This is a genomic window from Paenibacillus sp. J22TS3 (assembly GCF_018403205.1).
Taxonomy (GTDB): domain Bacteria; phylum Bacillota; class Bacilli; order Paenibacillales; family Paenibacillaceae; genus Fontibacillus; species Fontibacillus tuaregi.
The window spans coordinates 57,672-519,044 of sequence record NZ_BOSF01000005.1 but is presented as its reverse complement, the minus strand read 5'-3'; the positions used below and the strand labels follow the sequence as shown (position 1 = coordinate 519,044).

The following is a 461,373-nucleotide window of genomic DNA, read 5'->3' as shown; positions in this document are numbered from 1 at the left end:
AGCTTCTTGCTGCTCGTATTTCTGCTGTCTGCTGGAGTGGTGGCCCCTGTGTATTCTTTCAATTACGCATCTGCTGCTCCTGCTGAATCTTCCAGCCCGATTCCGCTGCAGAAGATCATTGACGGAACCGCACCGGGTGAGGAGGCCGTTCTCCCTGAGGGGGTTTATGAAGGGCCGGTAGTGATCAAGAAGAAACTGAAATTACGTGGTGAAGGAGAAGTAACTTTGGTCAACCGTACCCCCTCTCCGGCAGTAGAAATACAGGATGAGGGGGTGGAGGTCTACGGAATAAGGATTGATCAGCTGGAAGCCGGTGAATCCGCCGCAGTTAAGGTAGTTGGCGATGATGTGAGGTTGGAGCGGCTTACTATAAACACCCGTGGCTACGGGATTATGCTGCGTGACTCTGACAACGGGATAATCCGGCAAAATGAGATCACTTGGATAGGCAGCGTCGATACGCCAAGCGATAACAAAGGAAACGGGATTGATCTATACAATTCGCACAGGAACCGGATTGAAGAGAACCAAGTTACCCGGGTACGGGATGGGATTTACATTGAGAACAGCAAGATGACACAGATCACCGGAAATGTTGTATCACAGTCCCGTTATGGTATTCACTGCATGTATGCGGACGGGGCCCTAATCCGTGGTAATCAGGGGGAGTACAATTATACCGGCGCCATGATTATGGGGGTTAACGATTCACGCGTCATCGGTAACACCTTCCGGCTGCAAAGCTCCAATGTGAATGCGCAGGGGATTTTATTATATGATGTGCACCGTTCAGTAGTAACCGGGAATCAGGCTGAGGGCAACCGGGTAGGGATCTATGTTGATCTGTCCACGGATAATCAGATTGATAGAAACTATCTTCAGCGTAACTTCCTTGGACTGCAGCTGAATAAGTCGAAGAATAACCGGTTCCAAGGCAACAGCTTCATCGCGAACGTGCTGGATGCCGTCGCAACTGGCAGCGAAAACAACAGAATGAACGGGAACTATTGGGATTCGTTCAAGGGACTTGATCCTGACAAGGACGGGACAAGCGATGTCCCTTATGCCATTAATCCGTTCTATCAGCAGCTGATCGGAAGCAACTCGGCTTACCAGTTATTTTTTCAGTCGCCGGGGATGGTCTTCCTCAGCGATTTACATATGAACGATACACAGTCGTGGCTGACCGATCAAGGGCCCAGGATGAAGCCTCCTGGAAGTGTCCGTGAGGGTGCGATGAATTATCAGGGGGCTGTTCTTGCAGCAGGAATCGTTATGATGCTTGGAGCAATTTATACTATAAAGTTGGGGGTCAAACGACATGAATAAAAAATTATGGAGCTCGGTATTTCTACCGCTGCTGCTCCTCGGAATGATATGTATTTCAGCCTGCGGGAAGACGTATGAGGCGCTCCCTATTGATGAGAAGGTGGATATTTGCGCAATCTGCAATATGCAGGTGAAGGATGATGCTTTTGCCACACAGCTTACTACGAAAGACGGGAAAACCTACAAATTTGATGATATCGGATGTATGCACAAATGGAAGGAGCAGAATGGCACCTCGAACATCGGTATGGATTTCGTGCGCGATTACAATGACAAAGCCTGGATCGAGTACAGTAAAGCCTACTATGTATATGATTCCTCGATCCGCACGCCGATGGCCTATGGGATACTCAGCTTTAAGGACAAAACTTCAGCAGAGGCTTTTGTCGCTGAACAGGGGATAGGGAAAGTCCTCACTGCTGAAGAGCTTAATCAGCACAATTGGAAGCAGAGCAAGGCTATGGACAATATGGATCATATGAAGGAACACACCGCTGAAGAAGGGGATAACAAGCAGCACTCTGATATGAAAGACAGCGGCGGCGGCCATAAGTAGCCCGGGGGTGGACCATGAATGATACGTTGCAGGTCGCGCTGCGGGAGATTAAGACAGGATTCCGAAACCCATGGGCGTACTCTTTTCTCCTCTTATTTACGATATTCAGCATCAGCCTGTTGATGATTCACTCCCAGAGCTTTATGGAAGGGTATACAGGAGCCACAGGCTCCATGTTAAACCTCATTCTGTATCTGCTGCCCTTGATGACCTTGTTTCTGGGTTCCTTTTCCCTTACTTCCGAGAAGGAAGATGGCAATTGGCAGCTGTTATCAACCTACCCATTAAGCACGCTGTCATTCATTACCGGAAAATATATCGGTTTGGCCGCGATGCTGCTCGCCATTGTCTGTTTTGGTTATGGCGTTATGGGTGTGGTTGGCGTGATTACCGGCCATTCTTTTGGCCTGCTCACTTATTATTTGTTTGTCGTGTTCTCTATTGGACTGGTACTCCTATTTCTCGCTGTAGCGATGGTGGTTGGTTCGTGCTGCAGCAACCGTTGGCAGGCATTGACTGTTTCGGTGTCCCTCTGGTTCTTTGCGGTGATCGGCTGGAATACCCTTTTGATCGGTTTTCTGGGCTGGCTGCCCTACTTGTGGATCAAACCTGTGTTAGTGGCAATGACCCTATTGAACCCTGCTGAACTGGTCCGTCTCTTTGTCATTGTTAAGCTTGGCGGGGGCTCTGTATTAGGGCCAACGTATTACAGGTGGGTGGACTGGATTGAGCAGCCGGGAGGCAGCTACATATTTACCGGAGTATGTCTGGTCTGGCTCCTTGTATCGATCGGCCTTGTGTATTGGATTTGGGAGAGGGGGCGTACCCGTGGATAATATTGCGGCGGAAGTATCGGGTGTCTCTAAGGTAATTGGAAAGCGGCCATTGGTTCAGAATATTACGTTCCAATTGAGGAAAGGTCATGTGGTTGCCCTATGTGGTGGCAATGGAGCGGGTAAAAGCACAGTGCTGAGAATGCTGGCTGGAGTTACGCAGCCAACAATGGGTGAGATCACCGTCCATCATGTACATTGGAGGAAGGACCGAAAGCGATATGCCCGGCATATCGGTTATATGCCGGATGATTACCAGTTTAATCAGAGTCTGACAGCAGGTGAGGTGATGTCCTTCTGGGCTGAGCTGCGGCAGGTGCCGCAGGCTAGAGTCACTGAGGTGCTTAAGCTGGTCGGACTCGCAGATAAGCGCAGCCTGCTTGTGAATACGTTCTCCAAAGGTATGAAGCAGCGTGTTTTGTTTGCCCAGGCTATCCTGGCCAAACCGCCTTTATTGATTATGGATGAACCGACAAACGGATTAGACCCCTATTGGATGAGAGAGCTTACCACGCTTCTGCATGATCTTAAGCAGGAGGGGCACACGGTGCTCTTCTCCACACATCAGCTTGATCTTGCGGCGGATGCGGCGGATGACATCATTTTTATGAATGGGGGCGGGATCGTGGGGCAAGGAACGACCGCCAGCATTAAGGAGAAGTATGGCTCTGTTCAAGATGCCTTCAACTCTAGTCTGGGATTGTAGGGTGGAGGGGAGTTGAAGTTGAATATGTATCGTTCCGGGTTCACTGCCCGTCGTGTTTTAACTCTGGTGATTGGGTTGACCGCTCTCATAGGTGTCTTGTATTCAGTCAGCAACTTTCTGAACAAAGCTGGATCGGAGCAAGCCAAGGTTAGACTCGGACTTGGGGAGAAGGCTCCTGATTTCGAGGCTGTGAATTCTCTGGGGAACAAGGTACGGCTCTCGGATTCAGAAGGTCAAGTGGTATTGTTAAATATATGGGCTTCCTGGTGCAAGCCATGTGTGAAAGAAATGCCGCTGATTCAGCAGGTTATTGGCAAAGACAAGAATAAGACCGAAGCCTGGTTCATAAATGCCGGGGAAGCCAAGGGAACAGTAACCCAGTTCCTTAAGAGCCATGAGTTTCACTTTCCGGTCATTATTGATGTAACTGGAAGGATAAGCAGTTTGTATAAGGCGCACAGTCTGCCGGTGACTTATATTATCGACAGGTCCGGGAGGCTCAGCCGGATTATCCCAGGAGAGATTGAGGATGCCGCCCGTCTGCAAGCATGGCTGGATGAGGCGGGCAGCAGAAGCACTCGTCCCTGATGAACTGGTCGAATGCGTATATAGGTGCTGGTCTAAGGGGCCGGCTTAAAGGCAAGTAATCTTACAGCAGAGTGTGCCGCTTCAGAGCAAAAAAAGTAAGCAAAGCGTCAGTCCAGGGAGCATCCTTGGGCTGACGCTTTATTATTGTAGGCACAAAATCTTATGCTTTTTTTAAATTTTATTTCAAAATTATATAATAATTATTGAAATATTATTTCAGAAGTTGTAAACTGATTCTACAAAGAGAAAGCGCTTTTATCACGGTGATTGGAGGAGGAGCTTCTTGATCGAAAATTTGACGACTGAAGGCAGAAACTTGCTCACACAGGATTTGGATCAACTGAGCACACGGTCGGTATTAAAGCTAATGCAGGAGGAGGATGCCAAGGTATCACTGGCTGTTAGGGAGAAGCTGGGGGAAATTGAGCGTGTAACACAAACCGTGATCAAGAGTTTCCAGGCGGGGGGACGGCTAATTTATATTGGCGCTGGAACCAGTGGCCGGATGGGCATCCTTGATGCGGTTGAATGTGTCCCGACTTTTGGAACTGATCCTGAGATGGTACAGGGAATCATTGCCGGTGGCGAGACTGCGATCTACAGGGCAGTTGAGGGCGCGGAAGATTCACCTGAGTTGGGAAGGGCGGATCTAGAGAAGGTCGGGCTGACTAAGGAAGATACTGTACTTGGTATTGCGGCGAGTGGAAGAACTCCATATGTGATTGGTGCGCTCAAGTATGCGAATCAGGTCGGGGCATCAACCGCCAGCTTATCCTGCAATGCCAACGCTGAGATTAGCCGCTACGCTAAGTACCCGATTGAAATTGTCACGGGAGCGGAAATTCTAACCGGTTCAACCCGGTTAAAGGCGGGCACAGCGCAAAAGATGGTACTGAATATGATCTCCACGGCTGCGATGATCGGGATGGGCAAGGTGTACAGCAACTATATGGTGGATGTGCAGCCCACCAACGAAAAGCTGATGAGGAGAGCCAAAACGATGATTAGCCAGATTACCGGCTGCAATGAGGAGACAGCGGCTGAATATTATGAGCGCAGCAGGCATCAGGTCAAGCTGGCTATATTCATGCTTCTGACCGGGCTGGACTATGAGGAAGCGAAGGGGAAATTAACGGAATCTCAAGGCTTTATCCGCAGGGCAATCGAGCATAAGAAGGAGCTGTAGTCATGGGGAAAGAGAAAGAGCTGGCCTTAAATATTCTGGAAGCCGTAGGGGGCATCGGGAATGTAGAGCGGGTGACCCATTGCATGACAAGGGTGCGCATTACTTTAAGACAAGATGAGCTTGCTGACGTGGAGAAGCTGAAGAAGGTCCAGGGTGTGATTGGCGTTATTGAGGAATCCACCCTGCAAGTGATTGTTGGGCCGGGGATTGTTGAGAAAGTTGCTGGTGAGATTGCGGTGATTAGCGGGGTTGAACTGGGTGAACCGATTCCTCTCAGAAGCGATAATGCGATACAAGAGCCGAAGTTGTCCAGTAAAGAGGAGGTTTCCCGGATAGCTGATGAGAACAAAAAGAAATATTCCAAACGGAATGACACGCCGGTCAAGAACTTCCTGAAATCCATTTCCAATATATTTATTCCTTTAGCGCCTGCTTTTGTGGCAGCAGGTCTGTTAGCAGGAATTACGGCAGTTATCTCCAATCTGATTACGGCGCATTATCTCAGCGGCGAAAGCTGGAGCCAATTCAATCTGATTCTAAATGTCATCAAGAACGGGATTTTCTCCTACATGGCCATATTTGTCGGCATCAATTCCGCCCGCGAGTTCGGCGCAAGTCCATCGCTAGGGGGATTGATTGGCGGGGCTACACTTCTTACGGGGATGAAGCCGGAGCTTCCGATCCGCAATCTGTTCACGGGGGAACCGCTCATTCCTGGACAGGGTGGTATAATAGGCGTAGTACTCGCTGTATGGATTCTAGCCTGGATTGAGAAAAGATTACACAAGGTTATTCCGAACTCCATTGATTTAATTGTTACTTCGTTCCTAAGCGTTATCATTACAGGTCTTATAACCATCTTCCTGATCATGCCGTTTGCTGGTTTTGTGGCGGGCAACCTGCTGATCGCCGTCAATTGGATTTTGTCGGTCGGGGGAGCCTTTGCCGGGTTCATTCTAGGCGGAATATGGCTGGTCATGGTCATGCTCGGGCTGCATCATATTATGACACCGATCCATATTGAGCTCATTAACCAGACTGGAATGACGGTACTGCTGCCGATTCTTGCCATGGCAGGGGCAGGCCAAGTAGGCGCGGCCCTGGCACTTTGGATTCGTTGTTACAAGAACAAACAACTTACGAATATCATCAAAGGCGCACTGCCTGTTGGGGTGTTAGGCATAGGGGAGCCGCTCATTTATGGAGTCACACTTCCGCTCGGCAAGCCTTTTGTCACAGCCTGTCTTGGCGGAGCCTTTGGAGGTGCGATGATCGGCTATTTCGGCAATGTGGGGGCGATTACCATCGGGGCAAGCGGGGTTGAGATGCTGCTCTTGATCGCTGACGGCAAATGGTGGGTTTATTTACTCGGACTCGTAACCGCTTACATCTTTGGCTTTTTGTGCACGTTTCTATTTGGTGTTCCAAAAGAAGCGAGACAGCCAAAGAGCGTATAGAGCTTTTGAATGTGGATTCATATCATGAAAGAGGTGTTTGACAGGTGGACGGAGTACTCGTGTCTTTAACGGAACAACCGGTAGAGACAACATTAGAATATCTCGGATATATGCACGAACACGGCTTTCGGTATATTTTCACATCACTTCATATGCCTGAAGAGAACCCGCTCGATTTGCTGGAGCCGCTTGGCCGGATTGGGAGCTTTGCAGGTGAGCACGGGATGATGTTCATGGCGGATGTCTCCCCGCGGGCCTTCGAGAATTTCTCTCTCGCGGAGCTGAAGTCAAGCGGAGTTACGGGTCTTCGCATTGATTATGGCATGGGAAGCCGTGAAATTGCCGAGCTGAGTCATGAGTGGCTGGTGGCGTTCAACGCCAGTACCATAGACCAGGAATTCCTGAGCGAGCTGAGGGAGCTAGGAGCGGACTTCTCGTCGCTTCAAGCGTGGCACAATTATTATCCAAGACCGGAGACGGGACTGGACTTTGACAGCTTCACCAATCGTAACGCCTGGCTGCAGGATCAAGGGCTTCAGGTTGCGGCTTTCATTCCCGGGGATGGGGAACTGCGGGGCCCTCTCCATGAAGGACTTCCCACACTGGAACAGCACCGGGGACAATCTCCTTTTGCGAGTTATCTGGAGCTCTATCAGAGCGGCAAGGTTGACCATATTCTCATCGGAGATTTATCTCTTAGTGATTCTACCATGCAGCAATTTATTGCCTGGAATGAGGGGGCGGTCCTGCTTAGAGTTCATGGGGCGAGACCGTCACATGTCTGGACGCAGGTGCATCACAATCGTCCCGACATAGCCAGAGATGTTATCCGCTCAGAGGATGCGCGCAGGAGCTATGGCGCCAGTATTAGTATTGAGCCAGAGAACTGTATGGAGCGGCCAACGGGGGCTCTTACGTTGGATAACGATAATTACAAGCGTTACAAAGGCGAGTTCCAGATTGTGCTTAACCCGCTCCCGGCGGACGAACGTGTGAATGTTATTGGTTATGTAGATGAGCGGGATGTCCCATTATTGCCTTTCCTGCAAAGAAGCGGACATCCATTTAAGTTCCTTGTCACAATGGACAAAGGCAGATAAGATAGGATTACTGATAAGGGAAACTCACCTTAATTCTGGATTAATATATGGAGGCGTTACTGTTGGGTGTTGGTCAAATTTTATCCCGAATTGAAAATGTGCTTCCTAAATTAACACAATCCGAGCAAAAGGTAGCCAGGTTCGTTCTCGCAGCTCCAGATGACGTGGTCTTTATGTCCGTTCAAGAGATGGCCCTGCAGTGCCAGTCGAGCAGCGCGTCTGTGGTGCGTTTCTGCCGCACTATCGGATTGAAGGGCTTCCCGGAGCTCAAGGTTGCGCTCTCCGCGGACCTGGCTCAGGAGCAGAAATCAGGCTACTATGACCTGAACAAGAACGAGAATACTACAGATTTAGTGGATAAAATACTGTCCAACGCGGTTCAGTCGCTGAAAGATACAGTCGGCCAATTGGATGTGAATGTTATTGAAGAGGTGGCCAGGGAGTTGTACAAGGCACCGGTAATCTTTGCTTTTGGTGTAGGAGCTTCCGCGCTGGTCGCCGAAGATATCTCACAGAAATGGCTGCGTCTGGGTAAAAATGTGTACTCATTCCGGGATGTGCATGTTCTGACCATGGCTATGTCCACCGCGCCCAAGGACAGTGTGTTTATTGGCGTTTCATATAGCGCGGCAACCCCGGAGGTTCTTCAACTTATGAAATTTGCCAGAAAGAACGAGCTGATTACGGTGAGCATCACCGGGTTTGGACGAAGCAGCCTGTCTGATATGAGTGATTTCAATTTGTTTACATCCCTCGCTCCCGAAGCAAAGGTCCGAAGCACCGCTACCAGTTCCCGGCACAGCCAGCTGTTTCTGATTGATGTGCTTTATTACGTGTATGCTTCGCTTGATGTTGATTCTTCAATGGAGAAGATCATGAAGACAAGAAAAGCGGTTCATGAGCTGAAGAATCTGGAAGGACAGGAGTCTCCGTGAAGCCATGAAGAGATGATCGTCATCCTTATTCATTTGGCGGGTTTAATTTACAATTAAAAGATAAATGCAACAGCCGTCTGGAATTTAGATCCAGGCGGCTTTGTTTTATTTCTATATTTTGATATCTTGCGGTCTTATTCCTGATTTCAACACATCAGCACACCGCCTGTGTTAAGGTAATCCTGAATTTGAGAAAAGAAGGGGCAGTGACATGCATACTGTAATCGAACCTAAAATATTGTATTTCGGTACATCTGTTGTATTAATTAGCTCGTTGAATGAGGATGGCACGGCAAATCTGGCACCGATGTCTTCGGCATGGTGGCTTAACCAGTCCTGTATGCTTGGCCTCAGCAGCAAATCCCAGACCGTTCAGAATATTATCCGGGAACAGGAATGTGTACTCAATCTCCCATCCGTTGATTTGATTCCCGCAATTGACCGGCTGACCTTACTAACTGGAAGGAATCCGGTCCCTGAATCCAAAGCAGGGCGGGGTTACCGCTTCGAGGCTGATAAATTCGGTGTATCCGGTCTGACCCCGCTGCCCGCTGAACTTGTCCGGGCACCGCGGGTGAAGGAATGTCCGGTCCATCTGGAGGCTAAACTGGTGAAAATACATTCTGTTGAGGAACCAAGCTCCCTTGTTGCTATCGAAATGCGGGTTCACAGGGTCCATGTTGAACAAAATCTTCTTATGGATGCTTCTCCTGGTTATATTGACCCGGCAAAATGGAAGCCAATGATCATGAACTTCTGTGAATATTTCGGACTTGGACCGCAGTTATCCCATTCCAAGTTGGCTCCCTTGTTTGGCCCCATCTCATCCACATAAACTGTATTAGTGAAGCTTGCATAAGCAGGTGGCCGCCAGCCGGAGCTCTTGCAAGCTTTATTGTTAACTTGGAGTTAACAATAGGAGACATGGAGGCACTAGATTAACATTTGTTTGACCCTGGTTTTATGTTCCCGGAACATGGATTGCCTAATATGAAGAAATGTCCAGGCGGAAAATTTGTCGAAGGACTAAATTAAGGCATCTAGTGAGAGAGGGAGAGAGCTTTGAACAACAGGAGTCTAAATTTACGCCAGTGGTTATCTGCTGTGATGATCAGCAGCATGGTGCTTGGGTCAGCGTTTCCTGCGGCAGGGGCGGCAGATGAGGCGAATTCCAATGTACCTTCAGTTACCGTCCCAGGCGCGCCGGTGGATGAATCGGCCGGCCCAGGAACAGGGGGAGACGTTCCTGCGAAAGGCAATTCAGAGCAAGCGGCAGAGCCGCTCGCAGCTCTAAAGATTGAGCATACGCCAGCCGTGACGGTTGAACAGCATGCCGATTATCTGATAAGCGCTGTTATTACAGGGGGAACAGAGCAGATAAATGCTGCTGTGTATTTCTCTGTAGACGGAAAGCCTGAGGAGTCTATTGCACTTACACGGACAGGAAGCGGCATCTACACGGCCAGCATTAGCCAAGATAAGTTAAACGGAACGACACTGACCTACCATATCGAAGCCAGTGATGAGCAGGCCAAGCCTGATCTGTCTCCTACATACACGGTAGCTATTCACGGGGCACCGAAGCTGCTCGCAGAGCAGGCCAAACTACCGTCTCTGCTGATCACGCAGATTGTTCCTGATACGAACAATGTGCCGGAAATCTTACCGGATGGGACTCCATCCAGCAGCTCGGTTGATGGCTATGAATCGATTGAAGTGTATAACAATACCACGGAGGAAGTAGATTTTAGTCAATATAGTTTCTACTACAAAAATGGTTCTAAACTATCCGAATGGCCGGTTAATCCGGGTACCACTGTCAAGATTCCGTCCCGCCAGGCAGTTGTTTTCTGGGTACAGAACGGTAGCAACCAAGGACTGAGTGCTAGCGACTTTAACACAAACTACAGCAATACGGATTACACCTCATCTTTGGAAGAAGGAAAAAATCTGTTCCGCCTGCAAGGCGGCAGCGGTATGGCGAATACAGGAACCCGTTCCTTAATCATACGCAATAAGCAAGGGGCAGATGTGGTCGAGGCGGAATATACAATCGCAGCCGGGAATTCAAAGGCCAATCATGGCATCCGCTTCGGTTATCCCGCGGATGGCAGCAATAAGATGATGATGGAGTCCCAGCCGGAGTCCCTGCCCGCTACTCCGGGCCAGCTGCTGGAATCCCAAATTCCAGCGCAGCCTTCTACTCCCGAGCAGCCTGGTACGGGTACAGTTCAGATTACCCATGTGCCTGCGGCCAATGCCGAGGGTCTGAAGGATCTGCCGGTAACCGCCCAGATCCTGAACCAGGCAGACCCGTCTGGCAGCGGACTAATGGCAGAGCTGTTGTATAAAACTCCTTCCCAGGCGAGGTATACAGTTATTCCATTCCCTCGCAAGGGTGGGGATGAATATTCAGCGGTAATTCCGGGGGCCGCACTTGCTGAATCCAAGCTGGACTATAAGATCCGTGTGAATTCAACCGAGAAGGCATATTCGGTGAGCGTAAATCTTCCTGGGTTTGACTCATCCAAAGCACCGGTTCTGCTCGTGACTAAGGTGGTACCTAACACCACCAATGTTCCGGGAACATCATCTGATGCTTATGAATTCATCGAGGTTTACAATAACACGGACCAGCCGATTGATTTTAATAACTATAAAATTTATTACCGTTATCCTGACTCCGGTGTACAGGCCGATGTGAAATGGCCGTCTAATAAAGAACAATTCGTAATTCCCGCCGGAAAATCGGTTGTATTCTGGATTAAAAATGGAACAAATGACAGCTACACAGCTGATGATTTCAACACTTTTTACAATACATCGCTTGTCCAGGACAGCAGTCTATTCACGATTAATAGTGCGGGAATGGCCAACAGCGGACGCCGTGCTATCGTAATTAAGACGAACACAGAGAAGGAAGTATCAGCCGCTTATTATGATGCGGATACGGTATATGAGGGCGGCTCCAAGGGAGACGAAACGAAGGAAAATACTGCGCTTTTGTACAAATATCCGGTCAGCGGCACCTCAATGATCAAAACGAGCTCTGGTCTGGTTAAAGCTGTTCCAGGCGTGGACCCTGACTCCGTACCGTCCAGTCCTGTGCATGTCGAGCCGGATCTAGTTGTACCCACCGTCAAAGATCTGACGGGTTTAACCTCGATTGATCAGTCTGGAGCTTTGGACCTCAAGGTGGATGCCAGGGATGACAAGCAGGTCATCTCCGTGAAAATCTACATTAAATCAGATAAACAACAGGATTACGTAGAACATAATTTGTCAGAGGACTACAGCGACCGCCTTTATCACTACAAGCTGTCCTCTGCGGATTTGATCGGGAGAAAAACTCTTACTTACTATTTTGCTGCTTCAGATGGAACCCATGTTACAGAGTCGGATATTAGAGAGGTATCCATCACAGGAGGGCCAAGTCAAGAACCTCTCCGCCTAAACTTCAAAGATGGGGACTTAGTCAAAGATACCCTCACGTTGAAAGGAACAGCGCATGGGACGGACCCGGGTACTCTTAAGCTAAGTATAGACGGCAATGAAGTCGCTCAGGGAACGTATACAGCACTTGAGCATAATGCGTATTTTGTCTTTGATGCCAAGAATGTCGATTACTATTTCAAAAACGCGGTGACGATGGGGGAGCCTGTTCCAGGTAAGGAAGAGGAGACGATCTTGTATACCTTCATGGACCCGATTCCGACGTATACAACCCTGTCTTATCCAATTGATTCAGACCGGCTGAAGCTTGGTACAGACAATGTCATCTATATCCGTGCGGGTTCGAAGTCATCTCCATTTGATCCTCGGCCAGAGGAGAATAAAGATGATTTTGAAATCAGAAATGTCCGTCTTCTGCTCGCCGACGGAACGGAGGTATGGGACCCTGCTTACAGCACACCAGACAAAGAAATTAAAATGGGCGACAGTGCCGGCAAGTCCGAATCGATTGGCTTCCGATTCAACCTGACAACCTCCATGCTGGAGTCCAAGGCATATCGCTGGGATACTAAGAACTTCGCGGACGGGTTACACCAGATAAAAGTTGAGAATCAAGGCAAGTCCATTGCAGCCAAGGTGACTGTTGACAATACGCCTCCATCCATTAAACCGAATCTGGAAGAGGGCAAGGAGTACCGGGGAGCCTTTACGATCAATGCCGAAATTAAAGATGCGTTTGCCGGTGTGGATCAAGTTGAAGTGAAGCTGGACGGTAAAGTTATCCAATTGCCATATGCTACAACCTCTGGGGCCATGAAGCCGGGAGCCCATGAATTATCTATAAAGGCTACTGACAAAATTGGCAACATCGCCGAGAAGAAGGTAACCTTCCAGGTTCCTAACGAGAACCCGTTAGCGCCTGAATTAGTGGCTCCTGCTCAAGGGCAGATCAGCTTGGGAACGAGTGCGAAGTTAACCGTCAAGGTGCAGGATCCGACAAACGATAAAATGAAGATCAGCTTCTATAAAGGGTTCAAGTATGACGCTAACCGCACTGAAGGATTTACGGGTTATAAGAATGCGTCCGTAACCGAGCCACCGAAAGACAAGATTCCAGCAGGAGAGCAGGCCATGACGGCCGAAGAATACGCTCAAATCAGCAAAGTGGACGGTAAGTATCTGATTAATGATTCTGATGAGCAATTTCCTTACCAGCGGTTTGAGGTTAAGCTTGATCCTTCGGTGAAGCCTAGCGATCAGGTAGAGATCGAATGGAAGGGCAAGTCGCTCGAAGGCCGGAAAGTGAGCTTGTATGCCTGGAGCAAATCTTCCGGCAAATGGGAGCAGCTTGATCATGTAATTGCCGGAACTGAGGATTTCCAGCTTAAAGCTACAGTTAACGCCGGCAAATATGCTGACGGGCAAGTCATTCAAGTGCTGGTGCAGGACGAGATCGCCTCCCCAGCCGCCGCTAAATCAGGGCCTATTTCCGAAGATCCGTATGATTTCTCGTTTGTATGGATGTCCGATACCCAATATTACTCCCAAAGCTTCCCTTACATTTATCAGAAGAATGTAAAGTGGATTGCGGACAATAAAGACAAGATTAATTTGAAATATGTGATCCATACAGGGGATATTGTTGATAAATCGTATCAGGAATATCAATGGCAGGAAGCCGACAAAGACATGAAAGTGCTTGAAGATGCCGGAATTTCTTATGGAGTCCTTGCGGGAAATCATGACGTGAACCATCAGGAGAACGACTATACGAAATACTGGGAGTATTTTGGCGATGCCCGTTTCAAGAATATGCCTACCTTCGCTGGTTCATACGAGAACAATCGGGGTCACTATGACCTTGTGTCTGCTGGAGGAAATGATTTTATTATTGTCTATATGGGTTGGGGACTTGGAGACAAGGAAATTGAATGGATGAATGAAGTCGTATCCAAGTATCCGGAACGGAAGGCCATTCTATGTCTGCATGAGTATATGCTGGTCTCGAACAACCGGGCGCCTATTGCGGATAAGATCTATGAGAAAGTGGTTATTCCGAATAAAAATGTGTTTGCCACGCTGTCCGGACATTATCATGATGCCCAGCTTAAAGTGGATGAGATTGATGACAACGGGGACAAAGTGCCCGACCGCAAAGTCTATCAAATGCTGGCCGATTACCAAGGCGCGCCAGAAGGCGGGCTTGGGTATATTCGCCTGATGCAGTTTGATATGAAGAATAACAAGCTTCACATTAAGACGTACTCTCCGTATCTGGATAAATATAATTTCTATGATCCGGCTGAGGATCCGAAGTATCAAGGCAAGGATGAATTCTCCCTGGACCTGGATCTTCAGCCGCGTACCAAACGCGTGGCTACCGATTATTTTGGGGTAAGAGTCTATACGGACCAGCTGATTGGAAGCAACCAGAATGTAGAGAGCGGCAATCAGACTTCGGTGATTTGGAACACTCTTAACCCGAATGGCTACTTGCAATGGTACGTAAAAGCGGAAGATGATCACACGGGTAGTACGCTGTCTGATATCTGGGGATTCTACAGCGGTACCGCGAATGATGGTGGAGGACAGCCGAGCAATCCTGGGAACAGCTCATCCGAAGGCAAGCCGCAGGTTCCGGTGCCCCCTGTAAAGCCTACCACGCCTGAAGCTAAGCCAGGTGTAATTGAGGTGGGGCCAGCAGCGGACGGGACTTACACCGTTACTAATGAAGCATTGAAGAAAGCCGCAGTGGAAGCAGCTGACGGGAAGGTTCAGATTCAGCTGAAAGGTACAGCCGGTGCACTTCAGAGTTCGAAATTGCAAGTGGATTCAGCGGCGATGCAGGATGTCAAGGACCGTAAGCTGACCATTGAGATCCTCTCACCTTCAGCCGTAGTAACACTGCCAAGCTCATCCTTGCCCGAGAGCATCGCAGGAGCCGATAAGCTGGTCGTAAACATTGACACTACCGTGAATCCAAGTATCAAGACTAGCCTGGAGCAGGCATCCGGCAGCCGTGGGGAGTTCACTTCTAACGGACTGGTCTTCACTCTGGGAATGACGCTGATCAAGGGACAGTCCGAGACCGTGCTCCGTGAAATGAGAGGACCGATTACGATCATACGGACGTTGACCGATGAACAGAAGAAACAGTTGAATCCAGATTATGCGGGTGTATACAAGTTGAATGCTGGAAAAGCCGAATATATCGGTGGTCAGTTTAACGGATCCACCGTAAGCTTCTCAACCGATCAACTTGCTGAATTTGTCATTATGGAATATCACAAGCAGTTCAAGGATTTGACCGGTGGCTGGGCAGATGGATTCATCACCAAACTGGCAGCCAAACATATCATTACCGGCATCGATGAAACACATTTCGGGCCTAATCAAGATATTACCCGTGCGGATTTTGCAATCCTGGCGGTACGATCATTAACGAAGGAAGCCTCCCAGGCCGGCACCACTTTTGCAGATGTATCCTCAAATGCGTACTACTCCGCATTTGTTGCCAAAGCAGCAGAGCTGGGAATTATGCAGGGCAGCGGCGGTAAGTTCCGCCCTGGTGACCGCATTACCCGTGAAGAAGCGGTAGTTGTCCTGGTCAAGCTGGCAGCGCAGATGAAGAAGACACCGGCGGCAGGAGTGAGCCCGGCAGCTTTTGCCGATGCAGCTGGGGTCTCCGGCTGGGCTGAAGCAGCCGTAGGCCAAGCCAAAGCGCTGGGCTTGATTAACGGCAAGGGTGGCAACCGCTTTGACCCGAAAGGTCAAGTAACCCGTGCAGAGCTGGCTAAAATGCTCTACAAATTGCTTGAACATCCGGTAATTACAAACTAATATCATAGAGTGCAAAAGAGACCCTGCGGGGTCTTTTTTGTTTGTATTTTATTGTGAAAAAACATTTTCTTAATGAATTCAGTGACCAAACTGATACCTGGGCGGTCTAATCCATATACAACATCACAGAATTGAGGGAGGAGGAAAGGATCGGTATGGATATTACCAAGGAAATCAAGCTGGCACAGCAAGGAGACCGGGATGCTTTCATCGGCCTTTTCCGGCAGATTGAGTCCGGGCTTTACGGTACCGCACGAGCCATGGTCAAGAAAGAAGAGGATATTGCGGATGCGCTCCAGGAGACAATCATGAAGGCTTATAAATCCTTGGATACACTACGTGAACCGGAATTCTTCCAGACTTGGGTTTACCGGATTCTTATTAACGAGTGCAGCAACATACTAAAGAAGAGAAGCCGCAGTGTAATTATGGATAAGCTGCCGGAGGCCACAGCTGCGCCTCATGCTTCAGATTCCGTTGAGATGCGGATGTTGGTCGATAAGCTGGAAGAGCAGCTGAGGATTGTAATTGTGCTGTATTATTTCCAGGACATGCCCCTGAAGCAGGTTGCGGTAACACTGCAAATTACAGAGGGTGCGGTCAAGACCAGGCTCTATCGAGCCAGAAAACTATTGATGGAAGAATTAACCTGCTCGGAGGAAGGGAGTATGAAATATGAATCACTTTGAGATAGATAAACAATTAAAAGCCGAGAAATACAATGAGCCGCCAATCTCCAGCTACGTGAGAGGAAGATTGGAGGATGCGTATGCGGCTCTGCCAGCGAAGATCACGGAGCCCACGGTAGAGACTAAGCGAGGATGGAAGAAGCGGAGAGTGTGGGTTCCGGCTGCCGCTGCGCTTCTGGGAATCAGCATATTTGGCTCTGGATTTGTCTCACCTGTTATGGCAGACTCGATCCGCCAGATTCCTGTGATCGGCAGCTTGTTCAGCTCGCTTGAAACCGATTGGGGCTTAAGGAATGCGGCACAAGAAGGCCTTACCCAAGCGGTGGACAGCCATGTCGCTTATCAGGATGTGAAGCTTCAGGTGTCGGAAACGGTGTACGATGGAAGACGTGCTGTTTATGCCCTTCATATCTCCGCCCCGAACTTGAAGGATGGGATGTATGATACAGGCAAGAAGAAGATTAAGCTGAGCGATGCTATTGAGGATATCCGTTTTAACGTAAAGGGCAAGGCTAACCAGAGCTCCGGTTCTCCGAGGGAAGACAGCTCCGGTCAGTATTGGGGAGGGGGCAAAACCCATCCCGACACCATTATTTATGAACAGACTATGAAAAGTTCTGCCACCGATGGTGAGGGTCTGTCTTTGGATACATTTACAGCCCAAGTGGAAGTGAAGCTCGCGGGGATGGATCATACTTTTGAACTAGATGTGCCATTCACCAAAACCACGGACAACATTGTTCATCTTCAGCCGAACGTGACTAAGACTGCGGGGGAGCTGGTTTTTAAGGTTAAGCAGATTGAAGTTACACCTGTTACAAGCACTTTGGTGTATTCACTGGAAAAGCTGGGTACAGCCTCGTTAACGGAGAAAATGGAGGACCAGCTAATCCACACCAACGTCGGTGTTTACGATGACCAGGGACATTTGCTTGACCGTCTAAGCGGCCAAGGAGAACTTAAGGGAAACCAATACGATAACATCGTTTATTATGCTACGGTGAGTCAGAATACGAAATATCTGCTCTTGAAGCCGTTCAATAATAAAGACGGAGAAATGCCGGGCGAAATCAATCAAGACCAATTGGTACAAGGTCTGGAAGTCCGGATTGACATTCCGGGCAGATGAGTGATCTCGATATCCGGTTTACAATCGGACCGTTCCCTGCCCTCATCATCTTATTCGGAGTTCTACTTGCTGTACTTTTATTGAAATACAGATTTTCTGCCGCTAATCTAAAGTCTTGGAGGCAGCTGTTGTTCTCTACCTGTCTAAGTTTGTATTTAACAGGCGCAGCTTATTTCGTATTCTTCCCAATCGATGTAAATATAGGGCGATACGCATCACTAAATCCTTGGTATAACTCTATAAATTGGATTCCTGTCCTGACCATCGATATCAAGTCCTTTGTTCTAAATATAATTCTCTTTATGCCTTTCGGGGTTCTGGCCCCGTTGGCCGCAGGGAGATTGGGAAGCTGGAGAGGTATGGTCAAGGCTTCCTTACTCCTAAGCTTGTCAATTGAAGTTATCCAGTTTATTGTTGGACAGACATTGGGAAGCTACAGAAGCACTGATATTAATGATCTTCTTGCGAATACCCTTGGAGGGGGAGCCGGATATATGGTGCTATTTCTTGTGGTCAAGAACACATCATTCGGAAGGCTGCTGTTTAGAGAGGACAGCAGTATGAATTCTAAGAAGGCCAATATACATTAAAAGGAGTGCCCCGTCTGCCAAGGTATCTTGGCTCGGTGGGGCACTCCTGTCTTTGTTTGGATTATTGACGGTGCAGGTTAGGGAAACCCATGGAGCTGTTCTGGTTATCCATGAAGTTAGATACAGGTTGGGACATGGAGTTGGCCATTTGCTGTGCCAAGTTGGAGACCTGCTGAAGCTGCTGCAATGCAGTCTGATGGCCGTGAAGGGCATTTTGTATCATTTGTGCCGCTTGATGCTCACGCTGAGCGATTTGCTCCAGCTGCATGGCGTTGTTCTGCTCCTGCTTGAGCAGTTGTTGATAGGCAAGGGAAGCTTGATGGGTTTGTTGGGTCAGTTGATGGATAATTTGGTTAATTTGCTGACTTTGGGAAAAGTGATTCATGTGTATAACCTCCTAATTTGTCCATATGGGTTGCCCTGACGTGTTATGGCTGAAAGCTGACAGGACTATGCAACCATTTGGCATCAGTTGAATTCGGCCAATTTATATTGCGTAATTGGTAAAAGTCTGGTATTCTCTCAATGACTTATTAAACGTGTTTAATAAGGTCGGGAATGAGGTGATTTCACATAAACCACAAACAAATCACTGCGCCTAAGGAACTGAGAACTGCCATTGTCCGCGGCATCCGGTCAGCTCTTCTAGAGCTGGGCAGCGCAACTAAGGCAGAACTCTGCCATTACTTGGGAATCAGCTTTCCTACGGCAAGTAAATTTCTGGCTCAACTGCAGAAGCGAGGGGAACTGATTGCTGTAGGATATGACGATTCCAGCGGAGGCCGAAGAGCCAAGCGATACGCCTATAATGCGGATTATATGCTGGGTCTTGCCATATTTATGGAGAAGACGGAGACCAATTATGTTATCTTCAATTGTCTGGGCGAGATTAAAGACGAAGGTACTACAGCAGGCGCTTTGGAGTCTGATGCTGAGCATTTAACTCAGCAAATTGCAGGGATGATAGCGAAACATCCCAAGATTAGTTCAATAGCGATTGGTGTACCGGGTGCGGTTAATAACGGCAGGATTATTTACATACCAGGTTACGAGCACTTTCGTGATCTTAATTTGAAGCTGCACCTTGAATCAAGGTTTGCCATCCCTGTTGTCGTCGAGAATGACATGAATGCGGCTGTACTTGGTTACAGCAGGGCCGGAGCTGCTGGAAATTCTTCACTGGTTTATATATGTTTTGGTCAAAATGGACCGGGTGCCGGCCTCCTCATCAATGGCGATGTGGTGCGGGGGAAGAGCTTCTTCACCGGGGAGGTTTCATTCCTTCCCCAATATGAACATCTTAACTTTGGGCAGGCATTAAGCAGACACGGGCGGGATAAGGCCAGTGGCCTGCTTACCGATGCCCAGGTTGACGCAATCAGCCGCTTGGTAGCTGCCTTCACCGCAATCATTAACCCGCACACGATCATATTCAGTCGTGATGAGGTAGAGGTATCCTCTTTGGAGCGGATCACGAACAGAAGTGCGGACTATATACCGGGTGAGCATTTGCCGAAGCTGAGCCTAGGCAATCTAAAGAAGGACTACTTGGATGGACTGCAGTATCTTGGACTCGAGCTTATGATTTCTGGAGCAGGAGAATCGCCGTTACTATAACATTGGGGGATAGCGCAAATGGCAACATTTTTTCTAATCATTATTTATTTGGCATTTATAAGTCTAGGCTTGCCGGATTCATTGCTCGGCTCGGCATGGCCGGTCATGCAGCCGGAATTCCATGCCCCGCTGAGTACAGCCGGCATGTTATTTATGATCGTCGCGGCGGGCACGATTGTATCCAGCTTGGCCAGCGGCAGGATGCTGAACCGGTTTGGGACCGGAAAAGTAACCCTGATCAGCTGTATAATGACCGCTGGGGCTCTGCTGGGTTATGCAGTGTCACCTTCATTAATTTGGCTGATCTTGTTCGCAATCCCGCTTGGTCTTGGGGCGGGATCTGTAGATGCGGGATTGAATCATTATGTGGCGGCGCATTACAAAGCTCATCACATGAGCTGGCTGCACTGTTTCTGGGGAGTTGGGGCTACACTTAGCCCCCTCATTATGGGGCACTTCATTTCGGGCGGGAACGCCTGGAGACAAGGTTACCTTACTGTAGCCGGAATTCAGTTTGGCCTGGTGGTTATTCTGTTCCTGACACTTCCTTTGTGGGATAAAGTGGCGAAGATCAGCCAGGGAAGCCAACAGGAGGAACCAGAAATCCTGGGTTCTGGTCATCTTGAGGAAGCGGCCCAATCAGCTAGACCCTTGAGGATCAAAGGGGTTAAGCTTGCCTTGTTCTCCTTCTTATTCTATTGCGGTGTGGAAGCAACGGTCGGATTGTGGGGAAGCAGCTTCCTTGTGAGCATGAAGGGGCTTCCAGCCGCAACTGCGGCTCAGTGGGTTTCGTTCTATTATGGCGGGATTACCGTTGGGAGATTTATTACCGGGTTTATCACATTTAAGCTCAGCAACCGGACGTTAATTCGGGGAGGGCAGCTGCTGGCCCTTGCAGGAGCCGTTCTGCTCGTTCTTCCTCTGCCAGCCGGTTTTTCTCTTGCGGGGCTGCTGATCACAGGCCTTGGCTTGGCGCCCATATATCCATGCATGCTGCATGAGACACCAGTGCGTTTCGGTAAGAAGCACGCTCAGACCATCATGGGCTATCAAATGGCTGTGGCCTACACGGGCAGCACGCTGATGCCGCCACTTCTTGGTTTCCTTGCTTCATCTATATCGATCAGTCTATTTCCATTCTATATTGCGGTTTCTGCCGCCGCCATGCTCCTGCTGTCCGAGAGGCTGAATCGTGTTCTGACAAGAAGAGCAGCGATTTCAAGTTCATCCATTGACATATCGTAAATTATCGATATAATAAACAGTATGAAACCCATTGAAGTATTTAAAGCATTGTCGAATGAGTCGAGAATACAGATTTTGCAATGGTTGAAAGAGCCAGACGTTTATTTTACACCTCATGAAGGGATTGATATGACCGAGACGGGGGTATGCGTAAGCCAAATTACCGATAAGTTGAATATGACCCAGTCCACGGCATCCCAGTATTTATCCATGCTGCAAAGAGCGGGGCTTATTACAACCAAGCGAATTGGCAAGTATACGTATTACCAGAGAAACGAGGAGGCTTTGCGGAGTCTGGCTCAATTCATTGAAACTGAAATGTAGTTTATGAAAGACTGAATTTCTGTTTAAGAATTCAGTTTTTCTTCCCGTAAACAATTCGATAATTCGCGATTTATCTGTATATCGTACTGCTTATTATTCAGTTTATCATTTTATGCAGTTTTTTCACTTAATCATATCGGTAATTCGCGAATTATCTTTATATAGATCCAAAACATAAATTAATTACAGGAGTGATTGAAAACATGTCTTTTCGCTGGAAAGTATATATTTTGGCTCTAGTCTCCTTCTTGGTGGGGACCTCTGAATATATAATATCCGGAATTCTTGATAAGGTAGCGGTATCCTTCGGGGTTTCCATAGCTGCGGCAGGTCAGTTAATTACCGCCTTCTCTCTTGTCTATGGAATCTTTACACCGATTACCATGGCTTTGACGTCCAAGATGGACCGGCGCAGGCTATTGCTGGGAGGTTTGGGCTTGTTCGCCGCAGCCAATCTTTTAGCATTTGTGCTGCCTGGATACGGCTTGTTTGTTGCGGCTAGAATGATTATGGCGCTTGGTGCTGGTGTGGTTGTGGTGACAGCGCTTAATATCGCAGCCAAACTTACCCCGGAAGGCAAAAAGGCGAGTTCCATTGCTACGGTAATCACAGGTTTCACCGCATCCTTGATTATCGGTGTTCCGCTTGGCCGGATGATAGCGGATGTGCTTGGCTGGAAGTCCATTTTTGCTGGAATTGCACTGCTCTCCATTGCGGCCATACTTATTCTTAGACTGACCATTCCACAGCTTCAAGGCGATAAGCCTATCCCGCTTCGGGAACAATTGGCTTTGCTCAAACGGCCGGAAATTGCGCTTGGTTTGTCGATTACATTTTTCTGGCTGGGCGGATATTCGATTGCCTACACATATCTGTCTCCGTACCTGCTTAAAGTTTCGGGACTTGGCGACAGTTATATCAGTGCGGCGCTGCTGATTTTCGGTATTGCAAGTATGATCGGTTCGAAACTTGGCGGGTACAGCACAGACCGCTGGGGCGTTCACCGTACTTTATTCGGGGGAATGACTCTCCATATCGTCATGCTGCTGCTGTTGTCTTTTGTCGTAAATGCCTGGGTGGCCGTGTTCGCTGTATTGCTGTTCTGGTCCTTGGCGGCATGGTCCACGGGCCCTACGCAGCAGTATCATATAACCACGCTTGCTCCTGAAGCATCCGGAGTTATGCTTGGACTGAATCAGTCAATGATGCAGCTTGCGATGGCGGCGGGAGCCGGGGTTGGGGGAATAGCGGTTCAGCGGATTTCACTGTCTTCTATAACCTGGTTTGGAGTAGCTGGCGTTGCCATTGCTATTCTCGCGACTTTGCTGCTCTATCGTCTAGGAGCGGCCCGGAAGCTGGAGGTACAGCAGTCCATGTGATTTAAATGATTCATAGAAATGCATCGAACCTCATAGGCAGATTGAGCTGATTGTACCTGTTAGAACTGATGGGTATCAGGGACAATGTTCATGATGTTTCACCAATTTAAAGGAGTGATGCAGATCTATGATGATTTTACGGAAAAAAATGAAAATGCTCATCTTTCTCTGGGCAGTGATTGGCCTCTGGACAGCTCAGTCTCACACTAGCTCCGCAGCGGCCCCCTTATCCGGTCTTGAGAAGGAATGGTCCCGGCTGTATGGGAATCCCACGAATTACAATGAACCTCGGAGTATTGCGCCAACAGCCGATGGGGGCTTGGTTATTCTTGGAGAGTCAACGCCGCGTGACGGGTATATTACGAAACTCCACGTGATCAAGACGGATAAAGAAGGCCGGGTGGAGTGGGAGAATGAATATTTTGATGATAAATATGATACAGAAGCGCTTCATGCTTATAATATACAGCAATTAGAAGACGGCAGTTACATGATTGGTGGTGCTGTCAAGGATGATAGCGGGGGCAAGTTCGTCTATCGCGCTTACCTGCTTAAGCTAACTTCTGCAGGCCAGGTTGAGTGGGGCCAAATGTACGGCAATTCGCTTGATAACCCGGTCAATCATGTGAAGAGAACAAGCGACGGAGGTTTTATCGCAACGTCATCCACCTACAACGTTTCGGGGACCGCACGAGCTTACATCCTAAGGACGGACCAGAATGGTGCGAAGTTATGGGAACACTATCTCGCATATAATGAAAATGTCCCATTCAGTGACGACCAGCGGTATTACGCTGCGGTGGAAGCTTCGGATGGAGGGTTCTGGGCAGTAGGCAGCACAAGTAAATTCGAGTCTTCCAAGTCATATCCATTATTAGTTAAATACGATCGTTCAGGAAAGGTACAATTTAAGCGGATCAAGGACACAGAAGATTGGGGGAGGCAGATTTATACACACATCGTGCAGGCATCTGAACGAGACGGGTATGTGATGCTGAATGCCTCTGGTCTGTGGAAGGTTAACGAATCGGGACAGACTTTATGGTCCAAGAAACTGGCGGACACCACACCTGAGCTGGCTAACATCGTCTTATATGATCTCAAAGCGTCTGCTGATGGCTATATGGTACGGGGAAAAGTGAGAGGCACAGGAACATTTGTAACCTTAAAGGTAGGTCTTAATGGGACTATTGTCGATATTGTTCGTCAGGAAATCCCCGGGTATCCTGTGTCTGATAACAATTTAAGAACGGGCCATCTGCCGGATGGGAGTATTGCTGTGTTAAGCGGGACGGCCAATGCCGAACATTTGGAGCTTTCCAAATGGGGCCAATCATCAACAGAGAATCCAGGGGGAAGCGAAGGCACTTTAATTCTGGATTCAGATGAGTACTCTCTCACTTTGAATGACACCCTTGATATAAATGCTTATTTTAAGAACAAGGACGGTTCAGTTGTTCCGGTTACCGCGGAGACTAAGTTCACCACTCTGCATCCGGAAGTTGCCTCCGTTGATACCTTGGGCAATGTTACCGGCCTGGCTCCGGGACTTACCAAGCTAATTGCGGAGTATCAGGGGTATACCTGCTCGGTGCCGCTGCTTATAGTACGTCCTTACGTACCTAATTAACGGAAATACATGAACCCGATGTACATGATTAGATGATGTGCATCGGGTTATTTTCATATAAACAAATCGACACTCTCTAACCCCCGGTGATATAATTACCATTAGATTCCTTCTAAGGGATTTATATACCCCAAATCCAATGAGAAACTGATGAATTTCCTCTTACTACTCTTCAACTAGAATGCAGCCGCCAACATTTAAGTTAACTTGCGTACCGTTTTGTGATCCGCTGCTAGACCCATTTCTCTACTAATTCTGCTCGTCTTCACTTACCCCACTGTACACGCATAATCCAGCCAATCTGTTAAAAATTGAATCTATAGGAGGGATACTCCGGATGCCCAATATCCGCATAATGAACTGGAACATTGAAGTACTCAGCTGGACTAAAATTAATGTTCCAGGGATGGCCGCGGCAATCGCCCGAACTATTGTCAGCCAAGACATCGACATCGTCATTATTGTGGAAGTCAGACTAACCCGGGTCTATCGTGTCATGTCTCTGCTCTCGGCCGCACTAAATAACGAGGCGGTAGCCATTAATCCCCTCCGTGTGAATGACTATAAGGGGTTCTTCCTTTCCTACAGCACAGGTTCAGAGCGTTACGGCTTCATTGTAAAAGATCTGGATACCATTCGGCCTGTGGGACTGGTAGCCGGGAATGGGCAGGACGGAAGTGCTAACTATCCGGTCTCCAATCTTAAGAAGAACAGCTGGACGGTGTGGCCGAGTAATGATTGGACAACTACAGCTTATCCGGTACAAGCTGGCAGACCTTTGATTCCGCTAGTGGACTTATATGCTGTTTCTCCGCGCCGTAATAACCCAGCCCGCTTCAGAGGACAGGCCCAGGGAAATGGACCAAACGGGGGCAGCGGGTACTCTCTTGGAAGAGGGTTCCGCATGCCATGTCTGGCCATGTTCATGGTACATACTGCTGCCGGAGAATACCTTCTCCCAATTGTGTGCTGCCATTATGCGGCCGTCCGGTCAGGACGGAATTTTCTTGGACAAGGGCAGGTGAACCAGTTGATGTTCCTGCATATTTGTCAAATGTTTGATGACACAGTTGCGGTGCTGGCCGGAGGGCCGCACAGCCATTTCATTGAGGTGGATGGCAACGCTGTCAGGGTTGAAGAGCTATTTTTTACCGGTGACTTTAATATGGATTTCTTAGAGAATGACCCTAACGGTACTAATATTCAGATGACCAACCATTCATCATACCGTGCACTCACGCCTACCCTTGAACAAGGGGGATCCGCTGCTCCGGCCGCTTTGCCCGCACCCCCAGAAGCGCCTGTGCCTGCGGTTCCTTACACGCCTCCCTTTAGCAATGGCCCCTTAACCAACACGATCAATCAGCAGCAGTTGAAAGCTGCGGTGACCACCCAGGGAACTATGTTGAAGAAATACAATGCAGGTGTAGTGCCTGCTTCAACCGATGCTCTAAAAGGTGCCGCTTTTGACAACTTCTTATATGGCGGGACGGTTGCAAGCACGGCTGCTATTAATTTCGGAACCGGAGGTGTGGATGCCGGAGATGTTATTGACGTACCCGCAAACATAGTCCAGACCGGCGGAATAGCTAACAGTTCGGATATCGATGTATCCGGCGTGGCCGCTTATTATGCTGCCCGCACGAAGAAAAAGGCGCATCTTGCGCCGAGTCTGCAGGCGAATCAGGCTGTAGGGCCAGCTCTAACGGTGAATGACCGGTTAATTGGCGCAAGGCTAGTCAGCGATCATCTGCCGGTTATTATTGATTTCGTATGTCCATAAAAGGGGGATAAAATATGGATTTTGCCAGCTTGAAGCAGTTCGTGCAGCATGCGCTGGAAACCTCCCCGTTTGAAATCTCCGGGTCAGAGCTGATCTCGCCAGCAGTAACGGCCATGCTCAGCCGCAGCTTTGGTACAGATAAGTTCAGCTTAACCGGAGCCAAGATCAGCGGACAGACGAACAGCTCTATTACTGTTCAAGGTGCTGTCCTCGAATCCTACTCGGGATTTAGCGGACTTCAGGGGGAGGTTGTTTTTACCGCAGCTGAAGAAGCCGTTCAGGTGGTCATACGGCTCTCCGGATTCCAGCCTGGCTGGAAACTTTCCGATCTCTACCCTCAGTTAGCTGGCGGCGTATTCGATCTGTTTAATTATTCAGGGCCGGTTATTCAACTGGATTCGATGGGCGGAGCGGCGTTTCCAGACAGCTATCCCGAGGTGTATGGATATGTGCCAAGCTCTGACACGATGAAGAAGGGGCTGGCACAAAGCATAGGCTTTGAGGCAGCGCTAACTTTAGCTAAGAAGGTGAGCGGACTTGAGTGGCTGATTGCTGCAGAAAGCTGGGAGCTGTCGGGGCAGATTGCCAATTTCCAAGGACAGACGGCCGCTGTGCTGGCTTCTGTCCCGCAGAAACCTCTTGAAATCGCAGGTTTCAAGCTTCCATTCAAGCTTAACCTAGTCTCTGTCATCCTGGAACCGGTCAGCCCTGGTGATCCCTATACCACCGCGTGCATGCTTCAACTTGAGGCAGATATTGAAAGAGACATCGGCAGAGCGCAGCCGTTAGTGATTCCCGTGTATATCCGCGAATACTCCGGCCGGATGAATATTGTGGCTGTCGAAAGCCGCCTTTCAGGACCGACGTCGATCCGACTCAGTGAACTCGCCAGTCTGATAGGCAGCGGCAGCTTGGATACACAAGTCCCTGGCTTGCTGCCCGCTTTGGATGATATTCAGTTGGAGCAGGTCGCTCTGACTCTCTCCGCAGCCAGCTGCGAGCTGCTGAGCGCCAGCGCCACCATATCCTATAGGAATGACAAAGGCTGGACCGTTCTTGACAATATCCTTGTGTTCAAGGGAATGCAGGTTACGTTCGATTATGCACCCGGCCAGGAAATGGCACTGGAGACCACGGTAGCGTGTACTGCCGTATTGTCCGGAGGAACGTTGGATGCATCCATTCTTCTGCCGGAGCTGATCTTTACGTGTGAATTAACTGAGGGTGTTATTGATATCGGCAGCATGATTGAGCATGCGGCCGGGGACCTGAAATGGCTGCCTCAGATTCAATGTTCTGATCTTAAAATCTTCGGGAATATCAAAGAGGGGAGCTACCGGTTCCAAGCCACGGTAGACAGTGGTTGGAGCTTTCAGCTAGGCCAGAAGGAGCTTGTGTTTACGGAAATCAGCTTGGATATTTCGAAGACCAGCCAAGCGGTCAGCGGTGAAATTACGGGGAAGTTTACCGTTGCAGAGCTTCCGCTCTACGTGATGGCGGAATACGAGACAGGTGCTGGCGCGACTTTGACAGGAGGGATAGGCGGCAGAGCAATTGGACAAGGGCTTTCCCTTACGAAGCTGACAGGCGAGATTCTGTCCTTGTTCAGTGTTTCTCTACCGGCACATGCTCCTGAGCTTACCCTAACAGGGCTGAATTTGAGCTTTAACACCAAAACTCATGATTTCAGTTTTATGTGCTCAAGCGGGTTAACCCTTGCCGAAATCCACTTTGACCTCGTAGTTGAAGTTAGCGTTGTTCATCAAAATGATAACCCCGATGTTACGTTTAAAGGTTATTTCTGGGTTGAAGATTCTCAATTTGAGCTTGATTTCATGTCAACGGAGATGAGCAAAGTCATACAGGCCAGCTGGAGTCTGACGAAGAAGCCGCATGATGATGCTGAAGGGGATCAGGTCAAGCCGCTGGGACTTGATACACTCGCGCGTGCTTTTGGGCTGGATGCTGAACTTATTCCAGAAGGGCTGGATTTGGCCTTGACCCATGCCTCGTTCCGTTACGATCTGTCAAGTGGTGATTTGGTATTAACAGCGGAATCAGCTCATTATGGCAATGCCGTATTTATTTCCAAGAGAATATCGGACACATCTTCAATTCAGGGCTTTCAAGATGGTCAGAAGGAGCAGAACGGTCAAAACGAGCAAGATGAACAGGATAAGCAGGATGAACTCAATCCTCTGAATGGGCTGAATTCCCCGGGAATGATCCGGGTGTTTGCGTTTGGTCTTGACATCCCAACAGCTATACGGCTCGCGGATTTGCCGCTTGTCGGCAGCAAGCTGCCGGATGCGGAGCAGCTTCAGATCCGGGACTTCGGTTTCTGGTACGTGTCTCATGCTGTATCCAAGCAAGTTGTGGAGCAGTTAAACGGGCTCGTTACACAAGGCGGAGCAACCGGACTTCCGAAGCTCCAAGATGCGGAGCTAAGTGCTCCAATCTGCTTGCAGGCAACACTTCAGCTTGGCGAGGACAGCACGCTGCTGCAGCTTCCGCTTGGCGGGCAATCGGTCAAGAAGCCTAAACCAGTGTCTCATACCCAGCCCCTTGCGGCTGACATCCCGGGAGCCAGTCTTTCAAAGACCAGTAATTATCCTGCTCCAGCTAAAACAAGGGATACTCTAGCTCCTGCTGTTGATCCGACCAGCTGGTTCTCTATTCAGAGGACCTTTGGCATCTTTACATTTAAAAGGATCGGCGTCAGATATGAAGGAGGCTCATTGACCTTTGCCTTGGATGCCTCGATTGCTCTTGGCCCCTTGAGCTTCTCCTTGGATGGATTGTCCATCTCTTCCCCATTGACCCGGTTTGCTCCTGTGTTCGGACTCAGCGGTCTTGGCCTCGAATATAACCAGGCTCCAATTGAAATATCGGGAGCGCTAATGAGAGTTCCTGGCAGTCAGCTGTCCGAGGAAGTCAAGTTTATGTTCAATGGAACGGCTGTAGTCAAAGCGGAGGAATTTGCCCTGGCGGCGATCGGGTCCTATGCCCAGATGACTTCGGGTGATCCATCGCTGTTCATTTTTGCGGAGTTGGATGCGCCTTTAGGTGGACCTCCGGCTTTGTTCGTAACCGGACTTATGGGTGGATTTGGCTTCAACCGGATGCTTGAGGCTCCGGCCCAAGATGAGGTGTTGGGATTCCCGCTGCTTGCCCTTACCGAGCCTTCCCAGCCGGGGCGGGGTGATTCTCCCCGGGACCCTATGCATATTCTGGATGTTCTGCAAGGCAACGCCCCTATTGTTCCAAACGGCGAGAAGAAAGCTTGGATAGCACCTAAACCAGGAGAATACTGGTTGGCGGTGGGTGTTCAATTCACATCTTTTGAACTGGTCAGAACCAAGGCCCTGCTCATCGTGGATTTCGGCCGCGAGCTCCAATTTCTGCTTCTCGGGTTATCTTCCATGCAGCTGCCTCAACCGGAAGTAAGCTCGCAGACTTATGTGAATCTGGAATTGCAGTTAAGGGCGGTGCTTCAGCCGAATGAAGGCTTCTTCGGATTGTCGGCTGTACTCGGCAGCTCTTCATATGTACTGTCCCGCGATTGCCATTTAACCGGAGGTTTTGCATTTTATTTCTGGTTCGGGGACAACGATCATGCCGGGCAGTTCGTGTTGACTCTGGGCGGGTATCATCCAGCCTTTAAACCGCCGGAGTTCTATCCTCAGGAGCCTAGGATAGGGATTAACTGGGCGGTAAGCGACAAGGTATCCATCAAGGGCGGGGCTTATTTCGCCTTGACTCCTTCTTGTGTCATGACCGGGGGCGGACTTGAAGCGACCTTCCACGATGGAGATCTGCAGGCCTGGTTCACTGCTCATGCGGACCTGCTTGTGAACTGGCACCCGTTCAGCTTCCTTGCCCACATTGATGTTGGAATCGGCGTAAGCTACAGGCTGAACCTGTTGTTCTGCCACAAGACGATTTCCATTTCACTTGGGGCGACCGTTGATATGTGGGGGCCGCCAACAGGCGGGGAAGTTCATGTGAATCTCTCGGTAGTCTCGTTCACCGTCCATTTTGGCTCATCTGGAGCCGATCAGAGGCAAGACCCGCTGTTGTGGGACGAATTTACGAAGCTGCTGCCCAAACCAGAGGATATATGCAAGATCACGGTTGCAAACGGGCTGTTCAAAACCCTGGAAAATGACGGGGAAGAGAGTGGACAGACTTGGGTGGTACGAGCGGGGAAATTCCGCTTTTTCACTCAATCAGCTATTCCAGCAAGTGAACTGCGCACAGGCAAGACTAGAGTCGAAACCACGGTTGAAACGCTGCATCATGCTGAATTAGACAACAGAGTCATAGATCAGCCAACAATTTCTATAAGGCCAATGGATTTGACGGAGATTTCGTCGGTTCATACATTGAATGTTACTCATGTGGACTCGGGAGCACTGATGGATACCTCGGCGTGGTCGCTTGTCCCGCGCTATCAGAACGTTCCTGAGTCGTTATGGGCTGTTCCTCCCGAGCCATTTACTCAGGTGCCGGGAAGGCCGGAGGCGAAGGTGCTTAAAGACCAGCTGGTCGGATATGATGTTCAGCCTCCGATCTCACAGCTTGGATTCACCCGGGGTGCAGCGAATCTGGAGGTGCTTGGCGGGGAACAAGTGGCTGCTGGAGGATACCCCTTATCCCCGAATGCGGTGGAGGCTGGCACCTATAATCCAGCTGCTGCAGAAGATACGGTTGCCCAAGTTGCAGCGTTAATGAAGGATGAGGTCGTTCTGTCAAGGAATGCACTGCTGCAAGCGCTGCGGTCGTCAGGTCTGTACAATGGACCGTCCGGGCCGCTTGACCGGTATGCTGCGGAAGCCGCACATTCATTCAGCGATCCGCCCATGAGGCAATCTTGAGAGGAGGGGAAAATATTGCCGGAGATTAACACGAAGGCTGCAGGGGACGGACAGATCCTATTCTATGATAACTACACGCCTGGACTTGAAGCAGGACTCTGGAAAATCGAAGTATCCCACCAGCTGACCCACAAGAATAAAGCTGTGAATACGGATCAACTGGGAGCAGTTCAGACCTTTGTGGTTAGCGCCCCACAGTTCTCATTAGATCCCTCACACATTGCTTCTGTCTATCCACCGGATGGCAGCAGCGGAAGGTACGGGGAGGTGCTGCCGCATATCGTTCTGAACGATCCCCATCTTCCTTGGGAACGCCGAATGCGGACCAAGGCATTACAGACTAGAAACGAGGGGGGGACCGATGCCGTCACGGATACGAACGACCCCAAGGTTCCCTGGCTGGCTCTCCTTGTTCTATCTGAGCAGGAGCTGACAGCGGGTCTGGATGTCCATCTGCAGAACACTTTTACCCCCAATTTCAGCATAACGGCAACGGTGGGGGATTTTCTTAAAGAAGAAGCGGGTGTTCTCAAGCCCGCCATCGTAAAAGAAGCGGATGTAAGCCCTGCGGAGTCCTGCTCCTATATCCGGCTTCCTGTCCGGGTATTTCAGGACATTGCACCAAGGCTTGACGAGCTGCGATACTTCAGCCACTGCCGACAGATCAGCGGAGCCGCACAAGGCTCGCCGGTTCAGAAGGAGGGAAGTGGGGATATGGTATCGGTCATTTGCTCGAACCGGTTTCCCGCCATGCTTCCACCTGAGTCGGACAGACCTGTAAGAAGTATCGTACACCTGGTTTCTATGGAGGGCTGGGAGGGGAAGTTGACTGACGGAGCGGACTTTGCGGGCTATGACTACGCCTCGTTGTTATCGCTGGCGAGTTGGAGCTTTCAAACTCTTCCCGACCATTCGCAAGACTTCCATGGTCTGATTAACCACATTGCCGGGGTGGCCCCGGGTGACATGTGGCTGCGATTGCCACTGCCGCAAGGAGGCGGTCCCGCAGGGAGTTCGGAAGAGAAGGAGGTGACCCGAAGGATTCAGGAAGGCTTTGTTCCGCTTCCTTACCGGACGAGATCAGGGGAGGACACCTTTGCCTGGTATAGGGGGCCTCTGACACCTCTGCTGCCGAAAACATTGGAGAAGCCATCCCCTTTCTTCACGGCTGACTCTGCCATCATTTATCAGGAGGCATTTGGTGTGTTCGATATGTCTTTGGCCAGCGCATTTGAGATCGGCCGGGCGATGGCTCTTTCAGATAAAGTGTTCGGTGCCAAGCTTCTGGATTTTCGAAGACGCGTTCACCGGATGGCCGACAAGCAGCATTACCGGCTGAAGAGCAGCCTATTTGACAGGAGTCAAATCTTAACTGTCCGGCACGACAAGACACTGCAGGATACCTTGCTTGGAGTGCTGGACAATCAATTGGCCGGCCATATTGTGGAAGGTGTGCATTTGACACAGGGACTGGAACCTGAGGGGATTGCCGAGCTACAGGAGGTGGCTCCGTTACAGTCGATACAGCAGTTCATGGCAATGCCGGAAGCGAAGCAGGCGATTGAAGATCAGGTCAGCAATGACCTGCTGCCGGTTGCCGAATGGCTTGCAGATCTTGTGCTGCTTCAGGGAATCCCTTTCGATTACCTTGTAGCAGACGAACGGATGCTGCCGGTTGAATCCCTGAAGTTCTTTTATATAGACAACAATTGGATAAGCGCAATGCTGGACGGGGCGTTAAGCATCGGTCTGGAGTCCAGCCGTCACACCAACTTCCATGATTTGACTCAGGACCTGATTCATGGTGCTGCTTATGAAATCACAGGCCGCTCCGCAGCTGATAAAGCCAGGACGCCAGCTGACGGTTCTTCGTCTGAACGGATCAGCGGAATGCTGCTCCGCTCGGCTGTGGTCTCAGGCTGGCCGAATCTGGTGGTTCGGGCGTTCCATACAGACGGGTCTCCAATGAAGCTGCTGCGAATGGAAAGGTTATCGGCGAGTGTGCTTCTCTGCTTGATTGACGGAGTACCTGCATCTATCCAGATCAGTGAGCCTCGTGAGGGATTTGGCTTTGGTACGGATGACGACGGATGCATTGCCCTTCGCAATCTGCTCTCTCCACAGCATGATAGCGATCCGCAGCTTGGACAGCAGTTCGAGCAAGCGCCATTGTTTCAGATAAGAGATCTGAAGGGAGAGAAAGCCTGCTGCATGCGGGGTTCAGACAGCCGTGTGCTGAATTTATCCCCGGAATCCGGGAACGGACTGCTCAGCATGTTAAAGGCCGGACTGCAGCCTTATATGAGGGGGCCGATTAATGCATTAGGTTCGGCTGATTTTGCGCTGCTTATGATGAAGGAGCCGGAGTATGTCAAGCTAATCTGTCAACCGCAAGAGATGAAGGAGGAATCCCGGCGTGGCTGAGACTGAAATTATCGTGCCGGTGGAGCTTGATGCGCTTCTTGTCAACAAAGGTGTGTTGGCAAGAGACGGGTTCCGCCGCTGGCAGTATGACTACACGGCACTGGCAAAATTCCATAGCCCGGAACCTTTGGCCGGAGAACGCAATATCGGAGGAATGCAGGCAGGTGTGTACCTGCACTGGACACTTCCCCGTTCATTGAGGCATGGCGTGCAGCGGCAGGGGGAAGGGATCAGCTATCCGCTGGTGCCGAACCGTTGGCTGATTGTTCGCTTGAGCGGGCAGGAGCAGAGAAAAGCGGCAGCATGGGTGCTCGAAAGTGACTGTCCCTACACAGCTCATGTGAAGGATGTCGGGACGGAGCAGACGAGCATGTACCTGGCGGATTCTGATTTGATCCGTATGTGGCAGAGCAGCCCGGACCCCTACCGCAGCAGCATTTCACTTACTCCAGATGCGGACAAGCCGCAGGTAGCCAATATAGGGATTCCGTTTCCTCTGGATCCAGGCTGGAGTGAACGGGCGGCGGATGCCATGTTTCTGACCGCTGTGGCCCCAGGGAACTCCTTGTTCGCGTCATACGTTCCTCATAATGCAGGTGTATTCTCGTTCTATGACGATCTGGCGGGAATTAGCCAGGATACTCTGAGTTATCAGGTTATTGGGTGGTATTCCGACCCAGCCAAAGACATCATGGCCTCCTGGAAAGAGTCAGCTGGCTCCAGTTCCGATGAAGCTTATGCCTCTTTATTGGACCAATTGGAGTGGACGTATAAAGGATGTGGGGATCAGACCTCACCTAAGGGTTCAGTCAGTCTTTATGAGGGCATGGTATTCGGTCTTGTCTGGGATCGTGATGGAGAGCCGCCGAAAGACGATCCCCTGAACGCGATCCGGGAGGCCGGTAATCTTAACGTGGCCGTTGGCAATACAACCGCAGATGCTTTCTCGGCTCTGCTCTCTGTTCAGCTGGCCGCAAAGGGCTATGATACGAGAACAATCCCGCTCCTGAGAGCTCTGCAATATGACATGCTCCCCGCGCTCAATGAAGTGAACGGAGATGTGCTCTTAATGAACCGGATTCATGGGTCCTGGTTCGGTTCCAAATCTGGAGGATACAGTTGGGCTATCGTTCAATCAGCCTCTGGTGAAGGTGCAGAAGCGGAGCTGACACCGGAAGAGGCGGCTTGGCTTAGCCAACTGAATGCGGATCAAGCGGAGCTCGATGAATCGCTTCAAGCCTTGTACCGGCTGCAATGGGAGCTGAATGGGCTATGGCTCAAGAGAGGCCTTGATCCAGACAGCATGTGGCCTTCCTCTCCTCCCGGAGTTACGAATGCCAAGCTCGATCAGGAGCTTGATCCAGCTAATCCGGACAGCAAGGCAGGACAGGCGGCTGCCCTGCTGCGAAAGGCAGCAGGTTTGCTCGCCAAGGTGCCCGGACCATTGACCGGTGAGATGGGAACGGCTCAAGAAGCTTATCAGAAAGGCATCCAGTTCTTCGCCAAGAAGAAAGGACTTGGCAGCGGCAAGATGCTGCTTGCGAAGGCTGCACCGAGGTTCTGGCTAGCGAATAACCCCGTGGTTGTCCTGTCAGGTGTGGAACCGCCGACGGCCTTTGATCCTGACAAATCGCTTGTTGTCAGACTCCCGGAGGAGATTATCAGCGGGTTTCATGTGAACGGAAAGCCCGTGGACAGCCGCACAGCCCGCTCGGCTGTGCCTAAGCTGAGCACGGGGGCGCTGCCTGCTGTCGTTCCTCAGCTGCTTGAAGAGTTTGTCTTCCTCGACCCGGCATCGGCTGCGGCTTTGGCGGGTGCCTGCGGGATTCCGGAAGCCGATGTGTTGGCGGTAATCAATAAGCGGAGCACTTCGGATTACACGGGGACGCTGCCTGCTCCGGCCGCTCTGTGGCGTCAGCCCTGGAATCCGATGCTGATGGAATGGAAGGTCAATTATACTCATGTGCCTTATTTAAACGGACAGACAAGGAACTGGATATTTGACGGACGTGAGTATAAGTATTCATCGGCAGCTGTTCAAGCTTCACAAGTGGAGAACCGGGATATCGGAGGAATTTCCCTGCTTAGTCCGCATGCCCAGCTTATATTCGGCTCGAAGCTTAAAGATTTTATTCAGCATTATGATGACGATCATCAGTTAACGGATCTATATAATGAGATCGGCTCGGTTAGTGGGTGGAAATATCTTGCCCAGGAGCTGACCGGATTTCAGGATATGATTGCGCTGCGGGATGGACGTGCATTCCGGCGTCCCATCCCGAAGGACATGCTTGGCACTGGCCCAGTCCAAGTGGCGGCCGGTCAGCTGATGGGCTACGAGGATATGTCTGTGCTTCCCGGCCCGTATTCCGGGCAGATTCATCATGTTCCATTCCTCCCGAATGGAACCACGCCCGGATTTCATGGTACAAGGCAGGGGGAGATGTATTTCGAGGAACTGCTGCTTTATGACAAGTTCGGGCGAGTATTGCAGGTCATAGCTTCGGGTAAAGGTTCCGGGCTGTATAACGCGCAGAATTTTCCGCTTCTTAAAGATCAGGCGATGAGCGGGAACAACAAAATTAACAAGCAGATCGCTTCCGTCGCATCGCTTCCGCCCAGACTGCTGCAGCATGCCCGGCTTAACGCGCGGCTAGTTGATGGCATGTCAAGCAGCAAATCAGCCGCAGCTGCTGAACGATCTGCCTTGGCGTCAGCGAATCCGGTCTGCGGATGGGTCATCGCGAATCATCTTGACCACAGCCTGCTTCTCTATTCGCCGGAAGGTCTCGCACTTGGCGAATACAGATTGCTGGTTGACGGGCAGGGAAATCGGAGCGGGGAATGGCTGGCGCCGCCGCACAATGAAGTTGCGGCGCTTGATGATGTGGCCCGGCTCGCCCCGCACATTTATCAGATGATCACCTCGCCACAGCTTGCTGAGGAGGCGAACTTCAATGCTTTTCTGCGCGCCATTGATTCCACACTTTGGACGGTAGACCCACTAGGGAATCGGGATGACCAGAATCTGACCGTTCTGATCGGCCGGCCTTTAGCTCTGGTTCGGATGTGTCTGCAGCTGCAGCTGGAAGGTCCGCCTATCAGGGATGCAGGCTGGGGTGCGACCTTTGATACGGCTGATCCTGATTTTGTAGATTTCCCGTTCGATGTCCGGCTCGGCGATTTGGAGACAAGGCAGGATGGGGTCATTGGTTATTTCTTGGAAGACGATTACAGCACGTTCAACAGCTCAGCCGATCCAGAGGAGGAAGAATCAGATTTGCCGCAGTCTTATCTTCGACATATTGGAGCCGATCTAACGAATGGAACAAAGAACTATTTGCAATTAAAGTTTCAAGCGGGTAGTGAAGCCTTCGTCAGTCTCCTGGTTGATCCCAGGGCGGCCATTCATGTCTCGACCGGAATCCTGCCTGTGAAGGAAGTGACGATCCCGTCTGCCTTCACTGACCAAGCTCTTAGCAGCATGGAAACCACATTTCGCGTTGGGCCGCTGCTCAGCCGGATAATACAGACTCCAGCCCAAGCAGAAAAGCCTCCTGTCTTCCCGCTGGCGGTCCGTTATCCTTCGCCGGTTGAGCAGAACGGCTCCTGGTCATGGTGGGAGCGTAGTTCTGACAAGGATTGGAACGGTTACGAGCTGTTAAGTGCAGGGGATGAGGCCCGGCTCGAAAGCGGGGCTGTTACCCTGCGCGACGGCGTCCTGCAGCTTGCAATCAAGCTGTCCGATCATCAATCTAATACCCCAAATAAGGAGTGACGGTAATGGATAATCTGAATAATTCAATGGATCAGCCTTTCTTGGTGGGTGAAGCGTGTCTTCTCACGTACCGCTTCTCGACGAATCCAGCTCCACTTCAGACATCAACGGTTCAGTCCACAGCTGCAGCAGTCATCAATCTAGGGGTATTCCGGGAGAACAGCTCCATCTATTGCAGTGCGATTGATATCGCCGTGCCGATAGGGGCAGCTTCGACTGATCTGTCGGAGAAGACACCCAGCCCATCTGTCAATACGGGCAAATGGACAGTAAATAGCACTGTGATTGTAACCGGGAGGGAGCTAGGGCTGGATGATGAAGGCAATTATGCTGTCTTCTCCTTTCAGTGCAGGGAGGCTTCTGATTATGATCTGGACTATAACTTGGTTCTCGGACTGGAAGTTATGGTCAATCAGCTGCCAGGGAACTTCGAATATTTAATCCGGGAGAAGTCTGGGACAACCAATAATCCTAATCAATTTACACCCAAGTCCAACTCCTTTGTTTTGATGAAGAGCCCGCCGCAGTTTTATCTGCAGAATTTCATAACCACCGCAGCAGAATCTCCCACTGTGCCGGTCACGTCTTTTGCGAATGGCAGCAGCATCCGGTTTGCCTGGGAGAGCAGCGGCACGTTCTTTCAGCTGTTCCAAAGCGGAAGAACTGAACCAGTCTACAGCGGAACAGCAACAACCTGTACGCTGCAAAACGGTGTTCATACCGATACCACCTTTGTACTTGTTGCCTCAGTGACCGCTAATCCGGGGCAAGACAGTCCGGCGGGAGGTTATGAGCCTATCTACTTGTACGATGCCATCACTGTGACGATAAACAATCCGGACTTAACACCGAATACGCTTAAGGCCGCCGGGAATATTGCAAGCGGCGGCCAAATCCACGGAAACTCTCTGGTTGTGGATAGCACTTCTGTTCTGACGGGAGCTGTAACAGTAGGAGACCCGAATCACCCGGCTATGGTTACTGTTAATGGAAGTGGATATGTGGGCGGAACTTGGGACGTCAGAGGGAGCAGTACTACGAGAAATTTGACAGTGTCCGGCACACTCAGTGTAAGTGGAGGTACAGTACTGGAGAATGTCAACGCCAATGTGATCAGTGCTGCTCAAGTATCTGCGGTAGGCTCGCTAACAGCAGCCGGCCTCTCCACTTCCGGTTATGCTCAGAGCTACGGGCTAACTACAAATGGAGGCCCCGTATATGTTAATAATGTGGGAAATAATAACGGCCTGCGTGTCTTCAATAACTCGTCGCAGTACTACTGTGCTGGATTTACGAATTCTGCTCAGCGGAAGGACAACTATATTACTGGGATTATTTCGAGGGTACATAACAGTAAGGACTACGGATTTGGTACCAATGGCCGTTGTGTAAGCCTCTCGTCCAGCGCGCTTCAGACCCACCTCCCTACCCGTCATGGATATAAGGTCGTAACTTCGCCCCTTTCTCCCTATGCCGAGGTGCATCTTAACGGGACCGGCAGACTTGAGAATGGGAAAGCTGTGATTTGGATCGGAGAACAGGAATCAGATATGGTCTTCCATGCTGAGGAAGCTACCTACCGGGTCCTGTTAACACCTACTGAGGGCTGTAACGGCTTGTTTGTCAGCAGCAAGGCCCAGGATTGTTTCACAGTTGAAGAATTAGGGCAGGGCCGCAGCAGTGCGGAGTTTGACTGGTTCCTGATTTCACGCAAGCCCGAAGGGCTGGGATCAGGTATCATGGAAGCATTACCAGAGGAATTGCCTCAGATGGCAGATGGAACGGAGCCAGAGGGGATTACAAGCTAATTCATTCAAGCCCAAATATCCTGGTGAACACAGCTTTTGTTCTCCGGGGTATTTGATTTTAGAGGTTTAATCTCTTCTATATCCCACCTTTAGCTGTTATGTTAGGTTAGGGAAGGGTTCGCATTTTTCAAACAAAGGGGAGCATGTTCAGTGAACAATCATCTGCTAATTATGTCCCATTGTATATTTCCGGCACCCGATATTTCAGCTACTGCCAGCTTTTATGAGCAAAAAATGGGTTTTCAAGCGGTTTCCTATTTGGATGCGGCGGAGCCTCATATCTGTCTGTATCGTGACGCAACTGAGATTATATTAACTCAGACTCAGGGACAAAAGGTCATTCCTAACCGAGAACAGTACGGATATGGGTATGATGCCTATTTTATAACCAAAAACCAAGTTGAGCTACAAAAGGAGTTTGTCAAATCTGGAGTTAAGATTATTAGGCCGCTAACTGTTACAGATTACAATAATCGTGAGTTTGTAGTGGAGGACATTGATCGTAGATGGATAGCTTTTGGAATTAAGGATTAGGGACTAGAGAGTAGTCTGGGAGGAAGAATTATGAATCGAACACTGGTTTCTCGGGAAAATATCGGAACAGTTCCAAGCAGCATCAGATCGTATCTGAAGGGTGCCCAAATTTATGACAGCAGCTGCTCAGAGCAAGCCCAAACTCTGTATATCGAGGGAACCGAGCGCTTGTTCCTGAAAATAAGTAAAAAAGGCACACTTGAGCGTGAGCGAGCCATGACGAATTTTCTGCACTGCCACAAGCTTGCTCCTCAAGTCATTGCGTTTGATTCCGACAAAGATAAGGATTACTTATTATTAGAAGCGCTGGATGGAGTGGATGGCACCGCAGAGATCCACCGTAAGCACCCGGATCAGTTAGCCGGAGCATTGGGCGGTTATTTAAGGAAGCTGCACGAACTGCCGCTGTCAGGCTGTCCTTTTCCAGAGAGAACGGCTGAACTGATTGGAGAAATGACAGATAAAGGAATATCCGCAGATGATCTCGATGAGTTCGGTTATATTCCAGAGGACCGTGTTGTGATTCACGGGGATTACTGCCTGCCGAATGTAATTATTATGGACCACTTTGAATTACAGGGCTTCATTGATCTGGGCAGCGGGGGGATTGGGGACAGGCACTACGATATTTATTGGGGACTGTGGACACTGAGGTATAACTTCAACACGGAGCGCCTAGAGGATCTGTTCCTGGATGCCTACGGGAGACAGGATGTTGATCCGGATGGCCTGAGGTATTTTGCCAAGTTGGTTGAACTTACAGATTAAATGCTCGGAAGTCGTAATAGTAAAAAAAACAGGGGGTGATCTATCTTACATAGACAGATCAGCCCTTGCCTGCTTTATACACTCGGTAATCGCTTTTGTTACAATATCAGGTTCAGAGAATTGCGGGAAGTGACCGCTGCCCGCCGCAATGAGGTGTGTGGATTGCCCGCTTAGCTTAAGGAAATCCCGTTGATTAGTTCTTCTAATTTCAAAAGCGCTCTCCGGCATGAACGGTGGCTTCTTACCACCTGATACAACGAACAAAGGCACCTGCGGAAAAGCTCCTGCTTTGGCAATCTGTTCGGCGGTTTCCTCAACATAATGGACTTCATTCCATTTACGGTGGGCCGGGAAAGCATCAAAAGCACCCAGCAGTTTGTTAATTCCCCGGATGATCGGGCCCTGTGCCGCATTGATGGATAAGTCCAGAGGATGGCTGGAGTCCAGCAGTACAACCCCAGCGGTCTGACCGGGATACAGCCGGGCGAACAGGTTCGCATACAAGCCGCCAAGGGAATGTCCCACCAGGATGAAGGGGGGAGCAATGTGAAGTTCTTGTAACAGCTCCTTTAGAGTGTTCACAACCGCCCGCCCATGCTGGGAAGCCGTTGGCTTGTCGCTGCCCCCAACTCCTAACCGGTTATATGCGACAACCCGGGTCATCTCCGCAATATCGTGGTAGATCCGAAGCCAACCCTCGATAGGTCCGCTGCCTCCATTAATTAGAACCACTGTAGGTGACCCTGCCCCAGACAAGGAATATTCCAGGGTTCCATACTTGGTCTGTACTTTGTTTTTTGAAAAAGACTTCATCTATACACCCCATTCGTTACGAAAATCTCCAGTGATGAATTCAAATTGCTTTTCTAGTAAATATCTATGATCAATATAACTGGCTAGGCTTTCCTATGATCGAACGGAAAATAACTTTTATCTTAATCTTTACAGGAACATCGTGGAGATAGTTAAGAGAGTGGAAAGGTTTGATAATTCTACATGTTCCAGAGTAATTAATTACTTTAAAATCCATAAGCGTTGAAAGCGATATAGATCTTTAGAACTAGGCTGGATTGTCCGATATCTATAGGTATGCATACTAAATATGGAATTAAAACCAAACTATTCAGCTGAATCCAAGCCTATCAAACATCCGGCTGGATCACGGGTGCACGCATACTTATCGGGAGGTTCATACATTGACGATGATTGGGATTGATCTAGGAACAACTAACAGTGTGGTTGCCTGCTATACCAGTGATGGGGCCAAAATTATACCTAACGCGCTTGGAAGGAACTTGACTCCTTCGATCATCAGTATAGATGAGGATGGCCAGATTATTGTGGGAGAGGTTGCGAAGCAGCGCATGATTACTCATCCGCATATGACAGCTTCACTATTTAAAAGATACATGGGCACCAACAAAATGATTCAGCTTGGTGAATATCGGTTCAGCCCTGAAGACTTGTCCTCTTTTGTGCTGCGCTCTCTGAAAGAGGATGCCGAGGCTTATCTTGGCTCACCGGTGACTGAGGCTGTCATTAGTGTTCCGGCTTATTTCAATGATGCCCAGCGCAAGGCAACCAAGCGGGCAGGACAGCTTGCCGGTCTGAAGGTAGAGAGACTTATCAATGAACCAACCGCCGCTGCAGTCGCATACGGACTACATTTAGAGCAGCCTAATACCCGCTTTCTTGTATTCGATTTAGGAGGGGGAACCTTTGACGTATCCATCCTTGAGAAATTTGAGGACTTGCTTGAGGTTCAAGCTGTGGCTGGTGACAATTACCTCGGTGGCGAAGACTTCACAGACTTGCTGATTCAAGAGTTTATGGCTGTCCAGAAAGCCGGCGCTCTAGATAAAGAGGATATCAAGCTCATGGCCGCAATCCGCAAACAGGCTGAAAGCGGCAAGCGAGAGCTTTCCAAGGGAAGGACTGTGGATCTGCATATTCATGCTAATGAAACGCTAAAGCCTGTTCGCATTACTCCTGAACGATACGAATCAATGGTTAAGCCGTTGCTGGCGAAGCTGCGCCAACCAGTAGAAAGAGCCATTAGGGATGCGGCGGTCCGTCCTTCCGAATTGGACGCCATTCTATTGATTGGCGGAGCCACCCGGATGCCTGTCATCAGTTCATTTGTTGCACGGTTATTTGGGAGATTGCCATCCGCCCATATTGATCCGGATGAGACAGTCGCGATTGGAGCGGCCATTCAGGCTGGAATGAAAGCCAGAAACCAAACGCTGCATGATATTGTATTGACCGACGTCTGTCCTTATACGCTGGGGATAAGCAGTTCCATAGAGATCAAGGATGGCCAGTACGAATCAGGGCATTTCTCACCGATTATTGAACGGAATACCGTAGTCCCTGTCAGTAAAGTAGAACGCTTTTGGACGCTTTATGATTTGCAGCGTGTAATCCATGTCGAAGTCTATCAAGGGGAAAGCCGGCTGACGAAGAACAATATTCTACTTGGCGGACTTAAGCACAACGTCCCACCAGCTCCAAAAGGTCAAGAGGCTATTGATGTTCGGTTTACCTACGATATAAATGGCATTTTAGAGGTTGAGGTTACGGCTGTCAGCACAGGGGAAATATCCCGTATTGTGATTGAGGAGAATCCTGGTCAATATACAGCAGAGCAAATTGAGCAGCGTTTCTTAGAATTGTCTGATATCAAAATACACCCACGCGACAGGATGGAGAACAAGCTGCTGCTTGCGCGTGGTGAACGGATTTATGAGGAGAGCCTGGGAGAGACGAGGCATAGGGTTGCTTATTTGCTGAACCAATTTGAACAGGTGCTTGAGAGACAGGACGTGAAAGAAGTTCGGCTTGCCGCAGCTGAATTTAAAACAATGCTAGAGGAACTAGAGAGGATGTCTGAATTCTGATGTGGATTTGGAGCCTGCTTGGAATACAGCCAACGGATGACCTTGCAGCAATAAAACGGGCTTACGCGGCCAAGCTAAAAATCTACCATCCTGAAGACGATCCCGAGGGCTTTCAGAACCTCCGTCAGGCTTATGAACAAGCTATCCACGAAGCTAAACAGTTCCACATTCGTGGAACAGTTCAAGCTGAACCCGTAATCATGTGGGAGTTAGACGAGCTGGAAGAACCAGAGGATCTTGCGCAATCCGAGGTAGAGCCCTTTCCGGTCGTTTACCCGGATTATGAGGAGGATGAGGAGGGTTCTATTGAAGAAGCTCCTGAGGATCTCGAGTCACAGGTTATAACTCCTCCATGGCATATGCCAAGAGTGCTGGCCAATCAATTTCTGGTACGTGCCGCCCACCTTTACGATGATATTAAAACCAGGGTGGATCTGGATCAGTGGTCCATCCTGCTGCAGGATAATACTTATGAAGGTATAGAAACCCGCCAGCTGCTTCAAGTTGAAGTGCTGCGACTGTTTAAAGAAAGGGCATGGGCACCCGCTCCGGTATGGAGGCTCTTTAATGAAGCTTTTTCATGGGCAACTATTGAAATTGAGCTTCAGCGGATTTTTCCATTGGAGTATATCGAATTTAGTCAGAAGCAGCTTGAGCCTTATTGGGATCTGGAATATAACACTTTAGTCCGTGCGGATATCTCATTACAGGATATGGAGCACTTCTTGAAGTCAAGATTTACAGCGCAGACGGCCTTAGCTGAAGGTGACTTGGAGGAAGCGGGCCGGTGGATAGGCGAAGCAAGAGAAATTATAACGAACGATCCGGATGCCAATCGCTTGAGCGGGGAGTACTGGATTCGTCTCGGTAATTATGAGGCTGCCCTACAGGCTTATCAGCAGACGGACCCGGATCCAATCACAGGGCCGGATTTAAATACAGCGATTCATAAAGCCCAGACCCTTCTTCAGCTGGGTTACGTTGAAGAGGCATTAGCTGCATTTGAGTTCGTTCTCACCTACCTTCCTGGGGATATCCAGGCCTTTAGAGGCCAAGCCCAGTGCTTTGAGCAGCTTGAACGGTATGAGGAGGCCAAGCAAATTTATTTGCGTATCCTTGCGGAGTGTCCTTGGGATCTTGATGCCGATATCCGTTTGATTGTGCTTGAGAGAACAATTGAACAACGATTGCAGTTGGAGGCACAGCATCCGGATAGTGCAATTCAAATCAAGGCATTGCATCAATTAGCTGAATTATTTGCGGACAAGGGCAGACATATGGAGCTTGTCTCGGTATTGCAGCATCTGGAAGAGATATCACAGCTTACCCAGCGGCAAAGCTATCTTATGGCATATGCCCTGCACCAGCATGAGCAATATGATCAAGCGGCTCCTTATTTCAAGGCGGTGGTTGAACAGGAATGTGTTAACCACGGGGGATTATCTGCAGAAGTCTGGTATCACGCCGCAACCAACGCGTTTATGCAGACCAACTATCATCTGGCCGAGCAGCGATATCACCAAGTGCTTCAGCTGGAACCGGGTTATTTAGATGCTCTAAACCGGATTGCAGACATTTATTATAAATTAGAGAAGTACAAGGAAGCCATACACTATTACAAGCTCTTTCTTGAGCTCGAAGAAAGCTTGGTAATACAGGCTGCCCTTGGAAGCTGTTATTATTATTTAGATTGTTATGAAGAGAGTGTGCATCATTTCCACCACGCTAATCTGGATACCTGGGAAAGCTGTTATTACATTTATTATGAACATTATGGATACTCTCTTCGGAGATTAGGCAGATTTAAGGAAGCGATTCAAGTACTTGATATTGCATGTGAATCCACCGAGCGTCCTTACGTTTTTTACAATAAGTGCTCTGCTCACTATAGTTTGAATCAATACGAACAAAGTTTTCAGGCTGGCAGCAAGTTTTTAGAATTAGTTAACGCTGAAGATGATCCATATATTTATATGATCCAAGGTCTAAACTGTATGAATCTTCAGAGATGGAAAGAGGCAGCTGATTACTTTGCTGAAATGATTAACCGCATGGATTCGGAGATAAAGCAAAATGCCCTCTATCACAAGCTGTATGCCGCCGCTTTATTGGCTGCACGCAGATTCCAGGATGCGCTTGATCCATTGAATGAGGTCCTTAAGCTGGACCAGAAGAACAAATGGGCTTACCTGCATATCCTGAGGGTTTTTGCTGAGCTGCAAGATTGGAACAGGCTGCTCAGAGCGGTGAAAATGTACTTGGAAGTGTTTAATAAAGTACTCGATGAGCGTTATGTGGGCTATTATGCCGGTATCTGTTTCTACTATTTGGGCGGCTACAGCAAGGCATCGGAATTCCTGGCGTATGCTTATGGGGAGGGACTGCGTGGAGACACGAGCAGCTACTACAGTCTCACGCTGTGCAGTCTGGGAGAGTATGAGAAGGCTCTGACTTTATCACGTGAGCTAATGGATAGCCATCCCACCCATCCACAGTACAAGTCTCGCCTTGAATATGTGGAACGACAAGTAAGCCGAAGTAAAAATTTGCTTAAAAGACTGGGGTCATCTTTATACAAAGATCCAAAGCCAGAGGCCATAAACCTGGACTTTCCCGATGTGTTAGATGATCCTCAACTGCGAGAAGAATTACCAGGGGTGGTGATTTCAAATGATACATCAACTTAGCATAGGACAGAAGTGGGCTCTTGCCATTGGCGAGACCTTGTTAAGCTTGAATGGCTATAGCTTTAATAATAACTATTATTTTATTATGGACGAGGAAGAAACTGCATCGGCTGCAGATAGACTCTATGATTATTGGGATATTAATGATAAAGAGTCGGCCTGGTCTACGCTGAATATCTTATATGAGGGCGGCCATAATACAAGATTCTTTAACTTGCACCGGGATAGGCTGTCCATCATGAGTCCAGATAAACAGGAGCAGTATATTTCCACATTTACTGAGCAAGAAAGTAAAAATGAATTATTAATCATCCAGCGTTATTATGATTGCTTGCCGCGATCCGGTATTCATGCTTGGGATTTGGGCAGGGCTGCATATGTGTGTTACACTTGCTTGCAGCTTAATTATATTGACCATGATGAGGCATGGTCGTATCTGATGAAGAATGCTGAGCTGGCCCAGCAATCCTACGCGAGCTGGCAGGAATTTAGCACGGCCTACATGGTTGGACGTCAGCTTTGGGCCGGGGAGCTGGATCAGGAAAGAACCGAGGAGCATCAATGGCTTATTCGAAATCAGTTCGTGGATCCGAATGGACCGTGGCTAATCCTGCCTTGGAATACGGACTTAAGAAATTGAACAGTAAGGATCAGACTGCCGGGAGCTTCCCGGCAGTTTTTGTGCGGGAATGATGCCTGGAGTATGGGGAATTTGATGCTGTTGCCCACACGCTCCCCATGATGCGGCTTTGAAGGACGGATTTATTGAGGGTAAGCAGCTTATTAGTGCTGCCGCCTTTGACAGGAAGAGGTCTTCCTTCATGGAGGTTGTCCTATTGTCATCTGATAGAATATACTTGAAGTGTTTTATCTACATACATTTAAGCCAAGGAGAAGAGCTTATGAAGAAGATTATACTTGATGTAGACACTGGCATTGATGATTCACTCGCAATTGCCTATGCTGTACATTCGCCGGAGCTTCAACTCTTGGGAATAACCACGTGTTTTGGGAATGTAAGTGTGGAAGAAGCTACGCGCAATACTCTGGTGGTATTAGAGCACCTAGACAGCACCGTGCCGGTTATACCGGGTGCCGGGAAGCCTTTTGCCAGGAATCCGATCAAAAAGAAAGCTGTCCACATTCACGGGGAGGACGGAATTGGAAATACGCTGACCTCGGAGCCAAACACCCCGGCACAGCGGGATCATGCCGTGAATTTTATGATTCAACAGGTGAACAAGCAGCCAGGTGAAGTCACTCTTATTATGGTCGGCCCGCTTACCAACCTTGCGCTTGCCTTGAAGGAGGAGCCGGAACTGGTGAGCCGTGTTGAGAGGGTGGTCATTATGGGAGGCGCTGTTACGGTTCGTGGAAATGTTACCCCTCATGCTGAGGCGAATGTATATGCAGATCCTGATGCAGCAGAGGCAGTATTCCGCTCAGGCATTCCAATCACTTTAGTGGGACTGGATGTTACGATGAAGACCCTGCTGCCGCTTGAGGAAGTAGTCAAGTGGAGGGAGAAGGGCACGAAGCTGGCCGATTTCCTGGCGGATATGACGGAATTCTATATTGGGGCCTATAAGTCCATCTATCCATCCATCAAGGGCTGTGCACTGCATGACCCGCTGGCCGTGGCCGCTGTTACTGATCCAAGCTTTGTAAAGACCGTGCCGATGCGGCTGAGTGTTGAGCTCCAAGCAACCGAGTCGCTGGGTCATATTGAGGGAATCCAGCTAGACGGGTCAGACGAGGAACAAAGTGTGGACGTATGTATTGAAGTGGACGCGGAACGTTTCCTGGAGCATTTTTTAAGCAGAGTTATATTATAAATTACAGGAAAGTTGTTCAGTCATGCTGGTACCGGAACTGCCCGAGCAGTTCCTCTCCGGGTTCGAGCTTGTGGTTTCAACGTCGAGCTTCCTGTTTTCGCAGTTCTAACTAACCGGCTTCTTGTTATACTTGAAGCAATTAATCTAATAGCAAAGCGTAAGCCTTGTCATCAGAGATGACAGGGTTTGCTTGAGTTGTTGCACGATGTCCAGGATAAAATACGGTTTGGGAACGAATTGATAAGGTAGAATAATGGAAAGCAGCTGAGCGCCGGGGATGGGACTAGTTTCAGCGTTACCGGCCAGGGACTGATCATGGTTGCTTAACAGGAATACATAGGAGTACCGTGCTGCGGAACCGAAAATTCAAAATTTTGGATTGGTAATAAATTTAATAATATGATATATAAATTCGGGTGAAGGCAAATTTGTATGTTGTCATTATCATAAATCACAGATTAAAGATTTAATTAACAGCTGTTTAAGAAAGAATGCTAAATGGGTAACTTTCTTAAGATGTTGTTTTATAACAAGAGGAGGACACCCTATGAGAAAACTGAGGACATTTATGTTTATTATGTCCCTGGTATGCCTATGCTTGGCGGGCATGCCCTATTTGACGACTGCGGTTCATGCGGAGCCCGCTTCGGTGAAAACATACCAGATCGGGACTGACGTGACGTTCGCCCCGTTTGAGTTTGAGGATGAAAACGGTAAATTCGTCGGAATTGATATGGACCTGATGGATGCCATTGCCAAGGATCAGAACTTTAAATACGTCATTAAACCGCTAGGATTCAATGCGGCCGTCCAGGCTCTGGAGGCTAATCAGGTGGATGGCGTTATCGCCGGAATGAGTATTACGGACGAGCGCAAGGCGAAGTTCGATTTCTCTGAGCCTTATTTTGACTCAGGTGTCGTTATGGCTGTTCGCAAAGGGCAGACTGAGATTAAGTCATATGACGATCTGAAGGGCAAAAAGGTCGCGGTGAAGACAGGAACCGAAGGCTATAGATTCGCGGAATCGATTTCAGCCAAGATCGGCTTCACTATTGTGCCATTCGATGATTCCGCACAAATGTATGAGGATGTGAAAACCGGCAATTCGGTTGCTTGTTTTGATGACTTCCCGGTTCTTGCTTACGGGGTGAATCAGAACAACGGCCTTATGATCGTTACTCCTAAGGAAAAAGGGGCCTCTTACGGTTTTGCGGTCAGCAAGGGGAAGAACCAGGAGCTGCTTCAGAAATTTAATGCCGGCTTGGCCAATTTGAAGGCGAGCGGGGAGTATGACAAGATTACAGCTAAATATCTCGGTGAGAATGCCGCAGGACCAGCTAGCCAAAGCCGTATAGGCTTGATGTTGAGCTCTCTGCCTTCCCTGCTCAAGGGACTGGGTTACACGGTCATGTATGCTATAATCTCGTTATTCTTCGCGTTCATCTTGGGACTGATCTTTGGGTTTATGAAGGTGGGACGCAACAAATGGCTTCGCGGCATTGCCACTGTATTTGTGGATCTGTTCCGTGGTATTCCGCTGATTGTGCTTGCTTTCTTCATCTATTTCGGAATCCCGCAGGCATTTGGCTTCACAATGCCGCTGTTCCTGGCTGTAATTCTGACGCTCAGCCTGAATGCGGGTGCTTATGTGACCGAAATTATCCGCGGAGGAATCCAGTCTATTGACCGCGGCCAGATGGAAGCGGCACGTTCACTGGGACTTCCTTACCGGAAGGCGATGACCAAGATCATTATCCCTCAGGCGATCCGGATTATGATTCCAGCATTTATCAACCAACTGGTAATCACGCTTAAAGATACGTCCATTCTGTCCGTTATCGGTCTGGTGGAGCTGACCCAATCCGGTAAAATTGTTATTGCCAGAACGTTCGCATCCTTCGATATCTGGCTTGAGGTTGCTATCTTATATCTGATCGTCATTACGGTCCTCACCAAAATTTCGAGCCGCTTGGAAAGGAAGGTGACACGCCATGGGTAAAGTCCGGGTTGAAGGTTTAAAGAAAAGCTTTGGAGCCAATCAGGTACTGAAGGGCATTGATATGCAGGTTCAAGAAGGCGAAGTGGTCTGTGTTATCGGACCCTCGGGCTCAGGGAAGAGTACGTTCCTGCGCTGCTTGAACCGGCTTGAGGATATCACCGAGGGGACTGTCATCGTTGATAACTTCGATATTAACGATCCCAAGACCGACATTAACAAGGTCCGTGAGAATATCGGCATGGTGTTCCAGCACTTCAATCTGTTCCCTCATTTCAGTGTGCTTAAGAATATCATGTTCGCACCTATGGAACTGGGCAAGCAGTCTGCGGAGGAGGCCCGCTCCACGGCGCTTCGACTCCTGGAACAGGTCGGCCTGAAGGATAAGGCTAACGCGTATCCAAGCATGCTATCAGGCGGGCAGAAGCAGCGGGTTGCCATTGCCAGAGCACTCGCTATGAATCCGGATATCATGCTGTTCGACGAGCCAACCTCGGCGCTTGATCCTGAGATGGTCGGTGAAGTGCTTGGTGTTATGAATGACCTGGCTCACAAAGGTATGACTATGGTCATCGTTACCCACGAGATGGGCTTCGCCCGTGAGGTAGCAGACCGGGTTATCTTCATGGACGGTGGATATATCGTGGAAGAGGGCACGCCAGAGCAGGTATTCGGCAGTCCGAAGAATGAGCGTACCATCAGCTTCCTGGAGAAGGTTCTTTAATCTATTTCAGAGTACGGTGGTTAGCTTAACAAAAGTCCCCTCAAAGCGGACAGTGACTTGAGTTCATGATAAAATGAATCAAGTGCTAATCGCTGGAGGGGATTTTTTGTGGCGAACGTCAAAGGAAAGCTGAACACCGCTCTTATATGGGTGCTGATTGCTTTAGCTGTTGTTTCTGCTTTTGGCTGCGTCTATAAGTTCCCCCAAGAGATTGACATGCAGTATCCCGCTGTAAAATATAAGATGGGCCAACCGGCTACCGCTCAGCAGATTACGGTTAAAACTAAAGGCACCCTGTATCGGCCCTTATTCAGGGACCCTTATTTCAGCGGCAAAATGATCATTGACTCCTACGAATATACAAGTAAATATAATCTGATGGATATCGTATTCCACCAGGATATCCAGCATGGGTATGGCGCCGTCGTTTACGAAACCGTGGAGAATGGAAGGCCTATACTGGAAAGCCTTGGGGCTATGTGGATGAAAGATGACTTAGAACAATTCAATATTATTGCCTTTGAACCTATAGGAGAAGACAAAAAGATAGGTGGAGATTTAAGAGTGTCCGCACCTGCCCGCACGTATGAGGAGGCCATGATCATAAATCATGATTTATACAGGGAGTAATGAATTATGAATGAGCGTCTGAGGTCCGTGCAGCAGCGGGCCTTTTTTGATTTATTGAGGGAAGGAAGCCGGACGCCAAGCATTTTCGCGGAAAAACAAGCCTATTCAGCATACATAACTTCTTTGCAGTCAAGTTTACTGAGAGTGCATTTTATTGAATTGTAAACCTGAATTATAATTTTCGGTTTACAATAAGAGAACGCAAAGATATAATGACTTTACGTTAGATGTCGACACTAATAGTAAATCATAGATATGATCTATCGCGGAGGTAATTTGAAGTGAAAACTAAAGAAATGGTGCTTGCCGCGTTATTTGCGGCATTCATAGCAGTACTAGGCATGATCCCGCCCATCCCGTTAGGATTTATTCCCGTGCCTATCACCGCTCAGACTATGGGGGTTATGCTGGCCGGATGCTTTTTGGGCAGGAAGACGGCTACTCTCAGTATCATTCTATTTATTGTGTTGGTAGCTTTGGGACTGCCGATTCTATCGGGAGGACGCGGCGGGCTTTCTGTCCTAGCCGGACCTACTGTAGGCTACTTATTAAGCTGGCTGTTAGCCGCTTTCTGTATCGGCGCCTTAACGGAGAAGGTGTGGTCAGCGCTAAGAGTATGGAAACTGGTAGTGATCAATATTATCTTTGGTGCAGTGCTGGTAAGCTTGATCGGTGCACCAATCATGGCCCTGATTACACATACACCAATCTGGGTGGGGCTGGTGAAAGCAGCCGCGTTTCTGCCTGGGGATTGTATTAAAGCCATAATCGCTGCGGTCATTGCGGTACAGCTTAAAGCGATCAGCCCTATCGAGGATAAGGTGAACAACTCTTAATGGATACATATATGAGACAGTCTGGTGAGAATCCGGATCTGAATCTAAATGTCGTCTCCCATATCCTCCGCCAGGCAGCCGATAGACCGGGCTTGGCAGCCTTGTCCCACAGCCAGGGCAATCTTACCTACTCAGATTTAGCCGAGCGGATCAAAAGAATCGCTCAAGGGCTGAAGCAGGCGGGGATGAATCAGGACAAGGTTGCAATCTTATCCACGAACCGGGTCGAATTCGTAGAGGTTTTCCTTGGGAGCATTTATGCCGGATGTGTACCGGTACCTCTGGACCCGAAATGGAGTTCGAGAGAAGTTCATGCTGTACTTCATCAGTGCAAACCGGGCATTATCTTTACAGAAGCTTCCTTGGCGGATAGATTAAATATACTGAAGAGTGAGAGCATAGTTCTCACTTTTTCTGCTGATCACGCAGGCACGGGCTCGTATGACAGCTGGCTGGCCCGGTTAACCCCCGAAACCGACATGGAGCCGGCGAATGAATTGCTGTTTATCGGCTTTACATCAGGCACAACGGGGTTGCCCAAGGGGTTCATGCGCTCGCATGCCTCCTGGATTTCAAGCTTGAGAGCAACCGAAGAAGCCTTCCGGCTGACTCGGATGGAACATATTACAGCGCCGGGGCCGTTTGTTCACTCGCTGTCCCTGTTTGCATTGATGCAGAGCCTATACAGCGGAGCAACCTTTCACATTGTCCCGCAGTTTGAGGCAGGCGAGGTCCTCCGGCTGTGTGAGCGTGTTCCGGACATGATTCTGTTCGTGGTTCCAACGATGATTGAAGCCATGCTGCGGCTGGCCAGATCAGGTTCAACGAACATTCAGGCCTTAATCAGCTCAGGCGGAAGATGGACTGAGGCTTCAAAGGAAGCCTGCAAGAAGGTATTTTGCGGGACTAGGCTGTATGAATACTATGGTTCATCTGAAGCGAGCTATATCAGTTATATGGATGTTTATGACGATATTAGGCCAGGTTCGGTGGGCAGGGCTTTTCCTGGTGTTGAGGTCTCCATCCGGGACGAGCAGTTTAGGGAGGTTCCTATAGGCGTGGTTGGGCAGCTGTATATTCGCAGCCCGATGATGTTCCTGGGATATTATCAACGGCCTGAAGAGACCGCCGCCGTTTTCCGGGACGGATGGCTCGAGCTGGGCGACTACGCATCTTTAGACGAGGACGGTTATTTGCATCTGGCCGGCCGCTCCAAAAATCGAATGATCACCGGGGGACTGAATGTATTTCCCGAGGAAGTGGAAGCCGTTCTCCAACAGCTGCCTGATATCCAGGAGGTAATGGTGTTAGGTGTACCGGATGACTACTGGGGAGAGAAAATTACCGCGCTTGTCAAGTGGAGTGGAGATGGACGTCTCGGCCTGGAAGAAATAAAAAGCTACTGCCGCCGTTATCTGGCTGCGTATAAAGCGCCAAGGCAGATCATTACCGTGGATGAGTTCACTTATACAAGCAGCGGCAAAATCTCCCGCCATGTGATGAAGCAAATGGTGAAAGGGTGAGGTTATGACCGAAGCGGTCATTGTCATAGCGAAACGTACACCTATCGGCAGATTGGGTGGGCACTTAAGCACGCTCGAACCGGAAGAATTGCTGGCACCGCTAATCCGGCACATTGCCGCAGAAACCCAGCTGCCGCTGGACATGATTGATGATGTTATCATCGGCAATGTCGTGGGTCCTGGCGGCAATATCGCCCGGGTGGCCGCACTGGAAGCCGGGCTTCCCGTAACGGTGCCGGGGGTTACGGTTGACCGGCAGTGCGGCTCCGGCCTGGAGGCCATTAATATCGCGGCCCGGCTCATCCAGAGCGGGGCCGGCGAGGTGTACCTGGCGGGAGGCGTTGAGAGCACAAGCCGTGCACCTTGGAAGATGTACAAGCCGCAGAGCTTGGCCGGTACGCCGCAGCTGTACACACGCGCCCATTTCACGCCCGCATCCTATGGGGACCCTGACATGGGGATTGCGGCCGAGAATGTGGCCCGTAAATTTGCGGTTTCCCGTGAAGATCAGGACCTCTACGCCCTTGAGAGCCATCAGAAGGCCGTTCATTCCCAGCAATCAGGGCGTTTCGAACAGGAGATTGTGCCCCTTCAGGCGAATGGAAAGTGGGTGCACGAAGATGAGTGTCCGCGGGCAGATACGAGCCTGGAGAAGCTGCACAAGCTTCGGTCGATTTTCATGGAGGAGGGCACGGTAACTGCTGGGAATGCTTGTCCACTCAATGACGGAGCGGCGATCGTGCTCATCATGTCCAGGCGGAAATGCCAGGAGCTTAAGCTTCGGCCAGTCCTTCGTGTAGTCGATGCCCAGGCAGTGGGAGTCGACCCAGAGTATTTGGGGATTGGCCCGGTTCCGGCGGTTCAGCGGTTGCTTCGCCGTCGGCAGCTTTCGGTGGACGATTTGGATGTTGTAGAGTTCAATGAAGCTTTTGCCGCCCAAGTGCTTGCCTCATTAAGAGAGCTCCGTATTCCGGTGGATAAGGTGAACCGCGGGGGCGGGGCACTGGCACTCGGGCATCCCTTCGGCGCATCGGGCGCTGTCTTAATGACGCGCCTCTACTCCGAAATGCTGCACCAGCCATACCGTATTGGGCTTGCTGCCCTCGGCATAGGTGGTGGCATCGGCCTGGCCACCCTTGTGGAGGCAGCCGAATGAAGAAGTTGAAATTCCGTGTACATATCACGGATTCGTTAATAACCCAATTCGCAAACAGCATTGACGCGCCTTTACGCACCTGGAACGGTGTTCTGACTGCTCCGCCCACCATGCCCGTTATTTTCTGGAAGATTGACGATGCTCCATGGCTCGATCCTGAGGGGACTTGGATTCATGGATCGCAGCGTTTTGAGTATCAGGCACCGATCATGTCAGGCATGACCTTGGATTGTGAGTTAATCCTGACCAAGGTGGAGACAAAAAGAGGCAGACAAGGGGAGCTGACTTTGTATACTCATACTCTTGTCTGTTCGTGTTCCGGCAGCCTTATCGTTACATCGGAAACGGTATTAATTTCGGGCGGGTGAGAAGATATGAGAAAACAAATCACGGCAGAAGGTATTCGAAGGTATGCGGTCGCGTCCAAGGACATGGCGGACATTCATCTGGATGACGAGGCTGCACAAAGAGCGGGCTACAAGCGGCCTATTGCCCATGGGATGTATATCATGGGATTGGCCCAGTCCATTTACGCCAAGGAGCATAAAGAGAAGTGGATTCAGAGCTGCGGGATGAGATTTCAGAAGCCGTTACCTATTGATACAGCTGTCAATTTTGTGTATGAAGAGCAAGGCGGGAGCGTCCTGGTCACGGTAACGGCAGAGGATGGCGGGCGGATTGCGACGGGAACTCTTACGGTGAAAGAGGGGGTAACATGGCTAGATCAGCTTTGATCACTGGGGCTACCCGGGGAATAGGACGCAGTATCGCGCTTGAACTCGCACAAAAAGGTTACAGGCTGATCGTTAACGGCACCAAGCCTGAGTTAATCGACAGCCTTGTACATGAAATCCGCCAAGCGGGTGGCATAGCGGTGGGTATCTGCGCTAATATCGCGGACCCCTTGGAGGTTACCCGGATGGTGGAATATGGTGCAGCCAAGTATGGTTCTATTGATGTGCTGATCCACAATGCTGGCAATTTGCGTGACCGGAAATGTGTGGAGATGACCGGTGAAGATTGGCACTCCGTCCTAGATGTGCATTTAAACGGCGCGTTTTACTGTGTTCAACGGGTTCTGCCCTACATGACGGAGGGTGGCGGCGACATTCTCCTAATGACCTCGACAGCCGGACTTAGCGGTTCCGCAGGTCAGCTGAATTACAGTGCTGCCAAGGCGGGGATCCTTGGCATGGTCTGGACACTGGCTGCCGAGCTGCGGGGCAGCCGCATACGGGTGAACGGCATAGCACCGGCAGCTTTAACGGATATGACCAGGCCTGTGATTGAGCATCTTGCCGAAAAATATGCCAGACGCCAAGAGCCGTTTCCCGAGTTCTGGAAGGTTGGAAGCGCCGAGGATGTTGCCCGGTTCGTTGGCGATCTGCTGGATCAGCCGGAACCGGAGCTGACAGGTGAAGTATTCGGGGTGAATGGGCGCAAGATCACCCTATGGCAGAAGCCGAGTCCTTTCTTCTCGGAAGACGGCGCAGAGTCGTTCTTCTCGGCTTGGAAGCGTTAGAGGAGCGTTAATCAAAATGTTAACATTCAACCAGGTTCATTATTATTATAAAAAAGGGTATCCCCTTATCGACAACATGAGTTTTACTGTTCAGCCGGGTGAATTTGTTGCCATTATTGGTCCTAACGGTTGTGGGAAGTCCACGCTGGCGCGGCTGATGAATGGTCTGATTCTACCGAAGGAAGGCCGTGTGCGGTTTAAGCATTTGGACACCTCAATACCTGCGGATCTTGCCGAAATCCATAAGAGGGTCGGCTTGATATCCCAGAACCCGGAGGACCAGTTCATCACCACCACTGTGATGGATGAGGTGCTGTTTGGCATGGAGAATATCCGCGTGCCCAGAGAGGAGATGGCATCCCGTATGCAGCATGTTCTGCGGGCGGTTCACATGGAAGAATATATGCATGCGATGCCCCATGAGCTGTCCGGCGGTCAAAAGCAGCGTATTGCGATTGCCTCGATCTTGGCGATGCGGCCGGAATGCATTATTTTTGACGAAGCCACGTCCATGCTTGATCCTCAGGGGCGGGAAGAAATCAAGTCCATGATGCATGAGCTCCACCGTCAAGGTATGACGGTGATTCACATTACCCATCACATGGAGGAGGTACTGCATGTGCAGCGCGTACTTCTTATTCAGGACGGACGAATTGAGTTCGATGGGGACCCGCTCCATTTTTTTGAAAACGTATCTCTGGAGAATTATCAATTAAAAGCCCCTTTTGCCGTTAGGCTGCATAAGAAGCTTGGTCTCAAGTCATCATTGATGGCCGATTGGAAGGAGATGATTCGTTCCCAATGGTCCTCAAGCTAAACCATGTGAGTGTGAACCTTGCAGGCAAGAGTGTTCTGAAGGATGTCAGCTGCACCATCCATGATAACCGGTGGATCTCGATCATTGGACAGACCGGAGCTGGCAAATCCACATTTGTGAAGGTGTTGAAAGGGCTGATACCAGATATTCAAGGAGAAATTAGGATTAATGAGCAGCCTGTGCCGACTGACCGTAAAGGATTCATTCAGGTGAATCCGGATATCGGCTTCGTATTTCAGCTTCCGGAGCATCAAATCTTTGAAACGACGGTGTATAAAGAGCTTGCCTTTGCCCCCAAGATTCGGGGTTATTCCCCTAAGCAGATTACGGAGGCAATCCATCAGATCCTTCCGCAGGTCGGGTTAAGCCAAGAGATTCTGCAGTACGCCCCTTTTCAATTAAGTGGGGGACAGCGAAGACGAATCGCCATCGCTTCGGTGCTGCTGATGAACCCTAAGGTGCTCATCCTGGATGAACCTACCGCGGGCCTTGACCCTCAAAGCCGGGCTGCGCTGCTGCGCATGTTCAAGACTTGGCAGCAGCAGGAGGGACGCACCATTCTGTTCGTCTCTCACCATATCGGCGATGTGGCCGACTACTCGGACGAGGTGATGCTCTTCCACGAAGGCAGGCTTTTGGAGCATCTGGACGCCCGCACTTTGTTTCTTCAACGGGCCGAGCTGCTGGAGAAGGCCGGACTGCCTCTGCCTGACCCGATAGCGCTGCTGAAGCTGCTTGAAGAGCTAACGGGCAGAACTATTGAGGTCGAAAGCTGCCAGGAGCAGGACATTTTGACCAGGATATTACCCATTTGGAACGACCGGAGAAATACATATGACCAATAATATATTATTAGGACAATATATAGAGACAGGATCGATACTGCACCGGTTGGACCCGCGAACCAAGCTCGCAAGCCTGTTTGTCATTATCCTTGGCTTCCTTACGCTGGATTCCTTCCTGAGTTATGTCTTCGCGGCCGCCCTTGTAGTTGCCCTCATGATTTTGTCGGAAATACCGCTTCGGTTGTTCGTCCGAGGCTTAAAACCGATCCTATTTATCCTGATGTTTACGTTTTTCTATCACGCCTTCGTGACAGAGGGCACTGTGATCTGTTCATGGGGGGCCATTCACGTGACCGTGGAAGGCTTGCAGAATGGAGCGAAGTTTGTTGTCCGCATAGTTCTGCTAATCTTGCTCGCCTCTGTGCTGACGCTGACGACGAAGCCTTTGACCTTGGCGCGTGGCTTGGAGAAGCTGCTTGCGCCTCTCTCGAAACTGAAAGTGCCTGTGGAACAATTCTCCTTAATGATTGTGATTGCAATTCGTTTTATTCCAACGATCATGCAGGAGCTGGACCGGATTCTGTTGGCCCAGAAGGCCAGGGGATACGATGTTCAAGCTCTCAGACTGCCAAAACGTGTTTTTGCTTACATTCCGATTCTAATTCCCCTGTTCTTCACTACGATTCAGCGCGCGGAACAGCTGACCCTGGCGATCGATGCGCGGGGTTATGGCAACGGCAGGGGAAGAACGGCGTACCATCAACTTAGCTTGAGCCGTGCGGATTATTTTGCGGGCCTGAGTGCTGTCTTTGCCTTGGTGATTCTCCTGTTCATCCGAATAGCGGAATGATGTGGTGGATTGTATTATGATTTTTTATTAGGCAAGAAGGCTATAAAAATGAGTGAGATTAAAGTGAAGCCGACTGTCCACATAAACGTATGATTAAAAGCCGTGTTCCTCACTGAAATATTGATAACAGATGTGGATGTCAATTGATTTTGCAAGATGATGGCAAGCACCGAAGCACCAAAAGCTCCACCGATTTGCTGTAGAATCCGAGTGGCGCTGCTGGCATGCGGGATCTGTTCCTTACTTAATCCTTCGTAAGCTGTTGCCATAATGGGGAGCATAACACCTCCAAGTCCTCCTCCACGGACAACGAGGGCGATGGCAAGCAGAAGCTCGCTGGTATTGGTTCCGCAAAAGGCAAATGGGAGGGTTCCGAGTATTGTTAGAAGGGTACCGCAGAGCACAATCCATCGAGAGCCAATTGTATCTGTAAGTTTACCTGCTAATGAACGCGTCAATAACATCCCTATACCTTGAGGAATCAATAATAACCCTGAAGCAAGAACGCTCTCTCCGCGAACCTGTTGATAATAGAGAGGTAATAATAACATGCCACCATAAGAAGACAGACCGGATAAAAACAATAGACAAGAAGATGCAGTAAAGGACGTGCTTTTAAATATGCGTATATCTATCACTGGATTGTGGGATTTTCTTAATACATAAAGGCAGAAGACCATCAGAAATAAGAGTCCAATGACAATAGGGATGATGACTGAACTTTGAAAAAAACCATAATCTGAGCTGACTTTGGTTAGCCCATAAATAATCAGCACGATACTAGGTGATAATAAGGATAAACCAAGGATATCCAATTTTTGAGACTCATTTGTGACTTTATCTTCGGGTAAACCCCATACGGCTAGGATTAGAGCGATTAAACAAATAGGAAGATTGACATAAAAAATCCAACGCCAGTTAAGATAATTAATAATAACCCCACCTAAAAGAGGTCCAAGAATAGGCCCGATAAGTACAGGTAAACCCACAATAGCCATTAATTTACCTAATTTCTCTCCGCCAGCTGCCCGGACAATCATGGTCTGCATGATGGGCATCATCAAGCCACCACCCATTCCTTGAACTACTCTAAAGGTGATGAGACTTCCCACATTCCATGACAAACTTGATAAAACAGACCCAATGAAAAATAAACTTAAAGCCAATATCCATATCTTTTTACCGCCAAAACGATCAAGTGCCCATCCAGAAATAGGAATAACAATGCCAAGGGCGATTAAATAACTCGTCATGATCCACTGAATTGTTGACACGGACGCGTGCAGAGCATTCCCAAGCGTATCGATTGCGACATTCATTATGGTGGTATCGAACAAAGGGGCTAGAAGTCCAATCAATAGAATCCATGCCATTTTCATGATGGCTGGATCTATTTTCTTATTAGCTGTTAGTTCCATTTGTTTCCCCATGTAGTTCCACTCCTTTTTGATATTAGATACTTTTAGTTTCTTATTTTAATTTATGATATAATAAACCAATAAGAAACGCAACGTATTTTACTGGAGGTGTATTTATATGAATAAGGAAAATGAGGGAGAGTTTACGACAAGAAGAAGAGGAGCAGAACTAGAGGAAGCCATTCTTCAAGCGGCGTGGGATGAACTGATGGAGGTTGGTTTTCCAAGATTAACTATCGAAGGGGTTGCTGCTCGGGCACAAACAAGTAAACCGGTTATTTATCGGCGTTGGCCGAATCGTGAGGAGCTTGTCTTGGCAGCAATTCAGAATAATTTACCGGCCCCCCCGAACGAAGTACCTAATACGGGCGATCTGCGAAGCGATGTCATCATCGTACTGAATCGTTTGAATGAAATGCTCCGTCAAATTGGGCCAGAAACGATTCATGGATTAATGTCTGTTCTAACAGGTATCCCCATATCTGAACTGATCAGTTTTCGAAGAACCAGTACCATGCAAACCATTCTGAATCGGGCAGTAGAGCGAGGAGAAGTTAGGTGTGAAAAAATAACCCTGCGAATTTCAAGGCTGCCTGTTGATCTTGTCAGACATGAGGTGTTGATTACCTATGAGCCTGTGTCACAAGATACAATTGCTGAAATTGTGGATGAGATTTTTTTACCTCTAATAAGGTGAATGGATTCGATAACAAATAAGCTTGAGCGAAATCAGGTATGTACTTGGGTCCGAATCTGGTACTGCCTGATTGCAGTGTAATTTCGGAAACTGATATTGTCGTTTGTTGAATTGTGACATGAAGGGAATTATTATTCCAAGACGGCCATGCTTCTGCTTGTTGAATCCGGCGGAAGCTTGGGATTTTGTGTATTCGCACAATTGCCGGAAAAGATCGGTCTGATGTTGGATATTTATACGATTTCGGACCGGGAATAAGGTGATTGAAGGAGCATTGAACTTCTTTAAAGTTTGTTATTGACCAATCAATAACAAACTGATATAGTGAAATCATCGAGTTAGTAATTGATCAATCACAATTAAAGAAAGCGGTGGTGAAGAATGCTCGACCTGTTGGTCACAGATGCGAGCAACAATAGTTAGAGGAGCTATACTTATAACAGTTGCAGGGCGGATTTTCTTAAGTGGTTTGTAATTGATTAATCAATAATTGGAGGAGATTCTTATGAATTCCATGGTTCAATCGGCAAAAGCGAATTCTCGTGCTATACCGTATCGGTGGTGGGCGCTGATCGCACTGGCGTTAGCTCAATTCCTAGTCGTTCTTGATGCATCCATCGTCAATATCGCGCTTCCCTCTCTTGGCTCAGAGCTTCACTTAAGTACCAATACACTGAGCTGGGTCATTACGGCTTATGTACTGCCTTTTGGAGGTTTGCTGCTTCTAGGCGGAAGGCTGTCGGATCGATTCGGGCATCGAAAATTGTTCATGACTGGAGTCGCTGGATTTGCACTTGCTTCGACCGCGGCAGGAATGGCTACCACGGGAGCTTGGCTGCTCACTGCGAGAGCGATTCAAGGAGCCTCAGCTGCTCTGCTCGCACCAGCTGCGCTCGCTCTCGTTACCAAGTTGTTTGCAGATCCACAAGATCGTGCTAAGGCGCTCGGCATATGGGGCGCAGTTGCGGGTACCGGCAGTGCAGCGGGTGTCTTGCTGGGAGGTATGCTGACGGCTTCGTTTGGTTGGTCCGCGGTGTTTTATGTGAATGTTCCTATAGCAGGATTAGTTCTAATGGCGGTTCCTTTCCTCATCGGCAGGGATTCGCTCGGCGAACGCGTATCTCTGGATATGTCGGGCTCGGTAGTGGTAACGGCAGGCATCGTAGCTCTTGTAGCCGCGCTTTCCGGAACAGAGCAGGTCGGCTGGACGTCTCCACAGACCCTGATTCTGACAGGCTTGGCGGTTGTATTGTTCGGATCGTTCATCTTCCTTGAGAAGCGTGTCTCAAATCCGCTAATGCCGCTGAGCATCTTCCGCAACAAGTCGGTTACGGGTGGGAATCTCGCGATGTTCCTCATCGGAGGAGCGACGACGGGGCTATTCTTCGCACTATCGGTTTATATGCAGCAAGTGCTTCATTACGATGCATTAAAAGCAGGGCTCACCCAGCTCCCGCTGGCCGGTGCGCTGGTCTTAATCGCCGGAGTAGTTCCCGCACTGGTTAAGGCAATTGGTCAGAGTAGGACGCTGGCGACATCGCTGATCCTGCTGGCCGGAGGGCTAGTTTGGCTATCTTTATCGCCTAGTGATGCAACGTTTGTAGCCAATTTGTTAGGACCGTCCATCTTGATCGGGATCGGACTAGGAGGCGCGTTCATTTCCGGAACGGAGCTGGCGGTTCACGGTGTGGCGGACGGGGAAGCAGGGCTTGCGAGCGGCCTGGTTAATACAAGCCAACAGATCGGCGGAGCGATTGGACTTGCAGTACTGACAACGGCGGCATCGTCTCGTATCGATCACTTGTTGAGTCGTGGTGCAGCCGAAGCGCAAGCATTAACCGGAGGATTCTCCTGGGTATTCCTCGGGGCCGCCGCATTTGCGATTATCGGAGCGATAGTGGTTCTTGTGATTGCAAGGCAATCTCGCCGCTATAAGTAAGTGACTAATCAATCACCAAAACGATACCGTTACAGTTAGGCGCCAAGTCAGGCAGTCTTAAGAAATCGAAAAAAATAAATTTAGGAGTGATTAGAATGCTAAGAGCAATGGTAGTGAGAGCAGGCAGCGGGTGGGGTAAGGCGCTTGTCGAGCAATTAATCGGGGCGAATGTCGAAGTTGTTGCCTATTCGGGATCACAACGGAAGCTGGAATCGCTGGAGAAGGCCTTCTCATCTTCTTCGCTTCTACGAACAGCGAGAGGAAATGCCAGGAATCGTAGCGAGCTGTTAGCTGCCGCGGAAGGCGTTGACGTGATTTTCTGCGGAGTTTACTTAACCTACGATGACAACCCGGAGAAGGTGGGGCGGATGCTAGAAGCTGTTCGAAGCATTGCCGCGGTGACCGGAGCCAAGATGGTTACCCTCGAAGGGGTTTATCTCCCCGCCAATGAGATGGAAACAGTGAACTCGAACTACTCAGGTGCCACTTCCATGCGAATCTTCAGTCCAGAGTTGTACGGCGGGACCGCCTCGAACACACTGATTCATTACGCGCTTCGCAAAATCGTTCAAGGGAAACCCGTCAAGCTGCTAATCAATCCATCAGTCAGAAGAGACTATCTATATGTGGACGATGCCGCCCGGTATGTAATGGAGCTGGCTCTGATGGAGTCTGCGTATGGGAGCGATTGGTATCTTCGTGGCAATGGACTAATCTCGCAAGCGGAGCTCCTTGATCTGGCCGGTTCAGTCGTTCAAGCTGTGCCACGCTTCGAGCCAATCGGAGGCTGGCAGCGTCGCCTGCTTCGGTGGTATGAGCCGAGGGCAAAGAAAATACTGGATCGCTATGAGCTGCTCAGCAACGAATTTGGATCATATGGCACTGAGTATGGTGGCATATGGTCAACTCCTTACCAAGAAGGAATAGTTTCAACGGTAAAACGAATGTTGGCAAAGCAAAATAGTGTTCATTAATTATTTACTCACAAAAAGTATAAGAAGTTTAGGTTAGTAATCAAACAATTAATTAAAATTCAACGAAATGAGGTCAATGAAATGGAAAAGTCGATAGTAAATGGGGGATCCGGCGTGACGAGATCGGGGAACGGGAAAGAATTGCTTGTACAAAAGGGTATGGTTGATGTTGATCGAAATGCACAGGTCATCGTTGACCTATCTATTGAGATTGAAGCTTCGCAGGAGACTGTGTGGCAGATACAGACTGGCATCGAACAGTGGCCGACTTGGCAGAAGGATATCACGCAAGTGAGATTATCCGGTCCGATCGCCTTTGGGAGCACGTTCCAGTGGGAAACTCATGGGCTGCAAATCGCCTCAACCATCCTTGAGATTGCCCCCATGAAACGAATCGTATGGGGAGGTCCGGCTCATGGTATCGAAGGCGTTCACGTGTGGAGCATCACGCCCATAGCTAAAGGAGTACTTGTGCACACTGTGGAGTCCTGGGACGGCCCGCCTGTTGCAGCTGACCCCAACGGCATGAGAGCCGCACTCGAGGCATCACTGAAGGCTTGGCTTGCCGCCCTTAAATCAACAGCCGAGAGCTTGCCAACCGAAGAATAGTAATTGATTAATCAATCGTATTACGAGGGGGAGTAATTCTGAACAGAAGAAAAATTGTAAAACGCCTGATTTATTTCGTCCTTCCTTTGACTTTGGTGCTTCTGATCGGAGCGGTGCTTGTTACTTATTTTTGGCAGATGCGGCTTCAAAAGCCTGAAGAGATTAACATGGCTTCCCATCAGATGGCGGCAGGCATGACCAGTATGGCTAACATGGGGGATATGAAGGATATGGAGCATATGGAGGGTATGGAACATTCGTTGTCCAAAGGAGGAAAGGTGCCTTGTGACTCTATCACGATTCCCGAGTCATCGGCTCCGATTCGCAAGTTCGATCTGACGGCCGCTCGGACAACACTGAAGCTGGACAATGGCAAAAACATCGAAGCTTGGACTTTTAATGACATGTCTCCGGGGCCGGAACTTCGTGTAACGGAGGGGGACCGAATTGTTATTACTTTGTATAACAAGGACATCGAGGATGGCGTTACGATCCATTGGCACGGAATCACCGTTCCGTGCTCGCAGGATGGTATTGCGGGAGTAACACAGGATGCCGTGCATCCGGGGGAACAGTTCACGTACACGTTCATCGCAACAAATCCGGGCACGTACTGGTACCACTCCCATCAAATGAGCTCGATTCAGGTAAGCAAGGGACTCCTGGGCGCACTCATCGTTGAGCCCAAGAAGAGCTCCAAATCCGATACTTCAATGTCAGAGGCAACGGCTCTCTATCAACAGCTGGATTCTTCAATGCTGGTGAACGGAAGCACAAGAGGACTGACGATTCCAGGTAAAACAGGCGAACTGATTAGGCTAAGGCTGATTAACTCGGGCAATGAAACGATGGAATTCATTGTCTATGGAGCTCCCTTCCGGGTCATGGCGATGGATGGCCACGATTTGCATGAACCTGGTCTGCTGAAAGAGACGATGATTCCGATAGGAGCGGGCCAGCGTTATGATCTGCTTATCCAAGTTCCGGGATCGGGTAAAGTCGTCATCAGCAGCCCCTCGGCTGTGGACTTACCGATTACGATAGGGAGCGGAAGCCAGCCACAGCATAAGGAAGGCGGACAGCTGTTCTCGTATGTCGATTATGGAAACCCAGTACCTGATGACCCCGTCCTGCAGCTCAAGCCCGATAGGCATTTTGAGCTTAAGCTCGGCCAAACTCTGTTCACCAAGTCAATTAATGGGAAATCGTTCCATGAGATTCCCCCGATGATCGTGAAGGAGGGGGACCATGTGCTCATCACCGTCTCCAATGAAGGCGGAGGTGATCATCCCTTCCATCTTCACGGACATGTATTCCGGGTCTTGAGTAAGAATGGCTCAACCCTGCAAGGCAGCCCGGTATATCTTGATACGCTTCTGACGAAGGAGGGCGAGACTTACGAGCTGTACCTGGAAGCTGATAATCCGGGCCTCTGGATGATACATTGCCACAACCTCAAGCACGCTTCAATGGGCATGAGCATGATGTTGAATTATGAAGGTATTACGACGCCATATCGGGTAGGAACCAAGTCCGGCAATCTACCTGATTTATAATGTTAGCATTCCTGTTATTTAAAAAGGAGCTTAAAATCATGACCAAAGACGCGAAAACATCCCTCAACCGCCGAGCCGACATTATCTCTGCGGCGATCGAGGTGTTTGCCGAGACCGGTTATTACAAAGCCACTACAGCACAAGTGGCACAGCGGGTTCGAATCTCACAGCCTTACGTGTTCCGCTTCTTCGCGACCAAGGAACAGCTGCTTCTGTCAGCACTTGAGGTTTCATGGATGCGAATCATCAAGTCCTTCCGCCAAGTGATCGAATCCGCGTCTTCGGAACGGCTGGAAGCCGAACTGATCGAAATCTACGAGGAAATTTCGGAAAGCCATCGCAATGAAATGCTTCTACAGATGCAGGCACAGGTGATTCAAGAAAATCCGATCCAGGAAGCCATGCGTTTTGGGTTCAGGGGGGTACATCGAATGGTACTTGAAGCTCTCCGTCAGACAGGGGACTCGAATCCTGAAGAGAGTACGATGCTGTTCCTAGCCCGAGGGATGCTCTGCAACCTTGCCGAAGCCATCCGCTTGCCGGAACTGAAGGAAAGGTAAAGCAAGCAACTAGCGCTCCGATTAAAAGAATAAATTCGTTGCAGAATAGGAAATGAATAATTGTCCAAATGGAAGCATTTTTGATCAAAGACTATAGGGGGCCATGCTACTTCTTGTTGAATCTGGCGGTCTTCCCAACAATTCCGGTCTTAAAATTGTTGGCTAAGGCTGTTTGAAATTGGATTTTACGGAGCGACATTTTGGATGAATAGGGGATATTGGGTGCTTGCTGCTTGGCCTTCCAATATCCCCTATCAGCAATCCTAATACCTGATGTTTTAAATGTGGGAAAATTACTTTGTACTGCCTTCAAACTCTTCCAAGACCTTGGATTTGTCGCCATGAACCTTTTCCAGGTGATCCTCTCCCCAATAGCATAAATGGTCTAGCGCAGGCTTTAAGCCCCAGCCGTAGGACGTTAAAGTATACTCCACTCTAGGCGGAATCTCTTTATAGACCTTTCGTGCAATGATCTCATCCTTTTCCAGACCTCTTAGCTGAGTGGTCAGCATTTTTTGCGTAATACCAGGCACTAACCGTCGAAGCTCAGAGGTCCGTTTCGGCCCTGTCATCAAATGATAGATGATTAAAGGCTTCCATTTTCCCCCCATTACTTCTAATGCTGCCTCAACTCCAACTGTATATTTCTTTCGAACATTATTTTTCTTCATTTCCGCCATCTCTTATTCCTCCGCTACAAAGGCTGTTTTTTGCTAGGAACCTAACTTCCAGGGCACTTGACTAGGGCACGTCTATGTTCCTAAGGTACATTTATGATCCTATAGAACTTGAAAGTGCGTACTTCCAGAGCGTTTTTGTACTGTTTATAATAGCATCAGCCATTGATCATGGCTACAAATCAGCTGTGAAGAAAGGTAGTGGTGATACAAGCATGAAAGTATTAACCGTTGTGTCTCATCCGAGACAAGATTCCCTGACCTTTAAGGTTGCAGATTGTTTTGTAGAAGGTCTTGCCGAGGCTGGTCATGAATATGAAATATTGGATTTACACCGGATTGGCTTTGATCCTGTTTTAAAAGGGGTAGATGAACCTGATTGGTCCACAGCGGAGCAGACCTTCTCCCCTGAGGTGGAAAGGGAAATAAGGCGAATGCGTGAGCATGATGCCTTGGCTTTTATTTTTCCAATTTGGTGGTGGCATTTGCCAGCGATGCTGAAAGGTTATATTGACCGTGTATGGAACAGCGGATTTGCGTACGGTGCGAACCAGCTTCATCATCAGCATGCCTTATGGATTGGATTGGCGGGCGTTTCCAAAGAACAGATGAAAAAGCGTAATTATGACGAAATGATTACTCATCTGCTTAATGTGGGAATCGCGGACTATTCCGGTATTTCAAGCTCCAAGGTTGAATTATTATACGAGACTCTGGATTCCAGCCCTGAGCATTATGAGATGCTGCTTAACCAAGCTCATCAATTAGGGGTGAATTATGCCAAGGAACAGCGGCATTAAGTTATTCATGGGAAGTAAATGATTGAAGCGGGAGTCAATCGGGGCGGAGGGGGCGTATGCAGATTAGCGACACAAGGAAAAGACAGTTTTCGCTGTCCTTTCTTGACCGATATGAGGATAAATGCATGCGTGATGCTTCTGAAGTTCATCAGTGGCTGCAGACCGACTCTATATTATTTTCTTGTTCTTGTCACATAGGGATAAATCGGATCTCTTAATTCGAACTCATACGTTTCGCCATCCACAATGCCTACAACCTTTTGGCTATCATAGAGCTCTAGCAGAAATCCAGCCATTTCTTGTGCTGTATGAAACTTAGGGACTGCACCTTCATATCTAAATTCATCTATATCCAAAGAACGTTTAGCAAATTCTGTTTCTGTTGCAGCCGGAGCTAACACTTTCGCCTGCATAGCAGCTCCTTTGTTGCTCAATTCTTGAGCTAGGCCTTCTGTAAAGGCACTTACATAGAACTTAGTTGCACAATAGGTCACAGCATCGGCAACGATCGTATAACCGCCCCTGGATGAAATATTGATAATTTGTGTTCCTTCAACCTCTGCATAATCCCGTACATAAAGAGAGGACAAAATGGTTAGAGCCTCTATATTTAAGTGAAGCATTGTCTCAATTTTATTTAAATTTTGTTCCCCTACAGAAGCGTAGTTTCCAAAACCAGCATTGTTAATCCAAGTCTCAATTTGATAATCCCGAAGACTTTCGTAAAATTCATATACGTTTGCTGTGGCAGATAAATCAACCGTGCGAATGATCACATCCAGACTTGAGTTAATTTCGGCCACTTTTGATTTTAGCTCTTCTAATTCCTCCGTTCTGCGCGCTGCGATGATCAAGTTTTTACCACGAGACGCAAAAGCTATAGCCGATTCATATCCAATTCCCGAACTTGCACCTGTAATAACTGTATACTTCATATAATCTCCTCCTGAAATTAAGCTATTTCGTTTTGTTGAGAACGAACATTGAGTAGATTATACTGATTAGAGTGAACTCTAAGTCAAGTTATAAATTCAGTTGGAGGTTGCGCATGTTCACCATTGGGGAAGTCGCTGAAAAGTTAGGAATAAGCACTCATACATTGCGGTATTACGAAAAGGAAAACATTATTATTCCCGTTCGGGATGCCAGCGGGGACAGACGATATGACGATTCTCATCTGAAATGGCTGCAATTTGTTATCAAGTTAAAAGAAACCCAAATGCCTATCGCGCAAATTAAGAGGTATGCCTCATTGGTCTTGGAAGGGGAGCATACCACTCAAGAGCGATTAAACCTTTTAGAAGAACATAGAAACTCTATTAAGCAACAAATCAGAACTTTACAAGCTGCGGATGAGATGCTTGAACATAAAATTACCGCATACAAAGTTTTTATGACTAAGTGAAAGGTTACAGTAACTTGTCGTTTACAGATAGTGCAGGGAATAGGGAATCTTGATTTAACGGGAAGGAGAAGGTCTGAACTTATTCAGTTATACTAAGGAAGTACGTAAAAAAGGAGAGTTATCTATGACGTGGAACACGCGGCTGACCGAGCTGCTGCAAATTAAGTATCCGATCATTCAAGGAGGGCTCGCTTATCTGGGTTACGCGGAGCTGGCTTCCGCCGTTTCCAATGCGGGAGGGCTTGGCCAAATTACGGCGATGAGTCTTGCCGGCGTTGAGGAGCTGCGAAGAGAAATCCAGCGGACCCGAATATGGACAGACAAGCCATTTGGAGTTAATTTTGCCATTGGTATGCATAGCGCGGATTTTGAAGAGCGGGTACAGGCCGCTATTGATGAGAAGGTTCCAGTTATCTCGATAACTGGCGGTAATCCTGCGGGGATCTTAGAGATGCTTCAGCCCGCTGGAATCAAGTCATTGGTCCTCGTCTCCTCCCGGAGGCAGGCGCAGAAGGCTGAACAGTTGGGCGCTTCTGCTGTCATTGTTGTGGGACAGGAGGGAGGCGGCCATTTGGGGCGTGACGATGTTGGCACGATGGTGCTCGTTCCCCAGGTGGTCGATTCCGTTAGCATCCCTGTGGTGGCCTCAGGCGGCATTGGGGATGGCCGGGGATGGATGGCTGCCCATGCGCTAGGAGCGGAAGGGATAGAGATGGGTACACGTTTTATCGCGACACAGGAGTGTGTAGATGCCTCAGCATCCTATAAACAAGCACTAGTTGATAGCGCCGAGACAGATACGACAATAATCAAACGTTCTATCGGTGCGCCAGGCAGAGTATTGCGTAATGCGTATGTGGATCAGATTTTGGATATTGAACACAGGACTCCTACATATGAAGCTCTAAGAACTTATATTAGCGGAGAAGCCAACAAACGTTGGATTTATGAGGGCCGCCAGGAAGAGGGCTTTGGTTGGGCCGGGCAGGTGACAGGTATGATCCACGATATTCCTACAGTTGGTGAATTAATCGGAAGAATGGTTAATGAAGCAGAGGGAATACGGAGGAAATGGGCAGCAGGGAATAATTCATAGGGATATGCGGATCTTAAATATAAAACGTGTAGGAAAAAGGAGAACAGATGACAGAACATCAAACAGAGGCCGAATTCGGATGGAACTTTGATAACAGTTATACTCAACTGCCAGAGATATTTTATAGTAAAGTCAACCCCGTTCCTGTCAAATCCCCGAAGTTTGCTGCGTTTAACCAGTCGTTAGCAGCATCTCTCGGGCTGGACGGTCCAGCACTTTATAGTGATGAAGGCGCTGCGGAATTAACGGGAAACAAGATACCTAAAGGTGCTCTTCCCCTGGCACAAGCCTACGCAGGACATCAATTCGGTTACTTCACGATGTTAGGGGACGGGAGGGCGGTTCTGCTCGGTGAGCAGATTACTCCCTCTGGGGACAGATTTGATATCCAGCTTAAGGGTTCCGGAAGAACTCCCTATTCGCGGGGGGGTGACGGGCGTGCGGCACTGGGACCTATGCTGCGTGAGTACATCATCAGTGAGGCCATGCATGGTCTTGGTATACCAACCACCCGCAGTCTGGCCGTTGTGACCACCGGACAGGTTGTACAGCGAGATACGGAGCTGCCGGGAGCTATTCTGACGCGGGTTGCTTCCAGTCATATCCGGGTAGGTACCTTCCAATATGCTGCACAGTGGGGATCTAAGCAGGACCTTCAAGATCTGGCTGATTACACTTTGCAAAGGCTGTATCCAGGATTTGATGGCGCGGAGAACCGCTATTTGTACCTTCTGCAGGAAGCGGCCAAACGTCAGGCCGCACTGATTGCGAAATGGCAGCTCGTAGGATTCATACATGGAGTGATGAATACCGATAATATGGTGATTAGCGGAGAGACCATTGATTATGGTCCTTGTGCGTTCATGGATGCCTACGATCCTGCAACCGTATTTAGCTCGATAGATCGTCAAGGTCGTTATGCTTATGGCAATCAGCCACATATTGCTGCATGGAACCTTGCCCGATTTGCCGAAACGCTGCTGCCCCTGCTGCATACCGAAGAAGACGAGGCAGTCAAAATGGCAGAGGGCGTTGTTTCGAATTTCATGGAGGATTTTGAACAGCATTGGCTATCGGGGATGCGTTCGAAGCTGGGCTTATTTGGCGAAGAGGATCAGGATAAAGCTCTAGTCCATGATCTGCTCACGCTGATGCAGAAGCACGGGGCAGACTACACGAATACGTTCCGGTCCTTGACCTTGGATAAGCCGGAGGACACCGTGATGTATAACACGGCGGAATTTGCGCAATGGCTTGAACAGTGGAAAGCCAGATTAGGCCGCCAGGAGCAGACACGGGATGCTTCAATTCAATTGATGCGCCAGAGCAATCCGGCGATAATTCCACGCAACCACCGGGTGGAAGAAGCTTTGGAGGCCGCGGAGAATAGGGGGGACTATAGCGTTATGGAGAGACTGCTTGCCGCTCTTTCTAACCCTTATGAGTATTCTGCGGAGCAGACTGAATACTGCACCCTGCCCGAGCCTTCCGGACAACGTTATCGTACCTATTGCGGCACGTAACTCAAGTATAATAAGGATGTTAGAAGCCTGGGGTAGCCGGGCTTCTTCTTTTTGTGAGTTGTGCAAAGGTTATCTAATACAATATATTAATAAATAATCTGAAAAGAGTAGGGAGGAAGAAAGTATGAACCTGACCTCAAAACAACGAATCGTACTGCTGCTCTTAACCAATGAATGGCAGACGCCGATACAGATTGCGGGCCAGCTTTCTGAAGCAGGGGATTTGTCCGACGTACAACAGGCACTCAAGGACCTTTTGAAAGAAGGATTGGTGCAGACGAATCCAACTGTTCTCGGGTTATATCGGCTAACCCCGGAAGGCACAGCTATGAAAGAGTCGGAATTGAGTTAGGTAGAATGATGTGCAGCTTACAGAGAAGCTAAGTCCTCTCGAACACCAGATGGATATTTTTTGGGAAATTCTATAGCTGCATGCTCTAGACCCTATACATAACAAGCATTCATACCGTGCATAGTAAGGTTGACAACTATTCACAGTCATTGGAGGTCTTTAAACCATGAATGTCCAAAGAGCGCAGGAAATAGCTTCTTCCCCTGTGATGGCGAGTGTGTTATGTGAGGGAACTCAGGTCTATATACAGCATGTGGACGAGCAGACCCAAACGGCACGGATCTATGCATTGAACAATCCAGAGGAAGAACGGGAAGTACCTTTGTATACGTTAACTGAGCAAAATACGGGATTTTGAATTTTTTAGAAGTACTTGATCAGACGCTGACCGTAGGCTCAATCACTGTTATAGAGTTACGGTCTGTGTTGAGATTAACCATTGCGCCAATCGGTATAGCTGCTTTATAAACCCCGTGACCGCTTGCAAGGTTCGTGATCAGAGGCTTGCCGAGCGGGACGATGAATTCGTTGATCAGGTCCTCGTAGGATACGCCATACGCTGCTTGGCAGCCGGTGCATTCACCCATGATGATGCCGAGGCAATCGGTTAATTTCCCAGCCAGCTTCAAATGATTCAAATATCGGTACACGGTATTGGTAGGCTCGTGGGTTTCTTCAAGAAACAATACTTTGCCCCGGGTATCGATTTCAAATGGGGTGCCAAGCGTATCTACAAAAGACGTCAGATTGCCGCCCACAAGGGGGGCTGACACATTCCCTGCTACCCGGCTTACCAGCGGAATACCAGGTGGATTCTGTATGATCCGATTTGAGGAGTAGAGTGATGTAGCGGAGAAGAACTGGTTAAAGTTATAATCCGGTGTTCCAGATTTGAAGTCAATCAACAGCAGGCTGTGGAATGTGATTAAACTGCCATATTGGTACAGCACATTTAACAAAACAGTGATGTCGCTGTATCCGCTAATAATTTTCGGATTGTTTTGGATCACAGTAAAATCAAGGTAGGGAATTATCCCATCAACGCCTGTACCGCCCCGGGTAGGCAGAATCATCTTCACCTGCTTGTTCTCAAACATCATCATTAAATCGGAAGCACGCTGCTCATCAGTTCCGGCAAGGAATCCGTTTTGTGCATAAACATAGTTCCCCTTTAAAATATTGAATCCCAATGCTTTGAGAAATTGAATGCGGGCGTCAATGATTTTAGCATCGAGTGGGCTGCCCAAGGTGACAATTCCGATGGTATCCCCTCTCTGGAGCAAAGATGGACGATTTGGCATATGATTGTACCTGCTTTCCATAAAGTGAGTGTTCTGTAGAGTATATTGATGGAAACGGTGGGTCATACGGGGAAAATGAGAAGCTAGGCCGCAAAACAGTAAAGGGGCTGGCTCACAGTAATCTGTGAGTCGGCCCCTTATTTGTAATGCTTATGATTATGTCAATGATTACCGAGTAACTGTAACGTAATAAACAACTCTGAGGCCGCTGTTCCATTCAGCTACAACGGTTCCTTTACCCTCAGAAAATGCAGTTAAGTTACCGTTGCCGTCTAAACCAAGACAGTTGGTTGGACTAGCAACAGAAATAGTAACATGGTCACCTGCGATCTTTCTGCCTTCTCCAACCCTCATCGAAATGTTGGAGTAAATCGTGTCTTGTACCACAGCCTTAATAGATTGATCGCTCTGGGCTGGTGCGGCGGATGCACCTGTAGTAAATGTGCCGACAGACAAGATAGTTGCTGCTGCTGTTAGTGCCAAGATTGCTTTTTTCATTTCTTCATCTCCTAGAATATAGTTTGAAGCTCATCTAGGTGTCTTACTAAATCTATCATAATATTATATTTACCAATAATCAACAATTGTAGCATTAAATGTAAATTACATTATATTTCAATTAGATTACAGATGGTGATAGCATTGAGCACTTTCACCCAGGTGGCCGTACGATTTCAATTAATCGATGGCAAAGCCAAAGCACTTGTATTGGTGAACCTGCTCGAACCCCAACCGGATAGCCAGCCGTTTGGATGCTTCGTTGTCAAGGGAACAGTCCCAGTAGGGGGTAATGCCCTTTTCAAGTAATTCCTTGACCACATAAGCTGCTAAATGGGTACCGATGCCTTTGTTCTGGAATTCGGGAACGGTTTCAATCCCTATAGCATGCGTATGGTCTGTGACAAAACTTGAATAACACACACCTGTCACCGTCGAACCTTCTAAAGCCGCAAAACCGTATCCTTTCTCTGTGAAGTCGGAATGGGTTGACCAGAATAACCTGATATTCTCTTTGACTAATTCCACATGCTGAAGATCAGAGTTTTCCCATGGGTCCCGTCTTAGATTAATGGTCCTAATCTGTTTAATGCTTGCTTCAGGCGGCTGACGGAACAGTTTAAAGACCATTTGCTCGAATTTGTACAGGTTTCTGGAGTTAAAGATCATTTCCATGTTCCATTTATCGTGATGACCAGATACTTCAAAGTGAGAAAGGCCGTACTCTCTCATTCTTGGAAAAATAACTTGTGAGATTTGTCGGTCCAAAGTATGAATGAATCCAGGATTCATATGATCTCCAATTAAGTAAAAGCCTTGCATCCCCTTACTCCAGACCAGTGCGCTTTGCGGGTTGTCCGGATCATCGGTAAATATCCAGCCTGGATTATTTCCTTCAATTATCGAGAGAATTTCTGGATGAGGGAATCCGTCCCTTAGCAGCGGTTTAACTTTGTAATAGGTATCGCATGTCAATTCAAACATCTTCAAATTCTCCTTATCATGGCGGTCATGAATATTTTTTCTATCCTATGTACAGAATAGGTGTCACTTCATTTAAGCAGGTGAGACCAACCCATGAAAATACTCACGTATGGTTTAATGCCGATCCTACTTAGCTTAATGTGCTTGTTCGGCAGCAGGGAAGCTTCTATATTGAAACCTCAGGAGTCCCAATCAGCCTCCTTTTCTGTACCGATCCTGCTCTACCACTCGGTATCGGAGGATGGGAATGATGCACTCAAGATTGCTCCGTCCCGGTTCAAAGAACAGTTGTCCTATTTGAAAAGCCATGGATTTCATCCCATACACCTCAAGGATCTGCTGGCGTACTGGAACGGAGGGAGACCACTGCCCTCAAAGCCAGTGATCATTACCTTGGATGACGGGTATGAAGATAACTATACCGCTGCATATCCGATTCTGCTTCAAACCCATACGCGGGCAACTATATTTGCGGTAACCGGCAGTATTGGAACAACAGACCGGCTTACTTGGAAGCAGCTGCGCGAGATGGAAGCCTCAGGCTTAGTGGATACCCAATCCCATACGGTGACCCATCCGGATCTTACTAAGCTTAGTGAAAAGGATAAGCTTACGGAACTAGGCAATTCGAAAGATGAGATTCTTAAGCACCTGGGGCATCAAGCCATTGCCTTGGCATATCCATATGGCTTCTATGACCAACATACTTTACAAGCAGCTCAAAAAGCAGGTTACCTGCTCGCTCTTACGGTAGAGGGAGGATTCGCCAAGCCGGAGCAGGGCAGATTCGCTCTTCACCGTATCCTTATTACAGGAGATATGACACTTGATCAATTCAAGAGTGTGGTTACCCCAAGATGATGAATTGACCAGTGACAACTTCGTTCGAGTATTGAATGAATTTCGGCCTGATGTAACAAGCTAGGATGGTAGTATATATAACGCATTCTAAGGAGGATACCTGAATGGCCGATCAGAAGAGCAGAAGAGAAGCTGCCTGGAAGTCACGAAAGCAGGAAAGGCATCCCCATGGAAAAATCAAGTCACTGAAAGAATTATCCAGTGAATATGATGCGGAGCATAACTACACAAACCGTTAATAAAAGCGAAGCGGCTGCTGGATAATCATCTGGCAGCCGCTTCGTCTATAAGATGGACGGGTAAGGGGAGTCATTTGTTACACTTATCGCAGGCCCGTTTCTAAAATTATCCAAAATGATGCTGACTAGGAGTAGCATGTAAACTGGAAACCCGTTTCCTCCTAAGATATAATGAGGCTTAGTGCCAATGATCAACTTGAAAGAGAAGGACGGACCATGTACATGATTGATAACAATCCACTAGAAATGATGAAGCTTCTGCAAAAGAAGCTGAAGCGATTTATGATGATGTATAAATTCGCTCTGCAGGAAGTAGAAACCAAAATCAAAATTTTGCAGGAGGAGTTCCGGCTGCTTCATGATTACAATCCGATTGAGCACACTAAATCACGGCTCAAAACACCAGAAAGCATTATGAAGAAGCTGTACCGACGGGGAGGAATTGGCTCCTTGGAGGATATTAAAGAGAACATCCGCGATATTGCGGGCATCCGTGTTACCTGCTCTTTTATATCTGATATATACCGGATTAGTGAAATGCTTCAGGCCCAGAAGGATGTTAAGGTTATAGAAATTAAAGACTACATTAAAAAACCCAAACCTAATGGGTACAAGAGCCTGCATATGATCGTCGAAATCCCTGTATTTATGTCGGATGGCGAAGTACCTGTATATGTGGAGATTCAAATTCGGACGATCGCTATGGACTTCTGGGCGAGCTTGGAGCATAAAATCTTTTACAAATATAACGAATCTGTGCCTGAGCGGCTGCTGGAGGATTTGAAGAATGCGGCAGATACCGCTTATGAGCTTGATTTGAAGATGGAAGAGCTTCAGCATGAAATGGAAGAAATCAAGCTTGTGCATCAAACTGACAGCAGCAAGGATTGGCAGATGCTAATAGATAATCAAAAGTTCGGCATTCCTGAGGACCTGCTTAAGTTACTGTCCGGAAGTGAAAAAGCACCCACAACTTCATAATTGAAATCTGACGTGAGTCAAATCATAACACCTTCAAGGGAATAAGCCATGTCGTAAGATATGGAGATAACAATCACTCGGAGGTGTTTTTGCGTTGTCTATATAAGTCAGCTGTCGATAGAAGTGAAGAAGGAAGCCATTAAAGTAGGGCTAGCTTTCTTGCCTGTGCGTGCATAAATGAAGCGGAGGACACTTGACGGCTTCCCGCTAACGCATTTACACTGACGATGATTTAAGGCATATATTTTGTAATGATTGGAGTGAAGCGAATGGAACATCTGATAAGCATTGTGATGCCAACGTATAACCGGGCGCAGATCATTTCCGGCGCGATCGAGTCCATCCAACATCAGTCTTATGCCAACTGGGAGCTGATTGTCGTAGATGACCGAAGCACGGATCAGACGGAAGAGGTGATCCGAGAGTGGACGCGCAAAGATGCGCGAATACGCTATATGTGCAATGAACGGGAAAAAGGACCGGGGGGCGCGCGAAACACGGGTATGCTGGCTGCGCATGGCGAATATCTGGCGTTTCTTGACTCCGATGACGAATGGTATCCGTGCCATTTGACCGACAGCATGAGGACACACGCACTGACAAAAGCGGATATCAGCTTTGCGTTATGGGTGGAATGCCACGGGGATATGACCTCCTACAACTTCGACAATAAGGTTGAGCGGAATTTGCTGAATTCGATGCGAACGACGTTCGAAGCATGGAATGACGGAGAAATAATTGTATTCGAAAAAGGTTTGTTTGAGGCGTTTTTGTCGCATACGCGGAATTTTTTTCAACTGAACACGATGGTATTCCGCCGGGAGCTGCTGGACGAAGTTGGCTTGATCAACGAACATTTTTATCTGGGGGAAGATACGACTTATCTGCTTCGCTTTTTCGACAAATACAGAGTTGCACTTCAAACCAAACCTCATTCCGTCTACCGGGAGTCTCCCGACAGCCTCTACTTCTTCTGCGACCGCTGGCAGCTGGATCCTGACACCATTCATCTCAACGAGGAAATTTATAAAAAAATCGAAGGACTTAGCTTCAAATCTATCAAGGTTCGTGAGCATATCCGGGATTTGGTTGCCCAGTCTGATTCCATTCGTAAAAAAGCGAAACAGCTCTCTTATATTGACATTGGCATTGCAAGCAAATATTATACGCTCAGCTATTTGAACCGCCATGACCGTAAAAAAGCACTCCATTATTGCCGACAATCCCTTCGTCACAAAGTTACTATTTTTAATCTGGTTCTGTTTGTTAAGCTGGTGTTTTCAAGCAAGAGTGGAAATGTTTTTTTGCATAAGGCTCTTAATCTCTGGTAAAGCTGCTAGAAAATAGAGGAATTTACCCCTTTATTGTAAAATTATCCCCCTATCATAAATGAAAGTTTAGCTCTACTATAAGAATAAGTTGCAAAGAGTTTCCTGTTAATAAGAGATTATTCGTTTTACTCCATCACTTTAACTCATTACCGCTACACCCGATTACACGGCGTGAATTTTCCCCTAGGCAGCGCTGAACCGTCTGTAAGGCTGCTGCGATGTACAAGCCTTGTACAAGCCTCATTTTTTTGTTTCTACTGTAGGAGTGTTGATCAACTCAACCCGCACGATTGCTTAAGCCTGCCTAATTAGCACGACCTCATTCATTAGCATGAGCTTGCCCAACCAGCAAGATTCCACACAACAAGCATGAGTTTGCCCGTCAACATGCCCCCCTCACAATCGCATGAAATAACCCATTCAGCATGATCCCACACATAAACATGAACTTGCTTATTCCGTACGAACAGCCACCCGAATTTGTTTGCAGAGTTTCATTTGTTAAGCCGCTTAATTGCTTCAGCTTGTTTTATTTTGTTGGCACAGAAACAATGCAGGTTTGTTTGCTTTAAGTTTTTATTTTTCCAAAGACTACTCCACAAGGAGAGTGAATTCATGTTTAGAGAGATGCATAAGTCCAAAATTCACCGTGCTGTCGTGACAGAGGCCAATTTGAATTACGTAGGAAGCATAACCATTGATCAGGATATTTTGGATGCATCGGATATCCTGGAGAACGAGAAAGTGCAAGTGGTCAATATAAATAACGGAGCCAGACTGGAGACGTATGTCATAACGGGCCCTAGAGGCTCGGGTGTGGTTTGCTTGAACGGTGCCGCTGCCAGAATGGTGCAGCCGGGCGACCGCGTCATTATTATTTCTTACGCCATGATGGAAGAATCATTAGCCCGCACGTATCGTCCGCATGTCGTCATTGTGGACGAGCATAATCGTATCGTAACGGAGGATTATCAAGAACTGCATTCCACAACGGTGTGATAAAACACAGAACGGAGGGCTGCCGACGATGAGAACCATCCGTAATTTGTCCGGTGTATTGCTGGCACGTAAGGAAAGCGATGCGGGAATCTTATTCTGCGAAAGCAATCTGGAGCGCTATTTGTCGTACGGCCAATTACTTGTACGGGCCGGAAGGGCGCTCCATCTGCTGCACGAGCGTGGCCTTGGACAAGGCGACTTTGCCGTCATGCAGACGGAGGATAACGAACGGTTTATCCTTCTGTTCTGGGCTTGCGTACTTGGCGGCATTGTTCCCGTACCTGTGACGGCGGCGCGTACGGACGAAGGGCGCAAAAAGCTGATCCAGGTATGCAAGCAATTGGAAGCGCCAACATTGCTCTGCGATGAAGAGCTTTGGCCGGGAATTCAAAGCTACGCTTTGAAACACGGGGAGGAGGAGGTGCTGGCTCAGCTCGAGTCCAGCAGCCTACGGATTGCGGAGATACTTGCAGCGACAGCGGATGCTGGCCGGCCCGAGGCTGAGCCTTATGACGCAGCCGAGACGGACACCGCATTTATTCAGTTTACGTCAGGCTCTACCGGAGACCCGAAGGGGGTCGTGCTGACGCACGGCAATCTTCTATCGAATATGCACGCCATAATTCATGGGGCTCAGTCAACGGAGCAGGACTCTTCGCTTAGCTGGCTGCCGCTGACGCATGATATGGGGCTCATTGGCTTTCATCTTTCACCGCTGTTTTGCGGAATGAATCAGCTGCACCTGCCGACCTCGACGTTTGTGCTTCATCCGATGAAATGGCTGGAATTAACACATAAACATCGGGTGACCTGTCTCTCTTCACCGAATTTCGGTTATGTGCATTTTCTACAGCATTGGAAGCCGGAGGGAGCGGAGGATTGGGATTTGTCCTGTGTCAGGCTGATCTTCAACGGGGCCGAACCGATATCGGCCGTCCATTGCCGTGATTTTCTGGAGGCGATGAAGCCGTACGGGTTAAAAGGCAATTGCATTTTCCCGGTATACGGGCTTGCGGAAGCAAGTCTGGCCGTGACGTTCCCAGGGACGGAAGATCACCTGAATACCGCGCTGCTTGAGCGTAGGTCGCTCGCTGTCGGACAGCCTGTACGACTGGTTGCGCACGGGGATCCAACTGCAATCGAGATCGTCGAGCTGGGTTTCCCTGTACAAGAGTGCGAGGTGCGCATTTGTGACGAAGCGGGGACTCCTTCGGCAGCAGGCAGCATCGGCTTGATTCATATTAGAGGCCGCAATGTTACAAGCGGCTACTATAACCGGTCTGATGTAAACAAGGTGACGATTTCCCCGGACGGCTGGCTGAATACGGGAGATTTGGGTTTCTTGCTGGAAGGGCGTTTATATGTGACTGGCCGAATGAAGGACGTTATTTTCGTCAATGGGCAAAATGTGTATCCGCATGACCTGGAGGCATTAATCAGCAGCCTGAAAGGGGCTGAAATCGGGAAAACGGCGATTGCCGCTGTTCAGGATGAGACGACTAAACGGGATGCGATTGCCGTTTTTATTCAGCATCGCGGCAAGATCGGCGGATTTGTACCGCTGATGGCCGAGGTGAAAAAGCTGCTGAATAGATCGGCCGGTCTGGACATTGCTTATGTTGTGCCTGTTCGGCGAATTCCGAAGACAACCTCGGGCAAAATTCAGCGCTACGTATTGGCGGATGCGCTGCGCGAAGGCGAGTTTGTTGAAGCGCTTGCCGAGCTGACGGAACTTGAAACGGCAGCCACTTTGGAGCAGCGTGCTGTGGAAAGCGGCGATGCCTTGAACGTGGATGTCGGCTTGGAGCCGGCAACGGTGACGGAGCAGCGGATTATGTCCATCTGGCGCGAGGTGTTGAAAAAGGATCACATAGGCCGGAAGGACGGATTTCTTGAGCAAGGAGGCAATTCGCTCAAGGCGGCTTATGCTGCCGCCAGACTGCAAGAGGCGTTTGGCACCCGGCTTACGCTTACCGAGCTGTTCTTGCATGATACGGTCAGTTCGCTGGCCGCTTTGCTGGAGCAAAAGGCGCATAAGGACGATGGAACTGACGCCGCCGTACCCCCACCAGTAGCCAAAGCAGAGGAGCAGACACTTTATCCGGCGACCTCGGCGCAAAAGCGGCTGTTCATTTTGGAACAGCTGAATCCGGGGCTGCTAAACTACCATCTGCCATTTGCGGTCCAGGTGAAGGGCCCGCTCGATATTGAACGATTCCGGGCGGCATGGCGGGCGTTGATAGAGAGGCATCCTGCGCTGCGGACGTCCTTTTATATGGAAGATGGCCATGTGATGCAGCGCATCGAGCGTGCAGTCGAGCCGCCGCTTGCCGTCGTTGACGGAAGCGGCTGGCTGGCGGAAGAGCTGGCGCTGCGGCAGCGCAGGTTCTTGCAGCCGTTTCGGCTGGAGCAAGCGCCGCTGCTGCGTATGGAGCTTGTGCAGCTGGGGCGCGAGTCAAGCGTGCTGCTGCTGGATATGCATCATATCATTACGGACGGAACGTCGATGGGCATTTTGATGTCTGATCTTACGAGGCTTTATGAGGGGTACGCGCTGGAGCCGTTGCCCATTCATGGCGGGGATATAGCACTGTGGGAGGAGTTGGGCCGAAGCAACGGTGGCTGGCTGGAGCGCCAGAAGCTGTATTGGCGGGAAATCTTTCGGGATGACGTGCCGTCTTCGGTGCTTCCGTCTATCCGTCCAAGACCTCAGACGCCAAGCTATCGGGGGGCAATTGAGCGCTTCGAGCTGGAGCCGGAGCTTGCCGGATCGCTGCGGGCATTGGCTAGACGCGAGGGCGTAACCCTATACACCGTTCTGCTCTCGATTTATTATATGCTGCTTGCGAAATATACGGGCGATTCCGACATCATTGTCGGCACGGCAGCAGCTAGGCGGGTGCGGCCGGAACTGCAAAATGTAGTCGGAATGTTCGTGAACATGATTCCGATCCGCCTGCGCGGGCAAAGCAGTTTGCGCTTCGATGATTGGCTGAAGATGGTCAATGGAGAGACGCTGGCGGCTATTGGCAGCGGGGATGTGCCTTATGAGGAAATAGCCGAGCTGGCGAATGTGAAACGGGAAAACGGGCGGAATCCGCTGTTCGATACGGTGTTTACGCTGCAAAATATGGAGCTGCCCGAATGGAGGAACAAAGAGGTTGTTTATACCCCCCAAGCGATGGACAGCGGTTCGGCCAAGTTCGACCTGACTTGGGAGTGTGTGGATAACGGGGTTAGCATCGCATTTGCACTGGAGTATGCACTGGATTTGTACGATGAGCGGGCCGCCGCTCAACTGGCCCGCCATTATATAGCGCTGGCCAAGACAGTTGCCGGGAAGCCCCATGCGGTGCTTGGCGAGCTTGATCCCGTTGATGCTGAAGAGCGGGAACGGCTGCTCCGGGTTGGCCGTTCATTCGCCGCCCCGCCGCAGAAGCTGTCGCTGCACAGGCTGTTTGAACGGCAAGTGGTGAAGACACCGCAGAAGATTGCCGTTGAAATGGGCAAGCGGGCGTATACCTACAGCGAGCTGAACGAACGTGCCAACCGGTTCGCGCGCGTGCTTGCACGGCGCGGTGTCGCGCCGGGGGCGAAGGTGGCGCTGCTGCTGCGGCGCTCGCCCGACATGATTGCGGCGATATTAGCTGTGCTGAAAGCGGGAGCGGTCTATGTGCCGATCGACCCGCAGTATCCCGAAGAGCGGATCTTGTTTATGCTGCAGGATACAGAAGCAAAGACGATCGTGGCTGCGGCTGCGACGATGGAGATGAGCGCCCGGCTTGCCGGAGGCGGATTAGATTTCGTCCATATAGATGTTGTCAATATAGACGAACTCGATACGAGATGGGCCGGCGAGCCTGACCATGATTTGGGCATCAACGGCTCGGCGGACGATCTCGCTTATATCATGTATACATCCGGCTCGACGGGCAAGCCGAAAGGGATTATGACCTCGCATCGCAATGTGTCCCGGATTGCAGTCCATACCGATTATGTCAGCATTTCGGAAAATGACGCGCTGCTGCAGCTTTCCAACTATGCCTTTGACGGCTCGACGTTCGATTTGTACGGAGCGCTGCTGAACGGCGCGAAGCTGACGCTGGTCGGTGAGGAAGAGGTTGCCGACGTTGTGCGGCTGACCGAGCTGATCGAGGATAGAGGCATTACCGTTTTCTTTGTGACAACGGCGCTGTTTAATACGCTGGTGGATCATGGATTGGAGTCGCTTCGCGGCTTGCGCCATATTTTATTTGGTGGAGAGCGGGCTTCTGTACCGCACATTCGCAAAGCGCTCCGCGCGCTTGGACCGGGCGTGCTGCTGCATGTCTACGGCCCTACGGAAACAACGGTATTCGCTACCTGTTATAGGGTCACTGAGACATGGGATGGACAAGGAACGGCCACCGTGCCGATCGGCGCTCCAATCGCGTGTTCGGAAACCCTGGTGCTGAATGATCAGGGCCGATTGCAGCCGGATTGGGTTCCTGGCGAGATGTGGATTGCGGGCGATGGTGTCGCATCCGGCTATGTGAATTTGCCGGAGCAGACCGCTTCGAAGTTCCGGCCGCATCCGTTCCGGGAAGGCGAAACCGTGTACAGAACGGGCGACTTGGTGCGCCGCTTGCCTGACGGAAATTTGGAGTTTCTGGACCGACTCGACGGCCAGGTCAAGCTGCGGGGTTACCGGATTGAATTGGGCGAAATCGAAAGCAGGCTGCTGGATTGTGCGGGCGTTAAGGAAGCGTATGTGGCGCTGATCGAGAATGACGGCGCGCCTTATCTATGCGCTTATATCGTTGGGGAGCATACCGATACACATGCCAGCGTTCGGAGCCAACTGACAGGCAAGCTGCCGGCATTTATGATTCCCGCCGCGATTGCGCAGCTCACGAAGCTGCCGCTGAACGCAAACGGCAAGGTGGACAAAAAACGTCTGCCTGCCCCAGAGCGTACGATTCAATATGAAGCACCAGCCACAGATACGGAGATCCTTATCGCAGGGTTGTGGCAAGATGTGCTTCATGCAGAGCAAGTTGGCGTGCTTGACCACTTCTTCGAACATGGCGGACATTCTCTGAAGGCGGCGGCATTGACCTCGGGAATCTACAAAATTTGCCGGGTACGCATGCCGCTTCAGGAAATTTTCAAGCTGCCGACCGTCAGAGAGCAGGCGGCCTGGATCGACAGGGCTGCGAAGGAAGCTTACGAACCTGTTGCAGAGGCTCCCAAAGCCGCATTCTATCCGCTCAGCCCGCCGCAGCGGCGCATGTTTTTGGCGGAAGGATTGGCTGACATCGGACTAACCTACCATATTCCGCTTACGCTTAAACTCTCAGGTGTGGTGGATGAGGCCCAAATCGGGTCAGCGCTTCGGAAGTTGATCGAACGGCATGAGCCGCTGCGGACCTCCTATCATTGGATCGGCGGTGTTCCGGCCCAGATCGTGCACGATTCGGCCGCCTTTGTTCTGCAAACAGCGGAGCTTACAGAGACGCCGCTGCAGGAATGTATATCCAGGTTTTTCCGGCCACTTGAGCTTGCCGCAGCGCCACTGCTTGCCGCATGTTACTGTCGGCCCGAGCCGCAGGGAGCAGAGGCCTATCTGCTGCTGGGCATCCATCACATCGCGGCGGACGGCATATCCATCAAGCTGCTGCTGGAGGAGCTGACCGCTTTGATCGACGGCGCGGAACTTGAGCCTCTGGCACTGCATTACAAGGATTATGCTGTTTGGCAGGAGCGGCAGTCTGGCTCGGAGCAGGCCTTGGCAAGCCGGGCGTTTTGGAAAGAGCTGTTTGCAGAACCGCCGACGCCGCTTGATATGCCGCTGGATCGGCCGCGCGGCGACCGTCAGACTTTTGCGGGCGATACGCATATCTTCCACATTCCGGCGCCGCTTACGGCACGGCTGAAAGAGACGGCCGCAAGCGCTGGAGCAAGTATGAACAGCCTGCTTTTTGCGGCTTACGCGCTGCTGCTTAAAGGAACTACGCATCAGTCGGAATTTGCCATCGGTTCTTTGGCGGCAGGCCGGACACATCCGGACACGGCCCGGATGATCGGGATGTTCAACCAGTTTCTGCCGATTCGGATGCGGGTAGCGGACGAGCTGCCGTTTCTGACGTTTGTCGGTGAGACCCATGAGCGTTTGCTTGCCGCGTACGAGCATGGCGATGTCAGCTTCGAACACATGATGGAAGAGGCCGGATATCCGCATGATCCGTCTCGCAACCCGCTGTTTGATACGATGCTGATCGTTCACAACCAGTTTGAAGACGAGAAGCTGGCAGTGCGCGGCGACGGTTGGAGCATGGAGCTCTTGCCCTTCAGCCACGGAACATCCAAGCTGGACTTCAAGCTCGATCTGTATAGCGATGGCGAAGGCGGTCTGCGGGCGGAGCTGGAGTATAATACGGGATTGTTCCATAAAGGGACGATGGAGCGGCTCGGGGCACGGCTGCTTTACATTTTGGAACAAACGGCTGCCAGCCCAGGTCTGATCTGTGGCGATGTCGCCATGACAACGCCTGTCGAAGTAGCCGCCATTGAAGCATGGAATGATACGGTATATCCCTACCCTGCGGAGAAGACGATTCATGGATGGTTTGCCGAGTCGGCCCGGCGGTGGCCGGATAAGACGGCGGTTCGGTCAGCCGAAGGCTCGCTGACGTACGGAGAGCTGAATGATCGCGCCGAACGTGTGGCTGCCGTGCTAAGAGGTAAGGGGGTTGCGGTCGAAACAATAGTGCCGATTGCCGCTCAGCGCTCGTTATCCATGATGATTGCGATCATGGCGGTGCTCAAGGCGGGAGGGGCCTATTTGCCGATCGACCCGGAGCATCCGCCTGAGCGAATCCGCGCCATTCTGGAGGATAGCGGAGCCAGGCTGCTCCTGACGGGGGCCAAGTGGATGAATACACTTCCGGCCTTCCAGGGAGAAACGCTCGATCTGGACGCGCTTGCGGCAGCTGCGGCCGCATTGGAACAGCCGAAAGTCGAAGAAGACACAGACCTGTCAACTCAGGCAGGCCCTGAGCATTTGGCATACGTCATTTACACGTCAGGCTCCACCGGCAAACCGAAAGGCGTAATGGTTGAACACCGCGCGGTGATCAACCGGCTGAACTGGATGCAGACGGCTTATCCGCTGAATGAACGGGATGTTATTTTACAAAAAACGCCGATTACGTTTGACGTCTCTGTGTGGGAGCTGTTCTGGTGGAGCTTGGCTGGCGCTTCGCTTTATTTGCTGGAGCCTGGCGGGGAGAAGGAACCGTCCATCATGCTGCGCACGATAGAGGAGCAAGGGATTACAGTTATGCATTTTGTGCCTTCTATGCTGGGCATCTTTGTGCCCTATGCGGCGGACAGCGGCAGAAGCGGCGAGCTTTATTCCCTGCGATACGTATTTGCGAGCGGCGAGGCGCTCAAGCCCGCGCATGTCGCAGGTTTTTACAGCCTGATGGAGCGCGACGGTGGCAGGTGCCGGCTCATCAACCTTTACGGCCCGACGGAAGCAACGGTCGATGTCAGCTATTACGATTGCCCGGCTGCTGAGACAGGCACGATTCCGATCGGCAAGCCAATCCATAACATCCGGCTCTACATTGTGGACGAGCAAATGAGACCCCAGCCGATCGGTGTAGCCGGTGAGCTGTGCATTGCGGGTATTGGTCTTGCCCGCGGATATCACAGCAGGCCGGATTTGACGGAGCAAAGCTTTGTTCCGAATCCGTTTGCCCAGGGAGAGAAGCTGTACCGTACCGGGGACCTTGCAAGGTGGATGCCGGACGGCAATATTGAATATTTGGGACGCTTTGACCACCAGGTCAAGCTGCGTGGTCTTCGCATCGAATGCGGCGAGATCGAGCATGCGTTGCTTTTGCAATCAGAAGTCCGCGATGCCGTGGTGACGACGGTGACGAACCCTGCGGGAGAAGCGGCTCTTTGCGCATATCTTGTGACAGCGAACGGGGATGCGCCGAAGGAAGCGAGCCTTCGGGCCGCACTTAAGGAATTGCTGCCGGAGTATATGATTCCTGCGCATTTTGTTGCGATGGAGGCGCTCCCGCTGAGCCCGAGCGGCAAAGCTGACCGCAGCCGCCTGCCACAGCCCCGGTTCGCTGAACTGGCGGCTTGTGGCGAAGCACCGGCTACGCCTACGGAGCAGCGGCTGGTCGAGTTATGGCGAGAGGTGCTCGGTCTGGCTGCAAGCGGGCCGGACAACCCGGCGGAGATCGGGAGAGAAGCCCATTTCTTCCAATTGGGCGGTCATTCCTTGCGGGCCGCGCAGCTTGCAGGCTTGATCGAGCAGCATTATGGAATGGCTTTTGCGATGAAGGACGTGTTTGGCAGCCCTCTGCTGCGGGAAATGGCGGTCCGTATCGACAATGCGTCCTCCACCAAGCGGGCCGCAATTATTTCCCCGGCGGAAAGTCGGCTGTTCTATCCATTGTCGCTCGCACAGAACAGACTGTTTGTGCTGCAGCAGCTTTATCCGGGCAGCACAGCCTACAATCTTCCGCTAGCGCTGAACTTGACCGGCAAGCTTGATCAGATCAGGCTTGGCGAGGCGATTCAAGGGCTGATTGACCGCCATGAACCGCTGCGCACCAGCTTTGACTGGGCAGACGGCAAGCCGGTGCAGCGTGTCCATAAGCGGGTTTCGTTTGAACTCGCCGTGCATCCCTTGATGGATGCAGCGGACTTGAATACATTTGCTCGCGCTGTCGTCCGTCCATTTGATTTGCGACAGGCCCCGTTAATCCGGGCGTTTCTCGCAACGGACGGTGAAAGCAGGCATACACTCCTGCTGGACATTCACCACATCGTCGCCGACGGCGTGTCCATGAATGTGCTGGCACGCGATTTCGAGCAGCTGTATCGGGGCGGCTTCTTGCAGCCGCTGCAAATTCACTATAAGGATGCCGCCGTTTGGCAGCAGGAGTGGATGGCGTCGGAGGCGAGAGAGCAGCAAGAGCAATACTGGGCATTCCAGCTAGCAGGTACGCTTCCTGTGCTGCAGCTGCCGACCGATTATCCGCGTCCGCCAGAGCAAAGCTTTGAAGGCGCCAAGCTTACTCTGCCGATTCCGGCGGAGCTTGCCCAAGGGACCGCAGCGGCCGCGGAGCAATGGGGCGTTACGCCATTCCATATTTGGCTTGCCGCCTACCATACGTTATTGCATCTGATGACCGGGCAAAACGATCTGATTGTCGGCACGCCTATCGCCGGCCGCTTCCACCCCGCAACCGAGTCCCTGGTTGGTATGTTTGTCAATACGCTGCCAATCCGCAGCCAGCCATCCAGCGAACTCTCGTTCAGAGCGTTCGCCCAGCAGATCAAAGAAGCTGCGCTTGCCGCGCTGGACAATGGCTTGCTCCCATTTGAGCATATGGTGACGCTGCTGGATGTGCCGCGCGACCTGAGCCGCAATCCGCTGTTTGATACGTTGTTTGTCATGCAGCATATGGAGGCTGGATTAGCAGCGGCGGACGCGCTGCAATTCGAGGTGCAAGTGCCGGACAATCGCGTATCGAAGCTGGACTTGACGTTTGAGATTGCGGATCAGGGGGCCAAGGGCGCAGCTTTGACGATCGAATATGCGACGGCACTGTTTAAAGAAGACAGCATAAGCAGAATGGCAAAATGGTATTTCCGCATTATCAGCCTTGCACTGGCCGAGCCGGAGCGGCCGCTCGGAGGGATCGGGCTGCTGGACGACTCGGAGGCGCAGGAGCAGAGCGAAGCGTTCAATCGCACGACTGTGCCATATGCAAGCGGTGATACGGTAGAGGTTTACCTCGAAAGACAAGCGGTGGAAACGCCGCAGGCCGTTGCGGTTGTGTCGGAGGACGAAGCAATGACGTATGCGGAATTGAACCGGAGATCGAACCGGCTGGCGCAGGCGCTCAGAAAGCAAGGCATCAAGCGCGAGGAGCGCGTAGCCGTCGTGATGGATCGCAGCCTGGAGATGATGATTGCAATCTTTGGCGTGCTGAAGGCAGGCGGAGCTTATGTACCTGTTACGCCAGGCTTACCGCCGGAACGAATCCGCTACATGCTGGACAATTCCGAAGCCAAGCTTGCCTTGACGAAGGGCAAGGCTCCGGAAGAGCTGGAGACGTTCCTTCCATTTATGGATGTTGAAGAGATGTTGGCACTGGAGCAGGATGACTTTCCTGTGAAGAAACTGCATGATTCACATTCGCTTGCTTATGTGCTGTATACTTCGGGATCGACCGGCCAGCCGAAAGGCGTCATGATTGAGCATCATTCTGTCGTCAACCGGATCGGCTGGATGCAGAAGCGGTACGGACTGGACGCAAACGGAGTCATTATGCAGAAAACGCCGATTACCTTCGACGTATCGGTCTGGGAGCTGATCTGGTGGAGCTTTGCGGGAGCCAAGCTTGTGCTGCTGCCTCCGGGCGGCGAGAAGGACCCCGCGCTTATGATGGATACGATCGCCCGGCATGGCGTAACGACGATGCATTTTGTGCCGTCGATGCTACACCTGTTCCTGGAGCATCCCGGCTTGCAGCGCGGCGCAGCCAGGCTGGAGAGTCTGAGGCATGTGTTCGCCAGCGGTGAAGCGCTGACTGCGGATCAAGTGCGGCGGTTCCGCGAGCGGATTGGAGTTCCATTCGATGCCAGGTTAGTGAACTTGTACGGCCCGACCGAGGCGACGGTTGACGTTTCCTATTACGATTGCTCCGACGATGATTTTCCGATCAACGATACTTCGGTCAATGTGCCGATTGGCAGGCCGATCGATAATACCTCACTTTATATCGTGAACGAAGTGATGAAGCTCCAGCCTGTTGGCATTGCGGGGGAACTATGCATCTCCGGTGTTGGCTTGGCTCGGGGGTATATCGGCCGGCCGGATTTGACGGAGGAAAAGTTCGTTGCTAATCCGTTTGCGGAGGGCAGTCGGATGTATCGGACAGGAGACCTTGCCAGATGGCTGCCTGACGGAACGATCGAATATTTGGGCCGCATCGACCATCAGGTAAAAATAAGGGGCCAGCGCATCGAATGTGGGGAAATCGAGCATGTGCTGCTCGGTCATCCGGCGGTTTCGGAAGCCGTGGTCATGAAGCGGGACGCAGCAAGCGGAAGCGAATATTTATGCGCGTACATCGTTTGCTCCGGACCTGCGGATCATCAGGAATTGCGGGATTATGCAGCGCTCCGCCTGCCAGATTATATGGTTCCGCTGGTCGTGGTGGAGCTGCCAGCCATGCCCCTGTCTCCAAACGGAAAAATTGACCGGAAGGTGCTGCCGAAGCCGGAGCTGGCTGCGGATACCGGCACTCCATTTGTCGAAGCGGCCAGCAGTACGGAACTTGCGATTGCCGCCGTATGGCGCGAAATTCTGCAAAGGAACGACTTCGGCGTCCATCATCGTTTCTTTGATGTTGGGGGAGAATCGCTGCTGCTGGTGCGGGTGCATCAACGGCTGGAGGAGTTGTATCCCGGCGCTCTTGGCGTCACGGATTTGTTCACTTATCCGACGATCGCATCGCTGGCGGCTTATCTGGAGTCGAGAAATCGCGAGCTTGCGAGCTGGAGCTGGCGCGGTCTGCCGGTGGCGGACGACTGCGTCAGTAAGGGCTATGCCGCGGAGCGCATTGGTTTCGTTCAATTCGAACTGGACAGGGCGGTTGCCGAAGGGCTTGCGGAACTTGCGGCATCCTGCTCGGTGACAATTGAAGCCGCGGCGTATGCTGTATATCTAATCTTCTGGCGCAGCGAGTCCGGTATGAACCAGCTTGTGCTTCCGGTAATAACGGACAATGGGCTGATTGCCCCTAAGCAAATCGACTTTACGGAGGTACGTGATTTCGATACACTGCTGCGGCATGCGGCCAAACGGGTGAGCACAGGAGAATGTTATACCGTGCGTCAAATCAAAAAGCAGCCGCAAACCGAAGCCGGATTTACCTTGTTCCCGCTGTTTGCAGGAGCAGCACAGCATGGATTTAAGGATCGTGAAATGCTATTGGAACGGTTTGATATTGTGCTGTATGTGGATGGCGCTGCCGCACTAAGCGAAGCGGAAGGGACAGAGCTTCGCGGGGGATGGACGTACAATGCCCGGCGCCTCGACAAGGAGGCGGTGCTGAATTGGGCTTCAGCCTACCTGGAGCTGATGCAGAGGGTGGTCGAGCAGTATCGTGCCGCCGCCGAAAAGGCCGACACGGGGGCTTAGTTCGGGCCAAGCGGGGCTGCGCCTAACCCTGGGAATACATCTGACAGAAGGAAGAAAGGAGCTTTTCTGTGAAAAGAGTGTTGACCATGATAGGAAATATCGCGCTTTATCTCGGGGTCTTTTACGCGCTGCTCTACCTGCTTCGCTCTACTTACAATTACGAAGCGACGCTTTCCTTCGCCAAGTTTCTGGATCGCAACCCAGCCATGTTTATGGTTGTTCTGTTCACGCTGATTACGCTTGTGTACATGCTCATCTTTCGCATCAAAGGATGGATCTGGCCCCATGCGGAAAAAAGTCTCTTCCGGACATCGGGCTTCAGACGGCTGAGCACCTCGCGCGTCCTGCTCATGATTGGTCTGGGTCTAGCCGGGAGTTTGTTCAGCATCGGCCTTATCGTCATTGATGATATTGCGCGGCAGTTTCCATCCATTCCCGCACTTGTAGACGATCTGATCAAGGGGGATTCGATTTGGTACGTTATTCTGGGCGCTGGTTTGATCGGGCCGGCATTTGAAGAAATATTGTTCAGGGGACTCATTTTCAGCGAGCTTCGCAGGGTTATGCCGGTATATGCGGCCTTGGTGCTGCAAGCCGGGGCATACGCCTACTTCCAGCCGAGTGCGGCGCTTTCGGTCATCAGCATCGGTTCGGGCCTGATTTACGGGGCGCTGTATTTGCGCACCGGGTCACTGTGGGCGCCTATCCTTGTACAGAATACAGCCATGGGCACCATCTTTCTTTTTAAATACATCGGGTTCTACGAATGGTTTGACAAACTGGGCGATGGTTCACTGTATGTCATTACAGCGCTTTGTCTGGCTGCGTTAATTGGAGGTTCCGTTTATGTATGGCGGACCTCCGGTAATGGCGGCATCGGTGCACGCGCCAGTCAAGCGCTGTTGGCTGACGGGTCGCCCGCAGCACACAAGGGGGTATGATCGCATGAAGGCATGGGGAATGATGCTGGCTCGCGTGGCCGTTGTTATCGGTTTGTATTTTGCATGGTTTCTTACTGCACAGAAATTATTTTTCGATTACGTTTACCCCAGAAGCACCTGGTTTGAGCAGAACACGGTAACTGTCATTATTTTGAACGATATAGTGGGTTTGCCGCTAATGCTGTTGGCCTGGAGGTTTATTTTCAAAGAAAATCTGTTTAAGGCGGCTAAGTTCCGCGTGATGGGCGGCAAATCGGTGGCTATCGCTTTATGGATTGGGCTTGGAGCCGGTCTGTTTACGGTCGCTTTCTCCCGGCTTCCCGCCATTGCATCGGATAAGTACAAATTCCACGAATTATTTGATTACCTGAACCGCGCGGAATGGTATGTATTTCTGGTTTTTCTGATTCTCGGAAATATTTACAAGGAGACATTGTTCAGAGGCATACTGATGAATTCGTTCAGACGCGTGCTCCCCGTTTGGATCGCAATAGTGATCCAGGGCGTGTTGTATGGGGCATTGTTCTTTCTTGGAGACATTCCGCTGTCGCTGTACGGTTTTCTTGGCGCGGTTATTTTTGCACTCTTGTATGTCTGGTTTAAATCCATTTGGGCCCCGATTGCCGCGCAAGTCGCCTGTCAGGGCAGCCAGTATCTGCTTTGGCATTACGGGCCGGAGACGACGGACGTTACCATTATGTCTGTCGTAATGGCTGTGGCGGTCGCCATGATAGCGGTTGGCATATTCCTTGCGGTCAAGCATCGCTCTTCGGTCTCCGTGCCGCCGTCCTCCAAGGTGGTGACGACGCCGTGAAGGGGCTGCGAATAGCGGGAAATACCGTCTTATATTTGGTTATTTATGCGGGGATTGTGATGCTTGTCAATCAAGCACTCTACAACTGGATCGGCGATCCCGTTCTGAACGATTGGATAGCGGGAAATTCCGGTATTGTGATGATTGCATCCAATATCATCGTGCTTGCAATCTATTTTCCTCTGCTGCGCTGGCAAAAAATTTCGCTGAAGGATTTGGGTTTTGTTCCTGTGCGCGGCGGATCACTGCTGCTATCCGCAGGGACGGGCGTCTGGCTGGGCTTGTTTATTGCCTCGTTTACCCGTCTTCCGTGGATAAAAACGAACTTCCCAGCCATTTCGGATCTGGTTGCTTTTGTTGCTGGGGGCAGCCTGATCATTTTTGTGCTTGGAAGTCTGCTGCTGGGGTCTTTGTTGGAGGAATGGCTGTTCAGGGGGATGCTGTTCCATACGCTCAGTCAACGTCTTTCGATTCTGTGGACAGTTCTTCTCCAGGCCGCATTGTTCGGCGCGGTATTTATGAATGTGACAGTTGGCGCATTTGCGGGTCTGGGCGCGATCGTATACGGCGCCGTTCGCGCCGGTTCGCATTCGCTTTGGGGATCGCTTGCGGCGCATGTGTGCAGCACAGCCACCTTGTATATCACGCTGCAGTGGGCGGGCGGTTGGCAGTCCGGTACGCTTGGATTACTAGCCCTGATTAGCGGGCTCGGCATCGCGGCGCATGTGTTGCTGCTGCTGCGCGGGATTGGCGGAAGGTTGGGAAAAGGACTAGCCGTCAGCGATTCTATTATTAGCTAGGAGGGAAGGGCGCTATGTTTCAACTGGATTTGCTCGATATCAAAAAAGACACGTCCGGGCGGAAGGAGCGGAGTGGGAGCTCTGTCTCCAATGTTTCCCTCAAGGATATTGCGATCATCGGGATATCCGCCAAGCTGCCGCGCGCGGAATCGCACGAAGCCTTCTGGGAGCTGCTGCGAAGCGGCAAGGATCTAGTTGGCGGGTTTCCGGAGTCCCGCAAGGAGGAATTGAAGCCGTATTTACGCCGCATGGAGGCGCAATACGGCTCCGTTTCCTTTTTTGACGGGGCGTATATCGAAGACATTTCAGGCTTTGACTATCCTTTTTTCCGGCTTTCGCCCAAGGAAGCCTCGCTGATGAGTCCGGCACAGCGCTTGTTCCTGCAGACGGCCTGGGGGGCGCTTGAGAATGCGGGGTACGGCGGAGATGCACTGCATGGTTCACGCACCGGCGTCTTTATCGGCTATAACGGGGACGCGCTGCATGATTACAAGCGAATCATCGAAGCGCTGGACCCGGATGCCTTGTCCATGGCAGCGCCCGGAAATTTGAGCTCCATGATACCAAGCCGGATTTCATATTTGCTTAATTTGCGTGGGCCGGCCATCAGCGTGGACACGGCCTGCTCTTCCTCGCTGGTAGCAGTCCATCTGGCATGCCAATCCATCCGCAGCGGTGAATGCGAAACGGCGATTGCCGGCAGCGTCAAAATTAACGTGCTGCCGCTGGATACCGGCATACGGCTTGGCATCGAGTCCAGCGATAACCGGGCCAGAACGTTCGACGACTCGGCGGACGGAACAGGCATCGGCGACGGTGTGGTTGCGCTGCTGCTGAAGCCGTTGTCCCGCGCACAGGAGGACGGCGACCATATTTATGCAGTCATCAAAGGCAGCGCGATGAATCAGGACGGCAGCTCTGTTGGCATTACCGCCCCGAATGCACTTGCGCAGGAGGATGTCATCGCACGAGCCTGGCAGGATGCGGATATTGATCCCGAAACGGTGACGTATATTGAAGCGCACGGAACCGGAACCCCGCTCGGTGACCCGATCGAAATCGATGGGCTGACACGCGCCTTCCGGAGATATACCGATAAACGGCAATTTTGCGCCATCGGCTCACTGAAAACCAATATCGGCCATCTCGATCACGCTGCCGGCATTGCAGGGCTGCTCAAGGCGATTCTGTCGCTTGTTCACAAGCAGCTTCCACCAACGCTTCATTACCTCTCGCCGAACCGCAGCATTCCGTTTGTTGATTCGCCCGTTTATGTCAATGACGAATTGACGCCATGGGAGACAGACGGTGGGGCAAGAAGGTGCGGAGTAAGCGCGTTTGGCATGAGCGGGACGAATTGCCATGTTGTGCTGGAGGAGGCTCCCGCCGGGAGGCCATCGGTTCGTAAGGATCAAGCAGAGCTGATCTGCTTGTCCGCGCACAGCATGACGGCGCTGGAGCGGCTCGTGCTGCAGATGCGGGACTGGGCTTGGCAGCATCGAAGCGATCAGAACCGCAGCATGGCTGACCTCTGTTACACCTTAGCCGTTGGCCGGGGAGCCCATCGGTATCGCCTGGCGATTGTGGCAAGCAGCTGGGAAGAGCTTGCCCAGACCTTGCATGCCGCTGCCGAAAGCGGCCTTACCGGCCTTGCATTGCCGAACGTCCGCTTTGGGACGATCCAATCGGCAGCGGTTGGGAATATGCGGCAGCAGCCCAGTCCAAACGAACGAGAAATGGAAGCGCTTGAGCTGGGCCAACGTTACGTGGACGGATATGAGATCGACTGGAAGGCGATCTATCTAGGTCAACGCCGACAAAGGCTGCCGCTTCCAACGTATCCGTTCGATGCTCACCGTTGCTGGGTGCAGGAGGCGCACACTGCTGGGGCTGCGCTGCATACGCCATTTCCAGCTTTAAGAGGATATTTGCTTGGTGGAGATATTCCTGAGGAGCTTCAGCAAGAAATGAACGAAACGTTTGCCAGATGGCAAGCCATGCTGGAGCGAAGCAGCGGGATGACGGGGCAGAACCGTTGCGGGATTGCGCTAACCGGGGAGCGCTCCGGCCTTGAATGGGAGCAGCATGTCGCAGATGTCTGGGGAGAGCTGCTCGGTTATGACGAGCTGCCTGCAAATGCCGGGTTTTATGAGCTGGGCGGAGATTCGATCATTGCACTCAAAATTGTAAACCGGCTCAGCGAGCTTACGGGCGTCCATATTCAGGTGGCGGATTTGCTCGGGCATGCGGATCTGCCTTCCTTCACGGCGCTGATCGAGCAGCGGCTTAGGGAGAGCGGCGCGTCGACAGCGCAAGGCAGGATTGCTCAGCGCGATGGACAAGGGGTGAACCATCTCCACGGCAGACACGAGGCGAGAAACGGTCATGACAGGCAAGCTGCGGACGGTAGATCAGAAGCGTCTCACGGACATGCCTGGCGGATGAACGTTCAAGCGTCCAACTCTTGGTCTGGCGATAAGCTTGAGCCGATTCACAAGGCGGCTCCGCAAGAGCATTATCCGGTTTCATCGCCGCAGAAACGCATGTACTTGCAGCAGCAGGCGATGCCGGATGATCGCAGCTATAATTTGCCCGAATTGCTGCACTTGGACGGGGCTATCGATGGAGACCGCCTGGAGGCCGCCCTGCAGGCCATTGTAGAGCGTCACGAGACGCTTCGCACTACCTTCCACGTCATCGACGGAGAGATCCGGCAGCTCATCCACGCTGCCATTCCTCTCCGCCTGATTCGCATAGAGGCCGATGAAGCGAAAGTGGACAGCGTGCTGCAAAGCTTGTTCCTGCCGTTCAGACTCGATACGGCTCCGCTGCTCCGCGTTGCATTGCTGACGCTGGGACCTGAGCGTCATGTGCTGTTTCTCGATATGCATCATATTGCATCTGACGGGATGTCGGCAGGTATTCTTTTGTCCGACCTGATGATTTTATATCAAGGAGGTTCGCTGCCGCCTCTACCGCTGCAGTACAAGGATTATGCGGTATGGCAGATGAACAGGCCGCCCTCCGGGGACGCCGAGCGGTATTGGCGCGAGCAATGCCGGGGAGATTGGCCAACGCTTGAGCTTCCGACCGATGTCCCGCGTCCGTCCGTCAAAGGCACGCGCGGCGAAACGTTCGACGTGTACGTCGGTGCCGATTTGGTGGCGGCTGTCCGCAGCCTCGCGACCGAATCGGGCGCAACACCGTTTATGGTACTGCTAGCGGCGTATTACACGTTCCTTGCCCACTATACAGGAGCGGAAGACATCGCCGTCGGCACGCCGATTGCGGGACGGAACAGGCGCGAGCTGGAAGCGATCGCGGGCATGTTCACCGGCACGCTGGCGCTGCGCGCTTATCCGAGCGCGGACAAGCCGTTTAGAGCTTTTTTGTCTGAAGTGAAAGAGATAGCAACTGGGGCTTACGCCCACGCCGATTTTCCATTTGAGGAAATCGCGCAGTGGATGGATAGAAGGGATGCCAGCCGGAGTCCACTGTTTGACACGATGTTCATCATGCAAAACCTGGGTATTCCAAACGCTTCAGCGGAAGGCTTGTCGTATCGCCACCAGCGCTTTGAGCATGGCACGGCCAAATACGACTTGATGATTCAAGCCGTGGAGAATGGGTCGGAATTGCGGCTTGTCGTGGAATATAATACCGATTTGTTTCGCCGTACGACAGCCGAGCGGTTCATGCGGCATTATGTGCAGCTGCTGCGCAGCGTGACGCTTCGTCCCGATGCCACGCTCGGCGAAGCGGAGATGCTGAGTGAGGAGGAGCGCGTGCACATGCTGGCGCTGGGGAAACGCGAAACGGACTTTCCACCGCCTCGCTGTCTGCATGATTGCTTCAAGGAACAGGCAGCGGCGGTTCCGGGCCTCCCGGCTGTATCTTGCGGCGGTGAATCCATGACCTATCGGGAGCTGGATCGCCGCAGCGATGAGCTGGCGCGAACCTTGCGCGCCAAAGGGGTGGGACGCGGCAGCGTAGTTGGCATCATGGCGGAGCGCTCGATCCCTATGCTGACCGGCATGCTCGCCGTCATGAAAGCCGGAGGCGCTTATATGCCTGTAGATCCGCATTACCCCGGGGAACGCATCCGCTATATGCTGGAGGACAGCGGGGCGGAGCTGGTATTCACGGACGTCGCGCGTATCGGAACCACGGACGCCTTGCCAGCTTCCTTACAGGTGCTGGACATAACAGATGAGACGCTGTTCTCCGGTGGAGACGATACTTTTGTCGCATCGCCGCAGGACCCAGCCGATCCAATGTATGTCATTTATACCTCCGGTTCTACCGGTCAGCCAAAGGGTGTCATTGTTCCGCACCGCAGCTTTTACAATTTCGGACATTCGCTCAGGACGTTTTTCAACGGACAATATGGCGAGGGAGACAGATGCCTAAGCCTGACCAATATTTCGTTTGACGTCAGTGTAGCAGAGCTGTTTATGCCGCTTATGTTCGGGGGTTGCACAGTGCTTTACCCGGAGCCGAGATTGCTTGATCCACGGCGAATTGCCGAGGTGATTGCGGAGGAGCAGATTACATTCGCTTATTTGCCGCCGTCTTTGCTGAAGGAGGTTGCCCGGCTGCTGGAGCAATCGGCTTCCGCGATTAAGCTGGACAAAATGCTCGTTGGGGTAGAGCCGATTAAAGATGAAACACTGGAGCTGTATACGAAGGTCAATCCCGAGATTCGGATTATTAATGGCTATGGCCCGACAGAGACGACGGTTTGCTCCAACATGTACACATACAAGCCGGGCGCTTACCGCGGGGGTTATGTGCCGATTGGCGGGCCGATGCATAATGTCGAAATTTATATATTTGGCTATGGTGGCCAGCTTGCTCCTGTGGGTGTGTCTGGAGAGCTGTATATTGCCGGAAGCAGCCTTTCGGACGGTTATGTGAACAAGCCGGAAACGACAGCCGAGCGCTTTTTGCCGCATCCGTACCGCGAGGGCCACTTCATGTATCGCACCGGCGATATCGCAAAGTGGCTGCCGGACGGCAATGTGATGTTCGTGGACCGGGCCGATCAACAGGTGAAAATCAGAGGCGTGCGGATTGAAATGAATGAGGTTCGCTCGCAATTGATTTCCCTTCCCGAGGTGGAAGATGCGGTTGTGGTTGTCCGCGAGCAGGCAAGCGGCGACAAGGAGCTGTGCGCATATGTGGTCGCTTCGGACAAGCTCCCTTCGCGGGATTGGCGAAGAAAGCTGAGAGATAAGCTGCCGGAGGCGATGATACCGGCTTTTATCGCGGCGATTGATGAGATACCGCTGACGCCCAACGGGAAAGTGGACAAGCGCGCCTTGCCGGAGCCGGAATTCGGGCTTCAGGAACGAGGAGAGCCGGAGCTGCCGCGAGACGAGATGGAAAAGCGCGTCACCGCCATTTGGCAGGAAGTGTTGGGCGATACGGCGGGAACGATCGGCATTCACGACGACTTCTTTGAGCTTGGCGGGCACTCCTTGAAGGCTGCCATACTGGCGGGCAAGCTGCAGCAGGAGACGGGGGTTCAGATTCCGCTTAGTCAGATATTCGAGCTTACCACCATTGCGGAAATGGCCGCCTGGCTGAAGGAGCGGGACGACGCTTCTGTGGCGGCCGAGCCGATTCCGAAGGCGGAGCGCCGAGAGTGGTATCCGATGTCACGCGCTCAGCGCCGCCAATATATGATGCAGATGCTGGCCGGAGACGCCACGATGTATCATGTGCCGTTCGCGCTTCGTTTGCAGGGCAGGCTGGATACGGCGCGGCTGGAAGATGCGTTTACAGCGCTGATCTACCGCCACGAAAGTCTGCGGACGACCTTCCATATGATAAGGGACGAGTTCAGGCAAGTGGTTCAACCGCCGTTTGTTTTCAAGCTGGAGGCGCTGGACCCTGCATTGATGACTTGGGATGAAGAGGTGCGGGAAGCGCCGCCGAACAGTGCCGAGGTGACGAGGCTGATGGAAGTGTTCCAGCGACCGTTCCAGTTGGACAAGCTGCCGCTGCTGCGGGCGGGACTGCTGCGGCTGAAGGAGGATGATCACCTGCTGCTGCTGGATGTTCATCACATTATTACAGACGGCGTATCCTCCGGCTTGCTGGTGAATGAGCTGTCACAGCTGTATGCCGGACACGCATTGCAGGAGCTGCGAGTGCAGTACAGCGATTATGCGGTGTGGCAGGAGGTCGAATCGGCAAATGCCACTTATGCCGAGCATGAGCGGTACTGGATGGAGGTCTTCGAAGGCAAGCTTGCTGTTCTGGAGCTGCCGACGGATCGGACGCGGCCGCCTGTGCCGAGCTATAAGGGCCGCCGCCATTCGTTCCGGTTGGACGCTCGGACAACGGCGGAGGCGCGAAAGCTGGCGCGGGAAGCGAAGACGACGCTGTATACGGTGCTGCTGGGCGCTTTTGCCGCAATGCTGGCCAAATACAGCGGGCAGGCCGAAGTGATTGTGGGCACTCCCGCCGCCGGCAGGGAGCATGCTGATACGCATGGGCTGATCGGTATGTTCGTTAACACGCTGGCGCTGCGGATCAGGCCGGAAAGAGACAGGACAGTACGGGCCTATATAGCGGAGCTGCATAACGATGTAGTAGGGGCGCTTTCGCGCCAGACGTACCCTTTCGAGGAGTTGGTCGAAGGGCTCAAGGCTGATACGGACAGAAGCCGAAATCCTTTGTTTGACGTTATGTTTGTCCTGCAAAATATGGACCCGGCGGTGATGGAAGCTGGCGGCCTCGTCTTTGGCGAAATACCATTTGAGACTAGGACAAGCAAGTTCGACCTGACTCTGGAAGCGGTGGAGCGGGAAGTGGAAATCGAGCTTCAACTGGAATACGCCACGGATTTGTTTCAAGAGGAAACCGCGCGCCGCATGGCGGAGAGCTATATCGTGCTCGTGCGGGAGTTGTGCAGATCTCAGGATCGCACGGTTGGCGAGCTTGAGCTGATGAGTGAAAGCGAGCGGGAGCAATTGCTGGCTCTGTTAACCGGAGGAAGCAGGCCGGTGCAGGCTGCGAGAAGAGAGGGGAGCAATGGTAGCATGGAAATTCGAGCTGGGAAAGGCATCACGGACTGGCAGGGAGATGCGGCAGCGGCTTCCGTGCATGCAACAACGGAATGGACAGGGTTTGTGCAGGAAGTGGAACGCCAGGCAGCGCGTACGCCGGATACGGTGGCAATTCAATTCGGCACGGAGTCGGTGACGTATGCTGAGCTGAATGAACGCGCGAATCGGCTTGCTCATTCCCTACGGGCGAAGGGTGTGGGGCCAGAGCGCATTGTCGCGCTGATGGCATCCCGCAGTCCCCTGCTGCTTGTCGCTATTTTGGGTGTTCTGAAAGCCGGAGGCGCCTATGTTGCCATAGATCCCGCTTACCCGAAAGAAAGGATCGGCTGGATGCTTGAGGATTGCGGTGAAGCGCTTCTGCTGACGGAAAGAGAATATGCAGGAGTCGTAACGAGCGCCGCTGCCGAGTGGTATCTGGACGATCCGCAGCTGTATGCGGCAGACAGAGGCAATCCGGAGCCTGGCCATAAGCCGGACCATTTGGCGTATGTGCTGTATACGTCGGGCTCGACTGGACGTCCTAAAGGCGTGATGATTGAGCATCGCGGGCTTGACCATTTCATCAGGGGCTTCCGAAACCGGCTTCCGTTTGAGAAGGGCCAGAGCATCCTGGCGATGGCATCGGTCTCCTTTGATATTTTTGTTGTTGAAAATCTGCTTCCGCTCACACTGGGTATGCGGGTTGTGCTTGCGAGCGAAGAGGAACGGGGCGATGCCGCCTTGCTGCAAGGCCTGATCGATACGCACGGCGTCGATGTGCTGCAAATTACACCGTCGCGTTTCAAATGGTGGATGAATCAGCTGGGCGAAACGGACGGCTTGCAAAAGCTGCGCATATTGATGATCGGGGCGGAGCCGCTGACACCAGATGTGCTCGGCAGGCTGCGAGCCGTTACCGGAGCCAGATTGTTTAATTTGTACGGTCCGACAGAAACAACGGTGTGGACCTCGATCCGTGAAGTGACCGAGGGTGAAGAGATTTCGATCGGCACGCCGATCGAAGGTTCCATCATGATGGTGCTTGACGAAGGGCTGAAGCTGCAGCCGACAGGCGTGACCGGCGAAATTTGCATTGGTGGGCCGGGCGTCGGGCGTGGATATCTCAGCCATCCCGAGTGGGATACCGCTTTTGTACCGAATCCGTATGCGCCGGGTGAACGCATGTATCGCACAGGCGACCTTGGGCGCAGGCTTGAAAATGGAGAGTTCGCCTATGCGGGACGCCGTGATTTTCAGGTGAAAATCAGGGGCCACCGGATTGAGACCGGTGAAATTGAGCAGCAGCTGCTTGGCTATGAACAGGTGAAGGAAACGGTCGTCACCGCGTTTCAAGAAGAGGATGAGGAATACGCGCTTTGCGCGTATGTCGTCATGCATAACGAAGCGGCAGCGGGTGCGGAGCAAGGCGGAGATGCTCCATCCGGCCAGTTGACCGCGCAGCTGCGTGAATATCTTGGGGACAAGCTGCCTTCGTATATGGTTCCAGCCTTCATGGTCGTTCTGGATGCGATTCCGCTTACGCCAACGGGCAAAATCGACAGAAGGGCGCTGCCGAAGCCGGGACCATCTGATCTCGGCCAACGCGAGCTTGTTCCGCTGTCAACAGATACCGAACGCAAGCTGGCGGCGATTTGGAAGGAGCTGCTCGGTACGGATGCGATCAGCGCCAAGGACAGCTTTTTCGACCTGGGCGGCCATTCCCTTAAGGCGACGGGTATGGTCAGCCGCATTGCGGAACGCTTTGGCATCCAAATACCGCTGCGGGATATTTTTATGAATCCTACGCTTGAAGGTTTAGCGGCCCATCTGGACACCAGCGGAACCGTAGCAGCCGCCAGCATTTCAAAACAGCCGGAGCGCGAGCATTACCCGATGTCGAGGGCGCAGCGCCGCCAATTTATGATGGGGCTGATCTCGGGCGAGGCAACGATGTACCATGTGCCATTCGCCGTGCATATGCAGGGCAAGCTTGATGTGGAGCGGCTGGAGGAAGCTTTTCTTGCTATGATGCGCCGCCATGAATCGCTCCGAACGACGTTCCATCACGAGCAGGACGAGTTCCGCCAGCGTGTTCATGCGGAGCCGGTATTTACGCTGGAGCGCAGCGCCAAGCTGAGAATGGCGGCGGGCAAGCTGCTTGCGGAAGGAGGAGACGTTGGGTTATTCGGCGGTATCAGCGCGCTGATGCAGCGCTTTATCCGCCCGTTTGATCTCGGCAGTCTGCCGCTGTTCCGGGCCGGACTGATTCCGCTTGGCGAGGAGCGCCATCTGCTGCTGCTGGATCTTCATCATATTATTACCGACGGTGTTTCCGTCAGCGTTCTGCTGCAGGAACTGACCACGTTGTACGGCGGCGGCGAGCTGCCGGAGCTGGATATCCAGTACCGGGACTACACGGTATGGCAGGAAGAACGAATCGGCAGCGAGGCTTACATGGAGCACGAGCGCTACTGGCTGGAGGCGTTTGAAGGGGAACTGCCGACGCTTGCGCTCCAATCGGCCTTGCCAAGGCCGGAGCTTCAAAGCTTTGATGGCGGTCTGATCGACTTCATGCTGGATGAAGAGCTGACGCTCAAGATCAAGGCGTTTGCGCGTGAGCGCGGCACGACGCTGTATACGGTGCTGCTCGGGGCTTATTCGATGCTGCTGAGCAAATGGAGCGGTGCTCAGGATATCATTGTCGGCACCCCGGTAGCGGGCCGCAATCATGCGCAGCTGGAAGGGCTGATCGGGATGTTCGTAAATACGGTTGCGATTCGCAGCTTCCCGGAATCGTACCGGACCGTTGGCGATTATTTGTCCGAGCTGCATGAGGATGTACTGCGGGCGCTGGAGCACCAGGATTATCCGTTCGAGGATTTGGTGCAAAAGCTCGGGATCGAACAGGATCGCAGCCGCAATCCGCTGTTTGATACGATGTTTATTTTGCAAAATATCGATCGCGTCGCTTACCGATCAGGCGGCATTGAATTCGAACCCAAGGAGTTCGATCCGGGCGTCAGCAAATTCGATTTGACGCTTGAAGCGGCGGAGCGGGACGGAGGAATCCGCTTTGCCTTGGAATATGCAACAAGTCTTTTCGGTGAAGAAACTGTCCAGGCTTTGGCGGAAGATTATACGAATATCTTACGTGCTCTGGTCGAGAACGGAGCAAGCCAAAAAATCCACGCTGTGCTTGCGGCAAACAAGCTTGCCTGAACCAACATTCTGAGCCTAAGGAGGCGGCGAACAATGAAGCTGTCGATGAAGAGGAAACCGTTTAACGAGTTTTGGATGAACTGTATGCTGAACCAGGCGTTTTCCATTGCGGTGTCGGAGGAGCCCAGCTACAGGGATGCGGCATATTTGAACATTTACCGTTACTATCCTTGGGAGGCTGCAACGGAGAAGGACTTCCGGTATCCGACAATTGACACGCTGTATTATATGGACGATCCGGCCAAATTTCCGCTGTCACAGGTGATCCGCTATATCGAGCCCGGTCATTTCCGCAGCAAGGAGACGGTGCTGGAGGAGATCAGGGCGATGCTGGATGGCGGACGGAACTTAAGCGTAATTGTCGATCTGTATGGCTGGCTTCCGGGCAGCATGGCCTGGAAAAAGTTCCATTGGAACCATTATTCGCTGTTTAATGGATACGACAAGGAGCGCGGCGTCTTCTATGTCATTGACGATACGCTTGCGGGCTACGAAGAGCACGAGGTTCCGGAAGAAAGGCTGCTCAAAGCATACGGCAACTCGGAATACAATGTGAACCCGGCTTATTTGGGGCCAGCCTTCTATGTATACAACCTGCAGGAAAAGGTTCGGCCTTACGAGTTGAAGCTGGATGAAGTGGTGGAAAATGCGGAGCGGCTGGTGAGGGAGCTTGGGGAGTTTTCATTAGAGGGCATGTGGAATGCAGGTTCCGACCCGGAGAAGAAGCAGGCTCGTCTGACCTATGGCGTTATTGGCGCCAACATTATTTGCAATCGGCATATCGCCAACATGTCGCTGCTTCGATCCATGCGGGAGAAGAGGCTGATCAGCGAAGCGCTGCATGAGTCGCTGTCTAGTCAGCTTGGTGTAGTGAAGGACGGCTGGGACCTGGTGAAGGACCGCTTTGTGACGGGAGACTTCGAACGCGGCAGAGAGCTGGCGCTCGCGGAGGAATTGTTTGAGAAGGAAAAAGCGTTCTGGACCACGCTTGCCGACGGGGCTTAAAGACCGCTTGTGTCAACATGTTACCCGGGAGGCGAGCTTTATGACGATATCTTTAATTTGTTTGCCGCATGCAGGGGGCTCCGCACAAGTGTACAAGCGCTGGGCGAACCAGCTGCATCCTGGCCTGCGTCTGGTGCCGGCCGAACTGGCGGGCAGAGGAAGCCGCATGGGCGAGCCATTCTATGCGGACGCAGCGGAAGCCGTGCGGGATTTGCTGCCGTTGGTGCTGGAGACGGCACTCGGCTCCGATTCGTATGCTTTATTCGGTCACAGCATGGGCAGCCTGCTTGGGTATGAGGTGCTGCATGCGCTGTGGGAGGAAGGATTCCCGCTGCCTGCGGCAGTCTTCCTCTCCGGCAGAGGGGCGCCGCATTGCGAGCAGGAGGAGGCCAGCCGGACCCATTTACTTCCGGATGACGAGTTTATCGAGGAACTGAAACGGCTTGGCGGCATGCCGGATGAGCTGTTCCGGCATCAGGAGCTGCTGGATATGTTTATGCCGATCCTAAGAGCCGACTTCAAGCTTATCGGCGAATATGAGCCTCGGATGCGGCCGCCGCTGCCGCTCCGGCTCGCCGTCTTGAGCGGCAAGGATGACGACTGCGTCAAAGGCCCGCTCAGTGAATGGGACCGGTATGCGACGGGAGGCTGCGAACTGATGCTGTTTGAGGGAGGACATTTTTTCCTGCATGAGCGGGAACGTGATGTTGTAGCGGTGATCAACAAAATGCTGACCGAGGCGCCTGCCCCGATCTGACCCGTAAGGAGCGTGATGGAACATGCTGAACAAACATGCGATATGGTTTCCCGGTCAGGGCTCGCAGCGCGTCGGAATGGGAAAAGCGCTGAGCGAGCAGTATGCAATCGTCAAAGCGACGATGGAGGAAGCGAACGAAGCGCTGGGCATGCGCCTTGACAGCCTGATGTATGAGGGACCGATAACGGAGCTGACACGGACTGAAATTGCCCAGCCCGCCATTCTTGCGCTTGGCGTGGCCATGTATCGCGTCTACAGCCGGGAATGGGGATACCTGCCTGCGATGGCTGCCGGCCACAGCTTGGGCGAGATTACTGCTCTAACCTGCGCGGGGGCCATAGCGTTCCCGGAAGCGCTCAGGCTCGTACGCCGCCGCGGCGAGTTGATGCAAGGGGCCGCTGCTGCAGGGGGCGGCGCGATGGCAGCGGTGAACGGGCTGAGTTCGGATGTTGTCGCCAAGGTATGCTTGGAAATTAGCGCAGACTGTGCGGACGGAAGTCGTATTGTTGTGGTATCGAACATAAATTCAGAGCAGCAAACGGTGATTTCGGGTCATAAAGAGGCCGTACATGAAGCGTCCGAAAGACTGTCTGCCTATGGGGCCGCAGTCATACCGCTGCAGGTAAGCGCGCCGTTCCACAGCCCGTTGATGGCCCCGGCGGCTGAGCAATTTGCTGAAGTGCTGAGCCGCGTCCCGTTTGGAAAACTGGACTTTCCCGTTGTTTCTTCCTTGACGGGTCTGCCTTACGGAGATACGGCAGAGATCGCGGGTAATCTGGCAAGGGGATTAACAGAACCCGTCAATTGGCCGGCGGTCCTTGCATTTCAGAAAAGCATTGGCGCTGCCGCTGCTGTGGAACTGGGTCCAGGTACTGTGTTGAAACGGCTGGCACCAGTGAACGGCCTGCGCGTATTCGCTTTTGACGACAGGGAGGATGAGGCATATCTGGCTGCCGCAAGCCGGCGAACGGATGCTTATCCAATTGAACTGCTGAATCGTTGCCTGGCTATCGCCACTTGCGTCCGCAACCGCAATTGGAACGCGGCTGAATATGAACAAGGCGTAGCTTCGCCTTACCGCGGCGTGCAGCAGTTGGTCGAGCGGCTGCGGGAGACGGGAGAGCAAGTGGCAGAGGCGCATGTCCGGCAGGCGCTGACGATGCTGGAATCGGTGTTCTGCACTAAAGGCGCGTCCGCCGAAGAGCGGGTGCGACGGCTTGCAAGACTGCAGAGTGAGTTCGGTCTGCGCAGCTTGCCAGGTGTTGCTGCCGACCGATCCGACCGATCATACGCGGGTAGTCTATTGTAGGAAGGAGCGGGGTCATGGGTATTCGGCTGGCTAATGGCGAGTTGGATCAGGATGAAGCCTGGCGTTGCGTTGAGCTGCCGTCTCCTGTGGAGATTTTGCAGACCTTGATCCGCTTCAATACAACAAATCCGCCGGGTGAGGAAGCCGCATGCATCATGTATATCCGGCAGCTGCTTGAGGAGGCGGGCATTGAAGCGCGGATTGAGGCGCTGGATCCCGCCAGGCCCAACCTGCTCGCCAGGCTGAAGGGCAGTGGAGCGGCAGCGCCGCTATTGCTGTACGGGCATGTCGACGTAGTTGGCGTAGACAAGCAAATCTGGAGCCGTGACCCGTTCGGAGGCGATATCCACGAAGGCTTCGTCTGGGGACGGGGCGCTCTGGATATGAAAGGAGGCGTGGCGATGCTCGTATCGGTTTTCCTCCACGCGCATATCCGCAAGCTGCCGCTGCGCGGCGATCTCATACTGGCGATTGTCAGCGATGAGGAAGCAGGGGGCGAATACGGGGCTTCCTTCCTGGTGGAGCGACATGCCGATTATTTTGAGGGAGTAAAGTATGCAATTGGCGAATTTGGCGGCTTCGCGTTTCATGCGCTGGGGAAAACCTTTTATCCGATTATGGTGGCGGAGAAGCAGCTGTGTTGGCTCAAAGCGACGATTCGGGGAGACGGGGGACACGGCTCCATGGGCAAGCCGGGAGCTGACTGTATGGGGCAATTGGGGAACATGCTTCAATCACTTAACAGGAATAAGCTGCCGATCCATGTGGTACCGGCAGCCCGGTTGATGATTGAAGGTATGGCCGACGCGCTGCCGCTGCTTCCAGCGCTACTGCTGAGGGGGCTGCTGCGTCCCCGGCTGGCAGGCCTCATTCTGAAGCTGCTGGGGGAAAAGGGAGGAACGTTCGCCCCGCTTCTGCGTAATACGGTCAGTGCGACCGTCGTTCGCGGCGGTGAGAAAATCAACGTTCATCCCAGCGAAATTACGGTCGAGCTGGATGGCCGAACGCTGCCTGGCGTCACTCCGCAGCAATTTATGGACGAGCTGCGCCGCTTCGCGATTGATGAATCGATCGGGCTGGAAGTGCTGCGCCATGATCCATGCGCCGCAGCTCCCGACATGGGGATGTTCGGTTTGCTGTCCGATGTGCTGAAAGAAGCGGATCAGGAGGCGGTTCCGGTGCCGATGCTGCTGCCCGGGGGAACGGACGGAAGATGGTTTGCGAAGCTTGGCATCCAAACCTATGGTTTCCTGCCCATGCCGCTGCCCAAGGACATGCAGTTTACCAAACTGATTCATGCGGCGGATGAACGTATTCCCGTAGAAGCGGTGGACTTTGGCACAGATGCGATTTACCGGGTGTTGGAGCGCTACGGTGTGCAGCCGCTGTCACCGGATGGTTAGAGCAGCTTGCCATACATTGCATACCGAGTGAAGAAAAATCAACGGTCAGGATGAGTTCAGGACGATTCTCGCTGGGATAGACCCTTTAACATGAGACAAATCAAAACACCTTCAAGAGGATGGAACCCTGTCGTAAGATAGGGAGATCATCTTGGAGGTGTTTTTGTGTTCTAGGAACAAGTTGAGCTATCCATTGGAAGTGAAGATGCAAGCGATCGAAGCGGGATTGACGGGTGTCGGCGTGGGAGGGGTTATGAAGCGGAGAGGCCGAGTGATTCTGAAGAAGCGGAGCGTCCGCCTTTGTCTCCGAAATGCCCCATTGGATAGTTATTTCAAAGATTTCGGAGACAACAGTGTTCGTAAGAACACTCGGAATCGCAGCACCCTAAAAGGGTGACCTTCAGCGGCTGTTAAAGGAAAAGGCATTACCATGGAGCATGCCCCGAAGGATACGCCCGTTGATAATGCCCTCATTGAATTGCTTTTTACGTTAAAGTCATAAACCTTCTATCACGAACAAACTTCTACAACGACTAGAATCGGCGAGCAGACCGTTCGAGACTACATTTCATTCAAACAAAACTAAACAGCCGGTCACCGGTTCATTTACACCGATTTCTTGTTCCGCAGAAGAAGCGGATAGAACAGGATGCCGCTGACAATCAAAACGACACCCAACAGGAATGTTTTAAGATCTGCGGTACCTGCAACGATAACCCAGAGAGAGTATATAGCAGCTAGGACCGCGATGATGCCCTCGGTTACCCGTTCTTTTTGCAGGGAGTAAGTCTCCCCGGTCCAGATCAGCTTGAGATGGTAAAGCGAGGCGATCAAATAGGGTACCAAGTAGGCGAGCGTGGCGATATAGATGATAAAATCAAACGCTGCCGAGATAGATCCAGAGATTGTGGACAGCAGCAAAATTTGGCCAAGTGTGTTGGACACCCAAAGCGAAACCGTTGGCATGTCTTTACTGTTCTCTTTGGCGAACGACGTTAGAAAAACGCCCAGCTTAGCGGCCTGGTATGGCACCTCGCTGCTCAGCAGCACCCAGCCGATCGTAGATCCGAGCAAGCTGATTAAGCCAAGACCAGCCAGAAGTTTGCCCCCGATGGGTCCAAGCACGGTGGAAATGCCGTCTACCAGTGGGTTCTGGGAGGCGATCAATTGATCCTGTGGGAGCAGGCCCATAGTCAGGATGCTGATGCCGACATACAGCGCAATGGAGATTAGCAGCCCTACGATGGTTGCCCAGCGTATATCCTGCTTCCTGCGGGCCCGGGCCGCAAAGACCATAGCGGATTCAACCCCAATGAAAGCCCATAGCGTTGCGACCGAGGCTCCGTTAATCTGGGAGAGAAGCCCGAGCGTTTCTCCGCTGCCGTTCGTACGTGGGGCCACTAGGGGTCCGATTTTGCTCTGATCAAAAGCAAACAGGGCGATCACAATGAAGAGCGCAAAACCAATAACTTTTGTTGCGGTAGCGATAAAGTTCAGTTGCCCTGCGCTCTTCATTCCCTTGAGACAGATGGCATGTGTTCCCCATAAAAGTACTGAGCAGACGAGGAACGTAAGAACGTTGCCTGCTTTTAACGTAAAGCTCCCAAGCGTCAGCCACACCTTGTCACTGGTAAGCACCGGGAAGAAGGTGGACAAATAGCTGGTAAAAGTTGTGATTACCGCAACAAACCCGGCGATATTGCCAACCCAATAGCCCCAGGTGGACATGAAGCCGGCCAGCAAGGCGCCGTGGGAGCCTTCGCGGAATAACTCCTTTGCGTAAATTTGTGGCCCCCCACTGAGCTCCGGCTTGCGGACAGCCAGACTGCCAAAGACAAGCGCCAGCATAAGCACACCAAGACCGGTAGCGCCCCATCCCAGCAGAACGCCCGCAGGACTCGCCGCTTCTGACAAAGAGCGGGGCAGCATGAATATTCCCGAGCCGACCATATTGCCAACCACAAGGGCCGTTAGAACCCAGAAGCCTAGTTTATGTCTAGTCATGATGGTAAACCCCTTTTGTAATAATTTGAAATTAGCCATAGGATAATAGAAAAAACAAACTGACAGATACCTATAATACACTTTCTTCTGGTAAAGCACCAGAGAAAATTTTCAGGGATCTGCCGAAGTATGAAGCTCATCTCTGCCGTTATGGCGGAGTGAGCTTTATTTTGCAAGAGCGGAAGGGAACAGCTGTTATGAAGTAACTTTGCGAATGAGATGCAAATTAACAGGGATGGGGCTCCCTCGTCCAATCATTCTATAAATGTGAGGAATACTATATTGATAGTGCTAGGGGTCAATGACCCAATTGGCATTGATTAAAAATAGGGACAGCTGATGAAAATCAATTGATGAATGTGCTTGTATACTGCACATATTTGGGATTGGGAGTTGATAAACTTTTATATTTACATCTAAATTCTCAGTGGAAAGGAGCGATGGAATGTCCTTTTTCTCAACTGGTCCAATTGAAAACAACCCTGTGGGTGGGGTCAGGACGACTCAGCAGCTAACCGTTAAAATCGAAAATCGTGATCTTGTAAACTCAGGCACAGTCCAAGTACATGGATATGTACTTGACACCACAGTGACTCTATATGTTGTCGATCCTATTTCTGTAAGTCCGTCTGAAGTGGTTACAAGAAATTATTATGCAAACCTGGATGCTATAAAGTTCGATTTCACAACGGGAGGACCCGCAGAGGATCAGATTGTGATTTCCGTGTGGGGTAAAGATGATACCGGCCAGCTGCAAGCTGCCCATCGTGTAGTTAGAGAGGAACTGTAATAACCAATAGTAAAAGGAGAGGGTTATCAAAATGGCTTTTTTCTCGACCGGACCGATAGAGAACAATTTAGTTGGCGGTGTAAGGCCTACTCAACAATTAACGGTGAAAATTGATAACCGCAGTTCGATGAATACCGGGTCTGTCTTAATACGAGGATACTATTTAACAACAACAAGAACACAATATGTACATGACCCAATTGTGATTAACCCGAACGAAGTCATAACCAGAAATTATTATGCTGATTTGGATGCATTGGATTATGAATTTATTACAGGCGGTGCAGCGGAAGCAGAGATTGAGATTTCGGTATGGGGGAAAAATGCGGCCGGACAGTTGGTCCCAGCACACCGTATTTTGTCCGACGAGCTGCTCGGATCGGATGTTGGTATCGGACCGACTGGGGCAACTGGACCTTCAGGTGCTACAGGAGCCACCGGTGCAACCGGTCCTGCAGGTGCTACCGGATCAGGAGCAACTGGAGCGACAGGAGCAACGGGAGCCACAGGCGAAGCGGGCGCAACGGGAGCCACCGGAGCAACAGGCGAAGCGGGCGCTACGGGAGCAACCGGAGCAACGGGTGAAGCGGGAGCCACGGGAGCAACCGGAGCGACGGGCGATGTAGGCGCAACGGGAGCCACCGGAGCCACAGGCGAAGCGGGAGCCACGGGCGATGTAGGCGCAACGGGAGCAACCGGAGCTACAGGCGAAGCGGGAGCCACGGGAGCGACTGGAGCGACAGGCGAAGCGGGAGCCACGGGAGCCACCGGAGCAACAGGCGAAGCAGGGGCCACGGGAGCGACTGGAGCCACAGGCGAAGCGGGAGCCACGGGAGCAACAGGCGAAGCAGGGGCCACGGGAGCGACCGGAGCGACAGGCGAAGCAGGAGCCACGGGAGCGACTGGAGCGACGGGTGAAGCCGGAGCCACGGGAGCAACCGGAGCAACGGGCGAAGCAGGGGCCACGGGAGCGACTGGAGCGACAGGCGAAGCGGGAGCAACCGGAGCCACGGGCGATGTAGGCGCCACGGGAGCAACCGGAGCCACGGGAGCGACTGGAGCGACCGGCGAAGCAGGAGCCACGGGAGCGACTGGAGCGACGGGCGAAGCAGGGGCCACGGGAGCGACTGGAGCGACGGGCGAAGCGGGAGCCACAGGAGCGACTGGAGCGACGGGTGAAGTCGGAGCCACGGGAGCGACTGGAGCGACAGGCGAAGCCGGAGCCACGGGAGCAACTGGAGCAACTGGAGCGACGGGCGAAGCAGGGGCCACAGGAGCGACCGGAGCGACGGGCGAAGCAGGCGCCACGGGAGCGACCGGAGCGACGGGCGAAGCGGGAGCCACAGGAGCGACTGGAGCGACGGGCGAAGCGGGAGCCACCGGAGCGACTGGAGCTACAGGCGAAGCCGGAGCCACGGGAGCAACTGGAGCAACTGGAGCGACGGGCGAAGCAGGGGCCACAGGAGCGACCGGAGCGACGGGCGAAGCAGGCGCCACGGGAGCCACCGGAGCGACGGGCGAAGCAGGGGCCACCGGAGCGACCGGAGCAACAGGCGAAGCCGGAGCCACGGGAGCAACTGGAGCGACAGGCGAAGCCGGAGCCACGGGGGTGACCGGAGCGACGGGCGAAGCTGGAGCCACGGGGGCAACTGGAGCTACAGGCGAAGTAGGAGCCACGGGAGCTACAGGCGAAGTCGGAGCCACGGGAGCGACTGGAGCGACAGGCGAAGCCGGAGCCACGGGAGCAACTGGAGCGACGGGCGAAGCGGGAGCCACAGGAGCGACTGGAGCGACGGGCGAAGCCGGAGCCACGGGAGCGACCGGAGCAACAGGCGAAGCCGGAGCCACGGGAGCGACTGGGGCTACAGGAGCGACGGGCGAAGCCGGAGCCACAGGGGCGACCGGAGCAACAGGCGAAGCAGGCGCCACGGGAGCCACGGGAGCCACCGGAGCGACGGGTGAAGCCGGAGCCACGGGAGCAACCGGAGCAACGGGCGAAGCAGGGGCCACGGGCGCGACTGGAGCGACAGGCGAGGCAGGCGCCACTGGAGCAACTGGAGCGACGGGCGAAGCAGGGGCCACGGGAGCCACCGGAGCGACGGGCGAAGCCGGAGCCACGGGAGCGACTGGAGCGACAGGCGAAGCCGGAGCAACTGGAGCAACGGGCGAAGCGGGAGCCACCGGAGCCACGGGAGCAACTGGAGCAACTGGGGCAACAGGTGAGACCGGGCCAACCGGGCCGACGGGACCAACTGGAGAAACAGGGCCAGTAGGGCCGTAGACTGGGCTGGATTTGAAATTAAGAAAAGCATCGTTGTAGAGCGGTGCTTTTCTCTTATTTCTTAATCTGAAAGCATAAAATATGGGGGTACATCTGCCAAATGATAACCATAAGTTTATGTATGATTGTAAAAGATGAGGAAGAGACGATTGGCCGGTGCCTGGATTCAGTCAAACACATTGTGGATGAAATCAACATTATTGACACAGGATCCAAGGATCAGACCAAAGCGGTTGTTTCCAAATATACGGATCGAGTCTATGATTTTGAGTGGATCGAGGATTTTGCTAAGGCAAGGAATTTTGCCTTCTCGAAGGCAACTAAGGATTTTATTTTGTGGCTGGATGCGGACGATGTATTTCTCGAGAGAGATCAAGATCAATTACTTAAGCTAAAGCATGAGCTTGATCCTTCTGTGGATTCTGTCACTATGGAATATCACTTGGCTTTTGATGAATTCGGCAATGTCACATTAAAGTCTGTCCGAAACCGGCTGGTGAAGAGGAGTAATCAATTCCGGTGGGTGGGTGCAGTCCACGAATATCTGGAAGTCGGCGGAAACATACGAACGAGTGATATCGCAGTTACACATCAAAGCATTCGGCACGACACAGACCGGAATTTGCGAATCTATGAGAAACAGATGGCAGAAGGGCGTGAGTTTACTCCCCGGGATTTGTTCTACTTCGCTAACGAGCTGCGGGATCATCAGCAATATGACCGAGCAATTGTATATTACGAGAAATTTCTATCAACGGGAAAAGGTTGGGTAGAGGATAATCTCTCAGCCTGCGGGAAGCTGGCGGATTGTTATTACGCAGTGGGAGACGCTGAGAAACAGCTGGAGTCCACGCTCAAATCATTTCAATATGATCAGCCGCGCCCGGAATTTTGCTGCCGGTTAGGGTATTATTTTCTATCCAAGCACCTGTACCAAGCAGCTATATTCTGGTATAACCTTGCTGCTACAATTGAGCTTCCAAAAGAGAATATGGGCTTTAAAAATCCCAGCTACTCCACTTGGCTGCCGCATTTGCAGCTCTGTGTGTGTTATGACCGGATAGGTGAGCAGGAGTTAGCATACAAGCATAACGAAGAAGCCCGGCGCTACCGGCCTACGGACGACAAGATTTTGCAGAATAAAAAGTATTTAGAGTCTCTCCTGACCCAAGAGGTTGAATCCCATGGATAAAGCCCGGGTCCTGGTAGCAAGTCCAATCTATCAGAAACCTGAAGTATTACAACCATTTCTGGAATCGCTTAGCCGGCTGCAGCAGTCGGAAACGGATTGCTCATTTCTCTTTGTTGACGATAATAAGGACATTCAATCCAGCAGGCTTCTTCAGGAATTTCAGACTGCGCATCTAAAAGTGACTTTAATCTCCTCTAGGTCAGAAGCTGATTATGTGACGGATGATCGCACCCATTACTGGAATGAAGACTTGATATGGCATGTGGCAAATATTAAAAACATGATTTTACACTACGCATTAGAGCAGGGGTTTGACTATGTATTTTTAGTAGACTCCGATCTTTTATTATATCCCCAGACGATGGATCACCTGGTTTCGCTTGGAAAGGACATTGTTTCGGAAGTATTTTGGACCAAATGGCAGCCGGAAGCAGGTGAGCAGCCTCAGGTGTGGCTAAGTGATGAGTATACCCAGTGGAGGCAGGTTAGAGGAGAGCAGCTTTCCGAAGAAGAGAAACTACGCCGTTACCATGAGTTCATTGAACAGATGAGAACCCCTGGAGTATACGAAGTAGGCGGATTGGGAGCATGTACCTTAATCAGCAGGAAGGCGCTGCTAACCGGTGTGAATTTCAAGCAAATTCCCAACCTTTCTTATTGGGGGGAAGACCGGCATTTTTGCATCAGGGCCGCCGCGCTGGGGCTTCAGCTGTACGTGGATACTCATTATCCGGCCTATCATATTTACCGTTCATCTGATCTGGAAGGAGTTCCAGAATTTATGTCCAGGTCGTTAGCATCAGATGTTGGGCAAGCACCGCCTCATCCATTCATTGACACCCCTCACATTAGAATGGGGAGCCATAACAAGTTAACACTCACTATGATTGTCAAAAACGAAAGCGGCCGGTATCTGGAAAAAGTGCTTGCCGAGCACAGACAATATATTGATGCCGCAGTCATCATTGATGACGGAAGTACAGACAACACTTTGGACCTTTGCAAAGAATATCTGGAAGGAATTCCTCTGCACTTAGTCAGCAATACTTCCTCCAAGTTCTCAAATGAGATTGAACTGCGCAAGCAGCAGTGGCGCGAGACTGCCGCAACCCAGCCGGAATGGATTTTAAATCTGGATGCGGATGAGATGTTTGAGACAAGATTTGTTAAGGAACTGCCCAAGCTGCTTAACCAGACTCATACAGATGCGTTTTGCTTTCGGCTGTATGACTTCTGGGACGAAGAGCATTACCGGGAGGACAAATTCTGGAACTCCCATCAGACTTATCGGCCGTTCCTCCTAAGATACCGTACCAACTTTGAATATACCTGGAGAGAGACACCTCAGCACTGTGGCCGGTTTCCGAATAATATCTTCCAGCTGCCCAATGCACTCTCGGATATTCGTCTTAAGCATTTTGGATGGATGAAGAAGGAGGATCGTATTCAAAAGTTCAAGCGGTATATGGAGCTGGACCCGAGCGGTGAGTTCGGATCGATGTCGCAATATTTATCAATTCTTGACGAGCGTCCGAATCTGGTCCGGTGGATCGAATGAAATTTTTGAAGCCTCAATTTTTGAGGCTTTTTGCTTTGATTTACAACTTTTTCTATTTAAGCCCGTCTAATAAGGAGGAAGTAAGTCTAAATAGAGGCCGAAGGAGAATTAAATATGCTGTTTAAAAAAATCAGTAAGGCTATCTTCCTTGCCACGATTTCAGCCAGTCTCTCTATAGGTGGAGCCTTAGCGATTCCTAATTTGACTTCTGTTTACGCTGAATCTACAGCGAAGCAGCCGAACAAGGAAGTCGCCAAGATGTACAGGGTGAGTCATGAGCTTCAATTTGACCTAAAGGGAACCTGGGCTAAGCTCGATGGCAAGAAGACCAGTCCGATCAAGGCGATTGTGCGAAATAACCGCGTGTTCGTACCTCTACGAATACTGACTCAGAGTAAAACAGCCCAATCAATTACCTGGAACCCCAAGAAGCAGGAAGCTCGGATAGTTATGAAGGATCAGCTCGTTCCAACCTGGAAAGATTTGACGTTTAAGATAGGTTCCGATTCCTTATACGGGCTAGATTATGAAATTATCCCGAATAAGAAAATTCCAAAGCCTGTTCTCTCCGGCGGGCTGGTTTATATCCCTGCTAGTGAACTTCCTATGCTTGGCATATCCGTCTCAGCCGCTAAGGGGGATTTGACCTTGCAATGGAGTGAGAAAATCATTGAATTATCCACGAAGTCATGGGAGACGAATGAAGGTACAACGACGTTCACTATGCTCTATCAGCAAGAGATGAACCAGCCTCAAGTTATGCGCTCAATAGGCAACGGTGGCTGGGAAGGGGGCAAGCTTGGTAAGATAACCGGGAGGAATATCCCCCTGGATGGCCGTCTGTATAACCGGATAGAGTTTACAGAGGACTTGAAACCTGGCATCAATCTAATGCAGCTTACTGCCATTTCTTCAGACAGTGCTACCTTTGCAGTGGACCGTAGAATAAAGGATCCTGCAGCGGTCCTGCTCAAAACCTCGGAGCTTGGTGGACAGGATGTAAGTTTCAGTGCTCCAACCCAAGGTTATATCCGTGCTAAGGTTGGGGAAGAAATCACAATAGCAGGGACGATTATGCGTCCAAATCCACGTTTCAACGAAATAACCATTCAAGTCAATAAATATAACCCTGAAGTAAACGGCAAGTCGACCCCCGGCTTTAGTACCGTGGAAACTAAGAAAGTCCCTATTAAGGATGATTCTTTCACAGGCTCTATCTCTATTAAAGAACCAGGCCGCTATCGGGTAGCTATTAACAGTCCGAACTATCTCCTCATTGCAGGGAGCGGTTATGTCTCGGAGCAATGGGCCGAGTTAGTTGTGGAAATTCCATAAAAACAGCTTCTGAACAAGCACGAGGAGATGTACATATACAAAATGCAAAAAGCCTGAGCTGGTCATACCTTTGTCATCTTGACGGGGGTATACCCGTTTCTCAGGCTTTTTGTTATCGCCGAACACTGTCCTTAAGCAGCTTACGCAGCTTCCTGCTTTTCCAAAATAGGCAGGGTGATTCGAACGATCGTGCCATAGCCGGGCTCGCTCTCGATACGAACACCGTATGGGGAACCGAACAGCAGTTGGATACGGCTGTGGACATTGTTGATGCCGATTCCGGATAAATGCTGCCGTTTCTGCTCATTGATCTGATCCCCAACCGCTGACATGCCGATTCCGTCATCGATGATTTCAATGATCAGGAACTCATCCTGCCGGCGGATGAAGACCTGTATATTTCCACTCGGGCAGCCAGGAAAAGCATGGAAGAACGCATTTTCCACAAACGGCTGGATGATCAGCTTGGGAACGAGGAGCTCGGAGCAGCTCTCTTCAATTTCATAATGGACGGCGATCTGCTCGCCGTACCGGATCTGCTTGATGTTAACGTAATGCTGAAGGGTTTCAATCTCCTGTTCCACAGTCACGCGATCTTCTGTAGAGCCGAGGGTACTCTGCAGCATGGAAATCAGACTGTTGATGGTCTCATCAACTTGGTCGGTACGGTTCATTTTGGCCAAATATTTGATTGAGCTTAAGGTATTGTACAGAAAATGTGGATTGATCTGCATCTGCAGTGCGTTGAGATCCGCTTTCCGGCGCTCCTGCTGCTCATAGACAAGCTTCTCGGTATACTGGTCAATTTTGGTAATAAACCGGTTGTAGGCTTTCGTTAATACGTTCGTCTCATAGCTGCCATCCTCCTGCAGCGGATGGTATTTCAAGTTATCGCCTTTGGAGTCCCGCATCGTCTTGACCAGATTATTCAAAGGTCTGGTTATTCTCCGGCTAAGCGAATAGACAAAGACCATACTTATGATAAGGATAAGGATAACTACTTTGAGAATTTCATACGAAATCCTGTACAGGGATTTAAAAGCCGTTAACTGATCAATCTCCTCTACCAGATACGCATTATACTCAGGCAGAAAATAAGAGATGTACGTTTGTTTCTCATCTGTATCAGACCAGACCCCCTGATGCTTAACAGAAGTATCCGTGGCAATGGATAGAAGAGACGTATTCTTCTTGCTGATCAGCTTCTTGTTATTGCTCGACAGAACCGTCCCGTCGGATGATATGAGCGAAATATGGATGCCGTCCGAAATATAAGGTTTATATTTCCGGTAAATATTAAGTTCGTCCATGACAACGGCAACATAACCATACATACGATTCGTTGTAGTATCTATTAATGGCTTGGCTGCAAACAAGTAATTATCATAGGGAACGGATTCCGAGAATAAATCCAGGCTGCTGTAGTACTGAATCCGGTTCTGAACCTGGCCATTATGGTTCATGAATTTCGAGACGAAGTCCTGCGGGATCTTGTCCCATTTGAGAGAATTGCTCGAATAATGCCTTCCGCCTTCTCCGGGAATACCGGATACGATGATGTGTGAATTCTCGGGGCTTAGATAGTCCTTATAGAGATCCATGTATCTCCCGAGCGCAATCACAAGTTTAATCTGCTCCAGCGGTGTGTTGGCCGGCTTCGTGATATAATTCCTGAACTCCTTGCTTCGATTGACCTGAAGCATGGTGTTGACGACTTGATCGTTATAGCTGAGCAAGTCATCTTTCATGAGGTTCATGTTGGCAGATGCATTTCGTACGACTTGATCGAGCAGAATGCGTTCCGAAATGGATGACGATGCGAACATCAGGAGAACCGAAATCAGGATTGTGCCGGATAACATCAGGATCAGAATTTTAATAAAAATGCTGTTTTTCCGAAACACATCATTCACCTGATCTCATGGCAAGAATATGATTGCGGTGCTCAACAGGTGTCATGCCAGTTACCTTCTTGAACACTTTGGAGAAATAATTATGATCTGAGAATCCGGTTAACTGACTGATGTGGGATACGGATAGGTCCGGGTTGCGCAGCAGCTCTTTGGCTTTATCAATCCGCACCCGATTAATGTACGATGTTAAATTTTCATTCGTCCGCTGTTTGAAATAGGTGGATAAATAGCTGTAATTCAAATGGAACTTGTCCGCCAGCTCTGACAAGGAGATTTCACCCGCATAGTTCTGGTTTACGTATTCATAAATCTGATGCAGAATCTTGGACTGAGGATCCGCCTGGCGGATGACAGCCTTCAGGTTATCCATAAATTCGCAGTAAACGGTCTCCAGCTCATTCCAATCAAAAGCCAGATCAATCCTCTTAAACAGCTTAAGCTTGGAGGAATTAAGCTCAGATAACGGCTGCTTCATCTGTTCAAGCGTGCTCATTGCGGAATAGATGATGTTCTGGCATAACCGCTTCAGGCTGTACTCGTCATATGCTTGAGTGGCCCGGATATGGTCGAGCAGGGTCTGGCACTGTTCTGCTGCGTCAGCAATAGCAAGCGAACGAATGGAGGAAGTGAATTGAGCCTGATCAAATAGGACTTTGTCAGTATCACGTTTGATCTCATGCTCGCCAACACAATGCTGCCCGGGAAAATAAATGAGCTTCCCCATGCAGCCTGTTAACCATTCATGCTGCGCGTGGAGCTGGCCCAGGCTGTCAAACTCCTGTGAGAGAACGAACTTAATGAAAGAAAGCGATTTCATAGCATTCCGCGTAAATGCATCCAGGAAGACTGCCACATGACCGGATTGATTTGTATCATAATTGACCAGCACAAGGCATTCATTTTTTAGAAAAATGCAGGCATAATTGCACCCGCTTAAATGGTCCTGGGCAAGCCCGATGAGGACCTGTTCAATTTGGGCTTGTGTGTACTGAGTTCTGGACAGCAGGATGGACGTGCTTGCTTTCACCATGCGATAATGCTCCCCAGGGAAAGTGTCCCGCCACGGCTGTGAATCGTAATTGAAATTAGCATTGGTGTCAGCGCTGAGATATTGCCCAAGCTTTAGAGCAGCATCGAATTCTCTTGGATTCGCGGTCAATGGGCCGGTCCCCATCTCACCACAAAGGGACTGGATTAAGGAAATCAGCTCTGTAGCTGAAACTTTCGGCTTCAGCAAATAATCGTTAACACCGTATTTGAATACTTCCCGGACGTAATCGAATTCGCTATAGCTGCTAAGCACAATGACTTTAATGTCGGGATGCTGTTTGCGCATCAGCTTGGTGAATTCAACCCCGTCCATAACGGGCATAACGATATCTGTAATAACGACATGCGGACGAGCCTTGTCAATCAGCTCCAAGGCCTCCTGCCCGTTGGAAGCTTGAGCGACAATCTCGATGCTGTATTCACTCCAATTACATAGATGCATGATCCCTGTTCGTAAGATGCTCTCATCATCTACAATCATGACACGGTAGGCTGCGGAGTTCTCTATCATGATGGAAGACACCTCGCTGAAAAATTAATATTCCTTATCATATACCAAACCTTAGCTACCGTCCAAAGCAAACAAAAATTAATCCTATAATCTGAAAAAATTACTAGTAAAGCGGTTACAAAACATTCAAAAACAATAATTTGTGCTAATACCCAAAGAATTAAGCTTATACAGCGTACCTCTGGATTTTTTACAATACATGTGAAAGAGCTAAAGCGTTTACAAAACAGAACAAAAGGGGTTGTACAGCATGGCTAAGAAAAAATGGTTATCCGTATTTGTGCTTGTTACGATGGCAGCTTCGCTCCTGGCGGGTTGCGGTTCATCGGGAACAGAATCAAAAACAGCCGAGGGCAAGGAAGCAGGAAATTCCTCAAAGAAGAAGGTCGTTGCGTGGGCTTGGGACCCATCCTTTAACGGGGCGGCTTTGAAAATCGCGAAGGAGCTGTATCAGAAGGAACATCCGGATTTTGACCTGGAAGTTGTGGACATGGCCAAAGCGGACTTGGAACAGAAGCTGAATACGAACCTGGCATCCGGGGTAAAGGAGGGCCTGCCTGATATCCTGCTCGTCAATGATCCGAATATCCAGAAATATGTAACCGCTTATCCGAACACCTTTGCGGATTTTACAGACAAGGTGGATTTCACGAAATTCTCTCCATATAAAGTGGAGGCGCTCAAGATTGATAATAAAATCTACGGCGTTCCCTTTGATATCGGCGTAACCGGGATGTTCTACCGTTCCGACTACCTGGAACAAGCAGGTTATACAGCCAAGGATTTAGAGAATATAACCTGGGATCAATACATTGAAATCGGAAAGAAAGTCAAAGAAAAAACAGGCAAGTACATGACAACTATCAATCCGAACGATGAGGCGCTTACGTCCATTTTATTGCAGTCGGCAGGCTCCTGGTACATTACCCCTGACAACAAAGGGAACTTTGTGAACAATCCGGCAATGACAGAAACGCTGCGGGTATACAAAGCGATTGCGGATTCCGGGATAGCGAAACCGGTGACTGGCTGGAGTGAGTTTGTCGGCAGCTTTAACGCCGGCGATGTCGCCACGGTCGTATCAGGCGTATGGCAGGTGTCTTCCATTATGGATGCGAAGGATCAAAGCGGCAAATGGAGAGTGGCTCCAATTCCTAGGCTGAATGTAAGCAAAGCTGTAAACGCGTCCAACGAAGGCGGCTCCAGCTGGTTCGTATTTAACGATTCCGCGAATAAAGACCTGGCCATGGACTTCCTGGCCAAGACGATCGGCGGCAGCAGTGAATTCTATGAGCGTTTCTTGAAAGAAAACGGTGGGGTAGGTTCCTATATTCCAGCATTCTCAAGTGAAGCTTACGGCCAGAAATCAGACTTCTTCGGTGGACAATCCATCTATCGCGATTTCACGAAATGGTCTACAGAAGTTCCGGGAATTACCTTGGGAATGTATACACAAGAGGCCAAAGACGCCCTTAAGAATGAGCTTCCTAACATTCTGCAAGGTGCGGACTTAACCAAGAGCTTGGCTAACATCCAGACTTTATTCGAACAGCAAGTGCACTAAATAAAAAGTTAGCAGGTGTTAAACCATGGAACGGAAATGGAACAAATCCACGCTGATGGGATGGCAGTTCGTCGCATTACCTTCAGCCCTGATCATCATCTTTAGCTTTTACCCGATGCTTCAATCGCTGCTGTTGTCTTTCCAATCAGGCAAAGGTACTGTATATCACTATGTGGGCTTGGACAATTATGTCCGGCTGTTCTCGGACCCGATGTTCAAGCAGGCCGTGTTGAACACCTTGTTATACCTCATTATTCAGGTCCCGATCATGCTTATGCTGGGCCTGGTGATTGCCCATTTATTGAACAATCCGAAGCTGCGCTTCAAGGGCTTCTACCGTACGGCAATCTTTCTTCCTTGTGTCACTTCACTGGTATCGTATGCTGTGCTGTTTAAAAGTATTTTTGCTGTAGATGGCATTCTGAACCAGATGCTGTTATCCTTACACCTTATCCATGAGCCCATTGCGTGGCTCATGGACCCCATCTGGGCGAGAGTGGTCATCATCACGGCCATCACTTGGCGGTGGACGGGATATAACATGATTTTTTACTTATCCGCTATGCAAAATATCGATCCCAGCATTTACGAAGCAGCGTCGATCGATGGCGCGTCGAAGACCCGTCAATTCTTCAGCATCACGGTGCCTATGTTAAAACCGATTATTTTGTTCACCGCCATTATCTCAACCAATGGTACACTGCAATTGTTCGATGAAGTGGTGAACCTTACGAAGGGCGGACCAGGGAACGCCACAATGACGATCTCTCAATATATCTATAATCTATCATTTGTCTATACACCGAACTTTGGTTATGCCGCAACGGTATCCTATGCAATTGTAATTATGGTTGCCGTGCTCGCGCTGCTCCAATTGAAAGTAGGGGGGGAGAAGCGTTGAAAAAGCTGACAACAGCAGGTGTGCATCTGTTTCTTATCCTGGCTTCAGTCGTCTCTTTATTTCCGTTCGTATGGATGTTAATTGGGATGACCAACAGCTCATCTGATATCCTGAAGGGAAGATTCAGCATTGGCTCGAAGCTCATGGACAATGTCCACAAGCTGATGGAGATGACAAACCTTGGGGCCGCGTCCTGGAATTCAGCAGTCATTGCCATTATTGGGACATTCGGTACACTGCTCTTAAGCTCAATGGCCGGGTACGGCTTTGAAATCTATCAATCTAAAGGCAAGAGCCGTTTATTCGGACTGCTCATGCTGTCTATGATGATGCCGTTTGCGGCCGTTATGATTCCCCTGTTCCGCATGTTCAGTGACATGGGGCTGCTCAATACACCGACAGCGGTTATTATGCCAACGATCACAACTGCTTTTATGATTTTCTTTTTCCTGCAAAATACGAAGTCATTCCCGCGTGAGCTGCTGCAGGCCGGGCGGGTGGATGGTCTGACCGAGTGGCAGTTATTCACAAGAATCTACATGCCAACGATGAAGCCAACCTATGCGGCTGCCGCGATCATCACTTTTATGAACTATTGGAACAGCTTCTTGTGGCCTTTGATCGCCCTGCAGACACAGGAGAAGAAAACGCTGCCGCTCGTTGTTTCCTCGCTGGCATCATCTTATAACCCTGACTACGGGATTATTATGGTGGCGATTGTCATTACCACGCTGCCCTCTATACTTATTTTCTTCCTGCTGCAGAAGCAGTTTGTGCAAGGGATGTTAGGCTCAGTGAAATAATCGTGATCCGAGGTGATTGGAATGAAAGAACGGTTTCGGGACCGGCTGCTACATGGTGCGGACTATAATCCGGAGCAGTGGTTGAGTGATCCCCAGATATTAGAGCAGGATGTCCAGCTTATGAAGCAGGCGGGCTGTAATGTGATGTCCATCGGCATCTTCTCCTGGGCTGCATTGGAGCCGGAGGAAGGTCGTTATGTGTGGGAGTGGATGGATCAAGTGATTGAGACCCTGCATGCGCATGATATTTCCATCTTCCTGGCAACGCCTTCTGGAGCCCGGCCCGCATGGCTCGCACAGAAATATCCCGAGGTGCTGAGAGTCGCTGCCAATGGGCAGCGTAACCGCTACGGGGCTCGCCACAATCATTGTTACACGTCTCCGGTTTACCGGGAGAAGATTGGACAGATCAACCAGCAATTAGCCGAGCGTTATGGAAAGCACCCGGCCGTTCAGCTCTGGCACATTTCCAATGAGTATGGAGGAGAGTGCCACTGTGAGCTGTGCCAAGAGGCGTTTCGGTCCTGGTTAAAACAGAAGTATGGGACGCTTGATCGTTTGAATGAGCAGTGGTGGACCACATTCTGGAGTCATACTTACACGGAGTGGTCGCAGATCGAATCCCCGGCACCTCATGGCGAGAATGCGACACATGGGATGAACCTGGATTGGAAGCGGTTCGTCACCGATCAGACGCTGGATTTCATGAAGCATGAAATCCAGGCTGTAAAGGCGGGCAACCCGGAAATTCCGGTGACCACGAATTTTATGTATTATTATGAAGGGCTAAATTACTTCAAGTTCAAAGATACCGTGGATATTGTATCCTGGGATAACTATCCGACGTGGCACAAGCGGCCTGATGCCGAGATTGGGATGGATACTGCCATGTATCATGATCTGATGTGGTCGATCCAGCGTAAACCGTTCTTGTTAATGGAGAGCTCGCCAAGCAGCACGAATTGGCAGGGGGTATCCAAGCTGAAGAAGCCAGGCATGCACCTCTTATCTTCCATGCAGGCTGTAGCCCATGGCTCCAATTCAGTTCAGTACTTCCAGTGGCGTAAAAGCCGCGGTTCCAGTGAGAAATTTCATGGTGCGGTCGTATCCCATGATGGCAGTCCAAACACACGCGTATTTCAGGAAGTGGCTGAGCTTGGAAGCCTCCTTCATGAACTGGCGGGGGTGGCAGATACCGGAAAGTCTGCTGAGGTAGCCATCGTCTATGATTGGGAGAACAAATGGGCTGTCGAAGACGCCCAAGGTCCACGGAATCTAGGCATGGGTTATAAGGAAGAGGTTCAATTGCATTACGGAGCGCTGATTAAGCAGGGAATTAATGTGGACTTCGTAGATATGGAGTGTGACATCCATAACTATAAGTTAGTGGTTGCTCCGATGCTGTACATGCAGCGTGCCGGCTTTGAACAGAAGCTTCGCAGCTTCGTGAAACAGGGCGGCACCCTTGTGATGACCTACTGGAGCGGCATCGTGAACGAGAACGACCTTGTTCATCTGGGTGATGCTCCACATCAGCTGACAGATGTAGCCGGGGTTGTCAGCGAAGAAATCGACGGTTTATATGACCATGAGCTTAACCATGGCTGTATGGTTTCAGAGCAAGAAGGCATAGCCCTTCAAGGATCCTATTCCTGCTCCAAGCTCTGCGACCAGCTGAATCTCAATGGGGCCGAAGTCTTGATGGTCTATACTGATGATTTCTATGCCGGGCGTCCTGTGCTGACACGCAATAGCTACGGCAAAGGTCAGACTTATTATATTGGGAGCAGGTTCGAACCCGGATTTTACGATGATTTCTACAAGGATCTGATTCGCCAGCTCACCGTTTATCGTCCGGCTGATACGGATATGCCGCAAGGTGTATATGTAACCTCCCGTTCGAATTCAGAGGTGGAATATCTGTTTCTACTGAATTTCACTGGAGAAGCTCAAGTTGTTGCCCCGTTAGTGGGATGGTCAGCTGTTACACGCGATATGGACTTAAGCCATGGCTGGACGGCGGCTGCGTATGAGGTCTTGGTGGCCAAGCGCAGCCTATTAGGTTGAATTGAAACTGTGTTATAACTGGCAGTTATCTTAAAAGATCAGATTAAAAGCTTCATTCCTTGCAATAAGGAATGGGGCTTTTTGCATTCAGTAAACTTATGATGGATTCTGTGCGGTTTCGTTAGGGATGCTGGGTAAACTAATCAGAAGAGTAATTATCAATGTAAAGGAGAGATTACCCTTGATTCACAGCGAGTTAAAGCCGTTTCCGCAGGGGTTCCTGTGGGGTTCAGCTTCGGCAGCCTACCAAATTGAAGGCGCTTGGAACGAAGACGGGAAGGGTCTGTCTGTCTGGGATGTATTTACAAAGATCGAAGGGAAGACTTATCAAGGAAGCAACGGTAATGTCGCCATGGATCATTATCACAGATACCGGGAAGATGTTGCCCTAATGGCCGAAATTGGGCTGAAGGCTTACCGCTTCTCGGTAAGCTGGCCGCGAATCTATCCTTCTGGTTATGGCGAAGTGAACGAGGCTGGCCTAAAGTTCTATGACCAATTGATCGATGAACTGCTTGCTTACGGTATTGAGCCAGTGCTTACTTTGTACCATTGGGATGTTCCCCAGGCACTCATGGATAAGTATGGAGCTTGGGAGTCAAGACGGATCATTGACGATTTCAACCGGTACTGCATTACTTTATTTGAGCGTTATGGGGACAGGGTCAAATATTGGGTATCGCTTAACGAGCAAAATTATAACACCAACCACGGATTTATTACGGCTATGCATCCGCCTGGTGTTAAAGACCGCAAACGCTTCTATCAGGCGAATCACCATGCCTTCTTAGCCAATGCCAAGGTGATTCAGTCTTTCCGCAAATATGTGCCGGACGGGAAGATCGGTCCGAGCTTTGCATACTCCCCAGCCTACCCCGCTTCAAGCAAGCCGGAGGATGTGCTGGCATTCGAGAATGCGGAGGAGTTTACGAATTACTGGTGGCTGGATGTATACTGCCTTGGACAATATCCGCAAATTCCGCTGCGGTATCTGCAAGAGCAGGGGCTGGCCCCTGAATTTGAGGAAGGTGATCTGGAGCTGCTGCGGCAGGGCAACCCGGATTTCGTGGGCGTAAATTACTATCAGACAATCACTTACGATTATAATCCGCTTGGCGGAGTGACCGGGGGCAGGATGAATACAACAGGACAAAAGGGAAGCAATCAATCAACCGGGATTCCCGGCTTGTACAAGACAACCTCAAACCCCAATCTTGAGACATCCAATTGGGACTGGGCGATTGATCCCATTGGCCTGAGGATTGGACTGCGCCGGATTACGAGCCGGTATGGTCTGCCTGTATTTATCACGGAGAACGGCCTCGGTGAATTTGATAAGCTGGAATCAGATGATAAGATTCATGATGATTACCGGATTGATTACCTGAAGTCCCATCTGCTTCAATGCCAGCAGGCGATTAACGATGGGGTGGATTTAATCGGGTATTGCAGCTGGTCCTTTACCGATGTGCTTAGCTGGTTGAACGGCTACCAGAAACGGTATGGATTCGTATATATCGACCGCAACGAAACGGAGGAAAGATCACTTCGGAGAATCAAAAAGGACAGTTTCGACTGGTACCGCGAGGTGATCCGAACCAACGGGGCGCATCTCCACTCTTAAATAACAGTAAAATCAGAGGGTGGCGGTACAGGAATAGAGCATCTCTCACGAAGCTGCGGGAAACCGCGGCTTTAATGTTGACCATTTGCAGGCCCGAATAACATGGTTTGAGCTTACATTGGGCATATTAACCGTAGAATGGTTCAAGTTTGAGGGGGATTCCATGAAAATATCGCTGAACAAACAGTCTATTCTGCTCCTGAGCGTGAATGGATTGTTTGTGCTTGCTGGAGCGTTATCGGGGACGTTCTTGAATGTGTACTTATGGAAAAGCAAGCAGGATTATTCGATGATCGGTTGGTTTACCATCAGTCAACAAATTGCGCTGGGACTTACATTTTGGATTGCAGGCAAGTGGGTGAAAGAGCATAACAAAATGAATGCGCTGCGGCTTGGAACCGCGGTGACGGGATTGTTTTATTTGTTGGTGTTATGGGCCGGCAGGGAAGCCGTAAATTACATATGGCCGCTTGGCATCCTGCTTGGAACCGCCCTCGGCCTGTTCTGGCTTGCTTTCAATGTAGTGTACTTTGAGGTAACGGACCCGGATAACCGCGATCTGTTCAACGGTTGGGTGGGGCTCCTTGGTTCAGTGACCGGTATTGTAGGTCCCTTGTTATCCGGTTGGATTATATCCCGGTTAGAAGATGATCAAGGTTACCGTGTCATCTTTACGATATCGCTGGTTATATATGCGGTCAGTGTTGTGTTAAGTTTTTTCCTGAAAAAACGTAAGGTGCAGGGAACTTACAAATGGCTGGAACCGTTCCGGCGTTTGTCCAGCAAAGGGGACCCCTGGCGGCTCGTCGCACCGGCTCTTGCCGCACAAGGAGTGCGAGAAGGTGTATTCTCCTTCTTAATCAACTTGCTTGTCTATGTTGCTACAACACAAGAGTCCAAGCTCGGACAATTCTCATTTATCACTTCGGCCGTAGGGCTGGGCAGTTTCTGGCTCGCCGGAAAATGGTTCAAGCCGAGGCATCGCTACATGGGCACCCTGGTCGGTGCGATTCTGCTTGTTTTGGTTATTCTGCCCTTGCTGTGGAAGGTCGGGTATAATACCTTGCTTATTTTTGGGATTGGGACATCATTGTTTCTGCCTTTGTATATTTTACCCATGGTATCGGCGGGTTTTGACCTGATGGGCACAAGTGGGGAGAATGTGGACAAGCGGGTGGAACTGGTCGTTCTACGAGAGCTTAGCCTGATGGCCGGAAGAATCGGGGGCACACTTATTTTTATTCTAATCCTGTCCTTCAGTCAAACAACGAGCACTTTGACGTGGCTTATCTTGGCTCTAGGAACGGCTCCGATATTCAGCTGGATTAGCATGCGCAGGCTTCTTAAAGCGGGAACCCGCAAGGCATCCTAATGGAAAAAGCCTCGAATCCGAGGCTTTTTGTGTGTACTATTGGAACCCATAATGCAGATTGGAGATAGCTATAGCCTGTCCGCCAATAATAATCTTGTAAGTGCCGTATGGTAAGTTAGGAATTGAAGCATTGATCGTTCCACTTCCGCCAGCAGAGGTAAAGATCTTGTCGTATACTTCTTGTCCATACTGGTTGCTAACATAAACCTCTGCGTACGTCGAACCGGAGAAATTCGCCGAAATCACTAACTGGCCTTGACCTGTAACCTGTACATTTGTAGCAGCCGATGCGGAGAGAGGTACAACAATAAATAGGGCGAAACAGAGGAACAACATAGCTAAAACTCTACTCTTCATTATTACACATCCTTTACCATAATTTAGGGCACATCATCAAATTAGCACATTAATGTAAAGGTGTAAACGGATAAAATTATAGCATGAAAGATGGTCCGGAAGATCTCTTAAATCGATAATTTAACTGGAAAAGCACCATGAAAAGCAATGCCTAATAAAATGGGTAAACAACTATATTTTAAAAATTGAGGTGTACGATGTATTATCCATCTGTATGGTTCTGCCCGTGTTATAACACACAACCACGATGTATGTACCCACAACTCCACTATTATGGTTACAGCTATCTGAACTCCGTTTCCTCTTATCCTCCGTTTCCCGGATACAGCTCTTTGTATAGGCCTCAAGCAGGTGAGGTCACAGAAACATTAAATGTTAAAGATGATCCGGAAGCCATTCTAATTACCGACCCGAATGAAATTAAGCATTATGCCCAAAAGCTAAATGTTCCTCTAACGCTGCCATTATATATTCCGCCGAAACCAACCCAAATCTCACAATCAGGATATTCACAACATATGCCTCCTAAAGTAACGCCAGGGGGAACCCATGCAGGAGGGGCTCAAGGCGCTGCCGGCTATGCATCGAGTTTTTACCAAGAAGATTGGTTGTGGTTGTTTGGGTTTAAAATACCTGAATACAAAGGCACAACCTGCTATAGGGTGTTTAAAACAAGAATTGGAAAATATAAAATACCTTATCCTTGTTTCCTTACCCGGGACTCACAAATTAATTACTACGGTTGGGTGAAATACCCCCGAAATATTGAGGAACTCCTTAAGGGAGAAATTAAAAGCTGCTTGATATATGCAGAAGGGGCTGCTAAAGGTGCTGGAATCACCGCTTTCATTGCTGCTTGGGAAGAGGGCATAGCAGCAGCAGCTGCTGCTGGGTTAAGTGCGGCATTTTCAGCTTGGGAGATTGCTATGGTTGACTGTCTTAAGAAAATTCCAGAAAATATTAGGAATCAGGTTGGCTATGGAATCTCATGGTGGCAAACCTCTTTAAATGATTGGCACTAGATGGGACATTTAAGCAGTATAAGTTAAGAAACAGCCATACGCGTAGCGTATGGCTGTTTCTTTCTTATGACATGTAAATGGTTCCAGGCTCCTTCTTGAGGCCGATTATTATTATTGTAACAATGTGAACACGTCTTTGTATTCGTAGCCATGGGCCTCGGCAACCGCTTTGTACGATACGTATCCGCTTACAACATTGATTCCTCTAGCTATCGCTTTGTTATCCAAAGCGGCGCGTGCGTACCCCTTGTTGGCTATCTGAAGCCCATAGGGTGTGGTTACGTTGGTAAGTGCCAAGGTGGAAGTGCGTGCAACAGCACCCGGGATGTTCGCCACCGCATAATGGATCACGTCATGCTTCACATAGGTCGGATTATCGTGTGTGGTAATCCGGTCAATGGTTTCAATAGAACCCCCCTGATCAATAGCAACATCAACGATTACGGAGCCAGGACTCATGGATTTCACCATTTCTTCCGTTACCAGCCGTGGAGCGCGAGCACCTGGAATTAATACGGCACCTACAACCAGGTCGGCATTCCGGACAACTTCGGCAATATTATAAGGATTGGACATTACGGTTTTGACCCGTCCGTTGAATTGGTCGTCCAAGTGACGCAAGCGATCCGGGTTAAGGTCAACGATGCTAACATCTGCCCCGAGGCCGACAGCCATTTTAGCTGCATTCGTGCCCACGATGCCTCCGCCGATTACGGCTACTTTCGCCGGCTCCACACCAGGAACACCGCTTAGGAGAATTCCTTTGCCGCCATGAGCCTTTTCCAGGAAATGCACCCCGATCTGAATAGACATTCGTCCAGCCACTTCACTCATAGGCGTGAGCAGGGGAAGACTGCCATTATCCAGCTGTATCGTTTCATAAGCAATCGCGGTTACTTTCTTCTCCACAAGCGCTTGGGTCAGTTCCTTTTCGGGAGCAAGGTGAAGGTAAGTGTACAAAATCAAACCTTCGCGGAAAAATCCGTATTCTTGAGGAAGAGGTTCTTTAACTTTAACAACCATCTCGGCAGACCATACCTCAGCCGCATGTTCTTTTATGATGGCTCCAGCTTTGGCGAAATCCTCATCCATAAATCCGATTCCGGCACCAGCCCCGGTCTCAACCCAGACCTCATGGCCAGCATGGGTGTAAGACAGTACGGAGCTTGGTGTCATGCCCACTCGGTACTCATTGTTTTTGATTTCCTTTGGAACGCCTATAATCATGGTAAATCTTCCTCTCTTGACAGGTCCCCTATGGGTAGCGTGCCTGGATTTAAATATAATTATAGACCTCGTAAAGGTGATCTCCACTGGACAATTTGTAAGGAAAGCTGTCAGTTAATTTTTACATTGACAATTCAGGATGAAGCAGTTGATAGGCGCGTATGGCCACTTGGAGGGCCAACCGGTTCTCTGGAGACATGTAATCTTTGCCGAGCAATTCTTCGATTTTCTCCAGACGGTAGTATAAGGATTGCCTTACGACAAAAAGCTGCTGCGCGGCGATCTGCTTGGAGCCGTCACAATCCAGGTAGACTTTTAACGTTCTCAGGAGCTGGCTGCCCTTTTTCTTATCATAATCAAGGATGGGGCCGAGGTATCTATCAATGAACACATGCATAATTTGTTTGTCTGTAATGTTAAACAGCAGTTGAAAAACTCCAAGCTCGTCAAAAAACAGAACATCTTGGTGCAGTGTGGGTGACAGGGAAATGGCCTGAATCGCTTCCTGATAGCTGACATAAGCCTGCATAAATCCTTTGTAAGCCTGCCCTATGCCAATGGTCAGCCTCATATCCTCATCTGATTTCAACTCCTGGATCAATTGAAAAGCATGCCGCAGTCTCAGCTTGGCAGATTTGCCGCCGACTCTGTCAAATATCATGACAGCCAGCCTGTTATTCTGCAAGGTGATCAGCGGGTGAAAGGCATACTGCTCAAATATGGAGCGGATGCCAAGGGACAGATGGATACCGTCCGTTTCTGTACCGGAGGTTTCGGAAATTTTGCGGGTATCCTGTTCCGGGCCGAAATCAATTAGACATACATAACAATCCAGCTCATTCAGTATGCCGAAATCCGTTCCAATTAATACTTTAATCTGCTCTTCCTCACGAATTCGCAGATGGAGCAGATCGTCCACCCATAACGTTTGGGAGTAGAGCTTGCGTTCTTCCATATATCTTTTGCGGAGTATATCCTGAGCGATGGACAGTGAAGCCGAGTCGAGAATCAGATATTCATATTCCTGGGGTTTGCGGTCAAGAAGAATGACGAGATGCGCCCACGTCTTACCAAGAGCACCGACCGGCTGGGCAATCAGAGTTCTCTCATTCCATATCTTTAAGATTGGAGAAAATGTATCCTGGGCTTCCTGCTGTAAGAACTCTTTTAACGTCTCCAGCCAAATCTTTGCTTCGCTGCGCTGCATTTGAGGTACGAGAGCAGGCGCGCCTTCCGCTGGCAAGTATATAACCTGCGCTTTGATGCTGCTGTGCAGCAGCTGAAGCACCTGGGAAACCCCTTGAGAGGTAAGGGTCATCCGGTGGAATTCACGGGATACTTTCTCAAGCTCCTTAAGAACCTGGTGATGCTGATTGATCAGATAAGAATGAATGTCTTGGGTAATATCAATAAACCGGACAGACTGGGGAAAAATAATTAAAGGGAGCTCGTGCTCCTCCGCGAGCGTAATCCATTCTTCGAGAACTGAGTTCACATAGTGGCCCATTTCGATACATAAGCAGGATACATTCCGCTTGATGAGCTGGTTTAAATACAGCTGAAATAACCCGATATCCTTCTTGAAAGCTGCCCCGGTGGTCAATATCATTTCTTCACCCTGCAGGAGTTCCTCAAAGTCTATGACTTCAATGATATGAACCCAGCGGACCAGCCGATTCAAGCCCTTCTCGCCGGCGGCAATGTAGGCATGCTTAAAATGTTGCCTCTCTAGAACTTCCTTAACGGTTAATTGATAATTAGAATTCAATATATTCCTCATCTCTTTTCGCGCTAAAAAGTGAAGGTTGAATTTGAGCCTAGTCTAGTATACCGCAAAATGGAAATTTGCTGACCGTATAATCTTGATTTCATATATGGTATCAGATTTTTGTTTTATTACAAATATCTTGCTTGTTCAGGCTAAAAAGGGTTACACTTTTTTGTAGGATTAATCAAACAAAACTTCGATTCTGCGTATGCTGCTCCAGGCTTAAGCTGCGGCCATCTGCATAAGGCAGGATAAGAAGGAGAGGTAGAGATGCTTGATTTAAGTGTGAAGGACCCTGATAAATTAGTTGCAGTTGCGCATGCGCTGTCTACGCGGGCCCGGGTTGATATGCTTCGATTGCTTAATACGAGAAGCATGAATATTATTGAGATTGCGGAAGAATTACAGCTGCCTGTATCGACAGTAGCGAATAATGTCAAGATACTGGAGGCTGCCCAGCTTCTAACCACCGAGTTACTACCTGCGGTTCGTGGGGCTATGAAGGTATGTACCCGGACGTACGATGATATTCATATGAACCTGAACCCTTCCATTCAGTCTAATAAAGCTCCTTACGGATTGTATGAGATTGAACTTCCGATCGGTCACTACAGCACCTGTGAGGTTTACCCAACCTGTGGCATGGCTAACTCGGACGAGATGCTTATCCGCGAGGACGAACCTGCCAGCTTCTATCATCCGAAGCATATCAGCGCTCAAATCATCTGGTTCCGTCAAGGTTATCTGGAATATTTGCTGCCGCTTGAGCTTCCAGAGCAAGTGAAGATCAAATCACTGGAATTCTCCATGGAGATTTGTTCGGAGGCCCCTAATTATGATAATGATTGGCCCTCAGACATATCGGTGTGGGTCAATGGGGTGGAGATTGGAATGTGGACCAGTCCTGGAGATTTCGGAGACCGCAGAGGGAAGCTAAATCCTTCATGGTGGTTGGATTGGACAACCCAGTATGGCCTACTCAAAACCTGGAGGGTAGAAGAGGACAGAACCACGCTGGACATGAAGAAAATTTCGGATGTGGGTATTAACGACCTTAAATTAGAAACACAACCCTATTTGAAATTACGCATCGGTGTTGACCCTTCTGCTGTGCACAAAGGTGGGGTTAATCTATTTGGCAGAGAATTCGGAGACTATGAGCAGGATATTAAAATGAGAATTCAATATGATCCAATATCGGAATGAATGGACAAGACTTTGTTACATCAATCATGTAATAAAGTCTTTTTTTATTAATTAGTTACAATTATTTTAAATGAATGCGTTGACATTTTATGAAATCGCCATTAATATACCCCTATAAGAACAAAAAATATGTAATAAAACAATTTATTTGTTCTTAAAATACTTTACTTAGAAACTGGGGGGTACACATGAGAAGGAAATTCAGTACATTGATTGGTGCGCTATTCTTGTTATCACTTATCCTTAGTGCTTGTGGCAGCAGTGACAATTCTTCGAAAGACTCCGGTGGTACATCAAGCAACAAAACAAATGAAACCGCTTCAACCGGAAGCGGAGAGAAAGTGAACTTGTCGTTCTGGACCCTGTTTGACGGCGGTGACGGCGATAATATGCAGGCGCTGGTGGACAAATTCAACCAAGAACACCCGAACATCCAAGTGAAAAATACAAAGCTGGTATGGGCTGAATACTACACGAAGCTTATTACCGCAGTTGGAGCAGGCAATGGTCCTGATATCGGAATTTCCCACATTTCCCGGCTACCTGACTTAATCAATCAAGGTGTTGCCACCGAACTGGACGAAGCTGCGAAGGAAGCAGGGGTTGACTGGAGCACATTTAATCAGAATATTCTGGATGCTTCAGTCTACGATACCAAGCACTATGCAATTCCTATAGATACACATCCCTTCATTATGTATTACAACAAAGCTCTTCTGAAGACAGCCGGGCTTCTGGGTGAGGACGGCAAGCCGGTCATTGAGCAGTCGGCTGACGGATTCATCAAATTTCTGACCACGCTCAAAGAAAAGCTGCCAAAAGGCAAATACCCTTTTGCACTCTCCAACACGAATGACGATCCTTTCCGGTTATGGTGGGCACTGTATTCCCAGCAAGGAGGCAATGATGTTGTGTCCGATGATCTGAAATCGCCGGAAATTGATACGGCCAAGGCGGTCAAGGCGGCCGATTATATCAAGGACCTATATCATAAATACAATTTCATCAAGCTAAATGATCCGGATTTCTACAAAACATTCCAGAGCGGGAATGCCGCCATCATGATGACTGGAGTATGGGCTACAGGGACTTGGGAGAAGACAAAAGGTCTTGAGTTCGGAGCCATGCCGATCCCTAAAATTTATGATCAACAAGCAACGTGGGGGGATGCCCATACGATCATCCTGCCTACGACAGCCAATGAAGACCCTGAGAAACGCAAAGCCGCACTCATCTTCGCGAATTGGATCGCCGACAACGGGCAAATCTGGGCCAAAGCTGGCCACATTCCAGCCAAACCCGCAGTGTTCGACAAACCGGAATTCAAAGAAATGCCTTACCGCAGTGACTATGTCTCTGTAGCAAGTACAGTTAAATTCCCGAAACATTCGGATAAGAACTGGCAGATTCGTGATAATGCGATGTTCAAATATCTGAATGAAATTTGGTCCAATAAAATGTCAAGCACCGATGCTTTTGGCAAGATCCAGACCGAAATTACGAAGATTCTAAGCGAGTAATCAAGCTTTGACTTTCGTTTCAGGCGGCTTGTGAGAACCTGCTCCAAGCCGGCCTGAAGCACGAAACGAGGTGAAGTAGGCATGAAAAAACTTCGGATAGATATGCAGGCGCTCCTGTTTCTGCTGCCTTTTCTTATTGTATATATACTCTTTACGATATGGCCCATGATCAAAGGTGTTGAAATGAGCTTTTACAAGTGGACCTTGATCAAAAAGCTGAAATATGTCGGTTTTGACAACTTTAAGCGAATGTTTCAAGACGACCAATTCTGGGCAGCCGTCTGGCATTCAACCATATTTGTATTTTTGACAACACCAACGATGATCGCTTTGGCTATTGGGCTGGCACTGATAGCTAACCGGAAATCCCGGCTGCAGAAGCTGTATCGCAGCGCCTTTTTTCTCCCAAGCATCTTGTCGGTCTCCGTGGCATCCTATCTAGGACTGTTCATGTTCCAGCCGTATACGGGATTCATTAACGGATTTCTTCACGCACTGGGGATGCCGGAAGGCAAAGAAGTGTTCTGGTTGACTGAGCCTTCTCTTGCCTGGATTGCTATCGCTGCACTAACGCTCTGGTGGACGGTTGGCTTTAATTTCATCCTGTATTTATCTGCTATGCAAGAAATCCCGGACGATATGTACGAAGCGGCTTCACTAGATGGGGCAACCCGGGGTCAGATGTTTTGGAGAATCACCCTACCTATGCTGAATCCGATCACCCGCACCATACTGATGCTGCAGATTATTGCTTCCTACAAGGTGTTCCTGCAAATATACATCATTACAGGCGGCGGTCCACTGGATTCGACAAGACCGATTATCCAGTATATCTATCAGACCGGCTTCCGTAAGAATGATCTCGGTTATGCGGCAACGATGTCATACATGCTGTTTGCGATCCTGCTCGTTCTCTCGATTATTCAATATGTAATTAGCAATCGGAAGGAGGCAGTCTAAGGATGAAATGGGTATATCGAATAATTTCACTGGCCGCTGCCTTCGTGTTCCTTATTCCGTTAGTCTGGATGATTGTGGTCTCTGTTAAGGAGGAGGGGATGAAGGTGTCGGGTACGGTTGATTGGTTCACTCCTCCGTATTCCTTCGCGGTTTATTCCCAAATCATCGGTGGAACCAAACTGCTGCAATGGGTATGGAACAGCTTTTTTGTAGCGGGAGTTGTTACAATCTTAACTGTACTAATCGCTGCAATGGCAGGTTATGCGATGTCTAAGATCAGGTTCCGCTTCAGATCCGTCATGTTCTTTGTCATACTTGCCGGTCTGTTAATTCCAGGTGAGGGCATTATTATTCCACTGTATCAGGTTGCCAAAGACATGCATTTGCTGAATTCGTATCAGGGACTGATTTTCACCGTGTTGGCCTCTCCGATGGCTGTTATTGTACTTAAAAGCTTTTTCGATGGAATTCCGAACGATTTGATTGAAAGCGTGCAAATTGACGGGGGAGGGACCTGGCGGATCTTCCTGACCATTATGCTTCCGCTTACCCGTCCAGCACTGGCATCTATGGCTATTCTGACCTTTATTGGCTCGTGGAACAATTTCCTGTGGCCATTTCTATCCATCACGAACGATAAGTTCTTCACACTGCCGATGGGAATTCCGACCTTGATGAGTCAGTATTCAGAAGATTATGTAAAGCCTATGGTAATCAACACGCTATCCTCCATTCCAATTATTATCTTGTTCCTCATCTTCGAGCGTCAAATTATTAAGGGTATCAGCTTGTCCGGCATTAAAGGATGAGTGGTATATATAAAGGAGTAGAGAAGAATGACAGTAACAAAGCGTAACGAGTATCCACGCCCACAATTTGTTCGTAAAGAATGGATGAACTTGAATGGGGAGTGGGATTTTGAATTTGATGATGATTCCGTGGGGGAGAAGGAAGGCTGGTATCGAGGAGGTCATGATTTCTCCCGGCAAATTCAAGTCCCCTTCTGCTATCAGAGCCAGTTAAGCGGCATAGGAGACACCTCGTTTCATGACATTGTCTGGTACCGCAAGAACTTCTCGATACCAGAAGAATATGCGGGAAGACGACTGATTCTGCATTTCGGGGCCGTGGATTATGAGGCCAAAGTATGGGTGAACGGATGCCTGGTTGCGGTCCATGAGGGCGGTCACACGCCATTTCATGCGGATATTACGGATGTCCTCCTGGAGGGGGATAATATCATTATTGTGAAGGCAGTAGATTACAGCCAGGACTTTACGCTCCCGCGTGGCAAGCAGTATTGGGAAGAGGAGTCCATGGGCATATTCTATACACGTACCACAGGGATATGGCAGACGGTATGGCTGGAACCCGTAAGTGAGACTCATCTGAAGCGTATCCGGCTTACGCCAGATATTGATACCAATGAGATCGCCTTACAAGCTTTTATTCAAGGTCCGTTATCTGAAGGGAAGATTCAGCTGAAATCCGTGATTCGGTTTGCCGGTGAGCTTGTGTCTGAAGATATTTTCTCTGTATCCAGCAGCAGCGAGTTCCGCAGAATTAGGCTGCAGGATTTCAATGATCATCACCTTGGCCGCTGGTGGTCACCGGAAAAGCCAAATCTGTATGACATTGAACTTACTTTGCTTGTTAACGGTCAGGCTGTAGATACCGCCTCAAGCTATTTCGGCATGCGCAAAATTTCGGTTGAGGACGGCGTTGTGCTGCTTAATAACCGGCCTTATTATATGAAGCTAGTCCTTGACCAGGGGTATTTCCCTGAGGGGATATTGACCGCTCCTTCAGATGAGGATCTTCGCAGGGATGTTGAGCTGACTAAGGAAATGGGCTTTAATGGCGCGCGCAAGCATCAGAAAATTGAGGATCCAAGGTATCTATATTGGGCCGATAAGCTGGGACTGTTGGTTTGGGGAGAAATGGCCAATGCTTATAAATTTACAGAGAATTATGCTGGTCAGATTACACGGGAGTGGATACAGGTTATAGAACGTGATTACAACCACCCTAGTATTGTGGCGTGGGTCCCGCTTAATGAGAGCTGGGGTGTCACTGATATTTTGATTGATAAAGCACAGCAGCAGCATGCGCTTGCCCTTTACCATACAACTAAATCGCTGGATACCACCCGCCTTGTAATATCTAATGATGGCTGGGAACTTGTCAAGACGGACCTGGTTACGATACACGATTATGAATGGCGGCGGGATGTACTGGAGGATCGTTATTCTTCTGTAGACAAGACTCTTTCCGCACGCCCCGGCAATCGCTGGATTCTGGTTCCTGGTTTCCCTTATGAAGGCCAGCCGATTCTGCTCACCGAGTTCGGGGGAATATCGTTCAAGAAGGGCAGTCTTCAGGAAGGATGGGGCTACTCCGGAGCTTCAAGTGATGAAGACTTTATTAAACGCCTGGCGGATGTTGTGCTTCCAGCCCTAAGCTCGCCCGTGCTGCAAGGGATCTGTTATACCCAACTGACAGATGTGGAGCAGGAGATTAACGGACTTCTTACTTATGACCGCAAACCGAAGATTCCCCTTGAAATCATCCGGAAAATTAATGAAGGCCAGCAGCCTTAAAAATAAACAGAACGTCAAGATCCTTGATTATGAAGGGCTTGACGTTTTTTGTTATTAGGAAGACAGTACTAAGGTACAGATGATTGCTTAACCTTGCTCAGCAATTTTCAAAGAGTCGGCATTTGAATCTAGCTGGGAAGTTGAATATAGCTAGTTGAATATGGACTCATAATGGAACCACTATCACTTAAGTCTTGGTAGCCTCTATAGGATTTAATAGACTATACTAAGTGGAGGTAGATTGAAGGAGGAATTTGGGATGAAATACATACTGAAAAGAACATCATTCATTGTTGGGGTCACACTGACCCTACAAGCCGGAATGGGGAGCTTCGATACGTCAACAGCCTTAGCAGCCGGTTCTACTCAAAGTCCTACAGTGATTACAGCCATTGGATCGGCTGCCTTCACGGCTGGCAATAACACGAGCCCGGTCCCCGTCACTATTGACTCCAGCTTGACGATTACAGATCCAGACAGTATTACACTTGAAAGCGCAACGGTCGCCATCACGGGGAATTTTCAATCAGGGGAAGATGTTCTGCGTTTCATTAATAACGGGGCAACAATGGGGAATATAGTAGGAAGCTATAATAGCGGTACTGGCGTGCTGACATTGACATCTATAGGTGCTACAGCTACCTTGTCCGAGTGGCAAAGCGCTTTGCGCTCTGTAGCGTATACCAATGCGGCCATTACGCCAAATACTTCAACTCGTACGATTAGTTTCAGCGCAAATGATGGCACGAATAACAGCAACAGTGCAGCGAGAGCAGTTACTGTGACTGCTGTGAATCAGACGCCAATCGTGACCACGAGCGGTGGCCCAACGGCTTTTACAGCTGGTCCATTCGCGACTCCAGTCACTATCGACAGCGATCTGACGGTAACAGATCCGGACAATACAACCTTGTCCAGTGCAACGGCAGGCATTACGGGTAATTTTCATTCAGGACAAGATGTTTTGGGTTTTGGCAATGACGGGTCAACCATGGGGAATATAGTAGGAAGCTATAATAGCAGCACTGGCGTACTGACATTAACCTCTTCAGGTGCAACAGCTACCTTGTCCCAATGGCAGAGGGCTTTGCGCTCTGTAACGTATAGCAATACGTTGCTCACCCCGAATATGTCAAACCGTACGATTAGTTTTACCGTAAGTGATGGCGTGGACAGCAGCAGTGCGACGAAGTCAGTTACCGTTAATTTGGGTACGGCAAATCAGAAGCCTATCGTGACCACGAGTGGTGGTCCAGCGACTTTTACAGCTGGCCCAGCCGCGACTCCAGTCACTATCGACAGCGGTCTGACGGTAACAGATCCGGACAATACAACCTTGTCCAGTGCAACGGTAGGCATTACGAGTAACTTGAATTCCACAGAAGATGAATTAGTTTTCATTAATAATAGTATGGCCAAGTACGGAAACATTATGGCCAGCTATAATGTGGCCACCGGCACGCTGACACTCACCTCTTCAGGTGCGAGTGCGACCGTGGCTCAATGGCAAAACGCCTTGCGGGCGGTTACTTATACCAATACGTCGATCACCCCGAATACGTCAACCCGTACAATCAGTTTCAGCGTAAGTGATGGTACGAATAGCAGTAACGGTGCAACGAAGACCGTAGACGTAACCTTGGGCACGGTAAACCAAGCTCCCAGCGTGGCAGCAAGCGGTGGCTCTACCACATTTACAGCTGAGGATGATACAGCTTCAATTCCTGTCGCGGTTGACCCTGGATTAACAGTCGCAGATCCGGACAGCCCGGTTCTGAAAAGCGGAGTTGTCACTATCACAGGCAATTTTCATTCCGGTGAAGATGGACTTGCATTTACCAATGACGGAGTGACAATGGGGAATATTTCGGGCACTTACGACCAAGGCACTGGTGTATTAACCTTAACCTCACCGGATACATCAGCCACATTAGCCCAGTGGCAGAGCGCTTTACGTTCAGTTGTTTATACCAATAAGGCAGACGCTCCGAAAACGGCAGCCCGCACAATCAGCTTTTACGTCAGTGACGGGGTCGCTGATAGTGGCAGCGTATCGAAGAACGTTACAATCAAGGCGCTTAAGAGCATAACCGCGAAACCGCAAACTGTTAATGTTCAAGCAGGTCAGACCGCCTCAGTCGCGATTTCCGCTCTTTATTCGGAAGGACCGGCAGCGGATGTGACCTCCAAGGTGAAGTGGACTGTTCAGTCCCCGGAATTGGCCAGTATTTCAAACGGGACTATAACGGGTCTTAAAGCAGGGACTACGGTCATTACCGCAGTGTACGGGACTCAATCTGTAGGAATTAACCTTACGGTAACTCCTAAACCAATCGTCGAAAATCCGAACCCGGGCACAAATCCGGGCACAAATCCGGGCACAAATCCGGGCACAAATCCGAATCCTGTGCCGTCTTCATCATCTTCGGATAACTCAATTCCTGTGAAGCCGCCGGCTGCACCGGACCCGGTAGTCCCGCCTTCGAAGAAGCCTTCTGCTTTCAGCAATTTGGTTGATCTGGACCGTCTGAAGGCTGCTGTTCAAAAAGCCTTGGAGTCCGGGAAGTCTACCGGTTTCAAGGATACAGCATCGCACTGGGCTTACAATGATATTGCGCTAGCCTCCAGGCTTGGCATAGTAAACGGCTATGGTAATGGAACCTTTAAGCCGGATGCGCCGGTTACCAGAGCCGAGATCAGCGCGCTTGTTGTCAAAGCATTTGCTCTGGAGCAAGGAAGTGGAACGAGCACTTATCCGGATATTAAGAGCTCATGGGCGCGGGAGTTTATTGAGGTTCTTGCTTCAAAGGGTATCCTGAGTAGCTATCCCGATGAAAAGTTCCGCGCGGATGAGCAGATCAACCGGGCTGAGATGGTTTCGATACTGTCAAAGATTGTAACCCTTACGGATGACAAATCAGCACTTGGGAACAGGTTCATTGACGTAGCCCCTGAGTATTGGGACAGCAAAAATATTGAAGGTGCCGCAGCTGCTGGATTAATTCAAGGGGTGAGCGGTAACCGCTTTCTGCCAAATGGCCGCCTCACTCGGGCCGAAGCCATCACGGTGATCATTCGTATGTTGAAACAAGATCCCGTTATCAAGGGCTTGCTTCAGTCCTAATTCAGGAGTAAGCCGACTCAACAGAACTCAGGTTTTTTATACAAATAAGCCTCCGGCCAACCCCATAAGTTCATCTTAAAGATGGACCGATGGGGTTGTATGCCGAAGGCGGCTTCTTAACCGAAGCGGGAAATCAAGTTATGGGAGATAAATCCAGTAAGATTCATCACGGTCAGTAGATGAAATGACATTTTTTAAGAAATAAATCTTGCCCCCATGCAGACAAGTCTGATCGGAGAGGCCAGCAAGTTCACCTGGATATGCTGTGCTTGTGCCGTTATTGGTCAAAAATCTGTAATTACCCCATTTCGCAGGTGTGCTCCAGCCTACGTGGAAAGGTGTCGTCTGCGGGGTTTGTTTGGGTTGACCAATCGTTGTCAGACGTTTTACTTTCATCCCGTCCAGATTCTTAACATTCGGATAATTCACGACATATAGTTCGCTGTTGCCAATCAGATAACGAAGCTTAAGATAAGGCTCGTTGGTCTTGTAGTATACCTTATATCCAGAAACCGTCTGGCCTGCGGTATATGGTTTGCTTGTGTCATACCAATAGCCAATGTCACTGCTTCCAGGACCTTTCTCTTTCGTGGCACCTGTTGAAGGGGTTCCGTGGAATAATGGGAACCATGCGGTTGGATATTGACCAACTGAGGATGAAGCTGTACCAAAGCCTACCTCTGCATAGCCTCCACCAACACCGTCAAACCCAGTATAGAGATATCCTGCCTCACCGTATTTATTTGCTGTTGCAATATCATAGGCAGGGAAAGTGATATCATCTGCGACTGCTCCCGTATAGCTTTTGCTGGCTGAGCTTGCTGGGGTAGTCAAACGGTGAAACGCTCCATCCCCTGATACATTATTCTGAAGATGTATTCCTCCGCCCGGAAGATTAGGGGTGGCTTGAATGGAGACGTCATGGTTAGATGTGAATAACGAATTTCTTTCAGAAGACCCGTCAGTATCTTTCTTCTCTTCAAAAACAAAATCCTTGGTTATGTCTCCACGTTCGGAGTTCTCTGCAGAGACGAATGCTCCATCACTATCGAAATTGACAATAGTCACTTCCGCATTCTGCAGCTTTTCGATATTGTCCTTAAGGGCAGGATCCTGAATGCTATCCAATGAAGCTGTCAAGCCGTTGGCATTTAACGATTGTCTAAGACCCAAAGGCACGTTATGCAGTGCCAACTCGTCCTGGATTGCTTCTTGGATATAGGCACTGAACTTATCGTTCTTGGGCGCTTCAGCATGAGCACTATAAAGCGGCGCAATACTCATAACTAGCAGTGACGATAAGAGAATCTTGGTTTTATTAAACATATAAAACAAGCCTCCCATTCATGTAATGTTAGTTGTCTGCATTTCATGAGGTTATATGAAAGCTGGCCAGCTATTCATAGCAAAACAGGGATATTTTAGAAATATATGTAAATATTTACCTTGTATAAGTCATTCTAGTAATTAATAACAGATTTGTCAATTGAATTTTGCGATTTATAACAAAGTTAATAAATTCCTGAATGCACGGAGGAGTTGATTTATATGTTTCCGCTATTAGAAACTAAGAGATTAATCCTAAGAGAGTTGACTAAGGACGATGCAAAGGACATCTTCTCTTGTTTCTCCAATGAACAGGTAACGCGTTTTTATGGCCAGGACACTTTGCGGAATATGAAGCAGGCCGAAGACTTGGTGGAATTTTTTGCGAATAATTATAAAGAAAAAAGAGGGATACGATGGGGGATTGAGAGGAAGGAAGCCAAGGGAATCATCGGCACCATTGGATTTAATGCTTGGTCTACCAAACATAAGCGGGCCGAAATAGGTTATGAAATTCATCCGGACTACTGGAGACATGGTTATGCTTCTGAGGCGGTGTCCAGAATTATAACGTATGGTTTTGATTCTATGGGTCTGACCCGCATTGGTGCTGTTGTGTTCCCCGACAACACGGCCTCCAGTACTTTGCTGACAAAAATGGGCTTCCAAAAAGAAGGGGTTCTTAGGAACTATATGTATCAAGCTGGCATAGCCTATGATACGGATGTTTATGCATTGCTCCAAGAATGTCAAAATTAAAAATATCCTTATTTAGACGATTTTCGCACTTTTTCTACCCGTGCTAAATCGTTTATAATTATTAGATAGTAGTAGATATTTTAATCCATTAATAATTATAATAGACTATGTAAGGTTACCATTCAGATAGACAAGATGTGTCCTAAGTGGCGGCTTGCTTGTTATTACACCCGGGCAGGAGCGTCATCTCTTTTTTTGCAAATACAGGGATAAGGAAGGTTGTCATGAGCAATTTACAGAAACAAACAGACGTTATCTTAATTGGGGCCGGAGCCATGAGCGCAACTTTGGGAGCATTATTGAAAGAGCTGGTACCGGAATGGGAAATCAAAGTATTTGAGAAGCTTGCATGCGCCGGGGAAGAGAGCTCTAACGAATGGAATAATGCGGGTACGGGGCATGCTGCACTGTGCGAGCTTAACTATACAACCGAAAAACCTGATGGATCCATAGATATTAGCAAAGCTATAAAAATTAATGAACAGTTCCAGATTTCAAGACAGTTCTGGGCTTATCTTGTGAACAGCAACCTGATCCGTAACCCGCAGGACTTTATTATGCCGATCCCTCACATGAGCCTGGTTCAAGGGGACAAGAATGTGGCATTTCTAAAGAAAAGATTTGAAGCGCTATCAAACAATCCGCTGTTTCAAGGAATGGAATATTCCAACGATCCAGATAAACTGGCGGAGTGGATTCCGCTTATTATGGAAGGCCGTACATCGGATGAACCTATTGCTGCGACAAAAATCGACTCTGGGACGGACGTTAACTTTGGTGCTTTAACGCGCATGCTGTTTGATCACCTGCAAAGCAAAGGCGTGCAGGTAAACTATAAGCATAGTGTTAAGAATATTAAGCGCAGCAGCGAGGGCGGATGGCAAGTTAAAGTGCATAATATCGAAAGCGGCACAACCGAGTACCATACTGCGAAATTCGTCTTTATCGGTGGTGGGGGCGGAAGTCTGCCTTTGCTTCAGAAGACCGGCATTCCCGAATCCAAACATATCGGGGGATTCCCGGTAAGCGGTTTGTTCATGGTGTGCAAGAACCCGGAAGTTATAGCTCAGCACCACGCCAAGGTATACGGGAAGGCTAAGGTGGGAGCTCCTCCGATGTCTGTACCGCATTTGGATACCAGATATATTGATCATAAGAAGTCACTGTTGTTCGGGCCGTTCGCTGGTTTTTCACCCAAGTTCTTAAAGACAGGTTCTAATTTTGATTTGATAGGTTCTGTTAAACCGAATAATCTGCTCACCATGTTGGCGGCTGGGGTAAAAGAAATGGGCCTAACCAAATACTTGATCCAGCAGGTTCTGCTCTCGAATGAGAAACGGTTAGAGGAACTGCGCGAGTTCATTCCGACGGCCAAGCTTGAGGATTGGGATATTGTAGTAGCAGGCCAGCGTGTGCAGGTTATCAAAGATACAGAGACAGGCGGGAAAGGAACGCTTCAGTTTGGTACGGAGGTTGTTAGTGCCGCTGATGGCTCGATCGCCGCTCTTCTGGGAGCCTCCCCGGGGGCGTCTACTGCCGTTCATGTCATGCTTGAGGTGTTAGAGAAGTGCTTCCCGCAGCATATGAATGAATGGAAGCCTAAGATTAAGGAAATGATTCCGTCTTATGGCGTGCAATTAGCGCAGAACGCGGAGCTATTCCGGGAAATTCATAATGCTACAGCGCAGTCACTCGGCTTAATCAAGAAAGAGCCGGTCTTTAATTAATCCAAGCATGAAGAATTAGTGGTCTCTACTTCATAGCAAGTTATTAATTAGCGAGTCAAGAGCCTTTGATCAGGTAAAGATCAAAGGTTTTTTTATGCTCCATATTCACTTGGATGTAATCCTTCACTACCCTAAACAATTACACCAACTGATAGGCACCTGCATACGATGACATTGTAGTTGAATTGACATATCGGAAGCGGGGGAGCAACGTGAGTATTCAAATGCCAGGGTACCATCAACAAGTGCTGTATCAAGCTGATCCAAATGTAGTCTATAATCTAAGATCCATACGGGACAGAGTGCACCATATCTGCAGACAACATATGAATCAAATCGTTCGAATTGAGACGATGGATGGTCAAGTGCTGGTGGGAAGGATTGTGAATTGTGATAAGGGGATAATGTACCTGGCTGTGTCTAAGCAGGGGGGATATCGTGCGTTCTTTGGAAGTCCTTTCTCGAGTCCAAGCGACGAACTGATATTGACACTTGTTCTATATGAACTGCTTGTAATCACGCTGCTGTACACCTGAATCAGAAGCAAGAGCCTCAGGAATTCCTGGGGCTCTTGTTTCTTTTTGATATTTACAATGAGGAAGTAAACTTAGAACGTTCTCAGCACGATTACCAGCAAGATGTAAAGAACCAAAATCACCGCTGTGGAAGTGAAAAATGCTCCGTAACCTACATTACCACTCATTTTTATTTCCCTCCCTTAACGTTTTCTACACTCACTATATGCCTCATGGATGATCATGGATTGGTCATTTAACCAGTTCCCGATTTTTAGGAAGATTTTTTTTATAAATGCAAAAAAACGTTGAACAAAACTGCTATATAAAATGAACTTTAGAATTAACCGCGCTCAGTGGAGAGACCGAGTGATTCTGAAGAAGCGGAGCGTCCGAATAATTCAACTAATTTAAATTGTACACATCTTGGTGACATCTTGGTGAAATGACCGTCACATTCATAGATTATATTTCTTCTCAGAAGTCGTTCATTCATGAGGAGGAGCTATGATTAGTCGCAATAAACGAAGAAGGTCCATCAAAGGCATTTATATTCTGCTTATACTATTTGTTGTTTTATTAGGACTCAAATTGACTTGGAGTACCGATTCCTTAACAGGGAAACTGATCTCTAATCTGGCGGAGAGAAAAGAGTCGGCTGTGACCGTATCCCCACCGAAAATTGTAAATAAAACGAAATACCGGATCGTTGTTGATGCTGGCCATGGGGGGAAGGATCCGGGAGCGCCTGGAGCCAGCGGGGGCCATGAGAAGATCTTTAACTTGGCCCTTGCACAGCGGGTATATCAGCTGCTGAAAGAGGAACCGATGTTCGAGCCCCGAATGACCCGAACGGAGGATCAGTTTGTTGAATTGCAGGATCGTGCAGCTATTGCCAATGATTGGAATGCGGATGCACTGATTTCGATCCATGCCAACACGTACAAAGATCCAAAGATCTCCGGGACGGAAACTTTGTATCGCCATAGTGACAGCATCCCCTTGGCAGAGATGATTCAGGAGCAGGTGTCTAAAGCGTTAGGTTTTCCGGACCGCGGGATTAAGATGGAACAGCTCAAAGTCTTGTCGTTATCAAAGATGCCGGCAGTTGTGGCAGAGATAGGGTACATTACCAATCCGGAAGAGGAAGCCATATTGCTGTCAAATAAGGGACAAGATTTGGCGGCTCAAGCGATTGTGGATGGGTTAAAGAATTATTTTGGGCAAAACGGTTCCTCTATCCCGCCCAAAACTGAAGAGTCAAGGCAGATTCAGACACCTCCTGCCCTGAACCAAAATCAATATAAAATTGAAAATAAAGTATATTTCGACGGTTCAGCAAAAGATGGGAAACAGGTAGCCTTTACGTTTGACGACGGTCCTGATACCATCGCGACCCCTAAAATCCTGGACATCTTAAAAGAAAACAAGATCAAAGCAACCTTTTTTATCCTGGGAAACCGGGCCAAATCCCATCCTGAGCTGATCCGCCGCATCGTAGACGAGGGGCATGCAATCGGCAATCACTCCTGGTCCCATCCTAATTTTGACAAGACTCCTATGAATGAAGCCATGAAGGAGATCGAGGACACACAAGACGTGATCGAAGACGCAGCCGGAGTTCGACCAATTCTGTTTCGAGCTCCCTATGGAGCCCTGCCAAAGGATAAATTAAATGCGATCAACAAAATGAACTTAGCGGTAATCGGATGGACGGTAGACACGCTGGATTGGACGGGGGTGTCTTCGAACAAAATTTTGAGCCTGGTCCACAAGCAGTTAAGGCCGGGTGGCATCGTGTTGCAGCATTCGGCCAACGGAAAAAAACATATGGCCAACACGATTGAGGCGCTTCAGCAGATGATTCCTGAGCTTAAAGAAAAAGGGTATACCTTCGTTACGGTTCCGCAGCTGCTGCATCTGCCTGATTCGCAGTCGCAGTAGAGAAGGAATGGGAGTTCAAGTCCTGGAACGGTCGCTTAACTATTCATGTTTTTTGCTTCTGCTATGTGATAAAATCGACTCGAATACAGGCTAAATAATGAATAAGGAACGGAGAACTTCATGACGAAGACGAAAATTCTCATCATTGAGGATGAGGAGCCAATTGCCGATCTGCTTGCTTACGGACTAGCGGCGGAAGGTTTTGAGACCTGGACCGCGTCAAGCGGGGCGCAAGGCATAAGCAGGCTGGAGGAATTTAAGCCTGACCTGCTTCTGCTGGATTGGATGCTTCCGGATCAGAGCGGGCTTGATATATGCAAAAAGGTTACCGCAAACTATAATATTCCCATTGTTATGATTACCGCCAAGTCTGACATTACAGACAAAGTTCTCGGGTTGGAATTTGGTGCAGACGACTATATAACCAAGCCGTTCGATTTGCGCGAAGTTATCGCGCGAATCCGTACTATTCTCCGCAGAGTGGATCAAGCTAACACAGATGAGCGGAGGGACGATAAGGAGAATATCATCCGGTTTAAAGACATCGAAATTGTGGCTGAGGAACGGCTGGTGAAGAAAGGCGGTAATCTGGTTGAATTGACACCCAAAGAATTTGATCTCCTCATGACGTTATGGCGGCATAAGGGTAAGATCTTTACCCGCTCAGAACTGCTTGATTTCGTATGGGGGTATGATTTCGTCGGTGATACCCGGACAGTAGATACCCATATTCAGCGGCTCCGTAAGAAGCTTGACGCAGGTGGCCTGATCACAACCGTATTTGGAATTGGATACAAATTCGAGAAACAGGCGGAAGAAAGATGATTCGGACAATCAGAGCCAAATTTATTGTAGGTTTTTTTCTCATCTTTTCCCTTTCATTTCTGGTCCTCAACCAGACGGTTAAGGAAGTCATCCGGACAAGTAATCAAAGAATTGTTACTTCGGATTTGACTGGGCTCAAAAACAACAGCAACGTCTATGTGCGCCAAGCCTTCCTGATCAATCATTTTACGAATAACAAGCTATATTTCGGCCAAATGGCTGAGGAGATGGTGAATGACTTGAACCATGCCACCGGAAGCAGTGTCAGTGCTTATACGGTGGATGGTGTTTTGTTGTTTTCCTCTGACAAGTTGAAGTTCACCGGGCGGGGGGACGACGATCTCAAACAGGCGATCGCTGGCCGCACCGCGTACAACATCACTTATGATGGTGACCAAGGTGCGGTTTTATTCTCTTATCCGGTTGTCATAGATGGAACGAAGGTAGGCATTTTGCGTTTTGCGAAAGACTTTTCCTTACTCTATGAACAGAGCAAAAGAATATCGGAGATCATCTTCTATATCGCATTAGCGGTCTTTGCCGCGGCATTTCTGTTCTCTTATATTCTGTCCAGACATATCACAGTACCGCTGGTCAAGCTGACCCGGGCTTCCACTGAGGTGAAGAACGGAAATTTAGATGTGCGCATCCATTTCCGCCGGAAAGATGAAATTGGCCGTCTAGCCGTTAATTTCAACGATATGATCAATCGGATTAGCCGCCAGATTTCAACTATTGAGAGTGACCGGGACCGGCTCAAGGAGTTGAACGAACAGGAAAAGCGGTTCTTCGATAATGTGACGCATGAGCTGAAGACGCCATTGACTTCCATTCTAGGTTATGCCGAAATAATCCGGCAGAAAGGGGAAGCTGACCGCGTTTTTTTTGAAAAAGGTATGAATCATATCGTACAGGAGAGTAGACGGCTGCACACTATGGTGCTGAAGCTGCTGGAAGTATCCCGCAGTTCTTCAAATTTTGGCGAGTTTGAGAAGGTGGATTCGGGCCAAATTTTGCATGAAGTTTGTGATTCGATGTCTTTCCGGGCCAAGCGCTACAAGAAGCGGATCGTCTGTGAGGTAGAGGAACATCTGTATGTGAACGGACAAGCGGATCGGCTGCGTCAGCTTTTTATTAATCTCCTTGATAATGCGATCAAATATAGCTCGCCGCAATCCGTGACCTCTGCGAAGGCAGAGCTTCACTCAGGACTCGTGCGCTTTACTTTCACTAATCCGGGCGATCCGGTACCACCTGACCAGATGGAGAAGTTGTTTCAGCCGTTTCATTCGGCAAGCCGTAGGTTGATGGAAGAAGGCAGTGTCGGTCTTGGTCTGAGCATCGCTAAATCGATTGTCGATGACCATGGTGGAAGCATCCGGTTGGTTAGCCAGGAGGGGCAGTTTAAGGTTTACGTGGAGTTACCTTTTCAGAAGGAGGAGGAGTCATCATGATACGCAAACGGCTTGCCATATTGCTGGTGTTAATTTCTATTGTATTCCTCCTCTCTGGATGCAGTTGGGGACCGAAGTCAGAGACAATTGTTATTCCGGGTACTGAAGATGAGCATCTTGCCGATTCTGGCAGCAAGCCGTTTAAAGTTAAAACTATTTATCGTCTCCCGGTAACAGATACAGCTCAATTACTCGGTTGGATTGATTCGGAATCTGTTGTCGGTCTATTTCAGGAGGGAATTGTCACAACCAGGGATATGCAGGACAGCTTGCAGCGGCTTGCGCCTCCTTATAAACAACTCGAAAAAATGCAACGCATGGACAATGACCTTGGGTATTTAAAGTTGTCTCCAAACGGAAAACATATTATCGGGTTTAAAAAAGCGCGTGATGGCTTAGTAGTCAAGTTGATTTCGCTTTCTAACGGAAGTGAGAAAAATATAGCTACCTTAGTACCCCCTGAGGAGCAGCTCTTGACCAAGCTGGAGTGGTCGGATAACAGTAGATACATCTCCTATCTTGTTACAACAGACATTGACACTGTCCCGGGCAGATCTAGTAAGCCTGAAATCAAATATTCACCGATCAAATTAGCCGTATATGACACCATGGCTGATCAAATTAAATATTATCTCCTTAAGGGCCGTCAATTCACATACAGCGTTTCCGGGGCGAAAATGTCGGATGATGGGCAAAGCGTTTTGATAAACTGTGGTCCGAGTGAGCTGAATACCAGCATTGCGATGGGGACAATAGAAGGTACGAGTGTTGAAATCCAATACGAGCATCAGATGGATTCCGAGCAGATGACTTGGCTGAACAAAGATCAGTTTGTATTTCTCGGAACCGAGGGAGTGCTGTATGAATACGACCGGCGGAATAAGGTTCTTACCGTCCTGCTGGAGAGGGTCCTCAGCTTCCAATTATCGCAGGACAGGAAGTATATTGCCTACTCCCAGAAAGACAACGACTCAGTCTCCATCTTTGCAGGAAAGCTTCAAGGAAACAATGTCCTGTACAAAGAATCGGTATATCAAGGTGTCTCTCCGGCAGAAATGTATTGGAGCCTGCAAAATAACAGCCTTCTGGTAATAGGACGAAAAATGTACTCAGCTACCAAGCAGTCCGTGAATTCAGTTCCAAGTCCTGACTCGCCTAATCAGCCTTTTATCATTAGGTTTCAATAGTTCGTCTGGATCAATATAAATATCCACTCAATGCAGCTGATTGAGAATAAAGAGCCATCCCGTGGGATGGCTCTGTTCATTAGTTCGGTACAGAAGCCCGAACTACCTGCACTAATGCTCTATATGTTTTGCCCTGATATTCGGCAGTGATGTAGGTGATCCCGGCACGAACCCCGTTAATATTGCCATCCTTGTCATAGTCAACGATAGCTGGATTCTCGCTCTTGAAGATGGATTGCTTGGTGACGTCATGGATTTTGCCGTCTTTGTCTTTGAATAGAGCGACTGTGTCTATTGAAGTTCCTTCAGTTAAGGAATATTCCTCTGAATCCAGATAGAATGTTCCTTCCGGGTCGGGGTTGCCGCCGCCTGATTTGGTTACTTCAATCGGAAGCTGAGCCGTAAGACCCTGGTAGACGGCATGTATCACGGTGCTGCCCGGTTTAACCCCGGTAATCAAACCTTTGGAGTCCACAGAAGCCGTATTCTCGTCCTCCGAGGTAAAGGATATGGATTCCGTGAGAGCTTTTTCCGTTCCATCGGAATAACGGGCTCTTACCGAGGAGGTTGCTGTCTCGCCGACAGCGATTTGTTTGCTTGTATCTGAGAAGGAGATTCCGGTTAAGACAGGCTCCACCGGTGTGTCTTGACCAGAGGTCTTGGCCACTTTCAGAAGGGTTTGATTGTTTATTTTAACCGCTCCCATCAGTACAAATTTCCCATCTTGTGTTACGGTTCCCTTGTCAAGATTAGATAGATTCGGTTCTGTAAAAAGAATCTTGCCCAGAATCTGTCCGTTGTCATCAAGCTTTAAAGCTGCGACTCTAGTCTCTGTATCTGGGTAATTTCCCGTGCTTTGGGCACCAAGCAAGGTGTATCCTTGGCCATAACGAACGATTTTATGGAAGAACTGACCTTTAGAAGCCTCGAAAGATTTCTCCCAGATTACCTCACCGGTATCATTAATTTTGGTCAAGTAATTTTTGCCATCTCTTGTTCTGCTGGCAATCAAATAACTATCCTCATTTGCTGAAAGGATGGAATACGCTTCACGTCCAATGGGGAGGAGTTTCTTAGTCCATACTTCTTCTCCGTTCGTGCCTAGTTTAGTAACAATAGCCCCGTCATCTTCATTGCTGCCGATAACCGTTTTAACGGTACCCACTGCAATTGAACCGCCATCGGGTGTAGCGATGATGTCATTATAGTTCTGATAGTTGCCGAACCGGTACGTTCTATTCCACAATTGTTGTCCGTGAGCATCGGTCTTAAGCACATAGGCCGAGTCCTCTCCTGAAGCGGATAGGGTATAACCGGTAACTACGAATCCACCATCCTTGGTCTCAGCCACAGCGTCCCCCGACCGATTGGCTCCACCCTCAAACTCGCGCTCCCATTCTACAACACCTTGAGCACTAAGTTTGGCCATGAAAACAACATCACGCGGCCGATCATCATAGTTTCTGGTAGTCCCGCTGACGAGAATTCCGCCGTCTTGGGTCTCTACTACATCATAAGCTTCTGTGTATTCAGACATGCCATGTTGAATCATTTGCTGCCACTGAGTGACACCGGCAGCGTTCAGCTTGAGAATGTAGGCTTTTGAACCTCCGAACATTTCACCCTGAGTGTTGCCAGCTATAATATAGCCCCCGTCAGAGGCAGGGATTATGCTGCGTGCTGTTGTGAAGTACTGATTCTTTCCGTACAGGTAGGACCATTGATCAGGATCTCCATGATTGGGGGTTTCGACTACTTCTACTTTAAGCTGGGCACGATGCCCTTCGTAGACTGCGTTGATCACGGTGTTGCCCGGTTTAATCCCAGTAATGAATCCTCTGGAGTCAACAATAGCTACACGCTCGTTTTCTGAGCTAAGGGATAAGAACTCTTTTATCAATTCTTTGGTTCCATCCGAATAATGCGCATTTACAAGTGCGGCCGTAAGTTCACCAACTCCAATCGTTTTACTGGAATCTGTGAAGCTGATACTTTCCACGGTTGGTTCTCCCGGCTGGTTGTTCACAGCCAGCTTGGTCACCTGTATGAAGGTATTGTTTTTTGCGCCTTTTGTTTCTCCAAGCAGAACAAAACCGCCTTCCCGTGAAACGGTTACACTAACCATCCGTTCAAAATTTTTGACACTAAATGCACTCTGTTTCAGGATCTTTCCGGTATCATCTATATTAAACAGCTCATATTTTCTTTCTTTAACATTCGTGGAACCTTTCTTATATTCTGAGAAGAGGGCATACCCATCATTAGTCCGGACAACTTTCTTGATAAAGCTGTTGTCCGGAGTTGGGTCGAACTTCTTATCCCACAGTACTTTACCATTTGCGTCAATCCGGGTTAGATACTGATCTTGATCCGTGCCTGTGCCGTAGATCATATAACCGCCATCACCGGAGGAAACAATTGAAAATGCCATGCGTAATGAATCAGGTTCAGACAGCTTCTTGGTCCATACTTCTTCCCCGGCCTCGTTCAGTTTCGTGATGATAGCACCCATTTTCGGGTCGTTGTAATGTCTATCATGCTGGGTGCCCACCGCGATGGAACCGCCATCTTGAGTAGCAATAATATCGTAGTAGTCATTCTCGTCGTTAAAACTGAGCTTTTTGAGCCAACTCTGCTGGCCCTTAGCGTCTGTTTTAAGCACAAAACCATATTGAATATCCGGCCAATTCCAGGATTGGCCTGTAACTACAAAGCCGTTATCTTTCGTCTCAGCTATGGACATATCCGTCACACTGAAGTCATGCTCGTAGTCTTTTTCCCATTCCACAGTACCTTGTGGACTGAGTTTGAGTAGAAAGACAGAATTTTTTCCGTGTTCATTTTCAGTCGTCCCACAGACTAGAAACCCGCCGTCCTTAGTCTCAATTGTTTTATCCACCGAAGTGGATTTGTTATTATGCTGAATTTTTTGTTCCCATTGCAGTTTCCCGGAAGAGTCGAGCTTCACAATATAACCCTGTAAATTTGGTGAGATGGTGATGGTACTCGTTACAACATAACCTCCGTCTAAGGTAGAGATCACGTCGCTGCCTCCTACATACCATTGATCCATGCCATACTGCTGTGACCATTCGACCACGGGTCTGCTTATCGCGGAAGATGCGTAACCGTGGCTAGCTGCAATACCTGAGACGAGGGTAAGGCTGAGAAGTGCAACACTTGCTTTACGAATAATAGAACGAAACACGCTTTAACACTCCCTCCATAATTTAAGTGATGATGGCTTATTCTGGAATGCGGATTCTCTTAATCATTATTAAATAATCGGGAGGGGGAGGGAATCCAACCTTTTTCATATATTTGGCAAGTTGCTAACTTAAGTAAGTTTAGAATTTCAGATTTGCAGTGCTTTTTAAGTACAGATCTAGTCAGTTAGTCATACAACCTGTATGCTATGAAGTTCAATTGAGACCATGCCAGTTTAGCAAGCATGGCAAAAAGGGAAGGCCCCATTCAAAGCGAATGTGAACTTCCCTAAATTTGCTGTACCTCTCTTATATGTTCAAGGCGTTATCTTGGTACAGAGTCACGAACAACCTGTACTAACGCTCTGTAGGTCTTGCCCTGATATTCGGCGATGATATAGGTGATGCCTGCACGAATGCCGTTAATGCTCCCGCCCTGATCATAATCGGCGATCGCCGGGTGGTCGCTCTTGAAGGTGGTCGCTTTGGTGACATTATGGATTGTTCCGTCTTTATCTTTGAGGAAAGCAGCCGTATCCAGCGAAGTACCCACAGCTAAGGAGTATTCCTCAGAATCCAGATAGAATATTCCTTCCGTTTCGTTGAGTACTTCGACTTGGAACTGAGCCGTATGCCCCTGATAGTCGGCATGGATTATAGTGCTGCCCGGATTAATACCGGTAATAACACCCTTAGAGTCCACGGTGGCGATATTTCCGTCTTCTGAGGTGAAGGCTACAGAGTTTTTAAGAACCTTTTCGGCTCCATTAGAGTAACTGGCTTTTACGAGGGCTGTTGTTTGTTCTCCGATGACAATCTTTGGGTTCGGATTTGTGACTGAAATTCCGGTCACAACAGGGTTACCAGGTGGATGTTCCGTTCCTGTGCTCTTGGCCGCTTGCAGAGCGGTTTTATCCTCACTGGTTTTAACAGCACCTATGAATACAAATTGCCCATCAGGGGATACGGTACCAACATCAAGACCAGATAAATTAGGCTCTGTAAAATAAAGATTGGCTACAACCTGTCCATGGTCATCAAGCTTTAAAGCTGTGAACTTGGTCTCCCTGTTTGGGTAATCTCCCGTTGTAAGGTTTCCAAGTAGTACGTATCCTTGGCCATAATGGGAGACTGTATAGAAGTTCTGGCCCTCCGAGGCCTCATAAGATTCCTCCCAAATCACTTCACCGGATGCATTAAGCTCGGTTAAATAATTAACACCGTCCGGCGTTCTGCTCGCGATTAAGTAATTATTCTGCTTCGTTGAAATAATAGAATAGGCTTCGCGCCCAATCGGGGCGAACTTCTTGGTCCACAATTCATCTCCGCCTGGGCTCAGCTTAGTAACGATCGCTCTATCATTTTCATTGCTGCCTACATAGGTGTTGATGGTACCGACAGCAATGGAGCCGCCATCCGGTGTGGCTAGGATATCATTGTAGTTCTGGTTGCTTCCGAACCGAAAGCTTTTCTCCCACATAAGCTGTCCATGGGCATCCGTCTTCAGCACGTAAGCTGAGTCTTCACCAGAAATGGAGAGAGTTCCCCCGGTAACCACGAACCCGCCATCGGTAGTCTCGTCCACGGAATATCCCGACTTATTGCCACCCCCATCAAAACCTTTCTCCCATTCCACAAGACCTCGGGCATTGAGCTTGGTCAAGAAGACTTGATTACGTGCTCGCTCATCCTGGATTCTGGTGATCCCGCAGACAACAATCCCGCCGTCCTTAGTCTCAATAGCTTTTAAGGGCAGGGTATATTTAGAGAGGCCGTGCTGAATTTTTTGCTGCCACTCCAGGGTGCCAGCAGCATTCAGCTTAAGGATATAGGCTTTGGTACTTGAGTAAAGTTGGTCCTTGGTGTCCGCTGTTACAATATAACCTCCGTCTGAGGCAGGGACTATGCTCCGTTCCAGGATGTAATATTGGTCTTTCCCGTATTGATATGACCAATGATCGGGATCTCCGTGGTTCGGATTTTCGAACACTTCTACGTTTAGCTGGGCCTTATGGCCTTTAAAGTCCGCATGTATTGTAGTACTGCCAGGCTTAATTCCTGTAATGAATCCTTCGGGATCAACAGCAGCTATCCCGCTGTTATCTGAGGTGAGGGATACAGAATCGATGACGGCCTCTTTGGACCCATCCGAATAATTAGCCATGATGATCGCAGCTGTGTGTTCACCGACAGCCATCGTTTTCCCGGTATCGGCAAAGCTGATTCCCTCCAAGGTGCGTTCTCCCGGCTGACCGTTTGGTCCAGCGAGCTTGGTCACCTGCATAAAGCGATTATAATCGGGACCCTTCACGTCGCCTAACAGTATAAATCCGCCATCCTGTGAAGCGGATAATCCTGTCATGCGATCAAAACCTTTGACGGTAAAATCCATTATGTCCAGGGTTTTCCCGGTATCGTCCAGCTTTAAGAATTCATATCTTCTTTCTTGAACATTAGAGGTATGACTATATTCCGAGAAAAGGGCATAACCTTCTTCAGTTCGAACAACCTTCTTGAAAAAGTCAAAATCCGGTGTTGGATCGAGCTTTTTCTCCCATTTTATATTGCCGCTTGAGTCAATTCTGGTTAGATAATGATCATCTCTGGAAGATTTGCTGTAGATCACAAATCCACCGTCCCCCGACGGGGCGATTGAAGATGCCATGCGCAGGGAATCCGGTGTTGACAGGTTCTTGGTCCAGACCTCATCACCGTCCACACTTAGCTTGGTGATCACAGCGCCTTTATTTGGATCATTAAAGTAGGTGTCGTATTGAGTGCCAACTGCAATTGAGCCGCCATCCGCTGCAGCTATAATATCTGCATAGTACTGCTCATCGCTAAATTTAAGCTGTTTGAGCCATACTTCCTGCCCCTGAGTATCTGCTTTCAGCACAAAAGCATGCTGACCATTCGGCCATCCATAGCTCTCACCCGTAATTACGAAGCTGCCATCTTTCGTCTCAGCCAAGGACAACGAGGATGCACTAAAGCCAAGGTCAAATTCTTTCTCCCACTCCAGAGCTCCCTGGGCCCCCAGCTTAATTAGCAAAATATTGTGCTTCCCGCTTTCACTTTGAGTACTCCCGGTGACTAGAAACCCACCGTCCTTTGTCTCAATGGTTTCATTGGCTGTTGTAAGTTTGCGGTTATCATGCTGAATTTTTTGTTCCCACTGCATCTTTCCGGCAGGGTTCAGCTTCAGAATATAAGAACTTCCAGCTGATGCGCTAAAGTCGCCGGTAACTAGATAACCTCCATTGGATGTAGAGGTGACGTTACGAGCAGCTAAGTATCTCTCATCCATGCCGTACTGGCGGGACCACTCAACTACAGGCTTTTCGGCATTGGAAGAAGCATAACTGTGACCAGCTGCAATACCTGAGGCAAGGGTGAGGCTGAGAAGAGCATAACTGGCTTTACGAAACAGAGTACGATACACTTGTGACACTCCCTTCAAGATTTTGGGGATAGGATTGTCTTGACCAAAGGCTCCTCTCAATTATTCAGTAAGATGAAGAGGATGAATATCCCACCAACATCATAAATTTGGTAAAAAATAGAGTAGGGAGAATGGAACTATACATATGTCTTTTGTACAACTAGATAAAAAGCTATTGACCCTCACACTAATGTCAGGGTTTATAATGAGTTTGTATCGTCCAGGAAGGGAGCGACTTTGATGAAAATAGGGGAACTGTCTGCGTTAACTGGAGTGAGCATCCGCTCGCTGCGCTATTATGAGCAGCAGGGCCTGCTTGTTCCCAGCCGTCAGGAGAATGGTTACAGAGATTATTCGCCACTCGCGGAGGAACAGGTTCGTACCATCCAGTTTTATTTGGGTCTTGGCTTGTCTACGGAAGAGATCGCCGGTTTCCTGCAGTGCGTGCTGAAGAATAAAGAGGCGTTTTGCCGGGAAGTACTGCCAGTCTATCAGCAGAAGCTTGCCGAGATTGATGACCAGATTCATCTGCTGAAGAATATCAGGTCGAATCTCGAGGAGCGCATACGCTCGATCCTGGACGAACGACAAATGGATGGACAGGAGGAAGAACGATGAGTATATTAGCTGTAGATGAAAGAACTTTTGAGGGTAAGGTGCGGGAGCAGGGGGTAACGCTTGTTGAGTTTGGTGCAGTATGGTGCCCTCCGTGCAAGGTTTTGCTTCCGATTCTTGATGAATTGGCAGGGGACTATGGCGAGCGGTTAACCGTGCTAAAAGTAGATTGCGATGAATCACCGTCGGTTGCTGCTGAGTATGGAATCATGTCCATGCCAACGGTCATTGTGTTCCATAACGGGGAGCCTGTCGACAAGCTTGTTGGTTTACGGCCAAAGAATGTGTATGAGTCACTGATTGAGCGGTATCTATAATTAGGTATGAAATAACCCAATTCGATATATAACGGGCAGCCTTAGGTTGCCCGTTTTTTTTGGTAAGGGAAGTACTAAATGCCTTCTGGCAGCGGGATGAATATGGCGTCAGTCCCTGGGATGTTGAGCACATCAGCCAGGCATATTGGCATCTGCGATAGAACCACGAAGCTGTTGAACATCCAGCATTGGAGGTCTTCCGTACATACGGGCATATTCCCGGCTGAATTGTGACGGGCTCTCATAGCCTACGTGGAAGGCCGCGTCTGAAGCTTGCATGCTTTCGGTCAGCATTAAACGCCTGGCCTCCTGTAGACGCACCGTTTTCTGGTATTGCAGCGGACTCATCATCGTGACACGTTTGAAGTGTTTATGAAAGGCCGACGTGCTCAGGTTTACGGATTTCGCCAACTGTTCAATGATAATCGGACGGTCGTACTGCTGGTTTATGTACTGGATGGCTTGAGCGATACTGTTCGCATGACTGCCGGCGATCGCAAATTGATGGATAAGAGCACCATGCTCGCTCTGAAGCACCCGGTACAGGATTTCCCGGATGAGAAGCGGGGCAAGGACCGGAATATCTTCGGGTGTACTGAGCAGCCGCATCAGCCGGATTACAGCTTCCAACAATGCGGGAGATGTCTCGTTAACGGTTATACCCCGGCCGGATTCCGGGGGAATGGAACCTGAATGATGCATCTCTTTGAAGGTGTCCAGGATCACATCGGTGTCGAAGCACAATTTCAGGCTTAAATACGGAATCGCAGGGGATGCTTCGATAATTCGGCCGACAATCGGGAGTTCGACGGAAGTGACCAAATAGGTGGAAGGATCGTACCTATAAACTTCGCCAGCCAGTGCGGCCGTCTTCGCCCCTTGTGCCACGACACAAATGGATGGCTTATATACAGATTCCATCGGTTCCGATGAATCTGTGGCATGCATTAAACTCAGAGAAGGCACAGCTGTCTGATATGTACCGCTGGAGGGAGCGTGCTGACGGATCAGGAGTGTTAATTGCTGCAGCGCTTGCTCCATGTGCAGTGAATTATTTACGGTGTCCATGGTTTCGGACTCCCTTCAGGAAGAGTATGTTCGTATATTTCTTATAATAGCGAGAGTGAAGAGAATTAGGCAAGGATCGAACAGGGATGTTCTAACGGTCAAGAACACTCAATTACTATAATAAATTCGTAAACATAAACAAAGGAGAGAATGAACATGAGTATAAATGAGCAAGTAGCTATTGTCACCGGGGCGTCACGGGGGATCGGACAGCAGATTGCGGTCCAATTGGCACAATCCGGAGTGAAGGTTGTTGTCAATTATTCCTCAAACGCAACTAAAGCGGATGAGGTTGTTAAGACGATTGAGCAGTCTGGCGGCGAAGCGATTGCAATCCGTGCAGACGTTAGTAAAGTGAGTGAGGTGGAAGCATTATTCTCGGAAACACTGGAGCGGTTCGGACGTGTGGACATTCTGATTAATAATGCCGGCATTATGGAAGGTAGAGCCATTGCGGATGTGACAGAAGAAGACTTTGACCGGAACTTCGCGGTCAACGTTAAAGGGACTTATTTTGCATGTCAACAGGCCATGCAGCACATGGCCGAAGGCGGAACAATTATAAATTTTTCTACCTCTGTGGCTGGGGCGATGCTCCCTACATACAGTATTTATGCTGCAACTAAGGGGGCAGTCGAGCAGTTGACCCGTCAATTAGCAAAGGAATTTGGCCCGAGAAACATCGTCATTAATTGCATTGCACCAGGCCAAGTCGCTACCGATCTATTTCTAAATGGGAAGTCAGAGGAGTTAGTTGACTCTTACCGCCGCATGAATGCGTTTGGACGGCTCGGTGAACCGGAGGACATCGCAAATGTCATTGAACTGCTTGTCAGCGGTAAAGCCCGGTGGATTACAGGGCAGACGATTCGCGTAAACGGCGGGTTCAATTGATGGAGCAACCTTTATCTCAAAATTAATGCTTAGGTTGATAACTAAGAGAAGCTGCGATCTTCGCGGCTTTTTTCTGTTTCAGATCCTATTATAGGAATTGTTGAAATTTGATACCTGTCCGAATTATTGATATATTCCCTGAGAACGAATATGTTGTTCGATATTACTTACATACAAAACAGTAAGATATTGGAGGTTGTAACTATGGAAAAAGAGCTGAATAGAGCAGTTGATTTACGCAAGAGTAAGAATTACATAGAATCGAACGAAATTCTTATGAAGCTGGTCCAGGATTTCCCCGATCATGCGTCTATTAACTATCAATGTGCCTGGAGTTTTGACCTGTTAGGAGAGGAAGCGAAAGCAGTACCTTTTTACGAAAATGCCATCCGCTTAGGATTGTCTCCGGGTGAATTAGAAGGAGCTTTGATAGGGTTAGGAAGCACTTATAGGACTTTAGGGAAATATGAGGAGTCTAAAAGGGTATTTCTTAAGGGGATCGAAGCCTTCCCACATAATAGAGCGATCCAAACCTTTTACTCCATGACGCTTTATAACTTGAACGAGCATAGTAAAGCAATGGAGATGTTGTTAAAATGTTTAATCGAAACGACAAAGGATACGAAGATTTTAGGTTATAAAAATGCAATTGAATTCTATTCGGATAAACTAGATGAAGTTTGGGAGTAACGGCGAGACGCCGGGGGTGCCTGAGGCGATGAAGGATAAAGTCATGCATTTGATGATGACCGTGGCGGGTGCAAATTCGCTTATGATCTCCGATTCTTTTGAGCCGGTCTCGTATAATCGCAACGGGGATGATTACCAAATCGTAAGGGGGTGCGGCCCCCTGCCTAGGAGCTGCCTAAGAGGTAAGGGGCAACACGCGGCTCTACACTACCTTAGGTCCATAAGAGCGGGCCAACAGCACACACTGTCCGCTGTCCTTTTTCACACCCGTAACCGAAAAAGATTTGAAATCAAATCCCTCCAAGCTAGCTCCTCTCAGATCAGCCCCAATGCGGTTGATTTCTGCAAAATTCTGATTCATATGCTGGTACATAAGATTCCCTTCGAGGTGTTTGCAAGATGTACATAGACGATTCTAATATAACACGTGTATGTCAAGGCCCGTATAACCGTTACTTAGATGTCAAGTAGTTTATTTGTGTCCAAGATGTGTGTATTATTTTAATATTGCTGTATAGCAACCTAGATTAAAGGGGGTTTTAAATATGAAAATTCTACTGGTGGGTGCTTCAGGAACTTTGGGTACCGCCGTTCACAACGAATTGGGAAAGCGGCATGAGATCATTACTGCCGGACGGAAAGGGGCGGATATTACCGTGGATATGTCTGATCCGGAGAGCATCGTAAATATGTATAAAACGTCTGGCATGGTGGATGCGGTAGTTTGCACTGCCGGTCAGGCTTATTTCGGTTCGCTACAGGAATTAACGCCCGAGTTGAATGAAATCACCATCTCCGGCAAACTTAAGGGTCAGATTAACCTGGTGCTGCTTGGACTCGACTATGTTCGGGATCAGGGCAGTTTCACGCTGACTACCGGTATTATTATGGATAGCCCAATTATTGGAGGCGTCTCATCAGCGATGGCCGGAGGCGCAATCAAGGCTTTTGTGCAGTCGGCCGCCATTGAAATGCCAAGAGGAATCCGCATCAATAATGTAAGCCCGAATGTACTGGAGGAATCGATGGACACCTATGGCCCTTACTTCCCAGGTTTTGAACCCATACCGGCGCGGAGAGCAGCGCTTGCCTTCCAGCGAAGTGTTGAGGGTGCACAAACGGGGCAGACCTATACGGTGTACTAACGGATGAAACAACAACATTTGGGATTTCCACATCGCAACCCCCTCGCTGAGAAGAAGGTTACCTGGCTGGAGCTGTTTTACGATCTGCTCTTTGCTGCCGCTGTATCCAAAGCGGCACATGTCTTGATACATGTGGAAGCCGGCGTAGTTCCAATAGAATACTTAAGCAAATTTGTGCTCATTTTTGTGCCGATCTGGTGGGCTTGGGTGGGACAATCCCTCTTTGTTAACCGGTTTGGGCAGGATATTTTTTCGCACCGGATCTTTTTGATCCTGCAGCTATTTTTTGTGCTGATTATGACAGCGAGCCTGTCGGTAGATTTCGATCAGTACTATATCCCATTTTTTATAGGCTACATCGGCTTAAGGGCTATGACAGCCATTCAGTATCTCTCGGTACATAAAAGAGAAGAAGCAGACTGGAGGGTCACCGCCCGCTATCTGGGAAGCCGCTTTTGGATAGGACTTGTGGTATCATCGTTATCCTTATTTTTTGATTCGTGGGTCCGTTATGTCTTTCTATATGCGGGAATTGCCATAGACATCCTGCTGCCGATCATCGGCCGGCAATACTTGCGGAAAACACCGACCCAAACACATCATTTGTTAGAGAGGTTCTCGCTGTTTACGCTTATTCTTCTTGGTGAATCCGTAATCAGCATTCTTAGTGTTCTGCAATCGGATACCATGACCTGGGAATCGATTCTGTTCGCCACAATAACCTTTATCTTAATCATTGCGATCTGGTGGCAGTATTTCGATAATGTGGAGAAGAAGGTGAACAAGAATATTGAAACCGCAGGGCAGACCATTATATACGGCCATTTGTTTATTTATCTGTCCATGTGCATGATTGCGGCTTCGATCAAGCTCTTATTCTTGAACCAATTAAATGAGTCATTTAAACTGTTGTTCATTTTTGGTTCGGTACTGATTTATTTTCTGTCAACCTCTTTGGTCTTCCACAGGTACAGACATGTAGAGGAGCGGTTGAGGTTCTACCACTTAGTGTTATTCTTAGGATTGCTGGCCGTATTTCTTGTAGTTGATTTGTTAATCCCGCTGCCTAACTACATCATCATTGGGGAATTGGCATTGTTTTTTATCGTCTATGCGAAGTTGACAGCTTAAGAGACCGATCTTCCTCATAGCCGATTTGAAGGTTGTCTAAAGGCGTATGACGAGACAAACGGCATCTGGAAATAACGGCAGCTTTCTACCTGGGGGAGCATCATACAAAGAGAAGCCAAGGAGGTTATTCGTCCTTGGCTTCTCTTTGTTATACTCCAGCTTGGGGCGGAATCAAGTGTCAATATCCCCCGTGATCATATCGCTTAGTGCCATCCCTTGCGGGACCATAGGGTACACAAGTTCATCTTTATCAACAACAAAATCGACCAAAACAGGCCCTTTTGTCTCCAGGGCTATCTGCCATACCCGCTGTGCTTCCTCCGGGGTCTGAGCTCTCAGTCCTGTTATGCCATACGCCTCCGCGAGTTTGACAAAATCCGGGCTGCCCGACAAATCAATATGGCTGTGTCGTCCCTCGTAGACAAGCTCCTGCCATTGCTTGATCATGCCTAAAGTGCGATTGTTGATCACAACTATCTTCACTGGGATTTGATGGATGGAGCACACGGCCAGCTCTTGTGCACACATCTGCATCCCACCGTCACCATTGATTGATATGACGGTTCGTCCGGGATTGCCGATTTGAGCGCCGATGGCAGCGGGAAATCCGAATCCCATTGTACCAAGGCCCCCTGAAGTAATCAGGGTGCGGGGATGGTTAAACCGGCCGAACTGCGCGGTCCACATCTGATGCTGTCCGACGTCCGTCGTAACAATGGCTTCGCCTTGGGTGGTTGCAGCAATCATTTCGATCACATATTGAGGCTTGAGCACCCGCCCATCCACCCGGTAGCGGAGAGGATGGAGCATTTTCATCCGGTTCAGATCAGCGATCCATGATGCGGTATGGCTGGAAGAAGTGGGATTGTCTGCACCCGAATCTGCCCGCAGTTCATCAAATAAGGCACGAAGCACCACGCAGGCATCCCCGGTAACCGGGATGGTTGGGGACACCAGCTTGCCCACCTCGGCGGGGTCAATGTCGACATGGGCAATGACCGCCTGCGGCGCGAAACCGTCAAGCTTCATGGTCACCCGGTCATCAAAGCGCGAACCGACTGCGACTAGCAGGTCGCACTCCAGCAACGCCCGGTTGGCGGCATAAGTTCCATGCATGCCTGCCATCCCAAGCGAAAGAGGGTCTTCCGAAGGAAATCCCCCGATTCCCAATAGCGTTGTCGTCACCGGGATACCCATGTGCCGTGCCAGTTCCGCGAGCGCCTGTTCAGCTCCTGCATGGATAACACCTGCTCCTGCCAAGAAGAGCGGTTTCTTGGCCGTCCGCAAGGCTTCGGCCAGCTTGGCGACTTGATCCGGCCGGAAGGCAGGAACCGGCTTGTAGCCCCTTATAGAAATTTCCTCCGGATATTTAAATTCGGCCACCTCAGCGGACACATTTTTCGGAATGTCAACCAGTACTGGCCCTTTTCGCCCTGAATTTGCCAAATAAAAAGCTTCACGGAGGACCCGCGGCAGTTCATCTGCCGTCCGAACCATATAGCTGTGTTTGGTTACCGGGAGGGTCATACCGACGATATCGGCCTCTTGGAACGCGTCGGTGCCGAGCAGCGGCGTAGCCACATTGCCGGTTATAATGACCAGTGGAACACTGTCCATATGTGCGGTTGCAATGCCGGTGATCAGATTGGTCGCACCTGGTCCTGATGTGGCTAGGCATACACCTGTCTTACCGGTGGATCGGGCGTATCCGTCTGCGGCGTGGATGGCTCCTTGCTCATGCCGGGTCAGGATATGCTTGAAATCCGGATTTCCATACATCGCATCATAAATATAGAGCACCGCACCTCCGGGATAACCGAAAACACACTCAACCCCTTCCAGAAGCAAGGTCCGCAGCAGGATCTCCGACCCACTGATTCGGTCTTTCTTTAACAGTCGTTCACGATCCATTGAATTCATGGATACTCACTCCCTTCATTATCACGGTAACATGTAAGAGCGGAAGGGAATACTATCCATCCTGTTACTTTGATAGTATACTTTTGGCTAAGAATTTAACCGGGAGCGAACCCAACATGGAGACGATAAGAGATGTAATGATCAGGCTTGGGGCCGAGGAATTCACGGGAAGAGTATTTGAGTGCCAGTATTTTGACAGGATGCTGGAAGCCGGGAATGAAGGGAAGGCACACATATTAAATGTGCATGGTACGGGCGGCATTGGCAAAACAACGCTGCTCGCGCGTTTTGGCCATCTGGCTGGGACATCAGGGGCCAGGTTTATGCTGATGGACATGCGGGATTATATGGGCAACCCGAGTCTTTTTATAGAGGACTTGGCGTCCAAGCTCGGTTGGGACAATGGGAAAAGCCCAAGGGGGACCGATCTTGCTGGTCACGTTCTGGAGCAGCTTAATCGCAGTACAGAGGGGAAAAAGGTAGTCCTGGCACTGGATCAATACGAGGAAGCCGGAAGCATGGATCCATGGCTCCGTGAAACTTTTCTTCCAGGTCTCCGCTCCGACCTGCTGATCGTTATTGCAGGGAGATACCCCCTCGGCGGCCCTTGGAAGCTGTCTCCTATTTGGAGAAGACTGATCATTTCTCTTCCACTGGCAGAATTGCAGTATGAGGAGGCAAGAGCCTATCTCCGTCAGCAGGGGGTTACGGACGAGCCGTTGATTGATCAGCTGTGGCTGCTCTCATCAGGACATCCGCTTTCTTTATCGCTGCTTGCTGTTAACGCGGGGGGCGGTCAATTCCGCGACAGCCATAAGCGGGAAACACTCGCGGAGCTTCTGCAGTATTGGCTTGAGGAGGTGCCTGACGAAATACTACGATCCTTGGTATATGCGGCATCCATTCCCCGGAGCTTCGATCTTGAGATGCTGCAGCGAATGGTGGATACAGAGCTGCCGGATGGAGTATTCGAACGATTGACCAAGTTATCTTTTGTCGGTAGCTCTGCGAGAGGCTGGCAGCTGCATGACCTTGTCAGGGATGCTGCCCGGCAGACTTTCCGTGAACGGCAGCCGGATACGTTCACCCTGTACCTTGATCGACTGGCAGCGGTTCTTAACGGTCGGATTCATTCCAAATTAACGGGAGGAACGAGTGCTGCTGCGGATATATACGAATTAATCAGCCATTCGGGCCATCCGATCCTGCGTGCGCATTTCCGGTACAATCGCAGCTCCGCGAATTATTGGGAGCCGGTGACGCAGCAGACCCTACCGGAGATGGAGAAATATATCGAACGGCGGAAGGTAGCAGCCAAGACGGCCCGAATCGTATGCGCAAATCCAGACAACGATGAGTGGTTCCATTATAAGTTGACAGCAGAAGAGAGCCTGCTGCGGCTATCGGGATGGAACTCGGCCGAATTGGCCGCATTTGGACTTGATTCATTCCGCCTGCTGCGGGGGCCGGACGGCGATGTTCTCGGGCTGGCGGTGATGCTATCTGTCCGAGCCGATACACTAGCCTATTTACTGCGAAACCCTCTGTCGGCCCCGTTTTTCCGTTTGTTGCCGAAGGAGCACATCCTTCGGGACAACGAGTCATTCAAATTTATCTTTGCCGTGGACGTTCTGAATCCGGAAAGCCGTGATTTGCGTTCGGACAGCGTTAATCTGATCATGGAACATGTTTTATCGGGGGTATGTCTTGCCGCTTGCCCTCCGGCACTGCCCTTTTTCGAGGATTCTCATATCAGTATGGGCTTTGAACCCGTAATCGGCATAGAGAAGCCATATATCTACAGCACTGGCATTCAGGCTTCGGCTTACCAATTGGATACCCGTGGGAGGAAGTTGGAGTCATTTTTAAAAAAGGTGGCTCGCTTTAGAGCGGGAAATGACTCTGCGCAGCAACACTATCGTATGCCTCAGCATCAAGTGGATGAGTCTCTGCTAAGCCGGTTGACTCCTAGGGAGCTTGAAGTTGCTGAACAAATTGCCCGAGGATTCACGAATAAGGAAATTGCCGGCTCTTTGTTTGTTAGCGAAGCGGCTGTCAAAAAGCATTTAAACGCCATGCTGCAAAAGACAGGTCTAAAGAACCGGACGCAGCTTGCAGCCGAACTGTTGAAATTGCGGGTAGACCCGGGTGTGACCCGTAAAAAATAAAAGAAGCTCCTTTGCAGCAGTGTGAATATCTAGGATCACAGATGGTACTCGTCCAGATTATAACAGCCTATAGGAATCCAAAAACTTAAAAGGAGAAACCCGAACCAAGATGGCGGGTTTCTCTTTTATAAATAGTAATCTGGCATTGAGTATTTATGCCTTTTGATCTGTAATAGACTGTTCCGGTTAGAACAAGGGCAGGAAGCCTAAGTCCTAATCGTTCACAGGAAACCAACCCGCTAACAGCGCTCCACCGTCTGGATGATTATGTGCGGTGAGTTCACCCCCGTGACGACGAATGATTTTTTGGGAAATCGTTAATCCTAATCCGCTACCTCCGGTTGACCGGTTCCTCGATACCTCACCACGATATAAGGGCTCAAACACCCGCTCCAGCTCTTCTGAAGAGAACCCCGGCCCAGAATCACGTATCGAGAACTTTACATGGTTCCCATCTTGAGAACACTCAATTGTTATTTTACCGTGAGCAGGTGTATGTCTGACGGCATTATCCAAAAGATTGTTCATCGCACGCTCTACTAAGTGGGCGTCACCGTTAATGGTGCAGTCACCCGCAGAGTGAATCGAGACGGGGATGCTTTTGTGCTGAGCCAGCGGGGCCAGGCTGTCCATTGATTTTCTGAGAATAAGATTTAAATTAACGGCGGTGCTGTTTAGTTTGGTCTCCAAATACTCCATTTTTGTGAAGGTAAAAAGCTCCTCTACAAGCCGATCCAATTGCGTTGATTTCTCCTTACATACCGCCACATACTTTGCTATTTTGTCCGGTGATTGGGCAATCCCTTGCTCCAGGCCATCCAAGTATCCTCGTAAAGCGAATAACGGAGTCCTCAAATCATGCGCAACAGCTGCAATGACGAATTTGCGTTCTGCTTCTAATTCGGTTTGCTTCTGATAAGCCTGTTGAAGCCCGTTCACCATGACTTCATACCCATCCCGCACTTCCTTGATTTCGGTGATCCTGGATAGCGGTAATTGCACACTCCAATCCCCCACGGCAATTTGCCTAGCTCCCAGACTCATCTTTTCCAGAGGCTTAAGCAGAAGCCTCCGCATGCCAATACCAATAATCAGGAAGGCCAGCAGCAGTCCAAGAAACGCTGAAATGACCTGAACCTGTCTGGAATCCACATTTGGAAGGTAAATGATGACCTTGCCGATGACGTGGCCATCCTCCAGGATGGAGAACCGTTCGGTTGACAGTGATGCATTCTTGCGGTCCGGGTTAGAGGAATATATCTCCTGATCTGATGCATTTAGAATAACCGCATCCATTCTCGCCAGCTGCAGCTCTTTATGCAGTTGGCTTTGCCACTTGGAATCCATCCATTGATCTGATCCCGCTTCGATCTGATGAATAACGTCCGCCAATTGTCTTTGGAGCTTCTCGTCTCGCGGCTGGTTTTTGGTGAAGTTCAATGTGTTTGTTTCCATAAAATGAGCTGTAATGAAGAAAATCCACGGCAGGAAAAGTATAACTACTAAGCACAGTATCATGAAGGAACGAATGCGGAGAGTTCTCATCTTTATCCTCCATCGAAGCGATAGCCAATGCCCCAGATATTGATTAAATATTGCGGCTGATTCGGATCGGATTCGATTTTCTCCCGCAGCCGGCTGAGATGAACCCTGATCGTGTGCCTATCGCCAATCCCATCCCAGAATTTAGCGAGCAATTGTTCATATGAGAAGACATGCCGCGGGTGTTCTGCAAACAACCGGAGCAGGTCATATTCCCTTGGGGTTAGGGCTACGAGTGCTCCGTCTACCAGAACCTCTCTTGTAGAAAGGTTTATCTTGATGCGTCCATAGTCGATCACTCTGCCGTCCATAGGCTGCTGGGTAGGGGAGCGGCGTAGTACCGCCTTTACTCTAGCAACGATTTCCCCGGGTGAGGCTGTTTTGACGATATAATCATCCCCGCCAATGGTAAGCCCCCGAATCTTGTCCACATCATCGCTGCGCGCACTTAAGAACAGAATAGGAACGCTGCTCTCTGCCCGAATCCTGCGGCACAACTCAAAACCATCCTGTCCCGGCATCATGATATCAAGAACAATACAGTGGATCGTATTCTGCTGAAACAGGGACAAGGCTTGAGTGGTGTCGCAAGCCGTGATCACGCGAAATTGCTCATTTTCCAAAAAGTCTTTTAATAGTTCGACAATACTCTGGTCATCATCGACTACAAGTATCGTATTTGCCAAATTCATGTATATCCCACCTCTGCCTTTCAGTGTATCATTTTTTGCGGCCAGAACTATCGTACTCTCGATTTTGTAATGAGTTGTTTATAGTTTTGTGACTTTTTTATACCCTTGTTTGAGATACTCATTTGTTATGATTTCCCAAGCGAATACGATAGGAGGTATAGTTATGATGAAGGTTCAAGTTGTGCTGTTTGATGGCTTCGATTTGCTGGATGCTTTTGCACCTTATGAAGTCTTTTGCGCCGCGTCTTTGTATAGTAAAGAACCGGTAAACGTAGAACTTGTCACCGCTGAAGGACCTAGGTCCGTGGCAAGCGGTATTAACGGGTTGAAAATTGATGCAAGCGGTACACTGAGTCCAGATCAAGGAGGGATCATTATTGTGCCTGGCGCGTCCGGTGACGTAGAGGGGGATGGCCCCAGCTCGGTTCCGGCAATTCTAGTCAAGGCTATGAATACGGAGCTGACTCATCTGGTTGGACAGGCGCTCGGACACAAAGATACCCTGGTTGCCACAGTGTGCGGCGGTTCACTGCTGCTGGCCATGGGAGGACTCCTGGAAGGCCGGCCGGCGGTAACAAATCATCTGGGTATGGATTTTCTGGGAGCCACCGGAGCTGTTCCTGTATCCGCACGGGTAGTTGACGACGGGAACCTTGTTACTGGCGGCGGCGTCACCTCGGGACTCGATGTGGCTCTGTATTTGGTGGAACGTGAGCTTGGTCCAAGGATCGCACACGCGGTAGAGCAGTTGTTTGAGTATGAACGAAGAGGAACGGTTTGGAGGGAGGTCGGAGCAATCCCATGGGCTGTGAAATCGACCGGTGATGAAACGGATAAGACGGGGAACATCAGTATCGCCGTGGGGAATAACGATCTCTTGCGTGGCGCACCTGCTCAGGAATCAGTCTTTGACGGAGACTGGGACACGACAATCTCTACACCAGTGGGGAAAATGCATGTTAAGCTATCGATATCAACAACAAATGGAATGATCGAGGGTAAGGCCACACAAGGGGAGGAGACCCTTCAGTTGATTAACCCGGCATATCAGGGCAGCAAGCTTACCTGGTCCTTGAAAATTACAAAACCTATGCGCATCAATTTAAAATTCGAAGTTGCTGCGCTCGGAGATGAAATGACCGGAATCGTCAAAGCCGGATTGCTTCCAGCATCCAAATTAATAGGAAAGCGGGTATTCTCACCTTAATGAGTAATTGCAATAATACGCCGCTGTGGAGGTTCAAGACTTTATGAATATACGTAAAACACTATACGGCCTATTAGCCGGAGTTAGTATTTTGTTTATCTTATATGCCTTGATAACTAATTATATTGTTGATCCTGGTGCCACGGACTTTTTAAGCCATAAAACAGGACTTAAGCGCGCACTTCATCTCCCGGTCTGGTTAAACGTGATGTATGTGCATGTTGCGTTTGCCTGTATAGCTATGGCGTCGGGACTGCTGAATTTTTCGAATCGGTTTTTTGCGGCAAGCCGCAAGCTGCATCGCGTCAACGGCTACATATACTTCGTGTCCGTGCTTGTTGTAGTTGTGACATCAGGTTATATGGCACCCTACGCCACGGGTGGAAAAATAAGCAGCATGGGGTTCAACGTGCTTAATATCATTTGGCCGGTAATGACTATTGTGGCTCTTGTACAAATCAAGAAAAAGCAAATCAACCGGCACCGGAATTGGATGATCCGAAGTTATGCCTTCTGTTTTACGAATATGCTGATTCATCTGATCACCTTTCTATTCCACCAGGGCTTCGGCCTTGTCTATGCGACCAGTTATATCATTGGTGTGTACAGCTCCATTGTACTGCTGTTATTCATACCTAATGTTATTATCCGAGCTATAGGCATGCGCTCATAACCGAATGGTATTCATCCATTTAAGCTGAATTTTCCCTTACAACTTTTTCTTGTTACTTTACAATAAAAAGTAGAAGAGAAGGAGGGGATGGCATATCATGCTGACGGAGGATCCGGGCATTATTTTGGTTACAGGAATTATGGCTAGTGGAAAATCTACAGTAGCCCAGCTGCTCTCCGAACGATTTGAGGAATCGGTGCATTTGCGGGGGGATATCTTTCGGAGAATGATTGTGAACAACCGTAAAGAAGTGAACCCGGATGCAGGGAATGAAGAGCTAGACCAGCTCAGGCTGCGATATCGGCTAGCTGCACATTGTGCGGAGGAGTATGCCCGAGCAGGCTTTACTGTTGTAGTCCAGGATGTCGTTGTCGGAACTGTGCTGAATGATTTCTTATCTTATATCAGAAGCCGCCCTGTATATGTTGTGGTGCTTTGCCCAGATACGAAGGCGGTCTCCTTAAGAGAAGCGGCCCGTTCAAAGAAGGGATATGGGTTGTGGAGCGTTGAACAGCTAGATCGTGTGTTACGAGATGAGACACCTAAGGTCGGTTTATGGCTGGACTCATCGGAACTGACCCCAGAGCAAACGGTTGACGAAATTATTATAAGGTTACAGACTGAGGCATTAATCCAAGACTAGCGCCACCTGCTAATTCTTGGTATACTTTTCCCATGTTGTGGATAGGGGGTATTATTTATGGCAACGATGAATTGCTCATTTGCTAGGAAGGCCTCATGCAAAGCCTGATCAGGGGCGATACTTTGCGTGAGGTGCGATAGGCTAGATTCGATCGCCCAAACTTTACATTATCGTTTCTAATAACAGGCTTTGCACCTTATATTCATTTAAGAAAAATAAGGGGCTGAAAGCTATGAAAACACCATTTATTAGAAACCATCAATTTAATACGATTAAGAACCAAGCGGAATTTCTTCAGAAAACACTGCGAAGCGTTGCGGACCAACGCGTTTTGGAAACTGTAAGGTTTACCGCTGCGGCGAACATTGTTGAAGCTTTTCCGTATTTAACAGCGGATCAGCGGCAGATGCTGGAGCAAATATCCACCTTCGAGACGGCATACGATTTCCAGAGTTACCTTAACGCGTTAGAACCTTATTTGGATCCATTTCCGCCGATTACGCTGAAGCAGATTCAGAAGTTATTCCCTAAACATAAAAAGCTGAAGGTGCCTGACTTGCAATCCATCGACTTCCGCTTTCTTACGTATTTGAGCTGTGTCGATATTGCGGCAAACAAGCTGTTCATTGTTTATCCAATGGATGGGAAGTTCGTTGGGATAGAGGGAAGAATCACACCAACCCACAAAAAAGGGTACTGCTTGTTCTGCAATCGGCATCATGAGCTTGCATTCTTCACAGTCAGAACCAAACCTGCTATTGCTTCGCCAGACAATATTGCTGCCATTGGCCATTATGTATGTATGGATAACCAAGAATGCAATCAGTCCATTACGGATACTACAGCATTGGAGAAATTCATTAACACAGTTCGCAAATAACTAACCAAACAGCCTTTGTCCGGTCTGCCGGATGGAGGCTGTTTTTTTGTGGACAGAATGCCTAGAAAGAGCTTGAGTTTTTTTAGCGTGTTGGCTAGGGTCATTACTCCGTGAGACTGTCATTTTTGATAGTGATGAAATGTAATTGCTTTCGCGTGATGTTCTGTCAATTTCTGCTTTATGACGATTTATAACTAGGTGACATGACGGATGCTGAGTGACAATGGTGATCAGGCGAATGACTCATGACACATTAGTGAGTGTGTGCATGAGGATGAATGTCGCTTAAATCTATCGTTGAGGTGAACATGATGAACAAAACGTTGCACATTGGAGTGGCCGCTATGGTTAGCGCTTCTCTACTAATTGGAGGATTTACACAGGAAGGGGGCATCCAGCCGGTGGGAGCTAGCAGCTCATCTAAATCGGTCCAGCAGAACCTTATCCAATCTATTGCTTCACAGGCGAAGCCATTTAAAACCACCGACCCTGCAAGGTCACTTGATGATCTAAAGCCGCTTAAGAATATGATCGGCAGCGCCCGATATGTTGGACTAGGGGAAAGCACACATGGAAGCTCAGAGATTTTTAACATGAAATTTCGTATTGTAAAATACTTGGTTACAGAAATGGGTTTTACGAATTTTGGGCTGGAAGAGGATTGGGGGGTTGGCTTAAAGGTTAATGAATACATCCAAACTGGAAAAGGAGACCCGAGGAAACTATTGAGACTTCTATATCCGACAGATGAACATGTAGCTATGTTAAAGTGGATGAAAGATTATAATGCTAATCCTGCAAACAAGAAAAAGATTCAGTTTGTCGGGCTTGATCTAAAAGCGTTGGATGAAACGGTCTTTAATAAAGTGATTAACTATGTTAAGCAGCATCACCCTGAAGTGTTGGATGAAGTGAAGATCAACTATACAGAGCTGGCCAAGGCAAGTGGAAACTTGCAGGGTTATGTGAAGCTTACACCTGAGGAGAGAAAGAGCTTTAACGAGCAAGCGAAGAAGGTGGTGAAGCTGCTTGATGACGTGACCAAGCAAGGGAGTGCAGAGAGCAATACATCCGAGCTTGTTTGGGTGAAAGCAACAGCAAGAGTGATTGAGAACTTTACAGCCATGACGACTCCAAATGATTACACGGGCCTCATCAAGCTGCACGAGCAGTACCTGGCAGATAATGTCATATGGGCTCAGAAGGCCTTAGGCGGGAAGACGATCTTCTCGGGTCATAATACCCACGTTGCCAAAGGGATTGTGGATAAGAAGTTATATCCTTATGTGGCGGGTAAGATGCTGAAAGAGCGCTTAGGTGATCAATATGTCATCATGGGAAGCACGACTTCAGAGGGCAAGTTCACCTTATATCGTGAGTATGACCCAAACACCGGAAAGGGAAAGCTGTCAACCTATGAAATTCCGAAGAATGTGAACAGCTTCAATTATACACTTGGAAAAGTATCATATGATAAATATTTACTCGATTTGCGGCATCTTAGCGGAAGGACCAAACGGTGGGTTCAAGAGAAGCGGAAGATCCTGAGTGCAGGAGCGCAAGTTTTTTCGAAGGATGACCTCTATTATGATGCGTCCTTGAAAGAGCAGTTCGATATTATTTTTCACATTCGTAAAACGAGTCCTTCCCATATTAAATAAAGCGTACTTGTTGAGTGCTAAATCTTGAGTTCAAATAGGAGGCCGTCCCAAAGGACGGCCCTTGATTTGGTTTAGGGGGGCGATTTATGTCGAAAGGCTCCGGGAACGAACGCCAGTCCCCATCACTGCTATGAACGAGACCTGTCAAGCAGCACTGTAACTCCTCGGTTTTCTCCTTCCGCATCACTGTTCGTTTTGGATTTCTTGAAATACTTTCAAGGGGATGAAATCCAAAACCAAAGGCGAGCGCTAGTGCTTGGCCGCAGGTTGCTCGTCTCTTAAGCAGCATCAGCGAACTCTCCTACCCATTCACTTGATGCGATGCACTGTAAATTGACCCGTTGAGGCATGTAAAGCATTGGCGCCCTCCGCAGGATCAACTTGAGATCGGCGCTCCACCGCATAGTGGAATTCATAAAAGCCACCTAAAGTCGCTTTGAAGTTGGTTTCCCAATAGTTCGTCAGAAGCCACGCATAAGGGAGAGGACGGGAGCCTTCGGCTTGCATTCCATGAAGCTTGCGTGGTCCGTGTTCCATTGGACCTAGCTGTACCAGCGGGGTGTCGGTCATCGACACCAGGAGCGCTTCCCGGTCTGAAGGCGAGTGCCAGAATACCCCTTCTTGAGCACAGGTGTAATCAAGGCAGCTGCCAGGAATCTGGTCTTTCCATGGCCGGAGGAAGCAGCCTGCCTTTTCCACGTAGAGCTCGGCTTGCGGTCCCATGGAGAAAGGTAGAGCAACATATAAGTTCTCGGGAAGCCAGACGCTATCCTTATGGAGCCGGATGGATACTTCAACGCGGGGCTGATTTGCGAACATTTTGAGATGAATCGCATAATAGCTCAGACCCTTCACTTCGAAAGTCAGCTCCAAGAGTGCATATAGTGAACCGTTATCCAGCACCTTAGCCCGGACCAAGCGCCCGGTGTCCCGCTCTACATGACTGCCTTTCCGGTTGCGGCCCATCCGTGACCGGACGGCACACATCTCAGGCGGGGTGTGTTCGCCTTGAACCGAAGTTACCTCATATACTGGTGTAAATGGGGCGTGCTTATGCCCAGCATCCATCAGGTCACAAGAACGGGTCTTATCCGTCCAGGAGGTAATTCCCTTGTTCAAGGCCCATTCGATCCGGAAAAAATCAGATTCAATCGAGGTGTCCCCGATCACAACTGGATAGGACGCCTCGGGTAAGGCCCAAATGTCGCTAATTCCTTCGCAAGCGATCGGCTCATTGTTGCGGGCTGTCACGATTGGAGAAGGTTCATCCGCTCGTTGAAGCGGACGAATGTGCAAAATGCGTGATTCATCTGGCTCCAGCGTGAGCTCTGTGATGAGCGGCCGACCTGGTGACAGCTGGTAAGGTAAGGATGCTCCCGTCGATTCATCGATGAGCTCGAACGGCTTCTGCACAATCGTTGTTTCCCAGCCATCCAGTGGGATTGCCACTTGGAGCGAAGCTTGCGCCGGCTCGGTGTTAATCACCTCGTAACGGAGGGGACGACCGGGAGCCAGCAGGGCTCCATTACGGGCAGCGAGAGCTTTGTCCAATGCCCGGTAAGCTCGTGTGCTGGCCTCTGCGGCATAAGCTTGCTTGCGTACCTCCAGCATCTGCACTTGAGGGTGCCAAGGCTCATATACAGACGAGTGGAAGCCCCAAGTATGCTCGGCATACATGGTTAATGCCTGGGCCGCTTTATCTAAATCTTCAGGGGCTACCACCTCATCACCCGGGTTCAGCCGTTTCACTTTCCGCAGGGTCCGTTGCGCGTCACGGTACACTTGGGTATGCATCGCTGTCGAGGCAACCCCATCGGTCCACCAGTCCGGCCAGTCGCCTTGGTGAACCGGCAGGGAGGACAAGTCCTCCTGTTTCAATGCAGAGAAAAATTCGGAGAGAGTGGCCATCTTAATCGTGATCCGGTCTCCGTGCTGCTCATTCCACTCGGCGATCCATTCGGCGATCTCCCCATTCGGGGAGGCGTTGTCGGTTCCTAGGCCCGAGATCATAACCGGAACGAAGGAATAAGGATAAGTCTCCTGTTCCAGATTCCATAAGTAGCGGTTAATCCGCAGGGCAGCAATTTCATTGTGACGGTGCTCTGGCTCCACCAAGTTATGCTGGAACTCATCCTTGATAATGTATTTGCCTAGTGCGCCCGGACAGAAGCCAAGCTCATTGCCGAACATGTAATGCTCCCCATTCCAGACCAGAAGCCGTCCGCCGTCTGGAGCTTCCCACCAGAATGGGGTTTGTTTACGTCCAAGCGGGTACATGCCGTGATGGGTGTGTATGCAGGAGAACAGATGCTCAATGTCATTCTGCAGCAGGCTGGAAGCATATCCCCAGCTGTAACCGTTGATGTCGGCCGTCATGGCGCTATCAATCCGGTGGCCGAACGATGAAGCATACTGCTGTGCCTTGCTGTGATTCCGAAGGAGAAGATCGAAGTCCGGGAGCTCCGTCATATTCAGATACGTTCCTGACAGCTCGATCTGTCCCCGGGTTACGGCCTGCTGGAAAGCTTCTTGTTCGTCAGGAGAAGCTTCCTTCAGGAACTGCTCTACAGCCCAGAATGTCTCACATGTCCAGCGGAAGGATTTCCATTCCGGATGTTCCTGTGTATGTGCAGTATTGCAGATCTTGAGCGCCTGGCGTATAAAGTCCACATGATACTGCTCGATTCGCTCCTGTCGTTCCGTGTAACCGATATCTGTATGTGAATGATGAATAACATAGATCGTCCAGGGACGGGAAGGTGCATGTGGTTGCTTGGTAATTGTACTCATAAATGTATAACCTCCAATTAGATTGGGTGAATTTAAAAGTTGTTCTGCGGGTCCGTCTGGATCGTTCCGAACAGCATATGAATCCCGCGAAATACATCCGATATTGCATCCGGCAGCGCAAGTGTGGGAGCGTAGGATGAACCAAGTGCTTGACGAAAGCTTGTTTCCCATAGAGGGAAGCTGGCCGAGATTTGGCCTCCAAGCACAATATGATCCGGCTTGAAGGCTGCTGCGTAGGGAAGCAGCATGTCTCCCAGTTTGGTCCCGTAAATATGAAATAAGCGCAAAGCTTCTTCGCTGCCTTGCTCTGCTGCTGCCGCCAGATCAGCTACATCGGCGTTCTCTATAGCGATTCCTTCGCTTGCGGCCATACGCAGAATGCCTCTTCTTCCGAACTGGTTGTCTACGATATCATCTCCGTAAGGCTCGTTATAGAGCATTCCACTCTTCGGCAGCCCTTCCATGCTTGTAATCATTTGCTTGTCAGCTACGAAGACCGAACCCACTCCCGTACCCAAGGTAATGCATATTAGTCTTTGACCAGGAAAACGGAGGGAAGTGCCCAATCCAAACATGGCAGCATCATTGCCAAACTTTATCCCGGCAGAAGCCAGACAATCGGCCACGATGCCGGGGGAAGAGATCTGAAGCCGCCTAAATTGCGCTTGGAGCAGGTCATGGACGGACAAGCGGTATAAGTTGTCGTACTTACCTACTCCCTGCAGATGTGCTGTGCCCGAGTTGTAATCGAAGGGTCCGGGAAAAGCAAACCCGATCTGAACCCGGTCTTCCGGGCACAGCGGACGGGAAGCGGTAATAAAATAATCCAGCAGTTCCACGCATACAGCGGCAATCCCCTTAATCACAATATCCGCCGACGCCTGGGAATTCGAGGGCCGGCAGATGAATGAGCCGGGCACGACTTGGCCGTTCATCAGTATTGCTCCTTTTAGGAACGTGCCTCCGGCGTCGAGGGCCAGCGTAAGCTCAGCAGGGAAGCCATGGAGACCGGGCTCCTTGGCGCCATCTCTATAGGAATCCATGGCTGGCCTCCACATCAGCTGCCTGAGGTGTAGGGAGCAATGGATGTTCCCAATCCGGATTAACACGGGCAGCAATCAGGGTGCAGGGAGTGCCGGACAAATTCTCAAGGCGATACGGGCCTACACTTGCCGGGATAATGAAAGACTCGGCATAACCCCACTCGAAGACACGCCCTTGACCATCGAGAGGGATAAGCCGGACACGTACACCCTCCACAAGATTTAGCATGATGAATTCCCCGTTCGTTTCGGATGTCCAGGGGCCATACAGGGTTAGTCTATGAACCTGGAACAGTAGATCCTCCCGGTGACCTAACAGCTCTTCAGTGCTCTCACCTTGGCGGCTTATGAGCCTTGGACGTGCAATGAGTCCTTGGGCTGCAGCGCTCGTGTCCATTGCATCGTTAATGTTATGTCTGGCGTGTTCGGGGTTCATGGGTCTTGGACGGCCATCCTTATCCAGCCGCAAATAGTCATAGATTTTGAACGTAAACCACCAGGTGGTTGAGGAAATTTCCAGTACCAGATTGTCCTTTCCTGAGCAGTGGACGGTACCCGGAGGGATCAGATACAGATCACCGACGGAAGAGTCATACTCATTAACATAGGAAGACACTTCAAGTGGATCTTGATGACGGTGGGCATTCTCCACGGCTTCGAGGAGATCCTTGCCGGTAACCCCAACTTTTAAACCAAGATATACCTTGGCACCGGGTGCATTCTTCATGATGTAATAGGACTCTTGCTGGGTCATGTGCTCGTTGAAGTGGGTTTCCACATAATCCTGTCTTGGATGGACCTGCAGGGACAGTCTGCCACCTTGCATCGTATCCAGATAATCAAACCGGATCGGGAAGTAACTGCCGAACAGCTCTACGTTCCGTACCCCCAAGATATCCGTTGGAGCAGCTTCCATGAGTAATGTGAAGGGAACCTCCAGTATGGTGTCCTGGATGCCGAGCAGAAGCGTGTTCTCAGGTGCGATGGGTTCAAAGCTCCACGCACAGTTCGGCCATTCCTCCGGGAGGCCGCACAGCTCTTTCAGATACTGTCCACCCCAGATGCCAGGGGCAAAGAAAGGCTTAACTCGGAAAGGCTGTCGGCCAGTCTGACGGAGCAGTTCCTTTAAGGATGAGGGGCGCAGCCATTTCGGCTCCTCCGAACAGTTCAAGTCCATATAAAAAGCTTCCACATCCGGCCGACCGGCATAGTAATCTAACCAGCTGCGTCGGTAAGTCTCCCAAACAGGCCATTCGAGGAACAAGCAGTTCTTATAGGTTTCCACCTGATCCTCAGAACGGCCAAAACCGAAGCTGCCCATCCCCTGGGCATGACACCGCTGCTGATTCTCGCGGGAGAAGTCGGCAAAGAATCGCAGATCAGGTTCCCTGTCCGCCAACATGGAAGCGCCAGGTCCGTATAATACGTAAATTCCCTTCCCGTTGTCGTACCCGGATACCCTACTATTCAAGGCTTCCCGGCTACCGCTTTGAAAGTATTGGCCTGGCAGAACATCGGTCGCTTTGTATCCGAATGCCCGGTTATCGGTTAGATAACGGGCCATTTCAGCACGCAGGTCTTGTTCAGGCTTCAGATAGTTAGAGGTAGGGTCAGAGGTAAAAGAAATGCCTTTCTCCTCACAGATCTGCCGAAGCCTGTTCAGCAGCGAATCGAAACCCGCTCCGTGGGTTCCATCAAGTGTAACGAAGATCCCCTGATCCTGTGCATTCGCTGTATAGCCTGAGATCACAAGTGAACACCAGGTGCTGATTCCATTCTGGATCATTTTTTGCTCAGTCGGGACACTCAGAACGTTAACCGGGTGTGTCTGGAAGGTGGTTGAAGATGTCATGAAACAGTAAATCCTCCCTTACTGGTTGTTGGATAACAACTTCATTGTAGAAGGTAAGGGAGGATTCGTATTTATAAAAAGAGGTAGTATTTTTGTACAATCAGGACATGAGGGGATTAGGACATGTTTAGGACATGCTGGAATCGGAGCGTCCTTCGTTAAATTGGGAGCGCCTGAACCTGGCCGGGGATACGCCAAGTTTGGTTGTAAAAACGCGGGTGAAGTAGTGTACGGATTCAAACCCGCTTAGTACGGCCACTTCTTTGATTTGCATATTTGTATTCAGAAGCAAATGCTTGGCCTTTTGCACACGCAGTTCTTGCACATAATGTACGAACGATTGATGGCCGTACTTACGGAAGAGACGTGTCAAATGGCGTGTTGTGATATGCAGATGCCCTGAAATCCGCTCCAGCGACAGGGGTTCGTTCAGATTGTCCTTAATAAACAACTCAGCCTGACGGAACATAAAATGACCTTCATCGTAAGTTTCGGCTACGAAATGGTCTGCATTCAAAGCAGGACCATGCGCGGTGAGAATAGACAAAATAAGTGACAAGGCCATGCTATTCAGAACTAGATTAGGGTACTGAATTCCGGGCAAATTGGAATGGAAGAGAGAGATCAGAGACAACCATAGGAGGCCTGGTGTGGGATTCAACTCTTCCTGCAATACGGGGCTGCCAAGTTTGGCGAGCTGCTGGAAAGCAAGGACATAATATTCGGCGCTTGAGATCTCATCCGGTTCAAATGCAACATAGCATAGAGATAGGCCTTCCGTACTCTTGATCTGGTGCTGGATGCCGGGTCTGGAGAGAAACAGGGTGCCGGGCTGCAGGGGGAACTCGATGCCCTCTTCGAGATAGTGGCCGTATCCAGTTAATACATAACACGCCTCAAAGAAAGAATGCTTATGCTCCATATTGTCAAAATGGCGGGGCATAAATCCCCAATAGTGGATTTGTATGCCCAGCTCGGGATTCTCCACGCGGATTATGCTGCGGTTCAAGATCGAGTTGGCCCGTTTAAATGATGAGACGTAGGCACGTTTGTCGGTTGGCATAGAAAAAGGTTCCTCCTCAGTATGTATACAGGAAACGAGATGCTCATTTTAAGGGACATGATTGAAAAATGAAATATCACAGCATCGATGCTGCCTATTTGTTGATCATAGTCCAATCAAGCCAAGGGATCAAATAAAACCGGTTTAATCAGTTTCAGATTTTAAACTAAAACAGCGCGCGCCGAGGGGGATCGGTGCGCGCTGGCTGATTTACTCTGTTATATCTTCCAATTCGTTAGAAAAGTTAGGAACCAATCGAACCAGTTTATCTGGCGTTCCGTCTCCATTCTTGTCGCCATTATTGCTGGTCACGAAGTAAAGCGAACCGTCCGGTGCTTCAACGATATCACGAATCCGGCCGTATTTATTCACATATAAGTAACTGAGATCATTGCTGCTAATTGTCGGTTTGCCGTTCTTCTCTCCAATAGCCATGCGAATGATCTGTTTGCCTTTTAAATTAGTAACCAGAAGATCACCTGCCCACGGCCCTTGAGTCACAAAGGTAATGCCCGAAGGCGCCCAGGTTGTGCCGCTTGCATAAATGAGAGGAGGCGTGATGCCTGGCTGATTCTGGTTTCCGCCCTCATATTTAGGCCAACCATAATTGTTGCCCGGTTCGATGAAGTTAATTTCGTCCTTGGAAGCCTCACCATGCTCTGATTCAAAGAGACGGTTGGTTCCAGGCTGCCATGCTAATCCTTGCGGGTTCCGATGTCCACGGCTGTAGATCGGGGAGGAGGAACCGAACGGGTTGTCGTTTGGAATGGTGCCATCCAGGTTCAAGCGGAATATTTTCCCGCCGAGATAAGACAAAGTGTCATCTTTGTTTCCGTAGTTTCCGTCAGCAAAGTACAGCTTCTTGTCTGGACCAATTTTCAGACGGCCGCCATTGTGATAGACCGCACCCGGAAGATTAGTAATAAGAACCTTGTCTATCGTCGCTTTGTTGTTATTTTCAATCAGACGAACAACCCGGTTAGCTACTTTATTGTCAGATGTTTTGTAGGAATGATAGATGTAGATATAATGATTGGTGGCGAAATTAGGATCAAGTGCCAATCCTAGCAGTCCGCCCTCGCTCTTAGGCATATAATAGAAAGGATCACCCAGAGTGATGACGGGTGTTGATTTCAATTTCCCATTCTCAACGACACGGACTCTGCCACTATTGCGTTCAGTGAAGAAAATACGTCCATCGGGTGCGAAATCGATAGCCCATGGCACTTCTAGGTTGTTTGCGACAACCTCTGGGGTATAAGGATCAGAAGAGGTGGGGTTCGTTTTAACGGACAATGCTTTGCTTGCCCCGGACACGTTTCCTGCCAAGTCCCTGGCTTTCACGGTGAAACTGTAAGTGGTATTCGCCTTAAGTCCTGTCACATTGAAGGATGTGGCGGCTGTGCTGCCGGCCAAAGTATCGTTTCTATAAATGTCGTACTCGTAGACACCGACGTTATCCGTGGATGCCGTCCAGCTCAGATTAACGGAGGAGGACGTTTTGCTTGGGCTTGTTAATCCTGTAGGGGCAGTGGGAGCCTGTGTATCCGTTTGGTTTGTCGTTTTCACGGTTAGAGGGCTGCTGGAATTGGAGATATTGCCCGCTGTATCTCTGGCCTTGACCGTGAAATTGTATGTGGTATCCGGCTTTAGACCGGTAAACGTGTAGGTCGTAGCTTTTACATTTGCCTTCGCCAACTCGTTGTCTTTATAGACGTCGTAGTCTTTTACGCCAACATCATCCAGAGAAGCGGTCCAGGATATGCTGACTGAGGTATCTGTTACAGTGGTTGCTTGTAGGTTAGTCGGTTCGGTAGGCGGGAACACGTCTCCAGAAGCATTGACTTTCACCTTGTCAAAGGTGGCCGTGCTTAACTTAGATTCATTATGGCTGGATACAGCCAATCCCACATAGAGCGAGGAATTCATGTTAAGCGTCAAATTGCCCAAATCTCCCCAGTTCAAACCGTTGTTGGATACATAACCTTTGATGACGTTGCCTTTGCGTTCCAGCTTGATCCATGCTGGGCTCGTCGAAGCAATTTTCTCACTTTGCATCGTTCCGCCCGTCTCAGTGCGGTATTGGAATGTGAATCCGTTGGAAGGGGTTAACAGCAAATCGACATGTTTGGAATCCGCCTTCAGTGTTTCTCTAATCATGATGCCTGCCTTCGCGAAATCGTGAGAATTCGTCTGAGAAGAGACTAGGGCTACAATAGAACCGTCGCCCGTCCAAGGCTGATACACATAATTGAACTGGTCTGATTTGCCCCAGATGTCCTTGCCTGCTCCGCTTACCGTGAATTGATCGGCCGCTGGATCGTAGGAGGCGCTGCCTGTTACGGTAGGGGACCCGATATTTTGCTGTTTCCAAGGGCTCGGGATGGCTGCTGTTACCACGGCTTCTTCAGCTTCAGTCTGGATTTCAGTCTCTGTCTGGACTTCAGTTTCGGCAAAGCCTAACGCAGGAAATAAAGTGAGCAGCATACAGATGCAGAGACTTAAAGCCATTATTTTGCGTCTTGTAATCATCGCTACACTTCCTTTCAAGTTTTTTGGAACGACAAAAGGGTGGAGCTTTGGCAATGAACAAAATTCCCTCCTTTCCGAAAGTGAAAGTTAAACCGCTTATACTTTCGAACTCTACTTTACCATATATGAATAAAAAGGCTGTCGAAAGCTGAAGGATGAAATTAATTTTTTGAGGAGTTTTATTCATTAGAGAAGTTTGGAAGTTTTACGGGATGAACGTAATGAGATAGACTGGAATCAATAAATTTTGAAGGGGAGTGATCCTATGATTGACCACCCATCAGCAGTGGAGGTAGAGAGCGAAGAGAAGAATGTGCGCCGTCACTGGCTTGATTTCATGATCATCCCTTCAAAATTCGAAATTCCTCCGATTCCCGCAAGCTATGTCAAACGGCAGCGGCTGCATAAGAAGCTGAGGGGGGCGCTGAGGCGAAGGCTTACTCTCATTGAGGGGCCACCCGGGTCGGGGAAAACAACACTTGTCAGTGGATGGAAGGAAGAGGCACCGGCTGCACTCGCTTATATCACCCTTGAGGAGGCAGACAATCATCTGCTCAGGTTCTGGCTTCAGGTCATTGCTGCCATGGATCAGGCAGTGCCCGGAACTGACGAGGGCCTGACGATCCGGTTCATCGAGCATTTCGTGCAGCAGCCTTCCCGGGCATTGGCAGAGCTAAACGCCATGTGCGCCCAGCTGTCAGAGCCATTGATCCTCGTGATTGACGGATATCATACGATTGAAATCGCGGAAATCCATCTTATGCTGACAGATTGGCTTTATAGCTTGCCCGAGCAGCTTCATATTATATTAATTACCCATTCGGAGATTCCTCTCAAGCTGCCCAAACAACTGGTTTACAAAATAGGCTGGCCGGAACTGGCTTTTTCAGTGGGAGAAATAAAAAGGCTTTACCAAAAGCTGAATTGGCCGGCTGTTACCAGGGAGCAGGCACTCCAACTGCAGAAAGAGACAGAGGGCTGGGCACTTGGTCTGCATATGTTAAGTACGATTCCAAACTTCGGGAAGCAAGAGGGGGAAACTTCTCAAGCGAGCCTGGAAAATAGTATTTTAGATAAGAAAATGACGGTTTGCGGGCGTATGATGGACCAGTTAATGTCCAGGTTAGCGCCGGAGTCCGTCTCTTTTCTCATGCGAACGGTCGTGCCTGAACGCATCAATGAATCACTAATCAGGGATTTAACCGAAAGCCCGGATCCGGAGCAACTGCTGGCCGATTTGGAGAACGAAAAATTGTTATTCCAACGAATTCGCGAAGGCTCAGAGGTATGGTACAGATATCATCCGCTGATTGCTCAGAAACTTCGTAATCTTCTGCAGGAGCAGGATATACAGCAGTGGTGCTCCCTTCAACGGACAACGGGAACTTGGCTGGAGAATAACGGATTTCCCATGGAAGCCATGGAGCACTATATGCGGGGAGGCCACTATGATGAGGCAGGACGGCTGCTTGAGGTCCTGTTCAATCAGTTTATTCTTCGCGAAGCCTGGACACTCCGGCGTTTCTTTGCCAAAATTCCCGAAGAAACGATGCAAAAACGGCCGAAGCTGTATCTGTCGTCGCTCTTTTTTACCGTAGGTGAGCAAGGTCCACAGCGGACACTTGAGCAGCTGGATTCGGTCGAGTGGAAAATTGCTGCCGGTCAAGGGGAGCTTAGTGAGGCACAGCGGGCTTACGCCATGCGGGTGATCAAGGTGATGCGGGCCTATGTGTGTATTTTTAAACAGGATTTGCACGGGCTTGTGTTCCACTTAAATGATTATTTGGATCAGGGCTATTCACCCCAAGATGAAATATTCTCATATATTGATTATCAGCAACGTCATTATTCCCGGTTAAGAAGTTTCCCAGGGATAACGGGCCGCCTGCTTCCGGCGGAGCACTGTTTTGAGCCGATTATGAGGCGCTGGTCAAATATCCGTTCATATAACACCGGTTATTATGCAATTGGTTATGGGGAACTGATGTATGAGCACAATCGGATGAGAGAAGCGGAGGAAGCGGCCGCTCTTGCCCGTTCAATTGGGGAGGAGCTTGGAGCGGATGCATTAATTGTTCCCGCCGCGATTCTGCAGAGCCGAATTGCATTCAGCAGAAAGCAGCTGCAGTCTGCGCTGCAGATCCTCAGTGAAGTCCGTGCAGGTCTGAGTGACAAGGCCGCTCGGGAGTGGTCTCTTATATTGGATGCTTGTGAAACGAAGCTGCACCTGCAATCGCCCGCAGGAGATCCGGTAGCGGGGTTAAGATATCTTAGCTCTTATTCCAGCACGCTTATGGAAGACAGCACTTCTAATGAGCTGCTGGTATCGCTAGTTCTCGCACGGGCGCTGATCTTTAACTCACAGGATATGGAGTCCCGGCCTTTGTTGAAACGTATTCTAAAAATTGCTTCCGGGCAAGGCTTAATCATGGAACAGCTGGAAGCCTATGTGCTCCTGGCATTGCTCTACAGTAAACTGGGCAAAGACAGTTTGGCTGCCAGAACCTTCGGTAAGGCAGTTCAACTTTCGGCACGAGAGGGTCATCTTCGCACTTATCTCGATGAGGGAGCCGCGCTTCGTAAAGTAGCGGAACATTACCGTCAGTCTAGGCAAGCTTACAAAATGGAGGAAAGACAGGTATCGGTCCGATATATTGACCAAATTTTGTTCGCTTTTGAGGCTCAAGATGCGCCAACCGATAAGAAGACGGTTGCGGACCGCAATCCGCTCAGTGACATGGAGCGGCGAGTGCTGCTCGGTGTTTCGAAAAGATGGACCAGCAAGGAAATCGCCGGTTGGCTGGGGGTAAGCACCGGGACTGTGCATACTTATATTCAACGAATTTTCTCCAAGCTGGAAGTGAATAAACGCAAAGAGGCGGTTTTAAAGGCATACCGGTCAGGATGGCTCGATACGGAATGATGGGTATGTTGTGGTGTGAAATACTCCTAAAATTATAGACAAACCTTAAGTTGGATCAAGATTTATTAAGGATTTGTCTATAATTTTAGGGGGTTTTTTTGGTATATGAAAACAATTAACTTAAATATGAACTAAGAAAGGGAGGGAGAGAAGATCGATATTTAAAAGGATGGATAGTATGAAAGACCTAATTACTAGATTAAGTTTATTGGTGTTCAGCGTACTGGCTCTGTTAAGCCTTAACCTGGGGCCTGGAGGCAGAGTGATGGCCTTTTCCGACACGGAAAAGCATTGGGCCCGGCAAGAAATTACGGCTTGGTCAGGAAAGGGCTGGATTGAAGGGTACCCCGATCAGACTTTCAGGCCTGACAAGGTCATTACACGGGCTGAAACCGCGGTACTGATTAACCGGGCGCTGAACATTCCGAATGGTCAGGTTCTGCCATCCGTGGTTTATCACGACATGGTGCAAAACCGCTGGGATTGGGGTCCGCTTACAGCAGCGGTTGCTTCAGGATACATGCGTGGTTATGACGATGGCACAATGCGGGCTGACCAGCCGGTAAGCCGGCAGGAAATTGCTGTGATGCTGACGAGACTTGCACAGATCCAGAGCACGAAGGAGGCCAAGGCAGCTTCTTTCGTGGACCCTCTGCCTAACTGGAGCAGAGAAGCTATTGAGAATGCAGTGCGTGCAGGCTGGATGCTGGGTTATCCTGACGGGACCTTTGAGGCTGATCATCCGCTTACGCGGGCAGAGGCCCTGGTCATTCTTAGCCGGTTCAAGTTAGCGGAAGGAGCGGACGGTGAGGTACGCTACACCAAAAGCGGGATCTACGGCCCCGAGACAGGCCGCCGGTCCATTGATGGCAGCGTCATCGTGGATGGTGACGGAATCACCCTTCGGAACATAACGATTAACGGTGACCTAACGTTGTCCGAGCGAATCGGAGAAGGGGAGTCCTTGCTTCGCGGTGTTGTGGTTAAGGGCAAGGTTGCCGTACTCGGCGGAGGAGAAAACTCCATCCACCTTCAGGATACCGAGATTCACAATCTGACCGTTGGCAAAAAAGGCGGCGCCGTACGTGTGGTAGCGAAGGGGAGATCTGTTGTAGAGGAGGCACAGCTCCAGTCTTCCGCTGTATTGGAAGAGGAGCAATTAACGGGCCCGGGCTTCAAGCAAGTACTCATGACTAGCGATATGACAAGTAACAGTCTGCTGCGGCTTCGCGGACAATTCGATTCGCTGGCCGTTCAGTCTGCCGGCAGCCACATGAAGCTGGAGCGGGGAAGCATTAAGAGTCTGGATGTACTAGGGGATTCCAAGGACTCGGTTGTTAGCCTTGAAGCGGGATCACAAGTGGAGAAGGCAGGATTATCCGGCCCGGTGGCTTTCAACGGACAAGGAAAAATATTTTACGCCGAAATCCGCAATCCAGGGGTGCGTTTTGAACGCAGCCCGGACCGGGTAAGTTGTCTGGCTGGCATCAGCCATTCCCTGTGTGGTGTCCGTACAGAAAGTCCGACTCCGCCAACCAATTCTTCCGGTGGCAGCAGCCCGGGAAATGAAACCAAGCCTGCTGCAGTTACTGCTTTGGTCTACGAACCGATACAAATCGTGTTGACCAAACCGGGTGAGCAGGTCCAGGTGAAGCTTGAGGCCAAGTGGAGTGATGGCAGGACAACGGACGTAACCACCTCTGCGAAATGGTCTACTGATGACCCTGGTGTTGCTGTTGTGAGTGGAACAGGTCTTGTTAAGGAGAGCGGCGAGGGACAGACTTTCATTCGCGCGCTTTATGAAGGAGCTGCGGCTCAATTTCCAGTAACCGTGGCATACCAAACGACTCCGCCAACCGTAACCGAGCTGGTCTACGAGCCGAAGTCCATTTACCTAACCTCAATCGGCGGACAAGCGCAGCTTCAGCTGTCGGCGAAATGGAGCAATGGGAAATTCGAGGCGATCACTAGTGAAGCGAAATGGAGTTCATTGGATCCTAAGGTGGCAACGGTGAATAACGGTGGCTTGGTTGAAGCCGCTGGCGAAGGTATCACACAGATCGAAGCGGTCTACGAAGGTGTAACCGCAACAATTCCAGTGCACGTGTCGTTAGCAGGCGTGGTTGAGAATGCGGCCTCGGTAACGGCGTCAGTTAGTGCATCTGCCCCGGTCGTGGGAACGTCCAATTCGCTTACGCTAACCGTTCAGAAATCGGATGGAACGGTGGATACCAGCTTTAACGGTACGAAGCGGATAGCCTTGAGTCTAAGCGGGGCGGTAAGTGTGTCTTCGCATGGCTACGGATCCTTTAACACGGAGCCATTGCTGCGTCCTGATCTTGAAGCTGAGATTGTTTTTATAGGTGGAATTTCTACCTCTGAGCTTATCCTGTTCGTGGCCGATCCACAGACGATGACTTTCACCATAGAAGATGTGAAGGCTCCCAAGGCAAGTGTGGCTGTTACGCCGATCCCTGGGGAGGCAGTCCGAATCTTTGTGAAGCATATGATTACGGATGGAACAGCCCGTTCAGGCAAGCTTTTCTTAAATTTGGTTGTTGAATTGTTGGACCCGTACGATAATAGGGCAGCCACGACCAAGAGCGTGAAGGTGAAGGCTAAAAAACAAGGGACGGGCGGGCCTGACATTGAAGGTGTGAACGAGGCAGCTTCTGTCGAAGGCCAGGCGGTCTTCCGCGAATTGTATGGCCAGGGAACTGGGACGTTAAATCTGACGATTATGGCAGATGGATTGCCAGACATAGAGGCGGATCCGATTATGATCCGTGCCCCATTTCAGGGAAGCGGCAGTGCTGCCGATCCCTATCAAGTCAGCTCGGCAGAATTGCTGAATGAGGTCCGTTATTATCCAGACGCAGCATTCAGGCAGACGAATGATATTGATCTTTCATCTTACTCCGAAGGAGAAGGATGGGTCCCAATTGGGACGGGACGAATTGTTAACGGACAGTTAACTTATGATTCTTTTCGGGGGACCTATGATGGAGGCGGATTTGCCATTCGTCACTTAACGGGCAAAAATGAGCGCGGTTGGCTCGGATTGTTTGGCCACATCCAAGGATCTAAGTTAATTAATATTCATTTGAAGGATTTGCAGCTGGAAGGAACCTTTTATACCGGCGGTTTGGTTGGACAGGCTTGGTATAGCACCATATCAGACAGCAGTGTAGAAGGAAATATCAGTGGAACTTCGGTATTTGGGGGACTGGCCGGTTTCGTTAACGAAAGCGTGATTGAGCGATCTTCAGCAATAGTGCGCCTAAAGGCGACTCAGGCATCCTCCAGCCTGAAATTGTCGGTTGTCGGGTATATTGGTGGACTTCTTGGAGGAATGGATTACGCTGCCGTTAAAGATTCTTTTGCAGAGGGATCTTTAATTACAGACAATGAGGATTATAATTCCGGGGTTGGTGGATTAGTTGGGTTTCTTTCGGGACCGAGCAGGAATAACAAAGGAGTGATAGACGGTTCCTATGCCAATTTTGATATCCAAATGGAACGGGGGACCCGGGTAGGCGGATTAGTGGGGATGAATCACAGTAATACGCTATCCAATACGTACGCCAGGGGTAACATTAAAATTGAGGTACCGTCGTCTTCTATGAGTGGAGTAGGCGGGCTTGTTGGCGCACAAGTAAACGGCTTCACCAAAAACTCTTACGCAGCTGTTGCGATATCAACGGACCTCAATGAAGTTACCGGGGGCCTCACAGGTCTCTCGATGGATAATTCACAGTATGTTTCTTCCTACTATGACAGCCAAGTATCAAAGCAATCCGATACAGGGAAAGGAATCCCGCTGAGTACGAAGGATATGTGGAACAAAACAAGCTACGTAAATTGGGAATTTTATAAATCGTGGTTCATGAATGGAGATTGTGGCTATCCTTATTTGATCTGGCAGAAGAATGTTTCTGGTACAGCTTGCTTTCAAGTCAAGCTGCTTGAGGAAGAACCAAAAACCCAGGGAAAACTGTTTGAGCTGTTGATCACAGGAGCCAATGATGCATCCGGGGCACCATTAAACGGATTTCATATCGTTGAGGTCTTCCTAAGCACAAATCCCTCCAAGCCTATCATATCTACTCAAGTCGAGCGCTTTGAGAACGGAGTACGTAAAGTGACCTTGTCGGTTCCCGAATCCGGTAAAGTCAAGTTGATTGTTAAAATCCAAAATATTCAGGGATACCGTTCCCTGGATGTTGAACTTGGTCCGCACCCTTTCGATGGTGGAAAGGGGACGAAGGAGGATCCATTTTTAATCAGTACGGCAGAGCAGTTGGATCTGATCCGGGATTTTGCACGTTCCTCTTTTAAATTGACCAAGGACATCAACTTGGATGTGGCCCCCTACAATACAGGTTCAGGTTGGCGGCCGATTGACCATAGCCAAAATTTTCGGGGTGTGTTTGATGGGGATAACCATACCATCCGGGGATTGACGATCAATAACACGGACAACATTCCTACGGGCTTGTTCGGCAGGACACAAGGAGCGGATATCCGCAATTTGCATTTGACCCAGGTGAACATCAGGACGGGTGCACCGGATGCAGGGGGACTCGCAGGCAGCTTTTATTACGGTCAGATCGAAAACGTGTCTGTTCAAGGGTCAATCTCATCAACGGCTCACAATGTTGGCGGCCTAAGTGGATTAATGTATGGAAATGCCAAATCAGTAGCCATTGATATGGACTTAACTGGCTTGTATACCGTTGGAGGAGTATCCGGACTGCTGCAATCCGGCAGAACTATTGAAAGCGCATCTGTCAAAGGAAGCGTGCATGCATTTTCGAATGTCGCCGGGGGTATAGTCGGTAATACCATGCCTGACAGTGTCATCCTTAACAGTTATTCCACAGCCAAAGTTACATCCTTAAAGCAGGTTGGAGGAATTGTGGGCGCTGCGTATGGAACGATTCAGAAATGTTATGCGGCTGGCGTGATCGAGGGCTATTCTCTAACAGGAGGTATTTCCGGTCATTCGAATGGGGTAGTTACCGATTGCTACTTCAATATCAAGGCAACCAGCAGTAACACAGGTGGCGGCGAGCCGAAAACAACGGAAGAAATGCAGAAGCAGTCGACTTACTTAAACTGGGATTTTAACCAGGTATGGAAGATCGATGAAGGAAAGGGTTACCCGACGTTACAGGGGGCACTTTCTTAAAGATCAGGTTAGATAACTTAAGGGATTTGTTAAGAAATTGAATGAGAAAGAAGAAAGAACCACTGATGAGGGATAAGTCAGTGGTTCTTTTGGCTGGAGTGGCATCACAAGATGTTGGCAAGCCAAGCTTTCTAGTTTGTTCCAACCCCTAGCCATGACTAAGGACAATACTGCTAAAACAAATTTCATCACTTATAAGAGGATTTTATAGTAAAATGAAATTCGTGGAATTTATATTATAGAATAGAGTCGAGTGACTCTAGAGGATGGGGAGTTAATGAGCAAGTGAAAAAGTTATACGCAGCATGGTTTGGCAGCTATTGGAGCCCTTATCTGGTCATGGCCCTGGCAGGTATTCTCAGTGCAGTCTATTTCGGGATTACCAATACGGTATGGGCTGTAACCGGTGAATTTACCCGTCTGGGAGGCCATATCCTGGAGTTCTTCGGGGTAGATATATCTAACTGGGCATATTTCGGCCTTGTCCATATGAACGGAACGACCTGGACGCGGACCGACGGCTGGATCGTGTGGGGCATGTTCATCGGTGCCCTTGTTACGATTCTGCTTAGCAGCAATTTCAAGATCCGGATGCCGAGACAGAAGCGGCGGTATATCCAGGGATTTGCCGGCGGAATTATTGCTGGCTTCGGAGCTCGTCTGGCTCTCGGCTGCAATCTGGCAGCCTTTTTTACCGGAGTGCCTCAGTTCTCGCTTCATTCATGGATCTTTATCATTGCTACCGCTGCAGGTACTTTCCTGGGTGCGAAGCTGGTCAATACAAGATGGTGGAAGGGGAAGCCTGTCTTGACCAAGGGAGGGACCGTGCCGCAGGTGAAATCGGGTAAAAGCCGCCAGCCGATCATCGGGGCTGTTCTGGGGCTTGCCTACATCGGACTCATCGTATACTTCTATGCGAATGGCCGCACCATGCTCGGGACAGCGGCCCTGTTCGGAGCGGCATTCGGCATCCTGATCGAACGGGGGCAGATCTGCTTCACGTCCGCTTTCCGCGATCTTTGGATCAGCGGCCGGGCCACGATGACCAAAGCGATTGCGGTCGGGATGGCGGTCAGTTCGGTTGCTACACTGGTCATTATACTTGTATATGGTCTCGATCCGATTACCAAAATTGCCGCCCCAAGCACCCTTGTCGGTGGAATCCTGTTCGGGCTTGGAATCGTTATGGCTGGCGGCTGTGAGACCGGCATGATGTACCGGCTGATGGAAGGGCAGGTGGTTTTCCTGCCAGTGTTTATCGGTAACATCATTGGAGCTACTGCTTTGGCTTACGCTTGGGATCATCTGGGTGTATTTAACCTGCTGGTGAAGAGTGGCTCACCTATCAACCTGATTAAGGTTATGGGCCCGGCGGCTGCGCTAATTGTTACACTTCTTTTACTCGGAGCCGGATTCGCTATCGCTGCATATTGGCAAAAAAACTACCGCTTCGGCGTTGGATTTAAGAAAGGAGGTACAACCCATGTCCGTTGATTTAACATTGGATATCCGGGGTGAGTCTTGTCCTTATCCCGTTATCTATACACTTGAAACACTGCGTGATATGAAGAAAGGGCAGACCCTTCAAGTCATCTCGGATTGTCCGTCCGCTTTCCGGAATGTGCCGGAGGAAGTCGTGAAGCACGGCTACACGATGGCGCAGGAGCCTGTCAAAAACGGCCAGGAGTTCAGCTTGTTTATCCAGGTGTAATTAAATTGGCACATCTGGTATTTCGACATCATTCGTAAATGTGAGACAGAGAAGCTGTTAGGATCATCATCCGGCAGCTTCTTTTTTGGCTAAAAATAGCGTTACCTCAAAAATTGGCCGAAAGATCACTTTGTGGTTTCTCCAGCCTGTGAGCTCAAGGGATATATTTCTAGGTTACTACCTAACCAAGATCAGCAATAACCCCTGGAAGCGGTTCGCTCCAGGGTTATTATCTTGGTAATGAGGGATTACTATTTTATCTTAATTTTAAAGACATCCCCGGCCTTCCCGCCGAACACAATCAGACCGCCTTCAGGAAGGACAACCGACTTTTCGCCAGTGATGATTGACGAGCCTATCGTTGTTCCTGTTTTATCGTAAACGTTAAAACCTCCGTTTGTTGGGACCTCAACGGTCATGGTTTTGTTCGCGGTTTTCCGGTCGATCTTAAACCATCTCGCCTTGCCGTCTTCATGAATTATTGTGGTGGAAGAGTCCCCGCTATTCATCGGATGAACCGCATCCTCGCTAATGTAGGACATCCCGTCAATTGCTAAATATTCATTGCCTCTCACGGTATGGAAATTCAAGTCAAAAGTGTCTCGCCCAGCCGTACCAGGAATTTCAGTAACATTGACCGCTTTGTTCTTATCGATGATTTTTGTGCCAGAAGCGTAGCCATTCCGGACATCCAGCTTCACTTTCTTGTTTAAAACTTGAGGGGTCAGATAGAAAATGGACGTTATTTTTTCATCCAGAGCGTAGAATGTCTTACCATTTCGCTTCTCCCAAGCAGTTTTGACAGCGTGTTTAAGAGGGTTGGCTGCCAGTTTCTGATATTCATAATTAACCATAAATTCCCGGCCGATTCCAGCAAGATCTAGTGTTGCGTTAACCTTAAGGTACGTTTTGCCGTTGGATTGCCTGTCGAAGCTGATAGCGATGTTCCCCTCTTTATTTTTAAATTGCCCATCCTTCGTGTATACATAAGTTTGATCGGGGATCATGCCACCCAAGAGAGTGGGAAGTTTGATTTCACCGTTCTTGATACTGATATCCAGGGTTCCTCCTACGGTTCCATAAAGACCGGCGAACTTGAGCTGATCGGTTGGCATGTCGACCTTAACTGGAGTTTCAAAGACCCGGTCAGGCAGTAACTTTTTGATCGCGCCTTTCTCTTTTAAATATTCTAGAAGCACGTTGGAGGCAAAATTCGTATTAAAGCCCGAGCTTCCGCCTGAGGTTAGAACCGCTATCGAAATATGATGCTCCGGCAGTGAGGTCAGCGCGGCGTGGTACATAGTTGTATCCCCTCCTTTTGTCAATGCCTTAATTCCGTACTGATCAAAAGGAGCAAGGCTGACTGAATCCCAACCTAAGCCAAAATTAATGTTATTGGTTTCCTCAGGTACCCAGATCCCGTTTCGGTACTCGGGTTTTTGCATGGCCTCTGCTGATTTTTTCGATAAAACGGAAGGACAGTCACCCATTAACACCTCTCCAAACTTTGTCATTTCTTCCGTAGTCCCGTACAATCCGCCTGAACCAATCAAATTGGCATTTTCCACAGGCAGAGCCTGGTTAAAGCTTGGATGATAGGTTTTGGCCAATCGTTCTCTATCAAACGTGTCAAGAGGTGACTTGGTCGAGATTAGCTGCAGCGGCTTGCTAAGACGCTGTTCGATGAATTTGGAATAACTCAGACCGCTAACGTGTTCTACCAGAATTTCTAAAAGTTGAAATCCATCATTCGCATATACGGAATATTCACCTGGAGTCGACTTTAATGTCTCGGATTGCATACGCTGCAGTAATTTATCGTGGGCCCAGGTGTCATTGTCGGCGAACAGTATGGCATTGGCATAATGGGAGCCGTAAATGCCGGAAGAATGATTCATCAGCATCCGCACGGTGATGTCTTTATACCGCTTATCGGCCATGCGAAAATTTTTCACATATTTGTAATACGGCTGATCAATATCGACTTTTCCGTCATCGACCAGCATCATTACTGCAGCGGTAGAGTATACTTTACCAACCGAGCCCATCCCAAACATCGTGTCCTTTGTAACGGGTGAACCGGCCGCTTTATTGGATACCCCAGCGCCGCCTGATAAGACAATCGAACCCGAATCCATAATGGCGTATTGCACACCGGTTACTCCGTAATCCGATAACAATACGGAAGCGAGCTTCTGGGCTTTTTCCTGCACTGGATTCTTAGCAGTTTCAGCGGAAATTTGGGCTGTGGGCATGACGAGCAGCATGGCAGTCATGAACATGGGAATGACTTTTTTCAATTTGTTACGTCCTCCTTTGATCTTTTTGTGTAATCGGTCTTCCTGAACCGATCATACAAGAGAGGAAGATAAATTTAAGTTCATCGTTCTGAATCGAAAAAAAACAATCCCTCAACAACAAGCTGTCGAAGGGATTGCATGAATTAGAACGGCAGCATGACCATGTTATGAAACGTTCTCCGGTTCATCTCAATGGACATATGACCGCCATATTTGTCGCATATTTTGTTAATATTCGTCAAGCCCATGCCATGGAATTCAGGATTTGCTTTCTGGCTGCGCAGATCGGTCACTTCTTTGGACGTATGATTGAAAATATGGATGAAGAGGGCGGCATCTGTTGAGAATATTTTAATTAAAACGTATCTGTCCTCCGCGATATTCACTTGTTTGGAGGCTTCTATTGCATTATCGAGCATATTTCCAAGTACCACACATAGATCATAGCGATCAATAGCAAGCTCGGGGGAGAGCAGGGCAAGCTTGGTATCCATTCGGATGCCATTTGCTTGACCCACTGTGAGCGCATTGGTAATCAAAGCATCAATAACGAGATTACCTGTATTGACGCGCTGGTAGGCCCCTTCGACTTTTTGCAGAGTAGCATGTATATGCTTCACTGCTGCTTCCAACTCATTTTGCTTGATGCATTCCTCGATATAGAGAAAGTGCTGGTTGGTATCATGAATAATTCGTTTTATAGATTTAAAGCTGTGCACGGTTTTCTCATAGTTGGAGTCCTGATAGTCCATTTGCTGCTGCAGCTTGGCATTCTCATGTCTAAATTGAAATTTATCAATCATGGTATCGAATACAAAAATGATCAGTACATTGATAAAAAGAAAACCAATTGCCGAAATGAAAAAGTGAAATTTCATTTCCCCATGGCTGGGGAGCACATCAAGCTGGTATATGCTAAAAATAGGGACAATCATAAACAGGATATAATAGCGGTAATGTAAGGAAAAGCTTCTGCGTTTGGTGATAAGACGGATAATTTGGATCACAACAAACATGATTGCCAGACTAAGAAAAGTTGACTTGCTCAGAAGAAGTTGGTCATGTTCATTAGATAGGTCCAGGCTGGTGAAGTCAACGAAGTCTGTAACCCCCAAAATATAATTGGATATAAAATTTACAATAGATATCAACACGCCATATAGAATTATAAAGGTAATCTTTTCTTTCATCTCGACTCGATATGTCTGGGCCAAACTGATGATGAGCAGTAGAGCGATTACCGAAGACATCGTGAATGACATAGGAACTGCCCCGTAGATGTATCCCAGCACACCGTAAATCAGGAAATAAAGCACATCACTGCGCTTTGTCGCAGATCTGCCAAGGACCGAGTTAAAGAAATAGATGATTTGAACGAACATGACCAGTTCCGAAAATAGCACAATAAGCAATTTGCCCATTACCATATTACTTCGCCTTCGCAATCATAAATTTGGTGTAAACATCTTTAACTTCTTTCATTTTGGAGCGGCCAATGGGGAGTTCCATTCCGTTAGACATAAGTACTGCACCGCTGGCGAACTTCCGTACATGCAGCAAATTGATAACAATTGAACGATGAATTTGCAGAAAATTGCACCCTTTGAGCGCCAATGAGTAATCGGCAAGGATACCCTTACTCTCATAAGTAGCGTGTGTGGTAATAAAATTCAGTTTGCTTTTGATGGTCAGGCTCTTTGCCGCCTCGATGGCAATAACATCATCATGCTTTAACACCAATTCTTCATAACCAGACTTGATGATCATAAACTTTTTGTCGAGAGCTTGAAGGTATTGACACACCATGATGATTTTCTCTTCAAAGCGTTCTTGAGCAATAGGCTTGATTAAATATTGGAATGTCATGACATCGAAGCTGTCCACCATATATTCCGGGTAGCTTGTCAGAAACACAATTTGTTCATCCAGGTGGTTAAGACTCCGAATGTGTCTTGCCGTCTGGATTCCGTTCATCCCGTTCATCTCCACATCCAAAATTAAGATATGAAACGGTGTCCCATTACCTTCATAATACTTTACAAGCTCCTCGCCTGAGGTGAACAACTCCAGTTCAAACTCGATATTGGATTTAACGGACAAAGCAGTCAGATTGCCTCTGACCAGCTCCCGCTGATTGCCTTCGTCATCACAAATTGCTACGCGAAACATCAAATTCCACCTTTCAATTTCCATTGCTTCAAGTGTAGTACGGGATCTAGCCATCATACAAGATTTGTGGAGGTTAAGAGGCAATTTACACCAAAGAGGGAATAGGAATCCCTGAACGGTAGACAAAGTCCATAAATTTAATTTACATCATCATAAAATATGGATTAGATATAATAATTTATATAGATCAATCAGGTAAATTGTGGTAATATTACATCTGATGTAAATTTTGAAGAAGTGAGACTAAATAACCTTTATTTTAAGAAGGAAAAGATTTGTACTCCCGATGATACACTATAACTATAAAGAGACCTTTTAACTGGTGAGTGAACATGATCTACATAATTAACATATAAGGAGCAGTTTGCAGCCGCAACTGCTCCTTATTTCTAAGAGAGACGAACACCGTTATCCATCAAGTCACTATTTGAAGGAGGTGAATGTATTGGAAACTTTATTCCTGGTCTTGTTTCTAATAGGACTTGTGTTCGCTGTATTATCTATATTTGTAGGTGACATTTTCCATCTTCATGTTGACGTTAGTGGCGGGCATTTCCCTTATTTATCACCAACTACGATTGCTGCATTTATTACTGTATTTGGCGGGTTAGGTTATTTTCTTACTATAAATACGTCCTTATCACAAGTCCTCATTTCGGCAATATCTGTTTTTGCCGCAATCGTGGTTTCGGCCTGTATGTTCTTCTTTATTGTCGTTCCTCTTCAAGCTGCTCACAAATCGACCGCTAGGTCTGCTAAAGACTTAATTGGTAAAAGCGCTGTAGTCATTTCGCCAATCACTGGGGATTCCAGGGGTGAAATTGTATATGAACAAGGCGGAACAAGGCTTAGCGCACCAGCAAGATCAAATAGTGGCGAAATGATCTACAAGGGAGAAACGGTGATTGTTTTAGATGAAGCAGCAGGCACATTTCTCGTAGCAAAATTATAATCAAAAGTAGGGGGTAAAGCATGAATTTGGATTGGACTATTCTTGTTCCTGTTGGCGTTGTGGTTGTATTAATTTTGTTGGGGATTGTGTTTGCTACAAGATATCGGACTGTTAAAGCGGATGAAGCTATGATCATTACGGGGGCAATGACGGGAGAGGGGCCAAAAATAGTCAAGGCAGGGGGCTCTTTTGTATGGCCAGTCATTCAAAATGCGGATTTCTTATCTTTGCAGGTGCAAACGCTTGATATTAAAACGCCTGAGGTGTATACCGTAAAAGGTGTGCCAGTAATCGTGGACGGCGTAGCACAAGTCAAGATCAAGGGCGATATTGAATCGATTTCAACGGCGGCTGAACAGTTTCTTGGCAAACCGGCTACCGAACTTCAGAACATTTGCACACAAACCTTGGAAGGGCATCTAAGAGCCATACTGGGTACGATGTCTGTTGAAGACGTTTACAAAAACAGGGATGAATTTGCGAGACAAGTCCAGGAGATCGCAGCCGATGACCTTAATAAAATGGGTTTCCAAATCGTATCCTTTACGATTCGGGATGTGCGGGATCGTCAAGGTTACTTGGATGCTCTGGGTCAAGCCGAAATTGCAAGAGTCAAGAAAGACGCTGAAGTTGCCAAAGCGGAAAACCAGCGTGAAGAGTTAATCAAAAAGTCCCAAGCGATTCAAGAAGGGAAAATTGCTGAGTTCGAGGCGGCAACTAAAATTGCCGAAGCTGAGAAGGAAATGGAGATTAGAAGGGCTGACTTCAAAATAGAATCCGACCTGAAAAAGGCCGAGGCTGACATTGCTTATAAGCTGCAAGAGGCAAAGTCCTTACAAGCCGTGACAGAAGAACAAATGAATATCAAGCTTATCGAGAAGGGTAAACAAATTGAACTGGATACCCGGGAGATTGACCGGAGAAAGAAAGAGCTTGAAGCAACGGTAATGAACCAAGCCGATGCTGACCGTTATGCGGTGGAACAAGGGGCCAAAGCCGAGCGGTTTAAGACTGAACAAAAAGCTGCAGCCGAAGCAGAAGCTATCAAAATTGAAGGTTTAGCCGAGGCTGAGGTCGCTAAAGCCAAAGGCCTTGCTGAAGCCGAGGCCAAGGAAGCACTGGCTGACGCCATGAAGAAATACGGCGAGGCCGCTATGCTTGAAATGTTGTATGCTGTATTACCGGACGTTGCCCGTGCTGTTGCAGAACCACTAGCTAAGACAGAGAAAATTGTTATTGTTGATTCCGGGGCTGGTGAAGGTGGAGGGGCAAGTAAGGTCACTGGTTACGTAACTGACATCATGGCTAAGCTTCCGGAGACCATGCAGGCGTTAGCTGGAGCGGATATTACCCAGATCATCCGCAATATCTCTTCACCTAAAGAACCTTCTCCCATTGAAAAAGAACCCGTAGTAGCTCAAGGCGTTGAATCCAGCACTTATTAACGGGGCAGTATAATTAAATTCTTAGGAGCAGTTTGCAGCCGCAACTGCTTCTTTTTTTGTAAGGGACTTGTATAGTACGTGTCAATAAGACCCAGCTATTGCAAGATGAGCTTTGGCTGGGTCAGACCGGAGCAAATTCCAAGCGAACAATCGGAATAGAGATTCATAAGAAGATCCTAAGGCCCGGCAGGTTGGTTTGGTAGCTGTTAGAATCAGCGTTTGACCCACGCTTGTCTAAGGTCTATCTCCTCAATGCATTCAGAGGTATCGTGCCTGTTGTTGTCAATCAGCGGTGTTACCGCATAAGCATCCATTTCTTCCGCGGAGTGGGGCCTCAGGATCGGATTAAGCAATTCCAGATCGTTCGTACTCTCATCGAGCCAGAGGGCCATGTCTTCCTGGGATAAAATCGCTGGCATTCTGCTCTCAAATTCGTCGATCAGCGGATTCGCTTCCGTCATGACCAAGGTGCAGGTACGAAGCGGTTCCCCGCGGGTATCCTGCCATATTTCGAATAAACCGGCTACTCCGAACATGCTGCGGTCTTTCATAACTACCCGCACGGGGTAGGTCTTCTTGCCGTCTTGCTTCCAATAGTACAACCCGTTGCACGGGATTACACACCGCTGCTTCTCTACCATTCTCCGGTAGGTCTTATTTTGATGAACATTTCTTAGATCTGCGTTTACCGCATCTTTTCCCCAGTAAGGGATGAATCCCCAGCGGAACTCGTCCAGAATTCGCTCCCCGTTCTGCTGCAGCACCACAGGGATATTCTGTGTTGGGCTGATGTTGTAGCGGTTCCTATAATAGAACATCACCCGTTCGATTTGAAAATGCTCTTGTAACTCAGGCAGCTCAGCTGCCATAGAAAAACGTCTGCACATGAAATCTTAGCCTCCCTTTATTTCATATTGTTTGCCAGGGAAGGAAAGTTATTCATGAACGGGTAGTGAAATGATACAACTTAAATATTAATATACTTAAGAATTTTATCTTTAAACCGATAAATTATAAGAGCTTTCATCAGAAAAAGGGGGTATTTTATTCGATCATTATATTTTATAAGACAAAATGAACTGTTTATCTGCTCATCTACAGATCAAGGTTTTGTATTATTTAAGAAAAAGCAACATGCATTGTTTACACATTATTTGAGGCAAGGTAGGGATTCCACAACAATGATTAAATCAGCCAAAGTTAAACGAGCATTAAAAATTATGTTAGTAAGCCTAACGGTAACTACCTCTTGCCTAGGCTGTTTGGGTATAGGATTAAACTCAGTAAACGCAGCATCCACCCCAAACAATGAAAATTTCGACAATATTGATACAGGCCCAGGTATTACAGCCCCTCAACTCATTGGAGATTGGAGCTTTAGCACAGTCAGTACGTCCGGAGGAACTCCAAGAACTCAAGTAAAACAGCTAGCTCCTAATACAACTAATGATTTACTCTTTCTAGGAACCTATCAAGCCGGAGCAAACGAATATGGCCGAGTTCAATCTAAAGCTGGAGCTTTTAAGCTTATGTCATTTAATATGATTGAGCGTAATTCTACAGCTAATCAATATACAATTAAGGGATATCTTGGTGGTATGGAAGTGAACGGGGCAGCGTTGATAGTATCGCCTTTATCTGGGGCTTTTTATAATGTAGACTTTTCCTCTAATGTTTCTTGGCAAAACATCGATGAGTTTAGAATCTTTGCGAATGATACAGTAAAGCTGGAGATTGATGATCTTACCGTGGTTGATCCAGTAATTTCTACGCCAACCAACGCAGCCGTGCCGAGCATCGACACACAGCCAGTTGACCAGACCGTGAGCGTAGGAGACAGTGCTTCCTTAAGCGTAGCTGCCAGCGGCGGAGCGTCACTGAGCTACCAGTGGTACAGCAACACGACGAACAGCACAGCCGGGGGAACGATGATCCCTGGGGCAACGAGTGCAACCTATGCCGCGCCAACCGCTGCAACCGGAACGACCTATTACTATTGCGTCGTGACGAACACGGACTCCAGTGCGACGGGCCAGCAGACCGCATCTGCAACCAGCAGCGTAGCCAAGGTTCAGGTCAAAGCGGACACCGCGCCGCAGCTTAGAACTACGGTAACCACGGTATCAAGCTCACCCAATCCATCAAAGCCAGATCAAATGGTGCAGATTAAGGTGCTGATCGAATCCAACCCGAAGACCTCCGGCGATGTTCACGGCACAGTTATTCTTAAGGACGGCACTACGAAACTCGCCGAACTTACAGTGAAGCCGCATGGTGTATCAAATGGATACACCTTTGTGGATTACTTTACCAGCGATCTGACAGTGGGGAATCATCCGTTGACCGCTGAGTATAGCGGAGACACATTATTTGCTTCGAGTAAAACTGCTGAGCCGTACATTCATGTTGTAGGTGAGGGTAGTTTGCCGACACCGACACCGACGCCAACGCCGACACCGACGCCAACGCCGACACCGACGCCAACGCCGACACCAACACCAACACCAACACCAACACCAGTACCAACGCCAACCGACCCAGAGAGCACTCCGGTACCGGAAGACGCGATTTACAAAAAGGGTGTGTTTAACGCTGGTTCTAGTGTTACAAAGGCTCTAGAAACTAAGGTCAACGAAGCTCTTAAACATCAGGAGACCTTATTCATCCCCGTAGACATTAAAAATCATTGGGCCGAGCAAACCATTGATATCTTTGCGAAGCTTAACATTATTAAAGGCTACGAGGATAAGACGATTCGTCCGAATCAAAACATGTCCAGAGGGGAGTTCGTTGCGATTCTCTCCCGCATCTTTGACGTTAGTGGAACGAAGCAGGCGGCATTGAAAGATGTAAAGGGACATTGGGCGGAGGATGCTATCGTCCGGTTTGTACAAGCAGGTATACTAAGTGGAAACGGCGATGGAACATTCAAGCCGAATAAGGCGGTTACACGCGAAGAGATGACGTTGATCTTATCGCGAATCGTTGACCTTCAAGAAGTAACTCAAAGTCAGGATAGTGCGATTTCTGATCCGATTCAACTGGCGGCAAAAGCAGGAATAATTCAGGGGAGCGGAGACGGAGCACTGAACCCGAATGGAACTGCCTCAAGGGCAGAAGCACTGCAGCTAATTCTTAACACACTAAAACTTAACTCCAAAGTAAAGACAATGCTGGAACTGCTGTAATCAAGAACAAAGAGCGCCTCATTTCCGTGGGGCGCTCTATTTGTGCTTACCAGATAATAGGGATCAGCTAATTTTTTGTTAAATACGTGTGTAAAGATAGACCATGAGCGTTAATCTCTCATCATAGGTGCAAATGAAACAAGGGAAAGTCCGGTCTTGTTATACCCAAGCAATTGGCATATTGCCTTACTTTATACTGGAGATCGGAATGAAGTTTAATTTTTTAAGCGATCCCTGCTGGAAAGCAGCGCTCTGAACATAGTCAATGAACGCTTTGACATCACCTGTAGGAGTGCCTTTGGTCATATAATAGTCGTAACCCCAAACCGGATAGGTTTTGTTGATCACATTGTCGACCGTCGGTGCGACACCGTTGAATTCGATGGCATTGACATCACTCTTAACCAAAGCCAAGTCCGTATATCCAATAGCGTTCGGAGTAGAGCTTACGGTAGTATACATTTCACTGTTGGATTTAACCTCTTTGTAGTTTGGATTTCTCATCCTGAAAATAGTTTATTTTAGCTCAAGCATAAGACAAGTTATTGCAATTTGTATTTGAATCGTTTATTATGGACATCATAAGTCCGTAATAGACACACAACGAAGGAGGCGTGTAGATTGCAGTTCTCCAAAAGCACAGATTACGCCCTTCACGCATTAATTCACTTAGGCCTCTCGGAGAGCCGCAGCAATGTTGGGATTAAGGAATTAGCAGCGACACTTGGCGTTTCGGAGAGCTATTTATCCAAAATTATGTCCAAGCTGAGACAGGATGGTATCGTCCGTGCTGTTCCGGGGGTCAACGGGGGTTACGAGCTGGCACGGCCAGCCGAACAGATTACTTTTCTTGATGTTATTCAAGTGATTGAAGGAAGACAGCAGCTGTTCGAATGCTCGAATTTGGGCTCTAAGCAGCACCAGTTGTTAGCTGAGGAAGGAGCTTTACAGCCGGGACAGGATCGTCCAAGCGAATGTCTGGTAGAGAGGGTAATGCTCGGTGCGGAGCAGCATCTGCACCAATACTTGCGGGAACATACGATCCAGACGGTATTGAATAAGGCGGCTAACAAAAAACAATGCAGCCATCATGAACACAAGAAGTGATACACTTCTTGCAGTTCAATTATGGATATCTTAGATCTATGGAGGAATAGGAAATGTTGAAAAACCAGCTTTTAGATGTGTTGATTATTGGTGGAGGACCGGCTGGGCTAAATGCGGCTCTAATGCTGGGACGGGCCAGGAAACATGTAGTAGTGATTGATGATAGCCGCGCCAGGAACGCTGTGACTCGCGAGACTCATGGGTTTCTGACCCGCGATGGCGTAAGCCCAAGTGAATTTCGGCGAATTGCGAAGGCAGAGATTAATGCCTATCCTTCGGTGTCCTTTGTCACCGACACAGCCATTTCGGTTACTGGCACGGACGGTGATTTTCAAGTTACGACCGCTGGTGGTAACACCTTTGCCAGCAGGAAGCTGTTGTTTGCCATTGGAATGAAGGATCAACCGCTGGGTATCCCTGGCCTGGCTGAGGTATATGGAAAAAGCGCCTATGTATGCCCCTATTGCGATGGCTGGGAATTAAGAGATCAGCCGCTTGTTATCCTTCACAAGGGAGCCGATCTTATGCATTTTGCCCCATTGATCTCCGGATGGACGAGTCAATTAACGGTTTGCACGAACGGCCCTGATGAGCTGACGGACGCTCAGCGTGAGGAAATCCGGGGGCATCAGATACCTATCTTCGAATCGCCGATAAGGTCCATTGACTCTTTAGACGGAATTGTACGGCAGGTCGTTCTTGAAGACGGGACAGCTATTTCATGCAGAGGGATCTTTTTTAAACCGGAGCTGGTCACAGGTTCGGACTTGCCACGGGAAATTGGCTGCGATATTACGGACGCAGGAACCATTGTGGTTGATGAGTTCGGGAAAACAAGCGTGCCAGGTGTCTATAGCGCAGGAGATGCAGCATCACGAATGCAGCAGGCCATTGCTGCAGCCGCGATGGGGGCGTTTACCGCTGCGGCTATGAACAATGAATTGAATTTGGAAGCCTGGAAGAGAAACGGGTGAAGCCTTCTTAGCGAGGCTGCCCATGAACTTCGGTCACAATAAATTAGAATGGGAAGAGAGGGATAGTTATCAACGACTTTTTTAATGAGGCCATGTGGGAGAAGGCGTGGAAAGACCATGGCGATACCCTTGTGAACAACATGAAAAAGGCCGGGATCGAACCGGCTAGAGCTTTTGATCAGAAGGCAAAATCTTTTAATGAGCAATCATTTAATGAGGAGGGGAGAAAACGGTCAACACGGATCTTGAACTGGATAGAAGGACAAGGAGTCCAATTCGAGAACGTCTCTGTGTTGGATATTGGCGCCGCCTCGGGAGTATTCACCGTACCTTTTGCGGAGCGGGGGGCCAGTGTTATTGCCGTGGAGTCATCCCCTCTGTTGGTCGAATTACTGAAGGATAACATCGCAACATTTGCCGAAGATAAGGTGAAGATTGTACACGAACCCTTCGAGAATATTGATGTTAAGGCGAGAGGCTGGAGCCAGGCCTTTGATCTTGTTTTTGTCTCGATGTGCCCGGTCATTTATGATTGGGAGAGCGTAGAAAAAATACTCTCATGTGCGAGGAAGTATTGTTACATCAGCATGCCAGCAGGTTCTACAGAGATCAGTCTATTAACTGAAATCTGGCCGCTTGTTACCGGAAAGCCCTTTAGCGTAAAACATACGGAAATGGGATATTTGCTCCATCTCCTGTATCTCAAAGGTTATTCCTATGAGTCGCTTGTAACTAGGGAGACGAAAACGACGGAGCTGTCAAGAGAAGCGGCTTTAGAGGAGGTAATGACCTGGCTTCGTATTCACAGACAGGCTCCGGACGAGCGGATACGGAAATTGGTTGCAGACTATCTGGATCAAACCTATCCATCAGGCAAAGTAGTCGTCCATCAGAGCGGCCGTTATGGCAAGGTGCTGGTTCGATTGCAGGATCAGCAAATGTACACGAGAGAACGTTGAGTATTAATATTACGACAAGCTTCATCTTACCTATAAAAGATGAGGCTTTTGCATATTCAATATTTTGCATATAAACACGATTTGCCCTAAATCATCGGAATGGCCGTCTTAGTCAGCACACAATTGTAATTTTCTTCTAGTTACAGCGTATATCGGGGGAAGGTACTATAATAGTTGTCCATCCTCAGATAGAGCAAGCAAGACAAGAGCCGAATCCGACTTGAGAATAAATTGAAGTTAAAGGAGGGTTATCTATATGAAATCGTCTGACCGCATTAAAATCCCGTTAGGATTTTGGACAGGACTTCAGCAACTAGGGATTGCTCCCTACGACGTAGCCCGCCAAGCGGAACTGCCGCTCACCATAATTAGTGATCCGGTTGTCAACTCAGTTGAATATTTTGCGATTTGGCAGGCTTATAACGATCTCATAGGTGACACGGCCAAAGGTATCACCGGACTTGTACAAGCTATTGAATCAGCACAGTACCCACCGGCTATCCTAGCGACTTATCATGCTCGTGATTACCGCGAGGCCTTGAACCGAATGGTTCGGTACAAGCAAATGTGCCCGCCCGAGAGCTTACGAATTACAGAGAGAGGCGAGGACTGTACAATCGAGCTGGCATGGGTTCAAGCCGAGCAGGCCGGTCCCCCGATACTGGTTGGCATCACGCTGGCGTGTCTATTAGAGCTTGGACGACGGGGTACAGGCCAACCTTTGAAGGCACGGTCAGTCGAATTTTCAAGTTCCATGGGTGATGTGCAGGCCCTCGAAGCTTATTTTGGCTGCAGTGTCAAGACGGGTGCCCAATGTAACTGTTTGACGCTGAACCGAAGTGATCTGGACCATCCCTTTGTCTCGTACAATGAAGAGTTGCTGGAGATCCTGACTCCTGCTCTTGACGATTCGCTTGATGAGCAGCGGCGCAGCCGCTCAACTGCCGATATGGTTAAGTGGATTATGAAACGCAGCCTTACAGGCGGCCGGCCCGATATTCAAGCTATCGCCAAGGAGCTCGGGATGAGCGGCCGAACTTTGCAGCGTCGGCTTACTGAGGAGAATACCAGCTTCAAGCAGCTGTTGTCACAAGTAAGGCATGAGCAGGCGAGGCAGTACTTGTCAGATCCCATCCTTGATATTAAAGAGGTGGCTTTCCTGGTAGGGTATGAAGACCAGAACTCTTTCTACCGTGCTTTCCGCCTCTGGGAAGGGGACACTCCTTCAAATTGGCGCACTGAACATTTAGTTGCAAACTCGAGGCCAGAAGCACGGATGGGATGAAGGATATTCACGAATTCTCAACCTTATCCTCTGCGGATCCTTATACTTAGCAAGTTGTACCCCATATCGATTGGCGTGTTTCACAAGAACTTTGACGTCATGGGCTAGTTACTGAATCATCCTGACAAGTTACGATAATCTCTATCCGGAGAACAAGGATCATACTTAGCTTGGAAGAGGAGAAATGCAGGATGGATATGGGATTAAACAATAAAACAGCCTTAGTTACAGGATCGACGAAAGGTATAGGCAAGGCCATTGCCATTGAACTCGCCAAAGAAGGCGTGAATGTACTCATTAATGGACGGAATTATGATGACGTTGAGCGAACGGTAAATGAAATCAAATCAGACTTCCCAGATACCTTTCCACAAAACGCCGCAGCCGATCTGGTGAATATCGAGCAAAGAGAAGCTTTATTTGAAAAATTCCCTCATGTTGATATTCTAGTGAACAATATGGGGATCTATGAAATCATGCACTATGAGGACGTTACCGATGAAATATGGGAGACCTACTTCCGTACGAATGTTCTTGCCGCAAACGGGTTATGCAAATTTTATTTGCCCAAAATGTTGAACTCGGATTATGGGCGGATTATCTTTATTGCGAGTGAAGAAGCAATTATGCCTTCAGGTCAAATGCCTCAGTATTGCATGACAAAATCAGCGTTATTATCCTTATCAAAGAGCTTATCTAAATTAACCAAGGGAACCGGGGTTACCGTAAATACGATCATGCCGGGACCAACTCTCTCTGAAAATGTACAGCAAATTATTGAGAGTGTATATCCCGATGAGAATATGACTTTTTCGCAAAAAGAGAAGGATTTTATGGCTGCGAACCTGCCTCAATCTGAGATCCAGCGATTTATCAAGCCTATTGAAATAGGCAGGCTTGCTGCGTTTGTATGCAGCCCTTATGCATCGGCATTTAAAGGTTCACCAATCCGCATGGATGGGGGAATGGTTCCGACGATTTTTTAACATGCCTTTGCGAAAGGAATTAAGCATTTCAAACCTGGAAATAATTCAGGAAAAGTACAGGGACACCTTAGTGTTAAGGTGTCCCTGTACTATGAGAGATACTTAGATGCCTTACAAGCCGGATTTACTTTTGGCTAATTTGGGTTTGGGCTGCCGTGGAAGAACTTGAATTCTTACCAATTCCCATTTGGTTCAGGTATTTGCCTAGGCCGCCAGAGCCCGATTTGGTAAAGTTCTGTACCTGATTCATAAGCTTCTGCCTGGATTCCGGGTTTCTCATCAAATAGGCGGCGCCTGCTGCTGCTGCAGCAAACATCAGTTTCTTGTTCATGGTTGGACACTCCTTTATGTTAAGACTAATGACCTGTGTATGTAATGAACTTTACCCGCTCCTATGGGATTTAAACATGGCAGCACTCCAATTAGGATGAACCCTATGATAAGCCCTATTGTGTATGAAAGCGGGAGAAGAAGGGTATATAACAAGAGAGATATTATAATCCAGAGGGGAGCCATGTGAAATGAGAGACACGGTTCAAGAGGGCAATGCCTTTGTAATTAAAGAGAACGGCAGCGTGATCGCCGAGGTTACTTTTCAGCCTGCGGGTGACCATACGATTGTTATTGATCATACCTATGTCGCAGAAGAAATGCGGGGGCAGAAGCTCGCTGAGGATTTAATCCGAAAAGTCGTGGAGCATGCCCGGGAGAGTAATCAGAAAATTATCCCTGCTTGTTCATATGCCGATGCTCAATTCCGGCGACACAAGGAATATCAGGACGTCTGGCAGAAAGCATAGAAGATTTCAAATCATAAACCGAAGTGGTATAATTTAGATTCTGGACTTAATACAAAGCCCTTTTTGAGGAAGGGCTTTTTTTACATTTTGAACAATGAAAGCGGGGGAAGATTCGAAATGATTACTTTAGGTGTGCTTGACCAGGTCTATATTTCTGAAGGTCACGGGGCGACAGAGGGATTACAGCAGTCCACCCGTCTCGTACAGGCAACAGAGGAGCTGGGCTATTCGCGGTTCTGGGTATCCGAGCATCATTCCATGCCAGCGCTGGCTTTCTCAAGCCCGGAGGTTCTGATTGCGCATCTGGCAGCAGCGACATCCCGGATTCGTGTAGGTTCCGGTGGAATTATGCTTCCCCACTACAGTGCATATAAAGTGGCCGAGAATTTCCGGCTGCTGGAGGCTCTTCACCCTGGCCGGATCGATCTCGGCCTAGGCCGTGCACCCGGCGGGATGCCGCTCGCAACAAGAGCGCTCCAGCAGGATAAATACGTGGACGTGAACAAATATCCACAGCAGGTACTGGATATCATCGGGTATTTGCACGGTTCACTGCCGAGCGGGCACCAATTTGAGAAGCTGGTGACCTCTCCGGTGATCCCGACCGCTCCCGAGATTTGGCTGCTTGGATCAAGCGGGGAGAGCGCCAGACTTGCTGCCATGCTCGGAACGTCCTATGCGTTCGCAGAGTTCTTCGGCACACCAGGTGGAGAGGCGGCAACGCGGTATTATAACGATCACTTCGAGCCAAATGAAGTGCTGCCAGATCATCCGCGATCGATGATTGCTACCTTGGCTATCTGTGCGGAGACCGAAGAGGAGGCGAACCGGCTGGCATTCAGCAGTGATTTGTTATTCTTAGGCATCCGAACAGGCCGGGAGGTTCCTTATCTGCCTTCCGTGAAGACCGCAGAGAATTACCCGTACACGGAAGCGGATCTGATGCATATCCAGGAGATTCGCAAACGGCGGATTATCGGCACGCCAGATCAGGTCAAAGACAGGCTGATTCAAATGAGCCAGGATTTCAGTGCCGGAGAGATTCTGATCACGAGTCCGATTTATGATGAAGAAGCCAGAATTCGTTCCTACCGGTTAATTGCGGAAGCGTTCGGGATGAAATAAAAGTGGAAAGAGCCGCTCAAATCATTGAGCGGCTCTGTTTTATATAGGTTAATAAAATCTGACCTGAAGCAATTGAACCTCTTACCGGAAGATCAGCTCTGGCACTGAGGCAATCATACGTTTTTTGATTTTCTCCCAAGGTTGAAGCGCCTTCTTGAATCTGTCTCTGGATTTCGACGAGCTCAAGGGAATGATCTTGAAATTACGGTGATTGCTATAGTAATTATATGTCGGTATGAATGAGGGATTCTTAAGCGTGATCTTTACCTTGCTGCCTATTACGGTCTTTACCACCTCGATTGCTCCTATTCCGCCGATTAAGCGGTCGATCTTCTCCTGCGCGGACAAAAAGTTTCCGAGGGAATACATGACATAGGTCTTGGTCCCATTCTTCCCCTGTACCCAGGCGGGCGGCTGAAGCACATGCGGGTGACTGCCAATGATGATCTGGACACCCATATCCGATAATTGCTCGGCCAACTTTCGTTGAGCGGAATTAGGCACAGCCTCATACTCGGTACCCCAGTGCATCGAGACTACAATGATGTCCGATAGCTTTTTTGCTTTGTCCACGTCGCGCTTAATCTTCTCCAAATCGATCAAGTTGACCAGGTATGGCTTCCCCTTAGGGACAGGAATGCCATTTGTACCGTAAGTGTACGCCAGGAAAGAAAATGTAATTTTGTTTCTCGTTAAGGTGCGAATGGTGCTTGCATCATCTTCAGACCGGAATGCGCCGGTATAAGGCATCTGCAATTTATCCCAATAGTTCAAAGCGCTGCGAACCGCTTTCTCTCCCCGGTCAAGCGTATGATTATTTGCAAGCGTAACAAGGTCCACACCAGCTGCCTTCAGGGCATCACCCACCTCATGAGGACTATTAAAGGAAGGATAGCTCGAAAGCCCGATTGCCGTTCCACCAATCATGGATTCCTGGTTCGCTACGAGAATATCCGGTTCCTGTGTCATCCTGGCTACTTCATCGAAGATAGGCTTGAAATCATATTTCCCTTTTGAGGTAACAGCATCTTTATAGACAGGACTATGAATTAATACATCTCCCACCGCAGCGAGGGTGACCCGGCTAATTACAGGTTGGCTGTTTAGGGGAAGTGGGCTGATTAATGAAGCCGGAAGGAATGGAGGCGGTACTCCGCTTTTTAAAGGATATCGACTTATGGGCTCCTTCTGGCGCTGGTTTGAATCCAAACCGGATGATGTCCCTCCAATAAAGCAGCATAGCAGTAGGAGCAGTCCGGCTGTATAGAAGGAGTAGAAGGAGGATCTAATTTTCAGACAGGCACCCCCTTGCTTAAGGTAATTTCGAGGCAATACCAAAGATTATGATGGAAGCAGGGAAAAGAGACATTCCGCCTGGAAATATAGAGGTTTTTTATTTGTGTATTGATAATATGTGGAAGGCATGATATAAATGAGATATGAAAGTGATATCACATTGATATGAAATTGAGAGTTGAATTCAAGGGGGAAATGGGAATGCAAGAGAAACAAGCGTTTCGCATTGGGGGTCTGTTAGCCGCGGTTATTCTGTTGGTGGTGGCGGCCGCAGGCGTGCTGTTAGTGATGAATGGACAGAAGGTGGGGGCCGTAGCGTTTGTCATCTCCGGTTTATTGGCATCCAGCTTTGTTATCGTGGGACCTAATGAATCTAAAGTCATCACCTTTTTGGGTAAATACGTAGGATCAATTAATGAAGCCGGGTTTTACTTCACAGTTCCTTTCTCGGCCCGGAAGACAGTTTCACTCAAAGTCATTAACTTTAATTCGGAGAAATTGAAGGTTAACGATGTTTCGGGCAATCCGATTGAAATTGCTGCTGTCATCGTGTACAAGGTGACGGATTCAGCGAAGGCTGCATTCGGCGTGGATTCCTATGACCGTTTTGTTCAAATTCAGAGCGAGACGGGACTTCGCCATATTGCCAGCAAATATCCTTATGATAATCATGATGTAGAGGGAGTACAGTCTCTCCGTGCCAACGCGGACGAGGTTGCGAATGAGCTTCGTATCGATCTGCAAGACCGTCTAAGTATCGCCGGGGTTGAGGTAATTGAAGCCAGATTGATGCATCTGGCCTATGCTCCGGAAATTGCTCAGGCCATGCTTCAGAGACAGCAGGCTTCAGCCATCCTCGCAGCGCGTAAAATTATCGTTGAAGGTGCTGTTGAGATGGTGAGGTCAACGATGGCCTCGATTGAACAAAGTGGTGTGGCAGAACTTGATGATGAGAAAAAAGCGCAGATGATTAACAATTTGATGGTAGCAATGGTTTCCGAACGGTCTGCCCAACCTATCATTAACACCGGAACTATTTATTAATGGCAAGAAAGAACTTCCCGCTTCGTCTCGATCCGAAGGTGTATGAAGCTCTTGAGAAATGGGCACAAGATGAGCTTCGTAGTGTTAATGCACAGATTGAAATCATTTTGCGCGAAGCACTCAAGCAAAAGGGACGAGATAAATAACTCTTGCGGCCGGTCATATCCGGGACCGCAAGGAGCACAGTTGAACCTTGGAGGTATAACCTTCAAGGTTTTTCTGATGATCTGCGAAATTAGCTATTGACAACTTTAGCTAAAATAAATAAACTAAAAACATCAAGTATCTTTAATTAAAGATTATTAAATTAAAAGTTTATTTCGCACAAGTTTAAAAACTGTTTTTAATGAGAAATTATCCGTAAACACATTTTAAAATCAAAAAAGAACGGAGCGGTTCAAATGATGAAGAATACAGCTGGGATTCACCATATTACGGCGATTGTAGGGGACCCTCAGGAAAACGTTGACTTCTATGCAGGCATACTAGGATTACGGATGGTCAAGCAAACTGTTAACTTTGATGATCCGGGAACCTATCACTTTTACTTTGGCAATGAGGGAGGTAAACCTGGAACCATCATCACCTTCTTCCCTTGGCCAGGTGCTTATCCAGGCAAAATTGGAGGAGGTCAAGTGGGTGTAACCTCTTATGCCATTCCTGTAGGTGCAATGGGCTTTTGGAAAGATCGGCTTAACAAGTTTAAAGTGCCTTTTACCGAACTGGAGCGGTTCGGGGAGCATTACCTCGAATTTGATGATCCTCACGGACTTCATGTGGAGCTTGTTGAGAGAGAATCCGGGGAAACAAACCATTGGTCATTTGGCGGGATTACTCCGGAAGTGGCAATCAAAGGCTTTGGCGGGGCAACGCTGTTGTCCACTCAACCTGCAGAAACCGCTAAATTGCTGGAGAAAGTAATGGGTCTTGAATTTGTTGCACAAGAAGGGGATATTGCGAGATATCGTTCTACCGCTGAAATCGGGAACATCATTGACTTGAAACTGTCTGCTGTAGAGCGCGGAGAAATGGGAGTTGGGACCGTTCACCATATTGCCTGGAGAGCAGCGGATGATCAGGACCAGTTGGAATGGCAGGACCTCGTTCATAGCCGTGGATATGGAGTAACACCGGTTCAGGACCGAAACTACTTTAATGCCATCTATTTTAGAGAACACGGTGAAATTCTGTTTGAGATTGCCACAGATCCACCAGGCTTTGCTCATGATGAATCGTTTGAAACGATGGGTAGTGATTTGAAGCTGCCTGCACAATATGAGCCGCATAGAGATAAAATTGAAAAGGTGCTGCTTCCTTTTAAAATAAGAGAGTTGGACTAATCCGGGTCCAGAAAGGGGATGAAGGGTTTGATTTCAATAGATCCAACAGAGCAAACCGAGAGGGAGAACTATAAGCTGCTGATCGGAAGTATAATTCCAAGACCGATTGCTTTTGTGACTACACACTCTGAAGATGGCGTTTTAAACGGCGCGCCCTTTAGTTATTTCAATGTTGTATCATCCAATCCTCCGATGGTCTCCTTATCTATTCAACATGCGGGAGACAAGCGCAAGGATACGGCAAGAAATATATTAGACAACAAAGAATTTATTGTTCATATTGTTGACCGCGAAAATGTGGAGCAGGTGAATCAAACTGCAGCTAACCTGCCTCCCGAACAAAGTGAAGTTTTTATGGCGGGATTTACTCCGGTCGATAGTTTAAACGTTGCGGTGCAAGGGGTTAAGGAAGCAAAGGTTCGGATGGAATGCATATTGGAACACCATGTTGAATTCCCAGGTTGTGACATGTTCATAGGAAAAGTGGTACAATTCCACTTGGATGATAGAATCTATGATCAGGGAAGAATTGACCCTGGTAAACTAGATGCAGTAAGCCGGTTAGCTGGAAGCAGCTATGCAACAATCGGAAAGCTATTTTCTATCGAAAGACCCCGCTAAGGGGGCATCGTAGTTAACTTATAGCTGTTTAGGAGAGGATTTATCCATGGAATTTAATCAAGTTGTTAATGAAAGACGCTCAGCGGTTAAGTTTATACCGGACACGATCATACCCCGGGATGAGCTTGAAGAAATGTTCAAATCGGTCAAATTGGCTCCGTCCGCGTTTAATCTTCAACACGCCGCATATGTTGTAGTGGACGATCCCGATCTTAAAGAGCAGCTGTATGAGGCGGCGAACAAGCAGTATAAGATCAAAACAGCATCGGCCGTGATTGTCGTGCTCGGTGATATGGATGCTTATAAGAACGTAGCGCAAATCAATGAAGGATTTCTAAATTTAGGATTTATGAATAAGCAAGAATATGATATGACCGTGGAATCGGTCACCCAATTCTATCTTGAACGCGGGGAAACCTTTATGCGTGAAGAGGCTATACGGAATGCAAGTCTGTCGGCTATGCTCTTTATGCTGATTGCCAAAGACAGAGGCTGGGATACATGCCCTATGATTGGTTATGATCCAGCAAAGATCGGGGAGATTATTAACCTGCCGGACCGGATGGTTCCAGCTATGCTGATAGCCATTGGCAAAGAGGATACTTCAAAGATACGTCCACGGGGATACCGTAAGCCAACCGGAGAGTTTGTCGTTTATAATGGCTTTTAAATAATCAGGAATAATTTGAAGAACATAACATTAGGGGAAACCGTGCGAGTAACCTCACCCATTTGGGGGAGGAGGTTACTTGCACGGTTCTTTTTTTTTATCTCAAAAGGGCCCACTTATTGAAGCACAATTTGGATTTTTAATCTCGTTCCTTGAGAAAAGGACAACGTTGGAAAAAAATGTTGACATCCATATAGTTAGGTGCCATACTATATTCATGAACAACGATTATTTACAAATGAATGACTTGAATGCTGTTCCTTCACTTGCACAATCGAAGCGCCAGATCGACCGCTATAACCTAGACGTAGATGCACAAGCCGTACTTGTTGCGTCCAGGCTAATGGCGGCAGGGACGAAGCTTGGACACGCTGCGGAGATCCATTTCTCCAGATTCGGTTTATCCACAGGGAGATATCGCTTATTGGCCGATTTGGAAGATCACGAAGGGGAACAACTACCATCACAGTTGGCGGAGCACTTAAGTGTTACTCGTGCTACGGTTACAGGGCTTATCGAGGTTCTGGAACGAGATGGACTCGTTTCACGGCGAGCCAGCTCAGTTGATGGACGACAAAAAGCGGTGATTCTGACCGAGAAGGGGGCAAAGAAGCTTCAAGAGATGGCTCACGAGCATTTTACCCGGTTAGAAGCGATGGTAAGCTTGCTAACTCTGGAAGAGCGCGGGGTCTTTCTCGATCTGTTAGGTCGCATTACACAAGGGATGTCAGCTCTAACAGACGAATAAAGCGTCATGTGAGAGAATAAATACGATCGTATGCATGAAGGTAGTTGGGGCTAGTTGGACTAGCCCATTTTAATCGCCATATAGTTAGGCGGCTAATTATATAAATGTAATTGCAGCCCTTTGATCAGGAGAGGATGGAAGAACGACTATGAACAAGATGAAAGATGCAGAAAAGTTGGGGACTCGTAAATTTGTGCTTTGGCGTGAAGTGGTGATGGCTTATGTATCTCCAGCCTTAATGGCAGGTATTGGAGGGCTGATTACTGGAGATAGGGGGCTTCAACTAGGGGCATTAACTACGATAGGGGGCACGTCAGCGTTAATAGCATTGATGCTTGGTCTTTGGCTCCGAACACGCGGAGGGTCTATGGATCAATCCTGGATGCTCAGAGCGCCTCACTTGCTCGTTGTTGTCATATTTGGATTGGGAGGGGGGATGTTAGGCCTGGTTGCAGCGTGGGCCATATCGGATTGCCTGAGCAGTATGATCTCAATCGGCCACATGGCCTGGGTTCAACGAATCCCGATTGATTTTCCGTTATCGGGAGTGATCGCAAGTGTAATCATAACGTGGCGGTGGCGAAAAGCTGTCAAATCGAATCGCCAAAACTAAGTATTCATACAAAGGAGAAGATGAAAATGATAGGAATTATTGGAGCAACAGGTACGATAGGAGAAGCCTTATTAAAGCGTTTGGTAGAGCTTGATGTGCCCGCCCGTGCGCTTAGCAGAGAACCAGAGAAGCTGCGGGCCCGACTTGGGGAGAAGGAGCGGTCTATGATTGAAGTAGCATCCGCTGATGCTGCCGAACCCGAATCACTGCGACAATCCTTAAAGGGAGTCAGCCAGCTCTTTATGGCCATGTCCAACAGCCCTAAACAAATCGAGCTTGAGACTTCGATCATCCAAATTGCTGTCGAATCCGGTGTTGAGCATCTTGTCAAAATCTCAAGTCCTGCTTTTGAGGAAAAAGCGCCTGTAGCTGTAGCTGGTTGGCACCAAGAAATTGAGCGCAATTTATCAGATTCTGGTCTCCAGTACACGGTGCTGCGTCCCTATGCTTTCATGCAAAACCTTCTGCGTTTCGCCCCTACTATAGCTGCCCAAAATGTTTTTTTCGGCTCCATGGGAGATTCCTCATGCAACTTCATTGACTGCCGCGATATCGCAGACGTTGCTGCAGAAGTTCTTACAAACCGTAAGTCATCTGGCCAAATCTACACGCTTACGGGCTCGGAGACCTTTAGCTATCCTCAGATTGCCAGCATGCTTACTGACTTACTAGAACGGCCAATCCGATACATCAACATTCCTTCTCAGGAATTATATCGGAATTTAATAGAACAAGGTCAACTGCCACCTTGGATCGCAAACCATGTCATTGAAATCCAAGCTATGGTAACCGTTATTCCGGAAAGACCTACGGACACGATTAGGCATTTGCTTAATCGAGAACCCCGTACGCTAGCAGCTTTTCTGCATGAGCATCAAGAAGCTTTCCGGTAACGGCTCAGTGTAATCAGTGCCGCAAAGCCTGCTGGTCACTTGTAAATTCAGTTAAAGGCCCATCAGCCCCAAAAACCACTGCCCTCCTCCTATTTGGAGGGGCAGTGGTTTTTAATGTTATCGCTGAAGCTTCTACTATGCGCTCCGCCATTCTCTCAGCAATAAATAGATCATATAAGGCCCACCTATCATAGCTGTGATCAGCCCACAGGGAATTTCCACCGGGGCAAGCACGGTCCGACCTGCAAAATCCGCGGCAAGCACCAAAAGTCCGCCCAGCAGGGCTGCCGTCGGAATCAGGATGGCATGCTTGTTGCCGACGAGAGTACGAGCAAGATGAGGGGCGACAAGGCCAACGAAGCCGATTGTGCCCGCCGTTGCCACGGAGGTTCCTGCCAGCGCAACGGCGATTCCGATCAGCACGGTGCGGCCGATGTGAACCCGGTAGCCAAGCCCGGAGGCGGCTGCATCGCCTAAGCCAAGCAGGTCAAGCTGCTTCGAGAATAACCATGCGAGCGGCAGGAAGACAACGACCCATGGCAGGTATGGCCAGAAGTGCTCCCAGCTTCGCCCGTACAAGCTGCCGGTCATCCAGATGGAGGCCTGTTGAACTAACCGGATATTACCTGACAGCGTAGCCACTGTGATGAGCCCTTGGCAAATGGCAGCGATGCCAATGCCCACCAGCACCATCCGGATCGGCGAGAGCCCTTGCTTCCAAGCCAGTCTGTAACTAAGAAGAGCAACTAATAGAGCACCTCCGAACGCCATCCATGGCAGCCAATCCAGAGGGACGTCCAGCCAGACAATACCCGCCACTGCTGTAAGTCCTGCCCCGGCATTCAAGCCTATCACCCCTGGAGAGGCGAGAGGATTCAAGGTAATTCCCTGAAGCAGCGTTCCCGCAACGGCCAACGAAGCTCCTACACCTAAACCGATCAATGTGCGGGGAAGACGCAGCGTATTAACGATAAAATCATGCTCCGGCAAGCCGATACCAAGCAAGGAGGCCAGCGTATCTTTTATGGAAATGGGGTATTCGCCTGTTCCAATCTGCAGCAATATCAGAAGACCCAGCAACAAGAGAAGCGGAATATGGATCAGTGGCAATATCTTGTTTGGTATCATCCGAGCCTCCACTCCTTCTTCCGTGCCAAATAAATAAAGAACGGTGCCCCCATGAAGATGGTCATGATACCAATGGGTACTTCACCAGGATGAATAATAATCTTTGAGGCCACATCCGCGAGCAGAAGAAGCGCGGCACCTAAGAGACTGGAGTGCAGCACGATCCACCGGTAATCAGTACCACATAACCCCCTTACCATATGAGGCACTGCAAAGCCGACAAAGGCTATAGGGCCTGAAATCGTCACACAGCTGGCAGACAAAAGAATGATGAGCACAAAAAGCAGCCTCTTCGTTGCCTCCGACTTCATACCAATTCCAACGGATACATCATCACCTAGCTGTAGCGCATTCATGCGCTTACCGAGAAGTAAGGCCCCAATCATCCCAATGAAGATAAAAGGCATCCCCTGAAACAGTTGAGGAAGGCCCTTGCCCGCTACCGAACCGGCCAGCCAGAATCGCATCTCATCAATGGAGCGCTCGTTCAATAACAGCACGCCCTGTGTTGTTGATCCAAGCATTAACGACACCGCTGTACCTGCCACAACCACCTTAAGTGGGGTGAGCCGTTTCCCGCCCACCGAGCTTAACAGGAGGATGAACCCAGCGGCTAAGGCTGCTCCCATGAAAGCAAAAGCATGGCTCACCCAAAGCGCAGAGCCAGGCAGCAGAAACAAGGATATAACGACAGCCAAGGCTGCTCCTTGATTAATACCCAATAGCTCCGGAGAGGCAAGTGGATTGCGGGTCAAGGCTTGCATGCACACGCCAGCAACAGCCATGCCTGCTCCAACGACAAGAGCAATGAGTGTGCGCGGAAGGCGTACAGATGAGATGATCAATTCATGATCAGAGGAGTGGGATCCGAATAAGGCTGACCACACGGTATCTATAGGAATCAGCAAGGATCCTGTTGAGAGGCTGGCTAGAAACAGAATGATTACAGTGAGGATACCCATAAGGAGTAGGGGGAATTGCTTTTTCATGATTCCTCCAAATAAGAAAGGATTGACATTACAGAGTTGGTAGATTTATACTTCTACTCAAATAAAGATAATGATAATCATTATCATTTATGCTCAACAATACATATCTTACCAAATGGGAGAGTGGAGTGTCAATGAAGAATCCTTACAGTAAAAAGAGGCGATTAGGTACGGCTTTACTAACCGTCGTACTAATGGTCAGCTGTCTGTTATCAGCCTGTTCGACTACGGGAACTAAAGGGAGTTCCGGAGCTCAGCAAGCCACACAGCCGTCCGGGCAAGCCTCAGCAGCACCGCACAAGATTATTATTAAACATGCTATGGAAGAGACAACGTTAGAGAGCACACCTGCGCGGATCGTTGTCCTTGATAATGGGGCACTGGATAATCTGCTGGCATTAGGGGTAAAGCCGGTTGGCGCGCCCACCGTTCAGCTTGAGCAGCCTTATCCTGATTACTTGAAGAATCAAACCGAAGGTATAACCAACATCGGTACGATTGATGAGCCGAATCTGGAGAGCATTGCGAAACTTAATCCCGATCTTATTCTAGGCAGTAAGGATACTCATGAGAAAATTTACAATAAGCTGAAGCAGCTCGCACCTACGGTGTACGTTGATACGATCGGCTACACGTGGAAAGAGAACCTCAAACTGCAAGCTCAAGCTGTAGGGAAGGAAGCGGAAGCAGCCAAGCTCTTAGACAGTTATGAGAACAGGCTGAAGGACTTCCGATCTCAGATGGGGGATAGGATCAGCACAACCAAGGTATCCATTCTCCGCCCAAGAGCGGATCATGTGCGCATTTATTTGAAAGAATCGTTCAGTGGAAGCATCGTGTCGGATGCAGGACTACAGCGTCCTGCTGCACAGCAGGGCACCGGATTGTCCGCCAATGCTGGGGAGGAGCAGATAGCAGACATGGCGGGTGACGTAATTCTGTGGTTTAGCCGGGATAAGGAGCATTTGTTGAGAACCAAACTGGTGAACAATCCGCTATGGTTGAAATTGGATGCAGTGCAATCCAATCAGGTTCATGAGGTCTCCGCAGAAACTTGGCTGAGCGGCCTCGGCATTCAGGCGGCCAATCTTGTTGTGGATGACTTGTTTAAGGTGCTGCTGAAGTCGAAGTAAAAAAGCGGATTTAACAGAATGGGGCTGACAGCTAAGGCTGCGGCCCTTTTTTTTCGGAGGGGTGGATTATGGATTATTGCCAGCGCATTACGATTGTTAGCCGAAACGGGTCTATCGAGGAGCAGCGGCAAATGGCGGAGCTGCGACAGCTCATCAAGGACAAACTGCAAACGGCAACTTGTGATACGGAGATACAGTGTTACTGGGAGCAGCGGCTGCAGGATTCAGCTGAGGAGAATTACGTCCAGTCGGAGGTACCGCTGCCTTTAAGCGGGCGGCAAAGGCAGATTGCCGAGCTGTTGTGTGCTCACCATTCCATCAAGAAAATCGCAGCCCAGCTCCATATCTCTGAACATACTGTAAAAAAACATATACAGAATATGAAAAAAGAGCTGCAGATCACGGGGAGCGGACTGGATTTTGTCTATGAGCTTCAGAAACGGTGGAAAGGAGGGAACTAATAACACATTTCTACTTCAATCGGAGTATAAAAACTATCTTTTTAGGTAATTTACATATTTTCCCTATCTCAGCTATGATATAACCGTTAGATGATAATGATTATCATTCTTATTACAAGAAGGAGGATCTCCGAATGGGAGTGACCGAATCAAATCTCTCCGGGCTTTGTGATGCTGACTTGATGGGGTACAAGCAGGGGCGTTCAAGCGATATACACGCATCGTTAGCAGATTGTATGGGTCAAACCCCGCTTGTGCGTTTAAGCAGAATGTTTCCAAATGAGCATCATCAGGTGTTCGGTAAGCTGGAATTCATGAATCCCGGTGGCAGCATGAAGGACCGGCCTGCCCGGTTCATTATTGAGCAGGCCTTCAGACAAGGCATTCTGCATGCCGACAGCCATATTATCGAAAGCACCTCCGGCAACTTGGGCATTGCGCTGGCGATGATGGGCTGTATTTACGGCTTGAAGGTTACCTGCGTGGTAGATCCAAATATAAGCCGTACGAATCTAAAAATCATACAGCTCATGGGGGCATCCGTTGAGATGGTTGAAGAGAAGGATGCGGCAGGGGGGTATCTGCTCACCAGAATAGAGCGGGTTCGCTCGCTCCTGCAGGAGATCCCCCACTCATACTGGATAAATCAATATGCGAACGAATGGAATTGGATGGCTCACTATCACGGGGCAGGTGATGAGATTGCGAAGGCAGTATCGAAGTTGGATGTGCTCGTAGCGGGAGTCAGCACCTCGGGAAGTATTATGGGAACAAGCCGGCGGCTCAGGGAAAAGTTTCCGAATCTTCTTGTTGTGGGCGTGGATGCGGTGGGTTCTGTCATATTCGAAGGGGGTCCCAAGGGGAAGCGTTCGCTGCCCGGAATTGGGGCAAGCCGGGTGCCAGAGCTGCTGAACCGCGAGGAAATTGACAGAGTGATTCATGTAAATGACTATGAATCGGCGAGAGCTTGCCGGGAACTGGTGCAGAAGGAAGGCATATTCGCTGGGGGTTCTTCCGGTTCGGTCGTAGCGGCCATTCAGAAGCTGCTCCCGGAGTTGGACAGTCCGTCACATATTGTGACGCTGCTGCCGGACCGGGGAGACCGGTATATGGATTTGGTATATGACGATACATGGCTGAGTGCAGTTAAGGAAAGGGTGGAAAGGTATGTCAATAACTGAAACAGTGAAGAAGCCAAAGCTAGGTACAATGCTTTATTTGAGCAGGCAGGATATTGCCGCCGCCGGAGGGGATCAGCCAGAGCTCTATGCGGATGTGATCGAAGAAGCGCTATCCCTTCACGCAGGGGGCATGTACGTTCAACCTTTGAAGCCATATCTAAGGGTGCCGGGGGAGGACGGTAAGGAGGGCCATATTGCCGACCGGATTATTGCTATGCCGTCTTATATAGGCGGAGAGTTGAATGTGTCGGGCTTGAAGTGGATCGGAAGCAAACACGATAATCCGGGTGCAAGGGGACTGGAGAGAGCGAGCGGAATCATCATATTGAACGATCCGGATACCAACTATCCGATTGCTCTGATGGAAGCAGCTCTCGTCAGCAGCATGCGGACGGCTGCCATCACCACCGTCGGGGTGAAGTATTTGGCCAAGAAAGGTTGGTCATCGCTAGCGGTCATTGGCTGTGGACTTATCGCTGGACGACAACTTCAATCGGTCTGCAAGCTGTTTCCGCAAGTGAAAGATGTTCACCTGTTCGATATTCACACGGCATCGGCACATCGGATGGTAAGTCTTCTTGTAGATCAGTTTCCTGGTGTAAATTGGCATGTGGAGCCATCCGCAGAGGCAGCGGTGCGATGTGGAGATGTGGTCATCCCCTGTACGGTAACGGACCAACCGTATATCAAGTTTGAATGGCTGCGCCCTGGTGCTTTTGTCAGCAATATTTCGATTATGGATCTGCACAAGGAAGTATTTCTCCAAGCAGACAAGGTTGTAGTCGATGACTGGGAGCAGTCCAACCGGGAAAAGAAAATTATACATCAGCTCGTTCAGCAGGGACAATTCTCGCGGGATCAACTTCATGCCGAGCTCGGCCAAATTGTTCGCGGGGACCGCGCGGGTCGAGAGCGGGACGATGAGATCATTGTGCTTAATCCAATGGGAATGGCATTGGAGGATATTGCTTGCGCTTACCGGATTTACGAGAGAGCCCAGGAGAAGGGCATCGGCTTAACACTACCGCTGTATGAATAGATGTGCTTGGCAGCATTGGTGTACTGTCAGCAGTAAGTGTCTTTGGCAGGGCTGTTGAAGACCAGGGTGGTTCCCGTTAGCCAGGTCACTGCTGCTGTGGCTGTCGGCGAAGAAGCTATCACGCAGAAGAAAGGATGCGAATTATGCAGGATAACAATACCGCCCTTCAGTACGCAGAGCAAGCTGCCAGCACGCGGCTGCTCAACTGCTATATAAGGGAGACTGAGACTCGACGTGAAATGAAGAATCCGTATGAACTGCATTTGGTTCGATCGGGCCGCTCCTTTCGTTTGAACTTAAGCTGCGTATCCTTAACTGGTCACCATCGTTATGTGTTTCCAATATGGGGAAAAGACGCAGGGGAAGAAGCTTTTCATGAGCTGCAATTCAGCGAGCTGCTCGACTACATCCTAGAAGAGTTAACGTTAGCCTCCAAAGAACCCATCAACAGAGCAAAAGAGATAAAACTTACATTGCAGAAGAAAGTTTTAAATAGTGTCCGGAAAACTGCACTTTATGTTCTGAATGGGGACAAGAGAGCTGCAAGCAAACCTGATTATGGTTACGTACGATCCGAACAGAGCTTATACTTCGGCCACCCGTTTCATCCTACACCCAAGAGTTCTGAGGGCTTCTCTCCAGATGATGTGGAACGGTATGCCCCAGAGCGGGGCACCGCCTTCCGGCTGGAATACTGGCTCGTTCATCCCGAGCTGTTCCAAGAGGATTGGTTGTCTGAGTCTACCTTTAAAATGACGTGGCTTGCTAAAGAGAAGGCTCTTGTTGCTGCGGCAGCTAAGGAGCATGAGAAGGAATACCGGCTGCTTCCGTGCCATCCGTGGCAGGCGGCTTATCTTAAGAAATCCCCTGCTGTGCAAGCGCTCAGCGAAGCAGGTAAGCTGCGATGGGTCGGCAGTTTGGAGAGTGAACCCGTGTACCCGACGGCGTCGGTTCGGACGGTCTGGTCACCGGAGCAGGGGCTCTTCTTGAAGCTGCCGCTGCATGTGCATATTACGAATTTTGTCCGCACAAATTCGCCGGACCAGTGCCGCAGATCCCTGGATGCGGCTCAAGTCTGGAAGGTTATCGGAGCTTCGTTTCGATGCGAGGGGTTTGGGATTCTGCAGGAGTTCGGCAGCTTGTCTATCCGGGATACTGGGCTAGCGGAGGAGACTGCGGTGCTGCTCCGTGAGAGTGTCGCTGGGCTGATCTCGCCACAGGAGCAATGGCATGTGGCCGCGACCATGCTTGAGGATGAGCTGGAGCAGCCGGTCTGGCTGCCGCCGACTGGGAAAAAGGCGAAGATATGGGTCGAAAGGTATACATCCATCTATTTATTCCCGGTGCTAAGGCTGTTTGCCGAAGAGGGCTACAGCTTGGAAGCTCATGTTCAGAATACGCTGATCTGTCTGGAGGATGGCTTGCCCGTGCACTGTCTGACACGTGATCTGGAGGGAGTAAGTATCTCCAGCAGGGTGGCGGAGGCGAAGGGCTGGGTCGATACCGTCATTCCAGCAAGCAGTCCGGTTCTGTACAACGAGGAGGAGGCATGGTTGCGGCTTCTGTATTATAACCTTACGAATCATATGAGTCATATGCTTGCTGCGGTCTCCCGCAGCTCAGGTGTGGATGAGGCGGTGCTTTGGGACATTTCCTTCCGCGTACTCTCAGACTATGCCGAACGAGGCAGCGACAGTGTGCGGTATTGGGTGAAAAGGTTAGCCGCAGCACCTACATTGCCTGCTAAGGCGAACCTGGTTAGTTGGTTTGCGTTCAAGGGAGATTCACCAGAATATGTCGATCTTCCGAATCCATTCTATCAAGCTGCGGTGGTAGAGTCATTTGCCGCAGGGGGAGAGAGGTGACCATCATATGGAGACAAATGGCACAAATTTAACAGCTGCCAGACGACGGGTTATAAGGCAGCTTATAGAGTCGATGCTGCATGAGGGTATTTTGGAGCAGAAACAGGTAAAAAACAGGATTCATGAGGGAACTGCTCCGGTTCCTGGCACGGAATGTCTATGGAGCTTGCTGGGAACAAGTAGGGATGGAAAAGTGGTAGAGTATCGGTTCCAAGCCTATGCGGCATACGGTTTCAACCGAATCCGTATCCTTACTCCGGTTATGAGAGTCGAGGAGAAGAACGGAGATATGGAGGGCTGCGAGGCCGTGTCCATACCTTTGATGCTAAGTGAGCTGCTGTCTGAAGAATTGCTCGTCTCCGAGGGCGAGAGGCTGGCCCATTTTATCAAAGAGCTGGAACATACGGTCCGGAATGATTCATTCCACCCGCTGCAGGAGACGAAGAGTGAGCACCGCTATACGCTAACTGAGCTGGAGGCGCTCACAAGCACTGGACACCCCTATCATCCAAGCTACAAATCCCGAATCGGCTTTAATTTGCAGGACCATCAAGACTATGCACCCGAGTTTGCCCCAATTATCCAATTGGAATGGATAGCTGTACACCGGTCCTATGCTGAAGCACACACATTAAGCACCATAAACTATGAAGAACTGGTTGAGGATCAGCTGGGGCCGGAATGCATGAGCAAGCTGTCAGAGCAGCTGCGTGCAGCAGGCAGGGATACAGAAAGCTATTTGCTTATTCCCGTGCATCCTTGGCAGTGGAAGAACGTCCTCTCTTATGCTACCGTCTCACTGCAGGAGCAAGGTATTCTAGTGCGGTTAGGTCCTGGTTCTGAGAGCTACCAGCCATTGCAATCCATTCGCACTTTGGCGAATGTGTCGGCTCCAGAGAAGCCGAACGTGAAGCTTTCGATTCAGATTATGAATACATCCGCTCTGCGGATCATCGGTCCGCATCATGTTCGCAACGCATCGGCCATCTCAGAGTGGCTGCACCAGATTTGGAGTGAGGATAAGTATCTTCGGGAACATTGCAGGGTGATCATACTACGCGAAATCGGCGGTTCAACCCTGGTTTATGAAGCTCTGCCCCTTCCACAGGAACGGCTGCTGAATGGATCGATGAGTGCGGTGTTCCGGGAGAGCATAGAGAGGATGATAGGCCCGGGAGAAGAAGCTGTGCCCTATACTTTGGTTACCCACCGGGATGCTGTTAATGGTAAGTCAGTGATCCAGCCATGGATCGAGCAGTACGGCCTTGAGACTTGGACTCGGAGGCTGCTCGAGGTGACGCTTCAGCCGCTGCTTCATCTGCTGTTCTGTTATGGGATCGGTCTTGAGGCGCATGGACAGAACATGGTGCTGCTGCATAAGAAAGGCTGGCCTGAACGCATTGCCCTAAGAGACTTGCCGGGCGGTACCTGTGCGGTTAAATCAGGGGAGCTTTTTCCGGCCCGGCCGGAGGTGCCGGAATTGGCTTGCAGGCAAGGGGATCCACAGCATCCGATCCTCGAGGAGGAACTAGAGGAAGTCCGGAATTACTGGATGGATGGGCTGCTTCACATTCAACTTTATGAGGTTGGCTTATTTCTATGGGAACAATTCAGGCTGCCTGAGGAGCAGTTCTGGGCATTCGCTGCACAAGAGATTCAGAAATACCAGCAGCGATTCCCCGATCAGGAACAGATATACCGCCTATTTAAACTGGATGCGGAGACGGTCACCGTGGGCCGGTTGACTGCCAGGAAAATATGGGGGGATGAGTCAGATCGGGAGCACCAGGTCCCGAATCCGTTAAGCCCATGGCTGAGACAGGATAAGAGGGTACAGGAGGGTGAGCATGCGTATGGAAGCTTGGGCTCACGCCGCTAAGGAATGGGCTGGAGCGAGTCGCAGACATAGCAGAACTTCTGTTGAGACTTCGGAGCCAGTATGTGCCTTCGTCTATGATCTGCAAGGATTGAGGAAGCACGTATCGGATACGGTAGGCAGGCTGCCAGCTTATTGCCGCATGTATTATGCAATGAAAGCCAACAGTGATGCCCGGTTGCTAACGATTATACGGCCTGGGGTACATGGCTTCGAGGCGGCTTCCATTGGAGAGGTTCGCAAGGCGCGGGAGGTGGATCCGGATGTGCCTGTTATTTTTGGCGGACCGGGAAAAACAGACGGGGAGCTCCAGCAAGCGCTTCTGTTTGGGGTTGAACGCATTCATGTGGAGAGCTTGCACGAGCTGCGGCGGCTCTGTTACTTCGCGGATACACTGGGCTTGGATGTAACAATCCTGCTAAGAGTCAACCTTCCTATTGAGCTGCCGCAGGCTACTCTGCAGATGGGAGGTCGCGCAACTCAATTCGGCATGCAGGAGAGTGAACTGCACGAGGCGGCAGCAATTCTTGCTGGGCAAAATCGTGTGCGGATGGCCGGATTTCATTTGCACAACATCTCCAATCAGCTTGATGCCAAGGCGCATTTGCAGCTGATGGAGCGGTATATCACCTGGTCCAGACAACAGAGGGAACAGTTCGGTCTCAGCAAGGTCATTGTCAACGCGGGCGGTGGAATTGGCGTCAACTACAAGCAGTTGGACCGCCAGTTTGATTGGTACAGGTTTACGGAAGGATTGAAGCGGATTGGCAGGGAGCATGCGGAAGGGGTACAGCTTGATTTCGAATGCGGGCGATATTTGACTGCCTTCTGCGGTGTATACGTGACCGAGGTGTTGGATATTAAGCGAAATTATAACAAGGCCTTTGCCATTCTTCGTGGAGGAACACAGCACTTCCGGCTGCCGGTATCCTGGAAGCATAACCATCCGTTCGAGGTGGTTCCTGTGGAATCGTGGCCGTTTCCGTTCCCCCGGCCGGGGATCGAGCATAAAAAGGTCACGCTGGTGGGTCAGCTCTGTACACCCAAAGATGTATTTGCTACAGACGAGCCTGTCCGCAGGCTTCAATGCGGTGATCTGGTCCTGTTCGTGCTGGCCGGTGCTTACGGCTGGACCATCTCACATCATGACTTCCTTAGCCATCCTCATCCTGACATGGTGTACTATTAGGTTCATAGAGCCGCCAGAGGTTTCTTATCTGGCGGTTCTTGCTGTCCCTTGGAAGAAACTTGGAGAGGCGGTTGGATTCTGTTCATTGCTGGTGAAATAGGGAACAGGTTGCGAGAGAACCACCGCAGGATGAAAAATCCAGCTTAGTGGTTCTTTTTTTCTCACAACTCCTATGCCATCATTATGGAGGGGGCGATGAAGAATGTTCCAGGATTTCAAAATGGTTGGCGACCGTCCTGTCGCCATACAAGTGAAAGAATATGTCAAACGACTAATTATAAAAAGTGCACTGCAGGCAGATCAGAAGCTGCCCTCCACACGGGAGATGAGCAGTCTTCTAAAGGTAAGCCGAAATACAGTTATAGCAGCTTACGAAGGTCTGGAGGATGACGGATTTACATACGCGGTTCCTGGTAAGGGCAGCTATGTAACGGCTGCGGTCGGCCAATTGGCCGCGGATCAAGCAGGTGCAGATGGCTCCGAAGCCTGGCGGATCGACTGGAAGGCGAGAATGAACGAGTATGCCGTATCGGCTGTGGACATGGATTTGATGAAGCAGGGCATTCGCGCTAAGAAAGGAACGATTTCATTTACAAGCATCGCTCCGGATGAGCATTTGTTTGACTTGGGAGATGTGAAGCGGGCGTTCCTGGACCGGATGGCCATTGAAGGACAGGTGCTGCTTAACTATGGCTATGCCAAGGGCTACAAGCCGTTGATAGAATACCTGATGCGTTATATGGAGAATAAGGGTGTCGACATCAGCGGCAAGGATATGCTCATTACAAGTGGATTTACAGAGGGCTTTGACATTGTGCTGTCAGCCCTTCGTCCTTCCACGCGCCGCGGTGCGGCAATTTGTGAGAATCCCACCCATCACACAGCAATCAAAAATTTGAAGCTGCAAGGTTTTGAAATTACCGGCATTCCAATGGAGCGCGATGGCATTGATGTGGAGCAGCTTGAGGCGGTATTGCAGAAGCAGCCAGACCACTTTGATCTGGCCTATTTAACGCCATCCTATCACAATCCTACCGGCATCGTGATGTCGCCGGCTAAGCGCAGTGCCATTATACAATTAATGATGCGTTATCAGATTCCGGTGATTGAGGATGGATTCAATGAGGAGCTGCGCTACTCCGGGGCGCACGTTGCACCATTAATAGCTACAGCGGGACAAGGGAACGGAGTAATTTATATCGGCAGCCTTTCTAAAGTTCTGTTCCCTGGCCTGCGTGTGGGCTGGGTGCTAGCAGACCGGTCGCTTATAGACAATCTGGAGAGTATTAAGCGTGCACGCACGATTCATACATCAACCTTTGACCAATCGATATTGTACCAGTATCTGCTTAACGGAAATTTCGATAAATATGTCAAAAAAGCACGTTTGGAATATAAGCGCAAATATGAACTGACAAAGGGTTGCTGCGAAGATTACCTTCCAGAGGCTGTACTCTCTGGTGACGGGGGGTTGCACTTGTTTCTTACCCTGCCGTCTCAAATTAATGCACGTCAGCTGTTGGAAGCCTGCACCGAACAGGGGGTTATTTTTACTCCGGGAGACAAGTTTTTTATTCAAGAAGGGGAAGGGACGAATACATTGCGGCTTGGGTTCTCACGGGTAACGGATGAGGATATCAAACGGGGTATCCAGATCATTGGCGAACAACTCCGGAGTCTCCCTAAGATATAGCCAATCTTTCCTAAACGTTATTGGTGATTTATTAAGAATAAGAGGTGTCATTATGAAAATCGGGGTTATTATGGGTGGTATTTCTTCTGAGCGTGAGATCTCCTTGCAGACTGGTCGTGAGATGATCCGCCATCTTGACCGCAATCGCTATGAACCGGTTCCGATTGTCATCGATCAGCGGGCGGATTTAATCACACAGGTGCGGCAGGCAGGTATCGATCTTGCACTCTTAGCGCTGCATGGTCAATATGGCGAGGATGGCACAGTGCAGGGAGCACTAGAAACCCTTGGCATTCCTTATACAGGCAGCGGGGTCCTGGCAAGCAGCCTCTGCATGAATAAGCAGCTGTCCAAGATGATCTTACAGGCAGCGGGTGTGCATACACCCGAAGGTCTTTGCTGGCAGGGAATGAGTGATTACAATCCGAAGGCGGTGCAGCAGCTTGGTTATCCGGTTATTGTGAAGCCGAATACAGGGGGATCAAGCATTGGTATCCAGCTTGTGCATCATGAGAAGGAGCTGCTGCCAGCTGTCCAAGGCGCTTTCAGTCTGGATCGGGTCATCTTGATTGAGCCCTATCTCAATGGGGTAGAGCTTACCTGCTCGATTGTGGACGGTGAACTACTACCTATTATGGGCATCCAATCTTCTCACTCAGAGTGGTTCGATTACCAGTCGAAATATGAGGCCGGTGGTGCTGAAGAGACGGTGATTGAGCTTCCTCCAGCTGCCGGAGCGCGGGTGCGCGAGGCGGCGCTTGCCAGCTATCGTCTGCTGCAGTGCAAGGTCTATGCAAGGGTTGATATGATGCTGTATCAGGATATACCTTATGTGCTGGAAGTCAACACCCTGCCGGGAATGACCGTGAACAGCCTGCTTCCGAAGAGTGCGGCGGCGGCGGGAATGACCTTTACCCAGCTGCTTGACCGTATTATTGACTGCTCGCTCCACGAGAGGAAGCAGGAATGGAGGCTGGAGCAGCATGTATAATGATGAGAATACAGGGCGCTTTTTGTCGTCGTGTGTACGAGATATCCGGCCATCGGGAATTCGTGCTTTTTTTGATCTGAATGCCGCAGGTGAAGATATTATTGCCCTTGGAGTCGGAGAGCCAGATTTCGTTACTCCGGCGAGGGTCCGTGAAGCTTGCATTCAGGCATTGCGTGACGGGCAGACCAAATATACTTCAAATGCCGGCTTAATGGAGCTGCGGGAAGAGCTTTCGGCCTATCTCGCCAGCAGCTTCTCACTTTCCTACGACCCAGCGCAGGAAATCATGGTGACTGTGGGAAGCAGTGAAGCCGTGGACCTGGCACTGCGTGCCGTAATCAATGCGGGTGACGAGGTGCTGATTCCGGCACCAAGCTATATTGCGTACGAACCGATCACCCATTTGCATGGCGGCAGAATTGTCGAGGTAAAGACAAAGGCAGAGGAACAGTTTAAGCTGACCCCACAAAATTTAGAGGCGGTGATTTCCCCTCGTTCAAAAGTTTTGATGCTCAATTATCCGTGTAATCCGACCGGAGCAATTATGACGGAAGAGGATTGGCTTCCGATCACTCAGCTCATCTTAAAGCATGATTTGGTTGTCATATCGGATGAAGTGTACGCCGAGCTGACTTATGGCAGAAAGCATGTCAGCATTGCCTCCCTGCCGGGTATGAAGGAGCGCACGATTGTCATCAGCGGTTTTTCTAAAGCTTTTGCGATGACAGGCTGGCGGGTAGGTTATGCCTGTGGCCCACGTGACTTGATTGCCGGCATGTTGAAAATACATCAGTACACGGTGATGTGCGCGCCCACCCTTGCCCAGATCGCCGCGCTCGAAGCGCTGCGTCATGGCTTGGCTGTGAAGGATGAGATGATGGCAAGCTACAATGAGCGCCGCAAGCTGTTTGCAGCCGGTTTGAATTCAATCGGGCTGATCTGTCATGAACCTGAGGGCACATTCTATGCCTTTGCTTCAATTGCATCTACCGGTTTGTCATCTGAACAGTTCGCTCTTCAGCTGTTGACAGAAGCGAAGGTGGCGGTTGTGCCGGGACATGTATTCGGTTCGGGTGGAGAGGGCTTTATCCGCTGCTCCTATGCAACCTCTTCCGTTCATTTGGAGAAGGCGCTGGATCGGATGGAACGTTTTATGAAGGTGGCCAAATAGATTTTAGCTCAAGACAGAAAATGAAAATGAATAGATCTTTTTTGAAAACCGTGTTTAGCACGGTTTTTTTACTTTTTGGCTTGTGATCCGTGGATTAAATAAGCTAAATGTAAGATTACAAGTTATTCCATTAGAACGAGTGTTAAAATTGTAGAGACTAAAGCTAGGAATAACAAATTAATTAAATCTCATGGAGGATAAATTGTAATGATAGGCTCTAATTTTAACGTAGATAATATTCCAGCAATTTTGTGGGGGGACAAGTCGGATAAGTTATTTGTAGCGATTCATGGCAACATGTCAAATAAGTCAGATGACTCGATTGTTATTTTTGCAGAAGAAGCAACCGCAGCCGGTTATCAAGTGCTTAGTTTTGATTTACCCGAGCACGGTGACCGTAAGGGTGACAATTATCTGTGCAAGGTTCAAAACTGTGTCCAAGACCTTAATACAATGATGACCTATGCAAAATCGTTATCAAACAATATAAGTGTTTTTGCTTGTAGCATGGGAGCATATTTTAGCCTATTAGAATATAGCCATGAACCGTTGAAGCAGTGTTTGTTTCTCTCTCCTGTCGTAAATATGGAGCGTATTATAGATAATATGATGACATGGTTTAACATAAGTGAGACTCGATTAAAAATAGAGAAAGAAATTTCTACGCCTATTGGAGAAACTCTCTATTGGGATTACTATTGTTATGTAAAAGAACACCCTATCGTTGCTTGGAATCACCCAACATCAATTCTCTATGGTTCAGCAGACAACTTATGTGAAGCTGACGTTGTATATAAATTTAGTGAACGTTTTAACTGTAATTTGCAAGTAATGAAGAATGGAGAACACTATTTCCACACTGAAGAACAACTGCAGTATTTCAGACAATGGCTGAAAAAACATATACTTTGAATGCTTCCGGAGTGACACGTTCCCAGACTAAAAAAGTTGTTGATCTTGTAACTGGTGAGGGTAACCGGCACACAGCTACCTTACACCGAAAAGACTTTTCTTTGTACGTTTTCGAGAAGTTTGCATTCGGCGCTTTCAACGGATGTCTGTTCCTTAGCGCAATCCGAAATACGAGGTCAAAGTCGAGTCAATGCCTGCGAACTATGATCTAACACAGCTTAAAACTAAGGGAAAGAGGAACTGAATGAGTTCGGAAAAGTATCCGGTTTTAGTGGTGAGCTTGTTGAGCATCCCCTTCGTTCTGCGGGGATCTACCTTCAAACCTCGGGTGAAAAAGGGATCGGCAATTATATCGTGTGGAAGTAAGAAACAGGTGACGCTTTCCTGTTCCTTCTTCACAATCCTAAAGGTGAGGAGGCTTCGGACTTTGCGGGCCAGTCCTCGTATCGTTATCTACGGTGCAACGTGATTCATAGCTAGTCCAATTTTTTACACATGTTGTACCAAATCTCTCCACCATGCTCCGAGCCAGAGATGCCGTAATTGAGGTAACCATGGCTTTCATAAAAGCCAATTAGGTTCTCTTTACAGGTAAGAGTAATCGTTTCACGATGGTTCTTACTTGATTCCCTTTCCAAATGCATCAGCAGCTTGGATGCCAAGCCGCGCTTTTGAAAATGTGGATGCACCGCTAATCCCAAAATGCTCTGATGCCCGCCGGATGGCGGGTTTTTCTTTATGTTATTGAAAAGGTCATCAGTTATGAATGCTGTTTCGATGACCGGCCCATTGATTAATCCTGCGATTTCTTTGTGCTCTTCAATGACATAAAAAGTATCAGGGATAAGACGTATCCGCTGTTCAAAAGCTTCCGGTGTTGCAGCCTCTTCTTTTGAGAAACAAAGCTGTTCTATGGCTGCAAGTTGGGGCAAATCCTCGATCCTTGCATTTCGTATTTTTAACATAAAATAAGAACCAACTTTCTTTTTTATTAAAATATAACAAACTTTAAGCCGCCAGACTCGGCTTCTTTGTTTTAATGATACATATTTTTTCCTATAGTGCGGACAAAATTTAGTGATTTATGAAACCCCATGGGCATTTAGTGGACGAACAGTGTAGCGCCTCTGTTTTTGGCTGTGGGTTGTACAAGCCCCAAAAAGCGATCTTGACAAGATTGAACAATAATAGTTATTATGGACTCATGATATCCATATATTGATTTTATAGTTTTATGTTCTCACAGTCAGGTAGCTGGAGTGAATTGTAGTCACAAGAGACCGTAATTAAGGAGGGGTTAGGAAAATGCATAATTTGGAAAATTTTGGAGGTCATGAAGAAATCATTGATGTGGCAGTGATAGGCGCAGGCGCTGCAGGATTAAGCGCAGCATTATTTCTCACTCGTGCCTGCAGTCGAACTGTCATATATGACGGGGGCCCAACTCGAATTTCGACAATCGGTAAGATTCATGAATTCCTAGGACATGAAGGAATTACACCAGCAGAATTTCAAGCTCGTGGGCGCTCTGAGGTCGAAAGCTACGGTGGTGAATTTCGCAGCGAGGCTGTATTGAAGATTGAACCAAGATCCGATGGGCTCTTTGATGTCTTGGGCAGCCAGACCCAAATAACAGCTCGAGCAATAGTGCTGGCGACAGGCTTAGTCGACGTGCTCCCTCCTGTGTTAGGTCTGAGAGAGGGGTTGGGCAAAGATGTTCATCTGTGCCCATGCTTCAGCGGTTATGAAGTTCGTGACAAAGCTTTTGTAGCCTTTGGACTACCGGAGCGCCTAGCTCAGTTTAGCAAATTCCTTACAGCGTGGTCGTCTTCTGTAACTGTTGTAACCCCGTACGAATTCGATCCAGAGACTCGCAAGCGACTTCGCGCGTTTGGTGTGATTACGGTTCAAGATGAGGTGGCGTCCCTGAAACGGGAAGCGGACCAACTTGTCTCTGTCCTCACAGCAAGTGGTATGGAACTGCCATGTGAAGCGGCTTTTGTCGCCGCTCCCTTCAAGGCTGCGTCGGATCTCGCAGCATCCCTCTGTGAAGTGGATGAGGCTGGTTTTGCGGTTACCGATGCTAATGGTAGTACGAGCCGGCCTGGAGTATGGGCAATTGGAAATGCCACAGATAAGCTCAGTCATCTTGCTCATTCAGTAGCCGCGGGTGCTAATGTTGGACCTTGGATCGTTGACTATTTGCTTGAATCGTCCTTATCTTCGAAATAAATGGATTGGATTCAGCCAATTGTGGCGCGAACAATGGAGCGATAGGGATTGAGTCAACTATCAATAAGATGGATGGAAATATAAATGGAATAAAGACTTGTACTATTATATGTAAAAGGAGCAGGGCTGCTCATTGCTAGAGGCCTTGCTCCTTATTTATATATCGCCAGATGATAAATTGACACTTTATAACTGATCCTATTATAGTTCGGGTTATCAGAATTTTTAATATAGTTACAAGGGTACCCTAACAATCACAATAACATTAAACGACTTTGTTATTATAATTATCTGTTTTGTTAGCTTATTGATTGCTATGAGAGGCTAAATTTGCAATAATAAGAGCAGTAATTATAGAGTGGATCGAAAATAAAAGAATAGGTGATCGGATGAAAAGCAAAGTTACTGTCCAGGAGATTGCGGATTTTGTAGGGGTATCCAAATTTGCTGTCTCCCGTGCGCTTGCCGGAAAATCCGGGGTCAGTGACAAGACCAGAGAGACCATACTAAAGGCGGCGAACGAGCTTGGATATTTCAAGCAAGAATCTAAGCGGGGCAGGCAGGAGCATAGAGTAGAGCAAGAACGAAGATGGAAAGGGAATATTATAGTGTTATTCCCCAACATTCGGTATCAGAACCGGGACTCTCTGTACTGGGGGCCAATTTTTGATGGCGTCTCCGCAAGACTGAATGAACAAGAGATCGATATTATTACCTTAACCGAACCCTCGACTGAGGATATCTTCACATTGATTAATCCGGAAGCTGTGAGCGGGATTATTACTGTGGGAAGCGTTTCCTCCTCCATTCTGGCAGAGATTGACCGCCTAAGCATTCCCGTGGTCATGATTGACCATATGGACCCGGTCTTGAAATGTGATATGGTCTTCACCGACAACTTTATGACCATGACTGAAATGATGACCTATCTAGTATCCAGGGAGTATAAGAGCTTTCAGTTCGTTGGTAGTCCCAGCTATGCTCCCAGCTTCCGTGAACGATGGACAGCCTATCGCGCCTTCTTGAGCGAGAAGGGTCTTGAGGACACCCAGGTTCAAGGCCTGATATCTCCGGCAAGGGAAGAAATATCGAGGACGATTATGGAGATGAACCCCCGGGATCTCCCTGAGGTGTTCGTATGTGCAAACGACAAAATGGCCTCGTTCGCAGTTGAGGCTCTGACCGCAAAAGGGATTAAAATTCCTGAGCGTTGTGTGGTAACAGGTTTTGATCATATCAATGTGGAGCTTCCTCTTCTGGCAACAGCTCACGTCAATAAAGAGCGGCTTGGAATACGTGCCGTTGATCAGATTCTATGGCGGGTAGAACATCCGGACTTTGCCTATGAGCGCAAGATGGTGTCGGCTGATCTAATTGTTAATGAAGAATATGGCCGGAAACAGTAGATAGTAAAGTCATCATGTTAAAAGCCGAGACCATCCAACTCAGACACATCGAAAAAAGAAACGCAAGGGAAGAGACAGCTTTTCCACCGGGAAAGGCTGTCTTTCTTTATGGATTCTATTGTCGTAGCAAAACCTAACAAACGATAACAAAACAAAAAAATATCAAATAATCATAACTTGTTATTGTAATAACCCCTAACAAATGATACATTCGTTATGTGATTGTTTGTAATTCAACAAAACATAAGTGCGATCCAATTGGGACCATAACTTCATAGGAGTCGGGATGGACCCGCACAAGGGAGGGAATTATGAAAGCGGTTTTTTTAAAGGAATGGAGATTTAGAGCTTGTGATGAGGAAGAATGGCATCCTGCGGTAGTGCCTGGTTGTGTTCATACAGATTTGTTCCGGAACGGGTTAATTCCTGATCCCTTCTATGGAACGAATGAGCATAATTTGCAGTGGGTTGATAAAAAGGACTGGGAGTATCAGTCCGAATTTGAAGTAGACCTGGAATTGATTCAGCTGTCCCGTATTGATTTGGTATTTGAGGGTCTTGATACTTATGCTGATGTTTATTTGAATGAGCAGCCTATTCTCTCGGCGGATAATATGTTCCGCACTTGGAAGGTGGATGTGAAAGAGCAGCTAAAGTCCGGGCCCAATACGCTTCGTGTCCGCTTTCGCTCCCCGATTCTTGAGGATCTCCCTAAGCTTGAGCAGCTTGGTTACGCCCTTCCAGCTACGAATGACCAGTCTGAGCTTGGGGGTCTCGGTGATAAGAAGGTTAGTATTTTTGCCCGGAAGGCGCCATACCATTATGGCTGGGATTGGGGCCCGCGCTTTGTAACCAGCGGAATCTGGCGTGAGGTCCGCCTCGAAGGATGGTCACAGCTTCAAATTACGGACTTATATATTCGTCAGGATGAAGTCACCGCTGAAGCGGCCAAACTAACTGTTATGACTGAAGTTAACGCGGAAGCGGAATGGACCGGGGCCCTTCGCATTACAGCTGGAGATGAGCAGTGGGAACAGCAGGTTGAAGTAAAGGCTGGACAGACAGAACTCCATATAAATATAGAAATAAAGAACCCTTCCTTGTGGTGGTGCCAAGGTTTAGGAGAAGCAAATATGTACGCTTTTAAAGCGGAGCTGCTGTCCGATGAAACCCCTATTGCTGAGCGCAGCGTCAGAACTGGGCTGAGGGATATACAGCTAATTCGGGAGAAAGATGAGGCAGGCGTGTCTTTCTACTTCAAGCTAAATGGAACACCGGTTTATGCCAAGGGAGCGAACCATATTCCGAATGACAGTTTTACAACAGAGGTTACCCGTGAACGGTATTTGCATGAAATTGTGACCGCTGTAGAATCAAATATGAACATGCTTCGTGTTTGGGGCGGCGGCATTTATGAAGAGGATGTCTTCTATGACCTCTGTGACGAATATGGTCTTCTGGTGTGGCAGGATTTCATGTTCGCCTGCAGCATGTATCCGGGAGATGAGGCGTTTTTAAACAGCGTGGGTGCTGAGGCGAGAGATAACGTGAAGCGGCTTCGCAATCACCCTTCGATTGCATTATGGTGCGGCAATAACGAGATTGATTCGGCTTGGGCTCACTATGTGGAAGATGCGGGCTGGGGTTGGAAGAAGGACTACAGTCAAGAGATTCGCGAGAAGCTGTGGGCAGATTACCAAGCTATTTTCCATAAACTGCTGCCTGAGGTTGTCTCTGAATTGTCCCCGGATATAACGTACTGGCCATCTTCGCCACTCCGCAACCTCACTGGAGATCAGGAACAGCATGCTTACAAAACAACGGGGGATGGGGACGTTCATTATTGGGGCGTGTGGCATGCAATTGAACCGTTCGAGAACTATAACAAGAACGTAGGGCGCTTCATGAGTGAGTATGGATTCCAATCCTTCCCCGAACTAAAGTCGGTTCTTGAATATGCACCGGAAGAGGCGCTGGAGTTGGAATCCGAGATCATGCTGGCCCATCAGAAGAATGGGCGCGGAAATCAGTTGATCAAGGAATACATGGACATGTATTTACCCGAGCCGAAAGACTTCAAATCATTCCTCTACATGAGTCAGGTTCTTCAGGCAGAGGCAATTACGATGGCCATTGAGGCTCACCGCCGCAGCAAGCCTTACTGCATGGGTACGCTGTACTGGCAGATGAATGATTGCTGGCCAGTTGCTTCATGGGCGGGCATGGATTATCAAGGACGATGGAAGGCTCTGCAATATGCGGTAAAAAGAAGCTTCGCTCCCGTTCTGCTGACGGTTCAATCCACAAAGGATACCATCACCGTTCATGCTGTCTCCGATCTCGGAACAGTGGTTCAGGCTGAGCTTGTTACCGAGCTCCACTTAAATGTAGGCGGGCGGGCTGTCTTAAATTCATATTCAGTTACTTTGGCTGCGGGGGAGTCTGCTGAGATTCTCAGCATCCCGAGATCAGATCTGCTCGGAGCGCATGATCCTCAGCAAGTGGTGTTGACGGCAAGTCTGAAGATAGGCGAAGACATCATCGCTACAAGGCAGCATTATCTGGTGCCAGAGAGAGAGCTTAGGCTCTCTAAACCTAAAATAACCCTAACTGAAAGCCAAGGTCAGAATGGTGTTCCCGTGTACACCCTCGAGACAGATGCTTTGGCTAGGCAAGTATGGTTGTCCACACAAGAAGAAGGCGTATTCTCCGACAATTTCTTCGATCTGATTCCAGGGCAGCCAAGGACTGTGGAATTTAAGCTCCGCAAGCCGGGAGTGGGCAGCTTCGTACCAGCCGCGGCAGGCGTCGTAGAAATACGGTCAATGGCTGATTTTGTGGATGAGGAGTCATTGGTACAATGTATTCAAGCAGATTCTGCCAAGTAGATTTTCTGGCCATGTTATATCATTGTTGAACAGATCAACTCATTCCCTGGGCTATTCCTAGGGGATGAGTTTTTTGTTATGGTAGTTTAAAGTGATTAAAGAAAAAGCGGACTCTTTTTACTTTATTTTTAGATCAAGGAGGGGGAAATCATGACAGAGACGTATGTATCCCCTCATAGCACATGCACAACAAAGTGCCGCACTGTGGTTTGCTTTTTTGCCGGGGTGCTGACGTATCGGGATAATTTCGAAGATGCTGCCTATGAGATCGCCCAAAGATATCAGAATGCTAAAATTGTAATGATCTTTCCCTACGGTGCAGCAAAAAGCACTTCAAGTTCCTCGTTAATGCGTCTGTTAGCCCGGCAGCTTCCACAAGCCAGCTACGACCTGGTACGTGGCCGCTCCCGTCGGGTAATAAATGCAGCACAAATCATCCGCGAGCATGCATCTGCTGCGGATCAGCTAATCCTTATCGGGCACAGCGCCGGAGGTGTTATCGCCTACCGGACAGGGCTTTGCTTGGAGGAAAAATACGGCTTTCAGCATATTCAGGTGTTCGCGGTGGGGAGTCCAAAGTTTTATTTGAAGGATATCCCTTATAACGAGAGGTTTACCTATCTAATTGGCCAACAACCAGACAGGGTTACTCAAATTGGAAGTTGGCAGAAACCTGGTTCTCGCGTATATCGGGGAAGGCCTGGACGTGAAGTTCAATTGGACTTTAATCCTGATCATCAGGGATGGCGGTTTCATGCTTCCTATTTTCTGAAATCGGTATGGACGGACTCGAACCAAGTGTTTCATGCCAACTCAGAAAACCTGATTTCTAAAATTCATGAACTGTGCCCGTTACGTGATAGTCCAACTGGCATCTAGTGATCCACTCCCGTGAGCACGTTTGGTTAAAGTGCCTATAATGTATGGGCATCTTCATGTTTAAGGCGTAAATCAAGGATGGAGAGCTTTTCCAAGGAACTTATGGATATACTGTAAGCCAATTTGAATGACGGGTTGTCGGGTGGGAACGCTAAGCTCCTTTGGGGTGTAGCGTTCTTTTTTTGCGTTTCGGTGTAGAAATCGGGAAGAGGGAGGGGGGCCGGATATTTGGGGTTGTTAATAATGAATGAACGAGGTAAGGGGGACAGCTGATTCATAATCTAATGTAAGAAAATATAACATAAATTAAAATGTTGCATGTTTAATAATTACTTTTTTAACCAGTTGTCAATTCGTTTTGATTTCGCTTACACATAATTAATCACGAACTTTAATTTATAATTTAGATTTTAACGTTCGTATTTAATTGAATTTAGTTAATTATTTTTAATTTATATTGAATTGATTATTGAAATAAGCGAAAGTTTAGTGTACTCTATTGATTAATTAATTCGTGTTATGTTAATTGACGCAATTCAAAAGATAATATGTGATTTGTTCGTTTTAGCATTATTTATGTTAGTTTATATTACATCAAAGTGCATCTAAATTGGGAGTGTGGAGCGCAATGAAAAAGAAGATCGTTCTGGTGGGAAATGGAATGGCTGGCGTCAGTTGTATTGAGCAATTGCTTAAAATAGCACCGAACCGATACGAAATTACGATTTTTGGCAGCGAGCATCACCCGAACTATAACCGTATTTTGCTCTCTTCCGTGCTTGCCGGAGATGCCGACATGAAGGACATTGTCATCAACGACTGGTCGTGGTATGAAGACAATCACATTACGCTGCATGCTGGTCACACCGTGAATAAAATCGATACGGACCGCAAGCTGGTCAGCACGGACGGAGGCATTAGCGAGCCTTATGACGAGCTGATCCTCGCAACCGGATCGCTTCCTTTTATGCTTCCTCTCCCGGGAGCGCACAAAGAAGGTGTCATCGCCTTCCGTGACATCAAAGATTGCGAAACGATGATCCAAACCGCAAAAAACTATAAAAAGGCAGTCGTCATCGGCGGTGGTCTGCTCGGACTGGAAGCCGCGCGCGGCCTGCTAAATCTGAACATGGAAGTATCCGTTGTTCATATCAACGAATATTTGATGGAACGCCAGCTGGACCGGACGGCGGCGCTGCTTTTGCAGCAAGAGCTGGAGCGTCAGGGTATGAAGTTCCTCTTGAAGAAGAATACCGAAGCGATTCTTGGAAAAAAACGCGTGAACGCCGTCCGGTTCACCGACGGCTCCGAGGTAGAGGCAGACCTCGTCGTCATGGCGGTCGGCATTCGCCCGAACATCGCACTGGCGAAGAGCAGCGGCATTGAGATCAACCGCGGCATCGTTGTGAGCGATTTCCTCGAGACGAACGTGCCGAACGTATACTCGGTCGGCGAATGCGCCGAGCACCGCGGAGTCGCCTACGGTCTCGTCGCTCCGCTTTACGAGCAAGGCGCGGTGCTGGCGAAGCGGCTTGCCGGCGTGGAGACCGCCGGCTATCAAGGCTCTGTCGTGTCGACGAAGCTGAAAGTATCGGGCGTCGACGTGTTCTCCGCCGGGCAGTACGCCGACGGACCTGACACGCGTGCAGTGAAGGTGCAGGACGATTTCGAGGGCATATACAAGAAGGCCGTCATTAAGGACGGCAGGGTGATCGGTGCCGTATTGTTCGGAGACATCAGCGACGGCTCCCGCCTGTTTGCCATGATCCGAAACGGCGAGGATGTGTCCGGCAAGGAGAAGACAGTGCTCCTCGGCGAAGGTGGAGGCGGCAAAGCCAAGTCCGGCGTGGAGCTGGCCGCGGCGATGAGCGACGACGAGATCGTCTGCGGCTGTAACGGCGTATCCAAAGGCGCGATCGTACAGGCGATCAACGAGAAGGGCTGCTCGAGCGTGAACGATATCAAGGCGTGCACGAAGGCATCCGGCTCCTGTGGAGGCTGCAAGCCGCTAGTGGCCGACGTCCTGACTTACGTGCTGGGCGCAGACGGTGTCAAAACCGTCAAGGAAGGCATCTGCGGTTGCACGACGCTGAGCCGTGACGAAGTTGTTGAGGCGATCCGCAGCATGCACTTGACTACGTCCCGTGAAGTGATGAACGTGCTGGAATGGTCGAACCCGGAGGGATGTTCCAAATGCCGCCCGGCGCTGAACTACTACCTCGGCATGACATGGCCGGAGGAGCACGAGGACGAAAAAGAATCCCGATTTGTCAACGAGCGCAACCACGCAAACATTCAGAAGGACGGCACCTATTCGGTGGTTCCGAGAATGTACGGCGGCGTAACGACGCCGAAGGATTTGAAACGGATCGCCGAGATTGCTGAGAAATACGAGGTGCCGCTCGTGAAGGTGACAGGCGGTCAGCGGATCGACCTGCTCGGCGTGAAGAAAGAGGACCTGCCCGGCATGTGGGCTGACCTCGATATGCCGTCCGGGTACGCGTACGGCAAAGCTTTGCGCACGGTGAAGACGTGTGTCGGCTCGACGTTCTGCCGTTTCGGCACGCAGGATTCGATCGGCATGGGCATTCAGCTTGAGAAGAAGTTCGAGCGTCTGAACACGCCGGCCAAGGTGAAGATGGCCGTATCCGGCTGCCCGCGGAACTGTGCGGAAGCAACGATCAAGGACTTTGGCGTTGTGGCGATCGACGGTGGCTGGGAGCTGCACATCGGCGGCAACGGCGGCACGAAGCTGCGGGGCACGGATCTTTTGTGCAAGGTGAAGACGGAAGAAGAAGTATTGGAATGGTCCGCTGCTTACCTCCAGTACTACCGGGAGACGGGCAAATACAACGAGCGCACCTCGGAGTGGGTGGAGCGAGTTGGTCTCGACACGATCAAAGCGGCGCTGGAGAAGAGAGAAGACCGCGAAGCACTGGTGGAGCGCATTGAACATACGCTGAGCCTCATGAAGGATCCGTGGAAGGAAATCATTGAGGAACGCCAGCTGCGGGCGACCTTCGAGCCAATGGAACAAAAGACGACATAGTTGGTCTTGAAATAAATGTAAGCACGTTGATGAAATGAAAAAGAGAGGATGGCGCATATGAAACGGATCAGGATTGGGAACATTGCGGAAATCGCGGAAAAACGGGCTAGAGTCGTCCGAATCGGAGCACTCGAAATCGCTGTATTCAAGCTTTCGGACGGTGGAGTCAAGGCGATCGAAAACCGATGCCCGCATAAGGCGGGAAAGCTGTCAGAGGGCATTGTGTGTGACCACCATGTATTTTGTCCGCTGCACGATTGGAAAATCGACCTCAATGACGGTCTCGTTCAAGCGCCCGATGAAGGCTGTGTCGCCTCTTTTGCAGTGGAAGTGGAAGAGAAAAGTGGGGAGCTGTGGCTGCACATCGAGGAAGAGCGCATTCTGGCATCGTAAGATCCGTAGAAGGGTAGGGAAGTAACCGAATGGAACGATAGGAGCGGATAACCGATGAGACAGAACGGATCAGCGAACGCATTGACATTATCCACAATGGCTATGACCGCGTCGTTTGTTATTTGGAGTGTGTTTTCACCGATAGCCGGGCCCATTCAAGAGCTGTTTCAGATCACCAATATTGAAAAAAGCATCCTGATCGCCACACCGGTGCTGCTCGGCTCCATCATGCGCATCCCGATGGGCGTTTACACGGACCGGTACGGCGGACGGCGCATCTTTGCGCTGGCGATGCTGTTTCTCGTCCTGCCGCTGCTGCTTGCAGGGTGGACACAGTCTTATGGCGTGCTGCTGCTGTGCGCTTTGTTTATCGGCATGGCCGGCAGCACCTTCGCCGTATCGCTCGCTTACGTGTCGCGGTGGTTTCCGGCGGAGAGACAAGGTCTCGTCCTCGGGCTAGCCGGGCTTGGCAATTTAGGGGGTGCGTGCGCCAACGCTGTGGTTCCCGTTGTATACAACCGGTTCGGGCTGTCCTGGGTGTTCTGGGGACTGGCATTCATGATCGTGATCGTTACGATCATTTTCTGGATTGGTACGAAGGAGCTGCCGGCTCCGGCAAAGCCAAAGACGGTGCTGCAATCGATGGAGGTTTTGAAATATAAGCCGACGTGGTATTTATCCGTCTTTTATTTTCTGACGTTTGGCGGATTTGTCGCCTTCAGCAGCTATTTGCCCACGTTTTTGAAAGAACTGTTTCATTTGACAGCAACGGATGCCGGACTCAAGACGGCGGGCTTTGTTGTCATCGCCACGCTAATCCGGCCTTTTGGCGGCTACCTTGCTGACCGCTTCGGCTCGCAAAGAGTGCTTGCCGTCGTCTTCTCTGGTGTTGTGCTTTGCAGTCTCTGTATGACGGTAACGGTGGACAGTTTTGAGCTGTTCATCATGACGTGTATCGTGGTGTCCGCGCTTCTTGGGTTGGGGAACGGAGCTGTGTTTAAGATGGTTCCAGAGGTTTCGATCGGCAATACGGGTGCCGTGACGGGTATTGTCGGCGCCGCTGGCGGCGTCGGAGGTTTTTTTCCACCGATTGTACTCGGAATGATGAAGGATTGGTTTGGGTCTTACTCACTTGGCTTTGTGCTGCTCACGCTGTTCGCTTGCGTCTGTCTGTGGATGAATTATGCCGCGAAGCGGATGAGGCAGGTGAAGCAAGCGCCCGCTGCTTGACCAAGGCTCAAGATTATCAGCAATGTAGTAACTCCGGCTGGGGAACGTGGAGGTGTTAAGCCATGACGAAACGGAAACTTGTTTTAATAGGAAACGGGATGGCGGGTGTGCGCTGTGTTGAGGAAATATTAAAGCTGGCGCCGGGCCAATTTGAAATCACGATATTTGGCAAAGAGCCGCATCCGAACTATAACCGGATTATGCTGTCCAAGGTGCTGCAGGGCGATACAAAAATCGAAGATATTACGATCAACGATTGGCAGTGGTACAGGGACAATGGCATCCGCCTGCTCTCGGGCGAAACGGTGTGCCGCATCGATACGAACCGCAAGCAGGTCGTAAGCGAGTCCGGGATTACGGCGGATTATGACGACCTGATCATCGCCACCGGCTCGCTGCCGTTCATGCTGCCGCTGCCGGGAGCCGATAAGCCGGGCGTGACGGCGTTCCGCGACATTAACGATTGCAACAAGATGGTGGAAACCGCGAAATCGTATAAAAAAGCGGTTGTCATCGGCGGCGGCTTGCTCGGCCTGGAAGCGGCTCGCGGTTTGCTCAACCTCGGGATGGAGGTCAGCGTTGTCCATATTTATCACCATCTTATGGAACGGCAGCTGGACCCCACCGCAGCGGAGATGCTGCGCAAAGAGCTGGAAAGCCAGGGCATGCGCTTTTTCCTTGAAAAGCACACGGAGAGAATACTCGGCAAAAAGCGGGTGGAAGGTCTGCAATTCAAGGACGGCTCGAAGGTAGCGGCCGATCTTGTTGTCATCGCCGTAGGCGTGCGGCCGAATGTAAAACTCGCTGCGGACAGCGGCATCAAGACGAACCGGGCGATCGTCGTGAACGATTACATGGAAACGAATGTGCCCAACGTTTACGCGGTCGGCGAATGCGCCGAGCACCTCGGCATGGTATATGGCCTTGTTGCTCCGCTCTATGAGCAGGGGAAAGTGCTGGCGAGCCGGATTTGCGGTATCGAGATGGAGGGGTATCGCGGCTCCATTTTGTACTCACAGCTTAAAGTGTCGGGTGTTGAAGTGTTTTCGGCTGGTGAGATCCGCGACTCCGACGTTTCTACTTCATTGAAGGCCTACGACGGAATACGCGGCACCTACAAGAAGGTGACGGTAAAGGGCGGCAAAATCGCCGGTGCGGTGCTGTTCGGAGACAGCAGCGAAGGCAATAAGCTGCTCGGGTACATCAAGCAGCAGGCCGACGTATCGGTGCTGGAAGAAGCGTCATCAGCGGGGGCAGGCGTCGGAACCGGAGCGGATGAAGCATACGTCTGCGCCATGTCGGACAAGGAGACGATTTGTTCCTGCAACGGCGTTCCGAAAGGAACGATCGTGGAAGCAATCCGTGAAAAAGAGCTGCAGACGTTCGAGGAGGTGCGCGCCTGCACGCGGGCGTCAAGCACATGCGGCGGCTGCAAGCCGCTCGTATCCGCGCTGCTCAAAGTGACGCTAGAGGGCAAGGACGAGGTGGAGCCGGAGAAGGAGACTATGTGTGCGTGCACGACGCTCAGCCACGCCGAGGTGAAGGCGGCCGTATCTAGCGGGGCCTACGTCTCCGCACGCGATGCGATGAACGGGCTTGCATGGTTAAGCGAAGAAGGTTGTCCGGTATGCCGGGCGGCGCTGCGTTATTATATCGGCGCTCAGCTGGCGCGGGTTGGTGGTGGCGCTGCGGGAACTTGGCAGGCCAGCAGCGGGGAGATGCCGCCTCTTGTAGAATGCGGAGTTAGCAGAAATCGGCTGCAAACCGGTGAAGCATCGTTCGCTGGAGCGGCTGCAGCAGCGCGGCTTCCGGGTGCTGGCGCAGCGGACTTCGCGCCGCTTGATGCCGCGGCACACAGCGCAGGCGGCGGTGCGCAGCCTGCCGGCCGGGGCCGCGAGCTGGCCATGATCCGGCCGCTCGCGGAGGGCGGCTGCGCCGTTACGCCGCGCATGTTCGGCGGCGTGACTACAGCCGATCAGCTGCGGCGCATCGCCGATGCGATCGATGCCTTCGGCATCCCGCTCGCCAAGCTGTCTGGCGGCGCGCAGCTGGACCTGCTCGGCGTAGCGCCGGAGCAGGTCCAGGCCGTCACCGCCGCACTGGGCGGGGCGGCGGCGGGAGCCTATTACGGCTGGCCGATGGCAGCCGTAGCGACCTGCGCGGGCGCCTACGACCGCGGCGCCCTGCAGGATTCGATCAGCCTGGGCGCTCAGCTGGAGCGCAGGCTGGAGGGCTTGCAGCTGCCGACGGCGGTCAGCGTCGGCGTCTCGGCCAGCCCGCTGCACCGCGCGGGCACGCTGGCGAAGGACGTCGGGCTCGCAGGCGCTCCCGGCGGCTGGGATTTATACGCTGGCGGCAGCGGCGGAGCCCGGTTGAAGCAGGGCCAGCTGCTGCTCGCCGCACTGAATAGCGAGGAGGCGCTTGATCTGGCATCGGCGCTGCTCCAGCTGTACCGCGAGGATGCCGACTTCGGCGAGCCGACCGGGCAGTGGGTCGACCGCATTGGACTTGTACAGCTGCGTGAGATGCTGCTGGACCGTGATAATCGAAGCGCTCTGCTGCACCGCCTCGAGCAGGAGCGGGGAACAACGATCCTATCAACAGCCGATGGCTGCTTAAATAAGGTGATATCATGAAACAATTCAGCGAACTTAACGGGACTTCTTCGACAGCCTCCTCACTTGATCTTGCGCCGGAAGGAATGTCGGCTGCGGCCGATTCGTCCGGCCGCAGCAATTCATCGGCATCGCTCCTTACCGGACCCGCTTTCGATTCTCCATCTGCCTCCTTTTGGGCCGCTTCGTCAATTACGCAAGAGCCTTCGACGGATTCGGCTTTGGGTCCCTCATCCAGCACCCCCTTAACTAGACGGGTGATGGACACGCAGTGTCCATTCTGCAGCGTTCAGTGCAAAATGCGGGTCATCGAGGAGTTAGGCGCCGACCTGCGCAGCACGTACACGGTGCTGCCGAGGCCGAATAAGGCCTCGGAAGGGCGCCTTTGTATCAAGGGGATGAATGCGTATCAGCACGCGCTGACAGGCGAGCGGATTTTGTATCCGCTGGCGAAAAAGGACGGACAGTTCGTCCGCATCTCCTGGGAGGAAGCGTACGCGCTGATCGGGCGAAAGTTCGACGAGCTGCGCGGCAAGTACGGCAGCGATACGATCGGTGTATATGGCGGCGGGTCGCTGACGAACGAGTCCGCTTATTTGCTTGGCAAGTTCGCACGCGTTGCGCTGAAGACGAAATATATCGACTACAACGGACGGTTTTGCATGTCGGCGGCCGCCTCGGCCGGCAATAAGACGTTCGGCATCGACAGGGGGCTGACGAATCAGCTGGCGGATATCGAGCAGGCAAGCTGCATCATTTTGGCGGGAACGAATATCGCTGAATGCCAGCCAACGCTGATGCCTTATTTTACGAGAGCGAAGGAGAAAGGCGCTTATCTGATCGCCATCGATCCCCGGGATACCGGGACGACGCGGGCCGCCGACCTGCACCTGCGGGTGAAGCCGGGCATGGACGCTGCGCTGGCGAACGGCATGCTGAAGGTTATTCTGGAAGAAGGGTTGATTGACGAGAGCTTCGTACGTCAGCGCACGAAAGGCTTTGAGGAACTGAGGGCGCATCTTGAGGCCCAGGATCTGGGACAAATCGCGGAGCTGACCGGTGTATCCGCTGAGCTGATCCGCAAAGCTGCGCTGGCCTATGGTAGGGCCGCTACCGGTATGGTATTTACGGCGCGGGGCGTGGAGCAGCAGACGGACGGCTACATGGCCGTGCGCAATTTTCTCAACCTCGTCCTGCTCACCGGTAAAATCGGCAAGCCCGGCTGCGGTTACGGTGCCGTGACGGGGCAAGGCAACGGGCAAGGCGGCCGCGAGCACGGGCAAAAGGCGGACCAGCTCCCGGGTTACCGCCTGATTGAAAATCCCGAGGATCGCGCTTACGTAGCGGGCGTTTGGGGCATCGATCCGGCCGAGCTCCCGGGCAAAGGCGTCTCGGCTTACGAAATGATGGAGAAGGTGCATGAGCAGGAAATCCGTGCTTTGTTCGTGATGGGCTCGAACCCGATTGTGTCGAATCCAAACGCCAATTTCGTGGAGGAAGGGCTGCGCAAGCTCGACTTCCTCGTCGTTGCCGATATGCTGATGTCAGAAACGGCGCGGCTCGCCGATCTGATTTTGCCGGTAACGCCTTACCTGGAAAACGAAGGGACGCTAACGAACCTGGAGGGACGTGTGCTGCTTCGCGAAGCCAGCCGACCGGTTTCCGGCGAGGCGAAGCACGATTGGCAGATTCTGTGCGACATCGCGAAGCTGCATGGCAAGGGAGCTTATTTTACGTACTCGTCGGCTGAGGACATCTTTAATGAGCTGCGGCTAGCGAGCAAGGGCGGTATTGCCGATTACTATGGCATTACGTACGACCGCCTTAAGAAAGAAGAAGGTGTTTACTGGCCCTGTCCGGCCGTGGAGCATCCGGGCACGAAACGGCTGTTCGAGCAATCTTTCGCGCACGCGGACGGCAAGGCGGAGCTGATCGCGGTGAACAATCATAGGCCAAGCGAACAGACGAGCAATGATTTTCCGCTGTATTTGACGACAGGCCGAGTGCTGACGCATTATTTGACCGGCGTGCAGACGCGAAGAAGCCATTCGCTTGCCGCGCGCGACGTGGAATCGTTCATGGAGATCCATCCGAAGGCTGCCAAGCGGTACCGCATTGAGGACGGCGAACTGGTGCAGCTGGAGTCGAGACGTGGCAGTATTTACGTTCGCAGCCGGTACAGCACCGATATCCGGGAGGATACAGTGTTCGTTCCGATGCATTGGGGCGATACGCAGTGTGTCAACAAGATTACGAATCAGGCGCTTGATCCGACGTGCCGCATGCCGGGCTTTAAAGTATGCGCAGTCAAAGTCAGCCCGCTGAGGCTGGAGTATGTATAATATTGTAACAAGATTAAAATTTGTTTTTCATCTTTCTTTGAGGTTTACCGCCTATAGTAATTGTCATTTATTTGATAAATAAATCTTTAAGCCCCGCGGCCCGTTGCCGTGGGGCTCTTGGTGTCTCGCAATACAGCAACGGTTGCCAGAAAGGCGCAGCTCCTCTAGAAAGGAGATTGCAGCGGAATTGCTGAATGACGAAAAAATGCCGGGAATGGCGCTGCAAGTATGGCTTTTTGTATAAAACGTCCCCGATCTTCGATGATTTATTCCCATTCATTTATTGGCTGTTTCAACATGCCTTTGCTCATGAATAGCGTAGCGGCACATTCGCGGTTTGTTTTGCCCTCCGGCATCAGCCTCACCACCGACTGCTCCGATTAATGAAGGAAAGGCAGGATGCTCCACAAACTAGCGAGAGGGAGCCTGCAGGCTCCCTCAAGTGTCAGATAATTAGTATTAGCTCTTTGGTGAAACAATAATTTTGATCTGGCTTTTCTCTTTGATCAGCGTCTCAAAGCCTTCCTCTATAATGTTAGAAAGGGAAATCTCCTTGGTCACCAGCTTGTCCGCTGGGAAATAACCTTGCTGCATCAAGCTGATGACGGCAGGGAATACATCACGGTAACCGATGATACCGGCGATATTGCGTTCCTTCAATACAACCTGGTTAGGATGAATGGAGGCTTCACGTTCGAAAATGCTGACTATCATCACTTGGCCGCTTATTTTGGTGGAAGAAATAGCTTGATTTAACACAGCAGGGACACCAGTGACTTCAAAGCAAACATCTGCTCCGCCGTTGGTAAGACGTTGCAGTTCGGCCACAACATCGGTATCCGCTGGATTCAGGCCGATCGCGCCGAGCTCGATTGCCTTGTTTCTTCTTTCTTCGGAAAGCTCCACAGCATAGATCTGAGAAGCGCCGGAGGCTTTCAAAGCTTCGATCAGCAGCAGCCCGATCGGGCCGGTACCGAATACCACTGCGCGATCGCCAACCTTGAATTGGCTCGAACGAACAGCGTACAACACAACAGCTGACGGTTCAACCAACGCGCCTTGCTTATAGGACAAGCTGTCCGGAATTTTGTGAATCATATGCTCATCTGCTGCTACATACTCGGAGAAGCCTCCGCCCCCGCCAGCAAGACCGAGAAAGCCCATTTTGTCGCAAAGATTGTATTTGCCATGTCTGCATGATTCGCAGGTTCCGCATGAGAAAATAGGTTCTACTACGACGCGGTCACCGATTTGGAACCGGGTTACGCCAGTACCCACCTCTACGATTTGACCGGAAAACTCATGTCCCATGACAATAGGTGCTTGTTCATTCGTTAATGGATGGGGTGTGCCCTCAGGAATAAAAATTGGACCCGCCGCATACTCGTGCAGATCACTTCCGCAGATGCCGCATGCTTCAATCCTAATTTTGACTTGTCCTTCCTTCGGGGTGGGCTCTTCAATCGTTTCAACCCGTAAGTCCTTTACACCGTGCCATCTTAAAGCTTGCATATTGTTCATCTCCCTGTAGGAATTAAAAATAATAATGGGTCATTTCCTATTCATGAAAACAAACTAGGAAACGTTTTCGAAACTTATAATGTCACAATATCGACAAACTGTCAAACGAAAAAGCCTGTTCAATGTGCTGATTATTATAGCTAACATCCACGAGCTTCTGTTTATATTTAGCTTCACTATATAACTGCGTTTGAAAACATGTCCCCTATGATATAATTAAGAAAATTGATTAAAACTAACAGAATTACATGGAAACGATTCCGGTCATCGAAAGGGACATTTTATTATGACTTCAAATAGAAAAGTTACGATTGAGGATGTTGCGAGGCAAGCTGGCGTGGGGATCGCCACCGTCTCAAGGGCACTTAATAATAGCAAGGGCATCAGTGCCAAGACGAAGCATAAAATTCTGCAGGTCGTAGAGGAAATGGGATTCACGCCAAATACTGCAGCCCAGAGTCTCAAGATCGGGCAGACGCACCAGATTGCGCTGGCTGTTCCAGATATTCGAAATGCCATCATTCCTGATATTGCCTGGTCGGTGGAGCAGGCGGCCAAACAACACGGCTATCGGGTGGTCCAGATCAATACGCTTGGGAATGCCCGTCTTGAGCTTGAAGTTTTGCAGGAGTTGGACAAGCTGCATGTAGACGGGCTGGTCATCATGCCATTAGCGTATCCTGAGCAGCTGGAGCCGATGATTAATCAAACGAATATTCCGGTATCCGTCATTAACTACGGGAAAAAGATGAGTGAGGATCTTCAAGCGGATATCGTCGGCATGGCCCGTCAGGAAGGTAAGCTGGTGATGGATCATTTGCTGCAGATTGGCCGCAGCAGAATCGCTTATGCAGGTGCGCCGAAACACAAGATTGAAGAACGGTACCTTGCTTATGAACAGGCGATCAGCCATGTGGAGCCGTCACTGGTTTATTTCGGGGAAGATTTTTCGTTTGAAGCAGGGCGCCAGGCGGCGAACTATTTTTACAGCTTGAAGCTTATGCCCGATGCCATCTATGCTGTGAATGACATGGTGGCGATCGGCATTGTCAACAGGCTCAAGGAGCTTGGGGTACGGGTGCCTGAGGATGTAGCAGTTGCAGGCATCGACAACAATTTGTGGGCAACGGTCACAACACCACAAATCACTTCCGTCTCCATTATGGGCAGCGAGGTAGGGCGGCTGGCGGCGGAGCTTCTGCTCAAACGCATTCAATCCCCGAACACATCAGGCTATGAGCGGGTTGAATTCGAACCCCGGCTTATTGTGAGAGAGTCAAGTGTAAAGATGAACCCTTATGCCGGTGTTGACGGGGCATTCCAAAAATAAGAGAGAAGACGTTCAAAGGGAGTGAGAGGGTTGTCCAGCTTAAGCGGTAGCCTGTTTCAAAAGGCTTTGCGGGAAAGCGAGCTTCGGCCGCACTTTTATGCTTACTACTATAAGCAATGGTCACAATACTCAATGGCTTTTCATCAGCATAACTACACGGAAATTATGTACTTAATCTCTGGAAGCTGTGTGGTGGAGGTCAGGGTAGATGATCGCCCCGTGGAAACATACCGGCTTAAGCGGGGGGAGTTGATCGTTCTGGACGCGAGCGTTCCTCACAGGCTGATTGTTGAAGAGACTTGCCGGATGCTTAATGTGGAGTTCGGGTTCGTGAGCCAACCGGGCTACGCACCCCCGATCAATCAGATGGCTCAAAAGACAAGCAGTCTGAACGAGCTGATGGAGAACACCTTCAGCAGTTTGATTTTGTCTGATACCGGCGAGATTTACCGGGTGCTGAAGGCGTTGGTCCTGGAGCTGGATCAGGCGGGAGCAGATGACAAATACATCGTGCATCTGCTTTTCTGTGAGCTGCTGCTTCGGGTGGCTGAGCAGCGGAAGGAGCAGCTGAATGCCCGTGAAAGACCGGCGCAGCTGTATGTGCGAAAAAGCATTGAATTTCTGCATCAGAACTATGACCGCAGTATTCAGGCCAAAGACGTCGCAGCCGCCGTCAATCTTCATCACGGGTATTTGCACCGGATTTTCAAATCGCATACCGGCCGGACCTTGACCGACTACCTTACGATGCTGCGTATGGAGAAAGCAAAGCAGCTGCTTGGGCAGAGCGATATCTCGGTTGCCGAAATAGCCGACTATGTGGGGATCAGCAGCAGACAGTATTTCCACTTATTATTCAGGAAATATACTGGTCAGACCCCCAGCAATTACCGCGATGCGCTTGTTCGCGATTCATGGGCCAAGACGAATATAAGTCAAATTTCAGGTGAGGATTTTTGACACGTCTTCGGGCAAGAAGTCATGATCTTGATAACGCTTACGGAAACTGCCTTGCTACAATGTACTTGAGCTTTTGATTACATTTGTAGGAGGATATCTATGTCTTTTAAAGTGACGTTTATTGGAGCTGGAAGTATTGGGTTTACACGCGGCTTGCTGCGGGATTTGCTTACGGTCCCGGAGTTTAAAGACATACAAGTTTCATTCATGGACATTAACCCCCGCAATCTTGAGATGGTTACAGAGCTGTGTCAGCGGGATATTCGAGAGAACGGCTTAAATATACAAATTCAGTCCACTACGGACCGCAGAGAAGCTCTGAAGGGTGCGAAGTACGTATTTTGTACAATTCGTGTGGGCGGCCTGGAAGCATTCGCCACAGATGTTGACATTCCGCTTAAGTACGGCGTGGATCAGTGTGTAGGGGATACGCTATGCGCTGGAGGCATTATGTATGGACAGCGGGGCATTGCCGAGATGTTGAATATTTGCCGGGATATCAGGGAGATGGCTGCTCCTGATGTGCTGCTGCTTAACTATTCTAACCCTATGGCGATGCTGACTTGGGCCTGCAACAAGTATGGTGGTGTGAGAACAGTTGGGCTGTGTCATGGGGTACAGCATGGGCATCACCAAATTGCTGAGGTTTACGGACTGGACAAAAAAGACGTGGATATTATCTGTGCCGGGATTAATCATCAGACCTGGTATATTGCAGCCCGTTACCAAGGCAAGGATCTAACAGATGGTCTGCCGGAAGCATTTGAACGCCATCCCGAATACAGCCGTACGGAAAAAGTGCGCATCGATATGCTTCGTCGTTTTGGTTACTATAGTACTGAATCCAATGGCCATCTTAGTGAATATGTACCGTGGTACCGTAAACGGAGCGGTGAGATCATGGACTGGATTGATTTAGGAAGCTGGATTAATGGGGAGACCGGTGGATATTTGCGGGTGTGTACCGAAGGACGAAATTGGTTTGAGACGGATTTCCCCAACTGGATGAAAGACCCTGTATTTTCATACACTCCCGAGAGCCGCGGCGAGGAACATGGCTCGTATATTATAGAGGGCTTGGAGACGGGGCGGGTATACCGGGGACATTTCAATGTAATCAATAACGGGGTTATCTCCAATCTGCCCGCGGATGCCGTCATTGAGGCTCCGGGTTATGTGGATCGCAATGGTATTTCCATGCCGGTTGTAGGCGAGCTGCCGCTAGGTCCGGCAGCTGTCTGCAATGCCAGTATCTCCGTACAACGATTGGCCGTTGAGGCTGCAATTCACGGCGATGATCAACTGCTCCGGCAGGCGTTCATGATGGACCCGCTCGTAGGGGCAGTCTGCAACCCGAAGGAAATCTGGCAGATGGTTGACGAGATGCTTGTGGCAGGCGAGCCATGGCTGCCGCAGTACGGCTCAGCCATTGCGGAAGCCAAGAAGCGCTTGACTTCCGGGACCCTGCTTCCAACGAAATCTAATTATGAAGGTGCGGCCCGTATTCAGGTAAAGACGGTGGAGGAGATGAGGCTCGACCGCGAGGCTGCGAACAAGAACGCTGGGGAATCGGACAAGGGTAAGGATCGTGAGAAGTTGATGAATTGATTTGAATTGAGTTGAGTAGAACTGAGTACAAATGAGCCTCATATCCTGGCAGGTAATAGCATCATTCGCCTGAAATGGTGAAGTGTAAAGTACTTTTCTGGACCGCAAGATCATATTCCGTAAAAAAACCGCGATTTTCGCGGTTTTTTTTTGGTGTTCTTCACCCTTATTAAGTAATCGGGGGAATGCTTGAGAATGAACATAGTAGCTGGATTTTCCAGATTCAACAAGTTTATCAGCTAGGCATTGAGTGGGACGAAACAATTTATCGGAAGGGGCTGCCCCAAAAGGCAGCCCTTATTTTGTTTAGGAGCTCATTGTTCGAAAGGCTCCGAGAACGAACGTTACTCCCATCGCTGTTAGCTTGGATTTCTTGAGTTATTTTTACCGGATGGAATCCAAAACCAAAGGCGACCGCAACTTTATTATCCAAAATGTGATCCCACGCATTACCGCTTCTTTTCAATCGTGTAAATTTAAAGTGTAAGCTAGATAAAAAACTTAGAATCAACCGATCTTAGCTTCGATCCCGAGTGATTCTGAAGAAGCGTGCGTCCGCCTTTGTCTCCGAAATACCCCTATGGATATCTATTTCAAGGATTTCAGAGACACCAGGGGTCGTAAGAACACTCGGCATCGCATTGCCCCTAAAGGGTAACCTTCATAAGTTCATTTTATATAACCTAAACTTTCAAAATTTGATTCAAATCCTCCTTTTCGTTTGGCAGCCATAATAGAATGTGGTTACTGATAAACATTATCAATCAAACATAGGAGGTTACGAAACATGACTACACAGTTCAAACAAATCGCCGGGGACACTTACTGGATAGGCAAAATAGATAACCGTCAGGTGCCTTTTCACCGCTTGGTCCTAACAAAAGGAACTACTTATAATTCATATCTGTTAAAGACGGGCAAACCGACAGTGATTGATACGGTGGACATGGAATTCGGCCGTGAATATGCCGAGTCTCTGGGCAAAATGATTGATCTTCAGGAGATTCAATATATTGTAATAAACCATACTGAGCCGGACCACTCCGGCGGGCTAGCCGCTCTGGCCGCCAAAGCAGCCAATGCCACCATTGTTTGTACCGAGATCGCAGTACCGGAATTACAGGAAATGTATAAACTTCACAGCCGCAATTTCCTGGTCGTCAAGGACGGAGATACGCTGGATATCGGTGGAAAGACCCTTTTGTTTAAAGAGACGCCTTATCTTCATACGGCTGAGACGATGATCACCTATTGTATCGAGGATCAAATTTTGTTCCCGTGCGATATTTTTAGTACACATGTTGCGGCGCAGAAGCCATTCAGTGATGAAGCGGGGTTTGATATAACGGAGGATTTCATAGGTTATTATAAAGCCATTATTCATCCTCACAGAAGATATGTAAGAACCCTTTTAGAGGCAATCAAAGATATGGAAATCCGGATGATCGCGCCTTCCCACGGATTTATGATCCGGGAGGATATCTCAAAATATATCGGGCTATACGCCACGCTAAGCTGCGAATCTACCCAAGGGAAAAAAGCAGCGATTGTCTATACGACAATCAAAAACAGTACGAAAAAGATGGCGAAAATTTTACAGGATTCCTTGCAGGAAAATCAGATTGAGACAGAAGTCTGGGATGCGGATAAAAGCAGCGCCGCCGATATACTAAGCAGCATTGCTTCAGCTGATGCCGTCTTTGTCGGCAGCTCTACTAAATATGCGGATATGATTGGTAACCTGGAGAATATTCTTAAGGAAATGCAAAAGATGAACCTGGAAGGCAAGCTTGCCGCAGCCTTCGGCTCGTACGGCTGGAGCGGCGAAGCCATAGAGGTTATCCAGGATTATCTGAATGGAACCAATATGACGGTGCAAAGTACATCTGAAGTCATCAAGTCCACAGGTATGACCCACGTCGAATTCCCTGTTAGAATCCGGTTTTCACCTAAAGAACCCGAGAAGGTTCAGAAGATCAGAAATGCGGCTGAGTTTGTCTCGGACTTATTGCTTAGCTCAATCTAGGGAGAGGAGGAATACCTGATGCCGAAACATTTTGTTATTGTTGGAGGCGGGGTTGCCGCCGTTCATGCTGCCAAAGCGATACGTGATCAAGACGGGGAAGCCGAAATATCAATCCTTGGGGAAGAAAGCCATCTCCCTTACAATCGGATCAAGCTGACCAAAGGACTGTTTACCGACCTGCACAGCGAGAAAGTGCTGATCAAGAAGGAGAAATGGTATCAAGCTAATCGGATTATCGTGAGGACTTCAACCCGGGTTGTTTCGATCCACCCCGACCGTCAAGTCGTAGAAACCGCTGATGGACAGAGTTTAAGTTATCACAAGCTCTTGTTGTGTATGGGAGCTAAGAACAGGGCGCTCGGTATTAAGGGAGACGGCCTAGGTAATGTTCACACCATCCGGGACATGATCGATGCTGACAGGCTTAAGGAAGGTCTCCGGCAGGGCAGTCGCGTTGTTGTCATCGGTGGGGGAGTGCAGGGACTCGAAACAAGTTGGGCCCTGCATGAAGCAGGTTATGAGGTTACTGTGATCGAAGCTTCTCAGCGCCTGATGGCCCGGCAGCTCGACGAGAGATCCTCGGATCATCTTAGGGAGGTCATGGAACGTAACGGTGTAAAGGTTATTCTGCAAGCTGGTGTCGCTCTTATTGATGGAGTAGAGTCAGTGACCGGAATTATGCTGGATAATCAGACTTACCTTCCTTGTGATCACGTTGTCTACTCCATCGGTATTGTGCCCAATACTTCGCTGGCAGCTGAAACGGGCATACAGGTCGGAAAGGGCATTACCGTAAATAACAAGATGGAAACAAGTGCTCCACATATATATGCCGCAGGCGATGTCGCTGAATTTGACGGGCGCGTGGAAGGGCTGTGGGCAGGAGCTATCGAGCAGGGCCGGATTGCAGGCAGCAATATGGCTGCCGAGGGAACGATTTACCGTAGAGCTGTGCCGGTTACCCTGTTTAATGCTTTTGGAATTTCCTTATTCTCCATAGGCCATGTTGATGAGCAGCAGTGTGACTTCAGGATATCTGGAGAGAAAAACGGAGCATACACGTGTCTTTATGTGAAAAATAACACAATGGTTGGTGCCATATCGTGGGAAGGGGCAGCTGCTTCTCTGGTGTATAAAACAGCCATTGAGCAAGAGTTCATCTTTTCGGGGATTAATTTAGGAGCAGATAGCAGTATTGAAGAAATCATGAACGAAGTGCAGGTCAGATTAAGCTATATAAAATGAAATGCCCATTGAAATCTATTTCAAGGATTTCGGAGACAACAGGGGTCGTAAGAACACTTGGCATCGCAGCGCCCGAATAGGGTAACCTGCATAAGTTCATTTTATAAAAACCAACAATTTTAGGGGAGATGATTGTGATGAAAAAATACATCTGCGAACCATGTGGTTATATCTATGATCCGGCAATCGGAGATCCCGACGAAGATGTACCCGCAGGCACAGCATTTGAAGAGCTGCCTGAGGATTGGGTATGTCCAGTCTGTGGTGAGGATCAAAGCCACTTTGCACCGATTGAGGATAAGTGATTTACCACGGTCTAAACGGAAATAGGATATTTATTTTATTACATTCAATACGAACAACAGGGGGGAACGTTATGCATGAGCATTCCTGCGAGCACGCTGCTGAGCCATGTACCCGAAAGGTACCGATTTTTGCCGCATTGACCGATGACGACCTCTCCCGGATCAGTGTCATGATTAAACACCGCAAGTTTGCCAAGGGCCAGCCGTTAATTCTGGAAGGGGAGCCATCGGATACGCTGCATATTATTCAGCGGGGTCATGTTAAATTATCGAAAATGACTCCTGAGGGCAAGGAACAAATTCTGCACGTCCTGACCAATGGGGATTTTTTTGGGGAACTGAGCATTTTTAATAGCGACGAGCTTAGCAACTTTAATGCCTATGCGCTGAATGACACGAACATCTGCATGTTGACCCGATCCGATATGGAGCAGCTGATGACAGAGAACCCGGAAATTTCAGTCAGAATTCTGAAGAGTGTAACCAAAAGACTGGCCCATACGGAGAATCTGGCACAAAGTCTTGCGACCAAAGATCCTGAGATACGCATAGCCTATATGATCATGGAGCTCAGCGACAAATACGGTAAGCTGCGCAGCGGTGATATTCATATTGACCTCCCCCTGTCCCGTGAAGGAATAGCTAATTATGTTGGGGTGACTAGGGAAACCATCAGCAGGAAATTTTCAAAGTTTGAGCAGTTGGGGCTTATCAAGCTGGTTGGGAACAAGAAAATGATTCTTAAGGATCCCTCTGGTATGGAGAAAATTTATGAGGGATTAGATTAAGCCGTGCAATCATGGGAGGTGGCTAATATGGATCAGTTCACATTTGAAGATATGGGCTCCATTACTAGAGAACAACTAGGTAATCAAGTTCCGCTTGAGTTGTTCCGGACGATTCGTCTTATCGGCTTGTATCAGGGATTACCTATGGGAGGAAAGGGCACAACCCTGACGGTTGGCCGAAAGATTGGCGAAAGCCTTCCTGTGGACAGCTTGGAAGAGTTAATGCGGCTGCTGCAGCAGCTGAAAATCGGGATTCCAAGAATATTGGAGACAAGAGAAGGCTTCATTAAAATGGGCATGGATGATTGCTTTTGCAAGGGATTACCCATAATTGAAGAGAAGATGGTATGTGATTTGGAAGGGGCCGTAATGGAAGGGGCATTAAGTCGAATCTGGAACACTAGGGTCAGTGTGAGGGAAACAAAGTGTAACGTAAGTGGGCATCCGCATTGTGAGTATGAGATCCGTTACTAGGGGTCATAGCGAAATTAACAACGTTTGACTTTTGGTATTATGGCTATAGAAATAGAAGAGAAGGATACAATATATGAACGGAGGAATCGATTTATGGAAAAGAAAATGCTGGTGGATTACACAGAATTTCGCGAGGACTCTTTTACAAAAAAGGTACTGTTTAAGCAAGAGGATAGTGTGGTATTTACCTTGCACTTTAATCCAGGACAATCCTTGCCAAGCCACAAACATCCGGGAACAGATGTATTTATTCTCGTTCTTGACGGATCGGGTCAAGTGACTGTAGATGGAAACCAAGTTGCAATGGCTAAAGGCGATGTTATTCGCGTAGAAGGCGATGAATCCTTCTCTTTTACAAATATAAGCAGTGAAAAAACAAGTCTTTATGTTGTCTTGACGAAGCTTCCTGATGAACGATATGCACAAAATGTATAGGATAAATCATATTAATGCCGCGGAAACGCGGTTTTTTTTATTTCTAAGAACAATGTGTCAGATTGCCGCCGCATACTCAAATTTATTTTAGCTATGATACAAAAAGTGTGAAAAATATCAAAGAAATTTGAAGAAGAAACTTGCAGAATAATATAAAAGATTCTATAAATACGAATATAGCAATTAATGTAAAATTAAAGTGAATTCTATTTAATAAAAGAAATTATGTATTTTTAATGTATTTCCTCCCGAATATTAGTTTTATGTGAGAAATTATGGTAATATTGGTTATAGAAGAATTCGATTTGAAATTACACCAAATCTACTATAAGACATAACATTTTTATCTGGCGGAGGGATCCAATGTCAAATGATATTGATTTTTCAGATAAAAAGACAGATATCGCAATTATAGGTGTTTCTATAAGATTACCAAGTGTCAGAAATGTAGAGCAATTTTGGGATTTCATTAAGAATGGTGAGGAAGTACTTTCAGATGTTTCTGGATTGAATGAAGAATCACTGAAGGGAAACTCCGGGAATCGCAGGCAATTTATTCAGACGAACAGCAATATCCAAGGGATAGAGTATTTTGATAACTCTTTTTTCAATATTAACGCCTCAGAGGCTTCTTGGATGGACCCGCAGCATCGCTTGTTCTTGGAACTTGCATGGGAAGCTTTGGAATCAGCCGGTTACGCAGATAGTGGCAGGAGAGATATCACAGGGGTTTATGCGGGTGTATATGCCAACTACTATTCTATGTTTCATCTTCTTCCACACTTGAATAACGCACAAGCCGCCATGAACTTGCAAATACAGATTGCTAGCGAGAAGGACCATGTGGCCACAATGACGGCATACAAGCTTGGACTTACCGGGCCAACACTCAACATTCAATCCGCGTGTTCAAGTTCTCTGGCGGCAGTACATATGGCTTGTGAAAGTTTATTGACCTATTCCAGTGACATGATGGTGTGCGGGGCGGCGACCCTCAGCATTCCGCAGCTCGCAGGCTACGAATATCAGGATAACGGATTGCTTTCCTCGGATGGTCATCTTAGAGCTTTTGACGCCTCGGCAACCGGAACTATATATAGTGATGGAGCCGGTTGTGTTGTACTTAAGAGATTTACAGAGGCATGGGAGGATGGAGATACGATTTATGGTGTGATCAAAGGGTCCGCTATAAATAATGACGGCTCGCAAAAGGCAGGTTTTGCCGCTCCGTCCGTAAACGGCCAAATTGAGGTTATCGAAAGAGCGATGATGGTCGCAGGGATTCGTCCTGATCAAATCGGCTATCTGGAGGCGCATGGAACGGGAACGCCGATGGGCGATTCCATGGAGCTTGAGGCTTTGCATGAGGTGTTTGGCAAAAGCACGTCAGAAAGCGCTTTCTGCTCGCTTGGATCAGCCAAATCCAACTTTGGCCATACGGGGCCAGCAGCAGGAGTGATCGGGCTGATTAAGACGGTAATGGCGCTGAAGGAGAAGATCCTTCCTCCAGCGATCAACATTGAAATACCTAACGACCGTCTTGCTACGGGAAGCAGCCCGTTTTATTTAAATCCAATCCCACTCGAATGGCACGCCAATTCGTCTAGATATGCGGGTGTAAGTTCATTTGGTCTTGGCGGGACGAATGTTCATGTTATCGTCGAGGAGCCACCAAAGGCTATTTCATCTGCGCCGGTACGGAAATCTATGCTCTATGTTGTTTCTGCGAAAACGCCGGAAGCACTCCGCAGGCACAAGGACGAGATACAGACCGCTCTCAATTCCGTCTCTGACAAGCACTTGGCGGATGCGGCTTATACACTCCAGACCGGACGCAAAGTCTTTGAACATCGAGGGTTCTTTATTGCTTCTACGAACGACCGTCTTTCCAATTTAAAAGAAACGAAATTTTATACGAATAAATCCAAGGATGTAGTGCCAAATCTGCAGTTTAACTTCCCGGACCTCACGGAAGAAATGGGAAATAACGATATCAGGCGAGTTCGGGAGGATCCTCAATTTCATGAGGATTGGACTGAAGTTGAGAAGAGGGTAAGTCAGGCATTACAGCCAGAGTTCGTCTTAATTGATGCAGCAGCCTGGGATGATATTCAAGCAGCATTAAGTACTTTTATTATGCAAATAGTTATATCCCGGATGTGGCGTCGTATGGGTATTTCCCCGTCATTTTATGAAGGAAGAGGAGCCGGTTTGTATGCCGCTGCGGCAGAATCTGGCTGGTTGAAGCTCGAGGATGCTGCCTATCTATATGTTTGTTATGTGCAGGCGCGGCGGCTCAAGGTTACAGATCAGGAAGCCTGGGTAGATCGTTACCATGGCCGGACGGCTAAGCTTAATGTGGGGTTTCCTCCCGGTTCGTTGGTCTGGACGGCTGCTAATCCTCGTGAAGATCAGAGCCAAGTGGATTGGGGAGAGCAATTCGGCTCAGAACTGCTCTTACAATTTTTGGATGATTCGCTACAGACCATATTAAGCAATGAGCAGTCAAGCGAAATAGTAAAGTTGGTTGTGGGACCTAGTCCATCCATTTCAGGTGTAGATATACCCGAAACGTCCCAAGTAACCGAAACCGCGGCAGAAGATATATGGGACAGGATTAATTATTGCCTGGGCTGGCTCTGGATAGAGGGTTATCCCATTAATTGGCCGGCTTATTATGGACAGGAGAAGCGCCTTCGGATTCCCTTGCCTACATACCCATTTGAGAGGGTTCGATGCTGGGTGGAGCCGGAGCTTGACCGGGAATTTAACGCTGCCGCGAAGCCGGCTGCTGAACAAGTTCCCTTGGCACCCCTCAAGCTGTCAGCAGCGGAGCTTACCGGATACAAGGAGCCCCGAAGCGGGACAGAGAGGGTTCTGGTTCATATTTGGGAGAAGCATCTTGGTGTCACCCCAATAGGGATACAGGACAATTTTTACGAGCTCGGCGGCAATTCGCTTCTAGCTGCATCTTTGAACGCAAACGTGAACGAAATATTTAATGTAGATATCGGGTTGGAAGTATTCCTTGGGCATCAATCCATCGAAGAATTAGCTGAAGTGATAGAATCCTTTTTTATGGAATCCATTCCTCTGAAAGGTGGCTAATCATATGCTAGTGGACAAGCCGGTTGTATATCGTTTGTGTCACCCTCAAAAAAGAATTTGGTATAACGAGCAGTTCTATCCCCAAACAGCTGTAAATCACATTGGCGGGTGTGTCCGCATATTGGGCCCGTTGAATTTTAAAGCTTTGGAGGCAGCGATCCATTCCGTGATCCAGGCTCATGACGGCCTGCGGCTTCAGCTCCAGCCTCATGATGAAGAGCCAGTTCAATATGTTGCTGCTTATAACCGAGAAGCACTGCCTTTTTACGATTTCTCGATACATCCGAATCCTAAGACCGCATATGATGCATGGGTAACAGCGGAATCGCAAGCTGCGTATAATCTCTATCATTCACCGCTTTATCACATAGCAATGTTCAGCTTGGGAGAGCAGGACAATGGTTTTTTGATCAGAGCTCATCATATCGTATGTGATGGGTGGTCGATGGATGTTCTGACCAAGCATATCTTGAACCGCTACCAATTGATCTGGACACAGGATGCACCTGAACCGGAAGCTCCCCAGCCATCTTATGTGAAATACTTCGATATGGAGAAGGAGTATTTGCAATCAGAGCGCTGCAAGAAGAATCGCCTATATTGGGAAGAGAAGTTTGCCAAGCTGCCTGAGCCGTTATTTGAACAAACGCCCCGTAACCCTTCAGGGAAACGATTAACCCGTTTGTTGGATAAAGAGGCAGTCACACGGCTGAAGGATGCCGCCGACAAGCACCAGGTGTCCTTTCCTATTTTCCTGGGAGCTGCATTCGGAATATTGCTGTCCCGCTACTATCAGAAGGATGAAGTCGTTCTGTCGATGCCCATTGCCAACCGGAATCCCATTACCAAGGCCACGGTAGGCATGTTCACGGATAATCTTCCTTTAACGATTCAGGTCAAAGAGAATATGCCGCTGCATAAATTTCTACGAAACACCAAGCGGGAATACATGCATAATTTGGGCAACCGGAAATATCCGTATGATCTGCTGGCAAGGCAGCTCCAACTTCGGAAGAAAGGCCGCTCTGCCTTGGCCCAAGCCTCATTTAACTACTATAATACACATCTCAGGACAAGCTTGGGGGATTCCTTGATTATCAATGAGGAGTTCTATTCGGGTGAGCAGGCTTATCCGCTGCAGCTGATGGTTAAAGATTGGTCGGATGATGGCACCCTCCTGTTCAGCTTGGATTATCAGACAGGTCTGATTCAAGATTTCGAAGCTGAGTCCTTGCTGGGCTCCATGCTGCAATTGTTATCAGCGATGGCATCCAGTCCAGATTCCTGGATTCATACGCTTCCGCTCCTGGACAAGCCGCAGTGGGAAGCCGCAGTGGAGCGATATAACAGTCAATCCGCCCATTTCTACGACGAGAATCTTACGGTGTTGGATCTATTTAGGGTTCAAGCGCGTAAACATCCAGGGCATATTGCAGTCAGTTGGGATGAGGGGGAAATGACCTACGGCGAGTTATGGGAGAAGGTGCATCTTGTATCCTCAGTGCTCGCGGCCAAGCTGAATATTCAATCTGGTGCAGCGCCGGTTGCCATTCGTATGAGCCATTCCCCGGAATTGATCATCGCCATCTGGGCTGTTATCAAGGCGGGAGCTGCTTTTGTGCCGATTGCAATAGATACCCCCCGTTCCAGGGTTGAATATATTCTTCGGGATTCGGAAGCCGTGTATATGCTATCGGATGAAGATGCCGAGGAATGGGGCGTTCCCGTTATTCATATTCCAGCACTACTCAGCCGGTTAGACAATCGGGAAGAACTGCCCAAGGTTGTCCCATCTGGATGCAGCGTGTTTGATCCTGCTTACATTATTTACACATCAGGTTCTACCGGAGAACCCAAAGGGGTTAGGATACGTCACCTCAGCCTCGCCAATTATATTACTTGGGCGGGCTCGGTCTATCCGAAATCTGATGATGATGTCTTCGCTTTTTATTCCTCACTATCTTTTGATTTGACGCTTACTTCCCTGTTTGTTCCTTTGACGAGCGGGAGGCAGCTTAGAATTTATCCTCCAAGAAATCATGAATATACTTTAAGCCGTATTCTTCAAGAGAACAAAGCAACTGTAATTAAGTTAACACCCTCACACCTTGCATTGCTGCCTGACCGTCAGCATCCTAATGCCGTTTTGCATACACTTATCGTTGGTGGTGAGAGTCTGAAGACAAGCCTTGCTGCGAGAATTCAAGAGAGATTCGGGCCTTCACTGTCTATTTATAACGAGTATGGTCCGACCGAAGCGACCGTAGGCTGCATGGTACATCTGTTCAACTCAGTAAGCGACCAGGATTCAGCAGTTCCTATCGGCATACCTGCGGCAAATGCAAATCTGTACGTTCTTGACAAGTATCAGCAAATGCTGCCTCCCGGAGCTGTGGGGGAATTGTATATATCCGGCTGCGGCGTAGCTGATGGGTATATCCACCAGCATGAATTAACGGCAGAACGGTTTCTTCCAGACCCTTTCAAGGAAGGCAGCAGGATGTACCGTACCGGTGACCGGGTGCGGCTCGGTGAAGGTTACCTGATGCATTATTTAGGACGCCATGACGATCAGGTGAAGATCAGAGGATACCGGATCGAACCGGCGGAAATCGAACATGCCATACTCGGACTGGGTGGAATCCGGGATGCTGTAGTGTTCACAGCGGGGGAGGACCAACATGCCGAGCTGCTTGCATGGGTGGTTAGCGGTGAAGAGGAGGCTGCTGGAATCAGGCAAGAGCTTCTTGGCAAGCTGCCTGCATTCATGATACCGGATCGGATTATAGCTGTCTCCGAAATTCCCCTTACCTCGAACGGAAAAGCTGACAAGCAGCAGCTGCTCCAAATGGTCCATGGTGGGCAGAGGACCTGGGAAAGCAGGTATGAAGCTTCAACCTATTCAGACCATCTATTGTCAGCGATAAGAACCGTGCTGGAGAATGATCAGATTGGGCTTGAAGAACAATTTTTCCAGCTTGGAGGGGACTCCATAAAGGCTATTCAAGTGTCCAGTCTCTTAAAAAGCCAGGGACTTGATCTGAACCCTGCTGTGATATTGGATTATCCCTTAATCAAAGATATGCTGCCCCATTTAAAGCAGGATTTCTGCACGGAAGAGCAAGGACCCGCTGAAGGCGAGGTGGTGCCTGCTCCGATTCAGTCCTGGTTCCTCGACCAGCAATTCGAGAATCCGGATTATTATCTCCAGTCCATCATGCTGGAGGTTGCGGACGGAATTTCGGCCGGTGTTCTTGCCGATGGATTGAAAACCCTGATTCGGCATCATGATTCTCTTCGTTTGTACTATGATGCTGAACGTAAGAAGCTTTTCTATAACAATAATCTCCCATTGGATGATTTCACTATAGAAGTTATGCAGGTGAATGCTCAATCCAAGGAAGAGCAGGACATTGAGCTTGAGCAAAAATTAACGTCGTTCAAAGGGCAAATCCGGTTATCCGATCCCACTTCACCCCTCATCAAGACGTGTCTTATCCTGTATCCGGGTCGTAAACGCCGTCTGCTGCTTGCTGCCCACCATCTTTGCATTGATGGGGTATCCTGGAGAATTCTGCTGGAGGATCTTGAGCGTCTGATCGGCACACGCCAGCCGCTGCCTCCGAAGACGACTTCATTCCAGCGTTGGTCCAAGGCGCTTGTCGAGCGTTCCCTGCCAATATTCCAATCCGAAATTGATTGGTGGAGGCATAACGGTGAAGGTGAGACGCCGCCGTTACCGAAGACAGATGGATATCAGAAGCCTTTCAGAAGCGGGTGCTGTAAGCAAAAGATATCTTTTAACACGGAAGATACTACTGCGATTCTTCGGGGACATTCAGACATGACTGCCGCTGAGCTGATGCAGGTTTCGCTGGTGATGGCCTGGCATGATGCGTTCCCGTGCAAAGAATTGACAATGTGGTTGGAAGGACACGGCAGGGAGGCTTTGTTTGCCGATCTGAACATATCTCGAACCGTTGGATGGTTTACCAGTCTGTACCCAGTGAAATTCGAGCTCGAATCAGTCCGGGGAGAGTACGAAACAAGCCGTTCAATCCTTCGCCGATTGAAGCAAGTCCCTCATAGAGGGGTGGGTTATGGCGTCCTAGCCTATTCCCTGAATCAGATTCCCCTAGCAGAACCTCAAATTGTGTTCAACTATCTGGGTGAGTTTTCGCAGCTGGAGGAGGGGATTTTCAGGATTGTAAATGAAGCCTCCGGACCTGATGTTGCACCAGAGAATCATTTCCCGTTTCTCTTGGAAATGAACGCTATTGTGATGAACAGACAGCTTCAAATCGAACTCACGTATTCCCCTGCTTCCTTGGACGCGGACCGTATGGAACAGTTGGTCTGCAGCTACCAATCGAAGCTGCTGAATCTTCTGCAGGAACAGGATCATTTGAGTGAGGAAGAGTTCAGGTTGACGCCGGACGATTTTGATGCGGTAGATCTGACACAACAGGAACTGGACACATTATTCAAGTAAAAGGGGGAACGGGATGAGTCTTCGACGTGTCTTCATACCGCTTCTGGTCTTTATATGTACGGTATTCCCTTTAACGGGTGCAGCTGACGCGGCCGAGCTTGATAGGCCAACAATCGATAATTATGTCACTTCGATGATGGATAAGGACAACCTTCCGGGCGTTTCTGTTGCCATCGTAAATGGCAGCGAATCGTACACTCAAGGTTACGGTTTCTCCGATCTGGCTGCCGGACGGAAGGTTACCCCGTATACGCTGTTTGAACTTGGATCAAACAGCAAGGCATTTACTGCGTTAGGAATTCTACTGCTCACGGAGCAAGGGAAGATTGATCTCAAAGCGCCCGTAACCCGTTATCTTCCCTGGACCGAATGGAAATTCGGGCAAGAAAAGGTTGAACCGACGGTGGAAGACTTCTTACACCAGACAAGTGGAATGGGCAGTAATTCTATTGCTCTGATCCCACCTTCCAATCACGACAAGGCTTTGGCGGATACTGTGCGGAATCTTGCGGCTCAACCCTTGTGGTATAAGCCGGGAGAACAGTTCTTATATTCAACTGGAAATTATGACGTGCTTGGCGCTGTTATTGAGGCGGTTAGCGGCCAGTCCTACGAATCTTTCATGGCCTCGCAAGTGATTAAGCCACTGGGATTAGACCATACCTATGCGGGAACCGCGGCTCTGCCTCCGGATGTCAAGCTGTCAAGCGGGTACAAGCTGGGCTTCACCGGAAACCGTCAATATAATGCTCCAACTTACCGGGGCAATATACCGGCGGGGTACATTCTATCCAATGCAACGGACATGGCTCAGTGGCTGAAAAATCAGCTTGGGCAGCCAGAAGGTGTTCCGGAATCGCTAAGGCGTGCAGTTAAACAGTCTCATGCGCCTGACAACAGGGTGAGAGCAACCTTGACCGAGCCCTATGACTCTCCGTTTCGATATGGCGGCGGATGGCTCGTATTCGATCAGGCTAGACAGCCTTATTTGTCTCACAGTGGGAACAATCCCAATTTCTCATCCTATGTCATTCTTGATCCAAATCAGAAGATCGGGATCGCTGTGATGGGAAACCGGAATTCAACTTATACCTATGCCATAGCCCAAGGGCTGCGTGATTTGCTTACGGGCAAGCAGCCAGTTGGAGCGTATCAGGACACAACAACATCCGTTAATTTAGGAGCAACAATTGTATTTATTATCGCTGATCTGCTATGCATCTGGATGCTTTACAGAACACTCAAAGTTTTATTCGCGATTCGCCGGGGCAGACGGTCCTTTGCCGGACACTCAGCAGGGGTATATTTGAAATCGGTGTTATGGGCTTTCCTTGGCATCGTCATACTTGGTGCCGCATGGTATATTCCTCAGCAGTTGTTTTGGGGGTACTCCTGGCCATTTATTATCGTATGGGCTCCCTTTACGGTTCTCCCAGCGATGATTTCTGTGGGCGTAACCGCAATATTGTTCGCGGGCTTGCGGATTACTTCCACCTTGTTCCCAAGAAAACACAACGATCGGCCTGCCAACCTGCCGGTATGACGTAACTTTTTAGAAGGAGGAGATGGTTTAATGCGAATCGGCAATATCCCCGATATTCAGAATTTCAAGATGTTGTTGGACCAGTCCAGGGAGAAGGGACTTATAACGGCTTGGGAGCTTCCTTACGAGCAGCTCTTGACCCGGCTGCAGGCGGCTATCTTTTTCTTCAATTCAGCTTCACAAGATGTTCCGAGCGAACTGTATTCGTTATTTGCTGAGTATCCTGGCCTTACTATTCAACGCAATGAAGGGACCATGTCTTCAATGGATTATCAAATTTCATTTCAATAGGAAGGTGTCAAGAGGGGGGCCAGTATGAAGATTAGACTGTTTACGATTCCTTATTCCGGAAGCTCAGCATCCATCTATTTGAGTTGGAAGCGCCTGCTGCCCGATCAGGTTGAGGTTGTTCCCTTGGAACTGCCGGGGAGAGGCAAACGATTCGGAAGCAAATTATGTCAAAGCATGTTGGAGCTTATTGAAGATTTGTACTCCCATATCCAGAATCAATTGGACGGGCAGCCGTATGCGGTATTCGGGCACAGCCTAGGCGGACTGGTTGCTTATGAGCTATGCGTGAAATTAATGGAGAACGGGCATCCCCTGCCGATGCACTTGTTCTTGTCAGGATGCAATCCGCCGCATCTGCGTTATGGCGAGGAGAACCTTCATACGCTTCCAGATGCGCTTTTTCTTCAGGAGATTGCTAAGCTGGGAGGCATTACCCCGGAATTACAAGTCAATCCGGAAGTCATGAGAGTCTTCGTCCCAATTATCAAGTCGGATTATAAAATCTATGAATTGTATGCAGGGAAGGGAACAGCGGTTAAGCTGCCTATCGACTTTTCTGTCCTGGCAGGAAAGAACGACCCGCTCATGCCGGTAGAAAGCGGAAGAGAGTGGAAGAAATACACCAAAGGCTCTTTCAGAATGACCGAGATGGAGGGCGGACACTTTTTTATTCATGACCAGCTGGACCATGTAATTAACGCAGTGGAGAGTGCACTTATTGTCCATAAGTGAGGAGGACTCCGGATGAAAATCGATAAAAGCGATATTCAAGATATTTGGCCGCTACGCCCTGTGCAGGAAGGAATGCTGTTCCACTATTTGAAAGGTTCGGAAGAAGGCAAATATGTGGAAAGCCTCATGCTTGGGATTGAAGGATCCGTGGTGGAAGAGTGGTTCACACAAGCCTGGGAGCACGTGTTTCAAGCTAATGAAGTTCTTAGATCTGTATTCCGGTGGGAGAAGCTTAGAAACCCTATTCAGCTCATCTTAAAAAACAAACGGCCCCTGCTGGAAATTCACGATTGCTCGGAGGAGACTCTTACATCAAAAAGGGAGCAAGCCATCCGGGATCAGGAACGCTTCACAAAGTTCAATCTGGCCGAAGAAACAATAAAAGTCTCCTTATACAAGTTCAATAATGAATGCAGGCTTTTTCTTACCTATCATCATATTCTCCTGGATGGGTGGAGCCTGGGTGTGATTATGGAAGAATGGCTCAGCGCATACCGCGCACTCTCTGAGAATAAGACGCCTGTCAAGCGGCATAAACCTTCGATGAAGTCCATTTTGCTCGCAATTCAGAAGAATCAGGATCATCAGGCTGAAGCACAGTTTTGGGCCGACCATTTAGCAGAATATGAGATCAAACAGCCGGTCCAACCCTTTTACAAGCCTAATCGTCATGAATTTAAAAAAATCAGCCACTGTCTGTTACCAGAGACGTTATCAGTATTACAGGGATTCTGCAAAGATTCGAGGATGTCGTTAGCCACTTTCCTATACGGAGCTTGGGCTATGCTGATGGGACGCTTTACTTATACGGACGATGTGGTTTTTGGTACGACCGTATCTGGGAGAGGTATGAACGTACCCGGGGTTGATATGGCTTGCGGAATGCTAATTAATACCGTGCCGCTTCGAATCCGAAGTCTTGGAGAGGAAAGCGTAGAAGCTTATTTCACAAGAGTACATAGGATGCTGGCTCTCCGGCGGCCTCATGAATGGGCCGGATTGTCTGCCATCCGCCAGGCTGCAGGACTGCAGGGACCAGATGAGCTTTTTGACACCCTGGTTGTAATTGAAAACTATCCGCTCGATAAGAAGCTGATCCAACAGCCGGATGGAGCCCCTTTCTCGGAAAAGGAACTGCATTTCAGTTCTTATCACATGGACGAGCATACGCATTATCCGCTTACGCTTCTGGTCAGAACCGATACGGGACTTACTTTGGATTTTATATATGATGATACCAAATATGAATATTTTGTTGTGATGCAGATGGCCGAGTGCCTGGTAAAGCTGCTTCTGGATTTGGCGTCCCAACCAAAACGCAAGGTAGCAGAGATTGCATTGGTGAAGCCGGATTATCCGCTTCTGAATGGAAGCCTAACTCCTTATCCATCAGAGCTTCAGCTGGACGTTTTGAGCATTCCGCAGCTATTCGCAGAAATAGCAGAACAGCATTCTGCCCGAACGGCAATCATCTACGAGGATCGAACGATAACTTACGGGGAATTGGATACATTATCAAGTATTATAGCGGCGGAGCTTAGAAGGAGAGGGGCGGGGCCCGAACAATGTGTGGGTATCCAATCTTACCGCACACCGCTTACGATAGCCGGATTGCTGGGGATTCTTAAGTCTGGTGCCGCTTATGTGCCCATACACCCGGATTATCCATCCGAGCGCGTAGAGTATATCATCAAGGATACCGCAATGAGTCTGCTTTTGGCTGAGCCGGAATTTACGGCAAAATATGCGGTGTCTACCGATATTAAAGGCATAGATCTCCAGCAGCTTCTGCGGGAAGGGGTAGATTGCGGAGAGCAGCTCTCAACTGAAGCTTACCGGACGCGGGGAACCAGCCTTGCCTGTATTGTGTATACGTCGGGATCTACCGGAGAACCCAAAGGAGTCATGATTGAACATAAGGGCATTGTAAGACTGGTAAAGAACACGGAATTTGTTGATTTTAACCCTGCAGATGTGGTTCTTCCGACATGTCCGTTTGAATTTGATGTATCCAATTTTGAGATTTGGGGAGCGCTGCTCGGCGGATCTGCACTCTGTCTACTTCCGCAGGACAAGCTGCTTATGCCGCAAGTCCTTAAGAAGACGCTGCTGGAACACCGGGTATCCCTCATGTGGATGACGACACCCCTGTTTAATCAGCTGGCCGGGATAGATGCTTCTCTGTTCAGGTCGCTTCGTTACCTTATCGTTGGCGGAGATACGTTATCGCCTCCTCATGTTAACAAGGTAAGAAGGGCATGCCCTGAGCTAACTCTGGTCAATGGTTATGGTCCTTCGGAAAATAGCGTGCTGTCAACAACAATGCAGATCACCAAAAATTACGAAACCCGTATTCCAATCGGCCAACCGGTTACGCGTTCAACCGCTTATATCGTAGATCGTTACAACCATCTCTTGCCGGCAGGGGCCATCGGGGAATTATGTGTAGGCCTGGAAGGAGTGGCCCGGGGATATTTGAACAAGCCGGAGCTGACAAAGGCGAAATTTATACCCGATCCTATCTATCAGGGCTATGTGATGTACAAGACCGGAGATCTTGCCAGATGGCTGCCGGATGGCAACATCGATTTTTTTGGCAGAACTGACCATCAAGTCAAGGTAAGAGGGTACCGGATTGAGCTGCAGGAAGTAGAGACCGCAATGAGCCGCTTGCCTGGCATAAAAGCGTGTGTTGTACAGGTTACTCAGGCTAAACACGGCGAGAAGGAACTGACAGCTTATTTCGTATCCGGGGAGAAATTGCAGATTTCAAAAATCAGGGAGGAGCTTTCACAGCAGCTACCTGCTTATGCGGTACCCACAAGATACATTCAGGTGGACGCCATGCCGCTTACTCTGAACGGGAAAATTGATAAGAAAGCGCTGCTTCATCTCAACCATGAACCTATTGAATCTGCCAAGCCTGCAGCTCTGCCTGGTGTATTTATGGAGCAAACTGTTCTGGAAATCTGGAAGGAAGCACTGGGGGTAGAGCAGATCGGCCTCGATGATGCATTCTTCGATATTGGGGGCAATTCGCTGTTAACCATTCGGATCAGCGACAAGATTCATCAGGTTACAGGAATTGAGGTGTCAGTCACCGATTTGTTCCAATACCCCACAGTTCGTGAACTATCCGCTTATCTGTCCAACCGGCAAATGAATTCGCAAAGGGTGACCTCTGAAAATATAAACACCCGTGAGCATTCGGGACAAAGCCGAGATATCGCTATTATTGGCATGGCTGGCCGGTTTCCTGGCGCAGATAACATTCAGATGTTCTGGCAGCAATTACAGCAGGGCAAGGAGGGCATTACCTTCTTCACGGAAGATGAGCTTCGGCGCTCCGGTATCCAGGAAGACTTGTTGAAGCGCCCTGACTATGTAAAGGCCAAAGGGATGCTGGAAGGAATTGAGTACTTTGATGCGGGGCTATTTGGATACAGCGGACAAGAGGCCGAGGTTATGGACCCGCAGCTGCGTCTGCTTCACGAATGTGCCTGGGCGGCACTTGAGGATGCAGGTTATGATGCGGATCGTTATCAGAAAGCTATAGGATTGTTTGTTGGCGGTACGGTAAATCTGGGTTGGGTAAACCAATTATTTCATGTTTTGGAGGATGACACGGAGCGCTGGAGAGCTTCCCATCTGAATGTGCATTCCATGAGTATGCCGATCTCCTACAAGTTAAATCTGAAAGGACCTTCTCTTACGGTAGAAACAGCCTGCTCATCTTCGCTTGTAGCGGTTCATCTGGCTTGTCAATCGTTAATCACCCAGGAATCGAGCATCGCCATGGCCGGAGGAGTCTCGGTAACCGTACCGAAAAAGTCGGGATATCTGTACCAGGATGGGATGATTAAATCCCCGGATGGTCACTGCCGGACTTTTGATGCCGAAGCAAAAGGAACGGTCAGCGGTGACGGTCTGGGAGTAGTTGTACTCAAGCTGCTGGAGGATGCTCAGCGCGACGGGGATCATGTATATGCGGTGATCAAAGGATCGGCGGTGAACAACGACGGAACACGCAAAGCCGGATTTACCGCACCGAGCGTCGCGGGGCAAAAGGAGGTTGTGGCTGCCGCGCTTGAGGCGGCTGCAGTATCAGCCGACTCGATCAGTTATGTGGAGGCACACGGCACAGGCACACCGCTCGGAGACCCGATCGAAATCGAAGCACTGTCAAGCTTCTTTCCGGCAGGGCAGGAAGCAGCTACGGCAATTGGTTCGGTCAAAAGCAATATCGGCCATCTGGATGCGGCGGCCGGCATTGCCGGATTGATCAAAACGGTCTTATCCCTGCATCATAAGCAGCTTCCGCCAAGCCTGCACTATAAGGAGCCTAATCCGAGAATCCCTTTTGATCAGACCTCATTAGTGGTCAACGGGGAACTGCATGAGTGGGTTCCGGCTCAAGCCTATCCGCGCAGGGCGGGAGTCAGTTCTTTTGGGATCGGAGGTACGAACGCGCATGTGATTCTTGAGGAAGCGCCCGCTGAGAGCAAGGAGGATGCCGCAATGGGCAGTGAGCCGAAACGGTATTCTGAAGAGATTTTTGTATTCTCAGCCCAGACAGAACAAGCGCTGCATCGGAAGTGCAGGGACATGCTGGAGGTTCTGGAACGAATGCCGGACCTGAATTTACATGATATTGCCTATACACTCGCTCTGGGAAGAAAACAGCTTAACACCCGTATTGCCTTGGTTGCTTCTACCCGGCAGGAATTGTGCGAGAAGCTGCAAGCTTATCTGAGCGGAAATACAGCACCCGTAAGCATCCAGCCTGAGCGGCATGTGGTGTTCCTGTTCCCGGGACAGGGTGCACAGTATTCGGGAATGGCCCGGCATCTGTATGAATCGGAACCGCTGTTCCGGCTGGAGATGGACCGTTGTCTGGAGATCGCCAGATCAGTTATGAGCTTTGATCTGTCCGAAGTATGGCTGCATGAGCCGAATTCGGAACAAGCAGACAGTTCGCGTGTTAGACATAACGGAGAGCTACATGCCATCGATCTGACCGGGGCCGCGCAGCCGCTGCTGTTCATGGTCGAGTATGCGTTGGCCCGGCTCCTTCAGCAGTGGGGAATACAGCCAGCCGGCATGATAGGGCACAGTCTTGGTGAATATACAGCTGCTTGTCTCTCCGGCGTCCTATCTCTTGAAGAGGCTATCAAACTTGTGGCCCGCCGTTCAACGCTGATGCAGCAGATGCAGCCTGGAGAAATGCTGAGTGTAAACTTGGCCGTTGAGGGTCTGGAGGATTTACTGCGGAACTGGCCGGGGCTGTCCATTGCGGCCAGCAACGGACCTGAGCTGTCGGTCATTTCAGGCCCGGTTGCCTCTATAAGCGGAATAACCGAAGAATTGCGGCAAATGGGGATTGAGCCAATCCGGCTGCAGGTATCACATGCTTTTCATTCCGCAATGATGGAGCCTATGCTTGGCGAATTTGGGGAGTTTGTCAGGGAAATGAAGTTGTCTGCACCCCAAATCCCTTATGTGTCTAATTTGACAGGGGAGTGGATTACACCTGAGCAGGCCGCCGATCCGGATTATTATGCATCCCATATTCGGGGAACTGTCCGCTTTAGAGAAGGCCTTGAGACGTTATTTGCCAGTCTGAAGCCGATCTTCTTTGAGGTTGGACCAGGAAGGACCTTGAGTCAGCTTGTGCGTCATCAAGGGGACGTTCATGGCTCATTAGCTGTCATTGATTTGATTCCCCGTCCGCAGGAGAAGTCGCTGGGAGAATCTAAATGGCTTGAAGGACTGTCGTCCATGTGGATGAACGGGGTCGAGTTGGACTGGGAAGCATTTTATCGGGATCGGCCGGGCAGACGAATTCCTCTTCCCACATATCCGTTTGAAAGACAATTTTACTGGATGTACCAGCTTGAAACAGATCATTTGCATGTAACGCGGGCCTCACAAACGAAAGAGGAGCAGAGGAATGTTGCAAGCTGGGTTCATGTTCCGAGCTGGATCGAATTCGATCCATTTGTCCAGGAAGCTGCAAAGCCATCGACTGGAGAAAATCCTACAGTTTTGCTGCTCTGTGAGCCAGGCTCCTTGAATGACCGGTTACTCCACCAGCTCAATAAGCAGGATCAGCAGGTTATCCTGGTTCATCCTCACCCAATCTTTAAACGTGTCTCAGACAAGATGTACTTGCTTGATCCAGGAAATTCGCTTCACTATCAGCAGCTGTATGAATATTTGGTGGAAAGCGGCGAACCGCTGCCAGGCCACATTATACATTTGTGGGGTATGGGCAGCGAACATGAACATGCCGTGCCAGGTGAGGATGACCGTCAGGAGATTCTGAACCGCAGCTTGTACAGCGTAATATATCTTGTTCGAGAGGCGGGGAAGACTTCGGCAGCAAGGCCAATCCAGCTCATCTTAGGAACCAGCGGAATGGAACATGTGCTTCAGGAAGATGAAGTGAATCCTTTAAAATCTCTGCTGGCTGGTGCAGCAAGCGTGATTCCGCTTGAATACCCGAGCTTTCATGTCAATTCGCTGGATTGTGATAGGGAATCTATGGATCAGCTAGCAGGGCAGCTGCTGATGATGCTCGCTAAATTTAAACAAGAAGATCATGCTGTCAAACCGGCGTTTACCCGTTACGCCTTCCGCCAACGGCAGGGGTATATTTATCAGCTCATGCACAAGGCTGACGGACCATCCAATCCGTCCATGCCCGTACTCCAGCAAGGGGGCAGCTACCTGATTACAGGGGGACTGAGCGGGATTGGCTTGACGCTTGCCCACTATCTTGCGGAGAAATATCACGCCAAGCTAACCCTGATTGGGCGCTCACTCCGCGAAGTAGAGCAGGAAGTCAAGCGTATGGAGCACCATGGAGGACAGGTGCATATTGAAACCACGGATGTAACGGACCACAGTGCCATGCAGCGAATTGTTCATGATGCCGTATCGCGATATGGCGCCCTGGACGGCGTGTTCCATGCGGCGGGAGTGGCTGATATCGGGGGGATGCTGCATCAGGTAACCCGTGAGCATGTAGAGTCCATTCTGGCCCCTAAGGTTGAAGGGACTATAGCTATTTTTGAAGCTATGAAAAGGTTGGCTATCCCTCCGGCATTCCTAGTTCTATTTTCTTCGGTCAGCGGCAGCTTTGGGGCGTTCGGCCAATCCAGTTATGCTGCGGCCAATGCTTTTCTTGATGGATTCGCCCATGCTTGCCGGAATGAACGGATACGGGTGGTTAGTATTGACTGGGATACCTGGAAAGAAACGGGTATGGCCCTGGATGCTGTAAACCGGCACAGAGGGACTACACATATGGAGAAAGCTCTTGTAATGGAACCGCTGCGCACGGCTCACCCCTTGCTTTCCAGCCGGAGTTATAGCAGATGGGATACGCCACTGCAAGAGATGGATAGAGAAGACGCGAAGATTGGCATGATCACTTACATCTCTCATCTGTCTGCTGATCGTGATTGGGTCTTGAACGAGCACCGACTGCTCGGCACCTCTGTGCTGCCTGGAACGGCTGTACTGGAATTGGTTCGGGCAGCCTTTGTGGATCTGACGGAATCACAGCAAATGGAAATTCAGGAACTGCTTTTTGTAAGGCCGATGATTGCGGAACTGGAAGCGGAGATCAGGACCGTATGGCTCCCTTCGGATGGGGAGAAATGGTTGTTTGCCGTCCTGCTGAGAGGGGAGGATGGGCAGTGGCATGAACATGCCAAAGGAACCGCCTCATCTTTGCTGCAACAGACTGACGACTGTAATCGGACGGAACGTATGAAGTTCATGCTTGGCCAATTGCGTTCCAAGGGGGATATTTCCGAAATACGCGTAAAGAAGGGGGGCAGGTCTCAAGGTCTGGAGTACGGTGCGCATTGGAACGCTATCCGGAGGATTTACCTGGAAGGCGAGACGGGGATCGCCGAGCTTGGTCTGGATGCTGATTGCACCACAGATGCTGCGGAATTCGGCGTACATCCTGCTGTAATGGACCGGGCGACAAGCTTTATGGATACAACGGATGGGAATGAGGGCTCGTATCTGCCATTTGCTTATAAGAACGTGCGAATCTACAGCCCCTTCACTCCAACAATCTATAGCTGCTGCCAGGTAAGCAGGACCAATGAGGATATGAAGTCATTCTCTTTGGAGTTATGCGATGAAGAAGATCAGCTGCTGCTGGATATCGGCGAGTTCATCATGAGCAGAGTCCATAATGAGGCTGCGGATGCCCGAATACCTGTGGGTCCAAACATGAGGCTTCCTGCGGCAGGCAACAGCCGCCTGTCATTATCTGAGCCTGGGAATCTTGATCAGCTGCACTTTTCAACCGAATACAGGCATGCACCAGGTGCGAACGAAGTTGAAATCAAGGTTGCCGCAAACGGTCTTAATTTTAAGGAAGTATTATATGCGCTCGGGATGCTCTCATTACCTTCCTCCCATACATTCGGGTTCGGGTTGGAGTGTGTGGGTACGGTAACCCGTGTTGGAGAAGAAGTAACTGGGCTTAGACCAGGGGACCGCGTCATGGCCATCGCCGGTGGAAGCTTGGGGAAATATGTATGCATTCCATGCGATTCGGCTGTGCGAATCCCTGCCAAGCTTTCCTTTGCAGAGGCCGCAACCATTCCGATTTCATTCATGACGGCTTATTACTCTCTAGTTGTTCGCGGTCAACTGTCAGCTGGGGAAAAGGTATTGATTCATTCTGCAACAGGCGGTGTCGGGTTGGCAGCCGTGCAAATTGCCCAGTGGACTGGGGCTGAAATCTATGCGACGGCCGGTACAGAAGAGAAACGGGATTATCTCCGTTCCATCGGAATTCATCAAGTATATTCATCACGCGATTTGAAATTTGTTGATGAAATTCAAGCAGCCTGTGGCCAAGTGGATGTGGTGTTGAATTCCTTAGCTGGAGAAGCGGCTGAGAAAAGCCTATCCCTGCTGGCCCCGCACGGGAGATTCCTGGAGCTTGGTATCCGCGATATTGCCGAGAACAAAGCGCTTGGAATGCAGGCATTTGCTAATGGCATTTCCTTCTCTGCCATTAGCATTGATACACAGCTTCCTAAATTCCATGAATTGTTCAGTAAAATTGCCGGGCTTCTCGAAGAAAGGGCGATCACTCCGCTGCCGCTGGTAACCTATAGTCTCGGAGATGCGGACCAGGCCTTCCGGTATATGGCATCCGCCCGGCATATTGGTAAGATCGTGATCTGTCAAGACGAGTCGGCAGAAGAGCCGGTGGATGAGGTAGTTGGATATGAATCCGGCATCCGAAATGCTGAGGGCATGGAAGCGCTTGAACATATTTTGCGGACGGCGATGTCCGAAGAGGCTGGCGTGCCGCTTCATTACCTCTTATCCGTAACGGATCTGGCAGCGCGGGCGAATCAAACCCAGCCGGGTTGGGTGGATTGGACAGCTGCCAAGAACAAACCATCGGGTGCGGCACGAACCAAGAAACGGCCTGTCATGAGCACGGAGTATACTGCTCCAGTATCGGAGAGGGAGAAGCAGTTGGCCGATATTTTCATGGACTTTCTGGGACTGGAGCAGATGGGACTTCACGATAACTTTTTTGAAGCCGGAGCAACGTCACTTGATTTGATTCAGATCAATACCAGGATCAACGCACTTAACGTCAAGGATCAATCTGTGGTGAAGCTGTACTCCTATCCAACGGTTTATGAACTGTGCCGGTATTTGTTCTCTGAGGAAAGCGGCGAGCCCGCAGGTACACTTGCAGCAGAGCAGTCAGTAGACGGGCAGCAGGAGGACATGAAGAGAAAGGCAGGCCGACTAAAGACACTGGAGTCCATCAAAGGATTGAGGTGATACGGTGAACAACGAGTCAGGAAATTATGATGAAACGGGACTTGAAATAGCTGTTATTGGCATGAGCGGCAGGTTTCCTGGAGCAGACGATCTTGAGCAGTACTGGGAGCTCCTGTTAAAGGGGGCGAGCGCGGTTACTTATTTTCAAGATGAGGAATTGATTGCGCAAGGAGTTCCCGAACAGACCGTCCGGCATCCGAACTATGTAAGAGCCAAGCCATACATTAAAAATATATACGATTTCGACGCGGCTCTATTTGGTTACGCTCCTTGGGAAGCACAAAGTATGGACCCCCAAACCCGGCTGTTCCACGAATGTGTGTATCACGCGTTGGAGAATTCGGGTTATCATCCGGATCACTACAACGGGAAAATCGGCATGTATGCCGGTGCACCGCTTGATATCAAGTGGACCGGAAAACACTTGTCCGACAGCGGCAGCGATTTGGAGATTCTTGAGACAGGCATTGTCTCGTCCAAGGATTTCCTAAGTCAGTTAATCTCCTACAAGCTGAACCTGTCTGGCCCAAGTTATACGCTCTATACGGCCTGCTCGACATCGCTGGCGGCGATTCACCTTGCTTGTCAGGGGCTGCTGCTTGGGGACTGTAATCTGGCTGTTGCGGGCGGCGTCACTTTAGAACAGCCAAGCGTATCGGGCTACTTGTATGAAGAAGGTAAAATTCACTCACAAAGCGGGGTTTGCCGGCCGTTTGACAGCCGTGCAGACGGTACGATCTTTGGAGAAGGGGCCGGCGCGGTCGTGCTGAAGCGCCTGACTGATGCCATTCAGGACGGCGATTACATTTATGCGGTGATCAAGGGCTCCGCAAGCAACAATGACGGCCGGAGAAAAGTCGGCTTTGCCGCACCCAGCCTGGAAGGCCAGAAAGAGGTCCTTCGTTCCGCTTGGGAATTTGCTAATATCGATCCTTCAACTATCGATTATATGGAAGCTCATGGAACAGGCACTAAGGTAGGGGATCCGATTGAGTTTGAGGCTTTAAGGCAGGTGATTGGCCAGCGGGAGGACCATCTCCCCATCGGCTCTGTTAAAGGAAACATCGGCCACTTGCACGCAGCTGCCGGCATTGCCGGCTTCATCAAAGCCGTCCTCTCTCTTGAGCGGGAGGTCATACCACCAACGGCCGGTTTTAAGGAGCCCAATCCTCTGCTGAAAATGGAAAACTCACCTTTCTATGTAAACCGGGAGCCGGTGCCTTGGAAGCGGAGAGACAAACCACGCCGCGCGGGGATCAGTTCGTTTGGTGTCGGGGGTACGAATGTGCACTTGATTCTGGAGGAAGCGCCACAGGTGACCCCGCAGGCTCAGGAGAAGACTCCAGTGATCATGCCATTCTCCGCAAAAAGCCCGTCCTCGCTTCAGACCAGCTTAAGAGAGATGGCGGACTATATCCATCAGCATGACGAGTTGAACCTTGCCGATGCCGCTTATACTCTGCAAAACGGAAGGGGGCAGTTTAACTACCGTACAGTATGCATAGCCGGACATGCGGGGGAGGCGGCCCAAACGTTGGCTCGGATCGCGGAGGAATCAGCCCCGGTCCATTCCATTGAGACAAGGGGCAGCGGCCAGCTTGTGTTCATGTTTACAGGACAAGGGTCGCAATATCCAGGGATGGGCGCAGAGCTGTACCGGGAAAATGCGTTATTTCGTGAAGAGCTGGACAAGCTCGCCGGGAAGCTTGCTCCTAAACTGGGGGCCGATATAAGGCATTATTTATGTCCTCCTACTGATGAGACTGCTAAGTCCGGCATGGATTTGTCCGAACTGAACCAGACCTGGCTTGCACAGCCTGCGTTGTTTGCGCTTGAATATGCACTGGCTCAGGTCTGGATCAGCCTGGGAATCAAGCCGGCTGTTATGGCTGGGCACAGCATAGGTGAATATGTGGCAGCAACTCTTGCCGGGGTGTTCTCGCTTGACGATGCGCTGGATATTGTGGTGGCCCGGGGGCGTCTGATGCAATCAGCTTCTGGTGGAACTATGGTAGCCGCCGCTGTAGCTGCGACGGAAGCGGCGATGTACACCAGCGATTCAGTGTCGCTTGCTGCGGTAAATACCCCTAAACTCTGCGTGTTTTCCGGAGATGAGGCCGAGCTTGCAGAGAGAGAGAAGGAATGGGATCGCCAAGGAGTATTTCATCGGCGTTTGAATACATCACATGCTTTTCACTCCTCTAAGATGGATGGCATCCTGGAATCCTTTATCGAAGTGCTGCGCAGCAAGACACTGAACGTGCCGACAACGCCTTTTTATTCCTGCCTTACAGGTGATCTGATCCGGGAAGATATGGCCGTCACCCCGGAATACTGGGCACAGCAGCTGCGGAGTACGGTTCGATTTAGTAGAATCGCCGCAAGCTGCTTGGTAGACGAGCGGAATTTTATTCTTGAGGTAGGCCCAGGGAAGACGCTTACCAATCTGGTGGAAGCTCAGGCATCCAGAAACAGGGTTGTGCTGTCAACGCTTGGGTCTCGCTCAGAGCATGTGTACAGGTCGTTCCTTGAGAGCCTTGCCAGTTTATGGCTTCAGGGCGTTTCCGTGACATGGTCAGCACTTGACTCGGGAGCCCGCCGCCGGCGTATCCCGCTGCCCTTGTACTCTTTTGACCGTCAGACTTACATGCCGCCATCTCAACCATTGCAGTTGAGATCAGCTCGGCAACTGAAATCAGGGGTAAAGTCCGGTAAACAGCTGCTGTATCAGCCTGTATGGAAACCAGAGCCATTACCTGCTGCTCCTGCTGAGCGGACGAAGATGAGCCGAGACCAGTACAGTTGGCTGATTCTAATGAATAAGGATCGGCTTCAGCCGTACGTAGATCACCTGCTTAAGATCGGGGACAGTTGTATTACCATTGGCCTCGGTGAAGGATACCGCCGCTGCGGTGATGGAGCTTATGAGCTAAATCCTTCGGCGCCTGATCAATTTCATAAGCTGGCCAGTGAGCTGGAGATGGATGGTGTGCGCATAGATCGCATCCTTCACGGCTGGTGTCTTGAGGATGAGATTTATGATCCATTGACCGGTGATTTGCAGGGCAACGCTGTTCAACAAGGCTATACCACGTTAATTAACCTTCTATCATCTATGGCGGATAAGGTTCTTAGCGAAGAGGTTCAAGTCTTTGCAGCCGCAGCCGGAATTATGGATATTTATGGTTCGGAGACAGCTAACCCTATCCGCCGCTCGTTGATGGGTCCGCTGCTGGTCATCCCATACGAATATCCGGGATGTAGGGTGAAATTAATTGACTTTCATGGATTATCGGGGAAACGGCTGATCGATAAGCTGGTACAGGAAACGGCAGCACCGGCAGCCGGTACAGTCATTGCATACCGGGGATCGACCCGGCTGGTTCAGCATTTTGAGCCGATCCCTCATTTTGATCTGATGTCTGAGCTAGAGAAGGATGTAGAGGAACAGGCTGGGGACAAGCAGGTGATTCTATATGTTTCGCCATCAGAGGATACAGGCCTGCGTCTATTCCTCGAATCTATCTCCAATGCCGTCATCCTGCATGCGAGGGGCGATGATCTGCAGGAGATTGAACAAGCCGTCTCGGATGCGGCAGCAGTTACAGGCCGGATTGACGCTGTCATTTATGAGCCTCAGCTGGGACCCATGAGCATGAGAACGTTAAGGGAAATGGCGAATGCGGCTGGACTTCAACACTGGAACTTGAAGGGTTTCAAACACTTGAACATGTGTCTCACTGGGTGTGGAGCTGATCTTGGCGCCGGGTGGCTTCTTTCTTCCCTGGCCTCTGTAGTAGGGGGATACGGATTATGCGAGCTCTCCGCCAGTGCCAATGTATACGATGCGGCGGCTCAACAGCATTCTAACCCGTCTTTTTCCTGGATGCCGGTCCATCGCGATTTTATCCGGAATGGGGATCATCCAGTATTTGGAATTACAGAAGACGAGGCAGCGGCCGTATACAAGCAGCTGTGGGGTCTGAGGGACCAGTTGAGCCGTGCCATCATTTCAGCAATTCATCCTGAGGACAAAGTGAGAATGTATGGGGAAAAGTCCATAGTAAAGAACGTCTCTGCTATAACATTCTCAAGTGCTGAGGGGCTGAAAGAACGGCCTGGCCATTTAGGGGAGTGTGCTCTTCCTAATACGGAAGCTGAAAAAGTGCTGTGTGAACTTGCCGCAGAGCAGCTCGGGGTACACCCGATAGGACTTGATGATCACTTTTATGATCTGGGAGGCCACTCGCTATTGCTAACCCGCCTTTTGTCGCGGATCAAAGATGTCTTTAGAGTGGATCTTCCTCTAAGCATGATGCTGGAGACACCAACGGTCAACGGAATGCTGAAGGCGCTTGAGGGGGAATGGGGAAGCCGGGAAGTGCTTGAAGAGATCGCTGTTTCCTATAGAGATTATCAGAAGCTGGTTTACGAAGAGATGAAATAACATCGATTCAAAGTGGAGGTCGATCAAATGAACCAAGTTTTGGGAGTAGTAGGATCAGGCGTTATGGGCAGCGGTGTGGCTCAAGTATTCGCTCAGGCCGGTTACGAGACTATTGTGGTTGACCGTTCTGAAGAACAAATGGCACGGACCCGGGATAAAATCCGCAGCAGTATCCGGTTTCAGAAGATGATGACCGGAGCGGCTCCTGCGGAAAGTGCAGAGACTGTATTGGGCCGCATTCAATTCACAACGAACTTGGATGCACTGCAGCCATGTTCCTTTATTGTGGAGAATGTTACCGAGAATTGGGAAATCAAACGCGAAGTCTATGAAAGACTTAACTCTATATGCAGGCCAGAGTGCATTTTGGGGGTGAATACGTCTGCTATTTCGATTACCAGAGTTGCCTCACTTGTCCAAAGACCAGAACGAGTGGTAGGGATACATTTCATGAATCCTGTTCCGCTGAAGTCGATGGTTGAGGTGATACGGGGGTATCACACCAGTGAAGAAACACTTACCGTTACTGGACAAGTTCTGCACAGCCTGGGAAAAGAAATGGTGGTGGTCAATGATTCGGTAGGCTTTGTTACGAACCGCGCAATGATGATTTTTGTGAACGAGGCTGTGTTCATGCTGCAGGAGCAGGTCGCTTCCGCCGAGGATATCGATGTCCTGTTCAAGACGTGCTTCGGGCATAAAATGGGACCCCTGCAAACGGCAGATCTCATTGGTCTGGATACGATTCTGAAATCTCTTGAGGTCCTGTATGACGGATTTAACGATAGTAAGTATCGCCCTTGCCCATTGCTCAAAAAAATGGTGGATGCCGGATTACACGGCATGAAGTCCGGACAAGGATTCTATTCTTATATCTAATAGGGAGGCTGATGATTGTGACACATGAAGAAATCAAAAACAAGGTCATTGAATTTTTAACCCGTTCCCTGCGAAACAAGGAGCTTGGTGAAGATGACAACATTATGGATCTCGGTCTAGTGCACTCGTTATTTATGGTCCAGCTTATCATGTTTATTGAGAAGAACTTTCATGTGGAAATTGATGACGACGATCTCGATATGGAGCAAATTCAAACTGTAAGACAGATCGTCTCTCTTATCGAACGCAATCAACAGACGGGGGTATCCCTCTGATGGACAAATCGGCCTTGGTCTCTGCGTCCGTTACCCCGGAACAAGTCCGTCAGTTTGTGGAAGAACGTATTGTGCCTCGTGCCTCCGAAATGGACCGGGAGCAGTGTATTCCGCCAGAAGTATTCAAAGAAATGGCTGAAGCCGGACTCTTCGGACTTTCTATTCCCAAAAAGTACGGCGGAATTGAAGCCGATTATTCCTTGCTTGGCGTCCTGCATGAAGAGTTGGGACGGGGCTTCGCTTCGGTTCAGAATGCCTGTACTGTGTTTGGCATGGTTTGTAAGCCACTGATCCGTTTTGGAAACGAAGAGCAGAAGATGAGATGGCTCCCCCGGATTGCGGCTGGTGAGATCATCCCAGCCATTGCCATTACGGAGCCCCATATTGGCAGCGATATTGCCCGCCTTGAAACAACAGCCGATCTTGAAGGGGATCAGATCATTCTAAATGGAACCAAAAAGTATATTACGCTTGGCCAGATTGCCGACCTGTTCCTAGTATTCGCCCGTCTTAACGGCCGTGGTATTGCTGTGCTGGTAGAGAGGGAGACGCCCGGGCTCGAAATTTCTCCCCTGCCGGGGCTGATGGGGCTCCGCGGAAATATGATCGCTGAACTTAGGTTTGACCACTGCGCGCTGCCAGCAAGCCATCTGGTCGGCAAGGTGGGTTACGGATTCACCCATTTAGCCAATTATGCCCTAGATGAAGGGCGTTACACTACCGCTTGCGGCAGCTTGGGCTTAGCTCAAGCATGTCTGGAGCACAGTTTAGCTTACGCAAATGAACGGACACAGTTTGGCGAGCCGCTGCGCAAGCATCAGCTGGTGCAGAAGATGCTGTCTGAAATGATCACGGAGGTTAAGGCCACTCGTGAGCTGTGTGCAGCCGCCGGCCGGATGCGGGAGCTTGGAGATCCAGCCGCAATTACAGATACGCTGACCGCCAAATATTATGCTTCCAAGACCGCTGTCCGCGCATCAGATCATGCGCTGCAAATTCATGGCGCATCGGGCTGTATTCATGGAAATCCGGTAGAGCGCTTCTATCGGGACGCGAAAATCATGGAGATTATTGAAGGCACTTCACAAATGCACGAGATTCAGATTGCAAGAACCTACAGCTTGTAACCTATATCTGAACGTGAACAAATGGAGGGGTCTCTATGACCGTTAAATTGGCAATGCTCTTTCCTGGTTCCGGTTCCCAATACAAAGGCATGATGCGCAGCCTGTACGAAGCTTCTCCTTCTGTAAGGACGACCCTGGATGAGGCCGATCGTATTCTTGGTATGGATCTTTCCCGAATCATGATGAATGGAAGCACCGTGAAATTGAACCGGATCAGCAGCATGCTTCCCGCAATTTGCGCAGCAAGTGTTGCCCACTTTCGGTTGTATATGGAGCAGACAGGTATTGAGCCTGCGTACATGGCCGGGCATAGTCTGGGAGAATACTCCGCTTTGATCTGCTCCGGCGCATTGTCTTTGGAAGACGGGCTGAAGTTGGTTCAATTCCGGGCACAGCTCGCTGAAGAAATCATGGAAACGACGGGCGGCGGCATGAGCATTATGGATCAAGTGAACCCTGATCGGGTTCAGACATTATGCGAGCAGTTGATTAGTCAGGGGCGGGAGATTGGCATTGCTTGTCTCAATTCCTCCACACAGGCAGCTGTTTCGGGCATGGACGATGCTTTAAAGGAACTGGAGCTGCAGATCACGGATGAAGGTGGCAAAGTCACTCATCTCATAGGCAGCGCACCTTATCATTGTGAGCTCATGAAGCCGCAGGCGGAGAAGATGGCGAATGAGCTGCACAAATATCGCTGGCAAATGCCGTCTTGTCCGATTCTCTCCAACGTGACTGGACGTCCTTACCAGTCTGTAGAAGAAATTTTGCATTATTTGCCACAGCAGCTGTTCAGGCCGGTGTTATGGCATAAGTCGTTCCGTTATCTTGTGGACCAAGGAGTAGAGGTGTTTCTGGAAATAGGGCCGCAAAATGTTTTAAAGACCATGCTTCTTGAAGAAACCTCCGGTTCACTTCAAATCTATGCCCATGACGAGAAGGCCGATCGGATGAAAATAACGGCGTGGGGCAGCAAAAACACAACCTTTGGAGGTGTGGAATTGCAGTCGCCCCAGGGCGGCAATTCGGAAGAGGATCATCGGTTAAAGGCCTTAACGATGTGTCTTACCCATGCCGTTACGACCCGTAATCATGATCCTCGGCCAGGGGCCGGCTCACGTTCTTTGAGAATGTATGAACAGGTCAAACAAATCAAGCAGGAGATCGAAGCGGGTCGCCTGATGCTCACAGAGCAGCATCTCGACGAAGCCTTTGCCATGCTGCTGGCTGTTTTCGAGGATAAACAGACACCTGTGGAAGAAAGAAAACTGCGAATCGAGCAAATTCGGAACAGAACGGGAATCGGACCCTCCTTACAGGGCGTAGGAGGTTCGCCTGATTATAGGGAGGGGCAGGTATGAATTTCAAGGTAGAGGATGAATCTCATCTTAGCAAAATTCAAAATTTCAACCTAACCGAGTCGCCTTATTCTTCAGAAATCACTGTGGTCAAGTGGCTGGAGGATGCCGCCGCTTCGTCCGGGGATCAGCCTGCAATTTATGATGGCGATCAAGTATACACTTACAGCATGCTGAACCGCGATGCAAACCGGTTAGCTCATGCTTTGGGGGAACGGCAGCTTAGTCCAGGTTCCATTGTGCCTATGATCATGCAGCGCTCTTATGCCATGATGGTATGCATCTACGGGGTTTTAAAGGCGGGTGCGGCTTACCTGCCACTTGACCCAAACTGTCCGTCTGCCCGGCTTAAGAAAATGCTCGATGACAGTTCGGCAGCATTGACGATAGTGGAGGATGGATTTAAGTTCCTGGGCTCCGAGCCGCTGAACACGGAACTGATATCCATGGAAGCTTTGGAGCTTGACCGATTCCCTGACACTAATCCCGATGTAAAAGTTCAACCCGGCGATCTGGCTTACCTCATTTATACCTCGGGTTCCACAGGCGATCCCAAGGGCGTATTGGTTGAGCACGGAGGATTGGTTAACCGCATCGAGTGGATGCAGAAGGCATATCCGCTTACTTCACGTGATGTCCTCTTTCAGAAAACCGTATATACCTTTGATGTGTCGGTATGGGAACTGATCTGGTGGACGATTTCAGGCGCTTCTGTAGTGCTGCTGCCTTCTGGTAGGGAGAACGATCCACGGCGGTTCGTGAAGTTGATAGAGAAGCATGGGATCAGTGTGATCCATTTCGTTCCATCGGTGCTTCGCTTGTTCCTGGAATACATTGAAACGGACTTTGATCTCAAGCGAATCAGCAGCCTGCGTTATGTATTTTGCAGCGGTGAAGCGTTAGCTGCTGATCTGGTTGATCGGTTCTATTCGGTTTTCCCGTATGAACAACCAATCAGGCTCATTAATCTGTACGGTCCTACAGAAGCGACGATTGATGTCACTCATTACCCATGTGAGAGAGACCATGGGATGAATCCGGTACCGATTGGCCGGCCGATTGATAACATACGATTATTTATCCTGCGAGAGGATCTTACACTTGCCCAGATTGGTGAGGTTGGCCAACTATACCTAAGCGGTATTGGACTCGCAAGAGGTTATTTGAATAGTCCGGCATTAACTCATGACCGGTTTATTTCCAATCCATATGAGCCAGACGGACGTATGTATCGGACTGGAGACCTGGCTTACTGGAACGAATATGGCGAAGTGATTTATGCGGGTAGAGAAGATAACCAGGTCAAGCTCCGCGGTTTAAGGATCGAGCTGGAGGAAGTTGAGAGCTGTCTGCTACGCTGCGATCAGATCAAGAATGCGGTAGTTGGGGTTCATGTCAATGAGTCCGGTGACCAGATCCTGACGGCATATATCGTTGGAGGCAGCGGTACGGATCTGGTGAATCAACGGGTATTACAAGACAATCTGGCACGTGAGCTGCCTGAGTATGCGATTCCGACACGTATTATCCGGGTGGATGAAATTCCGCTCAAACCAAATGGGAAAGCGGACCGCAGACTGCTCTTCTCAATGAACCAGGAGACCGCTGTTACCGCTAAGGGGGCAGAGCAATGATGGATGATGAGTTGTATCTAAAACTGCTTAGGGATAAGGGGATTCGCATTCCAGACAAACAGGGCATTTCAGGTTCAGGGAAGAATGGACCGTTTGATTTGTCGGATGCCCAGCGGGGAATCTGGTTCTTGCAGCAGCTTCATCCTGACAGTACGGCCTTCAACAATGGAACTGCGCTTAAGATCACTGGCAAGCTGAATGTAACAAGCGTACAGACTGCGATAGGCATGATTATGGACCGCCATGAGGTCCTAAATATAAATATTGCCTTGGATCAGGGGGTTCCCAGGGCGATCCCACGAAAGCGGCCGCCGGATTTTACATACCTACCTCTAGGAGATGACATTCAAAGTGCGGATGATCCAGCGGTGATGGACATGATTACGCAGCTTGCAGCCCGCAAAATGAATCTGGCATCGGACCCGCTTATCTCGTTTACCTTACTTCGTATCCGGGATGATGAGCATGTGCTGGTCATTGCCATGCATCACATCATTTCGGACGGATGGTCCAAGTCTGTATTGCTGGAGGAATTTATTCAGCTGTATGAAGATGCTGTTCTGAATAGACCTTCCCAAATCCAGCCGCTTCGCCTGCAGTACAGGGATTATGTGGACTGGCTTCATCAGCAGTACGGCCAGCCGAAGTTTGAGAGTGACTTGCAGTTCTGGCAGGATAAGCTTCATGGTGCTCCGCCACTGCTGGAGCTGCCGACGGATTTCAGCAGAGGAACAGAAATGAGCGGCCGGGGTGGGCTTGAATATTTTCGGCTGGATGAAGAACTGTACAAACAGGTTCAGCTGTATTGCAGGCAGGATCAGGTCTCCATGTTCACCTTTTTGCTCACTGTATTTAAAACCCTGCTGTACCGGTACAGTGCAGCGGAAGACCTGCTTGTAGGGGCACCTGTCGCCGGGCGGCCAAGAACGGAGCTCGAAGGGCTGATCGGAATGTTTGTCAACTCCGTGGTCATTCGCAGCTCACCTCACGGTTCTCTGTCTTTCAATGAATACCTCAGCCAGGTTCATCATGAAGCTATGCAGGCTTTTAATAATCAGCATGTGCCGTTTGACCGGATTGTCGAGAGACTGAACCCGTCCAGAGAGATGAGCTACCACCCGGTATATCAAACGATGTTTCAAATGGATAACCTCCCAATTCCTCAGATGGAGGTGCAGGATATCCGGTTGTCCGTCATTACTTTGGACGCCGGATTTGCCCAGAACGATCTCACCGTATCCTGCTGGGAAGAGGGGAAGGAGTTAAGGGGAACTTTTGAGTTCAGATCAGACCTGTTTACCAGATCCACGATCCGTCGGTGGATTTCCTGTTATATTCAGTTGATTCGTTCTGTCCTTGCCGACCCGAAACAGGCTCTTGATCGGCTCACACTGCTTGACCATGAGCATTACAGAATGCTCGTAGAGGAATGGAACGATACGGAGCTGCTGGACCCGCAGCCTCATTATATCCACCGGATTGGACAGATGATCATAGATTACCCAGAGCACTGCGCCATTTTGGAGGGTGAAACCTCCATTAGTTACAGAAAACTGGATTTGATGGCCCGGCAGATTGCATCCAGACTTCTTGCAAGCATAGAGGACTCCAATCAGGTGCCTGTGGTGGTATGTCTTCCATCTTCAGCCCGATATGCCGCGGCATGTTTGGCCGTCTCCCGCGCAGGCGGAGTAGTGGTTCCCGTTGATCCCGGGCAGCCAAAGGATCGGATTCATACCATTCTAAACGAGTTGGGAATCTACTATATCATTACCGATCACGGGCATGCCCGCCGGCTGGCTTTTCCTGAGGAAGCGTGTATTATGCTTGACCTGCTTGAAGAACCATCCACTGAAGTGAAGGACTTGCAGTATGGCTATCTGACTGAAGACATGCCCGGAGATTTGCCAAGGGCCGACAACCTTGCCTATATCGTGTTTACTTCCGGCACAACCGGTGTGCCGAAAGGGGTTATGCTCGAACATCGCAGCATCAACAATCTTGTACATTCTTTTATCTCATCTTATAACGTGAACAAAGAAGACCGCATGCTCCCCGTGACTTCAGTAGCATCGTCCAGCTTTATCGGGGAGTCACTCCCCATTCTGGCTGCCGGAGGCACACTGGTCCTGCCCGATAAGATGACCTTGCTCCATCCCTCCCAGTTGAATGGGTACATGGAGAAGTATCGAGTCACGATGCTCAGCACCGTTCCCTCCATGTTAAGACGGCTTAACGATGAAGCAAAGACCCCGGCCAGCCTGAGGTTGATCTTGAGTGGGGGAGAGAATCTGCTTCCGGCACATGTCAGCCATTTTCAGGGAGTTATGATCGTTAACGGATACGGTTTGTCCGAATCGGGTGTATGCAGCACTTATTCAATCTTCACACCGGATGCGGAAGATTTCCAGCGGGCCGTGTCATCCTTGGGACGACCGGTCGCCAATCAGCAGGTCTATGTGTTGGATCAATTGATGCAGCCTGTGCCTATTGGAGTTCGTGGACAAATATGCATTTCGGGCTCCGGGCTCGCCAGAGGATATCTGAACCGTCCTGAATTAACCCATCTGAAGTTTGCGGACCATCCATTTGTACCAGGGGAGAAAATTCTGCTTACAGGGGATTATGGAAGCTGGAGAGGCAGTGGGGAACTCACTTTTGGAGGACGGGAGGATCGGCAGGTCCAAATCCGAGGACACCGCATTGAGCTTGATGAAGTGGAGAACCATCTTAACGCCTGTCCTGAAATCGCCGAGGGAGTAATTCATCCTAAACCGGATCATGAAGGCAATCTGCAGCTGGTAGCTTATTATACACTGCGTACGCCGGGCAGCTATACTGTGGATCAATTATCGGCATGGCTGGAAACCCGTGTTCCTTCTTATATGAAGCCCTCCGCATATCTCGAGATGGAGAGCATTCCTTGGAATATGAACGGGAAGCTCAACACCGCAGCCCTGCCCGATCCGATTAGAGCAGGAAAGCGTGTGTCCGAAGTGCATGACAAACCCGCAACAGCAATAGAAAAGCAAATCGCTCAAGTCTGGGGGGAAGTGCTCCATACCAGCAATTTTGGTGTGACAGACAACTTTTTTGACTTGGGCGGGCACTCGCTGCTCCTTGCAAAAGTTCTTGACCAGTTGAATCAACAGTTTGGTGATCGTTTAACCTTAATCAGCTTATTTAAATACCCGACTATTCGTTCGCTGGCAGCATACTTGAACGAGGAGACAGACGATCCATCCGCTGCGACGATTCAAGAGAAGGCCGAGAAGCAAAAAAATGCGTTTAGCCGTTACCGGAGAGTCGCTTCTGCGGCGGCGGCCGTCATCACTGAAATAGAGGGAGGAAAATCATAATGAGTTATCCTGAGCACCCCTATACAGGAAATGAGATCGCTGTAATCGGAATGGCAGGCAGGTTCCCACAGTCCGCTGATATCCATGAATTCTGGGACAATCTGATTCACGGGAAAGAATGCATTACCCATTACTCAACAACGGATTTGGAAGAGGCGGGAGTTGATCCCCAAATTCTTCAAAATCCCAATTATGTAAAATCCAAGGGCGAGATTGGCGGACTGGATGCGTTTGACGCTTCCTTCTTTGGGGTTAATCCGAAGGACGCTGAGCTCATGGACCCCCAGCACCGGATGATGCTGGAATGTGCTTGGGCTGCTCTTGAAAATGCGGGGTACAATCCCCAGGAAGCTCCCGGTTCCGTGGGTGTATACGTTGGCAAAAGCATGAGTTCTTATCTGTTTCTGAACATATATCCGCATATCCAAAAAATGCTGGCGACCGGCAATCTGCAGGCAGCTATCGGCAATGACAAGGACAGCATGGCCACCACGATATCCTATCGTTTAAACCTGAAGGGACCGTCAATGGCAGTTCAGTCTTCGTCTTCGACCTCGCTGGTATCAGTCTGCATGGCTGCCCAGAGCCTGCTGACCTATCAGTGTGACATGGCGCTTGCGGGAGGCATCACGGTGGGTCCACCGGAGCGGTCAGGGTATATGTATGAGCCGGGAGGGATTATGTCCCTTGACGGACACTGCCGGGCTTTTGATGAGGAGAGCAGCGGTTTTGTTCCTGGTAACGGATATGGAATAGTTGTATTAAAACGCCTCGATGAAGCCTTAAGGGACGGGGATCATATCTGGTCAGTTCTAAAAGGATTTGCCGTTAACAATGATGGTTCAGAGAAAGTGAGTTATACAGCGCCAAGTGTCAACGCCCAATCCGAGGTCATCGCTCAGGCCCAGGCTCTCGCTGAAGTGGATGCCTCCACAATCGGTTATGTTGAGGCTCACGGTACGGGCACCCGAATGGGGGACCCGATAGAGATTCAAGCGCTGTCACAAGCGTTTGGCCATTCTACGGACCGGACAGGTTACTGCCCGATCGGCTCGGTAAAAACCAACATCGGGCATTTGGACTCCGCTGCGGGAATCGCAGGTTTCATAAAGGCCACCTTAATGCTCTATTACAAACAGATTCCGCCATCCCTGAACTTCAACAAGCCGAATTCGGCTATTGATTTTGAGAACAGCCCTTTCTATGTCAATACACGGCTTCAGGAATGGCAGACACAGTCCTATCCTAGACGGGCAGGTGTAAATTCGCTTGGGATGGGGGGGACCAATGCTCATGTGATTTTGGAGGAGCCCCCTGAGCGGAACGTCGAAAGCGCGGAGGATGGCTGGCAGATCCTCACGGTTTCAGCCAAAAACATGAAGTCCTTAGAGGGCAATCTTAAGAATTTAAAAATTCACATGCAGAAGCCGTCTGAATACAGTCTTGCGGATGCTGCTTATACCCTAGCCACAGGACGACGTGCGTTTTCCCACCGGGCAGCGTTGATCTGTTCCAGCCGGGAAGAGGCGGCAGAGGTGTTGGAGCTTGGGAAAAGCTCAGATTGTTTCTACAGTGCGGAAGGCGTATCCACTCAGCGGTTTCTTGTGTTTATGTTTACAGGGCAAGGTGCCCAGTATCTAGGTATGGGACAGGGCTTGTACCGGGATGAAGAAGTGTTCAGGCAGCATTATGACCGCTGCGCCGGGTTGATCCGGCAGCATACAGGAATGAATATCATTCCATTGATGAATTTAGGGGAAAGTGGCACGGGTCTGGATATAGATCAGACCTCGCTTACCCAGCCTCTTATGTTCGCCGTGGAATATGCCCTGGCTCAGCTGTTGATCAGCAGGGGACTTAGACCACAGGCTATGATCGGTCATAGTCTGGGAGAATATGTCGCAGCAGCCGTAGCCGGTGTGTTCAGTCTTGAAGATGCGCTGCATCTCGTATGCCGCCGGGCGGAATGGATGATGAGCATGGAAAGAGGCGCCATGCTTGCTGTTGGTGTAGACAGCCAGCAGATTGATTCGTATCTGGGGGACGGAATCACCTTGGCAGCGGTAAACAGTCCGGGGATCAGCGTTGTAGCTGGCTCGATAAGCGCCATTGAGGAACTGGAGCAGCAGCTGGCGGGAGAAGGGATTTATAATAAACGGCTGGTTACTTCCCATGCCTTTCATTCCCCGCTTATGCGACCTGTGCTTGAGCCGTACCGCGAGCTGCTCGCTCAGATCAAGATGAGTGCGCCTTCGATTCCGATCATGTCCTGCTTGACTGGATCATGGCTGGGAGATGAAGAGGCCGTTGATGTAGATTACTGGACACGCCATATCACCGAACCGGTGTTATTTATGAAAGGCATGGAAGAGCTGCTGAGTGACCCGGAGAGACTTTATATCGAGGTTGGGCCTGGGGTGACTTTGTGTGGTCTGGCCGCTCAGAACCATAAAGCGGAAGCGGAGAGCGTATTTGTCTCGGCTCTGAAACCCAGCAAGCTATCAGACGACGATGGCAAATACTTGATGCGGACCGTCGCCCAGCTATGGGTGAAAGGCTGCAGTATCGAGTGGGATAAATTTTATGCAGGCAAAAACAGAAATCGCATTCCGCTGCCGACGTATTCATTCTCTCATGAGAGCTATTGGATTCATGCGGACCTTCGTTCCGAAGCACTCATTCCGCAGACTGGCAGCCGTGAAGATAACCTGAACCGGCAGCCGGAAGCTTCTTCATTAAACGGCTTATCCGCAGGACCGGTCGCCAAGCACGCACGTCCCAAACTGTCAACTGCGTATCGGCCGCCTTCAACGGAGACGGAGAAGAAATTGGTCGAAATTCTTGAAGATCAATTGCGCCTAAGTCCTGTAGGGATATTTGATGACTTTTTCGAGCTTGGAGGACACTCATTGCTGGCGACACAGGTCCTTGAGAGAATTCATCGTACCTTAGGGGTTCGGCTGCCAATCGAAACGATCTTCGTTCAGCCGACGGTTCGGGAGATGGCTGCTCTGATTGATCCTGCACGCGAAGCATCTGCAGAAAAGCCTGCCATTGAGGCGCTGTTTCATGAACTAGCCGCCATGAGCGAGGCAGTGCCTGCAAACGCCCAGGAAAAAGATGATCCCAAGAAGCATGGAGGGGATGGTTCATGGGACAACAAATAGCCCTGTCTTCTTTGCCGCCAGATAAGAAACAGTGGTTTAAACAGCAAATGCGGGAACGCGGGATTTCCATAACACAGATTCCGCTGGAACAGCTGTCACGCCAAGGGCGCAGTTTCCCATTATCTTTCAGCCAGGAGCGACTGTGGCTGATGGAACAAATGGTCGAGACCGGTTCCAGCTATCATCTCCATCAAGCTATTCGGATCAATGGACGGCTGGAGCAAGACCTACTTGATCAAAGCTTACAGTTGCTAGCGAAGCGACATGACAGCTTCCGCACCTGTTTTGCTCAAGATGATGGAGTTCCCGTGCAATATGTATTGGAAGACGTGGCAATTCACATACAGCATGTTCAGGTCCAAGGAGAGACCGCAGATGAGCAGCTTCGGGATTTGGAGAAACAGGCTGAGGCGCTGATTCATGAAGCATTTTCTCTTGACTGTGCACCCTTAGTTCGTGTGGGTCTGTTTCAACTCTCCAAGGAAGAGCATGTATTAGTCTTTGTCATACATCACATTATCTCGGACGGCTGGTCGCTTAAACTCCTGACTGAAGAATGGATACAGCTATACAACGATCTCGAGCAGGGACACATGCCTGAATGTGCTGAGAATATGTACGATTATCCGTCTTATGCTCTCTGGCAGCGTGACTGGATGGATAGAGATATGCTTCAGGAGGAGGTTCTGTACTGGGAGGAGCAGCTGAAGGGAGCAGATCCTTTCTTCACAATTCCAGCGGATCATGCCCGTCCGAGACAGCTTACCTTTGGCGGGAAGACAATTAGGGCACAAGTTGGAGGCGAGAAGCTCGAAGCTTTAAGAGGTGCTGGCCGCGGCGCGGGAGCGACACTGTTCATGATGCTGCTGGCTGCCTTTAACCTCTTGCTGTCAAGGTATACCGGCAGAAGTGACATCCTTGTTGGCACGCCTACTGCGGGACGCTGCCGGGAAGAGACGGAGTCCATGATTGGCTGCTTTGTCAATAATGTAGTCCTTCGTACGGATATCGGAAAAGCGGACGATTTCAGCCAGGTTCTGAGCAGTACGGCCCGGACGGTCCTAGGGGCACTTAAACATCAGAACGTTCCGTTTGAAACGGTGCTGGATATCATTCAGCCGGAGCGGGACCCGGCATTTGCTCCTTTATTTCAGATTTTCTTTATCTTCCAAAAGGGTGGAGAATCCCTGCAGCATATGAGGGGAGCGACCTGTGCTCCCCAAGAGATTTCGCAGTCCACCGCTAAATTTGATATGACTCTGGAAGTAATTGAACATCAGGATGAAATGGAAATATCGCTTGAGTTCAATTCAGCCTTGTACACCGATGAGACCGCGAGCTTTTTTCTAGAGAATTACTTATGGCTGCTTGAACAGCTTCCTTTGGAAATCCACACGCCGCTGTCCAGCTTGAATATGCTGTCACCACAGGAAATCCAGCGGCTGTTGGCAGCTGCTTCCGGTCCAGGAGTGCAGTATCCGGAAGAGGCCAGACTTTACACAATGGCGGATGAGCATGCCCGCCTAACCCCTTCAGCAGCAGCCTTAATTTGCTCAGGGGAAACTTACACTTATGCAGAGCTGATGAGCAAATCTACTCAGTTAGCTGCATACCTACAGCACGAGCGTCTTACAGGACCTTCCCAGCGGATCGGAATTTGTGCCTCTCCTTCCCTGGAACTGGCCGTCGGAATTCTCGGTATTCTGAAGAGCGGATGTGCCTATGTCCCGCTTGATCCGGCATTTCCTGAACAACGCCTGCAATTTATAGCCCATCATGCAGGGCTTGACTGTATTCTTGTGCAGAGTTCATCGCTAACAGGAATGTTCGGGGGCATAACTTGTGTGGAGATTGGCAGGGACAGCGATTGCTGGAGGAATGACAACTACTCTTATGAGGAACCTGGACCCGGACAATCCGAGCTGGCTTATATGATCTATACCTCGGGCAGTACTGGGCAACCCAAAGGGGTTCCTATAACTCACCGGAATGCCGTACATTTCCTACATTCCATGCAGCAGCTTCTCCAGGTCCAGCCTGAGGATTCACTGCTTTCGGTGACGACATGTTCCTTCGATATATTCGTGTTAGAGCTGTTTCTGCCTCTATCGAATGGAGCCGCCGTCATCTTCCCTGAGATCGGCAGCTCCGGGGATGCACAGCTTTTGATTCGCGAAATCGACCGCTACACCCCTACCTTCATGCAGGCAACGCCAGTACTCTGGAAAATGCTGATCATGGAGGGTTGGCAGGGTTCAAAGTCAATGACGCTTCTCTGCGGCGGTGAAGAGCTGCAAGCCGATCTGGCCGGGCAATTGCAGCAGCGTGGAAGGGACGTTTGGAATCTGTACGGCCCTACAGAAACAACAGTATGGTCGCTAGCGCACCGTCTTCAAGATAAAAGCAGTCTTCAACCCGTTCCCATTGGCAGGCCAATTGGCCGGACGAACTGTTATGTTCTGGACGGAGAACGCAAGCTGCTCCCGATGGGAGCGATAGGCAATCTGCACATCGGGGGAGATGGAGTCTCCCCGGGCTACCACAATCAAAATGAGCTAACGGCCTCAAAGTTTATCAGTAAGGATTTACTTGATGGTGAGGACCGGTTATTTGATACCGGGGACCTTGTACGCTGGCTTCCTGACGGGAATATGCAGTATTACGGCCGGGCGGATCAGCAAATCAAGGTTCGCGGCTTCCGGATCGAACCCGCAGAGATTGAACAGCGGTTATGTGCAGAGCCCGAGGTTGCAGCTGCAGCTGTGGTAGCTGCCGAAGATGCTTGGGGAGGGCGGACGCTTGTAGCGTACTGGACTGCCTCGGAAACGAGAGCCGGAACAGAATCTGCTGAATATACGGGGAAATGGAAGAGCAAGCTTCGGGAAACCCTGCCGTCCTATATGATTCCAGACCGGTTCATTCTGCTGGACGAGCTTCCGCTTACACCGAATAAAAAAGTAGACCGCCGCGACTTGGCTAAACGACCGCTTTCCAGGGAGGCCGGCCCCGGAAATTACCGGGAGCCGGCGGACCAAATGGAGTTCCAGCTTGCGGAACTCTGGGAACGGATTCTGTGCCGCTCTCCAATCGGAGTGGATGACCACTTCTTTGATTTGGGAGGCAACTCGTTGTCTGCGGTAAGGCTGCTTCACGAAATAAACAAGGAAATGGAAGCCGGGTTGACGTTGCGTGAACTGCTGGAAAACGCCACCATTTTCAAACTGAGCTCACATCTGCGTCACCAGAAAATTGATGGCTTAGACCGGCAGGAGCCGGAGCTGCTCCGATATATTGCTTCACCTGACGAAGCCTTTGAGCCATTTCCGTTAACAGAGGTGCAGATGGCTTACTGGTCAGGCAGACAGGCGCTAAGTTCCGGAGGACAAGTTGCTACCCATGTGTATCAAGAAATGGAATTTGAGGATTTAGATTTAGAACGACTGGAGCGCTGTTTTCAGCAATTGATCAAGCGGCACCCGATGCTTAGGGCGATGATTAGGCCTGATGGCATTCAACAAGTGTTAAAGGAGGTCCCATATTACCGGTTTGGGAAGGTTGATGCATCAGCATATACAGAAGAAGCCTGCGGACAGACTCTGGAAGCAATTAGGCAGGAGATGTCCCACTATGTTCATCCTGGAACCTGGCCGATGTTTGCCATCAGAGCCGTTAAGATGGCCGGGAATGTGACCCGGCTTCATATGAGTATCGACCTTATGATTGCCGATGCGCGAAGCTTCCAGATTATTCTGAGTGACTGGGCCAAGCTGTACTCCGATCATGGTGAGGAATTGTCCGAACTAGATGCGAACTTCCGCGACTATGTGAATTCCCTGGTGAGCATGAGCTCTCTGGAAGCCTATCAGATTGCCCAATCGTATTGGATGGAGCGGATCGATGGGCTGCCGCCAGGGCCGCTGCTGCCTCTTGCGGGTGCTGTGGCCACGGTGGACAACCCCCGGTTCTGCCGCCGAAAAGCAGTGCTGAATTCGGAGACCTGGAACCGTCTTCGCGAGAAAGCGCGAAAGAGAAATATGACTCCATCAGCACTGCTGCTGGCCTGTTTTGCGGAGGTACTCGTCTTGTATGCCAAGCAGCCGCGGTTCTTGCTGAATCTGACTTTGTTTAACAGGCTTCCGATACACCCCCAATTAAATGAAGTAGTGGGGGACTTTACAACGGTCAGCCTGCTCGAAGTGGATTACAGCACTGCAGCTCCGTTCTATCGGCGGGCTCAAGAAGTGCAGAGCCGTCTTTGGTCAGATCTGGATCACCGGTTATACAGCGGAATTCGTGTGACAGAACAGCTTCTACGCCGGGGAATCGTAAGCGAGCCGATTCCGGTTGTATTTACAAGTCTGCTGGATATGTCCAACTCGGAATCTTCCGGTTCATCATTCGAGCGGATATTCAAGCGGCGCAACGAAGAGCACACGGAATCGCGGAGTATTTCCCAAACTCCTCAAGTGTGGCTGGATCATCAGGTCTCCGAACGGGAAGGGGAGCTGCACTTTAATTGGGACGTGATGGAGCAGCTGTTCCCTGACGGCATGGTCGATGAAATGTTTGAGGTGTACTGTTCTTTTCTTCATCTGCTTGCTTCCAGCACTGAAATGTGGGAAGAGAATCTTCCGCTATCCAGCCAGTATGCTGCTGATTTCCAACATCGCTGCAAGCTTCGGGAAATCGGGAAGCTTCACGAAAGTGAGCCCGTATGCGAGGATGGGGTACTGACTAAGGATTTTGAACGCATGGTCCGGGAGAAGCATGAGGCTCTTGCAGTCATATCACCAAGCCGCTGCCTTACTTATCTGGAATTGAACTCGCTTGCGAATGCAGCCGCCAAAGAGCTGCTGGCTTGCGGGGTCAAGCCAGGGAACCTTGTAGCAATCGTTATGCACAAAGGCTGGGAGCAGATCGTGGCTGTACTCGCAGCTCTTAAAGCAGGCGCAGCCTATCTGCCGATTGACGCATCTCTGCCTAGTGAGCGAATCCTTGAGCTCCTTAGTCTCGGTGAAGCTGCGGCAGCATTTGTTGAATCAGGCAGCATTGGCAGTCAGCTTTCTTGGCCAGAAGCGGTGGTAAGGTTGACGATTGCAGGGGATGTTGGTGAGAGTGCTTCCGAAGCAGACAACAATCTAGAAGGTGTGGAGGTTAGGCCGAATCAGCTTGCTTATGTATTGTTCACTTCTGGAAGTACGGGAAAACCGAAAGGGGTAATGATCAATCACGCTTCTGCTGTCAACACAATCAAGGACATAAACCAGAGATTCGCAGTCGGCCCGAAAGACCGGGCTCTTAGCCTTTCTTCCCTGAGCTTTGATCTATCCGTTTACGATATATTTGGTGCTTTGAGCGTTGGAGCCGCGATTGTGCTGCCAGAACCAGACCGGCTTCGCGATCCTTCACACTGGCTGAATCTAATCAACGCGCATGGTGTAACCATCTGGAACAGCGTACCTGCTTTTATGAGTATGCTGGTTGCTTACTGCCGATCATCCGTGCGGCTCCCTGCGCTAAGAATCTGCCTTCTCAGCGGAGACTGGATTCCCTTGAACCTTCCGGAAGAGGTTCGCCGTTTGAACCCGGATATGCAGTTTGTGTCACTTGGTGGAGCCACGGAGGCCGCGATCTGGTCCATTCTGTACCCAGTGGGAGATGTTGATCCATCCTGGGTCAGCATTCCTTACGGAATATCCATGTCAGGTCAGCGGGTGTATGTGATGAATAAACGTATGGAAGAGCGTCCAGCGAATGTCCCGGGTGAATTGTATATCGGCGGAGTCGGCGTTGCGGCGGGATATTGGAAAGATACCGAGAGGACCGAGCGTCAATTTATATATTCTCCCCATACCGGAGAAAGGCTTTACCGTACCGGAGACTGGGGTCGATATGGAGCGGATGGGGTGATTGAATTCATGGGCCGTGAGGACTTGCAAGTCAAGATCAATGGTTACCGTATTGAGCTAAGTGAGATTGAAAGCGCGCTTAAATCCTATCCATCTGTGCAGCAAGCGATTGTGCTCGTTGATGAAGAGCAGGAGCGAAAGCAGCTCCTCGGCTTTATTACTATGAATAGTACAAATGTAGAAGCTGTGGATGAAGAAGAAATCAAGTCTTTTGTCAAAAGCAAGCTGCCTGGATATATGGTTCCCCGGCGAATACAGATTGTAGAGCAGGTGCCTTTAACCGTAAATGGTAAGGTGGATCGCCAAGCCCTGCTGAAATTATCGGCCGCCAGTGCTCCTGAAGATTGGACCCCCGGCTCTCAACTGGAGGAGCAGATTACAGCCATTTGGAAAAAACTTTTGGGTGTGGAGCATATCGGTCCTGATGAGCATTTCTTCGATATTGGAGGCAATTCATTAAAGCTGATTCAAATGCAGGCTGAACTTCAAACCCTGCTGAAACGGGAGATTCCGGTTGTCGACTTGTTCAGGTACACGACTATATCCAATCTCCTTGAGTATATCGGAGGTGACAGCGGCATGACCGTGGGACAGATGGCTGAAGCCGAAGCTGCTGCGAGCCGTGCTGAAATGCGTCTGGGAGCAAGGCGAACCCGAAGAAGATGAACTTGACTGGAGGAGAGGATAAATTGAGCAACTTACAAGCTGAGCACGATGTAAGTAATGACATTGCCATCATCAGTATGGTGTGCCGATTTCCAGGAGTAGAATCTGTCGAGCAATATTGGGAGCTCCTCGCCAGGGGAGTGGATGCACTTCAGCTTGAGCCTACGGCATCTGATGATCCCGGAGTAGAGCCGCTGAGCCGGCTCTCCGGCTCCTCGCCTATCCGTGTAAATACTGCGCTTGAGAACACAGCCCGCTTTGATGCCTCTTTCTTTAAGGTGACGGCGAAGGAAGCGGAAATTATGGACCCTCAGCATCGGCTGTTCCTGGAAAGCGCCTGGGAAGCGGTTGAGAAGGCGGGGTACAATGCACTTGAATATGACGGATTAATGGGATTGTTTGCAGGCGTAAGCTCCAGCACATATTTGATTAATCATCTGCTCGGGGCCCGGGATAAGGAAGAGGCGGTCAGTGATCTGCAGCTTATGATTGGCAACGATAAGGACCATATGACCAGTCAGGTTGCTTACAGGCTGAATATCCGGGGGCCTGTCGTCGCGGTTCAAACCTCCTGTTCGACTTCCCTGGTGGCCACTCATCTTGCCTGTGAAAGTCTGTTAAGCGGACAATGCGATATGGCTCTGGCAGGGGGAGTAACTATTAAATACCCTCAAGTACCAGGGTATGTTCATCAGCAAGGTGGATTAACCTCCTCGGACGGTCTTCTCAAAGCATTTGATACTGAGGCTACAGGGACGGTGTACAGCAATGGTCTGGGCATAGTCGTGCTGAAACGGCTGGAAGACGCCCTGCGGGACAGGGATACCATTCATGCGGTCATTAAGGGCTCGGCTATAAACAGTGACGGCGCGAATCGAATTGGTTATGCCGCTCCAGGAGTTGACGGTCAAGCAGCCGTCATTTCCGAAGCGCTAAATATCGCGCAGATTCCTCCTCAGGCTATCTCCTATATCGAAGCTCATGGAAGCGGCACGCCGCTGGGAGATGATATTGAGCTTGAAGCCTTATCCCGGGCCTTCGCTTCTGTACAGAAGACTCAATTCTGCGCAATTGGTTCTGCCAAGACCAATGTGGGCCATGTTGAGATGGCGTCCGGGATGGCCGGGCTGATCAAAACCGTGTTGGCGTTGAAACACCGTCAGATCCCGGCCAGTCTTCATTTCGAAACTCCAAATCCCAGATTGGAGGAGCCGGGTTGTCCATTTTACGTGAACAACATGCTCAGCGATTGGGATGCGGGCGACTACGGACGAATCGCCGGTGTAAGCTCGTTTGGCCTTGGCGGGATCAACGCACATATTGTCCTTGCTGAAGCGCCACAGCCTCAGATGCTGGTGGAGGAGAACGATAAAGCGGACTGCGAGCTTCTGGTGATATCCGCTAAAACACGACAGGCATTGAGCCGGATGTGCACTAACCTGGACCGGTATTTAGAGGATTATCCCGGAGCAAATCTCAAGGACCTTGCTTACACACTAAAAACTGGCCGGGCTGTATTTGACTATCGGGCTGCGATTGTTTTCCGGGACAAGGAGAATTTGCAGCAGCAGCTTCGCACTATGAATCTGGATCATGCAGCCAAGCGCGGCCCGGCATCGAAGGAGAAGGTAAGCTTTCATTTCTCATCCATGCCTGGTCTGTCCATGAAAGCGGCAGCGGATTTATATGGGCATAGTCCTAAGTTTCGGCAAATTATTGGGGACCTCTCCCTTGTGATTCGAGAGAAGTATCCTTTTGATCTCAAGGCCGCCATCCAATCAGGTCATGCTGTAAACACACCGTTAACTGAAAAACTGACCTCCTGGGGAATCCAGACCGCACTCGCCCGCCTGTTTATAGAATGGGGGATCGAACCGTCAGGCATGTCCGGAGAGGGAGTTGGCTATTGGGCAGCCCAGTCGCTTAGCGGAAGAAACAGCATTCCCCGCGTCCTGGAGCAGTTGATTCAGTCGGGGGAACATGACGAAGATCAGCCTTTGCAGATCAGCCCTTCCAGCATTGAACCGGGCTTTGTGCTCGAATTTGGCTGCCCGGAAACAAATGGTTCTGGCAAATTAGCTGATTTATCGGAGGATGGGCCGGGTTGGGTGCATACACAGCTGGCCATCCTTTGGGTCGCTGGCATCTGTCCGGATTGGCGGAGCTATTATGCTCATGAGCCAAGATCTAAGCTGCAGCTGCCGACATACCCGTTTGAGCGCGAGACCTATTGGATTGGGCCTCTAAGTTCAAGTAAGGATTCTACGAAGAGTACGGGTCTCTCACAGCAAGACGTAAAGGATTACCGGGAATATATCAAAAACGTTTGGGAGAGCTCGCTTGGAGTTGAAATTACCCATTTGGGGGAAACGTTCTTTGAGCTTGGAGGACATTCTCTGCTGGCCACTCAGATTCTATTTATGCTTAACAAAACGCTAGGCACAGAGATTACAATGCAGCAATTTTTCGATCATCCAACTGTCGAGGAGCTTGCCGTCCTGGTTGAGCACCAGGTCAAAACTGGACTGGGATTGTACACGGATCTTCCGGAAGTCGAGAACAAGCTCGCCGAAAGATTTGATCCGTTTCCTCTCACTGATGTGCAGAAAGCCTACTGGATCGGACGTTCGGCAGACCTAGATTTGGGGAATGTCTCAACCCATATGTATTTCGAAAACGACATGCCCGATCTGGATATCGCAAAGTTTGAGATGGTTATCAATCAAATGGTTGAACGCCACGAAATGCTGAGAGCTGTGATGCTTCCGAACGGGCAACAGCAGATTCTGCCTATAGTTCCTAAATACCGGGTTCGGAACTATGATATGCGGCTGGCTTCAGAGGAGGTTAAGATCAGCCATATAGAGTCCCTGCGGGAAGAAATGTCGCATCAGATGATAGACTGTTACAATTGGCCATTATTTGATATCAGGGCGACGGCTCTCCCAGGGGGTATGGTCCGGCTTCACATCAGTGTGGACCTGCTCATCGCCGATGCATGGAGCCTGGAACTGCTGATTCGGGATATCTCAACGGCTTATCTTAATCCCTCTACTGATTTGCGGCCCCTTGAGTTATCGTTCAGAGATTATGTACTGGCATGTGAGCAGATCGAGCACACCGACTTGTTCCGCCGGTCCGAGGCTTATTGGCTGGAGCGTCTTCCTGACTTGCCAATGGGACCTCAGCTTGAGCTTGTGAAAGACCCGGCACAGATTGAGAAGCCGGAATTCAGAAGAAGACGGCATACGCTAACCCAGGCTCACTGGCAGCAATTGAAAAAGCGGGCCGAAGGCCATGGAATTACACCAACGGTCATTCTCCTGTCGGCTTTTGCCGAGATTATCACCACCTGGAGCCGTAAATCGCATTTCTCTCTGAACTTGACTTTGTTCAACCGGCTGCCCCTTCATCCGGAAGTAACCGAGGTGATCGGGGATTTCACGTCACTTACATTGCTTGAGATCGACAATCGGCAGTTGGCCCCGTTCATTCAAAGAGCGATTCGTCATCAGCAGCAGCTTCTTCGGGATATGGATCACCGATATTTCAGCGGTGTCCGGGTAACCCGTGAACTGCTCGCAAGAAGCAAAGAGCCGTCCAAAGCTATCGTGCCGATCATTTTCACAAGTATTCTCAATCAGGGCGATAACTCTCAGGAAGAAGTAGCTTCTGCTCTCGCATCTGCTCCCGCCGCCAACCAGGAGGAACGATACAGTGTATCCCAGACTCCGCAGGTTTGGTTGGATCATCAGGTCATGGAACGAGGCGGTGAGCTGCATCTCAACTGGGATGCTGTGGAAGAGCTGTTTCCGCAGGGAATGCTGGATGAGATGTTTGCTGCATATTGCCTTCTACTAGAGCTGCTTGCGACATCAGATGAGGTATGGAATCTGCCGCTTCCGCTCAGTGATCGGGCCGCTGCATATTTACCTCACCGTGAGCAGCTGAGTAAGGTTAATGCCTACCACGATGCGGACAGCCCTTCCGAAACGGCCAAACGGCCAAGCTCACTGCTTAGCTGCTATCACGGCCATGTCCAAACCCGACCGCAGGCGGTTGCGATTCTCACACCGGAACGCGAGCTGACCTATGCCGAGCTGAATGATTATGCCAACTATGTAGCCGGCAAGCTCTTGGGCTTAGGGGTCAAACCGGGGGAACCTGTAGCTGTTGTGATGACTAAGGGATGGGAGCAGGTAGCGGCCGTTATCGGCATCTTGAAAGCCAAAGCTGCTTATTTACCGGTTGATGCATCCCTTCCACCAGCCAGAATTGCAGAGCTGCTTCGCTTGGGCGAAGTTAGGGCCGCCGTTGTACAACCGGACACCAACCAGGCAGAATGGCCAAATCTGCAGACAGTTCCTTTAACTACCGGATGTGTTCCTGAAGGAGCTTATGGAGAGATAGACAACGAAGCCGAAACGCGGCTCGCCTATATTATCTATACCTCTGGCAGCACCGGGGTACCTAAGGGAGTTATGATTGATCACCGCGGAGCAGTCAATACCATCGAAGCGATGATTCATAAATTTGGAATCGGGCGTGACGATGTCATGTTGAGCTTATCTTCCTTAAGCTTTGATTTGTCCGTGTTTGACATTTTTGGCATGCTGTCGGCTGGTGGCGCGATTGTGCTGCCAGATAAGGATCGTCTTAAAGATCCTTCACATTGGCTGGAATTGATGGCCAAGACAGGGGTTACTGTATGGAATACGGTTCCTGCCCTGATGAATATGCTCACTGAATATTGCAAGGATATGGACACCGCGCCTCTTAGCCCGTTACGGCTGGTTCTGCTGAGCGGCGACTGGATTCCGCTCGGCTTGCCGGACGCAATCCAACGGCTGAATGAGCGTACACATATCATTTCGCTGGGCGGTGCTACAGAAGCCTCCATCTGGTCCATCTATTATCCGGTTGAACTTGTTCACCCGGAATGGTCCAGCATTCCTTATGGCAAATCCCTTCAGAGTCAGAGGGTATACGTCCTGAATGAACGAATGGAGGAGTGCCCCGTTGGCGTGTGCGGAGAACTGTGGATCGGCGGTATGGGCGTAGCCATGGGCTACTGGAAGGATGAGGCACGGACGAAGGAACGCTTTATCCGCCACCCGCTCACGAGTGAAAGACTATATCGAACCGGGGACAAGGGACGGTATGCCAAGGACGGAAATATCGAGTTTTTGGGCCGGGATGATCTGCAGATCAAAGTCAGGGGACACCGGATAGAACTTGGTGAAATTGAGGCCTCATTAAAAGCCCATCCTTTTGTACAGGATGCGGTGGTTGTCGCCCGGGGGGAAGGAGACCGCAAACGCTTATCCGCCTATGTGAAGGTGGATCGCGAACAAGCCTATGGAGTGGCTGGACTGGAAGGAGAAGAGCTGATTACGGACTCAGTAGAACGCATGGTGTTCAAATTAAGCGAACCCGCTCTACGCAAAGATCTCGGGGGAAGCCGCTACCGTCTGTACAGCTCAGATGACCCGGAGCAATCGATCGCTCCTTATCTACGTCGGCGCAGCTACCGTCAATTCAAGAGCGAGCCTATCCCGCATGAGAGTTTTGGCAAATTTGTGGCCCACTTGGCAGGACGCACATTTGAGGGACTGCCATTCCCTAAATTTCAGTACGGTTCCGCGGGAGGGTTGTATCCGGTTCAGGTTTATTTCTATCTGAAGCCAAATGCGGTGGAATCCCTGCCATGCGGGCTCTATTACTACGACCGGCGGCAGCACCAGCTTGTTCTGATGGAAGAAAATCCGCAAATGGATCATTTCATCCACTCTCCGGCGAACCGCCCCATCTTTGATGCTTCGGCATTTAGCGTATTCCTGATCGGAAGCATGGAGGCCATCGCCCCTATGTATGGGGAGAAGGAAGGGCTTGGCTATGCGATGATGGAGGCCGGGATTATATCACAGCTTTTGGAAGAGAAGGGCCCGGAACACGGAATTGGTCTAAGCCAGATGGGCACATTGGGGTTTGATATGATTCGTCCGCTGTTCCGTCTGCGCGCAAGCGACGTGTATCTGCACTGCCTGCTCGGAGGAGGAATTGAGCCAAGCCAGATGACTCTGGAAGGGCAAGTCGAGGAGATGAATTTGTATTCTTCGAGCAAGGGTGAGCATAAGGTGAGCAAACCCGATATAGGGAAAGCCGTGACGGCGTATTTGAAGGAACGGCTGCCTGCTTATATGATTCCGGCAGACGTGGTTGAGCTGGAGACATTCCCGTTAACCCCAAATGGAAAAGTAGACCGTAAAGCGATTGCATCGTCGGCTGCATCCGAACCGGAAGCGCCTGAGACAACACCAGTTCCATCCGAGGAGGAACAGCTTCCTGGAATGCTTGTGATTCAATCGGACATTATTGAGGCATGGAGACAGGCGCTTGATAGAAATGAAATCAGCATTCATGATAATTTCTTTGATCTTGGGGGCGACTCGGTATCTATGGTAGCTGTATACCGCGAGCTCCAAAGCAAATATGGGTCCCGCCTGACGATGGTCGAGTTGTTCCGGTATACAACCATCAAGGACTTGACGGAGTTTCTGTATCAAGATGCAGACGGGGAACAAGGGAATGAACGGCAGGAGGCTGAGGCGGAGCGTGCGAACTCGCGAAGAAGCGCCATGCAGCAGTTTGCTGGAAAGAGGGGCTCATCAAGATAAGCTTGGTTGTTGAGAGGAAGCTATAACCCAATATGATAAAAATTTGGAGGGGTACTATGTTTAAGAAACTGGTCCTGATGTTATTGGTTATCTTGATTGCATCTCCTGTAGTACAAGCAGGGGCAGCCTCAGCTCCGATCACGGTTAAATGGCACGGTAAAACTGTTAAATTTACCGGGGTACAGCCTTTTGCCAAGGATAAAACGGTCCTGGTACCCATCCGGCCTGTTGCTGAGGAATTTGGAGCAAACGTGAAGTTCGAGAAAAAGGGGAATTCCCAGCAGCTCACCATTACAACATTTGCCCGTACCGCCATCCTTGTCATTGGAAGCAAAGTGATGAAGGTGAACGAAAGAACCTTGAACCTGGATTCCGCGCCGCAGATCAAGCAATCCACAGTGCTTGTTCCTATCCAGGCTTTGCAAGAGATCGGATTAAAGGTCAATTGGTCTAAAGCCAAGCGTTCCATTGAACTCAATCCCGAGTTCACGGTGGTGAAGAAATATGTTATGCCTGTCTTGGTCGCGAGCGTACGTTTCCGTGGACAATATGAAGAAATATCAGGCGTATACGAGAAACTGGATCATGAAGTTAAAGATCTCGTGAATGCTAGAGGCTTTAGTTTGTACTATGAACAAAACTATGAAAAAGGACATGATACCGAAATTTGTATTCCTGTAAGCAAATCTGTCGAAGGGGCATCCATAGAATACAAGGGCAAACAGCTCCCGGTTACGTTCAAAATTCTCGAAGGCGGATATTTCTTATCCGTTGTTCATCAAGGAACCCCAGATACGCTGGCCAACGTCTGGGCGCAAATCGAGGAATACGCGAAAAATACAGGTGTTAAAATTCTCTCTCCATCCAGAGAGATTTATGTGCAGGAGGATCTGAAAGACTACCGTAAGCAGGTGACGGAAATCCAGCTTCAATTGAAAAATTAACTTTATAAAATGAACTTTAAAGATTAACCGATCTCAGCGGAGAGGCCGAGTGATTCTGAAGAAGCGGAGCGTCCGCCTTTGTCTCCGAAATGTCCCACTGAATAACTAGTTCAAGCATTTCGGAGACAACAGCGGTCGTAAGAACACTCGACATCGCAGCGTCCCAAAAGGGTAACCTTCATAAGTTCATATTTTATATTATTCATTGAAGGAGGTTATGCACATTATGGATCAATCTTATACAGAAGGATTATTTTGCTGGGCAGAATTGGGCAGTACGAATCCTGAAGAATCGGGAAAATTCTATTCCAAGCTGTTCCCATGGACGGTCCAGGAATCTGTGTTTGGACACAATCAAACTTATACGGTCTTTCAATACGACAATCAGGACATTGCAGCGATGTATGGCCTTGGCGAAACAGCGATCCCTTCCTATTGGGGCTGTTATATTGCCGTCAACAATATTGAGGTGTCCAGCAAGAGAGCAGAAGAACTCGGTGCCGAGATGCTGATTGCTCCAAGGGGTGTGGACGACAAAGGAAGCATGTGCGCTTTCCGCGATCCGACAGGCGCTACAGTCGCACTTTGGGAGGCGGGTGAGCATCGCGGAGCAGGGCTGATTCATGCTCCATACAGTATGGACTGGCATGAGCTGAGCACCACCGACTTGTCAGCTGCAGCTGACTTTTATACGGGGCTGCTGGGTTGGACCAAAGAGGAAGTCCGAACGCCTACCGGGCCTTATCTTCAGTTCCGGGCCGGAGATAAGTATGCGGCCGGAATGAATCAGATTTCACCCGAAGCAGGAAGCGCGGGCAGCTATTGGAGCATTTATTTTAAGGTTCCCGATTGTGACAGTTCAGTACAAAAGGCGCAGGAGCTGGGAGCGGAAATCATTGTGCCCCCGTACACGGTGCCAGGCTCAGGAAGATTTGCTGCGATTCGCGACCCTCAAGGGGCTTTCTTCTCTGTGCAAAGCGGATTCCAAGAATAAATGATAACTTGGGAAGTTGGCTGCAAGCCTTTAGCTGCAGCCGGCTTCCCAGATGTTTTTACATGAACAAGACCGAAAGGACGATGCGTGAATCATGTCTTATTTGCAGATTACGAAAGACAACATCAGCACAGAACATATTTGTTGTGCACTGGGTGCCAAGCAATATGAAGAAGCGGTACGTGAAAAAAAGCAATGGCTCCGTGAACGCATGGATGATGGGCTCAAATTCTATCGCCTCAATGACCGGGCCAAGGTATTCATCGAGTATTTGCCCGCAGAGAAAGCTTGGGTTCCCATCGATGCCCCTAACTATATGTACATTGATTGCCTCTGGGTTTCAGGACGGCATAAGGAAAACGGTCATAGTAAAAATCTGCTGGAGCAATGCATTCAAGATGCCAAAGAGCAGGGGATGGACGGAATTGTTCATTTGTCGAGTAGTAAGAAAATGCCTTATCTCAGTGACAAGCGTTATCTTGAACATATGGGGTTTACGGTAGCGGATCAGGCTGATCCTTATTTCGAGCTGATGGCTCTGAAATGGAATGATCATGCGGCTAAGCCCGCTTTTATGAAACCGGTTCATACCAAACCGGGCTCCAACCAAGGCATCTATATCTATTACACTGCCCAATGCCCATTTGCCGTAGGTGTACTGGATGACTTGCGTAAAGTGGCACAGGGGAGAGGGATTCCTTTTCAGACGCACCGGATCACCCGATTGGAAGAGGCACAGCAATCACCCGCGATTTGGACGACGTTCAGCTTGTTTTATAACGGGGAATTTGTGACACATGAAATTATGAGCGCCGGAAAATTCGAGAAGCTGCTTGAGAAATGTACGTAATTCCAAATCAGGGTGCCATCTAGTAAGATCGAGGGAGGAGATCATATGGAATGGGTTTATCAGACCGCTTCGGAGCTAATTCGCCAATTGGGCGAAGGGCAAGTGACGTCCAAGCAGCTCGTGGAGTATTATTTCACGCGCATAGATCGTTTTAATCCCGAAATAAATGCAGTCATTCAGCAGCAGAGAGAAGCCGCATTACAGCAGGCAGAGCTGGCGGATCTTGAACGGGAGGCTGGCACAATCCGCGGGCCTTTGCACGGGCTCCCTATGACAATCAAAGAGTCTTTTAACGTCAAAGGATTATTGACAACCTCCGGAGCCAAACATTTGCGCAGCAATGTTGCGCAGGGCAATGCTCCAACCGTGCAAAGTCTGCTTAATGCGGGTGTCATCATTATGGGGAAAACCAATGTGCCAACCATGACGTCGGACTGGCAGACGTATAATGACATCTACGGAACGACCAACAACCCGTGGGATTTGAGCTTGAGCCCAGGAGGTTCATCTGGAGGCAGCGCGGCTGCACTGGCCGCAGACTTCACCCCGGTGGAATTCGGGAGTGATTTGATAGGCTGCCTTCGCATCCCAGCCCATTATACCGGGGTATATGCCCATCGCTGCAGTCTTGGGGGCATGTCGGTTAGAGGTCACGTCCCTGGCAACCCACCTGATGATCCGAGCGAACCGGATTTGTCAGCAGCAGGGCCCCTGGCCCGCTCTGCCGCCGACTTACGCTTAATGATGAAAGTGTTATATGATCCATGGCTTGAGGTGCCAGCCCAGCCTGATTTTACTTCGAATACGTTAATCAGCAAAAACAAAATCAAAGTGCTCACCTGGTTTGGAGATACAGCTCATGAGCTGGATGCATCCATCATGCGCAGATACGAAGATTTTACCGCCAAATTGTCCCAGAAATCAGGGATCGAGGTTCATCACGGGATGCCGGCGGATATTCGTATCGAAGAGCTGTTTGAGCTTGCAATACAGCTGTCCGCCAGATTGGTAGGAACCTCATTTAATGCACGGCAGCGGATGGTGGCCAGTCTTGCTTCCCTTGGGCTGCGAATGTCCAAAGCATTCACCTCCGCCTTCCCGGAGGGGCTTGATAGATATTATGCTGCTATGAATGACGGTCCGGCCGAGCAGCGGCAGACAGATCAATTGCGGCAGGAATACCATCAGAAGTTCGCCGCTCTATTTGAGGAATACGATGTGCTGCTGATGCCGGTGAGCCCGGTGCTTGCTATTCCGCATATGCAGATGGCCGTACATAGAAGAAGCCTGGATGTGAACGGCAAAGCAGTCGGATACAATGAACATTTGATTTGGAACGTACTGGCTACCGTGCTCGGGTTGCCTTCAACGGTTATGCCCCTTCAGCATCAGGAAGGAGATATGCCCTGCGGAATTCAGATTGTGTCGGGACAATTTCAGGATCATAAAACGATAGACTTTGCGGAAATATGTGAAGAAATTACCGGCGGATTTGCTCCCCCGGCGCCTTATCGTGCTGCAACCGTATAGACTCGCCTTCCTTCAATGCTATATTATTATTTTCAAACATAGAATAAGGCTCCTTCATAGCTGAGCTTAAGTTTTTTAATTTCCCGACAAGCTCAGCTGGGGACGGGGCCCCCTTTAAGAACAGAAAGGAACACAAATGAAAATAGCTGCGGTATACATAGAAGAGTTTGATATTAATAACGAATGGTATCGGCGTATGATGGAGCTTATCAGTGAGGAAAGAGCCCAGAAAGTGAACAAGCTGCATTTTGCCGAGGACAAGATTCGATCGATCCTTGGCGAAATGCTTATTCGAATTCATCTGAGAGAAGCGTGGAAGATGGAGGAAAAGCATATTCAGTTTGAGTATAATGAGTTCGGCAAGCCCCGGCTGCAAAACCACCCCCAGCTTCATTTTAATATCTCTCATTCCGGCCAGTGGGTTATAGCTGCTGTAGATGAATGTCCAATCGGATTGGATGTGGAGCAGATCAAACCGATTGATTTGGACATTGCCGAGCGTTTCTTCGCCCCGGCCGAAATACAATATATATCAGATCAACCTCTGGAACGGAGATTAACGAGCTTTTATCACATTTGGACACTTAAAGAAAGTTACATCAAAGCGGTAGGGAAAGGGCTGTCCATCCCTTTAGACAGTTTTTCGCTGGTGCCTACTGGAGACCGAATTATTTTAAATACTCTAACAGATGGGGGAGATTGGTTTTTTAGAGTTTACGAGGACTTATCAGGGTATGCACTGGCGATTTGCAGTGCCCATAACCATATCCCCAACCAAATACACTGCTTGTCACTAGCAGAATTTCAACACAAGCTTTTTCAATTTTATGATGAATAAACTAAAAATCTTCAATTCGTTTCTGGAATGCGAATACATTACGTTTGAGTTCGAAAGTTATTGGATAAACCCGCATTCTGTACTAAAGCATCTTTTCATAAAAACTCCAGCTTCTCATCCAACATAAACCGGCTGCATCTCGTTTGCAGCCGGTTTAATTTCATGTTCAGGCAGTTTGACAAGTCATTGTATTTTACGTTAAATGAAATGCTACAATGTGAATAAACAAAATTAACGCTATCGGAGGGATGTTTGAAGCATGAGCGAATCTAATCAGGAATACATAATCATCACGGGTGCGAGGGAAAACAATCTCAAAAACGTATCCTTACGCATTCCAAAGCGGAAGATCACGATCTTCACCGGGGTATCCGGCTCTGGCAAGTCATCGATCGTCTTCGATACGATCGCCGCTGAATCCACGCGCTTGCTGAATGAGAACTTCAGCATGTTCGTGCGCACATTCCTGCCCCGCTATCCGCAGCCGGATACAGATTCGATCGAGAACCTGAGTATGGCTGTTATCGTGGATCAGAAGCGGCTGGGTGGAGGCTCCCATTCCACGATGGGCACAATTACTGATATTTCGCCCATTCTTCGTCTTCTCTTCTCAAGGGTGGGGCAGCCCTATGTTGGACAAGCTCATATGTTCTCGTTTAACGATCCGCTAGGTATGTGCCCCGAGTGTAACGGAATTGGCCGCAGCCTTGCCGTTGATATGAGCAAGGCGCTTGATATGTCCAAGTCGCTTAATGAAGGAGCAATCCTGCTGCCGGGCTATTCGGTGGACAGTATGGATTGGACGATGGCCGTGCAGTCGGGGCCTTTTGATCCCGACAAGAAGCTTAGTGATTATTCCGAGGAAGAACTGGAACAGCTGCTGTACAGCAAGGCGAGGAAAGTGGCTACACAGTTCGGCGGCAAGACAATTAATATTACAGTAGAAGGTGTCATTGAGAAGTTCACCAACAAGTACATTAAGCAGGATGTCAAGACGAAGTCCGAGCGCACCCAAAAAGCTGTTGCGCCGTATATCTCTGAGGGTCCATGCCCCAGCTGCCATGGTGCGAGACTGAGTCCGGCTGCACTTAACTGCAGAATCAATGGGCTCAACATTGCCGAAATGTCCTCCTTGGAGGTAGGCCAGCTCATTCGCGTTATTCGGGAGATTGACGATGCTGTTGCCGAGCCGATCGTGAAGTCGCTGACTGAACGATTGCAGCATTTGGTGGATATCGGACTTGACTACTTGACGCTGGATCGCGAGACAGATACCTTGTCCGGCGGCGAGTCGCAGCGCGTCAAAATGGTGAAGCACCTGAGCGGCAGTCTGGTAGATGTCACTTATATTTTCGATGAGCCCAGCGTTGGCCTCCATCCCCGTGACGTACACCGTTTAAATGAGCTGCTCAAGAAGCTCCGTGACAAGGGCAATACCGTAATTGTCGTCGAGCACGACCCGGATGTAATTAAAGTTGCAGATCATATCGTTGATGTCGGACCACATGCCGGCAGGCGCGGCGGTACCCTTATGTATGAAGGAAGCTTCGAAGGCCTGTTGGAATCAGGTACATTGACAGGTACCCACATGAGGCGGCCGCTCCAATTGAAGCTGGATTGCAGGCAGCCATCCGGCAAGCTGCCCATTAAGAATGCCACGCTTCACAACCTGCAGAACGTGACGGTAGATATTCCAACCGGAGTACTGACTGTGGTTACGGGTGTCGCCGGCTCAGGCAAGAGTACCCTGATTAACGAAGTATTCCTCGGCCAGCATCCGGATGCAATCGTCATCGACCAATCGGCGGTAGGCGTATCCACCCGTTCGAATCCAGCAACATATACCGGAATAATGGATGACGTGCGCAAGGCGTTTGCCTCTGCCAACAAGGTGAGCCAGGGACTGTTCAGCTTTAATTCCAAAGGGGCCTGCGAGAACTGCCAAGGGCTGGGCGTTGTATATACGGATCTTTCCTTCCTTGACAGTGTGAAGCTGCCATGTGAAGTATGCGGAGGTAAACGGTTCAAGGAAGAGGTGCTTGCATACAAGCTGAACGGCAAGTCGATTGCAGAAGTGCTGGAGATGACGGTGGAACAGGCATTGGACTTTTTCCAGTTAAAAGAGGTTGTGCGCAAGCTTCAGGCGATGAGCGATGTTGGGCTGAACTATATTACCCTTGGCCAGCCGCTCAGCACGCTTTCGGGAGGAGAATGCCAGCGCATCAAGCTGGCCAGCGAGCTGCATAAGAAGGGCAGCATCTATGTGATGGACGAGCCGACGACCGGCCTGCATATGTCAGATATCGGTCACCTTCTGGAGATCATGAACCGACTTGTGGATGCGGGCAATACGGTGATTGTTATCGAGCACAATCTCGATGTAATCAGCCAAGCGGATTGGATCATTGATATGGGACCGGATGGAGGCAGCAAGGGCGGCCAAGTGGTGTTTGAGGGCACGCCTCCTCAGATCATGTATGCGGAGCAGTCGATCACGGGAAGATACTTGAAGCAATAATCGATCAAAACTACAAAACTACTCTTGTGTAATAAACAGAATCAGATATTTTCTTATAACAAGAAGAACCCATTTAATCATGGGTTCCTAACTAGGGCTGCCGACCATGCCGGCAGCTCTTTTTATATTTCAGTATAAAATTTTCAGTCACACTTACAATTTAATGCGTTTCTCAGCTCAATCCAATTCCGATTTATAGGTCTGGCGGTATTTAAGCGGTGACAGGCCGATGATATCTTTGAAAATGCGCCCGAAGTGCGTCATGCTCTCAAAGCCGACCCTTTCGGCAATATCGGCTATTCTTAAAGTGCTCCCGGTTAAGAGCTGACGAGCTTCCTTAATCCGGACATTGTTCAAATACTCGGTGAAGGTGAAGCCGGTATTCTCCCGGAACATTTTACAGAAATAAGAGGGACTGATGAAAAACTTGCTGGAAACGCCTTGGATCGTTTGGGGCTCGTGGTAATTTTGATTCAAATAATCTACAATATCAAAGATTTTTTTGTGAATCGGATTGCTTCTGGATGGTTCGGGCGCAGGCAGCGTTGACGTCTTGCGGTAAATAAAAATAAGCAGCTCAAACAGCAGCGTCTTTAAATAATACTCATAACCGGGAGGTTTCTTGTTAAATTCGGTGATCATTTTATCGAAATGCTTCTCAATAAAGCTTTGTTCCTGGCCATTTAAAGGCATGAAATTTCTGCCGCTTGAAAAGCTGGACAGCACATGAAAACTGTCGTTGTAAGGAAACATATCTTCGAGGAACTCTTCCTGAAACAGCAGCGTAATCCGTTCAAAGGTCTCCTTACTTGAATTGACCAGCTTATGGATCTCATTCATATTGATGATCAGCAAAGCACCCCCAACTACCTGGTAGCTTTTATCTTCAATGAAATAGCTGATATCCCCAGAGACCAAATAAAAAATCTCATAACCGTTGTGATAATGACGCGATGGCATGCTTGTGTTATATTTTCTCTCACGACTAACATCGAATTTAGCAGCTTCATAAAAATCCGAGTGCATAAACCTACCACCACCATGTTATGTTATGAATTTCATAGTTATAATAACATATGTAGAAAAAATAGAAAATAGATAATATATGTGCGGAAAAATCATATTTTCATATGCTATATTGATAGCAACAAGGCGCAAAAACAGTAGGTGATGCATAAAGAAAGAAATTACAAAATTGGGTATTTTAAGTTTTAAGTCAGATTTATTAACATTGTGTAAACTTGTAAAAATGATTTTCGTATTTTCGGGTTAGTTTTATTAACATTAGGTAAAAACTGGGCTTTCGAGGTTCCGAGTTAAAGTGGTTTGTAAATTTGGTCTAATAACGGGGGCAAAATAATCATGAAAAATCAAATCTCGAAAAATCGGTTTCTGATGAGTGTGCTTCTCTTGTTTTCCCTTTCCACGGTGCTGTCTGCTTGCGGCGATACATCCGGATCGAATAAGTCGGATAGTGCAGATGCCCAGAGTAATAAGACAGAGATCGTGTGGGTGATGGCAACAGACCCGGATAAAAAGGCATGGCAGGACACCATGATCTCGACCTTCGAAGCAAGTCATCCCAATGTGAAAGTCCGGCTTGAGAATATTCCGTATGATCAATTTGATCAAAAGCTGACTACCTTAATCGCCAGTGGCAACGCACCCGATGTGTGGAATCCGAACCAGGCGGACAGCGGCTTTGCCACATATATGAAGATGGGGGCTTTAAAGGACCTGACTCCTTATATCAAGAAGGGGGCCCCCGAGCTCAATACGATGGACCCGAACCTGCTCAATATTTATAAAATTGACGACAAATATTACGGTGTCCCTCTTGTGAGCAACGCGACTTACCTATACTACAATAAGGACTTATTCGATGCAGCGGGCCTTCCTTACCCTACAACGGACTGGGATGACAAGTCGTGGAATTTCGATACAATGCTCGAAACCGCGAAGAAATTGTCTCATGATGTGGGCAACGCCCGAAAGCAGGTTTTTGGCTTCTCCACTGCTTTAAGCGCAAACGAAATGACATGGTTGTTCGGTGGAGACATGTTCAAACCAGAGGCATATACGACCGGTGTAATGGGTGAGCCTGATCTTACGAAGCCCTTGAATATCCAAGCCATGCAGTTCAATGTGGATCTGATCAACAAGTATAAAGTCGCACCAGACGCAGAGACGGTCGAGGCGTCTAAACAACTTGGTGATCCTTTCCTTACCGGCAAAGTGGGCATGTACATTTCGGGAGGATGGGGACTTGGCTCCTACAGACAAGCGGATTTCAAATGGGGGGTTGCTGCTGTTCCATATCACGAGGGCCGCAAGGTGCCATTATATGTCGATCCTTGGAGCATTTCGGCAACAAGTAAACATCCCGACGAGGCATGGGAATTCGTACGGCATTTGGCTAACCCGGCAGAGGGCGGCGGTGCCTACAAATACATGAATGATGTAGGGAGAACACCTGCGGATACAAGCCTGTTCAAGCTGTGGTATGACAAAATGGGCAAAGAAGTCGGCATGGATCCCAAGGCGTTCAAACAGGTTCATGAAGGTTCAATCAAATATGGACGTGAAGCAGAAAATCACTTGATTGTTAACTTCAATACCATTCTCGAAACGATGAATCAGTCGCTCTATCAGGTGTGGGGAGGCAAGGAGAGTGTGACTGACGGCTTGAACAACTTGAAGGATAAACTCCTATCGCTAAATTTGAATCATTAACAGCAAGAGCTTGAAGCAAATTACACCGGGCGTGGACTACCACCAACTACGGTTCCCGCCCGGCAATAGGAGGTACCCATGAGAAAGCTTACGCTCGCCATGAAGCGGGAGGAAAGGTCGTTTTGGTTTTTTATAGCCCCATGGTTTATTGGTTTTGTTTGCTTTACTGGGGGTCCTATTATTTTCTCGCTGCTGCTCAGCTTCACTGAATATAACGTCATCTCTTCCCCGAAATTTGCAGGGGTTAGCAATTACACCCAGTTGTTTGGGGATCGGCTGTTTTACAAATCGCTGTCTGTGACGCTTTATTACAGCTTGCTGGCCGTACCGTTTACCATTTTGACCTCATTAATTATTGCGGTTCTGCTTAATCATCGAATCAAGGGGCAAACCCTGCTTCGCACGCTGTATTACGCGCCCAGCATTGTATCCGGGGTGGCCGTTTCATTTCTATGGTCGTGGCTGCTCAACCCGCAGTTCGGTGTTGTGAATTCCGTACTTTACGATTGGTTCGGAATTGAAGGGCCGGGATGGTTTACGAGCCCCGGTACAGTAGTACCGTCCATGGTTCTCATGCAGCTTACGGCCTCGGGCAGCACAATGGTCATCTTTCTCGCGGCGCTGCAATCGCTCCCGGCAGATTTGTTCGAGGCTGCCTCATTGGAAGGGGCGAATGGCTTCACTAAGTTCTGGAGAATTACAGTCCCGCTCATTTCACCCGTTATTCTATTCAACACCATTATCAGCATGATCGCGTCTCTGCAAATTTTTACGGAATCTTACGTGATTACCAAGGGTGGTCCGGACTGGAACTCTTATTTCTACGTCTATTATTTGTTCGACACTGCATTTAAACAGTTCCGGATGGGATATGCCTCTGCTCAAGCATGGATCTTATTCCTGCTGATTTTCGCACTCACACTGGTTTCGATGTGGGGCTCCAAAAGATTCGTCCACTATGAATATGACTCGAAGTAAGGAGGTGCCTTTATCATGCCAAGTAAATCGTACAAATATGGCGAAGTGCGTCCCTTGAACAAAGTAGTGCTTTATGTTCTTTTGTACGGTGGTGTTCTTTTATTCGCATTTCCGTTGTTTTGGATGCTCTCCACTTCACTTAAGACGATTGGTGAAATCCATCGGGTTCCGATGACGTGGTTTCCTACTGATTTACAGTGGTCCAATTTCAAGCAAATCTTCATTGATGCGCCATTAGGCCGCTTTCTCTGGAATTCCGTGTGGTATTCAGCCGTTACGGTAATTGCGGTCGTATTCTCTTCATCGATGGCTGCATTCGCTTTTGCACGATTGCGGGCGCGCGGCAGCCTCCTGCTATTCGGGCTTGTCCTCAGCACGATGATGATTCCGTCTCAAGTCACATTGATTCCGCAATATTTGCTGTTTACAAAGCTGCATTGGACAGGCACATATTTGCCGCTCGTGATCCCGGCTTTTACGGGAAGTTCATTTACGATCTTCCTGATGCGGCAATTTTATTTAGGTATCACGAGAGAGTTGGATGAAGCCGTCAAAATCGATGGGGGTAATCACTTTACGATGTATTTCCGCGTGCTCATTCCGCTATCCATGCCGGCCTTTGCCACAGCGGCTATATTGGAGCTGATATCGAGATGGAATGACTTGTTTGGACCGCTCATTTACTTGAACGATATGACAAAATACCCGATTTCGCTTGGTCTGGCCAATTTTACAGCAGCATATGGGGCAACGCCATGGAACCTGCTGATGGCCGCTTCGCTGGTCGCGATTCTACCGCTGTTGATCATCTTCTTCTTTGCACAAAAGTACTTCATTCAAGGAATCGTGATATCCGGTTCTAAAGGTTAACTGATTTATTAAGCCATTATTATGTAGTTATCGGAGGTTTCCCATGAAATTTGATTTCCATACCCATCATGAGCGCTGCGGACACGCAGTTGGCTCGGTTAGAGACTATATTGAAGCAGCAATAGAGCAGGGATTGGATATGATCGGTATCTCCGACCATACGCCACTTTTCGCCTCTGAAGAAGATCATCCTTCTTCAGGCGGATGCATGGCGAAGAAAGAGTTTCCCCTTTATGTTAACGAGGTTCTGAAGCTGAAGGAAGAGTATAAAGGAAGAATAGAGGTGCTGCTCGGCATCGAAGCTGATTTCTTGCCGAAGCACCTGGATTTATACCGTTCGGTCATTGCAGCTTATCCTTTTGATTATGTCATTGGCTCCGTGCATGAGTTCGCAGGTATAAGCATCTATGATTCGGAATATTGGGAGGGCTTGACTGCCGCAGAGAAACTGGCAGTGAAAACTTTATTCTATGATTATATCGCTCAGTCCGCGAAATCTGGACTATATGATATTTTGGGTCACGTGGATTCTTTGAACCGTTACTTCTATGGTTACTCGGAGCTGCGTACGGAAGCAGCCGACGACACTTTGAAAGCGATTGCGTCCAGTGATGTGGTGATTGAAATTAATTCCTCAGACGACAATTGGGTGCCGGACTGTTACTTCCTGGAACGCGCACTCCATTATGGAGTTAAGGTGACTTTTGGTTCTGATGCGCACGAACCCGAGCGCGTAGGCGAGCATTTCGCAGCGATCGGCAGACATTTATATGAAATCGGTTACCGGGAGTGGGCCGTGTTCCGCAATCGTGAGCGGCTGATGGTTCCGATCGTTCGGTGAACACCGTAAACAACAAGGAGGGCTATAGCCTGATCTTGTGATATACAACATAAGACTTTATACAAGTCGGGGTGCAATCTTGTAACCTCGTTTGGATAAAGTCTTTTACATTCTCATTAAAAAATCGTTATAGCGATGGGACGTACTCGTACAGCTTATCCCAATTTGGTGTTGCAATGCCCGCTCCTTTCTTTAAGTCAGTAAAGGCTTGATATAGCGCGTCCATTTCGCCCGAAGACACTGCCTTATCGCTTAGGATGGTTCTACCGATTGGGGTTTTTAGTAAAATTTTCAGCAAAAATAGCAAACTTCTTGCGATTTCTCTAGACAAATTGTTCTTGAGCTGCAGGCATAATGGCATAACCGTTTTCTTTCAGTACTTGATGGCCTTCGTCTATAGCATCCATTACATAGTTAAGCAGCCTCTTGTCTTTGGCAGCTTTGCGCAGATCCCCTTGATAAGAGACGGAAATGCGATTTAAGGGTAGGATCAATACGAAGTGACTTTTCAGCCACTCATCCATATTTGTATAGTAGGTCATGTTATATCTCGTGTTCTTAAAGGCCTGGTCCATAACCGGTCGCCAGGATAGCTGCTCCCCCAAGCCGCCATAAGCCAAGCCCAATTGTGGGCCGCGCACGCAGTTCACCCGGCCAGTTTCTCTCCATCCGGCAAGTGACTGAAATGCAAAGGCAACCTTTTTCTCAACAGGGCTGTTGGTCTGCAAATATTTCCTCATTTCAACGGGACTTGCATTATTGCCCATAATGATGACATGGGTACTGTGATTCGCTGCAAGAGCAGGAAGGACGGCTTCGAAATCCGGATATTTCATCACAACGAAGATAAGGTCATAGATATCCCCCGGCAGTAGTTCTCGAATCACGGTCACTTTATCAACTGTAGTTCGAAGCTGCAAATAATGCCGGATCACATTGCCGCTCTTCTCTAACTCATCCGCCCGCGACCCCCTAGCCAGCATGGTGATATCATTCCCCCCGCGCACTAACTCGTGAGCTAAATAGCTTCCCAATACGCCTGCACCATAAACCAAAATCCTCATATTGTCCTCCGATCTGTTTGTATACTAAAAAAATTTTTTAAATATTTAGTCTGATATTTCAAAAATACAACTCGATTCTATCTGTGAGCAGAAGGGTTTGTCAATAGTTTTTAAATTCTAAGCACAATATTTAAAAACTTCTCGGATTATGTTATATTGACTTTAGATTAGGGAAACAGGATGTGAGATAAGCCTAATGAACAAATTTGAAATAAGGACTCAGAAAAAGAAGACAGCCGTTGTTAATGCCGCTTTAAAGCTCTTTAAAGAGATAGGTTTCGTTCATGTCAGCATCAAGGACATTGCTGCTGAGTCCGGTGTATCCTCTGTATCACTGTATAACTATTTCGGCAGTAAAGAAGGGATTGTCAAAGAATGCGCCAACGTCTTGATGCAGAACACCCTTCGAATGGCCGAGGAGATCATGAGTCAAAACATCGATTTCAAGGAGAAAATCGTTAGAATTATGGATATTTGCGCTGAACAGGATTTTCAATTGCTTGGTTCGCCTGGCGCTGTAGAAGATCGGGTGTTATCGAGTCTTTATAGTGAAAACACAAATCAGATTCGAATTCATATGCTTCAAGAGCTTATTGAACTTGCGCGGAAGGAAGGGGTTATTCACTCTTCCATTTCCCTGGAGACGGTATTGGAGCTGTTAAATGCGATTGGAACGCTCCAATTGTCTTGGGCGAAATCAGGTAATTACAAAGAAAAGATGGCAGAGATGAATCGTCTGCTGTTATTTGGATTGATTGGCAATGATAAATAAATAGGGCGTATGTGATATTGATTTAACTTGCAACGCTTGATGAATTATGTTACATTTCTTTTAGTTAGATAATCTAATTAAATTGCGAAGGATCAGCAAATGAGAAAAAAAAGAACTACAGAGCATTTGGTGGATCAACAACTGCCGCCACTTGGTGTTGGACCTTATCTAGAGCTTATGAATAAGGCCGCCTCCAAAGATACGGAACGTAAATCGGCTCATATGGGACTGCTTATGCTGTGGCTCAGTGACAACGTGCTTGATGTCATGGACCTGGAGTTAGCCCCTTACGGCATTACAGAGAGCAAGCTGGACTTATTGCTTCTGCTTGTGCTGCATGAGGGAAGGGACCTTATTACTCCTTCCGCCCTTGCAGATCGACTCGGCATCAGACGGGCTTCGGTAACTGCTCTGCTCGATTGGCTGGAAAAGAGGAAGTGGATTATCCGCAGCCAGAGCGATCTGGACCGGCGTATGATTCATGTAAGTATTACGGAAGAGGGACGCGAATTAGTCAAGCAAGTTCTTCCGACCTTCTGGTCAACCTGTGCCTCTTTGGTTGAAGGCTTGACCGAAGAAGAGAGTGCGGCTTTTGAGCAAATTTTAATTAAACTGCATCGCTTGGCGGAGAAACGCATGGGAGGAGGGCGATAATTTTTTTCGGAATATGATTAGATTATCTAACTAATTTTATATTATCATAATGAAAGAGGTACTTTTATGACACAAGCATCCGCTGCCAGCATGGCAAAACGGAATTATTCTTTCATGACAGCTTTGTTATGCTGGTCAGGCATGGTTATCATGTCAAGCCTATATGTAACTATTCCTCTCATTTCTCTGTTCTCGGATATTTACGGTGTATCTTCCACGCAGGCTGCGGCTGCGGGAAGCATTTTCTCTTTGGGATTTGCCTTAGGTTGTCTGATATATGGAGCCGTATCAGATAAGTACGGCCGCAAGAAAGTGATCTTTATCGGATTGATTGCCCTAACCTTCATTTCTTTGCTGCTCGGCACAGTCTACAGTTTCTCCTGGATTATCGTACTCCGGGGATTACAGGGTGCAGCGGCAGCAACATTCTCCCCTGTTGCGCTTGCTTATGCGGTAGAGATGTATCCGGCGCAGAAACGGGTAACGGCAATTGGATTCATAAGTACAGGATTTCTGGTTGCCGGTATTGTCGGGCAAGTCTTGAGCGGAATCATCAGTCAACATCTTGGATGGAACGCAGTCTTTTATTTGCTGGCCGCTGTATATACGGTCACCGCTATTTTGATATTGAAGTTCCTTCCGAAGGACGATACTCAGCATCCGAATTCCAGCATTCTGGAGCCGATTCGGAATATGGGCAGAGTTTTCACCCATAAAAATCTGATTTTTGCGTATTTGGTGGCACTTGTGCTGCTGATGTCCTTCGTTAGCATGTCGACCGTGCTTGGAAATTACTTAAACGGCTCTACATTCGGGCTGGATAATCAGGGGATTTTATACGTTCGCTCCTTTGGTGTTTTGGGAATGTTGATCTCGCCTTATGCGGGACGGCTTGCCGGCCGGTTCGGCACACTGGCGGTATTGCGGGGAGGGGTATTGTTAGCTATTCTCGGGCTGGCCTCTTTGGGGCTAATCTCCAATTTGCCGCTGCTCGTCGTGATGAGTATCATTTTCACAGCAGGCATTGCCCTTGCAGTTCCATCCCTTGTCTCGCTCGTTGGTCAATTTGGCGGCAAATCGCGGGGAGTTGCGGTATCGACTTATACGTTTATCTTGTTTGCTGGAACGAGCCTGGGACCCATGATTTCGATTCAATGCTTGAGAACCGGCAGTTACCCACTCACCTTTATTTTGCTGGCGCTTGTGCTCAGCCTGGGATTGTTAGCTGCCTGCCTAATCCGTAAGGAAAGTCCTTCGCTATAACATTAAACATAGCTGTAATCCCGTAGATCGCATTTTTTAGGTTAAACCTTATGTGGGCATCCGCTGCTAAAGAGGCGGAAATGTCCACTTTTTTTATTCAAAGGTTACTGCTGTTCAGGTTCTGCATCCAGAATTCATGTCGGATTCAAATAACATTATGACATGCACTTATATCACAGTGACATTCCAATCCACAAGACTTATCAGATATACTTGAGCTGTCTAATAGTAGGATTATAACTTTATGACATGCCTTGTGGGAGATGTGATAAGAAGATATGTACATATTTCGGTGTTCAACATCGGTATCCCGGCAAGGAATGAGAAAGGATGAAACCAAATGACTTATGCAGCGAACGAGGAGCGATACGAGAAAATGGAGTACCGACGGATCGGCCGGAGCGGCGTCAGGCTGCCAGCTGTTTCGCTCGGCTTGTGGCAAAACTTCGGAGGGGACAAGCCATTTGAGGATAGTCGTGCGATGATATTACGCGCTTTCGATCTCGGTATCACACATTTTGATTTGGCGAACAATTACGGCCCGCCCCCTGGATCGGCCGAAGAAACCTTTGGAAGCGTTCTGAGAAAGGATCTCGCGCCTTACCGGGATGAGCTGTTTATCTCAACCAAAGCTGGTTACTATATGTGGCCAGGTCCGTACGGTGAGTGGGGATCAAGAAAAAACCTGCTTGCAAGCCTCGACCGCAGCCTTCAGCGGATGGGACTCGACTATGTCGATGTCTTTTATCATCACCGTCCTGATGGCGATACCCCGATAGAGGAGTCGATGGGGGCGCTTGCCCATGCCGTGAAGTCAGGTAAGGCACTATATGCCGGTTTGTCCAACTACGGACCGGAGGAGACTAAACAAGCTGCTGCAATTCTTAAGGACCTGGGTACACCACTGCTTGTCCACCAGCCAATGTATTCGATGCTGAACCGCTGGATTGAGAATGGGCTGCAGGATGTACTGGCTGAAGCTGGAGCCGGCACGGTAGCTTTCTGCCCGCTTGGTCGCGGACAGTTGACCGGGAAATATATCGACAAGCTGGAAACTGAGTTTAAAACAGGCCTTCGTACTCTGAAGCCGGTGGCTGTGTCTGCAGAACGGATTGATAAGTTCCGTTCGCTGGAAGCGGTCGCGAAGCGCCGAGGCCAGACGCTGGCGCAGATGGCTCTGACATGGGCGCTGCGGGAAGGCGGCGTCGATTCGGTGCTGATTGGTGCAAGCCGTGTAAGTCAAATTGAGGAAAACGTGCAAGCGGTTCACGCGGATCCTTTATCAGCAGCAGAACTTCAAGAGATCGACCAGGTTATGCATAATATCGGGGATGTTCCCTGGTAGAAGCTGAAGCAAACTTACAACTTGATACGTTAAACAGACAAATCAGTCGGGGATTGTTGAAAGATCCATTGACCTGTCTCTTTTAAGCCCATCGCGAAAGTGTGACGGTGATTGTCCCTTTACTCTTTTAAACATCTTGGAGAACAGCAGCGGGTCGCTATAGCCAACAGAATGAGAGACCTCCACAATGGATAGATGTGGGTTGTTCAGCAGTTCGCCCGCTTTGTCCATCCGCAGGTTAAGCAAGTATTGTTGTGGGGAAACATCTAGAATTTCCTTGAAAAGCACGGACATATAGACACGGTCAATCCCCACCATGCGAGCCACCTGGGAAATCGAAATCCTCTGGTTATAGTTCATTCGGATAAATTCGACCGCTTTACGGATGTACACGTCCTTGGGCCGTGGTTCGGGCAGCAGTTGACTCGTTGCGATCAACATTTCAATCCAATCGGCGAGACACCCGAACAGAATGCTCTGTCTTCGCAGTTCAGACGTGTTATGGTTCTGGTCGCAGGCGGATAATTCATCCAAATAAGGATCGGACCAAAACAACGGAGAGTATCTGAACACAGGTTGAAGGGGAGAGATGTGTACCCGCTCAAATAGAGATATAACCCCAGTACCTGAAAAGGCAATCCACGAATAAATCCAAGGGTCGGTTGGGTCCGCCTCCATATAACATAGAATGTCATCGTATACAATAAAGCCTTGACCTTGCTGAAGATGAAAGGTCTGACCGCCGATCTGGTACAAGCCCTTACCCGCATGGATGAACATGATTTTGTATTGCCCTTTGATGCCAGGGCCCCAAGCGTAGCCGGGTTCACAAACTTGTTTCCCGTGATAACAGTAACAAATATCCATATGGTTATGCGCCTCCTATGATATTACATCATGACATATTTCCGTGCTTTTATCAGCAAAACAAACACATATTTTAAATTGACACGTTAGTGGGAATAAGCCATTCGCTGACGTAACGTTTCGTAAACCGAAGAGGTATTCTTCGGTTTTTTTGTTGGGCTGCGGGTCCATACTGCCCGATTCATTTGAAATATCTTTTCCAAACTGGCAGACTTATTCGTTCTGTGGTGGTGTTTATACTTGTGCAACTATTCCGAACTCGAATATAATACAAACAAGTGTTCTCTCGCTTTGACGAGGGACGGAAATCGGCAACCCCAGCGCCCTATTATCGGAACCATATTGGATGAAGGTGAATTCAAGCATGAAAAGGAACTCAGATGACCTGTTTTTTTCGGAGTTTGATCTTGATGAAGAAGAAACGGGGACGAGCATTCCCGTAAACACTTTTTCGAACCTTGGGATTACTAGGAATGTGTCCATAGAAAATGAAACCCGGGAGCAGCGCTTTACCAATCAGGCCAAAGTCCTCGCGGACCGCATTGGAGATCCCGCACCTTTTGTTCCGTTTATGTGTTACTGGCCCACCTATAACGACATGACCGATCCTCAGCAACAATGGTACTTCTTCTGGAGATCAGAAGTCCGGAATAACCGGTTTCCCCAGACGGATTTGTCCTACATTTTTCTCCATGTCTATGAACTTATTAATGGGGTTGGCTGGACCGAGCCCATAAGCGGACTTACGCAGCTGATCCGGCTGTTAACGCACTACGGGGGGACATTTCATCAGCTCCAGAACTATTTGTTTGAGTGGATCTTTGATTTCACTTTAATCCATGACCTAGCTCTTGAGGCGGATCATCTTACCTCGCTTGAAAGAGAACCGGAAAGGCTCCCTGGCGAATTTCTTGATATGCTGCTGTTAAGCAAATTCCGGGAATCGCCACTCCAGATCTCAATGGACATGCTTTTAACCCTAAGTGATTATGACATGAAACGAAGCCGGTTTTTCCAAGGGGAAGGCAAGGTGGACCTTGAATATTACATTCCTCGTATTATGGCGGTTGTGGATGCTTATGTGACCAAAATGTCTAGCATGCGATTAATTGACTTGTTCTCTCCTGAAACGGAGCAGAGGACTCAGCGGTACCTATTCCGCAGCGCAATTTATGACAGCACCTTGTCCGGGTTCACCATCTCCGTGAGCCGCTTGCCTGTCCGTAATCATGCTCCTCTGCGGCAGTACATAACTCAGGTTCTCAAGTTTGCCGAGAATAGGCTCCGGAAACAGCTGGGCTTTAAAGGGCGCTTAAAAGGAATTGAGCTAGAGCCTCAAGTGGAGCTCCTGATTGATCGTTATCTTTCTAAAGAATACAACCGGAAAACTACTCAGTCAGTCATCCAAATTGACACAGAGAGATTGATCCAGCTGCAGCAGGATACGGAGTATGTGCGTGAGATGTTAACCGTTGAAGAAGAGGGAGCTCCGGCCGAGACATATGAGGAGATCCATACGCATGAAGATTCCGTGAGTGGCTTGATAGATCAGCCGGACAGTTCGGCTATGGATCATGATAACCCCGAGGTTCCTTCAGCAGGATGGGGATGGGATACGGGAACCCTTGGAGAGGAGTGGTCGCTTCTTGCGGAAGCTCTGGAAGAGGTTCATTTAAGAGCTTTGCTGACTCTCATGAGTGACTCCCCGGAGCTAACCCGCTTGGCCGAAGATTATGGAACGCTTCCGGCACTTATTATCGATGAGATTAACCATGCCGCAATGGAGCATATTGGTGATCTTATCGTGTCTGAAGATGGTGTCGTTGAAGATTATTTGGATTACGTGAAGACCTTGAAAGGGTGATTATGATCCTATGAGTGAACAGAAAATACCTAAGCGGCTTACCACGGCGCTTGTCAATTCCCTTACCGCAGGGGTTGTCCCGCGTGTAGGACTGGAGCATGTAGCAGTTGGCCGCAGAGCTGAAGTCGAGGCAATTTTGAGAGATATGGAGAACATAGCGGAGGGAGGAGCAGCCTTTAAGTTTATTACCGGACGATACGGGAGCGGGAAGAGCTTTCTGCTCCAAACGATCCGGAATTATGCGATGGACCGGGATTTTGTCGTCGCGGATGCCGATCTGTCTCCCGAGCGGCGTTTCGTAGGCACAAAGGGGCAAGGCTTAGCCACCTACCGGGAGTTAATGATGCACCTTTCCACCCGGACCCGGCCGGACGGCGGGGCTCTTGAATCTATCCTGCAGAAGTGGATTGCCTCAATTCAGCAGGAAGCGATGAAGGAGCTGGGGCTTCGCCCAGGTGATCCTGCGCTGAACCTGGAAGTCGAACAACGGATTTTTGCTATTACAGCAGAGATGCAAAGCCTGGTGCATGGATTTGATTTTGCGAGGGTGCTGTCCATCTATTGGAACGGTTACAAGCTTGCAGATGATAACCAGAAGCAGGCCGCCCTCCGATGGCTTCGAGGGGAGTTCCCGACCAAGACCGAGGCGAAGCGGGAGCTCAATGTGGGTGTAATTATTGATGATGAGAATTGGTACGAATACATCAAGCTTTGGGCGGAGTTTACGTCACAGTTAGGATATAAAGGACTTCTGCTGTTTATAGATGAAGCCGTTAACTTATATAAAATTACGAATAGTGTCTCCCGGCAAAGCAACTATGAAAAGCTGCTTACCATATTTAACGATACCATGCAGGGCAAGGCGGCGAATCTGGGAATCTTCATCGGCGGGACACCGCAATTTATAGAGGATGAACGAAGAGGTCTGTTCAGTTACGAAGCGCTTCGTTCCCGCTTGATCGAAGGGCGATATGCCAATCAAGGGTACATGAACTACACCGGCCCGATTCTTAAACTCGACATGCTGTCTCATGAGGAAATCTTAATCCTGCTGCTGAAGCTTACCCAGATTCATGGCCAGCATTTTGGATATGCGCCTGCCTTGACCAATGAGGAGCTTATTGCTTTTATGCAAACAGCCGTTGGACGGCTCGGGGCCGATCAGCTGCTCACACCGCGGGAAGTGATCCGGGATTTCATGGATCTCCTTCACACGTTACACCAGAATCCGGAAGTCTCATTTGCAAAGCTTGTTGGGGAGAGAACAGTTCAGCCGGCGGACGCTGATCCGGATGAGGTTAGCGACTTTCTCTCGGAGTTTGAACTATGACTCAGAATCCATTCTACAGGCTTGCTCCGTTTCTTCAGGAATTTATTTATAAAAAGAAGTGGGATTCGCTCAGACCTGCTCAGGTTGAAGCGTGCCGCGTTTGTTTTGAAACTTCACATCACTTACTTATTGCGGCAGGCACAGCTTCAGGAAAGACGGAAGCAGCCTTTTTCCCCGCCTTAACTGAATTGTACGAACGGCCTTCCAGGTCCGTAGGCATTCTTTATATTGGTCCATTAAAGGCACTGATTAATGATCAATTTGAACGGCTTAAGGATCTCCTGCAGAGCTCCCGAATTCCGGTTTGGCACTGGCATGGAGATGTTTCCCAATCCGAGAAAACAAAGCTCATGCGTAATCCGTCCGGTATTCTTCAGATCACCCCCGAATCACTGGAGGGGCTTCTGATGAACCGCCCGAACGCGATCACGGCTCTCTTCGGCGATCTCAGATATGTCATCGTGGATGAGGTTCATGCCTTCATGGGGGCGGATCGGGGAATCCAGGTGTTAAGCCAGATTAGCCGTATTGAGCGTATGACAGGTGCTCACCCCCGCAGAATCGGACTATCCGCAACGCTGAGCGACTATGATTCGGCAAAGGCTTGGCTGGGTGCTGGAAGCCCGCAGGCCGTGGAGGTTGTTACCGCTGGTGCCGGTCGTAAGCTTCGGTTGCGGGTAGATCACTTTTCTTTCCCGGACGCCCGTGACGAGGAACAGGCAGAGCAGCTGGAGAATGTCAGAAAGGCTTACTATAACCATATCTATGACAGCACTCATCTTAAAAAAGCCCTGATCTTCACAAACAGCCGGTCGGATGCGGAGCTGACCACGCTGGAAATGAGAAGGGTAGCCGCCCGGCGGCAGCAACCGGATATATTTCACGTGCATCATGGGAGCATTTCAGCCATGCTCCGGGAGGAAGCAGAGAATGCGCTCAAGAGTGGTCCTGGACCCGCCGTTGCGGCTGCCACTCTAACACTGGAGCTAGGTATCGACTTAGGGGAGCTGGAGCGGGTCGTGCAGCTCGGCGCGCCTTACAGCTCATCCAGCTTTGTACAGCGGCTAGGTCGTTCCGGCCGGCGTGAAGATAAAGCCTCAGAAATGATGTTTGTCATTCAAGAGGAGGAAGACGAAGAAGCGCCGCTGCCGGCCCGCATTCCGTGGACACTGCTCCGGGCAATTGCCGTTATCGAGCTGTATGTGCGGCATAAATGGGTAGAACCCCTGGAGGCCCGCAAACTTCCGATCGGGACGCTGTACCATCAGACCATGAGCGTACTTAAGAGCATGGGGGAAGCTGAGCCTGGCGATTTAGCGAAGACAATACTGACGCTTCCTTCCTTTAGCGACGTGACTCCAGACCAATATAGAACATTGCTCAACTATCTGATACAAACGGATCACATCCAGTGGACAGAGGACAAGACTCTGATCATTGGCCTTACTGGGGAAAAGATCGTGAATAATTTCCGGTTTTATGCCGTCTTTAAAGATGATGAAGAACACTCCGTCTACAACGGCTCTGAGGAACTTGGTTCCATCACCACCGTCCCGCCGCCTGGTTACTGCTTCTCTCTTGCCGGAAAGCTGTGGAAAGTCGTTGAGGTGGATACGAAACACAAGGCAGTGTACGTTAAAGCAGCCAAAGGGAAAGTCGATACGTTGTGGCTTGGTTCAGGTGGGGATATTCATACCATTGTCACTCAGAAGATGAGGGAAGTGTTGGCCAGCGGGGAGATTTACTCGTATCTCTCACCTGAAGCGGTGAACCGTTTGGAAAGAGCCCGGCGTTTGGCAAGAGAAAGCGGGCTGCTCAAGGAGATTATTGTGCCAGCGGGAGGGGACTCCTTGTTCATTCTTCCCTGGATTGGAAGCAAACAATTCCGCACAATGGAACGGTTGCTAAAACACACCCTTTCCACTAGGCTTTCCTTAAGATCGGTTGTACCGATGGAGCCTTATTATATGATTGTGTCAGGGCCAAGCGATGCAGCCACACTTCTTCAGGAAATCATCTCCGCGTGCAGAACCTGCCATGAGGAGCAGCTGCTTGATGACCAGGAGGCTCCATACTTAGGGAAGTATGACGAATTTGTCGCGCCCGAATTAGTGCGAAGCGCTTTTATTGCCGACGGACTGGACCTTAAAGGGCTTGCTGTCAGCTTGGGGTGGGAGCGTATACAGTAAATTAAAAGTAAAAGGCAGCTTAAATAGTCGTATTTAGCTGCCTTTTTTAGGGCTTGTAGAGCTGCTCAGTGCACCATCAGGTGCGCCTCATTATTCGTGGGAGCAGGATAGCGTGTTAGCAATAATACTAACAACAATGTAATATATTGTATAACCTTTAGTAATGTCTAGGAGGGATTATATGATAAGCCAAGTGGTAACCAATGAAGTATTTGCTCGACTTGGGATACACCCCTTAGATACTAAGCTCCTAAGGGGATATAATGATAACGTATTTGAAGCTGGCCAGAATGAGAAGTTCATCGTGAAGATACTGGAGAAATCTGTTAGCTCCGAATTGAGCCTATTGGCTGAGTTGGAGTGGCTGAATTATTTACATATGAAAGGTATAGATGTAGTTAAGCCTTTGTATATCAATGGAACCGACTATATTGAAGAAGTTAATGATGATTACTATTTCGTTGTTTTTCAAAAAGTAAATGGGGTGTATGTTACTCCAAAGGATACGGAGATTTGGGGAGGGGCTTTTTTTGAGAAATGGGGGGAGCTGATGGGTAAAATCCACTCCGCCTCTAAGAACTATTCAGCTAAGAATAGTCGTCCTATGTGGAATGATAACAAAATACTTATAGAATTAGGTGCTCTCGAACTTAATCCTCAACTGATTCAAAAGTGGGCACGATATAATAAAGAGTTTGAAAATCTACCGATATCAAAAGATAACTTCGGGCTAATTCATGGCGATCTTCATTGCGGAAATTTAATTGTTACAAATAGTTCAGTGTATGCCATCGATTTCGGAGACAGCGAGTACCACTGGTTCGCTTATGATATTGCAATCGCGATTTACCATACTGCATTAACTGTAGCTCAACCCGAAAGGGATGAGTTCGCGAAGCGCTTTTTTGATGCTTTCATGAATGGATATGGTAGAGGGAACACAAATACGGATGTTATCAAGGATATTAACTATTTTATAGAGTACAGACATCTCTACTCTTTTACATATCATTCACTATATGCAGATAAGAGCCAACTCACAGAACAACAACTTAAGTATCTTAAAAATATGGAGTTATCGTTAATCAACGACTCACCTTTTCTAACTGTTTTATTAGGTTGAGCTTAAAATTATAAAAAAGCCTTTTATAGCTGCCACTTCGGTTGACTATAAAAGGCTAGCGTCTACAGCATAGCGGTTACTTAGAATTTTTCAGGGAACTGCTTGACAATGCCTTCTGTCAGAATGTCTGCTAAATGAATCATATGAACTTCATTTTTGTCGGTCGCTGCAATATCCGCTTTCCAATTTCCTTTGAGACATTCAAGGACGATTTCCGTAATCAGCTGAAGGTGTGTATACAGCATATCCTGCAGCTCTTTAAACTGCCAATTCGGATTTGCTGCGCTTAAAAATTTGGCGATATCGTCGGCGTTTCTATGCCAATCCGCCTCTAACTTTTTCACATTCTCCTGATTGCCCGATTTGGCCGCCTCTACAATTTTCGCTGCAATCAGAATATGCTCCCTTAGAAGATCAGCCAGTTTGTTGCCGGCGGCTTCCCCATAATAAGGCTTGATCACATTGCCTATATCCTGCTGGTTCCGCAAGAGCCGGTCCAATACGTCCTTCTGGTCGGGACGATTGGATACGGCACTGACAATATAGCTTCTTGTCCATATCGTATGATCGATCCAGACCTTCTGCATATCAACTTTCAGCTGCACCATTTTGGGACTCAGGCAAGTTGTGTCCTTCTTTGCATCCGCCGTCATCGCACGAACAGGTGCTGCTGGCGTCATGCCAAATACGAGCGCCAAGGCTAGCATCAACGCCACTAACGATTTATTGTTCACATTAATCTGCTCCTTTGTAAGTTATGCAATAAAACAGGCTGTCTTATTATGGTGGAAATTTCCGGTTTTATGCAGCGATCGCAAGATAGAAAAGGGGCAAATGTTAGAGCAAATTCCTATGGGGAATGTGCAGGTAAGTTCGTAAGTTCAAATATGCGAAAAAAATAAAAGCCTGGCCAATTCGGCCAGGCTCCATAAAAAATAACACAAAAACAGCACTTCATGTTATAATGAAGAGCGCTATTGACAGCATTGAGTTAAATAAGTGTAAGACTATAATTACTATTCCTAATTTCATCTTACACCAGTGACCTCTGATTTGTCAATGCTCTTTTTTTCCAGACAAGACTGAGAAGGAGTGTTCAGAAAATATGGAAGCAAAGGAATGGCAGACCGAACAAGAACGGCTGGAGCAGGTTAGGGAAAAACTGAAGGCTAAGATCGACGAGTTGGAACCGATGGTTACCGGCATGCGTGATCAGGCTGCCGAGATTCGCCGACGATTCTGGGAAGAAGTTACGGTGAATACGAGTACGGACGAGGACTTTGAAGAAACATTTTATACGATCAAACAACAAGCTGCGGTGTTATCCGAGCGGGAGCGTGGCCACCGGCTTCTGACGCAGCAGTGGAAGAATTTAAACCGGCTGCTCCCTTCTCCTTATTTCGGCCGCTTTGATTTTCTAGAGGACGGCTTGAATCTGAGCGAACAGATTTATATCGGCGTATCTTCCTTCATTGACGAAGATGGCCTGAGCTTTCTTGTGTATGATTGGCGTACTCCCATCGCCAGTCTCTACTACGATTATACTCCCGGTGAAGCCTCTTACATCACACCGGGCGGACCGATCACAGGTAAGATGGAACTGAAACGGCAGTATCAAATTCAAGATGGACAGATCCTACGTATGTTTGATGCTAACGTAACGATCGGCGACGAGATACTTCAGGAGATGCTGGCTAAAGGCGCTAACTCGCAAATGAAGAGTATTGTATCTACTATCCAGAAGGAGCAGAACGCCATCATCCGTAACGATCATAGCCGGCTGCTCATTGTTCAGGGCGCGGCTGGAAGCGGGAAGACCTCAGCGGCCTTGCAGCGCGTCGCATATTTACTGTACAAAAACCGCGACTCGATTAAAGCCGACCAGATCGTGCTTTTCTCGCCGAATGCGATCTTTAACAGTTATGTATCCTCCGTCCTTCCTGAGCTTGGCGAGGAGAATATGCAGCAAACGACATTACAGGAGTATCTGGAATACTGGCTTGGCTCATCCTTACGCCTGGAGGATCCCTTCGATCAGATCGAGTATGTGCTGAGCCCACAATCAACTCCAGATTATGAAGCCCGTCTTCAGGGAATTAAATACAAGGCGTCCGAGACGTTCCTGCGGGCCCTGCAGAACTATGCACAGTGGTTAGGAAGGGAAGGAATGCTATTCAACAGCATCCGGTTTCGAGGCCGTGATCTGATCACTGCGGAGCAAATGAAATCGCAATTTTACAGTTATGATCCCTCGTTGCGGTTGGCTAATCGTGTTAGTCTGCTGCAGAAATGGCTTTTGCAGCAATTAGCACAATTAGAACGCAAGGAGCGAGGGGCGGCCTGGGTAGAAGAGGAGCTCCAATATCTCGATAACGAGCAGTATGCGGAAGCTTTCGGTGCCCTGCATAAGGAGAGGGAGGTCTTCGATATTGCCGAGCATTACGCCGTAGTTTACGAGAAAATAACCAATAAGCGCCGGGAAGATGAAGGCGACTTCGACTTCGCTGAGCGTGAGGAGAATCTGCTCAGCCAAGAGATTGTGAAAATGAGCTTTAAGCCGTTAAAGCAAGGTGTAAAGAAGTTATCGTTTATTAATGTTCAAGGCCTCTACGCCCAATTGTTTGACGATGAATTGGCATATCAGAGCATGACGAATGAGGTGGAGATCCCTGCTTTATGGTCTGAAATTTGCAAGCAAACCAAAGAGAAGCTGGGGCAGCTCGAATTATTTTATGAGGATGCGACTCCGTATTTATATTTAAAAGAACTGATCGAGGGTATTCGAACGAACTCTGAGATTCGTCATGTCTTTGTTGATGAAGGCCAGGATTATTCATTGTTTCAATATGAATATCTCAAGAAGCTTTTTCCTCGTGCCCGCATGACTGTACTCGGAGACTTCGGGCAGGCAATCTTTGCGCAGGCTACAAACTTGCAGGAGTCGGATTCGCCGCTGCACCGGCTTTATGGCGAAGCCGAGACAAGTCTGATCCGGCTTGTGCGCAGCTATCGTTCAACGCGGGAGATCGTGGAGTTTACAAGAGCATTGCTCTCTGATGAGTCCGAAATCATCCCCTTTGAAAGGAGCGGACCGAAGCCTCTACTTGCCAGAGTAGAAGACAACAAGAAACGTGACTCCAGATTATTGCAGGATATCGCTGCACTTAAGGCCGAAGGCTTCGGCTCTATTGCTGTCATTACGAAGACCGCAGCTGAAAGCCGTACAGCCTTTGAATCGTTACAGATGCAAGGAGGAGATGAATTGCATCTTATTACAAAGGATACAGCCACCTTTGAGAAAGGAACGATGGTTATTCCCGTCTATCTAGCCAAGGGTGTTGAGTTTGATGCAGTCCTGGTGTACGATGCTTCGCCTGAAGCTTATGGCCGGGATAACGAACGCAAGCTTCTGTATACTGCGTGTACGCGGGCCATGCATCGGCTTCATCTTTATACAACGGGCGATTGGTCGCCGTTCGTGCAGGCATTGCCTGAGGATTTGTACGAGAAAGCACCCTGCTGACGCAGGGGCCTGTTCTTCCGCGGTAAACACGCGATCAGGATTCAGCAAGCAGATGAGCTTCAGCGGCATCCCGTCCGGCTGCGGCGACATGAACCACCTGTTCGATGCCTCGTGACCTCGGGTATCATAAAAGGCACTTCGCTTACGCAAGCCGCGGTTGCAGGTAGAACGCAATCTACAGCAGGGATCATCCGATGCCGCCCGTTGCTGCTTCACCAGGCGCGAATCGGCTTCGATCCGCCTGAATACTAACAGCCTTGGCCGATAGTTGGCCAAGGCTTATTTGCTATTGCCCAAAGGCGGTAATTTTATTCCACCGAGGTCTGGTTGAAGTCAGTTGAATCTTTCATTTTTTCCATTTCAGCCAGCGTCATTTCATTGCATAAGCGGATAAATTCAAGGATAAGATTGGTTTCCTGTTCATCATAACGTGAAAGGATCTTTATGGTTGAATGCATCACTGAATTGAACAAGGGAGAAATTTGGGCCGAGCTGCCTTCAGCTGGTTTGACCACAACACGTCTCCGGTCTTTCGGGTCCTTATCCCGAATGACATAACCCGCTTGCTCTAATCGATCGATGACATTGGTTACCGCACCGGTTGTCAATCCGGTTAACTGAGCCAATTGTCCGGCGGTAACAGGCCCGGCACGGTTCAAAAAATCAAGGCACTTGTGATCGGTCGCATTCAGGCCTAATTTTTCAGAAATGAGTTGGTGCATCATAACGGCCCGCGCACTGTTTTGGCGTAATTCGTGAAGTAACGACTGCTGTGTCGGGGTGAGGTCAGGAAAATCTGGAGAAATAGTTCTTGACATGACAAAACCTCCAAGTTATTATGAATTTAACTTAATTTATTAAGATAAATAATGAATTAAGAAAGTTTGTTAATTAAGATTAATTGTGCCTTCAGTATACCACAAGGTTAAAGTGTCCGCCAAATTTAAGCTGAGTAAATAACGAAGAGGGCTCTGTAAGTGGAAGAGACAATTCGCTTTACAGGCCATAAATCACAATGGGAGAGTGAATAGAATGAATATTCGTAACGCACATGGTACCGGAGAGATCGAGAGCTTGTTCGAAAGGCTGAAGTTGGCTTGGGACAGAGGAGACGGGGAGGCTTATGGCGTCTGTTTTACAGAGGATGCCGATTATGTTACGTTTCAAGGCGAACATTTGCAGGGGAGAAAGGCGATTGCTGATACACATCAAGAGCTGTGGAACAGCGTATTGAGAGGTTCGGCTTTGGAAGGCGAGATTAAGAAGATTCGCTTTATTACGCCGGAGATCGCGATTTTCCACGGACTGGGCGTCGTCAGACTCAGATGGCAAAAAACGGCCCCGAAGAAAAGAGACTCTATCAATACGAACATCGCCGTCAAACAAAATGGCGAGTGGAAGATAGCCGCTTTTCAGAATAGCCGGATCTCGGGGCCAGGTCTGATGCAAAAATTGTTTACGAAGCTTAGCAAGTAAAGCTTTAATACTATAGGGCCAGCTATAACTTTAAAACTTACAAGGTGCTGTATACGATGTTGCGCAGCTTGCGTGTAATCGCCATTGTGCCGGCATCTTTTTTCTGGATCATAAACAGGATCGTCAGACGGTCTTGCGGACTGTTGCTAAAGTAAGGCCCAAGCCAGCCGTCCCAGCCGTATTCGCCTGGACTGCCGATAAATCCAGCTTTGCTGCTATCTGTGATGATGCGCATCTGGTTACCGTAGCTGTGACCGCACATAGTATGCCATGTATCAAATCCTTGCTGCTGCCAATCGGTTAATGCCGCCGACGTCAAATACTGAACCGTTCGAGGTCTCAAAATTCGAACATCGTTTAAGCTGCCTTGATTGATCAGCATGGTCGTAAATTTAGCGGCATCATCAATCGTTGAGGCAAGACCGGCACCGCCCGACTCAAAAGCTGGGTCACGGTCCATCTGGTGCACAATGCCAAGATGGCTTTCCTCATACAGCTCCAATCCGCCTTTGCCGTCATCCTGATAGGTTCTCACGAGGCGGCTTCTTTTTTCTTCAGGCAGCCAGAAACCGGTATCTTTCATTTCCAGCGGCTCGAATATTTCTTTTCTCAAAAATTGCCCGTAACGCATGCCGCTTACCGTTTCCACTATGGCACCAAGAATGTCTGCCGACGTTCCATACTGCCAGCTTGACCCCGGATCGAACGATAGAGGGCCTTGGCCAAGACGGTTTGCAAATTCCATGGTGTTCATTGGATTCTCACCGTACAAACGTCTGCCCAGTTCTTGGAACAATGCATCCGTGTGCTGCCCGGCTTTGTCGGTTCCGCCGTATACTAACCCTGACGTCATGTTCAGCAGGTCATGGATGTCGACTTCCCGGGCGGGTGGCTCCAGCTTGCCATTTCTCTCGACCAGTTGATTTTTGAAACCAGGAATATAGCGGCTAACAGGATCGAATAAATCGATATCCCCACGCTCCAGGAGAATCATGATTGAAGATGCGGTAATCGGCTTCGTCATCGAATATAAGCGAAAAATTGAATCCCTTGTTATCGGGCGTCCAGACTCAAGATCGGCAAAGCCATCTTCATGGTAAAAAGCTTCATTGCCGTCCTGAATCACCATAAAGTTCGCGCCGGCAATTTCCTTGTTGTCGATACTTGCTCTTAACGTTTTTTTCAACAGGTTTGTTATGTAAGGGGTTAACATGTCTTCTTGTCTCCTTCTTCGAATAAGTTCTTTCTATAATTTGGAGGATGATAACGAGCTGTCTAAAAAAATAATAGGCGCTTTGGAAGCGTTTGTATAGCGCTATTTCGCCGGGCTGCACTAAAACGGTAGGGAATCACCAGTTATACCAACAGAAGACGAGAGTGCTTGAAAATAAAACTGACGTCGATAGAGTACCGACGCCAGTCTGTAAATTAGCATTAATATTCAATAAAAAAGAACCTGAGCAATTTTCTCAGGTTCTTTGTATTGCATTTAAACAAACAGACTGGTATAATCAGTCTGCGACTTTTTAAAACTTGAATTAGGTATAGTTACCTTATCTTACATTTTAATTGTAACATGCCGCTAAACCTTTGTCAAATTTAAATTTCGCAAACTAATGGTTAGGAGAGATTTGGTATGAATTCTTTGGTTCTTGGGTTTCAGGAGATGGATACAACACAGCTTATGCTCGTTGGGGGAAAAGGGTTGAACTTAGGAGAATTGTCGAAAATCGAAGGAATTCACGTGCCCGAAGGATTCTGTGTTACAACCGTGGGATTCCAAAAAGCCATTGAACAAAACGAAGTGTACCATACTTTGGTGAGTCAACTAACCAGGCTAAAAGTTGAAGATCGGGATCAAATTTCCGAAATCAGCAGCAAGCTTCGTCAGCTTATACTGGAAATAGAAATTCCTTCCGATGTGGCGAAGACAGTTGCTCACTATCTCTCCCAGTTCGGTGAGGAGCAAGCTTATGCCGTCCGTTCTAGTGCGACTGCTGAAGACCTGCCCCACGCCTCTTTTGCCGGTCAACAAGACACTTACTTAAATATCATTGGCATAAAAGCAATTTTGCGTCATATCAGCAAATGCTGGGCTTCCTTATTTACGGATCGTGCGGTCATCTACCGAATGCAGAATGGATTTGACCATAGTCAAGTATATCTGTCGGTTATCGTGCAAAAGATGATTTTCCCTCAGGTGTCAGGAATTTTATTTACCGCGGACCCAATTACCTCAAACCGAAAGCTGTTGTCTATCGATGCAAGTTTCGGACTTGGAGAAGCACTGGTCTCCGGCTTGGTATCTGCAGACTCTTATAAAGTACAGGAGGGCGAAATCGTCGATAAGAGGATCGCAACCAAAAAAATTGCGATTTACGGACGGAAAGAAGGCGGGACAGAGACCCAGCAGATCGATCCAGATCGGCAAAAGACTCAATCCCTTACTGATGCCCAAATCATACAACTGGCACGCATCGGAAGACAGATCGAAGCCCATTTCGGCCAGCCGCAGGATATCGAATGGTGTTTGGCCGACGATACATTTTACATTGTCCAGAGCCGTCCGATCACCACGTTATATCCGATCCCTGAAACGAATGATCAAAACAATCACGTGTATGTATCTGTCGGCCATCAGCAGATGATGACCGATCCCATCAAACCACTGGGGATATCTGTTTGGTCGTTAACAGGTAACCGATCCATGTTTAAGGCTGGTGGGGGAAGACTATTTGTAGATATCACGATGGGCTTGGCTTCAGCGGCTGGCAGGCAAAATTTATTGGATGTTTTAGGGCACTCCGATCCGCTCATAAAAGACGCGCTTATTACCATCATAGAGCGGGAAGATTTTATCAAATTGGACCCAAATGACCAAAGCGAACTGGGGCCTGTTAAAAGCCATAAGGGGATGTCGGCTGCGGATATTCTGGCTGAAGCAGGAAACGACCCGGCAATTGTTGCTCGTCTGATTAAGAGTAGCGAGACCTCAGTATCAGCGTTAAAACAGAGTCTCCTAACGAAATCAGGATTGAATGTATTTGATAGTATCCTGGAAGATATGCAGGAGCGGAGGCAGCGTTCGTCAGATCTGAAGCATTTGAATGTGATTATGGCCGCCATGCATGCTTCAGCATGGATTAATGAAAAAATGAATGAATGGTTGGGTGAAATAAACGTAGCAGACACACTTTCCCTATCTGTACCTAACAACATCACTTCTGAAATGGGTATGGAGCTGCTGGATGTCGCAGATGTGATTCGTCCTTATCCGGAAATAATTGAATATCTACAACAGATAAAGGATGATAACTTTTTAGATAAACTGGTTCAATTCGAAGGTGGGCAGCGGGTGCGAGATGCGATTGCCGCTTATCTCAACAAATATGGAATGCGATGTGCCGGGGAGATTGATATTACAAGAACACGCTGGAGTGAAAAACCAAGTATACTGGTACCAATGATCCTCAGTAACATCAAAAACCTTGAGTCTGGCGCCAGCAAACGAAAATTTGAACAAGGGCGACAGGAAGCTTTGGAGAAAGAACAGGACTTATTAGCCCGATTGAAACAATTGCCGGATGGTGAACAAAAAGCCGAAGAGACAAAACAAATGATCGACCTGCTCCGGAATTTCATCGGTTATCGTGAATACCCGAAATACGACATTGTTAGCCGCTATTTCATTTATAAACAAGCTTTACTGAAGGAAGCGGAACGGCTTGTACAAGCGGGCGTTCTTTATGATAAAGAAGATATTTACTATCTCTCATTTGAAGAATTCCAGGAAGCCGTACGCACCCATAAACTGGATTACCAGGTCATCAACAAACGAAAAGATGAGTACAGATTATATGAAAAACTAACCCCACCACGTGTGATTACATCTGATGGCGAAATCATTACAGGTAAGTACAAACGCGAAAATATCCCCGCCGAAGCCATTGCAGGTCTCGCTGTCTCTTCAGGCGTCGTAGAGGGACGGGCACGTGTCATCTTAAATATAGAAGGAGCTAATCTTGAAGATGGCGATATACTAGTCACCGCTTTTACTGACCCTAGCTGGACTCCGCTATTTCTATCCATAAAAGGCTTGGTTACAGAAGTGGGCGGACTGATGACCCATGGAGCCGTTATCGCACGTGAATACGGCCTGCCGGCTGTTGTAGGCGTGGAGAATGCTACCAAACTAATAAAAGACGGTCAACGCATTCGTGTGCATGGAACAGAAGGATATATCGAAATATTGTAATGGCTGAGTACATCAAGTATTAAAAACGGGACAAAAAAACATCATGCTAGAACGGCAGCCGGTCAAAGGGATCGGCTGCCGTTGTTTTTTACGATGAGAGTCGAGAGATTCCGTTCTCTGCGATCACGATAAATTTACCAGCCTACACGGATAATCAGGCCCTTCGGGTCGCTCACTTCGAGATAAGAGGATTGACCGTTGACATCGTCATATGGAAACCCGTAGGCCAAGCGGTTAATACTGTGATCGTGCCAGAATTTCGCGTAATAGTTGGCCGGCGCGGCTTGATAATATTTTGACACGTTATTCCAATCACTTGTTGTATATACATGGCGGTTAATCGCTGCACAAGTATCCGCATTGGTTAAGGCACCGTCGCAGCGGAAAATATCCTGCGTACTGTATGGAGCGTACCCGCCGAAATAGTTGGCATTAGCGCCACCCGGGGCGAAGGAGCCGTGAATTGGAGCAACGATGCGATAAGGCGCTTGAATGGTGGCCAGCGATTTGAAAGCTGCAGGAACTTCAGCCTGGTATTTGGTGAAGATTCCGCTGCGAGTCTCGGATTCAAGCTCACCTGTAGTTTGATCGAAGGAACCAGATTTGTTAATCAGTCGATGTTGGATGGGGAAACCGAATCCATCTACGCGGGTCGTATTGCCATGATAGCCAGCTGCATCAATCGTGAACTCGACGAAATCAAAATAAATATCCCGGTTTGGATCGGTTGGATTATTCAGATCCGGGCCAGCGAATCCATCGTTAAAGGTTTTAAGGTACAGAGGAGTACCGACACTAAGAAACATTCGGCCTGCTGTGATCTTAGGCAAGGTTATCCAGGAAGCATCGCTAGCTTTATGGTAAATGTTGGCGTAATTGATGCCGTTCTTGGTTAGATGGCCCGGCGCATCATTTAAAGCGGTGGAGATGGGAATCAGATTGCCGTTCAGGTCCAGATAGCTCCATCGATTGTTGGCGGGATTGATGCCGAGAACACCCCAATATATTTGTTGGTCGTTGTAGGTGCCTTTGGTACCATTCATGATCTTTACCGAGACGGCACCGTTTGGCGGCATGGGAATTGAGGATGGAAGAATGTCATAAATAGAGCCGGAAGAAGGAGATTGTGTGTTACCCGCAGTGTATGTAAAGTCTTCGGTGTCATAGGCTGGGTTTCCGTTATTGTAAGTGAAAGAATACGTAATCACGGAGCCGGTGGAAATGCTTGAGATGGCCTGCTCATATCGGGATTTGCTCGCGCTGTAAGCCATTCTGAAATTTTGCTGTGCGCCACCGTTCACTTTGTAATGGACATCAACCCAACTTGTGTTGACAGTGGATTTGAACCATACGGTGGCTACGCTTCCAGATAAATCGACACCCCGCGTATAATCTGCTGCTTCGACTTTCCCAGCGAAGATCGAGCAGCAAGCCAGCAGTAACGACAGGATCAGCAGATAAGGCATTCCCTTTCGCATGATTAGAGTTCCTCCTTTAATATGGGGATGATGACCAGCTTTGGATTAAGCTTTAAAATGGCATCCCTCCTTTGGCGTTAACAAAAAGATTATAATCTCATGATTCATGATTTGGTAAGCGCTGGAATTTCGTGATATGGCCCACAATTTCGGGTAAGAAATAGTGCCGATTCACCAGTTCCTACTCAAAAGAATTATGGCTTCTTCGCCTTGCGTATTCCCCACCAAACCATAGCGATGCATATGAGTAAGCCTACAATTGCCGGTACGAGGATGGACTGTCCAGATTCTCCACCGTAAGCGACGCTCCATGCCATTTTCCCCATAGCAATAAGTACGAGAACAGTCAGTCCGATGCGAACGCTCCTCTTCCAGAAAGCCATTCCCAAAGATACGAATGAAAGGGGGACAAGCAAAGCCATTACCATTTTGACGAAATCCCAATTGCCCCGCAACCAACCTTTTTCCATTTCTAAAAATTCCACAACGCTTTGATTCGACTCCTCCGGTTTTGGAAACCAGAACATGCTGGTGAAAAGCAAAAAAATCGTTGCAGTCATTCCGCTCCAGCTTTTTTTGAATGCAAAATAGCAAAAAGGAATAAGAAACACCGGTCGAATATACCAGCTTAATTGATTATGATGCCTGTCGAAAGCCCAGTTGAAAAAATCAGTACTGACGGTTGTCAGCACGAAAAAGCTGATGGTCAGCACAGCAAAGACTATGGCCAGCGTTTTATCGTATTTTCGGCAAAACAAGATCATACCTTTTCATCTCCTTAATAGATCGAACTTCAAGTTATTTTGCTGTTCCACCAAGAGCATTATTTAATATGTATACATATTTATTGACATGCTCAGTCAAGGCCTGGTGGTCCCAAGCCGAAACATCCTTGTCCCGAAGCGTTTCCGAGAATGTCAAACTTAGGGTGGCAATAAAATGATGTAATGCCTCCGTATCGATTTTTTCATCAATTTCCCCGGCCGCTTTTCTTTCTTCAATCAGCGAGCAAAAATACTCTGCGCTTTTGCGTATGCTATCACCAGTAATTTCCTTAATCAGAGCAGTATCCCTGATCTTCAAAAAATCTTGTGCAACTTTTGCCATCACGGGCTGCTCGATGTAGAAACGGATACCACCATAAAATAGATCGCGAACAATTTCGGTAAAAGGAGCCCTATTCATTACAGAAAGTGTGGAGTAGTTATGTTTTTGCTGCCCAATTACTTCAACGATTAAATATCGGTACAGATCTTTTATATCATCGAAATACTGGTAGAAGCTTCCTCGAGCAATGCCCGCAGCAGCCACGATCCGTGCAATACTCGCCTTTTCAAAGCCTGAGAGATGAAACTCATTTAAGGAAGCAGAAACAATTAACGATCTCTTTTCAGCGGATAAATTAAAAAACGTATGAGTAGGCATTTGCGGTCCTCATTCCTCTCTTCACAAATGTGACAATCGTGTCACATGACACTACTGTCACATTAAATCATTGTAATGATCTTGTCAACTTTAATTCCGATGGTGTGCCTGTGGAGTAGACCTAGCATGTTGCGTTCTCCAAAGTATGTACAGATATTACAATAGATCAAAGAAATTGCCGGAACAAAAAATTTGGAGATTCTCCGAAAATTGCGAACCGTTAATGGATGAATTGAGGAAAAACCTTCCTTGATTTTGTTGACAGCAGGAAGAAATAAGAAGTATACTTCATATGAATAAATGCTCATATATAGTTTTGTTGAAGAGGTGAGATCAACATATGGAAACTGGTACTTCTGCAGTTAAGCGAAAACTGGTCCTGGAGGGTTTGGATTGTGCGAACTGCGCTATGAAAATCGAGAACGGTGTCCAGAAGATTGAAGGAGTTTCGGCTTGCACGGTGAATTTTGCAAACCAAACGTTGACTATGGAAATGACGTCGGACCGTTCGGATGACATTCTCGAACAGACAAAGAAAAAAATTCGCACACTGGAGCCCGGTATTAAAGTATTGGAGTATGGGGCAGCGGGAAACCACAAGGGGGGATCCTCCAAACATAATCACGCCAATGACTATGATCACGGTGCCGAAACGGCGGATGATGGGCACGGACATTCCCATGACCATGGGGCGCAAAGCCTCAAAGTCATGACCGCCCGGCTAATCGCGGGTCTTGCCATCGGCGCGGCAGCGTTTTCGTTATCCCTGAGCCGGGAACTTGAACTATTCTTGTTTATTGCATCCTATCTTATTGTTGGCGGGGATATTGTTTTCAAAGCACTGAAGAACATCATAAGAGGTCAGGTGTTCGACGAATACTTCCTTATGGCGATCGCGACTGTCGGTGCTTTTATAATCGGGGAATATCCCGAAGGCGTAGCTGTTATGCTCTTTTACCAAGTTGGCGAACTGTTCCAAAGTATCGCTGTCAACCGGTCACGGAAGTCGATCAGCGCACTGATGGATATCAGACCAGACTTTGCCAATTTGAAAACGGGCGACGAGATCCAACGTGTGAGTCCGGAGGACGTGCAGATCGGCGATTTGATTATCGTTCGGCCTGGTGAAAAGGTCCCTCTTGACGGTAAGATCATTGATGGGAAATCGGCAATGGATACCTCAGCATTGACCGGCGAATCCATGCCGCGTGAAGTGGCAGCGGGTGATGATGTACTGAGCGGATTCATCAACAAAAACGGGGTTCTGACGGTCGAGGTCTCGAAGGTATTCGGGGAGTCAACCGTCGCCAAAATTTTGGATCTGGTGGAGAACGCAAGCAGTAAGAAGGCACCCACGGAAAACTTCATTACGAAGTTTGCACGTTACTATACACCGTTTGTTGTCATTTTCGCCGCGCTACTGGCTGTTGTTCCACCGCTGCTCTTCAGCGGAGCAACATTCTCGGATTGGGTGTACCGGGCTTTAGTGTTCCTAGTCATCTCGTGTCCTTGTGCTCTAGTGGTATCAATCCCGCTCGGCTTCTTTGGCGGTATCGGGGCTTCCTCCAAGAACGGTGTCCTGGTTAAGGGCAGTAATTACCTGGAAGCGTTGAATAATGTAAAGTATGTTGTATTTGACAAAACAGGAACGTTAACTAAAGGTGCATTTAAAGTAAACGGTATCCATCCGCAACACGGATGGACTGAACAAGAGCTGTTGCGCCAAGCCGCTTTTGCCGAAATGCACTCCACCCATCCGATTGCAGAATCCATCAGGGAAGCTTACGGACAGGAATTGAATGAAGTTTATCTTTCGGATTACAACGAAATTTCGGGACACGGCATTCAGGTTGTATTCGAGGGCAAAGAGGTGCTGGCCGGAAACGCGAAGCTTATGAAGCAAGAAAATATCGATTTCGCTGCGCCATCTGAGCTGGGTACCATCGTGCACGTTGCGATTAATAAACAATATGCAGGGTACTTGGTTATTGCCGACGAGGTCAAGAAGGACTCGGCCCAAGCGATCCGCTCGCTTAAAAATCTCGGCGTCAAGAAGGTTGTCATGCTGACAGGCGACATCAAGGCAGTGGGTGAAGCGGTCGGCAAAAAGCTCGGTGTGGACGAGGTCCGGTCAGAACTGCTGCCACAGCATAAGGTCGAAGAGCTGGAGAAGATCGATCGCCAAAAAACGAGCAAAGAAAAGATTGTGTTCGTTGGCGACGGCATTAACGACACGCCGGTTCTGGCCAGAGCCGACATCGGCGTGGCCATGGGCGGTCTGGGGTCCGACGCGGCCATTGAAGCCGCGGATATCGTCATCATGACCGACGAGCCTTCGAAGCTGGCTTCCGCGATTCATATCGCGAAGAGAACTCGGAGCATCGTTTGGCAGAACATCCTTTTCGCGCTGCTTGTCAAAGCGGTCTTCCTGCTTCTGGGCGCTTTCGGAATTGCGACGATGTGGGAGGCGGTCTTCTCGGATGTGGGCGTCACTCTGATCGCTGTATTGAACGCCATGCGCGTATTAAAGATCAAGCCCAATTTGGTTTAAGGAAAGGAAATTCGGTATGAACAATCGCTGGAATAAGCTGATTTATCGAGCGGGGGCTCCGTTTTACGATGTTTTATTTAATGCAGGACCATTCGACCGGGCCAGAAAAAAGGTTTTTGCCGATTTGGCTCCCGAACCGGGCCAGCGAGTGCTGCTGGTCGGGGTTGGAACGGGGGCCGATCTGCGATATTTCTGTGGAAAGAAGCTTGAGATCACGGCGGTCGACCTCTCCCAGGCTATGCTGGCTCAAGCGAAATTAAAAGTAGACGGAAACGAGCATATCTGTTTTTTGGAGATGGATGCGCAGGATCTGAGGTTTAATGACCAATGCTTTGACCTGGTGATAGCGAGCTTGATTTTGTCGGTGGTTCCCGACGAACACAAATGTATGTCGGAGTTAGTTCGTGTGGTGAAGGAGCGGGGAAGAATCGTTATTTTTGATAAGTTCAAAGGTGGGGAGGGGGGAATGCCTCTGATTAGTCGAATGCTGCGGCCGCTCATAGCCTTATTAGGCACCGATATCGGCAGGGATTACCGGTCGATGCTTAAACCACACCTTGGACGTGTGATCATTCGCGAGGATAGCCCAGCCATGTTTGGCGAGATGTATCGAAAAATTGTACTCGAGCGTAAATAAGTTGCGTACTTATTAGCCAAGATTGTGCCTTGAAAGAGGCTCAGTCTTGGTTATTTTTATGCTGTAATCTAGGTACTATTGAAGCACTTAAACAACTAAACTATTGCAACAAAAGAAGGACTGCCCGGGGTCGCTTAAACACGTTGGAGGGCAGCCCTGTCTGCTCTCTAAATAGCCAATAAGCGGAAAGATCCGCATTATCCGTGGTTGGTATGCTGAAGAGTTTGCAGAAAAATTTGCTCGATATGAGCGTCATCGAGTGAATAATAAACCGTTTTTCCAACCTTTCGCCGTTTTACGATTCTGAGATTGCGTAAATATCGCAGCTGGTGAGAAACGGCCGATTGTCCCATTTCGATGAGTACCGTCAAGTCGTGTACGCAAAGCTCCCTTTTTAAAAGGGCGCTGATGATTTTGACGCGTGTCGGATCGCTGAAAGCCTTAAACCATTCGGCAAATTGAATCGCTGCTTGGTCATCGATAAGCTCCGCCTTGACCGCATCCAAATCTTCGGTTGTGCCTGGGCAGTTCGTATCGCATTCTCCCGCCGTATTTATGGACTTAGTCATTGATTATCACCCTTCTGTTAGGTGTTTGTATCATTATATCAAAAAAGACGGGTTAAACGAAATCATTACAATTAACCGATAGTTGTCATCACAATAACATATAAGATTACTACGAACAAGAATACTAAGCGAAACCGAAGAACAGAAGGAGTTATGGCCTCCTCATAAACATGCTTTAATATTCGGCCTCCGTGTATTATTTGTTAAAAGTCTGATGTATCAGGCTTTCTTGTTCTTATACAGGCACATGTGTGTCATAATAAAAGGCACAAAGTGCCTACATTGCAGAGGGGGTACCGCAATAGTGGCTATCCAGGTAAGCTTGAATTCATAAGCATATCATCTTATAATTCAATTAATCAGTTGAATAAGGGAAGTTGGTGCAAATGATGGAAGAAGCTAAAATAGCTGAATTATATAAAGAGCAACTATTTTTACAATACGCCCGAATCGGCAAATGCTTATCCAGTGAAAGAAGACTTGAGCTGTTGAGTCTGCTATCCAACGGCCCCAAAGCTGTAGAAACACTAGCACATCAGACGGGGATGAGTGTTGCCAATGTCTCGCGCCATCTGCAAATTTTATTGGATGCGAACTTAGTGAGATTCACTAAAAAGGGAACGTATGTCATTTACTGTTTAGCCAGTCCGGTGGTCGCAGAATTTCTAGCGTCTTTGTGGAAGATTTCAGAACATCAGCTTTCGGATATTCCGCGGCTCAAACAGGACATCAATCAGCACTATAATCGTGTCCGTACCATTTCCAAGGAAGACGTTCAGAAGCAGATGGAAAAGGGCAATCTCCTCGTATTGGATATTCGTCCAAGAGAAGAGTATGAAACGGCGCATATTGAAGGGGCGTTATCAGTTCCTATGGAAGAGCTGGATGACTATCTGCAGGGGTTGCCTCAAGATACTGTAATTGCAGCTTATTGCCGGGGACCGTATTGTGTCTATACTACGCAAGCCGTTGAGCACATGCAGAAGAAGGGGTTTCAAGCCTATCGAATCGAAGAAGGTGTGCGGGATTGGCTAACTAGTTAAGTGTTCTAATTTATCAAACGCAGCTTATAAGCTGCGTTTTTTTGCTGTGCAAAATTTAAGACCATTATGAAAAATAACTTGACGAAGGCTTAGATTCAATTTTATAATTCAATAAATCAATTGAATAGTATAATAATTAATCATCCATTCTGAGGAGGAATTCATATGAGTGCAACCGCATTGTCAACAGCAACATTTCAAAGCACTATCGAAAAGGGGGTAACCTTGGTTGATTTCTGGGCGCCTTGGTGTGGACCATGTAAAATTCAACTTCCGATTGTTCATGAGCTGGCTGATGAGCTGGAAGGTCAGGCGACGATCGCTACAGTCAATGTCGATGAACAAAGCGATTTGGCTTCGCAATATGCAGTAAGAAGCATCCCAACCCTGCTGCTTTTTAAAGATGGCGAGCTGGTAGATCAAATGGTTGGAGTAAACAGCAAAGATGTACTAAAAGGAAAAATTTCAAAACTGGCAGGTAACTAATGCCGAGAAGAGCAGCAGCAACCATGTTGCTGCTGCTCTTATTAATGATGATAAAAGGAGGTTAGAAATGGTGGGAAATTCAGGGGCATTCGGAGACAAAGCACAACCCCTGCCAGCCTCCATCACGGAATATGTGAAATCACCTGAGAAGCAGCGGCAATTGCATGCAAGAACGATGAGGATCGTCATCTTTTCCCAAATTTTCGGCGGGGCCGGACTGGCAGCGGGAATTACTGTAGGCGCACTGCTGGCACAAGACATGCTGGGTACAGACAGCTATGCCGGGGTTCCCACTGGGCTGTTTACGCTAGGTTCTGCAGGTGCTGCTCTTTTGGTAGGCCGCCTATCCCAACGATGGGGGCGCCGAGCCGGACTGAGCGCGGGATTCATCGCAGGTGGAGTCGGCGCCATTGGAGTTGTTCTCGCGGCGCTATTCAACAGCGTTCCCTTGCTTTTTCTGTCGATGCTGATTTACGGGGCAGGCACGGCAACGAATCTGCAGGCTCGATATGCGGGTACGGACTTAGCGTTACCTACACAGCGGGCGAAAGCGATAAGTATGGCTATGGTGTTTACAACGTTTGGTGCTGTTGCTGGACCAAATCTGGTTAATCTGACAGGAGAGATAGCCACTTCTATAGGCGCTCCTCCCTTGTCTGGTCCTTTCATGCTGGCAGCCGCAGCATATATTATTGCTGGACTGGTCCTTCTTATATTTTTACGGCCTGACCCGTTCGTTGTGGCCAAAGCCATCGCTGAAGAACAGCAAGCCAATGCAGTATCCGTGCTAGGAGAACTGTCTCAAGCTTCTGAAAAAATCACAAATAAAAAAGGCATTATTCTTGGCGCCACAGTCATGGTACTTACCCAAATTGTGATGATTGCCATTATGACCATGACGCCTGTTCATATGCAGCATCATGGTCATAGCCTGGGTAAAGTAGGTACGGTCATCGGCATCCATGTTGCCGCAATGTATCTGCCTTCCCTTATTACCGGTGTTCTTGTCGATAAATTAGGTTATTCTATGATGTCGATCGTCTCCGGATTCACGTTGTTATTATCAGGTTTGGTTGCTGCATTTGGACCTGGTGATTCAATGAGGATGCTTATACTGGCCTTGGCACTTCTTGGCTTAGGTTGGAATTTTGGTTTGATTAGCGGAACGGCAGCTATCGTCGATGCGGCACCTCCACAGGTTCGTGCCAAGACACAAGGCACGGTGGATGTTCTGATTGCCTTGGGGGGAGCATCTGGCGGTGCACTGTCCGGTATGGTGGTGGCCCACTCCAGTTATACAGCTCTCTCTTTAGCGGGAGCATTTCTGTCGCTGCTGCTTATTCCGGTAGTTGTTTGGTCCCGGAAGAAAGCTGATGAGAAAATTTTAAAGAACATATAGTTAGCTAGTGGATAGATCAAGCTTCTCTAGTAAGAGAAGATTTGATCTATTTTACTGTAATACAACGGAGGCTGTGGAACGCATACGTAAAAAAGGACTTACTGCCTACCGAATCGAGACATAGGCACAGGAGTGGAATTTCATATGAATAAAGAAGAACCGGTAATTATAGTTGGCGCTGGCTTAAGTGGCTTGCGTATAGCATCCTTACTAACAGCAGAAGGTTTCAACTGCCGTGTACTTGAAGCCCGGGAGCGCATCGGGGGTAGAGTCTTAACTAAAGAGATTGCGAAGAGGCTAGATCTTGGCAGATTCGATCTTGGTCCTACTTGGTTTTGGCCGAGTTATGAACGGACAATTACAAGGCTCGTTGCAGAACTCGGTTTAAAGACCTTTGAGCAGTATAATGAAGGGCTCATGCTCCTGGAGCGGTCCCGAAATGAGCCTGTACAGCAATACGTTTTGCCGGAAGGAGCTGCTGAAAGGTCGGTTCGTATCATGGGAGGTGTACAATCTCTTATTAACGCTATAGCAGCAACACTTCCTTCTGAAACGATTCAGCTTAACACACGAGTAACTTCGATCCACCTGGAAGCAGATGGAGCCATTACACTTGAAGATGAGGCTACAAGGGATCGTATCCATGCTGGTGCTGTTATACTCACCTTACCACCACGATTGGTGGCGCAAAATATCTCCTTCTGGCCAGAGCTGCCTTCGGATCTCGTGGCAAGCATGCTCAATAAACCCACATGGATGGCGGCTCAGGCTAAAGCAATTGCGGTTTACGAACGTCCATTTTGGCGGGAACAGGGGCTTTCGGGTCTCGCTTCAAGCTGGGTAGGGCCTTTGCAGGAAATCCATGATGCCTCACCAGAGACGGGAGCGGGCGCTCTTTTTGGTTTCTTTGGGGTACCAGCGAAGACACGTCAAGAATTAGGCGAGGAAAAAGTACTTAAACTCGTTGTAGAACAGTTGGTCCGGCTTTTCGGTCCGTCTGCGGAGAACGTGAGCAGCCTTCTATATAAGGATTGGTCCAGAGATCTTGACACAGCTGTGGATGAAGATGCTGAACCACTTCGCGAATATCCTAGTTATGGCCCGCTTGCACGTGTGGAGAGTTGGAAGAAGATCATATTTGCGGGTACAGAGACTGCTTACGAGCAGGGCGGGCACCTTGAAGGTGCGCTGCAATCCTCCGAGCGAGCGGTAGCGGAACTTATCGAGCTTGATAAGACATATTAATGAGTTGGATCGAAATAGAAAAGATAGAGTAGCAGTTCTCTTTATATAGAGGACTGCTTTTTTAAAATTTAATCTATGAAAACCAGATCATGAACTGTGAAAAGATGTTAATCTGTAGACATAAGGAGGATAAAACTATGACAAAAAACAAATTACTAAGAATGGACAATGTTGGCATCGTTGTAGAATCGCTTGATGACGCAATCTCTTTCTTCGAGGAGATTGGCTTGAAGCTCGAAGGGCGAGCAACTGTTGAAGGTGAGTGGGCTGGTCGTGTAACTGGTCTAGGTTCACAATGTGTTGAGATTGCCATGATGGTTACCCCAGATGGCCACAGCCGAATTGAACTTTCGCGATTTATCACCCCACCACCTATATCAGATCACCGAACTGCTCCTGTAAATGCCCTCGGTTATCTACGCATTATGTTCACCGTGGAAGACATTAACGAAATGGTATCCAGACTCACCAAGTTTGGTGCTCAGCTCGTTGGCGAAGTAGTTCAGTACGGAGACTCGTATCGGCTCTGCTACATTCGTGGAAGTGAAGGGATTCTAGTCGGTTTGGCGGAACAACTCGGTAATAAATAGGTGACGATTAAATGGACAACACTTCACAGATTGGCGCGGCATTAATAGTGAAACAGCGGCCTAAAGATACTCTAGCTGCGGGTTCCCGTCATTCTCTTGGTCTTAAGTCGGACGGCACAGTGGTGGCTGTGGGAGATAATAACCATGGCCAATGTGAGGTAAGCGGATGGCGCAATATTGTGGCGATAGCGGCAGGTAATGTTCATAGGGCTGCGAACACAGGTAACGCCCACACGGTCGGCCTTAAAACTGACGGTACGATCGCAGCTGTGGGTTGGAACAAGCATGGCCAATGCAATGTAAGCGATTGGCGTGATATTGTAGCGGTAGCGGCGGGTTGGCGTCGCACCGTCGGACTTAGATCGGATGGCACGGTGGTAGCTGCGGGTCGAAATAACGAAGGCCAATGCCATGTAGGGGACTGGCATGACATGGTGGCGCTAGCTGCGGGTGACTGGCATACCGTTGGTCTTAAATCGAACGGTACCGTGACAGCTGTGGGTAATAACCGGTACGGCCAATGCCATGTAAACGGCTGGTGCAACGTAGTTGCGATAGCCGCGGGTTACCTGCATACCGTTGGGCTTAAATCAGATGGCACGGTGACAGCGGTTGGCGTGAATAAGCATGACCAATGTGAGGTAAGCAGCTGGAAAGATATTGTCGCTATAGCAGCAGGCAGCAGTCATACCATCGGCCTTAAATCAGATGGGACTGTGGCTGCTGTAGGTTTGAATAAACATGACCAATGCAATGTAAGTGGCTGGCGTGATATTGTGGCGATAGCCGCAGGCTGTGCTCATACTCTTGGTCTTAAGTCGGACGGCACAGTGGTGGCTGTGGGAGATAATGAACACGGCCAATGTGAGGTAAACGGATGGCACAGCATCCAGCTTCCTGGAAAATAAAGTGGAAGTTAGCCTGTTACAGTATATCATTGCAATGACAGAATAATATTGTAATGCAAATGATAGTTCAATAAACAATGCCAGCCGATCATGATGAACGGCTGGCATGTTCTGTTTTTGTTGGAGTTTATATTGAGCAATTCCTTAAACAATCAACTCAAATCTATCCCCGAGTATCAACTGTTTGGAGCGATGAATTTTTTGGCCCTCCGCATTGCTGACAGTACTTCTGATACAGAGCAGAGGATGGCCTTCCTCGATATTCAGATAGGTAGCCACATCGAAGGAAGCGTATTCCATTACGATATATTTTCGGGATATGCCAAATGTGATTTTAAGTTTATTTCTTAAAATTTCGTACAGGGATTTATGATTTAAATCCTCCTGCAGCAAAAAGGAAAAAGAAGAAGGTAGCCGGGTATATTCCACAGATACAGGGACATTGTCGGCATACCTGATTCTTTCGATATTAATGATTTTATCCCCGGGCTTTAAGTCCAAATGCTCCTGATCCGCAGCTGTAGCCTCTTCAATCACACACTTGATTACTTTAGCGCCAGGGACTTTGTTTTGAAGTCTGCAGGTATCGCTGAAGCCAATCGTTTCCGTAACATTCTTCTTGATTTTCTCTTTCGTAATAAAAGTGCCCTTTCCCGGGATTCGCACCAAATATCCATCAGAGGTGAGTGAATCGAGGGCGGTGCGGACCGTGACCCGGCTCACATTGTTGGTTTCGCTAAGCTCCAATTCCGTAGGGAGTTTGTCCCCTGGCTTCAAAGTACCGTTATGAATGGAGTCCAAAATTTTGTCTTGCAGCTGTTTATATAATGGCGAGGATTCCGAATGATCAACCATGATTTTACCTCCAAAACACTTTGTATTATATTGTTTTATCCTTGTACTTCTATATTATAACAATATTTACAAGTAGGAAACAAAAAAAAGCGGAAATATATACTTGTATAATGTATTATAATGTGCTATTATTTCATCAATACATTCCAATACAAATCACCGGTGTGGAATGAAAACAAACTAATTGTATCATACAAGGAGAAGACGATGGAGATAAAACAAATCATTGGAGAAATTGTTGCGGGGAAACAAGAGGTCGGAGGCATTAAGCAGATTTATTATGTAGCTTGTGGCGGTTCTTATGGCGCTTTTTATCCAGCCAAAACCTTTCTTGAGAAAGAGGCTAAGGACATTAAAGTTGGCCTGTATAACAGCAATGAATTTGTGCACAACACACCTAAATCATTTGGCGAAAATTCGGTACTGGTTGTAGCCTCGCATAAAGGCAATACACCAGAGACTGTGAAAGCGGCTGAGCTCGGCAAGAAGGCGGGAGTTCCGGTCATTGCGTTAACCTGGATTACGGACTCACCGATTACGGAGCATGCCGATTATGTAGTGAAGTATACCTTTGGAGAAGGCAAGGATATTGCTGGGGAAAAGACCATTAAAGCCCTGTTGACGGCGGTAGAAGCCTTGAACCAAACTGAGGGATACGAGTACTATAATCAATTCCTCGATGGAGTGGCTAAAATCGACCATATTGTTAAAAACGCTTCCAAACACGTGGCCAAACGCGCTCTGACGTTCGCCAAAAATCACAAGGATGATCAAGTGATCTACACCATGGCCAGCGGAGCCGGTTACGGGGCTGCCTACATGGAAAGTATCTGTATCTTTATGGAAATGCAGTGGATCAACTCCTCGAGCATCCATTCAGGTGAATTTTTCCACGGGCCGTTTGAGATTACGGATGCGGAAATTCCGTTTGTCATTCAAATTTCCGAAGGAAGCACCCGGCCTTTGGATGAAAGAGCGCTGGAGTTCCTGAATCGTTATGCCAAGAGAGTGGAAGTGCTGGACGCCAAGGATTTGGGCTTGTCCACCATTGACGGCTCCGTAGTTGATTACTTCAACCATTCTCTATTTAACAACGTTTACCCGGTTTACAATCAAGCTTTGGCGGTGGAAAGAGAGCACCCGCTCACAACCCGCAGATATATGTGGAAGGTTGAGTATTGATTTCGTTTATATTTAGCAGCCTTAAAGGGGATTAATCTTATGGAACAATACAAGGTTATCGGCATCGGCGACAACGTAGTAGACAAGTATGTCCACCAGGGTATGATGTACCCTGGTGGAAACGCCTTGAATTTCTGCGCATATGCCAAAATGTGCGGAGTGGAGGCTTCTTATCTAGGGAAATTCGGCAACGATCAGATTGCCCACTATATCAAGCGGGTGATGGACGAACTTCGGATTGAGCATAGTCATTGCCGGACTTTTGAAGGTGAGAACGGGTATGCGCGGGTTACGTTAAAGAACGGGGACCGTGAGTTTCTCGGTTCCAACAAAGGTGGTATAGCCAAAGAAAAGGAATGGGATTTCACGGAAGACGACCTGAATTATATTAAACAATTCTCCGTGATTCATACCAGTCTAAACAGCTATATCGAAGAGGATCTGGCCATCTTACAAACCACCCATGTGCCGATCTCCTTTGACTTTTCGGTTCGCTGGAATGATGAGTATTTAGAGCGGGTGTGCCGGTACGCGGACATATCCTTTCTTTCCTGCAGCCATCTAACGGAAAGCGACCGAGAGAGAGAAATGCGGAAAGCTCAGGCTTTTGGCTCTAAAATGGTGATCGGAACAGTAGGAGAGAACGGCTCATTTGCGTTGTATAAAGATCAGTGGATATACCAGCCGGCCGTATTAACGGAAACGGTGGATACGATGGGAGCGGGCGATTCTTATTTAACCGCCTTTCTTATCGGGATGATCAGAAGCTCGGAACAAGGCGACATTTTTGCGGGTTCAGACGAGGAGATGCTCCGCAAGATCGAAGCGAGCATGGAGCAGGGAGCCGCATTTGCCGCGAAGATATGCCGGCTTAACGGCGCTTTTGGTTATGGAACAGCAATCCTATAAAGCACCCTCCGACACAAAAAGAGACATATCGAATCGGCAATTTGTAAGCGCATTCAATCAATAGCGGCACAGCTGCCGCAACAGACTAGACAGGCCGGAAAATCACATAAGGAGGGTGAACCTTCATGTTTTGGTTTCAGCTGATCATCATCATTTTGCTCATTTTCTTTGGTGCCAGAAAAGGCGATATATTTATGGGCCTGCTTGGCGGTGTGGGTGTGGCTATCTTTGTTTTTATCTTTCAAGTCCAACCGTCGGCTCCTCCCATCGATGTTATGTTGATTATTTTAGCGGTTGTCTTGGCGGCCTCCGCGCTGCAATCTTCGGGCGGGCTTAATTTCCTCGTCTATCTTGCAAAAAAAATGCTCAGTAAGTCCCCTAAAAATATTACGATCATAGCTCCGATTATCTCATGGTTGTTTACATTCATGTCGGGAACAGGACATGTCGTCTACAGTTTATTGCCGATTATAAATGAGCTTGCCATCGACAATAAAATCAGACCGGAAAGACCTATTTCCAACAGTATCATCGCTTCCCAGCAGGCAATTACCTGCTCGCCGGTATCGGCGGCTACCGCTGCGATGATCGGATTTATGGCCCCTCTTGGGGTAGGATTGGGAACCATCCTGACGATTGCGATACCGGCTACCCTCCTGGGGGTTGTTGCAAGCGCGGTATTGACGATACGCAAGGGCAAAGAGCTTGAGGAAGATCCGGAATATTTGCGGAGATTGGCGGAAGGATTAATTGCCAAACCGGAGAATGCCGAGGAACAAACAGTTTGCAAAGGGGCAAAGGCCTCGGTTGCTCTCTTTTTGCTAGGAGTTCTGGCAATTATTATTATGGGTCTGTTTACCAAGCTGCGTCCTTCCTGGGCGGCAAACGGTGAGACTACGATTTTATCCATGCCAAACACGATTGAAATTATTATGCTGGTCTGCGCCACACTCATCATTATCTTTGGCCGTCCAGCGATCGAAACCATTCTTAACGGCCCGATCTTTAGAGCGGGAGCGCTGGCGATGGTTTGTGCTTTCGGGCTGGCTTGGATGAGCAGCACCTTCATCAACGGCCAAACCGCTTTTATCCATGATCATGTTGCCACCATTGTAAACAGCCATCCCTGGATGCTTGCTGTGATCATGTTTATCGTCGCCGCTTTGACGACGAGTCAGGGAGCCACGACGTTAATTATGGTCCCGATCGCCATCGCCCTTCATCTGCCTCCTTATATCATCATCGGAGCATGGATGGCCGTGAATGCCAATTACTTTTTACCAGTCGCATCCCAGTGTCTTGCGGCTATCTCGTTTGATACCGCGGGAACAACCAAAATCGGTAAATTTGTTTTAAACCACAGCTTCATGATACCGGGATTAATTAATACTTTGATCTCAGTTATTGTAGCTACCCTAATTGGAAGCGCTTTAGTATAAAGGTTTGCTATAACATATAAGGCTTTCGGACAAGGATACAAAATCTCGAAATAATGACCTGGAACAAAGGGAGGGGATCGAGGCGTGCGAATAGCGGGAGTTGGATTCAGCTGCGTGGATGTTTATGACCAATTGGACAGGATGTATCCAACCGGGAACAGTGTCGATTTTGTTATTCATATGCGCAGAATGGGAGTTCAGGCTTCTATGGTCAGTGTGATTGGGACGGATGCCTACGGCGACATGATGATCGACATGCTGAAAGCAGAGAAGATCGATGTATCCCATCTTAGCGTATGTGAAGGCAGTACGGCGGTGTTTAAGATGGAGATGAATGGGAATGATCGCGTTCACAAGGAAAAAATCGAAGGCGTTATGGCGCATTTCGCATTGAATGAGGATGACCGGCGATTTATCGCGGAGCACGATGCACTCCACACCAACCTTTCCGGCAGGATCGAGCGGGAACTGCCTTATTTCCGGGAGCGGGGGGTCTCCATTGTGTTTGATTTCTCCACGCGAACGAAGAAGGATATTGCCGGGCCGATTTTGCCGGATGTGGACTACGCATTCTTCTCCTATACGGAGGAAGACGCGTATATTAGGGAGTTCATCACTTGGGCTCAGGCGCTAGGGCCGCGTATCGTCATCGCGACGTTAGGGGAGCTCGGCAGTCTGGCTTATGACGGAACAACGTTGTATCGCGGTCAGATCGTGCCTGCAGAGGTTGTCAATACGGTAGGGGCGGGAGATTCCTTCTGTGCCGGCTTCATGTATGGCGAACTGCAAGGCTGGTCCATTCCGGAATCGCTGAATCATGGCGCTCGAACGGCAGCCGGGGTTGTTACCAAATTCGAACCCTACTGAATGAGTACAGACCAGAGAAGAGGTGTTTTCTTTGATTATTGATGTGCACACACATCCAATTTTCCACAAGGCAATTTGCGAGGACAAAGAGACGTTGGAATATCGAAAACGGGAGTTCGGCATATTCAAACAGTCGCCAACTCCTGTCGAATCGGTGCTTCAGGAGATGGACTACAATGGCGTAACACGTTCCGTGCTGCTTCCGTTAGATCTGACGACCAGAAGCGGAGGCTGGATTGTCGCAAATGAAGAGGTGCGAACGCTGGTCGATCTTGCGCCGGATCGGTTTATCGGTTTTGCCAGCGTGGACCCGTATCGCAAGGATGCGGCAGAGGCGCTGGAGTATGCGTTCGCCCATCTGAAGCTAAGCGGCCTGAAGCTTCACCCTTCAAAGCAGAAATTTTACCCTGATGATGACAGGTTGAAGCCGCTCTACGAGATTTGCTTAAAGTACGACAAACCGATCATGTTCCACGCGGGTATGAGCTGGGAGCCTGACGCTCCGGCCATCTATTCACACCCGCTGCGTTTCGAGGGAGTCGCGATCGCGTATCCCGAGCTTCGTATATGCCTGGCGCATTTCGGCTGGCCATGGATTCAAGAGACAACGATGCTGCTGTTGAAATATCCGAATGTGTTCACAGACACGTCATTGCTCCATATGGATAATGCGCTTGACTTCTATACGCAGATATTCAAAGTGAACATGGGTCCGCTCTGGATCGAGCGCAATCTGAGAGACAAAGTCATGTTCGGCACCAACACGCCTAGGTTCAAGGCAAAGCGGCTATTGCCAGCGCTTGAGGCGATGGCATTCCGGCCGAAGACGTTACAAAAGATTCTGAGCGGCAACGCAGAGGTTTTCCTGGGAGAGAGGAGGAATGATCGCCTGTGGTTAAATTAAAAACACTTGTGCTTAGGTCGACAGCCGAATTTCAGATGATCAAAATTACGAGAGAGATTCAAAGTTTCGTGGAAGATTGCGGCATAGCCAACGGTCTGGCGGCTGTGATCTCGGCGCATACGACTACCGGCATTATGGTCAACGAAGGACTTGAATGCGTGGAGACAGATATCGAGGAACTGCTGGAACGTTTGGCTCCCAAGGATTGGCCATATGCTCATGCGCATTTCCTTCCGTCTTATGGTGCAACGGGCAGCAACTCCCCCTCACATCTCAAGTCGATGATTTCCGGCAACAGCTGCATGTTCGTTGTGCAGGATGGGAAGCTGGTGTCGGGCGACGCCCAGGATGTATATTTGGCCGAATTCGATGGTCCGAAGAGCAGGAAAGTTTACATTCAGGTCATTGGGGAGTAGCAGGGGCTCTTGATTGGAAGTGCCATATTACAACCGTTTGTCACAAGCAAAGGAGGAATCTGGTTCATATGATACAAATCTCGCAAGTAGCTGCCGCCAACTATCATTATAAAAGGTACTCCCTGGAATATTTCTTGAATTCCGTCGCAAGGTTAGGATTCCGCAATATTGAATTGTGGGCTTCGGGTCCGCACTTCCACTTGGACTATTTCTCACTTCAGGACGTCAAAAGTCTGCAGCAAAAAATAAAAGCGCATGGGTTAAAGGTGGTCTGCTTGACTCCTGAGCAATATGTTTATCCGATCAGCATCAGCCACCCCGATCCGGAATACCGCAAGCAAAGTGTCGAGTTCTTTCGCCGGCATATTGAAGCCGCGTCGCTTCTGGAATGTGATAGAGTGCTGGTGACGACAGGCATCGCCTACTTGGACGCCGATGTGACGGAGACATGGAAATGGTGCCAGGAATCCCTGAGCGAAATCTGCAAAACCGCGGAAAAAGAAGGGGTGTACCTTCCCGTGGAGTCATTTACGAGCTTTACAACTCACGTATTTAACCAGGCCGAGCACATTTCCAGGATGATTAAGGAGGTGGGCAGTCCGAATTTGAAAGGTTTGGCGGATACGGATGTCATGGCGACAACAGGCAAGGATACGATCCATGACTTCATCAGAGAACTCGGAAATGACCTGAATCATGTTCACTTTGTGGACGGGAATCCTGGAGGGCATTTGGTTCCGGGTGAAGGTCGGCTCAATTTGGATGAATCATTGAAAGCGCTTAATGATATCGATTACAAAGGGTACCTAGGCCTGGAATTACTGGACAGAAGATATATTTTAGATCCGGACAAGGCAATGCGGGATTCGCTCGCGTGGTTTGAAGAGCGTTTGTCCTAATCTCTATCTGCGAAAGCGAAAGGAATGGTAAACCCATGAAGGCGGATATATTCATTCATGAAGGCGAAGGCATTCAATGCGTGTACAAAAATGAGAAGTGGCTGGTATGCATCAAAAACTGGAAGCCGGATAATGATATTGACGGTATTTATCGCCTGGAAGTCCACCGCGAAACCGATGAACAATTTATTCTCGTTAAAGGCAAAGCGATTCTGCTGGCTGCGGACCGGGCCGATGACAAATTTGATATTGAACTGATCGAGATGGAGCCCGGAAAAGTCTACAACATTCCTCAGGACACCTGGTTTTATACAATTATGCAAAAAGATACGGTGATGACGTATGTGCAAGACGCCAACACCACGAATGAAAACAGCGAATACTGCAACATGAGCGAAGCAGAGCTGGCTGACGTTAGAACAAGAGCGCTTGAAATATTTAGTCAGTAGACTTAACACTCCCAATCGACTGAGCATTTAACGGTTGGGAGCTTTTATTTTTGGACATTGAAACAAGATGTACCGAGACTGTGTTAGGTTTCCATGTTGCTTATCATAAATTTAACATGGATAATTATTATGATATTGTTAATGCAGCAGGGGCGGGAGGGCAGGCCATGAACAAAGAAGATCAGGTCATAGCCGGTTTCAGAGACTTGTTTAACAAGTTGGTGTGGCTTAATAAGGACAAGATGGAGGATAAGCTTAAGGGTTATAAGCCCTCTGAAGTACATTGCATCGAATACATTGAGAAACAGGAAGATCCCAACGTGACAAAGCTTGCGGAGTCCCTTTATATGACTAGCGGTGCTATAAGCAAAATAACGAAAAAGCTCATATCCAAGGGCATTATCGAAAGCTACCAGAAGCCGGATAACAAGAAAGAGATCTATTTTCGGCTTACTGAGCAAGGGAAAATCATCTTTAACACCCATGAGGAGCTGCACAAGGAATTTCAAGAGCGGGACAAAGCTGTATTTGAACAGGTAACTGAAGAACAATTTGAGAGTATGCTTGGCTTCATAGAAAAGTATAGTAGGCATCTGGATGCGGAAATAAAGAAACAGGGTAAGGATATGAACTCCGAATAAATAGGTATCATGGTAATCAAACCTCAGGCAGTCGGGCTCTATTGAGAACGGCTGCATTTTTATTGTTGCTATTTTGTTGCCAAGGAAGCAAAATGGTGATACGATGTTTTTGTTTCCTGGGAAGCAAAAATGAGACTTTTGTGAGGAGAATTTAAGTGTACAAATTTAGGTCAAACCATGAACAAAACACAGACCAAGCCGTAGATAAACACGCTTTAATATTCGGTCTTATCTCTGTGTTTCTTTGCGGAATAGGGTTCAGCATCATTACACCTGTCGTCCCATTCTTAGTACAGCCTTATACAAGCAATCCGGAAGAACAAGCTATAATTGTTACGCTGTTGACTTCGATTTATGCAGTCTGTGTGTTTTTTGCGGCCCCTGTACTTGGGGCTTTGAGCGACAGATATGGCCGTCGTCCTTTGCTCTTAGTATGCCTTTTGGGTTCAGCAATCGGGTACTTGGTTTTCGGTTTAGGCGGAGCTTTATGGGTACTATTTGCCGGGCGGATAATCGAAGGTATAACAGGCGGGAGCATAAGCACAATCTTTGCCTATTTTGCCGACATCATTCCTCCAGAACAAAGAACCAAATATTTTGGATGGGTGAGTGCGGTTGCAGGTGTAGGCACCGTCATTGGCCCAACTCTAGGCGGATTACTTGCCAAGCTAGGTTATGCTGTACCGATGTATTTTGGAGCAATAATAACACTATTGAACGTTGTATATGGAATCTTATATATGCCTGAGAGCCTTGATAAGATGAAGAGACTTAAAGAGATCACTCTTGCAAGGTTGAATCCATTTATACAGCTTGCAACCATCCTTTCCATGAAAAACTTAAAAAGGCTGTTAATCTCGGCGTTCTTACTTTGGATACCGGGCGGTTCTTTACAAGCGGTTTTTTCGCAATTTACAATGGATACCTTCAGTTGGAAGCCTGCACTCATCGGGCTCATGTTTTCAATAATGGGCTTCCAGGACATCATTTCCCAAGGATTTATCATGCCAAAGCTGTTGAAAAAACTCAGTGATACACAGATAGCATTGGCTGGAATGGCATCTGAGATTATAGGCTACGCTCTTATTGCATTATCTGCTTTGTTCTCATTCTATCCTCTACTTATCGCTGGGATGTTTATCTTTGGGTTTGGTGATTCGGTGTTCGGGCCAGCTTTCAATGGAATGTTATCCAAGTCGGTCGACTCTAGCGAGCAAGGAAGAATTCAAGGAGGCAGCCAATCCATTCAGGCTTTAGCAAGAATAATTGGGCCAATCCTTGGAGGGCAACTCTATGTGTCACTTGGTCATGCAGCACCCGCTTTCATGGGAATGATCCTGATAGCTGCAGCAATACCCGTTTTATATAAGAGAACACATTAGCAAATTGAGTCGGGCGTGTTAACAAACCGGCTGGCAATTCCCGATAAAAATACCTATAGTAGTCTTAAAGTATTGCTGTGAATGCTGCTAATTGCAGATAGCAAGTTATGGAGGTAAGAATCGTTGGAATTGTTTGAATTTATATTGCTGATGCTGGTGGCGGTCTCATTATCCAATTTAGTGAACCGGTTTATTCCTTCGCTCTCCGTACCTATTATTCAAATCGCGCTGGGAGTGTTGATTACTTGGCTGCCCTTGCACTATGAGCTGAAATTAAATCCGGAGCTATTCTTGCTGCTGTTCATTGCCCCTTTGCTGTTCAACGACGGCAGGCATGCAGACAAAGAAGCGCTGTGGAAGCTGAAGAAACCTATCCTTATGCTGGCGCTGGGTCTAGTGTTTGTAACGGTAGCCGTGATGGGTTATTTCCTGAATTGGCTGCTCCCAGTCATCCCGCTGGCGGCATCCTTTGCACTGGCAGCTGCTCTAGCACCGACGGATGCTGTGGCTGTGGGCGCACTGGAGCAGAAAGTAAAAATTCCCCATCAGACGATGCAGATTCTCGAAGGGGAATCTCTAATTAATGACGCGTCGGGGCTGGTCTCATTTCAGTTTGCCGTAGCGGCTATGGTCACGGGTATGTTCTCTTTCAAAACTGCCGGAGTCAGCTTTATTTCCATTTCACTTGGAGGGATAGTACTGGGACTGCTGCTCACGTTAGTGAAATATGGCGTGGTGAAATGGCTCCGGAAACTGGGAATGGAGAACGTCACCCTACACATGCTGATTGAGATTCTGACTCCCTTCTTGATATTTATGGCAGCTGAAGAGTTGGGGGTCAACGGAATCCTGGCCGTCGTCGCCGCGGGAATCGCCCATTCTTTCAATTACAAGAAAATGAATCCCGAAGTAGCTAAGCTGAGAGTTGTATCCAAAAGCACCTGGTCGGTCATTATATTTGTATTAAACGGACTGGTTTTCCTGCTGCTTGGCACGCAGCTTCCTGATATTATTCAGACGATTTGGATCAGCACAGAAATAGGGAATTTTGAAGTAATTGTGTACACACTGTTATTGACTGCGGCTGTACTCGGGCTGCGCCTCATCTGGGTGCTTCTGATGGATATATTCGTTGGACCTAAACCGCGCGACCCTTGGCAGATCAGATTCAAAAATGCGCTTATCCTCAGTCTATCGGGAGTCCGGGGAACGATCACACTGGCGAGTACGTTGTCCCTGCCGTTGTTTCTTGATGATGGCACAGCATTTCCGGCTAGAGATCTGATTATCTTCCTTGCGGCTGGGGTAATATTGTGGACATTGCTGGCCTCCAACTATTTGCTGCCGCTTCTATTAGGGAAGGAAACGCGAACAGAGCAGGAAGAGGAGGAGACTCAGGCCAAAATAGAGATTCTGACGAACGTTGTTACGGGATTAAACGAGCTGACCACAGACCAGAATCGGCTGGCAGCCGCCCAGATCATCAATACATATACTTCCAGAATTCGAACGCTCAGGAAGGATGAGAACAACGATAAGGCGCAGCGGACCATGGGGCTGTCTGTGTTGAAATGGGAGAGAGAGAACACGCTGCTTGTGCTTAAAAGGAAAGATGTGCATCCCTACACAGCGTACCGTTACCTTGGAAGGATAAACCAGCTGTTGTATATGCAGACAAGAGATGTCCGTTATAAAAAAGAGCTCTTCCCCATTAAGCAATGGGTTGAAATGTTCGGGGTGCTGAATCCCGTACGGTTAAGCTTCCGGGAAAGACGCGCCGAAATAACCAGGCTCAGAACTCAAAATACGGCTTATGTCATTAAGCAGCTTAATGCTCGTCTCGCAGAAGGCGGGCCGGATATGGAGACCGTCAGCTCGCTGATTCTGCAATATGAACGTACACTGCTGCGTCTGACCAGAAATGATTCAGACACCTACAGCCGACAAGAGTTCGACAGCTCGTTGGAGGAGATGGCCCGGATCGGTATTCAGCTGGAGAGAGACAACATTCAAGCCATGTTCGAGACAGGGCGGATCTCCAGACAGGGTATGAAGGAAATGAAGCGCGATATCCTCTTCATGGAGCATGATCTGCGGGAAGAGACGGGTTGAGAATGGTCCCAGATTGATGACCAATGAATTGGAATAGCAGAAGCACTCCGGAGAGAGGATTAGAGGTAGGGAGTGGATTCGATTTTGGTTGTGAAATCATCATCACCTATGCAAGGCTGCCAATTAACTTGGCAGCCTTTATTCATCTTCGCTTAGGAATACTTACCTACCATTTCAAGTAAATAATTTCGAAATTGTTCAACATAGGATTGGGGCTCTACGATCTGTAAATTTGTACCGAAACCTGCTAAAAATTGAAATCCAATACGGTTCTGAGGAACCTGGATTGTGGCCAGGAAAAGCTCAGCGCTGTACTCCTCAATACTCTTTCGACCGTATCTTTCAATGAACTGATCTTTTATGCTTGGGGAAATTAACGCTCTCAAAGTGACTAACTCCGGTTGATAACTGTCTTCATGCTTTTGATCTAACGAATCATCTCTTGGGTTAAATGTTTCTTTATCCAAATGGAGATCATCAATTCTGGATAATTTGAACGTTCTATATCTCATGCGATGCAAGCAAAACCCCTTTAGATACCAACTCGTTTCGCTAAAATGCAGCTGATAGGGCTCGACCGTTCTATTCGTTTTCAATCCATTTTTATCCATATAATTGAATGAAATAAGCCTTCTCGCTAATATCGCTTCTTGACACCTCTTCAAGGTTTGAACAATTTCAGACCGGCCCTCCCAATCATAAAATGACAGCTGGATTGAACTCTTCGGTGACAATGGGCTGACCATCGCTTCTATTTTCCTTATAGTCACTTCAACGTCTTCGCTAATTAGAATTTGTTCCAATCCGCCAAGCGCAGTTAGTATATTCTCCAAGTCTGAGCTGCTTAGAAGACGTTTATCAAATTTGTATTCATCCATAATACCGTAGCCACCATGAACACCATTGACAGAATAGATGGGGATGTTTGATAAACTCAGGGTTTCCATATCCCGAAGTATGGTTCTTTTGGAAACATTAAATAATTGTGCGAATTCTGTGGTGGGAACGACATCCTTTTTCAGCAAGATCATGATGATAGCTATCAATCTCTCAATCTTGTCCATATCTGCCCTCTATTTTCTTCTTGATAAGTAAATGGTGACATTAAGCTGTCACCTATTATGAATTATACTACATCCATAACAAGAAGGAGGTTTACTATATGTCAGCCATTGTATATTTGAACTTTGATGGGATTGCAGAACAAGCGATTGAATTTTATTCGGAGGCCTTAAATGCAACCGAGGTCAAAAAAGTGAAATTCAAGGATTTCCCACAAGATCCGAACTACCCTTTGCCGGAAAATGAGTTAAATATGATCATGGAGTCTTCCATACAGTTCGCAGGTGGGAAGATCATGATATCCGACATTCTACCTTCAATGAAGAGTGTAACGGGCGAGTTGGTTAAAGGCAACAATATACTGATCAGCATCGTTAATGAGGATAAGCAGACACTGGAAAATTACTTTTCTAATTTGTCTGTAGATGGTCATGTTATTATGCCGTTATCTAACATGCCTTGGTCTTCATGCTTTGGAATGCTGGTTGATAAGTTTGGAGTCTCCTGGAAGTTTAATGGGGACGCGGACAAGTTTCTTGATAACGTAATTTCGGGCAAATAATAACTCATTTTTGAAAAATGGTCTTGCAACTGAAGGCCATTTTTTTATATACCGAGGGGGCACGATTTATGAAAAACAGCTATACTTCGCTGATCTTTTTTCTGGCTTTAGGCGTATTTGGCATCATTACAACTGAAATGGGTGTGATCGGAGTTATTCCCCAACTCACCGAGAAATTTCAAATATCGGCTTCCCAGGCCGGCTACCTTGTCAGTGCATTTGCTTTAATCGTTGCCATCTCTGGCCCCTTCCTGACATTACTCGCTTCCGGAATGAATCGAAAAGCGATCTTACTATCCGCTATCCTGATGTTTGCTATCTCTAATTTGATGTATGCTTATACAACCAGGTTCGAAGTTATGCTGGCTTTCCGGATGGTTCCTGCGTTTTTTCATCCTGTCTTTTTTTCGATTGCGCTTGCGTCCGCTGCCAGCCTGGTTCCTCCCGAAAAGAGCGGTAAAGCGGTGACCCAGATTATGGCCGGCGTTACCGTTGGATTCGCTTTTGGCGTGCCGATTACAACCTATCTCTCTACAAAAATTTCGCTGGAGGCTGCTTTCCTGTTTGGAGCTATTGTGAGCGTTATTGCCTTTATAGGCATACTGTTCTGGCTGCCCTCAATGCCTGTTAAGGAACGAATGTCTTTTGGCAAGCAGCTTGGCATATTGAGCAGACCTCAGCTGTGGTTAACGATCTTGATCGTGACGATGATCTTTACAGCGATGAGTTCAGTTTATAGCTACTTTGCCGAATATCTCGGAGAAGTCACCCGTATGAACGGTACATGGATCAGTGTGATGTTGATGATCTTTGGCGTCACCATGATTGCAGGAAACTTCTTGTTTGGGTTCTTTCTGAACAAAAGCATGACAAAAACAGTCATTCTGTTTCCACTCATATATGCGGTCATTTACTTATTCACTTATTATTGGGGTGCTTATTTTTGGCCGATGGCGGTCATCGTATTTGTATGGGGAGCTGTGCATTCCGGCGGACTTATTCTTAGTCAAGCCTTATTGATGACTGACGCAAAAGAAGCTCCCGAATTCGGTAACAGCTTATTTGTTTCCTTTTCGAATGTTGGCATTACGGTTGGGACATGGATCGGCGGTTTGTTTATTTCCCGGCTGGGCACGCATCAGATCATCTGGAGTGGTATTATGCTTTTGTTGTTTGCTTTCATACTGATCATGATAAAAGCAGGAATTTCCAAACCACAAGTTGAGAAAGCAAGCATGGATTAACCGATATATGATAAATGTAGAAAGGAAATTTTTCATTGAATATGGAAATCGAACAATTAATTCCGGTAAAATCGAGAGAAGAGTTGAGGTTTTGGCTGCTGGAAAATAGTAAGACTGAAGAATCTTGCTGGGTCTTGGTTAGTATGACGCCCAAACCGGATACGCTCTTATATTTGGACGCAGTAGAGGAAGCGTTATGCTTTGGATGGATTGATGGAGTCAAGAAGAAGATATCTGATACGGAGTTGGCTCAGAGACTGTCCCCTCGAAGCAAAAAAAGTTCATGGACTGAATTAAATAAAGAACGTGTCCGCCGCCTCGAAAAGCTGGGGTTAATGACAGATGAGGGAAGAAGGGTTCTTCCTGATATGAATCCTGATTCTTTTCAAATCGATAAGGTGATAGAGCAAAGGCTGCAGGAGGATAAGCAGGTATATGCGAATTTCATGGCGTTTCCAGATCTATATAGAAGAATTCGCATCGACACGATACAGAGTTATAAGAATCAGCCGGAATTATTTAAGAGCAGGTTAGACAAGTTCATTACCAACACAAGAGATAACAAGATGTACGGCCAGTGGAACGATCACGGACGTCTGCTAGATTATTAATCATTGCGAGGTGATCTTCAGCGTGGAGCCGAATAGCTTAAGCTTGGAATGGATTGGATCAGAACAGACATATCTCGATTCGCCATCAGTAGAGAAACTTCAACACATAACAGTCGGCAGATATGGCGGGAACACCGGGAGTGGGGTACATAAGAATGAGGATGGTTTGCTAGTATGGCAAAGTAGTTCATGGGAGTTTGCAGCGCTCATTGATGCGCATTCCTCGTGGGATAGTGCAGAACTGATCATTGCCACTCTAAAGGACAAGGAAACTTCGATTAAGGAAATTCTCAATTCGAAAATAGATGTTTTGTTTGACCCTATTCAGCAATTCCTGCTGCAACTATTTAAATCGGAGGAGTTTAAAAGTCAATGTCGTGCTCTGAAGGGGGAAGCCTCATGCTTAATCTGTATTCGAAAAGAGAACGTTCTTTGGTGGTTCTCCGTCGGAGATTGTCAGCTGTATCTAATTCATGATGAATTAGAGAAGTGGGGGCAGGTGAGTTTAAACCAAAGAAATTTTTACGAATGGATAGGTAAAGTCAATACGTTCGATAAGGCAGTCCCCTGTTACTCCCAAAGGTATTACAAGTTATTGAATACAAAAGCGAAACTTCACCGAAGAAATAACAAATAAGCGCAACTCAGAACGATGACCCGTAAGATGGACATGACAAAGTGTCTATCCTACAGGTTCGTAGGAAGGAGATTACTGACTCGATCTTCATGAATATTAATGATTATTGTTCATTCTAAAAGACCTGTAGAAAGCACGAATATCCTGAGCTAAAGGCTCGGGCTCTTCCATAGCAGTAAAATGTCCGCCGCTTGGGAGCGAAGTCCAGCGAACTATATTTAGATTACGCGCAGCCCATTCTTTGGGCGGCAACAAGATATCCGCAGGGAACAATGCGACGGCTGTTGGTACCTCTATATAGTCCAAGGGCGGTAAAGAGCGGGAATTCTCATAGTACATTCGCGCCGATGATCCAAACGTGTTCGTAACCCAATAAATCATAATATGCGTGATTAGTTCATCCTCATTGAATCTACGCTGCAAATTGCCATTACAATCACTCCACGCGCGGTATTTTTCAATGATCCAGCCAGCCAATCCTGCCGGTGAATCGGAAAGTCCATAAGCAAGGCTTTGGGGCCGTGTAGATTGAAGGGACATATAACCTCCTTCTTGCGCAATCCATTCCGAAGCGTTCTTCTTGTATTGCAGTTCATCCTCGGAAAGATTTGCCTGATCAGATGAAGTCAGGAGGTTTCTTATAATGCCGATATCGGTCAGGTGAATTCCGAATACCAATTCTGGATGGTTTGATGCCAGGTATCTTGTAACACCGGAACCAATATCCCCACCTGCGGCAGCAAATCTTTTGTAGCCTAATTCTTCTGTCATTAGCTTGGCCCACATTTCAGAGACGTGATAATTGTTAACCCCAGGTTGTTTGGGGGGACTTGAGAATCCAAATCCAGGTAATGAAGGAACTATCACGTCAAAAGAATCCTCGGGGCTACCTCCGTAGCTGGCCGGATCCGTAAGCAGGGGGATAATCTTTTGGTAGCGAAGGTAACTGTCGGGCCATCCGTGGGTAAGAATAATAGGCAATGGGTTTGGTCCTTTACCACGCTCATGTACAAAGTGTACATCTATGCCATCGATATTGCAGCGAAACTGGGACAAGCGGTTTAACTTGGATTCTTGGGCGCGCCAATCATAATGGTCCTTCCAATACGAAACGAGCGACTTTAAGTAACTTAATTCTGTGCCTTGTTCCCATTCCGCATTCTCTACTTGATCCGGCCAACGAATGTGATGCAGTCTGTATTTGAGATCGTCAAGAATATCATCGGAAACATGAATATGAAAACGTTCAATAGGCATCGTAGTTTCCCTCCTTTTGGTGTTACATCGCCATTATATCTTGGACACATGTGTGATACACTGGCATAAGTGAAGCATCTAACTATAAGATTTGATAGGTGATGGCTATGCCACAAATAGACCGGTACAAAGGCCGACCCGTTAATATTGAATTTACCGCAGTGGAGGATTTTAGAGTCCTTCCTTATCCTGAACGTCTCACTCTTGTTCTCATTACGACAGGAAGCATAAACGGAACATTAAACGAACGACCTATATCCATTTCCGCTCCCGGTTTTCTTTGCTTGGCCGAAGATGATGATCTCATAATAATGGAGAAACAAGACGTTGCCGCACAGTCCTTTCGTTTTCATCCCGATTTTCTGAACACCATATCCCTTTCCGAAACGGAGGACTACTTGGCGGCAGGTCTGAGAATACGAACAGGTCTTTCACTTTTTCAAAGAGATGATCCTTATTTAGCTGTGCCCCGTATCACAGAGAAAGCATACCCGCTTTTATTTGAATGGTTTTTTATATTAGGTACGGAAGTGCAGGCACAAAGTGATGCGCGGTGGGTATGCAGAATAAAAAAGTACCTCATTCAAATATTGGGTTTGCTGGAGGATTTGCATCGGAATAGCGAACAATCACCGGTTGATACGGTGCTGGAATATATACACACGAACTATTCCAGAAAGATATTTTTGCAGGATCTGACAAATTGCGCTCATTTAAACCGTGTAACTCTTAATAAGCTGTTTCAGGAACGATGCGGAAACACAGCAATGGGTTACCTGCTTTCACATCGTTTGAAAGTTGCATGTGAACTGTTAACTCACACTGGCATGAAGCTTGATGAAATTGCATGCGCTACCGGATTTGAGTATGATACATACTTGATCAAGCAATTTACGGCTAAAAAAGGGATTTCACCTACAACGTTTAGGAATATCAGCCGTAAGTCCGCCGCGGCCCAATAGAATTCATAAGGTTATGGGGAATACAAGGTCAATTTAATTTTGGAGGATATTTATGAATCAACGCTTTCGAATTACGAGATCCATGCAGCCAAACGCTAGTGATCCAGAGATTTCATTGGAAGAATGCCAAGTTTATTTCTCATCCAAGGCTGATTTTACTTATCAGACGGTGCTGATCATGAAAGGGGAGGAGAGCACCATGTCTATAGAAGGGGATTTCTTTATGTGGAAGCATGGGGAAGCCCTTATTCCATTTAGACACTATATGGGGGATTTGTATGTAGCCGTCTCCCATCAAGAAATCGTACCCCTCATGATCGAAATTGCAACAGACCTTCGGGCAGATATTGTGGAAGGGTAGATCCAGCGATCTCAAATTTGGATAACCTCAACTGAAAGTTAAATGACAAACAAGGCCTCTCCCTTAAAGACACATGAAGGGAGAGGCCTTGTATGCCTCTGTCTGCAAACCTTATTTAGAAATGTTCTTTCTTCTTAATAAACGTCTGTCCGCTAAATAAAGAACGAACAGGGACAACATGCCGACACCGATCGGAATGCCGAACGCTTCGTATGAAAAAGGGGCTCCTTCAAGTTTAAAGTGACTTGTGGCCCGGTACTCAAGCCGCTTGGCGGCGAATTTCGCCGTCAGAATGTCTTCCTGTCTGGCCAGATCTTCAAACGCTGGTTCCATCGCGAATCGCTCGGGTGAGTCGGTGTGCAGGTAAACCTGTTCAGCCGCACCACCGTTTTCGGTCCAGTTTTGTAAATCACCCGCAGCGACCGTCTTCACGTTCGGGCCAACGAAAATCATTCTGTCGAGTTTAGGGGCATTTGAAATTTGATATCGGGCAACAAGATTCAGACCGTGCCGGGTCACGACCGGATCGCGTTTACTTGATATCGTTATTGTTGTCGTTGTTCCGGAAGCTCCATAAGTGTCAAAAGCTGAGGATAACATGAGTTCGTCCGCACCGTTATATAACAAGATTCCGTCTTTCTTCTTGCTCCATTGAAATGCATTGTTCAGAATATAAACGACATCGCTCAATCCGGCAGTGAACGGCTCCATTTGCGGATGCTGAACAAAATGGTACGAAGGATAATTCATTTCCTTTGCCACTTTCTTAGCAGTCGGCTCGCCCATTTGCCGGGAGATGACGTATAGGGTTGCATCGATTCCCGAGGTCAGGCCTGCAGATGAGACCAAATTGCCGTCAGCCACGTAACGCTGGTCTCTCTTCCAAGTAACCTCGGTATATTTCTTTTCCAACCTGCCGATATCTCCCCAATGCGTTGCTGCAGATTTTCCATCCAGTACCCCGGTGTCAGCCAGGTTCTCGGCACCATTACAGATGGACAGTAATGTCGTTTCCTTACCTGAGTGTTTCCTTATCCAATCGCGGACAGGCTTGTATTTCGCTTCATCCAAAACCGGCATGTAAGGAATGACAATAATATCCGGACCTTTGCCCGTCAATTGATCTAATTCATCAAAAGTATAATGAGGCACAATATCAAGACCACCTGTCAACGATTTGACGTTTTTGTCGGGCGCAGCCGCAAACACATTGTATGAGCCGGTCATAGAGAACATTTCGTACGGTACGAGAAAATCGAACACCTCGGTCACCTCATTCGCCAACATAACGGCTACTGTAGGCTTATTGGAATCATATGCAGGAGCCTGGACATTTTGTATAGAAGCAGGAACCGGCTTATCGTAAACCGACATAGACTCCTGCATCGTACTCATGTAACCTATCCCTCCGGTTCCTCCTACTACCAGGATCGTAATGCACACGTATACGACGAAACGCCATACTTTTTTCAAATTCAACCTCTCCTTTAATAAGTAAGTAAATATTTGTTATTAACTTTCTCAATTAAAGGATAATAGGAAAAGGTAACTGTAAAAACCATCCGAAGGCGGTTATTTCCCCAGACTTAAGTCCAGTCTCTGTTTATATCCAAATATCGGCATGTCGCTACTTTATCATCATAGCTGACTGAATCTTTTCTGAATATGACTCGATGGGGCTATTCAAGCAACCATTACTATTTCGGAATATCAGGAAAACTGGAACAAAGAGTGCAAAAAGGGCTTAATCCTTTGCCGGTTTATAAAATATGAGCCGAGTATGCAAAACAAGGGCACTCCAAAGTGCCCTTGCTTTCGGTTCTATATATGATTCAGTCTGATTAACCTATTGCTGCGAACCGTTCAACCATACGGATTTGATCGATAAAGAATCCGAAATATTAGTGGTCGGATCACCATCTACAAGAATAAGATCAGCGCGAGCACCTTCGATAATACGGCCGCGATCGTGAAGACCAAAGCAGCGGGCCGGTTTGGAAGTAGCCGACTGAAGAGCTTCGATCGGAGAGAACCCAGCCTTCACCAGCAGTTGCATTTCATGGTGGACACTGGCCCCATGAGCAAGGCCGCCAAGGTTCGGAACGGGAACCGGCGCGACATCGGTCCCTACCAGAATATCTACTCCGGCATGGTGAAGGTCCATCACATTCTTAAAGCTGTTCTCCATATTGCCTTGTGGGAACGTATTGAAGCTTGAGTTCAAAATATCGATCCAATCCGGACTTAATTTGGAATGAACACGCGGATCTTTCGCCAGTTCCGATGCCGGATTTCCTATAATTGATGAATTCAGCACCAAGCAAGGTGTGACAAAAGCGCCTGAAGCCGCTATGGATTTCACTAGCTCGGACGTGTACTCGGGTCTGTCGATAAACAAGTGGCCCAAACCATCGACTCCAAATTCGATGGCTTCCTGTGAGGAAAGAGCCGTCAAGACGTGGGCAATGACCAGCTTATCGAACTTATGGGCTTCTGTCACGGCTGTTTTTAGAATCTCGTCGCTTAGTACAGGCAGGCCGGGTGCACCCATAACTGTCCCTTCTTCAATCATGATCTTAATATAGTCGGCACCATTCTCTACCTGGGTATGCACATGCTTAATCGCTTCTTGCACCGACGTCACATGCGGTATTTCTTCGTGATCGTGAGCGTATGCGGCCAGCATCGCCTCCCGGTCTTCCGCTGATAGCTTCTCAAGTTCCTTTAAGACGAATTCCGGTATTTCATCTCCATCCGGGAGTAATTCATCTGGGTGTCCGCCCGGAGCGGTGATCGCTGTCCCGGCAGAACGGACATCAGCGGCGTCATACACATTTTTCAACTGAATCTCGCGACCTCTTTTAGTAAAATCACCGTTCATTTCAAGTTCTGTTGTAACGCCGAATTTTAAGGCATCTCGTAATCCGCCGATTGAGGTGTGGACATGTGCATCAATCAGACCAGGCATTAGAGTCGCCTTTTCACCATCGATAATCGTTGCATCGGCCGGAAGGTCTCCGCCCACCGAAACAATGGATGTCCCTTTAATAACTACATGTCTGGGCGCAATAATCTGTTCTCCATCAAAGATACGTACATTTGTAATCACCGTAATTTGTTCTAACGCAGCATTCTGAGTTAACTTCTCCATATTAAATTCCTCCCAAGTGTTAGTTGATCAACAATTCGTAGCATAACTATTAGATATCTAACTGTCAATAACCTAATATTATTTTGACAACCTTATAGGATCACTGTATAGTTTACTTGTTTACAATTAGATTCCTAACAATTTGGGGAGGGAACGGTCATGCAATCCCGAAAGGACACACCTTATCTGGATTTGTTTCAGATTATCGGCCTTAAGTTAAAGAAAAGAGCGGACGAGAGTATAAAAGAGCTGGGGTTAAACGCTCAGCAGGGCAAAGTAATCGACTATATTTACAGGAACCAAGACAATGATATCATTCAAAAGGACCTTGCAGACCGGTTTCATCTGCGTGGGGCCAGCATTACTAGCATGCTTCAAAGTCTAGAGCAAAAAGGGTTTATCGAGCGCAAAATCCCAGCCAACAACGAACGGCAGAAAAATATATATGTATTGCCTAAAGCGATTGAACTGATTGAAGACTTTCAAGATTCATTCCAAAAGGTGGAGGAAGAGATCGTTCAAGCCCTTACCGACGAGGAGAAGCAAGTCTTAAAGAATTTGTTGGTCAAAATCAATGAGCGCATATAAAAAAGACGATTCCTTATGAATTGAAACATAAGGAATTCTCCTTTTATTCCAAAACTTGCTATTGTTATAGAGTTTGATTATACTTTTAGCCACTATAGAATCGCCTATTCCAACCTAGGAGGGATTTAAGTTCGATGAATTTAGCTGTCAATTTGCTGCAAAAATTCAAGGACCGCGATACTCAGAAAAGGCTGAAAGTCTATCAGGACAAAGTGGAGCTGATCAGGAAACGGAATTTGGAAGCATGGGATGACGGGCAGCTTCAAGCGGAATCCCTCCGGCTGCAAAAAGAAGCAAAGTCGGGTATACCTTTGGATGAGCTGCTTATTGATGCTTATGCGTTAGTCTGCGAGGCAGCGAAAAGAAAGCTCGGATTACAGCCTTATGATGTCCAGATCATGGCTGCCATCGCTCTGCACGACCGAATGTTGATCGAGCAGCATACCGGTGAAGGAAAAACACTCTCTGCTGTGATGCCCGCTTATCTAAATGCACTGACCGGCAAAGGCGTTCATGTGTTGACGTTTAACGATTATTTGGCAAACCGGGATGCAAAGTGGATGGGGCCGATCTATCGCTTCCTCGGGTTAACAGTAAACTCGGTTCAAGCGGGCATGAGCCTATCCGAGAAACGGGAAGCGTACGCCTCAGATATAACTTATGTTACGGCCAAAGAGTCGGGTTTCGATTATTTGCGCGACTCAATCGCCTTGACCGAAGCCGATACTGTGCATCGTCCTTTCCACTACGTCATCGTTGACGAAGCAGATTCACTGCTTCTCGATGAAGCTAGGGTTCCGCTGGTCATCACCGGCGAGTCGGACACTACCAGCGAGGATCGGATTCGTTTCGCAGAAGTGGCTCGGCAGCTTGTGGAAGAGGAGTATTACGACTTCGACGAGTTCCAGCGGAACGTGTACTTGAATGAAGCAGGCTCAGCGGAAGCGGAGGGGCTGCTGGGATGCGGCAATTTGTATGATAGCCATAATAGTCATTTGTTAACCTCATTAAACTGCGCGCTGCACGTGGAATTGCTGCTAAAAAAAGACGTCGATTACATCGTCCGGGACGGTAAAATTGAGCTGATCGAAGAATATACCGGGCGCGTGGCGGAGAACAGATATTTGCCGGAGGGGCTGCAAGCCGCGCTTGCGGCCAAAGAAGGACTGCAGTCTTTAGCCGGCGGGAAAATCCTCGGCACGATCACCCTTCAGCACTTCATAAGTCTGTATCCGAAAATTTGCGGAATGACGGCTACCGCGCACGCTTCCGCAATGGAATTCGAAGCTATCTATCAGCTTCAGGTCGTACAAATCCCACCGAACCGGCCAAACATACGGATTGACCATCCGCATCGGATTTATACTCATAAAGAAGCAAAACTTAAAGCGTTAGTACAAGAAATATCCTCTGTGCACGCAACGGGGCGTCCAATTCTCATTGGGACGTCAAGCGTTGAGGAGTCTGGCATGCTGGCGGAAGCGCTAGCCGTTATAGGCGTGCCCTGCCACGTTTTGAATGCGAAAAACGATGCAGAGGAAGCTGTGATCATCGCCAAAGCGGGAGAAATCGGTGCCGTAACGGTGTCTACGAATATGGCGGGACGGGGTGTGGACATTCGGCTCGGTGGCGGCGACCGCACGCAAGCTGAACTTGTCACCAAACTGGGCGGGTTGTACGTGATTGGCACACATGTGAACGAAAGCGTGCGGATCGACGACCAGCTTCGCGGGCGTTCTGGCCGCCAAGGCGACCCGGGAGCTTCCATATTCTTCGTAAGCTTGGAGGACGAGTTGCTGCTTCGGTTCGGCATCAATAAAGCGTTTCGCGCTCCAAGGCAGGATGAGGCTCTCGAAGAGCCCGTGCTCCGCAGCAAGATCGCGCATATTCAGCGCGTTATTATGGGCCAAAACTTCGATATCCAACAGGAACTGAACTGTTATTCGGATATGGTGGAAGATCAGAGGCGAATTCTATACGCGGAGCGTCTCAGAATTTTGAAAGGCGAGAAGCCGATGAGCCCTTCAGAGCAGCGGGTACGGCTTTTTTATATCGACGAGTTCTGGGCTGACCACCTGGCATACGTTTCTTACCTTCGCGAAGGCATCCACTTGGAGAGCCTTGCCAGCCGCAATCCAATCGACGAATTTCATGCGCAAATTACCCAAGCGTACGAGCAAATTCCAGCTAAAATAAATAGCGAGACGGCAAAAATGCTTGTAAAGCTTGGAGGTTCGAATGATCCCGCGGAGTGGGAAAAGTTCGGTCTGAAGAGCCCTTCTTCCACTCGAACATATATTATCAACGATCAGTACATCCAGAATAAGCGCAGCTCGTGGGGCGCAATGACCGTATTTGCTTTTTGGATTCGCAAGACTTTGCAGCCGGTGTTCGGATGGTCAAAACTTTGAACGGGACAGTCAAAAATGGTCTGGTAAATTTATAACGATAAGAAGATCAAATTTAAGGCTTACGATACAAGAGCAGATTGCTTCGGCAGCTGCTTTTTTTCTTTATCCAATTTCTTATTTTACAGATTCAATTTCAATGAACAGTATGAGAGTAGGAGAGCAACGTGTTAGAAATGGATTAGTAAATAGTTAGGAAGATAGCGAGGCAGAGTCTAGTTATTAGGTCTAGGCTGTGTGTTATAATGGTAGAAATGACCACCAAAGTGATGAGAATAATGGAGGAATGTGATGAAAAACGTAAGTCATAAGTACCTGCTAAGCCGGATCATGACGATGATCGGCCTAGCTGTGTTCGTGCTTTTACCGGTGATAACAGCCGCCGGAAGCAAGGCTAGTGCAGCCGGAAACGCCGATTTATCGGAAGTCTTCAGGGGAGAAATTTATACAACTGCGTTCGACCCAGGTATAACCAGCTACACGGCTTATTTAGGCAGTTCAACGGATAATTACTATTCCGCTTTTAAGACGGCCGACCCCAGTGCAACCATGCAGTATTCGTTAAACGGCGGAGGCTGGGTAAATCTACTCTCTTGGACGTCAACAGGCAATCTTGGCATCCAATACGGTCATAATACATTCGACCTCAAGGTCACTTCATCGGACTCTGCGACAACGAAGACATACCGGTTCAATCTGAACCGTGCCTTTCCGAATGATTCATCATTAAGAGGGTTGGTTGTATCTTCAGGAACTTTAAATCCCGGATTTGCACCCGGGACGATGGAATACACGATGGATGTATCTTATACGACGAATAGTCTTTCATTGACGCCGATTTTAGGCGACAGTTCGGCTGCGGTGACCGTCAATCATGCGAGCACAGCAAGCGGTGCTCCTTATGGACCGATAGCACTGGAGGTCGGCTCCAATACAATTCAAGTGAACGTTACATCGGCGGATGCCTCGAAGAGCAGCTTGTACCAGATTGTTGTCAACCGTGCCAAATCAAGCAATGCTGACTTAAGCGGATTGACACTGGATCAAGGTGCGGTATTGTCACCGGAATTTGCAAGTGGTAAGACAAGTTATACCGCAAATGTTGCAAATGTGGTCCATAGCATAAACGTGTCACCATCTTTGGCAGACAGTAACGCCACCGTGACGGTGAATGGCAGCGTGGTCACCAGCGGCGCTCCCACGGCGGTGAATCTGAACGTGGGCGCGAACGAAATCAAGCTGGTGGTAACAGCCCAGGACGGCAGCACGAAAACCTACACCTTGACCGTCACTCGTGCCGCATCGAGCAACGCAGCCTTAGACAATATCTCGATTGATCAAGGCTCGCTTACGCCAGCGTTCACACCGACGAATCTGAATTATTCGGTCGCTTTGCCGAATACAGCCAGCAATCTGAATCTCTTATTAACAAAATCCGATTTAAACGAGACCCTCTCGGTATCCGGAGCGGTATATCATTCTGAATCGGGCAGTGTGGTTACCTATAATGCAAGCTTGAGAGCTGGCGAGAATCCGATTCGGATTGTAGTGACTGCACAAGACGGCTCGCTAAACACGTATAACATCAACGTAACCCGGGAGAGCCTGGCGAGCAATGCCGACCTAAGCGGATTGTCACTATCGGAAGGAGAGCTAAGTCCGGCCTTCTCCTCTAGTAAGTCGAGCTACACTTCCTATGTACCATACCGGGTCTCCAGCCTATCGGTAACGGCGAGTGTCTATGAGCCCCATGCTTCGGTAAAGGTAAATGGAGAAAAAGTCGACAGTGGACAAGCAAGTAGAGCACTTCATCTAGACGTAGGGATGAATTTGATCCAGGTGATTGTAACCGCTCAAGATGCTACAACCAAAACGTATTCGATTGCAGTAACAAGGGCATCCGATTCATCGGGTTCTTCATCTTCTGGTTCACCGACCGTTTCTACCGTTAATGAGGTTCCCCCTGTAGCGAGCGCCAGCTGGGAGCTTACTATCAATGGCACCCAGCAGAAAGATGCGGCTAAAGTAACCACCACGAACCTAAACAATCAAACTGTCCTTACGGCTGAACTGGATAAATCTAAATTAGATTCCATAGTGGGACATAAGGGGACCATCGTTCTCCGTATCACCTCAACCGTAGATCGCGTAGACTCCGTGTTATCAGGCGAAGCCGTGAAGCTTCTAGAGAATAAGCAGGCTGCACTGGAAATCCAGACACCGAATGGAAACTATATGCTGTCGGCATCCGAGCTATTGATCGACTCATTATCTAAGCAATGGGGCGGGCAAACCGAGCTGAAGGATATCACCGTACATGTGAGCATTTCGAAAAGCAATACAAACATGGTCCGACTCATGGAGGAAACAGCTGGCAAGGAGAGTTTTACTGTTGTCGCACCTCCGGTGGATTTTGCGGTTACCGCTTCATACAATAATCAGACCGTAAATGTTGATAAATTCAGCTCCTACGTGGAACGAGAAATCCCGATTCCGAATGGAGTGGGCACGAGCAAGATTACAACAGCCATTGTTCTCAATGAAAATGGAACGACCCGTCATATCCCAACTTATGTTACTTCTCACGATGGAAGATCCTATGCTGTCGTAAAAAGTTTAACCAACAGCACGTATGCCTTGATCTGGCATCCGGCAGCTTTTACAGATGTCGAGGGACATTGGGCTCAAAGTGCAGTAAACGACATGGGTTCACGGATGATTGTTACCGGTGAGGATTCGTCCCATTATCGACCGGATGCGACCATCACGCGGGCAGAGTTCACTGCCATTGTAGTGAGGGCTTTGGGATTACCTGATAATGGCTCAATCTCTCCATTCGGAGACGTGAAGAGCGGCGATTGGTTTGTCGGGGCAGTGGCTCAAGCCAAGGGATACGGTATGATCAACGGTTATGAAGACGGAACATTCCGTCCGTTGCAGACGATCTCCCGCCAGGAAGCGATGGTCATGATCGAGCGAGCGATGAAGATAATGGGAATGACAACGAAGGTAGATGGCCCTGAGGGGGATACTTTGCTTCAGCCATTTTCCGACAGGGCAGCAGTAGATGGGTGGGCCAAAGCAGCGGTCGCAGCCGTAATCAAAAATGGAATTGTTGATGGGGCCAGTGCCGCGCTGCTTCCAAAGAAGGAAATTACCCGAGCGGAGACTGCCGCTATCGTGCAGCGCATGTTAGAAAAGGCGAACTTCATCAATTGAATCTTGGAATTTTCATAATGGTTCAGGACGGGACGAAGAGTTCCGTCCTCTTTTTTGTGCATGGCGGTGCAATCGGGAAGGGGACCTTTATTCATGCTCCGTTCATATTGCATTCATTAAGAGGACATCTTGGTTGGCTAATCTTGAATTACAGACAAGCTGCAGTCCTTACTAAGAAAACCACCCGTCATTCACATATTTCAACATGAATTACGGGTGATTTTGTTATTCCCATCGAAGCCTGTTGAGGTAACCAATCCGGTTAATAGGCTCTCGATTTTTTAAATTGAGGATTTTCTTGAGTCACCGAGTTAAAGGTTGCGATCTAACAAAATCCCTGTCTGTTCTGCTATGACACGGGGGGAAACAGACATTCCATTCCTGAACCACCACTCAACGGCTCCTACTACGGCTGCACCAAAAAATTGTAGGATAACTTCTTTATCTAAGCCTTGATTTTTCCCTTCGGTTACATCGACTTCAACCTCATACTCTTGGACGACTAAGTCAAGGAACCGGCTGCGAAAATGAGCTGCACTTTTCGTGGTTAACATAATTGAAAAAAACAGATGATGCTCTGCAAAATATTCGAACCAGATATAATTTCCTTCTTGAAAGCTCATTTCAGATGCAGATCGGCAAAGCTCACTAAGATTATTGATGTGTTCTTCAATAATCTTATCCAGCAGGTCATATTTATCCAAATAGTGCAAATATATCGTGCCTCGATTCACATTTGCCCTGTCGGAAATATCCCGGATGGTGATATCATCAAAGTTTTTTTCTGTCATCAGTTCGAGAATGGCCTTCTTGATGGCTTCTTGGGATTTGAGTACCCTTCGATCCACTTTAGTCATGTTTAAAAGTCCTCCACCTTAAAATAATCGGCAATTTCAAATAATTTGTTGAGTAACGCACAGATTGCAAGGAAATGACCATTGTAAGCATATAGTTTCTGTATAAAATTATAAACACGAGTTGATTAAACAATCAATGTTCATTTCGAATATACAAGTTTTTGATTAGATGCTTAATATCAAGTTCTAAGGGGGAGCCCATTCATGAGAACGTGGTCTAAAGAAGAATTGAACAAAATTGCTGAGTCCGATGATCTTCATATCTCTCCTTTCCGTGAAGACGGAGTTACCTATGGTACACCGACCTGGATTTGGTCCGTTGTTGTTGGAGACTCACTCTATGTACGCGCCTACAATGGGCAGAATTCCCGATGGTACCAGGCAGCAGTACAGCAGAAGGCGGGACGAATCACGGTGGCTGGCATGACAAAGGAGGTCGCATTTGAACTGGTTGATGGCGACGAGATCGGCAACCTCATCAATGATGCGTATCGCGCAAAATACAAGGGCAGTCCATATCTCAACTCGATGATCAGTACGCGAGCCCGTTCAGCGACAGTTAAGGTTGTGCCGCGCGAAACCAATACTGATTTACGTTGATGAATCAGCTCGTTTGATATGCGTCAGGAAAAGAACAGGAGGGAAAATCATGGATTATACGAAACTAGGAAATACCGGCCTGGATGTATCCCGGCTTTGTCTTGGATGTATGGGCTTTGGTGACGCGTCGAAAGGCCATCATCGGTGGGTTCTTGATGAAGAACGGGCACGCCCGATCATCAAAAAAGCTTTGGAGCTGGGAATCAATTTTTTTGATACAGCGAATGTTTATGCTGAAGGAACAAGTGAGGAGATTGTCGGTAGTGCATTAAAGGAATACGCAAACCTTGACGAAATTGTCATCGCAACCAAAATCCATGGGCGAATGCATCAAGGTCCCAACGGCGCCGGACTTTCCCGTAAAGCGATCATGAGTGAAATCGATAAGAGCCTCAAGAGACTGAAAACCGACTATGTGGATTTGTACCAAATTCATCGTTGGGATGCAGAGACCCCAATCGAAGAGACGATGGAGGCTCTTCACGATGTAGTCAAGGCCGGTAAAGCGCGTTACATCGGTGCTTCTGCCATGTGGGCATGGCAGTTTCAGAAGGCGTTACATGTAGCCGAAAAAAACGGGTGGACTCGTTTTGTCTCGATGCAAAATCATTTAAACCTCATTTACCGTGAAGAGGAGCGTGAGATGCTGCCGCTTTGCAAGCAAGAGAAAATCGGGGTCATTCCTTATAGTCCGCTCGCAGGAGGAAGATTGGCTCGAGAAAAAACCACGCCTCGTGCCGAGACCGATGAAATTGCCAAACAAAAATACGATGCAACAGTAGATGCAGATCAGTTGGTGGTAGACCGGGTAGCGAGTCTCGCAGAGAAACATGGCGTTCGCCGGGCTCACATCGCAATTTCGTGGCTTCTCCATAAAGAGCCAGTAACTTCTCCAATTGTTGGTGCGACAAAAATATCCCAGCTCGAAGAAGCGGTTGCTGCTCTTTCCATCCGACTAACGTCAGAAGAAATTGCGTTTTTGGAAGAACCGTATGTACCGCACCGAGTCGTTGGGCATTTTTAAGTGACCGTACGTTAGTAGTAGAGCTTGCGTGAATTGATCCCATTGCACTCATATTAGAGGGAAGAATAAATGAACATACTTGGAAAATATACAAAGGAGCTTCGTTATGGATCGAATTGAGAAGAGTCAAGTCACTTATAATAAACTATTTGGCGATGGGGTATCAGCGGCATACGCTACCGATCCTGATTTTCAGGACATTCTTAGCCGCTTCATTTTCGGGGAGGTTTTTTATCAGGGGAACCTGGACGATAAACTACGCGAGCTGATTACCCTGGTCGTGCTTGCAACCAATCAAACCTTGCCACAGCTCAAGGCACATGTGCATGCCGCCCTGAACATCGGAGTTATGCCAACCGAGATCAAGGAAGCAGTGTATCAGTGCGCGCCTTACATCGGCTTTCCTAAAACGCTGAATGCTATTACGGAGGTCAACGACGTTTTCAAAGCGAGAAATATCGAATTACCTCTTGAGAGTCAGAAGCAGGTTGAAGAAGAGACGCGGTTTGACAAGGGACTTGCCGTGCAGGTGAAGATATTCCGGGACATTATTTCTAAAAATCGGGGAAATGCCCCAGACAATCAAAAGCATATTCAAGATTATCTTTCCGCCTTCTGTTTCGGCGACTTCTATACCCGAGGAGGTCTCGATTTAAAAACACGGGAGTTGCTGACTCTGTGCATCCTAAGCGCACTCGGGGGTGCAGAAAATCAAGTCAGGGCACATGTGCAGGGTAACCTAAATGTCGGTAACAACAAAGAAATGATGATTACCGCTATCACGCATTGCCTCCCTTATATTGGCTTTCCGAGAACATTAAACGCATTGAGCTGCGTAAATGAAATCATTCCGGAATAGGAAGTGCAAAACAAAGGAGACAACAACATGTTTAGAGAAACTTATAAATTAGCAAATGGTATTGAAATTCCCAAATTAGGTCTTGGTACCTGGCTGCTGGATAATGAACAAGCAGCTCAGGCCGTATCAATATGACGGTATCTCTTGGATACCGTCATATTGATACGGCTCAGGCTTATATGAATGAAGCTGGTGTAGGCGAAGCAATCCGTTCCTGTGGTGTCGCAAGAGAAGAACTGTTCATTACGACAAAGGTTGCCGCAGAAGCAAAGAACTATGATACAGTTACGCAGTCTATTCATGACTCATTAGCCAAATTGGGACTGGAATATATTGACCTTCTGATTATCCACAGCCCACAGCCTTGGAAGGAGTTTCGCGAGGAGAACCGTTACTTCGAAGAGAACAAAGAAGTATGGAAAGCGATGGAGGATGCTTATAGGACTGGCAAGGTTAAGGCCATCGGCCTTTCCAACTTCCTTCAGGATGATGTGGAGAATATACTTGCCAGCTGTGAGATCAAGCCTATGGTCAATCAGATCTTGGCACATGTGGGCAATACGCCATTGGAGCTTATTGAATTCTGCCAGAAGAATGACATCCTGGTGGAAGCATATTCGCCCATTGCACACGGTGCAATCCTTGATCATGCAGAGGTTAGGATCATGGCCGACAAGTATGGAGTATCTGTTGCTCAGCTTTGCCTTCGATATGATGTCCAGCTTGGTCTTGTCGTACTTCCGAAGACGGCAAATCCAGATCACATGAGAAACAATGCAGAGCTTGACTTTGTTATCGGCGACGCAGATATGGAAAAATTGAAGAATATTGAGCCCATTCAAGATTATGGCGAGCATAGCTTCTTTCCGGTATTTGGCGGGAAATTAAAATAAGGAGGGCCAGAGGCTGCTGATCATAACGATGTTTAAAGGAGGAGCCAAAATGGCAAAACACGAAGAGGTAAGAAACGGCGTGATTTTCCCTGTGGGGGAGAAGAATGAAGCTTTTGCACAATATTTTGTGGGACAAAGTTATCTACAGACGTTGGTTGCCGATCCTAACGTTAACGTTGGAGTTGGGAACGTAACCTTTGAACCGGGATGCCGGAATAATTGGCATATCCATCATAATGGATTTCAGCTTCTATTGGTAACCGGCGGCGAAGGCTGGTACCAGGAAGAAGGAAAAGCTGCCCAGTTCCTAAAAGCCGGTGATGTTATTGTTACCCATGATGGTGTAAAACACTGGCATGGTGCAGCAAAAGACAGCTGGTTTGAACATATTGCGATCACTGCAGGTAAACCGGAATGGTTAGAACCCGTAACGGATGAGTATTACAACAATTTATAATAAAAGATCTTAACAGCCGCGTAACTGCGGCTTTTTTGTTGTAACGAATGATATTTTTGTTAGAACCGATGGACTAGAATATGCGCCGTTCACTTCTACCTAATCTAGTTTTTGGTACCTTCACATAAATAATTTTGTCTTTTTTGTTAACGATACAGGTGAAGAGGAATTATCATAACAGGCCCCTGGTAAAAGGCCGCAGAAGGGGATATGTTTCAAATTCGCTAAATAGGTATATACATTACCATATTTCCTTGAAGGGGGACACCTGTTTTGGATGCGCAGTTTTTAGATTTATTGGCCCACAAATATGATACGGAAGAAAAAGTCATAACAGAGATCATTAACCTTGAAGCGATCTCCAATCTCCCCAAAGGAACTGAGCACTTTGTCAGTGATTTGCACGGGGAGTTTCATGCTTTTCAGCATGTACTAAGAAACGGTTCGGGCAATGTGAAAGAGAAAATCAAAGATTTATTCCGTGATGTTTGGGCAGAGGATGAAATCAATGATTTTGCGGCGTTAGTTTATTATCCAGAAGACAAGATACAACTGGTTAAAGCAGAGCTGTGCAATAAACATGCCTTGAACCGGTGGTATAGACAAACGATTGAACATATGCTTAAGCTCGTTTCTTATGCTTCTTCCAAATATACACGTTCGAAGTTGCGCAAAGCTCTGCCGGAGCAGTTTGTATATATTGTAGAAGAGCTTCTATACAAGACGGATTCGACCACCAATAAGGATCCTTATTATGAGGAAATATACCGGCAAATTATCTCCCTGGGCCAGGCTGATAAGCTTATTATCGGTCTTGCTTATACAACCCAGCGCTTGGTGGTTGACCATCTTCATGTGGTCGGAGATATCTATGACCGTGGCCCTGACCCCGATAAAATTATGGACACGCTGATCAGCTACCATTCTGTAGACATCCAATGGGGAAATCATGATGTCCTGTGGATCGGCGCTTATGCAGGCTCCCTCGTCTGCCTTGCGAACATTATCCGAATCTGTGCCAGATACGACAATTTGGACATCATCGAAGATGTGTATGGAATTAATCTTCGTCCGCTGCTGAACTTGGCGGAGCAATACTATGATGACAATCCAGCTTTCAGGCCAAAGCTGCAAGCCGGCCATAATTTATCAGAACAGGAAATTCTGCAGATTACCAAAATTCATCAAGCCATTGCCATGATCCAATTCAAGCTTGAAATCCCGATTATCAAGAGACGGCCTTACTTTAATATGTCTGAGAGGCTTTTGCTTGAGAAGATCGATTACGACAAAAATGAAATCAAGATCGGCGGAAAAACTTATCCGTTGGAAAACACCTGCTTCAGGACCGTTAATCCGCAGCAGCCTGAACAATTGCTGGAGGAAGAACAGCAGGTGATGGAGAAGCTGCTATTCTCCGTTCAGCATTCCGAAAAGCTGGCCAGACATATGAATTTTCTTATGAAGAAAGGCAGCTTTTATTTAAAATACAACGGGAATCTGCTAATCCACGGCTGTATTCCTTTGGATGAACAAGGCAACATGGAAGAGATGCAGATTGAAGACAAGACATATTCAGGCCGTCGGCTGATCGATGTTTTTGAATATTATTTACGTTATGCCTTTGCGCATCCGGAGGAGACGGACGATCTGGCTACGGATATGGTATGGTACATCTGGACAGGGGAGCGTTCCTCGCTCTTTGGGAAGAGAGAAATGACCACCTTTGAACGGTATTTTATCCAAGATAAAGAAACCCATAAGGAAAGAAAGAACCCTTATTATCATTTACGTGAAAATGAAGAGATCTGCTGGAAAATTCTGGTGGAGTTTGACTTGAATCCGGATCATGGACATATCATTAACGGCCACACCCCAGTTAAAGAAATTCGTGGAGAGAACCCGATTAAAGCGAATGGGAAAATGATCGTCATTGACGGCGGTTTTTCCAAAGCCTATCAATCCACAACGGGCATCGCCGGATATACCTTGTTGTATAATTCCTTTGGCATGCAGCTCGTCGCCCATAATAAATTTAAATCAAAAGAAGATGTGTTATGTAACGGAACGGACGTCTTATCTGTAAAAAGGCTGGTGGACAAAGAACTGGAGCGGAAGCTGGTAAGGGAAACGAATATCGGGGAGGAGCTGCAGCAGAAGATCTCAAATTTGAAGGATCTCCTGGAATATCGCTACATGAAATGAAACAGCTGAAATGAAATAATTCTGGAGAGCTAAAAAAGATAGCCAACTCAATAGAGTCGGCTATCTTTTTATGTCATATTAAGATCCGATTACCTTACTGGTATCCCGTTTCTTCTTTTCAAACCGTTCTAAATGAAGTAATTTAATTTTTGACTGCCATGTTTTGTTAACAATTCTAGCACTTAGTTAATAATGTAAATCAATTAGAACGGAGAACAGACCTGCTATGAAGTCATCGTATTTGACTCGCCCTTTTTATTTCCTATGGACAACCCAAACCGCCGCGAACGCAGCTGATGTACTTTACATTATGGCGCTTACGGTGCTGGTACTTGACCGTACTGACTCTCTCGTATCGGCAGCGCTGATGCCGCTGATGCGCAGCGGAGCCCAAATGCTGAGCAGTCTGATTGCGCCTCTATTGATCAATCGCTTTAAGTTAACCAAGCTTCTTTTGTTATCACAAGTGGGGCAATTCCTGCTGTTCGTTTGCCTGGCCATTTATTTGCAGCTTAATGGAGAGGCCTCATCGTTTGTCTTGGTATTTGCGCTCGTATTCGTGATGTCCTTTCTTGACGGATGGACTACCCCGGCTCGAAATGCACTTATTCCGCGTCTGGTGACGCATGAGCAAGGCCTGCTTAAAGCCAACGAACTGCTTAGCGTTAGCGATCAGGTCGTACAATTCGCGGGTTGGGGACTAAGCGGCGTAGTGGTTGCATTTATGGGAGCTGGGCACACTTTACTGTTAACGGTTGCCATTTATGGCTTAGCGGCGGTATTCACACTGGGCGTTAGAGAACCGGCGAATTCGGAAGTCGAAAGCATGGGATTAAGCGCGGTGCCATCTGACCATACATCGGCTCAAGGCGCATCTAGATGGCATGGGCTAACCGAGGGCTGGAAGATGATATGGAAAATGCCTCGCCTGCGGGTGCTTACGTTTATGGACATCATTGACATGCTCGGTGGTTCAGTGTGGGTAGGTGCCTTTACACTTGCATTCGTTCAAGTCGCACTTGGACAAGGTGAAGAATGGTGGGGCTTCATTAATGCCGCTTATTTTGCAGGTACAATTGGCGGAGGGCTGTTGGTGCTGACGCTGACACGGATCATAGGTAACCGCTATCTCGGAACCATGATGATTGGCATGGCGGGTTACGGGGTTCTGACCGCACTTTACGCACTCAACACACAGCCTTCTATTGCCCTTATTTACGTTATATTGATGGGGCCTTTCGCGGAGCTCTCCGCTATTAACCGGCGCACCCTGATTCAGCGCAGTGTAACCAGACTGTTGCTGCCCAAGGTGTTATCTGCTCAAGCTTCACTTTTACATCTAGTATTTTGCATTTCGTTATTAGGTATGGCAGGGCTTGCCGAATACTTCGGGATCGTAAATCTCTATCTGTTCGCGGCCGGCCTGACCATGCTGGCGCTCGTGGTAGGCTTGCTTAGCCTCCGAGCCTTCCGGGACCAATCTGCACATGATAATGTGTCTACAGCTTCTTGAGTGGACAATTTACCCTGCTTCAGACATAAGAACAAAACCAGCAAAAATTTCAGGATATAAGCAAAAAAATGGCCAACTCACAGGAGTTGGCCATTTTTTACGTAGAGGTGATATTTATTGCTCTATATAAAACGAACTTTGGAATATACCGATCGCAGCGCTCCTAAAGGGTAACCTTCATAAGTTCATTTTATATAATCTTAAATTGAAGCTTTTTATTTTGTACTATCAATTGAATGCAACTCAGATGATCCAAGGTGTAATAGAATATCACGCAATTGATTTTGCTGTTCCTTACTAAGATGCTCAAGTAAATTTTCCGACACTTCCACCATGACTTCTTCTGCCTTTTCAATATGAGGCTTTGCATGATCTGTGAGCTGAAGGATGGTAGCACGACGATCGGATGGATCGGGGTTTCGCACAATAAAATGCTCCTTCTCCAGTGCATCGATAAACTGGGTAACCGTCCGAGCCTTAATCCCCAGTTTCTTAGCAAGTTCATTCATTCTTATGCTGCCAGCTGAGGAAATCTCCATCAGAACGCGTAGTCTGGGACCGGTTAATTCATCTGGCATGCCGTAGGCTAATAATCCTTTTTCGAATTGCTGCTGAAGATAATGAGTCGTTTTAAGCAGCAGGTGTATTAAGTCATGTGCTGACAGCTCTCCATTGGCAGATGATGCTTCAAAATCAGTCATAAATCCTCCTTGACGTTAAATTAAATAGAGAGTATACTCACTTTATCGCGAAATTGATGAGTATACTCATTATGTTTTTACTCCATATTTATCATTTTACTTCATTCCAAGGCTTGTGTACAGGGAGGTGTTATTTAAATTATCCGGTCCACCATATTGAAGGAGGAATTGATCAATCATGGCCGATGAAACAATCGCACGCCAGAAACAATTTTCAATTCGCAGCATATTGCCTGCATTATTAGCCATTTTAACCGGAATGCTGCTCGTCATGCTGGATAGTACCGTTATGAATGTAGCGATTCCACATCTTGAAAAAAGCTTTCAAACAGATCTAAAGACGATACAGTGGGCGATTAGTGGATATACCCTTGCTTTATCTGCTGTAATCCCTTTGGCAGGCTGGTTTTCAGACCGCTTTACAGCAAAAAAAGTGATCCTAACTTCCATTTTCCTATTTACAGGTTGCTCTGTACTATGTGCAATTGCCGTTACACCCTCGCAGTTAATTTTGTTTCGAATTCTGCAAGGAATAGGCGGAGGCATGATCGCTCCAATCAGTATGGCGCTTTCTTTCAAACTGGCCCCTCCAGATAAAAGAGGCTCCGTAATGGGGATATTAGGGCTGCCTATGTTAATTGCTCCTATTGCAGGACCTGTCTTGTCGGGATGGCTTTTAGAGTATATGAACTGGCAGTGGATTTTTCTCATTAATGTTCCTATCGGTATATTTACACTTGCTTGGGGTGCAAAATTCCTTCCAGATTCCAATGTGGAAAAACGTATCCAATTGGATATTTGGGGTGCCATTTTGGCTCCACTGTCATTCTCTTCTTTGATTTATGGTGTGCATATTGGCGGAAGCGAGAATTGGGGCAATCCTTCCTCTATTATTTTTATCATTTTGGGGTTAATTCTTTTAGTTATTTTCATCCTAGTCGAAATCAGAAAAGAAAAACCGCTGCTTGAACTTCGTTCCTTTCGTTCTCGAGAATTCAGCAAAGGCGTGATCTTAACCTGCTTGAACTGGATGGCATTAGCCGGATCATCTTTGTTAATCCCGTTATATTTACAGCAAGTTAAAGGATTTACACCATTTGAATCAGGGTTGGTTGTCATCCCTCAAGCTATTTTATCGTTCACCGGGATGGTGATTGGCGGCAAATTGTTTGATAGATACGGTGTAAAGCCTGTGGTATTTACAGGACTTGTATTGCTGACGACTGCTTTGGCAGGTTTATCGGCAATTCAGGAACCAAGCAGCCTGTATCTATTGATCGGCTGCATCTCTATTATGGGTCTTGGGCAGGGATTGGCAACGATGCCGCTCAGCACGCATGTTTTGAAATCTGCTCCAGAGAAATTTATAAGCAGAGTTACTCCGCTTACCACATCTGTTCAACAAGTTTTTGGCTCCTTTGCTATTGCAGCTATGTCGGGATTTTTAACAACCCAAATTCAGAATCATTCGGCTCAGATCAATACAGATTTGCCAGGGGCACAAGTTGGGGCAATGGCAGCAGGATTCGGTGATACGTTTTTCCTGTCCATGATACTAGCTATTTGTGGTGTAATCATGAGCCTGTTTTTGCGAAAGTCAGAAATGAAATCCAAAAAAATAATTGAAAAAGGATGATTTCGTATGGCAAATGTACTTTTTTTAAGCATTCCCTCACATGGACATGTAAATCCTTCATTAGGGTTGGTAAGCGAACTAGTCAGACGCGGTGAAAAAGTGATTTATTTTTCTTCCGAGGATTTCAAAGAGAAGGTTGAACGAACAGGAGCAATATTTCAAAAATATAACGAAGATTTGAACATTTTCAAAATGGAGGGAATGGGCGGGCTGCTTGATTCACTTAGCAGAATAGCCAAAGCAAGCACTTCTATTGTTGATGATATGTTCAGCAAAATTGCAGGTGTAAAATTTGATTATATGATTTATTCTGCGGCCTTTCCGTTCGGTAATGTGGTGGCGAAAATTTTACAAATTCCCTCTATTTCAACCTGGCCCGTGTTTACTGGACTCAAAGAAATTCTAGATGACCAGCATGAGGAAGATGATGATCAGATTGCACCATTTCAAGAGATACTTGGCTCCTATCAAGAGGCTTCCAGCACCTTAGAAGCAGCTTATTCCATTAATTTGCCAGATAATATCATGCATCTATTGTTTAATCGGGGGGATATGAACCTTGTTTATACATCGGAATATTTCATTTCCGAATCAGACCGGGAATTTCTTGAACAATTTTTTGACGGTAAGCTTACATTCATCGGACCTCCCGTTTATGATCGTCATGAAAATTTAGATTTTCCTTTTGAGAAATTAGCAGGAAAGCAGGTCCTATATATCTCACTTGGTACCGTATTTAGCAGTTCCAACCTCGCTCTGTATGATATATTTTTCAAAAGCTTTGCGGATTGGGACGGGGTTGTTGTAATGGCCGCTCATAATGTAAATTTGACGCAATTTGAGATCCCTGATCATTTTATCGTCAGAAATTACGTCCCACAATGTGAAATCTTAAAGGTTGCCAATGCGGCCATTACCCATGCGGGTATGAATACAATCAGCGATCTGATGTATTATCAGGTGCCTTTTGCAGCGATTCCTCTGGGGGCAGATCAACCGAAGATGGCCCGCAGGGCTGAAGAATTAGGAGCAGCAATTTACCTTGATGCCCAAACCCTTACTCCTGAAAATGCAATTGAACAAGTTATGAGTGATTCAAGCTACCTTGAGAACATGGGGAAGATCAGTGATTCCTTTAAATCAGCCGGGGGTTATAAAAAAGCGGTTGATGAGATTTTTATGATGAAAAAAGAAACAGGCATTGAGGGGTGATCTAAATGAAAGGCATCATACTAGCGGGCGGATCAGGAACTCGTCTATATCCACTAACAAAGTCTGTGTCCAAGCAAATTCTTCCGGTTTATGATAAACCTATGATTTATTACCCTTTATCAATCCTCATGTTAACGGGGATTAGTGAAATATTAATTATTTCTACACCAAGAGATATTCTTCTTTACCAAGAGCTTTTGGGAGATGGCACCCAACTCGGTATTTCCCTTCAATATGCGATCCAAGAACAGCCGAAAGGGCTAGCGGAGGCATTTATTATCAGTGAAGCCTTTATAGGTTCGGATTCGGTCTGTATGATCCTGGGAGACAACATTTTCTATGGACAGGGCATCAGCGCTACCCTTAAAAAGGCTGCTCAAAGGCAAGAAGGCGCTACGATTTTTGGCTATTATGTAAAAGATCCTAGAGCCTACGGGGTGGTTGAATTCGATAGTGAAGGCACTGCCATTTCCATTGAAGAAAAACCGCAAATGCCAAAATCGAATTATGCCGTACCGGGATTGTATTTCTATGATGATCATGTAGTTGAAATAGCCAAGCAGCTTCAACCTTCTGCACGGGGAGAGCTGGAGATAACGTCCGTGAATGAAGCCTATATGCAGCAAGGAAAACTCCATGTGCAGCTGCTGGGGAGAGGTGTCGCGTGGTTAGATACGGGGACAATTGAATCCTTAATGGAAGCCAGTAATTATATTGAAGCCATTCAAAAAAGGCAGGGATTGTATGTAGCTTGTATTGAGGAAATTGCCTTTCGGAACGGATATATATCCAAACACCAGTTATTAGAATTGGCTAAACCGCTAAGTAAAATTGATTATGGCCAATATCTCATAAGTATTGCTGAATGACATCCAAATATATTTAGTCCCACGTATCAAAACAAACAATTTGTTATATCAAATAAATGTAAATAAAGGTTGTTAATGTTATTTAAACCGGATATACTAGCAGTGTAAGCGCTTGCTTTAGTAGATTTATACTTCTAGATTTCCCTGCCGCTGTGCCAAACCAACATAAAGCGAGGTGATTTCCGTCCCGATTGTGAGCTCATTGATGATGCAGGTCAGATCTTCTTTAAAGTGTCTATGACGTTTTCCCAATATGAAGAGGAGGGAACAAGATGCTGAAAAAAGGACTATGCGTAATCATCATGATCAGTCTTATGATTGCTTTAATTCCTGTCAATCAGGCGAGTGCAGCTCCAAACTGGAAGCTGGTATGGAGTGATGAATTCGACAGCAGCACGCTGAACCGTTCCAACTGGACTCCGGAGATTGGTACCGGCAACGGTGGGTGGGGGAACAACGAACTTCAATACTATACGGATCGGTCGCAGAACTTGCAGGTTACCGGAGGAAATCTCGTAATAACGGCAAGAAAAGAAGCTTACGGCGGAATGAACTACACCTCGGCACGAATCAAAACGCAGAACCTCAAAACCTTTACGTACGGAAAAATAGAAGCTAGGATCAAGCTGCCTTCAGGACAAGGCCTGTGGCCGGCGTTTTGGATGCTGGGCAGCAACTTCGACACGGTTGGATGGCCATACTGCGGGGAAACGGACATCATGGAGCGGGTCAATAACAACCCCTTTGTGAACGGCACCGTCCACTGGGATGCGGGAGGGCAAGCAGATTACGGCAAAGAATCGGGCAACCTTGATTTTTCCCAATACCATGTGTACAGCGTCGAATGGGATTCGAAGTATATCCGCTGGTTCGTTGACGGACAGCAATTCAATGAGTTCTATATCGAGAACGGTACCGGCAACACTGAAGAATTTCAACGGCCGTTCTTCCTGCTCTTGAACCTGGCGGTCGGCGGCAACTGGCCGGGTTCTCCGAACAATTCGACACCATTCCCGTCCCAGATGCTCGTGGACTATGTCCGTGTGTATCAAGACAATGGCCAGTCCAGTACGATCAGTAACGGAGTCTATACCTTGGCCTCCAAGGTTAGCGGAAAAGTGATGGATGTCACCGACGTGTCCATGGCAAGTGGCGCCAAAATCCAGCAGTGGACGAATTATACGGCCAGCAACCAGCAATTCCGGATCGAAAGCACAGGTGACGGCTATTACAAGCTTACTGCCGTACACAGCGGCAAAGTTCTCGATGTGCCGAATTCATCAACGGCGGCCGGTGTCCAGCTGCAGCAGTGGGATGACAATGGAACGAACGCGCAAAGGTGGAGAATCGTTGATGCCGGCGGGGGCTATTACAAGCTGGTTTCCAAAGTTAACGGGCTCGTCGTTGACGTATCCGGTTCATCCACAGCGGATGGGGCGGCCGTTCAGCAGTGGACAGATAACGGCACAGATGCCCAGAAATGGGCCTTAACCAAAATCAATTAAGGCACAAATCAAAAGCAGCGGTTTCCGCCAAAACGGAAATTTGCTGCTTTATTGTTATTTAAGTGATTTTTTGATTAATGTAAACATTCGTGAGGCGAAATCCCACTTCTCTATAATATTAAAATCCTGATGATCTGAAGGATGAGGGGTGAGCAATAGTCCAACGTTCATTAACTCACTACCCGAATAGTAGGAATTTAGTTCTTCAACATAATAAATTTCTTCAGGACACAAGGCGGTTAGCCTTAGCCGCCAATACGGTTCATTGGGGCGAGAAAGTACCTGGTACCAGCCAACCAGTGCCTGATCTGCGTTGTCATCTACAGTCATCCAGGCGATTTCATTGCCTTCAAAAGGGCTTTGGAGCCTGTAGAACGTGCCCTTAGAAATTAAACGGCGGTATCGCTTATATGTTTGTATTTGCTCCTTAATGATCTTACGGTCTGAATCTGTAAGTTGTAGAGGATTCAGTTCGTATCCCAATACACCGAAGAAGGCGACATGCCCCCTCGTTTGCAGCGGCGCGGTTCTGCCTATCTGATGGTTTGGAATAGAGGACACATGTGCGCCCATCGTGCTAAGTGGGTATGCCATCGAAGTGCCGTACTGAATTTTTAACCGCTCGATAGCTTCACTATTATCGCTCGTCCAGGTTTGAGGGGCATAGTACAGCATCCCCGGGTCAAACCTACCGCCACCGGAAGCGCAAGATTCAAACAGAATCTTAGGGTGCTTGGCGATGAGCTTGTCGTACAAGGCATACACACCCATGATGTAGCGGTGAAAAAATTCTCCTTGCCGGTCACTTCCAAGACCCGAGGAATAAGCTTCTGAGATACAGCGGTTCATGTCCCATTTTACATACTCAATATTGGCCGAAGAGAGTACTTCATCCATTAGATCGAAGAGATAGTTCACCACCTCAGGCTGGGAAAAATCTAAAACATATTGGTGCCTTCCTTGTTTGCGTGTCCGACCAGGAGCGCCAACTACCCATTCCGGATGATCCCTATGAATGTGGGAGTCTGGACTCACCATCTCAGGCTCGAACCACAGTCCAAATTTCATGCCAAGCCGATTGATCTGCTCTGCCAGATAAGATATTCCATTCGGCAGCTTGTCCGGATTCACAAACCAGTCGCCGAGGGAAGAGGTATCATCGTTTCTGCGACCAAACCAGCCATCGTCCAAGACCATTAATTCGATACCAAGTTCGCTTGCTTGTCGGGCTATTTCAAGAATTTGTTGCTCCGTAAAATCGAAATAAGTGCCTTCCCAATTGTTCATTAGCACGGGTCTCTCCAGCTCTGCCCAATTCCCGCGAATCAGGTGTTTATTATATAAACTGTGGTATGCCTGGCTTACCCCGTTAAAGCCACGGTCCGAATAGACCAATATTGCTTCCGGTGAGTAAAAGCATTCACCAGGGTTAAGCGTCCAGCAAAATTTATCGGGGTGAACCCCGGCCTGAAGTCGGGTGATAGAGTATGCGTCAACCTCTGCCAAAGCTAGGAAGTTGCCACTGTAGACCAGATTCACAGCATATGCTTCTCCCCAGTGCTCCTGAGTCCCTGGTCTGCAGAGTAGAAGAAACGGATTGTGCACATGACTGCTAATTCCTCTAGTGCTGCCTATCGCTTGGATTCCCGGACGAATCGGTCTGCGTGACAAATGGCGTTCCCTGCCCCAGGCACCAGATAATTGAATGATTTCAAATTCGGAGTCGGGGAGATCTAAGCTCGCGCTCATGAGACGGTTTACCCTTATTGGATCTTCTCCAAGATTAGTTATAGATACCGATCGTGCAATGACCGGCAGGTTATTGAAAATGGTGTAGGTAAGTATAGCGGTTGCTCCGGTTAAGTCGTCAGTTAATGTAATCCGGAGTGTTTGGGCATCCTGCGAGTCCTTGCAGAAGGTGGCTGGCAGGTTGGGGATGTACGGCTTGCCAGCAAGCACCTCAAACGAACTGTACCTAAATTCCATCACATGCGATCCGTCTTCCTGGAGAATTTCTACGGCAGGCTCTCTGAAATCGCCACTCCCTGAAGAAGGAAACTCCTGTTTAATACTTTCGAGGGAGTGGATCAAATCTCCTGTGAACTCACCGACTGACACCGGTCGGTAGCTTCGTTCAATGAACCGATCGTAATGGTCCAAGTACTTGATCGATTTGCCGTAATATAGATGCTCCAGCTGCCCATTTTCCATAACACGAAATAGGTAACTGCAATAATCATTGGTTAAATGGAACGTCAATTCCTGTTCATTGATCTGAATATGGGTTAAGTTTGGATGATGGGCATACAAATTCAAGAGAAACACTCCTTTAAAGATTGGATTCAGCCTGATCTCTACATATTAAATTTGGCAGGAGGAGACGTTTCTGGTTGATAAGTCGTGTTGGGCAGTCTTCTTCGGACCTCTTGGACAACTCTACTGTTCATCTTCTCCGTCAGTTCATAATTCTTCATTGGAAATATGGCGATAAAGGTGATCAGCCCGGGAACCATAGTAAGTAGAAGCGTCAGGTCATGGGATTTAGATTAACAAAAGCCGTAGCTTTAATATATAATTTTTCTTAAGAGAAACATGGCAAAAACAAAGATAGAACAAAACCAAAGCCGTCTCGATTGTTTTTTGAAAGGTGTGTGGTGATTCTTAATTTATGCTATATTAAGTTTCAGTCTTGTGTTGTCATAAAGGGTGAATATGCTGAAACGGAGGTTAACCATGGGGGAGAATATGACACAATTTGTTGATACAAGAACGAGCACAAAACATAAAAATATTTCGGATCTGATCTTGTACAACTGTGGCACTGAACTTTGCACACCTAAACAGGATTTTGGCCCCATCGCAAGGGATTTTAATCTAATTCACTTTGTTTTAAAGGGAAAAGGAGAGCTGATATTGGGGGATGAGACCTACGAAATTGAGAAGGGACAGGCCTTTTTAATTCCTGCAAATCAAGTGGCGTATTATCAAGCCGATGAGAAGCATCCCTGGGAATACTGCTGGGTGGGGTTTATGGGCATTAACTCCGAAATGTACCTGCACAACATCGCTCAAGGCCAGGATCATCGATATGTCATTGATGTGGATGACATTGCTTTTTTTCATTCGACTATAGATGAAATGCTTCGGATAGGAAGTCGTAATACATTTGCCTCCTCATTGGCTATTCAAGGGTACTTATACCAAATCCTTGCGAGACTGGTGCATGAATCAGGAGAACCTTTTGAAAAGGAAAAGATTACGTACTCTGTCCAAGCGATTAATTATATAGAGAAAAACTATAATTCTGGAATACAAATCAACGAAGTTGCACAGTATCTCGGCGTTCATCCCAATTATTTGACAGCTCTCTTCAGGCAGGAAACGGGTGAAACGCCAAAGCAGTACTTAATGAGAATCCGGATTAAAAAGGCATGTGAGCTATTGCAGCAGACTAACTATTCCATCCAGGTTGTATCCAACTCCGTTGGTTATTCGGACCAACTGACTTTTTCGCGTGCCTTCAAAAATATGATAGGGATATCTCCAAGCGATTACCGGAGAAACCACATTTGATTTTACTATATTGTTCTTAAAAAAAGTCGCTGTTGAAATCCGAGGTTTCTTGTTATCGTAAAGCTGAAGGTCTTTCTTGTATAGCATTTTTAACAATAGGCAAAAGAGACCTCACTTTATGAGAGGAGAAACTACGCGTGAATGCAATAATCGCTTTTATTCCAGCCTTAGGCTGGGGATTCATGCCGATTGTGGCGCATTTGACCAAAGGCAGCCCCCGCGAGCAGTTAACGGGAACTGCTTTCGGTGCTGTTTTGTTCGCATTATGCCTTTATGGGTACTCGCCTACGTCCCTGCAACCTATATCATTTATCGTGAGTTTTGCTTCTGGTGTATGTTGGTCTGCAGGCCAGGGTCTTCAGTTTCAAGCATTTCAAAGAGTAAGTGTCTCCAAGGCAGTTCCTGTCATTTGTGGATTGCAGCTAACGGGGACAACCCTATTTGCGGCTTTTATTCTAGGGGAGTGGAACACCAGTTTTCAGTTCATTATCGGTCTGTTGGGACTTTGTTGTATTCTGACGGGCGTTGCACTGATGAGCTTTCGGAAGAAATCTGGCGATTTGTCCGGAAATTTGCCTCCTCAACTCGTAATCATACTGGCTTGTTCAAGCTTGGCATTAACGTTGTATGTAGTAATAAATCAAGTATTTCAAGTCTCAGGTTTATCGGTAATCCTTCCGCAATCGCTTGGAATGCTGTGTTCCGCGCTTTTAATCAACGCGATGGGGAAAAAGCCACTGCGTCCTTTCCAGATTGCAAGTAACTTGTCAACCGGACTTATATGGAGCGTGGCAAATCTGGCCTTGTTCATTTCTAACGGGCTAATTGGTGTAGCAGCAAGTTTTCCTATCTCTCAGGTGAGCATTGCTATATCCTGCATAGGAAGTATTTTAGTGTTTAGGGAAAAGATAAGCTCGAGGCAGTGGCTTGTTATATTGACAGGGGTAACCATGATGCTGCTTGGAGTAGGACTAATAAGCCTGTTAAAAAAATGAGATGACAAAAGATCCCTGAGAATAAAAAGCGTTAACATTACCTCTACCTGTGAGTTTATTGTTTCGTGTCGCAAGTGGGAGACGTCAGCTCGGGAAAGCTGAGTTTGATGATGGTGCCTTCACCGATGTTCGACTCCACTTTAATCGTTCCTTTGTGTGCAGCCACGACAGCGTAAGCAATGCTCATGCCGAGTCCTACTCCATCGATGCCCTCGTCAGTGTTAGTCCCTCGGTAATAACGATCAAAAAGGCGAGATTGTGTCTCCTCATCCATACCCACACCATTATCGCGGACGGTGATGAAGGCAAATTCTCTTTCTCGTTTGAGACTCAGTACAATCTCCGTGCCCGGCGGGTTATGCTTAACAGCGTTGGAGATTAGGTTGTCAAGCAGACGTTGAAACCACTTTGGATTTGCTAGAATTCGAAGAGAAGTTGCACTTTCTTCGAAATCGAAAGCCACGTTTTGCAGTGTTACATTGTTAACATAACGGAGAACGGCACGCCGGACGAATTCATTTAGTTCCAGCGGTTCGAGCTTCTCGCCTGGCGTATGATTTTTCAACTCGAATGTCAGCGAAAAGTCCTGCAGCAGCTCCAACATATATGTACTTTTTTCGCGGATCGTGCCTCCTGCCTCTCTCAATTCGTCCTCATTCCAGCTGAACTGTCCACTCTCAAGCAGGTGACCGTAGCCCTGGATAGTTGTGAGCGGAGTACGCAGATCGTGCGAGATGCCTGTCATCCATTCTTCGCGGGATTGCTCCAGACGCAGGCGTTCACTGCGCGCAAAGGCTAGTTTATCCGCCATATCGGAGAAGCCCGCAATTACCTCATGGTACAGCTTATAGCGGGCGCGAAATCGATTGTTTTTGCCAAAAATCTTCCGCCGCTCTTTATCGGTAAAGACCTGCTCGTATTCTCCCCTGCCCATTCGTTCGAATCCTCTCATGAACAGCAGCAGCGGACCACCGTATCGGTAGCCGTGCCAAACCGCGAGACCAAGGGACAGCAGTAAAATCGCTATGCCGATGATAACTGAAATGATAAGGAACGTACGGAATATTGGCTGGTTTGTCGGTTCTTCACCCTCTCGCGGCCGTTCGAGCAGCCACGTATATTTGGAAGAAGGATCATAATAATAAGAGACTTCAAATTTCGATTTAGCCGGTTGCTGACGCATTTTAATCAGGTCCAGTGCCCCGTATGTACGCTTGTCTGACGGAAGTCCGAAGTTCTGTACGATAAGGCCGGTCTCGTCCAAAACAACAAGTGAAGCTCCGATCGATTCCGCTTTATCGCTTAGAGTTTCAGCCACCGAGGTCGGCACCTGCCCGTTTTTCGAGTACAGTTCGTACCATTCTTCAAGCCTTGTTCCGTCTGAATCTTTCCGCCCGAGTAGATATAAATTTCTGGAACCCAAAATCTCCTCATATAACGTTGTGATCTGATATTCATTCAGCCTTCTTGTGTCACTAATACGCAGTAGATCTGCAGCAGAATATTGCTCCGGCATACCCTCTGGTACGTTCAAAGCATATATTTGCTGACCACTTTCGTTGATGATCTGAAGCCAATAACCCTTTTTTTTAAGCTGATCAGGCCAGAAAGAAGGAAGCTGTACGCTATCGCCTTCGATCGTTGTCTCGACTGATAGCGAATCCAGCAAGTCTGAAGGTAAGTCGCTCTTCAGTTGTTCATTACCGATATAGTACATAATGGTGAATAAAGAAATTAGAATGATGACTAGCACCAGCAGCCAAGTAGTGAAGAGCTGGGCGGTAAAATGAAGTCCCAAGCGCCTCGCGATACGGCTCCGTTTAAATTTCTCCTGCTTTTTCATTCCTTCTCGCCTTTCACGAGCTTATACCCAAGCCCCCGAATAGTCAGAAGATAACGCGGGCAGCTGGGATCCGGTTCAATGCGTTCACGTATTTTGCGGACATGGACCATGACCGTATTATCGTCGCCAAGCCCATCGTAGCCCCAGACTGATTCGTACAGTTGAGCTTTGGAAAAAACGATGTTCGGATTTCGGCACAGGAACAGCAGCAGTTGGTAGGCTTGAGCAGGGCAGGGAGTACTCCGGCCCCCGACAAGCAGCTCACCAGCGCGTTCATCCATGACAAAGCCCCCGAAATCATACCGCTGCCGGGGATCGACGTTTGGCGCAACAACGGATTGTACCGCTGTTTCAACGACTCCTCGTCTCAGACGTGCCTTAATTCGGGCTGCAATTTCCAAGGGGTTGAACGGCTTAGTAACATAATCGTCCCCGCCTACAGCAAAGCCCGTCAGTCTATCCAGATCCGTCGTGCGCGCCGTCAGATAGATCAGATGCGCGTCGGAGTTGGACCGAATCTGCGGTCCGAGATCAAAGCCGGTTCGGTCAGGCAGCATGACATCGAGCAAAATAATATCCGCGCTGTATTCGTGCAGAAGCCGCATTCCTTCTTCTGCGTTACCTGCTGTATAGATATTCTCGAAGCCTTCCTTGCGCAGCACGAACTCGATCATCTGCAAGATGGCTTTTTCATCGTCAACAATGAGAATTTTTGCAGAATTCATTGCGAATTTCCTCCTTATCTTCGTGTTACATTTAGACATTGTATCAGAGAAAACTTAACAGCGCTTAAAGAGAGCAGTCTGTTTTGTGCCCTGCGTTAAGAAAACGTTAAGATAAGCTTTAACCCTCATTTAGGACGGAGCGTTATGCTGAAGAACAGAGGTGATTGATATTGAGTACATTTAAAAAGCGCGTCCAATTAATCGACGGACTGCGCGGATTCAGTCTGATGGGCATTGTACTGGCGAATATGCTTATTTTCCAGTACGGCCTGTTCGGCGAGAGCGAGCCCCAGCTATTTGGGATTAAGGGGGCAGACCTCGCTTTCTATTCATTTTTGCATATCACGGTAGTGGGCAGCTTCATGCCAATCTTTGCATTTATGTTCGGGTTCGGCATGATTAAGATGTCGGAAAGCCTGAAAAAGCGGGAATTACGACCGAAGTGTCATCTAACCCGCCGCTTTCTGCTTCTATTCGTTATCGGATTACTGCACTCGACCTTCCTATGGGAAGGGGATATCCTGACGTTTTATGGCATAACCGGGTTCTTCCTGCTCCTGTTTCTGAATCGGAAACCAAAAACGCTGCTGGTGTGGGCCGTACTACTTCTCTTTGGTGCGGGGTTACTTGGTCTCCCGGCTACAAATCCAGCAGATCCCCTAACTGCTATGTCCCAGGATAAGCAAAATTACATCTTGCAAAGCAAGGACATATACGGCAGCGGCAGCTACTTGGAGATTAAGGATTTTCGCAATAATGCCGATCCGTTTGGGGAGACAGATGAGACGTTCATCATGCTTGCTCTCGTGCTTGCCCCGCTTATCACAATGCCGATGTTTCTGCTTGGCATGCGCGCCGCCAGAATCGGAACGTTTGACGATCCACCAGCAATGAGACGTACATATTCCCGCCGTGCCGCGTTCCTAATTCCTATAGGTCTGATACTTAAAACATATGGCGTATTGGCCCAGCAGCTTGGTGCAGGAAGTTGGCCAGGCGTCGGTATTGGAGAAACGCTTGGGGGGATGCTTCTTGCACTTGGCTACATTTACGCATTTGCACTCTTGTATACGGGAAGCCGTCGTGCTGCCCTAATGGCCAGATTTGAGACGGTTGGCCGTCTCTCGCTCACGAATTACCTAATGCAAAGCGCGATCTGCACAACGATTTTTTACGGATACGGCCTAGGACTATTCGGTCGTGCCGGCGTATTCATTGGGGCACTTATCGCAATCGCCGTTTATTGCACTCAGTTGTGGTTGAGTCCGATCTATTTAAAGAAGTTCAGCAGGGGGCCGATCGAACATGTCATACGCATCTGGACTTACCTTTCTTGGAGAGGACAGCCGAAAAAGAAGAGACGAAAACCTCAGAATGCGTTAGAAAGCGAAGGCAACGTCACTTGAGCCGGGTGAATCTATCACGAGCCGAACTAGTGTATTAAGTGATGGATAAAATGCTTGAGGACAGGTATAAAGTGAGATTGCATTCAGGAGAGGGAGGACGGCAGACGCGAGAACGTCTGCCGTTTTTCGTGCATGACTCAAATAGTTTAAGATTTCTGGCTTCGGTAAATCTGGGGAAACCCCGTTGAAGTTCCTGCACGGAAAGTTAGTCCGAATTGGGAATATCGTTATATGATTTGAGACAAAAGCACATTAATCTTCGGCGGCAAGATGATATAATTTTATCTTGCAGAGCTGGAAAAAGTTAGGTAAGATGTGTTGGAATGTTCGCTTTAAGTACATAAATGACAAGAACCAGGAGGGCTTATGAATATCGAAGAGATCAAGAAGATGATTAATTCTGGTGACCTGTATGATGATGCCGGAAAAGATGTATCCGCACTTAGAGCGCATGCGATTTCGGAATGTCGGAAATACAATCATAAAGTCAATGCCAATAATGAATACGACATGTCCATATTAAAAGAGTTGTTTGCCGAAGTCGGGGAGAACGTATACATTGAGTCTAATTTCCGGTGTGAGTTTGGTTTTAATATTTCCATCGGTAATGATGTGTACATTAATCATGACATGATTATTCTCGATTGTAACGAAGTGAAAATCGGCAACGATGTTTTTATTGGTCCGAGGGCGGGATTGTATGGAGCCAATCATGCGGAAGATCCTTTTGAACGGGCAGATAAAGGAGTGTATTCAGCACCAATCATTCTGGAAGACAACGTATGGCTTGGTGGAGATGTTAAGATTACGCAAGGTGTGACCATCGGTAAGAATAGCATCATCGGAGCAGGGAGTGTAGTGACCAAAGATATTCCACCGAATTCTATTGCGGCCGGAGTTCCGTGTAAAGTCATCCGACCGGTCCGATTCTCTGACAATCCATGGAGAAGACCTGTTGAATAACCTCAAGCCCAGATCTCACACTGAGGAGGATTCCAATGCAGCAATATCAGGATTTCAAATGGCTTAATGAAAGCAGTATTCGGTTTGAGAATGATTTAATGATTTTACATGCACCTGAGCATAGTGACTTTTTCTGTAATCATGGAGCTGCTTCAGAGGACGGCAGCCCGGAATCACTCTCTAATGCGCCATTTTTTTATACAGAAATATCAGGAGATTTTGTAATGAGAGTGAAAGTGCAGCATGATTTTAAAGATGTATATGACTCCGCTTCGATTATGGTTATGAAGAATGATACGATCTGGGCCAAGTTGTGCTTTGAACTTACGGACTTTTATTCTCATGCTATCGTAAGTGTAGTTACAAACGGGCTGTCAGATGATGCTAATGGCAGCAATATTGAAGGGAATGCAGTTTGGCTGCAAGTTGCGAGAGTGGGCCGATCCTTTGCTTTTCACTATTCACAAAACGGTTCAGAGTATTTTATGACCAGGTTTTTTAGTCTGCCCGTCGATGAAGTTGTAAAAGTGGGGTTTGTTCCTCAATCACCTACGGGTAAAGGTGGAGATCGAATCTACTCTAATTACTCATTGGAAAATAGGACTGTAAAGAACATACGAATGGGGAAATAAACTAGAGTGAAAGATAGAAAGGAGCGGTTTGCCGTTGGCATCTGCTCCTTTTTTCATTAAGTTAACGGCAGGTAATTTGAATTCGCTCACCGTGACCTTTCTTATGAAAAATCCTTTTTATATTGGACGGCTAGGTAAATCCCGCCAGCTAAAATTGCCAGCGCATATTTGAACAAGAAAAAAATGTTCCACATATACTCATTAGGAAAGATTATGTCACATAGAATAATGGCCAACAGCACATGGTAACTGCTTTTCAAAAAGATTTTATTTGTCCGTTCGTCGTCCTGCCCAATCTTCTTATAATATACATAGGTCAAAATCGCACTTCCAATAAGCAGTAACCCACCAAATCCAACGAGAATATTCCAATTCTCTGGAGATTGTTCAGCCCAGGACTTTAAAGGGTAAAAAATTGCGTTAGGGATATCTGAAATAGACTTAATTTTCATTGTGATCATTTCCTTTCACATAAGTAAAAATATCGTTTACATCTACATTAAAAAATTCGGCAATTCGAAAAGCTAACAGCAGAGTCGGAACATAGTTTCCTTTTTCCATTACGAAGATGGTTTGTTTGGAAACCCCGACTTTCTCCGCCAATTCTTGCTGAGACATTCTGGCAAGTACACGATATTCATAAACCTTATTTGATATCGAATCACCAAAGTCTTTCTTCATGACCATCACCTCATGAATCAAATTATAAACTTGATTTTTATAAAAGTAAAGTAAACTTATACAAAATAATTAAATAACTTTATGTTTACTTGAAATACTTAGATCTAACAAGAGCAAATATGCACAAAGATCGTTAGAACTGTGGACATGATAAGCGAAATTTATCTTTTGTTAATTACAGGTATGGGTTATGAAAATATAATCTAAACAGATGTTGTGGAAAAGTACATTCTCCTATCCTCTGATCTTCCTGCCCTAACCGCGGATGAACATTGTACGATTCATTTTCGAACACTATAATGAGTTGAGGAATGTTCAGCATATGGATCGATGTTCTCTCTACATTGTTGAGGATGAACAACACCAATCGAATACAAAAGTGGTGATAAAATGGCAGTAACCGTGAAGGATTTGCTGCAGCTGCCTTCGTTTAGAGGATCTGAGGTGGTTGCCGGCAGAAACAGGCTTCATCAGACCGTATCCTCCTTATCGGTGCTTGAGGTGGCGGATGTCGATTTTTTCTCGCAAATTATTCAAACCGTTCAGGAGGAGTGGTATGCCGAGGAACTGGTGATCAGCTCCTTTTATTCCATTAAGGACAGCGTGGAGCATCAGTGCCGTACAATCCAGTACTTGCATGATCTGGGTGAAGTGGGGCTGATTCTGTACTATGTGGGAATCATTATGCCGGATATACCGGATGAAGTCCTTCAGTTGGCTGACTCCCTGGACTTTATAATCATCTGTATGCCGAGAAACGACTATTCCCTCCGTTACAATGAAGTGATTTATGAAGTGATGGAGACGATTGTAAGCAACCAGAATGTGAATGAGCATTTTGTGAATGAATCGCTGGAGAAGGTAACCCGGCTGCCGGAGCATTTGCGGAGCGTGGAAATTACGCTGAAATTGTTATCCGACCGAATGAAAGCCAATATCGTGCTTACCAATTCCAAGCTGGATATCATTAACCGGGTCATGTGGCCGCGCAACTCCACCTTGGATGTTTCGGAACTTATTCGTTCGATGGCTCCAGCGATTTTGAACAGTAGAATAGAGGTGGAAATGCCCAAGCTCTCCAGCTTTGTGGAATACAGACGGGTTCATCAGAAGAATGGGGAAGCTCTTTATTTATTCCTCATTAAAGAAAATAGCAAGCTTCCGCCGAAGACGATGGATCAAATCAGCGAGGTTGTGCAGGTGGCCCTCAATTTGTGGGGAGACAAGCATAACGAGGTCAGCGAATACGCCTTGGTCAGAGCCATCGTTAATGATGAAAGCGAGAAAATGCGTCGGCTGGCCAGTCGGCTTCACATCGATGTTTCGGTGATCCAAATGATGTGGCTTGTTTATATTCAAGACTTGTCAGAGGAAAAAACGATCAGGGAAGATTTAAGGACTCACCTCTCTCAATATTATAAAACGGCAGTCATTCAAACGATCGATCGGTGCATTGTGGTTCTGCTTGGGAACTGTTCCTATAAATACAAAGAATTTGATATCGCGGCCGAATATATTGAAACGACAAGTCTTGTGGCCGAGATATCAAACATCGTTTATTCTCCAAGAATGCGGAACACACAGGATGTACGCCGGATGTACCAGCTTGTGAACAGCGTAGGCAACAAGGTGCAGCGCATCTATCATGGCCGCAAGCTGTTTACGTCGGCTGAATACCGGTCCATGAAACGAGCGATCGACCTCAGCAAGCAAGGGGAAGAAATGATTGAGGAGTGCCTTGCCGTTATAGATCTGATTAGGGATGACCCTGATGCCCTGACAACGCTGATGACATTTCTTCTGGATGCCAAGGGGAATATAGATGAATGCAGCAGGCTACTATTTGTCCACAAAAATACGGTGAAATACCGCATCAAAAAAATTAGCGAGCTCTTAGGCTATGACATCACGATTCATTCGGAATCGTATGAAATTTATACCGCCTGCATGGTTTATCGTCTGATCCACAGCTGATCAGCCTCCGATGTTTGTCGAATTAGACAAAAACATCGGATTTTTTTTTATTTTAAGAAAAAGACGGCTTTCCCTCATTTCTTTTACAATGAGTAAAAATTATTCGAAACAAACAAGGTTGAGGAGGGAAGCTCATATGAAAGTCGTTAAAGAACATCAGTCCTGGTTCAGCCTTGGGATTATCTGGGCCGGCGCGGTCATTAGCATCCCAAGTCTGTTGGTGGGAAATACGCTGATCACAGGCATGGGACTATCCAAGGCACTGCTCGTCACGCTTGTAGGGTACTCGATCATTGTGGTGCTCATGATATTACAGGGGATTCAAAGTACGGACTTGGGGAGACCGACCGTTCAGGTGGCAGCCCAGGTATTTGGCAAAAAAGGGTCACGCACGATTCTTTCAATCATCCTGGCCATCGCATGCCTAGGTTGGTTTGGTATTCAGGCGAATGTGTGCGGTGCGGCCTTAGCCAATCTGCTTGCCGTGTCCGGTATGGATATTCCAGTGCCGTTAGCATCTCTCGTCTGTGGACTCATCATGGTCATCTCGGCGGTCTATGGCGTTAAAGTGCTTCGGGTGATCAGCTATATTGCCGTGCCACTACTGGTGGGGATCAGTGTCTATGGTCTTATCGAAGCTTTGACCGGGGATTCACTGCATATCATTCAAAACTATAAGCCTGCGAGAGCAATGAGCTTTACAGACGGATTGGCCGTAACTCTGGGTTCATTTGCCCTTGGAGCGGTCATTGCGGGGGATTATTCGCAATTTTCGAGACAAAGGTCGGATGTTCTGAAAGCCGCTCTATTTGGAATCATCCCAGCAGGTCTGCTGATGATCGGGGCTGGAGCTGTCCTGACGATTGCTTACCAGACCAGCGATATTACAGCTACCTTTCTGAGTATTACAACTCCGTTTATCGGCGGTGTGGTTTTGATTCTGGCTACCTGGAAGACAAATCTGGTGAACGCGATATCTGGCGGGATTGCTTTGATTAATGTATTCAACGTATCGAAGGAAAAAGAAAAGTGGGCTGTTGGCATCGCCGGAACTATTGGCACAGTACTGGCTGTCATCGGGATACTTAACTATTTCACTCCGATTATGTCCATCCTGTCGGCCATGATTCCACCGGTGGCAGGTGTGATGATTGCAGCTTACTGGGTACTTGGCAAAGGGGATAAGAACCGCTGGCATGAAGTGGACGGTGTAAATATCCTGGGCGTTGTGTCCTGGCTGGTTGGCGCAATTATTGCCTGTACCCCTGTCGTGCTGTCGTTCTTCCCAAGCCTGCCTCAGGTACCGAATCAACCGCTGATCGGGATAGTCATTTCTTTTGCAGTATATTATGTCGGCTATCGTGTATCGGCTCAAAAGACTGTCATATTGGAGGAAAACTAAATGAGATATATAGATAAAACAGCTGTTGAAAACATTGCCGTCGGCGCCGCCTTCTTAGGAACTGGCGGAGGTGGCGACCCTTATATCGGCAAATTGATGGCTCTCTCGGCCATCGAGAAGTTTGGACCTGTCAAACTATACTCGGTGGACGAGATTGAGGATGCAGACTTCTTTATACCGGCCGCTATGATGGGTGCGCCTTCCGTATTGATTGAGAAATTCCCTAAAGGGGACGAATTTGTTAAGGTTTTTCAGAAATTAGCGAATTACTTAGGGAAAGAGCAAATCGCCGGCACGTATCCGATGGAAGCGGGAGGTGTCAATTCGATGATTCCCATCGTCGTTGCTGCTCAGCTTGGTCTGCCACTGATCGATTGTGATGGGATGGGGCGGGCATTCCCGGAGCTCCAGATGGTGACATTTAACCTGGACGGCATTTCAGCGACGCCGATGGCGATTACCGATGAGAAAGGGAATATCGGCATCTTCGAGACCCTTGATAACAAATGGACGGAACGGCTGGCAAGAGTAGCTACGGTGGAGATGGGGGCAAGCACTCTAGTCAGCCTGTACCCAACAACGGGAGCTCAATTGAAGCAAAGTGGTGTTCATCATATCGTGACCCTCTCGGAGCAGATTGGAGAAATCATTACCTCGAAGAACCGGGATGCCAAGGATAAACTTCAAGAGCTGCTTGCCCTTGTATCCGGCTATGAGCTGTTCCAAGGCAAAATCGTGGATGTCATTCGTGAAACCAAGAGAGGCTTTAACCTCGGCCAGATGCATCTTGAAGGAATCGAGGCGTTTAAGAGCGGAGAGATGAAGGTTCATTTTCAAAATGAAAACCTGGTCGCTGAAATGAACGGCCAAGTGGCCGCGTTGACTCCGGATTTGATCTGTCTGGTTGATTACGACACGCTGTCTCCTGTGACCACAGAGAGTCTGAAATACGGCAAACGTGTAAGAGTGGTTGGATTGCCTGCTCATGAGAAATGGAGAACGGACAAAGGAATCGAAACGGCAGGTCCACGATACTTCGGATATGATTACGATTATGTTCCGATTGAGGAATTAGTGAAGAAGGCGGTGGCTAAAAATGTATAGAATCGGGATCGATGTGGGGGGCACCAACACAGACGCCATCATTTTGGATCAGAATTATCAGCTGGTTCATGCGGTGAAATCACCGACAAGCCTCGATATCAAAACAGGGATTGAAACTTCCTTGCGTAACCTGCTCCAGGAAGCAAGCATCGATAAACACCAGATTACACATGCCATGTTAGGTACAACACAGTGCACAAATGCGATTGTTGAACGCAAGAAGCTTGCCAAAGCCGGCGTCATTCGTCTGGGTTATCCCGCAACGGCTTCAGTTCCTCCGTACACGTCCTGGCCTGAAGATATGATTCAGAAGCTGTCGGGCAAATATGCTCTTGTGCATGGTGGATATGAATACGACGGCCAAGTGCTGGGAATAGTCGATGAAGCTGAAATTAGAACACTCTTAGAGGATTGGCGTGACAGCGTGGAGTCCATTGCGGTCATCGGCGTATTCTCTTCGATTAAGAATGACCAGGAGTTCCAGGTCCGCGATCTTATCCAAGAAGTGTATGGCCCAGCGTTTCCGGTATCCTGTTCATCCCTGATCGGTTCGGTTGGTTTAATTGAACGGGAAAATGCAACGATCCTGAATGCTGCATTATGCAAGGTCATCGAAACGACGACCCAGGGATTTATACAAGCGTTAGAGGAAGAAGGGATCTCTGATGCGGCTGTGTACTTATGCCAAAATGACGGGACTCTGATGTCCATTGATTACGCTAAACAATTTCCGATCCTGACCATCGCTTGCGGACCCACGAACAGCATACGAGGGGCTTCTTACTTAGCGAAAATAAAAAATACAATGGTTCTCGATGTTGGCGGAACGACCTCGGACATCGGTGTATTACAGGACGGCTTCCCGAGAGAATCGTCGGTAGCAGTTGAGGTTGGCGATATCCGCACGAATTTCCGTATGCCGGATATTATCTCTGTTGGACTCGGCGGAGGCAGTATCGTGCGTATGAACGACAACGGTAAAATTACGGTTGGTCCGGACAGCGTAGGCTACAGGATCGGACAGGAAGCGCTCGTCTTTGGCGGAAGTACGCTTACGACAACAGATATTGCCGTACGGTTAGGGCTCGCAGATGTCGGGGATAAGAGCCTGGTAGCACATCTGGATGAGGATTTTGCGAGAAGTGTACAAGCGGAGATTGGCTCGATCATTGAGCAGGCCATTGATAAAATGAAAACCTCCTCGGGAGACGTCGAGCTGGTGCTGGTTGGTGGCGGCAGTGTGGTCATTCCGGACACGATCCGCGGCGTATCCAGCATGATTAAGCCGGAGAACGGGGGCGTAGCTAATGCCATAGGGGCATGTATTGCCCAAATCAGCGGACAATACGAGCAAATTTATATTTACTCTAGAGAGCCGCGTGAGGTATCGCTTAAGGACGCGCAGGAGAAAGCCGTGAAGCAGGCGGTTCTGGCTGGTGCTGATCTGGATACGGTAGAGCTTGTGGAAGTGGAAGAAACCCCGCTCGCTTATCATCCGGAAAACGCAACGAGACTGAGAGTGAAAGTGGTAGGGAACATGAAGTAAGAGGAGATACGCAGATTAGAAAATGAACCAAAGATAAGTTAGAGAATCAATAAATTTGCTGCAATTAACAAATAATGAAACCGGCAAAGTTCCCTGTATGGAACCTTTGTCGTTTTTTTTCTGCGAAGGAACTTGATTTTCTAATCATAAAGATATATGATTGATCCATCAACCATTGACGGGTCAACGAATTGAAGGGAGGCTTTATTATTTTTACATGCCATACAGATGACCTGCTGTACCTGCTCATGCATTTAAACAAGCATATTGCGACCCGGTTTGAACGATGTGCTGGTGTTAGTCCGAATCGGCTCGAACTTCTGTGCAAACTGACAGGTGGCCAAATTAGCCAATCGGATCTACAGAAGGCTGTGTCTATTGATCCCGCCGCAGTGACCCGTCATGTTCAGCAATTGGAAGCGGAAGGAATTCTTCTGCGAACAAGATGTGAGAGTGACAACCGGATTACTTTAGTTCAGCTAACCGAAGAAGGCCAAGCTAAAGTAGCGTGGTTTAAAGCGGAGAAAGATCGGTTTCTGGAGGAGCTGCAGGCAGACCTCACGGAATCAGAACGGCTTGGGTTTATTCAAGTTCTACGCAAGCTGAACAACCAGATTCAACAGATGAAAGAAACAAGCAAGAACAATTAATTATAGAGATTAGGAGAGAATAACATGACTGTAACTTCCTTAAACAATGATTTCAAAGAAATTATTATTTCCCGGCGCTCTGTGCGAGTGTACGATCCTGCGGTCAAAATCAGCCGTGAGGAAATGACTGAAATTTTGGAAGAAGCGACTTTGGCACCGTCATCCGTTAATCTTCAGCCTTGGAGATTTCTTGTCATCGATAGCCCAGAAGGTAAAGCGACCCTTGAAGAGCTCGCACCAGGCAACAAAACGCAAGTGACAACCTCATCTGCAGTCATTGCCGTTTTCGGTGATATGAACGCATTTGACAATGCGGATGAAATTATGGGTTCAGCTGTGGAAAAAGGGTATTTACCGCAAGAGATTAAAGATCAGATGATGGCCAACTATACGGATCTTTTTGGACGTATACCAGCGCAAGCTTTTCGCGAAATGATTCTTGTTGATAGTGGTCTGGTATCCATGCAGCTTATGCTTTCTGCTCGTGCCCGTGGATATGATACCAACCCGATTGGCGGATATGACAAATCCAGAATTGCGGAAGCATTTGGTATGGAGAAGGAGCGTTATGTACCCGTCATGCTTATTTCTGTAGGTAAAGCAGCTAAAGAGGCACGCAGAACCACCCGTCTTCCTATTGACCGTATTGCGGAATGGAAGTGAGGTTATCCCCATGATAATTATCCATGCAGAAATGAAAGTAAACCGCGAAGCAGAAGCAGAATTTTTGGAGTCTGTACAAGAACTTATTAAGTCCTCCCGCGCGGAAGCAGGGAATGTGTCGTATCAGCTCCTGAAGGATACAGATCAGGACAACACTTATCTCATGGTCGAGCAGTGGAAGGACCAAGAAGCGGTAGAAGCTCACAATGCAAGCAGCCATTTTCAAGCATTCGTAGCCAAAGCTCCAAAGTATTTGACAGCTCCACTAAAAGTTCAAGCTTTTATTGGTCAACCCATTAGCAAATAAGACAAAGCTTCTTGTACTCTAATGGATTATGCATTCAACCATAAAACGACGGTAGCCGGCCTAATGATCGGCTGCCGTCGTTCTTCTAACGGGCATTATCATAATCAAGTTATGGCAGACATTATCTCATACTATACATAATTCTTCGCAATGTAATTTACGAATGTTCTGACTGATCAACTATTCTCTTGTTGAGTCGTGTTCTTCTTCAGCTTCCCGAAACGAATCCGATCCACCACATAATATAAGACTGGAGTCACTCCTGTAAAAAGAAGAAATGCCGTCTCACTCCGATTCGTGACATCTTCCAAATGGGCCGTAGATTTGAACATGTTAATCGACATGATCACCATGGCAACAGACATTATGTAAGAAAAAGGTTTATGATCATTCATTCCAGCTAAGTGAGCAAATGCCTTTACGGAAATAAGCAGGAAGAGAGAAATCTTAAGAAATATACTAAATAGCCAAAAGACAATCAGCAGTGGATCCAAATTTTCCAGGAAAGCCCCCGCATGTATGTATCGAATCAATTCTAAAGTCGGATAGGTTAGATTTGCTGTTAGTTCTGAACCAAATAACATTAAACACACTAGCAGGACAGCAAGTATAACCACAACAGCTGTAGCCGTAGCCCCTATTAGAGATTTCATTAACTTGTCGGTTCCTACAAAATACGGAAATAGATACACGATAAAAGCCATTTCGCTGAACAGGGCCACGACGATCATTGTACCGTTCCATATTCCAGCTGGCTGCCAAGCTGTAACCAATGCAACGGCCATGTCTATATTTATCTCTTGCGAGGCAAATAGGGGGAACGCCAGAACTGAGATTATACTTAAGAAGAACATGCCCTGAGCGCTTTGAAATATCACAACTGGGCCTGAACGAACCCCTCGGGCTATACAATATCCGAACAAAATGGCTACAGGCCAGTCCGGTGTCCCAGGTAAGTATACTTGTACGACAAAGTCAATAAATTGGCGCAGGATAAATGCGGCTGAGAACAGATTGACAAAGATGACGATCAGAAACAGCGGGTAATGGATCCATCTGCCCAAAATGTCCTTTCCGTACTGCCCAAGAAAATGTGTAGGTCTTCGAAGACATAACCTATAAGTTAGATAAGCTATGAGAAGCCCGATTAGACTTCCGAGTAATACCGAGACCCAAGACAGATATCCGGCATTTCTAACCAAGGGACTGATGAAGAATCCGATGGTACTTGAGAAAAGGAATTGAGCAAAGAACATGTATACCTGAAGTGACGTTATTTTTCCCATGGGACCCTCCTTCAATCTCCGATGAATAAGAACCTCTGAATGGGCTCGAAAATAAACGAGATAATCAGCCCAAGGGACCACCGATCCCTCAAGGCATAAGTAACTTCCATCCCTGTGAACATGACTAACCATAAACACGCCAGAATCATGACACTACGCATAGAACGTTTATTTTTCCGCAGGTATCTCCATTCTAAAATCCCTACTGCCCCATAAATAATGGCGATCAAAATCATTTGTTTTCCTCCGCATTCGGTAGGATTCTGTTCCATTGAGGGATCTGCGATGTACCGAACCATTTAACGGAAATGTTAACCCTAGGCTCTACTCTAACCTGGTCTGCGTAACGTTCTCTCCACTCGGGCCTAAGTTCCTTCCATCTACCTGGATACCTCCATTTGATATAGTTTGCGAACTGAAAAACATCTGATTTCATTGTCTTAGATACGGCCACAGCTTGGCGGATGCGGTCTTTGATTTCCTCATTTAGCAGTAGTTCAAGCTTTCGAAGCTCACTCGGTTCAGTGACATCTATAGCTGATTCTGTTGCCAGAATGCCCGCCATTGCTTTGCAGTCAATTTGAACTGAAATGTCGTCACCACGAATTTGTGCCTTTAAGTGAGTCCTAGCATTCCGGATTAGGAAGTTGACCGGCTTGTTATCCGTAGGAGAATTAACATCATACACAGAATAATTTAATTGCTTTAGAATCCATAGAGCGCCTTGGGTCTCCTCGTCAGTCAATTTGCCTATCATTTTACCGTTCTTGATTAGCCCCGCTCCGTCCGTCCCCATCCAATTCTCCTTATTTTCTTCAAATTGAACGCCTTGTCTACCAAAAACAAGCATGGGAATAACGAGATCCCCATGATTAGAGGCAGACATAAGCATATCCTTCACTGTGACCATTATTGTCTGACGCTCCTTAGCAAGTTGCGTGAGAATGTCTGTCGGGAATTCTTCAAACGTAATAGGACTGGAGGCTACTCTCTTGGCTTTATCCTCGCTAATGAACAGGTAAGCATTAATATGGATCGCGAATTCACGAGCAGCGAAATCGACTACAGGCTTTATACCCGACTGAGCAAATTCCTTGCCCATTACAATATGTCTCAGTTGACCGAACGTAATTCTGCGGGACAAATCGGCTTGTATCTTCCGAAAAGCTTCTCCAACATCTCTTCCTGTTTTTGATACAAAAGTAAACGGTTTAGACGAGGACCCACTCCCGCCCTTCAGAAGTGCTTGACAATCGGTTCGGCAGCGGGAAACCTAAGGTCATCTCTATACCCTCGTTGGTTCTATCAAGCAGCATAACTCTGGCGAATGCTCTGTCATTGACTTCAACCTTGGACCAACAACCGCATAACATACATAGAGGGATACATGCCAGAAAAAGCTTTAGGAGCTTTAACATATACATATCAAATTTCACTCCTCCTCTTCTCTTGCATGTCCCCAATTCCGGGTCTTCAAACGCTTACTTTGACCCTTCCCGTCAAAGAAAGAAGGCCTATTCTTCATCCCCCACCATGGGGCTCTTAAAATAGTATCCTTAAGATCATTCGTGTGAAGTGGTGTTATCGGAGATAAATAGGGCAGGTCAAAAGAGCGAAGTTCGAGCAGATGAAGATAGATCAGAATCATCCCGAAGGCGATGCCAATCAATCCAAATGTGCCAGCCAGAATCATGATGGGAAACCGGAGCAGTCGGAAGGCAAGCCCCAAGTCAAAATGGGGGATGATAAAGGAAGCGATACCGGTCAAAGCCACAATAATGACCATTGCAGCTGAAGCAATACCCGCTTCAACAGCAGCATTGCCGATGATCAAAGCTCCAATAATGGATACAGACTGACCGATTGATTTAGGAATCCGAACGGTTGCTTCTCGCAGAGCTTCAAAAGACAACTCCATTAGAAAGGCTTCGACCAGGGCGGGAAAGGGTACAATTTCTCTTGAAGAAGCTACCGTAATTAACAGCCTTTCTGGAATTATATCCGGATGAAATGTCGTTATAGCTACGTATATAGACGGCAATAACAGCGAAATGAACAGAAAGAGCAGCCGAATTGCCCTAATCCAGTTCGCTGCAACAAACCGCTGATAATAATCTTCTGCTGACTGCAGCAACATGAAGATGGTGACTGGAGCAATAAGTGCAATAGGTGTACCATCCACAATGATAGCTACTCTTCCTTCCAACAGTGCTGCGCTGACCACATCCGGCCGCTCAGTAGATTGTAATTGGGGAAAGGGCGAGAAAGGATAATCCTCTATAAATTCCTCCAGGTAACTGGAGCCGAGAACCGAGTCAATCTCGATAGCAGATAACCTCTTTTTCACTTCATTGACTAATTCCTGCTTGCACTTCCCCTGTAAATACACGATGGCTACGGAGGTCTGAGTCTCCGTGCCAATATGCATCAGATCCATCTTGAACGAAGGCGTTTTGAGCCTTCTTCGGATCATGGTTAAATTGGTATCCATACTTTCTATAAAAGCTTCACGAGGTCCTCGAATTACGGCTTCGTTTGGAGCTTCCTGAATAGATCTCTGTTCAAAGGCGGTCACGGAGAGCGCAAGCATGCGGGACTCCCCGTCCATCAACAGCAATGCTTCTCCCTGCAACAGGCTTTGGTAGGCTTCCTGCAAGCTAAAGTGAATACTTTGATGAGCGATTGGAAGCCGCTTATACACAAAGATATTCATGCTTATATCCTCAGCTGTCCAGGATGGGGCGAACTCTCCCAACGTAGTCAGTACATGCTGTTCGATGGCTTTTAGATCGATCATTCCTTTGATATATAGAAGGGCGCATTTTAATCCCGCTCCGGCAACAAAGGTATGATTGACAAGGTCTGAAGAATTCGAGAGATGCTGTTGCAGCCAGGCTAATCTTAAATCAAGATCGGCTGTACGAGGCTCCGTACTCTGCTGAGTTGTTACAGATGAGTCGGAACTTGAAAGGACGATCTCCCAGTTTTTTAATTTCTTTTTAAGCCAGTTAAATTGCATCATAGTAACCTCGGTAATCTATTTTCACTTATTTTCCCTTGACACCATTTTTTTATACACCTTACTGGGGGGGAGTCACGAATTTGGGTTTAACCCTAATCACATTTATTACAATAATATTGTATTAAAAGCCGATAAATTGATTATTTCATTGATTTATTCAAGAATTTTGAAATAAATCGTTGACTTAGCTTGGAAAATGCCGATATACTCACGATGTATTCTAAATATATTGGATGAATTGAGGTGGTGTGATCATAAGAGCAGGTGAATGTCGATAAGATCCTTCATCTATGAAAGCGTTTTAATAAAAATCAGTGAGGTGATAATTTTGATGTTAAAACGAAGTATTTCGGTCATGCTGTGTGTGCTGCTCTTGATTGCCCCTCAGGCGGCATTCGCCTATAAGAACCCGGAATCGCTGCCGGACGAATGGGGACAATATGGTCTTGGCGACCCTTATATACTGAAGTTTAACGGTACATATTATTTATATGTCAGTACTAGAGATACCGATATCGGAGTCAAAGTATGGAGCTCTCCAGACCTTGTACACTGGAGCTATGGGGGATTGGCCGCAACCGATCCGGTTACGAAGGGAGCTTACGCTCCTGAAGTCGTTTATTGGAACGGATACTTCTACATGTATACGTCTCCTGCCGGAAATGGTCATTACGTGCTGCGCAGCGAGAGCCCGACCGGTCCATTCACCGTGCAAACGGGCAATTTGGGCCATTCGATCGACGGCAACGTCTTTATTGACGATGATGGCAAGTGGTATTTCTACCATGCGAACGAGGAGGGAATTCTTGCGGCTGCGATGCCAACGCCGACCACGATCGGCAGCAGCGTGAAAACAGGTGCGAGCATGAACGGTTGGACGGAAGGTTCTACGTTGTTCAAGCGCAACGGTAAATACTATATGACGTATACCGGCAACCATGTATTCAGCAAAGGCTATCGGGTCGACTACGCAGTCAGCTCCAACCCGCTCACGGGGTTCGTGCGTGATTCGGATAACCCGATTCTAATCAGTACGGAAGGTCCGACTGTCGGTCTCGGCCATAATACAGTCGTCGTTGGCCCGAACTTGGATGCCCGCTATATGATCTACCACAATCTTGAAGGTAAGGGTATTGTCGGACCTCTTCGCCATTTAGGAATGGACCGGATCGTGTTCAACGGGGATAAAATGTCGCTACTCGGACCAACGGCAACCATACAACCGGATCCGGAGATGCCGGATTTCGAGGATCGGTTCAAGGGTGCGGAACTCAGCCCGGCGTGGAAGAGTGCGGACGGTGTCGGCTGGAGCATTAATTCCGGACTTCTGAGGCAGCAAGCCCTCGGCACAAGCAGACTGCTGACCACGGCTGAGACCGAAAGTAACTATACAGCAGAATTCAACCTGCAGCTTGCTGAGTCCAGCAATACCGGCAGCCCGCGGCTCGGGGCCGTATTCTCCTACAAAGATGATAACAATTTCGGCACAGCGCTATTAAATACGTCGAGCAATTCGCTGCAGACACAGTTCCGGGTGAATGGCACCGATCTGGGATGGGTGACGAGTACGCTGCCGGAAGGATACGATTATACGAAGCTGCACAATATCCGGGTTGAGAAAGCAGGAAATACATTCAAAATCTATGTCGACGGCATGCTGAAGCAGACGCGCAGCATCATGCTTGGCGGCGGCAGTATCGGTTACATCACGGAGAACGCGAAGGCGAATTTCGGTTATGTCGCTTTCAGCAACGACGTGAACGGGAGCAGCGATTTTGACGCCGTGAAGCCGGTTCCGGGTCAAGTCGAGGCTGTTCATTATCTGTCAGGCGGCGAAGGGGTCGGGTATCATGACCTGACACCGGGTAAAGTCGGCGATTACCGCGGAGATGGCATGGATACAGCCAGAGCTGGTGACAGCACTTCACATATTACCGATTTCGAAAAAGGCGAATGGCTCAAATACCGGCTGAACATCGCGGAAACAGGCAAATACGATATCGACCTTTCTTATACGGATGCAGGCCTGGGCAGCAAGGTACAGCTCACATTGGATGGTGGACAGCCGCTGGGCGAGTTTGAGCTGGCAGGAGACACTGACGCTGCTGATACAGGATGGCAAACCACACAGCTGAGTGGGATAGCTCTCCCGGCAGGTGTGCATACCTTGAAGGTCACTGCCGTATCGGGCAAGACCTCGCTGGATAAGCTGACGTTTCATCGGCACGTGGACGTTCCAGTTCTCTATGATAACTTCGATGACGGCCAGGATGACGGCTGGCAGCGGTTTGAAGGTTTCTGGAGCGTGAAGAGCGACATGGCCGAGGAGGAGCAGGCTTACGATGCTTATCATCCGATACCTGGTGAGATCGGTACGGTTCACTATATTTCCGGCGGCGAGGGTGTCGGTTATCACGATAATACACTTCAAAACATTGGTGGCGAGTACAGAGGAGACTCGGTCGACATTCGCTCCAATCCGGTCAGCGGGGGTTACAACGTAGGTTGGAACCAGACAGGTGAATGGCTAAAGTTTAACATTGACGTAACAAAAGCCGGAACCTATAACGCAGAATTTAAAGTGGCTACTACGATGGATGGAGGTCAGATCCGGCTGTGGTTGGACGATACGACAGACCTAACCGGTATCGTAGACATTCCAAAGACCGGCGACTGGAACGTTTGGAATGTGGTGCGCAAATCCGGTGTTACCCTGCCGGCCGGTAAACATACGTTGAAAGCCGAAACGGTACGCGGAGAGTTTGATTTTGCAGGTATAGCCATGAAGAGGACAGATCAGCCAATACCAGTACCCGGCGTCATCGAATCCGAGCATTACAAGCCCGGCGGCGAAGGTGTAGGCTACCATGATTTGACGCCTGCGAACATTGGAGGCAAATACCGCACCGAAAGCGTCGATATTCGATCCGCTGCATCGGGTGATCAGATCGTAGGCTGGAATCAAACAGGCGAATGGCTGAAGTACAATATCAACGTTGCGCAAGAAGGACTGTACGATCTTGACTTGTGGGCAGCTACGACGTTCAAGGATGCACAAGTCCGGCTGTGGCTGGATGACGCGACGGATCTGACAGGCATATTGGACGTTCCTGCTTCCGGCGACTGGAATAAGTGGAAGTCGGTGACGAAATCCGGTATCAGGCTGCCGGCCGGTGATCATGAACTGAAGGTCGAAATTGTCAAAGGCGAGTTCGACATGACGAGACTGTCGTTCACCCAGTTCGATAAGCCGCACGTGCTGCCCGGATTTATTCAGGCTGTTGATTATAGAGCAGGCGGCGAAGGTTTAGGCTACCATGATCTGACACCTGATAACATCGGTACGGAATACCGGAATGATGCGGTCGATATCCGCCGAAATGCGGGCGGCAGTTATAATGTGGGGTGGAACGCTACCGGGGAATGGCTGGCCTACAACGTAGATATTGCCAAAGCCGGTGTATATAACATCGACTTTGTGACCGCTACATCGATGGACGGTGCTAAGGTTCGGCTGTGGCTGGACGATACAACTGATCTAACCGGGAAAGTCAACATTCCGAAATCTGTGACCTGGGAAGATTGGGCGACAACAACGAAGCAAGGCGTCTATCTCCCGGCGGGCGAACATACTTTGAAGGTCGAAACCGTGAAAGGTGAATTTGATTTCCAAGGGATACGCATCCATCCAAATCCTGCCGTACCAAAGGCTGCTCATACCGGTGAATATCAGGCAGCGGTGGGCGGCTTCGGGAAAACGTTGATTGGAGATGCCGATTGGTCGAATTACAGCGTAGAGTCTGATATCAAGCTCATTAGCAATACAGGCGACGGAGGTATCCTGTTCCGGGCGAGCAACCCGGCTCACGGCAAGGAGCTGAATCAGAATAATGCGGATTTCGTACAGGGATATGTTGCGTACCTGAACAAAGAGGGCGTTCACCTCGGCAAGCTGAATTACAGTTGGACCTATTTGAAAGGGGCGCCACTCACGGTAAAGACAGGGGAATGGAAGCATGTTAAAGTCGTTGCGCAAGGTGCCCGCATCCAAGTGTTTGTCGATAATATGAGCAAGCCGGTTATCGACTACACCGACCGCAGCAGCAGTCCATTCACACACGGCAAGGTCGGTATGCGGACGTTCATGAATGAAACGAGCTACGACAATTTCACGATTCTCCCTGCCCCCATTAACACTCCTGCCATCGGAAAGCTGCTGGAATGGTTTGGCTCAGCCGGTCAGTTAGACAAGAAGATTTGGAAGCAGCTGGATAAAGAGCTCGAGCATGCAGCCGATGCGGTCAGCAGGAACAAACCGGACTGGAAGCAGGGGATCAAGCATTTGGAGAATTTGCTGAAACAGCTGAATAAAGAGAAAGATCAGCAAGAGGTTACCGATCAAGCAAGAACAATGCTCAATCGCAGTATTAACGCACTCATTGAGGTGTGGAGCGTTTCTTAAAGTTTCTGAGCCTAAGAAGCCTGATTTATTCAGGCTTTAGGCTTTTTTTATTTTAATGTAGCCCAAATTATGTCATCACTATTGACAACGCCACTACTACGTGTTACTTTATAGCAGTAGTAAGTGATACTTCATACCAGTATTACAGAATAACAAGGAGTGATTGTGCTGGAAAATCTGACGGAAATGCTTAAAGGCGTGCTTGAGGGTTGTGTCCTTGAAATTATAAGCCGCAAAGAAACCTACGGCTACGAAATTACACGGCGGCTAAACGCCCTCGGCTTCACAGATGTTGTGGAAGGAACGGTATACACCATCTTGGTCCGACTTGAAAAAAACAAGTTAGTGGAGACCACCAAGAAGCCCTCCGACATGGGACCCCCGCGAAAGTTTTTCGCGATCAATGATGCAGGGCGCGAGGAACTGCGGAAGTTCTGGGAAAAGTGGGAGTTCGTATCCTCAAAAATTAACGAGTTAAAGGAGAAGATACAATGAATTTTTGGGACAAAATCACCGGCAACGACATGACCAGAGAAATGAAAGCTTTTGAAGCGCGGGTCAAAAAACTGCCGGCCGATTATCAAGCGGCATGGAAAAAAATTAATGAACATCTTTGGTCGTACACCAATTTCTCAGGTCGCAACCTCATGCCAATTCTCGACGGTGTGTTAGGCCTGCTTGAAGTAGCAGCAGCAGACGGGCAGCAAGTCCAAGAGGTGTTGGGCGACGATATCAAAGGCTTCTGTTCTGCACTGGCCGGCGAAGAAGGGGCAAAGTCTTATCGCGACAAGTGGCGCGAACAACTCAACAATAATGTTGCAAAAAAATTAGGCAAATAGGAGGAAATCATAATGAACATTCGCGACTTGATCGAGGGCAAAAAAGAGTGGCGGGCGCATGTGGCGCGTGTCAAAGCGCTGCCGCAGGAATATCAGATTGTTTATAAAGAAATTCAAAAATATCTCTTTAAGGTCGGCCCAGTTGAGCTAACCGAAGGAACCGGTCTGCTGGCGGGGATTGTCGATCTGTTTGAAGAGGGTGCAGCCTCGGGAAAAGGCGTGCTCGAAGTGACGGGCACTGACGTAGCGGCTTTTTGCGACGATCTAATCAAAGATTCCAAGACCTACACGGACATCTATCAAGAATCGGTTAACCAACAAGTAAGCAAGGCCATGAAAAAGGTTACGGATAAAACAAAATAAAAGGGGGAATGTCGGATGGAAAAAGTAATTGAAGTGAAAGGTCTGCGAAAATCTTACAAGGACACAGAAGTCCTCAAGGGCGTTGATTTGGAAGTGAAGCGCGGTCAGATTTTTGCCCTGCTTGGCTCCAACGGCGCGGGCAAGACAACGATGGTCAGAATCCTTACCACGCTGCTTAAGCAGGACGGAGGCACCGCCACCATCAACGGATTTGACGTCGCATCCAACCCCGATAATGTTCGGCACTCGATCAGTCTGACCGGGCAATTTGCTGCCGTGGACGAAATATTGACCGGGCGGGAGAATCTTATCATGATCGCCAAGCTGCGGCACCTTAACAATCCGCGTCAGGTTGCGGATCACATGCTTAATCGCTTCGGCCTGACAGATGCAGCGGACCGAAAGGCATCTACTTATTCGGGTGGCATGCGCCGCAGGCTAGACATCGCCTTAAGCCTTGTAGGGAAGCCGCAGATCATTTTCCTCGATGAGCCGACGACCGGGCTTGACCCCGAGGCCCGCATCGAGGTATGGAAGATCGTCAAGGAACTGGCGGACGGCGGCACGACGATATTTCTAACCACTCAGTATCTGGATGAGGCAGAGCAGCTTGCCGACCGAATCGCCATTCTCCACGAAGGCAGGATTATTGCGAATGGCACGCTCTCGGAGCTGAAAAAGTTGTTCCCGCAGGCGAAGGTGGAGTATGTGGAGAAACAACCGTCGTTAGAAGAAATATTCCTCGCAATTGTTGGAAAGAAGGAGGCCATATAAATGGAGACAGTAAAGAATCACTTTTTTAGCGATATGGGCGTTATGCTTGGGCGCTCCATGCGCCATATTTTTCGCAGTATGGACACCATCATTACGGTCTGCATTACTCCCATTGCGATGATGCTGCTGTTTGTCTATGTGTTTGGCGGCGCAATCCGTACAGGTACGGATAACTATGTGAACTACCTGCTGCCCGGCATCCTGCTGATAGCCATAGCAAGCGGTATATCCTATACAGCATACCGTCTGTTTATGGATAAGCAGCGGGGCATCCTTGAACGGTTCCACTCCATGCCGATTGCGCGTTCCTCCGTGCTGTGGGGACATGTGCTGACCTCGCTCGTATCCAACGTCATTTCTCTTGCCGTCATCATTCTCGTAGCGCTCTTGATGGGCTTTCGCTCATCGGCAGGGGTCCTGCCATGGCTTGCCGTAATCGGCATACTCCTGCTGTTTACGCTGGCTTTGACTTGGGTTGCGGCGATTGCCGGATTGTCTGGGAAATCGGTGGAAGGTGCAAGCGCATTCTCCTATCCGCTGATCTTCCTGCCGTTTATCAGCTCGGCCTTTGTGCCAACCGATTCGATGCCGACCGTCGTTCGCGTCTTCGCCGAGAACCAGCCGGTGACTTCCATCGTGGAATCCATCCGTGCACTGCTGTCAGGTCAGCCTGTGGGCAATGATATATGGACCGCCCTGGCGTGGCTTGTTGGGATTACGCTCGTTGCATATTTCTTTGCCATGAGAGCGTATAAAAAAACGGGCGTGAAATAGTAAGATTGAAATCGGCTGTGATGCGGATTTTGTCCTCCTCAATGAGAAGTATGAAGTACAATGGACGATGATTGGGGGGCAACAATAGTTCAAAGAAAAAGCATGTTTTCGCTCCATAATGAGGAAACCACCTGTAAAATTTTGGGGTTAATGAACAATATACAATCGCAATAAACCGAACAAATTAGGACAAATCGTGAATTTGCTTCCAACGAAGATTTGAGAACGAAAGGATTAGTCATTCCTTTCGTTTTTTTGCTTTTCAGTCACTCGAAACCAATTAAACGTTTAACTATTGATTTATTTGAGGTGGAAATAATAGTAAAATAATCCCAGACGAAGAGAGCCTTCCATGGGTACGGAGAGATTTGGAGCAAAATTTGAGAACTAATCAGATTTTGAAAGGAGTAATGAAATATGGCAGGATGGGATAGCGCCAATGAAAAACACAGAAGATAAGAACTTTAAACATACTGAAGATGTACAGTGACTTAAAGATTCATTCTTAAGAAGTATGTTGATTCACTAAGCTAAATTAAGACGGTACTGGTAAAAATACCTGTATCATTAACCAATACTGATGGGAAAAATCCATTTTTGTCGAAGGTCAAGAGAATCGTCCCATGAAGGACGTTCTTTACATCGTGGGAAATTTTGCTACTAAAGACTCAAGACCTATTCACCAAATCATTCTAAAATTCAATAATATGTTTTACAATCAACATTACTAAAGAAAAGCACGATAAACAATACTTAGTCGGAGGAATCACTTTGTGAGAAAGTTATCATTCTTTATGGCAATTATCGTATTAAGTGCCGTGTTGTCCGCTTGTTCTGCCAATTCATCCATCGCAGACCAAGCGACTATAGGCCTTACGTCCGGCGAGAGCAAAAAAATCGAGAAATACAATGCGTATGTGGGGCTCAATAACTTGATGACGGGCCGAATCAACGAGGTCTTGGTTCATTATTTCAAGAAGTTCGGAGTTGCTGAGCAGCCTGCAATCGAGAAGAACCTCAGCTTCATCATGCTCGGCGTTGCTGAAACGGAGCGGGAAGTTATCGATAAGGCGAACGGCTATATCTCAAACCAACCTGCTTTTTCGAACGTAGATCCTGTGGTAACCAAACTAACACCGGTCATCAAAGAGCTGTTATCCGTCCTGGACGATATGAAAGCTTACTATGATAGTAGAGGCTATGTGGACGATAATTTCACAAAAGGAAAACAGCTGCATACCAAGCTAGTGAGTGCCAATATCGCTTACGAGACTGTCGCCAAACAATACTTCACCGCTTTACAAAAATTGGATAACGAACAGCGTCAGGCTCAACTGCAAAAACTCAAGGATTCAGACCAGCAGATCAGGTATAATGCCCTGAAGTTCATGATAGACGCTGAGGCTGCGGTTATTGAAATGAACGAGCAGGGAATCACCGCCGGCAATGTGCTGCAGCTTGAGATGAAGAAATTTAAAGCCAAATACGACATTATGACGGAAGATTTGAATTCGCTCATGACCATCGCCAAAGACAAGAAACGAATTCAAACAGAAGGGATTAACAGCTTCAGCATCGAGAGCTATGTTCGTTCAGCTACTGAGGCAAAAGCGGCCGCTTCGAAAATCATTGAACGCATCAATAAGAAGCAACCTGTATCTGATTCTGACCTGAACGGCCAGTTCCTGAACACTACGGACGGTACACCTGAGAATTTCTATTATCAGCTAAGCAAGGCAGTCGAAAGCTATAATCAAATGAATTAAGCGTATCTAACGATTGAGTCTTTCAAAATATGGAGTCCCATTAACCAACAAGCCTTAGCCGCGAATGGAACGCGGATAAGGCTTGTTGCGTCTTGGGCGCACCGCTCCTCAACGCGGGCCTACCATATGCGAATTCAAAAGTCTAACAGTTAGTTCCCTAATTTTGGGGGTAGGTAGATAACGGAAAGTTTTGTTGAAAAAGGTATAAATTTTATGTTTTAAAGTAAAAGTATTTCTTTGTAATGAGAAATGCTTTTATTTTTGCCAAAATTAAAGTGTATAAAATAACAATAATAACATAACTAAAACAATAATAATTTATTGTGAAACGATAAATAACGTGTTAAAGTCAATTTACAACTAAATTCGTGAGGTGCTCTTTATGAAACGGGGAACAACATTCTTTTTGAAGATGGCTGTTATTCTTATTGGAATCCCAATTCTAGCTTTGTGCATATTTTTAGTGCCTAAGATTGGGAGTTTTGCTGGAGAATTGTATCCAGATATTGCTTATATGAAATCTCTTGTTCTAATAGATATGTACGCGGCAGCAATCCCTTTTTACTTAGCTCTGTATCAGGCTTTTAAACTTTTAAGCTATATTGATAAGAACCAAGCGTTCTCGGAATTATCGGTAAAAGCTTTAAAGAATATAAAATACTGTGCCACCACAATCAGTACCTTGTACCTGCTAGGTATGCCGTTCTACCATCTCATGCAGATGAGAGTTGACCCTCCAGGTATTACAGCAATCGGATTGGTCATTATTTTCACCTCCATGGTGGTCGCCGGTTTTACCGCTATCCTTCAACGGCTTCTACAAGAAGCGATTAATATAAAATCTGAAAATGATTTGACGGTCTGAGGTGGAGGATATGGCAATTATTATTAATATTGATGTGATGTTAGCAAAACGAAAAATGAGCGTAACGGAGCTTTCCGAGAAGGTTGGAATTACTATGGCGAATCTTTCCGTTCTGAAAAATGGGAAAGCAAAAGCGGTTCGTTTCTCGACATTAGAAGCGATATGTAAATCTTTGAATTGTCAGCCGGGTGATATTTTGGAGTACAAAAGTGACAATGACATTAAATAAAAACGGTCAACAAATTATTTAATTAACGGAATACGTATGTTGAATTTCCAGGGAGCAGATTACTGTGGTAGCTGCTCCCTGTTTTCATTGAAGTAACGGACATGATCGGGCAAAAAATTATATTGTCATCTGTAGCTATTATTCTTACGAAAATGTAAGAGAAAAGGTCAAAGAGTTAGATAAGGGTCATTAACTTATAAAGAGTAATTATTTATAATCCAAACATCAAGTGATTTTTACAAAGGAGCAGTCAAAGTGAAGAAGTTGATAGGTTTCGTATTGGTTATCGTTATTTTTGCAGGTATTGGATTTCGAGTAAAACGTTTTGTAGAAGGCCCATCCCAATCGGCCAATGGAATTCTAGTGATCGGGGCTGATTAATCTTTTGAATAAAGTCAAAGAGCTGTACAAAAATAGAAGCAAAGAAATGACCGACTACAAAATGGAGCTAGTTACGACAAAAATAGGAAGCAATTAAGCCCGATATATCAAGTATTCAGTATTACTACTCGTTCTATCGCTGAGCAATTCATCAAGAAGGGGATTATAAGAGCCAGACAAAATAGAATCGTCTATGCAGTAACTGATGAACAAGTTAACTTTGTAGATGTCCAAGATCGAGTATAAGAGAATGAAATAAAGGTCATACTGGACCAAGGAGATTTCAGCATGCTAGTGCAAGCTGATCATGACCGGTTTATCGAAGGACTCGTTATCGATTACTAAATTAAAAACCCGTTGATCTGATGGATACATGATCGACGGGTTTTTAATTTTGATTTGATGTAAAAAATAGCTAAAGCAAATAAGTAAGAAAGAGGACCGAGGACCACCGGCACAAATCCCTGTCCTCCGACGGGAAAAGATAGGACAAGAACATATGTCTAATGACACAAAGTTACCTACATATATACCTTAAGCGGACTCTCTCAAGCTGAAATATCCCGCAAGATCAAATTACACAGGTGTAAGGTAGATGTAAGGCAAATCAATAGCTGAGGTCAGCCTGGCAGGATACGATGGGAACAAACAAAAATAAAATGTTTATAAAAGGAGAACCGAGATGAGGCTGTTTGAACTGTTGCTTGTTTTGTCAAACATCGGCTTGTTTGCAATAACCGTCCTATTAAAAAAAGGACGGCGTAGAATTCCAGTCTTCGCTGCAAGCGGAATCGCCACACTTTTACTGGTCATTCATTGGACGGTGGAAGGATACAGACTCCAGCTATTATTCCCATATTGCCTAACGCTCATTTTTCTAGCCATTTCAGGTTATAGCTATTTCACAAAGACCGGCCCCAAAAAAATCCCACGCTTCATGTTGGGCTCAGCCTATACCGCTATAGCGTTAATGCTGATCGCAACCGCAAGTCTCATGTATGTTTTTCCTGTATTTAAACTACCTGAACCGACTGGCGAATTTAAGGTAGGAACGCAAACTTTTCATTTTGTAGATTCAAATAGGGAAGAAACTTTCGATGAAGCCAGAGACAGTAAGAGAGAGTTGATGGTTCAGGTATGGTATCCGGCTCAAGCTGGCACCGGCAAGTACGCTCCCTTTGTTCCCAATCCCCAGATTTTGAGTTATATGGCTGCGAACTATGGCCTTCCCGGATTTACTCTTCAACACCTGAAGTACGTATCCAGTCATGCTGTTTCGGGGGCCGAAGTCTCTTCGGCACAGATTTCATACCCGCTAATCCTTGCGAATCCCGGCAACGGCTCTTCCAGGTTCCTCCACACATCGCAAGCCGAAAATCTCGCGAGTCACGGATACATCGTGGCCGTGATCGACCACACCTACAATACATTTGCAACCGAGTTCCCGGACGGGCGAATCACGACTAGTACAACCAACGACTTATTCTCGCCGGGCGATGATTACAAGACGAGTAGAGAAAGTCGCGACAAGTTGGGAAAGGTTCTAACCGACGATGTGGCGTTTACACTGGATCAATTCGAGCTTATCCAATCGGGGAAGATTCCAAGTCATCTAAAAGGGAGGATTGATCTCGGTCATGTCGGGGTGTTCGGTCATTCCATCGGCGGCGCAACGGCCTATGACGCTGCTTACGATCCGCGAATCGCAGTTGGAATAGACCTTGATGGAGGGCTATATCGTATGCGTGACAGAGAAGGTCTGCGAAAGCCGTTTTTGTTCATCAACTCGGAAAGCTATTTTGAAAAATTAAAAATGGTGTTGGATAACCGGGTCTACACGGATGATGAGCTTAAACGTATGGGCTCAACAAGAGAGTGGGAGGATCAAGTAACGGAAGATAAAAAGTTAGAGCTCAAGCGGATGCGCGAAACGGCTGCTTCAGGGGGACAATTCCTCTATATCGAAGCTGCGGAGCATTTGAATTTTACGGACGTACAGTACATTTCTCCGATTTTCAAAATGCTGGGCGTTACAGGAAAGATTGCACCCGAAAGAGCGGACTTCGTGATCAATGCCTATATGCTGGATTTCTTCGATAAGCATCTGAAAAATCAAGGCGGAACCTTAATGAAAGGGCCGGATAGCCGCTTTCCAGAGGTGAAGTTCGCAACCCCGCTATTATAAATTACGGAAATAAATTACGGAACAAGCTGCCGATTTTGATATGCTCCCCTTCAAGCAGACAGGTTTATAAATAAACCGCTGCTCGAAGGGGAGTTTTCCTTTATCTAAGAAGAACGAATACAATATGAAACTTTTCGAATATAGCCAAAAGACCTCTTATCGGTATAAAGTGGAAGATGAGTAGGATTCAACCATTCATACTCATAACAGATCCAACGTACGTTGATAAAGTGGTAAGGAAGTAACAGAGATAGGAGCGATAATCTTGATTGAAGCTACAGCATCATACGTGGATTCACTGGCTTCGAATGCCGCAGCGATAAAAAATGCGTTAGGTCTGGTGAAGAAGCGAAGTTTCGTGCAGCTGCATCAATCCGAAGATGGGACCTTGTTATTCGCGGAATGCAAAGGAAGCGGAAGCTCGTATTACCAATGTTCCGCAGATTTCATCCAACCTGATAAACCGATCCTGCGCTGTTCTTGCCCAAGCAGGCAGTTGCCGTGTAAGCATGCGTTGGGACTATTATATGCCTACACCGGGGGAGAAACCTTCACTACCGCCGCAGTACCGGAAGACATTATTGTCAAACGGGAAAAAGTGGAGAAGCGGGAAGAGAAGAAGTCGCAACAGACGAGTGAAGGGGCGGAACCCAAGCCTAAAAAGGTGAACAAGACCGCGCTCAAGAAAAAAGTCCAAGCTCAGCTCGAAGGATTGGATGTGCTCGAGAGGCTGCTGCGATCCTTGGTTCGTAACGGTCTGGGAACGATGGATAAGAAGGTCATCAAGACGATGCAAGAGCATGTGAAGCAGATGGGGAATTATTATCTCACGGGCGCGCAAACGGAGTTGCGGCGGCTTACCTTACTGCTCTCGGAAGCAGATGATCGTGAGCAAATCTACACAGATGTCGTAGAGCAATTGGCTGTAATGCATGCTTTTATTAAGAAGGGACGCGCCCATTTAACAAGCAAATTGGAAGATCCGGCACTCGCGCTTGATCATGAATCAACGATCGAGGAATGGCTGGGACATGCATGGCAGCTCACAGATTTGAAGGAATACGGGCTGATGAAGGAACAGGTTGAGTTGGTTCAGCTCGCATTTGTAAGTTATGACGATTCGGCAAGACAAGAGTATGTTGACGAAGGGTATTGGCTGGAGCGAGACAGCGGTGAGATTCATCGAACGATTCAATATCGGCCCTACAAAGCAGCGAAGCTGATGCGTGAAGAGGACAGCTTCTTTGATGCTGTGCATATTCCTTCCTTATACCAATATCCAGGGGATATGAACCGAAGAGTTCGGTGGGAAGAGATGGCTGTTAGACCGCTCGAGTCGCATGAGATCGAGGATATATCCAAATATGCCGAGCGATCGTATACAGATGTCATCAAAAAAGTGAAAACCCAGTTGAAGAATCCGTTAAGTCACGCCAATCCGCTCGTGCTGCTGCATGTGGCCGAGGTTAAGCAATCCAATCAAGATGAAGTGGTCATTGCTGATGAATCCGGTCAACATCTCGTATTACGGGATCACGAATCAAATGGGCATCGGCCCCTTCCACTGTTCAAGCATTTGCCTGCATCGCAATTGGAGGATATAAGCATGCTGGTTCGGTTCGAGCACGATATGGACACGGGGCGGTTAACAGCAATGCCTTTAACGATATTGAAAGATACGGAAATGCTCCGTCTCTTGTATTAGGAGGAATGAACATGAGCACAGACTTACTACAAGAGCTCCATCAAGAGCTTCGCAGAATCTACATCGCAGGAAGCGATCTGGCACTCGGGGATTACCGGCTAAAACGGATGCTGCCGCAATTCATACAGCTTGGCGAGCGAGCACCGATTTTCAAGAGATTAGGGGAAGGGATTGCGGCTCTGATAGAGCCTAAGGATGCAGAAAACTATCAATCTGCAGAACAGCTGCAGGATTTGAATCTACTCCTGACTTCCGTGCTTCGCACACAAGGCATAACAACACCGCAGGGCGAGCTGCGGCCGCTAGAGAATCGCCCCGTATCCTTATCTACATTTCTTTCGTATCGCAAGCTGGCTGCTGTAGAGGAGGCGCTTACGACGACAGGAAGCAATCGGTATGAGGTGGTTGTTCACGCCTTCGAAGAGGGCATGTTCCGGGATCTTCGTCTGCTGGCGCTGGCCGTTCGAGCGCTGGGGGATCCCTATTCGGAGATCGCTGAATTTGCAATGCAGAAGATCCTTCCATCCTATGGGGCTGAGGTTGTGCCCTATCTGATCGACAGCTTCGATCCAATGGGAGGCAAGGTAGAGAGCCGCAAGCTTCAAGTGATCGGGCAGGCCGGTGGAGAAGACGTATTGGATCTGATCTTTCAGGCAGCTGAAGCCGGGTCGGAGGAAGTTCGTGTGACGGCGATTCGTCTTCTAGCAGCTCATGCTTCCTTTGCGTCAGATTTGCTCACTTGGACGAGAGACAAGAAGAAATCGATTCGTGAAGCGGCCTATCAATCTTTAGCAGTAATGAATGATGAGGCAGCGGTTGAACGGATCTATGAAGCTTTTGCGGGCAAAGACATCGAAATCGCAGCTGAAGCCGCAGCCAAATGCGGCTCGGAGCAATTAACGGCATGGCTGGTTCGTGATCTCGGTGAAGAGCTGAAGCATCTACTTGAGTACAACAAAGAAGATAAGAAGAAGGCAGAAGCATCACAGAAAAAAATGAGGCACGTTCTCACCGCTCTGGAAGGGAAACGGAGCGACACGTTATATGAACTTTACCTTGAGGTAACAAGACAATATTCATTATATATTTCTTCTGCTGGACTGGATCTTGTGGATGCCGCTGCACATTACTTGGAACACGAAAATTCCTTGGAAGCCTTGGAGGCTCTATATGCTTTAGAGCAACACAATATGCGCTACCTGCCTTATGCCTTCCGTGCTTCGTTCCGGCAGCTCTCGCCATCCGCGTTGTATGAGCACTATGTGCATTCCATTCGTAACAAATGGAAGATGAAGACCAATAAGGAAACCCAGAAAAAACTGAAGCAATTCCTATCTATACTGGAAGAGCAAGTGATTGCCTATCCCTATCAGCTTTACCCTAATTTGTGGGGTTCCCCTGGAGAGTCAATTTACCTGAGCACAGTAAAAATGATGCCTGTAGAACAGGTCGCACAACTATGGGATTCGCGATGGTTAGATTGGCTGATTGAGATCCAGGCCACTCATCTCGTCTGTGTGTTCGCGCGGCCGGACCATACGGAATCGCAGTCATTCCTAATAGAGCGGATGCGAGACATGACAGATCTGCGTCATCCATCCTTGGATATTCTGCTTCTTGGCCTTGAACGAGCGGGAGTAGATGCATCGATCCGGTTGGAATTGCTCATGAATGTGCTTGAACAAAAGCGGGGCGGCAATCTTTATTCGTTCGAAGGCCCTGTGCTGGAAAATTTATATCAGCTGCCTTTAAGTTATCAAGATCGTCTGGCTGATTTGATCCAGAAATATCGGTATACCGCTCGCGAACAGCTGCAATATGTATGGAACGAGATGGAAAGAAAGAAGCACGAAGCTGTCGTGGCGGATTCTGTGTAATTCCGATCATGGTCTCCGAAATGCCTACTGGATATCTAATTCAAGGATTACGGAGACAACAGTGGTCGTAAGAACACTCGGCATCGCAGCACCCGAACTGTGTAAACCTTACTTAGTTCAATTTATATAGAATGAAGATCATGAGGAGATGGGAAAATGGTTGCGACTCAAGAACAATGGCAAGAGATGATGCGGCTGCCAGCCGAGCAATTATATCAAGAAGAAATATCTGCGCTGAAGAAAGCAGATAAAGGGAAGATTCCGGCCGGCTGGCAGATGTCCCCGCAATCCGTACTTACGTTCATTACTGGAGGGAAAGCCGGTAAAACGGTGATCACACCGAAATACATCGGCAACAAAAGGCTGATTGAAATGGCCATCGCCACGCTGGTTACTGATCGTGCGCTGCTGTTAATTGGAGAGCCAGGTACGGCTAAATCCTGGTTATCCGAAAATCTAACCGCCGCCATCTATGGAAATTCCGGCCTTGTTGTCCAAGGGACTGCGGGTACGAGTGAAGAGCATGTGCGATATTCATGGAACTATGCCATGCTGCTCGCGAATGGACCTACACCAGAAGCGCTTGTGCAGAGCCCTGTGATGCGGGCGATGGAAGCCGGCGGTATTGCCCGTTTCGAGGAAATTTCACGATGTGCTTCTGAGGTACAGGATGCGCTGATCTCAATTCTATCGGAGAAAACGATTTCGATTCCTGAGCTCAGCCGAGAGGTTAGTGCACGGAAAGGGTTCTCGATTATCGCTACGGCGAACACGCGGGATCGGGGCGTCAATGAGATGTCGGCGGCCCTGAAGCGTCGCTTCAATATTCTGATCCTGCCAACACCAAGCGATATGGATACGGAAGTCGAGATTGTGAAGAAAAGAGTACGTGAAATTGCTTCCTCCTATGATCTGCAAGCCGCTGTCCCTGCGGATGAGGCGCTGATTAAGGTCGTAACCATCTTCCGGGAATTGCGCAGTGGGATGACACTCGATAAGAAGGAGAAGCTGAAATCTCCTGCGGGTGTAATCTCCACAGCGGAGGCAATTTCTCTGCTTACGAACTCCATGGCTTTAGCAGCGAGCTTTGGCAATGGTGACATTACAGATGAAGATCTTGCCGCAGGTTTGCAAGGAGCCATCGTCAAAGATGACGTGAAAGATAAGCTCGTCTGGAAAGAGTATCTCGATAATGTGATGAAGAAGCGCGGCGCAGAATGGCGAGGTCTGTACACAGCCTGTAAGGAGATGAACGAGTGAACAGCGTAGCGGCGGCCGCTGTACATATCTTTGGTGTGCGGCATCTGTCACCCGGCGGCTCCTTGCACCTACTGGAGCTGCTGCAGGAAGTGCAGCCAACCGCCGTACTCATTGAAGGACCCGCGGATGCGAATTCGGAGATCCATCACCTAACGAACCGGAACACAACTCCGCCTGTCGCCATTCTCGCTTTTACAGAGGATATCCCTGTTCGAACGGTATTATGGCCTTTCGCTGCCTACTCCCCGGAGTATCAAGCCATGAAATGGGCAGCTGAGAATGGAGCTCACGCCGCATTTATCGACCTGCCGTCCTCGGTTACGGTTGCGATGCAGCAGCTGCGATCAGAAGCTAAAGAGACTGGGGAGGATGATGATACGGTAACTGGAGAGCGTAGCGATACCGATACCAGTTCCGATTCCTATTTTCCCAACGATTCTTCCATTTACAGTCGTATCGCTGCGATTGCAGGCGAGTATGATTACGATATGTACTGGGAACGTAATTATGAGCTCAATCCTAGCAAAGGGGCCTATCAGGAGTCGATTATCGCCTTCTCCACACAGATGCGTGAACTGACGGAGGAAGACGAGAGACAGCATCAACGCGTGGAATACGCCTATAACGCCGTTCGAGAAGCTTATATGCGGAGACAAATTCAAGACACGATTGCCTCAGGCCATGAACCGAACCGCATTGTTGTCGTCTGTGGAGCATACCATGCGGCTGCGCTGGCACACGATTCCCATGTGATGACGGATCAAGAGTGTACACAGCTCCCATCCCGGAAGACGAAGCTGACACTTATGCCTTATTCGTATTATAAGTTATCTTCGATGTCCGGATACGGGGCAGGCAATAATGCGCCGAATTATTATGAAATGATGTGGGAGCGCATGCGGACCAACACGCTGGAGGAGCTGCCGCATTATTACTTATCATCGATCGCAAGGTGGATGAGGGAGACGGGGAACCATCGATCAACCGCTGAAGTGATCGAAGCGGTTCGGCTTGCGGAAGCACTAGCAGCTATGCATGGGGGGAGCGCGCCAACCCTTCGTGATTTGAGAGATGCTGCTCAGACGCTGCTGGGACGCGGTGACCTCTCTGTCATCGCAGAAGCGCTCGCACGCGTTGATGTCGGAACTGCCATCGGTTCATTGGCCGAAGGTGTCAGCCAGACCCCGATTCAAGATGATCTGAATCGCCTGTTGAAGCAATTGAAGCTCGAGAAATACAAGACAACCGTGGCGACCGACTTATCCCTGGATTTGCGTGAGAATCGCCGGGTTACATCGGAAGACTCTGCCTTCCTTGATTTGAATCGGTCCACGTTATTGCATCGCTTGGCATGGCTCGGCATCTCTTTTGCGAAGCTTCATCCTAGCGGGCAGGAACATGCAACTTGGGCAGAGCATTGGGTGATTCAATGGTCTCCCGAGGTGGAAATTCAGGTAGTGGAATCGACGCTTCTTGGGGAGACGATTGAAGTAGCCTCTGCGTATGTGCTGCAGCAGAAGTTGGATAGCTGTACGACCATCGCGGACGCATCTTTGCTGATCCGTACAGCATGCGATTGCCGTATGCTGGAGCAGATGGAGACCGCACGGCAGACCCTGCAGCGGCTTGCCGCAGATAGCCGTGATGTGGTCCAGATCGCTGCCGCAGCGAAAGAGCTGTCCATGATTATCGGTTACGGCGGCTTGCGCCGCATGGATACCGCACGGTTGCTGCCGCTCCTGGAACAATTATTTATGAGGGCATGCCTGTTCCTCCAAGATGCAGCGCAGTGCAATGACGAGGCGGCAAACGACATGATGTCGGCGATGAATGAGCTGAACCGGATTTCCTTGGAGCATAGCGATCAAGTGGATGAAGCGTTATGGCTTCAAGAGCTGCTGCATTTATCCGAACGGGATGATCGGAATCCGCGCCTCTCCGGTTTTGCTTGCGCCATCTTAATGGAACGTCATGCCATCACCGCTCAGCAATGTGCTGAAGAGGTATCTAGAAGACTCTCTCCCGGCATTCCAGCAGACCTCGGCGCAGGCTGGTTCGAAGGGTTGTCACAGCGCAATCGGTATGCGCTTCTATCAAGGCAGAGCTTATGGGAGCAGTTGAATGCGTACATTGTCTCACTGAGCGATGATGAATTTGCTCGTGCGCTCGTGTTCCTAAGACGTGCTTTTAGCTCGTTCGCTCCGCGCGAGAAAACGATGATTGCCGAGTTATTAGGCGAATTGTGGGGAGTTCATGCCGATCAAGCAGCTGAGATTTTGACGGGGGAATTGAAGGAGGACGAAGTAAAGATGATTGACGAGCTAAATGATTTTGATTTTGAGGAATTCTGACCATGGACAATTATGCAGATACACAGACAGTGTCGAGATGGAGATTGATATTAGGCGCTTCTGCCGAGAAGCAGCTTGCGGGCTGTTGTTCAGGCGGGAGCATTGCGTTAACGGAAGAAGAGAGAATTATGGATGAAGCCTTGGCGGCAATCTATGATGATACAGGTGGGGAAAATACGGGGCAGAGCAGCACCGGGTCTTCTGCGGGGAGAAATGCAGGTCTCGGCAAGTCTGCGCCCCGACTATCCAAATGGCTCGGTGATGTCAGACAATGTTTCCCCGAAGATGTCGTCTCGATCATTCAGAACGATGCGATGGAAAGAAAGGGGTGGAAGCAGCTCCTATTCGAGCCGGAAGTGCTAGCCCAAGTAAAACCCGATATTCAATTGGTGGGCACGCTGTTATCGTTGAAAGGGAAAATTCCGGAGAAGACGAAGGACACAGCAAGAATGTTGGTAGCTTCCGTCGTGGAAGAACTAGTCAAGCGCCTCGATCAGGACATCCGGCGCGCGGTGACTGGAGCGTTGAATCGCCGGAAGCATTCCCCGCTTCCTTCTGTGAGCGGCATCGATTGGAAGCGTACAATTCAGCGGAATTTGAAGCATTATGATCGAGAGAGCCGTCAGATTATACCGGAAAAGTTCTACTTTTTCGACCGGGCACAGCGTAGTCAAGAATGGACGGTGATTCTCGATATTGATCAGAGCGGATCGATGGCGGATTCGGTCATATGGGCCTCGGTCATCGGTTCGATCTTCGCCAGCATTCCTGCGCTGCGTACACGTGTCGTCGTATTCGATACGGAAGTCGTAGATTTGACAGAGCAATGCGCGAACGATCCTGTGGAGATGCTGTTCGGCATTCAATTGGGCGGCGGAACGGATATTAACAAATCTGTTGCCTATTGTGAGCAATTTGTGGAAGAACCGAAGAAGACCTTATTCATCATCATTTCAGATCTATATGAGGGCGGCAACCAATCTGCATTGATACGACGGATGCGTGAACTGCGAGAAGCGGGTGTACGGACGATGTGCTTGCTCGCGTTGTCTGATCAGGGCCAACCGTTTTATGACGAACATGTTGCGAGACAACTCGCTCGGGATGGAACGCCTTGTTTTGCTTGTACACCTGCATTACTGCCTGAACTCGTCGAAGGCGCGCTGAAAGGGTTAGATTTAGCCGAACTTGCAAAGCGGGTGGGATCGAAGTCAGGGTAATAACTTCTGTAGGGTGACAATAACTTTATCTTATGAACAGCCGCGTAAATCGCGGCTTTTGCATTTTATGACCACCTTAGTGAAATGGCGTTATCACTATGAGGGAAACCCGCCCAACGATTTGGGCGGACGAATGGGGAACTTTATCGTTAAGACTCCCTTTATAAGGTATACTTATTCCGGCAATGGACAACGCTTAAGGTTAAATATTATCTTACGCGGGAGGTCGTCGCTTCTTGAAATTTGAACTTGGACGCTGCTTACTGAATGAACGATTGATAGAATCCGGAAAGTCAGCGGAATGGCTGGCGAATAACATGCTTGTTAAACCGGAACGGGTTTACGACTATATTGACAACAAAAGAGTGATGCCACTCAAAATTGCCATATCGATTGCTGATTTCATAGGTTGTGATGTTCGTGATTTGTATGAATTAATTCCGAACGAATATGAAGTGATGAGGAAAAGTCAATATCCTTACTGAGTACTGGAGGTTTCTTCGATGGCAAATATGAACGATGCGGCCAAGGCCAACACCGCAGTTATTCCCGTGCCGAAGCTAGAGGAGGATTGCTACGATTGGTGGGAGCGCCACGAGCAGGTGCTGCGGGAGAAAGATAAGATTAACCCGGAGGTTGTCTTGATTGGTGATTCCATTACCCATTTCTGGGGAGGCGATCCACAGACAAAGGGGATAGAAGGGGCGAAGGAGGCATGGCGATCTGTATTTGCTCCTTATCGTGTGCTCAATCTCGGCTTTGGTTGGGATCGAACACAGAATGTGCTCTGGCGAATCGATCACGGTGAGCTGACCGGTCTAAACCCCACAACTGTTGTTATTCTGATCGGGACAAATAACACGAGCGAGACCGTGAATGCCCGCGCCAACGACTCGGACGAAATTGCGGAGGGCCTGCGGGAGATCTGCGACCGCGTTCATGTCCATGTGCCGCACGCAGCAATTGTCATCATGGCTGTACTTCCCCGTGAGGAGAAGCCGGACCATCCCCGCCGCACATTGATCGCTGAAATCAATGCCAGGTATGCGGAATTAGCCAAGGAACGTAATTACGCCTTTGTTGACATCAGCCTGAAGCTGCTTGAGGAGGACGGTACGCTGACCCAGCAAATGACTTCCGACTTCTGCCACTTGACGGAGCAAGGGTATCAAATCTGGGCGGACGCCCTTCGTCCGCTGCTTCCGCAGCGATAGGACGGGACGGATGGACACCCACTTGCAAAAGTGGAGGGAATAGACTATAATCGTTCTCGCAATAGTAATTAGATTACCTAACTAATTTGACCGGTTGAGACGCCGAAGAGCATAAAGTATTCGAGAAAGGGGAGAGGAAGCTGCATCAATCGATGAAGGCGAGGGTCGATAAGGGAAGATAATTTTTTGAGTAAATAGTTAGACAGTCTTACTATATGAAAAAGAAATGCAGGTGATGCAACATGAACAAGAGACAACCATCCTCTGAAATGTTCAGGGAGCTGCTGGCTCATACAAGGGGGCAATGGCCTCTAATCCTGCTCGCGGCAGTGGCGCTTGGGGCGATTTCCATACTAGAATTCTGGATTCCCCAATTTACGAAAATAGTGTTCGATGAGCTGATTCCCAACCGGCGTTATGACGCCTTACTGAAGATGGGAGGTTATATGATCGGCGCCGCGCTGCTGCTGGGGGTATTTCGATTCTGCAGCGGCTTTATGATGACACTGGTGAGCCAGCGGGCGATTATGCGGCTGCGGAATATGCTCTACCGGCACACCTTGAGCTTGGACTTGCAGTTTTTCGAGCGCAATCGCACCGGCGATCTGATGAACCGGCTCACAAGTGACGTCAATCAACTGCAGGAATTGATGTCCGCAGATACGTTGTCGATCGCGGCCGATTTGGTCACATTCATCGCCGTGTGCGGCTTCTTGCTCTATGTCGATGGTGAGCTGGCGCTGCTGGTCATTGCAACATTCCCTTTCCTGTTCTTTACGTCGCGTTATTTCAGCGGTCGCATCAAGTCAGCATACCGGCGCGTACGCCGGAGTTCCGCCGAAATGAGCAATCATCTGCAGGATACGCTGTCCGGCATTCAGATGATCAAATCGTTCGCCACCGAGAACGAGGCAGAGCGGCAATTTATTCGTTGGAGCGAAGAGAGCCGGGGCGATACGGTGACCGCTTCGCGGCTGTCCACGCTGTTCGCTCCGATCATCGAGCTGCTGAATTTTGTTGGCATGACACTTGTACTGTTATTCGGCGCTTGGCAGGTGATGCGGGCGCAGCTTACGGTCGGAGACATCGTGGCTTTTCTTGCTTACTTGCGCCTGCTGCAAGGACCGGTTCGCTCGTTCAGTCGCATCGTCAGCCGGGTGCAGCAATCGGCCTCCGCGTATGAACGGATTTACGAGCTTTTGAAGGAACAGCCGCACATTCGCAATTCAACGGATGCGGTTGCACTGCCTACGGTTCAGGGAGACATCTTTTTCGATGATGTGTATTTCGAGTATGAAGCGAATGCACCGGTGCTGCAGGATTTCCATCTGCACCTCCGTGCGAATCAGGTAACGGCACTGGTCGGCTCATCAGGCTCCGGCAAATCGACGATTGCGCATCTGATTCTTCGTCTGTATGATGTGCAGAAAGGGACAATTTTTGTCGACGGTCATCCGCTCCCTCAAGTGGCCTTGGATTCGCTGCGCCGGCAGGTCGGCATAGTGTCCCAGGACGTGATTCTGTTCAACGGTACGATCCGGGACAACATTGCCTACGGCAAAACGGATGCGTCCGAAGCAGAGATCGAAGCAGCGGCTCGGGCGGCAAACGCGTTGGAGTTCATTGAAGCTTTTCCCCAAGGGTATGATACGTTAATCGGCGAAAGAGGCGTCAAGCTGTCGGGTGGGCAAAAGCAGCGGCTTTCGATCGCCAGGGCGCTGCTGCGTAATCCACGCCTGATTATTTTGGACGAGGCGACGGCGGCGCTCGACACCGAGTCCGAACAGCTTATTCAAGCGGCGCTGGCTCGGCTGCTGCCCGGACGAACTTGCCTTGTCATCGCGCACCGTCTCTCCACGATTCGCAACGCGGATCAGATTGTGGTGTTGGAGAAAGGGGAGATCGTGGAGGCGGGCAATCACGAACAATTGCTGCGCCGGGCCGGACGGTACAAAGCACTGTATGACAAGCAGTTTCCACAAGCGATCATGGAGACGGGATAATTCTTGATCACAGTATCTGATGGAACACCATATGTCTGACTTTCAGAATTGAGTTAAAAACTTCTTGACTATGACGTTAGGTCATAGCGCATAATTCTCTCTATCTAATAAATAGGAGTGAGAGATATGAATATAAGAACGCTGCGTTCAGACCACATTTATCAAAAGGTTGCCCAAGCTTCACCTGAGGAAAAGCTTGAATTATTCAGAAATGAAATGATGGCTCCCTTTATGAAGCAATGGCAAATTCAGCAGATCCCTTTTAAAGCTGAAGAAGCGAATGGTTTTGACGTGATTTCGTTTAATAGCATGATGCATCGATCCCCTGATCAGATTACCCCTGAGATTTCGGCAGATATCGAGCAGATATCGTCCGAGACATTTTGGTCAGAGTGTGAGCAAGCTGTTAGGAAAAGTCTACATCTATTTGTAGAGCAGGGAATTAATCTCCCAGTATCCGAATATTTGTTTACCATTCAGTTGGGGAATCCGGAGAGCCGTGCCTTGATCATAAACGAAGGATATAGCGGCTTTGGGGGCATTCCGGGATTTATCTGGGGTACACTCCTGCCAAATGAGTATACGATTCCTCGAATGAAGGCTTCGCTGGCGCACGAATGCAACCATAATGTGCGATATCAATTTATTCAATGGGATCACACCGTTAATTTGGGTGAGCTCATTGTGAGTGAAGGATTAGCTGAAAACTATGCTACGTTCATATTTGGCGAAGAATTCCTTGGCCCTTGGGTAACGAGAACAAACGCAGACACACTTAATAAGCACATCAAACCTGTCCTTAGAGATTTATTGCAATTAACAGGATTTGACCAATTTGCTCCGTATCTATACGGGGACGAGATCGCAAAGCTTCAAAATCTTGAACCGGTTAATATGCCTTATAGCGCTGGCTATGCATGCGGCTATTATTTAATTCAATATTATTTAAGAAAAACAGGAAAAACGATTTTTGAGGCCACAATCACACCAGCTGCTCAAATACTAGACGAAGTAAAAGGATTTTGGGATGAAGAAACCATTATTAGCTGTTAAAGATATCGTTCAGATTACAGGCATTACAAGCCGGACCTTGCATTATTACGATCGGATTGATTTATTTAAACCGACATATCTGACCGAAAAAGGGTACCGCTTATATGATCGAAGCAGTTTGGAAAGACTTCAAACGATTTTATTCTTAAAGGAATTGGATTTCTCCTTGAAAGAAATTGCGGACATTTTAAAGCTGACCAGGCAGGAACAGAAACAATTATTAAAGAAGCACAGTCAAACCTTGTTATCGAAAAAGCAAAGACTAGAAACCATCATGACAGCTCTCGAAGAATACGTTTCGGGCAATGATATTAGTCACTTGCATATCTTCAACAGTTCTTCCGTTTTACCATTAAAAGAACAATATGCAAATGAAGCGAGATTCATTTATGGTGAAACAGAAGCGTATCAAGTGTTTAACGAAACGTTGGATAAACTATCCCAAGATGAGATAGATGAACGTTATCGATCGATGGAGGAAGTATTCAAGCAACTTGCGTCTTGTATGGATCGGCATCCTTCTTCCGATGAAGTTCAGCGATTAATTGAGAAGTGGAAAAGAATCCTCATGCAGTTCATGCCTTGTGATACAGAGCTCCTGGCTTGCATTGCCGATAATTACAAATCCGATGCACGATTCAATAACTACTTTAGCCAATATGGCAATGAGGATTTCGCAGATTTTCTGCACCTTGCTATTATGCATCATATATCTCAGTCAGATTGAGAACCAATGAAGCCCCGCCAAAATGGCGGGGCTTTACCAGTTATATCGTTAGAGGCACGACTTTTTTATTGACATTACTTGGGTGAGGCATTATTATAAGTATACATATAATATGTACACTTATAAAAGGAGTTGTAATGATGGAACTTGGTATTAAGATTGCTTTTAATGCACCAAAAGAGAAAATATGGGAACACTATGTTGACAAAGAAAAGCGTGTCTTATGGGAGGAAGACTTAGAAGTTCTTCAATATGATGCGGAAGTAAAAACTGGCACTACCGGCCGAATGAAATTGAAGGGCATGCCAGCAATGGAATTTGTTCTATCAAAGATAATTGAGAACGAGGTCTATTATGATATGTATTCCATTCCAAACGCAGGAACATTTTATTTCTGCCATGATATCACGGAAGAAGATGGACAACTATTTGTAAAGCATTCAATTTGTTCTGATGAGGATAATGAAATTGCATTAAATGTTTTGACTGAAATTTTTTCGGATTTCCCAAAAGTGTTGTGGAAATTCAAAGAGGTAGTTGAAGCTTAATGGAATTCAACTCAATGTTTAAGAACAATGCTGATGAATCAACTGGATTGCTGTTTGTTAAAACATATAATAAGTGGCATGGTAGAATAAAGTCAGCTTTAAGCCATTTAGGAATAACTCATCCTCAGTTTGTTGTGTTATGTACTCTTAACTACTTAAGTCAATTTGAAAAACATATAACGCAGGCAAAAATTTCAAGCGTTTCAGAAATTGATGTAATGACAGTTTCACAAATACTCCGTACACTTGAGAAAAATGAACTTGTAAGTAGAAAGCAAAGTCCAATAGACTCAAGGGCCAATTCCATTGAAATTGTCCAAAAAGGTTTAGAAATTATCAGTAAAGCTATACCCATTGTTGAATCCATAGATACTGAGTTCTTTGGGACGTTAGGGCCTGAATTGGCACAGTTTAAAGATCATCTAAGAATGATTGCAAATGTCACTGAAGTATGAAGTAAAGTATGGAGAAACAACAACATGTTCCCATTAAAGTCGCTATTTAAGCGGCTTTTTTGTTTGTTCGGTAGGTGTATGAAGGAAAACTATTACTACAAGCAAGAAATAAGATAACGAAGAGCTAAAATTCGTGAATATGGTCGGAGCATTAGTTAATTAATGAACCTTTTTCCCCTGTTATTTGTTCATATATCAGACGGTAATAACTCCTCCTAATAAGCTTTCACTGGGAGACCGTTGATCTAGAATTTACAGAAGAACGGATGGAGGTGTTTTAAGGATGAAGAGTGACAGGGACCTGTTCGAGGCTTACAAGCAGGACGTATATAAGCTTTGCCGATACATGACAAATAACGGGGCCGATGCCGAGGATATTTGCCAGGAAGTGTTCATTAAAGCCTTTGCACAGGAGCGGAAACGGGTAACCGAGGAAAGGGCATGGTTGCTGCGCATTGCGGCTAACCTGTGCCGGAATCATTACAATCGGAAGAAGCGAGGGGCCTATAAGGAGATTCGCTCCGTCTACCTCACGAAGCCGCCCATGCCGGAACAGCCGGAAGACGAGGTAGTGAGGCAGGAGCAGTCGAATGAGTTCGCTCAACTGCTAGAAGGGTTGCCGGTGAAGCTCCGCACGACCCTAACGCTCCGTTACGGGAATGGCCTCAGTCTGGAAGAAGTAGCGCAAATATTGGAGATTCCGCTTGGCACCGTGAAATCGAGAATCCATAAGGGATTGGCGCTGATGAGAAAAAAAATGGAATCGAAGGAAAGCTACAACGGGAAGGGAGAGAAGTGTTTTGACTAAATCAATGGAATGGAATCTGGAACGGATGGGGCGCCAACCTTTGGACGATGAGCCGGATTATGAGGCCATGTGGAATCGGATCGAAGAACAGATCGTGCAGAAGAATCAACAAGAGCATGCTCCCCAGCGGGGGATATCTCGTCATAAGAAGAAAGTGCTTGTGCTGGTCGCTTCTGTCTCTATTTTGGCGGCCCTTCCGGCTATGGCAGCCGTAAATGGCGGCTGGGACAGCTTATGGAATGGCCGAAGCTCGCTTAACGCTATCGAACAAGGGCTAGGAGATCGTCTTGATCAAACGGTCACAAGCGGAGATATCCCCCTTACCTTGAACGGAGTGGCAACCGATGACCAGCGGATGAACATGCTTCTGACCATGAATGTTTCCGGTCTTCCTGCTTACGATGCCATAGAGTTCGAGAGGTCGGAGCTGTCAGAAGGCAAGAATAAGGCGGAGCATATACAAGTGCAGCTCAAGCAGGATCAGGGCCAAGGGCGTCTGTTCGGATTGGCCACAGTACAGAACAAGCTTGGGGAAGAGAGAAAGAGTTACCAGCTTACTCTGGAGAACGTAGTCTTCTACCAGTACCGCAGCTTCCCGCTGGATCTGATTCCAGCTGAATCACAGGACAAGAAAGCAGCGCTTTCTGGTAGCCCTGTGTCTTCAGTCGAAATGACATCGGTGATCCGGGAAGGCAACGTTTTCACGGTACGGTATAAGCTTAGCGGTGTAAATTTAGAGGCTGTGGCCAATCCGCATCTTGTACTGACCTCAGGTGCGCAGGTTATTAAAGAAAAGTACGCGGCTGTTCTCCCTTCTGAAGATCCGAACGTGATTATACGCCAAAGCAACTTTGAAATTTCGGATGCCGATCTTAAGAAGGCGCGTTTCGAGCTCTCTGCTCTTGAGGAATCCGGAAGAAAAGAGGGCCGATGGAAATTCGCCTTCGAAGCTGACGGAAAAAAAGCGGCTCAGGCCATGTTTGCGGTTAAGCTGAATCCGGCGGATGATGCCAATGATTCCATGATGAAGTTCACTGAAATGGTGGTTACCCCTCTCGAGATCCGGCTAATGTACGATGAGGTGAGGGATTTCCCTCAACCTGGTGTTCCCCTGGTTAATTATGAATCGGTTAAGCTCATAGTCGACGGTCGCGAAATGGACAGCGGAGCGGGCTTCTGGACGACCAAAGACGGCCGCTTCTACCGCAGATTCGAGCTGCCGCAGTGGTACGAGCAGAAGGATTGGAGCAACGTGCCTGTCAAAGTGATTCTTTCCGGCAAAAAAGTTCAGGAGCGCGCCAACAAAAATCATTTACTTGAATTGGCTCAGCCTGCAGCCGAAAGAAAGACGGCAAAGACGGAGCTGCACGGCACTTCGGTTGAGTTTACTTATTACAAAAAAGGTAAGGATCTGATTGTGGAGTCTTCCTCCAGCGATCCATCGTTTGGGGGCATCACTCAAAGCTACCTTGACATCAACGGTGAGAGAAAGTTTCCGGAAATGAACCCGAATCCTCCGGGAGGGAATGGGACCAACCACAAAATTGAACGCTACGTCAATGTACCAGAGGGCGACTTGAAACTGAATCCTTTCTTGTACCAGTGGTTTGATCCCAAATCTAGAGTGGAGTTGAATCTCCGCTAACGTATCAGCTGCAGCTTTTTTCTGAATAAAAGACATGTGAGTATAGCTCTCCTAGTAACTCACTCAAAATTTCAATTTAATATTTTATACTAGAAAGGGAGAGGGAGAGGCCCCTTTGGCTCTCCCTTAAATCGGTTCATTCACGAGAACTCCTTAACCAAGGTTATTCACAATATCACAGCAAAAGAAACGAACTTTTACTATATATACAATGGAAGTCGCATAAACTGCGGCTTTTTTTGTTTTATCGGTACGAGTTCATCTCAAACCAAGGACAAGAACTTGCTCCAATTACCGATTAGATAGATATCTAACTGATTGAAACTCGGAGACAATTTGTTGACAATTTGATTAATAAATGATGATATCTCGGGATTATTTTAAATATACGACATTTAAAAATGGATATATATATATTTTTGAAAAAGAAAAATCGAAGTACACGGGGGTTCAAAAAATGAAGAAACAGTATTTTTCAATCGTTTTGGTTTCAGTAGTAACACTTTTAACAGCGCTCGCTCTGGGAGGATGCTCATCTTCATCTAATCAACCTCAACATACAGACCCAGCGACAGACATCGTTAAGAAAACACCACCAGCCAAAGTGCCGAACATCCCAACAAACCCACCGGTTGAGTATGAACCTGCCTGGCCGGATCGTACGGTGAAGTCTTCTAGCGGGCATCTTTTGAATAGTTGTGTTCCTGATAAGCTGCACGATAAAGCAACTACATTGACAACCAGCGATGGGGTGTATCTGTCAGCACTTGTGCTTGGCAGCGGAGATAAAGGAGTCCTGCTTGCACACGAGCAAGGTTATAACATTTGCTCTTTTCTTGACATGGGGACTGAACTGGCAGAAAGTGGATATCTGGTCGTTATTCCTGAATATCGTAATCACGGTGCCTCACAGAATATTCAAGAAGATAATCAACCTATAGATCGTGATGCAGATGCAGCCTTAAGCGAACTCAAGCGATTGGGTGCAAAGAAAGTATTTTTGGCAGGAGCATCATGTGGAGGTAGTACAGCAATCATTGCAGGTGTTCGTCAAAAGCTGCCTATTGAGGGGCTCATTATTCTTTCTTCTCCTGCAAAATGTGGGCCCCACGATGCAATTCCAAGTGTCAAAAAGATTAAAGCACCATCCTTGTTTGTTTTTTCACCTGGCGATTATGGAGGCTCAATTGAAAAAGAAGTGCGCAAATTATATCAAGCATCTGGAGCAACTGATAAAGAGCTAATTGTGGATGAGAGTGGTTATCATGGAACAGATATGTACCATAAAGGAGAGCATGGTGATGCACTAAAATCCAAACTCATTAACTTTGTTAAAAAGAATTTTAATTAAGGTGAGTGGATCGAGTCAGACAGCGTTAAAGAAGAAACCAATTTTTGGATTGTGTGTGTTGTGTGTTAATCTGTCTAATAGGGAACCCATTTAGAGAGAGGGAAGTTACTTGGACAGAAGCATATTATATATTGAGGATAATGAGAAAATAGGCAGCCTGCTAAAAGAAGAATTGGAACAGCGGGGATATTCAGTACAGTGGCTGCTTTCTGGTGAAGGAGCCGAAAAAGAAGTGGATCAGCATCAAATCGTAATTTTGGATATCATGTTACCCGGTTTAGACGGATTTACGGTGGGAAAACGATTAAAAAAGGCAGCTCCTGCTGTTCCTATTTTACTATTATCTGCTCGAACATCGGTAAATGATAAGGTCGATGGTTTACAATTTGCTGATGACTATTTAACGAAACCATTCCATACGGATGAATTAGTTGCAAGATTAGAAGTATTAATCCGGCGAAGTGGCGGAATACATACTGAACGCATTTCATTAGGAAATCATATTGAGGTAGATCCAGAAGCCCAAATGGTATTTGACAAACGCACAGGAGAAGAAATTATATTGACAGGGAAACAATCGAATTTTAATGTATTTCTTACGTCATCCTAATCAAGTTTTACCGAAAGAACAAATTTATGAAGCCATTTGGGAAGAACCTTATCTCACTGGAGACAAAACATTAATGGTACATATCTCTCGTCTGCGTCAAAAGCTGGAACGTAGTCCAGATTCCCCAGAGATTATTGAAACGCTGAAGGGAATAGGCTATCGGGTGAAACTATGAAACAGACCAGATCTTTATTTCGTCGTTTTATAAAAGGAAAATTTCTAGTTATCTTCTTTCCTCCAATTGTGCTTCTTTTCTTCTCTGCGTTCGTTGGGGTTGCTATCAATGAAAAAGATCTGAATATCCATACGTTAAATCAATTTTACGTCACACTGCTTATTTTTGGTTTTATTATTGTCTCATTTGTTGTCATATCTTGGCTGTTCTTCTTGGGACTTCGTAAACGTCTTGCACGCTTACAGGAAGTCATGTCGTTTTCACCTCATAATCACTCATTTCCTAAACCAGTGCCTGTTCAAAGTGATCGTATGGATGAAATAGACCAGTTAGGAAGCTCTTTTAATTGGATGATTCAGCAGCTTGAAGACAGCCGCAAGCGGGAACATGAAGAGGAATTATTACGACATCGTCTCATTGCGAATTTATCTCACGATTTACGAACGCCGCTTACCATTCTAAGAGGACATATCACCAGATTAAATAAAGAACCCATGAGTTTGGAAGGGCACAACTCATTAACAGAGATGAACCATACGATTACAAGAGTCGGAGATCTAATGGATGATTTACTTTCCTATACATTGCTTACATCAGGAAAACATCCTTTTCATCCCACTTCAACAGATATTGGACGTTTAGTAAGAGCATCTGTTGCTGCGTGGTATCCTGTATTTGAAGAACAAGAAATTCAGCTCGATGTTGATTTACCGACAGAGCAGACTTTTTATTGGGAAGCAGATCCTAAATGGATGACACGGGTTCTGGATAATTTATTTCAGAATATCGTTCGCCATGCAGCAGAGGGGAAATATGCAAACATTGTGGTTGATGTAGCAAAAGAACAGATCATTGTTGCAGACAGAGGTCCAGGTATGGATAACTCTCCCTATGAGCGTGGGGCGGGGATTGGTTTATCGACTTCAAATTATATGTTGAAAAAAATGAACCTGAAAGCTGACTTTACATCAAATGAACATGGCACAAGAGTAACGATTGGTAGAGCTTAACCTAAAGTTAACCCAGAAGTAAACAGGCTGATACCCGAGATGTAACTTTGCTTTTTTATAATTGGAACCATAACAGAAAGGAAGTGTTATGGTTGCTTACCATTAATAACTTAGTCAAACATCGCGGAACTGTGGAAATCTTATCAGGGATCAGCTTTAAAGCTAGACCAGGTAGAGTAACTGGTTTTTTAGGTCCAAATGGGGCAGGTAAAAGTTCAACACTTCGCATCCTGCTAGGATTAGATCGCGCCACTTCAGGGAGTGCATTAATCAATGGAAAGCCATTTGCAGAATTACATAATCCTCTAACAACAATAGGTGCTGCACTTGATGGATTTGGAGCTCATCGTATGCGAACAGGACGGGCACACTTGCGTTGGATTGCTCATGCCGCGGGATTGTCCCGCTCACGCGTCGAGGAAGTTCTGGAAATAGTAGGTCTTACGAATGCAGCTGACAAAAGGGTTGGGAATTGCTCCCTTGGTATGGGGAGAAGGCTTGGAATAGCCGCTGCGCTGCTTGGTGATCCAAAAATATTGGTTTTAGATGAACCTGTAAATGGACTTGACCCGGAAGGAATTCGGTGGATTCGGACATTCTTACGTGAACGGGCGGAGTCTTGAAACACGGTGTTACTATCCAGTCATCTCATGGGGGAGCTTGCAGAGACTGTTGATGATGTAGTGATTATTAAGCATGGGAGGATCGTTGCAGATGGAACCTTGGAAGAAGTAATAGGTACCCATTCCACGCTGGAGGAAGCATTTTTTGCCCTGACATCTGAAAGTGCAGGTGATGTGGTATGAGAGCATTCAAGGCGGAACTATCTAAATTGTTCTCTCTGCCGGGCATTTGGCTTGCCTTTCTTATTGGAGCATTCGCCCCAGCGGTCATTGCTGCTTTGGACAGTATAGCAGAAAAAGAAGAGATTATAGCTGGAGTTAGCACACGGCTATCGGAAATTGGCTATATTGGATTAGGTCTTGGCGTGCAAGGTGTCATTATTCTTGGTGTGCTTGCTGTCAGTAGCGAGTATTTGACAGAGAGCAGTGAATCTGGTGGAGGACGACAGATTACAACAAGTTTAACTGTTGTTTCATCCCGGCTTCGTTTTTTGCTGGCAAAAGCAGGCGCTGTGACTGTAATCAGCCTACTGTTCTGTATGGTTGCTATACTGACAACTGTGTCGGCAACTCATCTGATTCTTGGTGAATACACCCCTGCATTTGAAGCATCCAGACTTATTGGTGCAGTTTGTTACTGGACATTGACCGCACTTTTAGCATTTGGGATTACGGTTCTAACTAAGAACGGCATGATCCCGCTCACTGTACTCCTCATAAATTCATCCCTGGTTTCATTTAGCGTCCTGCTTTCTAAGGTTACAAAGCTGGCGTTTTACTTACCAGATCGAGCTGGCCTTGAACTGTTTATGTTTACGAACGACAGATTTCATACTCCGTTCACAGGCGGTTTAATCCTATTGGCTTGGGTAGTCGCTTTTTTCATTGCTGCAGCTATTGTATTCCATAGGAGGGACGTTGCATCATGAGTGTCTCTACCAGTAGGAAGATAACACCAATCCTTTGTGCTGAACTGGGTAAATTAGTTACATTACCATGGATATGGCTCACTCTTATGGGTACGTTCATTCTTAATTTAGTTTTAGCCGCAGCTTTTACTTCTGTTGGTCTGCAAGGGGCAGCTGGAACTCAAAGTGTACTTAATATAGGACTTGCTTCTATGAGATATCTTCAAGCAGGGTTCATTATTCTGGGGATCATAGCTACTTGTTCAGAGTATACTGGTGGGCAGATTCGAACTACTTTAACTGCGATTCCTTGGCGTGGGCTTCAATTATCCACCAAGCATTTGGCATTGGCAATTATAACCCTTCCTGCGGCGTTTATTATTGCTGCTTCAGGCGTACTATATACTTTTATTATGATGAGAGACACAGCAGTAGTAGTTGAAATAGACTCAATGATAAAAACCTTAGCAGGGGCAACAGGCTATCTAACCTTAACCACACTTCTCAGTGCAGCTATAGGTGCTTTAATAAGACGAACCACCCCTGCTTTGGTAGTATTGCTTGGTTATTATTTCACTGTCAGTCCATTGACGAGAGATTCTCTACCTCAATATTTTCCGGATACGGCAGGATATTATATGTATATGCCGCCTTCCTCTAATGAGATAAACGCCCTTACACCAATGCAGGGGACTGGTATTTTAATATTATGGACACTGATCTTTATTATAATAGCTATTGTATTTTATCGTAAAAGAGATGCCTAAACTTAGATCCACAGGAAGTATGAGGGATGTGAGAACCAATTTAAAATTGATAT

The 461,373-nt window shown here is 48.4% G+C and carries 338 protein-coding genes and 2 pseudogenes (1 of these 340 cut by a window edge); 275 read left to right on the top strand and 65 right to left on the bottom strand.

Translation table 11 applies throughout. The features are described 5' to 3' along the window. The 14 genes from KJS63_RS18365 to KJS63_RS26610 all read left to right on the top strand — a co-directional run. Positions 1-1,329: the 3' portion of a right-handed parallel beta-helix repeat-containing protein gene (locus KJS63_RS18365; protein WP_213620440.1), read on the top strand. It extends 102 nt beyond the left edge of the window; 1,329 of the gene's 1,431 nt are visible here — the last part of the coding sequence; the start codon falls outside the window, past its left edge; its stop codon occupies positions 1,327-1,329. Beyond that, on the top strand, positions 1,322-1,885 hold the full coding sequence (locus KJS63_RS18360; protein WP_213620439.1) for a nitrous oxide reductase accessory protein NosL: 564 nt from the start codon (positions 1,322-1,324) through the stop codon (positions 1,883-1,885). The genes KJS63_RS18365 and KJS63_RS18360 overlap by 8 nt, the downstream gene beginning before the upstream one ends. 14 nt (positions 1,886-1,899) lie before the next feature. After that, positions 1,900-2,721, top strand: a complete 822-nt coding sequence (locus KJS63_RS18355) for an ABC transporter permease (protein ID WP_213620438.1) — start codon at positions 1,900-1,902, stop codon at positions 2,719-2,721. Continuing rightward, the gene (locus KJS63_RS18350) at positions 2,714-3,424 is read left to right on the top strand and encodes an ABC transporter ATP-binding protein (RefSeq protein ID WP_213620437.1); all 711 of its coding nucleotides are present in this window, start codon (positions 2,714-2,716) and stop codon (positions 3,422-3,424) included. The genes KJS63_RS18355 and KJS63_RS18350 overlap by 8 nt, the downstream gene beginning before the upstream one ends. A 24-nt stretch (positions 3,425-3,448) precedes the next feature. After that, positions 3,449-4,012, top strand: a complete 564-nt coding sequence (locus KJS63_RS18345) for a redoxin domain-containing protein (protein WP_213620473.1) — start codon at positions 3,449-3,451, stop codon at positions 4,010-4,012. Between the two features lie 283 nt (positions 4,013-4,295). Next, positions 4,296-5,198 carry an N-acetylmuramic acid 6-phosphate etherase gene (murQ, locus tag KJS63_RS18340; protein WP_213620436.1) on the top strand — a complete coding sequence of 301 codons (903 nt, stop codon included), beginning with the start codon at positions 4,296-4,298 and terminating at the stop codon, positions 5,196-5,198. Positions 5,199-5,200: 2 nt separating this feature from the next. Further along, complete coding sequence (locus tag KJS63_RS18335) at positions 5,201-6,655, top strand: PTS transporter subunit EIIC (RefSeq protein ID WP_213620435.1); 1,455 nt, start codon at positions 5,201-5,203, stop codon at positions 6,653-6,655. A 59-nt stretch (positions 6,656-6,714) separates the two neighbouring features. Beyond that, positions 6,715-7,755, top strand: a complete 1,041-nt coding sequence (locus tag KJS63_RS18330) for a DUF871 domain-containing protein (protein ID WP_213620434.1) — start codon at positions 6,715-6,717, stop codon at positions 7,753-7,755. Between the two features lie 62 nt (positions 7,756-7,817). Next, positions 7,818-8,690 (top strand): MurR/RpiR family transcriptional regulator, encoded by an 873-nt coding sequence (locus KJS63_RS18325; protein ID WP_213620433.1) that lies wholly within the window; start codon positions 7,818-7,820, stop codon positions 8,688-8,690. Positions 8,691-8,901: 211 nt separating this feature from the next. Continuing rightward, the gene (locus KJS63_RS18320; RefSeq protein ID WP_213620432.1) at positions 8,902-9,525 is read left to right on the top strand and encodes a flavin reductase family protein; all 624 of its coding nucleotides are present in this window, start codon (positions 8,902-8,904) and stop codon (positions 9,523-9,525) included. A gap of 227 nt (positions 9,526-9,752) precedes the next feature. Next, a complete protein-coding gene (locus tag KJS63_RS18315; RefSeq protein WP_213620431.1) occupies positions 9,753-15,983 on the top strand; it encodes an S-layer homology domain-containing protein in 6,231 nt (2,076 codons plus the stop codon). Between the two features lie 155 nt (positions 15,984-16,138). Further along, on the top strand, positions 16,139-16,672 hold the full coding sequence (locus KJS63_RS18310; RefSeq protein ID WP_213620430.1) for an RNA polymerase sigma factor: 534 nt from the start codon (positions 16,139-16,141) through the stop codon (positions 16,670-16,672). After that, a complete protein-coding gene (locus tag KJS63_RS18305; protein WP_213620429.1) occupies positions 16,659-17,801 on the top strand; it encodes a DUF4179 domain-containing protein in 1,143 nt (380 codons plus the stop codon). Before KJS63_RS18310 ends, KJS63_RS18305 begins: the two co-directional genes overlap by 14 nt. After that, positions 17,798-18,391 carry a VanZ family protein gene (locus tag KJS63_RS26610; RefSeq protein ID WP_374706296.1) on the top strand — a complete coding sequence of 198 codons (594 nt, stop codon included), beginning with the start codon at positions 17,798-17,800 and terminating at the stop codon, positions 18,389-18,391. The genes KJS63_RS18305 and KJS63_RS26610 overlap by 4 nt, the downstream gene beginning before the upstream one ends. Positions 18,392-18,452: 61 nt before the next feature. Here KJS63_RS26610 and KJS63_RS18295 read toward each other — a convergent pair whose 3' ends face one another. Next, positions 18,453-18,776 (bottom strand): hypothetical protein, encoded by a 324-nt coding sequence (locus KJS63_RS18295; protein WP_213620427.1) that lies wholly within the window; start codon positions 18,774-18,776, stop codon positions 18,453-18,455. 188 nt (positions 18,777-18,964) lie between these two features. On the opposite strand from KJS63_RS18295, the gene KJS63_RS18290 reads away from it, so the two are divergent. The 12 genes from KJS63_RS18290 (at position 18,965) to KJS63_RS18235 (ending at position 40,558) form a co-directional block, all read left to right on the top strand. Continuing rightward, positions 18,965-20,008, top strand: coding sequence for an ROK family transcriptional regulator (locus tag KJS63_RS18290; protein ID WP_374706298.1), 1,044 nt, complete (start codon positions 18,965-18,967; stop codon positions 20,006-20,008). Positions 20,009-20,026: 18 nt separating this feature from the next. Then, positions 20,027-21,253 (top strand): MFS transporter, encoded by a 1,227-nt coding sequence (locus KJS63_RS18285; RefSeq protein ID WP_213620426.1) that lies wholly within the window; start codon positions 20,027-20,029, stop codon positions 21,251-21,253. 21 nt (positions 21,254-21,274) lie between these two features. Continuing rightward, positions 21,275-21,577 (top strand): ArsR/SmtB family transcription factor, encoded by a 303-nt coding sequence (locus KJS63_RS18280; protein ID WP_213620425.1) that lies wholly within the window; start codon positions 21,275-21,277, stop codon positions 21,575-21,577. A 203-nt stretch (positions 21,578-21,780) separates the two neighbouring features. Beyond that, on the top strand, positions 21,781-22,956 hold the full coding sequence (locus KJS63_RS18275) for an MFS transporter (RefSeq protein ID WP_213620424.1): 1,176 nt from the start codon (positions 21,781-21,783) through the stop codon (positions 22,954-22,956). A 127-nt stretch (positions 22,957-23,083) separates the two neighbouring features. Next, positions 23,084-24,586, top strand: coding sequence for a hypothetical protein (locus KJS63_RS18270; RefSeq protein WP_213620423.1), 1,503 nt, complete (start codon positions 23,084-23,086; stop codon positions 24,584-24,586). A gap of 337 nt (positions 24,587-24,923) precedes the next feature. Next, positions 24,924-26,369, top strand: a complete 1,446-nt coding sequence (locus KJS63_RS18265) for an exonuclease/endonuclease/phosphatase family protein (RefSeq protein ID WP_213620422.1) — start codon at positions 24,924-24,926, stop codon at positions 26,367-26,369. Positions 26,370-26,383: 14 nt separating this feature from the next. Next, complete coding sequence (locus tag KJS63_RS18260) at positions 26,384-31,246, top strand: DUF6603 domain-containing protein (protein WP_213620421.1); 4,863 nt, start codon at positions 26,384-26,386, stop codon at positions 31,244-31,246. Positions 31,247-31,261: 15 nt separating this feature from the next. Then, the gene (locus KJS63_RS18255) at positions 31,262-33,670 is read left to right on the top strand and encodes a hypothetical protein (protein ID WP_213620420.1); all 2,409 of its coding nucleotides are present in this window, start codon (positions 31,262-31,264) and stop codon (positions 33,668-33,670) included. Then, the gene (locus KJS63_RS18250; protein ID WP_213620419.1) at positions 33,663-37,448 is read left to right on the top strand and encodes a hypothetical protein; all 3,786 of its coding nucleotides are present in this window, start codon (positions 33,663-33,665) and stop codon (positions 37,446-37,448) included. Before KJS63_RS18255 ends, KJS63_RS18250 begins: the two co-directional genes overlap by 8 nt. A 5-nt stretch (positions 37,449-37,453) precedes the next feature. Then, complete coding sequence (locus tag KJS63_RS18245) at positions 37,454-39,256, top strand: hypothetical protein (protein ID WP_213620418.1); 1,803 nt, start codon at positions 37,454-37,456, stop codon at positions 39,254-39,256. Between the two features lie 171 nt (positions 39,257-39,427). Continuing rightward, positions 39,428-39,790 carry a VOC family protein gene (locus KJS63_RS18240; RefSeq protein WP_213620471.1) on the top strand — a complete coding sequence of 121 codons (363 nt, stop codon included), beginning with the start codon at positions 39,428-39,430 and terminating at the stop codon, positions 39,788-39,790. Between the two features lie 30 nt (positions 39,791-39,820). Next, on the top strand, positions 39,821-40,558 hold the full coding sequence (locus KJS63_RS18235) for an aminoglycoside 3'-phosphotransferase (RefSeq protein WP_213620417.1): 738 nt from the start codon (positions 39,821-39,823) through the stop codon (positions 40,556-40,558). Between the two features lie 45 nt (positions 40,559-40,603). Here the strand turns inward: KJS63_RS18235 and KJS63_RS18230 are convergent, their stop codons facing one another. Beyond that, the gene (locus KJS63_RS18230) at positions 40,604-41,371 is read right to left on the bottom strand and encodes an alpha/beta fold hydrolase (RefSeq protein WP_213620416.1); all 768 of its coding nucleotides are present in this window, start codon (positions 41,369-41,371) and stop codon (positions 40,604-40,606) included. 383 nt (positions 41,372-41,754) lie between these two features. On the opposite strand from KJS63_RS18230, the gene KJS63_RS18225 reads away from it, so the two are divergent. From KJS63_RS18225 to KJS63_RS18150, 16 genes are all read left to right on the top strand, one after another. Continuing rightward, on the top strand, positions 41,755-43,458 hold the full coding sequence (locus KJS63_RS18225; protein WP_213620415.1) for a molecular chaperone HscC: 1,704 nt from the start codon (positions 41,755-41,757) through the stop codon (positions 43,456-43,458). Further along, positions 43,458-46,145, top strand: coding sequence for a J domain-containing protein (locus KJS63_RS18220; RefSeq protein WP_213620414.1), 2,688 nt, complete (start codon positions 43,458-43,460; stop codon positions 46,143-46,145). The genes KJS63_RS18225 and KJS63_RS18220 overlap by 1 nt, the downstream gene beginning before the upstream one ends. Continuing rightward, on the top strand, positions 46,129-46,785 hold the full coding sequence (locus KJS63_RS18215; RefSeq protein ID WP_213620413.1) for a DUF1266 domain-containing protein: 657 nt from the start codon (positions 46,129-46,131) through the stop codon (positions 46,783-46,785). Before KJS63_RS18220 ends, KJS63_RS18215 begins: the two co-directional genes overlap by 17 nt. 262 nt (positions 46,786-47,047) lie before the next feature. Continuing rightward, entirely contained in the window at positions 47,048-47,980 is a 933-nt protein-coding gene (locus tag KJS63_RS18210) for a nucleoside hydrolase (protein ID WP_213620412.1), read from the top strand. 547 nt (positions 47,981-48,527) lie between these two features. Next, positions 48,528-49,979, top strand: coding sequence for an amino acid ABC transporter substrate-binding protein/permease (locus KJS63_RS18205; RefSeq protein ID WP_213620411.1), 1,452 nt, complete (start codon positions 48,528-48,530; stop codon positions 49,977-49,979). Beyond that, on the top strand, positions 49,972-50,700 hold the full coding sequence (locus KJS63_RS18200) for an amino acid ABC transporter ATP-binding protein (RefSeq protein ID WP_213620410.1): 729 nt from the start codon (positions 49,972-49,974) through the stop codon (positions 50,698-50,700). Before KJS63_RS18205 ends, KJS63_RS18200 begins: the two co-directional genes overlap by 8 nt. A gap of 108 nt (positions 50,701-50,808) precedes the next feature. Further along, entirely contained in the window at positions 50,809-51,330 is a 522-nt protein-coding gene (locus KJS63_RS18195) for a hypothetical protein (RefSeq protein WP_213620409.1), read from the top strand. Positions 51,331-51,611: 281 nt separating this feature from the next. Beyond that, entirely contained in the window at positions 51,612-52,166 is a 555-nt protein-coding gene (locus KJS63_RS18190) for a biotin transporter BioY (RefSeq protein ID WP_213620408.1), read from the top strand. Then, the gene (locus KJS63_RS18185) at positions 52,166-53,689 is read left to right on the top strand and encodes a class I adenylate-forming enzyme family protein (protein WP_244862671.1); all 1,524 of its coding nucleotides are present in this window, start codon (positions 52,166-52,168) and stop codon (positions 53,687-53,689) included. The genes KJS63_RS18190 and KJS63_RS18185 overlap by 1 nt, the downstream gene beginning before the upstream one ends. A gap of 4 nt (positions 53,690-53,693) precedes the next feature. After that, the gene (locus KJS63_RS18180; protein ID WP_213620407.1) at positions 53,694-54,845 is read left to right on the top strand and encodes a thiolase family protein; all 1,152 of its coding nucleotides are present in this window, start codon (positions 53,694-53,696) and stop codon (positions 54,843-54,845) included. Continuing rightward, the gene (locus KJS63_RS18175; RefSeq protein WP_213620406.1) at positions 54,842-55,213 is read left to right on the top strand and encodes an FAS1-like dehydratase domain-containing protein; all 372 of its coding nucleotides are present in this window, start codon (positions 54,842-54,844) and stop codon (positions 55,211-55,213) included. Before KJS63_RS18180 ends, KJS63_RS18175 begins: the two co-directional genes overlap by 4 nt. 6 nt (positions 55,214-55,219) lie before the next feature. After that, a complete protein-coding gene (locus KJS63_RS18170; protein WP_213620405.1) occupies positions 55,220-55,579 on the top strand; it encodes a MaoC family dehydratase in 360 nt (119 codons plus the stop codon). Further along, entirely contained in the window at positions 55,561-56,367 is an 807-nt protein-coding gene (locus KJS63_RS18165) for an SDR family NAD(P)-dependent oxidoreductase (protein WP_213620404.1), read from the top strand. The genes KJS63_RS18170 and KJS63_RS18165 overlap by 19 nt, the downstream gene beginning before the upstream one ends. Positions 56,368-56,383: 16 nt before the next feature. Beyond that, positions 56,384-57,184 carry an ATP-binding cassette domain-containing protein gene (locus KJS63_RS18160; RefSeq protein ID WP_213620403.1) on the top strand — a complete coding sequence of 267 codons (801 nt, stop codon included), beginning with the start codon at positions 56,384-56,386 and terminating at the stop codon, positions 57,182-57,184. Continuing rightward, on the top strand, positions 57,169-58,029 hold the full coding sequence (locus KJS63_RS18155; protein ID WP_213620402.1) for an ATP-binding cassette domain-containing protein: 861 nt from the start codon (positions 57,169-57,171) through the stop codon (positions 58,027-58,029). Before KJS63_RS18160 ends, KJS63_RS18155 begins: the two co-directional genes overlap by 16 nt. After that, a complete protein-coding gene (locus tag KJS63_RS18150; RefSeq protein WP_213620401.1) occupies positions 58,019-58,819 on the top strand; it encodes an energy-coupling factor transporter transmembrane component T family protein in 801 nt (266 codons plus the stop codon). The genes KJS63_RS18155 and KJS63_RS18150 overlap by 11 nt, the downstream gene beginning before the upstream one ends. Positions 58,820-58,833: 14 nt before the next feature. Here KJS63_RS18150 and KJS63_RS18145 read toward each other — a convergent pair whose 3' ends face one another. Further along, positions 58,834-60,249: an MDR family MFS transporter gene (locus KJS63_RS18145; protein ID WP_213620400.1), complete on the bottom strand. Its 1,416-nt coding sequence runs from the start codon at positions 60,247-60,249 to the stop codon at positions 58,834-58,836. 106 nt (positions 60,250-60,355) lie between these two features. Between KJS63_RS18145 and KJS63_RS18140 the strand changes: the two genes are divergently transcribed. The 6 genes from KJS63_RS18140 to KJS63_RS18115 all read left to right on the top strand — a co-directional run bounded on the left by KJS63_RS18140 (position 60,356) and on the right by KJS63_RS18115 (position 66,572). Continuing rightward, entirely contained in the window at positions 60,356-60,934 is a 579-nt protein-coding gene (locus tag KJS63_RS18140) for a TetR/AcrR family transcriptional regulator (protein ID WP_213620399.1), read from the top strand. A gap of 505 nt (positions 60,935-61,439) precedes the next feature. Further along, positions 61,440-62,873 (top strand): DHA2 family efflux MFS transporter permease subunit, encoded by a 1,434-nt coding sequence (locus KJS63_RS18135; RefSeq protein ID WP_213620398.1) that lies wholly within the window; start codon positions 61,440-61,442, stop codon positions 62,871-62,873. 95 nt (positions 62,874-62,968) lie between these two features. Then, positions 62,969-63,847, top strand: coding sequence for an NAD-dependent epimerase/dehydratase family protein (locus tag KJS63_RS18130; RefSeq protein WP_213620397.1), 879 nt, complete (start codon positions 62,969-62,971; stop codon positions 63,845-63,847). A gap of 81 nt (positions 63,848-63,928) precedes the next feature. After that, entirely contained in the window at positions 63,929-64,456 is a 528-nt protein-coding gene (locus KJS63_RS18125) for an SRPBCC family protein (RefSeq protein ID WP_213620396.1), read from the top strand. Positions 64,457-64,623: 167 nt separating this feature from the next. Further along, a complete protein-coding gene (locus KJS63_RS18120) occupies positions 64,624-66,012 on the top strand; it encodes a multicopper oxidase family protein (RefSeq protein ID WP_244862670.1) in 1,389 nt (462 codons plus the stop codon). 38 nt (positions 66,013-66,050) lie between these two features. Then, positions 66,051-66,572, top strand: a complete 522-nt coding sequence (locus KJS63_RS18115; RefSeq protein ID WP_213620395.1) for a TetR/AcrR family transcriptional regulator — start codon at positions 66,051-66,053, stop codon at positions 66,570-66,572. A gap of 293 nt (positions 66,573-66,865) precedes the next feature. On the opposite strand, the gene KJS63_RS18110 is transcribed toward KJS63_RS18115, so the two are convergent. Next, a complete protein-coding gene (locus KJS63_RS18110) occupies positions 66,866-67,252 on the bottom strand; it encodes a winged helix-turn-helix transcriptional regulator (protein WP_213620394.1) in 387 nt (128 codons plus the stop codon). A 212-nt stretch (positions 67,253-67,464) separates the two neighbouring features. Between KJS63_RS18110 and KJS63_RS18105 the strand changes: the two genes are divergently transcribed. Then, entirely contained in the window at positions 67,465-68,049 is a 585-nt protein-coding gene (locus KJS63_RS18105) for an NAD(P)H oxidoreductase (RefSeq protein WP_213620393.1), read from the top strand. 173 nt (positions 68,050-68,222) lie between these two features. On the opposite strand, the gene KJS63_RS18100 is transcribed toward KJS63_RS18105, so the two are convergent. Beyond that, positions 68,223-68,984, bottom strand: a complete 762-nt coding sequence (locus tag KJS63_RS18100; RefSeq protein ID WP_213620392.1) for an SDR family NAD(P)-dependent oxidoreductase — start codon at positions 68,982-68,984, stop codon at positions 68,223-68,225. A gap of 113 nt (positions 68,985-69,097) precedes the next feature. Here KJS63_RS18100 and KJS63_RS18095 point away from each other — a divergent pair, with 113 nt between their 5' ends. From KJS63_RS18095 to KJS63_RS18075, 5 genes are all read left to right on the top strand, one after another. After that, positions 69,098-69,454: a MerR family transcriptional regulator gene (locus tag KJS63_RS18095; protein WP_213620391.1), complete on the top strand. Its 357-nt coding sequence runs from the start codon at positions 69,098-69,100 to the stop codon at positions 69,452-69,454. Positions 69,455-69,578: 124 nt separating this feature from the next. After that, on the top strand, positions 69,579-70,550 hold the full coding sequence (locus tag KJS63_RS18090) for an NAD(P)H-dependent flavin oxidoreductase (protein WP_213620390.1): 972 nt from the start codon (positions 69,579-69,581) through the stop codon (positions 70,548-70,550). A gap of 47 nt (positions 70,551-70,597) precedes the next feature. After that, positions 70,598-72,073: a protein adenylyltransferase SelO gene (locus KJS63_RS18085; protein ID WP_213620389.1), complete on the top strand. Its 1,476-nt coding sequence runs from the start codon at positions 70,598-70,600 to the stop codon at positions 72,071-72,073. Between the two features lie 124 nt (positions 72,074-72,197). Further along, positions 72,198-72,425: a helix-turn-helix domain-containing protein gene (locus KJS63_RS18080; protein ID WP_213620388.1), complete on the top strand. Its 228-nt coding sequence runs from the start codon at positions 72,198-72,200 to the stop codon at positions 72,423-72,425. A gap of 166 nt (positions 72,426-72,591) precedes the next feature. Further along, positions 72,592-72,783 (top strand): H-type small acid-soluble spore protein, encoded by a 192-nt coding sequence (locus tag KJS63_RS18075; RefSeq protein WP_068618349.1) that lies wholly within the window; start codon positions 72,592-72,594, stop codon positions 72,781-72,783. A gap of 19 nt (positions 72,784-72,802) precedes the next feature. On the opposite strand, the gene KJS63_RS18070 is transcribed toward KJS63_RS18075, so the two are convergent. From KJS63_RS18070 to KJS63_RS18060, 3 genes are all read right to left on the bottom strand, one after another. Further along, positions 72,803-73,726 (bottom strand): S66 peptidase family protein, encoded by a 924-nt coding sequence (locus tag KJS63_RS18070; protein WP_213620387.1) that lies wholly within the window; start codon positions 73,724-73,726, stop codon positions 72,803-72,805. Positions 73,727-73,894: 168 nt separating this feature from the next. After that, positions 73,895-74,224 (bottom strand): hypothetical protein, encoded by a 330-nt coding sequence (locus KJS63_RS18065; RefSeq protein WP_213620386.1) that lies wholly within the window; start codon positions 74,222-74,224, stop codon positions 73,895-73,897. A 180-nt stretch (positions 74,225-74,404) separates the two neighbouring features. Further along, complete coding sequence (locus tag KJS63_RS18060; RefSeq protein ID WP_213620385.1) at positions 74,405-75,208, bottom strand: GNAT family N-acetyltransferase; 804 nt, start codon at positions 75,206-75,208, stop codon at positions 74,405-74,407. A 93-nt stretch (positions 75,209-75,301) separates the two neighbouring features. Between KJS63_RS18060 and KJS63_RS18055 the strand changes: the two genes are divergently transcribed. The 14 genes and pseudogenes from KJS63_RS18055 (at position 75,302) to KJS63_RS17995 (ending at position 109,142) form a co-directional block, all read left to right on the top strand. Then, a complete protein-coding gene (locus KJS63_RS18055) occupies positions 75,302-76,069 on the top strand; it encodes a polysaccharide deacetylase family protein (protein ID WP_213620384.1) in 768 nt (255 codons plus the stop codon). A gap of 104 nt (positions 76,070-76,173) precedes the next feature. After that, positions 76,174-76,308: a DUF6254 family protein gene (locus tag KJS63_RS26290; RefSeq protein WP_222861242.1), complete on the top strand. Its 135-nt coding sequence runs from the start codon at positions 76,174-76,176 to the stop codon at positions 76,306-76,308. A 216-nt stretch (positions 76,309-76,524) separates the two neighbouring features. Next, the gene (locus KJS63_RS18050; RefSeq protein WP_374706295.1) at positions 76,525-77,289 is read left to right on the top strand and encodes a GTP pyrophosphokinase; all 765 of its coding nucleotides are present in this window, start codon (positions 76,525-76,527) and stop codon (positions 77,287-77,289) included. Between the two features lie 269 nt (positions 77,290-77,558). Next, positions 77,559-78,620 carry a glycosyltransferase family 2 protein gene (locus tag KJS63_RS18045; RefSeq protein ID WP_213620383.1) on the top strand — a complete coding sequence of 354 codons (1,062 nt, stop codon included), beginning with the start codon at positions 77,559-77,561 and terminating at the stop codon, positions 78,618-78,620. A gap of 615 nt (positions 78,621-79,235) precedes the next feature. Continuing rightward, positions 79,236-79,619 (top strand): aspartate 1-decarboxylase, encoded by a 384-nt coding sequence (gene panD / locus KJS63_RS18040; protein ID WP_068618335.1) that lies wholly within the window; start codon positions 79,236-79,238, stop codon positions 79,617-79,619. Between the two features lie 28 nt (positions 79,620-79,647). Continuing rightward, positions 79,648-91,839 (top strand): non-ribosomal peptide synthetase, encoded by a 12,192-nt coding sequence (locus KJS63_RS18035; RefSeq protein ID WP_213620382.1) that lies wholly within the window; start codon positions 79,648-79,650, stop codon positions 91,837-91,839. A gap of 68 nt (positions 91,840-91,907) precedes the next feature. Further along, positions 91,908-92,780, top strand: a complete 873-nt coding sequence (locus tag KJS63_RS18030) for a CPBP family intramembrane glutamic endopeptidase (RefSeq protein WP_213620381.1) — start codon at positions 91,908-91,910, stop codon at positions 92,778-92,780. 4 nt (positions 92,781-92,784) lie between these two features. Beyond that, on the top strand, positions 92,785-93,594 hold the full coding sequence (locus tag KJS63_RS18025; protein ID WP_213620380.1) for a CPBP family intramembrane glutamic endopeptidase: 810 nt from the start codon (positions 92,785-92,787) through the stop codon (positions 93,592-93,594). Between the two features lie 59 nt (positions 93,595-93,653). Then, positions 93,654-94,160, top strand: a pseudogene (locus KJS63_RS26605) (CPBP family glutamic-type intramembrane protease); the annotation flags it as partial. A 248-nt stretch (positions 94,161-94,408) separates the two neighbouring features. Then, positions 94,409-104,668, top strand: coding sequence for a non-ribosomal peptide synthetase (locus tag KJS63_RS18015; protein ID WP_213620378.1), 10,260 nt, complete (start codon positions 94,409-94,411; stop codon positions 104,666-104,668). A 33-nt stretch (positions 104,669-104,701) separates the two neighbouring features. Continuing rightward, positions 104,702-105,673 carry a cysteine peptidase family C39 domain-containing protein gene (locus KJS63_RS18010; RefSeq protein WP_213620377.1) on the top strand — a complete coding sequence of 324 codons (972 nt, stop codon included), beginning with the start codon at positions 104,702-104,704 and terminating at the stop codon, positions 105,671-105,673. Between the two features lie 40 nt (positions 105,674-105,713). Then, positions 105,714-106,430, top strand: coding sequence for a thioesterase II family protein (locus KJS63_RS18005; RefSeq protein ID WP_213620376.1), 717 nt, complete (start codon positions 105,714-105,716; stop codon positions 106,428-106,430). A gap of 22 nt (positions 106,431-106,452) precedes the next feature. Beyond that, positions 106,453-107,739, top strand: coding sequence for an ACP S-malonyltransferase (fabD, locus tag KJS63_RS18000; protein WP_213620375.1), 1,287 nt, complete (start codon positions 106,453-106,455; stop codon positions 107,737-107,739). Between the two features lie 14 nt (positions 107,740-107,753). After that, on the top strand, positions 107,754-109,142 hold the full coding sequence (locus KJS63_RS17995; protein ID WP_213620374.1) for a M20/M25/M40 family metallo-hydrolase: 1,389 nt from the start codon (positions 107,754-107,756) through the stop codon (positions 109,140-109,142). Positions 109,143-109,748: 606 nt separating this feature from the next. Here KJS63_RS17995 and KJS63_RS17990 read toward each other — a convergent pair. Next, positions 109,749-111,146, bottom strand: a complete 1,398-nt coding sequence (locus KJS63_RS17990) for an amino acid permease (RefSeq protein ID WP_213620373.1) — start codon at positions 111,144-111,146, stop codon at positions 109,749-109,751. A 445-nt stretch (positions 111,147-111,591) separates the two neighbouring features. On the opposite strand from KJS63_RS17990, the gene KJS63_RS17985 reads away from it, so the two are divergent. The 5 genes from KJS63_RS17985 (at position 111,592) to KJS63_RS17965 (ending at position 118,302) form a co-directional block, all read left to right on the top strand. After that, positions 111,592-111,936: a hypothetical protein gene (locus tag KJS63_RS17985; protein WP_213620372.1), complete on the top strand. Its 345-nt coding sequence runs from the start codon at positions 111,592-111,594 to the stop codon at positions 111,934-111,936. A 31-nt stretch (positions 111,937-111,967) separates the two neighbouring features. Further along, positions 111,968-114,217, top strand: coding sequence for a hypothetical protein (locus KJS63_RS17980; RefSeq protein WP_213620371.1), 2,250 nt, complete (start codon positions 111,968-111,970; stop codon positions 114,215-114,217). A 100-nt stretch (positions 114,218-114,317) separates the two neighbouring features. Further along, positions 114,318-115,409, top strand: coding sequence for a tetratricopeptide repeat-containing glycosyltransferase family 2 protein (locus KJS63_RS17975; RefSeq protein WP_213620370.1), 1,092 nt, complete (start codon positions 114,318-114,320; stop codon positions 115,407-115,409). Next, positions 115,402-116,967: a glycosyltransferase family 2 protein gene (locus KJS63_RS17970; protein ID WP_213620369.1), complete on the top strand. Its 1,566-nt coding sequence runs from the start codon at positions 115,402-115,404 to the stop codon at positions 116,965-116,967. The genes KJS63_RS17975 and KJS63_RS17970 overlap by 8 nt, the downstream gene beginning before the upstream one ends. A gap of 114 nt (positions 116,968-117,081) precedes the next feature. Beyond that, positions 117,082-118,302, top strand: a complete 1,221-nt coding sequence (locus tag KJS63_RS17965) for a stalk domain-containing protein (protein WP_213620368.1) — start codon at positions 117,082-117,084, stop codon at positions 118,300-118,302. 140 nt (positions 118,303-118,442) lie between these two features. Here the strand turns inward: KJS63_RS17965 and KJS63_RS17960 are convergent, their stop codons facing one another. Beyond that, positions 118,443-120,206 (bottom strand): sensor histidine kinase, encoded by a 1,764-nt coding sequence (locus KJS63_RS17960; protein ID WP_213620367.1) that lies wholly within the window; start codon positions 120,204-120,206, stop codon positions 118,443-118,445. A gap of 1 nt (position 120,207) precedes the next feature. Further along, positions 120,208-121,776 carry a response regulator transcription factor gene (locus KJS63_RS17955; RefSeq protein WP_213620366.1) on the bottom strand — a complete coding sequence of 523 codons (1,569 nt, stop codon included), beginning with the start codon at positions 121,774-121,776 and terminating at the stop codon, positions 120,208-120,210. Positions 121,777-122,026: 250 nt separating this feature from the next. Here KJS63_RS17955 and KJS63_RS17950 point away from each other — a divergent pair, with 250 nt between their 5' ends. From KJS63_RS17950 to KJS63_RS17925, 6 genes are all read left to right on the top strand, one after another. After that, positions 122,027-123,340 carry an ABC transporter substrate-binding protein gene (locus tag KJS63_RS17950; protein WP_213620365.1) on the top strand — a complete coding sequence of 438 codons (1,314 nt, stop codon included), beginning with the start codon at positions 122,027-122,029 and terminating at the stop codon, positions 123,338-123,340. 25 nt (positions 123,341-123,365) lie between these two features. Beyond that, positions 123,366-124,241: a carbohydrate ABC transporter permease gene (locus KJS63_RS17945; protein ID WP_213620364.1), complete on the top strand. Its 876-nt coding sequence runs from the start codon at positions 123,366-123,368 to the stop codon at positions 124,239-124,241. Next, a complete protein-coding gene (locus tag KJS63_RS17940; RefSeq protein WP_244862669.1) occupies positions 124,238-125,044 on the top strand; it encodes a carbohydrate ABC transporter permease in 807 nt (268 codons plus the stop codon). Before KJS63_RS17945 ends, KJS63_RS17940 begins: the two co-directional genes overlap by 4 nt. Positions 125,045-125,065: 21 nt before the next feature. After that, a complete protein-coding gene (locus KJS63_RS17935; protein WP_213620363.1) occupies positions 125,066-127,111 on the top strand; it encodes a beta-galactosidase in 2,046 nt (681 codons plus the stop codon). Between the two features lie 181 nt (positions 127,112-127,292). After that, positions 127,293-128,735, top strand: a complete 1,443-nt coding sequence (locus KJS63_RS17930; RefSeq protein WP_213620362.1) for a glycoside hydrolase family 1 protein — start codon at positions 127,293-127,295, stop codon at positions 128,733-128,735. Positions 128,736-128,898: 163 nt separating this feature from the next. Continuing rightward, a complete protein-coding gene (locus KJS63_RS17925) occupies positions 128,899-130,107 on the top strand; it encodes an MFS transporter (RefSeq protein WP_213620361.1) in 1,209 nt (402 codons plus the stop codon). Positions 130,108-130,143: 36 nt separating this feature from the next. Here KJS63_RS17925 and KJS63_RS17920 read toward each other — a convergent pair whose 3' ends face one another. Beyond that, positions 130,144-130,464, bottom strand: a complete 321-nt coding sequence (locus KJS63_RS17920) for a hypothetical protein (protein WP_213620360.1) — start codon at positions 130,462-130,464, stop codon at positions 130,144-130,146. A 332-nt stretch (positions 130,465-130,796) separates the two neighbouring features. Between KJS63_RS17920 and KJS63_RS17915 the strand changes: the two genes are divergently transcribed. Continuing rightward, positions 130,797-131,486 (top strand): hypothetical protein, encoded by a 690-nt coding sequence (locus tag KJS63_RS17915; protein WP_213620359.1) that lies wholly within the window; start codon positions 130,797-130,799, stop codon positions 131,484-131,486. Between the two features lie 111 nt (positions 131,487-131,597). Here KJS63_RS17915 and ald read toward each other — a convergent pair whose 3' ends face one another. Both ald and KJS63_RS17905 read right to left on the bottom strand, forming a co-directional pair. After that, entirely contained in the window at positions 131,598-132,713 is a 1,116-nt protein-coding gene (gene ald / locus KJS63_RS17910) for an alanine dehydrogenase (protein ID WP_213620358.1), read from the bottom strand. 121 nt (positions 132,714-132,834) lie between these two features. Beyond that, a complete protein-coding gene (locus KJS63_RS17905; RefSeq protein ID WP_244862668.1) occupies positions 132,835-134,481 on the bottom strand; it encodes a PucR family transcriptional regulator in 1,647 nt (548 codons plus the stop codon). A 270-nt stretch (positions 134,482-134,751) separates the two neighbouring features. Here KJS63_RS17905 and KJS63_RS17900 point away from each other — a divergent pair, with 270 nt between their 5' ends. The 6 genes from KJS63_RS17900 (at position 134,752) to KJS63_RS17875 (ending at position 143,891) form a co-directional block, all read left to right on the top strand. Further along, a complete protein-coding gene (locus KJS63_RS17900) occupies positions 134,752-135,687 on the top strand; it encodes an ArsR/SmtB family transcription factor (RefSeq protein WP_068618283.1) in 936 nt (311 codons plus the stop codon). A gap of 188 nt (positions 135,688-135,875) precedes the next feature. Next, positions 135,876-137,207 (top strand): ABC transporter substrate-binding protein, encoded by a 1,332-nt coding sequence (locus KJS63_RS17895; RefSeq protein WP_213620356.1) that lies wholly within the window; start codon positions 135,876-135,878, stop codon positions 137,205-137,207. 81 nt (positions 137,208-137,288) lie between these two features. Further along, positions 137,289-138,167: a carbohydrate ABC transporter permease gene (locus tag KJS63_RS17890; RefSeq protein WP_213620355.1), complete on the top strand. Its 879-nt coding sequence runs from the start codon at positions 137,289-137,291 to the stop codon at positions 138,165-138,167. A gap of 2 nt (positions 138,168-138,169) precedes the next feature. After that, positions 138,170-138,976 (top strand): carbohydrate ABC transporter permease, encoded by an 807-nt coding sequence (locus KJS63_RS17885; protein WP_068618277.1) that lies wholly within the window; start codon positions 138,170-138,172, stop codon positions 138,974-138,976. A gap of 27 nt (positions 138,977-139,003) precedes the next feature. Next, the gene (locus tag KJS63_RS17880; protein WP_213620354.1) at positions 139,004-140,767 is read left to right on the top strand and encodes a glycoside hydrolase family 2 protein; all 1,764 of its coding nucleotides are present in this window, start codon (positions 139,004-139,006) and stop codon (positions 140,765-140,767) included. 259 nt (positions 140,768-141,026) lie between these two features. Continuing rightward, entirely contained in the window at positions 141,027-143,891 is a 2,865-nt protein-coding gene (locus KJS63_RS17875; RefSeq protein WP_213620353.1) for an S-layer homology domain-containing protein, read from the top strand. Between the two features lie 138 nt (positions 143,892-144,029). Here KJS63_RS17875 and KJS63_RS17870 read toward each other — a convergent pair whose 3' ends face one another. Next, positions 144,030-145,217, bottom strand: coding sequence for a hypothetical protein (locus KJS63_RS17870; RefSeq protein ID WP_213620352.1), 1,188 nt, complete (start codon positions 145,215-145,217; stop codon positions 144,030-144,032). A gap of 222 nt (positions 145,218-145,439) precedes the next feature. Here KJS63_RS17870 and KJS63_RS17865 point away from each other — a divergent pair, with 222 nt between their 5' ends. The 3 genes from KJS63_RS17865 (at position 145,440) to KJS63_RS17855 (ending at position 148,239) form a co-directional block, all read left to right on the top strand. Then, the gene (locus KJS63_RS17865; protein ID WP_213620351.1) at positions 145,440-145,976 is read left to right on the top strand and encodes a GNAT family N-acetyltransferase; all 537 of its coding nucleotides are present in this window, start codon (positions 145,440-145,442) and stop codon (positions 145,974-145,976) included. 209 nt (positions 145,977-146,185) lie between these two features. Further along, complete coding sequence (locus KJS63_RS17860) at positions 146,186-147,703, top strand: malate:quinone oxidoreductase (protein WP_280520833.1); 1,518 nt, start codon at positions 146,186-146,188, stop codon at positions 147,701-147,703. Between the two features lie 212 nt (positions 147,704-147,915). After that, positions 147,916-148,239 carry a hypothetical protein gene (locus KJS63_RS17855; RefSeq protein WP_213620349.1) on the top strand — a complete coding sequence of 108 codons (324 nt, stop codon included), beginning with the start codon at positions 147,916-147,918 and terminating at the stop codon, positions 148,237-148,239. A 71-nt stretch (positions 148,240-148,310) separates the two neighbouring features. Here the strand turns inward: KJS63_RS17855 and KJS63_RS17850 are convergent, their stop codons facing one another. Then, positions 148,311-148,406 carry a YjcZ family sporulation protein gene (locus tag KJS63_RS17850; RefSeq protein ID WP_213620348.1) on the bottom strand — a complete coding sequence of 32 codons (96 nt, stop codon included), beginning with the start codon at positions 148,404-148,406 and terminating at the stop codon, positions 148,311-148,313. A 319-nt stretch (positions 148,407-148,725) separates the two neighbouring features. On the opposite strand from KJS63_RS17850, the gene KJS63_RS17845 reads away from it, so the two are divergent. The 4 genes from KJS63_RS17845 to KJS63_RS17830 all read left to right on the top strand — a co-directional run bounded on the left by KJS63_RS17845 (position 148,726) and on the right by KJS63_RS17830 (position 153,628). Then, positions 148,726-150,162 (top strand): N-acetylmuramoyl-L-alanine amidase, encoded by a 1,437-nt coding sequence (locus KJS63_RS17845; protein WP_213620347.1) that lies wholly within the window; start codon positions 148,726-148,728, stop codon positions 150,160-150,162. Between the two features lie 120 nt (positions 150,163-150,282). Next, positions 150,283-150,987, top strand: a complete 705-nt coding sequence (locus tag KJS63_RS17840) for a response regulator transcription factor (protein WP_213620346.1) — start codon at positions 150,283-150,285, stop codon at positions 150,985-150,987. Continuing rightward, the gene (locus KJS63_RS17835) at positions 150,984-152,441 is read left to right on the top strand and encodes a sensor histidine kinase (RefSeq protein WP_213620345.1); all 1,458 of its coding nucleotides are present in this window, start codon (positions 150,984-150,986) and stop codon (positions 152,439-152,441) included. The genes KJS63_RS17840 and KJS63_RS17835 overlap by 4 nt, the downstream gene beginning before the upstream one ends. Next, positions 152,438-153,628, top strand: coding sequence for a hypothetical protein (locus KJS63_RS17830; RefSeq protein WP_213620344.1), 1,191 nt, complete (start codon positions 152,438-152,440; stop codon positions 153,626-153,628). Before KJS63_RS17835 ends, KJS63_RS17830 begins: the two co-directional genes overlap by 4 nt. Positions 153,629-153,707: 79 nt before the next feature. Here KJS63_RS17830 and KJS63_RS17825 read toward each other — a convergent pair whose 3' ends face one another. Next, entirely contained in the window at positions 153,708-156,836 is a 3,129-nt protein-coding gene (locus tag KJS63_RS17825) for an Ig-like domain-containing protein (protein WP_213620343.1), read from the bottom strand. 323 nt (positions 156,837-157,159) lie between these two features. After that, the gene (locus tag KJS63_RS17820; RefSeq protein ID WP_213620342.1) at positions 157,160-160,276 is read right to left on the bottom strand and encodes an Ig-like domain-containing protein; all 3,117 of its coding nucleotides are present in this window, start codon (positions 160,274-160,276) and stop codon (positions 157,160-157,162) included. A 240-nt stretch (positions 160,277-160,516) separates the two neighbouring features. Between KJS63_RS17820 and KJS63_RS17815 the strand changes: the two genes are divergently transcribed. Further along, complete coding sequence (locus KJS63_RS17815; RefSeq protein ID WP_068618249.1) at positions 160,517-160,894, top strand: MerR family transcriptional regulator; 378 nt, start codon at positions 160,517-160,519, stop codon at positions 160,892-160,894. Beyond that, positions 160,891-161,208: a thioredoxin family protein gene (locus KJS63_RS17810; RefSeq protein WP_213620341.1), complete on the top strand. Its 318-nt coding sequence runs from the start codon at positions 160,891-160,893 to the stop codon at positions 161,206-161,208. The genes KJS63_RS17815 and KJS63_RS17810 overlap by 4 nt, the downstream gene beginning before the upstream one ends. A gap of 132 nt (positions 161,209-161,340) precedes the next feature. On the opposite strand, the gene KJS63_RS17805 is transcribed toward KJS63_RS17810, so the two are convergent. Beyond that, complete coding sequence (locus KJS63_RS17805; protein ID WP_244862667.1) at positions 161,341-162,276, bottom strand: AraC family transcriptional regulator; 936 nt, start codon at positions 162,274-162,276, stop codon at positions 161,341-161,343. Between the two features lie 156 nt (positions 162,277-162,432). Here KJS63_RS17805 and KJS63_RS17800 point away from each other — a divergent pair, with 156 nt between their 5' ends. Together KJS63_RS17800 and KJS63_RS17795 are read left to right on the top strand one after the other, a co-directional pair. Then, a complete protein-coding gene (locus KJS63_RS17800) occupies positions 162,433-163,170 on the top strand; it encodes an SDR family oxidoreductase (protein ID WP_068618243.1) in 738 nt (245 codons plus the stop codon). A 204-nt stretch (positions 163,171-163,374) separates the two neighbouring features. After that, on the top strand, positions 163,375-163,860 hold the full coding sequence (locus KJS63_RS17795) for a tetratricopeptide repeat protein (RefSeq protein WP_213620340.1): 486 nt from the start codon (positions 163,375-163,377) through the stop codon (positions 163,858-163,860). A 202-nt stretch (positions 163,861-164,062) separates the two neighbouring features. Here KJS63_RS17795 and KJS63_RS17790 read toward each other — a convergent pair whose 3' ends face one another. Continuing rightward, positions 164,063-164,233 (bottom strand): hypothetical protein, encoded by a 171-nt coding sequence (locus KJS63_RS17790; protein ID WP_213620339.1) that lies wholly within the window; start codon positions 164,231-164,233, stop codon positions 164,063-164,065. A gap of 172 nt (positions 164,234-164,405) precedes the next feature. Here KJS63_RS17790 and KJS63_RS17785 point away from each other — a divergent pair, with 172 nt between their 5' ends. Beyond that, positions 164,406-165,005 (top strand): short chain dehydrogenase, encoded by a 600-nt coding sequence (locus tag KJS63_RS17785; protein WP_213620338.1) that lies wholly within the window; start codon positions 164,406-164,408, stop codon positions 165,003-165,005. Between the two features lie 3 nt (positions 165,006-165,008). After that, the gene (locus KJS63_RS17780; protein WP_213620337.1) at positions 165,009-166,136 is read left to right on the top strand and encodes a low temperature requirement protein A; all 1,128 of its coding nucleotides are present in this window, start codon (positions 165,009-165,011) and stop codon (positions 166,134-166,136) included. 171 nt (positions 166,137-166,307) lie between these two features. On the opposite strand, the gene ilvB is transcribed toward KJS63_RS17780, so the two are convergent. Next, on the bottom strand, positions 166,308-168,056 hold the full coding sequence (ilvB, locus tag KJS63_RS17775) for a biosynthetic-type acetolactate synthase large subunit (protein WP_213620336.1): 1,749 nt from the start codon (positions 168,054-168,056) through the stop codon (positions 166,308-166,310). Between the two features lie 116 nt (positions 168,057-168,172). Here ilvB and KJS63_RS17770 point away from each other — a divergent pair, with 116 nt between their 5' ends. Beyond that, positions 168,173-170,224, top strand: coding sequence for a LuxR C-terminal-related transcriptional regulator (locus tag KJS63_RS17770; RefSeq protein WP_213620335.1), 2,052 nt, complete (start codon positions 168,173-168,175; stop codon positions 170,222-170,224). A gap of 213 nt (positions 170,225-170,437) precedes the next feature. Here the strand turns inward: KJS63_RS17770 and KJS63_RS17765 are convergent, their stop codons facing one another. Next, the gene (locus KJS63_RS17765; protein ID WP_213620334.1) at positions 170,438-171,769 is read right to left on the bottom strand and encodes a sensor histidine kinase; all 1,332 of its coding nucleotides are present in this window, start codon (positions 171,767-171,769) and stop codon (positions 170,438-170,440) included. Positions 171,770-171,771: 2 nt separating this feature from the next. After that, positions 171,772-172,458, bottom strand: coding sequence for a response regulator transcription factor (locus tag KJS63_RS17760; protein WP_213620333.1), 687 nt, complete (start codon positions 172,456-172,458; stop codon positions 171,772-171,774). Positions 172,459-172,621: 163 nt separating this feature from the next. On the opposite strand from KJS63_RS17760, the gene KJS63_RS17755 reads away from it, so the two are divergent. From KJS63_RS17755 to KJS63_RS17735, 5 genes are all read left to right on the top strand, one after another. Then, positions 172,622-173,665: a DJ-1/PfpI family protein gene (locus KJS63_RS17755; RefSeq protein ID WP_213620332.1), complete on the top strand. Its 1,044-nt coding sequence runs from the start codon at positions 172,622-172,624 to the stop codon at positions 173,663-173,665. A 43-nt stretch (positions 173,666-173,708) separates the two neighbouring features. Beyond that, on the top strand, positions 173,709-174,338 hold the full coding sequence (locus tag KJS63_RS17750) for a DUF2306 domain-containing protein (protein WP_068618225.1): 630 nt from the start codon (positions 173,709-173,711) through the stop codon (positions 174,336-174,338). Positions 174,339-174,435: 97 nt separating this feature from the next. Then, the gene (locus KJS63_RS17745) at positions 174,436-174,981 is read left to right on the top strand and encodes an AAA family ATPase (RefSeq protein WP_213620331.1); all 546 of its coding nucleotides are present in this window, start codon (positions 174,436-174,438) and stop codon (positions 174,979-174,981) included. A gap of 232 nt (positions 174,982-175,213) precedes the next feature. Then, on the top strand, positions 175,214-175,861 hold the full coding sequence (locus KJS63_RS17740) for a FusB/FusC family EF-G-binding protein (protein WP_213620330.1): 648 nt from the start codon (positions 175,214-175,216) through the stop codon (positions 175,859-175,861). 311 nt (positions 175,862-176,172) lie between these two features. Further along, positions 176,173-177,522: an erythromycin esterase family protein gene (locus KJS63_RS17735; RefSeq protein WP_213620465.1), complete on the top strand. Its 1,350-nt coding sequence runs from the start codon at positions 176,173-176,175 to the stop codon at positions 177,520-177,522. 309 nt (positions 177,523-177,831) lie between these two features. Here KJS63_RS17735 and KJS63_RS17730 read toward each other — a convergent pair whose 3' ends face one another. From KJS63_RS17730 to KJS63_RS17710, 5 genes are all read right to left on the bottom strand, one after another. Continuing rightward, positions 177,832-180,312, bottom strand: a complete 2,481-nt coding sequence (locus KJS63_RS17730; protein ID WP_213620329.1) for a glycoside hydrolase family 38 N-terminal domain-containing protein — start codon at positions 180,310-180,312, stop codon at positions 177,832-177,834. A gap of 32 nt (positions 180,313-180,344) precedes the next feature. Further along, positions 180,345-181,355, bottom strand: a complete 1,011-nt coding sequence (locus KJS63_RS17725) for an ROK family protein (protein WP_213620328.1) — start codon at positions 181,353-181,355, stop codon at positions 180,345-180,347. Continuing rightward, positions 181,342-183,207 (bottom strand): class I mannose-6-phosphate isomerase, encoded by a 1,866-nt coding sequence (locus KJS63_RS17720; RefSeq protein ID WP_213620327.1) that lies wholly within the window; start codon positions 183,205-183,207, stop codon positions 181,342-181,344. The genes KJS63_RS17725 and KJS63_RS17720 overlap by 14 nt, the downstream gene beginning before the upstream one ends. Positions 183,208-183,334: 127 nt before the next feature. Next, a complete protein-coding gene (locus tag KJS63_RS17715; RefSeq protein ID WP_213620326.1) occupies positions 183,335-184,270 on the bottom strand; it encodes an AraC family transcriptional regulator in 936 nt (311 codons plus the stop codon). 210 nt (positions 184,271-184,480) lie between these two features. After that, positions 184,481-186,802, bottom strand: a complete 2,322-nt coding sequence (locus tag KJS63_RS17710) for a PQQ-dependent sugar dehydrogenase (protein ID WP_213620325.1) — start codon at positions 186,800-186,802, stop codon at positions 184,481-184,483. 265 nt (positions 186,803-187,067) lie between these two features. Between KJS63_RS17710 and KJS63_RS17705 the strand changes: the two genes are divergently transcribed. The 4 genes from KJS63_RS17705 (at position 187,068) to yedF (ending at position 196,627) form a co-directional block, all read left to right on the top strand. Continuing rightward, a complete protein-coding gene (locus tag KJS63_RS17705; protein WP_213620324.1) occupies positions 187,068-189,725 on the top strand; it encodes a winged helix-turn-helix domain-containing protein in 2,658 nt (885 codons plus the stop codon). Between the two features lie 265 nt (positions 189,726-189,990). After that, positions 189,991-194,916: an S-layer homology domain-containing protein gene (locus tag KJS63_RS17700; RefSeq protein ID WP_213620323.1), complete on the top strand. Its 4,926-nt coding sequence runs from the start codon at positions 189,991-189,993 to the stop codon at positions 194,914-194,916. A gap of 339 nt (positions 194,917-195,255) precedes the next feature. Beyond that, complete coding sequence (gene yedE, locus KJS63_RS17695) at positions 195,256-196,410, top strand: selenium metabolism membrane protein YedE/FdhT (protein WP_374706297.1); 1,155 nt, start codon at positions 195,256-195,258, stop codon at positions 196,408-196,410. Next, complete coding sequence (gene yedF / locus KJS63_RS17690) at positions 196,400-196,627, top strand: sulfurtransferase-like selenium metabolism protein YedF (RefSeq protein WP_068618206.1); 228 nt, start codon at positions 196,400-196,402, stop codon at positions 196,625-196,627. Before yedE ends, yedF begins: the two co-directional genes overlap by 11 nt. Positions 196,628-196,878: 251 nt before the next feature. Here yedF and KJS63_RS17685 read toward each other — a convergent pair whose 3' ends face one another. From KJS63_RS17685 to KJS63_RS17675, 3 genes are all read right to left on the bottom strand, one after another. Continuing rightward, positions 196,879-198,927 (bottom strand): serine hydrolase domain-containing protein, encoded by a 2,049-nt coding sequence (locus KJS63_RS17685; RefSeq protein WP_213620321.1) that lies wholly within the window; start codon positions 198,925-198,927, stop codon positions 196,879-196,881. A gap of 143 nt (positions 198,928-199,070) precedes the next feature. Further along, positions 199,071-200,354 (bottom strand): ATP-binding protein, encoded by a 1,284-nt coding sequence (locus KJS63_RS17680; RefSeq protein WP_213620320.1) that lies wholly within the window; start codon positions 200,352-200,354, stop codon positions 199,071-199,073. Between the two features lies 1 nt (position 200,355). Continuing rightward, positions 200,356-201,096 carry a LytR/AlgR family response regulator transcription factor gene (locus KJS63_RS17675; RefSeq protein WP_213620319.1) on the bottom strand — a complete coding sequence of 247 codons (741 nt, stop codon included), beginning with the start codon at positions 201,094-201,096 and terminating at the stop codon, positions 200,356-200,358. 445 nt (positions 201,097-201,541) lie between these two features. Between KJS63_RS17675 and KJS63_RS17670 the strand changes: the two genes are divergently transcribed. Both KJS63_RS17670 and KJS63_RS17665 read left to right on the top strand, forming a co-directional pair. After that, entirely contained in the window at positions 201,542-202,048 is a 507-nt protein-coding gene (locus KJS63_RS17670) for an NfeD family membrane protein (RefSeq protein WP_213620318.1), read from the top strand. A gap of 20 nt (positions 202,049-202,068) precedes the next feature. After that, positions 202,069-203,493 carry a flotillin family protein gene (locus KJS63_RS17665; RefSeq protein WP_244862666.1) on the top strand — a complete coding sequence of 475 codons (1,425 nt, stop codon included), beginning with the start codon at positions 202,069-202,071 and terminating at the stop codon, positions 203,491-203,493. Positions 203,494-203,705: 212 nt separating this feature from the next. On the opposite strand, the gene KJS63_RS17660 is transcribed toward KJS63_RS17665, so the two are convergent. Next, the gene (locus KJS63_RS17660; RefSeq protein ID WP_213620317.1) at positions 203,706-204,380 is read right to left on the bottom strand and encodes an SOS response-associated peptidase; all 675 of its coding nucleotides are present in this window, start codon (positions 204,378-204,380) and stop codon (positions 203,706-203,708) included. 642 nt (positions 204,381-205,022) lie between these two features. Here KJS63_RS17660 and KJS63_RS17655 point away from each other — a divergent pair. Beyond that, positions 205,023-206,681: an S-layer homology domain-containing protein gene (locus KJS63_RS17655; RefSeq protein WP_213620316.1), complete on the top strand. Its 1,659-nt coding sequence runs from the start codon at positions 205,023-205,025 to the stop codon at positions 206,679-206,681. A 186-nt stretch (positions 206,682-206,867) separates the two neighbouring features. On the opposite strand, the gene KJS63_RS17650 is transcribed toward KJS63_RS17655, so the two are convergent. After that, positions 206,868-207,095: a type 2 periplasmic-binding domain-containing protein gene (locus KJS63_RS17650; protein ID WP_213620315.1), complete on the bottom strand. Its 228-nt coding sequence runs from the start codon at positions 207,093-207,095 to the stop codon at positions 206,868-206,870. 207 nt (positions 207,096-207,302) lie between these two features. On the opposite strand from KJS63_RS17650, the gene KJS63_RS17645 reads away from it, so the two are divergent. The 5 genes from KJS63_RS17645 (at position 207,303) to KJS63_RS17625 (ending at position 211,992) form a co-directional block, all read left to right on the top strand. Beyond that, positions 207,303-207,788: an RrF2 family transcriptional regulator gene (locus tag KJS63_RS17645; RefSeq protein ID WP_213620314.1), complete on the top strand. Its 486-nt coding sequence runs from the start codon at positions 207,303-207,305 to the stop codon at positions 207,786-207,788. A gap of 56 nt (positions 207,789-207,844) precedes the next feature. Then, entirely contained in the window at positions 207,845-208,762 is a 918-nt protein-coding gene (locus KJS63_RS17640) for an NAD(P)/FAD-dependent oxidoreductase (protein WP_213620463.1), read from the top strand. A gap of 68 nt (positions 208,763-208,830) precedes the next feature. After that, complete coding sequence (locus tag KJS63_RS17635; protein ID WP_244862674.1) at positions 208,831-209,721, top strand: class I SAM-dependent methyltransferase; 891 nt, start codon at positions 208,831-208,833, stop codon at positions 209,719-209,721. A gap of 256 nt (positions 209,722-209,977) precedes the next feature. Next, positions 209,978-211,006: an AraC family transcriptional regulator gene (locus KJS63_RS17630; protein WP_213620312.1), complete on the top strand. Its 1,029-nt coding sequence runs from the start codon at positions 209,978-209,980 to the stop codon at positions 211,004-211,006. Between the two features lie 191 nt (positions 211,007-211,197). Beyond that, complete coding sequence (locus KJS63_RS17625) at positions 211,198-211,992, top strand: SDR family NAD(P)-dependent oxidoreductase (RefSeq protein ID WP_213620311.1); 795 nt, start codon at positions 211,198-211,200, stop codon at positions 211,990-211,992. 124 nt (positions 211,993-212,116) lie between these two features. Here KJS63_RS17625 and KJS63_RS17620 read toward each other — a convergent pair whose 3' ends face one another. Beyond that, a complete protein-coding gene (locus tag KJS63_RS17620) occupies positions 212,117-212,323 on the bottom strand; it encodes a hypothetical protein (protein ID WP_068618190.1) in 207 nt (68 codons plus the stop codon). A 190-nt stretch (positions 212,324-212,513) separates the two neighbouring features. On the opposite strand from KJS63_RS17620, the gene KJS63_RS17615 reads away from it, so the two are divergent. Then, positions 212,514-212,792: a GNAT family N-acetyltransferase gene (locus KJS63_RS17615; RefSeq protein ID WP_213620310.1), complete on the top strand. Its 279-nt coding sequence runs from the start codon at positions 212,514-212,516 to the stop codon at positions 212,790-212,792. 117 nt (positions 212,793-212,909) lie between these two features. Further along, positions 212,910-213,917, top strand: coding sequence for an LLM class flavin-dependent oxidoreductase (locus KJS63_RS17610; protein ID WP_213620309.1), 1,008 nt, complete (start codon positions 212,910-212,912; stop codon positions 213,915-213,917). Positions 213,918-213,998: 81 nt separating this feature from the next. On the opposite strand, the gene KJS63_RS17605 is transcribed toward KJS63_RS17610, so the two are convergent. Beyond that, positions 213,999-215,126, bottom strand: coding sequence for a CapA family protein (locus KJS63_RS17605; protein WP_244862665.1), 1,128 nt, complete (start codon positions 215,124-215,126; stop codon positions 213,999-214,001). Between the two features lie 288 nt (positions 215,127-215,414). On the opposite strand from KJS63_RS17605, the gene KJS63_RS17600 reads away from it, so the two are divergent. The 8 genes from KJS63_RS17600 to KJS63_RS17565 all read left to right on the top strand — a co-directional run bounded on the left by KJS63_RS17600 (position 215,415) and on the right by KJS63_RS17565 (position 221,142). Further along, positions 215,415-216,257 carry an SPFH domain-containing protein gene (locus KJS63_RS17600; protein WP_213620308.1) on the top strand — a complete coding sequence of 281 codons (843 nt, stop codon included), beginning with the start codon at positions 215,415-215,417 and terminating at the stop codon, positions 216,255-216,257. Further along, the gene (locus KJS63_RS17595) at positions 216,257-216,403 is read left to right on the top strand and encodes a type II toxin-antitoxin system antitoxin (RefSeq protein ID WP_082926901.1); all 147 of its coding nucleotides are present in this window, start codon (positions 216,257-216,259) and stop codon (positions 216,401-216,403) included. Before KJS63_RS17600 ends, KJS63_RS17595 begins: the two co-directional genes overlap by 1 nt. Positions 216,404-216,658: 255 nt before the next feature. Then, positions 216,659-217,597 (top strand): ring-cleaving dioxygenase, encoded by a 939-nt coding sequence (locus KJS63_RS17590; RefSeq protein ID WP_213620307.1) that lies wholly within the window; start codon positions 216,659-216,661, stop codon positions 217,595-217,597. Positions 217,598-217,624: 27 nt separating this feature from the next. Further along, positions 217,625-218,218, top strand: a complete 594-nt coding sequence (locus KJS63_RS17585) for a flavin reductase family protein (protein ID WP_213620306.1) — start codon at positions 217,625-217,627, stop codon at positions 218,216-218,218. A 46-nt stretch (positions 218,219-218,264) separates the two neighbouring features. Next, on the top strand, positions 218,265-218,888 hold the full coding sequence (locus KJS63_RS17580; RefSeq protein WP_213620305.1) for a nitroreductase family protein: 624 nt from the start codon (positions 218,265-218,267) through the stop codon (positions 218,886-218,888). A gap of 217 nt (positions 218,889-219,105) precedes the next feature. Continuing rightward, on the top strand, positions 219,106-219,636 hold the full coding sequence (locus KJS63_RS17575) for a MarR family winged helix-turn-helix transcriptional regulator (RefSeq protein WP_213620461.1): 531 nt from the start codon (positions 219,106-219,108) through the stop codon (positions 219,634-219,636). A 148-nt stretch (positions 219,637-219,784) separates the two neighbouring features. Continuing rightward, positions 219,785-220,249, top strand: coding sequence for a hypothetical protein (locus tag KJS63_RS17570; protein WP_213620304.1), 465 nt, complete (start codon positions 219,785-219,787; stop codon positions 220,247-220,249). Positions 220,250-220,275: 26 nt separating this feature from the next. After that, a complete protein-coding gene (locus KJS63_RS17565) occupies positions 220,276-221,142 on the top strand; it encodes an SDR family oxidoreductase (RefSeq protein WP_213620303.1) in 867 nt (288 codons plus the stop codon). Positions 221,143-221,277: 135 nt separating this feature from the next. Here KJS63_RS17565 and KJS63_RS17560 read toward each other — a convergent pair whose 3' ends face one another. Together KJS63_RS17560 and KJS63_RS17555 are read right to left on the bottom strand one after the other, a co-directional pair. Continuing rightward, positions 221,278-222,270: a FecCD family ABC transporter permease gene (locus KJS63_RS17560; RefSeq protein ID WP_213620302.1), complete on the bottom strand. Its 993-nt coding sequence runs from the start codon at positions 222,268-222,270 to the stop codon at positions 221,278-221,280. Then, a complete protein-coding gene (locus tag KJS63_RS17555; RefSeq protein WP_213620301.1) occupies positions 222,267-223,259 on the bottom strand; it encodes a FecCD family ABC transporter permease in 993 nt (330 codons plus the stop codon). The genes KJS63_RS17560 and KJS63_RS17555 overlap by 4 nt, the downstream gene beginning before the upstream one ends. A gap of 134 nt (positions 223,260-223,393) precedes the next feature. Between KJS63_RS17555 and KJS63_RS17550 the strand changes: the two genes are divergently transcribed. From KJS63_RS17550 to KJS63_RS17500, 11 genes are all read left to right on the top strand, one after another. After that, entirely contained in the window at positions 223,394-224,392 is a 999-nt protein-coding gene (locus tag KJS63_RS17550) for an ABC transporter substrate-binding protein (protein ID WP_213620300.1), read from the top strand. Between the two features lie 68 nt (positions 224,393-224,460). Further along, complete coding sequence (locus KJS63_RS17545) at positions 224,461-224,853, top strand: response regulator transcription factor (RefSeq protein WP_213620299.1); 393 nt, start codon at positions 224,461-224,463, stop codon at positions 224,851-224,853. Positions 224,854-225,035: 182 nt separating this feature from the next. Further along, positions 225,036-226,034 (top strand): 2,3-diaminopropionate biosynthesis protein SbnA, encoded by a 999-nt coding sequence (gene sbnA / locus KJS63_RS17540; RefSeq protein ID WP_213620460.1) that lies wholly within the window; start codon positions 225,036-225,038, stop codon positions 226,032-226,034. Positions 226,035-226,062: 28 nt separating this feature from the next. After that, positions 226,063-227,073 (top strand): 2,3-diaminopropionate biosynthesis protein SbnB, encoded by a 1,011-nt coding sequence (sbnB, locus tag KJS63_RS17535; protein ID WP_213620459.1) that lies wholly within the window; start codon positions 226,063-226,065, stop codon positions 227,071-227,073. Positions 227,074-227,216: 143 nt separating this feature from the next. Beyond that, a complete protein-coding gene (locus KJS63_RS17530) occupies positions 227,217-228,938 on the top strand; it encodes an IucA/IucC family protein (protein ID WP_213620298.1) in 1,722 nt (573 codons plus the stop codon). 7 nt (positions 228,939-228,945) lie between these two features. Next, positions 228,946-230,817 (top strand): IucA/IucC family protein, encoded by a 1,872-nt coding sequence (locus tag KJS63_RS17525; protein WP_213620297.1) that lies wholly within the window; start codon positions 228,946-228,948, stop codon positions 230,815-230,817. After that, entirely contained in the window at positions 230,786-232,003 is a 1,218-nt protein-coding gene (locus KJS63_RS17520; protein ID WP_244862664.1) for a type III PLP-dependent enzyme, read from the top strand. The genes KJS63_RS17525 and KJS63_RS17520 overlap by 32 nt, the downstream gene beginning before the upstream one ends. A 202-nt stretch (positions 232,004-232,205) precedes the next feature. Then, entirely contained in the window at positions 232,206-233,696 is a 1,491-nt protein-coding gene (locus KJS63_RS17515; protein WP_213620296.1) for an aminotransferase-like domain-containing protein, read from the top strand. A 52-nt stretch (positions 233,697-233,748) separates the two neighbouring features. Next, a complete protein-coding gene (locus tag KJS63_RS17510; RefSeq protein WP_213620295.1) occupies positions 233,749-234,687 on the top strand; it encodes a D-alanine--D-alanine ligase in 939 nt (312 codons plus the stop codon). Further along, entirely contained in the window at positions 234,680-235,858 is a 1,179-nt protein-coding gene (locus tag KJS63_RS17505) for an aminotransferase class I/II-fold pyridoxal phosphate-dependent enzyme (protein ID WP_213620294.1), read from the top strand. Before KJS63_RS17510 ends, KJS63_RS17505 begins: the two co-directional genes overlap by 8 nt. A gap of 207 nt (positions 235,859-236,065) precedes the next feature. Further along, complete coding sequence (locus KJS63_RS17500) at positions 236,066-236,770, top strand: alpha/beta hydrolase (protein ID WP_213620293.1); 705 nt, start codon at positions 236,066-236,068, stop codon at positions 236,768-236,770. 476 nt (positions 236,771-237,246) lie between these two features. On the opposite strand, the gene KJS63_RS17495 is transcribed toward KJS63_RS17500, so the two are convergent. Then, positions 237,247-237,735: a GNAT family N-acetyltransferase gene (locus tag KJS63_RS17495; protein WP_213620292.1), complete on the bottom strand. Its 489-nt coding sequence runs from the start codon at positions 237,733-237,735 to the stop codon at positions 237,247-237,249. A gap of 385 nt (positions 237,736-238,120) precedes the next feature. Between KJS63_RS17495 and KJS63_RS17490 the strand changes: the two genes are divergently transcribed. From KJS63_RS17490 to nasC, 9 genes are all read left to right on the top strand, one after another. After that, positions 238,121-239,002, top strand: a complete 882-nt coding sequence (locus tag KJS63_RS17490; RefSeq protein ID WP_213620291.1) for an NAD(P)/FAD-dependent oxidoreductase — start codon at positions 238,121-238,123, stop codon at positions 239,000-239,002. A gap of 389 nt (positions 239,003-239,391) precedes the next feature. Continuing rightward, positions 239,392-240,408 carry a LacI family DNA-binding transcriptional regulator gene (locus KJS63_RS17485; RefSeq protein ID WP_213620290.1) on the top strand — a complete coding sequence of 339 codons (1,017 nt, stop codon included), beginning with the start codon at positions 239,392-239,394 and terminating at the stop codon, positions 240,406-240,408. 311 nt (positions 240,409-240,719) lie between these two features. Continuing rightward, on the top strand, positions 240,720-243,296 hold the full coding sequence (locus KJS63_RS17480) for a beta-mannosidase (RefSeq protein WP_213620289.1): 2,577 nt from the start codon (positions 240,720-240,722) through the stop codon (positions 243,294-243,296). A gap of 150 nt (positions 243,297-243,446) precedes the next feature. Then, entirely contained in the window at positions 243,447-244,175 is a 729-nt protein-coding gene (locus tag KJS63_RS17475; RefSeq protein ID WP_213620288.1) for an alpha/beta hydrolase family protein, read from the top strand. A gap of 628 nt (positions 244,176-244,803) precedes the next feature. Beyond that, on the top strand, positions 244,804-247,224 hold the full coding sequence (nirB, locus tag KJS63_RS17470) for a nitrite reductase large subunit NirB (RefSeq protein WP_213620287.1): 2,421 nt from the start codon (positions 244,804-244,806) through the stop codon (positions 247,222-247,224). A 57-nt stretch (positions 247,225-247,281) separates the two neighbouring features. After that, positions 247,282-247,617: a nitrite reductase small subunit NirD gene (nirD, locus tag KJS63_RS17465; RefSeq protein ID WP_213620286.1), complete on the top strand. Its 336-nt coding sequence runs from the start codon at positions 247,282-247,284 to the stop codon at positions 247,615-247,617. Positions 247,618-247,671: 54 nt separating this feature from the next. Beyond that, the gene (locus KJS63_RS17460) at positions 247,672-248,847 is read left to right on the top strand and encodes an MFS transporter (protein WP_213620285.1); all 1,176 of its coding nucleotides are present in this window, start codon (positions 247,672-247,674) and stop codon (positions 248,845-248,847) included. A 62-nt stretch (positions 248,848-248,909) separates the two neighbouring features. Next, complete coding sequence (gene nirB, locus KJS63_RS17455) at positions 248,910-251,483, top strand: nitrite reductase large subunit NirB (protein ID WP_213620284.1); 2,574 nt, start codon at positions 248,910-248,912, stop codon at positions 251,481-251,483. Between the two features lie 239 nt (positions 251,484-251,722). Next, complete coding sequence (gene nasC, locus KJS63_RS17450) at positions 251,723-253,804, top strand: assimilatory nitrate reductase catalytic subunit NasC (RefSeq protein WP_213620457.1); 2,082 nt, start codon at positions 251,723-251,725, stop codon at positions 253,802-253,804. 459 nt (positions 253,805-254,263) lie between these two features. On the opposite strand, the gene KJS63_RS17445 is transcribed toward nasC, so the two are convergent. After that, positions 254,264-255,316: a 2,3-butanediol dehydrogenase gene (locus tag KJS63_RS17445; protein WP_213620283.1), complete on the bottom strand. Its 1,053-nt coding sequence runs from the start codon at positions 255,314-255,316 to the stop codon at positions 254,264-254,266. A gap of 295 nt (positions 255,317-255,611) precedes the next feature. On the opposite strand from KJS63_RS17445, the gene KJS63_RS17440 reads away from it, so the two are divergent. From KJS63_RS17440 to KJS63_RS17290, 31 genes are all read left to right on the top strand, one after another. Then, the gene (locus KJS63_RS17440) at positions 255,612-256,655 is read left to right on the top strand and encodes a LacI family DNA-binding transcriptional regulator (RefSeq protein ID WP_213620282.1); all 1,044 of its coding nucleotides are present in this window, start codon (positions 255,612-255,614) and stop codon (positions 256,653-256,655) included. A 30-nt stretch (positions 256,656-256,685) separates the two neighbouring features. After that, the gene (locus tag KJS63_RS17435) at positions 256,686-257,615 is read left to right on the top strand and encodes an AraC family transcriptional regulator (RefSeq protein ID WP_213620281.1); all 930 of its coding nucleotides are present in this window, start codon (positions 256,686-256,688) and stop codon (positions 257,613-257,615) included. A 99-nt stretch (positions 257,616-257,714) separates the two neighbouring features. After that, positions 257,715-259,223: an alpha-glucosidase/alpha-galactosidase gene (gene melA / locus KJS63_RS17430; protein WP_213620280.1), complete on the top strand. Its 1,509-nt coding sequence runs from the start codon at positions 257,715-257,717 to the stop codon at positions 259,221-259,223. A gap of 787 nt (positions 259,224-260,010) precedes the next feature. Continuing rightward, positions 260,011-261,249: an FprA family A-type flavoprotein gene (locus tag KJS63_RS17425; protein ID WP_213620279.1), complete on the top strand. Its 1,239-nt coding sequence runs from the start codon at positions 260,011-260,013 to the stop codon at positions 261,247-261,249. An 18-nt stretch (positions 261,250-261,267) separates the two neighbouring features. Further along, a complete protein-coding gene (locus KJS63_RS17420) occupies positions 261,268-262,494 on the top strand; it encodes an NAD(P)/FAD-dependent oxidoreductase (RefSeq protein WP_213620278.1) in 1,227 nt (408 codons plus the stop codon). 137 nt (positions 262,495-262,631) lie between these two features. Further along, complete coding sequence (gene rd, locus KJS63_RS17415) at positions 262,632-262,799, top strand: rubredoxin (RefSeq protein WP_213620277.1); 168 nt, start codon at positions 262,632-262,634, stop codon at positions 262,797-262,799. A gap of 71 nt (positions 262,800-262,870) precedes the next feature. Continuing rightward, the gene (locus tag KJS63_RS17410; protein ID WP_213620276.1) at positions 262,871-263,587 is read left to right on the top strand and encodes a Crp/Fnr family transcriptional regulator; all 717 of its coding nucleotides are present in this window, start codon (positions 262,871-262,873) and stop codon (positions 263,585-263,587) included. 27 nt (positions 263,588-263,614) lie between these two features. Beyond that, positions 263,615-264,061 (top strand): V4R domain-containing protein, encoded by a 447-nt coding sequence (locus tag KJS63_RS17405; RefSeq protein ID WP_213620275.1) that lies wholly within the window; start codon positions 263,615-263,617, stop codon positions 264,059-264,061. Between the two features lie 93 nt (positions 264,062-264,154). Further along, entirely contained in the window at positions 264,155-264,496 is a 342-nt protein-coding gene (locus KJS63_RS17400) for a cupin domain-containing protein (protein ID WP_213620274.1), read from the top strand. 363 nt (positions 264,497-264,859) lie between these two features. Continuing rightward, a complete protein-coding gene (locus KJS63_RS17395; protein WP_213620273.1) occupies positions 264,860-267,604 on the top strand; it encodes a type I polyketide synthase in 2,745 nt (914 codons plus the stop codon). A 4-nt stretch (positions 267,605-267,608) separates the two neighbouring features. Then, positions 267,609-272,096, top strand: a complete 4,488-nt coding sequence (locus tag KJS63_RS17390) for a non-ribosomal peptide synthetase (RefSeq protein WP_213620272.1) — start codon at positions 267,609-267,611, stop codon at positions 272,094-272,096. 13 nt (positions 272,097-272,109) lie between these two features. Then, the gene (locus KJS63_RS17385; RefSeq protein ID WP_213620271.1) at positions 272,110-273,639 is read left to right on the top strand and encodes a serine hydrolase domain-containing protein; all 1,530 of its coding nucleotides are present in this window, start codon (positions 272,110-272,112) and stop codon (positions 273,637-273,639) included. A gap of 30 nt (positions 273,640-273,669) precedes the next feature. After that, positions 273,670-273,930, top strand: a complete 261-nt coding sequence (locus KJS63_RS17380; protein ID WP_213620270.1) for a hypothetical protein — start codon at positions 273,670-273,672, stop codon at positions 273,928-273,930. A gap of 24 nt (positions 273,931-273,954) precedes the next feature. Then, complete coding sequence (locus tag KJS63_RS17375; protein ID WP_213620269.1) at positions 273,955-274,662, top strand: thioesterase II family protein; 708 nt, start codon at positions 273,955-273,957, stop codon at positions 274,660-274,662. 12 nt (positions 274,663-274,674) lie between these two features. Beyond that, entirely contained in the window at positions 274,675-284,502 is a 9,828-nt protein-coding gene (locus tag KJS63_RS17370; RefSeq protein ID WP_213620268.1) for a non-ribosomal peptide synthetase/type I polyketide synthase, read from the top strand. A gap of 4 nt (positions 284,503-284,506) precedes the next feature. Further along, positions 284,507-288,949: a type I polyketide synthase gene (locus KJS63_RS17365; RefSeq protein ID WP_213620267.1), complete on the top strand. Its 4,443-nt coding sequence runs from the start codon at positions 284,507-284,509 to the stop codon at positions 288,947-288,949. 27 nt (positions 288,950-288,976) lie between these two features. Continuing rightward, a complete protein-coding gene (locus tag KJS63_RS17360) occupies positions 288,977-289,828 on the top strand; it encodes a 3-hydroxyacyl-CoA dehydrogenase family protein (protein WP_213620266.1) in 852 nt (283 codons plus the stop codon). A 17-nt stretch (positions 289,829-289,845) separates the two neighbouring features. Beyond that, positions 289,846-290,103: an acyl carrier protein gene (locus tag KJS63_RS17355; RefSeq protein ID WP_213620265.1), complete on the top strand. Its 258-nt coding sequence runs from the start codon at positions 289,846-289,848 to the stop codon at positions 290,101-290,103. Beyond that, entirely contained in the window at positions 290,103-291,230 is a 1,128-nt protein-coding gene (locus KJS63_RS17350) for an acyl-CoA dehydrogenase family protein (protein ID WP_213620264.1), read from the top strand. Before KJS63_RS17355 ends, KJS63_RS17350 begins: the two co-directional genes overlap by 1 nt. Before the next feature lie 35 nt (positions 291,231-291,265). Further along, positions 291,266-292,591: an ACP S-malonyltransferase gene (locus KJS63_RS17345; protein ID WP_213620263.1), complete on the top strand. Its 1,326-nt coding sequence runs from the start codon at positions 291,266-291,268 to the stop codon at positions 292,589-292,591. Next, positions 292,588-294,222 (top strand): non-ribosomal peptide synthetase, encoded by a 1,635-nt coding sequence (locus KJS63_RS17340; protein WP_213620262.1) that lies wholly within the window; start codon positions 292,588-292,590, stop codon positions 294,220-294,222. The genes KJS63_RS17345 and KJS63_RS17340 overlap by 4 nt, the downstream gene beginning before the upstream one ends. Beyond that, positions 294,219-297,581, top strand: a complete 3,363-nt coding sequence (locus KJS63_RS17335) for a non-ribosomal peptide synthetase (protein WP_213620261.1) — start codon at positions 294,219-294,221, stop codon at positions 297,579-297,581. Before KJS63_RS17340 ends, KJS63_RS17335 begins: the two co-directional genes overlap by 4 nt. Further along, complete coding sequence (locus KJS63_RS17330; RefSeq protein WP_213620260.1) at positions 297,581-300,748, top strand: type I polyketide synthase; 3,168 nt, start codon at positions 297,581-297,583, stop codon at positions 300,746-300,748. Before KJS63_RS17335 ends, KJS63_RS17330 begins: the two co-directional genes overlap by 1 nt. Continuing rightward, positions 300,733-307,323 (top strand): non-ribosomal peptide synthetase, encoded by a 6,591-nt coding sequence (locus tag KJS63_RS17325; RefSeq protein ID WP_213620259.1) that lies wholly within the window; start codon positions 300,733-300,735, stop codon positions 307,321-307,323. Before KJS63_RS17330 ends, KJS63_RS17325 begins: the two co-directional genes overlap by 16 nt. A gap of 23 nt (positions 307,324-307,346) precedes the next feature. Then, on the top strand, positions 307,347-314,000 hold the full coding sequence (locus KJS63_RS17320) for a non-ribosomal peptide synthetase (protein WP_213620258.1): 6,654 nt from the start codon (positions 307,347-307,349) through the stop codon (positions 313,998-314,000). A gap of 56 nt (positions 314,001-314,056) precedes the next feature. Further along, positions 314,057-314,944 carry a stalk domain-containing protein gene (locus KJS63_RS17315; protein WP_213620257.1) on the top strand — a complete coding sequence of 296 codons (888 nt, stop codon included), beginning with the start codon at positions 314,057-314,059 and terminating at the stop codon, positions 314,942-314,944. A gap of 226 nt (positions 314,945-315,170) precedes the next feature. Next, positions 315,171-315,938 carry a VOC family protein gene (locus KJS63_RS17310; RefSeq protein WP_213620256.1) on the top strand — a complete coding sequence of 256 codons (768 nt, stop codon included), beginning with the start codon at positions 315,171-315,173 and terminating at the stop codon, positions 315,936-315,938. A gap of 94 nt (positions 315,939-316,032) precedes the next feature. Beyond that, on the top strand, positions 316,033-316,788 hold the full coding sequence (locus KJS63_RS17305) for an N-acetyltransferase (protein ID WP_213620255.1): 756 nt from the start codon (positions 316,033-316,035) through the stop codon (positions 316,786-316,788). Positions 316,789-316,833: 45 nt separating this feature from the next. Then, positions 316,834-318,318, top strand: coding sequence for an amidase family protein (locus KJS63_RS17300; RefSeq protein WP_213620254.1), 1,485 nt, complete (start codon positions 316,834-316,836; stop codon positions 318,316-318,318). A 136-nt stretch (positions 318,319-318,454) separates the two neighbouring features. Then, positions 318,455-319,156 (top strand): 4'-phosphopantetheinyl transferase family protein, encoded by a 702-nt coding sequence (locus tag KJS63_RS17295; RefSeq protein WP_213620253.1) that lies wholly within the window; start codon positions 318,455-318,457, stop codon positions 319,154-319,156. Between the two features lie 259 nt (positions 319,157-319,415). Next, on the top strand, positions 319,416-321,674 hold the full coding sequence (locus tag KJS63_RS17290; protein WP_213620252.1) for an ATP-binding cassette domain-containing protein: 2,259 nt from the start codon (positions 319,416-319,418) through the stop codon (positions 321,672-321,674). Positions 321,675-321,851: 177 nt separating this feature from the next. Here the strand turns inward: KJS63_RS17290 and KJS63_RS17285 are convergent, their stop codons facing one another. After that, positions 321,852-322,700 carry an AraC family transcriptional regulator gene (locus KJS63_RS17285; RefSeq protein WP_213620251.1) on the bottom strand — a complete coding sequence of 283 codons (849 nt, stop codon included), beginning with the start codon at positions 322,698-322,700 and terminating at the stop codon, positions 321,852-321,854. A 336-nt stretch (positions 322,701-323,036) separates the two neighbouring features. Between KJS63_RS17285 and KJS63_RS17280 the strand changes: the two genes are divergently transcribed. The 4 genes from KJS63_RS17280 (at position 323,037) to KJS63_RS17265 (ending at position 327,096) form a co-directional block, all read left to right on the top strand. Continuing rightward, positions 323,037-324,407 (top strand): ABC transporter substrate-binding protein, encoded by a 1,371-nt coding sequence (locus KJS63_RS17280; RefSeq protein ID WP_213620250.1) that lies wholly within the window; start codon positions 323,037-323,039, stop codon positions 324,405-324,407. Between the two features lie 78 nt (positions 324,408-324,485). Continuing rightward, positions 324,486-325,385: a carbohydrate ABC transporter permease gene (locus tag KJS63_RS17275; protein ID WP_213620249.1), complete on the top strand. Its 900-nt coding sequence runs from the start codon at positions 324,486-324,488 to the stop codon at positions 325,383-325,385. 15 nt (positions 325,386-325,400) lie between these two features. Next, the gene (locus KJS63_RS17270) at positions 325,401-326,255 is read left to right on the top strand and encodes a carbohydrate ABC transporter permease (RefSeq protein WP_213620248.1); all 855 of its coding nucleotides are present in this window, start codon (positions 325,401-325,403) and stop codon (positions 326,253-326,255) included. 43 nt (positions 326,256-326,298) lie between these two features. Then, positions 326,299-327,096, top strand: coding sequence for a histidinol-phosphatase (locus KJS63_RS17265; protein WP_213620247.1), 798 nt, complete (start codon positions 326,299-326,301; stop codon positions 327,094-327,096). A gap of 323 nt (positions 327,097-327,419) precedes the next feature. Here KJS63_RS17265 and KJS63_RS17260 read toward each other — a convergent pair whose 3' ends face one another. Beyond that, positions 327,420-328,160, bottom strand: coding sequence for a ketopantoate reductase family protein (locus tag KJS63_RS17260; protein WP_244862663.1), 741 nt, complete (start codon positions 328,158-328,160; stop codon positions 327,420-327,422). 196 nt (positions 328,161-328,356) lie between these two features. Here KJS63_RS17260 and KJS63_RS17255 point away from each other — a divergent pair, with 196 nt between their 5' ends. The 4 genes from KJS63_RS17255 to KJS63_RS17240 all read left to right on the top strand — a co-directional run bounded on the left by KJS63_RS17255 (position 328,357) and on the right by KJS63_RS17240 (position 332,194). Beyond that, the gene (locus KJS63_RS17255; protein WP_213620246.1) at positions 328,357-328,932 is read left to right on the top strand and encodes a TetR/AcrR family transcriptional regulator; all 576 of its coding nucleotides are present in this window, start codon (positions 328,357-328,359) and stop codon (positions 328,930-328,932) included. Positions 328,933-329,031: 99 nt separating this feature from the next. Continuing rightward, positions 329,032-329,586, top strand: a complete 555-nt coding sequence (locus KJS63_RS17250; RefSeq protein WP_213620245.1) for a MarR family winged helix-turn-helix transcriptional regulator — start codon at positions 329,032-329,034, stop codon at positions 329,584-329,586. Positions 329,587-329,652: 66 nt separating this feature from the next. Next, on the top strand, positions 329,653-330,849 hold the full coding sequence (locus tag KJS63_RS17245) for an MFS transporter (protein WP_244862662.1): 1,197 nt from the start codon (positions 329,653-329,655) through the stop codon (positions 330,847-330,849). Positions 330,850-331,189: 340 nt separating this feature from the next. Continuing rightward, the gene (locus KJS63_RS17240) at positions 331,190-332,194 is read left to right on the top strand and encodes an aldo/keto reductase (protein WP_213620244.1); all 1,005 of its coding nucleotides are present in this window, start codon (positions 331,190-331,192) and stop codon (positions 332,192-332,194) included. Positions 332,195-332,236: 42 nt separating this feature from the next. Here the strand turns inward: KJS63_RS17240 and KJS63_RS17235 are convergent, their stop codons facing one another. Further along, positions 332,237-333,061: an AraC family transcriptional regulator gene (locus tag KJS63_RS17235; protein WP_213620243.1), complete on the bottom strand. Its 825-nt coding sequence runs from the start codon at positions 333,059-333,061 to the stop codon at positions 332,237-332,239. Between the two features lie 364 nt (positions 333,062-333,425). Here KJS63_RS17235 and KJS63_RS17230 point away from each other — a divergent pair, with 364 nt between their 5' ends. The 4 genes from KJS63_RS17230 to KJS63_RS17215 all read left to right on the top strand — a co-directional run bounded on the left by KJS63_RS17230 (position 333,426) and on the right by KJS63_RS17215 (position 339,567). Continuing rightward, positions 333,426-334,925: a TerB N-terminal domain-containing protein gene (locus KJS63_RS17230; protein ID WP_213620242.1), complete on the top strand. Its 1,500-nt coding sequence runs from the start codon at positions 333,426-333,428 to the stop codon at positions 334,923-334,925. A 10-nt stretch (positions 334,926-334,935) separates the two neighbouring features. Continuing rightward, entirely contained in the window at positions 334,936-336,255 is a 1,320-nt protein-coding gene (locus KJS63_RS17225; protein WP_213620241.1) for an ATP-binding protein, read from the top strand. Continuing rightward, positions 336,252-338,444: a DEAD/DEAH box helicase gene (locus KJS63_RS17220; protein ID WP_213620240.1), complete on the top strand. Its 2,193-nt coding sequence runs from the start codon at positions 336,252-336,254 to the stop codon at positions 338,442-338,444. The genes KJS63_RS17225 and KJS63_RS17220 overlap by 4 nt, the downstream gene beginning before the upstream one ends. A gap of 181 nt (positions 338,445-338,625) precedes the next feature. Continuing rightward, positions 338,626-339,567 (top strand): phosphotransferase enzyme family protein, encoded by a 942-nt coding sequence (locus KJS63_RS17215; RefSeq protein WP_213620239.1) that lies wholly within the window; start codon positions 338,626-338,628, stop codon positions 339,565-339,567. An 80-nt stretch (positions 339,568-339,647) separates the two neighbouring features. On the opposite strand, the gene KJS63_RS17210 is transcribed toward KJS63_RS17215, so the two are convergent. After that, positions 339,648-340,301 carry a glycosyltransferase gene (locus KJS63_RS17210; protein WP_213620238.1) on the bottom strand — a complete coding sequence of 218 codons (654 nt, stop codon included), beginning with the start codon at positions 340,299-340,301 and terminating at the stop codon, positions 339,648-339,650. Positions 340,302-340,672: 371 nt separating this feature from the next. Between KJS63_RS17210 and helD the strand changes: the two genes are divergently transcribed. After that, on the top strand, positions 340,673-343,090 hold the full coding sequence (helD, locus tag KJS63_RS17205) for an RNA polymerase recycling motor HelD (protein ID WP_213620237.1): 2,418 nt from the start codon (positions 340,673-340,675) through the stop codon (positions 343,088-343,090). A gap of 308 nt (positions 343,091-343,398) precedes the next feature. Here helD and KJS63_RS17200 read toward each other — a convergent pair whose 3' ends face one another. Then, the gene (locus KJS63_RS17200) at positions 343,399-343,908 is read right to left on the bottom strand and encodes a MarR family winged helix-turn-helix transcriptional regulator (RefSeq protein WP_213620236.1); all 510 of its coding nucleotides are present in this window, start codon (positions 343,906-343,908) and stop codon (positions 343,399-343,401) included. Between the two features lie 214 nt (positions 343,909-344,122). Between KJS63_RS17200 and KJS63_RS17195 the strand changes: the two genes are divergently transcribed. Further along, positions 344,123-344,566 (top strand): SgcJ/EcaC family oxidoreductase, encoded by a 444-nt coding sequence (locus KJS63_RS17195; RefSeq protein ID WP_213620235.1) that lies wholly within the window; start codon positions 344,123-344,125, stop codon positions 344,564-344,566. A gap of 37 nt (positions 344,567-344,603) precedes the next feature. Here KJS63_RS17195 and KJS63_RS17190 read toward each other — a convergent pair whose 3' ends face one another. Then, positions 344,604-345,779 (bottom strand): serine hydrolase domain-containing protein, encoded by a 1,176-nt coding sequence (locus KJS63_RS17190; RefSeq protein ID WP_213620234.1) that lies wholly within the window; start codon positions 345,777-345,779, stop codon positions 344,604-344,606. Between the two features lie 423 nt (positions 345,780-346,202). Between KJS63_RS17190 and ppsA the strand changes: the two genes are divergently transcribed. Next, on the top strand, positions 346,203-348,821 hold the full coding sequence (ppsA, locus tag KJS63_RS17185; RefSeq protein WP_213620233.1) for a phosphoenolpyruvate synthase: 2,619 nt from the start codon (positions 346,203-346,205) through the stop codon (positions 348,819-348,821). A gap of 134 nt (positions 348,822-348,955) precedes the next feature. On the opposite strand, the gene KJS63_RS17180 is transcribed toward ppsA, so the two are convergent. From KJS63_RS17180 to KJS63_RS17170, 3 genes are all read right to left on the bottom strand, one after another. Further along, the gene (locus KJS63_RS17180) at positions 348,956-350,299 is read right to left on the bottom strand and encodes a glycoside hydrolase family 64 protein (protein ID WP_213620232.1); all 1,344 of its coding nucleotides are present in this window, start codon (positions 350,297-350,299) and stop codon (positions 348,956-348,958) included. A gap of 194 nt (positions 350,300-350,493) precedes the next feature. Beyond that, positions 350,494-351,063 (bottom strand): hypothetical protein, encoded by a 570-nt coding sequence (locus KJS63_RS17175; protein ID WP_213620231.1) that lies wholly within the window; start codon positions 351,061-351,063, stop codon positions 350,494-350,496. Between the two features lie 34 nt (positions 351,064-351,097). After that, positions 351,098-351,724 (bottom strand): TetR/AcrR family transcriptional regulator, encoded by a 627-nt coding sequence (locus tag KJS63_RS17170; RefSeq protein WP_213620230.1) that lies wholly within the window; start codon positions 351,722-351,724, stop codon positions 351,098-351,100. 340 nt (positions 351,725-352,064) lie between these two features. Between KJS63_RS17170 and KJS63_RS17165 the strand changes: the two genes are divergently transcribed. Beyond that, positions 352,065-354,275, top strand: coding sequence for a heavy metal translocating P-type ATPase (locus KJS63_RS17165; RefSeq protein WP_213620229.1), 2,211 nt, complete (start codon positions 352,065-352,067; stop codon positions 354,273-354,275). Positions 354,276-354,291: 16 nt separating this feature from the next. Further along, a complete protein-coding gene (locus tag KJS63_RS17160) occupies positions 354,292-354,912 on the top strand; it encodes a class I SAM-dependent methyltransferase (RefSeq protein ID WP_213620228.1) in 621 nt (206 codons plus the stop codon). Positions 354,913-355,109: 197 nt separating this feature from the next. On the opposite strand, the gene KJS63_RS17155 is transcribed toward KJS63_RS17160, so the two are convergent. After that, entirely contained in the window at positions 355,110-355,481 is a 372-nt protein-coding gene (locus tag KJS63_RS17155; protein WP_213620227.1) for an ArsR/SmtB family transcription factor, read from the bottom strand. 386 nt (positions 355,482-355,867) lie between these two features. On the opposite strand from KJS63_RS17155, the gene KJS63_RS17150 reads away from it, so the two are divergent. The 6 genes from KJS63_RS17150 (at position 355,868) to KJS63_RS17125 (ending at position 361,152) form a co-directional block, all read left to right on the top strand. After that, complete coding sequence (locus KJS63_RS17150) at positions 355,868-356,524, top strand: ArsR/SmtB family transcription factor (protein WP_374706294.1); 657 nt, start codon at positions 355,868-355,870, stop codon at positions 356,522-356,524. Between the two features lie 165 nt (positions 356,525-356,689). Beyond that, positions 356,690-357,010 carry a thioredoxin gene (gene trxA / locus KJS63_RS17145; protein ID WP_213620226.1) on the top strand — a complete coding sequence of 107 codons (321 nt, stop codon included), beginning with the start codon at positions 356,690-356,692 and terminating at the stop codon, positions 357,008-357,010. A 67-nt stretch (positions 357,011-357,077) separates the two neighbouring features. Next, positions 357,078-358,409: an MFS transporter gene (locus KJS63_RS17140; protein ID WP_213620225.1), complete on the top strand. Its 1,332-nt coding sequence runs from the start codon at positions 357,078-357,080 to the stop codon at positions 358,407-358,409. 144 nt (positions 358,410-358,553) lie between these two features. After that, positions 358,554-359,654, top strand: a complete 1,101-nt coding sequence (locus KJS63_RS17135) for a flavin monoamine oxidase family protein (protein WP_213620224.1) — start codon at positions 358,554-358,556, stop codon at positions 359,652-359,654. Positions 359,655-359,791: 137 nt separating this feature from the next. Next, positions 359,792-360,244 (top strand): VOC family protein, encoded by a 453-nt coding sequence (locus KJS63_RS17130; RefSeq protein WP_213620223.1) that lies wholly within the window; start codon positions 359,792-359,794, stop codon positions 360,242-360,244. Positions 360,245-360,255: 11 nt separating this feature from the next. Further along, complete coding sequence (locus KJS63_RS17125) at positions 360,256-361,152, top strand: RCC1 domain-containing protein (RefSeq protein ID WP_213620222.1); 897 nt, start codon at positions 360,256-360,258, stop codon at positions 361,150-361,152. A 144-nt stretch (positions 361,153-361,296) separates the two neighbouring features. Here the strand turns inward: KJS63_RS17125 and KJS63_RS17120 are convergent, their stop codons facing one another. Continuing rightward, positions 361,297-362,007 carry a GntR family transcriptional regulator gene (locus KJS63_RS17120; RefSeq protein WP_213620221.1) on the bottom strand — a complete coding sequence of 237 codons (711 nt, stop codon included), beginning with the start codon at positions 362,005-362,007 and terminating at the stop codon, positions 361,297-361,299. Positions 362,008-362,214: 207 nt separating this feature from the next. Between KJS63_RS17120 and KJS63_RS17115 the strand changes: the two genes are divergently transcribed. The 11 genes from KJS63_RS17115 (at position 362,215) to KJS63_RS17065 (ending at position 373,207) form a co-directional block, all read left to right on the top strand. Next, entirely contained in the window at positions 362,215-363,189 is a 975-nt protein-coding gene (locus KJS63_RS17115) for an SIS domain-containing protein (RefSeq protein ID WP_213620220.1), read from the top strand. Between the two features lie 39 nt (positions 363,190-363,228). Continuing rightward, positions 363,229-364,098, top strand: a complete 870-nt coding sequence (locus tag KJS63_RS17110) for a fructoselysine 6-kinase (RefSeq protein WP_213620219.1) — start codon at positions 363,229-363,231, stop codon at positions 364,096-364,098. 125 nt (positions 364,099-364,223) lie between these two features. Further along, positions 364,224-365,537: an anaerobic C4-dicarboxylate transporter family protein gene (locus tag KJS63_RS17105; RefSeq protein ID WP_213620218.1), complete on the top strand. Its 1,314-nt coding sequence runs from the start codon at positions 364,224-364,226 to the stop codon at positions 365,535-365,537. Positions 365,538-365,621: 84 nt separating this feature from the next. Next, positions 365,622-366,404, top strand: a complete 783-nt coding sequence (frlD, locus tag KJS63_RS17100; RefSeq protein ID WP_213620217.1) for a fructoselysine 6-kinase — start codon at positions 365,622-365,624, stop codon at positions 366,402-366,404. Between the two features lie 31 nt (positions 366,405-366,435). Continuing rightward, positions 366,436-367,308: an amidohydrolase family protein gene (locus tag KJS63_RS17095; protein ID WP_213620216.1), complete on the top strand. Its 873-nt coding sequence runs from the start codon at positions 366,436-366,438 to the stop codon at positions 367,306-367,308. Beyond that, the gene (locus KJS63_RS17090; RefSeq protein ID WP_213620215.1) at positions 367,296-367,724 is read left to right on the top strand and encodes a secondary thiamine-phosphate synthase enzyme YjbQ; all 429 of its coding nucleotides are present in this window, start codon (positions 367,296-367,298) and stop codon (positions 367,722-367,724) included. The genes KJS63_RS17095 and KJS63_RS17090 overlap by 13 nt, the downstream gene beginning before the upstream one ends. A gap of 68 nt (positions 367,725-367,792) precedes the next feature. Further along, on the top strand, positions 367,793-368,623 hold the full coding sequence (locus KJS63_RS17085) for a sugar phosphate isomerase/epimerase family protein (RefSeq protein WP_213620214.1): 831 nt from the start codon (positions 367,793-367,795) through the stop codon (positions 368,621-368,623). Between the two features lie 35 nt (positions 368,624-368,658). Continuing rightward, positions 368,659-369,072: a cupin gene (locus tag KJS63_RS17080; protein ID WP_213620213.1), complete on the top strand. Its 414-nt coding sequence runs from the start codon at positions 368,659-368,661 to the stop codon at positions 369,070-369,072. A gap of 167 nt (positions 369,073-369,239) precedes the next feature. Beyond that, the gene (locus KJS63_RS17075) at positions 369,240-369,713 is read left to right on the top strand and encodes a MarR family transcriptional regulator (protein WP_213620212.1); all 474 of its coding nucleotides are present in this window, start codon (positions 369,240-369,242) and stop codon (positions 369,711-369,713) included. Positions 369,714-369,868: 155 nt separating this feature from the next. After that, positions 369,869-371,095, top strand: a complete 1,227-nt coding sequence (locus KJS63_RS17070) for an MFS transporter (protein WP_213620211.1) — start codon at positions 369,869-369,871, stop codon at positions 371,093-371,095. Between the two features lie 123 nt (positions 371,096-371,218). After that, a complete protein-coding gene (locus tag KJS63_RS17065; RefSeq protein WP_213620210.1) occupies positions 371,219-373,207 on the top strand; it encodes a Na+/H+ antiporter in 1,989 nt (662 codons plus the stop codon). Positions 373,208-373,359: 152 nt separating this feature from the next. On the opposite strand, the gene KJS63_RS17060 is transcribed toward KJS63_RS17065, so the two are convergent. Next, on the bottom strand, positions 373,360-374,271 hold the full coding sequence (locus tag KJS63_RS17060) for a helix-turn-helix transcriptional regulator (RefSeq protein WP_213620209.1): 912 nt from the start codon (positions 374,269-374,271) through the stop codon (positions 373,360-373,362). 98 nt (positions 374,272-374,369) lie between these two features. Here KJS63_RS17060 and KJS63_RS17055 point away from each other — a divergent pair, with 98 nt between their 5' ends. The 4 genes from KJS63_RS17055 (at position 374,370) to KJS63_RS17040 (ending at position 377,323) form a co-directional block, all read left to right on the top strand. After that, on the top strand, positions 374,370-374,831 hold the full coding sequence (locus KJS63_RS17055) for a VOC family protein (RefSeq protein ID WP_213620208.1): 462 nt from the start codon (positions 374,370-374,372) through the stop codon (positions 374,829-374,831). 68 nt (positions 374,832-374,899) lie between these two features. Continuing rightward, positions 374,900-376,075, top strand: coding sequence for an MFS transporter (locus KJS63_RS17050; RefSeq protein ID WP_213620207.1), 1,176 nt, complete (start codon positions 374,900-374,902; stop codon positions 376,073-376,075). A gap of 41 nt (positions 376,076-376,116) precedes the next feature. Beyond that, positions 376,117-376,686, top strand: coding sequence for a YdeI/OmpD-associated family protein (locus KJS63_RS17045; RefSeq protein ID WP_213620454.1), 570 nt, complete (start codon positions 376,117-376,119; stop codon positions 376,684-376,686). Positions 376,687-376,708: 22 nt separating this feature from the next. Then, positions 376,709-377,323 (top strand): PP2C family serine/threonine-protein phosphatase, encoded by a 615-nt coding sequence (locus KJS63_RS17040; RefSeq protein ID WP_213620206.1) that lies wholly within the window; start codon positions 376,709-376,711, stop codon positions 377,321-377,323. A gap of 96 nt (positions 377,324-377,419) precedes the next feature. Here KJS63_RS17040 and KJS63_RS17035 read toward each other — a convergent pair whose 3' ends face one another. Continuing rightward, positions 377,420-378,580 carry an epoxide hydrolase family protein gene (locus KJS63_RS17035; RefSeq protein WP_213620205.1) on the bottom strand — a complete coding sequence of 387 codons (1,161 nt, stop codon included), beginning with the start codon at positions 378,578-378,580 and terminating at the stop codon, positions 377,420-377,422. A 107-nt stretch (positions 378,581-378,687) separates the two neighbouring features. On the opposite strand from KJS63_RS17035, the gene KJS63_RS17030 reads away from it, so the two are divergent. Together KJS63_RS17030 and KJS63_RS17025 are read left to right on the top strand one after the other, a co-directional pair. Beyond that, a complete protein-coding gene (locus KJS63_RS17030; RefSeq protein WP_213620204.1) occupies positions 378,688-379,542 on the top strand; it encodes an AraC family transcriptional regulator in 855 nt (284 codons plus the stop codon). 52 nt (positions 379,543-379,594) lie between these two features. Continuing rightward, entirely contained in the window at positions 379,595-379,903 is a 309-nt protein-coding gene (locus tag KJS63_RS17025) for a hypothetical protein (protein ID WP_213620203.1), read from the top strand. A gap of 111 nt (positions 379,904-380,014) precedes the next feature. On the opposite strand, the gene KJS63_RS17020 is transcribed toward KJS63_RS17025, so the two are convergent. Both KJS63_RS17020 and KJS63_RS17015 read right to left on the bottom strand, forming a co-directional pair. Then, positions 380,015-381,376, bottom strand: coding sequence for a DJ-1/PfpI family protein (locus KJS63_RS17020; RefSeq protein WP_213620202.1), 1,362 nt, complete (start codon positions 381,374-381,376; stop codon positions 380,015-380,017). A gap of 373 nt (positions 381,377-381,749) precedes the next feature. Continuing rightward, positions 381,750-383,054, bottom strand: a complete 1,305-nt coding sequence (locus KJS63_RS17015; RefSeq protein WP_213620201.1) for an amidohydrolase family protein — start codon at positions 383,052-383,054, stop codon at positions 381,750-381,752. Between the two features lie 159 nt (positions 383,055-383,213). On the opposite strand from KJS63_RS17015, the gene KJS63_RS17010 reads away from it, so the two are divergent. The 3 genes from KJS63_RS17010 to KJS63_RS17000 all read left to right on the top strand — a co-directional run bounded on the left by KJS63_RS17010 (position 383,214) and on the right by KJS63_RS17000 (position 389,269). Further along, entirely contained in the window at positions 383,214-383,642 is a 429-nt protein-coding gene (locus KJS63_RS17010) for a MarR family winged helix-turn-helix transcriptional regulator (protein WP_213620200.1), read from the top strand. 134 nt (positions 383,643-383,776) lie between these two features. Continuing rightward, positions 383,777-386,053 (top strand): preprotein translocase subunit SecA, encoded by a 2,277-nt coding sequence (locus KJS63_RS17005; RefSeq protein ID WP_213620199.1) that lies wholly within the window; start codon positions 383,777-383,779, stop codon positions 386,051-386,053. A gap of 288 nt (positions 386,054-386,341) precedes the next feature. Then, positions 386,342-389,269 (top strand): cadherin-like beta sandwich domain-containing protein, encoded by a 2,928-nt coding sequence (locus tag KJS63_RS17000; protein WP_213620198.1) that lies wholly within the window; start codon positions 386,342-386,344, stop codon positions 389,267-389,269. A 311-nt stretch (positions 389,270-389,580) separates the two neighbouring features. On the opposite strand, the gene KJS63_RS16995 is transcribed toward KJS63_RS17000, so the two are convergent. Further along, positions 389,581-390,126 (bottom strand): TetR/AcrR family transcriptional regulator, encoded by a 546-nt coding sequence (locus KJS63_RS16995; protein ID WP_213620197.1) that lies wholly within the window; start codon positions 390,124-390,126, stop codon positions 389,581-389,583. Between the two features lie 204 nt (positions 390,127-390,330). On the opposite strand from KJS63_RS16995, the gene KJS63_RS16990 reads away from it, so the two are divergent. The 7 genes from KJS63_RS16990 (at position 390,331) to KJS63_RS16960 (ending at position 397,677) form a co-directional block, all read left to right on the top strand. Beyond that, the gene (locus tag KJS63_RS16990) at positions 390,331-390,726 is read left to right on the top strand and encodes a DUF2255 family protein (protein ID WP_068617975.1); all 396 of its coding nucleotides are present in this window, start codon (positions 390,331-390,333) and stop codon (positions 390,724-390,726) included. A 49-nt stretch (positions 390,727-390,775) separates the two neighbouring features. Continuing rightward, positions 390,776-391,750: an aldo/keto reductase gene (locus KJS63_RS16985; RefSeq protein WP_213620196.1), complete on the top strand. Its 975-nt coding sequence runs from the start codon at positions 390,776-390,778 to the stop codon at positions 391,748-391,750. Positions 391,751-391,856: 106 nt separating this feature from the next. After that, a complete protein-coding gene (locus KJS63_RS16980; RefSeq protein WP_213620195.1) occupies positions 391,857-392,609 on the top strand; it encodes a carboxymuconolactone decarboxylase family protein in 753 nt (250 codons plus the stop codon). 131 nt (positions 392,610-392,740) lie between these two features. Next, positions 392,741-393,502, top strand: a complete 762-nt coding sequence (locus KJS63_RS16975) for an aldo/keto reductase (RefSeq protein WP_244862661.1) — start codon at positions 392,741-392,743, stop codon at positions 393,500-393,502. Between the two features lie 49 nt (positions 393,503-393,551). Beyond that, entirely contained in the window at positions 393,552-393,959 is a 408-nt protein-coding gene (locus KJS63_RS16970; RefSeq protein ID WP_213620194.1) for a cupin domain-containing protein, read from the top strand. 273 nt (positions 393,960-394,232) lie between these two features. Continuing rightward, a complete protein-coding gene (locus tag KJS63_RS16965) occupies positions 394,233-396,164 on the top strand; it encodes a fructose-1,6-bisphosphatase (protein WP_213620193.1) in 1,932 nt (643 codons plus the stop codon). 226 nt (positions 396,165-396,390) lie between these two features. Continuing rightward, entirely contained in the window at positions 396,391-397,677 is a 1,287-nt protein-coding gene (locus KJS63_RS16960) for an MFS transporter (protein ID WP_213620192.1), read from the top strand. A 215-nt stretch (positions 397,678-397,892) separates the two neighbouring features. Here the strand turns inward: KJS63_RS16960 and KJS63_RS16955 are convergent, their stop codons facing one another. Next, complete coding sequence (locus KJS63_RS16955; protein ID WP_213620191.1) at positions 397,893-398,378, bottom strand: MarR family winged helix-turn-helix transcriptional regulator; 486 nt, start codon at positions 398,376-398,378, stop codon at positions 397,893-397,895. Positions 398,379-398,556: 178 nt separating this feature from the next. On the opposite strand from KJS63_RS16955, the gene KJS63_RS16950 reads away from it, so the two are divergent. The 4 genes from KJS63_RS16950 to KJS63_RS16935 all read left to right on the top strand — a co-directional run bounded on the left by KJS63_RS16950 (position 398,557) and on the right by KJS63_RS16935 (position 403,600). After that, the gene (locus KJS63_RS16950) at positions 398,557-400,014 is read left to right on the top strand and encodes an MDR family MFS transporter (protein ID WP_213620190.1); all 1,458 of its coding nucleotides are present in this window, start codon (positions 398,557-398,559) and stop codon (positions 400,012-400,014) included. Between the two features lie 6 nt (positions 400,015-400,020). After that, entirely contained in the window at positions 400,021-401,226 is a 1,206-nt protein-coding gene (locus KJS63_RS16945) for a macrolide family glycosyltransferase (RefSeq protein WP_213620189.1), read from the top strand. A gap of 5 nt (positions 401,227-401,231) precedes the next feature. Beyond that, complete coding sequence (gene rfbA, locus KJS63_RS16940; RefSeq protein ID WP_213620188.1) at positions 401,232-402,095, top strand: glucose-1-phosphate thymidylyltransferase RfbA; 864 nt, start codon at positions 401,232-401,234, stop codon at positions 402,093-402,095. A gap of 272 nt (positions 402,096-402,367) precedes the next feature. Continuing rightward, positions 402,368-403,600 (top strand): RICIN domain-containing protein, encoded by a 1,233-nt coding sequence (locus tag KJS63_RS16935; RefSeq protein WP_213620187.1) that lies wholly within the window; start codon positions 402,368-402,370, stop codon positions 403,598-403,600. Between the two features lie 54 nt (positions 403,601-403,654). On the opposite strand, the gene KJS63_RS16930 is transcribed toward KJS63_RS16935, so the two are convergent. Beyond that, positions 403,655-405,811, bottom strand: coding sequence for an alpha-galactosidase (locus KJS63_RS16930; protein ID WP_213620453.1), 2,157 nt, complete (start codon positions 405,809-405,811; stop codon positions 403,655-403,657). A 522-nt stretch (positions 405,812-406,333) separates the two neighbouring features. Here KJS63_RS16930 and KJS63_RS16925 point away from each other — a divergent pair. Both KJS63_RS16925 and KJS63_RS16920 read left to right on the top strand, forming a co-directional pair. Then, positions 406,334-407,173 (top strand): AraC family transcriptional regulator, encoded by an 840-nt coding sequence (locus KJS63_RS16925; protein WP_213620186.1) that lies wholly within the window; start codon positions 406,334-406,336, stop codon positions 407,171-407,173. A 137-nt stretch (positions 407,174-407,310) separates the two neighbouring features. Beyond that, positions 407,311-408,168, top strand: a complete 858-nt coding sequence (locus tag KJS63_RS16920; protein ID WP_213620185.1) for a GRP family sugar transporter — start codon at positions 407,311-407,313, stop codon at positions 408,166-408,168. A gap of 55 nt (positions 408,169-408,223) precedes the next feature. On the opposite strand, the gene KJS63_RS16915 is transcribed toward KJS63_RS16920, so the two are convergent. Together KJS63_RS16915 and KJS63_RS16910 are read right to left on the bottom strand one after the other, a co-directional pair. After that, positions 408,224-410,011: a sensor histidine kinase gene (locus KJS63_RS16915; RefSeq protein WP_213620184.1), complete on the bottom strand. Its 1,788-nt coding sequence runs from the start codon at positions 410,009-410,011 to the stop codon at positions 408,224-408,226. Then, positions 410,008-410,736 carry a response regulator transcription factor gene (locus KJS63_RS16910; protein ID WP_213620183.1) on the bottom strand — a complete coding sequence of 243 codons (729 nt, stop codon included), beginning with the start codon at positions 410,734-410,736 and terminating at the stop codon, positions 410,008-410,010. The genes KJS63_RS16915 and KJS63_RS16910 overlap by 4 nt, the downstream gene beginning before the upstream one ends. Before the next feature lie 170 nt (positions 410,737-410,906). Between KJS63_RS16910 and KJS63_RS16905 the strand changes: the two genes are divergently transcribed. The 3 genes from KJS63_RS16905 (at position 410,907) to KJS63_RS16895 (ending at position 413,737) form a co-directional block, all read left to right on the top strand. Beyond that, entirely contained in the window at positions 410,907-412,142 is a 1,236-nt protein-coding gene (locus KJS63_RS16905) for a DUF418 domain-containing protein (RefSeq protein ID WP_213620182.1), read from the top strand. A 366-nt stretch (positions 412,143-412,508) separates the two neighbouring features. Next, a complete protein-coding gene (locus KJS63_RS26455; RefSeq protein WP_280520824.1) occupies positions 412,509-413,105 on the top strand; it encodes a sugar O-acetyltransferase in 597 nt (198 codons plus the stop codon). 35 nt (positions 413,106-413,140) lie between these two features. Then, complete coding sequence (locus KJS63_RS16895) at positions 413,141-413,737, top strand: DUF1349 domain-containing protein (RefSeq protein WP_213620181.1); 597 nt, start codon at positions 413,141-413,143, stop codon at positions 413,735-413,737. A 101-nt stretch (positions 413,738-413,838) separates the two neighbouring features. On the opposite strand, the gene KJS63_RS16890 is transcribed toward KJS63_RS16895, so the two are convergent. Beyond that, positions 413,839-414,189 (bottom strand): DUF2178 domain-containing protein, encoded by a 351-nt coding sequence (locus tag KJS63_RS16890; RefSeq protein ID WP_213620180.1) that lies wholly within the window; start codon positions 414,187-414,189, stop codon positions 413,839-413,841. Then, complete coding sequence (locus tag KJS63_RS16885) at positions 414,179-414,418, bottom strand: helix-turn-helix transcriptional regulator (protein WP_213620179.1); 240 nt, start codon at positions 414,416-414,418, stop codon at positions 414,179-414,181. The genes KJS63_RS16890 and KJS63_RS16885 overlap by 11 nt, the downstream gene beginning before the upstream one ends. A gap of 390 nt (positions 414,419-414,808) precedes the next feature. Between KJS63_RS16885 and KJS63_RS16880 the strand changes: the two genes are divergently transcribed. The 7 genes from KJS63_RS16880 (at position 414,809) to KJS63_RS16850 (ending at position 422,064) form a co-directional block, all read left to right on the top strand. After that, the gene (locus tag KJS63_RS16880; RefSeq protein ID WP_213620178.1) at positions 414,809-416,392 is read left to right on the top strand and encodes a PucR family transcriptional regulator; all 1,584 of its coding nucleotides are present in this window, start codon (positions 414,809-414,811) and stop codon (positions 416,390-416,392) included. 136 nt (positions 416,393-416,528) lie between these two features. Next, on the top strand, positions 416,529-417,794 hold the full coding sequence (locus KJS63_RS16875) for a cytosine permease (RefSeq protein WP_213620177.1): 1,266 nt from the start codon (positions 416,529-416,531) through the stop codon (positions 417,792-417,794). Next, a complete protein-coding gene (locus KJS63_RS16870; protein ID WP_213620176.1) occupies positions 417,795-418,898 on the top strand; it encodes an S-methyl thiohydantoin desulfurase family protein in 1,104 nt (367 codons plus the stop codon). After that, a complete protein-coding gene (locus KJS63_RS16865) occupies positions 418,891-420,444 on the top strand; it encodes a hydantoinase/oxoprolinase family protein (RefSeq protein ID WP_213620175.1) in 1,554 nt (517 codons plus the stop codon). The genes KJS63_RS16870 and KJS63_RS16865 overlap by 8 nt, the downstream gene beginning before the upstream one ends. A 191-nt stretch (positions 420,445-420,635) precedes the next feature. Next, positions 420,636-421,094 (top strand): MarR family winged helix-turn-helix transcriptional regulator, encoded by a 459-nt coding sequence (locus KJS63_RS16860; protein ID WP_213620174.1) that lies wholly within the window; start codon positions 420,636-420,638, stop codon positions 421,092-421,094. Positions 421,095-421,118: 24 nt separating this feature from the next. Next, positions 421,119-421,757 carry a nitroreductase family protein gene (locus tag KJS63_RS16855; RefSeq protein ID WP_213620173.1) on the top strand — a complete coding sequence of 213 codons (639 nt, stop codon included), beginning with the start codon at positions 421,119-421,121 and terminating at the stop codon, positions 421,755-421,757. Positions 421,758-421,767: 10 nt separating this feature from the next. After that, positions 421,768-422,064: a putative quinol monooxygenase gene (locus KJS63_RS16850; protein WP_213620172.1), complete on the top strand. Its 297-nt coding sequence runs from the start codon at positions 421,768-421,770 to the stop codon at positions 422,062-422,064. Between the two features lie 176 nt (positions 422,065-422,240). On the opposite strand, the gene KJS63_RS16845 is transcribed toward KJS63_RS16850, so the two are convergent. The 4 genes from KJS63_RS16845 to KJS63_RS16830 form a co-directional block, all read right to left on the bottom strand. Beyond that, positions 422,241-423,350 carry a GerAB/ArcD/ProY family transporter gene (locus KJS63_RS16845; RefSeq protein ID WP_213620171.1) on the bottom strand — a complete coding sequence of 370 codons (1,110 nt, stop codon included), beginning with the start codon at positions 423,348-423,350 and terminating at the stop codon, positions 422,241-422,243. Positions 423,351-423,361: 11 nt separating this feature from the next. Beyond that, positions 423,362-423,586 carry a hypothetical protein gene (locus KJS63_RS16840; protein ID WP_213620170.1) on the bottom strand — a complete coding sequence of 75 codons (225 nt, stop codon included), beginning with the start codon at positions 423,584-423,586 and terminating at the stop codon, positions 423,362-423,364. After that, entirely contained in the window at positions 423,583-424,590 is a 1,008-nt protein-coding gene (locus KJS63_RS16835; RefSeq protein ID WP_213620451.1) for a Ger(x)C family spore germination protein, read from the bottom strand. Before KJS63_RS16835 ends, KJS63_RS16840 begins: the two co-directional genes overlap by 4 nt. A gap of 192 nt (positions 424,591-424,782) precedes the next feature. Continuing rightward, positions 424,783-426,372, bottom strand: coding sequence for a spore germination protein (locus KJS63_RS16830; RefSeq protein WP_244862659.1), 1,590 nt, complete (start codon positions 426,370-426,372; stop codon positions 424,783-424,785). A 331-nt stretch (positions 426,373-426,703) separates the two neighbouring features. On the opposite strand from KJS63_RS16830, the gene KJS63_RS16825 reads away from it, so the two are divergent. The 31 genes and pseudogenes from KJS63_RS16825 (at position 426,704) to KJS63_RS16680 (ending at position 461,320) form a co-directional block, all read left to right on the top strand. Continuing rightward, a complete protein-coding gene (locus KJS63_RS16825; protein ID WP_213620169.1) occupies positions 426,704-430,834 on the top strand; it encodes a carbohydrate-binding protein in 4,131 nt (1,376 codons plus the stop codon). A 186-nt stretch (positions 430,835-431,020) separates the two neighbouring features. Beyond that, complete coding sequence (locus KJS63_RS16820; protein WP_280520832.1) at positions 431,021-431,329, top strand: PadR family transcriptional regulator; 309 nt, start codon at positions 431,021-431,023, stop codon at positions 431,327-431,329. Beyond that, positions 431,326-431,673 (top strand): DUF1048 domain-containing protein, encoded by a 348-nt coding sequence (locus KJS63_RS16815; RefSeq protein ID WP_213620168.1) that lies wholly within the window; start codon positions 431,326-431,328, stop codon positions 431,671-431,673. Before KJS63_RS16820 ends, KJS63_RS16815 begins: the two co-directional genes overlap by 4 nt. Before the next feature lie 12 nt (positions 431,674-431,685). Next, entirely contained in the window at positions 431,686-432,036 is a 351-nt protein-coding gene (locus KJS63_RS16810) for a DUF1048 domain-containing protein (protein WP_213620167.1), read from the top strand. 15 nt (positions 432,037-432,051) lie between these two features. Next, complete coding sequence (locus KJS63_RS16805) at positions 432,052-432,810, top strand: ABC transporter ATP-binding protein (protein WP_213620166.1); 759 nt, start codon at positions 432,052-432,054, stop codon at positions 432,808-432,810. Then, positions 432,811-433,584: an ABC transporter permease gene (locus KJS63_RS16800; protein WP_213620165.1), complete on the top strand. Its 774-nt coding sequence runs from the start codon at positions 432,811-432,813 to the stop codon at positions 433,582-433,584. A 773-nt stretch (positions 433,585-434,357) separates the two neighbouring features. After that, a complete protein-coding gene (locus KJS63_RS16795) occupies positions 434,358-435,350 on the top strand; it encodes a YiiG family protein (protein ID WP_213620164.1) in 993 nt (330 codons plus the stop codon). Between the two features lie 382 nt (positions 435,351-435,732). After that, a complete protein-coding gene (locus KJS63_RS16790) occupies positions 435,733-436,215 on the top strand; it encodes a DUF2975 domain-containing protein (protein ID WP_213620163.1) in 483 nt (160 codons plus the stop codon). Positions 436,216-436,225: 10 nt separating this feature from the next. Further along, entirely contained in the window at positions 436,226-436,444 is a 219-nt protein-coding gene (locus KJS63_RS16785; protein ID WP_213620162.1) for a helix-turn-helix domain-containing protein, read from the top strand. A gap of 1,063 nt (positions 436,445-437,507) precedes the next feature. After that, positions 437,508-439,010 (top strand): alpha/beta hydrolase family protein, encoded by a 1,503-nt coding sequence (locus tag KJS63_RS16780; protein WP_213620161.1) that lies wholly within the window; start codon positions 437,508-437,510, stop codon positions 439,008-439,010. A 265-nt stretch (positions 439,011-439,275) separates the two neighbouring features. Then, positions 439,276-440,715 (top strand): SWIM zinc finger family protein, encoded by a 1,440-nt coding sequence (locus KJS63_RS16775; RefSeq protein WP_213620160.1) that lies wholly within the window; start codon positions 439,276-439,278, stop codon positions 440,713-440,715. Between the two features lie 11 nt (positions 440,716-440,726). Continuing rightward, a complete protein-coding gene (locus KJS63_RS16770; protein WP_213620159.1) occupies positions 440,727-442,592 on the top strand; it encodes a HEAT repeat domain-containing protein in 1,866 nt (621 codons plus the stop codon). A gap of 156 nt (positions 442,593-442,748) precedes the next feature. After that, positions 442,749-443,852, top strand: coding sequence for an ATP-binding protein (locus tag KJS63_RS16765; RefSeq protein WP_213620158.1), 1,104 nt, complete (start codon positions 442,749-442,751; stop codon positions 443,850-443,852). Further along, a complete protein-coding gene (locus KJS63_RS16760) occupies positions 443,849-446,203 on the top strand; it encodes a DUF5682 family protein (protein ID WP_213620157.1) in 2,355 nt (784 codons plus the stop codon). The genes KJS63_RS16765 and KJS63_RS16760 overlap by 4 nt, the downstream gene beginning before the upstream one ends. A 2-nt stretch (positions 446,204-446,205) precedes the next feature. Then, a complete protein-coding gene (locus KJS63_RS16755) occupies positions 446,206-447,423 on the top strand; it encodes a VWA domain-containing protein (RefSeq protein WP_213620156.1) in 1,218 nt (405 codons plus the stop codon). Between the two features lie 236 nt (positions 447,424-447,659). Then, positions 447,660-447,908, top strand: coding sequence for an XRE family transcriptional regulator (locus KJS63_RS16750; RefSeq protein WP_213620155.1), 249 nt, complete (start codon positions 447,660-447,662; stop codon positions 447,906-447,908). An 18-nt stretch (positions 447,909-447,926) separates the two neighbouring features. Further along, positions 447,927-448,637 (top strand): GDSL-type esterase/lipase family protein, encoded by a 711-nt coding sequence (locus KJS63_RS16745; RefSeq protein ID WP_244862658.1) that lies wholly within the window; start codon positions 447,927-447,929, stop codon positions 448,635-448,637. A 242-nt stretch (positions 448,638-448,879) separates the two neighbouring features. Beyond that, positions 448,880-450,640, top strand: coding sequence for an ABC transporter ATP-binding protein (locus tag KJS63_RS16740; RefSeq protein WP_213620154.1), 1,761 nt, complete (start codon positions 448,880-448,882; stop codon positions 450,638-450,640). 126 nt (positions 450,641-450,766) lie between these two features. Beyond that, positions 450,767-451,693, top strand: a complete 927-nt coding sequence (locus tag KJS63_RS16735; protein WP_213620153.1) for a DUF2268 domain-containing putative Zn-dependent protease — start codon at positions 450,767-450,769, stop codon at positions 451,691-451,693. Continuing rightward, on the top strand, positions 451,668-452,420 hold the full coding sequence (locus KJS63_RS16730; protein ID WP_213620152.1) for a MerR family transcriptional regulator: 753 nt from the start codon (positions 451,668-451,670) through the stop codon (positions 452,418-452,420). The genes KJS63_RS16735 and KJS63_RS16730 overlap by 26 nt, the downstream gene beginning before the upstream one ends. 137 nt (positions 452,421-452,557) lie before the next feature. Continuing rightward, complete coding sequence (locus KJS63_RS16725; protein ID WP_213620151.1) at positions 452,558-452,968, top strand: SRPBCC family protein; 411 nt, start codon at positions 452,558-452,560, stop codon at positions 452,966-452,968. Then, positions 452,968-453,423, top strand: a complete 456-nt coding sequence (locus KJS63_RS16720) for a MarR family winged helix-turn-helix transcriptional regulator (RefSeq protein WP_213620150.1) — start codon at positions 452,968-452,970, stop codon at positions 453,421-453,423. The genes KJS63_RS16725 and KJS63_RS16720 overlap by 1 nt, the downstream gene beginning before the upstream one ends. Positions 453,424-453,706: 283 nt before the next feature. Next, positions 453,707-454,231 (top strand): RNA polymerase sigma factor, encoded by a 525-nt coding sequence (locus tag KJS63_RS16715; protein WP_213620149.1) that lies wholly within the window; start codon positions 453,707-453,709, stop codon positions 454,229-454,231. After that, positions 454,224-455,876 (top strand): DUF4179 domain-containing protein, encoded by a 1,653-nt coding sequence (locus KJS63_RS16710; RefSeq protein ID WP_213620148.1) that lies wholly within the window; start codon positions 454,224-454,226, stop codon positions 455,874-455,876. The genes KJS63_RS16715 and KJS63_RS16710 overlap by 8 nt, the downstream gene beginning before the upstream one ends. Positions 455,877-456,333: 457 nt before the next feature. Then, on the top strand, positions 456,334-457,227 hold the full coding sequence (locus KJS63_RS16705; RefSeq protein WP_213620147.1) for an alpha/beta hydrolase: 894 nt from the start codon (positions 456,334-456,336) through the stop codon (positions 457,225-457,227). 109 nt (positions 457,228-457,336) lie between these two features. Then, a pseudogene (locus tag KJS63_RS16700) lies at positions 457,337-458,012 on the top strand (response regulator transcription factor). Beyond that, a complete protein-coding gene (locus KJS63_RS16695; RefSeq protein ID WP_213620146.1) occupies positions 458,009-459,022 on the top strand; it encodes a sensor histidine kinase in 1,014 nt (337 codons plus the stop codon). The pseudogene KJS63_RS16700 and the gene KJS63_RS16695 overlap by 4 nt, the downstream one beginning before the upstream one ends. Positions 459,023-459,114: 92 nt before the next feature. Then, entirely contained in the window at positions 459,115-459,645 is a 531-nt protein-coding gene (locus KJS63_RS16690; RefSeq protein ID WP_244862657.1) for an ABC transporter ATP-binding protein, read from the top strand. 6 nt (positions 459,646-459,651) lie between these two features. Then, complete coding sequence (locus tag KJS63_RS26275) at positions 459,652-459,828, top strand: ATP-binding cassette domain-containing protein (RefSeq protein WP_244862656.1); 177 nt, start codon at positions 459,652-459,654, stop codon at positions 459,826-459,828. Continuing rightward, complete coding sequence (locus KJS63_RS16685) at positions 459,825-460,574, top strand: ABC transporter permease (RefSeq protein WP_213620145.1); 750 nt, start codon at positions 459,825-459,827, stop codon at positions 460,572-460,574. The genes KJS63_RS26275 and KJS63_RS16685 overlap by 4 nt, the downstream gene beginning before the upstream one ends. Beyond that, the gene (locus tag KJS63_RS16680; RefSeq protein WP_213620144.1) at positions 460,571-461,320 is read left to right on the top strand and encodes an ABC transporter permease; all 750 of its coding nucleotides are present in this window, start codon (positions 460,571-460,573) and stop codon (positions 461,318-461,320) included. Before KJS63_RS16685 ends, KJS63_RS16680 begins: the two co-directional genes overlap by 4 nt. The last annotated feature ends 53 nt before the right edge of the window (positions 461,321-461,373 follow it).

Excerpts from the sequence above, each read along its gene's own strand:
- KJS63_RS18360 (WP_213620439.1), top strand. The coding sequence starts at position 1,322 with ATGAATAAAAAATTATGGAGCTCGGTATTTCTACCGCTGCTGCTCCTC.
- KJS63_RS18355 (WP_213620438.1), top strand. The coding sequence starts at position 1,900 with ATGAATGATACGTTGCAGGTCGCGCTGCGGGAGATTAAGACAGGATTC.
- KJS63_RS18345 (WP_213620473.1), top strand. The coding sequence starts at position 3,449 with ATGTATCGTTCCGGGTTCACTGCCCGTCGTGTTTTAACTCTGGTGATT.
- KJS63_RS18335 (WP_213620435.1), top strand. The coding sequence starts at position 5,201 with ATGGGGAAAGAGAAAGAGCTGGCCTTAAATATTCTGGAAGCCGTAGGG.
- KJS63_RS18320 (WP_213620432.1), top strand. The coding sequence starts at position 8,902 with ATGCATACTGTAATCGAACCTAAAATATTGTATTTCGGTACATCTGTT.
- KJS63_RS18310 (WP_213620430.1), top strand. The coding sequence starts at position 16,139 with ATGGATATTACCAAGGAAATCAAGCTGGCACAGCAAGGAGACCGGGAT.
- KJS63_RS18305 (WP_213620429.1), top strand. The coding sequence starts at position 16,659 with ATGAATCACTTTGAGATAGATAAACAATTAAAAGCCGAGAAATACAAT.
- KJS63_RS26610 (WP_374706296.1), top strand. The coding sequence starts at position 17,798 with ATGAGTGATCTCGATATCCGGTTTACAATCGGACCGTTCCCTGCCCTC.
- KJS63_RS18295 (WP_213620427.1), bottom strand. The coding sequence starts at position 18,776 with ATGAATCACTTTTCCCAAAGTCAGCAAATTAACCAAATTATCCATCAA.
- KJS63_RS18285 (WP_213620426.1), top strand. The coding sequence starts at position 20,027 with ATGGCAACATTTTTTCTAATCATTATTTATTTGGCATTTATAAGTCTA.
- KJS63_RS18280 (WP_213620425.1), top strand. The coding sequence starts at position 21,275 with ATGAAACCCATTGAAGTATTTAAAGCATTGTCGAATGAGTCGAGAATA.
- KJS63_RS18275 (WP_213620424.1), top strand. The coding sequence starts at position 21,781 with ATGTCTTTTCGCTGGAAAGTATATATTTTGGCTCTAGTCTCCTTCTTG.
- KJS63_RS18270 (WP_213620423.1), top strand. The coding sequence starts at position 23,084 with ATGATGATTTTACGGAAAAAAATGAAAATGCTCATCTTTCTCTGGGCA.
- KJS63_RS18265 (WP_213620422.1), top strand. The coding sequence starts at position 24,924 with ATGCCCAATATCCGCATAATGAACTGGAACATTGAAGTACTCAGCTGG.
- KJS63_RS18260 (WP_213620421.1), top strand. The coding sequence starts at position 26,384 with ATGGATTTTGCCAGCTTGAAGCAGTTCGTGCAGCATGCGCTGGAAACC.
- KJS63_RS18245 (WP_213620418.1), top strand. The coding sequence starts at position 37,454 with ATGGATAATCTGAATAATTCAATGGATCAGCCTTTCTTGGTGGGTGAA.
- KJS63_RS18240 (WP_213620471.1), top strand. The coding sequence starts at position 39,428 with ATGTCCCATTGTATATTTCCGGCACCCGATATTTCAGCTACTGCCAGC.
- KJS63_RS18235 (WP_213620417.1), top strand. The coding sequence starts at position 39,821 with ATGAATCGAACACTGGTTTCTCGGGAAAATATCGGAACAGTTCCAAGC.
- KJS63_RS18230 (WP_213620416.1), bottom strand. The coding sequence starts at position 41,371 with ATGAAGTCTTTTTCAAAAAACAAAGTACAGACCAAGTATGGAACCCTG.
- KJS63_RS18220 (WP_213620414.1), top strand. The coding sequence starts at position 43,458 with ATGTGGATTTGGAGCCTGCTTGGAATACAGCCAACGGATGACCTTGCA.
- KJS63_RS18215 (WP_213620413.1), top strand. The coding sequence starts at position 46,129 with ATGATACATCAACTTAGCATAGGACAGAAGTGGGCTCTTGCCATTGGC.
- KJS63_RS18210 (WP_213620412.1), top strand. The coding sequence starts at position 47,048 with ATGAAGAAGATTATACTTGATGTAGACACTGGCATTGATGATTCACTC.
- KJS63_RS18205 (WP_213620411.1), top strand. The coding sequence starts at position 48,528 with ATGAGAAAACTGAGGACATTTATGTTTATTATGTCCCTGGTATGCCTA.
- KJS63_RS18200 (WP_213620410.1), top strand. The coding sequence starts at position 49,972 with ATGGGTAAAGTCCGGGTTGAAGGTTTAAAGAAAAGCTTTGGAGCCAAT.
- KJS63_RS18185 (WP_244862671.1), top strand. The coding sequence starts at position 52,166 with ATGGATACATATATGAGACAGTCTGGTGAGAATCCGGATCTGAATCTA.
- KJS63_RS18180 (WP_213620407.1), top strand. The coding sequence starts at position 53,694 with ATGACCGAAGCGGTCATTGTCATAGCGAAACGTACACCTATCGGCAGA.
- KJS63_RS18175 (WP_213620406.1), top strand. The coding sequence starts at position 54,842 with ATGAAGAAGTTGAAATTCCGTGTACATATCACGGATTCGTTAATAACC.
- KJS63_RS18170 (WP_213620405.1), top strand. The coding sequence starts at position 55,220 with ATGAGAAAACAAATCACGGCAGAAGGTATTCGAAGGTATGCGGTCGCG.
- KJS63_RS18165 (WP_213620404.1), top strand. The coding sequence starts at position 55,561 with ATGGCTAGATCAGCTTTGATCACTGGGGCTACCCGGGGAATAGGACGC.
- KJS63_RS18160 (WP_213620403.1), top strand. The coding sequence starts at position 56,384 with ATGTTAACATTCAACCAGGTTCATTATTATTATAAAAAAGGGTATCCC.
- KJS63_RS18155 (WP_213620402.1), top strand. The coding sequence starts at position 57,169 with ATGGTCCTCAAGCTAAACCATGTGAGTGTGAACCTTGCAGGCAAGAGT.
- KJS63_RS18150 (WP_213620401.1), top strand. The coding sequence starts at position 58,019 with ATGACCAATAATATATTATTAGGACAATATATAGAGACAGGATCGATA.
- KJS63_RS18145 (WP_213620400.1), bottom strand. The coding sequence starts at position 60,249 with ATGGGGAAACAAATGGAACTAACAGCTAATAAGAAAATAGATCCAGCC.
- KJS63_RS18140 (WP_213620399.1), top strand. The coding sequence starts at position 60,356 with ATGAATAAGGAAAATGAGGGAGAGTTTACGACAAGAAGAAGAGGAGCA.
- KJS63_RS18135 (WP_213620398.1), top strand. The coding sequence starts at position 61,440 with ATGAATTCCATGGTTCAATCGGCAAAAGCGAATTCTCGTGCTATACCG.
- KJS63_RS18130 (WP_213620397.1), top strand. The coding sequence starts at position 62,969 with ATGCTAAGAGCAATGGTAGTGAGAGCAGGCAGCGGGTGGGGTAAGGCG.
- KJS63_RS18125 (WP_213620396.1), top strand. The coding sequence starts at position 63,929 with ATGGAAAAGTCGATAGTAAATGGGGGATCCGGCGTGACGAGATCGGGG.
- KJS63_RS18120 (WP_244862670.1), top strand. The coding sequence starts at position 64,624 with ATGGCTTCCCATCAGATGGCGGCAGGCATGACCAGTATGGCTAACATG.
- KJS63_RS18115 (WP_213620395.1), top strand. The coding sequence starts at position 66,051 with ATGACCAAAGACGCGAAAACATCCCTCAACCGCCGAGCCGACATTATC.
- KJS63_RS18110 (WP_213620394.1), bottom strand. The coding sequence starts at position 67,252 with ATGGCGGAAATGAAGAAAAATAATGTTCGAAAGAAATATACAGTTGGA.
- KJS63_RS18105 (WP_213620393.1), top strand. The coding sequence starts at position 67,465 with ATGAAAGTATTAACCGTTGTGTCTCATCCGAGACAAGATTCCCTGACC.
- KJS63_RS18100 (WP_213620392.1), bottom strand. The coding sequence starts at position 68,984 with ATGAAGTATACAGTTATTACAGGTGCAAGTTCGGGAATTGGATATGAA.
- KJS63_RS18095 (WP_213620391.1), top strand. The coding sequence starts at position 69,098 with ATGTTCACCATTGGGGAAGTCGCTGAAAAGTTAGGAATAAGCACTCAT.
- KJS63_RS18090 (WP_213620390.1), top strand. The coding sequence starts at position 69,579 with ATGACGTGGAACACGCGGCTGACCGAGCTGCTGCAAATTAAGTATCCG.
- KJS63_RS18085 (WP_213620389.1), top strand. The coding sequence starts at position 70,598 with ATGACAGAACATCAAACAGAGGCCGAATTCGGATGGAACTTTGATAAC.
- KJS63_RS18080 (WP_213620388.1), top strand. The coding sequence starts at position 72,198 with ATGAACCTGACCTCAAAACAACGAATCGTACTGCTGCTCTTAACCAAT.
- KJS63_RS18075 (WP_068618349.1), top strand. The coding sequence starts at position 72,592 with ATGAATGTCCAAAGAGCGCAGGAAATAGCTTCTTCCCCTGTGATGGCG.
- KJS63_RS18070 (WP_213620387.1), bottom strand. The coding sequence starts at position 73,726 with ATGCCAAATCGTCCATCTTTGCTCCAGAGAGGGGATACCATCGGAATT.
- KJS63_RS18065 (WP_213620386.1), bottom strand. The coding sequence starts at position 74,224 with ATGAAAAAAGCAATCTTGGCACTAACAGCAGCAGCAACTATCTTGTCT.
- KJS63_RS18060 (WP_213620385.1), bottom strand. The coding sequence starts at position 75,208 with ATGTTTGAATTGACATGCGATACCTATTACAAAGTTAAACCGCTGCTA.
- KJS63_RS18055 (WP_213620384.1), top strand. The coding sequence starts at position 75,302 with ATGAAAATACTCACGTATGGTTTAATGCCGATCCTACTTAGCTTAATG.
- KJS63_RS26290 (WP_222861242.1), top strand. The coding sequence starts at position 76,174 with ATGGCCGATCAGAAGAGCAGAAGAGAAGCTGCCTGGAAGTCACGAAAG.
- KJS63_RS18050 (WP_374706295.1), top strand. The coding sequence starts at position 76,525 with ATGTACATGATTGATAACAATCCACTAGAAATGATGAAGCTTCTGCAA.
- KJS63_RS18045 (WP_213620383.1), top strand. The coding sequence starts at position 77,559 with ATGGAACATCTGATAAGCATTGTGATGCCAACGTATAACCGGGCGCAG.
- panD (WP_068618335.1), top strand. The coding sequence starts at position 79,236 with ATGTTTAGAGAGATGCATAAGTCCAAAATTCACCGTGCTGTCGTGACA.
- KJS63_RS18035 (WP_213620382.1), top strand. The coding sequence starts at position 79,648 with ATGAGAACCATCCGTAATTTGTCCGGTGTATTGCTGGCACGTAAGGAA.
- KJS63_RS18025 (WP_213620380.1), top strand. The coding sequence starts at position 92,785 with ATGAAGGCATGGGGAATGATGCTGGCTCGCGTGGCCGTTGTTATCGGT.
- KJS63_RS18015 (WP_213620378.1), top strand. The coding sequence starts at position 94,409 with ATGTTTCAACTGGATTTGCTCGATATCAAAAAAGACACGTCCGGGCGG.
- KJS63_RS18010 (WP_213620377.1), top strand. The coding sequence starts at position 104,702 with ATGAAGCTGTCGATGAAGAGGAAACCGTTTAACGAGTTTTGGATGAAC.
- KJS63_RS18005 (WP_213620376.1), top strand. The coding sequence starts at position 105,714 with ATGACGATATCTTTAATTTGTTTGCCGCATGCAGGGGGCTCCGCACAA.
- fabD (WP_213620375.1), top strand. The coding sequence starts at position 106,453 with ATGCTGAACAAACATGCGATATGGTTTCCCGGTCAGGGCTCGCAGCGC.
- KJS63_RS17995 (WP_213620374.1), top strand. The coding sequence starts at position 107,754 with ATGGGTATTCGGCTGGCTAATGGCGAGTTGGATCAGGATGAAGCCTGG.
- KJS63_RS17990 (WP_213620373.1), bottom strand. The coding sequence starts at position 111,146 with ATGACTAGACATAAACTAGGCTTCTGGGTTCTAACGGCCCTTGTGGTT.
- KJS63_RS17985 (WP_213620372.1), top strand. The coding sequence starts at position 111,592 with ATGTCCTTTTTCTCAACTGGTCCAATTGAAAACAACCCTGTGGGTGGG.
- KJS63_RS17980 (WP_213620371.1), top strand. The coding sequence starts at position 111,968 with ATGGCTTTTTTCTCGACCGGACCGATAGAGAACAATTTAGTTGGCGGT.
- KJS63_RS17975 (WP_213620370.1), top strand. The coding sequence starts at position 114,318 with ATGATAACCATAAGTTTATGTATGATTGTAAAAGATGAGGAAGAGACG.
- KJS63_RS17970 (WP_213620369.1), top strand. The coding sequence starts at position 115,402 with ATGGATAAAGCCCGGGTCCTGGTAGCAAGTCCAATCTATCAGAAACCT.
- KJS63_RS17965 (WP_213620368.1), top strand. The coding sequence starts at position 117,082 with ATGCTGTTTAAAAAAATCAGTAAGGCTATCTTCCTTGCCACGATTTCA.
- KJS63_RS17955 (WP_213620366.1), bottom strand. The coding sequence starts at position 121,776 with ATGATAGAGAACTCCGCAGCCTACCGTGTCATGATTGTAGATGATGAG.
- KJS63_RS17950 (WP_213620365.1), top strand. The coding sequence starts at position 122,027 with ATGGCTAAGAAAAAATGGTTATCCGTATTTGTGCTTGTTACGATGGCA.
- KJS63_RS17945 (WP_213620364.1), top strand. The coding sequence starts at position 123,366 with ATGGAACGGAAATGGAACAAATCCACGCTGATGGGATGGCAGTTCGTC.
- KJS63_RS17935 (WP_213620363.1), top strand. The coding sequence starts at position 125,066 with ATGAAAGAACGGTTTCGGGACCGGCTGCTACATGGTGCGGACTATAAT.
- KJS63_RS17925 (WP_213620361.1), top strand. The coding sequence starts at position 128,899 with ATGAAAATATCGCTGAACAAACAGTCTATTCTGCTCCTGAGCGTGAAT.
- KJS63_RS17920 (WP_213620360.1), bottom strand. The coding sequence starts at position 130,464 with ATGAAGAGTAGAGTTTTAGCTATGTTGTTCCTCTGTTTCGCCCTATTT.
- ald (WP_213620358.1), bottom strand. The coding sequence starts at position 132,713 with ATGATTATAGGCGTTCCAAAGGAAATCAAAAACAATGAGTACCGAGTG.
- KJS63_RS17900 (WP_068618283.1), top strand. The coding sequence starts at position 134,752 with ATGCTTGATTTAAGTGTGAAGGACCCTGATAAATTAGTTGCAGTTGCG.
- KJS63_RS17895 (WP_213620356.1), top strand. The coding sequence starts at position 135,876 with ATGAGAAGGAAATTCAGTACATTGATTGGTGCGCTATTCTTGTTATCA.
- KJS63_RS17890 (WP_213620355.1), top strand. The coding sequence starts at position 137,289 with ATGAAAAAACTTCGGATAGATATGCAGGCGCTCCTGTTTCTGCTGCCT.
- KJS63_RS17885 (WP_068618277.1), top strand. The coding sequence starts at position 138,170 with ATGAAATGGGTATATCGAATAATTTCACTGGCCGCTGCCTTCGTGTTC.
- KJS63_RS17880 (WP_213620354.1), top strand. The coding sequence starts at position 139,004 with ATGACAGTAACAAAGCGTAACGAGTATCCACGCCCACAATTTGTTCGT.
- KJS63_RS17875 (WP_213620353.1), top strand. The coding sequence starts at position 141,027 with ATGAAATACATACTGAAAAGAACATCATTCATTGTTGGGGTCACACTG.
- KJS63_RS17870 (WP_213620352.1), bottom strand. The coding sequence starts at position 145,217 with ATGTTTAATAAAACCAAGATTCTCTTATCGTCACTGCTAGTTATGAGT.
- KJS63_RS17865 (WP_213620351.1), top strand. The coding sequence starts at position 145,440 with ATGTTTCCGCTATTAGAAACTAAGAGATTAATCCTAAGAGAGTTGACT.
- KJS63_RS17850 (WP_213620348.1), bottom strand. The coding sequence starts at position 148,406 with ATGAGTGGTAATGTAGGTTACGGAGCATTTTTCACTTCCACAGCGGTG.
- KJS63_RS17845 (WP_213620347.1), top strand. The coding sequence starts at position 148,726 with ATGATTAGTCGCAATAAACGAAGAAGGTCCATCAAAGGCATTTATATT.
- KJS63_RS17840 (WP_213620346.1), top strand. The coding sequence starts at position 150,283 with ATGACGAAGACGAAAATTCTCATCATTGAGGATGAGGAGCCAATTGCC.
- KJS63_RS17835 (WP_213620345.1), top strand. The coding sequence starts at position 150,984 with ATGATTCGGACAATCAGAGCCAAATTTATTGTAGGTTTTTTTCTCATC.
- KJS63_RS17830 (WP_213620344.1), top strand. The coding sequence starts at position 152,438 with ATGATACGCAAACGGCTTGCCATATTGCTGGTGTTAATTTCTATTGTA.
- KJS63_RS17815 (WP_068618249.1), top strand. The coding sequence starts at position 160,517 with ATGAAAATAGGGGAACTGTCTGCGTTAACTGGAGTGAGCATCCGCTCG.
- KJS63_RS17810 (WP_213620341.1), top strand. The coding sequence starts at position 160,891 with ATGAGTATATTAGCTGTAGATGAAAGAACTTTTGAGGGTAAGGTGCGG.
- KJS63_RS17805 (WP_244862667.1), bottom strand. The coding sequence starts at position 162,276 with ATGGACACCGTAAATAATTCACTGCACATGGAGCAAGCGCTGCAGCAA.
- KJS63_RS17800 (WP_068618243.1), top strand. The coding sequence starts at position 162,433 with ATGAGTATAAATGAGCAAGTAGCTATTGTCACCGGGGCGTCACGGGGG.
- KJS63_RS17795 (WP_213620340.1), top strand. The coding sequence starts at position 163,375 with ATGGAAAAAGAGCTGAATAGAGCAGTTGATTTACGCAAGAGTAAGAAT.
- KJS63_RS17790 (WP_213620339.1), bottom strand. The coding sequence starts at position 164,233 with ATGTACCAGCATATGAATCAGAATTTTGCAGAAATCAACCGCATTGGG.
- KJS63_RS17785 (WP_213620338.1), top strand. The coding sequence starts at position 164,406 with ATGAAAATTCTACTGGTGGGTGCTTCAGGAACTTTGGGTACCGCCGTT.
- KJS63_RS17780 (WP_213620337.1), top strand. The coding sequence starts at position 165,009 with ATGAAACAACAACATTTGGGATTTCCACATCGCAACCCCCTCGCTGAG.
- ilvB (WP_213620336.1), bottom strand. The coding sequence starts at position 168,056 with ATGAATTCAATGGATCGTGAACGACTGTTAAAGAAAGACCGAATCAGT.
- KJS63_RS17770 (WP_213620335.1), top strand. The coding sequence starts at position 168,173 with ATGGAGACGATAAGAGATGTAATGATCAGGCTTGGGGCCGAGGAATTC.
- KJS63_RS17765 (WP_213620334.1), bottom strand. The coding sequence starts at position 171,769 with ATGAGAACTCTCCGCATTCGTTCCTTCATGATACTGTGCTTAGTAGTT.
- KJS63_RS17760 (WP_213620333.1), bottom strand. The coding sequence starts at position 172,458 with ATGAATTTGGCAAATACGATACTTGTAGTCGATGATGACCAGAGTATT.
- KJS63_RS17755 (WP_213620332.1), top strand. The coding sequence starts at position 172,622 with ATGATGAAGGTTCAAGTTGTGCTGTTTGATGGCTTCGATTTGCTGGAT.
- KJS63_RS17750 (WP_068618225.1), top strand. The coding sequence starts at position 173,709 with ATGAATATACGTAAAACACTATACGGCCTATTAGCCGGAGTTAGTATT.
- KJS63_RS17745 (WP_213620331.1), top strand. The coding sequence starts at position 174,436 with ATGCTGACGGAGGATCCGGGCATTATTTTGGTTACAGGAATTATGGCT.
- KJS63_RS17740 (WP_213620330.1), top strand. The coding sequence starts at position 175,214 with ATGAAAACACCATTTATTAGAAACCATCAATTTAATACGATTAAGAAC.
- KJS63_RS17735 (WP_213620465.1), top strand. The coding sequence starts at position 176,173 with ATGAACAAAACGTTGCACATTGGAGTGGCCGCTATGGTTAGCGCTTCT.
- KJS63_RS17730 (WP_213620329.1), bottom strand. The coding sequence starts at position 180,312 with ATGAGTACAATTACCAAGCAACCACATGCACCTTCCCGTCCCTGGACG.
- KJS63_RS17725 (WP_213620328.1), bottom strand. The coding sequence starts at position 181,355 with ATGGATTCCTATAGAGATGGCGCCAAGGAGCCCGGTCTCCATGGCTTC.
- KJS63_RS17720 (WP_213620327.1), bottom strand. The coding sequence starts at position 183,207 with ATGACATCTTCAACCACCTTCCAGACACACCCGGTTAACGTTCTGAGT.
- KJS63_RS17715 (WP_213620326.1), bottom strand. The coding sequence starts at position 184,270 with ATGCCAACCGACAAACGTGCCTACGTCTCATCATTTAAACGGGCCAAC.
- KJS63_RS17710 (WP_213620325.1), bottom strand. The coding sequence starts at position 186,802 with ATGATTACAAGACGCAAAATAATGGCTTTAAGTCTCTGCATCTGTATG.
- KJS63_RS17705 (WP_213620324.1), top strand. The coding sequence starts at position 187,068 with ATGATTGACCACCCATCAGCAGTGGAGGTAGAGAGCGAAGAGAAGAAT.
- KJS63_RS17700 (WP_213620323.1), top strand. The coding sequence starts at position 189,991 with ATGGCCTTTTCCGACACGGAAAAGCATTGGGCCCGGCAAGAAATTACG.
- yedE (WP_374706297.1), top strand. The coding sequence starts at position 195,256 with ATGGCCCTGGCAGGTATTCTCAGTGCAGTCTATTTCGGGATTACCAAT.
- yedF (WP_068618206.1), top strand. The coding sequence starts at position 196,400 with ATGTCCGTTGATTTAACATTGGATATCCGGGGTGAGTCTTGTCCTTAT.
- KJS63_RS17680 (WP_213620320.1), bottom strand. The coding sequence starts at position 200,354 with ATGGTAATGGGCAAATTGCTTATTGTGCTATTTTCGGAACTGGTCATG.
- KJS63_RS17675 (WP_213620319.1), bottom strand. The coding sequence starts at position 201,096 with ATGTTTCGCGTAGCAATTTGTGATGACGAAGGCAATCAGCGGGAGCTG.
- KJS63_RS17665 (WP_244862666.1), top strand. The coding sequence starts at position 202,069 with ATGAATTTGGATTGGACTATTCTTGTTCCTGTTGGCGTTGTGGTTGTA.
- KJS63_RS17660 (WP_213620317.1), bottom strand. The coding sequence starts at position 204,380 with ATGTGCAGACGTTTTTCTATGGCAGCTGAGCTGCCTGAGTTACAAGAG.
- KJS63_RS17655 (WP_213620316.1), top strand. The coding sequence starts at position 205,023 with ATGTCATTTAATATGATTGAGCGTAATTCTACAGCTAATCAATATACA.
- KJS63_RS17630 (WP_213620312.1), top strand. The coding sequence starts at position 209,978 with ATGAAATCGTCTGACCGCATTAAAATCCCGTTAGGATTTTGGACAGGA.
- KJS63_RS17625 (WP_213620311.1), top strand. The coding sequence starts at position 211,198 with ATGGATATGGGATTAAACAATAAAACAGCCTTAGTTACAGGATCGACG.
- KJS63_RS17620 (WP_068618190.1), bottom strand. The coding sequence starts at position 212,323 with ATGAACAAGAAACTGATGTTTGCTGCAGCAGCAGCAGGCGCCGCCTAT.
- KJS63_RS17615 (WP_213620310.1), top strand. The coding sequence starts at position 212,514 with ATGAGAGACACGGTTCAAGAGGGCAATGCCTTTGTAATTAAAGAGAAC.
- KJS63_RS17610 (WP_213620309.1), top strand. The coding sequence starts at position 212,910 with ATGATTACTTTAGGTGTGCTTGACCAGGTCTATATTTCTGAAGGTCAC.
- KJS63_RS17600 (WP_213620308.1), top strand. The coding sequence starts at position 215,415 with ATGCAAGAGAAACAAGCGTTTCGCATTGGGGGTCTGTTAGCCGCGGTT.
- KJS63_RS17595 (WP_082926901.1), top strand. The coding sequence starts at position 216,257 with ATGGCAAGAAAGAACTTCCCGCTTCGTCTCGATCCGAAGGTGTATGAA.
- KJS63_RS17590 (WP_213620307.1), top strand. The coding sequence starts at position 216,659 with ATGATGAAGAATACAGCTGGGATTCACCATATTACGGCGATTGTAGGG.
- KJS63_RS17580 (WP_213620305.1), top strand. The coding sequence starts at position 218,265 with ATGGAATTTAATCAAGTTGTTAATGAAAGACGCTCAGCGGTTAAGTTT.
- KJS63_RS17575 (WP_213620461.1), top strand. The coding sequence starts at position 219,106 with ATGAACAACGATTATTTACAAATGAATGACTTGAATGCTGTTCCTTCA.
- KJS63_RS17570 (WP_213620304.1), top strand. The coding sequence starts at position 219,785 with ATGAACAAGATGAAAGATGCAGAAAAGTTGGGGACTCGTAAATTTGTG.
- KJS63_RS17565 (WP_213620303.1), top strand. The coding sequence starts at position 220,276 with ATGATAGGAATTATTGGAGCAACAGGTACGATAGGAGAAGCCTTATTA.
- KJS63_RS17560 (WP_213620302.1), bottom strand. The coding sequence starts at position 222,270 with ATGATACCAAACAAGATATTGCCACTGATCCATATTCCGCTTCTCTTG.
- KJS63_RS17555 (WP_213620301.1), bottom strand. The coding sequence starts at position 223,259 with ATGAAAAAGCAATTCCCCCTACTCCTTATGGGTATCCTCACTGTAATC.
- KJS63_RS17550 (WP_213620300.1), top strand. The coding sequence starts at position 223,394 with ATGAAGAATCCTTACAGTAAAAAGAGGCGATTAGGTACGGCTTTACTA.
- KJS63_RS17545 (WP_213620299.1), top strand. The coding sequence starts at position 224,461 with ATGGATTATTGCCAGCGCATTACGATTGTTAGCCGAAACGGGTCTATC.
- sbnA (WP_213620460.1), top strand. The coding sequence starts at position 225,036 with ATGGGGTACAAGCAGGGGCGTTCAAGCGATATACACGCATCGTTAGCA.
- sbnB (WP_213620459.1), top strand. The coding sequence starts at position 226,063 with ATGCTTTATTTGAGCAGGCAGGATATTGCCGCCGCCGGAGGGGATCAG.
- KJS63_RS17530 (WP_213620298.1), top strand. The coding sequence starts at position 227,217 with ATGCAGGATAACAATACCGCCCTTCAGTACGCAGAGCAAGCTGCCAGC.
- KJS63_RS17525 (WP_213620297.1), top strand. The coding sequence starts at position 228,946 with ATGGAGACAAATGGCACAAATTTAACAGCTGCCAGACGACGGGTTATA.
- KJS63_RS17520 (WP_244862664.1), top strand. The coding sequence starts at position 230,786 with ATGCGTATGGAAGCTTGGGCTCACGCCGCTAAGGAATGGGCTGGAGCG.
- KJS63_RS17515 (WP_213620296.1), top strand. The coding sequence starts at position 232,206 with ATGTTCCAGGATTTCAAAATGGTTGGCGACCGTCCTGTCGCCATACAA.
- KJS63_RS17510 (WP_213620295.1), top strand. The coding sequence starts at position 233,749 with ATGAAAATCGGGGTTATTATGGGTGGTATTTCTTCTGAGCGTGAGATC.
- KJS63_RS17505 (WP_213620294.1), top strand. The coding sequence starts at position 234,680 with ATGTATAATGATGAGAATACAGGGCGCTTTTTGTCGTCGTGTGTACGA.
- KJS63_RS17500 (WP_213620293.1), top strand. The coding sequence starts at position 236,066 with ATGATAGGCTCTAATTTTAACGTAGATAATATTCCAGCAATTTTGTGG.
- KJS63_RS17495 (WP_213620292.1), bottom strand. The coding sequence starts at position 237,735 with ATGTTAAAAATACGAAATGCAAGGATCGAGGATTTGCCCCAACTTGCA.
- KJS63_RS17485 (WP_213620290.1), top strand. The coding sequence starts at position 239,392 with ATGAAAAGCAAAGTTACTGTCCAGGAGATTGCGGATTTTGTAGGGGTA.
- KJS63_RS17480 (WP_213620289.1), top strand. The coding sequence starts at position 240,720 with ATGAAAGCGGTTTTTTTAAAGGAATGGAGATTTAGAGCTTGTGATGAG.
- KJS63_RS17475 (WP_213620288.1), top strand. The coding sequence starts at position 243,447 with ATGACAGAGACGTATGTATCCCCTCATAGCACATGCACAACAAAGTGC.
- nirB (WP_213620287.1), top strand. The coding sequence starts at position 244,804 with ATGAAAAAGAAGATCGTTCTGGTGGGAAATGGAATGGCTGGCGTCAGT.
- nirD (WP_213620286.1), top strand. The coding sequence starts at position 247,282 with ATGAAACGGATCAGGATTGGGAACATTGCGGAAATCGCGGAAAAACGG.
- KJS63_RS17460 (WP_213620285.1), top strand. The coding sequence starts at position 247,672 with ATGAGACAGAACGGATCAGCGAACGCATTGACATTATCCACAATGGCT.
- nirB (WP_213620284.1), top strand. The coding sequence starts at position 248,910 with ATGACGAAACGGAAACTTGTTTTAATAGGAAACGGGATGGCGGGTGTG.
- nasC (WP_213620457.1), top strand. The coding sequence starts at position 251,723 with ATGGACACGCAGTGTCCATTCTGCAGCGTTCAGTGCAAAATGCGGGTC.
- KJS63_RS17445 (WP_213620283.1), bottom strand. The coding sequence starts at position 255,316 with ATGCAAGCTTTAAGATGGCACGGTGTAAAGGACTTACGGGTTGAAACG.
- KJS63_RS17440 (WP_213620282.1), top strand. The coding sequence starts at position 255,612 with ATGACTTCAAATAGAAAAGTTACGATTGAGGATGTTGCGAGGCAAGCT.
- melA (WP_213620280.1), top strand. The coding sequence starts at position 257,715 with ATGTCTTTTAAAGTGACGTTTATTGGAGCTGGAAGTATTGGGTTTACA.
- KJS63_RS17425 (WP_213620279.1), top strand. The coding sequence starts at position 260,011 with ATGACTACACAGTTCAAACAAATCGCCGGGGACACTTACTGGATAGGC.
- KJS63_RS17420 (WP_213620278.1), top strand. The coding sequence starts at position 261,268 with ATGCCGAAACATTTTGTTATTGTTGGAGGCGGGGTTGCCGCCGTTCAT.
- rd (WP_213620277.1), top strand. The coding sequence starts at position 262,632 with ATGAAAAAATACATCTGCGAACCATGTGGTTATATCTATGATCCGGCA.
- KJS63_RS17410 (WP_213620276.1), top strand. The coding sequence starts at position 262,871 with ATGCATGAGCATTCCTGCGAGCACGCTGCTGAGCCATGTACCCGAAAG.
- KJS63_RS17405 (WP_213620275.1), top strand. The coding sequence starts at position 263,615 with ATGGATCAGTTCACATTTGAAGATATGGGCTCCATTACTAGAGAACAA.
- KJS63_RS17400 (WP_213620274.1), top strand. The coding sequence starts at position 264,155 with ATGGAAAAGAAAATGCTGGTGGATTACACAGAATTTCGCGAGGACTCT.
- KJS63_RS17395 (WP_213620273.1), top strand. The coding sequence starts at position 264,860 with ATGTCAAATGATATTGATTTTTCAGATAAAAAGACAGATATCGCAATT.
- KJS63_RS17390 (WP_213620272.1), top strand. The coding sequence starts at position 267,609 with ATGCTAGTGGACAAGCCGGTTGTATATCGTTTGTGTCACCCTCAAAAA.
- KJS63_RS17385 (WP_213620271.1), top strand. The coding sequence starts at position 272,110 with ATGAGTCTTCGACGTGTCTTCATACCGCTTCTGGTCTTTATATGTACG.
- KJS63_RS17380 (WP_213620270.1), top strand. The coding sequence starts at position 273,670 with ATGCGAATCGGCAATATCCCCGATATTCAGAATTTCAAGATGTTGTTG.
- KJS63_RS17375 (WP_213620269.1), top strand. The coding sequence starts at position 273,955 with ATGAAGATTAGACTGTTTACGATTCCTTATTCCGGAAGCTCAGCATCC.
- KJS63_RS17370 (WP_213620268.1), top strand. The coding sequence starts at position 274,675 with ATGAAAATCGATAAAAGCGATATTCAAGATATTTGGCCGCTACGCCCT.
- KJS63_RS17360 (WP_213620266.1), top strand. The coding sequence starts at position 288,977 with ATGAACCAAGTTTTGGGAGTAGTAGGATCAGGCGTTATGGGCAGCGGT.
- KJS63_RS17350 (WP_213620264.1), top strand. The coding sequence starts at position 290,103 with ATGGACAAATCGGCCTTGGTCTCTGCGTCCGTTACCCCGGAACAAGTC.
- KJS63_RS17345 (WP_213620263.1), top strand. The coding sequence starts at position 291,266 with ATGACCGTTAAATTGGCAATGCTCTTTCCTGGTTCCGGTTCCCAATAC.
- KJS63_RS17340 (WP_213620262.1), top strand. The coding sequence starts at position 292,588 with ATGAATTTCAAGGTAGAGGATGAATCTCATCTTAGCAAAATTCAAAAT.
- KJS63_RS17335 (WP_213620261.1), top strand. The coding sequence starts at position 294,219 with ATGATGGATGATGAGTTGTATCTAAAACTGCTTAGGGATAAGGGGATT.
- KJS63_RS17330 (WP_213620260.1), top strand. The coding sequence starts at position 297,581 with ATGAGTTATCCTGAGCACCCCTATACAGGAAATGAGATCGCTGTAATC.
- KJS63_RS17325 (WP_213620259.1), top strand. The coding sequence starts at position 300,733 with ATGGGACAACAAATAGCCCTGTCTTCTTTGCCGCCAGATAAGAAACAG.
- KJS63_RS17315 (WP_213620257.1), top strand. The coding sequence starts at position 314,057 with ATGTTTAAGAAACTGGTCCTGATGTTATTGGTTATCTTGATTGCATCT.
- KJS63_RS17310 (WP_213620256.1), top strand. The coding sequence starts at position 315,171 with ATGGATCAATCTTATACAGAAGGATTATTTTGCTGGGCAGAATTGGGC.
- KJS63_RS17305 (WP_213620255.1), top strand. The coding sequence starts at position 316,033 with ATGTCTTATTTGCAGATTACGAAAGACAACATCAGCACAGAACATATT.
- KJS63_RS17300 (WP_213620254.1), top strand. The coding sequence starts at position 316,834 with ATGGAATGGGTTTATCAGACCGCTTCGGAGCTAATTCGCCAATTGGGC.
- KJS63_RS17295 (WP_213620253.1), top strand. The coding sequence starts at position 318,455 with ATGAAAATAGCTGCGGTATACATAGAAGAGTTTGATATTAATAACGAA.
- KJS63_RS17290 (WP_213620252.1), top strand. The coding sequence starts at position 319,416 with ATGAGCGAATCTAATCAGGAATACATAATCATCACGGGTGCGAGGGAA.
- KJS63_RS17285 (WP_213620251.1), bottom strand. The coding sequence starts at position 322,700 with ATGCACTCGGATTTTTATGAAGCTGCTAAATTCGATGTTAGTCGTGAG.
- KJS63_RS17280 (WP_213620250.1), top strand. The coding sequence starts at position 323,037 with ATGAAAAATCAAATCTCGAAAAATCGGTTTCTGATGAGTGTGCTTCTC.
- KJS63_RS17275 (WP_213620249.1), top strand. The coding sequence starts at position 324,486 with ATGAGAAAGCTTACGCTCGCCATGAAGCGGGAGGAAAGGTCGTTTTGG.
- KJS63_RS17270 (WP_213620248.1), top strand. The coding sequence starts at position 325,401 with ATGCCAAGTAAATCGTACAAATATGGCGAAGTGCGTCCCTTGAACAAA.
- KJS63_RS17265 (WP_213620247.1), top strand. The coding sequence starts at position 326,299 with ATGAAATTTGATTTCCATACCCATCATGAGCGCTGCGGACACGCAGTT.
- KJS63_RS17260 (WP_244862663.1), bottom strand. The coding sequence starts at position 328,160 with ATGAGGATTTTGGTTTATGGTGCAGGCGTATTGGGAAGCTATTTAGCT.
- KJS63_RS17255 (WP_213620246.1), top strand. The coding sequence starts at position 328,357 with ATGAACAAATTTGAAATAAGGACTCAGAAAAAGAAGACAGCCGTTGTT.
- KJS63_RS17250 (WP_213620245.1), top strand. The coding sequence starts at position 329,032 with ATGAGAAAAAAAAGAACTACAGAGCATTTGGTGGATCAACAACTGCCG.
- KJS63_RS17245 (WP_244862662.1), top strand. The coding sequence starts at position 329,653 with ATGACACAAGCATCCGCTGCCAGCATGGCAAAACGGAATTATTCTTTC.
- KJS63_RS17240 (WP_213620244.1), top strand. The coding sequence starts at position 331,190 with ATGACTTATGCAGCGAACGAGGAGCGATACGAGAAAATGGAGTACCGA.
- KJS63_RS17235 (WP_213620243.1), bottom strand. The coding sequence starts at position 333,061 with ATGGATATTTGTTACTGTTATCACGGGAAACAAGTTTGTGAACCCGGC.
- KJS63_RS17230 (WP_213620242.1), top strand. The coding sequence starts at position 333,426 with ATGAAAAGGAACTCAGATGACCTGTTTTTTTCGGAGTTTGATCTTGAT.
- KJS63_RS17225 (WP_213620241.1), top strand. The coding sequence starts at position 334,936 with ATGAGTGAACAGAAAATACCTAAGCGGCTTACCACGGCGCTTGTCAAT.
- KJS63_RS17220 (WP_213620240.1), top strand. The coding sequence starts at position 336,252 with ATGACTCAGAATCCATTCTACAGGCTTGCTCCGTTTCTTCAGGAATTT.
- KJS63_RS17215 (WP_213620239.1), top strand. The coding sequence starts at position 338,626 with ATGATAAGCCAAGTGGTAACCAATGAAGTATTTGCTCGACTTGGGATA.
- helD (WP_213620237.1), top strand. The coding sequence starts at position 340,673 with ATGGAAGCAAAGGAATGGCAGACCGAACAAGAACGGCTGGAGCAGGTT.
- KJS63_RS17200 (WP_213620236.1), bottom strand. The coding sequence starts at position 343,908 with ATGTCAAGAACTATTTCTCCAGATTTTCCTGACCTCACCCCGACACAG.
- KJS63_RS17195 (WP_213620235.1), top strand. The coding sequence starts at position 344,123 with ATGAATATTCGTAACGCACATGGTACCGGAGAGATCGAGAGCTTGTTC.
- KJS63_RS17190 (WP_213620234.1), bottom strand. The coding sequence starts at position 345,779 with ATGTTAACCCCTTACATAACAAACCTGTTGAAAAAAACGTTAAGAGCA.
- ppsA (WP_213620233.1), top strand. The coding sequence starts at position 346,203 with ATGAATTCTTTGGTTCTTGGGTTTCAGGAGATGGATACAACACAGCTT.
- KJS63_RS17180 (WP_213620232.1), bottom strand. The coding sequence starts at position 350,299 with ATGCGAAAGGGAATGCCTTATCTGCTGATCCTGTCGTTACTGCTGGCT.
- KJS63_RS17175 (WP_213620231.1), bottom strand. The coding sequence starts at position 351,063 with ATGATCTTGTTTTGCCGAAAATACGATAAAACGCTGGCCATAGTCTTT.
- KJS63_RS17170 (WP_213620230.1), bottom strand. The coding sequence starts at position 351,724 with ATGCCTACTCATACGTTTTTTAATTTATCCGCTGAAAAGAGATCGTTA.
- KJS63_RS17165 (WP_213620229.1), top strand. The coding sequence starts at position 352,065 with ATGGAAACTGGTACTTCTGCAGTTAAGCGAAAACTGGTCCTGGAGGGT.
- KJS63_RS17160 (WP_213620228.1), top strand. The coding sequence starts at position 354,292 with ATGAACAATCGCTGGAATAAGCTGATTTATCGAGCGGGGGCTCCGTTT.
- KJS63_RS17155 (WP_213620227.1), bottom strand. The coding sequence starts at position 355,481 with ATGACTAAGTCCATAAATACGGCGGGAGAATGCGATACGAACTGCCCA.
- KJS63_RS17150 (WP_374706294.1), top strand. The coding sequence starts at position 355,868 with ATGATGGAAGAAGCTAAAATAGCTGAATTATATAAAGAGCAACTATTT.
- trxA (WP_213620226.1), top strand. The coding sequence starts at position 356,690 with ATGAGTGCAACCGCATTGTCAACAGCAACATTTCAAAGCACTATCGAA.
- KJS63_RS17140 (WP_213620225.1), top strand. The coding sequence starts at position 357,078 with ATGGTGGGAAATTCAGGGGCATTCGGAGACAAAGCACAACCCCTGCCA.
- KJS63_RS17135 (WP_213620224.1), top strand. The coding sequence starts at position 358,554 with ATGAATAAAGAAGAACCGGTAATTATAGTTGGCGCTGGCTTAAGTGGC.
- KJS63_RS17130 (WP_213620223.1), top strand. The coding sequence starts at position 359,792 with ATGACAAAAAACAAATTACTAAGAATGGACAATGTTGGCATCGTTGTA.
- KJS63_RS17125 (WP_213620222.1), top strand. The coding sequence starts at position 360,256 with ATGGACAACACTTCACAGATTGGCGCGGCATTAATAGTGAAACAGCGG.
- KJS63_RS17120 (WP_213620221.1), bottom strand. The coding sequence starts at position 362,007 with ATGGTTGATCATTCGGAATCCTCGCCATTATATAAACAGCTGCAAGAC.
- KJS63_RS17115 (WP_213620220.1), top strand. The coding sequence starts at position 362,215 with ATGGAGATAAAACAAATCATTGGAGAAATTGTTGCGGGGAAACAAGAG.
- KJS63_RS17110 (WP_213620219.1), top strand. The coding sequence starts at position 363,229 with ATGGAACAATACAAGGTTATCGGCATCGGCGACAACGTAGTAGACAAG.
- KJS63_RS17105 (WP_213620218.1), top strand. The coding sequence starts at position 364,224 with ATGTTTTGGTTTCAGCTGATCATCATCATTTTGCTCATTTTCTTTGGT.
- KJS63_RS17085 (WP_213620214.1), top strand. The coding sequence starts at position 367,793 with ATGATACAAATCTCGCAAGTAGCTGCCGCCAACTATCATTATAAAAGG.
- KJS63_RS17080 (WP_213620213.1), top strand. The coding sequence starts at position 368,659 with ATGAAGGCGGATATATTCATTCATGAAGGCGAAGGCATTCAATGCGTG.
- KJS63_RS17075 (WP_213620212.1), top strand. The coding sequence starts at position 369,240 with ATGAACAAAGAAGATCAGGTCATAGCCGGTTTCAGAGACTTGTTTAAC.
- KJS63_RS17060 (WP_213620209.1), bottom strand. The coding sequence starts at position 374,271 with ATGGACAAGATTGAGAGATTGATAGCTATCATCATGATCTTGCTGAAA.
- KJS63_RS17055 (WP_213620208.1), top strand. The coding sequence starts at position 374,370 with ATGTCAGCCATTGTATATTTGAACTTTGATGGGATTGCAGAACAAGCG.
- KJS63_RS17050 (WP_213620207.1), top strand. The coding sequence starts at position 374,900 with ATGAAAAACAGCTATACTTCGCTGATCTTTTTTCTGGCTTTAGGCGTA.
- KJS63_RS17045 (WP_213620454.1), top strand. The coding sequence starts at position 376,117 with ATGGAAATCGAACAATTAATTCCGGTAAAATCGAGAGAAGAGTTGAGG.
- KJS63_RS17035 (WP_213620205.1), bottom strand. The coding sequence starts at position 378,580 with ATGCCTATTGAACGTTTTCATATTCATGTTTCCGATGATATTCTTGAC.
- KJS63_RS17030 (WP_213620204.1), top strand. The coding sequence starts at position 378,688 with ATGCCACAAATAGACCGGTACAAAGGCCGACCCGTTAATATTGAATTT.
- KJS63_RS17025 (WP_213620203.1), top strand. The coding sequence starts at position 379,595 with ATGAATCAACGCTTTCGAATTACGAGATCCATGCAGCCAAACGCTAGT.
- KJS63_RS17015 (WP_213620201.1), bottom strand. The coding sequence starts at position 383,054 with ATGGAGAAGTTAACTCAGAATGCTGCGTTAGAACAAATTACGGTGATT.
- KJS63_RS17010 (WP_213620200.1), top strand. The coding sequence starts at position 383,214 with ATGCAATCCCGAAAGGACACACCTTATCTGGATTTGTTTCAGATTATC.
- KJS63_RS17005 (WP_213620199.1), top strand. The coding sequence starts at position 383,777 with ATGAATTTAGCTGTCAATTTGCTGCAAAAATTCAAGGACCGCGATACT.
- KJS63_RS17000 (WP_213620198.1), top strand. The coding sequence starts at position 386,342 with ATGAAAAACGTAAGTCATAAGTACCTGCTAAGCCGGATCATGACGATG.
- KJS63_RS16995 (WP_213620197.1), bottom strand. The coding sequence starts at position 390,126 with ATGACTAAAGTGGATCGAAGGGTACTCAAATCCCAAGAAGCCATCAAG.
- KJS63_RS16990 (WP_068617975.1), top strand. The coding sequence starts at position 390,331 with ATGAGAACGTGGTCTAAAGAAGAATTGAACAAAATTGCTGAGTCCGAT.
- KJS63_RS16985 (WP_213620196.1), top strand. The coding sequence starts at position 390,776 with ATGGATTATACGAAACTAGGAAATACCGGCCTGGATGTATCCCGGCTT.
- KJS63_RS16980 (WP_213620195.1), top strand. The coding sequence starts at position 391,857 with ATGGATCGAATTGAGAAGAGTCAAGTCACTTATAATAAACTATTTGGC.
- KJS63_RS16975 (WP_244862661.1), top strand. The coding sequence starts at position 392,741 with ATGACGGTATCTCTTGGATACCGTCATATTGATACGGCTCAGGCTTAT.
- KJS63_RS16970 (WP_213620194.1), top strand. The coding sequence starts at position 393,552 with ATGGCAAAACACGAAGAGGTAAGAAACGGCGTGATTTTCCCTGTGGGG.
- KJS63_RS16960 (WP_213620192.1), top strand. The coding sequence starts at position 396,391 with ATGAAGTCATCGTATTTGACTCGCCCTTTTTATTTCCTATGGACAACC.
- KJS63_RS16955 (WP_213620191.1), bottom strand. The coding sequence starts at position 398,378 with ATGACTGATTTTGAAGCATCATCTGCCAATGGAGAGCTGTCAGCACAT.
- KJS63_RS16950 (WP_213620190.1), top strand. The coding sequence starts at position 398,557 with ATGGCCGATGAAACAATCGCACGCCAGAAACAATTTTCAATTCGCAGC.
- KJS63_RS16945 (WP_213620189.1), top strand. The coding sequence starts at position 400,021 with ATGGCAAATGTACTTTTTTTAAGCATTCCCTCACATGGACATGTAAAT.
- rfbA (WP_213620188.1), top strand. The coding sequence starts at position 401,232 with ATGAAAGGCATCATACTAGCGGGCGGATCAGGAACTCGTCTATATCCA.
- KJS63_RS16935 (WP_213620187.1), top strand. The coding sequence starts at position 402,368 with ATGCTGAAAAAAGGACTATGCGTAATCATCATGATCAGTCTTATGATT.
- KJS63_RS16930 (WP_213620453.1), bottom strand. The coding sequence starts at position 405,811 with ATGGAAAATGGGCAGCTGGAGCATCTATATTACGGCAAATCGATCAAG.
- KJS63_RS16925 (WP_213620186.1), top strand. The coding sequence starts at position 406,334 with ATGGGGGAGAATATGACACAATTTGTTGATACAAGAACGAGCACAAAA.
- KJS63_RS16915 (WP_213620184.1), bottom strand. The coding sequence starts at position 410,011 with ATGAAAAAGCAGGAGAAATTTAAACGGAGCCGTATCGCGAGGCGCTTG.
- KJS63_RS16910 (WP_213620183.1), bottom strand. The coding sequence starts at position 410,736 with ATGAATTCTGCAAAAATTCTCATTGTTGACGATGAAAAAGCCATCTTG.
- KJS63_RS26455 (WP_280520824.1), top strand. The coding sequence starts at position 412,509 with ATGAATATCGAAGAGATCAAGAAGATGATTAATTCTGGTGACCTGTAT.
- KJS63_RS16895 (WP_213620181.1), top strand. The coding sequence starts at position 413,141 with ATGCAGCAATATCAGGATTTCAAATGGCTTAATGAAAGCAGTATTCGG.
- KJS63_RS16890 (WP_213620180.1), bottom strand. The coding sequence starts at position 414,189 with ATGAAAATTAAGTCTATTTCAGATATCCCTAACGCAATTTTTTACCCT.
- KJS63_RS16885 (WP_213620179.1), bottom strand. The coding sequence starts at position 414,418 with ATGAAGAAAGACTTTGGTGATTCGATATCAAATAAGGTTTATGAATAT.
- KJS63_RS16880 (WP_213620178.1), top strand. The coding sequence starts at position 414,809 with ATGGCAGTAACCGTGAAGGATTTGCTGCAGCTGCCTTCGTTTAGAGGA.
- KJS63_RS16875 (WP_213620177.1), top strand. The coding sequence starts at position 416,529 with ATGAAAGTCGTTAAAGAACATCAGTCCTGGTTCAGCCTTGGGATTATC.
- KJS63_RS16870 (WP_213620176.1), top strand. The coding sequence starts at position 417,795 with ATGAGATATATAGATAAAACAGCTGTTGAAAACATTGCCGTCGGCGCC.
- KJS63_RS16865 (WP_213620175.1), top strand. The coding sequence starts at position 418,891 with ATGTATAGAATCGGGATCGATGTGGGGGGCACCAACACAGACGCCATC.
- KJS63_RS16855 (WP_213620173.1), top strand. The coding sequence starts at position 421,119 with ATGACTGTAACTTCCTTAAACAATGATTTCAAAGAAATTATTATTTCC.
- KJS63_RS16850 (WP_213620172.1), top strand. The coding sequence starts at position 421,768 with ATGATAATTATCCATGCAGAAATGAAAGTAAACCGCGAAGCAGAAGCA.
- KJS63_RS16845 (WP_213620171.1), bottom strand. The coding sequence starts at position 423,350 with ATGGGAAAAATAACGTCACTTCAGGTATACATGTTCTTTGCTCAATTC.
- KJS63_RS16840 (WP_213620170.1), bottom strand. The coding sequence starts at position 423,586 with ATGATTTTGATCGCCATTATTTATGGGGCAGTAGGGATTTTAGAATGG.
- KJS63_RS16830 (WP_244862659.1), bottom strand. The coding sequence starts at position 426,372 with ATGATGCAATTTAACTGGCTTAAAAAGAAATTAAAAAACTGGGAGATC.
- KJS63_RS16825 (WP_213620169.1), top strand. The coding sequence starts at position 426,704 with ATGTTAAAACGAAGTATTTCGGTCATGCTGTGTGTGCTGCTCTTGATT.
- KJS63_RS16820 (WP_280520832.1), top strand. The coding sequence starts at position 431,021 with ATGCTTAAAGGCGTGCTTGAGGGTTGTGTCCTTGAAATTATAAGCCGC.
- KJS63_RS16815 (WP_213620168.1), top strand. The coding sequence starts at position 431,326 with ATGAATTTTTGGGACAAAATCACCGGCAACGACATGACCAGAGAAATG.
- KJS63_RS16810 (WP_213620167.1), top strand. The coding sequence starts at position 431,686 with ATGAACATTCGCGACTTGATCGAGGGCAAAAAAGAGTGGCGGGCGCAT.
- KJS63_RS16805 (WP_213620166.1), top strand. The coding sequence starts at position 432,052 with ATGGAAAAAGTAATTGAAGTGAAAGGTCTGCGAAAATCTTACAAGGAC.
- KJS63_RS16800 (WP_213620165.1), top strand. The coding sequence starts at position 432,811 with ATGGAGACAGTAAAGAATCACTTTTTTAGCGATATGGGCGTTATGCTT.
- KJS63_RS16790 (WP_213620163.1), top strand. The coding sequence starts at position 435,733 with ATGAAACGGGGAACAACATTCTTTTTGAAGATGGCTGTTATTCTTATT.
- KJS63_RS16785 (WP_213620162.1), top strand. The coding sequence starts at position 436,226 with ATGGCAATTATTATTAATATTGATGTGATGTTAGCAAAACGAAAAATG.
- KJS63_RS16780 (WP_213620161.1), top strand. The coding sequence starts at position 437,508 with ATGAGGCTGTTTGAACTGTTGCTTGTTTTGTCAAACATCGGCTTGTTT.
- KJS63_RS16770 (WP_213620159.1), top strand. The coding sequence starts at position 440,727 with ATGAGCACAGACTTACTACAAGAGCTCCATCAAGAGCTTCGCAGAATC.
- KJS63_RS16765 (WP_213620158.1), top strand. The coding sequence starts at position 442,749 with ATGGTTGCGACTCAAGAACAATGGCAAGAGATGATGCGGCTGCCAGCC.
- KJS63_RS16755 (WP_213620156.1), top strand. The coding sequence starts at position 446,206 with ATGGACAATTATGCAGATACACAGACAGTGTCGAGATGGAGATTGATA.
- KJS63_RS16745 (WP_244862658.1), top strand. The coding sequence starts at position 447,927 with ATGGCAAATATGAACGATGCGGCCAAGGCCAACACCGCAGTTATTCCC.
- KJS63_RS16740 (WP_213620154.1), top strand. The coding sequence starts at position 448,880 with ATGAACAAGAGACAACCATCCTCTGAAATGTTCAGGGAGCTGCTGGCT.
- KJS63_RS16735 (WP_213620153.1), top strand. The coding sequence starts at position 450,767 with ATGAATATAAGAACGCTGCGTTCAGACCACATTTATCAAAAGGTTGCC.
- KJS63_RS16730 (WP_213620152.1), top strand. The coding sequence starts at position 451,668 with ATGAAGAAACCATTATTAGCTGTTAAAGATATCGTTCAGATTACAGGC.
- KJS63_RS16725 (WP_213620151.1), top strand. The coding sequence starts at position 452,558 with ATGATGGAACTTGGTATTAAGATTGCTTTTAATGCACCAAAAGAGAAA.
- KJS63_RS16720 (WP_213620150.1), top strand. The coding sequence starts at position 452,968 with ATGGAATTCAACTCAATGTTTAAGAACAATGCTGATGAATCAACTGGA.
- KJS63_RS16715 (WP_213620149.1), top strand. The coding sequence starts at position 453,707 with ATGAAGAGTGACAGGGACCTGTTCGAGGCTTACAAGCAGGACGTATAT.
- KJS63_RS16705 (WP_213620147.1), top strand. The coding sequence starts at position 456,334 with ATGAAGAAACAGTATTTTTCAATCGTTTTGGTTTCAGTAGTAACACTT.
- KJS63_RS16695 (WP_213620146.1), top strand. The coding sequence starts at position 458,009 with ATGAAACAGACCAGATCTTTATTTCGTCGTTTTATAAAAGGAAAATTT.
- KJS63_RS16685 (WP_213620145.1), top strand. The coding sequence starts at position 459,825 with ATGAGAGCATTCAAGGCGGAACTATCTAAATTGTTCTCTCTGCCGGGC.
- KJS63_RS16680 (WP_213620144.1), top strand. The coding sequence starts at position 460,571 with ATGAGTGTCTCTACCAGTAGGAAGATAACACCAATCCTTTGTGCTGAA.